354 protein-coding genes, 2 tRNA genes and 3 pseudogenes (2 of these 359 cut by a window edge) are annotated in these 461,373 nt (G+C 69.5%); 161 read left to right on the top strand and 198 right to left on the bottom strand.

Going from position 1 to position 461,373, the window contains the following annotated elements; translation table 11 throughout:
- Window positions 1-960, top strand: the 3' portion of a protein-coding gene (locus tag I3V78_RS20830) for a glycosyl hydrolase (RefSeq protein ID WP_204490211.1). 534 nt of this gene lie to the left of the window's left edge; 960 of the gene's 1,494 nt are visible here — the last part of the coding sequence; its start codon lies beyond the left edge, outside the window; its stop codon occupies window positions 958-960.
- A gap of 9 nt (window positions 961-969) precedes the next feature.
- Here the strand turns inward: I3V78_RS20830 and I3V78_RS20825 are convergent, their stop codons facing one another.
- Entirely contained in the window at window positions 970-1,860 is an 891-nt protein-coding gene (locus tag I3V78_RS20825; protein WP_204490210.1) for an ROK family protein, read from the bottom strand.
- Window positions 1,861-1,944: 84 nt separating this feature from the next.
- Between I3V78_RS20825 and I3V78_RS20820 the strand changes: the two genes are divergently transcribed.
- From I3V78_RS20820 to I3V78_RS39340, 5 genes are all read left to right on the top strand, one after another.
- On the top strand, window positions 1,945-3,540 hold the full coding sequence (locus I3V78_RS20820; RefSeq protein ID WP_204490209.1) for a DEAD/DEAH box helicase: 1,596 nt from the start codon (window positions 1,945-1,947) through the stop codon (window positions 3,538-3,540).
- 58 nt (window positions 3,541-3,598) lie between these two features.
- The gene (locus I3V78_RS20815; protein WP_204490208.1) at window positions 3,599-4,030 is read left to right on the top strand and encodes a hypothetical protein; all 432 of its coding nucleotides are present in this window, start codon (window positions 3,599-3,601) and stop codon (window positions 4,028-4,030) included.
- Window positions 4,031-4,095: 65 nt separating this feature from the next.
- Window positions 4,096-4,677 carry a hypothetical protein gene (locus I3V78_RS20810; protein WP_204490207.1) on the top strand — a complete coding sequence of 194 codons (582 nt, stop codon included), beginning with the start codon at window positions 4,096-4,098 and terminating at the stop codon, window positions 4,675-4,677.
- Between the two features lie 3 nt (window positions 4,678-4,680).
- On the top strand, window positions 4,681-6,117 hold the full coding sequence (locus I3V78_RS20805) for a DUF92 domain-containing protein (protein WP_204490206.1): 1,437 nt from the start codon (window positions 4,681-4,683) through the stop codon (window positions 6,115-6,117).
- Between the two features lie 44 nt (window positions 6,118-6,161).
- Window positions 6,162-6,965, top strand: a complete 804-nt coding sequence (locus I3V78_RS39340) for a hypothetical protein (RefSeq protein WP_239578777.1) — start codon at window positions 6,162-6,164, stop codon at window positions 6,963-6,965.
- Window positions 6,966-6,993: 28 nt separating this feature from the next.
- Here the strand turns inward: I3V78_RS39340 and I3V78_RS20795 are convergent, their stop codons facing one another.
- The 3 genes from I3V78_RS20795 to I3V78_RS20785 form a co-directional block, all read right to left on the bottom strand.
- Window positions 6,994-7,578 (bottom strand): hypothetical protein, encoded by a 585-nt coding sequence (locus I3V78_RS20795; RefSeq protein WP_204490205.1) that lies wholly within the window; start codon window positions 7,576-7,578, stop codon window positions 6,994-6,996.
- A gap of 126 nt (window positions 7,579-7,704) precedes the next feature.
- Window positions 7,705-10,428 (bottom strand): lipoprotein N-acyltransferase Lnb domain-containing protein, encoded by a 2,724-nt coding sequence (locus tag I3V78_RS20790; RefSeq protein ID WP_204490204.1) that lies wholly within the window; start codon window positions 10,426-10,428, stop codon window positions 7,705-7,707.
- Complete coding sequence (locus tag I3V78_RS20785) at window positions 10,425-10,790, bottom strand: hypothetical protein (protein WP_338023689.1); 366 nt, start codon at window positions 10,788-10,790, stop codon at window positions 10,425-10,427. Before I3V78_RS20785 ends, I3V78_RS20790 begins: the two co-directional genes overlap by 4 nt.
- On the opposite strand from I3V78_RS20785, the gene I3V78_RS20780 reads away from it, so the two are divergent.
- On the top strand, window positions 10,783-11,208 hold the full coding sequence (locus I3V78_RS20780) for a hypothetical protein (RefSeq protein WP_204490202.1): 426 nt from the start codon (window positions 10,783-10,785) through the stop codon (window positions 11,206-11,208). The genes I3V78_RS20785 and I3V78_RS20780 overlap by 8 nt on opposite strands.
- A 200-nt stretch (window positions 11,209-11,408) precedes the next feature.
- Here I3V78_RS20780 and I3V78_RS20775 read toward each other — a convergent pair whose 3' ends face one another.
- Both I3V78_RS20775 and I3V78_RS20770 read right to left on the bottom strand, forming a co-directional pair.
- Window positions 11,409-12,026, bottom strand: a complete 618-nt coding sequence (locus tag I3V78_RS20775) for a glutathione S-transferase N-terminal domain-containing protein (RefSeq protein WP_204490201.1) — start codon at window positions 12,024-12,026, stop codon at window positions 11,409-11,411.
- Window positions 12,027-12,137: 111 nt separating this feature from the next.
- A complete protein-coding gene (locus I3V78_RS20770; protein WP_204490200.1) occupies window positions 12,138-13,151 on the bottom strand; it encodes an NADP-dependent oxidoreductase in 1,014 nt (337 codons plus the stop codon).
- Between the two features lie 88 nt (window positions 13,152-13,239).
- Here I3V78_RS20770 and I3V78_RS20765 point away from each other — a divergent pair, with 88 nt between their 5' ends.
- Window positions 13,240-13,809, top strand: a complete 570-nt coding sequence (locus I3V78_RS20765) for a TetR/AcrR family transcriptional regulator (protein ID WP_204490199.1) — start codon at window positions 13,240-13,242, stop codon at window positions 13,807-13,809.
- Between the two features lie 23 nt (window positions 13,810-13,832).
- Here the strand turns inward: I3V78_RS20765 and I3V78_RS20760 are convergent, their stop codons facing one another.
- Window positions 13,833-14,735, bottom strand: coding sequence for a LysR family transcriptional regulator (locus I3V78_RS20760; RefSeq protein ID WP_204490198.1), 903 nt, complete (start codon window positions 14,733-14,735; stop codon window positions 13,833-13,835).
- A 75-nt stretch (window positions 14,736-14,810) separates the two neighbouring features.
- On the opposite strand from I3V78_RS20760, the gene I3V78_RS20755 reads away from it, so the two are divergent.
- Genes I3V78_RS20755 through I3V78_RS20745 form a run of 3 tightly spaced genes read left to right on the top strand, consistent with a single transcriptional unit; the run spans window position 14,811 to window position 16,807 of the window.
- Window positions 14,811-15,725, top strand: coding sequence for an SDR family oxidoreductase (locus I3V78_RS20755; RefSeq protein ID WP_204490197.1), 915 nt, complete (start codon window positions 14,811-14,813; stop codon window positions 15,723-15,725).
- Window positions 15,726-15,746: 21 nt separating this feature from the next.
- Window positions 15,747-16,124 (top strand): hypothetical protein, encoded by a 378-nt coding sequence (locus tag I3V78_RS20750; protein ID WP_204490196.1) that lies wholly within the window; start codon window positions 15,747-15,749, stop codon window positions 16,122-16,124.
- A complete protein-coding gene (locus I3V78_RS20745; RefSeq protein WP_338023688.1) occupies window positions 16,007-16,807 on the top strand; it encodes an SDR family NAD(P)-dependent oxidoreductase in 801 nt (266 codons plus the stop codon). The genes I3V78_RS20750 and I3V78_RS20745 overlap by 118 nt, the downstream gene beginning before the upstream one ends.
- Here I3V78_RS20745 and I3V78_RS20740 read toward each other — a convergent pair.
- Entirely contained in the window at window positions 16,794-17,669 is an 876-nt protein-coding gene (locus I3V78_RS20740) for an alpha/beta fold hydrolase (RefSeq protein ID WP_204490194.1), read from the bottom strand. The two genes, I3V78_RS20745 and I3V78_RS20740, sit on opposite strands and share 14 nt — an antisense overlap.
- Window positions 17,670-17,923: 254 nt before the next feature.
- Here I3V78_RS20740 and I3V78_RS20735 point away from each other — a divergent pair, with 254 nt between their 5' ends.
- Window positions 17,924-19,009 (top strand): alpha/beta hydrolase family protein, encoded by a 1,086-nt coding sequence (locus I3V78_RS20735; RefSeq protein WP_338023687.1) that lies wholly within the window; start codon window positions 17,924-17,926, stop codon window positions 19,007-19,009.
- A 7-nt stretch (window positions 19,010-19,016) separates the two neighbouring features.
- Here I3V78_RS20735 and I3V78_RS20730 read toward each other — a convergent pair whose 3' ends face one another.
- Both I3V78_RS20730 and I3V78_RS20725 read right to left on the bottom strand, forming a co-directional pair.
- Window positions 19,017-19,805: an SDR family NAD(P)-dependent oxidoreductase gene (locus tag I3V78_RS20730; RefSeq protein WP_204490193.1), complete on the bottom strand. Its 789-nt coding sequence runs from the start codon at window positions 19,803-19,805 to the stop codon at window positions 19,017-19,019.
- Between the two features lie 124 nt (window positions 19,806-19,929).
- Window positions 19,930-20,817, bottom strand: coding sequence for a LysR family transcriptional regulator (locus I3V78_RS20725; protein WP_239578125.1), 888 nt, complete (start codon window positions 20,815-20,817; stop codon window positions 19,930-19,932).
- A 187-nt stretch (window positions 20,818-21,004) separates the two neighbouring features.
- On the opposite strand from I3V78_RS20725, the gene I3V78_RS20720 reads away from it, so the two are divergent.
- On the top strand, window positions 21,005-22,075 hold the full coding sequence (locus tag I3V78_RS20720; RefSeq protein WP_204490191.1) for a family 43 glycosylhydrolase: 1,071 nt from the start codon (window positions 21,005-21,007) through the stop codon (window positions 22,073-22,075).
- A gap of 45 nt (window positions 22,076-22,120) precedes the next feature.
- On the top strand, window positions 22,121-22,693 hold the full coding sequence (locus tag I3V78_RS20715) for a dihydrofolate reductase family protein (RefSeq protein WP_204490190.1): 573 nt from the start codon (window positions 22,121-22,123) through the stop codon (window positions 22,691-22,693).
- 279 nt (window positions 22,694-22,972) lie between these two features.
- Here I3V78_RS20715 and I3V78_RS20710 read toward each other — a convergent pair whose 3' ends face one another.
- From I3V78_RS20710 to I3V78_RS20700, 3 genes are all read right to left on the bottom strand, one after another.
- A complete protein-coding gene (locus I3V78_RS20710; RefSeq protein WP_204490189.1) occupies window positions 22,973-23,323 on the bottom strand; it encodes a DUF2019 domain-containing protein in 351 nt (116 codons plus the stop codon).
- Complete coding sequence (sitA5, locus tag I3V78_RS20705) at window positions 23,320-24,768, bottom strand: SitA5 family polymorphic toxin (protein WP_476756499.1); 1,449 nt, start codon at window positions 24,766-24,768, stop codon at window positions 23,320-23,322. The genes I3V78_RS20710 and sitA5 (I3V78_RS20705) overlap by 4 nt, the downstream gene beginning before the upstream one ends.
- 270 nt (window positions 24,769-25,038) lie before the next feature.
- A complete protein-coding gene (locus I3V78_RS20700) occupies window positions 25,039-25,950 on the bottom strand; it encodes a DUF3396 domain-containing protein (protein WP_204490187.1) in 912 nt (303 codons plus the stop codon).
- Window positions 25,951-26,060: 110 nt separating this feature from the next.
- On the opposite strand from I3V78_RS20700, the gene I3V78_RS20695 reads away from it, so the two are divergent.
- Genes I3V78_RS20695 through I3V78_RS20685 form a run of 3 tightly spaced genes read left to right on the top strand, consistent with a single transcriptional unit; the run spans window position 26,061 to window position 29,037 of the window.
- Entirely contained in the window at window positions 26,061-27,101 is a 1,041-nt protein-coding gene (locus tag I3V78_RS20695; protein WP_204490186.1) for a serine hydrolase domain-containing protein, read from the top strand.
- Window positions 27,098-28,048 carry a phage tail sheath family protein gene (locus I3V78_RS20690; protein ID WP_204490185.1) on the top strand — a complete coding sequence of 317 codons (951 nt, stop codon included), beginning with the start codon at window positions 27,098-27,100 and terminating at the stop codon, window positions 28,046-28,048. The genes I3V78_RS20695 and I3V78_RS20690 overlap by 4 nt, the downstream gene beginning before the upstream one ends.
- Window positions 28,045-29,037, top strand: a complete 993-nt coding sequence (locus I3V78_RS20685; RefSeq protein ID WP_204490184.1) for an NAD-dependent epimerase/dehydratase family protein — start codon at window positions 28,045-28,047, stop codon at window positions 29,035-29,037. The genes I3V78_RS20690 and I3V78_RS20685 overlap by 4 nt, the downstream gene beginning before the upstream one ends.
- A 4-nt stretch (window positions 29,038-29,041) precedes the next feature.
- On the opposite strand, the gene I3V78_RS20680 is transcribed toward I3V78_RS20685, so the two are convergent.
- Entirely contained in the window at window positions 29,042-29,473 is a 432-nt protein-coding gene (locus I3V78_RS20680; protein WP_204490183.1) for an ester cyclase, read from the bottom strand.
- Window positions 29,474-29,649: 176 nt separating this feature from the next.
- Window positions 29,650-30,876, bottom strand: a complete 1,227-nt coding sequence (locus tag I3V78_RS20675; RefSeq protein WP_204490182.1) for a S8 family peptidase — start codon at window positions 30,874-30,876, stop codon at window positions 29,650-29,652.
- Between the two features lie 179 nt (window positions 30,877-31,055).
- Here I3V78_RS20675 and I3V78_RS20670 point away from each other — a divergent pair, with 179 nt between their 5' ends.
- From I3V78_RS20670 to I3V78_RS20660, 3 genes are all read left to right on the top strand, one after another.
- Window positions 31,056-32,903: an AAA family ATPase gene (locus I3V78_RS20670; RefSeq protein WP_204490181.1), complete on the top strand. Its 1,848-nt coding sequence runs from the start codon at window positions 31,056-31,058 to the stop codon at window positions 32,901-32,903.
- A gap of 17 nt (window positions 32,904-32,920) precedes the next feature.
- Window positions 32,921-33,217 (top strand): DUF6748 domain-containing protein, encoded by a 297-nt coding sequence (locus I3V78_RS20665; RefSeq protein ID WP_204490180.1) that lies wholly within the window; start codon window positions 32,921-32,923, stop codon window positions 33,215-33,217.
- A 172-nt stretch (window positions 33,218-33,389) separates the two neighbouring features.
- Window positions 33,390-34,082: a cellulose binding domain-containing protein gene (locus I3V78_RS20660; RefSeq protein ID WP_204490179.1), complete on the top strand. Its 693-nt coding sequence runs from the start codon at window positions 33,390-33,392 to the stop codon at window positions 34,080-34,082.
- Here I3V78_RS20660 and I3V78_RS20655 read toward each other — a convergent pair.
- The gene (locus I3V78_RS20655; RefSeq protein WP_204490178.1) at window positions 34,054-34,590 is read right to left on the bottom strand and encodes a DUF1697 domain-containing protein; all 537 of its coding nucleotides are present in this window, start codon (window positions 34,588-34,590) and stop codon (window positions 34,054-34,056) included. The two genes, I3V78_RS20660 and I3V78_RS20655, sit on opposite strands and share 29 nt — an antisense overlap.
- A 92-nt stretch (window positions 34,591-34,682) precedes the next feature.
- Here I3V78_RS20655 and I3V78_RS20650 point away from each other — a divergent pair, with 92 nt between their 5' ends.
- A complete protein-coding gene (locus tag I3V78_RS20650) occupies window positions 34,683-35,498 on the top strand; it encodes an N-acetylmuramoyl-L-alanine amidase family protein (protein ID WP_204490177.1) in 816 nt (271 codons plus the stop codon).
- A 90-nt stretch (window positions 35,499-35,588) separates the two neighbouring features.
- Here the strand turns inward: I3V78_RS20650 and I3V78_RS20645 are convergent, their stop codons facing one another.
- On the bottom strand, window positions 35,589-40,667 hold the full coding sequence (locus I3V78_RS20645; protein ID WP_204490176.1) for a beta strand repeat-containing protein: 5,079 nt from the start codon (window positions 40,665-40,667) through the stop codon (window positions 35,589-35,591).
- Window positions 40,668-40,922: 255 nt separating this feature from the next.
- Between I3V78_RS20645 and I3V78_RS20640 the strand changes: the two genes are divergently transcribed.
- Window positions 40,923-41,903, top strand: a complete 981-nt coding sequence (locus I3V78_RS20640; protein WP_204490175.1) for an aldo/keto reductase — start codon at window positions 40,923-40,925, stop codon at window positions 41,901-41,903.
- A gap of 1 nt (window position 41,904) precedes the next feature.
- Here I3V78_RS20640 and I3V78_RS20635 read toward each other — a convergent pair whose 3' ends face one another.
- Together I3V78_RS20635 and I3V78_RS20630 are read right to left on the bottom strand one after the other, a co-directional pair.
- Complete coding sequence (locus I3V78_RS20635; protein WP_204490174.1) at window positions 41,905-42,879, bottom strand: FHA domain-containing protein; 975 nt, start codon at window positions 42,877-42,879, stop codon at window positions 41,905-41,907.
- On the bottom strand, window positions 42,867-44,201 hold the full coding sequence (locus I3V78_RS20630; protein ID WP_204490173.1) for a S1 family peptidase: 1,335 nt from the start codon (window positions 44,199-44,201) through the stop codon (window positions 42,867-42,869). The genes I3V78_RS20635 and I3V78_RS20630 overlap by 13 nt, the downstream gene beginning before the upstream one ends.
- Window positions 44,202-44,323: 122 nt before the next feature.
- On the opposite strand from I3V78_RS20630, the gene I3V78_RS20625 reads away from it, so the two are divergent.
- From I3V78_RS20625 to I3V78_RS20585, 9 genes are all read left to right on the top strand, one after another.
- Entirely contained in the window at window positions 44,324-45,304 is a 981-nt protein-coding gene (locus tag I3V78_RS20625; protein ID WP_204490172.1) for a hypothetical protein, read from the top strand.
- Between the two features lie 23 nt (window positions 45,305-45,327).
- Window positions 45,328-48,564: a helicase HerA-like domain-containing protein gene (locus I3V78_RS20620; protein WP_204490171.1), complete on the top strand. Its 3,237-nt coding sequence runs from the start codon at window positions 45,328-45,330 to the stop codon at window positions 48,562-48,564.
- A gap of 111 nt (window positions 48,565-48,675) precedes the next feature.
- Window positions 48,676-49,161 carry a tetratricopeptide repeat protein gene (locus I3V78_RS20615; protein WP_204490170.1) on the top strand — a complete coding sequence of 162 codons (486 nt, stop codon included), beginning with the start codon at window positions 48,676-48,678 and terminating at the stop codon, window positions 49,159-49,161.
- 107 nt (window positions 49,162-49,268) lie between these two features.
- Entirely contained in the window at window positions 49,269-51,107 is a 1,839-nt protein-coding gene (locus I3V78_RS20610) for a serine/threonine-protein kinase (protein ID WP_204490169.1), read from the top strand.
- Window positions 51,104-52,033 carry a hypothetical protein gene (locus I3V78_RS20605; protein WP_204490168.1) on the top strand — a complete coding sequence of 310 codons (930 nt, stop codon included), beginning with the start codon at window positions 51,104-51,106 and terminating at the stop codon, window positions 52,031-52,033. Before I3V78_RS20610 ends, I3V78_RS20605 begins: the two co-directional genes overlap by 4 nt.
- A 12-nt stretch (window positions 52,034-52,045) precedes the next feature.
- Window positions 52,046-53,950, top strand: a complete 1,905-nt coding sequence (locus tag I3V78_RS20600; RefSeq protein WP_204490167.1) for a sigma 54-interacting transcriptional regulator — start codon at window positions 52,046-52,048, stop codon at window positions 53,948-53,950.
- 134 nt (window positions 53,951-54,084) lie between these two features.
- Complete coding sequence (locus I3V78_RS20595; RefSeq protein WP_204490166.1) at window positions 54,085-54,624, top strand: hypothetical protein; 540 nt, start codon at window positions 54,085-54,087, stop codon at window positions 54,622-54,624.
- Window positions 54,621-56,273, top strand: a complete 1,653-nt coding sequence (locus tag I3V78_RS20590; protein WP_204490165.1) for a carboxypeptidase-like regulatory domain-containing protein — start codon at window positions 54,621-54,623, stop codon at window positions 56,271-56,273. Before I3V78_RS20595 ends, I3V78_RS20590 begins: the two co-directional genes overlap by 4 nt.
- A 17-nt stretch (window positions 56,274-56,290) precedes the next feature.
- Entirely contained in the window at window positions 56,291-57,646 is a 1,356-nt protein-coding gene (locus I3V78_RS20585) for a cytochrome P450 (RefSeq protein WP_204490164.1), read from the top strand.
- Here I3V78_RS20585 and I3V78_RS20580 read toward each other — a convergent pair.
- Window positions 57,643-58,473, bottom strand: a complete 831-nt coding sequence (locus I3V78_RS20580; protein ID WP_204490163.1) for a prenyltransferase — start codon at window positions 58,471-58,473, stop codon at window positions 57,643-57,645. The genes I3V78_RS20585 and I3V78_RS20580 overlap by 4 nt on opposite strands.
- A 286-nt stretch (window positions 58,474-58,759) precedes the next feature.
- Here I3V78_RS20580 and argC point away from each other — a divergent pair, with 286 nt between their 5' ends.
- From argC to I3V78_RS20545, 7 genes are all read left to right on the top strand, one after another.
- Entirely contained in the window at window positions 58,760-59,824 is a 1,065-nt protein-coding gene (argC, locus tag I3V78_RS20575) for an N-acetyl-gamma-glutamyl-phosphate reductase (protein WP_204490162.1), read from the top strand.
- Window positions 59,821-61,896, top strand: a complete 2,076-nt coding sequence (argJ, locus tag I3V78_RS20570) for a bifunctional glutamate N-acetyltransferase/amino-acid acetyltransferase ArgJ (protein ID WP_204490161.1) — start codon at window positions 59,821-59,823, stop codon at window positions 61,894-61,896. Before argC ends, argJ begins: the two co-directional genes overlap by 4 nt.
- A 30-nt stretch (window positions 61,897-61,926) precedes the next feature.
- Window positions 61,927-62,403: an arginine repressor gene (argR, locus tag I3V78_RS20565; protein ID WP_204496725.1), complete on the top strand. Its 477-nt coding sequence runs from the start codon at window positions 61,927-61,929 to the stop codon at window positions 62,401-62,403.
- Entirely contained in the window at window positions 62,400-63,845 is a 1,446-nt protein-coding gene (argH, locus tag I3V78_RS20560) for an argininosuccinate lyase (protein ID WP_204490160.1), read from the top strand. The genes argR and argH overlap by 4 nt, the downstream gene beginning before the upstream one ends.
- A complete protein-coding gene (argF, locus tag I3V78_RS20555) occupies window positions 63,842-64,744 on the top strand; it encodes an ornithine carbamoyltransferase (protein WP_338023686.1) in 903 nt (300 codons plus the stop codon). The genes argH and argF overlap by 4 nt, the downstream gene beginning before the upstream one ends.
- Before the next feature lie 333 nt (window positions 64,745-65,077).
- Window positions 65,078-66,460, top strand: a complete 1,383-nt coding sequence (gene sitA5 / locus I3V78_RS20550; RefSeq protein ID WP_476756490.1) for a SitA5 family polymorphic toxin — start codon at window positions 65,078-65,080, stop codon at window positions 66,458-66,460.
- Window positions 66,461-66,479: 19 nt separating this feature from the next.
- Window positions 66,480-66,920, top strand: a complete 441-nt coding sequence (locus I3V78_RS20545; protein ID WP_204490158.1) for an SMI1/KNR4 family protein — start codon at window positions 66,480-66,482, stop codon at window positions 66,918-66,920.
- A 37-nt stretch (window positions 66,921-66,957) separates the two neighbouring features.
- On the opposite strand, the gene I3V78_RS20540 is transcribed toward I3V78_RS20545, so the two are convergent.
- Window positions 66,958-67,929, bottom strand: coding sequence for a hypothetical protein (locus I3V78_RS20540; RefSeq protein WP_204490157.1), 972 nt, complete (start codon window positions 67,927-67,929; stop codon window positions 66,958-66,960).
- A gap of 286 nt (window positions 67,930-68,215) precedes the next feature.
- On the opposite strand from I3V78_RS20540, the gene I3V78_RS20535 reads away from it, so the two are divergent.
- On the top strand, window positions 68,216-69,763 hold the full coding sequence (locus I3V78_RS20535; RefSeq protein ID WP_204490156.1) for a M4 family metallopeptidase: 1,548 nt from the start codon (window positions 68,216-68,218) through the stop codon (window positions 69,761-69,763).
- A 91-nt stretch (window positions 69,764-69,854) separates the two neighbouring features.
- Window positions 69,855-70,373, top strand: coding sequence for a P-loop nucleotide/nucleoside kinase family protein (locus I3V78_RS20530; RefSeq protein ID WP_204490155.1), 519 nt, complete (start codon window positions 69,855-69,857; stop codon window positions 70,371-70,373).
- A 1-nt stretch (window position 70,374) separates the two neighbouring features.
- On the opposite strand, the gene I3V78_RS20525 is transcribed toward I3V78_RS20530, so the two are convergent.
- Window positions 70,375-70,836, bottom strand: coding sequence for a hypothetical protein (locus I3V78_RS20525; protein ID WP_204490154.1), 462 nt, complete (start codon window positions 70,834-70,836; stop codon window positions 70,375-70,377).
- Between the two features lie 315 nt (window positions 70,837-71,151).
- Here I3V78_RS20525 and I3V78_RS20520 point away from each other — a divergent pair, with 315 nt between their 5' ends.
- Window positions 71,152-72,072: a hypothetical protein gene (locus I3V78_RS20520; protein WP_204490153.1), complete on the top strand. Its 921-nt coding sequence runs from the start codon at window positions 71,152-71,154 to the stop codon at window positions 72,070-72,072.
- A gap of 70 nt (window positions 72,073-72,142) precedes the next feature.
- Window positions 72,143-74,371, top strand: a complete 2,229-nt coding sequence (locus I3V78_RS20515) for a glycoside hydrolase family 3 N-terminal domain-containing protein (RefSeq protein ID WP_204490152.1) — start codon at window positions 72,143-72,145, stop codon at window positions 74,369-74,371.
- 23 nt (window positions 74,372-74,394) lie between these two features.
- On the opposite strand, the gene dacB is transcribed toward I3V78_RS20515, so the two are convergent.
- Window positions 74,395-75,900, bottom strand: coding sequence for a D-alanyl-D-alanine carboxypeptidase/D-alanyl-D-alanine endopeptidase (dacB, locus tag I3V78_RS20510; RefSeq protein WP_204490151.1), 1,506 nt, complete (start codon window positions 75,898-75,900; stop codon window positions 74,395-74,397).
- Window positions 75,901-76,014: 114 nt separating this feature from the next.
- Here dacB and I3V78_RS20505 point away from each other — a divergent pair, with 114 nt between their 5' ends.
- The 3 genes from I3V78_RS20505 to I3V78_RS20495 are packed head-to-tail and all read left to right on the top strand — an operon-like array spanning window position 76,015 to window position 78,333.
- Window positions 76,015-77,400 carry an aldehyde dehydrogenase family protein gene (locus I3V78_RS20505; RefSeq protein WP_204490150.1) on the top strand — a complete coding sequence of 462 codons (1,386 nt, stop codon included), beginning with the start codon at window positions 76,015-76,017 and terminating at the stop codon, window positions 77,398-77,400.
- A 13-nt stretch (window positions 77,401-77,413) separates the two neighbouring features.
- A complete protein-coding gene (locus I3V78_RS20500; RefSeq protein ID WP_204490149.1) occupies window positions 77,414-77,986 on the top strand; it encodes a hypothetical protein in 573 nt (190 codons plus the stop codon).
- Complete coding sequence (locus I3V78_RS20495; RefSeq protein WP_204490148.1) at window positions 77,983-78,333, top strand: hypothetical protein; 351 nt, start codon at window positions 77,983-77,985, stop codon at window positions 78,331-78,333. Before I3V78_RS20500 ends, I3V78_RS20495 begins: the two co-directional genes overlap by 4 nt.
- A 12-nt stretch (window positions 78,334-78,345) precedes the next feature.
- Here the strand turns inward: I3V78_RS20495 and carB are convergent, their stop codons facing one another.
- Window positions 78,346-81,573, bottom strand: a complete 3,228-nt coding sequence (gene carB / locus I3V78_RS20490) for a carbamoyl-phosphate synthase large subunit (protein ID WP_204490147.1) — start codon at window positions 81,571-81,573, stop codon at window positions 78,346-78,348.
- 108 nt (window positions 81,574-81,681) lie between these two features.
- Here carB and I3V78_RS20485 point away from each other — a divergent pair, with 108 nt between their 5' ends.
- Window positions 81,682-82,314 (top strand): hypothetical protein, encoded by a 633-nt coding sequence (locus tag I3V78_RS20485; protein WP_204490146.1) that lies wholly within the window; start codon window positions 81,682-81,684, stop codon window positions 82,312-82,314.
- Window positions 82,315-82,317: 3 nt separating this feature from the next.
- On the opposite strand, the gene coaD is transcribed toward I3V78_RS20485, so the two are convergent.
- The 4 genes from coaD to I3V78_RS20465 all read right to left on the bottom strand — a co-directional run bounded on the left by coaD (window position 82,318) and on the right by I3V78_RS20465 (window position 85,068).
- Window positions 82,318-82,794 (bottom strand): pantetheine-phosphate adenylyltransferase, encoded by a 477-nt coding sequence (gene coaD / locus I3V78_RS20480; protein ID WP_204490145.1) that lies wholly within the window; start codon window positions 82,792-82,794, stop codon window positions 82,318-82,320.
- Window positions 82,795-82,830: 36 nt separating this feature from the next.
- Window positions 82,831-83,388 carry a 16S rRNA (guanine(966)-N(2))-methyltransferase RsmD gene (gene rsmD / locus I3V78_RS20475; RefSeq protein ID WP_204490144.1) on the bottom strand — a complete coding sequence of 186 codons (558 nt, stop codon included), beginning with the start codon at window positions 83,386-83,388 and terminating at the stop codon, window positions 82,831-82,833.
- On the bottom strand, window positions 83,388-84,425 hold the full coding sequence (locus I3V78_RS20470; RefSeq protein WP_204490143.1) for a hypothetical protein: 1,038 nt from the start codon (window positions 84,423-84,425) through the stop codon (window positions 83,388-83,390). The genes rsmD and I3V78_RS20470 overlap by 1 nt, the downstream gene beginning before the upstream one ends.
- Before the next feature lie 103 nt (window positions 84,426-84,528).
- Window positions 84,529-85,068, bottom strand: coding sequence for a 2'-5' RNA ligase family protein (locus tag I3V78_RS20465; protein ID WP_204490142.1), 540 nt, complete (start codon window positions 85,066-85,068; stop codon window positions 84,529-84,531).
- A 330-nt stretch (window positions 85,069-85,398) separates the two neighbouring features.
- On the opposite strand from I3V78_RS20465, the gene I3V78_RS20460 reads away from it, so the two are divergent.
- From I3V78_RS20460 to I3V78_RS20450, 3 genes are read left to right on the top strand one after another with little or no spacing between them, the layout of a single operon-like run.
- Complete coding sequence (locus tag I3V78_RS20460) at window positions 85,399-86,466, top strand: ABC transporter substrate-binding protein (RefSeq protein ID WP_204496723.1); 1,068 nt, start codon at window positions 85,399-85,401, stop codon at window positions 86,464-86,466.
- Between the two features lie 15 nt (window positions 86,467-86,481).
- Window positions 86,482-87,273, top strand: coding sequence for an ATP-binding cassette domain-containing protein (locus tag I3V78_RS20455; RefSeq protein ID WP_204490141.1), 792 nt, complete (start codon window positions 86,482-86,484; stop codon window positions 87,271-87,273).
- Window positions 87,270-88,502: a sugar ABC transporter permease gene (locus I3V78_RS20450; protein ID WP_204490140.1), complete on the top strand. Its 1,233-nt coding sequence runs from the start codon at window positions 87,270-87,272 to the stop codon at window positions 88,500-88,502. Before I3V78_RS20455 ends, I3V78_RS20450 begins: the two co-directional genes overlap by 4 nt.
- Before the next feature lie 75 nt (window positions 88,503-88,577).
- Here I3V78_RS20450 and I3V78_RS20445 read toward each other — a convergent pair whose 3' ends face one another.
- The gene (locus tag I3V78_RS20445) at window positions 88,578-89,585 is read right to left on the bottom strand and encodes a cation diffusion facilitator family transporter (RefSeq protein WP_204490139.1); all 1,008 of its coding nucleotides are present in this window, start codon (window positions 89,583-89,585) and stop codon (window positions 88,578-88,580) included.
- A 110-nt stretch (window positions 89,586-89,695) separates the two neighbouring features.
- Between I3V78_RS20445 and I3V78_RS20440 the strand changes: the two genes are divergently transcribed.
- The 3 genes from I3V78_RS20440 (at window position 89,696) to typA (ending at window position 94,282) form a co-directional block, all read left to right on the top strand.
- Complete coding sequence (locus I3V78_RS20440; protein ID WP_204490138.1) at window positions 89,696-91,279, top strand: sigma 54-interacting transcriptional regulator; 1,584 nt, start codon at window positions 89,696-89,698, stop codon at window positions 91,277-91,279.
- A gap of 4 nt (window positions 91,280-91,283) precedes the next feature.
- Window positions 91,284-92,207, top strand: coding sequence for an alpha/beta fold hydrolase (locus I3V78_RS20435; protein WP_204490137.1), 924 nt, complete (start codon window positions 91,284-91,286; stop codon window positions 92,205-92,207).
- 233 nt (window positions 92,208-92,440) lie between these two features.
- Window positions 92,441-94,282 (top strand): translational GTPase TypA, encoded by a 1,842-nt coding sequence (typA, locus tag I3V78_RS20430; RefSeq protein ID WP_204490136.1) that lies wholly within the window; start codon window positions 92,441-92,443, stop codon window positions 94,280-94,282.
- 83 nt (window positions 94,283-94,365) lie between these two features.
- Here the strand turns inward: typA and I3V78_RS20425 are convergent, their stop codons facing one another.
- The 4 genes from I3V78_RS20425 to I3V78_RS20410 all read right to left on the bottom strand — a co-directional run bounded on the left by I3V78_RS20425 (window position 94,366) and on the right by I3V78_RS20410 (window position 98,440).
- Complete coding sequence (locus I3V78_RS20425) at window positions 94,366-95,556, bottom strand: sialidase family protein (RefSeq protein WP_204490135.1); 1,191 nt, start codon at window positions 95,554-95,556, stop codon at window positions 94,366-94,368.
- Window positions 95,557-95,622: 66 nt separating this feature from the next.
- Window positions 95,623-95,838 (bottom strand): DUF5818 domain-containing protein, encoded by a 216-nt coding sequence (locus I3V78_RS20420; protein ID WP_204490134.1) that lies wholly within the window; start codon window positions 95,836-95,838, stop codon window positions 95,623-95,625.
- Window positions 95,835-97,700: a S8 family serine peptidase gene (locus I3V78_RS20415; RefSeq protein ID WP_204490133.1), complete on the bottom strand. Its 1,866-nt coding sequence runs from the start codon at window positions 97,698-97,700 to the stop codon at window positions 95,835-95,837. Before I3V78_RS20415 ends, I3V78_RS20420 begins: the two co-directional genes overlap by 4 nt.
- A 107-nt stretch (window positions 97,701-97,807) precedes the next feature.
- Complete coding sequence (locus I3V78_RS20410) at window positions 97,808-98,440, bottom strand: alpha/beta hydrolase (protein ID WP_204490132.1); 633 nt, start codon at window positions 98,438-98,440, stop codon at window positions 97,808-97,810.
- 107 nt (window positions 98,441-98,547) lie between these two features.
- Between I3V78_RS20410 and I3V78_RS20405 the strand changes: the two genes are divergently transcribed.
- The gene (locus I3V78_RS20405) at window positions 98,548-98,967 is read left to right on the top strand and encodes a hypothetical protein (protein WP_204490131.1); all 420 of its coding nucleotides are present in this window, start codon (window positions 98,548-98,550) and stop codon (window positions 98,965-98,967) included.
- 42 nt (window positions 98,968-99,009) lie between these two features.
- Here I3V78_RS20405 and I3V78_RS20400 read toward each other — a convergent pair whose 3' ends face one another.
- The 5 genes from I3V78_RS20400 to I3V78_RS20380 all read right to left on the bottom strand — a co-directional run bounded on the left by I3V78_RS20400 (window position 99,010) and on the right by I3V78_RS20380 (window position 106,977).
- A complete protein-coding gene (locus I3V78_RS20400) occupies window positions 99,010-100,206 on the bottom strand; it encodes a class I SAM-dependent methyltransferase (protein ID WP_204490130.1) in 1,197 nt (398 codons plus the stop codon).
- The gene (locus I3V78_RS20395; RefSeq protein ID WP_204490129.1) at window positions 100,203-101,015 is read right to left on the bottom strand and encodes an HAD-IIB family hydrolase; all 813 of its coding nucleotides are present in this window, start codon (window positions 101,013-101,015) and stop codon (window positions 100,203-100,205) included. Before I3V78_RS20395 ends, I3V78_RS20400 begins: the two co-directional genes overlap by 4 nt.
- A gap of 125 nt (window positions 101,016-101,140) precedes the next feature.
- On the bottom strand, window positions 101,141-103,021 hold the full coding sequence (locus I3V78_RS20390) for a M4 family metallopeptidase (protein WP_204490128.1): 1,881 nt from the start codon (window positions 103,019-103,021) through the stop codon (window positions 101,141-101,143).
- A 453-nt stretch (window positions 103,022-103,474) separates the two neighbouring features.
- On the bottom strand, window positions 103,475-105,397 hold the full coding sequence (locus I3V78_RS20385) for a M4 family metallopeptidase (protein ID WP_338023685.1): 1,923 nt from the start codon (window positions 105,395-105,397) through the stop codon (window positions 103,475-103,477).
- A 407-nt stretch (window positions 105,398-105,804) separates the two neighbouring features.
- Entirely contained in the window at window positions 105,805-106,977 is a 1,173-nt protein-coding gene (locus I3V78_RS20380; RefSeq protein WP_204490126.1) for a hypothetical protein, read from the bottom strand.
- 57 nt (window positions 106,978-107,034) lie between these two features.
- On the opposite strand from I3V78_RS20380, the gene corA reads away from it, so the two are divergent.
- Together corA and I3V78_RS20370 are read left to right on the top strand one after the other, a co-directional pair.
- Window positions 107,035-107,979, top strand: coding sequence for a magnesium/cobalt transporter CorA (gene corA, locus I3V78_RS20375; RefSeq protein ID WP_204490125.1), 945 nt, complete (start codon window positions 107,035-107,037; stop codon window positions 107,977-107,979).
- Window positions 107,980-108,001: 22 nt separating this feature from the next.
- Window positions 108,002-108,784, top strand: a complete 783-nt coding sequence (locus I3V78_RS20370; RefSeq protein WP_204490124.1) for an alpha/beta fold hydrolase — start codon at window positions 108,002-108,004, stop codon at window positions 108,782-108,784.
- 6 nt (window positions 108,785-108,790) lie between these two features.
- Here I3V78_RS20370 and I3V78_RS20365 read toward each other — a convergent pair whose 3' ends face one another.
- The 6 genes from I3V78_RS20365 to I3V78_RS20340 form a co-directional block, all read right to left on the bottom strand.
- Window positions 108,791-109,168 (bottom strand): hypothetical protein, encoded by a 378-nt coding sequence (locus I3V78_RS20365; protein ID WP_204490123.1) that lies wholly within the window; start codon window positions 109,166-109,168, stop codon window positions 108,791-108,793.
- Between the two features lie 56 nt (window positions 109,169-109,224).
- Entirely contained in the window at window positions 109,225-110,241 is a 1,017-nt protein-coding gene (locus tag I3V78_RS20360; RefSeq protein WP_204490122.1) for a dipeptidase, read from the bottom strand.
- 124 nt (window positions 110,242-110,365) lie between these two features.
- Window positions 110,366-110,950: a hypothetical protein gene (locus I3V78_RS20355; RefSeq protein WP_204490121.1), complete on the bottom strand. Its 585-nt coding sequence runs from the start codon at window positions 110,948-110,950 to the stop codon at window positions 110,366-110,368.
- 210 nt (window positions 110,951-111,160) lie between these two features.
- Window positions 111,161-111,676 carry a hypothetical protein gene (locus I3V78_RS20350; protein ID WP_239576500.1) on the bottom strand — a complete coding sequence of 172 codons (516 nt, stop codon included), beginning with the start codon at window positions 111,674-111,676 and terminating at the stop codon, window positions 111,161-111,163.
- Window positions 111,673-112,194, bottom strand: coding sequence for a hypothetical protein (locus I3V78_RS20345; protein ID WP_204490120.1), 522 nt, complete (start codon window positions 112,192-112,194; stop codon window positions 111,673-111,675). The genes I3V78_RS20350 and I3V78_RS20345 overlap by 4 nt, the downstream gene beginning before the upstream one ends.
- A 43-nt stretch (window positions 112,195-112,237) precedes the next feature.
- Complete coding sequence (locus tag I3V78_RS20340; RefSeq protein ID WP_204490119.1) at window positions 112,238-112,627, bottom strand: hypothetical protein; 390 nt, start codon at window positions 112,625-112,627, stop codon at window positions 112,238-112,240.
- A 112-nt stretch (window positions 112,628-112,739) separates the two neighbouring features.
- Between I3V78_RS20340 and thiS the strand changes: the two genes are divergently transcribed.
- From thiS to I3V78_RS20320, 4 genes are read left to right on the top strand one after another with little or no spacing between them, the layout of a single operon-like run.
- Window positions 112,740-112,940: a sulfur carrier protein ThiS gene (thiS, locus tag I3V78_RS20335; RefSeq protein ID WP_204490118.1), complete on the top strand. Its 201-nt coding sequence runs from the start codon at window positions 112,740-112,742 to the stop codon at window positions 112,938-112,940.
- A gap of 10 nt (window positions 112,941-112,950) precedes the next feature.
- Window positions 112,951-113,733, top strand: a complete 783-nt coding sequence (locus I3V78_RS20330; protein ID WP_204490117.1) for a thiazole synthase — start codon at window positions 112,951-112,953, stop codon at window positions 113,731-113,733.
- Window positions 113,733-114,341 (top strand): thiamine phosphate synthase, encoded by a 609-nt coding sequence (locus I3V78_RS20325; protein ID WP_204490116.1) that lies wholly within the window; start codon window positions 113,733-113,735, stop codon window positions 114,339-114,341. Before I3V78_RS20330 ends, I3V78_RS20325 begins: the two co-directional genes overlap by 1 nt.
- 15 nt (window positions 114,342-114,356) lie before the next feature.
- Entirely contained in the window at window positions 114,357-115,076 is a 720-nt protein-coding gene (locus I3V78_RS20320) for a DUF5953 family protein (protein WP_204490115.1), read from the top strand.
- 10 nt (window positions 115,077-115,086) lie between these two features.
- On the opposite strand, the gene I3V78_RS20315 is transcribed toward I3V78_RS20320, so the two are convergent.
- The 3 genes from I3V78_RS20315 to I3V78_RS20305 all read right to left on the bottom strand — a co-directional run bounded on the left by I3V78_RS20315 (window position 115,087) and on the right by I3V78_RS20305 (window position 120,588).
- On the bottom strand, window positions 115,087-115,869 hold the full coding sequence (locus I3V78_RS20315; RefSeq protein ID WP_204490114.1) for an IS5 family transposase: 783 nt from the start codon (window positions 115,867-115,869) through the stop codon (window positions 115,087-115,089).
- A 1,102-nt stretch (window positions 115,870-116,971) separates the two neighbouring features.
- On the bottom strand, window positions 116,972-119,842 hold the full coding sequence (locus I3V78_RS20310; protein ID WP_204490113.1) for an ATP-binding protein: 2,871 nt from the start codon (window positions 119,840-119,842) through the stop codon (window positions 116,972-116,974).
- A 23-nt stretch (window positions 119,843-119,865) separates the two neighbouring features.
- Window positions 119,866-120,588, bottom strand: a complete 723-nt coding sequence (locus tag I3V78_RS20305) for a YebC/PmpR family DNA-binding transcriptional regulator (protein WP_204490112.1) — start codon at window positions 120,586-120,588, stop codon at window positions 119,866-119,868.
- Between the two features lie 56 nt (window positions 120,589-120,644).
- Here I3V78_RS20305 and I3V78_RS20300 point away from each other — a divergent pair, with 56 nt between their 5' ends.
- Genes I3V78_RS20300 through I3V78_RS20290 form a run of 3 tightly spaced genes read left to right on the top strand, consistent with a single transcriptional unit; the run spans window position 120,645 to window position 123,678 of the window.
- A complete protein-coding gene (locus I3V78_RS20300; RefSeq protein ID WP_204490111.1) occupies window positions 120,645-121,643 on the top strand; it encodes a hypothetical protein in 999 nt (332 codons plus the stop codon).
- Entirely contained in the window at window positions 121,643-122,494 is an 852-nt protein-coding gene (locus I3V78_RS20295; protein ID WP_204490110.1) for a DUF4129 domain-containing protein, read from the top strand. The genes I3V78_RS20300 and I3V78_RS20295 overlap by 1 nt, the downstream gene beginning before the upstream one ends.
- The gene (locus tag I3V78_RS20290) at window positions 122,491-123,678 is read left to right on the top strand and encodes a DUF4350 domain-containing protein (protein WP_204490109.1); all 1,188 of its coding nucleotides are present in this window, start codon (window positions 122,491-122,493) and stop codon (window positions 123,676-123,678) included. Before I3V78_RS20295 ends, I3V78_RS20290 begins: the two co-directional genes overlap by 4 nt.
- Window positions 123,679-123,681: 3 nt before the next feature.
- On the opposite strand, the gene I3V78_RS20285 is transcribed toward I3V78_RS20290, so the two are convergent.
- Genes I3V78_RS20285 through I3V78_RS20275 form a run of 3 tightly spaced genes read right to left on the bottom strand, consistent with a single transcriptional unit; the run spans window position 123,682 to window position 129,281 of the window.
- Window positions 123,682-124,953: a TolC family protein gene (locus I3V78_RS20285; RefSeq protein WP_204490108.1), complete on the bottom strand. Its 1,272-nt coding sequence runs from the start codon at window positions 124,951-124,953 to the stop codon at window positions 123,682-123,684.
- A complete protein-coding gene (locus I3V78_RS20280; RefSeq protein ID WP_204490107.1) occupies window positions 124,950-128,138 on the bottom strand; it encodes an efflux RND transporter permease subunit in 3,189 nt (1,062 codons plus the stop codon). Before I3V78_RS20280 ends, I3V78_RS20285 begins: the two co-directional genes overlap by 4 nt.
- An 18-nt stretch (window positions 128,139-128,156) precedes the next feature.
- A complete protein-coding gene (locus I3V78_RS20275; RefSeq protein ID WP_204490106.1) occupies window positions 128,157-129,281 on the bottom strand; it encodes an efflux RND transporter periplasmic adaptor subunit in 1,125 nt (374 codons plus the stop codon).
- A gap of 254 nt (window positions 129,282-129,535) precedes the next feature.
- Here I3V78_RS20275 and I3V78_RS20270 point away from each other — a divergent pair, with 254 nt between their 5' ends.
- Window positions 129,536-130,696: an ATP-grasp domain-containing protein gene (locus tag I3V78_RS20270; protein WP_204490105.1), complete on the top strand. Its 1,161-nt coding sequence runs from the start codon at window positions 129,536-129,538 to the stop codon at window positions 130,694-130,696.
- Between the two features lie 65 nt (window positions 130,697-130,761).
- Here the strand turns inward: I3V78_RS20270 and I3V78_RS20265 are convergent, their stop codons facing one another.
- From I3V78_RS20265 to I3V78_RS20235, 7 genes are all read right to left on the bottom strand, one after another.
- Window positions 130,762-131,535, bottom strand: a complete 774-nt coding sequence (locus I3V78_RS20265) for an alpha/beta hydrolase (RefSeq protein WP_204490104.1) — start codon at window positions 131,533-131,535, stop codon at window positions 130,762-130,764.
- 82 nt (window positions 131,536-131,617) lie between these two features.
- Complete coding sequence (locus I3V78_RS20260; RefSeq protein ID WP_204490103.1) at window positions 131,618-132,964, bottom strand: hypothetical protein; 1,347 nt, start codon at window positions 132,962-132,964, stop codon at window positions 131,618-131,620.
- A 123-nt stretch (window positions 132,965-133,087) separates the two neighbouring features.
- On the bottom strand, window positions 133,088-134,290 hold the full coding sequence (locus I3V78_RS20255; protein ID WP_204490102.1) for a glycosyltransferase: 1,203 nt from the start codon (window positions 134,288-134,290) through the stop codon (window positions 133,088-133,090).
- Window positions 134,277-135,335, bottom strand: coding sequence for a glycosyltransferase family 4 protein (locus I3V78_RS20250; RefSeq protein WP_204490101.1), 1,059 nt, complete (start codon window positions 135,333-135,335; stop codon window positions 134,277-134,279). Before I3V78_RS20250 ends, I3V78_RS20255 begins: the two co-directional genes overlap by 14 nt.
- 18 nt (window positions 135,336-135,353) lie before the next feature.
- Window positions 135,354-135,884, bottom strand: a complete 531-nt coding sequence (locus I3V78_RS20245) for a serine O-acetyltransferase (RefSeq protein ID WP_204490100.1) — start codon at window positions 135,882-135,884, stop codon at window positions 135,354-135,356.
- Between the two features lie 89 nt (window positions 135,885-135,973).
- Window positions 135,974-137,467, bottom strand: a complete 1,494-nt coding sequence (locus I3V78_RS20240; protein WP_204496721.1) for a lipopolysaccharide biosynthesis protein — start codon at window positions 137,465-137,467, stop codon at window positions 135,974-135,976.
- A 35-nt stretch (window positions 137,468-137,502) separates the two neighbouring features.
- Window positions 137,503-138,684, bottom strand: a complete 1,182-nt coding sequence (locus I3V78_RS20235; protein WP_204490099.1) for a polysaccharide deacetylase family protein — start codon at window positions 138,682-138,684, stop codon at window positions 137,503-137,505.
- A 458-nt stretch (window positions 138,685-139,142) separates the two neighbouring features.
- Here I3V78_RS20235 and ccmA point away from each other — a divergent pair, with 458 nt between their 5' ends.
- The 8 genes from ccmA to I3V78_RS20195 are packed head-to-tail and all read left to right on the top strand — an operon-like array spanning window position 139,143 to window position 145,737.
- Window positions 139,143-139,805, top strand: coding sequence for a heme ABC exporter ATP-binding protein CcmA (gene ccmA, locus I3V78_RS20230; RefSeq protein WP_204490098.1), 663 nt, complete (start codon window positions 139,143-139,145; stop codon window positions 139,803-139,805).
- Entirely contained in the window at window positions 139,802-140,497 is a 696-nt protein-coding gene (locus I3V78_RS20225; RefSeq protein WP_204490097.1) for a heme exporter protein CcmB, read from the top strand. The genes ccmA and I3V78_RS20225 overlap by 4 nt, the downstream gene beginning before the upstream one ends.
- A gap of 8 nt (window positions 140,498-140,505) precedes the next feature.
- Window positions 140,506-141,336 (top strand): cytochrome c biogenesis protein, encoded by an 831-nt coding sequence (locus I3V78_RS20220; RefSeq protein ID WP_204490096.1) that lies wholly within the window; start codon window positions 140,506-140,508, stop codon window positions 141,334-141,336.
- Window positions 141,336-141,512 carry a hypothetical protein gene (locus tag I3V78_RS20215; RefSeq protein WP_204490095.1) on the top strand — a complete coding sequence of 59 codons (177 nt, stop codon included), beginning with the start codon at window positions 141,336-141,338 and terminating at the stop codon, window positions 141,510-141,512. Before I3V78_RS20220 ends, I3V78_RS20215 begins: the two co-directional genes overlap by 1 nt.
- A gap of 7 nt (window positions 141,513-141,519) precedes the next feature.
- Window positions 141,520-142,017, top strand: coding sequence for a cytochrome c maturation protein CcmE (locus I3V78_RS20210; protein ID WP_204490094.1), 498 nt, complete (start codon window positions 141,520-141,522; stop codon window positions 142,015-142,017).
- Window positions 142,014-144,041: a cytochrome c-type biogenesis CcmF C-terminal domain-containing protein gene (locus I3V78_RS20205; RefSeq protein ID WP_204490093.1), complete on the top strand. Its 2,028-nt coding sequence runs from the start codon at window positions 142,014-142,016 to the stop codon at window positions 144,039-144,041. Before I3V78_RS20210 ends, I3V78_RS20205 begins: the two co-directional genes overlap by 4 nt.
- A complete protein-coding gene (locus I3V78_RS20200) occupies window positions 144,038-144,577 on the top strand; it encodes a TlpA family protein disulfide reductase (RefSeq protein ID WP_204490092.1) in 540 nt (179 codons plus the stop codon). The genes I3V78_RS20205 and I3V78_RS20200 overlap by 4 nt, the downstream gene beginning before the upstream one ends.
- A 32-nt stretch (window positions 144,578-144,609) precedes the next feature.
- Entirely contained in the window at window positions 144,610-145,737 is a 1,128-nt protein-coding gene (locus I3V78_RS20195; protein WP_204490091.1) for a zinc ribbon domain-containing protein, read from the top strand.
- A gap of 24 nt (window positions 145,738-145,761) precedes the next feature.
- On the opposite strand, the gene argG is transcribed toward I3V78_RS20195, so the two are convergent.
- Window positions 145,762-147,132, bottom strand: coding sequence for an argininosuccinate synthase (gene argG / locus I3V78_RS20190; RefSeq protein ID WP_204490090.1), 1,371 nt, complete (start codon window positions 147,130-147,132; stop codon window positions 145,762-145,764).
- A gap of 212 nt (window positions 147,133-147,344) precedes the next feature.
- Between argG and I3V78_RS20185 the strand changes: the two genes are divergently transcribed.
- The 5 genes from I3V78_RS20185 (at window position 147,345) to I3V78_RS20165 (ending at window position 152,046) form a co-directional block, all read left to right on the top strand.
- A complete protein-coding gene (locus tag I3V78_RS20185; protein WP_204490089.1) occupies window positions 147,345-147,755 on the top strand; it encodes a hypothetical protein in 411 nt (136 codons plus the stop codon).
- Window positions 147,752-148,141 carry a hypothetical protein gene (locus I3V78_RS20180; protein ID WP_204490088.1) on the top strand — a complete coding sequence of 130 codons (390 nt, stop codon included), beginning with the start codon at window positions 147,752-147,754 and terminating at the stop codon, window positions 148,139-148,141. The genes I3V78_RS20185 and I3V78_RS20180 overlap by 4 nt, the downstream gene beginning before the upstream one ends.
- Before the next feature lie 67 nt (window positions 148,142-148,208).
- Window positions 148,209-149,864, top strand: coding sequence for a urocanate hydratase (gene hutU / locus I3V78_RS20175; RefSeq protein WP_204490087.1), 1,656 nt, complete (start codon window positions 148,209-148,211; stop codon window positions 149,862-149,864).
- 4 nt (window positions 149,865-149,868) lie between these two features.
- The gene (gene hutI / locus I3V78_RS20170) at window positions 149,869-151,134 is read left to right on the top strand and encodes an imidazolonepropionase (protein ID WP_204490086.1); all 1,266 of its coding nucleotides are present in this window, start codon (window positions 149,869-149,871) and stop codon (window positions 151,132-151,134) included.
- A gap of 72 nt (window positions 151,135-151,206) precedes the next feature.
- Window positions 151,207-152,046 carry a class II glutamine amidotransferase gene (locus I3V78_RS20165; protein ID WP_204490085.1) on the top strand — a complete coding sequence of 280 codons (840 nt, stop codon included), beginning with the start codon at window positions 151,207-151,209 and terminating at the stop codon, window positions 152,044-152,046.
- A 5-nt stretch (window positions 152,047-152,051) separates the two neighbouring features.
- On the opposite strand, the gene I3V78_RS20160 is transcribed toward I3V78_RS20165, so the two are convergent.
- The 9 genes from I3V78_RS20160 to tilS form a co-directional block, all read right to left on the bottom strand.
- Window positions 152,052-152,480: a hypothetical protein gene (locus I3V78_RS20160; RefSeq protein ID WP_204490084.1), complete on the bottom strand. Its 429-nt coding sequence runs from the start codon at window positions 152,478-152,480 to the stop codon at window positions 152,052-152,054.
- 96 nt (window positions 152,481-152,576) lie between these two features.
- Complete coding sequence (gene tsaE, locus I3V78_RS20155) at window positions 152,577-153,062, bottom strand: tRNA (adenosine(37)-N6)-threonylcarbamoyltransferase complex ATPase subunit type 1 TsaE (RefSeq protein WP_204490083.1); 486 nt, start codon at window positions 153,060-153,062, stop codon at window positions 152,577-152,579.
- Entirely contained in the window at window positions 153,059-154,582 is a 1,524-nt protein-coding gene (locus I3V78_RS20150; protein ID WP_204490082.1) for an NAD(P)H-hydrate dehydratase, read from the bottom strand. Before I3V78_RS20150 ends, tsaE begins: the two co-directional genes overlap by 4 nt.
- A gap of 3 nt (window positions 154,583-154,585) precedes the next feature.
- Window positions 154,586-154,963, bottom strand: a complete 378-nt coding sequence (acpS, locus tag I3V78_RS20145; RefSeq protein ID WP_204490081.1) for a holo-ACP synthase — start codon at window positions 154,961-154,963, stop codon at window positions 154,586-154,588.
- Window positions 154,964-154,975: 12 nt separating this feature from the next.
- A complete protein-coding gene (locus I3V78_RS20140; protein ID WP_204490080.1) occupies window positions 154,976-155,701 on the bottom strand; it encodes a pyridoxine 5'-phosphate synthase in 726 nt (241 codons plus the stop codon).
- A 69-nt stretch (window positions 155,702-155,770) separates the two neighbouring features.
- The gene (glmM, locus tag I3V78_RS20135; protein WP_204490079.1) at window positions 155,771-157,165 is read right to left on the bottom strand and encodes a phosphoglucosamine mutase; all 1,395 of its coding nucleotides are present in this window, start codon (window positions 157,163-157,165) and stop codon (window positions 155,771-155,773) included.
- Window positions 157,166-157,333: 168 nt separating this feature from the next.
- Window positions 157,334-158,584 carry a dihydropteroate synthase gene (gene folP / locus I3V78_RS20130; RefSeq protein WP_204490078.1) on the bottom strand — a complete coding sequence of 417 codons (1,251 nt, stop codon included), beginning with the start codon at window positions 158,582-158,584 and terminating at the stop codon, window positions 157,334-157,336.
- A gap of 91 nt (window positions 158,585-158,675) precedes the next feature.
- Window positions 158,676-160,595 carry an ATP-dependent zinc metalloprotease FtsH gene (ftsH, locus tag I3V78_RS20125; RefSeq protein WP_204490077.1) on the bottom strand — a complete coding sequence of 640 codons (1,920 nt, stop codon included), beginning with the start codon at window positions 160,593-160,595 and terminating at the stop codon, window positions 158,676-158,678.
- Window positions 160,596-160,774: 179 nt separating this feature from the next.
- The gene (gene tilS / locus I3V78_RS20120) at window positions 160,775-162,142 is read right to left on the bottom strand and encodes a tRNA lysidine(34) synthetase TilS (RefSeq protein WP_204490076.1); all 1,368 of its coding nucleotides are present in this window, start codon (window positions 162,140-162,142) and stop codon (window positions 160,775-160,777) included.
- 457 nt (window positions 162,143-162,599) lie between these two features.
- On the opposite strand from tilS, the gene I3V78_RS20115 reads away from it, so the two are divergent.
- A complete protein-coding gene (locus I3V78_RS20115) occupies window positions 162,600-162,812 on the top strand; it encodes a TIGR04563 family protein (protein WP_002628981.1) in 213 nt (70 codons plus the stop codon).
- 5 nt (window positions 162,813-162,817) lie between these two features.
- Window positions 162,818-163,030, top strand: a complete 213-nt coding sequence (locus I3V78_RS20110; RefSeq protein ID WP_204490075.1) for a TIGR04563 family protein — start codon at window positions 162,818-162,820, stop codon at window positions 163,028-163,030.
- 48 nt (window positions 163,031-163,078) lie between these two features.
- On the opposite strand, the gene I3V78_RS20105 is transcribed toward I3V78_RS20110, so the two are convergent.
- Entirely contained in the window at window positions 163,079-163,912 is an 834-nt protein-coding gene (locus tag I3V78_RS20105) for a 5'-nucleotidase C-terminal domain-containing protein (protein ID WP_204490074.1), read from the bottom strand.
- Window positions 163,912-166,728 (bottom strand): TonB-dependent receptor plug domain-containing protein, encoded by a 2,817-nt coding sequence (locus tag I3V78_RS20100; protein ID WP_338023684.1) that lies wholly within the window; start codon window positions 166,726-166,728, stop codon window positions 163,912-163,914. Before I3V78_RS20100 ends, I3V78_RS20105 begins: the two co-directional genes overlap by 1 nt.
- 103 nt (window positions 166,729-166,831) lie before the next feature.
- On the opposite strand from I3V78_RS20100, the gene I3V78_RS20095 reads away from it, so the two are divergent.
- Entirely contained in the window at window positions 166,832-168,367 is a 1,536-nt protein-coding gene (locus I3V78_RS20095; protein WP_204490072.1) for a ChaN family lipoprotein, read from the top strand.
- Window positions 168,364-168,822, top strand: a complete 459-nt coding sequence (locus I3V78_RS20090; RefSeq protein WP_204490071.1) for a YaiI/YqxD family protein — start codon at window positions 168,364-168,366, stop codon at window positions 168,820-168,822. The genes I3V78_RS20095 and I3V78_RS20090 overlap by 4 nt, the downstream gene beginning before the upstream one ends.
- A 13-nt stretch (window positions 168,823-168,835) precedes the next feature.
- Here the strand turns inward: I3V78_RS20090 and I3V78_RS39335 are convergent, their stop codons facing one another.
- Window positions 168,836-169,876: a peptidoglycan-binding protein gene (locus tag I3V78_RS39335; RefSeq protein WP_239576499.1), complete on the bottom strand. Its 1,041-nt coding sequence runs from the start codon at window positions 169,874-169,876 to the stop codon at window positions 168,836-168,838.
- Between the two features lie 167 nt (window positions 169,877-170,043).
- On the opposite strand from I3V78_RS39335, the gene I3V78_RS20075 reads away from it, so the two are divergent.
- Complete coding sequence (locus I3V78_RS20075; protein ID WP_204490070.1) at window positions 170,044-171,627, top strand: acyl-CoA carboxylase subunit beta; 1,584 nt, start codon at window positions 170,044-170,046, stop codon at window positions 171,625-171,627.
- 7 nt (window positions 171,628-171,634) lie between these two features.
- Here the strand turns inward: I3V78_RS20075 and I3V78_RS20070 are convergent, their stop codons facing one another.
- The 4 genes from I3V78_RS20070 to I3V78_RS20055 all read right to left on the bottom strand — a co-directional run bounded on the left by I3V78_RS20070 (window position 171,635) and on the right by I3V78_RS20055 (window position 179,475).
- Entirely contained in the window at window positions 171,635-174,229 is a 2,595-nt protein-coding gene (locus I3V78_RS20070) for a response regulator (RefSeq protein ID WP_204490069.1), read from the bottom strand.
- 177 nt (window positions 174,230-174,406) lie between these two features.
- A complete protein-coding gene (locus I3V78_RS20065; RefSeq protein WP_204490068.1) occupies window positions 174,407-176,470 on the bottom strand; it encodes an ATP-binding protein in 2,064 nt (687 codons plus the stop codon).
- Between the two features lie 169 nt (window positions 176,471-176,639).
- Complete coding sequence (locus I3V78_RS20060) at window positions 176,640-178,064, bottom strand: DUF4785 family immunoglobulin-like domain-containing protein (RefSeq protein WP_204490067.1); 1,425 nt, start codon at window positions 178,062-178,064, stop codon at window positions 176,640-176,642.
- 28 nt (window positions 178,065-178,092) lie between these two features.
- Window positions 178,093-179,475, bottom strand: coding sequence for a hypothetical protein (locus tag I3V78_RS20055; protein ID WP_204490066.1), 1,383 nt, complete (start codon window positions 179,473-179,475; stop codon window positions 178,093-178,095).
- A 194-nt stretch (window positions 179,476-179,669) separates the two neighbouring features.
- On the opposite strand from I3V78_RS20055, the gene I3V78_RS20050 reads away from it, so the two are divergent.
- Window positions 179,670-179,879, top strand: a complete 210-nt coding sequence (locus I3V78_RS20050) for a hypothetical protein (RefSeq protein ID WP_204490065.1) — start codon at window positions 179,670-179,672, stop codon at window positions 179,877-179,879.
- 4 nt (window positions 179,880-179,883) lie between these two features.
- Here the strand turns inward: I3V78_RS20050 and I3V78_RS20045 are convergent, their stop codons facing one another.
- Both I3V78_RS20045 and I3V78_RS20040 read right to left on the bottom strand, forming a co-directional pair.
- Window positions 179,884-180,714 (bottom strand): SGNH/GDSL hydrolase family protein, encoded by an 831-nt coding sequence (locus tag I3V78_RS20045; protein ID WP_204490064.1) that lies wholly within the window; start codon window positions 180,712-180,714, stop codon window positions 179,884-179,886.
- 89 nt (window positions 180,715-180,803) lie between these two features.
- Window positions 180,804-181,598 (bottom strand): class I SAM-dependent methyltransferase, encoded by a 795-nt coding sequence (locus tag I3V78_RS20040; protein ID WP_204490063.1) that lies wholly within the window; start codon window positions 181,596-181,598, stop codon window positions 180,804-180,806.
- A gap of 90 nt (window positions 181,599-181,688) precedes the next feature.
- Between I3V78_RS20040 and I3V78_RS20035 the strand changes: the two genes are divergently transcribed.
- Entirely contained in the window at window positions 181,689-182,690 is a 1,002-nt protein-coding gene (locus I3V78_RS20035; RefSeq protein ID WP_204490062.1) for an alpha/beta fold hydrolase, read from the top strand.
- A 185-nt stretch (window positions 182,691-182,875) separates the two neighbouring features.
- Complete coding sequence (locus I3V78_RS20030; protein ID WP_239576498.1) at window positions 182,876-184,105, top strand: porin; 1,230 nt, start codon at window positions 182,876-182,878, stop codon at window positions 184,103-184,105.
- 6 nt (window positions 184,106-184,111) lie between these two features.
- Here I3V78_RS20030 and I3V78_RS20025 read toward each other — a convergent pair whose 3' ends face one another.
- Complete coding sequence (locus I3V78_RS20025) at window positions 184,112-184,441, bottom strand: hypothetical protein (protein ID WP_204490061.1); 330 nt, start codon at window positions 184,439-184,441, stop codon at window positions 184,112-184,114.
- A 420-nt stretch (window positions 184,442-184,861) separates the two neighbouring features.
- Between I3V78_RS20025 and I3V78_RS20020 the strand changes: the two genes are divergently transcribed.
- On the top strand, window positions 184,862-185,413 hold the full coding sequence (locus I3V78_RS20020; RefSeq protein ID WP_204490060.1) for a superoxide dismutase family protein: 552 nt from the start codon (window positions 184,862-184,864) through the stop codon (window positions 185,411-185,413).
- Window positions 185,414-185,569: 156 nt separating this feature from the next.
- On the opposite strand, the gene I3V78_RS20015 is transcribed toward I3V78_RS20020, so the two are convergent.
- From I3V78_RS20015 to I3V78_RS20000, 4 genes are read right to left on the bottom strand one after another with little or no spacing between them, the layout of a single operon-like run.
- Entirely contained in the window at window positions 185,570-186,916 is a 1,347-nt protein-coding gene (locus I3V78_RS20015; RefSeq protein ID WP_204490059.1) for a multicopper oxidase family protein, read from the bottom strand.
- Window positions 186,913-188,271 carry a TolC family protein gene (locus I3V78_RS20010; protein ID WP_204490058.1) on the bottom strand — a complete coding sequence of 453 codons (1,359 nt, stop codon included), beginning with the start codon at window positions 188,269-188,271 and terminating at the stop codon, window positions 186,913-186,915. Before I3V78_RS20010 ends, I3V78_RS20015 begins: the two co-directional genes overlap by 4 nt.
- Window positions 188,268-188,606, bottom strand: a complete 339-nt coding sequence (locus I3V78_RS20005) for a heavy metal-binding domain-containing protein (protein ID WP_204490057.1) — start codon at window positions 188,604-188,606, stop codon at window positions 188,268-188,270. Before I3V78_RS20005 ends, I3V78_RS20010 begins: the two co-directional genes overlap by 4 nt.
- 57 nt (window positions 188,607-188,663) lie before the next feature.
- The gene (locus I3V78_RS20000; protein ID WP_204490056.1) at window positions 188,664-189,050 is read right to left on the bottom strand and encodes a hypothetical protein; all 387 of its coding nucleotides are present in this window, start codon (window positions 189,048-189,050) and stop codon (window positions 188,664-188,666) included.
- A 95-nt stretch (window positions 189,051-189,145) separates the two neighbouring features.
- On the opposite strand from I3V78_RS20000, the gene I3V78_RS19995 reads away from it, so the two are divergent.
- Complete coding sequence (locus I3V78_RS19995) at window positions 189,146-190,411, top strand: TCR/Tet family MFS transporter (RefSeq protein ID WP_204490055.1); 1,266 nt, start codon at window positions 189,146-189,148, stop codon at window positions 190,409-190,411.
- A 9-nt stretch (window positions 190,412-190,420) separates the two neighbouring features.
- Here the strand turns inward: I3V78_RS19995 and I3V78_RS19990 are convergent, their stop codons facing one another.
- From I3V78_RS19990 to coaBC, 10 genes are all read right to left on the bottom strand, one after another.
- On the bottom strand, window positions 190,421-191,197 hold the full coding sequence (locus I3V78_RS19990) for an SDR family NAD(P)-dependent oxidoreductase (protein ID WP_204490054.1): 777 nt from the start codon (window positions 191,195-191,197) through the stop codon (window positions 190,421-190,423).
- A 7-nt stretch (window positions 191,198-191,204) separates the two neighbouring features.
- A complete protein-coding gene (gene kce, locus I3V78_RS19985; protein ID WP_204490053.1) occupies window positions 191,205-192,038 on the bottom strand; it encodes a 3-keto-5-aminohexanoate cleavage enzyme in 834 nt (277 codons plus the stop codon).
- Window positions 192,035-192,454, bottom strand: coding sequence for a 3-aminobutyryl-CoA ammonia lyase (gene kal, locus I3V78_RS19980; protein WP_204490052.1), 420 nt, complete (start codon window positions 192,452-192,454; stop codon window positions 192,035-192,037). Before kal ends, kce begins: the two co-directional genes overlap by 4 nt.
- On the bottom strand, window positions 192,451-193,239 hold the full coding sequence (gene kamE / locus I3V78_RS19975; RefSeq protein ID WP_204490051.1) for a lysine 5,6-aminomutase subunit beta: 789 nt from the start codon (window positions 193,237-193,239) through the stop codon (window positions 192,451-192,453). Before kamE ends, kal begins: the two co-directional genes overlap by 4 nt.
- Before the next feature lie 5 nt (window positions 193,240-193,244).
- A complete protein-coding gene (locus I3V78_RS19970; protein ID WP_204490050.1) occupies window positions 193,245-193,730 on the bottom strand; it encodes a hypothetical protein in 486 nt (161 codons plus the stop codon).
- Window positions 193,730-195,280, bottom strand: coding sequence for a lysine 5,6-aminomutase subunit alpha (kamD, locus tag I3V78_RS19965; protein ID WP_204490049.1), 1,551 nt, complete (start codon window positions 195,278-195,280; stop codon window positions 193,730-193,732). Before kamD ends, I3V78_RS19970 begins: the two co-directional genes overlap by 1 nt.
- A gap of 12 nt (window positions 195,281-195,292) precedes the next feature.
- Window positions 195,293-196,324 carry an L-erythro-3,5-diaminohexanoate dehydrogenase gene (kdd, locus tag I3V78_RS19960; RefSeq protein WP_204490048.1) on the bottom strand — a complete coding sequence of 344 codons (1,032 nt, stop codon included), beginning with the start codon at window positions 196,322-196,324 and terminating at the stop codon, window positions 195,293-195,295.
- A gap of 141 nt (window positions 196,325-196,465) precedes the next feature.
- Window positions 196,466-197,473, bottom strand: coding sequence for an alpha/beta hydrolase-fold protein (locus tag I3V78_RS19955; protein ID WP_204490047.1), 1,008 nt, complete (start codon window positions 197,471-197,473; stop codon window positions 196,466-196,468).
- Window positions 197,474-197,500: 27 nt separating this feature from the next.
- Complete coding sequence (locus I3V78_RS19950; RefSeq protein ID WP_204496719.1) at window positions 197,501-198,385, bottom strand: uracil-DNA glycosylase family protein; 885 nt, start codon at window positions 198,383-198,385, stop codon at window positions 197,501-197,503.
- 120 nt (window positions 198,386-198,505) lie between these two features.
- Window positions 198,506-199,729 carry a bifunctional phosphopantothenoylcysteine decarboxylase/phosphopantothenate--cysteine ligase CoaBC gene (coaBC, locus tag I3V78_RS19945; RefSeq protein WP_204490046.1) on the bottom strand — a complete coding sequence of 408 codons (1,224 nt, stop codon included), beginning with the start codon at window positions 199,727-199,729 and terminating at the stop codon, window positions 198,506-198,508.
- Between the two features lie 149 nt (window positions 199,730-199,878).
- On the opposite strand from coaBC, the gene I3V78_RS19940 reads away from it, so the two are divergent.
- Window positions 199,879-200,331, top strand: a complete 453-nt coding sequence (locus tag I3V78_RS19940) for a hypothetical protein (RefSeq protein ID WP_204490045.1) — start codon at window positions 199,879-199,881, stop codon at window positions 200,329-200,331.
- A gap of 16 nt (window positions 200,332-200,347) precedes the next feature.
- Here the strand turns inward: I3V78_RS19940 and I3V78_RS19935 are convergent, their stop codons facing one another.
- The 7 genes from I3V78_RS19935 to I3V78_RS19905 all read right to left on the bottom strand — a co-directional run bounded on the left by I3V78_RS19935 (window position 200,348) and on the right by I3V78_RS19905 (window position 209,934).
- The gene (locus I3V78_RS19935) at window positions 200,348-201,397 is read right to left on the bottom strand and encodes a M48 family metallopeptidase (RefSeq protein WP_204490044.1); all 1,050 of its coding nucleotides are present in this window, start codon (window positions 201,395-201,397) and stop codon (window positions 200,348-200,350) included.
- Window positions 201,394-201,972 carry an SH3 domain-containing protein gene (locus I3V78_RS19930; protein WP_204490043.1) on the bottom strand — a complete coding sequence of 193 codons (579 nt, stop codon included), beginning with the start codon at window positions 201,970-201,972 and terminating at the stop codon, window positions 201,394-201,396. Before I3V78_RS19930 ends, I3V78_RS19935 begins: the two co-directional genes overlap by 4 nt.
- 2 nt (window positions 201,973-201,974) lie before the next feature.
- Window positions 201,975-204,320, bottom strand: coding sequence for an adenylate/guanylate cyclase domain-containing protein (locus I3V78_RS19925; protein WP_204490042.1), 2,346 nt, complete (start codon window positions 204,318-204,320; stop codon window positions 201,975-201,977).
- A gap of 18 nt (window positions 204,321-204,338) precedes the next feature.
- Window positions 204,339-207,308 carry a carboxypeptidase regulatory-like domain-containing protein gene (locus I3V78_RS19920; RefSeq protein ID WP_204490041.1) on the bottom strand — a complete coding sequence of 990 codons (2,970 nt, stop codon included), beginning with the start codon at window positions 207,306-207,308 and terminating at the stop codon, window positions 204,339-204,341.
- A gap of 114 nt (window positions 207,309-207,422) precedes the next feature.
- Complete coding sequence (locus tag I3V78_RS19915; protein WP_239578081.1) at window positions 207,423-208,625, bottom strand: cyclic nucleotide-binding domain-containing protein; 1,203 nt, start codon at window positions 208,623-208,625, stop codon at window positions 207,423-207,425.
- A 140-nt stretch (window positions 208,626-208,765) separates the two neighbouring features.
- Window positions 208,766-209,281, bottom strand: a complete 516-nt coding sequence (locus tag I3V78_RS19910) for an FHA domain-containing protein (RefSeq protein WP_204490040.1) — start codon at window positions 209,279-209,281, stop codon at window positions 208,766-208,768.
- Between the two features lie 47 nt (window positions 209,282-209,328).
- Window positions 209,329-209,934, bottom strand: coding sequence for a hypothetical protein (locus I3V78_RS19905; RefSeq protein ID WP_204490039.1), 606 nt, complete (start codon window positions 209,932-209,934; stop codon window positions 209,329-209,331).
- 119 nt (window positions 209,935-210,053) lie between these two features.
- Here I3V78_RS19905 and I3V78_RS19900 point away from each other — a divergent pair, with 119 nt between their 5' ends.
- The 11 genes from I3V78_RS19900 (at window position 210,054) to I3V78_RS19850 (ending at window position 219,408) form a co-directional block, all read left to right on the top strand.
- Window positions 210,054-210,266 (top strand): hypothetical protein, encoded by a 213-nt coding sequence (locus I3V78_RS19900; protein ID WP_204490038.1) that lies wholly within the window; start codon window positions 210,054-210,056, stop codon window positions 210,264-210,266.
- Window positions 210,263-211,060 carry a 3'(2'),5'-bisphosphate nucleotidase CysQ gene (cysQ, locus tag I3V78_RS19895; protein ID WP_338023680.1) on the top strand — a complete coding sequence of 266 codons (798 nt, stop codon included), beginning with the start codon at window positions 210,263-210,265 and terminating at the stop codon, window positions 211,058-211,060. Before I3V78_RS19900 ends, cysQ begins: the two co-directional genes overlap by 4 nt.
- A gap of 512 nt (window positions 211,061-211,572) precedes the next feature.
- On the top strand, window positions 211,573-212,607 hold the full coding sequence (locus tag I3V78_RS19890) for a DUF2169 family type VI secretion system accessory protein (protein ID WP_204490037.1): 1,035 nt from the start codon (window positions 211,573-211,575) through the stop codon (window positions 212,605-212,607).
- Window positions 212,608-212,733: 126 nt separating this feature from the next.
- Window positions 212,734-213,198 (top strand): DUF4150 domain-containing protein, encoded by a 465-nt coding sequence (locus tag I3V78_RS19885; protein ID WP_204490036.1) that lies wholly within the window; start codon window positions 212,734-212,736, stop codon window positions 213,196-213,198.
- 15 nt (window positions 213,199-213,213) lie between these two features.
- Complete coding sequence (locus I3V78_RS19880) at window positions 213,214-214,467, top strand: hypothetical protein (RefSeq protein WP_204490035.1); 1,254 nt, start codon at window positions 213,214-213,216, stop codon at window positions 214,465-214,467.
- Window positions 214,464-215,252: an AHH domain-containing protein gene (locus tag I3V78_RS19875; RefSeq protein WP_204490034.1), complete on the top strand. Its 789-nt coding sequence runs from the start codon at window positions 214,464-214,466 to the stop codon at window positions 215,250-215,252. The genes I3V78_RS19880 and I3V78_RS19875 overlap by 4 nt, the downstream gene beginning before the upstream one ends.
- A gap of 10 nt (window positions 215,253-215,262) precedes the next feature.
- Window positions 215,263-215,850 carry an imm11 family protein gene (locus I3V78_RS19870; RefSeq protein WP_239576497.1) on the top strand — a complete coding sequence of 196 codons (588 nt, stop codon included), beginning with the start codon at window positions 215,263-215,265 and terminating at the stop codon, window positions 215,848-215,850.
- 12 nt (window positions 215,851-215,862) lie between these two features.
- Window positions 215,863-216,678 carry a hypothetical protein gene (locus tag I3V78_RS19865; RefSeq protein ID WP_204490033.1) on the top strand — a complete coding sequence of 272 codons (816 nt, stop codon included), beginning with the start codon at window positions 215,863-215,865 and terminating at the stop codon, window positions 216,676-216,678.
- Between the two features lie 165 nt (window positions 216,679-216,843).
- Entirely contained in the window at window positions 216,844-217,368 is a 525-nt protein-coding gene (locus I3V78_RS19860) for a DUF6484 domain-containing protein (RefSeq protein ID WP_204490032.1), read from the top strand.
- Window positions 217,369-217,372: 4 nt separating this feature from the next.
- Window positions 217,373-218,698 carry a TIGR02270 family protein gene (locus I3V78_RS19855; RefSeq protein WP_204490031.1) on the top strand — a complete coding sequence of 442 codons (1,326 nt, stop codon included), beginning with the start codon at window positions 217,373-217,375 and terminating at the stop codon, window positions 218,696-218,698.
- A 636-nt stretch (window positions 218,699-219,334) separates the two neighbouring features.
- Window positions 219,335-219,408 (top strand) — tRNA-Ile (locus I3V78_RS19850).
- Window positions 219,409-219,561: 153 nt separating this feature from the next.
- Here I3V78_RS19850 and cglD read toward each other — a convergent pair.
- The gene (gene cglD, locus I3V78_RS19845) at window positions 219,562-222,888 is read right to left on the bottom strand and encodes an adventurous gliding motility lipoprotein CglD (RefSeq protein ID WP_204490030.1); all 3,327 of its coding nucleotides are present in this window, start codon (window positions 222,886-222,888) and stop codon (window positions 219,562-219,564) included.
- A gap of 657 nt (window positions 222,889-223,545) precedes the next feature.
- On the opposite strand from cglD, the gene I3V78_RS19840 reads away from it, so the two are divergent.
- Complete coding sequence (locus tag I3V78_RS19840) at window positions 223,546-227,040, top strand: CARDB domain-containing protein (protein ID WP_204490029.1); 3,495 nt, start codon at window positions 223,546-223,548, stop codon at window positions 227,038-227,040.
- 91 nt (window positions 227,041-227,131) lie between these two features.
- Window positions 227,132-228,142: a phosphatase domain-containing protein gene (locus I3V78_RS19835; protein ID WP_204490028.1), complete on the top strand. Its 1,011-nt coding sequence runs from the start codon at window positions 227,132-227,134 to the stop codon at window positions 228,140-228,142.
- A 1-nt stretch (window position 228,143) separates the two neighbouring features.
- Here the strand turns inward: I3V78_RS19835 and I3V78_RS19830 are convergent, their stop codons facing one another.
- Window positions 228,144-229,019 carry a bestrophin family protein gene (locus I3V78_RS19830; protein WP_204490027.1) on the bottom strand — a complete coding sequence of 292 codons (876 nt, stop codon included), beginning with the start codon at window positions 229,017-229,019 and terminating at the stop codon, window positions 228,144-228,146.
- Window positions 229,020-229,126: 107 nt separating this feature from the next.
- On the opposite strand from I3V78_RS19830, the gene I3V78_RS19825 reads away from it, so the two are divergent.
- Window positions 229,127-232,372, top strand: coding sequence for a fused MFS/spermidine synthase (locus tag I3V78_RS19825; RefSeq protein WP_239576496.1), 3,246 nt, complete (start codon window positions 229,127-229,129; stop codon window positions 232,370-232,372).
- Window positions 232,373-232,399: 27 nt separating this feature from the next.
- On the opposite strand, the gene I3V78_RS19820 is transcribed toward I3V78_RS19825, so the two are convergent.
- Window positions 232,400-232,966, bottom strand: coding sequence for a TMEM165/GDT1 family protein (locus tag I3V78_RS19820; RefSeq protein ID WP_204490026.1), 567 nt, complete (start codon window positions 232,964-232,966; stop codon window positions 232,400-232,402).
- Window positions 232,967-233,302: 336 nt separating this feature from the next.
- Between I3V78_RS19820 and I3V78_RS19815 the strand changes: the two genes are divergently transcribed.
- Both I3V78_RS19815 and I3V78_RS19810 read left to right on the top strand, forming a co-directional pair.
- The gene (locus I3V78_RS19815) at window positions 233,303-233,545 is read left to right on the top strand and encodes a ribbon-helix-helix domain-containing protein (protein WP_204490025.1); all 243 of its coding nucleotides are present in this window, start codon (window positions 233,303-233,305) and stop codon (window positions 233,543-233,545) included.
- The gene (locus I3V78_RS19810) at window positions 233,542-233,703 is read left to right on the top strand and encodes a hypothetical protein (RefSeq protein ID WP_204490024.1); all 162 of its coding nucleotides are present in this window, start codon (window positions 233,542-233,544) and stop codon (window positions 233,701-233,703) included. Before I3V78_RS19815 ends, I3V78_RS19810 begins: the two co-directional genes overlap by 4 nt.
- 39 nt (window positions 233,704-233,742) lie before the next feature.
- Here the strand turns inward: I3V78_RS19810 and I3V78_RS19805 are convergent, their stop codons facing one another.
- A complete protein-coding gene (locus tag I3V78_RS19805; protein ID WP_204490023.1) occupies window positions 233,743-234,801 on the bottom strand; it encodes a flippase-like domain-containing protein in 1,059 nt (352 codons plus the stop codon).
- A gap of 129 nt (window positions 234,802-234,930) precedes the next feature.
- Entirely contained in the window at window positions 234,931-235,146 is a 216-nt protein-coding gene (locus I3V78_RS19800) for a DNA gyrase inhibitor YacG (RefSeq protein ID WP_204490022.1), read from the bottom strand.
- Between the two features lie 78 nt (window positions 235,147-235,224).
- Between I3V78_RS19800 and I3V78_RS19795 the strand changes: the two genes are divergently transcribed.
- Window positions 235,225-236,214, top strand: a complete 990-nt coding sequence (locus I3V78_RS19795) for an NAD(P)H-quinone oxidoreductase (protein WP_204490021.1) — start codon at window positions 235,225-235,227, stop codon at window positions 236,212-236,214.
- A 4-nt stretch (window positions 236,215-236,218) separates the two neighbouring features.
- Here the strand turns inward: I3V78_RS19795 and dusA are convergent, their stop codons facing one another.
- A complete protein-coding gene (gene dusA, locus I3V78_RS19790; protein ID WP_204490020.1) occupies window positions 236,219-237,307 on the bottom strand; it encodes a tRNA dihydrouridine(20/20a) synthase DusA in 1,089 nt (362 codons plus the stop codon).
- A 105-nt stretch (window positions 237,308-237,412) separates the two neighbouring features.
- Here dusA and I3V78_RS19785 point away from each other — a divergent pair, with 105 nt between their 5' ends.
- The gene (locus I3V78_RS19785) at window positions 237,413-238,450 is read left to right on the top strand and encodes an agmatinase family protein (protein ID WP_204490019.1); all 1,038 of its coding nucleotides are present in this window, start codon (window positions 237,413-237,415) and stop codon (window positions 238,448-238,450) included.
- A 9-nt stretch (window positions 238,451-238,459) separates the two neighbouring features.
- Here the strand turns inward: I3V78_RS19785 and I3V78_RS19780 are convergent, their stop codons facing one another.
- Window positions 238,460-239,470 carry an ATP-binding response regulator gene (locus I3V78_RS19780; RefSeq protein WP_204490018.1) on the bottom strand — a complete coding sequence of 337 codons (1,011 nt, stop codon included), beginning with the start codon at window positions 239,468-239,470 and terminating at the stop codon, window positions 238,460-238,462.
- Window positions 239,471-239,607: 137 nt separating this feature from the next.
- Between I3V78_RS19780 and I3V78_RS19775 the strand changes: the two genes are divergently transcribed.
- From I3V78_RS19775 to I3V78_RS19760, 4 genes are all read left to right on the top strand, one after another.
- Window positions 239,608-240,930 (top strand): trypsin-like peptidase domain-containing protein, encoded by a 1,323-nt coding sequence (locus I3V78_RS19775; protein ID WP_338023678.1) that lies wholly within the window; start codon window positions 239,608-239,610, stop codon window positions 240,928-240,930.
- 49 nt (window positions 240,931-240,979) lie between these two features.
- Complete coding sequence (locus I3V78_RS19770; protein ID WP_204490017.1) at window positions 240,980-243,010, top strand: serine/threonine protein kinase; 2,031 nt, start codon at window positions 240,980-240,982, stop codon at window positions 243,008-243,010.
- Window positions 243,011-243,023: 13 nt separating this feature from the next.
- Window positions 243,024-243,863 (top strand): hypothetical protein, encoded by an 840-nt coding sequence (locus tag I3V78_RS19765; RefSeq protein WP_204490016.1) that lies wholly within the window; start codon window positions 243,024-243,026, stop codon window positions 243,861-243,863.
- A gap of 87 nt (window positions 243,864-243,950) precedes the next feature.
- The gene (locus I3V78_RS19760; protein ID WP_204490015.1) at window positions 243,951-244,901 is read left to right on the top strand and encodes a hypothetical protein; all 951 of its coding nucleotides are present in this window, start codon (window positions 243,951-243,953) and stop codon (window positions 244,899-244,901) included.
- A gap of 56 nt (window positions 244,902-244,957) precedes the next feature.
- On the opposite strand, the gene I3V78_RS19755 is transcribed toward I3V78_RS19760, so the two are convergent.
- From I3V78_RS19755 to I3V78_RS19740, 4 genes are all read right to left on the bottom strand, one after another.
- Entirely contained in the window at window positions 244,958-245,548 is a 591-nt protein-coding gene (locus I3V78_RS19755) for a hypothetical protein (protein ID WP_204490014.1), read from the bottom strand.
- A gap of 363 nt (window positions 245,549-245,911) precedes the next feature.
- Window positions 245,912-248,602: a hypothetical protein gene (locus I3V78_RS19750; protein WP_204490013.1), complete on the bottom strand. Its 2,691-nt coding sequence runs from the start codon at window positions 248,600-248,602 to the stop codon at window positions 245,912-245,914.
- 59 nt (window positions 248,603-248,661) lie between these two features.
- A complete protein-coding gene (locus I3V78_RS19745) occupies window positions 248,662-249,924 on the bottom strand; it encodes a cyclic di-GMP-binding domain-containing protein, MshE-related (RefSeq protein WP_204490012.1) in 1,263 nt (420 codons plus the stop codon).
- A gap of 66 nt (window positions 249,925-249,990) precedes the next feature.
- On the bottom strand, window positions 249,991-250,386 hold the full coding sequence (locus I3V78_RS19740) for a VOC family protein (protein WP_204490011.1): 396 nt from the start codon (window positions 250,384-250,386) through the stop codon (window positions 249,991-249,993).
- 29 nt (window positions 250,387-250,415) lie between these two features.
- Between I3V78_RS19740 and I3V78_RS39330 the strand changes: the two genes are divergently transcribed.
- A complete protein-coding gene (locus I3V78_RS39330) occupies window positions 250,416-252,347 on the top strand; it encodes a response regulator (RefSeq protein ID WP_239576495.1) in 1,932 nt (643 codons plus the stop codon).
- Here I3V78_RS39330 and I3V78_RS40180 read toward each other — a convergent pair.
- The 7 genes from I3V78_RS40180 to I3V78_RS19695 form a co-directional block, all read right to left on the bottom strand.
- On the bottom strand, window positions 252,331-255,123 hold the full coding sequence (locus tag I3V78_RS40180; RefSeq protein ID WP_204490010.1) for an MYXO-CTERM sorting domain-containing protein: 2,793 nt from the start codon (window positions 255,121-255,123) through the stop codon (window positions 252,331-252,333). The two genes, I3V78_RS39330 and I3V78_RS40180, sit on opposite strands and share 17 nt — an antisense overlap.
- A gap of 49 nt (window positions 255,124-255,172) precedes the next feature.
- Window positions 255,173-258,778, bottom strand: coding sequence for a flagellar motor protein (locus I3V78_RS19720; RefSeq protein ID WP_338023676.1), 3,606 nt, complete (start codon window positions 258,776-258,778; stop codon window positions 255,173-255,175).
- Window positions 258,775-260,670: an Ig-like domain-containing protein gene (locus I3V78_RS19715; RefSeq protein ID WP_338023852.1), complete on the bottom strand. Its 1,896-nt coding sequence runs from the start codon at window positions 260,668-260,670 to the stop codon at window positions 258,775-258,777. Before I3V78_RS19715 ends, I3V78_RS19720 begins: the two co-directional genes overlap by 4 nt.
- Window positions 260,671-260,795: 125 nt before the next feature.
- Window positions 260,796-262,352 (bottom strand): TolB family protein, encoded by a 1,557-nt coding sequence (locus tag I3V78_RS19710; protein ID WP_204490009.1) that lies wholly within the window; start codon window positions 262,350-262,352, stop codon window positions 260,796-260,798.
- 273 nt (window positions 262,353-262,625) lie between these two features.
- On the bottom strand, window positions 262,626-263,600 hold the full coding sequence (locus I3V78_RS19705) for a FecR family protein (protein ID WP_204490008.1): 975 nt from the start codon (window positions 263,598-263,600) through the stop codon (window positions 262,626-262,628).
- Window positions 263,601-263,636: 36 nt separating this feature from the next.
- Window positions 263,637-265,478 carry a sensor histidine kinase gene (locus tag I3V78_RS19700; RefSeq protein ID WP_204490007.1) on the bottom strand — a complete coding sequence of 614 codons (1,842 nt, stop codon included), beginning with the start codon at window positions 265,476-265,478 and terminating at the stop codon, window positions 263,637-263,639.
- Window positions 265,475-268,855, bottom strand: a complete 3,381-nt coding sequence (locus tag I3V78_RS19695) for a response regulator (RefSeq protein ID WP_338023675.1) — start codon at window positions 268,853-268,855, stop codon at window positions 265,475-265,477. Before I3V78_RS19695 ends, I3V78_RS19700 begins: the two co-directional genes overlap by 4 nt.
- Before the next feature lie 184 nt (window positions 268,856-269,039).
- Between I3V78_RS19695 and lexA the strand changes: the two genes are divergently transcribed.
- The 4 genes from lexA (at window position 269,040) to I3V78_RS19675 (ending at window position 271,985) form a co-directional block, all read left to right on the top strand.
- Window positions 269,040-269,702, top strand: coding sequence for a transcriptional repressor LexA (gene lexA, locus I3V78_RS19690; protein WP_204490006.1), 663 nt, complete (start codon window positions 269,040-269,042; stop codon window positions 269,700-269,702).
- A 377-nt stretch (window positions 269,703-270,079) separates the two neighbouring features.
- The gene (locus I3V78_RS19685; protein WP_204490005.1) at window positions 270,080-270,352 is read left to right on the top strand and encodes a hypothetical protein; all 273 of its coding nucleotides are present in this window, start codon (window positions 270,080-270,082) and stop codon (window positions 270,350-270,352) included.
- Between the two features lie 71 nt (window positions 270,353-270,423).
- Complete coding sequence (locus I3V78_RS19680) at window positions 270,424-271,266, top strand: MbnB/TglH/ChrH family RiPP precursor modification enzyme (RefSeq protein WP_204490004.1); 843 nt, start codon at window positions 270,424-270,426, stop codon at window positions 271,264-271,266.
- Window positions 271,263-271,985, top strand: a complete 723-nt coding sequence (locus I3V78_RS19675; protein ID WP_204490003.1) for an HvfC/BufC family peptide modification chaperone — start codon at window positions 271,263-271,265, stop codon at window positions 271,983-271,985. The genes I3V78_RS19680 and I3V78_RS19675 overlap by 4 nt, the downstream gene beginning before the upstream one ends.
- Before the next feature lie 23 nt (window positions 271,986-272,008).
- On the opposite strand, the gene trhA (I3V78_RS19670) is transcribed toward I3V78_RS19675, so the two are convergent.
- From trhA (I3V78_RS19670) to eno, 10 genes are all read right to left on the bottom strand, one after another.
- A complete protein-coding gene (gene trhA, locus I3V78_RS19670; protein ID WP_204490002.1) occupies window positions 272,009-272,689 on the bottom strand; it encodes a PAQR family membrane homeostasis protein TrhA in 681 nt (226 codons plus the stop codon).
- Window positions 272,690-272,797: 108 nt separating this feature from the next.
- Window positions 272,798-273,178, bottom strand: a complete 381-nt coding sequence (locus I3V78_RS19665) for a c-type cytochrome (RefSeq protein WP_204490001.1) — start codon at window positions 273,176-273,178, stop codon at window positions 272,798-272,800.
- 40 nt (window positions 273,179-273,218) lie between these two features.
- A complete protein-coding gene (locus I3V78_RS19660; RefSeq protein ID WP_204490000.1) occupies window positions 273,219-276,908 on the bottom strand; it encodes a CHAT domain-containing protein in 3,690 nt (1,229 codons plus the stop codon).
- 252 nt (window positions 276,909-277,160) lie between these two features.
- Complete coding sequence (locus tag I3V78_RS19655) at window positions 277,161-280,457, bottom strand: CHAT domain-containing tetratricopeptide repeat protein (RefSeq protein WP_204489999.1); 3,297 nt, start codon at window positions 280,455-280,457, stop codon at window positions 277,161-277,163.
- A gap of 36 nt (window positions 280,458-280,493) precedes the next feature.
- Window positions 280,494-281,801, bottom strand: a complete 1,308-nt coding sequence (locus I3V78_RS19650; RefSeq protein ID WP_204489998.1) for a sensor histidine kinase — start codon at window positions 281,799-281,801, stop codon at window positions 280,494-280,496.
- Between the two features lie 33 nt (window positions 281,802-281,834).
- Window positions 281,835-282,971, bottom strand: a complete 1,137-nt coding sequence (locus I3V78_RS19645; RefSeq protein WP_204489997.1) for a tetratricopeptide repeat protein — start codon at window positions 282,969-282,971, stop codon at window positions 281,835-281,837.
- Window positions 282,972-282,992: 21 nt separating this feature from the next.
- Window positions 282,993-284,006 carry a hypothetical protein gene (locus I3V78_RS19640; RefSeq protein ID WP_338023673.1) on the bottom strand — a complete coding sequence of 338 codons (1,014 nt, stop codon included), beginning with the start codon at window positions 284,004-284,006 and terminating at the stop codon, window positions 282,993-282,995.
- A 36-nt stretch (window positions 284,007-284,042) separates the two neighbouring features.
- Window positions 284,043-284,903 (bottom strand): M23 family metallopeptidase, encoded by an 861-nt coding sequence (locus I3V78_RS19635; protein ID WP_239576494.1) that lies wholly within the window; start codon window positions 284,901-284,903, stop codon window positions 284,043-284,045.
- A complete protein-coding gene (surE, locus tag I3V78_RS19630) occupies window positions 284,900-285,688 on the bottom strand; it encodes a 5'/3'-nucleotidase SurE (protein WP_204489995.1) in 789 nt (262 codons plus the stop codon). Before surE ends, I3V78_RS19635 begins: the two co-directional genes overlap by 4 nt.
- Window positions 285,689-285,736: 48 nt before the next feature.
- Entirely contained in the window at window positions 285,737-287,041 is a 1,305-nt protein-coding gene (gene eno, locus I3V78_RS19625; protein ID WP_204489994.1) for a phosphopyruvate hydratase, read from the bottom strand.
- 73 nt (window positions 287,042-287,114) lie between these two features.
- On the opposite strand from eno, the gene I3V78_RS19620 reads away from it, so the two are divergent.
- Window positions 287,115-288,191 (top strand): ADP-ribosylglycohydrolase family protein, encoded by a 1,077-nt coding sequence (locus I3V78_RS19620; protein WP_204489993.1) that lies wholly within the window; start codon window positions 287,115-287,117, stop codon window positions 288,189-288,191.
- Window positions 288,192-288,203: 12 nt separating this feature from the next.
- Here the strand turns inward: I3V78_RS19620 and I3V78_RS19615 are convergent, their stop codons facing one another.
- The 4 genes from I3V78_RS19615 to I3V78_RS19600 all read right to left on the bottom strand — a co-directional run bounded on the left by I3V78_RS19615 (window position 288,204) and on the right by I3V78_RS19600 (window position 290,677).
- A complete protein-coding gene (locus I3V78_RS19615) occupies window positions 288,204-288,383 on the bottom strand; it encodes a hypothetical protein (protein ID WP_204489992.1) in 180 nt (59 codons plus the stop codon).
- Between the two features lie 385 nt (window positions 288,384-288,768).
- Window positions 288,769-289,194 carry a type II toxin-antitoxin system RatA family toxin gene (locus I3V78_RS19610; protein ID WP_204489991.1) on the bottom strand — a complete coding sequence of 142 codons (426 nt, stop codon included), beginning with the start codon at window positions 289,192-289,194 and terminating at the stop codon, window positions 288,769-288,771.
- Window positions 289,195-289,254: 60 nt separating this feature from the next.
- Complete coding sequence (gene glpX, locus I3V78_RS19605; protein WP_204489990.1) at window positions 289,255-290,220, bottom strand: class II fructose-bisphosphatase; 966 nt, start codon at window positions 290,218-290,220, stop codon at window positions 289,255-289,257.
- Between the two features lie 52 nt (window positions 290,221-290,272).
- Entirely contained in the window at window positions 290,273-290,677 is a 405-nt protein-coding gene (locus I3V78_RS19600; protein WP_204489989.1) for an acyl-CoA thioesterase, read from the bottom strand.
- Window positions 290,678-290,786: 109 nt separating this feature from the next.
- Between I3V78_RS19600 and I3V78_RS19595 the strand changes: the two genes are divergently transcribed.
- Window positions 290,787-292,409 (top strand): alkaline phosphatase family protein, encoded by a 1,623-nt coding sequence (locus tag I3V78_RS19595; protein WP_204489988.1) that lies wholly within the window; start codon window positions 290,787-290,789, stop codon window positions 292,407-292,409.
- Here I3V78_RS19595 and nadC read toward each other — a convergent pair.
- The 4 genes from nadC to I3V78_RS19575 form a co-directional block, all read right to left on the bottom strand.
- Window positions 292,406-293,254 carry a carboxylating nicotinate-nucleotide diphosphorylase gene (nadC, locus tag I3V78_RS19590; RefSeq protein WP_204489987.1) on the bottom strand — a complete coding sequence of 283 codons (849 nt, stop codon included), beginning with the start codon at window positions 293,252-293,254 and terminating at the stop codon, window positions 292,406-292,408. The two genes, I3V78_RS19595 and nadC, sit on opposite strands and share 4 nt — an antisense overlap.
- Before the next feature lie 16 nt (window positions 293,255-293,270).
- Complete coding sequence (locus I3V78_RS19585) at window positions 293,271-296,708, bottom strand: valine--tRNA ligase (RefSeq protein ID WP_204489986.1); 3,438 nt, start codon at window positions 296,706-296,708, stop codon at window positions 293,271-293,273.
- Window positions 296,709-296,805: 97 nt separating this feature from the next.
- Window positions 296,806-298,083, bottom strand: a complete 1,278-nt coding sequence (locus tag I3V78_RS19580; RefSeq protein WP_204489985.1) for a response regulator — start codon at window positions 298,081-298,083, stop codon at window positions 296,806-296,808.
- A 125-nt stretch (window positions 298,084-298,208) separates the two neighbouring features.
- Window positions 298,209-299,024, bottom strand: a complete 816-nt coding sequence (locus I3V78_RS19575; protein WP_204489984.1) for a defective in fruiting DifE — start codon at window positions 299,022-299,024, stop codon at window positions 298,209-298,211.
- Between the two features lie 46 nt (window positions 299,025-299,070).
- Between I3V78_RS19575 and I3V78_RS19570 the strand changes: the two genes are divergently transcribed.
- Both I3V78_RS19570 and sinK read left to right on the top strand, forming a co-directional pair.
- The gene (locus I3V78_RS19570) at window positions 299,071-300,447 is read left to right on the top strand and encodes a GGDEF domain-containing response regulator (RefSeq protein WP_204489983.1); all 1,377 of its coding nucleotides are present in this window, start codon (window positions 299,071-299,073) and stop codon (window positions 300,445-300,447) included.
- 85 nt (window positions 300,448-300,532) lie between these two features.
- Window positions 300,533-302,077, top strand: coding sequence for a hybrid histidine protein kinase/response regulator SinK (sinK, locus tag I3V78_RS19565; protein WP_204489982.1), 1,545 nt, complete (start codon window positions 300,533-300,535; stop codon window positions 302,075-302,077).
- Window positions 302,078-302,189: 112 nt separating this feature from the next.
- Here sinK and groL read toward each other — a convergent pair whose 3' ends face one another.
- Both groL and I3V78_RS19555 read right to left on the bottom strand, forming a co-directional pair.
- Window positions 302,190-303,830: a chaperonin GroEL gene (gene groL / locus I3V78_RS19560; RefSeq protein ID WP_204489981.1), complete on the bottom strand. Its 1,641-nt coding sequence runs from the start codon at window positions 303,828-303,830 to the stop codon at window positions 302,190-302,192.
- A gap of 192 nt (window positions 303,831-304,022) precedes the next feature.
- Window positions 304,023-304,379: a response regulator gene (locus I3V78_RS19555; protein ID WP_204489980.1), complete on the bottom strand. Its 357-nt coding sequence runs from the start codon at window positions 304,377-304,379 to the stop codon at window positions 304,023-304,025.
- Window positions 304,380-304,483: 104 nt separating this feature from the next.
- Between I3V78_RS19555 and I3V78_RS19550 the strand changes: the two genes are divergently transcribed.
- The 5 genes from I3V78_RS19550 to I3V78_RS19530 all read left to right on the top strand — a co-directional run bounded on the left by I3V78_RS19550 (window position 304,484) and on the right by I3V78_RS19530 (window position 314,858).
- A complete protein-coding gene (locus tag I3V78_RS19550) occupies window positions 304,484-305,560 on the top strand; it encodes a metallopeptidase family protein (protein WP_239576493.1) in 1,077 nt (358 codons plus the stop codon).
- Between the two features lie 6 nt (window positions 305,561-305,566).
- On the top strand, window positions 305,567-306,466 hold the full coding sequence (locus I3V78_RS19545) for an EcsC family protein (RefSeq protein ID WP_204489978.1): 900 nt from the start codon (window positions 305,567-305,569) through the stop codon (window positions 306,464-306,466).
- A gap of 113 nt (window positions 306,467-306,579) precedes the next feature.
- A tRNA-Sec gene (locus I3V78_RS19540) sits at window positions 306,580-306,675 on the top strand.
- 902 nt (window positions 306,676-307,577) lie between these two features.
- Window positions 307,578-313,130 carry a protein NO VEIN domain-containing protein gene (locus tag I3V78_RS19535; RefSeq protein ID WP_204489977.1) on the top strand — a complete coding sequence of 1,851 codons (5,553 nt, stop codon included), beginning with the start codon at window positions 307,578-307,580 and terminating at the stop codon, window positions 313,128-313,130.
- A 6-nt stretch (window positions 313,131-313,136) separates the two neighbouring features.
- Window positions 313,137-314,858 (top strand): ATP-binding domain-containing protein, encoded by a 1,722-nt coding sequence (locus I3V78_RS19530; RefSeq protein WP_204489976.1) that lies wholly within the window; start codon window positions 313,137-313,139, stop codon window positions 314,856-314,858.
- Window positions 314,859-314,914: 56 nt separating this feature from the next.
- Here I3V78_RS19530 and I3V78_RS19525 read toward each other — a convergent pair whose 3' ends face one another.
- Genes I3V78_RS19525 through I3V78_RS19510 form a run of 4 tightly spaced genes read right to left on the bottom strand, consistent with a single transcriptional unit; the run spans window position 314,915 to window position 326,470 of the window.
- The gene (locus tag I3V78_RS19525) at window positions 314,915-316,510 is read right to left on the bottom strand and encodes a hypothetical protein (RefSeq protein WP_204489975.1); all 1,596 of its coding nucleotides are present in this window, start codon (window positions 316,508-316,510) and stop codon (window positions 314,915-314,917) included.
- Complete coding sequence (locus tag I3V78_RS19520; protein ID WP_204489974.1) at window positions 316,501-319,800, bottom strand: AAA domain-containing protein; 3,300 nt, start codon at window positions 319,798-319,800, stop codon at window positions 316,501-316,503. Before I3V78_RS19520 ends, I3V78_RS19525 begins: the two co-directional genes overlap by 10 nt.
- Before the next feature lie 2 nt (window positions 319,801-319,802).
- Entirely contained in the window at window positions 319,803-323,648 is a 3,846-nt protein-coding gene (locus I3V78_RS19515) for a DUF2357 domain-containing protein (protein WP_204489973.1), read from the bottom strand.
- Window positions 323,645-326,470: an AAA family ATPase gene (locus I3V78_RS19510; RefSeq protein ID WP_204489972.1), complete on the bottom strand. Its 2,826-nt coding sequence runs from the start codon at window positions 326,468-326,470 to the stop codon at window positions 323,645-323,647. The genes I3V78_RS19515 and I3V78_RS19510 overlap by 4 nt, the downstream gene beginning before the upstream one ends.
- 255 nt (window positions 326,471-326,725) lie before the next feature.
- Between I3V78_RS19510 and I3V78_RS19505 the strand changes: the two genes are divergently transcribed.
- The 3 genes from I3V78_RS19505 (at window position 326,726) to I3V78_RS19495 (ending at window position 336,735) form a co-directional block, all read left to right on the top strand.
- The gene (locus tag I3V78_RS19505) at window positions 326,726-329,347 is read left to right on the top strand and encodes a hypothetical protein (protein WP_204489971.1); all 2,622 of its coding nucleotides are present in this window, start codon (window positions 326,726-326,728) and stop codon (window positions 329,345-329,347) included.
- A gap of 14 nt (window positions 329,348-329,361) precedes the next feature.
- Window positions 329,362-330,999, top strand: a complete 1,638-nt coding sequence (locus I3V78_RS19500) for a sigma 54-interacting transcriptional regulator (RefSeq protein WP_204489970.1) — start codon at window positions 329,362-329,364, stop codon at window positions 330,997-330,999.
- Between the two features lie 210 nt (window positions 331,000-331,209).
- Window positions 331,210-336,735 carry a protein NO VEIN domain-containing protein gene (locus I3V78_RS19495; RefSeq protein WP_204489969.1) on the top strand — a complete coding sequence of 1,842 codons (5,526 nt, stop codon included), beginning with the start codon at window positions 331,210-331,212 and terminating at the stop codon, window positions 336,733-336,735.
- Window positions 336,736-337,009: 274 nt separating this feature from the next.
- Here I3V78_RS19495 and I3V78_RS19490 read toward each other — a convergent pair whose 3' ends face one another.
- The 15 genes from I3V78_RS19490 to I3V78_RS19420 all read right to left on the bottom strand — a co-directional run bounded on the left by I3V78_RS19490 (window position 337,010) and on the right by I3V78_RS19420 (window position 364,276).
- Window positions 337,010-339,064 (bottom strand): DEAD/DEAH box helicase, encoded by a 2,055-nt coding sequence (locus I3V78_RS19490; protein WP_204489968.1) that lies wholly within the window; start codon window positions 339,062-339,064, stop codon window positions 337,010-337,012.
- Between the two features lie 86 nt (window positions 339,065-339,150).
- A complete protein-coding gene (gene brxD, locus I3V78_RS19485; RefSeq protein WP_204489967.1) occupies window positions 339,151-340,464 on the bottom strand; it encodes a BREX system ATP-binding protein BrxD in 1,314 nt (437 codons plus the stop codon).
- Window positions 340,461-343,238: a BREX-2 system phosphatase PglZ gene (pglZ, locus tag I3V78_RS19480; protein WP_204489966.1), complete on the bottom strand. Its 2,778-nt coding sequence runs from the start codon at window positions 343,236-343,238 to the stop codon at window positions 340,461-340,463. Before pglZ ends, brxD begins: the two co-directional genes overlap by 4 nt.
- Entirely contained in the window at window positions 343,235-346,933 is a 3,699-nt protein-coding gene (locus I3V78_RS19475; protein WP_204489965.1) for a BREX-2 system ATPase PglY family protein, read from the bottom strand. Before I3V78_RS19475 ends, pglZ begins: the two co-directional genes overlap by 4 nt.
- Window positions 346,930-347,526, bottom strand: a complete 597-nt coding sequence (locus I3V78_RS19470) for a hypothetical protein (protein ID WP_204489964.1) — start codon at window positions 347,524-347,526, stop codon at window positions 346,930-346,932. Before I3V78_RS19470 ends, I3V78_RS19475 begins: the two co-directional genes overlap by 4 nt.
- Complete coding sequence (locus tag I3V78_RS19465) at window positions 347,523-348,068, bottom strand: hypothetical protein (protein ID WP_204489963.1); 546 nt, start codon at window positions 348,066-348,068, stop codon at window positions 347,523-347,525. Before I3V78_RS19465 ends, I3V78_RS19470 begins: the two co-directional genes overlap by 4 nt.
- The gene (locus I3V78_RS19460) at window positions 348,061-349,185 is read right to left on the bottom strand and encodes a P-loop NTPase family protein (RefSeq protein WP_204489962.1); all 1,125 of its coding nucleotides are present in this window, start codon (window positions 349,183-349,185) and stop codon (window positions 348,061-348,063) included. The genes I3V78_RS19465 and I3V78_RS19460 overlap by 8 nt, the downstream gene beginning before the upstream one ends.
- Window positions 349,186-349,205: 20 nt before the next feature.
- Complete coding sequence (gene pglX, locus I3V78_RS19455; RefSeq protein WP_204489961.1) at window positions 349,206-353,009, bottom strand: BREX-2 system adenine-specific DNA-methyltransferase PglX; 3,804 nt, start codon at window positions 353,007-353,009, stop codon at window positions 349,206-349,208.
- Between the two features lie 2 nt (window positions 353,010-353,011).
- Window positions 353,012-357,274, bottom strand: coding sequence for a protein kinase domain-containing protein (locus I3V78_RS19450; RefSeq protein ID WP_204489960.1), 4,263 nt, complete (start codon window positions 357,272-357,274; stop codon window positions 353,012-353,014).
- Window position 357,275: 1 nt separating this feature from the next.
- On the bottom strand, window positions 357,276-357,977 hold the full coding sequence (locus I3V78_RS19445; protein ID WP_204489959.1) for a hypothetical protein: 702 nt from the start codon (window positions 357,975-357,977) through the stop codon (window positions 357,276-357,278).
- Window positions 357,978-358,083: 106 nt separating this feature from the next.
- Window positions 358,084-358,335 (bottom strand): helix-turn-helix domain-containing protein, encoded by a 252-nt coding sequence (locus tag I3V78_RS19440; protein WP_204489958.1) that lies wholly within the window; start codon window positions 358,333-358,335, stop codon window positions 358,084-358,086.
- 793 nt (window positions 358,336-359,128) lie between these two features.
- On the bottom strand, window positions 359,129-359,761 hold the full coding sequence (locus tag I3V78_RS19435) for a hypothetical protein (RefSeq protein ID WP_204489957.1): 633 nt from the start codon (window positions 359,759-359,761) through the stop codon (window positions 359,129-359,131).
- A gap of 14 nt (window positions 359,762-359,775) precedes the next feature.
- Complete coding sequence (sitA5, locus tag I3V78_RS39320; RefSeq protein WP_338023669.1) at window positions 359,776-361,449, bottom strand: SitA5 family polymorphic toxin; 1,674 nt, start codon at window positions 361,447-361,449, stop codon at window positions 359,776-359,778.
- A 179-nt stretch (window positions 361,450-361,628) separates the two neighbouring features.
- Window positions 361,629-362,531 (bottom strand): DUF2381 family protein, encoded by a 903-nt coding sequence (locus tag I3V78_RS19425; protein WP_204489956.1) that lies wholly within the window; start codon window positions 362,529-362,531, stop codon window positions 361,629-361,631.
- 137 nt (window positions 362,532-362,668) lie between these two features.
- Complete coding sequence (locus I3V78_RS19420) at window positions 362,669-364,276, bottom strand: serine/threonine-protein kinase (RefSeq protein ID WP_204489955.1); 1,608 nt, start codon at window positions 364,274-364,276, stop codon at window positions 362,669-362,671.
- A gap of 220 nt (window positions 364,277-364,496) precedes the next feature.
- Here I3V78_RS19420 and I3V78_RS19415 point away from each other — a divergent pair, with 220 nt between their 5' ends.
- Window positions 364,497-365,546 (top strand): IS630 family transposase, encoded by a 1,050-nt coding sequence (locus I3V78_RS19415; RefSeq protein WP_338023668.1) that lies wholly within the window; start codon window positions 364,497-364,499, stop codon window positions 365,544-365,546.
- 27 nt (window positions 365,547-365,573) lie between these two features.
- Here I3V78_RS19415 and I3V78_RS19410 read toward each other — a convergent pair whose 3' ends face one another.
- The 9 genes and pseudogenes from I3V78_RS19410 to I3V78_RS19375 form a co-directional block, all read right to left on the bottom strand.
- Window positions 365,574-366,110: a serine/threonine protein kinase gene (locus I3V78_RS19410; RefSeq protein WP_204489953.1), complete on the bottom strand. Its 537-nt coding sequence runs from the start codon at window positions 366,108-366,110 to the stop codon at window positions 365,574-365,576.
- Between the two features lie 162 nt (window positions 366,111-366,272).
- Window positions 366,273-366,647: a helix-turn-helix domain-containing protein gene (locus I3V78_RS19405; protein ID WP_204489952.1), complete on the bottom strand. Its 375-nt coding sequence runs from the start codon at window positions 366,645-366,647 to the stop codon at window positions 366,273-366,275.
- Window positions 366,648-366,718: 71 nt separating this feature from the next.
- Window positions 366,719-367,138 (bottom strand): helix-turn-helix domain-containing protein, encoded by a 420-nt coding sequence (locus I3V78_RS19400; RefSeq protein ID WP_204489951.1) that lies wholly within the window; start codon window positions 367,136-367,138, stop codon window positions 366,719-366,721.
- A 12-nt stretch (window positions 367,139-367,150) separates the two neighbouring features.
- Window positions 367,151-367,411: an XRE family transcriptional regulator gene (locus tag I3V78_RS40175; RefSeq protein WP_338023867.1), complete on the bottom strand. Its 261-nt coding sequence runs from the start codon at window positions 367,409-367,411 to the stop codon at window positions 367,151-367,153.
- Between the two features lie 3 nt (window positions 367,412-367,414).
- Window positions 367,415-367,522 (bottom strand): annotated as a pseudogene (locus I3V78_RS40170) (helix-turn-helix domain-containing protein); the annotation flags it as partial.
- Window positions 367,523-367,572: 50 nt separating this feature from the next.
- A complete protein-coding gene (locus I3V78_RS19390) occupies window positions 367,573-368,751 on the bottom strand; it encodes a serine/threonine protein kinase (RefSeq protein WP_204489950.1) in 1,179 nt (392 codons plus the stop codon).
- Between the two features lie 47 nt (window positions 368,752-368,798).
- On the bottom strand, window positions 368,799-369,977 hold the full coding sequence (locus I3V78_RS19385) for a protein kinase domain-containing protein (protein WP_204489949.1): 1,179 nt from the start codon (window positions 369,975-369,977) through the stop codon (window positions 368,799-368,801).
- Window positions 369,978-370,007: 30 nt separating this feature from the next.
- Window positions 370,008-370,610, bottom strand: a complete 603-nt coding sequence (locus tag I3V78_RS19380; protein ID WP_204489948.1) for a hypothetical protein — start codon at window positions 370,608-370,610, stop codon at window positions 370,008-370,010.
- A 141-nt stretch (window positions 370,611-370,751) separates the two neighbouring features.
- A complete protein-coding gene (locus I3V78_RS19375; RefSeq protein WP_204489657.1) occupies window positions 370,752-371,534 on the bottom strand; it encodes an IS5 family transposase in 783 nt (260 codons plus the stop codon).
- Window positions 371,535-373,364: 1,830 nt separating this feature from the next.
- On the opposite strand from I3V78_RS19375, the gene I3V78_RS19370 reads away from it, so the two are divergent.
- The 3 genes from I3V78_RS19370 (at window position 373,365) to I3V78_RS19360 (ending at window position 378,164) form a co-directional block, all read left to right on the top strand.
- Entirely contained in the window at window positions 373,365-374,093 is a 729-nt protein-coding gene (locus I3V78_RS19370) for a hypothetical protein (RefSeq protein WP_204489947.1), read from the top strand.
- Window positions 374,086-376,161, top strand: coding sequence for an AAA family ATPase (locus I3V78_RS19365; protein ID WP_204489946.1), 2,076 nt, complete (start codon window positions 374,086-374,088; stop codon window positions 376,159-376,161). The genes I3V78_RS19370 and I3V78_RS19365 overlap by 8 nt, the downstream gene beginning before the upstream one ends.
- 266 nt (window positions 376,162-376,427) lie before the next feature.
- A complete protein-coding gene (locus tag I3V78_RS19360) occupies window positions 376,428-378,164 on the top strand; it encodes a hypothetical protein (RefSeq protein WP_204489945.1) in 1,737 nt (578 codons plus the stop codon).
- Between the two features lie 657 nt (window positions 378,165-378,821).
- Here the strand turns inward: I3V78_RS19360 and I3V78_RS19355 are convergent.
- Window positions 378,822-379,400, bottom strand: a complete 579-nt coding sequence (locus I3V78_RS19355) for a transposase (RefSeq protein ID WP_239576492.1) — start codon at window positions 379,398-379,400, stop codon at window positions 378,822-378,824.
- On the bottom strand, window positions 379,397-379,933 hold the full coding sequence (locus tag I3V78_RS19350; RefSeq protein ID WP_204489944.1) for a helix-turn-helix domain-containing protein: 537 nt from the start codon (window positions 379,931-379,933) through the stop codon (window positions 379,397-379,399). The genes I3V78_RS19355 and I3V78_RS19350 overlap by 4 nt, the downstream gene beginning before the upstream one ends.
- Window positions 379,934-380,114: 181 nt before the next feature.
- Here I3V78_RS19350 and I3V78_RS19345 point away from each other — a divergent pair, with 181 nt between their 5' ends.
- Together I3V78_RS19345 and I3V78_RS40355 are read left to right on the top strand one after the other, a co-directional pair.
- Window positions 380,115-380,543 (top strand): helix-turn-helix domain-containing protein, encoded by a 429-nt coding sequence (locus tag I3V78_RS19345; RefSeq protein WP_204489943.1) that lies wholly within the window; start codon window positions 380,115-380,117, stop codon window positions 380,541-380,543.
- A gap of 5 nt (window positions 380,544-380,548) precedes the next feature.
- Entirely contained in the window at window positions 380,549-380,761 is a 213-nt protein-coding gene (locus I3V78_RS40355; protein ID WP_204489942.1) for a transposase, read from the top strand.
- Here I3V78_RS40355 and I3V78_RS19335 read toward each other — a convergent pair.
- Entirely contained in the window at window positions 380,754-381,905 is a 1,152-nt protein-coding gene (locus I3V78_RS19335) for an IS4 family transposase (protein WP_204489941.1), read from the bottom strand. The genes I3V78_RS40355 and I3V78_RS19335 overlap by 8 nt on opposite strands.
- Window positions 381,906-382,008: 103 nt before the next feature.
- Between I3V78_RS19335 and I3V78_RS40350 the strand changes: the two genes are divergently transcribed.
- A complete protein-coding gene (locus I3V78_RS40350; RefSeq protein WP_420840454.1) occupies window positions 382,009-382,362 on the top strand; it encodes a transposase in 354 nt (117 codons plus the stop codon).
- A gap of 1 nt (window position 382,363) precedes the next feature.
- Here the strand turns inward: I3V78_RS40350 and I3V78_RS19325 are convergent, their stop codons facing one another.
- Window positions 382,364-382,741: a helix-turn-helix domain-containing protein gene (locus I3V78_RS19325; RefSeq protein WP_204489939.1), complete on the bottom strand. Its 378-nt coding sequence runs from the start codon at window positions 382,739-382,741 to the stop codon at window positions 382,364-382,366.
- A gap of 32 nt (window positions 382,742-382,773) precedes the next feature.
- Entirely contained in the window at window positions 382,774-383,058 is a 285-nt protein-coding gene (locus I3V78_RS19320; protein ID WP_204489938.1) for a hypothetical protein, read from the bottom strand.
- A gap of 254 nt (window positions 383,059-383,312) precedes the next feature.
- Between I3V78_RS19320 and I3V78_RS19315 the strand changes: the two genes are divergently transcribed.
- The 5 genes and pseudogenes from I3V78_RS19315 (at window position 383,313) to I3V78_RS19295 (ending at window position 387,417) form a co-directional block, all read left to right on the top strand.
- Entirely contained in the window at window positions 383,313-383,765 is a 453-nt protein-coding gene (locus tag I3V78_RS19315) for an SEC-C metal-binding domain-containing protein (protein ID WP_204489937.1), read from the top strand.
- A gap of 197 nt (window positions 383,766-383,962) precedes the next feature.
- The gene (locus I3V78_RS19310) at window positions 383,963-385,066 is read left to right on the top strand and encodes a DUF4365 domain-containing protein (RefSeq protein ID WP_204489936.1); all 1,104 of its coding nucleotides are present in this window, start codon (window positions 383,963-383,965) and stop codon (window positions 385,064-385,066) included.
- A pseudogene (locus tag I3V78_RS40345) lies at window positions 385,036-385,173 on the top strand (helix-turn-helix domain-containing protein); the annotation flags it as partial. The gene I3V78_RS19310 and the pseudogene I3V78_RS40345, both read left to right, overlap by 31 nt.
- A 226-nt stretch (window positions 385,174-385,399) precedes the next feature.
- Window positions 385,400-385,996: pseudogene (locus I3V78_RS19300) on the top strand (IS630 family transposase); the annotation flags it as partial.
- Between the two features lie 203 nt (window positions 385,997-386,199).
- Entirely contained in the window at window positions 386,200-387,417 is a 1,218-nt protein-coding gene (locus tag I3V78_RS19295) for an AlbA family DNA-binding domain-containing protein (protein WP_204489935.1), read from the top strand.
- 445 nt (window positions 387,418-387,862) lie between these two features.
- Here the strand turns inward: I3V78_RS19295 and I3V78_RS19290 are convergent, their stop codons facing one another.
- Both I3V78_RS19290 and I3V78_RS19285 read right to left on the bottom strand, forming a co-directional pair.
- On the bottom strand, window positions 387,863-388,795 hold the full coding sequence (locus tag I3V78_RS19290; RefSeq protein WP_204489934.1) for a trypsin-like peptidase domain-containing protein: 933 nt from the start codon (window positions 388,793-388,795) through the stop codon (window positions 387,863-387,865).
- Window positions 388,796-388,816: 21 nt separating this feature from the next.
- Window positions 388,817-390,688, bottom strand: a complete 1,872-nt coding sequence (locus I3V78_RS19285) for a caspase family protein (RefSeq protein ID WP_275583605.1) — start codon at window positions 390,686-390,688, stop codon at window positions 388,817-388,819.
- A gap of 260 nt (window positions 390,689-390,948) precedes the next feature.
- Here I3V78_RS19285 and I3V78_RS19280 point away from each other — a divergent pair, with 260 nt between their 5' ends.
- The 8 genes from I3V78_RS19280 (at window position 390,949) to I3V78_RS19245 (ending at window position 408,354) form a co-directional block, all read left to right on the top strand.
- Window positions 390,949-391,551: a hypothetical protein gene (locus I3V78_RS19280; RefSeq protein ID WP_204489932.1), complete on the top strand. Its 603-nt coding sequence runs from the start codon at window positions 390,949-390,951 to the stop codon at window positions 391,549-391,551.
- A 12-nt stretch (window positions 391,552-391,563) separates the two neighbouring features.
- Window positions 391,564-392,502 carry a hypothetical protein gene (locus tag I3V78_RS19275; RefSeq protein ID WP_204489931.1) on the top strand — a complete coding sequence of 313 codons (939 nt, stop codon included), beginning with the start codon at window positions 391,564-391,566 and terminating at the stop codon, window positions 392,500-392,502.
- Window positions 392,503-393,029: 527 nt separating this feature from the next.
- Entirely contained in the window at window positions 393,030-394,292 is a 1,263-nt protein-coding gene (locus I3V78_RS19270) for a S8 family serine peptidase (protein WP_204489930.1), read from the top strand.
- Between the two features lie 39 nt (window positions 394,293-394,331).
- Window positions 394,332-396,659, top strand: coding sequence for a sensor histidine kinase (locus tag I3V78_RS39930; protein WP_204489929.1), 2,328 nt, complete (start codon window positions 394,332-394,334; stop codon window positions 396,657-396,659).
- A complete protein-coding gene (locus I3V78_RS19260; RefSeq protein ID WP_275583493.1) occupies window positions 396,656-398,119 on the top strand; it encodes a sigma-54-dependent transcriptional regulator in 1,464 nt (487 codons plus the stop codon). Before I3V78_RS39930 ends, I3V78_RS19260 begins: the two co-directional genes overlap by 4 nt.
- A 240-nt stretch (window positions 398,120-398,359) precedes the next feature.
- Entirely contained in the window at window positions 398,360-401,395 is a 3,036-nt protein-coding gene (locus tag I3V78_RS19255) for a TolB family protein (protein ID WP_204489927.1), read from the top strand.
- Window positions 401,396-401,509: 114 nt separating this feature from the next.
- Window positions 401,510-407,032 (top strand): nSTAND1 domain-containing NTPase, encoded by a 5,523-nt coding sequence (locus I3V78_RS19250; RefSeq protein ID WP_338023666.1) that lies wholly within the window; start codon window positions 401,510-401,512, stop codon window positions 407,030-407,032.
- Window positions 407,033-407,082: 50 nt separating this feature from the next.
- Entirely contained in the window at window positions 407,083-408,354 is a 1,272-nt protein-coding gene (locus I3V78_RS19245; RefSeq protein ID WP_204489926.1) for a hypothetical protein, read from the top strand.
- 4 nt (window positions 408,355-408,358) lie between these two features.
- Here the strand turns inward: I3V78_RS19245 and I3V78_RS19240 are convergent, their stop codons facing one another.
- The 6 genes from I3V78_RS19240 to I3V78_RS19215 form a co-directional block, all read right to left on the bottom strand.
- Window positions 408,359-409,195 carry a dihydroneopterin aldolase gene (locus I3V78_RS19240; protein WP_204489925.1) on the bottom strand — a complete coding sequence of 279 codons (837 nt, stop codon included), beginning with the start codon at window positions 409,193-409,195 and terminating at the stop codon, window positions 408,359-408,361.
- A gap of 56 nt (window positions 409,196-409,251) precedes the next feature.
- Window positions 409,252-411,558, bottom strand: coding sequence for an ATP-binding protein (locus I3V78_RS19235; RefSeq protein WP_239576491.1), 2,307 nt, complete (start codon window positions 411,556-411,558; stop codon window positions 409,252-409,254).
- 12 nt (window positions 411,559-411,570) lie between these two features.
- On the bottom strand, window positions 411,571-412,749 hold the full coding sequence (locus tag I3V78_RS19230) for a hypothetical protein (RefSeq protein ID WP_204489923.1): 1,179 nt from the start codon (window positions 412,747-412,749) through the stop codon (window positions 411,571-411,573).
- Window positions 412,750-412,751: 2 nt separating this feature from the next.
- The gene (locus tag I3V78_RS19225) at window positions 412,752-413,396 is read right to left on the bottom strand and encodes an ImmA/IrrE family metallo-endopeptidase (RefSeq protein WP_204489922.1); all 645 of its coding nucleotides are present in this window, start codon (window positions 413,394-413,396) and stop codon (window positions 412,752-412,754) included.
- Between the two features lie 86 nt (window positions 413,397-413,482).
- Entirely contained in the window at window positions 413,483-413,869 is a 387-nt protein-coding gene (locus I3V78_RS19220; protein WP_204489921.1) for a hypothetical protein, read from the bottom strand.
- On the bottom strand, window positions 413,856-414,467 hold the full coding sequence (locus I3V78_RS19215; protein WP_204489920.1) for an RNA polymerase sigma factor: 612 nt from the start codon (window positions 414,465-414,467) through the stop codon (window positions 413,856-413,858). The genes I3V78_RS19220 and I3V78_RS19215 overlap by 14 nt, the downstream gene beginning before the upstream one ends.
- A gap of 283 nt (window positions 414,468-414,750) precedes the next feature.
- Between I3V78_RS19215 and I3V78_RS19210 the strand changes: the two genes are divergently transcribed.
- Window positions 414,751-415,305 (top strand): hypothetical protein, encoded by a 555-nt coding sequence (locus tag I3V78_RS19210; protein WP_204489919.1) that lies wholly within the window; start codon window positions 414,751-414,753, stop codon window positions 415,303-415,305.
- Here I3V78_RS19210 and I3V78_RS19205 read toward each other — a convergent pair.
- Window positions 415,268-416,371 (bottom strand): LuxR C-terminal-related transcriptional regulator, encoded by a 1,104-nt coding sequence (locus I3V78_RS19205; protein ID WP_204489918.1) that lies wholly within the window; start codon window positions 416,369-416,371, stop codon window positions 415,268-415,270. The two genes, I3V78_RS19210 and I3V78_RS19205, sit on opposite strands and share 38 nt — an antisense overlap.
- Before the next feature lie 180 nt (window positions 416,372-416,551).
- Between I3V78_RS19205 and I3V78_RS19200 the strand changes: the two genes are divergently transcribed.
- The 4 genes from I3V78_RS19200 to I3V78_RS19185 are packed head-to-tail and all read left to right on the top strand — an operon-like array spanning window position 416,552 to window position 420,846.
- A complete protein-coding gene (locus I3V78_RS19200; RefSeq protein ID WP_204489917.1) occupies window positions 416,552-417,193 on the top strand; it encodes a TetR/AcrR family transcriptional regulator in 642 nt (213 codons plus the stop codon).
- Between the two features lie 33 nt (window positions 417,194-417,226).
- Entirely contained in the window at window positions 417,227-418,120 is an 894-nt protein-coding gene (locus I3V78_RS19195; protein ID WP_204489916.1) for a sterol desaturase family protein, read from the top strand.
- 36 nt (window positions 418,121-418,156) lie between these two features.
- Window positions 418,157-418,624, top strand: a complete 468-nt coding sequence (locus tag I3V78_RS19190) for a (2Fe-2S)-binding protein (protein WP_204489915.1) — start codon at window positions 418,157-418,159, stop codon at window positions 418,622-418,624.
- On the top strand, window positions 418,621-420,846 hold the full coding sequence (locus tag I3V78_RS19185; protein ID WP_204489914.1) for a xanthine dehydrogenase family protein molybdopterin-binding subunit: 2,226 nt from the start codon (window positions 418,621-418,623) through the stop codon (window positions 420,844-420,846). The genes I3V78_RS19190 and I3V78_RS19185 overlap by 4 nt, the downstream gene beginning before the upstream one ends.
- On the opposite strand, the gene I3V78_RS19180 is transcribed toward I3V78_RS19185, so the two are convergent.
- From I3V78_RS19180 to I3V78_RS19145, 8 genes are all read right to left on the bottom strand, one after another.
- Window positions 420,828-421,493, bottom strand: coding sequence for an Isoquinoline 1-oxidoreductase subunit (locus I3V78_RS19180; RefSeq protein WP_204489913.1), 666 nt, complete (start codon window positions 421,491-421,493; stop codon window positions 420,828-420,830). The genes I3V78_RS19185 and I3V78_RS19180 overlap by 19 nt on opposite strands.
- Before the next feature lie 24 nt (window positions 421,494-421,517).
- The gene (locus tag I3V78_RS19175; protein WP_420840424.1) at window positions 421,518-422,630 is read right to left on the bottom strand and encodes a hypothetical protein; all 1,113 of its coding nucleotides are present in this window, start codon (window positions 422,628-422,630) and stop codon (window positions 421,518-421,520) included.
- Window positions 422,631-422,765: 135 nt separating this feature from the next.
- The gene (locus tag I3V78_RS19170) at window positions 422,766-425,918 is read right to left on the bottom strand and encodes a serine/threonine-protein kinase (RefSeq protein WP_204489912.1); all 3,153 of its coding nucleotides are present in this window, start codon (window positions 425,916-425,918) and stop codon (window positions 422,766-422,768) included.
- Entirely contained in the window at window positions 425,915-426,772 is an 858-nt protein-coding gene (locus I3V78_RS19165; protein ID WP_338023664.1) for a hypothetical protein, read from the bottom strand. The genes I3V78_RS19170 and I3V78_RS19165 overlap by 4 nt, the downstream gene beginning before the upstream one ends.
- Window positions 426,773-426,779: 7 nt before the next feature.
- Entirely contained in the window at window positions 426,780-429,008 is a 2,229-nt protein-coding gene (locus I3V78_RS19160; RefSeq protein ID WP_204489911.1) for a TonB-dependent receptor plug domain-containing protein, read from the bottom strand.
- Between the two features lie 167 nt (window positions 429,009-429,175).
- Window positions 429,176-430,087: a PhnD/SsuA/transferrin family substrate-binding protein gene (locus tag I3V78_RS19155; RefSeq protein WP_204489910.1), complete on the bottom strand. Its 912-nt coding sequence runs from the start codon at window positions 430,085-430,087 to the stop codon at window positions 429,176-429,178.
- Entirely contained in the window at window positions 430,084-432,612 is a 2,529-nt protein-coding gene (locus I3V78_RS19150; RefSeq protein ID WP_204489909.1) for a tetratricopeptide repeat protein, read from the bottom strand. The genes I3V78_RS19155 and I3V78_RS19150 overlap by 4 nt, the downstream gene beginning before the upstream one ends.
- A complete protein-coding gene (locus tag I3V78_RS19145; protein ID WP_420840423.1) occupies window positions 432,609-434,348 on the bottom strand; it encodes a PP2C family protein-serine/threonine phosphatase in 1,740 nt (579 codons plus the stop codon). The genes I3V78_RS19150 and I3V78_RS19145 overlap by 4 nt, the downstream gene beginning before the upstream one ends.
- A 327-nt stretch (window positions 434,349-434,675) precedes the next feature.
- Here I3V78_RS19145 and I3V78_RS19140 point away from each other — a divergent pair, with 327 nt between their 5' ends.
- The 3 genes from I3V78_RS19140 to I3V78_RS19130 all read left to right on the top strand — a co-directional run bounded on the left by I3V78_RS19140 (window position 434,676) and on the right by I3V78_RS19130 (window position 437,314).
- The gene (locus I3V78_RS19140) at window positions 434,676-435,683 is read left to right on the top strand and encodes a thiamine pyrophosphate-dependent enzyme (RefSeq protein WP_204489908.1); all 1,008 of its coding nucleotides are present in this window, start codon (window positions 434,676-434,678) and stop codon (window positions 435,681-435,683) included.
- Window positions 435,684-435,687: 4 nt separating this feature from the next.
- Window positions 435,688-436,746 (top strand): alpha-ketoacid dehydrogenase subunit beta, encoded by a 1,059-nt coding sequence (locus I3V78_RS19135; RefSeq protein WP_204489907.1) that lies wholly within the window; start codon window positions 435,688-435,690, stop codon window positions 436,744-436,746.
- Between the two features lie 79 nt (window positions 436,747-436,825).
- Window positions 436,826-437,314 (top strand): GNAT family N-acetyltransferase, encoded by a 489-nt coding sequence (locus tag I3V78_RS19130; RefSeq protein ID WP_204489906.1) that lies wholly within the window; start codon window positions 436,826-436,828, stop codon window positions 437,312-437,314.
- A gap of 20 nt (window positions 437,315-437,334) precedes the next feature.
- Here I3V78_RS19130 and I3V78_RS19125 read toward each other — a convergent pair whose 3' ends face one another.
- Window positions 437,335-437,691: a TIGR02266 family protein gene (locus I3V78_RS19125; RefSeq protein ID WP_275583604.1), complete on the bottom strand. Its 357-nt coding sequence runs from the start codon at window positions 437,689-437,691 to the stop codon at window positions 437,335-437,337.
- 194 nt (window positions 437,692-437,885) lie between these two features.
- Between I3V78_RS19125 and I3V78_RS19120 the strand changes: the two genes are divergently transcribed.
- Window positions 437,886-438,779 (top strand): hypothetical protein, encoded by an 894-nt coding sequence (locus I3V78_RS19120; RefSeq protein WP_239576489.1) that lies wholly within the window; start codon window positions 437,886-437,888, stop codon window positions 438,777-438,779.
- A 64-nt stretch (window positions 438,780-438,843) separates the two neighbouring features.
- On the opposite strand, the gene I3V78_RS19115 is transcribed toward I3V78_RS19120, so the two are convergent.
- Window positions 438,844-441,513: a phosphoenolpyruvate carboxylase gene (locus I3V78_RS19115; RefSeq protein WP_204489904.1), complete on the bottom strand. Its 2,670-nt coding sequence runs from the start codon at window positions 441,511-441,513 to the stop codon at window positions 438,844-438,846.
- Window positions 441,514-441,596: 83 nt separating this feature from the next.
- Window positions 441,597-444,158 carry a DEAD/DEAH box helicase gene (locus I3V78_RS19110; RefSeq protein WP_204489903.1) on the bottom strand — a complete coding sequence of 854 codons (2,562 nt, stop codon included), beginning with the start codon at window positions 444,156-444,158 and terminating at the stop codon, window positions 441,597-441,599.
- A 317-nt stretch (window positions 444,159-444,475) separates the two neighbouring features.
- Here I3V78_RS19110 and I3V78_RS19105 point away from each other — a divergent pair, with 317 nt between their 5' ends.
- Entirely contained in the window at window positions 444,476-445,102 is a 627-nt protein-coding gene (locus I3V78_RS19105) for a DUF2378 family protein (protein ID WP_204489902.1), read from the top strand.
- 33 nt (window positions 445,103-445,135) lie between these two features.
- On the opposite strand, the gene I3V78_RS19100 is transcribed toward I3V78_RS19105, so the two are convergent.
- From I3V78_RS19100 to tgt, 3 genes are all read right to left on the bottom strand, one after another.
- A complete protein-coding gene (locus tag I3V78_RS19100) occupies window positions 445,136-447,850 on the bottom strand; it encodes an ATP-binding protein (RefSeq protein ID WP_204489901.1) in 2,715 nt (904 codons plus the stop codon).
- Window positions 447,851-447,975: 125 nt separating this feature from the next.
- Window positions 447,976-448,827 (bottom strand): MnmC family methyltransferase, encoded by an 852-nt coding sequence (locus tag I3V78_RS19095; RefSeq protein WP_204489900.1) that lies wholly within the window; start codon window positions 448,825-448,827, stop codon window positions 447,976-447,978.
- A 2-nt stretch (window positions 448,828-448,829) separates the two neighbouring features.
- Complete coding sequence (gene tgt / locus I3V78_RS19090; protein ID WP_204489899.1) at window positions 448,830-450,008, bottom strand: tRNA guanosine(34) transglycosylase Tgt; 1,179 nt, start codon at window positions 450,006-450,008, stop codon at window positions 448,830-448,832.
- Window positions 450,009-450,125: 117 nt separating this feature from the next.
- Here tgt and I3V78_RS19085 point away from each other — a divergent pair, with 117 nt between their 5' ends.
- The 3 genes from I3V78_RS19085 (at window position 450,126) to I3V78_RS19075 (ending at window position 453,842) form a co-directional block, all read left to right on the top strand.
- On the top strand, window positions 450,126-450,758 hold the full coding sequence (locus I3V78_RS19085; RefSeq protein ID WP_204489898.1) for a TetR/AcrR family transcriptional regulator: 633 nt from the start codon (window positions 450,126-450,128) through the stop codon (window positions 450,756-450,758).
- 57 nt (window positions 450,759-450,815) lie between these two features.
- Window positions 450,816-452,036: a cytochrome P450 gene (locus tag I3V78_RS19080; RefSeq protein WP_204489897.1), complete on the top strand. Its 1,221-nt coding sequence runs from the start codon at window positions 450,816-450,818 to the stop codon at window positions 452,034-452,036.
- A 204-nt stretch (window positions 452,037-452,240) separates the two neighbouring features.
- Window positions 452,241-453,842 carry an ABC-F family ATP-binding cassette domain-containing protein gene (locus tag I3V78_RS19075; RefSeq protein ID WP_204489896.1) on the top strand — a complete coding sequence of 534 codons (1,602 nt, stop codon included), beginning with the start codon at window positions 452,241-452,243 and terminating at the stop codon, window positions 453,840-453,842.
- A 52-nt stretch (window positions 453,843-453,894) separates the two neighbouring features.
- Here the strand turns inward: I3V78_RS19075 and I3V78_RS19070 are convergent, their stop codons facing one another.
- From I3V78_RS19070 to rfbB, 6 genes are all read right to left on the bottom strand, one after another.
- Entirely contained in the window at window positions 453,895-454,929 is a 1,035-nt protein-coding gene (locus tag I3V78_RS19070; protein WP_204489895.1) for a YihY/virulence factor BrkB family protein, read from the bottom strand.
- Window positions 454,930-455,054: 125 nt separating this feature from the next.
- Entirely contained in the window at window positions 455,055-455,723 is a 669-nt protein-coding gene (gene trhA, locus I3V78_RS19065) for a PAQR family membrane homeostasis protein TrhA (RefSeq protein WP_204489894.1), read from the bottom strand.
- 100 nt (window positions 455,724-455,823) lie between these two features.
- Window positions 455,824-456,360 (bottom strand): dTDP-4-dehydrorhamnose 3,5-epimerase, encoded by a 537-nt coding sequence (gene rfbC / locus I3V78_RS19060; protein ID WP_239578024.1) that lies wholly within the window; start codon window positions 456,358-456,360, stop codon window positions 455,824-455,826.
- An 11-nt stretch (window positions 456,361-456,371) separates the two neighbouring features.
- Window positions 456,372-457,253: a glucose-1-phosphate thymidylyltransferase RfbA gene (gene rfbA, locus I3V78_RS19055; RefSeq protein WP_204489892.1), complete on the bottom strand. Its 882-nt coding sequence runs from the start codon at window positions 457,251-457,253 to the stop codon at window positions 456,372-456,374.
- A gap of 111 nt (window positions 457,254-457,364) precedes the next feature.
- A complete protein-coding gene (locus tag I3V78_RS19050) occupies window positions 457,365-458,264 on the bottom strand; it encodes an SDR family oxidoreductase (protein WP_204489891.1) in 900 nt (299 codons plus the stop codon).
- A 20-nt stretch (window positions 458,265-458,284) separates the two neighbouring features.
- Complete coding sequence (gene rfbB / locus I3V78_RS19045; protein ID WP_204489890.1) at window positions 458,285-459,304, bottom strand: dTDP-glucose 4,6-dehydratase; 1,020 nt, start codon at window positions 459,302-459,304, stop codon at window positions 458,285-458,287.
- Between the two features lie 80 nt (window positions 459,305-459,384).
- Here rfbB and I3V78_RS19040 point away from each other — a divergent pair, with 80 nt between their 5' ends.
- Both I3V78_RS19040 and I3V78_RS19035 read left to right on the top strand, forming a co-directional pair.
- A complete protein-coding gene (locus I3V78_RS19040; RefSeq protein WP_204489889.1) occupies window positions 459,385-461,061 on the top strand; it encodes a glycosyltransferase in 1,677 nt (558 codons plus the stop codon).
- Window positions 461,051-461,373 carry the 5' portion of a TilS substrate-binding domain-containing protein gene (locus I3V78_RS19035; protein ID WP_204489888.1) on the top strand. 133 nt of this gene lie beyond the right edge of the window, so 323 of the gene's 456 nt are visible here — the first part of the coding sequence; its start codon is at window positions 461,051-461,053; its stop codon lies off the right edge, out of view. Before I3V78_RS19040 ends, I3V78_RS19035 begins: the two co-directional genes overlap by 11 nt.

Below are 461,373 nucleotides of genomic sequence, written 5' to 3'. Positions count from 1 at the left end.
GAGTGGGAGACGCTCACGCTCCTGGTGCCCGGCACGACGCCTCCGCCCTCGGGCACCACGCCCAAGCAGCGGGTGCTCAACTACATCCAGGGCATCTCGGGCACGAAGACGATCGCCGGCCAGCACAACCGCGAGCCCAACTGGGAGCCCGCCAAGTGGACCAACGCCATCAACGGCACCACGGGCCGCTGGCCGGGCCTGTGGAGCGGCGACTTCCTCTTCCAGCAGGAGAACATCGACAGCCGCGGGACGATGATCAACGAGGCGAAGAAGCAGTTCGCCGCGGGCGCCGTGGTGCAGCTCATGTGGCACTCCTGCCCGCCCACCCAGGGTGAGGCGTGCGCCTGGCAGGGCGGCGTTGTCAGCAAGCTGAGTGACAGCCAGTGGAACGAGCTGCTCACGGACGGCTCCAACCTCAACCGCGTCTGGAAGTCGCGGGTGGACAGGCTGGTGCCCTACCTCCAGGACTTGAAGAACAACGGCGTGGCGGCGCTCTTCCGGCCCTACCACGAGATGAACCAGGGCGTGTTCTGGTGGGGCGGCCGCACGGGCGCGCAGGGCACGCGCCGCCTGTACCAGATGACGCACGACTACCTGACCAAGACCAAGGGCATCGACAACCTCATCTGGGTCTGGGACGTGCAGGACCTGAGCTGGAACTTCAACGACTACAACCCGGGGGACGCGTACTGGGACATCGCCGCGCTCGACTTCTACAACGGTGATGGCTTCACCAAGGCCAAGTACGACGCCATGCTCGCGGTGGCGGGCAACAAGCCCATCGCCATTGGCGAGTGCGACCGGCTGCCTGGCGCCAGCGAGCTGCGCAACCAGCCGCGCTGGGTCTTCTTCATGGGCTGGTCCGAGCTCGTCTACGACCGCAACTCGGCCGCGGAGCTCAAGGCCGTCTACGGCGCCGACAACGTGCTCACGCGCGACGAGCTGCCGGGCTGGAAGTAGGCGCCCGGCTCAGGCGGCGGCCCGCGCCAGGGCCAGCGCCCCGAGCACGCCCGCGCGGTCTCCCAGCGCGGGCGGCACGATGTACTCGGCGATGCGCTCGGTGAGCGCGGGCGCCTGGATGTAGTCGTTGAGGACCCGGCGCACCCCCGCGTGCACGAGCGGGAAGAGGTGCCGCTGGGCCATCACCCCGCCCCCCAGGATGATGCGCTGGGGGGACAGGGTGCAGATGTAGCTGCTCAGGGCGAGCGCCAGGTAGTTCGCCTGGAGCGCCCACGCGGGATGCTCCGCGGGCAGCTCCCCGGCGGGCCGCCCCCAGCGCTTCTCCATGGCCGGCCCCGAGGCGAGCCCCTCGAGGCAGTCGCCGTGAAAGGGGCAAGCGCCCGGAAAGGGGTCCGCCTGGGGGTCGCGCGGCAGGCGGAAGTGCCCCATCTCCGGGTGGAGCAGGCCGTGCAGCATCCGGCCGTTGACGAGCGCCCCGCCGCCGATGCCCGTGCCCACCGTGAGGTAGACGAAGGTGTCGAGCCCCTGGGCGGCGCCCCAGCGGTGCTCGGCGAGCGCGGCGCCGTTCACGTCCGTGTCGAAGCCCACGGGCACCCCGAGCGCGCGCCGGAACGGGCCCACCACGTCCGTGTCGCGCCAGCCCGGCTTGGCCGTGGAGGTGATGAAGCCATGGCGGGGCGACTCCGGGTGGAGCTCCACGGGCCCGAAGGACGCGATGCCCAGGGCGGTGAGCGGCCCGAGCGCGCGCTGCTGGGCCTGGAAGAAGGCCAGGGCCTCGCCCACCGTGGCCTCGGGCGTGGTGGTGGCGATGCGCGCCGTGGCGCGGACGTCCTCCGGGCCGCTGCCCACCGCGCACACGAACTTCGTCCCACCCGCTTCGATGCCACCCCACAGTGCCATGACTTCCCCCGTCGTCTCGCTGGGAGCCCGCTCTAGCGCGCGCCGGGGCGGTTTTCGAGGAGGTTTTGTGATAGCCCCGCCCGGGTGAGCTCCTCCTTCCAGTCCCTCGGTCTGTCCCCTGAGTCCCTCGATGCGGTGCGGCGTGCCCGTTTCGCCTCCCCCACCCCCATCCAGGCCCAGGCCATTCCGCCCGCGCTCGCCGGCCGCGACGTCATCGGCTGCGCCATCACCGGCACCGGCAAGACCGCCGCCTACCTCCTGCCCCTCGTCGAGCGGCTGAAGGCCACGGACGCCGGGCCCACGGGCCTGGTGCTCGCCCCCACGCGCGAGCTCGTGCAGCAGATCGCCGGCGAGGCGTCCTTCTTCGGCGCGCCGCGCGGCCTCACCCAGGCGGTCATCATCGGCGGCACGGACATGGCCGGCCAGGTGGAGGAGCTGCGCGCCAAGCCCTCGCTGCTCATCGCCACGCCGGGCCGCCTGGCCGACCTGCTGCGCGAGGGCCGGGTGACCCTGTCCACCGTGCGCGTGCTCGTGCTCGACGAGGCGGACCGCATGCTGGAGATGGGCTTCGCGCCCGAGCTGGAGCAGGTGCTCGCCGCCCTGCCCCGCGAGCGCCAGACGCTGCTGTTCTCCGCCACGCTCGGCCACAACGTGACGCGCTTCGCCCAGGAGACGCTGCGCCGGCCCGTCAAGGTGGAGGTGACGCCCAGCGGCACGCCCGCCGCGCGCGCCGTGCAGCGCGTGTACGACGTCTCCTCCGAGGAGAAGTACCCCCTGCTGCTCACCCTGCTCGCCAAGGATCAGCTCAGCACGCTCGTCTTCACCCGCACCCGCGAGCGCGCCGAGAAGGTGCAGGGCTACCTGAAGAACGCGGGCTACAAGACGGCCCTCATCCACTCCGATCGCACCCAGGGCCAGCGCCGCCAGGCGCTCGAGGGCTTCCGGCGCGGCCAGTACCGCTGCATGGTGGCCACGGACATCGCCTCGCGCGGCCTGGACGTGGACGACATCGGCCACGTCATCAACTTCGACCTGCCCCACTCGCCCGAGGACTACGTGCACCGCATTGGCCGCACGGCGCGCGCCGGGGCGAGCGGACGCGCGTCCTCCTTCCTCACCGAGCGCGACGAGGAGACGGTGGTGGCCATCGAGCGCATCACCCGGATGCGCCTGCCGCGCGTCGAGGTGCCCCGCAAGGACGCCGCCTTCCGCGAGGCGCTGGACGCCTTCCGCGCCCGCAGCGAGGAGGACTCCCTGCTGGACGCCCTGGACGAGCCGCGCCCCGAGCGTCCGGCCAAGAAGCCCGCTCGGGAGCGCAAGCCCGTTCGGGAAGGCAAGGCCCCCCGGGAGCGCAAGCCCGCTCGGGAGGGCGGATTCGCCCGGCCGGAGTCGCGCGAGCGCGCGGGCGCGGCGCCTTCCCGGAGCGCGGGCAAGACGCGGGGGAAGCGGCCCGGAACGGCGCGCGGGGAGGCCCGGGACGCCGAGCGCCCGAGCCGGGCACCGGGGCGTCGTCCCGCGGCGGGCGGCAAGCCGGGCGGGAGCAGGGGCAAGCCGGGCGGGAGCAGGGCCAGCGGTGGCAGGCCCGGTGGCGGCAAGCCCGGTGGCCGCTCGGGAGGGGCGCCTCGGGGAGCGGGCGGCGCCTCGCGGGGCCGGGGCGGTGGAGGCCGGCGGAGCCGCTGAGCGCACCTACCCACCCTGATGGGTGACATCCACGCTAGGCTGGGCCCGGAGGACACACATGCCGCCGGGCCCACGCGATTGGAAACTGGAGCAGCACACCGTCCGCTTCGAGCCACCCGACATCTTCTGGACGCGCTTCAACGGGCCGCTCACGCTCGAGAATGTCCGGGGCGCCCTGGCCATCTACCAGGAGATGCGTGAGGTCCGGCCCTTCATCTTCGTGGCCGAGCTCGACGCCATTGGCCGCCTGGATCCCGAGGCCGCGCGCTACCTCAGCGAGAACCTGCCCATGTCCTGGGTCGTGGGGAACATCTACATCGGGGGGCGGCTGCTGCACCGGGCGCTGGCCAAGGGGCTCGCGCTCGCCAGCCGCCTGTACCCGCACTCCGACGACAACGTCTTCGAGAAGATCCACCACGTCGCCACGGCGGCCGAGGCCTGGGCGTTGATTCCCCGGCTGCGCGCGCGGCACACGGGGCCGACGCGCTGACCCCGCACTCCGCGCGAAAGGACTATAAGGCCGTCGCCAGTCGACCCCTCTCCCAGGAGCCCACCATGCGTCTCGCCCTGCTGTCCTCCGCCGCCCTGTGCCTCGTGTCCTCCGCCGCCCTCGCCGCCGCGCCCGCGAAGACGGCCGAGCGCGCCGCCGAGTCCACCTCCAAGTCGGCCGAGCGCGTCGCCGCGCGCGAGGAGCCCTCCGTGTCCACGGCCGAGGACGACAAGGCGTCGGATGGCACCGCCGCGGCCGAGGGCGCCAAGGGCATCGTGTTCGGCGTGAACGCCCTGCCCACCGTGGGCGGCTTCCTGTTCGTCAGCCCGGTGGACTCGCTGCGCCTCAACCTGGGCTTCATCGTGGGCCTCAAGCCGGACGTGGCGGCCCGGCTGTCGGTGGATGCCGTGTTCCGCCACCACCTCACCACCGGCACGCTGCGGCCCTTCGCCGAGGGCGGGCTCGAGTTCGCCTATGACGGCGACATCGACTTCGGGGCCAAGGCGGGCCTGGGCGTCGAGTACTTCTTCGTGCCCCGCGTCAGCGTGGCGGGCACGCTCGGGCTCGCGCTGCGCTTCGAGAACGGGGGCAGCACCATCGGCATCCCCTTCGGCACCACCGGCCTGCTGATGAACGTGTTCTTCTAAGGCATGAGCCGGGATCTCCAAGCGCTGCTGCTGTCCTACGCCTACGTGGGCGTGTGCGTGCTGGGTGGTGAAGTGGCCGCCCGCCGGGGCGCTCCCCGGGAGTGGGCGCGCAAGTTCATCCACGTGGGCGTGGGCCTGTGGGTCTTCGGTGCCCTGGCGCTCTTCGAGCACCGGGAGTGGGCCGTGGTGCCCTCGCTCACCGCCGCCGTGGGCAACTGGTTCATCCACCGCCAGCGGCTGCTGCGCGCGGTGGAGGCCCCCGCCGACAACCTGGGCACGGTCTGGTTCGCGCTGTCGTTCTCGGCCGTGCTGTGGTTCGCGTGGGATCGGCCCGCGGTGGCGGCCGGCGGCGTGCTCGCCATGGCGGTGGGTGATGCGCTGGCGTCGCTCGTGGGCCGACGCTTCGGGCGCCACCCGTACGCGACGCTCGGCGGGGAGACCAAGAGTCTGGAGGGCTCGCTCGCGCTGCTCGCGGGCACCTTCCTGTCCGTGCTCGCCGCCCTCACCTGGCTGCCGGGCCTGTCGCCGGACATGCCCCGCGTCTCCCTGGCCCTGCTGTGCGCCGTGGTGGCCGCCGTCGCCGAGGCGCTCGGCTCGCGGGGCCGCGACAACCTCTGGGTGCCCCTGGCCGCCGCCGCCGTGCTCGCGTGGACGCCCGCCGCGCTGGCCACCGGCCTGGGCGTGGGCGCGGCGTGTGCCCTGGCCATTGGCATCGCCTCGTGGCGGCGCGGCTCGCTCACGCCCAGCGGCGTGCTCGGCGCGCTGCTCATCGGCACGCCCGTGTTCGGCCTCGCTGGCGCGGTGGGCACGGTCGCCCTGCTCGGCTTCTTCATCTCCTCCAGCGCGCTGTCCAAGGCATTTCGCGCGCGCAAGGCCGGCGTCGAGGCCGAGTATGCCAAGACGGGCACGCGCGACCTCGGCCAGGCCCTGGCCAACGGAGGCGTGGGGGCGCTGGCCGCCGTGCTCCTGGGCGTCACGGGCGACGCGCGCTACCTGCTGGCCATGCTGGGCGCGTTCGCCGCCGCCAACGCGGACACGTGGGCCACGGAGCTGGGCGTGCTCTCGCGCTCGGCGCCCCGGCTGGTGACGACCTGGCGGACCGTGGCGCCGGGCACCTCGGGCGCGGTGTCGGGCCTGGGCATGCTGGCCTCCACGGGCGGCGCGGCCTTCGTGGGCGTGCTCGCCGTGCTCGCGGGCGTGTCGTGGACGGCGCTGCCCTGGATTGTCGGGGCGGGCGTGGCGGGCTCGCTGGCCGACAGCGCCCTGGGCGCGACCGCACAGGACGTGCGGTGGTGCGAACACTGCGCGCGCGAGACCGAGCGCCGGCTCCACCATTGTGGCCACCCCACCCGGCCGCTCCGGGGCTGGTCCTGGCTGGGCAATGATACCGTCAACGTGCTGGCCACCGCCGTGGGTGCCCTCGTGGCCTTCTGGGCCTGAACGGCGGTGGCGGCAACGTCACTCGCCGCACGGGAGAAGTGCCCTTGAAGAAGTGGTTCGTCGTTGCCTCGGTGCTCGGAGTCCTCGCGTTGACGCACTGTGGAGGGAGCGCGTCTCCCCCGGAGCCGGAGGTGGAGAACCCCGCGCCCACCGAGGATGGAGGCTCCGGCGAGGGCCCAGGCGATGCCGGGACGCCCCCGCCCCCGCCCGACGCCTCCACGGAGACCGACCCGACCGATGCGGGAAGCGACGCGGGCACGGCGGTGGACGCCGGAGCGCCCGAGGACGCGGGCGAGTACGACGCGGGCACGCCTGACGCAGGCGAGGACGACGCGGGCCTTCCGGATGCGGGGGAACTCCCGGATGCCTCCACCGATGCGGGCGAGGACGACGCGGGCACGCCTGACGCGGGCGAGGCGCCGGATGCCTCCACCGACGCGGGCGAGGTCGACGCGGGCACGCCGGACGCGGGCGCGCCGGACGCCGGCAGTCCCCCGGACGCGGGCACCGACGACGGAGGCACGTGTGTCCACGACCCGAGCACGCCCGAGGGCGGCTCACGGCTGGACTGCACCTTCAACAGCGACTGCCCCTGCGACGAGCGCTGCGACTGCGACGAGTCCCTGGGCTGCCAGTGCCTCACGGGCCCGCGCGGCACGGGCCGCTCGGGCATCGACGCGTGCACCACCGGCAATGACTGCGAGAGCTCGCTCTGCATCGAGGGCTGGAGCGGCTACTTCTGCTCCGGGCCCTGCGTGTCCTCGGTCGAGTGCGGCCCTCGCCTGCCGGTGTGCGCGTACATCTCCTTCGTCGGGCAGATCTGCATCCGCAACCCCGACGGCGAGTGAGCCGGGCGGGGTCGCCCCGCCCTGGCGCTCACACCACCACTTCGCGCCGGGGCAGGGGCGGCATCGGCTCCTCGCCCAGCTCGTCCGTCTGGCAGTAGGCGAGGAACACCAGGGACAGCGGCAGCGTGATGAGCGCGGCCAGGGGCGGCGCGAGCCCCCCCGCGGCGGAGATGGCCACCACGACGAGGACGTTGAGCGTCCACGCGGCCCAGTCCTGCCGGCGCTGGAAGAGGCGGTAGCTGTCACCGAGCGCGCGCAGGACGGGCCGACCCTCGGCCGCCAGCGTGGGCGCGTGCAGCCAGAGGATGGACAGCAGCAGGCCGGGCAGGATGAGCGAGTAGCCGATGGCCAGCGGGATGCCCATGGCCAGGGCGAGCCCCCAGCTCTTGAGGAAGGTGCCCCGCCGGGTGTACGTCGCCCGCCAGTTCACCGGGCGGCCCGTGCGCACCCCCTCGAGCGTCTCCTGGAGCAGGTTGAAGGCGAACCACGGCCCCAGCACGACGGTGATCGAGCCGAGCAACACCACGAGGCTGCCCAGCATCAGGTCCAGGGCGTTGGCCGTGAAGAACTCCCAGGTGCGCTTGAAGCGGTGATCGACGCGCGTGTCCAACATGGCGAGGCTCCTTTTCCAGAGCGACAACCTCCGCTCTCCTCCGCTCTACGAAGGAAGGAAGGCGCGATTGCCCCCGTGTGACGCGAAGGGGGCCGCGCCCGGAGGGACACCAGGCGGGCGGCCCGCTCACAACCACTCGATCGCCATGTCCACCCGAGGCTCGACGTGCCCTTCCCAGAGGAGCTGGGCCCGGGGCACCAGCCGCAGCGCCCGAGGCCCCCACCGGCCGACGAGCCACTCCACCTGGAGCGAGGCCTCCGCTTCGTACCGCGGACCCGTTCCGAGCAGGAACAGGGGCGCCCAGGCGGCCTCCAGGCGCACGGCGTTGAAGGACGAGCCCGGGAGCGCCACGCGCTGCGCGAAGGAGAAGCGGGGACCGGCGCCGGGCGTGGGCCACGCGCCCCACCGCACGGCCGCCCTGGCCCCCACACCCAGCGCCGCGTAGTGGCGGAAGTCCGGGCTGTCGTCCACCACCAGCAGGGCCTCGGCCTGGAGCGTGGCCCGGTACGGCTGCGCGTGCGCCTTGTCCCGGGTCTCCATCCGGGCCTCCACGCCCCACCCCAGCTCGTCGAGCAGCGTCTCGCGGTGCCACGGCGGCTCGCGCAAGAGCGTGCGGTAGCCCAGCAGCGTGAGCCGCGAGTCCACCACCCGGGGCAGGCCCCGTCCGGGCACGAGGCGCAGCACCCCGTCGAGCAGCCGCAGCTCGCTGCTCGGCCGGAAGCCATGGAGGAACGACTCGCCCAGGCCCTCCTTGAGCGCGGCGGTCTGGAGCGACAGCACCGGACGCATGCCCCCCGAGGCGAGCCACTCCACGCCCCCGCCCACCGCGACGCGCGCCGCGCCCGAGGTCTCCAACCCGCGCGCGGCCCGCGTCCGCTCCGCCTGGACCTTGTCGGCCTGGTCCCGCCGCAGGAAGTCCAGCCCCTCCACCGGGGCCAGCGGGCCCCCCTGGAGCGCCCCCTGCACGTCGGTGGCGGTCTGGAAGACGGCCTCCACGTCCCGGGCCCGCGCGAGCACCTGTTCCTCCTGCGGCGTGGGGGCGCGCTTGTCCGCGGTGGCCAGCACCTGCTCGACGAGGGCGAGGCGATCGAGCGCCGCCAGGTGGCGCTGCACCGCGTCCTCCCGCTCGAAGACCCGCTGGCGCTCCCGCTCGGCGCCGCGGTGGTCCGGCACGACACCGTGCACCGCCACCAGCCGGGCGTACTCCACGGCGAGCCGCCGCGCCTCCATGCGGTCCACCTCCGCGCGCTCCACCCGCACGGACTGGGCGAGGTACGCGTGCACCGCCTCGGCCACGGGCGCGGCGGCGAGCGTGGCCTCCACCAGGGCGGGCACCCGGTGCCAGGCGGCATGACGCGTGCCGGGGACCGCGGACGACAGCCGCCGGTGCAGCAGGGTCCACCGGGGGGCCAGCGACGGCCCCACGCGCGCCACCACGGTCGCGAGCGCCCGCTCCCGGGCCGCGTGGGCCCGCAGGGCGCGGTCCCCCGTGGACTCGAGGTCATCCGGCACGTGCTCGAGCAGGGGCCGGGGCGCGCCGTCCGGGCCGTCCACCTCCAGCCGCGCGAGGGCATCCAGCGTGGCCCCGGGCAGCACCCACAGCAGGCCGGGCGTGCGCACGCGCCGGTCCTCCTCCAGCGCGCCGTTGAGCAGGAACAGCAGCGCGCTCGCGCAGTTGTCGGTGGCGAAGAAGTACGGCAGGTAGCCCCGCCGCTCCAGCTCCCACACCCGCTCGAGCACCCGGACGCGCTCGCCCGCCGTGAGCCGCAAACGGAAGCGGCGCACCGTGCGCTGCTCCAATTCCAGGGCCTCGTGCGCCACGTCCCCGAGTGTCGTGGTGAGGAAGGCGAGCGAGAACCCCCCGGCCAGGCCCATGAGGACATAGTCCGGTCCCCGCGCCCGGCCGCCCGTCAGGGCCACGGGCTGCACCACCGCCTCGAAGCCCGGGCCTCGCACGGCCTCCGCGTCCTCGCGCCACACCGGCCGCAGCATCAAGTGCCCGAACAGCGACTCGGGCTGGCGGCCCGTGGAGCTCACCAACAGCACCTCGACCTCGGCCAGCGCCTCTTGCCGGGCCCAGGCGTCGAAGGCGGGGCACGCGGCCCGGGGCGCCAGCCGCGCCAGGCCGTCCCGCGCCAGCAGTTCGCCGAGCGCCCGGGCCTTGGAGAACTCCTGGCACGCCACGCGCTCGTCCACCGACAAGGCGTCCTCGCGCAGCGACTCCACCGGCACGAAGAACTCCTCGGCGAAGGTGGCCAGGTCCAGCGCCGCGCTCGCCCGGCCGCGTGCGCGGCTGTACGCCCCGTCATAGGTGAGCAGGGCCTGCTCGGAGAAGACGAGCGGCCGCTCCAGGGGCCGACGCCAACCCGACAGGCGCCGCCAACGGGCCGTCCCGCTCCAGCCCCGCGCGTCGTCCCACCGCCGCATCACCGCGTGCACCACCGCGCGCCGCCGCCACAGCCGCTCCAGCTCCCCGTCGGACAGCCGCGCCGTGCGCAGCGCCGCCCGCCGCTCGTCTCCGGGCACGAAGGCATACAGGTGGAAGCGCCGTTTGTCCTCGCTCCACTCCGGCCGCCGCGCCGAGGCATTGCCCAGACCGAAGGGCGCGGGCTCCGGGTGCGTCACCAGCTCCAGCGGCCCGCCCGGGGGCCGGCGCAGCGCGGGCGGCAGCGCCTCGAGCGCGGCCTCGATCTCGGTCACGAGCGCGGCGTCCTCGGACGCGGGCGGGCGCAGCACGAGGCCCGCGCGCGCCTCCAGGGCGGCCACGCGCTCGGCGAGGGGTCGCGCGGCCGCCTCCCCCTGGAACCCTCCGCCCAGCCAGGTCAGTAGCAGGAGGGCCCCGCGCTTCATTCCCCCAGGCCCTGGGCCGCCAGGAACGCGCTCGCATCCCGCTGGAGCCGGGGCTCCTCGCCCGCGAGCCGCCCCACCCGCTCCAGCCATTCCAGGGCGCGCGCGGGCGTGAGGTGGGCCGGCTGGGCGAGCGCGAGCAATTCCCCGCGGTGCGCGCGCAGCACCTGGCCGAAGAGCCGCAGGTTCTCCCGGCGGATGCGCGCCAGGGAGGCCAGGTCCTCGATGCTGGGGCCCGCGCCGAGCGCGAGATCCTCACGCAACTGGTGGTTGCGCGCGCGCAGGTAGGCCTGGGCCACCTCGCCCATGGCGACCGGGGGCGGGAGGGCCTGGGCCGCGGCGCTGAACGTGCGCCAGATGACCACGCCCAGCCCGCCCACGGTGACGCCCACCAGGGTGATGGAGCTGATGGGCGAGGACTTGCTCTCGCTGCCCTTCGAGCTGCCCGAGACCTCGGTCGGCCGGCTCGACTCCCTGGTGGATTCGCCCGAGCCCGAATCGGACCGGCTGGAGTCCCCGGAGCCCGAATCCGAACGGCTGGAGTCGCCCGAGCCCGAGTCAGAGCGACTGGAGTCCCCGGAGCCCGAATCGGACTGGCCGGAGTTGCCCGAGTCGGACTGGCTGGAGTCCCCCGAGCCCGAGTCGGACCGGCTGGAGTCCCCCGACGCGCCGGAGTTGCCCGAGCCCGAGTCGGACCGGCTGGAGTCCCCCGACGCGCTGGAGTTGCCCGAGCCCGAGTCGGACGCGCTCAAGGCCCCCGAGCCCAGCACCCGAGGGTGCTGACAACCGGTGAGCGCGGTCCAGACGATGAGACCGACGCCCCATGTTCCCCGCCAGTTCATGAAATCCCCCAAGGAGCAGTTCAACGAGCCAGGGCGCGCAGTATCGCGGGTTCGCGGTGCGCGGGAAATGGAGGGAACGATGACGCGGTGCAGGGCGCCGCCCGGCGCCGGCGGAGCGCTCGGGCACACGCGCTCGCCGGGTCAGGGGATCGTCATGCCCCGCTGCACGGCGGGACGGCTGCCGACGCGGTGCATCCACTGCGGGACGTGCCCCAGCGTCTGGAAGAGTTCCGGGAAGAAGCCGCGCGCGGTCACCAGCGCCGGGTACGTGGCGATGTCCGCGATGGAGTACGCGCCGGCCAGGTAATCGCGTGAGGCCAGGTGCCGATCGAGCACGCCCAGCAAGCGCCGGGCCTCCGTCTGGAAGCGCTCGATGGCGAAGGCATCCTTTTGGGCCGAGAAATGCCCGAAGAAATTGAGCTGGCCCAGCATCGGCCCCACGCCGCCCATCTGGAACATCAGCCACTGCGTCACCTCCGCCTTGCCCCGCGCATCCGTGGGCAACAGCGCGCCCGCCTTTTCCGCGAGGTACAGCAGGATGGCGCCGGACTCGAACAGCGTCAGCGGCCGACCGCCGGGCCCCTCATGATCCACGATGGCTGGAATCTTGTTGTTGGGATTGATGGCGAGGAATTCGGGCTTGAGCTGCTCGCCCCGGGTGAGGTCCACCACCTTGACGGTGTAGGGCAGGCCGAGCTCTTCCAGCGCGATGGAGGCCTTGCGGCCGTTGGGCGTCCTGAACGTATACAGATCGATCACGTCTTCACTCCCGTGCGAGGGGACGTTCCCGTCCCGTGCTGGCGCCTCTGATGCCCGAGGTGACCCGAGGTTGCCCAGGAGTCGCGATCGACCTGGGCCGAGCCCTCGCCCTCACGCGACCGTGAGCACGATCTTACCTCGGAGGTGCCCCCGGGCGGCGCGCTCGTGCGCCTGTCGCGCCTCCGCGAGCGGGAACGTGCTGTCGATGGCGACGCGCACCGTCCCCGCGTCGAGCAAACGCCCGAGCTCCGCGAGCTGGGGGCCGTTCGAGCGCACCTGGGTGATCGAGGTCGTCACGCCGAGCCGCTCGAGTTCCTCGGCGTTGATGGGGCTGACGAACACCGGGTACAACGCACCGCCGCGCTTGAGCGTGCGCAGGAACCGATCGCTGCCCGGGCCGCCGACGGCGTCGAGCACGAGATCGACCTCCCGCACCTGGTTCTCGGCCCGGCCCTGGGTGTAGTCGATGAACGTGTCGGCGCCGAGCCCGCGCAGGAACGCCGCATGCGCACCCGATGCCACCGCGATGACGCGGGCCCCCTTCCATTTGGCCAGCTGCACCGCGAGATGCCCCACGCCGCCCGCGGCGCCGTTGACGAGCACCGTGGTCCCGGGGCCGAGGGCCATCGGACGATGCGGCAGCGCCTGGAACGGGTTCGGATGGTCGTGTCCGACGTCGATCAGGAACTGCCACGCGGTGAGCCCCGACATCGGCGCTCCGGCGGCTTGCACGTGATCGATGCCCGCGGGCTTGTGGGCCAGGTCCGACGCGGGCGCGGCGACGTACTCGGCATAGGCCGCGCTCTCCCCGAAGCTCGGAAAGCGGATCATGCCGAAGACCGCGTCGCCCACGGAGAAGCCTCGCACGTCCGGGGCAACGGCCGCGACGACCCCCGACACGTCCGAGCCCGGGATGGCGGGCAGCGGTATCGTGGGCCGCCACTCCGGGGGCATCGTCCTCATCCCGTCGCGCAGGTACCAGTCGGGGGGATTGATGCCCACCGCATGGACGCGAACGAGCACCTCCCCCGCCTTCAGCGTGGGAATCGGCACCTCGTCATAGCGCAGGACCTCGGGCCCCCCGAACTCGTGCAGCCGCACCGCCGCCATCGTGTTCTTCGGCATCGCTTTCTCCTTCACCGCACATGGGCTACCCTATCCGGAGCGGTGCTCCTCATATGCGGAGCACCGCTCCGGTTGTCAAGACAGAGCCATGCGAGCCGACGCCCAGAAGAACTACGAGCACCTCCTCGCCGTCGCGCGCGACGTCCTCACCGAGCAAGGCGCCAACGCCTCGCTGCGCGACATCGCCCGCCGGGCGGGTGTGGGGCTCGGCACGCTGTACCGTCACTTTCCGACGCGCGAGGCCCTGCTCGAGACCTTGCTCCGGGCGAGCTTCGACGCGCTGAAGGCCCGGGCGGACGAACTCGAGGCCTCGTGTCCACCCGACGAGGCACTCGTGACGTGGCTGCGTGAAGCCGTCGGGGTCGCCCACCGCCACCGGGGCGTGGTGGATGCGATGATGGCCGCCATCGCGGACCCGGACTCCGCGCTCCATGCGTCGTGCGTGGCGATGCGCGCGGCGGGCACCCGGCTCCTCACCCGCGCGCAAGCCGAGGGCCTGGCGCGGACCGACGTCGATGGCGTCGATCTGTTCGCGCTGCTCGGGGCGCTCGCGTGGCTCCGCGACCAGACGTCACCGGAGCGCCGCGCCGATCATCTCTTCGGCGTGATCGCTGGCGCGCTCCTCACGAACCGAGGTCCCCTTCCGACCCACGGCTGAGGAGGGCCAGGCGTACAGTCGCTTCACCGAGCGCTCATGAGCGCGTTGACGGTGGGCGCCAGCACCTCCATCAGCCAGGTCATCACGGCCCGCACGCGCCGTGGCACCGAGTGCCCGTGCGTGTGCAACAGCGTGATGGGCACCGGTCGCGCGACGAACTCCGGCAGGATCTCCACGATCCTGTTCGCGTGCCGCTCCAGCGCGGACCGTGGCACCTGCACGATGCCCAGGCCCGCGAGGCCCGCCGCCTCGTACACGTCGAAGTTGTCGACGGTCACCATGCTGCGCATGGGGAGCTCCTTGTACGTCGGGCCGTCGATGTACTCGAAGACCGGGACCGGGTCGGTGGCGTAGTGGACGACGAAGTGGTCGCGCAGATCGTCCAGCGTACGCGGCGTTCCATGCTGGCGCAGGTAGGCGGGACTCGCGCAGTTCATCGACGAGGCCTCGCCGATGCGGCGCCCGACGAGCCCCGGTTCGTTGACCAGCCCCACGCGCAGCACGAGATCGAACCCGTCCCGCACCGCCGCCACGAGCCGGTCGCTCGCGCAGATGTCCAGCTGGAGCTGCGGATGGCGCGCGAGCAGCTCGGGCACCCGCGGCATGACGAAGTCGCGCGCGATGATGACGGGGAGCTCCACGCGCACCCGCCCCCGCAGCGCCCGGCTCGCATGAAAGAGCGCCGAGATTTCCTCGGCCTCCGCGAGAAACGCCGGGGCCCGCTTCAGCAGCTGCTCGCCCTCGGGCGTGGGGCGCACGACGCGGGTCGAGCGCTGGAGGAGCTGGGTGCCGAGCTCCGCTTCGAGCTTTTGCACGTGTGCGGACGCGCGGGCCTTGGGCATGCCAAGCTGGTGGGCGGCCTGCGTGAAGCTCCGCAGCTCCGCCACCCGGACGAAGATCTTCAGGGCATCGAGGTCAAGGCGCATTGTCTCGATGTACCAGACAGTGTGTCGGGCGTCTCGCGCTTTACCGACCCCCGCCCGGCTCGTTACATCCGGCGCATGACCCAGTGGACCACTTCCGACATGCCTTCGCAGAAGGGCCGTTCAGCCGTCATCACCGGGACCGGAGGCCTCGGACTCGAGGATGCCCTCGAACTCGCACGAACGGGCGGTGAGGTCATCCTCGCCGGCCGCAACCCCCAGAAAGGCGCGGAGGCCGTCGCGCGAATCCAGTCCGAGGTCCCCTCCGCGAAGGTCCGGTTCGAGCAGGTCGACCTCGCCAGCCTCAAGTCCATCGCCGACTTCGCCGCGCGGCTCAAGGGGCAGCGCGAGAGCCTCGACCTGTTGATCAACAACGCCGCCGTGATGACCCCGCCGAAGCGGCAGGCCACCTCGGATGGCTTCGAGCTGCAGCTCGGCACCAACTACCTCGGCCACTTCGCCCTGTCGGCCCACCTCATGCCCCTGCTGCGCAAGGGGACCGACGCGCGCGTCGTCACCCTGTCGAGCGTGGCCGCTCGGGCCGGGGTGATCGACTTCGACGACCTGCACGCGACGCGCAGCTACCAGCCGATGCGGGCCTATGGCCAGTCGAAGCTCGCCTGCCTCCTGTTCGCCTTCGAGCTGCAGCGGCGCAGCGAGGCGAACCGGTGGGGCGTCACCAGCATCGCCGCGCACCCCGGCATCTCGCGCACCGACCTGCTGCACAACGCGCCCGGCCGGTGGAGTGCCTCGGGCATGATGCGCACGTTCATGTGGTTCCTGTTCCAGCCCGCGTCGCAGGGCGCGCTGCCCACCCTCTTCGCCGCGACCTCGCCCGAGGCCAAGGCCGGCGCCTACTACGGCCCCGACAAGCTGAGCGAGATGCGGGGCCATCCGACGCTGGCGAAGGTTCCCCAGCGCGCGGAAGACCGAACGGCCGCCAACCGCCTCTGGCGGGTGTCCGAGGAGCTCACCCAGGTCGCGTTCCAGTAGGCGACTCCCGCGGGGCACGACATGCACAAGATCCTCGTCTACGCGGCGTACGGCTGGCTGACCTTCACCGGGGTGATGCACTTCGTCGTCGACGTCGTGTCCCAACACCTGCGGGGCAAGCACGTCCCCAGCACCGAGACGACCCTCTACTACGGCCTCCACTCGGCGTTCGCGCTCGGGCAGTTCGTGTTCGGGCTGCTCGGGCTTTGGCTCGCGTGGCGCTCGCTGGACCTGTTCAAGGAAGTGCCCGTCGTGGCGGTATCGTTGATCGCCGCCGCCGGGTGGCTCGCCATCGCGGTCCTCTTCATGACGTACTGGGAGCCCCGGTTCAACGTGGCCGTCTTCGGTGTCCTGGTCGTGGCCGCCGCGCTGACCGGGCGTGCTACGTTCGAGGGGTGAAAAAAACCATCGTCGTCTGTGGTCACGGGCCTGGCATCTCGGACGCAGTGGCTCGCAGGTTTGGCGAGGAGGGCTTCGCGGTCGCGCTCGTCGCCCGCAACGCGGAGCGGCTCAAGGCCTCGGCCGCGGCGCTCTCCCGCGCGGGCCTCACCGCCCAGGCCTTTCCCTGTGACCTCGCCCAGCCCCAGTCCGTGCGCGCGCTCATCCGTGACGTGCGTGCATCGCTCGGGCCCATCGCGGTGCTCCACTGGAACGCGTATACCCCCGGCGCCGGGGACCTGACGACCTCGCCCGTGGAGGAGCTGAACGGGCCCCTCGGCGTGTCGGTGCTCGGACTGGTGGCGGGCGTCCAGGAGGCGCTGCCCGATTTGAAGCAGGAGAAGGGCGCGATCCTCGTCACGGGCGGCGGCCTCGCGTACTACGACCCGAAGCTCGATGCGCTGGCGGTGTCGTGGAATGCCATGGGCCTCGCGGTCTCCAAGGCCGCGCAGCACAAGACCGTGGGCCTGCTGCACCAGAAGCTCTCGGGCGAGGGCGTCTACGTGGGCGAGGTCGTCGTGCTCGGGACCGTCAAGGGCACCGCGTTCGACTCCGGCGATGCGACGCTGGAGGCGTCGGCCATCGCCGAGAAGTTCTGGGAGCTGCACCAGCGCCGCGAGGACGTCTCGGTCAACTTCTCCTAGTGCCGAGGAGATGCCGGGTGAGGAAGCGCCGGATCAACTGCGCGATCTCCTCGTGATGCGTCGCCAGGGCGAAGTGGCCGGCATCGAGGAGGTGGATCTCGGCGTGGGGGAGATCGCGCGCGTAGGCCAGCGCCCCGGGGGGAAGGAAGAAGGCGTCACGACGACCCCAGGCCGCGAGCAGGGGCGGTTGGTGCTCGCGGAAGTACGCCTGGAAGGCGGGATAGAGTTCCACGTTCGTCCTGTAGGAGAGGATCAGGTCGAGCTGGATCTCCTCCGCCTCGCCGCGGCGCAGGTAGGCGATGTCGAGCTCGGCCGCGTCTGGCGCCACGCGGTCCTCGGGCATGCCGTGCGTGTGCTGGAAGCGGATGGCCTCGTCGGTCAGCGAGGCGCGGCAGGCCTCGCGATTCGCCGGTGTCGGTTCCCGCCAGTACGCTTGCCAGGGTTCCCACCCGGTGCTGAACCCTTCCTCGTAGGCATTGCCATTCTGCGTGATGATCGCGGTGATGCGCTCCGGATGGGCGAGCGCGAGGCGGAAGCCGACGGGCGCGCCATAGTCGAAGACATAGAGCGCGTAGCGCTCGAGCCCCAGCGCGTCGACGAAGCCGCCCATCGTCCGGGCGAGTTGGTCGAAGCTGTAGACATACCTGGCGCGCGAGGGCGCCCGGGTCCGGCCGAAGCCTGGCAGGTCGGGGGCGATCACGCGGTACCGGTCGGCGAGCGCCGGGATGAGGTCGCGAAACATGTGGCTGGAGGTGGGAAAACCGTGGAGCAGGAGGAGCACGGGCGCGTCGGCGGGTCCCGCCTCGCGATAGAAGACCTCGACGTCGTCGACCTGCTGGGTGCGATAGGCGATGGTGCTCATGAAGTCACCTCTGTGGTGGGATGCACGTCCCTCTGCCAGTGAGAGGTGGAGAGCACAATCTCACACGACCGTCAATTCAGCATAAAGGCTATAGGCTTTTCTCGGAATGTGTCGGTAGAGGAAGCGCTTCCCCTGAGCACTTCTGCTCGATCCATGAGGCGATCACGACCGTGCCCGTAGCCACGCCAATAGCCCCCGAGAGTCCAGCCTGTTACTACCCGCCCCAAGACAAGATCACCGGTCAGCATGGCGATGTGATCTGGTCTCGTCCGTTGGACAGCGGCAGCCCGGCCGCCCTCGCCTCCGCTCGGACCAACGAACTCGTGGTCTATGTCTCGGAGAGCGTTCACGGCCAGGCCATCGCCGTCTCTGGCCTCATCGCCCTGCCCAAGACGTCGGCCCCCGCTGGCGGCTATCCGGTGATCAGTTGGGCGCATGGAACCATTGGCAGCGCTGACGTCTACGCGCCGTCGCGAGATTTCGAGGGCTCGGCGGCGCACCCCTACAACGCCTTCCCGCATGTCCTGCTCAACAAATTCCTGGACCGGGGCTGGGCCGTGGTCATGACGGACTACGAGGGCCTGGGCACCGAAGGCCCTCATCCCTATCTCCTCGGCAAGTCCGAGGCCCGCGGCATTCTCGACATCGTGCGGGCCGCGCGTCACCTCCACCCGGAGCTCTCCGACCAGTTCGCCATTGTCGGCCACTCCCAGGGCGGGCAAGCGGCGCTGTTCGGCGCGCACTTCGCGCCGGAGTGGACCCCCGAGCTCACCCTGCGCGGCGTGGCGGCGCTGGCCCCCGCTTCCGCGATCGGATCGCTCGTCAAGCTCGCCTGTCAGAGAACCGAACCAGACGGGGGCAATGCCTTCGTGGCCTTGTTCATCGCCGGGGCGCTCGCGGGGAACCCGGACATCGACCGCGCCCAGGTGCTGACCCCCGAATCCAACGCCTTGTACGCGCATGTCGAAGAGCGCTGCCGGGTGGAATTGAGCCAGACCGATTCCTGGGGACAACTGGCGGGGCCCCAACTGCTGCGGCAGGAGGAGAGTGAGAGCAGGACCGCCCTGTTCGAGCAATTCGAGGCCATGCATCCCAACCTCGTCATCAAGGCGCCGATCCGGATCTCGCAGGCCCTGCGCGATCAGCGCGTGAACGCGGCCCTCACCGCCATCCTCGCGGAACAGCTCTCGACGACGAACGGGGCTGGCAATGTCGAGTACAAGCCCTATCTGCGGGTCTCGCAGACCCACGATCCCGAGGAACTCGGATTCCACTTCGGCCTGATCGACACCGATTCGGACGCGGTGACGAACTGGCTCGCCAGCCTGCTGCCGAATTGACCCAGCCCTAACCCTCGGCCCTCGAGCGACGTCGAACGGTCGTTCGAAGTTCCGCGTGGCCGCCATCGACGCGCAATTCCATGCCCGTGCAGAAACTGCTGTCGGCGGAGGCGAGGAACAGCGCGCCAGACGCGACCTCGTCTGGCCGCCCCATCCGCTTCATCGGGACCTCGTTCGCCGCATACTCGCGGAACGCCGCGGCGGCCTCCGGCGTCGGCGAGTTGGTATCGACGATGGGGGTGTCGACCGGACCGGGACTGAGGGTGTTGACCCGGATGCCGCGGGGCAACAACTCCGTGGCGAAGGTCTTCACCAAGGAGCGCACGGCGGCCTTGGACGCGTTGTAGACGCTCATCCCCGAGTCGCCTCGGTTGTTGAGCGACGACGACACCAGGATCACCGAGGCCTGAGCGTTCAGGAGGGGCAGCCCCTTCTGCACGGTGAAGAACGTGGCACGGACATTGAGATCGAAGATCTTGTCGAACAGGTCGGCATCCACCTCCTCGAGCGTCCCCGACTCCGCGCGGCCGGCATTCGCGACCACGACATCCAGCGTGCGACCATCCGCGACGACCCGGGCATAGACCGCATCGAGTTCCTCCAGGTTCGTGATGTCGGCCCGGATCGCCGTGGCGCTCGACCCGATTTCGGCGACGGTCTCCGCCAGGTCCGCCTCGCGGCGGCCGACGACATAGACATGAGCCCCCTCCGCGGCGAACCGTTTGGCGATGGCGCGGCCGATCCCGCTGCTTCCGCCCGTGACGATCGCGACCTTCTCTTGCAGCCTTCCCATCATCCGACCTTTCGCTGGCGGAGCGCACGGCGCGCACCGCATGGCTGGCAATATGGGTCAGCCCGAATGTCCGAGGAAGACGGTGGACGGCGATGGCATCCATTCCCAGGGGGAATAGGGCCGCCCGTCAGTGGATGCGAAGCATGGGCTCCGCGGCGCAGCGGGTCGCGAGAAAATCGATGAAGAGCGCGGTTCGCCGGGCAAGCGCACGGTCGCCGGACCAGACCGCGTTGATGGGGACCTGGAGGCACTCGTGTCCGGTCAGGAGTTGGCGCACGGCTCCCGATGAAAGCTCTTCCTTGAACAACCAGCTGGCCGCGTAACCAATGCCCAGTCCGGCCTTCACGGCGGCGCGGGTCAGTTCGGTGTTGTCCGACTGGATCGACCCCTTCGGATCGATGAAGACGCGTTCGGCGCCGTGGCCGAACTGCCACGGCCGCGGCCTGCCGCCACGCATCGACGCGATGCAGTCATGGCGCTCGAGCTCGGCGGGGTGGGTCGGCTCGCCATGCTCCCGCAGGTAACCCGGCGAGGCGACAACGATCGCCGTGGAGGTGCCCACGTGGCGTGCACGCAACTCATTGCTCTCGAGCTCGCCCATGCGGACGGCGACATCGACGCGCTCCTCGACCAGGTTGACGAGACGTTGCGAGACGACGAAGTCGATCGACAGCCCTGGGTATCGCGCGAAGAACGAGCCCAACTCGGGCAGCAGAAAGTCAGCGGCGAAGCCCGGGGGAGAGGTCACTCGAACCAGACCGGCGGGCTCGCGCTCGCGCTCGCGCACCGCATCGTCGAGGGCCTCGAGCTCGCCGATCAGCCGCAGCGCTTCGTCGTAATAGTGTTGCCCGGCCTCGGTCAGGGCGAGACCGCGAGACGTGCGGCGCACGAGCTGCGCGCCGAGCCGCTTTTCCAGGAGCGCGATCTGCTTGCTCGCCGTGGACTGCGCCATCCGCATCTGCCGAGCCGCCTTGGAGAAGCTTCCCGTCTCGGCGACCCGAAGCAGGAGCTTCATCACGTCCAACGTGTCCATGATTCGAATGTAACGCCGAACCCAGTCGAGCGGTCGCCGGAGCACGCTTGACGCCCGCCCCGGAGGGAAAATCTACTGCGTTGCAGAACATCGCGTTCCCCAAGTGAAAGGATTTGTCATGTTCCTGTTCCCACTCCCCGTCCACGGTCGACCCCGCCTCCGTCGCGCGATGTCGGCGCGAGTCGTCACCGGCGGTCTGCTCGTGGCCAGTCTGGCTGCCCCCGCCGCCCTGGCCGCGGTGTCCACGACCTCGGTGGACAGGCCCGTGGCGACCGGCATCGCCAACCCGGCCGTCGTCTTCCACGACGGCCGCTGGTACACCGGTTCGACCGGCGCCTGGGATGACCCGGGCACCATCCGCTCCGCGCCCGAGCTTGTCGGGCCGTGGACCTCCACGGGACAGCCCATGCTCTCGCGCAAGGCGGCCTGGATGGGGCAGAACAAGGGCACCTGGGCGCCGTCGATCATCCAGTCCCGGACCGGTGACTTCCGGATGTTCTTCTCCGCCCCCATCCCTACCCGCGGCGACAAGGGCGCCGAGCGGTGCATCGGGGTCGCCCGGGCTGCTCATCCGCGCGGTCCGTTCGTTCCCTACGACACCCCGGTGGCCTGCTTCTCCGGTTCCGGCGCCGGTGGGCAGGACCTGATCGCCGACGAGAGCGCGGGCTTCCCCAACCGAGCCTTCTCCCTGATCGACCCCACCGCGAGCTGGCTCGACGATGTGTTGGTGTTGACCTACAAGACGCAGTTCGCCGAGGAGCCTGGCCAGAACCCCTTGTGGCACACCACGACCCGGATGGTCCGGCTCGACCCGGACAACCCGCAGAAGGTGATCGCCAACCCGGTGCACGCCGACGGCGGCAGCGTCAAGCTCACGGATCGGACCAACATCTACATCGAGGAGAACCCGGTCCTGATCAAGCGCAGCGGGACCTTCACGTTGTTCACCTCGTGGGGCTGGTACGGGACCTGTAATTACGTGACGGACTGGCGTCAGAACGGCAGCCTGTGGAGCGGCTGGCTGGCCAAGACGCCGACCAAGCTGTCCTTCGCGTCGAGCGTCAACACCTGCGGCACCGGCAACGCCCACGTCACGCGCGGACTGCCCGAAGGCTCCTGGCGGATCGTGTTCAACGGCCACCCGGACGAGGCCACCGCGGGCGGCCCGGACGGGCTCTACATCGGCAACCTGGGCTGGGACGGCGAGGGCCGACCCCGGGTCACCGGCCTGCTCAGGTAAGCACGGCGTGCGTGATTCAGCCCGCGGTGTGCTTAGACTGGCCGCATGGGACTCTTGACCTTCAGCATCAACGTCACCCTGGACGGCTGCGTCGACCACCAGGAGGGCATCGCCGACGACGAGACACACGCCTTCTTCACCCGACTCATGGACGAGGGCGGGGCGATGCTGTGGGGCCGCGTCACCTACGAGATGATGGAGAGCTATTGGCCGGCGGTCGCCCGAGGCGATGAGTCGGCGCCGCCAGCGCTGCGCGAGTGGGCGATCAAGCTGGAGAACAAGCCAAAGTACGTGGTGTCGTCGACGCGAAAGGACTTCCCGTGGAGTAACAGCCACCACCTCGTCGGCGACCTGCGCACGGCCGTGCAGAAGCTCAAGGATGCAACCCCGTCCGGCGTGCTCCTCGGTAGCGGCCAGCTCGCGACCGAGCTGGACCGACTGGATCTGATCGACGAGTACAAGTTCCTCGTCCACCCCAGGATCGCCGGCCACGGCCCGACCCTGTACCAGAGCGGGATGCCCAGCACACGACGGCTCGAGCTGGTCTCGGCGAAGCCACTCCGCTGCGGCGCGGTCGCCATGCACTACCGGCGCGCGCTGACGCCCGCACACGCTTGAGCACGGGGTCCGGGCTCGTTCCCGGAGCTGCTAGCGGCGATCGACGCGGGGTGACCGTTTTTAGCGCTTCCAGCATGGGGGGCCCTCCGGGCGGCGGAGTTCGACTCTCACGGAAGGGTTGGCATCGGGAAGATCTACTGAAAATGGGGCGCCCATCCGTCCGGACGAGTCCATGCGCTTGCGTTCGATTTGGTCCCCTTGGACCCCTCGCCGGGAAGCAAATGGGGGATCTCACTGTCTATTGCCACAACAGGTGACCGACTACCGGGCCAGCGACCCCTAATCAACCTCCAAGCTCCATGTGCCCTCATCCCAATATTTCAACGCTTGGGACGCCTCGAAAGGAATCAAACCTTCGTTCTTGGCGGCTTCCCTGAGAACAGGCAAGGCTTGTTCTGGCCTATCGCTAAGCAAAAAGGTCGCCGCGTAGACTCGCACATCCATGCGTGAATGCGTCAATAGCCGTGAGAGCGCATCCCGTCCAGCCTCGCCATGGTCGCGCAGTTTCTTGTAGGCGGCTACATATCGCTTCGCTTCCTTATTGCCTCCTCTGCGATCGCCACGCATGATTGCGTCTGTTTGTGCAGCCACGTTTCGAGCGAACTCCTCTGTGAGGTTCTCTAAGTTCATCTCCAAAGGCCCTTCCTGACGTTCTCCATTGCAAGCAAGCCGAACTCCCTCTGTGCTTCGTAGGACTGAGTGCTCAACCATTTCCTCACCGTCAGCAGCGTTGATCTGGTGACGCCGGGCCTAATCCGCGAGTAAAAGGCGCTCACCCTGTCGTGTAGGGCCTTGTCCATTGCAACAATGTTTTCAGTGTTATGCAGAGCATGTCCGCCAAACCGCGTCGCGTTGCCCGGAGTCTGCTCCACAATGTGATGCCATGCCTTTCCCGGGCCCGCTGGCCCCATTGCCGACTTGAAGCCACTAAACGACCCCCACGCGCTGTGTCCGTTGGGAAGGAGTTTCCCCCGACTTGGCGCAGGATTCCCAGCGCCAATGCCTCTGGCAACCATCGCCACGACGTGAGGCGCCAGCACCATGCGGACCGCCTCCTCGGGCACAGAGACAATCACGCGCTCGGCTCCGACCGCCATTTCCAGCAGGCTCAAGCCGGTATTGGCCGCGACCCGATCCGACGCTTGTGCGAATCCGGGGAGTTTTGGGGCCTTGGAGGCAAGGGCCACCGTTTCACCTATCGCGGCTGTCCCCACGATGACGAGAATCCGCACACTGTTGGGACCGATGACACGTCCAAAACGCTCGCCGATCTCGCGCAATTCCGCGAAGGTAGAAGCCCGGGGCGCATCCGCGTAAAGCTGCGCATAGGCGCGCAGCAAATCAAAGAATTCGTAACCGAGATAACCCCACAGGGCGGCACTAAACACCAGGGCCGCGCCCTTTGTTATCGGCTCGGGTACTGGCGCCAACAGCAGCGCCATGTAGACCGTGATGCTCATGCTGAGCATCGCGAGCATTCGCGTAGGGTCGAGCATGGCCCGCACTTCCTCCCCCACGCCTTCAAGGGCTGGCCCCACCGACAGGGCGAGCGCAAGACTTCGCTTGTCGTCATTCTGAAGGAGGGGCTCATCTTCAAACAGCGTCAAGCAATCGCCTGGAGTTCCGCACCGCTCGCAAAATTGCCCATAGGACCGTGCCAGGTCTGACTGCCACGCTTTGCCATTCAAAGGCGCGGAAGCCAACGCCAGCCTACGACCCACGTACAACGAGGGCCGGGACACGGCTCCCCGAAGCGGAATGTCGAGCCAAAGCGTTGTCATGGCCGCCGAAAACTCAGCGTCGCTCACCCGCACAGGCGCGAAGTCCGTGGGCAGTTTGGCGAAAACAGCCTCACCCTGGCTCCCTTCCTCCGTCTCCGTCTCCGCGTCCAGCGTCCCTGGCTCGGGCGAATCGTGTGGCACGGGTGGACGGTCACGGGAAGCCGTCAACCCTCTCCGCGTGGGCGTCACTGCGGTGCACGCGGTCACCAGCACCAGCGCCGCCAGCGCCAGTGCCCCCACACGCGGAGGCCGCCGTGTGTCCACGGGGCGAATACCGACAGCATTCCTAGACATCGCCGCACCTCTCCGGGCAAGCCGCCCGAACTCGAAGCTCAACCCGTCGATTACAAAAAGGGCTGACAGCCAGGTCAAGCCGTCGCCTGTCTCCCGATGCAGCCGAAGTACGCGGCTGACCGTGGCTTGCGCCACGCCCAGCAGGTGATGAGGTTGACGAACACCTGTCCCAATCGCCGTGCAATGCCCAACTGGCAACACGCCCAACACCCCGCCTCTCCTCAAGCGAGGGCAGCCAGGACAGGCGGCCCCAAGGGGTTGCACGCGCGATCATCTGAGAAAGCGTCGATTCCAGTGCCGCACGTCCTCCAGGGTGAAGTCGAGATTGCGGCCACGCGCCTCGTGATACAGCCAAGGCTCAAGCACACACGCCAGTTCCCGGTAAGAGGGAAGCACCTGCCCCCATTCGGTGTCTCCTGCCTCGGGCCAGAGGCCTAGCGTCACGACCGCTCGTCCTCCCTCCATCTTCTGAACGGTCGTCTCCGCGGAGGAGAGTCGAGAGCGAAGCCCTTCCGGGCCACCTATCTCGCCCAACACGGGGGGGCCCAGAAACGTCAGCCAATGCGGTGCCCGTACCCGCGTACCGACCTTCCAGGAGTGTTCCCCCAGGTCCGGGATGTCCAGGCCCGGGTAGCGGAAGCATCGCTCGCGGATTTCGCGGAGAACGCCTGGCAGATCGAATTCACCGATGAAGGAGAGACCCGCATGGCCAGAGCAGAAGGGCAATGGGGCTGCCAGCTCCAAGGCCAGTTCGCGGACGTGCTTCGGCCCGTGCGTCTCCAAGAACTCCGTCGGGAGCCAGAAACTCACCGCGATCACTGCGCCCGGCTCGTCCGCCGCAGGAGGCACATCGAGCGCCTTGCCGCGATAGTCAAAACCGTATCGGAGGTCTCCGTCGAGCGCATCGCGAAGCGCCACCTGGGGCCAGCGCTTCTCCAGCAGCTCACGTCGGGTGTGCTCCCACCCCACCGCATCCAACTTCCGCCAAGTGCCCTCGCCGTCGTCGTACCAGCCGAGTGCTGTCGAGCCCACCGCACGAAGGTAGGACTCCAGGGACCGCATCACCCCGTGCACCAGGTCTCGATGAGAGTGGCGCATGTAGAAGCTGATGCTCACGCCTTCTCGCAGCAGAACGGCTCCGTTCCGCGCGTGAATCCGGATTTTCGGGTAGCGCTCACTCATTCGAGAATCCCCGACCGCGCCTTCCCTATCGGGCCCGGGGCGGGGTCGCCCCTCCCCTCCTCCAAGCCGTTCATGATTCACGGTCCGTAGTCTAGGCTAGCACCCCAGGCATGACTCCCGCTGACGCCATTCTTCCCGCCACCCGGCGGTACCTCCGCGCCCATCCCGCCGCCGCGCTGGGCGTGGGCCTCACATCCCAGGGCGCGCACCAGGTCCAGATGCTCCAGGGGCGCGGCGCCCCTCCCGCTCCGGATGCCATCTACGCCCTGGGCGCGCTCACCCAGGTCTTCACGGGCAGCCTCCTCGCCCTGATGGTGGACCAGGGTCAGGTGGAGCTACACACGCCGCTGTCGGAGCTGATTCCCCAGCCGCTCTTCCCGGACATGATCGCGGGCCGCATCACGCTCGAGCAGCTGGCCACGCACACCTCCGGCATGCCGCGCCATCCGCCCAACCTGTCCTCGACCGATCAGAACCTCGCGGACCCCTACGCCCACTACAGCGCGGCGCGCTTCGGCGAGTTCCTGCGCGGCTACCATCCGCGCCACCCGCCCCCGAGCGCCTTCACCGAGTCCCTCCTCGGCCAGGGCGTGCTCGGCCATGCCCTCTCGCGCCGCCTGCGGCTCAACTACGGCCACGCCGTGCGCGACCTGCTGTGCACGCCGCTGGGCCTGGGCGACACCACCTTCCGGCCCTCGGAGACCCAGCAGCCCCGCGTGCGGCCGGGCCACACCGGCCGGGGCGAGCCGGTGCCCCCCTGGACCTTTCCGGCGCTGCCCGGCGCGGGCGCCCTGTCCTCGACGGTGCCAGACCTGCTGCGCTTCCTGGACGCCCACCTGGGCCGGGGCGCCGCGAACCTGGGGCGGGCGCTCCGGCTCACCCAGGTGCCGCGCGTGCAGCGCCGGGGCGAGGCCCTGGGGCTCGCGTGGCGGGTGACCCAGTTGAAGGGCCGGACGCTGCTCTGGCGCGCCTCGGTGATGGGCGGCTTCTCGGGCTTCCTCGGCTTCTCGCCGGAGGCGGACACCGGGGTCGTCCTGCTGTCGGATCACGCGGGCTCGCGGCTCGACACGCTGCTCGGCCGCCCCCCCTTGAAAGCCCCTGGTTTCGCCCTGTTGCTCGCCGCGGCGTCACGCCCCGAAAGGCCCACATGAACACGGTGCTTCCTCCCGATGAGACCGCGGTGCCCGTCTTCGCGGCGGGCCCCGACAGCGGCATCACGGAGACCCGGCGGGTCGCCTCCTGGGAGGCCTTCACCCAGGCCATGGGCGGCTTCGAGCCCACCCGGCAATTGCACGTCGCCCTGCGCAGCTACTTCGAGAACGGCGGAGGCCCCTGCTACGTCAGCCCCACCACGCGCTGGGCCGAGGACATCCCCTCACTGGAGGACGCCACGCTGCTGGTGGCCGCGGGCCAGGACATCCAGGCGCTCGTCCTGTCGCTGTGCACCGAGGGCCGGCCCCTCTTCGCCCTGATGGACGGGCCCCGGGACGCGCTCCCGGACAACGGGACATGGACCCACGTGTCCACGTCCCACGCGGCGGTCTACTACCCCTGGCTGGGCGCGGACTGGGCGCACGTCCCCATCCCGCCCAGTGCCACGGTCGCGGGCTCGTTCTGCACCACCGATCGGCACCGGGGCTTCTGGTTCACCCCCACCAACCTCCCGCTGCTGGGCGGCGTGCGCCCCCTCCACCCTGTCTCGGACGAGCAGCAGGCGATGTTCTCGGGCGACAAGCCCCTCAACATGATCCGCGAGCGGGACGACCGGGGCGCGCTCGTGTGTGGGGTCCGGACGCTGGAGGGCCACGCCGCCTGGCGCTACATCGCCGTGCGCCGGTCGGTCGGGCTCATCCAGCGCGATCTCCACCGGCTCCTCGGCGCCACCGCGCGCGAGGCGTCGCGCCAGGTGCTGCGCTCGGCGATCGAGTCCTACCTGGAGCGGCTCTGGAAGCGGGGCGGCCTCGCGGGGGGCACGGCACAGGACGCCTTCTTCATCCAGATGGATCCGGACACCCACCCGGCCCTCTTCGTGGGCCTGGCACTCGCGCGAGGTGGGGAGTTCATTGCCTTGCGCTTCACCCCAGGGAGCCCGTCATGAGCAATCGCAACAGCAAGATCCTGATCACCGGCGCGAATGGTTTCGTGGGCGCGGCGCTCGCGCGTGCCCTGGCCGCCCGGGGCCAGCCCGCGGCGTGTCTCGTGCGGCCGGGCGCGGACGTGTCGGCGCTCGAGGGCCTCCTGTACGAGCGGGTGGAGGGCGACGTGACGGACGCGGCCAGCCTGGCGCGCGCCGTCCAGGGCCGCGAGGTGGTGTACCACCTGGCCGGGACGCGGCGCGGGGCCACCCGGGAGGACTTCCACCGCGTGAACGCCGAGGGCACCCGGCTGCTGTGCGAGGCCCTGGTGGCGCTGGGCACCCGGCCCCGGCTGGTGCTGGTGGGCTCGCTGGGGGCCGCGGGCCCCTCCCGGCCCGATCAGCCCCGCGTGGAGGAGGATCCGCTCCAACCCACGGAGTGGTACGGCGAGAGCAAGGCCGAGGCCGAGCGCATCGTCTTCGGCTACGCGGACCGGCTGCCGGTGACGGTGCTGCGGCCCCCGCGCATCGTGGGCCCCGGGGATCACGAGAACCTCCCGCTCTTCCGGCTGGTGGCCCGGGGGCTGCGGCTGGAGCTGGGCGGCGGACCCCGGCCGCTCACGCTGGTGGACGTGGAGGACGTGGTGGACCTCTTGCTCGTGCTGGCCGAGCGGGACGAGGCCCTGGGGCAGGCCTTCTTCGTGGGCCACCCCGAGCCGCTGTCGCTCGAGCGCATCCAGGAGCTCGCGGCCGAGGCGCTGGGCCGCCGAACACGCGCCCTGCCCGTCCCGCCCGCGGTGCTGCTGGGCCTGGCCACCGTGGCGGATGGCGTGTCGCGGCTGACGGGCCGGCGCCTGGCGCTCAATCGGAAGTTCGCGCGTCAGTTGCTGGCGCCCGCCTGGACGTGCACGAGCGACAAGGCGCACCGGCTGCTGGGCTTTCGCGCCACGCGGGATCCCGCGGAGACCCTCCGCCAGACCGCGCGCTGGTACCGGGCGCACGGCTGGCTGTGAGGCGTCAGGCCGCCTGGGCCGTCGAGGGCACGGCGCCCAGTTGGTGCAACAGGGACATCATGTCGAGCTGATCCCACATCTCCACGATGCGGCCCTGGTGCACCCGGAAGTGCACGTGATCCACGACCTCCACGCGCCGGCCGGTGGCGGCAATGCCCATGAAGCCGCCGGAGTGCATCGCCGAGATGACCGTGCGCGAGGCCGCCATGCCCTGCTCGTGGATGAGCGTCTCGATGGTGAAGTGGATGTCCGAGAAGGACTCCAGCCACACGCGCGCCAGCATCTTCATGCCGGGCAGCCCCGCGGGAATCCCGGGCGGCAGCGGATGGGTCACGACCTCGGGGGCCACGCACTGGCCGATGCTCTCCACGTCGCGCTGGATGTACAGCCCGGTGAGGTACCGCGCGTAGAGCTCCCGAATCTGAGGGGTGTCCATGCCATGTCCTTCCGCGTGTGCAACAGGGGAGGCACATGTTGCAGCGCCCCCCTCGAACGACAATCGCGGGAAGGATCAGACGTGCACCAGCGCGCGATTGGTGGGGCCACGAGGCCGGGCAATGCCGGGTGCCCGACGTCGCATGCGTGGCCTCACCAACAGTCGCGCGCGGGCGCTCAGCCCTGGGCGACGAAGGCGTTGGCCTGCACCGAGGCGCGCGCCGCGGCCACGGCCGCCTCGATGTCCAGCTTGCCGCCCGTGCTCACCTTGCCCACCAGGTCCGGATCCTTCTCCACGGTGTTCACGAGCATGTCGCGCACCTGCGCCGCGGTGAGGTCCGGGTTCTCCGCGAACATCAGCGCCGCGGTGGCCGCCACGCGCGGGGTGGCCATGGAGGTGCCGCTCATCTTCTCCCAGTCGCCCCCCGGCACCGTGCTGAGCACATCCTCGCCCACCGCCGCCATCTCCACCACCTTGTCCCCGTGCGAGGAGTAGCGCGCCAGCTTGTCGTTGCGCTTGTCCATGGACGCCACGGTCAGCACGTTGGGCAGGTCGAGGTTGGCCGGGAAGTCCTGCACGTTGTTCATGTTGCTGCCATTGCCGTTGGCCGTGGCCGCCACCAGGAGGATGTCCGCGTCGGCCAGCTTCTGCACCGCCGCCTTCCAGCGCTTCTGCGAGGCCGCGTCCCGGTACTCGTCCCCGAAGCTCGCGTTGACCGCGCGGATGTTGGCCCCCTTGTTCTTCATGGCCACGACGTAGTCCACGCCGCGCTCGAAGTTGGTCAGCAGATCCTTGCCGTCGTAGATGCCGCCCACCGAGAGGATCTGCGCCTTGCCCGCGGCCACGCCCGTGTTGCCCAGGCCGTTGTCCTCGGCGGCGATGATGCCCGCCACGTGCGTGCCGTGATCCGCGCCCTCGCCCTTGAGCAGGTCGCCCGAGTTGAAGCCCACGTTGAAGCCGTGGAGGTCGTCCTTGATGCCGTTGCCGTCGTTGTCGATGCCATCCCCGGCGATCTCCCCGGGGTTGGTCCACATGGCGTCATCCAGGTCCGGGTGGCTCGCGTCCACCCCGCCGTCGAACACGGCGATCACCGGCACGCCCGTGGGCTTGGGCCGCGACTCGGACGGGGTCGTGGGCCGCGTGGGCGCCGCCGTGGGCGTGCCCAGCAGCGACTGCACGGCCGGCGCGGACGGCGTGGCCTCGGGCGTGCCGCTCGGGCGCAGACCCTTGGGGCGATCCACGAAGGTCGAGGGCCGCGTGTCGAAGCCGTCTCCCGGACGGGCCACCACGTTGCGCGCGGCCGGGGCGGCCGGAGTGGCCGCGGGCGCCGGGCGCGCGGCCGGCTCGGAGGCGGAGCGCGTCGGGGACAAGGTCGAGGGCGAGAGCTTGGAGAGGGTCGTCATGGCGGGTGCCTCGGGAGTTTGAAGTGCGGCGAACACCCAGATTGTCGGCGCATGGCGTTGAAGGTTGCTGGCCGACCCATATTTGGTGATTTTTGCCTACATTTCCACCTACCCCGGCGCGCCCACCCCGTCGATGACAGCGGTATGAAGGAGGCGGACAGCCCCAGGGGGGAGACGACGTGGTTCGACGCGAATGGACAGCACGGGTCCTGGGGGTGGGCGGCCTGGAGGGGCCCGAGGGCCAGCGGCTCCGGTTGGAGCGCAGGGCCGCGGCGCTCCTGGCCTGGTTGGGGCTGGAGGGGCCCTCGCTGAAGTTCTCCCTGGCGTGTCTGCTCTGGCCCGACTCCCCGCCCGCCACCGCGCGCGGCAACATGCGCCAGTTGCTGCGCCGCCTGCGCGTGCTGGGCGGGGGCGTGGAGTGGGTGGAGGCCACCGCGGAGCAACTGGCGCTCGCCCCGGGCCTGTGGGTGGACGTGGCGGCCCTGAAGGCGGCCGCCGGGGCGCGGGATCCAGCCCGGGCGCTGGAGGCCCTCCCGCCCGAGGGCGGCGCGCCCGTGCTGCTCGCCGGGCTGGAGCTGGACGCGGACGACGAGCTGTCGCGCTGGCTCGTGGGCGCCCGCGCCACCGTGGACGGCTGGGTGCGCGCGGCCCGCGAGGCCCGGATCGAGCACCACCTGGCCCAGGCGGAGTGGGCCCCCGCCCTGGCGCTGTTGGAGGGCTGGCTGCGGCAGGAGCCCGAGTGCGAGCGGGCCGGCGGCCACCTCATCCGCTGGCACTACCTCCAGGGAGACCGGAGCGCCGCGCTGGCCGCCTTCGAGCGGCTGCGCGCCACGCTCTCGCGCGAGCTGGGCGTGTCGCCCCTGCCGGAGACGCTCGCCCTGGTGCGGCAGATCGAGAAGGGCCAGGCGCCCGCCCGCGCCACCACCCCACCCCTGCCCCTGTCCGTGCAGCGCCCGCCGGTCCTCACCGGCCGGGAGGCCGCCTGGCGGCAACTGGAGGAAGGCCGGGCGGCGGGCCAGCTGCTGTTGATCCGAGGCGAGCCCGGCGTGGGCAAGTCGCGCCTCGCCGAGGAGTTCGCGGCCAGCCAGGGCCGCTGGCTGCGCATCATGGGCCGCTACGGCGATCAAGGCATCCCCTTCGCCTCGCAAGCGCGGGCCCTGCGCGCGCACCTGGCGCGCCGGCCCGAGGTGCGCCTGCCGGAGTGGGTGCGCGAGGAGCTGGCCCGGGTGCTGCCCGAGCTCGCCACCGCCCCGCCCCGCCCGCCGCCGGATCCGGAGGGCAGCGAGCTGCGCTTCCTGGAGGCCCATGCCGAGGCGATGCGGCTGCTGATGGACGAGGACGTGGTCATCGTGGACGACCTCCAGTACTGGGACGCCGCCAGCGCCCGGGTGTTCGTCTACGCCTTCGGGCGCCTGTTCGACTCGGACGGCTCCCCGGGCCCGCGGCCCTGCTTCATCGACTGCTACCGCCGGGGTGAGCTGCCCGCGTACTCCGAGCACAACATCCAGCACCTCGTGGACACGGGGCTCGCGCGCATCATCGACCTGGAGCCGCTGTCGCCCGAGGAGGTCCAACGGTTCGTGGCGAGCCTGGAGCTGCCCGGGGCCGAGCGCCAGGCCCTGGCCCTGGCCCGCTACACGGGCGGCAATCCCCTCTACCTCATCGAGACGCTCAAGCACCTGCTCGAGACCAACGGCCTGGACAAGGACTGGCCCGCGCGCCTGCCGCCCCCGGGACGGGTGGCCCACCTGCTCCAGCGCCGCCTCGAGCGGCTCTCGCCCCTGGCGCTCAAGCTCGCGCAGGTGGCCACCCTGCGCGAGACCCCCCTGCCCCTGGCGCTCGCCGCCGCCCTGTTCGAGGCCGCCCCCACCGAGGTCCAGGCGGCGCTCGCCGAGCTCGAGGCCGCCCAGGTCCTGGTGGGCGCGCGCTTCAGCCACGATCTCGTGGAGGAGGCCGTCCGGGCGAGCCTCTCGCCCACGGAGGCCCGGGTCCTGGGCAGTCGGCTCGCCGAACAGGCCTGGCACTGAGCTAGTGTCCGCCCACCATGAGCCACGATTCCCAGTCCCCCGCCTACATCGTCAAGGACAACGGCAAGCGCTGCTTCGCCCCGCCCTGTGACCACTACGATCTGTTCCACGCGGACCGGCCGGACGAGAAGCTCCAGAGCATCCACGAGCTGGACCTGAGCGCCGTCACCGACGACCCGACGACGCTGGGCGAACTCCAGGAGCGCGCCTTCTCCGCCGAGGGCCTCAAGCTGGTGGGCACGCTGGACACGCGCCTCAAGGCCGGCCCGGCGGGCGATGCCATCGTGCTGCGCGCCACGCGCGTCATCGGCTGACGCGCGGCGCTCCGGCGGGCGCGGCACGACGGTTTTTTCCGGGGCACATGCCTCGCGCTAATCCCCGCTGACCTGTTTTCCTTGATTGACCCGGTAATCACCACTATTGGCCGCCTCCCGCTGTCACCCGCCTGGGGTGGCACGGATTTCGAGGAGGATCAGGTTGAAGGCCATGGGTAGGAGCGGGAGCCGGAGGGGACGCGCGGGCGCGATCCTCGCCGTCCTCCTGGCGGGGATGGTGTCCACGGGCGAGAGCCGCGCGGGAACGACGGACGTCACCATCCAGTACATGAATCACAACGCCTCGGCGCCGAACGACGACATCATCGAGGCCAACATCAAGCTGCGCAACGACACCCCGGCGGCCATCGCGCTGAAGGATCTCGTGGTGCGCTACTGGTTCACGCGCAACGACGCGCCGATGGCCACACCCGCGTGCTGGTGGTGGAACACCCCGAGCTGTCCCCACCTCACCGTCACCTCCGGCATCGTGGCCCTGCGGGGCGCGGATCGCTACGTGGAGATCCGCTTCGGCCACGACGCGGGCGTCCTGGCGCCGGGCGCCACCACCGCGGCGATCGATCTGGGCGTGACGTTCGGCGGCCACGTCGACGAGACGGACGACTACTCCTACGGCACCGTGACCTCGTTCACCGACTGGAAGCGCATCACCGTGCACGATGCCGGCTCGGCGCCCACCGAGGGACTCCGAGGCGGCACGCCCCCGCCGCCCCGGGACGAGAAAGGCGAGCGGCCCCACCCCCTGAGCGGCCTGTCCCAGGGAATGTCCCCCCCGTCGTTGAGCCTCGCGCGGCGCTTCGCGCGGACCCCGGCAATCAGGCCTCCACCATCGCCGCGAGCTTGAGCACCGTGCCCCAGTTGCGGGCGGTGACGGGCGAGCCCACGCACCGCTCCCACAGCGCGGGGGACAGCTTGGAGACCCCCGCGCCCTCCGGGTAGTGCACCCAGAGCGCCCCCTTGGAGGCCTCGAGCCGCTCGGTGGTGGCGCGCGCGCGCAACGCCTCGACGGCCTCCGCGCGCGGGGGCGCCTTGGCCAGCACCAACATCACCCGCTGAGGCTCCGCGTCGGAGGCCTCTCGCAACGGGTTGTCCTTCATGTAGCCCGTCCACTGCGCGGGCGTGCGCGCGAGCACGTCCACCTCGAAGCCGAACCGTTGGGCAATCGCCTGCTCCAGGGAGGCCTCCACGGCCGCCGCCGGGCCTGGCGCGGTGACGACGAGGTTGCCGCTCTGGATGTAGCTCGCCACGTCCGTGAAGCCGAGCCCCTCGCCCAGCGCGCGCAATTCCGCCATGGGCACCTTGCGGTGGCCGCCCACGTTGATGCCGCGCAACAACACGATGAAACGGGCCATGCGTCCGACTCCTTGTCGCGCGCGAGCGTCGCCGATGCGTGGGCCGGACGCGAGCTGGAACATCGCGTCCCCCCGGCGTGTACAAGAAGGCCATGCCCGCTCCGCTGCCCTGGCCCCTGCTGCTGTCCGCCCTCCTGGGCAGTCCCGAGATGGAGACGCCTCCCGCCCCCGCGGCTCCATGGCCGGCGGTGAACGCGCCGCTCACGGTGGCGTCGGTGACGTTTCCCAAGGGCTTCGGGCGCAAGCGCATCTACCTGGACGCGGGCCACGGGGCGCCGGGCAACGAGGGCAACTCCTCCGTCACCTGCGAGGCGGAGGAGGCGCACACGCTTCGGGTGGCCCAGGCGCTGGCGCGGCGGCTGGAGGCCACGGGCCACTTCCAGGTGAAGCTGAGCCGAGGGCCCGGCGAGCGGCCCCCCTACGCCGACCGACTCCAGGAGGCCGAGCGCTGGCGGGCGGCGCTCTTCGTGAGCCTGCACTCGGACGCCCGGGGCCAGGGGGTGAACTGGGAGGCGGCGCCGGGCCAGTGGTGCGCGCGCAACGACCTGGCGCCCGGCTACAGCGTGCTCTACGCGGATGACGCGGCGGCGCCGCTGGTCGCCCGGCGCATGCGCGCGGCCCGGGCGCTGGCGCGGCGCATGGGCGAGGCGGGCTTCCCGCCCTACGGCGGCGAGGACTACGTGGGCCTGTACGCGCCGGACGCGGGACAGGCCGGGGCCTTCGTGAGCCGGCACGCGCCCGGCCGACGCATCTTCGTGCTGCGCAAGCCGAGCATCCCCTCCGTCATCATCGAGACGCACCACGCCTGGGACTTCGAGGAGGCGGCGCGCTGGAGCGAGGCGCGCACCCTGGAGGCCTTCGCGGCGGCGGTGACCCAGGGGCTGGTGGACGCGCTCGGCGGCCCCTGAGCTGGCGCCCGGAAGACGAACGGCCCGGGAGGCGCCCCGCCCCGCTGGCGGAGACCTCCCGGGCCATCTGGTGCCACGTGATGGGTCGGGTTACGGGTTGGGCGCCAGCGTCACGCCCCGGTAGCCCGTGTTGGTGGGCGCCGTGGCGAGCGTGGTCCAGGCCGTGGCCGCTCCGTCATCGAGGATCGTGATGAGCCTGGAGCCGTTCTTCACCGTCGCCACCAAACGCACGGCGGTGCCATCCATGACGGCCACGACACTCAGGACGGTGCCTGAATCCGGCAGCGTCGCCGTGACCCACTTATTCGTGGACGGGTTGTACACGTACTTGAGTACGCGACTGGCGTCGTCCGCGACATAGAGGGTGTTCGTTCCAAGGAAGAAGAACTGGTACGGCGACGTCATGGGCGCCACTCCCTGGGGCAAACCTGGCAGCACGGTGGCCTTCTGACCCGTGGTGATGGGCAGGCCAGTGCCGACCGACGAGATGCTCACGTAGGAGCCACTGTTTGTACTCAGGTAAAGACCACCGTTGAAGACCCCCACCACTCGCGCGTTGTTGGGATCGGCGAGTACCTGGGTGGCCGCCCCCGTCGAGCCCGTGACCGCGTAGTGAATGCCCGCGACCGAGCTCGAGGACGAATTGCCAGCGACCCAGTAACCCGACCCGTCCGACGTGGCGGCCGAGCGGACACTGGCGCCCAGGAAGGCATTGGTCAACGTCACGGGGATGGAAATGGTCCCGGTGTTGTCCACTCGTCCCACCACGCGGGGCGTGGTGCTCGTGGAGACACCGGCCGTGCCCGGGGCCGCGTTGTACCCGGCGAACACCACGTACCGGCCATCTGCGGACCGGTTCACGAAGCCCTCGGAGCCCGCCGCTCCGGAGATGGTCAACCCCGACACGGCCACCGTGCTGGAATTCGAGGCCGAGCCGCCCGTGACCTCAAGGCTCTCGATGTACACGCGCGTGGCGGCGTTCGAGAGGGTCGCCGTGCCATCGCCCACGCGCAGCACGGAGATCCGCGGCGGCGTGGTGCAGGTGATGGCCACGTTGGTGACGTTGGAGGAGCCCACCGTGCCGCTCGCCGTGGCGGCGCTCACCGTGCAGTTCTGTCCGGTGGGCGGGGTCTTCAGGGCCACCGCGTACGTCGAGCCACTCGCCACGGGGGTGGCGAAGGTGAAGAGCGTGTTGCCGCTCGAGGCCCCCACCACCGTCAGGTCATCGCCCCCGCTGTTGGTGAGCACCAGGGACTTGCCACCCAGCAGCCCGGTGATGGTGCCGCCCACCGAGTACGTGTTGAGCGTGCAGGACACGAGGACGTCGGTGACGTTGGCGTCGAGGGTGCCAGAGCCATTGGACACGGTGCACGTCGCGCCCGAGGGCTGGGTCTTCACCGCCACCGTGTAGGTCGCGCCACTCGGCAGCCGCGAGGGGAAGGTGAAGGTCGGCGAGCCCGAGGCGCCCTGGATCGTCAGATTGTCCCCCCCATTGTTGGTGAGCTCCACCGACCGGCCGCTGGGGAGACCCCGCAGGGTGCCGCCCACGCTGTAGGTGTCGGTCCTGCAGACCACGGAGACGTTCGTGATGGGCGAGACATCGCCGGTCCCGGAGCCATTGGACACGGTGCACGTCATGCCCGCGGGCTGGGTCTTCACCGCCACCACGTAGGGCGAACCGCTCTCGACCGGAGTCGCGAAGGTGAAGGGCCGCTCGCCGCTCCCTCCACTCACGGTCAGGTCATCGCCCCCGTTGTTGGTGAGCACCAGCGACTTGCCCGCGGGCAGGTCGAACACGGTGCCGCCCACCGAGTACGCGTTGGAGGTGCACTCGACAAGGACGTTGGTCACGTTGGACTCGAGGGTGCCGGAGCCATTGGCCACCGTGCAGACCGCACCCGAGGGCTGGGTCTTCACCGCCACGGCATAGGCCGAGCCGCTCGTCAGGGACGTGGCGAAGGTGAACGGGCCCGAGGCCGTCACCGCCAGGTCATCCCCGCCGTTGTTGGTGAGCACCAGCGTCTTGCCACTCGCGAGCCCCGCCACGGAGCCGCCCACCGTGTACCGGTGGGGCGAGCACGTCACGGCCACGTCCGTCACGTTGGCCGTGCCCATCGTGCCGCTGCCCTTGCTCACCGCGCACGTCATGCCCGCGGGGTCCGTCCGCACCGACACCGTGTACGTCTGGCCCTCCGTGTAGACCTGGCCCAGGGTGAAGGACACCTGGCCCTCCGCCGTGCCCGGAATGCTCAGGCGATCGCCATTGTCGCTGGCCAGCACCAGCGTCTTGCCGCTCGGCAGCCCGGTGACGAGCCCGCCCACCGTGTACTGCGAGGCCACGCAGTCCACGCGCACGCTCGTCACGTTCGCCGTCTCGACGGTGCCCGTGCCGCTGGACACCGTACAGACCGCACCCGAGGGCTGGGTCTTCACCGCCACGGCGTAGGCCGAACCGCTCGTCAGGGACGTGGCGAAGGTGAACGGGCCCGAGGCCGTCACCGCCAGGTCATCCCCGCCGTTGTTGGTGAGCACCAGCGTCTTGCCACTCGCGAGCCCCGCCACGGAGCCGCCCACCGTGTACCGGTGGGGCGAGCACGTCACGGCCACGTCCGTCACGTTGGCCGTGCCCATCGTGCCGCTGCCCTTGCTCACCGCGCACGTCATGCCCGCGGGGTCCGTCCGCACCGACACCGTGTACGTCTGGCCCTCCGTGTAGACCTGGCCCAGGGTGAAGGACACCTGGCCCTCCGCCGTGCCCGGAATGCTCAGGCGATCGCCATTGTCGCTGGCCAGCACCAGCGTCTTGCCGCTCGGCAGCCCGGTGACGAGCCCGCCCACCGTGTACTGCGAGGCCACGCAGTCCACGCGCACGCTCGTCACGTTCGCCGTCTCGACGGTGCCCGTGCCGCTGGACACCGTGCAGACCGCGCCCGAGGGCTGGGTCTTCACCGCCACCGAATAGGCCGAGCCGCTCGTCAGGGACGTGGCGAAGGTGAAGGCGCCCGAGGCCGCCACCGTCAGGTCATCCCCGCCGTTGTTGGTGAGCACCAGCGACTTGCCACTCGCCAGGCCCGCCACGGTGCCGCCCACCGTGTAGCGGTTGAACGAGCACACCACGGCCACATCCGTCACGTCCGCGGTGCCCACGGTGCCGCTGCCCTTGCTCACCGCGCACGTCATGCCCGAGGGGTTCGTCAGCACCGACACCGTGTACGTCTCGCCCTCCGTGTAGCCCCGGGGCGAGGTGAACAGGACCGGGCCACTGGACGAGCCCGCGACGCTCATGCGCTCGTCCCTGCTGGTGGTCAGCACCAGTGACTTGCCACTCGGCAGCCCCGTCACACCGCCGCCCACCGTGTAGCGGTCGAGCGTGCAGTTCACGCTCACGCCCGTCACGTCCGCGGTCTCGACGGTGCCCATGCCACCACCGGCCACCGAGCAGACCGCGCCCACGGGCTGGGTCTTCACCGCCACGGCATAGGCCGAGCCGCTCGTCAGGGACGTGGCGAAGGTGAACGGGCCCGAGGCCGTCACCGTCAGGTCATCCCCGCCGTTGTTGGTAAGCACCAACCGCTTGCCGCTCAGCAGCCCCGTCACGCTGCCGCCCACCGTGTAACGGTTGAGCGTGCACACCACGGCCACGTCCGTCACGTCCGCCGTGCCCACCGTGCCGCTGCCCTTGTTCACCACGCACGTCACGCCCGGGGGAGGCGTCTGCACCGACACCGCGTACGTCGTTCCCTCCGTGTAGTTCCGCTCCGAGGCGAACGTGGCCGGGCCACTGGCCGTGCCCAGGACGCGCACGGTCCCGCCCTTGTCGGTCATCAACCACAGGCTCTTGCCACTCGACAGCCCGGTGACCGTGCCGCCCACCGTGTACTGCGAGGCCACGCAGTCCACGCGCACGCTCCTCACCTCCACGTCCTCGACCGTGCCCGTGCCCCGCCGCACCTCGCAGACCGCGCCCGCGGGCTGGGTCTTCACCGCCACCGCATAGGCCGAACCGCTCGGCAGGGACGTGGCGAAGGTGAAGGCACCCGAGCCCGTCACCATCAGGTCATCCCCGCCGTTATTGGTGAGCACCAGCGTCTTGCCGCTCGCCAGCCCCAGCACATCGCCGCCCACCGTGTAGCGGTTGAGCGTGCACGCCACCTCCACGTTCGTCACGTCCGCCGCGCCCACCGTGCCGTTGCCGTTGCGCATCATCGCGCAGGTGAGGCCCGGCGACGTGCTCTCAAGGGACACGGAATACGTCATCCCATACTCGAAGGCGCGGGCCGAGGCGAACGGGGCCTGGCCGCTGGCCGTGCCCGCGACGCTCAGGCGCTCGCCCTTGTTGGTGGTCAGCACCACCGTCTTGCCGCTCGGCAGACCACTGACGGTCCCGCCCACGGTGTAGAAGAGGCGGAGGCACTGGATGCGCACGGAGCTCACATCCGCGCGCACCCCGGAGCCCTGGCCGTCCGTCACCGCGCAGGACTGGCCCGGGGACTGGGCGGCGATCGTGACGTCGTAGCGCGCGTCCCAGGCGACGGGCGTGGGGAAGCGGAAGGTCCCATTCTCGGAGAGGCTCAGCGCGTCCCCGCCCAGGTTGTGCAGCGTCACGGTGGCGCCCGAGGCGAGGCCACTCACCGTGCCGCCCACCGAGAACGTGCGGGGCGCGCACGTCACGGTGACGTTCGTCACGTCCGCGTCGCCGAGCGTCCCCGCGCCCTCGCGCACCTCGCACCGCTCGCCCTGGGGCGCGGAGCGCACGCGCACGTCGTAGGCGCTGCCCTGCTCCAGCGCCGTGGCGAAGGTGAAGGCCCCGTTCGCGGTGAGCGTCAGCGTCTCGCCCGCGTTCTCCAGCACCAGCGCCGCGCCGCGCAGGCCCGACACCGTGCCCCCCACGGTGAACCGCTTCACGCCCGCGTCCGGTGTCCCTCCGCCATCCGGTGTCTCTCCCGCGTCCGGTGTCCCTCCGCCATCCGGTGTCCCTCCCGCATCTGGCTCGCCGCCCGCGTCCCGCACACCGCCCGCGTCCGTCGGGCCCCCGGCGTCCGGCTCGCCGCCCGCGTCACGGATTTCACCAGGAACCGGCTCGGTGGGAGCGGGAGTCGTGGGGTCGCCACAACGCACCAGCGCCAACGCCAGCAGCAGCGTCGGAAACCATCGGAAGGACAATCGCATGCAGGAGACCCTTGGCGTGTCGCGCCCCCCGTCGGCCCCGGAGGCGAGGCGATCGGGCGGGCACGGACTCCCAGCGGGAGCGTCTCTGTTTATCGCGCCCGTGGGTGTCTTTGCACGTCTCCCTCCCCACTGTAATGATTTGACCTCCGGCCGGTTCGTTGGACGCGCAGGCAATGGCTTGCACAACGTCCATGAGTCCGCACTCCCGGTGATTGCGCCTTGTGCAACGGTTTGTTCCCCACGCAAATAACGCCCATGAAATACGTCAATCTGGGGAAGACGGGTTTGAAGGTGTCGCGCCTGAGCCTGGGCTGTATGAGCTATGGCAGCTCCAAGTGGCGGCCGTGGGTCCTGGACGAGGAGGCCGCGCAGCCCTTCTTCCGGCGCGCGGTGGAGGCGGGCATCAACTTCTTCGACACGGCGGACATGTACTCGCTGGGGGTGAGCGAGGAGGTGACGGGCCGGGCGCTGCGTCAGTACGCGAAGCTGGACGAGGTGGTGATCGCCACCAAGGTGTTCAACCCCATGAGCCAGGGGCCCAACATGGGCGGCCTGTCGCGCAAGCACGTGGTGCAGGGCTGCGAGGCGAGCCTCAAGCGGCTGGGGGTGGAGACGATCGATCTCTACCAAATCCACCGCATGGATCCGCACACGCCCATCGAGGAGACGCTGGAGGCGCTGGATCTGCTCGTGCGTCAGGGCAAGGTGCGCTACCTGGGGGCGAGCTCCTGCGAGGCGTGGAAATTCTCCAAGGCGCTGAGCCTGTCGGAGCGCAACGGCTGGGCGCGCTTCGTGTCCATGCAGAACCACTACAACCTCGTCTACCGCGAGGAGGAGCGCGAGATGCTGCCCCTGTGCGAGGAGGAGGGCATCGGCGTCATCCCCTGGTCTCCGCTCGCGCGGGGCCTGCTGGCGGGCTCACGCAAGTCGCTGGATGACAAGCAGGCGACGACCCGCGCGGGCTCGGACGCCTTCGCGACGACGCTCTACGACAGCCCGCATGACTGGGACGTGGTGGAGGCGGTGAAGAAGGTGGCCGCGGACAAGGGCCACTCCGCCGCCGAGGTGTCCCTGGCGTGGCTGTTGTCCAAGCCCGCGGTGGTGGCGCCCATCATCGGCGCCACGAAGATGGACCACCTGGAGGCCGCGCTGCGCGCGCTCGACGTGCGGCTGACGCCGGACGAGGTGAAGGCGCTCGAGGCGCCCTACCAGCCCCACGCCGTGCGCGGCTTCTGACTCAGGGCTTCTTCCGGGCGAGCGCGTCCACTTCCGCCTGGATGTCGCGCGACTTCTCGAAGAAGGCGTCCACGTTCTGGTCGGAGGTCCACCGGAACGCGGGCGGCAGGAGCGTGCGGTCGAAGTTGAGCGTGGCGGAGAACTCCTCGGCGTCCAGCAGGGACGCCGCGCGCGTGAGGGCGCCGAAGCACACCAGGATGCCCACCAGCATCCAGACGAGCCGCCGGGGCTCGGCGCGCGTCACGTAGCGCAGGTGCCAGAAGAGCACGAAGCCGAGCCACGCCAGGTAGCCCGCGTGCATCACCCACCGGGTCCACGTGCCCAGGGACAGGCCGTACGTGAGGAACTCCAGCAGGAGGGGCACGGCGATGAGCCCGAGGAAGCCCAGGCTCCCGATGGCCCCATGGGCACCGAAGAAGAAGCGCCGCCGCGTCACCTTGCTCGCCACGCTCCAGAGCGTGGACCAGACGAAGGCGGAGGCCACCGGCAGCACCACCGCCAGCGCGAGCGTGCCCCAGTTCGTCTTCTGGTAGTTGGTGAGGTACTCGAAGAAGAGCGCGGCCAGCACCGCCACGCCGAGCGCCAGCGGGAAGGCGAAGGGCCGATCGAAGAACTGCCGCCGGGGCGCGTCCACCACCGCCGAGACGAGCGTGTCCTCCACCGCGTGGGAGCGCGCACGGAAGCGCAGCACCGTGTCGCCCACCGACACGCGCACGTCGTCCGTGAGCGTCAGCTCCGCCAGCCGGCCCCAGGGCTCCACCCGGAAGGTGCCGTTCTGGCTGCCCACGTCCCGGAGCACCACGGCCCCCTCGGCGGTGCGCTCGAGGAGCAGGTGCGCGGCGGACACCTTGGGGTCGTCCAGGATGATGTCGTTGGTGTAGCCGCGCCCCACCGTCACCGGGAAGCGCTCCAGCCGGTGCCGGGCGGCGAGCCCCTCGTCGTCCTCCAGCACCTCCAGGAAGATCACTTCGTCCACGCGAGCGCCTCCAGGTAGCGGCGCGCGAGCGCGCGGGCGTTGTCCGCGGAGAAGCCGGCGAGGTCCAGGCTCGTCTGCACTCCGGCCGTCTGGGCGTTGAGCGTCGCCGCGCGCAGCGACAAGTCATACAGGCCGGGCATGCGCTTGTAAGCGCGCAGGCACAGGGCCGTGCGCACCGTGAGGCCATTGACCTTCACGAAGCCCGTCTGGCAGCGGAAGTTCGTCACGTCGTCCTGGGTGGCGTCCACGCCGCCCGCGTCGCTCGCGAACGTGGCCGAGTAGAGCGCCGAGAAGCGCAGCGCGCCCAGGGTGTCGCTCGACACGAAGGCATGATCGTAGGCCACCACGCCCGTGCGCTGCTCGCCGCTCAGGAAGATGTCCTCCTCGGACGAGCACTGGTAGCTGGTGACGGTGTAGGGGTTGTCCGCGTCGTGCGGCGTGTCGCCCCAGCACTTGAGGAAGGGCCGCCAGCGGCCCGGCACCCGGTAGTCCCCCAGGGACTGGGTGGGCACGGGCGTGGAGAGCAGCCGCTCGGTGATGCGCTGCTGGTTGTCCATCAACTGGGTGGCCACCACGGCGAGCAGGCTCGTCGTCTGCTCCGGCGCGGCGCTCCGGGCCCGCGTGAGCAGCGCGCGCGCATGGGCCACCGGCACCAGGAAGCCGAGCTGGTTGCCCAGGGTGGCCACGTTGATGCCCACCACGCGGCCATCCCCCGTCACGGTGGGGCCGCCGCTCATGCCCGGGTTGATGGCGCCGCTGAAGTGCACCTTGTCGTAGAGCGCGTCCTGGACGAGCCCGTTGTAGGTGCCCTCCACGATGGTGGTGCCCAGGTCGTGCGGGTTGCCCATGGCGTACAGCCGCGTGCCCTGGGCGGTGTCCTTGTCGGCCAGCTCGAACCAGTCCTTGACGGGCGCGTCCTGCTGGATGACGGCCAGGTCATGCACCACGTCCACGTCCCGCACGCGCACGGGGATGGCGTTGGCCTCCTGGCCCTCGAGCACCAGCTCCGCGGTGTAGTCCTCCGGGTGCTGCACGATGCTGGAGATGACGTGGTAGTTGGTGACGGCGCGGCCCTCGGCGTCCACGAAGAAGGCCGAGCCGATGGAGGAGCGCGAGCCGCTGCGCCGCTCGATGATGCGCACCTGGGCCACGCGGCGCTTGAGGCGCTCGAACAGCTCCTGGGTGGACGGCGGCAGCGAGGCCACGGGCAGTGGAGGCACCACGGCCGGGGGCTCCGGTTCCAACGCCTCGTCGGAATCCGGGTCGGGGGGCGCCAGCGCCGGGGCCTGGGCCAGCGTGGCGAGCAGGAGAAGGGTCCACATGAGGGGGCGCACACTAGCGGAACGGCGGCGCCTTGCCCTCCTCCTCGCGTCACGGGTGTTCTGTCCATCCCTCTTCGGAGGGATTGAGCCCCCGGGCGGGGGGCGGCGAGGGTGGCGCCCCTATGGACACGCTCGACGCCCGGTTGACGGGGCTCGCCCTGTGCTGGCTCTTGACGCGCCCCGCGAAATCCCGGGGAACCCTCGGCACGCTGGAGAAGGCCCTCCGGCCCTACGTGGAACCGCACTTCGGCGGCGCGTGGTGGAAGGAGCGGTGCGCCCGGTGGGTGGAGGAGAGCCTGGAGCGAGGCCTGATCCAGCGCGGCGCGCGGGGGGGACTGGCGGTGTTGGAGCCCGGACGCGACGAGGTCCTGCGACTGCTCGGTCTGGAGGCCCTCCCCCGCCCGCTCACCTGGAAGCAGCTCAAGGACACCCATCTGCAAGCGCTGGGGCTGGGGCTGCCCGCGTCCCGCGCGGCGCGGACCTGGGTGGGCCGTTCCGACGGCCTGCGCGCCGCCCTGCTCCAGCGTGAGTACGGGCTCGGCGGGAAGGAGTCCCCCAGCCTGAAGCAGGCACGGGACCGGTTGTTGTGGCGTCAGCTCGGGGTGGAGACGGATCGCCCGTTCGATCTGGTGTCCGTCCAGAGCCACCTGCTCGGGGGCCTGCTGGAGATGGAGGTGCGCGACCCGCGCCGGGCCGTGGAGCAGCTCGCCGCTCGGGCGGCGGGGGCCTCCCGGGTGGACGTGGAGGCCGTGCGCCTGGCGACGCTGCGCGCCTGGTTGGTGAAGGACGCGGAGGACGCCCCGGCGCCGGTGGAGCCGCCGCCCGCGGAGACTCCCTTCGCCGAGCAGGTACTGTCGGTGGCCCGCGCCCTGCCCGCCGAGCGCCGCTTCGGCCCGGACAAGGTGTTCATCGCCCATGTCTGGAAGAAGTTCCAGCCCACGTGGCGTCACCGCGAGGCCTTCGACGCGGCGCTGTTGGAGGCCAACCGCGCCCGGCATCTGTCGCTGACCCGCGCGGACCTCGTGTCCGTGATGGATCCCACCGATGTGGCCGAGTCCGAGATCCGCTCTCACGGTGCCCGCTTCCATTTCGTCGTCGTCTAGTTCCCGCCCCCCTGGAGTTGGCCATGACCGCTGATCCACGACTCGAGGCCTTCCTCACCGATGGCGAGGAGGTCTTCAACGGCATCCAGCAGGGACAGAACCTCTGGAAGCACGACCCCTTCGACGTGCCGTCCTTCAATGCGCCCGCGCGCAAGGCCTTCCTGCGGCTGCTCAATCGCGCGGGAGCCTCACCCGACGAGGGCAAGCTCCTGCTGCTCACGGGCGAGTCCGGCAGTGGCAAGACGCACCTCATTCGCGCCTTCCGCCACCTCGTGCATGGCCAGGAGAAGGGCTACGTCGGCTACCTGCCGATGACCGTCGATACGCCCCACTACGAGCGCTACATCCTCTCCTGCGTGATGGACTCGCTGGATCGCCCCTACGACGCGCGCACGTCCGAGGCCTCGGGCCTGATGCGGCTGTCGGACACGGTCATGGCGGCCAGCACCAGCCTGTTCGCGTTGAACATCCAGGCCGAGCCCCGCGACGACGAGCACCTGCACACGACGGTGTCCGACGTGGCCTACGAGCTCAAGGCGACCGCGCGCTTCAGTGGCGTGGCCGTGGAGCTGCTGCGCGCCCTGCTCTTCCTGCAACACCGGGACGTGCGCCTGCACCACGCGGTGCTCCAGTGGATGCGCTGCCGGGAGCTGTCGCCCGCGGACGCCCGGGTGCTCGGCAACCTCACCGTCCGGACCGACGAGGAGGGGCCCAAATGGATGCTGGAGCAGCTGGGCCTGCTGCTGAGCGCCCTGGGGCAGGCCTTCGTCCTGTGCGTGGATCAGGTGGAGGACATCAGCGACTTCGCCCTGCGCCCCGGCATGGAGCCGGCCTTCCGCCGCGCGATGAACCTGCTGGCGCACCTGGCCGGCAGCATCCCCACGGCGATCGTCGTGGTCTGCGGTCTGTCGGACTTCTGGGCCAGCGCCCGACAGCGGCTGCTGCAGTCCATCCTGGACCGGATCGAGATGGACCCCACCCCCGTGAAGCTCGAACACCACGTCACCGCCCAGACGGCGCGGGACATCGCGGCGCAGCGCCTGCGGGTGCTCTACGAGAAGCGCGGCGTCCAGATCGATCCGCGGGACCCGACCTACCCCTACCCGGCCCCGTGGTTCGACGCCCTGAGTGGACGGCGGACGCGGGAACTGCTGCACCACCTGCGCGACTACCGCGAGCGCGCCATCGACACGGGCCGGCTGCCCGAGCATTTCCTCCCGCCGGAGGCCCCGAAGGAGACCCCCACCCAGGAGATCTCCGGGCCCTCGGGCGGCGCACCGGTGAGCGGAAGCGACCGGGTCGCGGAGCTGGAGCAGAAGTGGGTGGACTTCCAGGCGACCTACCAGACGCAGGTGCCGGACGAGGACGAGGAGGTCGTGGACCTGCTCGCCTGGGGGCTCGAGACGGGAAGCCAGGAGCTGGAGGGCGCGGCGCGCTTCTCCGTGAGGCGCCGGGACGAGGCCTCGCTGGAATTGACCTCGGAAGCCAAAAGTCCCCGGCTGCTCGTCGTGCTCTGCAACAAGTCGCCCAAGGGGGGAGGCCTCGGCAAACAGATGAAGGAGGCGCTCGACGGCGCGGGTGGAAAGCTGCCCGTCCTGGTGCGCGGCACGGAGTTCCCCACGTCGACGGGCACCATCGTGGCGGACCAGCTGGTGCGCTTGCTAAAGAAGGGCGGACGGCGCGCGGTGCTCGGCGATGGAGACCTGCGCGTGCTGGTGGCGCTGCGCACGTTCCGCCAGGCCCATGATCCGGCGGTGGTCACCGAGTGGAGCCAGCGCACCCGGCCCATCACCCGCCTCAAACTCGTCTGCGACCTGCTGGGCCGCGAGCCCGTGGAGCCCCCGGCGACGACCCGGGCCCCCCCTCCCGCCACCGCTCGGGAAGAGACGCCTCGGGCGGAGAAGCCGCCCCGAGCGGAGGCCCCAGCCGAGAAAGAGGACGAGCGGCCCCGGACACCGCCGCCCGTGGCCTCGGGACCCGTGCGGTTGGGGGTCCAGACGGGCATCTCCGACGAGCCCGTACTCCTGGAGCCCGAGGACCTCACGCGGCACAGCGCATTCCTGGGCGGTACGGGCAGCGGCAAGACGACCGCCGCGCTGGGCCTCGTGGAGCAACTGCTGCTGCGCGGCCTCCCCGCCATCCTGGTGGACCGCAAGGGCGACCTGGCCGGCTACGCCCGGGAAGACGCCTGGAGCACCCCGCTGACGGATCCCGAGCTGGACGCGCGCCGCCGCCAGTTGCGCGAGCGCGTGGACGTGGCGCTCTACACGCCGGGCCGCGCGGATGGCCGGCCCCTGAGCATCCCCGTGGTGCCCCGGGGACTGGCGGCGCTGACCCCGGCCGATCGCGAGCAGGCCGTGCGGCAGTCGGCGGACGCCCTCGCGGGCATGCTCGAGTACAAGAACAGTCCCAAGGACAAGGCGGCGCGCGCCCTGCTCGAACAGGCCATCCAGCTGATGGTGCGACGCCCGAAGGCGCCCGACATCACCCTGGAGTCCCTGCGGCAGTTCGTGCAGTCCGAGGATCCGACGCTCGTGCAGGAGGCGGAGGGCCTGGATGCCAAGGCCTTCCCCAAACTCGTGAGCGATCTGGCCACGCTGCGCCTGTCCTCGCGCGCGCTCCTGTCCACGACGGGCGAGCGGCTCGACGTGGAGGAGCTGCTCGGGCGGGGGGCCGCCGCGGTCCCGGGGCGCACCCGGCTGAGCATCATCAGCACCAAGTTCCTGGGCGGCAACCAGCAGCTGCTCTTCTGGGTCTCCCAGCTCCTCATGGAGACGCACCGCTGGGCGAGCCAGCACCCCGCGACCCGGCTCCAGGCGGTGCTGCTCTTCGACGAGGCGGACCTGTACCTGCCCGCGGTGGGCCAGCCCGCCACGAAGCAGCCCATGGAGAGCCTGCTCAAGCGCGCCCGCTCCGCCGGCGTGGGCGTGATGCTGGCCACCCAGAGCCCGGGGGATCTGGACTACAAGTGCCGCGAGAACGTGCTCACCTGGCTCGTGGGCCGCATCACGCAGGAGACCGCGCTGCGCAAGCTCAAGCCCCTGCTGTCGCATGGCCGGGGCGGGGACGCGACCCAGAAGCTGGCCACGCAGCACATGGGGCAGTTCCTCTTGCAGCGCGAGGGACAACCCGCGCGGCAGCTCCAGGCGGACCGCAACGTCGTCCTCACCCAGCAGCTCTCCGAGCAGGACATCCTCCAACTGGCGCGGCGCACGGCGGAGCGGAGCGCCCCGCCCGAGGTGCGCGAAGCCCTGCATTGAGCGGAAAGGCAAGCGGGAAGATGCCCTCCGGGGCACCCCTTTCCCCTCCTTCCGAGCAGTCGGCGTGCACGGCGGATGACATCCTCGCGCCGTACGGTAACCTGGGGGCAGATGAGCCCCGAAGCCCGCGCCGAGATGGTCGCCCACGCCGAACGCGCCCTGCGCCGCGGAGAGCTGGACGAGGCCATGCGCCTGTACGAGACGCTGGGCCGGGCCTTCCCCGACGACTCCGCGTTGGCCGTCAAGCTCGCCCATCTGCGCGAGACGATCGAGCCCCAGGAGCTGCAGCTGTCGCGCTCCCTCCAGGCGAGCGCCCTGCCCCAGTCCATCCCGCAGGGGCCCTCCTCGCCCGTCACCGAGGGCGAGCGGCTCTTCGCGCTGGGGGACTACGCCGGGGCGGCGGCCGCCTACCGCCGGGCGCTCCAGGCCCGGCCGGACAGTGAACTCATCCGCGAGCGGCTGGAGGAGCTCTACCGGCTCGCCCGGACGCTCCCCATGCATTCGCCCACGGATCGCTCGCTGCCCCGTCAGGCCGAGCCCCTGCTGCACGCCCTGTTGGACCGCCTCGCCGCTCGCCGTCGCCTCAAGCGCGATTGACGCGTTGCACCCTGGCGTGAACGACTCCTAGACTTCCGACCCGGACGGCGCTGTCATGCCGTCGGCTTTCCCCCTGACACCCGCGTCCTTCCTTCGACCCGGCCTCCATGACGCTCATCGGCAGCCACATCGGGCGCTACCGCATCCTCGAGGAGCTCGGCTCCGGGGGAATGAGTGTCGTGTACAAGGGGCTCGACACGGCGCTGGACCGGGAGGTGGCGGTCAAGGTGCTGCACCCGCACCTGGCGCACAAGAGCGAGTCGCGGCGGCGCCTGGCGCGCGAGGCCCGGGCGGTGGCGCGGCTGCACCACCCCAACATCCTCGAGGTGTTCGACTTCTCGGCCGAGGGCGCGCGCGAGGCCTTCCTCGTCACCGAGTACGTGCGCGGCCGCACCCTCAAGGAGTACCTGGACGAGGGCTCGGGGCGGTTGGATCCGCCGGAGCTCGCCGCCATGGTGGTGCACGAGATCGCCGCCGCGCTGGCGCACGCGCACGAGTCCGGCGTCATCCACCGCGACCTCAAGCCCGAGAACGTCATGGTGCGCGAGGACGGGGTCCTCAAGCTCATGGACTTCGGCATCGCCCGGCTGCTGGACGCCGAGGAGCGCATGACCGTCACGGGCTCGCTCGTGGGCTCGCCCGCGCACATGGCGCCGGAGATCATCGAGGGCCAGGAGGCGGGCCCCGGCGCGGATCTCTTCTCGCTGGGCACCATCCTCTATGGGCTCATCGTGGGGCGGCTGCCCTTCACGGCGGCCAACACCACGGCCACGCTCAAGCGCATCCTGGATGGGGCCTACGAGGATCCCCGCCAGCGCGTGCCCACGCTCTCCGACGAGCTGGCGGAGGTGTGCGCCACGTGCCTCGCGCGCGATCCGGCGCGGCGCTACCCGCACGCGGGTGCCCTGCGGGATGCCCTCGCCGACTACCTGACGGGGCTGGGCTTCGAGCGCGTGGGCGAGGAGCTGACGTCCTTCTTCGCCGACCCGACCTCGTACCAGAAGCTGATGCGGCCGCGGATCATCGCCTCGCTGCTGGCGCGGGGCGAGCGGCTGCTGGCCGAGCGGCGCGTGCCGCGGGCGCTCGCGTGCCTCAACCAGGTGCTCGCGCTGGATGCCACCAATGCCCGGGCGCTCACCCTGCTCGCGGGCCTGGAGCGCCAGCGCCGTGTCGCGCGGTGGAAGGCCCGGGGCCTGCGGGTGGGCGCGGGCTTGCTGCTGGCCACGGGCGTGGGCGTGGGCGCGTACGCGCTGACCCGGCCCCCTCCGCCCGTGCCCGCCGTGGCCGCACCGACGCCCGCCGCGCCCCGGATGCCCTCCGCGGTGCCCGCGCCCCGCCTGGCGCCCGTGGAGCCCACGCCCCCCGCCGCGCCCCCTTCCACGCCCACTCCAGTACAGGCCCCCACGGACCGGCGTCCCGCGCCGGTGGACAAGAAGCCCCCCGAGCGGCCGGTGGAGAAGCCCCTCGTCCTGGCCCGGGTGGCCCCCGCGGCCCTGCCCGTGTCCATCCTGGTGCGGCCCTACGGCTACATCCGCGTGGACGACGACGCGCGCAGCGTGCAGGCGCTCGCCCAGCACACCACGCGGCTCACGGCGGGCGCGCACACCGTCACCATCACCTGTGACTACTGCGAGCCCGCCGAGGAGCGCATCGAGGTCGAGCCCGGCGAGGAGAACGTCTTCCGGCTGCGGGCGCGGCTCAAGGACGCGCGGCTGAGCTTCGCGTACGAGCCGGCGGACGCCGTGGTGCGCGTGGCGGGCGAGACGCGCTCGGCGCGCGACAGCCTGGAGCGCCCCTTCGACATCCAATCGGCTCCCGGGCCCGCGAGCTTCCAGCACCGCGTGGAGTACGAGATCAGCCGTCCCGGCTACCGCACCGAGCGGCGCATGGCGCTCGTGGCGCCGGGAGCCGCCTCCACCGTCCGGGGAGCCCTCGTCCCCGAATGAGTCGACGCCCGCGCTGGCCCGTGTTGCTGGGGTGGCTGCTGCTGCCCCTGTCGGTGTCCGCCGAGGAGGCGGTGGACGGCGAGATGAATGCCCTGCGCTCGGGCTACGAGTACGGGCGCTACGCCGACGTGCTGGAGCGCGCCACGGGCCGCATCGATCAGGGCCGGCTGAGCGAGCCGGAATTGGTGGAGCTGCACAAGCTGGCCGGCCTGAGCGCCTTCCACCTGCACCGCACCGAGGACGCCGGCCGGCACTTCCGCGCGCTCTTGCGGTTGGATCCCGACTTCATCCTGGACCCCTTCTCGGTGCCGCCGCCCGCGGTGGAGTTCATGGACGCCTTGCGCGAGCAGATGGCGGCGGAGCTGGACCTGGCGCGCCAGGAGAAGCGGCTGCGGTTGGAGCGCGAGCGCGTGACGGCCGAGGAGCAGCGCCGCCGCGTGGAGCTGCTGGCGCGCCAGGTGACGGTGCGCCGGGTGGAGAAGCGCGGCATGCTGGTGAACTTCGTGCCCTTCGGGGCGGGCCAGTTCCAGCAGGGCCGCACCGGCCTGGGCACCGTCTTCGCCGCCTCCGAGGGCGTGCTTGTCGTCACCAGCCTCATCTCCTTCTTCGCCTACGGCTCGCTCGTGGAGACGAGCAAGGTGACGGTGGATGACATCCGCGGCCAGCCGCGCGAGGTGTCCTTCCGCTACATCCCCACCGAGCGGCGGCTCCAGGCGCGCAACTGGGAGCAGCTGCAACTGGGCGCGGCCATCGGCTTCTACGCCGTCTACGCCGCGGGCGTGGTGGACGCGCTCGTGCACCACCAGGACGAGGTCGTGGAGACCTCCATCGAGACCCTGCCGGAGCCACCCGCGGCGCCGCGGGCCCGACTGCACCTCTTTCCCACCGCTGGCGGCGCCGGCGCTGGCTTCTCCCTCGCCTTCTAGGAGCGTGTCCCCATGGCCAGCCTCTCCATCCGGACCCCCGATGGCCAGGTGCGCACCGTGCCCCTGCACAAGCGCATCACCAGCATCGGCCGTTCCACGGACAACGACGTGACCCTCGCGGACTCCTCCGTGCCCGACAGCGCCCTGCACGTGCTCTTCGATGGCACGCGCTACCAGCTGGGCAGCCTGGGGGCCACCTTCCAGATCAACGGCAAGAAGCGCGACAGCGCCATTCTGGCCACCGCCGACGTCATCCGCGTGGGCGGCACGGAGCTCGTCTTCACCCGGGAGGACGCGGCCCCCTCGCCCCCGCCCCGGCCCGTCCCCGCGCTCTCCGTCACCCACGAGCCCGCGGCGGACTCCGACTCCGACTCGACGACGCGGGACATGCCCGGCGTGGTGGGCCGCGAGCTGCACCTGTTGCGCCGCCTCACCGCCTTCAGCGAGCGACTGCTGAGCAGCGGCGCCCCGGACACGCTGCTCGAGCAGCTCCTGGACGAGGCCATCGAGGTGACGCGCGCGGACAAGGGCTTCCTCATCCTGCGCGAGGACGGCGAGCTGCGCGTGAAGGTGGCGCGCAACCTCTCGCGCGAGAACCTGGAGGACGCCATGGATCGCGTAAGCGACTCCATCGTGGAGAAGGTGGTGCGCACGCGCCAGCCGCTCGTGCTCAGCGATGCGCTGGACGATCCCGAGTTCAAGTCCAGCAAGTCGGTGGTGAACCTGCGGATGCTCTCGGTCATGTGCGTGCCGCTGTTGCGCGACGGGGAGCTGTTCGGCGTGCTGTACGTGGGCAACGACCGGCTGGTGAACCGCTTCGAGCCCAAGAGCCTGGACATGCTCACCATCTTCGCCGCCCAGGCGCTCTTGCTCATCCAGAACGCCCTGCTGCTCAACGGGCTCAAGCTGGACAACACCGAGCTGCGCAAGCGCCTGGACGACTCGCGCTACGGGGACATCGTCGGCACCTGCCAGGGCATGCGGGACGTGTACAAGCGCATCGACAAGATCGCCCCCACGGACATCTCCGTGCTCATCACCGGCGAGACGGGCACGGGCAAGGAGCTCATCGCCCGCGAGCTGCACCGCCACTCGCCCCGCGCCAAGGGGCCCTTCATCACCATCAACTGCGGCGCCATCCCGGAGAACCTCCTGGAGAGCGAGCTGTTCGGCCACGTGCGCGGGGCCTTCACCGGCGCGGTGAGCACCAAGGTGGGCCGCTTCCAGGCGGCCATCGGCGGCACGCTCTTCCTCGACGAGATCGGCGAGATGCCCCTGCAACTGCAGGTGAAGCTCTTGCGCGCCCTGCAGGAGAAGGTCGTCTACAAGGTGGGCGACCACCGGGGCGAGCCCGTGGACATCCGCGTGGTGGCCGCCACCAACCGGGTGCTCGAGGACGAGGTGCGCAAGGGCACCTTCCGCGAGGACCTGTACTACCGGCTCAACGTGGTGACGCTCAAGCTGCCCCCGCTGCACGAGCGCGGCGAGGATCTGTTCGTGCTGGGCAAGTACTTCCTCCAGAAGTACGCCAAGGAGTTCAACGCCAAGGCCAAGGGCTTCTCGCCCTCGGCCACGGTGGCCATGAAGAAGTACGCCTGGCCGGGCAACATCCGCGAGCTGGAGAACCGCATCAAGAAGGCGGTGGTGCTCGGGGACAAGCCCCTGCTCGGGGTGGATGACCTGGACCTGAAGCCCGAGAACCTGGAGCCCGTGCTGCCGCTGTCCGAGGCGCGCGAGCGCTGGCAGAAGCAGTACATCCAGGAAGTCTACGAGCGGAACAATCGCAACAAGACGAAGACGGCCAAGGACCTGGGCGTGGACCCGCGCACCATCTTCCGCCACTTCGAGAAGCTGGAAGCCGACAAGCCGGGAGGCGCCCTGCCCGCCGGGGAGGAGGGCGACGAGGAACTGCTCTGAACCCGTCGCGACAGGGGTGTCACGGTTTGCAATGCCCGGGGCCCGTGGCACCCTGCTAACCCCCCATGGCGACGACAAAACGAGCGGTGCGTGGACTGGCCAGCCAATTGCTAGGACTTTCCCTCGGCCCGTGGATGGGGCTCGGGATCGCCGCGTGGGGCCTGAGCGGGTGTCTCATCCCCCAGGATGAAGCCTTCCTGAGTGAAGTGCCCATCCCCCGCAACCGGCCCCCGCGGATCGTGGAGAAGCAGGTGCAACCGTCCGAGCGCATCATCCGGGGCTACGGCTCCGACTTCTGCGGTCTGGAGTTCTCCGTCATCGTCGAGGATCCGGACGTGGGTGACGTGCTCACGGCCAACTGGTTCATCGACTACGATCCCAGCCTGCCCCGGGGCGCGGACCGCGCGGTGCGGCTGGAGCCCTCGGCGGACGGCAACGTGGTGCGCGACGAGCGGGCCTACTTCCAGCCCAACTTCAACTCGGCGGCGTTCGATCGGCTCAACGTGCCCGGCGACCACATCATCGAGGTGCTCGTGGCCGACAGCGCGCTGGTGGGGCGAGACCCCCAACCCACCGTCGTCAAGCTGCCGGACGGCCAGGACTTCAGTGATCCAGGCTACACGGCGTCCTACGTGTGGTTCGTGCGGACCGAAGCGGGAACAGGATGCCTATGAACGCCCCATGGAGTGGACTCACGGCGAGTGGACTCAAGGAGTGGACCCGGGCCTGGAGCCTGGCCGGACTGGCGGTCCTCGGCCTGGGCTGCGGCATGGCCGATCCCTCCGACTACTTCATCGGGTGCCGCAGCGACGCGGAGTGCGAGGGCGGCGCGGTGTGCTTCGCCGACGGGTGTGGAGATCCCGGCAAGAACATCGTCGTGGAGGTGATCGCCGACCCCAAGGGCGGTGAGTACGCCCAGGACCTGGCCCTGCAGGAGCTGAGGGATCAACAGACCCTGGAGCTGCGGGACGCCTCGGCCCTCAAGGGCCAGGTGCGCATGCAGACCCAGCTGTCCACGGTGGGCTACTCGGCGCCCGTGGAGATGGTCATCACCGGCGAGAGCCTGCTCATCCCCGGGCGCCAGCGCCACCAGCGCAGCGAATTGGTGCCCCAGAACGGCGTCTACACGCTGCCGGTGGGCTCGGGCCGCTACACGGTGACGGTCCTGGCCGCCAACAAGAGCCTGCCGCCCGTCTCCGGCATGCGGGAGATCTCCCCGGGCCAGACCCAGAGCCTGGACTTCCTGCTGCCGGACACCCGGGACCTGCGGCTGGTGACGGGGCGGGTGCTGCGCCAGGAGGACACGCCCATGGACGTGGCGCTGGAGATCCAGGCCCTGGACGCGAACCTCGCGCCGCTCACCCAGCGCATCCCCGTCCAGCGCGATACGGGCCAGTTCATCCTCTCCGTGCCCGTCTCGGCGCTCGCCCACCAGGCCCTCCACCTGCAGGTGGTGCCCACCTCGGCGGACGTGGCGGTGCCCCTCAAGCTCTTCTCCATCGATCCACTCGCGCCCGTGACGACCCTGCTCATGGGGGACTACGGCGAGCCGGTGAAGCTCCAGGGCCGGGTGCTCGGTCCGGATCGCAAGCCGGTGGCCAAGGCCTCGGTGTACCTGTCGGGCACCGTGGGCGGGGGCGGGCAGTACCGCAGCGCGCGCGTGCAGACCCAGACGGATGGCACCTTCACCCTCACCACGCTGCCGAGCGACGCCGCCACGGGCTACACGCTGACGGTGACGCCCCCGCCGGGCTCGGCCGCCGGCGTCACGGTGAAGTCCGTCACGGTGCCGCGCGCCAGCACCCCGGCGCTCGCGGACATCGTGTGCGGCTCGCGGGTGAAGGTGATGGGCAGCCTGCTGCGGCCGAGCGGCTCCCAGCCCGCCGCGGGCGTGCGCATGCGGGTGTGGACGCTCGAGGAAGTGGAGGGCAGCCTGCGCCCCATCGTCGACTTCGACGTCGAGCGGGGCACGGACGAGAACGGCCACTTCGAGCTGTCGTTGGATCCGGGCCGCTACCGCCTGGACTTCGCGCGCACCGAGGATCTGCCCAGCGTCAGCCGCATCGTCACCATCCGCCCGCCCGGGCCGGGCACGCCCCCCGAGCAGCCCGTGGAGCTGCCCAGCTTCACCCTCTCCAAGGGCCGCCGTGTCACCGGGCAGGTCGTCCTGGCCGGCTCGCGCGGCTCCGGTGCGCCCGCGCCCAACGCCTCCGTGCGCTTCTTCCGCGTGGTGGACGTCGAGGGCAAGCGCACCTACCTGGAGCTGGCGGACACGCTGACCAAGACGGACGGCAGCTACGCCACGACCCTGCCCACGCGCTGAATGATATCCAACGGGGCATGCGCGCACCGCGAGCCCTCCGCCCCCCCGGTCCCCGAGCCCTGCCCGTGCTCGGCTCCCTCGTCGACTACACGCGGGATCCCCTGGGCTTCCTCGATGCGTGTGTGCGCGACCACGGGGACGTGGTGGGCTTCGAGCTGCTGGGCACGCCCAACTTCTTCCTCCAGCGGCCCGAGCACATCGAGCACGTGCTCGTCACCCGCAACCGCAACTACATCAAGGAGCCCTTCCAGCGCGAGCTGCTCGGGGGACGGCTGCTCGGCAAGGGCCTGGCCACCAGCGAGGGCGAGGCGTGGCTGCGGCAGCGGCGGCTGATGCAGCCCGCCTTCCACCGCCAGCGCATCGCGGGCTACGGCCAGGTGATGGCCGGGTTCGCCCGCCAACAGCTCGAGGCGTGGCGGGACGGCGAGATTCGCGACGTCAACGCGGACATGATGCGGCTGACGCTCGGCATCGCCGTGAAGACCCTGTTCGGCCTGGAGCTGCACGGCGCCGAGGAGTCCGCGGGCCCGTCCCTGGCGCGGATCATGGATCACTTCTCCCAGATGCAGGCGTTCCTCTTCCCCGAGTGGCTGCCCACGCCGGAGAACCTCCGCTTCCGGGCGGCGGTCCAGCGCCTGGACACGTTCGTCTTCAGCGTCATCCAGCAGCGGCGCGCGGCGGGCGGCGGCGCGGAGGATCTCCTGTCGCTGCTGCTCGAGGCCCGGGACGAGGACGGCCAGCGCCTGAGCGACCCGGAGGTGCGCGACGAGGTGATGACCCTGCTCATCGCGGGGCACGAGACCACGTCCCTGGCGCTCACCTTCTGTCTGCATCTGCTGGCGCACCACCCCGAGGCCGAGGCCGCGCTGCACCAGGAGTTGGACACGGTGCTCGCCGGGCGGCCGCCCGGGATGGAGGACCTGGCCGCCCTGCCCTTCACCGAGGCCGTGGTGAAGGAAGCGCTGCGGCTCTACCCGCCCGCGTGGACCCTGGGCCGCGAGGCGCTCGAGGACGACGAGATTGGCGGCTGGCACATTCCCCGGGGCGCGGTGGTGAGCGCCAACCCGTGGACGGTGCACCGCGATGCGCGCCTGTACGAGGAGCCGCTCGCCTTCCGGCCCCAGCGCTGGCGCGACGGCCTGGAGCAGCGCCTGCCGCGCTTCGCCTGGTTTCCCTTTGGCGGGGGCCCGCGGCTGTGCATCGGCGTGAGCTTCGCGATGATGGAGACGCGCCTGGTGCTGGCCACGCTCGCCCAGCGCTTCCGCTTCGAGTCCGTGCCGGGCGAGGAGACGGTGGCGCTGCTGGCCTCCATCTCCCTGCGGCCCAAGAGCGGCGTACGGGTGCGGCTGCGCGCGCGCGGCCCCAGCGCCTAACCGAGCATCGCTCCGGCCGCCAACGACAGGCACGACACGCCGATCTGGAGCCGGATCGTCTGGAAGGACAGCAGCCGGGACTCCGCGTACCGTCCCGCGAACGCTCCGTGCAGGATGCGCGCGTGGTTGGGCAGCAGCACCACCCACGCGAGGGCCGCCAGCGGCAACGTCCGCGTGACGAGTCCCGCCACGAAGAGCGCCCAGAACAGCGAGATGAAGACGAGCGCGATCCACGGCGCCTGCTCCGGCCCCACCATCACCGTGAGGGTGCGTCGCCCGCTGCGCTTGTCTCCCTCGTAGTCCACCGCGTTGGAGATGGCGATCTGCGCGGCGTAGGGAATGCCGCTCATGAGGGCCACCCACAGCGTGGCCGAGTCCAGATGGCCCCGCAGCAGCCACACCGGCAGCAGCACGGTCATCGCGGCGCCGAAGATGACCACTGGCTCACCCAGTCCCCGGTAGGACAGCTTGGTGCCCCACGAGTATTGAATCACCCCGGCCATCGTCACCATCAACAGCCCCAACGTGATCGCCGTGGGGGCGGGCGTGAGCCACACGAGCCCCGTGGCGACGAGCGCGGCCAGCAAGACGAGGGCGCCCGCGGCCATCCACGCCTCCGGCAGGGTCAGCTCGCCGGTGAGCAGGGGCTTGGAGATGTTCCGCTTCGCGGTCAGCACCTGCATCTGGTCCACGCCATCGCGAAAGCCCTCGATGTCGTCCAGGACGATCGACAGCGTGGAGCAGCACAGGCTGAACAGCAGGAAGGCCAGGCACAGTTGCAGGGGCCTCGCCCCGTGGATGTCCGCGGCCAGCAAGCCAAAGCCCATCAAGGGATACAGACCCAATTCGGGGAGATTGAGCTTGAGAAGCCGGGAATACGCGCGAAGTCGGCTAGACAGGAACATGCCGCTTACTATTGAACTCATGCTTTCGCGAGTCAAGCAGCGAACCGGCAATTTACCGTTGCGATTGGATTGTGTGCGCCATGCATCACGGGCCCGCGGAGGGCCTGGACGCCTTCGGAGAATGTCCGAGGATGCCCTCCCGATCCGCCCACACCCACCGCATTTGTCGCTTGCGGTTATGCATGGGGACGAATAGTCATGCACGCCTATGCATAAGGCGGCGATCGGCATCATTGGCGCGTCCGGCTACTCCGGCGTCGAGGCGACCCATCTCCTGGCGGCCCACGAGCGCGTGGAACTGCGCCTGGTGACGAGTGACCGGTGGAAGGGCGAGACGGTGGGCCGGCGCCTGGGCATCCAGGGTCCGGTGGGGAGCCTGGCCTACGCGCCCCAGGACAAGAGCCTGGAGCTGGCGCGCGAGTGCGAGGTGGTGCTGCTGGCCACGCCCGCCGAGACGTCGCTGGAGCTGGCGCCAGGGCTGCTCGCCGCGGGCGTGCGCGTCATCGACCTGTCGGGGGCCTTCCGGCTGCGCGACACGGCCGCCTACCCCGCCTTCTACAACTTCGCCCACTCGGCGCCCGCGCTCCTGGAGGAGGCCGTCTACGGCCTGCCGGAGCTGTCCTCGCGCGAGCGCATCGCCCAGGCGCGGCTGGTGGCCAACCCGGGCTGCTACGCCACCGCGTGCGCGCTGGCCGTGGCGCCGCTCTTGCGCGCGGGGGTGCTGGAGAAGGGCTCGGTCATCTTCGACGCCGCCTCGGGCACCACGGGCGCGGGCCGCAAGGGCTCGGAGGACCTGAGCTTCAGCGAGGTGGACGAGGACTTCCGCGCCTACCGGGTGCTGCGCCACCAGCACACCCCGGAGATCGCCCAGACGCTCGCGGGCGTGGCGGGCCACCCGGTGCCGCTCACCTTCACCGCGCACCTGTTGCCGCTCAAGCGCGGCATCCTCGTCACCGCCTACGCGCGCCTGGCCCCCGGCGCCACCGCCGCCCAGGCCCAGGCCGCCCTGCGCGAGGCCTATGCCACAAGTCCCTTCCTCTCCGTGGAGACCTCGCCGGACGCGGTGAGCCTCAAGGGCGTGGTGGGCACCAACCGCTGCGCCGTGGCGCTCGCGGTGGACGCGGGCGGGCATGATCCCGGCCGGGTGGTGGTGACGGCCGCCATCGACAACCTGGTCAAGGGCGCCGCGGGCCAGGCGGTGCAGAACCTCAACCTGATGAAGGGCTGGGCGGAGACGACGGCCCTGGCCTCGCTGCGGAGCTTCTCGCCGTGAGGGTGCCGCTCGGCTTCTCCTTCTCCGGACTGCACGCCGGCCTCAAGCCCAAGCGCAAGGACGTGGCGCTCGTCTACAGCGACACGCCCTGCGCCGCCGCCGGCTGCTTCACCGCCAACAAGGCCCGGGCCGCCCCGGTGCAGGACGCCGAGGGCCGCCTGCCCGCGGACGGCATCCGCGCGGTGCTGGTCAACTCGGGCAACGCCAACGCGCTCACCGGCGCCGCGGGCCTCGCGGCCGTGCGCACGCTGCGCGAGGAGCTGGGCCGGGTGCTCGGCGTGCCGGGCGCCGCCGTGCTCTGCGCCTCCACGGGCGTCATCGGCCACCCGTTGCCGGTGCCCATGCTGCGCGCGGTGCTCGCGCCGCTCAAGGACGCCCTGCGCCCGGAGGGCGACGCCGCCGCCGAGGCCATCATGACCACGGACACGCGACCCAAGCAGGTGTGGCGCTCGCTGTCCGTGGAGGGCCGCGAGGTGACCGTCTCCGCCATCTTCAAGGGCTCGGGGATGATGCACCCGTCGCTCGCCACGGTCATCGCCCTCATCACCACCGACTGCGCCATCTCGCCCCCAGCGCTCGCCCGGGCGCTGCGCGAGGCGGTGTCCGCCTCCTTCAACAGCCTCACGGTGGACGGGGACATGAGCCCCAACGACACCGTGTACGCCCTGGCCAACGGCCGGGCGGGCAACCCCGTCCTCTCCGAGCCGGGCCCCGCGCTCGAGGCCTTCACCGCCACGCTCGCGGAGATGTGCCAGGACATGGCGCGGGAGATCGCCGCCGACGGCGAGGGCGCCACCAAGCTCCTGGAGGTGGAGGTCACCGGAGCGCCCAGTCAAGCCATCGCGCAGGACCTGGCGCGCGCGGTGGCGGGCTCCACGCTCGTCAAGGCGGCGGTGTTCGGCGCGGATCCCAACTGGGGCCGGGTGCTGGCCACGGTGGGCGCGCGCGCCGGCACCCAGGGCTACGCGGTGGACCCCTACCCGGCCCGGGTCATCATCCAGGGCATCCGCGTCTACGAGGGTGAGCCCAAGCCCTACGAGACGGATCACCTCAAGGCGCGCATGCGCGAGCCCGAGGTGCGCATCGAGGTGCACCTCACCGCGGGCGAGGCCTCGGCCGTGGCCTGGGGGTGCGATCTCTCGTACGACTACGTGAAGATCAACGCGGACTACACCTCGCTCATCGTGTCCAAGCCGGACGGCGGCGTGGGCACGGACAACCGGCTGGCCAACTACAGCCCCGCGTTCAAGACGACCCTGCTCGTCGAGTCGCTCTCCTACATCTCCCGCTTCCGGGGCAAGCGCTGCGTCATCCGCTACGGCGGCGCCGCCATGGTGAAGGAGTCGCTCAAGCACGCCTTCTGCCGCGACATCGAGCTGCTGCGCGCCGCGGGGCTCCAGCCCATCATCGTGCACGGCGGCGGCCCGGAGCTCACCCGCACGCTGGACAAGCTGGGCCTGCGCCAGGAGGGCGCGCTCATCACCGACGCCACGGGCCTCAAGGTGGTGGAGATGGTGCTCTCCGGCTCGGTGAACTCCGAGCTCGTCACCCTGCTCAACAACATGGGCGACCGGGCCGTGGGCCTGTCCGGCAAGGACGGGGCGATGATCCGCGCGCGGCGCATGACCGGGGACGACGCGCACTCGCAGGAGCACGTGGGCGAGGTGACGCGCATCAACAGCGAGTTCCTGGAGATGCTGCTCGGCCAGGGCTACGTGCCCGTCATCTCCCCGGTGGGCCTGGGCGAGGACGGCCTCACGTACGACCTGGGCTCGGACGCGGTGGCCGCCGAGGTGGCCAAGGCGCTCAAGGCCCACAAGCTCGTCTACCTGCACGACGCGCCGGGCATCCTCGAGGGCGAGGAGCTCTTCAGCGAGCTGACGGCCACGCAGCTGCAGAAGCGCCTGGAGTCGGGGGCCTTCACGGGCAGCATGCGCACGCGCGCGCGCATGGCCATCAAGGCCATTGGCGGCGGCGTGGAGCGCGTGCACGTCATCGACGGGCGCGTGCCCCACAGCCTCATCGCCGAGCTCTTCACCGACAAGGGCGTGGGCACGCTCGTCACCGCCTGACGCACGCCGGGGGCCTGCAACGTGAGTCCAATGCGCAACAACGGGGACAAGGCGGCGCGCCAGGAGGCCATCCGGCGCATCATCCGCGCGCACGCGGTGGGCACCCAGGAGGAGCTGGGCCAGTTGCTCACGCGCGAGGGCTTCGACGTGACGCAGGCCACGCTCTCGCGCGACCTGGCGCAGCTGGGCGCCATGCGCGTGTCCCTGCCCGAGGGCGGCACCGTCTATGGCCTCGCCGACGCCCCTCCCCCCGAGGGCGAGGCCCGGCTCCTGGAGCTCGGGGAGCTCATCCTCTCGCTGGGGGACAACGAGATGCTGGTGGTGGTGCGCACCCGCCCGGGCTCCGCGCCCGTGGTGGCGTCGGCCATCGACCATGCGCGCCTGCCCGAGTGCCTGGGCACCCTCGCCGGAGACGACACCATTTTCGTGGCGCCCACCCGGGGCCACTCCACCCGCACGCTGAACCGGAAGTTGAAAGCCTTCTTCGGAAAGGAAGACTCGCCGTGACGATTGCCAAGACGGAGGCCTCTGGCGGCACTGGCCTCCACCCCGAGGTGCTGGCGTTCACCAGCTCGCTGGCGCTCGACCGCGCCCTCCTCAAGGAGGACCTGGTCGGCAGCCTCGCCCACCTCACCATGCTGTCGCGCACCCGCCTCATCCCCTCGGAGGACGCGCGCGCCCTGCGGGGCCAGCTCGTGGCCATCTGGAAGGCCGCCCAGGCGGGCACGCTCGTGCTCGCCGACGAGGAGGACGTGCACATGGCCGTGGAGGCGGAGCTCACGCGCGTGCTTGGCGAGCGCGCGGGCCTCCTGCACACGGCGCGCTCGCGCAACGATCAGGTGGCGCTCGACCTGCGCCTGCACGTGCGCGAGAAGGTGGCCCAGACGCTCGAGGCGCTGGCCACGCTCATCGACGGGCTCATCACCCGCGCCGAGGCCGAGCGCACCACGCTCCTGCCCTCCTACACCCACCGCCAGCGCGCGCAGCCCATCACCCTCGCCTACCAGCTGTGTGGCTACGCGGCCATGTTCAGCCGGGACGTGGACGCGCTGGGCTTCGTGCTGGGGGGCGCGGACGTGTTGCCCCTGGGCGTGGGCGCCATCGGTGGCACGTCGCTGCCCATCGACCGCGAGGTGACGCGCGAGCTGCTGCGCTTCTCCCGCATCACCACCAACGGCCTGGACACCGTGGGAGACCGGGACTTCGCCCTGGACTTCACCTACGCGGCCATGCGCTCGCTCTTGCACGCGAGCCGCGTGGCCACGGACTTCTTCGACTTCGCCTCGCCCGAGTTCGGCTTCGTGAAGCTGGACGGGGAGATCGCCTGCGGCTCCAGCATGATGCCGCAGAAGCGCAACCCGGACGTCTTCGAGCTGATCCGCGGCAAGGCCGGGCGCGCGGTGGGCAACCTCACCAACCTGGCGGTGCTCGTGAAGGGCCTGCCGGGCGGCTACAACCGCGACCTGCAGGAGGATCGGCAGGTGCTCTTGGAGACGGGCCCGATGCTCACGAGCGTGCTGTCCATGCTGCACCTGGCGCTCGGCAAGGTGCACTTCGACCGGGCGCGGTGCCTGGCCGCGGTGGAGTCGGACTACATGCAGGCCACGGACGTGGCCGAGGCGCTGGCGATGAAGGGCATCCCCTTCCGCACGGCGTACAAGGCCACCGGGGCGCTCGTGCGCGCGTGCCAGGAGAAGGGCCTGCCCCTGTCCCAGGTGACGCTGGAGCTGGCCCAGTCGGTGGACCCCCGCTTCGACGCGGACGTGCTCAAGAGCGCCGACCCCCGGCTCGCCGTGGAGCGCAAGGCCAACGCGGGCGGCACCGGCCCCGGCTCGGTGGAGAAGCAGTTGGTGGAGCTCAAGACCCACGCGGCGCGGGCGCGGGAGATGGCACACTCCATCCCCCGTCTCGCGTCCCTCTTCGACGCACTGCAGGAGGCAGCCCTGTGAAGCACTTCCTCACCCTCTCGGACATGACCGAGGCCGACTACCGTGCCCTCTTCGACCGCGCGCACGCCCTCAAGGCCAGCCGCAAGCGCAAGGACGTGGTGACGACGCTCGCCGGCCGCCACCTGGTGCTGGTGTTCGAGAAGGCCTCGACGCGCACGCACCTGTCCTTCGAGGCGGCCATGTACCAGCTGGGCGGCACGGTGACGACGCTGTCCTCGGCCAGCAGCCAGATCGCCCGCGGCGAGACGATCGAGGACACCTCGCGGGTCATCTCCGGCTACGCGGACTGCGTGATGTTCCGCACCTTCGGGGATGACCGGCTCAACGCCTTCGCCAAGGCCTCGACGGTGCCCGTCATCAACGGCCTGTCCGAGGGCGGCCACCCGGTGCAGATCCTCGCGGACCTGTTCACCGTGGAGGAGCGGCTGGGCGGCGTGAAGGGCAAGACGGTGGCCTTCCTGGGCGACTGCGCGAGCAACATGGGCCGCTCGTTCGTGGAGGCCACGTGCTTCTTCGGCTTCCAGCTGCGCCTGGGCTGTCCCGAGGGCTACCGCCCGGCGGCGGCGCTGCTGGCCGAGGCCGGGGGCCGCGTGCACGTGACGGCGGACCCGGTCGAGGCCGTGGCGGGCGCGGACGTGGTGGTGACGGACGTGTGGACGAGCATGGGCCAGGAGGCCGAGTCCGCCCGGCGCATGAAGGACCTGGGCGGCTTCCAGCTCGACGAGGCGCTGCTGGCCAAGGCGAAGCCCGGGGCCATCGTGCTGCACTGCCTGCCGGCGCACCGCGGCGAGGAGATCTCCGCGGGCGTGCTGGACGGCCCCCAGTCGGCCGTCTGGGACGAGGCGGAGAACCGCATGCACGTGCAGAAGGCCCTGCTGGAGAAGCTCATCCTCGGCTGAGCGGTAGGTCAGTCCGTCAAGGGAGACGAGGGCCTCACCCGTCATGACGACTGGCGTGAGGCTCTCAATCCTGCCGAGTACGTGCACTGCCTGCACGAGCAAGAGCGAAAGAGCCCTTTGACAATCCAAACGGCATCGACGGAGTCGAAGGACACAGGAAGACTGCGCTGTCCGGGTTTTTCGATGCCGTCCATGCCGAGGCCTTGCACATGGCTCTTGCTGTGCGGGCTGCTCATGGCATGTGCTTGTTCTTCCAATCGGGGTCGGCTGAGAGTCGGGGAACCGCGGACCACCCAAGACGAGGTCTGTGAGTCCACCCATGCTCCTGCACTCGTGATACGGGAAGGGCCATCGGGGTGGATGGTAGCGCATTCTCCCTTGAAGCAGCGTCCTCCCGTTCCGGTGAGTCAGGCGCGGTTCGCGCAGGCCATGAGCCGTTTGGCGGCCGAATTACCGAGAGCCCCGGCCCCAATTCTGACGAGATTGTCCCTTCATTGGGCCCCACCGGATGCACGAAAGAATCCGGACATGGTGGCGCATGACTACCAGCAATGGTGCACACAGAGGGGACGTGGCGCGGATTGCCTGTCCCTTTTGAGCATGGATTTACATCTGGACGAGGACGAGCGGACGGACATGGCTCTGATGCTCGCGTTCGAGAATCTTTGGCCAGGCGTCGAGGCGGCGGTGAAAGCCTCTATAGACCCGGATCAACTCAGGGCCGCGATCTTTACCTCGCTCTCTCTGTACCTGGGACTGCTCCTGCTTCCAGAGCCCACCTCGAAACTGATCGCGGTGTCGATGACAGGTGTTCTCCTGGCATACCTGGGGGCGGACACCCTTGTCAGTCTCGTGGAAGGGTACAGACAGCTCAAGGCCGATGCATTGAGAGCACGTAGCTTCAGCGAGCTGCGAGCCGCGGGGGAACACTACGGCCAGATCATCGGCGTCCGGGTCGGACAGGTGTTGGTCATGGTGGCGACAGCGGCAATAGGCTGGGGCAGCCAGATGACCATGAAAGGACCAGGACTGCCTGGATTCGGGTACGCGGCGCAATGGTTGAAGTCTGAAACGGGATTGAACCTGGCGCGAGTGACGAGCGAACTCAGCACGGTCCTGGTCGCTCGGCCTGGAATCACTTTAACGTTGACGGCTCCAGTGGCGTACATGGCCACGCGGGGCGTCCACGGCGATGCCGACTCGCAGTCCGGGGAAATGAACGCTCGTCCAGGTCGGCCAACGCGGACCGAGGAATGGCGAAAGCCGAGGTTGACGGAAGACGGTTATGTTCTTCCGTACAAGGGAACCCGCAGTCCACCGGACCCCATCGTCAATCTGGGTCGGAATCGGGCAGGCAAGACTCTCACGAACGGCAAGGACACCGTCCGTTTCGATGAAGACGGCTTCGCGGAGTTCCAGACCCGTTTTGAAACACTCCTCGATAACAGCCATATCGGAAGCAGTCGTGCGGACATGCACTTCCGAGCCGCCAACAAACAACTCCACGAGGCGCTCCAGGTCGATTCTGGGTTGGCGAGGCGCTTGGGGTTGTCCTTGGAAGAAGTCGCTTCGCTCCCCACGAGCCGGAAGCCGCCCCCTGGATACACCTGGCATCACCACCAAGATGTTGGCCGGATGCAACTCATCACCGACAGTGCTCATGACCTCGCGAAGCCACATACTGGGGGCATGGCCATCTGGGGTGGCGGTTACTGACACGTACCAGGAGACACGAATGGCCGATATCCGCTGGGAGAATTTCGTCTGGAAGGATTCGCGCCCCCTTTCGCCTTCCGAGCTGGAGCCTCTCGAGAAGACATGGGGAATCACATTGCCCGAGGAGTACAAGCGGGTCATCGTTTCTCATCAGGGGCAGGCTCCTTGCCCTTGTGTTTTCAGGGTGGGCCGAGGCGCCAACGTCTTCGCTGTTCTATTGACAATCACCCATGAGGCGGAGCGCGCGAGTTACTCCATTCGCGAGTCCTACAATCTTCTCCGCCCTCATGTCGCCCCGGGACTTTATCCGTTTGGAAAGACGTCCGGCGGCGAGTACCTGTGTTTCGACTACAACAACTCCAGTTCGACCCCTGGAGTTGTTTTGGTGACGGTGGACATGACCGTTCATCCCGTCGCCAGGAGTTTCGAGGAACTCCTGGCGGGGTTACACGACGACTGAGGCAGGGCGCGTGGGAGTCCTACCTGGGTGCGGTGCCCTAGCGCCGCGTCTTGGGCGGAGCGCCCTTGCCGCCGCGCGGGTGGCTCGGCCGCTCGGGCAGCGTGACGGCGGCGCCGTCCAGGGTGGCCTCGCCGCACTCGGGCCCGAAGCTCAGGACATGCGTCCCGTCCGCGCCCTCGCGCTGGATGGAGCCCGCGATGGGCCAGGCGCACGTGGAGGGCGGCACCCGCACCACGCCCGTCAGGGTCACCGTCGTGCTCGCGCCATCCTCCTGGGTGAGCGTCAACGTGCCCTGGCTCGTGTGCGTGTCCGTCTCGCCCGTGCCATCGAACGCCACCTGGAGGCTGCCCGTCACGTGGTGGCTGTCCACCACGGTGCCCTCGGCATCCGTCCGGGTGCGCGTGGTGTCGAAGGTGCTCGTGCGCGAGCGGAGGTCGTCACCCCGCGCGCCCTCGGTCACGGTGGAGACGGTGCCGGAGTGCACCGTGGTGGTGCCATCCGCGCGGGTGTGCTGGAGGGCGTGGACGGAGTCGCGCTGGATACGCAGCCGCGGCGAGTCACCGCATTCGCCGATCGGCTCCTCCGTGGTGGTGACGTTGAGCGAGCCCGAGGATGTCACCGCCGAGGCTTCCTTTGGGCCCTTCTCGCCCCGGTCGCCTCGGGCCTCGCCGCCCTTGCCCGGGGGCTTGCCGGGGCCGCCCCGGCCCTTGGTGACGGCGCAGTCGCTCCAGGCGAACTGCTCGGAGGCCGGGAACTCCTGTCCGCACACCGTGCCCACGGTCGTCTCGGGCGTCGTGTCGCACTGGCTCGCCTCGCCCCTCCAGGAGTGGGGCCGGATCGCGGACGCCGCGCGCAGGGCCTCCGCCAGGGGAATCTCGGTGTCCTGCGCGTCGGCGACCACCTCCGCGGCCGTCACCGTGAGATCCGTCGCGGCGTCCTCCGCCGTCGTTCCCTCACTGCAACCCGCCGCCAGCAACGCCAGGGTGATGAATCGGGCCTTGAGCTTCATGTCGAGCACTCCTCAATGGACAGACACGCCACATCACGACGCCATCCGGGCCCTGACGCCGTATGCCCAAACTAGGGAGTGATTCTTAAGAACCTCTGACGTCCGTGCGCGCCGTCCGTTATGGGCCCCAACCATCGAGCCCGCCCGCGCCGTGCACGGGACGCTCGGCATGCAAAATTCCGCGATACACGTTATTCCGTTATTTCAGGGAATCATTGTTTACTTGGTTCTCGTGGATTGATAGACAGACGGCCGCCTCGTTGTCCTTTCCTCCTGGAGCGAACGTATGTCTCGCAAGCTGTTGGCGTCCCTGACGACCCTGACTCTCGTGGGCTGTGGCGGTGCGGCTTCCAACCCGGTCAACTCGTCCACCGAGCTCGACACGTTCGAGGGTGCCAGCATGGTCGCCCAGGCGCATCAGGCGCTGCGGGGCAAGATCCAGCAGGGCGAGGAGTTCGTGGCGCGCGGGGTCATCGTGGATGACAACGGTGACACCCACGTGCGCTTCGACAGGACCTACCAGGGCCTGCGGGTGCTCGGCGGGGACTTCGTCTCGCACCAGGACGCCCAGGGCAGCCTGCGCGCCCTGTCCAGCGCCAGCACGGAGAGCCTGGCGGGGCTGAGCGTGACGCCCCTGCTCGACCCCGCCGCCGCCGCGGACCTGGCCGAGCGCGTCTTCCAGGGCGTGCGCAATGGCGCGGCGGCCTCGGTGGAACTGGTCATCTTCGCGCGCGAGGGCAAGCCCACGCCCGCCTTCGAGGTGGTGCTCGAGGGGACCAAGGCGGACGGCACGCCGAGCGCGCTGCACGTGGTGGTGCACGCGCTGACGGGCGCGGTGCTCGAGACGTCCGACGAGATCGAGACCGCCGCCGCCAACGGCACGGGCAACTCGCTCTACGTGGGCGCGGTGTCCATCGCGATCAACAGCACCTCGTCGGGCTACGAGCTGCGGGATCCCTCGCGCGGCAAGGGCTTCTACACACTCGACATGGGCGGCTCGCAGAGCGGCGGCGGCATCTTCACCAGCACCACCAGCTCCTTCGGCAACGGCACGAGCACGAGCGCGGCCTCGGCGGGCGTGGATGCCCACTACGGCATCCAGAAGACGTATGACTATTTCAAGAACGTCCATGGCCGCAACGGCATCGACGGCGCGGGGGGCACGGGCTTCAACCGCGTGCACTACGGCAGCAAGTACAACAACGCCTTCTGGACCGACAGCTGCTTCTGCATGACGTATGGCGATGGCGACGGCACGACGTTCTCCCCGCTGACGGCCATCGACGTGGCGGGCCACGAGATGACCCACGGCGTGACGAGTCGCACCGCGCGCCTCGTGTACTCGGGTGAGTCCGGCGGCCTCAACGAGGCGACGAGCGACATCTTCGGCTCCATGGTGGAGTTCTACGCCGCCAGCGCGAGCGACCCCGGCGACTACCTCATCGGCGAGAAGATCTACACGCCCAAGACGTCCGGGGATGCGCTGCGCTACATGGCCAACCCCAGCAAGGACGGCAAGTCGGCCAACTGCTGGAGCAGCGCCGTGGCGGGGCTGGACGTGCACCACTCCAGCGGCGTGGGCAACCACTTCTTCTACCTGCTGGCCGAGGGCTCCTCGGGGAGCTCCACCTGCAACAACACCACGCTCACCGGCATCGGCCGCTCGGCGGCGGAGAAGATCTGGTACCGCGCCCTCACCACGTACATGACGTCCAGCACCAAGTACGCCGGGGCCCGCACCGCCACGCTCAGCGCGGCCAAGGATCTCTTCGGCGATGGCAGCGCCCAGCACAAGGCGGTGGCCGCCGCTTGGTCCGGCGTCAGCGTGAACTGAGCTTTTCTCCAGGGGTGGAGGGGGCCGGTGTCCTCGCGGGAGAGGCGCCGGCCCTTTTTTTGTTTCCCGCCCCCGTGGCATGACGGGACGCATGAGCCCTGAACGGCCGGTGCTGCACTTCATCGCGGGCAAGGTGGCCTCGGGAAAGACCACGCTCGCGCGGCGGCTCGCCCGGGAGCTGCCCGCGGTGCACCTGTGCGAGGACCAGTGGATTGCCCTGCTGGGCGGCGAGGTGCGGACGCTGCGCGACTACGTGCGCCAGTCCTACCGCTGCCGCAAGCTGATGGGGCCGCACGCGCGGGAGATCCTCCGCGTGGGGACGTCCCTGGTGCTCGATTTCGCCGGGAACACGCCGCACGACCGCGCCTGGGTGCGCGGCCTCTTCGCCCCCCTGGGCGCCGCGCACGTGCTGCACGTGATCGACGCCCCGGAGGCGCTGTGCCTCGAGCGGCTGCGCCAGCGCAACGCCGAGCGCCCCGAGGGCCGCTTCTGGTTCGAGGTGGACGAGGCCGTCCTGTTCGAGGCGGCCCGGTACTACGTGCCCCCCACGGAGGCGGAGGGCTTCCGCGTCGTGCACCATGACGCGGAGACGCTTCGGGGCGAGCGGTAGCTCAGCGGCGCGAGCGCCGTCCCGCGATCTCCAGGCGCTGGAAGCGGGGCAGCACGTGCAGCAGGTCTTCCCGGCCCGCGTCATCGGCGAGCTCCTGACCGCCTCGGGGCAGGAACGCCTCGAGGCCGGAGACGAGGGCGGCGTGCAGCTCGGCGGCGTCGACCGGCCCCACGACGCGTCCCTGGCCGCGAAGCTCGAGGGCCCCGTGCCGGACGCGCTGGAAGAACACCTCGAACGACGAGGCCACCGCGGTGAAGTGACCGCCCGCCTGGCGTGTCGTCAGGACGCCCTCCACCGCGCCCAGGAGCGTGGCGAGCGACGGCCCCATCATCATGGCCCGCCGCGACTCGCCCCGCGTGGTGCACTCACCGCCGGGCCCGGAGAAGGTCATGTGGCCCAACTCGAGGCCCGAGCGCTCCGGCCCTTCCCGCGCGCCCACCCATTCACACTGAAACGAGAACATGGCTTCCTCCACCACGGGCTCCGCTGGACGGGCTCGCCGGTGGAATCCTGACAGGGATGGGCAGGCAGGCAGGCCGCCCTTTTCCTTCGTCGGTTTCGGAACAACCCAACCGCCGGATGCTGCTTGCTGGCAGGCGGAGGTCTGACCACCTTTGGCTCAATGGGCCGGTATTCCTCAACCTGGGCGGTGTTGATGGCCGCGTCACTCTGGGCGGGTTCGTCCAGGGCCCAGGATCTGGAGCTCCACCGCTCGCTTGCCCCCCCAGCGGAGAAGAAGGAAGCGGAGGTTCAGCGTCCGGTCGCTCCCCCTGTGAGCATGTTGGAGCGGCCGGCGTTCGAGGAGTTGCTCTTCGCCTTCACGGATTCGAACCGCGGCTTCTCGGGAGGCTTCACCGCGCCCTCGCTCGCCCTCGCCGTGCGCGCGAGGGCCTGGGCCTTCATTCCGGCGGGAGGTCACGAGCAACGGGATGGCTTGAACACGCTCGCGCAGCCCGCCCGGGACGTGACCCTGTCGGACATCCCGGCGGGACGGCACATCGCCTCCTTGTTGGAGCTGGGCCCCGAGGGCGAGCAGGTCCGGGTGCGCGACCTGGGGCCCCGGCTGAGCCACGCGGACAGCCCGCTGCAGCGCGGCCTCACCTCGGCGCTCGAGTACCTGCACGTGTCCAAGCGCACGGCGATCATCTCCGCGAGCGTGGCGGCGCTCGGCCTGCTCTACCAGTACGGCACCGCGCCGGTGACGGGCCTGGGCATTCCCACCCTGGTCAACACCAGCATGTTCAAGGGCCGCTTGAAGATGTCCTTCCAGCTGCACTCCGAGCCCCGGTTCCAGAACGCCCGTGGCGACATCGCGGTCCGCGTGCGGCTGCCGGAGCTGTCCTTGCGGTATGCATCGGTCAACCAGATCGAGGTGGGCGGCGCGGCCACGCGCACGGCCGAGGGCGTGCTGCTCGACACGCGCTGGGCGAACCTGCGCGGCCGGGTGTCCTGGCTGGAATTGTGCGTCGGCATTCACTCCAGCCGGGCCGAGCCGCATGTGTGGACGGTGCTGGAGACGGGCGTGCAGCGCGATCGCTTCAGTGTGCGCACCGTGCTCAGCCGCCAGTGGGAGACGGCGCGCTCGCACCTGCAGGCCACCGCCACGCTGCGCACGGGCCCGGTGCTGTCGGGACTGTTCGTCGGCGCGCAGGAGAACAAACGGCACACCTTCGGCGTGGTGGGCATGGGCGCCTTCTGAAAAAACCCGGCCTCTCCGTGCGGTTTGGCTACGCTGCCGCGCCATCACCACGGCACGAGGGAGCCACGGAATGGACGCACGCAGGGGGAATCAGCAGCTCGCCGGGAAGGACATTCACGACCGGGTCGAGGCGCTGCTCGCGCGGATGACGCTCGAGGAGAAGGCGGGACAGCTCGCGCAGTACTCCGTGGGAACGCCCACGGGCCCCGGCACCGGCCGCGATGACTACGACACGCTGGTGCGCGCGGGCGCGGCGGGCTCGCTGCTCAACGTGGTGGGCGCCCGGGAGACCAACCGCTACCAGCGCCTGGCCGTCGAGGAGAGCCGCCTCAAGATTCCCCTGCTGTTCGGCTTCGATGTGATTCACGGCCACCGCACCACCCTGCCCATTCCCCTGGCCATGGCCGCGAGCTTCGATCCCGCCCTGGTGGAGCGCGCCATCCGGCTGTCGGCGGAGGAGGCCGCGGCGGACGGTCTGCGCTGGGCCTTCTCGCCCATGGTGGACATCGCGCGGGACGCGCGCTGGGGCCGCGTGTCCGAGAGCGCGGGCGAGGACACCTTCCTCGGGGTCGCCATGGCGCGGGCCTATGTGCGCGGCTATCAGGGCGAGTCCCTGTCGAAGCCCACGTCGGTGGCCGCCAGCGTGAAGCACTTCGCCGCCTATGGCGGCGCGGAGGCGGGCCGCGAGTACAACACCGTGGACATGTCCGACGCGAGCCTGCGACAGGTGTACCTGCCGCCCTTCCAGGCCACCGTGGACGAGGGTGCCGCCACCTTCATGAGCGCCTTCAACACGCTCAACGGCATGCCCGCCACCGCCAACGCCTACCTGATGACCGACCTCCTGCGGAAGGAGTGGGGCTTCAACGGCTTCGTGGTGAGCGATTGGGGCGCCGTGGGCGAGCTGAAAAACCACGGCGTCGCCCTGGATGGCCCGTCCGCCGCGCACAAGGCGCTGGCCGCCGGCGTGGAGATGGACATGGAGGCCCACCTCTACGGGCCCGAGGTGCCCCGGCTCGTGCGCGAGGGGCGGCTCGACGGGGCCGTGGTGGACGAGGCCGTGCGCCGGGTGCTGCGCGTGAAGTTCGCGCTCGGGCTGTTCGAGCACCCGTACGCGGACGAGCAGGCGCCCGCCTACGTGGCGACGCCGGAGAAGCGGGAGCTGGCGCGCAAGACCGCCGAGGCCACCTGTGTGCTGCTGGAGAACCCGGACGGCGTGCTCCCCCTGCCCGCCTCGGGCCGGACGATCGCCCTGGTGGGGCCGCTGGCGGACGCGCCCGCCGACATGCTCGGCGCGTGGATCGCCAAGGGCGAGGCCCGGGACGCGGTGACGCTGCGGGCCGCCTTCGAGCAGCGGGTGAAGAACGGCGCGGGCACCCTGCGCTACGCGAAGGGTACGGACGTGGTGTCGGCGGACACCTCGGGCTTCCAGGAGGCCGTGGCGGCCGCGGCCGCATCGGACGTGGTGATCGCCGCGCTGGGTGAGGACGCCACCATGAGCGGCGAGGCCGCGTCCCGCACGCGCCTGGACCTGCCCGGCAACCAGCTCCAGCTGCTCGCGGCCCTGGCGGCGACGGGCAAGCCCGTGGTCCTCGTGGTCTTCTCCGGCCGCGCGCTGGCGCTCACCGAGGCCCGGGTGCATGCGAAGGCCATCGTCCAGGCGTGGCAGCCCGGCATCGAGGCTGGCAACGCCCTGGCCAACCTGCTCTGGGGCGACGTGAACTTCAGCGCCCGGCTCCCCGTCACCTTCCCGCGCAGCCTCGGCCAGGTGCCCCTCTACTACAACCACCTCAACACCGGACGCCCGGCGAACCAGACGGACCTCACGCGGCCGCCCGCCAACCCGGCGGAGAAGTACGTGTCGCGCTACATCGACGAGCGCAACACGCCGCTCTACCCCTTCGGCCACGGGCTCTCGTACACCACCTTCGACTTCACCCCACCCGCGCCGAGCGCCTCGTCGCTCCGGGCGAGCGCGCTCCAGGCGGGGAACGCGGACGTGCTGCGCGTGAAGGCCCGGGTGGGCAACACGGGCCGGGTGCCCGGCACGGCGGTGGCGCAGCTCTACCTGCGGGTCCTCGGCGCGAGCCTCGCGCAGCCCGTGCGCCAGCTCGTGGGCTTCCAGCGTGTCCCGCTCGCGCCGGGCGAGTCGCGCGAGGTGGAGTTCACCCTGGGCTTCGAGCAGCTCTCCTTCATCAACGCCCGCTCCGAGCGCGTGGTGGAGCCGGGCACCCGCTATGACTTCTGGGTGGGGGACAGCGCCGAGGCCACCCAGCAGGCGTCACTCACGCTGGAGTAGCCGCCTCGCCGGGGGGCCGTCCCTCACTTCAGGGGGGCGGCCACCAGCGCCTCGGCGAAGCGCTCGAAGATCTGCGCCGTCGTGAGCGCGGGCTGCTCGTCCATGTTGCCGAGCATCAGGGCGAAGACGACCCGCGGATGCTCGGTGTCATGGGGCCGCTCGGCGATGCCCACGTAGGCCTTCTGGCCCGAGAGCGTGCCCGTCTTCGCGCGCACGAGGCCCTTGATGGTCGCCCCGGCGCTGCCCGCGAGCGTTCCGTCCACACCCGCCACGGGCAGGCTCTCCAGCAGCGCGTTCGCGTAGGGCTCCCGGAGGCTCGTGGCCAGCACCTCCGCGAGTCCGCGCGCGCTGGCCACGTTGTAGCGGGACAGGCCGCTGCCATCCACGGGTCGCAACAGGCGCGGGGCGATGCCCCGGCGGTGCAGCTCCTGGGTGAAGGCCTCGCGCAGCGCGGTGTAGCTCTCGGTGCCCATGCGCTCGAGCGTGAAGCGCAGGCCCAGCCGCTCCGCGTAGAGGTTGAGCGACTCCTTGTTCGTCACCTTCACCAGCTCGGACAGGGGCGGACTGACGAAGTCCAGCAACAGCTCGCGCGGCGAGGAGGGGGTGGGCGTCGCCGTCGGCGGCAGGAAGGGCGTGGCCACACGCCAGACGCCCCGCGCGGTGAGCGCGTCTTCCAGGCACGCGGTGAACAGGGCTTCGGGTGCCTCCACGGACACGCGGGTGGAGGCGCGCGGGGGGCACTGCCCCGGCGTCGAGCGCCACACGCACCGCGTGCGCCCGGTGCCCCGCTCGCGGGTGCAGCCCAGGCCGGCCCGCGAGGCCGCGGGGTCCAGGAAGATGGCGGTGGTGGAGGTGTCGAGGGGCGGCGAGTAGCGCACCTCCAGGGGCTGGGGCACGGGCGCGGCGCAGTCCTGGCCCTCGGCGCGCTTCACGGACAACTCCGCCACGTTCTCGCGGAAGGCGAAGCGCGTGGGCGCGGCCCCGAAGGCGTAGGCGGCATCGTCCCAGGCCCAGCCCGGACCGTAGAGGCCCCCGTAGGGCCCCTCGTCCGCGTGGGTGATGCGCAGGGGGCCGAACCACTGGCGGATGCCCCGGGCCACGAGCGCATCGGCGAGCTGTTCACAGGCCTGGGCCGTCTCCGGAAAGCGCCAGGAGCCCAGGGAGGGGTCTCCCGAGGCCTCCACCACGAGCTCCCCCAGGAAGAGGTTGCCCGCCACGGAGCCCTGGAGCCACACCGGGGTATGGAAGCGGAAGTCCGGGCCGAGCGCGGACAGGGCGGCGGAGGTGGACACCACCTTCATCGTGGAGGCGGGCAGGAGCCGCACGTGCTCGTGGCGGGCGTACAGGGGAAAGCCCGTCGCGGCGTCCAGGACGATGGCCCCGGACAGGGCGCCCTCCCCCTCCACGCCCGCGAGCAGCGCGTCCGCCACGGAGGTCAGGGACGGCGAGGACGGGCGGGCCGAGCGGGGAAGACAGGCCGGCAGCACGAGGGCGGCGAGCAGGAGCGTCGCGAACGGGGAACGGCGCATGGGGGGGGCACCGTAACGTCCCGGCTCTCCAGCCGTCCAGGAGCGAACGCACGGCGGGCGCGGGGGTGGCGCCCCCTTGGGCCCGGGGTGGCGTGCGCACTACGGTGGCACGCCATGACCACCCTGACCGTCGACAATCCCTTCACTGGCGACGTCGCCTGTTCCGTGCCGCTGGCGGACGAGGCGGCCGTCAATACCGTGCTCGATCAGGCGCGCGCCGCCGCCCGGGCCGCGCGCGCGACGTCCCTGTCCGAGCGCAAGGCCTGGTGCGAGCGCATGGTCGCCGCCATGGAAGCGCGCGCGGACGACATCGCGCTCGACATCAGCCGGATGATGGGCAAGCCCTTGGCCCAGGCCAAGGGCGAGATTCGCGGCATGGCCGAGCGCGCCCGGTACATGATCTCCATCGCCGACAGCGCGCTGGCGGACGTGGTGCTGCCGGCCAAGGCGGGCTTCGAGCGGCGGATCGTCAAGGAGCCGCTGGGCGTGGTGTTGGACCTGCCGGCGTGGAACTACCCGCTGCTCACGGCGGTGAACGTGGTGGTGCCGGCGGTGCTGGCGGGCAACGCCGTCGTGGTGAAGCACTCGCCCCGCTCGCCCCTGTGCGGCGAGCACTTCGCGCGCGCCTTCTCCGAGGCCGGTGCGCCGGCGAACCTCGTGCAGGCGATGCACTGCGATCACCCCACGAGCGAGCGCATGGTGGGCGACGCGCGGGTGGACCATGTGGTGTTCACCGGCTCGGTGTACGGCGGCCAGCGGCTCACGAACGCGGGCTCCGGCCGCTTCCGGCACATGGGCCTGGAGCTGGGCGGCAACGATCCGGCCTACGTGGCGCCGGACTGTGACTTCGACAAGACGGTGGAGAACGTGGTGGATGGCGCCATCTACAACGCGGGCCAGAGCTGCTGCGCGGTGGAGCGCGTGTACGTGCACCGCTCGCTCTATTCGCGCTTCACCGAGGCGTGCGAGGCGCTGGTGCGGGCGTATGTGCTGGGCGATCCGCTGAGCGACAAGACGTCGCTGGGGCCCATCGCCCAGCCCAACCACCCGGCGGAGCTGGAGCGGCTGGTGGAGGACGCCCGGAGCAAGGGGGCGCGTGTGGTGGCGGGAGGCAAGCGCGCGCAGGTGGACGGCAAGGGCCGCTTCTTCGAGGCCACGCTGCTCACGGACCTGGACGACACGATGGCGCTGATGAGGCAGGAGTCCTTCGGGCCGCTCCTGCCCATCGCCGTGGTGGACTCGGACGAGGAGGCGCTGGCGCGGATGAACAACTCGGACCTGGGCCTGACGGCGAGCGTCTGGACGAAGGATCGCGAGCGCGCGGCGCGCTTCGCCACCCAGCTCGAGTTCGGCACGGTGTACATGAACCGCTGCGACTCGGTGGACCCGGCGCTGCCGTGGATTGGCGTGAAGAACTCGGGCCGGGGCCACAGCTTGAGCGCGCTCGGCTTCGACCAGCTCACCCGTCCCAAGTCCATCCACTTCCGGCTGACGTTCTGACCTGGAGGCGACCGTGAGCCTCCGGGCGTGGCTCCTGGTCTCCGCACTCGGCACGGCGCCGGTCCTCGCCGCACCCGCGACAGGACCGGCGCGGCACGTGGTGCATTCCGTGCTGCAACTGCCGGACTCGCTGCGCGCACGGATGCTGGCGGCCCTGGGCCGAGGAGACGTGGTCGGCGCCGTCAGCCTGTGGGAGCTGGAGACGGGGAAGAACGCGCCCCAGTGGCTCCTGTCCTTTCAAGCCGCGTTCAGTCCCGCGAATCAAAGGGCGGGGCCCTGCATCCAGGTCGCGCGCGACGTGTTCGAGGGATTCAAGCGGCTTGGGATGAAACCTTCCTACGTTCGGTTCAACACGACTGTGTCCGAGTGGGGGGACGACTTCATTGCCTTCGAACGGCGGGCAGGTGCGCCAGGCAGTACGATTCGTATCTCCGACAACTCCTTGCATTTCGCTGTCCAGATAGAAGGCCGTATCTACGACGCCATGACAGGACCCACCGGTCTCGCCGCGACGGAGTACCTGAAGCGCCTGTACACACCAGCCCCTGGCGGTATTTCCGTGCAAACGCTGGAGCGACTGCCGTGAGCCCCACTCTGCGTGCGGGGAGTCTGTTCGAGCGCATGCGCCACATGTGCGAGCGCCCAGGGATGTTCTCGCCTGATTTCACCCTCGATCATCTCCACCTCTACATGATGGGCTACGAGAATGGTCGTGGCGACGCGGGCCTTCCAGGTCAGTACAAACACTTTCGGGAGTGGCTCTACGAGCGCCACCCCGAGTGGCGAGACCGCCCGGAGTGGTGGGCCAAGCAGATCCTTCACGCGAACGGAGACGACCTCGACCGGACGCTGGCGGAGATCATCCGCCTCTTGGACCAGTTCCTGGCCACGGACGGGGCGGAGTTCGTCCGCCACCCCGTCCGGGCCGATTGAACCGGCGCGCGGCTACTTCACCCCGAGGTAGTCCTGGAGCGGCTTGACGGTCTGCTCCTGGCGCATCAGCGACTCCATGGCGCCCACGGCCATGCGCGCCGCCTGCACCGTGGTGAAGTACGGCACGCTGTGCATCAGCGCCTCGCGGCGGATGGGGAAGCTGTCGGCGATCTCCTGCTTGCCGAAGGTCGTGTTGATGACGAGGACGATCTGCCCGTCCACGATCTTGTCCACGATGTGCGGCCGGCCCTCGGCCACCTTGAGCACCTTCTCCGTCTCGATGCCCTTGGTGGCCAGGTACTGGTGCGTGCCGCCCGTGGCCACGAGCTTGAAGCCGAGCGAGCGCAGGCGCCGCGCCAGGTCCACCACCGCGGGCTTGTCGTCGTTGCGCACGGAGATGAAGACCTTGCCGCTCTTGGGCATCTTCACGCCCGCGGCTTGCTGGCTCTTGGCGAAGGCAGCCGGGAAGTCGTCCGCGATGCCCATCACCTCGCCCGTGGACTTCATCTCCGGGCCGAGGATGACGTCCACGCCGGCGAAGCGCGCGAACGGGAAGACGGATTCTTTAACGGCCACGTGGCGGAACTCGGGCTCCCGCGTGGCGCCCAGCTCCGCGAGCGTCTTGCCCACCATGCACAGGGACGCGATCTTCGCCAGCGGCATGCCCGTGGCCTTGGAGATGAACGGCACCGTGCGGCTCGCGCGCGGGTTCACCTCCAGCACGTAGATGGTCTTTCCCTGGATGGCGAACTGCACGTTCATCAGGCCCACCACGCCCAGCTCGCGCGCCAGGGCGATGGCCTGATCCTTCATGCGCTCGACCAGGTCCGGGGACAGCGAGTGCGGGGGCAGCGTGCACGCCGCGTCACCCGAGTGCACGCCCGCCTCCTCGACGTGTTCCAGCACGCCGCCCACCAGCACCGCGCCGGTGCGGTCGGCCACCAGGTCCAGGTCCACCTCGATGGCCTCCTTGAGGAAGCGGTCGATGAGGACCGGGTGCTCGGGCGACGCGCTCACCGCCTCGCGCATGTAGCGCTCCAGGCTCACCTGGTCGTAGACGACCTCCATGGCCCGACCGCCGAGCACGTAGGACGGGCGCACCATGACGGGGTAGCCGATGCGCTCGGCCACGCCGTAGGCCTCCTCGTGGCTGCGCGCCACGCCGTTCTCCGGCTGGGTGAGGCCGAGCTTCTCGATGAGCTGGGCGAAGCGCTCGCGATCCTCCGCCCGGTCAATGGCGTCCGGGGGCGTGCCGAGGATGGGCAGGCCCGCCTTCTCCAGCGGCACGGACAGGCGCAGGGGCGTCTGGCCGCCGAACTGGACGATGGCGCCCACGGGCTTCTCACGCTGGGACACCTCGAGCACGTCCTCGATGGTGAGCGGCTCGAAGTACAGCCGGTCCGACGTGTCGTAGTCCGTGGACACCGTCTCCGGGTTGCAGTTGACCATCACCGTCTCGTACCCCGCCGAGCGCAGCGCGAAGGCGGCGTGCACGCAGCAGTAGTCGAACTCGATGCCCTGACCGATGCGGATGGGGCCGCTGCCGAGGATGAGCACCTTCTGGCGCGAGGTGGGCGGCGCCTCGTCCTCTTCCTCGTAGGTGGAGTAGAGGTAGGGCGTGTAGGCCTCGAACTCGGCGGCGCAGGTGTCCACGCGCTTGAAGACGGGGCGGATGCCCTGGGCGTGCCGGCGCGCGCGCACCTCGTCCTCGGTGCACCCGAACAGCCGGGCGAGGTACTTGTCCGAGAACCCGTCCGCCTTGGCCGCGCGCAGGGCGGCGCTCGGCACCGCGTCCAGGCCGCCGTGGGCCTGGAGCTGCTGCGACTCCTGCACCAGCGCCTGGATGTGGCGCAGGAACCAGGGATCGATGGAGGACAGCTCGAAGACGTCCTCCACGCTCATGCCCTCGCGAAAGGCCTGGACCACGTAGAGCTGGCGCTCGGGCCGGGGCACGCGCAGGTAGTCGCGCAGCACCTTGCGCCGCGCGTCCTTGTCCGCGGGCAGCTCGGGCGACTCCATGCCCGTGTTGCCCGACTCCATGGAGCGCATGGCCTTGAGGTAGGCCTCGCGGAACGTGCGGCCGATGGCCATCACCTCGCCCACCGCGCGCATGCTGGTGGTGAGGGTGCGGTCGGCGTGGGGGAACTTCTCGAAGTTGAAGCGCGGCACCTTCACCACCACGTAGTCGAGCGTGGGCTCGAAGGAGGCGGGGGTGTCGCGGGTGATGTCATTGCGCAGCTCGTCCAGCGTGTAGCCCAGGGCCAGCTTCGCGGCGATCTTGGCGATGGGGTAGCCGGTGGCCTTGGAGGCGAGCGCGCTGGAGCGCGACACGCGCGGGTTCATCTCGATGACCACGATGCGCCCGTCGCGCGGGTTGACGCCGAACTGGATGTTGCTGCCGCCCGTGTCGACGCCGATCTCCCGGATGATGCGCAGGGACGCCTCGCGCAGCCGCTGGTACTCGCGGTCGGTGAGCGTCTGGGCGGGGGCCACGGTGATGGAGTCCCCGGTGTGCACGCCCATGGGGTCCAGGTTCTCGATGGAGCAGACGATGATGACGTTGTCCGCCGAGTCGCGCACCACCTCCAGCTCGTACTCCTTCCAGCCGAGCACGCTCTCCTCGACGAGGATGGTGGAGTTGGGGCTCGCCTTGAGGCCCGAGCGGCAGATGGCCTCGAACTCCTCGCGGTTGTAGGCGATGCCGCCGCCGGTGCCGCCCAGGGTGAACGAGGGCCGGATGATGGCGGGAAAGCCAATCTTCTCGCCGATGGCGAACGCCTCGTCGAGGTTGGTGGCGTAGCCGCTGTCCGGCAGGGCCACGCCGATGCGCTGCATGGCGGCCTTGAAGAGCTGGCGGTCCTCGGCCTTGTTGATGGCCTCCAGGGACGCGCCGATGAGCCGCACGCCGTACTTCTCCAGGATGCCCTGCTCGGCGAGTGCCTTGGCGAGGTTGAGCGCCGTCTGTCCGCCCATGGTGGGCAGCACCGAGTCGGGACGCTCCTGGGCGAGAATCCGCTCGGCGACCTCGACGGTGATGGGCTCGATGTACGTGCGGTGGGCGAACTCGGGGTCCGTCATCACCGTGGCCGGGTTGCTGTTGAGCAGGACGACCTCGACGCCCTCCTCCCGCAGCGCCTTGATGGCCTGGGTCCCTGAGTAGTCGAACTCGCACGCCTGCCCGATGACGATCGGGCCCGAGCCAATGACGAGAACCTTCCGGATATCATTTCGCTTAGGCATCGAGGGGGGGCCCATAGCACGTTCACCCGCGCTTGCACGATCCGTGTGAAGCCCGGGCTTGTTTGGACGGGTCTCTGGTAGGCTCGCTCCCCGTTTTTCGGAGGAATCATGCGTCCCTGGACCCTGGCCTTGTTGCTGTCCACCACCGCGCCCGCCCTCGCCCAGGAGGCCCCCGCCGCGCCCCCGCCTCCGCCCGCCGCGGAAGCCCCGGCGCCAGCTCCCGCGCCCGCTCCCGCCGCGGAGAAACCCAAGGCGCCCCGCCCGGTGGCCGCGACGCCGACCCCGGCGCCCCCGCCGGCTCCGACGCCCGCTCCGGCCGCGGTGAAGGCCTCGGTGCCCGCGCCGGGCTCGGAGGACGAGACCGCCCGGATGTCCGTGCTCGAAGACGCCCGGTACGTCATCAACTACCTGCTCACGGGGGACGTGCGCGGCATCGTGACGATGATCTCCTTCCCCTTCCAACTGGAGGAGCGCCGGTTCGATGCCCCCGAGCCGCTGGTGGCCACGTGGGTGAAGCAATTGCGCGACAAGCGCACGGATCTCGTCACGCTCTACGGCATCGAGGTGCTGCCCTACGCCGAGTTCGAGAAGAAGTACGGCAAGCCGCCCGCGCGGCTGGGCGCCATCGTGCCACGCGGGGTGGAGGTGTACGTGGCCGTGGCCAACCTCTCGGGCCACGCCGCCGTGCTGCTCTACCGCACCTCGCCCGAGGGGTGGCGGGCCTTCGCCTATACGGACTGAGCCCTACTTCGCGTACTTGGCGCGCAGGGCCTGGAAGACCGTGGGGGGCACCAGCCCCTCCACGTCCCCGCCGAACAGGGCCACCTCGCGCACCAGGTTCGACGACACGTAGAAGTAGTCCTCGCCCGTCATCATGAAGACGGTCTCCACGCCGGGCGCCAGCTTGCGGTTCATGTTCGCGAGCTGGAACTCGTATTCGAAGTCCGACACCGCCCGCAGGCCGCGCAAGAGCACGTTGACCTGACGCGACTTGGCGTACTCCACCAGCAGGCCGTGGAACGCGTCCACCTCCACGCGCGGGTCCGGACAGGCCTCGCGGATGAAGGCCTTGCGCTCCTCCTCGGAGAACAGGGGCGTCTTCTTCGGATTCACCGCCACCGCGACGATCACGCGATCGAACATCTGGAGCGCGCGGTGGATGATGCTCAGGTGGCCGTTGGTCAGCGGATCGAACGAACCCGGATAGATGGCGATGCGCATGTGCGCGCGCAGTCTCGACGCGCGCGGGGCGAGCGGTCAAGCCACGCGAAAGAGGCTCACCAAGGTGTCCCCGAAGCGCCGCTGATCCACCTGGGTGAAGCCGGCGTGGGCCTCGGGCGCGGGCTCGCGCTTGTCGTGCTCGACGACGACCGTGCCCCCGTCGGCGAGCACCCCGTGCTTCGCCACGGCCTCGAGCACCGTCTCCACCACCCGCGCGGCGTAGGGGGGATCCGCGAGGACGAGCTGGAAGCGCTCGCCCCGCTTGCCGAGCGCCGCGAGCGCCCGCTCCACGGGCTGGGCCAGCAGCTCCACGCGCGCGGTGAAGCCCAGGGCGTCCGTGTTGGTGCGGCACAGCTCCTGCGCCTCGCGATCCGAGTCCACCATCACCACGCGCATGGCCCCGCGCGACAGGGCCTCCAGTCCGAGCGCCCCCGTGCCCGCGTACAGGTCGAGGATCTTCTGGCCCTCGAACCACTGGCCCAGGATGTTGAAGAGCGACTCGCGCACCCGGTCCGCCGTGGGACGGATGTGTTTGGACGTCGCCTTGGGGCCCGCCAGCGCCCGGCCTCGTGCACTTCCCGCGACGATTCGCATCAGTCTCCCCGCCCTTCCGCCAGGAAGAGCATGGACTTCCAGCCCGTGGCCGAGGCCCCCAGGGCCTCGATGATCTCCGAGGCCTCGGCGAACGTCAGGGCCTCCAGGCGACCCTCATCCGCGGCGCTCAGGGGCGCGAGCTGCGCGCCCAGCAGTCCCAACACCTGTCCGGCGGCCACACCCGCCTTGCGCGCCTTGTCCTCCACCTGCGCGCGCACGGTCTCCGGATAGGACACGAGCGCCAGACGCTCGAAGGGCGCCGAGCACTCTACCTTCTTCACGCCCGCGGCCACGTACGTGGGCAGCACCCGCACCGAGCGCCGCGCCGCCTCGCCCACCGCCACGTCCGCCCCGTGCTGACCCGCCAGTTCCACCAGGCCGCGCAGGAACTGCACGTCCTGCGCCTCCTCGCCCAGGGCCGCCTCCGGCACGCGCAGGAAGCGCACGGTGGCCCCCCGCCGCGCGATGCCCTCCAGGAGCAGCCGCGCGCCGTCCAACTCCTCGCCCTCGGCCCCCGCCGGCAGGGACACCTCCAGCGCGAGCTCGCGCTCGATGAGCGTCTCGGACAGCCGCAGCACGGCCTCCACGGCGGCGGGCGCGGGCAGCCGCGTCACGTCCAGCGACACGAGCGAGAAGCCCGCCTCCACCAGCCGGAAGAGCCCTTCCTGCAGCGGGCCCAGGCTCGCGGGCGCGGCGCCGGGCACCCGCACCGGGCCGGCCTGGAGGAACAGGGGTCGCGCATGGCCATCCGCCTCGGCCACCTGCTGCACCGCCGCCACGAAACGCTCGGCCGCGCCCCGCTCCGCGAGCGGATGGGGGCACACGAGGCCCAGCACGGCGTCCTGTCCCCGGCCCGCGGCGAGCAGACCCGGCAGCATCGTGCGCACGGGCACCGGCAGGCAGGGCAGCGCCGTGGGCTGGCCCTCGAGCGCCCGCGACAACTCGCGGGGATTGAGCACGGGCAGCCGGGAGGCGGGACCGAGTCTCGCCACCACGCTCGTGGGCCGCAGCGTGAGCACCTTGTCGAGCACGTTCATCTGGCGGCGGAGAATCCCCGGCGGGCCCGGTCACCGCAAGCGTTCCGTGCCGCTTCCGTTCACCCGGGCCCACCCCGCCCCGACCCGACTTCCCGGCTTTCCCTCAGCCGAAGCTCTCGCTCGGGGGCTCCAGTCCGGCGAGCCCCGGCGCGAAGGGGATGTCCACCACCCGCTCCCAGGGGCCGCCCAGGTAGCGCCACAGCAGCAGGCCCTCGCCGCGCGCGGTGAACGGCGTGAAGCGCGCGGTGAGCTCCGCGCGCAGGGCCCGCGCCGCCTCCGTGGTCGTCTTGTTCTGCACGGTGACGTGCGGACGGAAGCCCTGGCGATCCTGGGGCGTGAGCCAGGGGGCCCAGCGGCGCGCCAGACCCGCGCGCAGGGCGGACAGCTCCGAGGACATGAGCTCGAAGGCCACCCCCCGCCCCAACGAGCGCAGGCCCGTCACGCGCAGGGACAGGGGCAGCGCGGGGGCCAGCGCGCGCAGGTCCGCTTCGATGCGCTCGCGGGCCTCGCCCGGCAGGTGGTGGAACAGCGTGAGGTGGGCGGACAGGTGGTTGAGCCGCGCGGGGAAGTGCTCCCGGCGCAAGTCATCGAAGAAGGCGAAGCTCCGCGCGTCCAGCCGCAGCGTCAGGATGAGGGGATCCATCAAGACCGACCTCCGCGAGAGCGTGAACCTCCAGGGATGCAAGGGCCCTCCGCCCCCGGTGTCCCGATAGTGAACACCCTGGGGCCTCCCAACGTTCCACATGCTCTGGATTTGAAGCCTGACTGAAATAATCGGAACACATTCCAATTGATTCGCGGGGTTACGCCGCGCCGCGGCATCGGACAATGACTTGCAGGAGTGCAAGTGTACGGAGAGGATGCCCGCGCTTTTTGACGGACCCCTGACACGATTCCTCAACACCCGAGGTACCCAGTGAACACTCGCAACGCCCTGCCCCGTTGGAGCGCCTCCGCGGCGCTCGCGGCCCTGATGCTCCTGACCCCCGCCTGCAAGGACAACAAGGAGACGGCCTCGGCGAGCGGGTCCGCCGCGCCGAACAAGCCGGCGGGGGCGAAGATCGCCCTGCTGCTGCCCGAGTCCAAGACGTCGCGCTATGAGTCGCACGACCGTCCGCACTTCGAGCGCAAGGTGAAGGAGCTGTGCCCGGACTGTCAGGTCATCTACAGCAACGCGGACCAGGACGCCTCCAAGCAGCAGAACCAGGCCGAGGCGGCGCTGACCAACGGCGCCCAGGTGCTCGTGCTGGACCCCGTGGACGCGGCGTCGGCGTCGGCCATCGTGGCGCGCGCGCGTCAGTCCAAGGTGCTGGTCATCAGCTACGACCGGCTCGTGGCCCAGGCGGACGTGGACTACTACATCTCCTTCGACAACGAGAAGGTGGGCAAGCTGCAGGGCCAGGCGCTCGCGGACAAGCTCAAGGCGGACGGCAAGGCGGACGGCACCATCGTGGTCATCAACGGCTCGCCCACCGACAGCAACGCGGCCATGTTCAAGGCCGGCGCGCACAGCGTGCTGGACGCGAGCGGCGCGAAGATTGGCGCCGAGTACGACACGCCGGACTGGAGCCCGGACAAGGCGCAGCAGCAGATGGAGCAGGCCATCACCCAGCTGGGCAAGGACAAGATCGTGGGCGTGTACGCGGCCAATGACGGCACCGCGGGCGGCGCCATCGCGGCGATGAAGGCCGCGGGCATCAAGCCCCTGCCCCCCGTGACGGGCCAGGACGCGGAGCTCGCCGGCATCCAGCGCGTGGTCGCCGGGGAGCAGTACATGACGGTCTACAAGGCCATCAAGGCCGAGGCCGAGGCGGCCGCCGAGCTCGCGGTGACGCTCGCGCGCGGGGGCCAGCCCGCGGCGGACAAGGTGAACGGCAAGGTGAACAACGGCATGAAGGACGTGCCCTCCGTGCTGCTCCAGCCCGTGTCGGTGACGCGCGACAACGTGAAGACGACCGTGGTGGCCGACGGCTTCTGGACGACGGCGCAGATCTGCGACGCCTCGTTCAAGGACGCCTGCACCCAGGCGCAGCTGCAGTAAGCGAGGCCGCACCACATGAACGCGACCGCGCTGTTGGCGCTCCGCAGTATCTCCAAGCGCTTCGGGGCCGTGCAGGCCCTCAGCCAGGTGGACTTCGAGGTCCATCCGGGTGAGGTGGTGGCCCTGGTGGGAGACAACGGGGCTGGCAAATCGACCCTGATCAAGATCATCTCGGGCACCATCGCCATCGACGAGGGAGAGATTCTCTTCGAGGGCAAGCCCGTGACGCTGGGAGCGCCCAAGCGCGCGTCCGCGCTCGGCATCGCCACCGTCTACCAGGACCTCGCCCTGTGCGATAACCTGGACGTGGTGGGCAACCTGTACCTCGGGCAAGAGGAGCGCTCGGGGGTGCTGGGCAAGACCGTGGGCTGGCTGGACGAGGTGGCGATGGAGCAGCACGCCTCCTCGCTGCTCAAGAAGCTCGCGGTGAGCATTCCCAGCGTGCGCACGCAGGTGGCGGCGCTGTCCGGTGGACAGCGTCAGACCATCGCGGTGGCGCGCGCGATGATGGGCTCGCCCAAGGTGGTGCTCCTGGACGAGCCCACCGCGGCGCTGGGCGTGGCGCAGACGCGCCAGGTGCTCGACCTCATCCGGCGGCTGCGCGAGCAGGGCCTGGGTGTGGTCGTCATCAGCCACAACATGATGGATGTGTTCTCGGTGGCCGACCGCATCATCGTGATGCGGCTGGGCAAGCGCGTGGCGACCTTCGACGTGAAGTCGGTGAAGGAGGTGGATGTCGTGTCCGCCATCACCGGCGCCAAGCCCGCCCAGGTCGCCACGACCCTGAAGATGGAGGAGGCGTCATGAGTTCCGCGAGTCAACCCGCGACGATCGATCCCCGGCTGATCCAGGACGCGCCGGGTCTGGCCGGCGCGTGGGCGGGCTTTCGCCGCCGCGTGTCCCAGGGGGAGCTGGGCAGCCTGCCCGTCATCGTGGGCCTGAGCGCCATCTGGCTCACCTTCTACCTGGCCAATGACCGCTTCCTGTCCGCGGTCAACCTGACCAACCTCATGCTGCAGATCTCCGCCATGGGGCTCATCTCCGCGGGCATCGTGCTCATCCTGCTGCTCGGGGAGACGGACCTGTCGGCGGGCGCGGTGAGCGGCCTGGCCGCCTCGGTGATGACCATCCTCAACGTCAAGCAGGGCTGGCCGGCGGTGCCGGCGCTGCTGGCGGGCCTGGCCACGGGCGCGGTGATTGGCCTGTTCCAGGGCTCCTGGGTGACGCGCTTCAAGGTGCCCTCGTTCGTGGTGACGCTGGCCGGCTCGCTCGCGTGGCAGGGCGCGCTGTTCAGCGTGCTGGGCTCCACGGGCAGCGTGAACCTGCAGAACCCCCTCATCACGGGCCTGACGTCCACGTTCTTCTCCGCGCCGGTGTCCTGGCTGGTGGTGGCGCTGCTCGTCGCCGTCTACGCGGGCACGACCTTCCTCGAGCGGCGGCGCCGCGCGTCGGTCCACCTGCCGCTGGTCCCGCTGCGCAACGTGCTCATGCGCATGGGCATCATCTGCGGCGCGGTGGCGGTGGCGGTGCTCGTCTTCACCAGTGACCGGGGCCTGCCCCTGGCGACGCTCATTTTCGTGGGCATCCTCATGGTGATGGAGCTCACGCTCAAGGGCACGCGCTTTGGCCGGCACGTGTTCGCCGTGGGTGGCAACGCCGAGGCGGCGCGCCGCGCGGGCATCCGCGTGGACTTCATCCGCATCACCATCTTCACCCTGGGCTCCACCCTGGCGGCCGCTGGCGGCATGCTCGCCGCCTCGCGTCTGCTCGCGGTCAATCAGTCCTCGGGCAGCGGCGACGTGCTGCTCAACGCCATCGGCGCGGCGGTCATCGGCGGCACCAGCCTCTTTGGCGGGCGCGGCTCGGCCTGGTCGGCACTGCTCGGCGCGCTCGTCATCGGCTCCATCTCCAACGGCATGGACCTGCTGGCCTTCTCCTCGTCGGTGAAGTTCATGGTGACGGGCTCGGTGCTGCTCGTGGCCGCCTCCATCGACGCGGTGTCCCGCCGCGGACGCCAGGCCGCCGGACGGGCCTGAGCCTCCGGGCTCGCGGCAAGAGTCACCCCCGGGCCGGTACCGCGAAAGCAGCGCGGTGCCGGCCCGAGTCGTTTCTCAGTGCACCTCACCCAGATGGGCGTACGTCTCGCTCTCGATCTGGATGGTGGTGTGATCGATGCCGAAGCGGTCGAAGAGCAGGTGCTTCACCGTGGTGAGGATGTCGTCGTTGTTGCTCACCTTGGGGTCGGCCACCACCAGGTGCGCCGACAGCGCGTACATGCCGCTGGAGATGGTCCACACGTGCAGGTCGTGCACGTCGCTCACGCCCTCCACCTCGCCGAGCAGCCGCTTGAGCTCGGACAGGTCCACGTGGGCCGGCACGGCCTCCAGGAGCACGTCCACGGCGTCGCGCACGAGCTGCACCGCGCCCACCACGATCACCACCGAGATGAGCACGGAGATGAGCGCGTCCACCATGTACCAGCCCGTCCACCACATGATGCCGGCGCCCACGAGCACGCCCACGCTGGACAGGGTGTCCCCCAGCACGTGCAGGAACGCCCCGCGCACGTTCATGGAGTGCGAGCGGTGCAGGAAGCCCAGCGCCACCAGGTTGGCGACGAGGCCCACCGTGGCCACCACCGCCATGGGCCCCAGGAGCACCGGGGAGGGGCTGCGCATGCGATGCCAGGCCTCCAGGAGGATGGCCACGGTGATGCCCAAGAGCAGCACGCCGTTGAGCAGCGCGCTCAGGATTTCCATCCGGTAGTAGCCGTACGTCTTCTTGAGGTCCGCCGGCTTGCTGGAGAACCACAGCGCCAGCAGCCCGAGCAGGAGCGCGCTGATGTCCGTGAGCATGTGGCCCGCGTCGGACAACAGCGCCAGCGAGCCCGTCAGGTAGCCGCCCACCGCCTCCGTCACCGCGATGGTGCTGGTGACCACCAGCGCGCCGAGCAACCGGTTGCGATCCTTGCGCCGCTCCTCCTTCAAGGAACGATGGGGCGGCCTCGTGGGTTTTCCATGACCATGCCCGTGACCATGTCCATGGCCTCCGCACGGCTCTCCGGCCGCATGGTCGTGGGAAGGGTCGGACGCATCGTGGGTGTGGGGAGGAGTAGTCACAATGGGAGGGTGTGCGACCACCCCACCACGGAGTGGCGCCGAGCGGATAGAGTCCAGCGACCTCGCAGGTTCAAGGTTTTCCCTTGTTGAACATTCCCAAGGCACGGCACATGGACCGTGAACGGCACCAGAACCTGCAGAGCATCATCATGCTCCGGGAGCTCCTCCGCAAGTGGTGGCGCGCGGAGCTGCACTTCGCGGATCGCCACGGCCAGGTGCTGGACTGGCAGCGGATGGAGGGCCTGGGGTCCACCACGAGCGGCTGCTGCCGGCTGGCGCGCGGCTCGCGCGAGGGGCTGCGGCGCTGCACGCAGTCGGTGCGGGAGCTGCACGAGCAGTTCGTGGCCAACCGGCGCCTGCGCCGCGCGGTGGTGCACCCGTGCCACCTGCGCCTGAGCCTGGTGGGCGCGCCGCTCTACGTGCAGGACGTGTACGAGGGCTTCCTCTTCGTGGAGGGCCTCTTGCGCGCGCCCCTGCCCGAGCGCGACCGCGAGCGGCTCCAGGCCCAGCTGCGCGAGTGGCAGCCCGGCGCGCTCGACCTGGAGCGCACCCTGGAGCGGCTGCCCGTGCTGGATGACGAGAACCTGGAGAAGCTCACCGAGCTGCTCGAGTACGGCACCGGGGAGATCGCCGCCTACGAGGCCGAGCGCCTGCGGGAGACGGAGCGCCGCGAGCCCCCGCCCGGCGGCGACACGGGCGTGGGGGCCCGCTTCGGGCACATCATCGGCCGCTCGGCCTCCCTGCAGGAAGTCTTCAAGCTGCTCGAGAAGGTGTCCAACTCGGAGGCCACGGTGCTCATCAATGGCGAGTCGGGCACGGGCAAGGAGCTCGTGGCGCGCGCCATCCACGTCAACGGCCCCCGGCACGACAAGGCCTTCGTGGTGCAGAACTGCTCGGCCTTCAACGACAACCTCCTGGAGAGCGCCCTGTTCGGGCACATGCGCGGGGCCTTCACCGGCGCGGTGCGCGACAAGAAGGGCCTGTTCGAGGTGGCCGACGGCGGCACCTTCTTCCTCGACGAGGTGGGCGACATGTCCCCCGCGCTCCAGGTGAAGCTCCTGCGCGTGCTCCAGGAGGGCACCTTCCTGCCCGTGGGCGGCACCCAGTCGCGCGAGGTGGACGTGCGCGTCATCGCCGCCACCCACAAGGACCTGGGGCAGATGGTCAAGCGCGGCGAGTTCCGCGAGGACCTCTACTACCGCATCAACGTCATCCGCGTGCACCTGCCCCCCTTGCGCGAGCGGCGCGACGACCTGCCCCTGCTCGTGGACCACTTCCTGCGCAAGCACCACCGGGAGGGCCAGCGCACCCGCGGCCTGTCCCCCGAGGCGCTCGCCCTGCTCGGCCGCTATGCCTGGCCGGGCAACGTGCGCGAGCTGGAGAACGAGATGGAGCGCCTGCTCGTGCTCGGAGGGGAGCTGGAGCTCCTGCCCGCCGAGCTCATCTCCCCCCGCATCCGGGACGCGGTGGCCCCCGGGGGCACGTCCGCGCTCGCCGCCCGCACCCACGGCCGCCTGCACGAGGCCGTGGAGTCGCTCGAGCGGGAGATGATCCACCAGGGTTTGTTGCGTACTGGCAACAACAAGAGCCAGCTCGCTCGGGAGCTTGGCATCAGCCGGTCCAACCTTATCTTGAAGATCGCACGATACGGCCTCGAGCCGGGCCTTCCGCCCGACCGCGAGGCGGACGCCTGAGACCATGAGCCCCTCCACCCGGCAAGACTTCCTCACCGTTCCCGATGGCGCGCCGCTGTACTACCAGGTGCGGGGCGAGGGAGAACCGGGCGCGGTGATGTGCGACGGCCTGGGCTGCGACGGCTTCGTGTGGAAGTACCTGGAGCCCCAGCTGGAGCGCCAGCACCGGGTGCTGCGCTGGCACTACCGGGGCCATGGCCGCTCGGGGCTGCCCACGCGCCGCCACCGCATCGGCATGTCCTACAGCTGTGACGACCTCAACCGCGTCATGGACGCGGCGGGCATCCACCAGGGCGTCATCTTCGGCCACTCCATGGGCGTCCAGGTGGCGCTCGAGTTCCAGCGCCGCTACCCCGAGCGGGTCCGGGGGCTCGTGCTGGTGTGCGGCAGCTACGGCTCCCTGCTCAACACCTTCCACGATGGCACCCTGCTCAAGAAGCTCTTCCCCCTCATCCGCCTCACCGTGGAGAGCTTCCCCGAGCCCGTGGCCCGGCTCACCCGCTCGTTGCTCAGCACGCCCCTGGCCATGGAGGTGGCCCTGAGCGTGGAGCTCAACCGCTCCCTGCTGGCCAAGAGCGACCTGCTGCCCTACTTCACCCACCTGGCCAACATGGACCCGGTCGTCTTCGTGCGCACCCTGCGCTCGGCGGCCTACCACAACGCCTGGCGCCACCTGCCCCACGTGGACGTGCCCACCCTGGTCATCGCCGGCCAGCACGACAAGTTCACCCCGGCGTGGATTTCCCGGCGCATGGCCGCCCACATCCCCGGCGCCGAGCTGCTCATGCTGCCCCAGGGCACGCACGTCGCCCCGCTCGAGTACCGGGAGACGATCGAGCGCCGCGTGGACCGCTTCCTCCAGGACAACGGCCTCGTGTCCGCGCCCCGCGCCCCGGGCTCGCACGCCTCGCACACCGCCCATCCCTGAGGCGCCCGAAGTCGTTGGGCCTGCATGTGGTTGTGAAGCCCACCTCATCCTGGGTGAGGGTCGTCGGCTCGCCCCGCGTGCAGCCACGTTGCAGGGTGGACACTCACGGCATATAAGCGCCCGCCCTTCGCGTTCCAGAGGGGTTTCCGAGCATCCCCTCCGGGGAGCCCCCGGGCGCCTTGCCCACACGACTTCTTCCGCCGGGCCTCGCGCCGCGGCAGCCCCTTCCTCACATGATCGCCCGAGAGAACATCCGCAACGTCGCCATCGTCGCCCACGTCGACCACGGCAAGACCACCCTCGTTGACCACATGCTCCGTCAGGCGGGCATCTTCCGCAGCAACGAAGCCCTGACCGAACGCGTGATGGACTCGAACGACCTCGAGCGCGAGAAGGGCATCACCATTCTCGCGAAGAACACGGCCGTCACCTACAAGGGCAAGCAGATCAACATCATCGACACCCCGGGCCACGCGGACTTCGGCGGTGAGGTGGAGCGCGGCCTGCGCCTGGTGGACGGCGTGATCCTCCTGGTGGACGCGGCCGAGGGTCCCCTGCCCCAGACGCGCTTCGTGCTCAGCAAGGCGCTGGGCATGGGCCTCAAGACGGTGCTGGTCATCAACAAGATCGACCGCTCCGACGCGCGCGCCAAGGACATCCTGGATCAGGTCTACTCGCTCTACATCGACCTGGGCGCGGACGAGCAGCAGCTCGAGATGCCCGTGCTCTACACGGTGGCGCGCCAGGGCCAGGCCTCCACGAGCCTGGAGGTGCCGGGCAAGACGCTCGAGCCCCTGTTCGAGGCCATCCTCACGCACATCTCCCCGCCCCCGGCGCCCCAGCAGGAGCAGTTGCAGCTGCTCGTGGCCAACCTGGACTACGACGACTACGTGGGCCGTCTGGCCATCGGTCGCGTGCAGGCCGGCCGCCTCACGCCCAACATGCCCGTGGCGGTGATGCGCGACAACGGCAAGATCGAGCAGGGCAAGATCGTCAAGCTCTACGGCATCCAGGGCCTCAAGCGCACGGAGATCGCGGACGCGGGCCCCGGCGAGATCGTCTCCATCGCGGGCATCGAGGCCATCTCCATCGGTGACACCATCGCCGACGCGGAGCGCCCCGTGGCCCTGCCGCGCATCACCGTGGACGAGCCCACGATGATGATGATCTTCAAGGTCAACGACGGGCCGCTGGCGGGCAAGGAAGGCAAGTACGTCACCAGCCGCAACCTGCGCGAGCGCCTCTACCGCGAGGCCTACCGCAACGTGTCCATCCGCGTGGAGGACACCGACATGCCCGACGCCTTCCGCGTGGTGGGCCGTGGCGAACTCCAGCTCGCCGTCATCATCGAGACCATGCGCCGCGAGGGCTACGAGCTCACCGCCTCCAACCCCGAGCCCATCACCAAGACGGTCGACGGCCAGGTGCACGAGCCCATGGAGCTGCTCTTCTGCGACGTGCCCGACAACAGCGTGGGCGCGGCGACCGAGCGCCTCGGGCCCCGCAAGGGCCGCATGGTGAACATGGAGCAGATCGGCGGCGGCCGCACCCGTCTGCAGTTCCGCATCCCCGCGCGCGGCCTCATCGGCTTCCGCTCGGAGTTCCTCACCATCACCCGCGGTGAGGGCATCATGAGCAGCCAGTTCGACGGCTACGAGCCCTGGTTCGGCTACATCCCCAAGCGCGCCAACGGCGCCATCGTGTCCGACCGCCTGGGCGAGACCGTGCCCTACGCGCTCTTCAGCATCCAGGAGCGGGGCCACCTGTTCGTGGGCGCCGGCGTGACCATCTACGAGGGCATGATCATCGGCGAGCACGTGCACCCCTCCGAGCTCAACGTGAACGCCTGCCGCGAGAAGAAGCTCACCAACATCCGCGCCGCCGGCCGTGACGAGAACGTCATCCTCACGCCCCCCCGCGACATGGGCCTGGAGAAGGCGCTCGAGTGGATCGCCGACGACGAGCTGGTGGAGGTGACGCCCAAGTCCGTGCGCATGCGCAAGAAGGCGCTGGCCGCGGGCGAGCGCTACCGCGCCGAGCGTGACCGCAAGCGCGAGGAGCGCGCCGAGGAGTAGTCCCCGCCTTTCCACGGGACGCTCTTCCAGGGCGAGGGTCGGGCCGGTGCATCGGCTCCCCTCGCCCGTCGTGTTTCCGGCGCCTAGCGCTTGAGGACGCGGTGGCTGCCCAGGCCGTCGATCACCGCGATCACGTCGTTGGCCGCGCGCTCGAAGAGGCCCGGGGTGTAGTTGCGCGAGGTGGCCGTCCACACGGGGCTCGCGCCCGACCAGGCCTCGAAGCTGGTGGTCGTGCTCACGTAGCCCACGTGGCAGAAGCGCTGGTCCACCGGCGCGCTCGCGGCGTCCGGCGCCCCCGCCTTGTTCTCATCCGTGCAGAACGCCACGCCCACCGGCCCGTTGCCCACGCGGATGGCCGAGGGCACGTACGCGTTGTAGCGCCGCCCCGAGCCTGGATCGATCCGCGACTGGTAGACGGTGCGCCGCAGGGACTCGTCCCACGTCCGGCCCCCATCCCACGACTGCACCGCGTTGATCACGTTGGCGTGCGCGCCGCCGGTGGGAAACGCCTCCACGCCCTCGACGACGACCATGAGCCGATCGCCGCCGAGTTGCACCACCGTGGGCATGCCGTCGCGGTTGAGCGCGCCCGTGCGCTTGTCCCAGGACACCGCCACGGTGCCGTACTCCGTCCACGCCCCCGTGGTGCCCCGGCGCCCCTGCATGGCGATCCACTGGTGGCCCGGGTAGCCGCGCTGCGCCGCCAGCAGCTCCGAGTCGTAGTACACCTGCAAGTCCCCGTTCGCGCGCTGGAAGAGGAAGGGCGCGCCCACGAAGCGGGTCGTGGGCCCCGCCACCGTGCTGTCGTAGACCCAGCTGTCCCCGTTGTTGTCGCTCCGGGTGATGGTGACGCGCCACTGGCCCCCGGAGAACTCGCGGAAGGCACAGAAGACGGTGCGCGTGCCCGGGATGGCCCGCATGTTCACGTCGCCGAAGTCCACGTTCGGATTGCTCGCCACGGTGCCGTGCACGGACCAGCTCGCGCCATTGTCGCGGCTCACCCAGACCGTGATGCCATGGCCCGTGCTCGCGCCCCCCAGCAGCAGCCCATCCGAGCGGCGGACGATGCTGCGGATGGGCGCCCCGCCGTTCGCCATCAGCACGCTCCAGCCCCCACTCGGCAGGGCCGCCTCCCGCGTCGCGAGGGGCGTGGACGGCGCCTCGGGAACGTCCTCGGGCGCGCAGGCCAGCAGGGGCGCGGTGAGCAGGGCCCACGCCCTTCGCCAGGAGCGAGGGGCACGGGAGACACGACGGGAGGAGGAGCGCGGGTTCATCTCCCCAGCGTGGCGGAGGAGACAAACCCGAAGCAATGGCTTAACCCGGAAAACCGAAAGGAGGGCTCAGAGGAAGCGGTAGGAGGCCACGGTGAACACGGGGCCCATCATGGCGAAGGTCATCGTGTCGCGCGCGACCTCGCCCTCCACCTGCACCCGCTGGCCGTCCTTCTTGATCTTCCGGTCGCCGCCGGCGAGCTGGTACGTCTGGCCGTCATCGGCCTCCAGCACCCAGACGCCGCCCTCCAGGTCCCGGTACACCACGCGGCCCGAGAGCGTCATGGCGTCTCCCGGCGCAGCATGGCGCGCGCGATGACCAGGCAGACGAGGACGTTCATCACCAGCCAGGGCCGCGCCAGGAAGGTGAAGGGCAGCCACGCGAGCGCGGGCGCATTGGCCCAGGCGGTGTAGGCCAGGAAGCCGGCGAAGCCGATGGCGAGCCCGCCCAGCGCGGGCCGCAGCCCCTCGACCTTGATGGCCACGATGGAGAGCACCAGGGGGATGAGCGCGCTGTAGAAGAGCGGGTTGACCGTGCGGGTGCCGAAGATGATGCGCTGCCAGTCGGGGATGGGCAGCCAGGCCGCGTCCACCACCTCGCCCGCCATGCCCGAGGCCCCGCCGAACAGGGAGCGGGCGAAGAACACGCCCACGGTGGCCAGCACCAGCGGCACGAGGAAGCCCGGCTTGAACAGGAGGTTGAGGTAGCCCGGGCGCTCGCGTCCGCGCAGGGTGAGCAGCACCAGCGCCAGCAGGCCCAGGGCCCACCACAAGGACGGCCAGCGCGTCCCCTTGCCGAGCGCCTGGAGCGAGGCCTGCGCGTCCAGCAGGCCGTGCCCGTACTCCTCCGTCCACGCCTGACCCCCGACCCGGCGCGCCCCCGCGAACAGGGCCTTCTCCACCTCGTCCGGCCCGCTGGCGCCCTCGGCGTAGAGCAGCGCCGCCACGGCCGCCACGTGCGGGGTGGCCATGCTCGTGCCCTGGTAGGAGGCGTAGATGGAGCGCGAGACGTCCCGCGGATCGATGGTGTTCTGCAGGATGCCGCCCGCGTCGCCCTGGCGCTTGTCACCACCGGGCCCCGCGATGTCCAGCTCCTTGCCATAGGACGAGTACGGCGCGCGCGAGCCATCCGGCCCCACCGCCGACACCGCCACCGCGCCCTTGTAGGCCGCCGGGTACTCCACCCGGTTGCGCCCCGCGTTGCCCGCCGCCGCCACCACCGTGACGCCCTTGTTGCGCGCGTACATCACGGCGTCCTCCATCACCCGGGAGTAGCCGCCGCCGCCCAGCGACATGTTGATGACCTGGGCGCCGTTGTCCGCCGCGAAGCGGATGGCATCCGCGATGTCCGCGGACGTGCCCGAGCCGAAGTGGTTGAGCACCTTCACCGGCATGATCGTCGCCTCGAAGGCCACGCCCGCCACGCCCTGGCCGTTGTTCGTCGCCTGGGCGATGGTGCCCGCCACGTGCGTGCCATGCCCGTGGTCGTCGTTGGCGTGCACCGTGTCGTTGACGAAGTCGTAGCCCTGCTTGAAGCGGATGCCCTTGAGGTCCTGCACCTGCTTGAAGTCGCCGTGGTCCTCGTAGGCCACGCCCGTGTCCAGCACCGCCACCACCACGCCCTTGCCCCGGCTCTGCTTCCACGCCTGGGGCATGTGGATCATCCGCAGGTTCCACTGCCGGGGGTACTCCGGATCGTTCGGCGTGAAGCCCTCGCCGCTCACGTCCGGCGCGGCCGCGTCGAACACCACCGCGCGCTCACCGGGCGGCACCGCGTACACCCGCAGGGGCTCGGCGGACTCCACGGCCGGGTGCTGGCGGATGCGCGTGAGCAGCGTCTCGGACAGCCCGCCCTCCACCTGGGCGATCGCCACGCCCGAGCGCGGTCCCTCCAGGGAGTTGAACGTGAGGTCCACGCCCCACTCGCGCTCCCACGCGTCGATCTCCGCCTGGGTCGTGCCGTCCTTGAAGTCCACGACGAGGCCCCCCGCCTGGGCATCCCGGGTCGGGTCGACGCCCGCGGCCGCGACGTCCCGCCAGGGCTCCTCCAGCGTCTCCACGCCATCCAGGGGGAGGCTCGCCAGGGCCGACGTCGCCACCGCCAGGGACAGGACCGCGCTCGCCAGCCTCCAGTGCTTCACGGACATAGGGACTCCTCGTGTGACCACCCGTACGAACGACCGGCGAGACGATTGGATCTCTTCCCCATTCCGGGAAGGAATCCTCGGGGAATCAAGGGCTTGCACGTCATCGGTCAGGTGCCCGACAACCGCTTGAGCCATGCCCGGACGATTCTACCCACCTGCGGCAGGGCGTGGTGCAGGTGCGCGCCCGCTCCCTCGATGACCTCCAGGGTGCCTCCGGCCGCGTCCACCGCCCGGGCCAGCTCCGCCCGGGACAGCGTGGCGTCCTGCTCGCCCACCACCACCAACAATTCCCGGCCCAGGCCCGTGAGTTCTCCGGGCACGATTCCCCGAGGGCTCACCAGGCACAGCCCCGCCACCCCGCCATGACGCGCCCGGACGTCGAGCGCCGTGCGGGCGCTGCCATGCAACGCCGCCACGCCCGCCGTGGGCGCCTGGGCGTTCTCCAACACCACCGTCAACGCGGCCAGGGCGTCCTCCACCAAGGCCGGGCCCGCGCCCCGCTCGCCCTGACTGCCCGCGACGCCCCGGTAGTTGAAGCGCAGGGTGGGATGCTCCCCCGTGGCCGCGGCGAAGGCGAGCTCCGCGGCGATGACGTGATCCATGCCCCCGCCCTCCTCCGGCGTCGGCGGCAGCACGAGCAGCGGCGGACGCGCCACCCCCCGGTGCGCCACGCCCTCCATCACCTCGTGTCCCACGGGAATGAGCGCCGGACGCTCGAGGAATTGACCTTTGAGGACCATAACGGCCGGGCAGCTTAGACCGGGGCGAGCAATCCTCGCGACCCCGGAGGCCTGCTGCTAACGTTCCGCCCGGAACACAGTCGCCTCCTGGAGGCGGAGGAGCATCCATGACCTTCGAAGACGCACAGCGCGTGGTGCAGGCGTTCATGTTGTCCTTCAAGCAGCCGAGTGAAGGACTCAACGCGCAGGGGTTCGGAGGCGCGGTGATCGACGGCGCCCAGCTCTACTTCGAGTACCACGGCAAGACGCAGCGGCTGGAGACGAGCGCCCTCATCCACAAGTTCCGCGATGCGCCCAAGCCCGGCGTGCTCGAGGGCTTCCAGGAGGAGGAGAAGGCGGGCACGCCCACCGGCGGCGGCACGCTCGACTACGAGCAGGAGAACAAGAGCCTCTTCCTGAGCCGCTACTACGAGCAGGTCCCCCCGGACGCCGCCTTCCAGGAGGACATGAAGCAGCTGCTCGCCACGTGCGAGGTGTGGCGCGACGAGGTGCTCGACCGCGTGGCCTCGCGCGTGTTCAAGCGCTGAGGGGTCCCCAGAAGAGGGCCCTGACACGGGCCCCCCGGGGTCTCACACGGACGCCATCACGTAGAACTTGAGGTAGCGGCCCTCGGGGAACTGCAGCCGGATGGGGTGGTCGGGCGGCTGGTAGCGCTCCTCCACCAGGGCCAGATCCACCCCCGCCTTGAAGGCCGCTTCCTTCACCGCGCCCAGGAAGTCGTTGGTCCCCACGCGCGCCGAGCACGACGCCGTGGCCAGCAGGCCCCCGGGCCGCAAGAGCCCCAACGCCTGGCGGTTGAGCGACGCGTACCCGTCGATCGCCGCCTGCACCGCCTTCTGGCTCTTCGCGAACGCCGGCGGGTCCAGGATGATGAGATCGAACGTGCGGCCCTCCTCGCGGAAGGACGACAGGAGCTTGAACACGTCCGCGGCCAGGAAGTCGTGCTTCTCCGCGGGCAGCCCGTTGCGCGTGAAGTTCTCGCGCGCCAGGGCGATGGCGTCGGGGTCCAGGTCCACGGAGAACACGCTCTTGGCCCCACCGAGCGCCGCGTTCACCGAGAAGCCTCCGCTGAAGCAGAAGCAGTTGAGCACGTCCCGGCCCTGGGCCAGGCGCCGGATGAGGTAGCGGTTCTCGCGCTGATCCAGGAAGAAGCCCGTCTTCTGCCCCTTCCACGCGTCCACCAGGAACGTCGCGCCGCGCTCGCGGATGCTCAAGAGTTCCGGAGCCTTCTCGCCCCACAGCATGCGGCCCGCGCCCCGGCCCTCGTCCTCCTCCACGTCGTCGCGGCCCACCTCGTCACGGCCCAGGATGCCCTGGAGCTCGGGGATGGCCGCCTTGAGCGCCTCGACGATGAGCCCCCGGTAGGGCGTGAGACCCGCCGAGTACAGCTTGAGCACCGCGTAGCGCCCGTACAGGTCCACCACCACGCCCGGCAGGCCATCACCCTCGCCGTGCAGCAGCCGGAAGCTGTCCGTGTCCGTGAGATCGATGAGCGCGCGGCGCTCGGCCAGGGCCTGGCGCACCCGCTGCGCGAAGAAGGCCGCGTCGATGGACTGCCGGGGGTTGCGCGTGAGCACCCGCACGGCGATGGCCGAGTGCGGATCGAAATAGCCGCGCGCCACGAACTTCCCGTTCTCCGCCAGGTCCACCACGCTGCCCGGAGGAATCTTCGGCACCTGGGCGAGCGCCTTGCGGAACACCCACGGGTGCCCCGCGCGCAGGTGACGGCCCAACCCCGGAGCGAGCTCCAACTTCACGACATTCACGATGCGTCTCCTCTGGTACCGCGCCGGTGCGCGAGCAGGGCACGCGCGAGCTCCTCGAAGCCCCGCCCCTCCTCCGCCCGGGTGATGAAGGCCGGCGGCGTGTCGATGCGTCCGAGCACCCGCCGCACGTTGGCCACCCCGACGCTCAGGGCGAACTCCCCGAACATCGGAGCGTCATTGAAACTATCCCCCACGTACACGAAACGGCCCTCGCCCGGGACATTGCGTGCCCCCCAGGCGACCTTCAGGAAGCGCCGCACGGCGGAGCGCTTGTCGAACCGCCCCAGCCAACAGTTGATGTGCACCGAGGAGCGCACCGCCGTCACCCCCCGCGCGCGCAGGAGGGCCTCCAGGCGGTCGGCTCCCGCCTCGCCCAGCCGCGCCTCCTCGTTGTAGTCCACCGCCAGGTCCACCTCGGTGTAGGCGCTGTCCACGGACAGCCGCGCGCCCGGCACCTGGCCGAGCACCGCCGTCACCTCGGCCACCAGCCGCTCGCGGTTCGGGCCCCGCACGCGCGGCGACTCGGCGTACACCTTGCGCAGCCGTCCGTGGGCGCCCCGCAGGAAGAACAGGCCCCCGTTCTCCGCGATGACGCCCTCCACGGGCAGGGTGCGCGCCCAGCACTCGGCCCACCCCGCCGGACGGCCCGTCACCAGCACCAGCTTGAAGCCCGCGTCCGCCAGCCGCTCCAGCGCCTGGAGCGTCGTGGAGCGCAGCCGGTGCGCCGTGGTGAGGGTGCCGTCGACATCGGTGAAGACCGCCTCCACCCGGGAGAGGTCCGCGTCGCGCAGGGGGCGAGGAGTGGCCATGAGGTCCGCCGCACCTACACCCTTCCCGGCCCGGCGGGAAGAGCCCGCACGAACGAAACCCCCGGAAGGCCCAGGGGCCCGCCAGGGGTTCGTCCTCTCCGACCGGGTGCCCGTGGGCGAACCGGCTAGTACTTGCCGACCAGCGTCACGCCCGAGAAGGCGCTGTAGGCGTAGAGCAGCACGTGGATGCGCGTGGCGGCCGTCTTCGCGGTGATGGAGCAGGAGTCCTCGTTGCCGGACGCCTGCGAGCGGCACTCGTACGAGGTGGTGGTCGGCGCCGAGCCCGCCTTCACGTACAGGTCCGCGTCACCCGTGCCGCCGGTGATGGTGAAGGTGGACGCCTTGCTGGCCGGGACATCCAGGTAGTAGCTCAGCGAAGCGCCCCTGGCCGCGCTCAGGTTGGTCTGGAGGAGCTGGCCGGTGAGCGGGACGCCCACGCCCAGCGCGACGTAGGAGGCGGTGACCGCGGCGAGCTCCGCGGAGCTCGCGCCGTAGAGGCTCGAGGCGGCCTGCTCCAGGTACGTCTTGGCCTGGGCGTAGTTGGTGGACGCGGTGAACAGGTCGACGTTCGCCTTGTAGTAGATGGCGCCCGCCTTCTGCACGCCGATGGCCGGCACGGTGGTGTCGGACTTGCCGCGCGGGTGCTTGCCACCACGCGAGAGCAGCGTGAAGGCCAGGTTGGCGATGCCCGAGCTGTAGTGCACGTCCACGTTCTTGGCGCTCGTGGTCCAGTAGTCGAGCGAGACGCCGTCCTTGGCCGGGTCGGCCATGTAGCGCAGCGCATCGCCCGGGGTGTTGGGCGTCCACACGTCGTCGCCCACCATGAAAATCTTGTCCTCGGTGGACCAGGTGCCCGAGGCGTAGCTCTCGCAGTAGGCGCCGAAGATGTCGCTCAGCGCCTCGTTGAGGCCGCCGGACTCGGCCGAGTACGTGAGGTTGGACTCGCTCGACGTCACCGCGTGCGTCAGCTCGTGCGTGGTCACGTCGCCCGACAGGCCCAGCGGCGCGGACTGGGTGCCGTTGCTGTCGCCGTACACCATCTGCGTGCCGTTCCAGAACGCGTTGGTGTAGTTGCTGCTGTAGTGCACCGTGCTGATGAGCGTGGCGCCCTTGTTGTCCAGCGAGTCGCGGCCGAAGTTGTTCTTGTAGCAGTTGTACGTCGCGCCCAGCGCGTCGTAGTTGCCGTCGACGTGCGCGTCACCCGAGGCCGCCTGGCCCTCCGAGCGCTTGAGCGTGCCGGGCAGGGTCGTCTTGTTGGCGGCCGTGTACACCTTGCGGTTGAGCGCGGTGTGGATCTGCGCGTGGCGCGTGACGATGCCGCCGTCCAGGGCGCTCACGTACACGAGGTCGCGGATGGGCATCTCGTCGCGGGCCTCGCCGAGGACCGTGGCCTCGTAGGCCAGCTTCAGCTTGCCGTCCGCGGGCGAGCGCACGTACACCAGCCGCAGGCCGTCGAGCTCCAGGTGGCGGCCCGAGGTGCTGTCCAGGGCGGCGGCCTTGGCGGCCTCCTCGGAGATGCGCGCCAGGGCGGGGACGGTCTCCCCGTCCCGCGCGGTGCCGTTGGCGGCGATGATGGTGTTGTCCGCGCCGATGTGGACGATGAGCTCCTCGTTCACCACGGGCAGGCCATTCTTCGTCTGGCCGTAGCGCACGTGGGTGACGCCCTGCTCGTCCGTGCGCGAGCGCTTGGCGATGAGGTCCGAGGCGTTGACGCGGAAGGCGGCGGCGATGCCGGGCAGCGCCTGGGTCAGCCGACCGCCGGCGTTGCCCACCAGGCCCTGCTGCATGGTCGCGGTGCCCAGCTTGCCGGTGATCATGAAGGGCATGCCGTTCTGCTCGACGCCGGCGATCCGCGCCGAGGGCAGCGCCGCGAGCGCCGCGTGGATGTCTCCCAGCGAATCGGCCTTCTGCTCGAGCTCGGGCTGCTGCGTGGACGAGTCGACCTCGCAAGCGGCGAGGGGCAGGGCGAGCAGCGCGGCGGCAAGGAAACGGGGGGTGCGAACCAAGGGGGGATTCCTCCTGGACAACGGCGAGGTGCCGTCGAACGAGGATTCCTTTGAGCAGGAAGCGGGCCAATCCCTAAAGCCTGGAAATGACAGGCGCGCGGTTCCTTGACAGACCAATCAGTGGAGCATGGACGTCACGCCGGGTGAAGCCCACCCTGTCAATCCAGCTTACGTCCAAAGCAAAATCCTCAATGCTTCCGAGGGCTTGACGCTTCGCGGCATGGACTGTCCTGTTTCCAGACACGCCTGTCTTCTCCCAGGACAGGCGGACCCCCCGTGCGCTTGAGCGAGGCCTGTGGACGCCGCTGGAAAAGTCCCACGCAGTTTGAAACGAAAGGATTCCAATGACAAGACAAAGTTGAACCCGTCAGGCGTTCGGCTGACGCGCACACGACAAAGCCCCTGGAAGCGCTTGCCTTCCAGGGGCCCCGTCACCTCAGTCCCGCGCGTTCGTCAGGGGTAGGAGCCCTTGAGCGTGACGCCCGAGAAGGTGGTGTAGGCGTAGAGCGTCACGTAGATGCGCGTGGCGGCCGTCTTCGCGGAGATGGTGCACGACTCGGCGTTGGTCGTCCCCTCGGAGCGGCAGTCGTACGAGGTGGTGGTGGGCTGCGTGCTGGCCTTCACGTACAGGTCGAGGTCACCCGTGCCACCGCTGGTGGTGAACGTGGAGGCCTTCGAGGCCGGCACGTCCAGGTAGTAGTAGAGCGAGGCGCCCGAGGAGGCGCCCAGGCTCGTCTTCGCCACGCCGTTGGTCAGCGCGGTGGCCGTGGGGGCGGGCGTCGAGACACCCACGCCCACCGCCTGCAGGGAGGCCGTCACCGCGGCGACCTCGGCCGAGCCGGCGCCGTAGAGGGTCGAGGCGGCCTGCTCCAGGTACGTCTTGGCCTGGGCGTAGTTGGTGGACGCGGTGAACAGGTCCGTGTTGGCCTTGTAGTAGATGGCGCCGGCCTTCTGCACGCCGAGCGCCGGCACGGTGATGGTGGACTTGTTGCGCGGGTGCTTGCCACCGCGCGACAGCAGCGTGAAGGCCAGGTTGGCCACGCCCGAGCTGTAGTGCACGTCCACGCTCTTGGTGCTGGTGGTCCAGTAGTCGTGCGAGGCGCCGTCCTTGGCCGGGTCGAACATGTAGCGCAGCGCGTCGCCCGCGGTGTTGGGCGTCCACACGTCGTCGCCCACCATGAAGACCGCGTCGCTGGTGGACCAGGCGCCCGAGGCGTAGCTCTCGCAGTAGGCGCCGAAGATGTCGCTCATCGCCTCGTTGAGGCCACCGGACTCGGCCGAGTACGTGAGGTTGGACTCGTTCTCCGTCACCGCGTGCGTCAGCTCGTGCGTGGTCACGTCCGCCGACAGGCCCAGCGGCAGGGACTGGGTGCCGTTGCTGTCGCCGTACACCATCTGCGTGCCGTTCCAGAACGCGTTGGTGTAGTTGCTGTCGTAGTGCACGGTGCTCTTGAGCAGCGCGCCCTTGTTGTCCAGCGAGTCACGGCCGAAGTTGTTCTTGTAGCAGTTGTAGGTGCCGCCCAGCGCCTCGTAGTTCTTGTCCACGTGGTTGTCACCCGTGGCGGCGCCGCCCTCGGAGCGCTTGAGCGTGCCGGGCAGGCTCGTCTTGTTGGCGGCCGTGTACACCGCGCGGTTGAGCGCCGTGTGGATCTTCGAGTTGCGGGTGACGATACCGCCATCCTGCGCGCTCACGTACACCAGGTCGCGGATGGGCATGCCGTCGCGGGCCTCGCCGATGACCGTGGACTCGTAGGCCAGCTTGAGCTTCTCGTCCGCGGGCGAGCGCACGTACACCAGCCGGATGCTCTCCTGCTCCAGGTGGCGGCCCGAGGTGCTGTCCAGGGCGGCGGCCTTGGCGGCCTCCTCGGAGATGCGCGCCTTGGCGGAGACGATCTCCCCGTCCCGCGCGGTGCCGTTGGCGGCGATGATGGTGTTGTCCGCGCCGATGTGGACGATGAGCTCCTCGTTCACCACGGGCAGGCCGTTCTTGGTCTGGCCGTAGCGCACGTGGGTGACGCCCTGCTCGTCCGTGCGCGAGCGCTTGGCGATGAGGTCCGAGGCGTTGACGCGGAAGGCGGCGGCGATGCCGGGCAGCGCCTGGCTCAGACGGCCGTTGCCGTCGGCGGCCAGGCCCTTCACCGCGCCGCTGGCCACACCCAGCTTGCCGGTGATCATGAAGGGCACGCCGTTCTGCTCGGCGCCGGCGATCTGCGCCGAGGGCAGCGCCGCGAGCGCCGCGTGGATGTCACCCAGCGAGTCGCTCGCGGTGACCTTCTTCGAGGACTCCTCGGAGAGCTGGGACGACGGGTCGACCTCACAAGCGGCGAGAGGCAGGGCGAGCAGCGCGGCGGCAAGGAAACGAGGCGTGCGAACCAAGGGGGGTGTTCCTCCTGGACAACGGCGAGGTGCCATTGAGCGAAGGAGGGCTTGAGCAGGAAGCGGGCCAATCCCTAAATCATGGAAAGGACAGCCCCTCCCGCCTTTCCCTGGCCGCCCGGTGGAGCGTGCATGTCACGACGGCCCCCGCCCGGACTGTAAAGCCCCCTTACGACGGCGGGACAAACCCCAACGATTCACGGGAGTTGATAGGCATTGCACAGACCTGACGTCTTTCAGGACAGGGTTGTCCTTTTCCAAGACAGTCCAGGTACTTGCTGCCAATACCTTTGGAGCGGCAACGCCAGGGGGCAAAACGCCCCGCGCGGTGGCAATACTATGCACTAGGATGTTTGGGGTTGCAACTCCCGGGGGCAAAACGCCCCACGCGGGAGGCACCGCTCGGCTCAGGGGATGTCCAGCCCGGCCAGCAGCGACTGGAGCACCTCGAGCGTGGAGCGCAGCTCGGGCAGGGACAGCTGGGAGAGCTGGGTCTTGCGCGCCTTGCGCAGGAAGCCGTCGAGCCGCGGGTCGCGCCCATAGAGGGACTGGGCGCTGGCGGCCGCCTCGGCCACGGTGCGCGCGGCCGCGGGCGCATCGGCCTCCATCAGCCCCAGGGCCCGCTCCAGCCGCACGCCACAGCCCGCCCACACCTCGCGGTCATGGGACACGAGCACCTGGCGCTGGTTCACCCCGGACAGCGAGCGCACGAAGGCCTCGAGCTGCTCCACCACGGCCAGCAGGTCCGCGCGCGGCAGCGACTCCTGGATGGCGAGCTTGCCCATGCGGCCGCGCAGCTCGATGATCCGCCGCTTGTCCTGGGCGCGCAGGTGGCGGTAGGCCACGGTGCGGCCGAACGCATCCAGCTCCGTCTGCAACTGCTGGGCGTTCCACTGCACGTCCTCGGGCTCGGCCTCGCGCACCCGCGCCAGGCGCGCCCCCACGATGCGCGACAGGTCCGCCACGATGGCGCGCACCATCACCGCCGCCTGCACCTCCGCCTCGTAGCCCGGCACCACCTGCTGCCGCGTCACCGGCCCGAAGGCACTGGCCGACTCGAAGACGAGGTTGCCGATCTGCTCGCGGAAGCGCTCGCGCAGCCGTTGGATCTCCGCCAGCAGCGACCACCGGTCCGACACGATGGCGGGGTTGCGCATCGCCTCGCCCAACTGGGTGATGCCCTGGGCCAACTGCTGCATCCAGCCCTGGAGCAGCTCCGAGGCGTCCTTGGCCCGCCGCGCCTCCACCGTGGCCACCAGGGGCTGCTCCACGCCCGGGCTGCCCACGACGGGCGCACGCAGCGCGAAGTGCTCACGCACCACGTTGAGCAGCACGTTCACGTCCATCACCGTGTCGCGGATGACGGGGGCCATCTCCTCCCACAAGGACAGGTCCGGGCTGTCCTCCACCGAGGCCGTCTCGTAGCGGAGGAGATCCAGGTCGCTCAGCCGGAGGATGGCCTGGCTCGCGGCGTCGTACACCGCCCGCAGGCGATCCGCGAAGGGGCGGTCGGACAGGGACTGCAGCAGCTCCTCGAGCCGGGGAGAGAGCGAGGCGGGGGCGGGAGTATCGGCGGACACGGCGCGCCCCACTCTACCTCGACTTGCCCCGGCGTTGCGATCTAAGCAGGCGCGCGCATGCTCCAGGTTCTGCTCTTGAACGATGGCCTCGTCCACACCGGCGGCGAAGAACTGCTCGACCAGCCCGGCCGCAAGTGGATCGACATCCTCCACCCGACCGAGGAGGTCATGAAGCGGCTGGGCGAGCGCTACGGGCTGCACCGCCTGGCCATCGAGGACTGTCTGCACCTGGACCAGCGGCCCAAGCTGGAGGAGTACCCGAACCACCAGTTCATCGTCCTCCAGGGCTTCTCGGCCGGCGGGGAGGACATTTGCGAGCTGACGCTGCACGAGCACCACTTCTTCCTGGGCCCGGACTGGCTCATCAGCGTGCACGAGCTGCCCTACCCCGGCATGGAGGCCCTGCACCAGCGCGTGCGCGCCGAGCCCGACGCCACCCTGGGCCGGGGCGTGGACGTGCTCCTGTACCTGCTGGCCGACACGCTGGTGGACGGCAACTTCCCCATCCTCGACCGCTTCGGGGACGAGCTGGAGGACCTGGAATCCTCCATCTTCGAGAACGCCCAGCGCGAGCACCTGCAGCGCATCTTCGCGCTCAAGCGCGCCCTGGTGACGGTGCGCCGGGTGCTCTCGCCCCAGCGCGACGTGATGGGGCTCCTGTCCCGGCGGGGCATCCCCAACGTGAGCGAGCGCACCGCGCTCTACTTCCGCGACGTGTACGACCACCTGGTGCGGCTGTACGAGCAGATCGACGCCAACCGCGACCTGTTGGGCAACGTGATGGACGGCTACCTGTCCATGATGGCCAACCGCACCAACGACATCACCAAGCAGCTCACCATCTTCTCCACCATCTTCCTGCCCCTGTCCTTCATCACGGGCTTCTTCGGACAGAACTTCGACTTCCTGTCCCGCCCCGCCTTCTTCTGGATGATGATGGGCTCGGTGGTCGCCCTGCCCGTGTCCCTGCTGTTCTGGTTCAAGCGCAAGCAGTGGATCTGACGCCCCCCCTCCCGGAGACCCCATGCCCACCCTCGACGTCCACGGCACCGCCCTGCACTACCGCGACGAGGGCCACGGCCCCCCCGTGCTGCTCTTCCACGCCTTTCCCCTGCACTCCGGCGCCTTCGACGCCCAGGTGAAGGCCCTGGCCAGCCGCTACCGCTTCCTCCTGCCGGACGTGCGGGGCCTCGGCCAGGGCGCGCCCCCGAGCGGACCCACGGAGATGGCGCACATCGCCCAGGACGCGCTCGCGCTGCTCGACGCGCTCGGGCTGGACTCGGTGGTGGTGGGCGGCGTGTCCATGGGCGGCTACGCCAGCATGGCGCTGCTGCGCGAGGACCCCAGCCGCGTGCGGGGCCTCGTGCTCGTGGACACCCAGGCCGGCGCGGACGACGAGGCGGGCCGGGCCCGGCGCGAGGCCTCCGCCGAGCAGGCCCTGCGCGAGGGGCCCGAGGCCGTCGTGCGCGCCATGCTGCCCCGGCTGGTGGCGGCGGGCCCGGACTCGGAGGTGGGGCGTGAGGTGGCGGCGCTGATGCGGGCCGCCACCCCCGAGGGCCTCGCGGCCGCCCAGCGCGGCATGGCCCTGCGCCCGGACAGCAAGGACATCCTCGCGCGCTACGCCGGCCCCGCCCTGGTGGTGGTGGGCGAGCAGGACGGCATCACCCCCGTGGAGAAGGCCCGGCAGATGGCGGAGCTCGTCACCGGTGCCCACCTGGAAATCATCCCCGGCGCCGCGCACCTGCCCAACCAGGAGCAACCCGAGGCCTTCAACGCCGTGCTGGAGCGCTTCCTCTCCCGCCTGTGAGTCGCCTCACGGCGCGCAGGTGACGACGTCCCCCGCCACGGAGCACGCGCCGCACGTCTTCACCTGCACGAGCGTGCCCATGCGGCACTCGAGCACCGCCTTGCCATCCGCCGTGCAGATGCCCCGGCCCTCGGCGCTCACCGCGCAGCCATCCCCCGCCACGTTGCGCCGGATGTCACAGCGCACCGTACCCGCCAGCCCCTCGCACCCCGAGGGGCCCCGGCAGGGCACCGCGCGCCAGACCGAGTCCCGGCACTCGAGGGCCTCCGTCTCGGAGGCGCAAGTATAGGTGGAGCCCTTGCAGGGCTCACCCGCGCTCGAACCACAGGCGGACACGAGGAGCGAGCCGAGCAACGGAAGGAGGACACGAAAGGAGATCTTCACGGCGCGGGACGATTCCAGGCGCCGCGAGCCCGGTCAACTCCGCGTCACGCTCCCGCTCATGCGCCCAACGTCTCGCGGAAGAAGCGGCGGAAGTTGCCCCCGAGCACGCGCTCCACGCGCGCCTCCGGGTGGCGGCGCAAGAGCGCCTCGGTGAGCTTGGGCAGGTCCGTCACGTCCTGGAAGCCCTTGGGCAGGGCCACCATGCCGTCGTAGTCCGAGCCGATGCCCACGCCCTCCTCGCCCATGACGTCCAGGGCGTGCTCGATGTGGCGCACCACGTCGTCGATGCTGTCGCCGCCCAGGTACACGGGCGCGAGGATGATGCCCACCACCCCGCCCCGCTCGGCGATGCGGCGCAGCACGTCGTCCGACAGGTTGCGCCAGCCGCCCCCCGCCCCGCGCACGCCCGTGTGCGAGGAGAAGTAGCGCGCCGTGGGGTGCGCGAGGATGTCCTCCAGCGTGCGCTCGGAGGCGTGCGCCAGGTCCACGCTCATGCCCACGCGCACCATCTCCCCGAGCACCGCGTGCCCCAGCTCCGACAGCGGCCGGTTGCCCATCATCGGGAAGGACGAGCCGCCCGCGTCGTTGTTGGACAGGTGCGTGAGCCCGATGAAGCGTACGCCCCGCGCGTGCAGCTCCGCCACGCGCTCGGCCCGGCCCTCCAGCGCGTGCGCGCCCTCCACCCCGAGCACCGCGGACAGCCGGCCCTGGGCGAGGTTCTCCTCCAGCGCCGCCCCCGTGGTGGTGACACGCGCCCGGCCCTCCGAGCGCGCGCAGAAGGTCTCCAACTGCTCGATCTGCCACAGGGCCCGGGTCCACTCGTTGGCGCGCGCCTCGCGCGGCCAGCCGCGCACCGCGGCGAAGGTCTCGAAGCCCCCGATGAAGGGAAAGCCCCGCGTCACGAGCGTGAAGCACTGCAGCTTCACCCCCACGTCGAAGAGCCGGGGAAAGTCCACGTGGCCCTCGTCGGAGCGCGCGCACAGGTCCCGGTTCCACATCAGGGAGTCCGCGTGCGAGTCCGCGATGCACCAGCGCCGGTGGAGGTCGAGCACGTCCCGAGGAGTCGCGGCCATGGACGCAGTGTGGGCCGTCCGTGCGCCGGGCTCAACCAAAACACCACGGCCCCCACCCCAGGAGGGCGGAGGCCGTGACGTCCATCACGGACCCGTCGCCGGGTCCCTGAATCCCGTCAGGGCATTACTTCATGTCGGGGTGCTGGGCGCTCGTCTCGGTCACCTCGACGCTGCGGAGCATGCGCTCGCCGTTCTGGCCCAGGGAGTACGAGGCGCGCACCTCGTCACCGACCTTCAGGCTCGACAGGGACATGGCCTGCTTGTCGTGCATGACCTTGAGCTGGGAGTTCGCCTTGAAGCTCATCACGCGGTTGTCCTGGCTCGGGATGATCAGGGTCAGCGCGCTGTTGGACGCGGACTGGATGGTGCCCTTGATCTCCTCGGTCTTGGCATCCACCATGCCGCTGCCGCCCACCGCCGAGCCCTCGTTCAGGTTCTCGTTCTGGGCGCGGGCCAGGTCAGACTGCTCCTCGGCGAGATCCTTCTGGGCCTCGGCGATGTTCTCCTGGCCCTCCACGCGGGCCTCGGCGATCTCCTCGGCGCTGTCCTGGCGCGCGGAGGCCACGTCCTCCTGCATCTTCTGCTGTTCCTTCAGCACGTCCTGGCGTGCCTCGGCGACACTCTCCCGCTGGCTCTCCACGTTGCTCTTGCAGCCCGCCGCCATCCCCAGACCCGCGACCGCCATCGCCGCCACCATGAGCTTACGCATTGTGTTGCTCCTCTCGGTTGAGTTCGACATCCAGTCTTGAGCGCGGGGCCCGTCCCCGCGTGTGGCAGGAGAATGGGTGTCGGGTGTCCGGATGCACAGGCTTGCGCTCGCGCGAGGGCGTGCGCAGGGCGGGCCTCGCCCCGGATTGGCTCGTCTCCCCGCCTGCCCTCCAGGCTCCGCGGAGCCCTCCGGGAGGCGGGGGACGCGAACCTAGAGGCCGGCGTCGGGCGCCGGGGTGTCACAGAGGGGCGCGCCGCCCCGGACCCACCGGTCCAGGAGCGTCCGCTGCTCCTCGGTGAGCTGCACCTCGTAATAGGAGGGTGGCATGCTGCGCTGCTCGTAGGCCCGCGCCTGGATGCGCTCGGCCTTGTCCTTGGCACCGGCCACGCCGGCCACCGTCTCGTAGCGGTCCAGCCGGAAGGTCCGGTTGCCGCTGCCCGAGGTGTCCGCGCCATGGCACGAGGACACGCAGCTCGCGGCGAGGATGGGCTGGATCTCCCCGCACCACGTGGGCACGGGCCCCGTCTCCTCGGGCGTCACCCCGGGCGGCACGAGCAGCTCGCAGGTGCGCCCCGCGCCCGGCCGCGCCGCCACGCAGGCATGGGTGGTGGGGCAGTCGGCCGCCAGCTCGCAGCTCTTGCCCGTGAAGTCGGGCGCCTCGAGCGTGCAGCCCCCGGTCAGCAGCGCCCCCAGGAGCCCGCCCCGCATCAGGAGAGACATCCTCATGGGGTGCCTCCATCCGTGGGCGCGGCGCACTCGGGCGTCCCGGCGGCGATCCACCGCAGCAGCACGGTCTGCTCCGTGGCGGTGAAGTACGGCCCCGAGGGCGGCATGCTGCGCTGCTCCACCCCCCGGACCTTGATGCGCTCGGCCATGTCCTTGGCGCCAGCCACCGCGCCCGCAGTCTCGTAGCGGTCCAGCCGGAAGCCCGTCTTGCCGCTGCCCGACGTCACCTCGCCGTGGCACGAGGACACGCAATTGCGGTTCATCAGGGGCTGGACGTCCGTGCACCAGGTGGGCACGGGGCCCGCGTCGGGCGTGCCCGCGTCTCCCGCCGAGGACACGGGCGGCGGATAGACGAGCTCGCACACCGACGCCTCCGCGGACATCGCGACACAGCGGTGGGTGGACGGACAGTCGGAGTCGGCCGTGCAGGGGCTGGCCGTACCGCCAGACTCCGCCACGAGGCACCCGACCCCGCCCACGACGGCGGAGACGAGCAGCCAGGGTTTCAGGACGCGCATGGGGGAAGAGATCTCGGAGAGGAAGAGGCTCAGGAGGGGAGGCTCAGAAGTGGAAGGTGAGGCTGGCCTTCTCGGCCGCGGGCTCGGGCAGCAGCTCCAGCACGAGGCCATAGACGATGGCGGCCCCCGCCAGCCCGTACATCACGTTGGCGGTGGCGGCGCTCGCGCGGGCGCGATCATACGCCGTGGCGGAGGCGCTCGCCGAGGAGAGCCCCCGGGCCCGCGCCGACTCCTCCCGGGCGAGCAGCCCGAAGCCCGCGCCCCCGAGGAACAAGAGTCCCCCCGCGGCGAAGGCGTAGCGGTGACCATAGAGGCCGGAGGGGGCACGCGCGGGCGTGTCCGAGGTGACGGAGGGCTCGTCGGCGCGGGCGGCGGCGGGCCCGAGCGCGAGCACCAGGGAGGCGGCCAGGAGCCTGCTTCGAAAGGCGGACATGGAGGGCGAGTATAGCCAGAGAAGAACGAAAGGAAGGAGCCCGGCCGCGCGTTGACAGCCGAGGGGCGCGCCTGTAGGTCGGGACGCCCAAGCAACCAGGAGCAACCGAGCCGTGACGATCTGGGTCAACGGACAAGCCCGCGAGGTCCCCGAGGGGATGACCCTGGCGGCGCTGCTCGCCTCGTTGGAGGTGGGTGGGCCGGGGGTGGCGGTGGAAGTGAACGCCGAGGTGGTGCGCCGCGCGCGCCACGCCGAGCACACGCTGGTGCCCGAGGACCGCGTGGAGATCGTCACCTTCGTCGGTGGCGGATAAGGACAAGGCCATGAGCATGCAGGACAAGCCCCTCGTCATCGCGGGGGTCACCTTCCAGTCGCGTCTGATCGTCGGCACGGGCAAGTACCCGAGCCACGAGGTGATGAAGCAGTGCCACGAGGCCTCGGGCTCGGAGATGGTGACGGTGGCGGTGCGCCGCTTGGACCTCGCCGCCAAGGGCGAGGCGTCGCTGATGAACTGGATCGACCGCGCGCGCATGCGGCTGCTCCCGAACACGGCGCTCTGCTACACGGCCGAGGACGCCATCCGCACGTGCCGGCTCGCCGAGGAGCTGGGCATGAGCAAGTGGGTGAAGCTCGAGGTGCTCGGCGACGAGAAGACGCTCTACCCGGACGTGGAGGAGACCGTGAAGGCGGCGCGCGTGCTGGTGAAGGAGGGCTTCACGGTGCTGCCCTACACGTCGGATGACCCCATCACCGCGCGCAAGCTGGAGGACGCGGGGTGCGCGGCGGTGATGCCGCTGGGCGCACCGATTGGCTCGGGCCTGGGCATCCGCAACCCGCACAACATCCGCCTCATCCGCGAGGTGGTGAAGGTGCCGGTCATCGTGGACGCGGGCGTGGGCTCGGCGTCGGACGCGGCCATCGCCATGGAATTGGGCGTGGACGCGGTGCTGATGAACACGGCCATCGCGGGGGCGAAGGATCCGGTGCGCATGGCGCGGGCGATGAAGTTCGCGGTGGAGGCGGGCCGCGAGTCGTTCCTGGCGGGCCGGATTCCGCGCAAGGCGTACGCCTCGGCGTCGAGCCCCATCGAGGGGCTGGTCGAGTAGTGGAGCCGCGACTGGTGGTCATCACCGACTGGCGCCTGCCCCGGGAGCGGCTGTTGACCGCGCTGGAGCGGGCGCTGGAGGTGGGATCCGAGGTCGCGGTGCAGCACCGGCACCCCGAGGCGCCGGTGCGCCAGTTCCTGGAGGAGGCCCGGGTGCTCGCCGGGCTGTGCCGGGCGCGGGGCAATCCCCTGTTCATCAACGGGCGGCTGGATGTGGCGCTGCTCGTGGGGGCGCACCTGCACCTGCCCGCGGGGGGCCCGACGCCTGGGGACGTACGGCCGCACCTGCCCGAGGGACGGCTCGTGAGCGTGGCTGTGCACGACGAGGCGGAGGCCCGCGCGGCCCGGGGCGCGGACCTGGCACTGGTGAGCCCGGTGTTCTCCCCGGGCTCGAAGCCCGGAGACACCCGGCCCACGCTCGGCCCCGAGGGATTCCAGCGGCTGGCGGCACTGCTGCCCTGCCCCGCCCTGGCGCTCGGAGGCATCACTCCCGATAGCGCGGCCCGGGTTAACGGCGCCCAGGGCTTCGCGGTCATCTCGGGAGTGCTGGAAGCGGAAGATCCAACAGCGGCGGCCAGGACCTTGTGCCGTCGGTCCAAATCATCGTGATGGATTGATGCTGAAATGCCCCCGAAAAAAGAGGCCCTTGGCGTCTTCGTCTATGCTCCCGTCCTCACGCGGGATGATCGTCGCTCAATCGAAATCGTCCACGCATTGGAGCGCGCGCTCCCAGGTGTCTTTCTAGAGTGGACCGTTTCCAGCAAACGACAACTCGTCACAATTCCACAGCGGGATGTGTGGCTCGTCAATAACAGGAAGAACGGAGGCTTCCAGCTCGTCTGCAACAATGACGAACGTTACCCAGTGATGATGTCAGGAGGGGAACGCCCGGCCATGCGTGGGCCCAACGGCCAGGCAATACTGGATGTCCATGCGCAGGTACCGCTCGACGCGAACGGTATCGCGGCGGCAGCCAATGTCCTGGAAGGAATCGCGGAGAGCGCTCGCGCCATCTGGGGGCACGCATCACTTCAGGGCTTCGGTTCCGAAGTCGCGCAGCAGATACGCCACTCAGTTCATGGGCCGGAGTACTCACCCCGCGGGCTGCCCATGCTCAAACTGCCATGGCATCTTCCTGCACCTGCGATTCCGTATCACCTTGGGTGGTTGAACTACTGGTCGGCAGCCGCCGCACAAGCCATCGGGTTCCCTGATCCCTCCCGCGACGCAGAACTACTTTCCCACGCAAGGCGCACGCCATCAGGCGGATGGGTCGTGCCACTGACGGAAGCGCCACTCGACCTGGACACTCCCTCGCATCTAGACGTACTCAGAGGGTGTTGAAGTGGGGCAGTCAGGCGAGGCGCCGGAGCATGAGGTCGATCATGCCGAGTTGAATGAACGCTTCGGAGGAAGACTCTTGGCGCTCGTAGTCCTTTGAAAGGCGCCGCTGCCGGTTCAGCCATCCAAAGGTCCTCTCTCCAATCCATCGTTTGGGAAGGAGAACGAATCCCTTCGCCTGGTCCGAGCGCTTCACCACCTCGACGTCAATGCCGCTCTCCTGGGCCACTGCTTGAACTTTCGGCCCAGTGTAGCCGCCATCCACCCAGACTTTTTTGAGCGTAGGATATTGTTGCGCCGCCAGAGGCAACACCGCAGGGGTCGCGTCCCTGTCCTGCACGTCCCCTGTCGTCATCCACGCGACGAGTAGCAGCCCCAGGGTGTCCACCAACAAGTGGCGCTTCCTGCCCTTTATCTTCTTGCCCGCGTCGTACCCCTTGGTCTCTGCCTCCTGCATCGTCTTGACGCTCTGACTGTCGAGAATCCCCGCGGTGGGCTCCTCGGCATGGCCTTCTTTCTTGCGCACCTTGCGCCGAAGCTCATCGTTGAGCTTCTTCCACGTCCCGTCCTTCTTCCACTTCGCGAAGTAGTGGTAGACGAGTTGCCAATCCGGCAGGTCATGCGGCATGTACCGCCACTGAGCTCCGGTGCGCTTGATGTAGAGAATGGCGTTGACCACCTCTCGTCGCGGATGCAGTACCTCCTGCGGGCCGCAGTGGCTGGCTCGCACAAAGGGCTCTATCAAAGCCCATTGTTCATCTGTCAGGTCCGTGGGGTAGCGCTGCCGCTCGGGCATGGGAAGGTCGCTCATGGCCCTGTGAGATAGTGACTGGGGCGTGGAATGCAACTTGCGCGGTCATGTCGCCGCTCCTACCTTCGCGGTCAACTCTTCACAGGAGGACAAAACGGACGGGAGGACGCCACAGCGCGACGGCCACCACGAGGCCTGGGTGGGCCGAAATGCAGCGAACACCTCACCGCTCAGAGCGGAACGTCACTGCTTTTGTTTTTGTGAGACCGGCATAGCGCGCAGCATCCTCCCTGTTCCAGTTCAACACCCTCTCAAGCGGGCCTATGCGCGCTTCCCGGAGATTGGCGGACGCGTGGCTCAGTGACTCGTGAGGCTGGATGAAGACCCAACGGTGGCGTTCAGGGCCTTGTTCCGCTGCCACGATTGTCGCACAACTCAGGTCAAAAAAGACTGCCACTCCAGAGGAGCATCCCAGCGCTGGAGATACTGCTCTCGATCTTCCAGAGACAGACCTTGCCAGAACGGGCTCCACGCATGGAGCATCCAATACTCGCCATTGCCCTGCCTCCATCCAGATGTCTCTGGACTGTACCCCGGGAACGCCCGCCAAGGTGGAGGCATATCTCCTTGCTGATTGAGAGTCTTCGCTTCGACAAGGAAGCGCTCGTTCAAGCCAATCAGTGAGGCGTGCAGAACCCACTCATTCCAAGGCTTGAGTAGAGCCAGTAACTTTGCTTCTTTCCCGCCGCCATGCGCATCACAGTGTGGAATTCGCTCAACAACTGGACCCTTGCGAAAGAGACCGAGCCACCCGGACTCGCCATGAGACGGAAGGCATTTCACGAATGAATCCAAGCAGACACAACACCTGGATGGGAACAACAGCGAGCGGGACCCGCGCCACATGTCCATGCCATGAAGCCCGAGGAAAAAAACACTCATGTTCAACTCAGGGTAACCTAAATAAGCGAGAGCGCTATCCGTCGCGGGCGAACCTATCAACCGAGAGACCTTTTTCGCTCCGAAGACGCGCTGAATCGAATTCGCTAAATCCATCATCACCTAACAACGGACTCTTCAATTTCTGTCATAGTTTTGTGAATCCTGCTTCCCCAGGGCAACAATGGAAAGACAGCGTTCCGCACACTCAGCCCAGTAGATCGCGCACAAATGAATCAACCTCTGGCTCATCCCGTCGTCTCGGCTTCACAGGCGGAAAGAGGAGAGCCGATCTCGCTCTACGCACATATTCATCCATCGCAGACGGGTCGTAGTCTTTGAGTTGCCCAATAATTTCGCGCGCCAACTTCGCCTGACCCGACTCTGCTGCGGCACACGCGAGCAATGATTTGCACTCAACCAAGTAGTACGACAACCCTCGCAATTCAGTCACCCTGAGCGTCAAAGACATGAGCGACAATGCCCGTTCTGCCTGACCCAGTTCAAGCTGGAGCATGGCAGCGAAGTTATTCGCCTTGACCATGGGCTCGGAATGCGCAACCACAGAGTACAAGCAGCCTGCCTGCAAAAAAAGTTCAATCGGATGAAAACCCAGTCTATTGAAACAACGACCAGATAAATCTAAACAATCTGCTAGATGAGTTATCATGTCGGCAGTGGTGTTGGACCACTGACTGATCCGATCTGGAATCATTGCAGGGGATTCTTGCCAGATTAATGAAAAATCAACACCCAGGAGCGAACAATATCGACCGATCATTTCCTTGAGGCCATCCAAGGCCTCATCAAATCGCTCGCATCGATACAAGGCAATCATCCACTGGTAATCAAGTATCAGCCGCAACGACTCCGTAGAGATTCGTTCTCTAGCATCTATCCAGGCAAATCGCGCCCTCTGTATTTCTCCACGAGATTGAAAGTACAGGATCTGCTTGTGTGCAAACGCATAGAGAAGGTCGACTTCTGGATTTTTGATTTCTGCTATATCCCGAAATTGATCAGCCCACAGCTCATCGATGTCGGAAACAACCTCCCCGCCCGAACCTAAGAAAAGGAGCCCATCACGAATCCAACACCGAGCCTCAAGGGCGGAGGCCTCCACGAGAAAACCCTTTAGCAAGCCAACAAGCCACGGACCGAGGCCTCGCCTGTTAAGAGCCTCTACAGACAACGGACCATTGGTTAGGTAGTCGACGGCGTCGTCGATTTCTCCTGCGCCTTTGAGGTTTGAGTAAAAGGCAACAATCCATTCGAGCGATGTGCTCCCACGCCTCACGTTCTCCACTACAATATCAAGCGCAGACCTGTGCATCTCTTGATGCTGTTGAGAAGACATAAGCTCGGCCGATCTTTGCTTGGCAATAGCTGCGTAAGCGTCGTGGAGTTGCACCCCGCGCACTCCCGGGCGCACGTTCTGAGTGATGCGTGCTGCTCTGTAGTCAATCAGCCGACGAAGCGCAGCGGTAGCTTCTCTCTGTCCAAGGAGTCGCTCGAACTCCGTCAAAGTGGGTTGAAACCCCACGGCTGACAAAATGCAAGCCGCTTTCTTTGCGATTTCCGGCATAACATCGAAAGTGCGCTCAAACACAGCACCGGCATCCGCATGCACTTCACCTAGATGGGTTGACTCGATAGCAAGATCAACATCCCCTCCGTGCTCATCCCTCGCAACCCGAAGAAGGTTCGAAACAGCAAGTGGCGAACCGGCCGTAATTTGGCGGACTCTTTCTGATTGAGGCGGGGTTAGCGGTATTTGTGACACAGCTCCCCAACGGCTAATCTGCATTTCATTCCAGCCGGGAGCATCAACAAACTCCAAGCCATTCCCGGATTGGGCTGCGAGAATAGCCGATGTTGGTCCACCATCAGACCTGATTGGCTGGCCAGCCAAAGTCAAACCAATGTCGTTTCGATTGAGAAGACTTCGAATCAAAGCCCCCACAGCCACTGAGCCGGGGTGCATTCGATGGACGTTGTCAATAATTACGGCACTGCCTGCCGGAATCGCAGCAGCAATTTGACACAGTCGTTCCTCTATCCCGACCTGCACGGACGACATGTTAGCCATCCCAGGAGGAACGAACTCAGATGGCAAGCCAGACACTAGCTGATTTGCGCAGTCCAAGGCCATCAGCTCGGCGCTTTCTCCCTGAAGCACAAGATAGATGACATGGCTAACACTCGCAGTGGAGGCCTCAAACGCAAGATGGGTGCTTTTCCCAGCACCACTGCCACCAATAAACCCTACTTTCCGCCCAATACGGATCAAAGGACCTGCCATCTCAAGCGGTACATAATCTGTAGGTATAGGCGGAAGTTTTTCCGGCAGTCTGGATATTCGTTCCAGTAGATTCTCACATTGCGCGCGACTCAGGGTACGTCCCTGCACGAGAGCATGATTGCTGGATGCAATCAGATTGATCGAGGTCGCGGCCGCAAGAACTGTTGACTCAGGGGAATTCCGAAGTCGCGGCACAGCGCGCACTCGACCTGTCAGGCTCTCGAGTATTTCTGGGATGCTTTTGAAAGCCTGAACCGAGGCGAGGCCTGGAACCGTTTGAGAGGGAAGAATCCATTTAATGGAAACCCATGTCTCAATTACCTGCTCTGGATTGGCTTGATTGAGTTGAGCCAACTCAATCAGTTTTCTTCGTACGCTGCCTCTAGGCGTGGTTGCGGATTGCGCTGCCAATTGCGCACCTAGGCTTCCAGCAACAACAAGGGCTAGAACACAAGGTCCTGAACGCTTGCCTTCCGCATGAAGCATCCGGAGCTTGTGAAAATCCCTTACGGACGACGCGATATCTGAAAAAGCAAGAGGGTCGTCTGTGGTTTTGACCTGTATGTATAGATACCCATCGGCTGAAAGGCACTCAAGATCCTCATCGGACTCAACCTTCAAGGACAGAACCGATCCTGGATGTTCGATTGAGTTGAGTACAATCGAGACACCTAAAAGGTGTTGGTAGAGGAAACCTCGATGAACCCGACCGATTCGTTCAAATTGCTCGGGGTCGATTACTGACCAGGAAGCCGGATCAAAAGAAGATACAGACATTAGTTCGTCTTCCTGTTGTTACCTCACGCCAGGGCGTGGAAGACCTTCTGCACGTCGTCGTCCTGCTCCAGCGCGTCCACGACCTTGAGCACTTCCTGGGCCTGGTCCTCGGGCAGTTCCACCGGGGTAGTCGCGATGTACTCGGACTCCGAGGACAGCACCGCCAGCTTGCGCTCCTCCAGCACGTGCTGCATCCGGCCGAAGTCGCTGAACGCGCAGCGGATGATGAGCTGCTTCTCGCCCTTCTCCCCCGTCCCCTCGCCCATCTCCTCCAGGCCGTGGTCGATGAGCTCCAGCTCCAGCGCCTCCTGATCGATTCCTTCCGGGTTCAGCCGGAAGACGCCCATGTGCTTGAACTGGAAGCTCACGCTGCCCGTGTTCCCCATGTTCCCGCCCCCGTCCTTGAAGTGCATGCGGACGTTGGCCACGGTGCGCACCACGTTGTCCGTGGCCGTCTCCACCATGATGGGGATGCCGTGAGGCCCATAGCCCTCGTACAGCACCACCTCGTAGTTCTTGGTGTCCTGGCCGGCCGCGCGCTTGATCGCCGCCTCGACCTTGTCCTTGGGCATGTTGCCCGCGCGCGCGTTCTGCAGCGCCCGCCGCAGCGCCGGATTGCTGTCCGCGCTCGTCCCGCCGGACTTCACCGCGATGGCGATGTCCTTGCTGATGCGCGTGAACAGCTTCGCCATCTTGTTCCAGCGGGCGAACATCGTCGTCTTGCGAGTCTCGAAAATGCGTCCCATGGCCGCGAAGAATGCCGTGCCCTCCCGCCAAGGGCCAGCGAGTATGCTCGCCCCCCGTGAGCCTCCCCCCTTCGGACCTGCGGCCCCTGGCACTCGGCGAAATCGTCGACCGCTCCGCCACCTTCTGGCGCCAGCACTTCCGCTCCCTCCTCGCGCTCAGCCTCGGCTTCAACCTGCTGACCTACATCCTCAGCAAGGTCCTCCAGCTGACACTGCGCGACAGTCCCCTGCTCCTCAACCCCCAGGCCAGCGGGGACCTCGGCGAGCTCGGCCTCGCCACCCTCCAGCTCCTCGTCACCCTCGGCGGCGTGCTGCTCGGCTCCCTCTGGCTCTACTACTTCAACACCCTCGTCGTGGCCCGCTACGTGGTGCCCCGGCAGCTCGGTGACGCGGTGCGGCTCGGGGAGTGTCTCCGACGCGCCTTCCAGCGCATCGGCGCCTTCTCCGGGGCCTACCTCCTGTCGCTCGGCTGGGGCATCGGCGCCCTCATGCTCCTGTGCGTCCCGGGCGGCGCGCTCGCCGTGCTCGGCGGCGTGCTCGTGGCCCGGCCGGATGACGCCTCGCTGCGCTTCGCCGGGCTGCTCGTGCTCGGCATCGGCTTCATCCTCATCGGCCTCGGCATGCTGGGCGCCCTGCTCTGGTACCTCCTGCGCTTCGCCCTGCTCGGGCCCGTGATCGCCCTGGAGGACGCCTCGGCGTGGAAGTCCTTCCGGCGCTCGGGGGCCCTGCTGTCCGGCCGCGTGGAGCCGGGCTTCATCGGCCGCATGCCCGTGCGCGCGATGATCCTCGTCACCGTGGTCTCCGTCATCCTCATCGCCGTGAGCCTGTTGTGCGGCCTGCCCGCGCTCATCCTCCAGCTCGTCTACCGCGACCCCTCCAACCCCATGCTCTCGCTCGCCCCCCAGGCCCTGCTCGTCCCCGCCGAGCTGCTCCAAGTCGTCGGCCAAGCCGTGTTCAACCCCCTGGGGCTCGTCGTGTACGCCACGCTCTACCTGGACATGCGCGTGCGCCGCGAGGGCCTGGACCTCGAGCGTCGCCTGGACGCGCTCGCGTGATGGGCCCCGCGCTCCTCGTGGTGTGGCTCGGCGCCGCCCTGCCCTGTCCGGACGCGCCCCGGGAGCTCCAGCACCTGTCGGACGCCGCCACCCAGGGGCCGGACGCCCTGGCCGGGGCGCTCGCGGACCTGGAGGCCCGCTGGGGCGGCCCGCCGCTTGGGGAGAGCGTGGAGACGGCGCGCCAGCGCCTCCGGGCCGTCTGTGCCTCGCTCCAGACGGCCGCCCCGCCGCGCGCCACGGACGCCGCCCGGCTCCAGGAGATCCTCGCCCGGCCCGAGTTCGCCCACGCCCGGCAGCGCCAGGGCGACGCGCTGGACCGGCTCCTGCGCTGGGTGAAGGACTGGCTGGAGGAATTGCTCCAGACGCGCGAGGCCCAGAGCTTCGCGACGAGCACGCGCTTCGTCGTGCTGGCGCTGGGCTTCGCGGTGGTGCTGCTCGTGGCGCTGCGCCTGCGCCACTGGAAGCGCGCCCCCTCGCGCACGTCCGCGGCCACCGCGCCGGCGGAGCGCGCGGGCCTGAAGCTCGATGCCCCCGGGGAGCACCTGTCCCGCGCCCGGGCGGCCCTGGCGGCCCAGCCCCGCACGGCCATCCGCGAGGGACTGCTCGCCCTGCTCTCCTCGCTGGAGGCCCGGCGCTATGCCCGACCGGACCGCGTGCGCACCAACCGCGAATTGGTGGAGGAGTTGCCCGAGCGGGGCGCGCCCGCGCACGTCACCGGCGAGGTGGAGCGGCTGGTGCGCTGGTACGACCAGGCCTTCTACTCACTCGCCCCCGTGCCCGGGTCGGAGGCCGCGCGCTTCGTGAGCGAGGTGGAGCGGCTGCACCAGGGGCTCGCGGGAGGCGCGGCATGAAGAACGCGAAGCTCGTCGCCGTCTACGCCGTGCTGGTGACGGTGGCGCTCGTGCTGGGGCTGTCCGCGAGCCAGCAGAGCCCTCCGCCCTCGACGCGGCCCTCGGTGGACAACCCCGGCCCCCTGGGCCTGCGCGCGCTGTACCTCTACCTCCAGGAGTCCGGCGCGCCCGTGTCCGCGCTCCGGGAGGCGCTCGACGCTCCGCCCTCGCTCGGGGACGTGCGCACGGTGGTGCTGGCCACGCCCCAGGCCCGGCCCGTGACGAAGGCGGAGGTGCGCGCCCTGCGCGCGTGGGTGTCCCGGGGCGGCACGCTCGTCTACCTCGCGGCGCGGGAGAAGAAGGCCCGGCCCCCGGCCCTGGAGGACTGGCTGCCCCTGAAGGACGGGCCCCTGCTGCCCACCAACGCCGAGGGCCTGCCCGAGGGGGAGAAGGATCTCACGGGGACCACGGCGCGCGTCTGGGGCGGCCTGGGCGCGGCCACGGGCCTCACGCGGCTGCGGGTGGCGCTGGATCGCGGCCTCACCGTGGACGAGCCCGGGGCGGTGCCGCTCGCGGGCGCCCGGGACGGCGTGGTGGCGTGGCGCGTGGCCGAGGGCCAGGGCGCGGTGCTCGTGCTCGCGGGCACGGACCTGGCGGAGAACCGGCGCCTGGAGCTGCTCGACAACCTGCGTGTCTGGGATGGGCTGGCCGCGGCCGGGCCGCTCGCCTTCGACGAGTACCACCAGGGCACGGAGCCCACCCGCGAGCCGCCGTCGGCCTGGGCCCTGTGGGTCTTCGTGGCGCAGGGCGTGGTGGTGGGCCTCGTGTATGCCGTCTCCCGGGGCACGCGCCTCGGTCCGCCCCGGCCCCTCCTGGAGGAGAAGCACCGCTCGTCGCTCGAGTACGTGCGCTCGCTGGGCTGGCTCGCCCGGCGCGCGAAGGTGGAGCGGGAGCTGGTGGAGGAGCTGGCGCGCCAGACGCGGCGGCAGATGCACGAACGGCTGGGCATCTCCCCGAGCCTGCCCGAGGACGAGGCGGCGCGGCTGCTGGAGCGCTCGACGGGGCTGCCCGCGGCGGACTACCTGGCCACGCGGGAGGAGCTGGTCCGAACCCTGGACCAGCCCCGCATCCGACCCGGCGACTACGCGCGGCTGGTGAAACAGCACGCGCGCCTGGAGGCCCTCATCGCCGGCCGGACGGAGTGAGGCCTACTTCGTATGGGCCTCGAACAGGCCCGAGGCGCGCTGCAGGCGCAGGGCCGCGAGCGACGTCTGGAGCCGCTCGGAGATGGCGCTCACCTCCGCGGTGGTGAGCGCGGCGTTGGAGTCGGCCACCTCCAGGTAGGTGCCCACGCCGGCCTTGAAGCTGATCTCCGTGAGGCGCTGCGTCTCCCGGGCGAGCGACAGGGCCTCCTCGGCCTTGGCCAGGTTGGAGCGGGCGTTGTCGTAGTCGAGCCGCGCGGTGGCGACCTCCTGCGACACGCGCGTCTCCACCTGCTTCTGCTGGGCGGCGGCCTCGACCACGCGGGCGGACTCCTCGCGCAGGCTCACCTCGCGCAGGCCTCCGTCCCAGAGCGTCCACGAGCCGTTGAGGGTGAGCGTCCAGACGCTCGCCTGGCCCGCGAAGCCCGCGGCGTTGCTCACGCGGTAGACGCCCGCGAAGTTCACCGAGGGCGCGTAGGAGAACCACACGCCCTGGCGGCGGCCCACGGCCAGGTCCAGGTTGCGGCGCGCGGCGAGCACGTCCGGGCGCGAGTCCTGGGCCTTGCGCGCCAGCTCCTCGTCCTTGGCCGGCACCTCGGGCACGGGGGGCAGCTGGAGGGTGAAGTCCACCGAGTCGCGCTGCAGGAGCGTGGCGAGCGCCAGCCGGGCGGCGTCGTACGAGTTGCGCGCGCGCACCAGGTCCTGCTCGGCGCGGGTGCGGTCGAGCTGGGCGCGAAGCAAGGCCACGCGGGTGACGGTGCCCGCGTCGAAGCGCGCCTGGGTGTCCTTCTCGCGTGCGCGGTTGACGTCCAGGAGGAACTGCGTGGCGCGGATGGACTCCTGGAGCGCCGCGGCGTTGAAGTAGGCCTGGGCCACGCCGAAGAGCACTTCCCGGCGGGTGAACTCGGCGTTGTTCGTGGCCACGTCCTCGGCGATGCCGGCGTTGCGGATGGCGGGCCAGAGCGACGGGGAGATGATGGCCTGGCGCACCTCGGCCTGGGCCGCGAGCGCGTTGTACGGCTGGATGACCACTTCCGGGCCGCCGCCGGGCAGCGTCAGCACGGCCTCGGTCGAGTTGCGGGTGTAGCTGCCGCCCACCGCCACCGTGGGCAGGTAGGCCGCCCACGCGCGGCGCGAGAGCAAGAGGGACTGATCCAACCGGGCGCGCGCCACCTTGATGTCCAGGTTGGTGCGGCGCGCTTCCTCCAGCGCCTCGGGCAGGGTGAGCACCGGCGATGCGGCGCTCACGGTCATCGTGACTGCGAGCAGGGCGATCATGCCGCCTCCTTGTCATGCGCCGGCCGCAGCTCGGTGAGCACGTCACCGCCGTAGGCCCGGGCCACCTCGGCCTCACCCGTTTCCTCGGGCGTGCGCTTGGAACCGAACTTGCGCTTGAACCACGCGGACGCGTCGTCGAACAGCGAGTAGGCGACGGGCGTCACCAGCAGCGTGAGCGCGAGCGACAACGTCTGGCCACCCACCACCACACCGGCCGTGGCGCGGTTGAAGCTCGAGCCCACGCCGTTGGAGAAGAGCAGCGGGATCATGCCGGCCACGAAGGACAGCGTGGTCATGAGGATGGGCTTCAAGCGGTCCCGGCTGCCATGGACGATGGCCTCCAGGCGCGGCAGGCCCTCGGCGCGCAGCTGGTTGGTGTGGTCGATCTGGAGGATGGAGTTCTTCTTCACCACGCCGAAGAGCACCATGATGCCCAGCATCGAGTACATGTCGAGCTGCTGCCGGAAGACGAGCACGGAGATGAGCGCGAAGGGCACCGTGAGCGGCAGGGACAGCAGGATGGTGACGGGGTGGATCCACGAGCCGAACTGGGCGGCGAGGATGAGGTACATGAAGACGAAGGCCATGCCGAAGGCGACGGCGAAGTTGGCGGCGGTGCGGCCCACCTCGCGCGAGCTGCCCGCCGGGGCGATGGTGTAGCCATCGGGCAGCTTCGTCTCGGCGATCATCTTGTTGAACTGCTCCATCACCTGGCCGGAGCTGACGCCGGGGGCGGTGTTGGCGCTCAGGAGGATCTGCCGCTGGCGGTTCATGCGGTTGATCTGCGAGGGGCCGTCCTCCTGCTTGAGCGTGAGCACGTCCGACATGGGCACCGGGCCACGCTTGGAGGGCACGGTGAGCTGGGCGATGTCCTCCACGCTGGCGCGCGTGGACGGGTCGGCGCGCAGGCGCACGTCATAGAGGTTGCCGTTCTCCGCGTAGTTGGACACCTCGATGCCGCCCACGGCGAGCTGCAGGGTGGTGGCCACGTCGGAGATCTGCACGCCCAGGTCGGCGGCGCGCGAGCGGTCGATGTAGGCGCTCACCTCGGGCTTGCCGATGATGAGGTTGCTGTCCGCGTCCACCACGCCGGGGATGCTCTTGAGCTTGGCGAGGAACCCCGAGGCGTGCTTGCCCAGCTCGTCGAAGTCCGGGCCGCGCACCACGTACTGCACCGCGGCCTGGGTGCCACCGCCGCCGAACAGGGGCGCGTTGGTGACGCTCACCCGGTACTCCTTGGGCAGCTTGGAGGTGATGTTGTCACGCACCCGGGCCATGATGTCGTCCTGGGTGTCCTTGCGCTTTTCCGGGTCCACGATCTTCACGAACAGGGCCGCCACGTTGGGCGCCTTGTCCGTGTTGTCACCGATGGTGGTGATGGTGGCGGTGGTCTCGGGAATCTGCTCGCGGATCTCCCGCGCCACGCGCTCGGCCACCACCAGGGTGGAGTCCAGGCTGGTGCCCTCGGGCATGCGCAGGGACACCTGGTACTGGGCCTCGTCGCTCTTGGGCAGGAAGCCCGCGGGCACGGACTTGGCCAGCGGCACGCACGAGCCGAGCGCCGCCACGGAGGCCGTCACGGCCACCCAGCGGTGCGCCATCATCCAGCGCAGGGCACGCTCGTACGCACGCTCGATGGGGCCGTAGACGGCGTCGGTGATGCGCTCGAGCCGGGGCTTGCGGCCCTCGCCGTGCTCGGGGGAGGACGCGCCCACGAGCCAGCGCGCGCACAGCATGGGGGTGAGCGTGAAGGACACCACGAGCGACACGGCGATGGAGAAGGCCATGGTCCAGCCGAAGCTGGCCAGGAAGCGCCCGGGGATGCCGCCCATGAAGGCCACGGGCATGAACACCGCGATGAGCGACAGCGTGGTGGCGAGCACCGCGAGGCCGATCTCCTTGGTGGCCAGGATGGCCGCGGGGAAGGGCTTGAGCTTCTTCTCGTGGATGAAGCGGTGGATGTTCTCGAGCACCACGATGGCGTCGTCGATGACGATGCCCACCGCGAGCGCGAGCGCGAGCAGGCTGATGGTGTTGAGGTTGAGGCCCGCGGCCTGCATCAGGCCGAAGGTGCCGATGATGGACACGGGGATGGCGAGCGCGGCGATGAGCGTGCTGCGCCAGCTGCCCAGGAACACGAGCACCACGAGCGAGGCGAAGAGCGCGCCGAGCAACAGGTGCTCCTGCACCGCGTGCACGGAGGTGAGGGTCGTCTCCGAGTTGTCGCGCACCACGTCCAGGCGGAAGCCCTGGGGCAGCGTGGGGGCGAGCTCCGCCACGCGCCGGCGCACTTCCTTCACCAGCGCCACGGTGTTCTCACCGGACTGCTTGCGGATGGAGAGCATGACGGCCGGCTGGCCATCGCGGCGCGCCGCCGTGGTCGTCTCCTCCTGGCCGTCCTCCACCCGGGCCACGTCGCGCACGCGCAGGATGTGGCCCGCGTTCTCGCGCAGCACCAGGTCGCCCATCTCGTCCACGCTGTTGACGCGGCCGCGCAGGCGCAGGGTGAGGTTCTGGGGGCCCGTCTCGATGCTGCCGCCGGGCAGGGACATGTTCTGCGCGGAGATGGCGCGCTGCACCTCGGCGGCGCTCACGCCCTCGGCGCGCATGCGCACCGGGTCCAACCACACGTTCACCTGGCGCTTGGTGCCGCCGATGAGCGACACCTGACCCACGCCCTGCACCGTCTCCAGCTTGCGGCGCAGCACGCGGTCCGCGTACTCGGTGATCTCCCGCGTGGGCTTGTCCGCCTGGAGCGACAGGATGATGACCGGGACCGCGTCCGGGTCGAACTTCTGCACGAGCGGCGTCTCGATGTCCCGAGGCAGATCGTAGGTGATCTGGTTGATGCGGTCGCGCACCTCCTGCACCGCCACGTCCACGTTCTTCTCCAGGACGAAGGTGACGATGACCGTGCTCACGCCCTCGGACGTGACGGAGGACAGCTCATCGATGCCGGAGATGGTGTTGACGGCCTCCTCCACCTTGTCGGTGATGTCCGTCTCCATCTCCTCGGCGGCCGAGCCGGTCAGACGGGTGACGACCACCACGGTGGGGAAGTCCAGTTTGGGAAAGCGATCGATGGTGAGCTTCGAGTAGCCGACGCCCCCGAGCACGCAGATGAGCAGGATGAGCACCGACGCGAGGACGGGCTTGCGGACACACAGACTGGCGAGCCATTGCATGGTTCGTTCTTCCTCGGACTACTGCAGCTTCTGGCCGTCGCGCAGCTCGGGCCGCGCCACCGCCACCACGCGCTCACCCACGCGCACGCCCGCCACCACCCCCACGTTCTCCCCACTGCCCTCGCTCACCTGAACGAAGCGCTCCTCCAGCCGGCCGTCGGTCACCACGAAGACCTTGCGGCGCGCGCCCTCCTCCACCAGCGCCTTGCGCGGCACCACCGGCATGGGCTGCTCGGTGAGCTGCACCCGCGCCGTGGCGAACTGGCCCGGCAAGAGCGCCCGCTCCTTGTTGGGCACCAGCGCCTCCACCACCAGGTCCCGGCTGCCCGCGCGCAGGCCCGCGCCCACGAACGCCACCTTGGCCTGGTGCACCACCTTGGGCGCGGCCGTGAGGGTGAACTCCACCGGCTGATCCTTCTGGATGAGCGCCGCGGAGGCCTCGGGCACCGTGAGCTGCAGGCGCAACGGGTCCAACGCCACCAGCGTCACCACCTTGGTGGGCGGCTGCACGTACTCGCCCACGGACACCGTGCGCTCGCTCACCACGCCGTCGAAGGGCGCGCGGATGGTGGCGTCCGTCACGTTGATCTCCAGGAGCGACTGGCGCGCCAGGGCGCTGGACACCACGGCCGCGGCGTTGCGGCACTGGGCCGCGGCCCGATCATGGTCCGCCGTGGAGATGGTGCCGCTGGCGAAGAGCTTCTCGTTGCGCTCGCAGTCGGCGTTGGCCAGCTGCTGCTGGCTCTTGGCCTGCACCACCTGGGCCCGGGCGTCCTCGAGGTTGGCCGTGGCCGCGCGCGCGTCCAGGCGGGCGAGCACCTCGCCCTTCTTCACCACCGAGCCGCGCTCGGCGTGCACGGACACCACCTTGCCCGTCACCCCCGCGGCCACGTCCGCGTCCTCGTTGGCCGACAAGGAGCCGGTGACCGTCAGGTAGCGCGGCACCTTCTCCTCGACCACCGCCACCGTGTCCACCTGCACCGGGCTCTCGGTCGCGGCGGCCGGACGCGCCGCGGCGCCCTTGCCCTCGGCCGCGTCCACCTTGCCGCCACACCCCACCCCGGCGCCCAGTGTCAACACCAGCCCGCCCACCACCGCGCCGCGCACCGCCATCGTCCTGCCCTGTCGATGAGACTTCCGCATACCGTGCTCCCGTGGGGGCTTCCCTGTCGGAGCGCCCCTCGGCCGAGATAAGTTAGTAACGGGAAACTAACTAACTCTCGGCCCGAGGGGGTGTCAAGTTCAGGAAAGTCGCACGCGAGGCAAGGAGGGGTTGCTTCCCCGCTCGCTGGTAAAAGGCGATGGCGCTTCGCGTTAAGGGTTCGTGATCCCTCCTGGAAAGTCAGCTAACGTCGCGCGCCCATCCCACAGAAGGAGTCGCCGTCGAAGGCCCCGCCATGAACGTCGTCTTCATCTCGCCCCAGTTCCCGCCCCAGTTCTTCCATTTCGTGTCCGCCCTGCGTGAGCGCGGCGTCAACGTGCTCGGCATCGGGGACGCGCCCTACGACGCCCTGCGGCGGGAGCTGCGGGACTCGATGTCCGAGTACTTCTTCACGCCCAATCTCAATGACGTGGACGCGCTGCAGCGCGCGGTGGGCTACTTCACCTGGCGTCATGGTCGCATCCACCGCATCGACTCGCTCAACGAGACGTGGCTGGAGGTGGAGTCGCACCTGCGCGAGGCCTTCAACGTGCCGGGCCTGCAGCCCGCGGACATCGCCCGGCTGCGCTCCAAGCACGGCATGCACGACGTGTTCAAGCGCGCGGGCCTGCCCCACCCGGACGCCATCCTCGTGCGCGACGCGGCACAGGTGAAGGCGTTCGGCCGCCAGGTCGGCTACCCGCTCGTGCTCAAGCCGGACGTGGGCGTGGGCGCGGCGCGCACCTTCAAGGTGTCCAGCGACGCCGAGGTGGACGAGGCCTTCACCACCCCCCTGCCCGGCTACGTGGCCCAGGCCTTCGTGCGCGGCACCATCGTCACCTACGACGGCCTGGTGGATGGCCAGGGCCGCATCGTCTTCTCCACGAGCCACGAGTACAGCGACGGCATCATGGAGTCGGTGCTGGAGAAGAAGGACCTGTGCATCTGGAGCCACAAGCAGCTGCCGCCCGCGCTGGACGCCATGGGCCGCCAGATGGTGGAGGCGCTGGGCCTGCGCGAGCGCTGGTTCCACCTGGAGTTCTTCCGCCTGGCCGATGGCAGCTTCGTGGCGCTCGAGGCCAACCTGCGGCCACCCGGCGCCTTCGTCACGGACATGATGAACTACGCGGGGGACACGGACGTGTACCGGCTGTGGGCCCGCCTCATCACCGGCGATGACCTGAGCGGATTTCAGTACGTGCCCAAGTACCACGTCTGTCACATCGCCCGGCGCACCGGCCACACCTACCGCTACGGACACTCGGAGGTGGTGGCGCGCCTGGGCGAGAACCTGCTGCAGCACCGCGAGCTGCCCTCCGTGTTCACCAGCGCCCTGGGCGATGAGATGTACCTCACGCGCCACCCGGACCTGGAGACCATGCGCGAGGCCATGCGCATCGTGCAGACCCGCTCCTGAGTCCGTCCCGCCGCCCCGGCCACCGCCCTCCTGCTCCCGAGGGCGGCCCGGCGCGGGGCGCGCGCTCAGCCGAGCAGCCAGTGCATGGCGCTCGGCAGCCGGCGCTGCCAGGCCTTCTCGTCGTGATGGCCCCCGGGCTCGAGCACCAGCGCGAGCTCGTGGTCGCCGTACCCCAGGCCCTTGAGGTGGTGGTAGAAGTCACGCGTGGACTCGCCGTAGCGCATGACGTAGCCCACCGGATCCACCGTCTCGTGCAGGCCCGCGTCCAGGTAGATGCGCGACCAGCGCCGGGTGTGGTGCGTCCACTCGGAGAAGAAGCGGTCCCACCCCCACATCACCGAGGGCGACAGGCCGCCAATCCGGCCGAACAGGTCCGGGCGGCGCCAGCCCATGTACAAGGACATGAGCCCACCGAGCGACGAGCCCATGACGGCCGTCCACTCGGCGCCCCCGCGGGTGCGGTACGTCCCGTCCACATAGGGCTTGAGCGTGTCGGTGAGGAAGCGCACGTAGGCGTCGCCCTGGGCGTGCACGTGGCTGCGCGGCTCGTCCCACGGCGAGTACTCGGACAGCCGGTTGTGCGTGGAGTCCACCGCGACGATGAGCCAGGGCTCGGTGCGGCCCTCGGCCACCAGGTACTCCAGGGCGTCGTTCGCGCGCCACGTGTCGTAGATGGCCGACTCGGCGTGCGCGAAGACGTTCTGCCCGTCGTGCATGTAGAGCACGGGGAAGCGGTGCCCGGGCGCATGGTCATACGCGTCCGGGGTGTAGATGCGCACGGTGCGGGAGAACCCCTCTTGGGGCGATGCGAAATCTCGGAGGATGTGGACGTGGCCCATACGTGGTTCGGCGTTCGACGCGGAGCGTAAAGCCCAACCATAGGCCGACTCGCGTCGGGCCGCCATCTCTCCCGAACGGACCTCAGCGGTTGTAGGGCACCTCCTGGATCCACCGGAAGCCCCGGCCGAGCAGCTCGCTCCGGGACGTGTCCACCCCGCGCAGGCGCGCCTCGATGTCCGCCCCGTACAGCCGTCCCTTGAGCACGAGGTGCGCCGCGTCCGGCCGCTCGTAGGTGAACACGGGCGCCTCCACCGGGGGGCCCCCCATCGCCCCGAGCGTGAGCGTCCGCCGGGTGGGATCGTCCGTCAGACGGAAGTAGTGCACGCGCGCGTCGTCCAGCGTGCGCACCTGCATCACCCCCCGCGCGTTGATGGTCACGTGGCGCCAGCCCAGGCGATCGCCCACCAGGAGCGGCCGGGCCTGACCGTCCCGCTGGAAGGACTCCACCGTGTAGAGCCCCATCAGGGGGAAGTCCTGGTGCGCCTGGCGCACCTCCCACCGGGCGTGGGCCGGGGCGTAGACGAGCCACGCCACCGCGCTCCACTTGGCGCCCCCGAGCGCCCAGCGCTTCCAGCCCGACACGGCGAGGAACGGGCGCGGCGGCGCCGCCACCGCCGTCTGGTGCAGCACCAGCACCTGCGCGAGCCGCTTCACGTCCGGCAGCATCAGGAAGACACACAGCCCGAGCAGGTACGAGGACCAGAACTTGACGGGCACGTCATAGAAGACGTTGAGCGCCACCACGTGGGTCATGACGACCGCGAGCACCATCGCGCCCAGCGTGGTGGTGCGGCGCCAGAACAGCAGCACCGCGCCCAGCACCTCCGCGCCCCCGGTGAACAGGTTGTAGCCCGGCGACACGCCCATGAAGGTCCACAGCAGGCCCATGGGCGAGAACTGCCCCAGGGGTTGGAGCATCCGCTCGGGGCCGGGGGCGGCGAACTGGAGGTGGAACACCTTGGACAGGCCGTAGCTCAGCAGCGCGGAGGCCACGTAGTAGCGCACGTAGACGCGCAGCACGTCATGGGCCCGCGTGTACTCGCTCCGCATGCGATCCACCCAGGACCACGCCCCCGTCACCCCCGCCGCGAGCACCGCGATCAGCGCCATCCGCACGCAGTCGTACAGGGTGTCCCCGCTGCCCGTGGGCACGACGGCGATGGGGGCGTCCAGCCGCAGCACGTGTGCGCCCAGCCAGGGCACCACGGACCGCCAGAAGGCCTCCACCGCCGTCTGCGCCGCGTCCCAGCCCAGCGCCTCCAGGGGAAAGGGCACGCCGTAGAGGACCACGTAGGCGAAGAAGAACCGGAAGGCGAGCCGGCGCCCGAGGCTCCATCGCACGGGCACGGCCTCTGCCCGTGGCACCCCGTCGGCGAGGGGAGACACGGGCGCGGCGGCTTCGGGCGACAGCGGACGGACGGGCTGCATGGGGACCCCCTGGGCCCCCGACTCTAGCCCGCGCGCGGCCCCCGAAGACAAACGCCCCACCCCCCTGGCATTCCAGGGAAGCGGGGCGTGGACCTTCAGGAGAAGCCCGGGCCTACGACGGGCCTACAAGGTGCGGCCCGCCTTGAGCATGGCCTCGCCCACGTGCTGGCGGATCTCCTCCACCTTGGCCTCCCAGCTCTCGTGGCGGATGCGCTCGGCGCGCTCGCGCGAGGGACCGGCGCCCTCGGCCAGGCACTCGTCGATCTTCCGCACGAAGTCCGCCTCGTCCGTGGCCAGCTTGCACAGGCCCACCTTGCGCACCTCGGGGATGTCCGAGGACACCACCGGCAGGCCCGCCGCGAGGTACTCGCGCACCTTGAGCGGGTTGGCGTTGAGCGTGAGCTCGTTGACCCGGAAGGGCATGAGCGCCACGTCGAAGGCGCGGCAGTAGCCGGGCAGCTCCGCGTAGGACTTGCGCCCGAGGAAGTGCACGTTGGGCAGCGCCTTGAGCGCCGCCGGATCCACGTCCGGCGCCACCTTGCCGATGATGACCACCGAGCCCTCGGGGTGCGCCTTGGCCGCCGCGGCCAGGGCCTCCATGTCCACCCAGTCCGCCACCAGCCCGAAGAAGCCCAGGATGGGCTTGGGCAGGTTGGCGATGTCCGCCGGGATGGGCGTGGACGCGTCACACGCCTTCACGAAGTGGTTGAAGTCCACGCCGTGGCGCACGAGCGAGGTGCGCGGGTTGATGCGCGCCTTGTTCTCGCGCAGCCGCTCGGCCGACGTGATGACCACGTCCGCGCGTTTGAGCAGCTGCTCCTCCATCTCCGCGATGTGCCGCCCGTTCGTGTCGCTGAACGCGGAGAACTCGTCCACGCAGTGGTAGACGACGAACTCCTCGCCGAGCCGCCCGGACACCGGCGCCGAGGCCGGCAGGAACGACCAGGAGATGGGCCGCTTGAAGTGCAGCTGGCGCATGGCGCGCAGCACCTGGGCGCGCAGGAGCGTGCGGTTGAACGCGCGCACCGCCTCCGAGCCGTAGAAGGGCACCGCCAGCGGCGCGAGCACGAACAGGTTCGGCTCCACCTCGCGCACGCCCTCGGTGAACTTGGACAGCTTGTTCCAGATGCGCTTGACGTCGTGGGCGTTCGCCTTGGGCGCCCGGTTGCCAATGCTGTTCACCCACAGCACGCGGTTGTCTCGCGACAGGATCCGCATGATGTGGACCTTGGAGAGCGGATCCCCATCCCAGTCATTGGAGAAAACCACCAGGTCCCTGCCACGCAGGGAACGTCGGGACAGATCCATTTCCTCACTGCGCCGCATGTATCTCGCCTCCGAAAATCGTGGATGGAGTCAGCTCTCCATAAAGTTTCTTCAACACGGGCCCGGCATCGGGCGACACCACCTGCACGGGCCCCGCATCGAGCGCGTGGTGAACCTGGGCCGCCAGGTCCTCCGCGTCACCTGCCCGGAAGGTGTGGGCGCCTTGAGGACGGGCACACACGTCACTGGCCACACAGGGAACACCCAGGGCGAGCGCCTCGCGCACGGAGATGGCGTCTCCGTCATGGGTGGTGGGACGGATGAACGCGTCACAGCGCGCCATGAGGGCGAGCGCCTGGGCGTGCTCCAGCTCCCACAGGTTCTCCAACAGCGACTCGACACCGGCTTCGCGCGCATCGCGCATGAAGTCCTCCGAACGGGTTCCCGGACCGAACACGGCGAGCCCCACTCCGGGCCGCCCGTCCGCGATCCGCCGCAGCGCGCGGAACATCAGCGCGCGGCCATAGACGGGCGAGGGGTGGTGCGCCATGGCGAGCAGCGTCTGCCTGCGCGCGCGCGCCTCGAGAATGGCCGGGGTCGGCTCGCCCGGACGCACCTGCGAGCCGCAGAAGGCCGGGTAGACGACCACCTTCTCCGCGGGCACGCCGCAGTCCACCAGCGCCGTGCGCACCGCCTCGGACACGGCCACCACCCGTCCGTAGCCCGCCAGGGCCGCCCGGGCCAGGAGCCGACGGGACAGGGAGCCCGCCAGGTAGTCCGGGATGAGCCCCGAGTGCAGGGTGATGACCCGCCCCGAGCGAGGCGCGGGCACGGACGCGGCGGCGGCGAGCAGCCAGGACTTCGGGTTGTTGCCGCTCGTGTGCAGGTGCACCGTCCAGCCCTCGCGCAGGAAGCGCGCGAGCGTCAGGCCGAACGCGGCCGGGGTTCGTACCGGCAGCACGTCCGGCGCGGGCCGTCCGCCCTTGCCGATGTCCAGCACCACCGTCTCCACCCCACCCTCGCGCAGCGAGCCGTGGAGCTGTTGCACGTGCACCGCCACACCCCCATGGGGCGGCGGGTAGTCACCCACCAGGAGCACTTTCATGTCGGCAGGCCCTCCGGACTAGCGCGCGACGGAGGTCAGGGGCGGAGGCACGGCCTTCACCTCGTTGCGCCGGTCCACCTGGGGACGCAGTCCCATCTCGCGCTCGTAGGTGGCCAGCGGATCCGGATCCTTGCGGATCTCCCGCGCGGGAATGCCCCCCACCACCGCGCCCGGCGCCACGTCCTTCACCACCACGGCGTTGGCGCCGATGATGGCGAAGTCGCCGATGTGCACCGGGCCGAGGATCTTCGCCCCCGCGCCGATGCGCACGTAGTCGCCGATCACCGGCAGCTGCTTGAGGCCCGAGCGCCCGCCCACCGTCACCTGGTGGGAGATGAGGCAGTGCCGGCCAATCTTCGCGTCCTTGTGGATGACGATGCCCATGCCGCCGTAGCCCAGCTGGGTGCCCTCGCCGATCTCCGCCTCGGGCGGCAGATACGAGCCATGCAGGAAGTGGATGACCTTGCGCAGCATTCCTGGCAGCACGGGCACGCCCCGCTGGTGCAGCTTGTGTCCGAGCCGGTACAACCCAATCGCGTCGATCCCCATCACGCCCTCTCCCCTGTTGAACGGTGACGCCAAGCTAGGTACCCACCCCCAAGGGCGGGAGTCCCCCTGGACCGCTCAACGTTCACCAGCTAGCGGATCACCGCCCCCGCGTTCCGGCGCGAGCGCAGTGCCGTCAAGAAACCCAGCGGCCGGACCCCGGTGGCCGTCAAGACACCCACATATCCCAGCACGAAGAGGACCCCCGCCACGGCCAGGGGCAGCGCCCGCCAGACGAAGCCCTCGGGCAGGCCGCTCCACGCCTGGTGGGTGGTGGCGCGCAGGGCGAACACCGCGCCCCCCGCCGCCAGGGCCGCCAGCGACGCCTTGCCCAGCTCTCCCCAGGGGATGAGGTCGCGCACCCGCAGGCGCAGCGAGGGGGTGGACAGCGCCGCCGGCACCCGCGCGAGCAGCGTGCACTTGCCCACCAGCTCCGCCACGGCCCAGGACACCACGCCCCCCATCATCCCGAAGCGCTTGACCCCCACCCACACGAGCGGCACCGTCACCGCCGCCTTCACCAGGTAGGACAGGAAGATGGCCCGCGTGTGCCCCCGCGCGCGCAGCACGCCGTCCATGGGGAGGATCGCCAGCACCACGCCCAGCACGCTGACGCGGAAGATGGGCACCGCCTCGAGGAACTTCGCGCCGAACAGCGCCCCGATGAACTCGGGCGCGGCGGCGAAGAGGAACGCGCTGAAGGGCAAGAAGAGGAAGGCGAGCTTGCCCGCGGCTTCGCGGAACGCCTCCACGCCCTCCTCCAGCCGGCCCTGCTTCTCCAGCTCGCCCAGCCGCACCATGAGCACCTCGCTCGTGGGCGTGTAGAGCAGGTCCACCACCGGCAGCTGGAAGCAGCCCACCCGGTAGAGCGCGTACAGGGCCGGGCTCACCACGCCCGCCACCATATAGAGGTGGGCGTTCTGCTGGGGGATGGCGAGCGCCATGGCCGCGCCGAAGGGCGCCGCGTACACGAGCTGCTCGCGCAAAAGCCCCGCCCGCACGAGCGGACCGGTGCTGCCCCGCGGCGCCACCACCCAGGTGGCCGCGTAGCGCAGGAAGGTGAAGCCCACCACCGCCCACATCATCCCGTGCAGCCCGAAGCCCAGGAGGCACGGCACCACCATGGCGGCCGCGCGCACCGCGTCCGACACCAGGTAGACGAGCGCCGACTGCTTCGTCTTGCCCTGGCTGGTGAGGGAGATCTCCAGCGGGAAGGAGCCCAGGAGGAAGGCGGTGTAGAGCGCGAGCGTGCCCCGGTGCTCGAGCAGCGCCGGGTTGTCGAAGTGGCGCGCCACGGGACCCAGCAGGGCCCACACGAGGCCCGCGGCCACCACGCCCGCGGCGGACATGAACAACAGCGTCTGCCCGAGCCAGGGACGCTTCTCCTCGGCGCGCGGCAGGAAGTAATAGAGGCTCTGCACCACCCCGAAGGGCAGCACGTAGTAGAGCGTCGTGGCGATGAGGAAGAGCTGGTAGTAGGTGCCGTACTCCGCGAGGCTCAACACCCGCGCGAGCACGAGGGGAATGGACAACGTGAGCCCGGCGGTGAACAGCCGGGCCAGCACGAGGGGACCCGCCTTCCCCATGAAGGAGGAGGCGGGCTTCGGGGGGACAGCGTCGCTCACCAGGCGACCCCTTCCTGGATGATGGGGCTGGGCGGCGGCGAGAGCGCGTCCTTGTCCTTCTCCGTGCGCTGCGGGCGGCGGCCGAGCACCGGCTCGCGCATGCCCAGGGTGCCGAAGCAGTCGTCCAGCTGGCACACGGTGAGGCTCGGCGAGTAGCTGCCCGTCACCCCCACGCTGAAGTTCTCCCAGAGCACCTTGCGCTTGAGGGTGAAGGGGTTGCCGCCGATGCGGTTGGACATGTCCTCGGTGGTGACGGCCGAGCGGAAGCCGTTGCGCATGAGCACGTCGATGACGTCGTCCGAGTACCAGCCGTTGCAGTAGGCGAAGTCGCGCACGGGCGTGCCCAGCTCGCGCTCGATGATGGCCTTGGACTCACGCACCTCGCGCTCCACCACGTCCAGGGGCTCGTGGGTGAGCACCACGTGGCCGAGCGTGTGCGCGCCGAACTCGAACCCGTCCCGGGCCATCTCGCGCACCTCGTCCCAGTTCATCAGGTCTCCCTGCTCGGGCAGCTTGGGCACGTCGGGGCCCAGGCGCGCCTCCAGCGCGTGGATGGTGTCCACGAGCGTGGCCGAGGAGTGATGGCCGATGAAGTCGTCGAGCGCGGCGGACAGGCGCTTGCGCCCGGACATCACCTCCGTCATCAGGCTGGCCGCGGGCTCCTCCAGCACGTCGAACATCGGCTGGAAGCCCTGCGCCTGCACCTGGTGCACCAGGTGGAAGAGCCGGTCGTGGTTGAAGCGGAAGTCCGTGCCGATGAGGTTCGAGGGCAGGTAGGTGATGGCCGGCACGCCCATCTCCTTGAGGACCGGGTAGGCGTAGCGGTACACGTCCCGGTAGCCGTCATCGAACGTCACCACGCACAGGTCGTCGTGGGCCGTCTTCGCCCCGGACATCACGTCCAGCGCCTCGCCGATCGTGGCGAACTTGTAGCCCGCCGCGGACAGGCCCTCCAGGTGCCGACGGAACGTCTCCTGGGAGATGAGCAGGCCGGGGATGGAGCGCTGCAGCTCCCCGAAGAAGTCCTCCACCACCCGGTGATAACTGACGATGAGCACCCGGCGGCCACCCGACTGGTGCCGCCTGTAGGAGGCCAGGGCCTTGCGCAATCCACTGTGGTGGAGCACCCCCGCCGCCGCCGACTTCATCGCCCGCCGCACCACGCCTCGCATGTCCATCGCTGTTTTCCTCTCCAGGTGACTCCGCATGCTTCTGCGGCGTTTCCTTGCACCCGGTATGCCAGCGGATTCCCAGGCCCCCTCCGGGAAAGGGGCACCCTCGCATAGGGTAAGTCCTTGCCCAGGGCGTGCCGTCCACGGGGGGTGATCCCCGCAATGGAGGTGTTGACGGGGTGAAACAGTCACCGTTCCGCCGCTGACAAGTGCCCCGTTATCCGGGCAACCCCCGCCTGTCCGTTCTGGAGAGGGCGGCCGGGCGGCCGAGCGGAGGCTGAAAAAAGTTCTCCTCTTCTGTCCCCCGGTCCACCCCCTCGGTCCCGGGGCGGGACGGAAAATTGCCCTCCGAGGGAGATCACCTGCCGCCCTTCTCCGAGGCGCCGTGTCCCCTCGCCGCCCAGGCGGCCCCGGGTGCTTTCGCTGGAGTGTGGAGAAGTTTCCAGTTACGAACGCTCCCGCCGATGGATGCTTCTCCCGCGCCGCCCCCCGCGCTCGCCTTCCATGACGTCAGCAAGCGCTATGGCCGCCATTGGGCCCTGGCGCGCTTGAGCTACTCCCTGCCCCAGGGGCGCTCGTTGCTGCTCACCGGGCACAACGGCTCCGGGAAGACGACGCTCCTGCGGCTGGTGGCCACGGCGCTCTCCCCCACCCATGGCCGGGTGGAGGTGCGTGGGCGAGACTGTGTGCAGGAGCGCGAGCAGGTGCGCCGCGAGGTGGCGCTGCTGTCCCACGCGAGCTTCCTTTATGAGGACCTGACGGCGCAGCAGAACCTGGTGGTGCTGGCGCGGCTGTTGGGCGTGGCGTCTCCGGCGGACGTGGCCGAGGGCCTGCTCGGCAAGGTGGGGCTGACGCAGCGCACGGAACGCCCCGTGCGGCAGTTCTCCGCGGGCATGCGCAAGCGCCTGGCCATCGCGCGACTGCTGCTCAAGAAGCCCGCGGTGGCGCTGCTGGACGAGCCCTTCGGGGAGCTGGATCCCGCCGGCATCGCGGCCATGGAGGCCATCATCGGCGAGCTGAAGACATCGGGCGTCACCGTGGTGCTCGCCACCCACCTCATCGAACAGGGCCTGAGCCTGTGCGAGGAGCGCCTCCACCTGTCGGACGGCCGGGCGGTGGCGGCATGAGCGACTTCCGGCGCATCTCCCTGCCGCGGGCCGTGGGTGTTTTGCTCGCCAAGGACCTGCTCATCGAGTGGCGCACGCGCGCCCGGCTCAACGCGCTCATCTTCTTCGCCCTGGCCACGCTGCTGCTCTTCTCCTTCGCGGTGGGGCCGGACACACGGCTGCTGGCGCGCAACGCGGGGGGCTACCTGTGGCTCGCCCTCCTGTTCGCCAGCGTGCTCGCCCTGGGGGAGTCCTTCCGGGTGGAGCAGGAGAACCTCACCCTGGACGGGCTGCGGCTCGCGCCGACGGACGCGCGGGCCATCTTCCTGTCCAAGGCCCTGGGCAACACCCTCTTGCTCGTGGCGCTGGGCGTCTTGCTGGTGCCCGTCATGGTGGCGCTCTACGGGGTGGAGCTGGTCATGGGGCCTGTCCCCCTGGCGACCACCCTGGTGCTCGGCTGCATGGGAATCAGCGCGCCGGGCACGGTGTACTCGGCCATCGCGAGCAACGCGCGGGCACGGGACGTGCTGCTTCCGTTGTTGCTGTTCCCGCTCATCATCCCGGCGCTCCTGGCGGCGGCCAAGGCGACCCAGCTCGTGCTGCAAGGCGACCCCATGCAGCAGCTGGGCTCATGGTTCGGGCTCCTGTCGGGATTCAATCTGATTTACTGGGGACTGGGCTTCGCGCTCTTCCCCCGCGTCATCGAGGACTAGAGGTAGGCATGCACACGGTGCTTCAGGTGCTTTCGGCGGCGGCGGCGCTCGCGTCGGTCGGTCTGGGAATCTTCCTGGGCGTGAAATGGGCGCCCCCCGGCTCGCGCTACAACGGCCGGCCGCTGCTCTGGGGCATGACGGGCGTGGCCCTGGCCCTGCTGGCGCTCGGCTCGTGGATGGGCCTGGCCTGGACGCCGCCCGAGCGGGAGATGGGCCAAGTCTACCGCATCATCTACGTGCACGTGCCGGCCATGTGGATGAGCCTCCTGGCGCTGGTGCTCAACTTCTGCTTCTGCGTGGCGTACCTCTTCAAGTCGAGCTGGAAGAAGGACGCCATGGCCGAGGCCTCCGCCGAGGTGGGCCTCCTGTTCGGCACCTATGGCCTGGTGCTCGGCTCCATCTGGGGCAAGCCCACCTGGGGCGTGTACTGGGACTGGGATCCGCGGCTGACGGCCATGGCCATCATGCTGGTGACGTACGTGGGCTACACGGCGCTGCGCCGCTTCGTGGAGGATCCGGAGAAGCGCGCGGTGTGGAGCGCCGTGGTGGGCATCATCTCGGGCATCAACACGCCCATCGTCTGGCAGTCGGTGAAGTGGTGGCGCAGCCTGCACCAGGTGCAGTCCACGCCCAAGACGGTGGATCCGGACATGGTGCTCGCGCTGCGGGTGAACGCCTGGGCCTCGCTCATCCTGCTCACGCTCTTCCTCCTGCACCGCTACCGCATCGCCCTGGCCACGCGCGAGGCCGAGGTGGCCCTGCCCGACGCCCTGCCCCCCGATGCGTCCGGGTCTCCCAAGGTCTCCCCGCCGCGCGGCACCCCCACGGAGGTCGTCTGATGTCCGCCCTGTACGAGGTCTCCACCGCCGTGCTCGCCCAGGTGGGCGAGGGTCGAATCCGGGGCGGCTGGGGCTACATCTGGAGCTCCTACGGCATCGCCTGGGGCTCGCTCGCGCTCTACGGCCTGTCGCTGTGGCTGCGCCGTCCCACTTCTTCGCGCCCTTCCAAGGACTGAGCCCCCCATGACGACGACTCCGCAGACGCGCAACCGCCTCATCGCCGTGGCGGCCCTGCTGGTGGCCGGTGCCGGCCTCGCCCTGGTGGCCTTCGGCAACATCGGCGAGAACCTCGTCTACTACTGGCGGCCCTCGGAGATGCTGGCCCAGGGCGACAAGGCCTACGGCCCCATCATCCGCCTGGGCGGCCAGGTGCAGCCGGGCAGCATCCAGTGGGACGAGCAGCACACCACCCTGCACTTCCGCGTCATGGACAGCGAGCAGCCCGACGCGGCGCACGTGCTCGTGCGCACGAGCGAGGTGCCGCCGCAGATGTTCCGCGAGCGCATCGGCGTGGTGGTGGAGGGCACCTACGACAAGTCCCAGACGTTCCAGGGCAGCCGGCTCATGGTGAACCACTCCAACGAGTACCGCGCGCCCAAGACGGACGAGGACGTGAAGAAGATGTTCGAGGAGATGCAGAAGCAGGAGACGACCACCACCGCCTCGGCGAGGAGCCCGTGAAGTCCTCGCTCGGCTATGGACTGGTGCTCGCGGGCCTGGCGTTCGCGAGCTTCGGCGCGCTGGTGGGCCTGGTCAGCGGCATGCGCCGCAACGACGCGGCCTTCCCCTGGGTGATGCGCTGCGTGGTGGGCTTCTTCGCCTGCATGCTGGGCGCCAACGGGGTCATGGAGTGGGCGCTGCTCTCCAATGACTTCAGCGTGAAGTACGTGGCGCAGGTGGGCAGCATCGCCACGCCCACGCCCTATAAAATCGTGTCGCTGTGGAGTGCCCTGGAAGGCTCCATCCTCTTCTGGGGCTTCATCATGGGCAGCTACGTGATGGCGTTCGCGTGGGTGCACCGCCGCGAGCACGCGCGGTACATGTCGCTGGCGCTCGGCACCATGCTCGCGGTGGGCGTGTTCTTCGCCTTCCTCATCGCGGGGCCGGCCAACCCCTTCCACGCGATGTCGCCGGTGCCCGCGGACGGCCCGGGCCCCAACGCGCTGCTACAGAACCACTACCTGATGATCATCCACCCGCCCATGCTGTACCTGGGCTACGTGGGCATGACGGTGCCCTTTGGCATCGCGGTGGCGGCGCTGCTGCGCGGGGAGATGGGGGATGCGTGGATGGCGCCCCTGCGGCGCTGGACGCTCTTCGCCTGGCTGTTCCTGAGCATCGGCATCATCCTGGGCGCGTGGTGGGCGTACGCGGTGCTCGGCTGGGGCGGCTACTGGGCGTGGGACCCGGTGGAGAACGCGTCCTTCCTGCCGTGGCTGACGGCCACCGCGTTCATGCACTCCACGCTCGTGCACGAGCGCAAGAAGATGCTCAAGCTGTGGACGCTGAGCCTCGTGCTGTCCAGCTTCGTGCTCACCATCCTGGGCACGTTCATGACGCGCTCGGGCATCTTCAACTCGGTGCACAGCTTCACGCAGTCGGACATCGGGCCCACGTTCCTCGTCTTCATCGCCGTGCTGCTCTTCGTGTCCGTCACGCTCCTGGCCGTGCGCGGCCCGCTGCTCGTGGCCGAGAGTCAGATCAAGTCGCTGCTGTCGCGCGAGACGACCATCCTGGTGAACAACCTGGTGTTCGTGGCCATCACCTTCACGGTGCTGCTCGGCACGCTCTACCCGCTCATCTCCGAGGCGGTGCGCGACGTGAAGGTGAGCGTGGGCGAGCCGTACTTCAACAAGATGGCGGTGCCCGGCGGCGTCATGGTGCTCTTCCTCATGGGCGTGGGCCCCATGCTTCCCTGGGGCAGCGCGGATCCCAAGACGGTGCGCGAGCGCTTCTGGATTCCGGCGGCCGTGGGCGTGGCGGTGGTGGGCGCGTGTCTGGCGGGGGGCCTCAGGGGCTTCTACCCGCTGCTCACGTTCGGGCTGGCGGGCTTCGTGACGGTCATCACCCTGCGCGAGCTGGCGCTGCCGGTGAAGGTGCGCATGCAGGAGCACCGCGAGGGCTTCGTCTCGGCGCTGGTGGGCAGCGCCACCCGGGCGCGGCGGCGCTTCGGCGGCTACATCGTGCACCTGGGCATCGTGATGATCCTGGTGGCGGTGGGCGCCTCGTCCGCCTACGTGACGCGCACCTCGGGCACGGTGCGCGAGGGCGAGTCGCTGAAGATCGGCGGCTACCAGGTGCAGTACCTGGGGCTGGCCAGCGGGCGCGAGCCGCACCGCACCTATGTGGCGACCCATCTGCGCGTCACCGCGCCGGACGGCTCGGTGAGTGAGCTGTCCCCCCGGATGAACTACTACGAGACCATGACGGATCCGGTGGGCACGCCCGCGGTGCGCTCCACGCCCCGTGAGGATCTCTACCTGTCGCTCATGGCCTTCTCCGAGGAGCGGCGCACGGCGAGCTTCAACGCGTGGATCTTCCCGCTGGTGGGGTGGATCTGGTGGAGCATCCCCCTGCTGGTGCTCGGCACGCTCATCGCGCTGTGGCCGGCGCGCAAGGCGCGCGCCGTGGCCGAGCCGCGCGTGACGCCCGCGGTGGGCGCTCCGCCCGAGCCCGGGGCCGGCATGAACCAGGGGGCGGCATGAACTGGCGTGTCACGGCGCTCTTCGGGGTGATGTGCCTGGCCCTGGTGGGCGTGCTCTACAAGGGCTTCGGGCGCAATCCGCACGAGGTGCCCTTCATGCTCAAGGGCCAGAAGGCCCCCGGCTTCACCCTGCAGTCGCTCGACAGCGGGCAGCGCGTGAGCCTGGAGCAGCTCAAGGGCCGCCCGGTGGTCGTCAATTTCTGGGCGTCGTGGTGCGGCCCCTGTCAGAGCGAGCACCCGGTGCTCGAGTGGGGCGCCAAGCAGTTCGGCACCCAGGCGCAGTTCCTCGGCGTGGTGTTCGAGGACACGGACGACAACGCACGCGCCTTCCTGTCGCGCTTCGGCGCGAGCTTCCCGCAGCTGTCCGATCCGCGCTCGCGCATGGCCGTGGACTACGGGGTCGCGGGCGTGCCCGAGACGTACTTCATCGACACCCAGGGCACCATCCGTGGCAAGCACGTGGGTCCCATCGATCCGCAGACGCTCGCCGGATGGATCAAGGATCTGTCCGCGGCAGCCCCCACCGCCCAGCAGTGAGTCCGCCGCAGTGAGTCCGGAGGTCGCAGCCCATGGAGTGCAAGGAATGCGGTGAGGTGGCACGGGACAACACCCTGCGCTACTGCGAGAACTGTGGCGCGAAGATGCCCGCGCTGCCCCCTGGAACGGCGCGCCGCACGGGTGCCCGGCCCGCCATCACCACCACGGGTCGCTCCCGGCCCTTCGTTCCGGCCAAGGACGCCCTCCCGGACGACGACACCCAGGAGCAGTCGCAGAGCCCCCACTTCGTGGCCCCTCCGGCGCGGGAGGAGCACACGGATCCCGGCCTGCCGGCGGCGCCCGCGTATGACGGGCCCGCGTGGCTCGCGCACGTGCCGGCCCACTCCCCCACGGTGCTCGGCCTGGGCGTGCTCGCGCTGGCCGTCTTCCTGTCGTTCTTGCCCTTCTTCGCCGGCGTGGGGCCGCTCTGGTCCGTGGTGGTCATCGCCGGGGGCTGGTGCGTGGCGGCGCGCGAGTGGCGCGAGGCCGGGCTGCGCCATCCGCTGGTGGACTGGGTGCCCGAGCAGCTGCTGCACCCGGCCGTCCCCGCGCTCTACGCGGTGCTGGTGGCGGCGCTGGCGCTGCGCATGGTGAGCCTGGGCTTCACGCCCCTGCTGTGGCTCGCGGGCGCGGGGCTCGTGGGGTACGACCAGTACCGCAAGGTGTACGCGAACGAGCACGGGTGGCACCGCTTCTTCGAGCCGCGCCAGCTCGTGCGAGGGGTGACGCCGGTGGCGCTCGCGGGCGTGGCGCTCTGCCTGTTGTCGCTGTTCCTCGCCTGGGTGCCCACCCAGCGCGCGGCGAGCCGCGCGGCCCCGCGCGCGGGCCCCTCCGAGCTGCGCGTGGAGGAGTCGCCCGTGCCGGCCACCTACGACTTCGACCTGCCCTCCAACGCCGGGTGGGATCAGCCCATGGCGGTGACGCTGGAGCTGTTGCTGCTCGCGGTGCTGGGGCTCATGGCGCTGCACCCCGAGGTGCCCCGGCCGGACTGGCTGCGCTTCGCGCCGCTGGGCGTGGTGGGGCTGGGCTTCGTGTGGACGCTGTTCTGTCTCTTCACGCTCGGCTTCACCGTGGGGCCCGTGCTGTTCCTGGTGGGCTTGGTGGCGGTGAGTGTCGTGTCGGGCCGCGAGGCCTTCGCGCGGGCGCCCGCGCTCGAGTGAGCGGGGCGCGCCGCGGCGGGACGGCTACTCCTCGGAGCCGTCGCCGGAGCCGTCGCCGGAGCCATCCTCGAGCAACTGGGCGATGCCGGGCGTGGAGGCGCCGGGCAGCCGGCGCACGCTGGACAGGTGGTGCAGGAGCAGCGCGCGGTTGTCGCCCACCGACAGGTTCTGCATCTCCAGGGCGCCGATGCGGTCCTCCGGGCTGAAGGCGCTCTCGACCTTCTCCATGGAGAGCTTGCTCGGATCGTAGGACATGTGCTCGGCCTGGGTGTCCAGCAGCGTGTAGTCATCGCCGCGGCGCAGCTCCAGGGTGACGCTGCCGGTGATGCTCGGGGCCACCCACCGGGTGAGCGAGTCCTTGAGCAGCAGCGCCTCGGGATCGAACCACTTGCCCTCGTACAGGAGGCGGCCCAGGCGCCGGCCCAGGGTGGCGTAGAGGTCCGTGGTGTTCTCGTTGTGGATGGCCGACAGCAGGCGCTCGTAGACGACGTGCAGCAGCGCCATGCCGGGGGCCTCGTAGATGCCGCGGCTCTTGGCGTCGATGACGCGGTTCTCGAGCTGATCGCTCATGCCCAGACCGTGCCGCCCGCCGATGCGGTTGCACTCGAGGAACAGCTCGAACACGGAGTCGTAGCGCTTGCCGTTGAGGGCCACCGGCAGGCCCTGGGCGAACTCCACGGTGATGCGCTCGGCGCGCACGTCCACCTCGGGGCGCCAGTGGGCCACGCCCATGATGGGCTCCACGATGTTCATGCCCTTGTCCAGGTGCTCCAGGTCCTTCGCCTCGTGGGTGGCGCCCAGCACGTTGGCGTCGGTGGAGTAGGCCTTCTCGGTGCCCATGCGGTAGGGCAGCTGGATGGAGGCCAGGTACTCGCTCATCTCCTTGCGGCCCCCGAAGGCGCTGACGAACTCGGGATCCAACCAGGGCTTGTAGATGCGCAGCGCCGGGTCCACGAGGATGCCGTAGCGGTAGAAGCGCTGGATGTCGTTGCCCTTGTGGGTGCTGCCATCGCCGAAGACGTGCACGCCGTCCTCGCGCATGGCGCGCACGATGGCGGTGGTGGTGACGGCGCGGCCGAGCGGCGTGGTGTTGAAGTACTTCTTGCCGCCCACGGACAGGTGGAAGGCGCCGCACTGGATGGCGACGAGGCCCTCGCGCACCATGGCCTCGCGGCAGTCCACGAGCCGGGCCTGCTTGGCGCCATGGCCCATCGCGATGGGGGGGATGTCGGCGGGGTTCTTCTCGTCGGGCTGCGCGAGGTCGGCGGTGTAGGCGTACACGTCGAGACCCTTGCGCGACATCCACGCCACGGCGGCGCGGGTGTCCAGGCCGCCCGAGAAGGCGAGGCCGATGCGGGTACCAGCGGGAGGAAGCGAACGGTAGATCCGGCTCATGGCGCGGGCGCGTAGCACGGAAGCGGCCTGTCCGTCCCGCCTCACGTGTAGACTGCGCGGCCATGCGGGCCGCGACCCACCTTGGACGAGCCTGGGCCCTCGTCCTGCTAGTCCTCTTGTGTTGGATGCCGTCCACGGCGTTGGGTCATCCCCCCGCGCCCGGAGACGACACGATCCGGGCGCGGCTCAAGGCCTGCCTCCTCGCGGGGGACATGGCCTGCGTCGTCGACCAATACCTGCTGCTCAAGGACCTCGGCCGGGTTCCGGACTGGCTGGTGGCGTTCCAGGGAGCGTTCGCCGTCGCCAACCGCAAGGCCGGCGAGTGCGAGAAGGTCGCCCGACTCATTCATGAGGGGTTGACCCGGCTCGGACAACGTCCGGAATGGGTGCGGTTCACGGTCGTCGGGCATCGAAAAGTCCTGGGTTTCGATGAACTCTCACAAGGGGTGGTGAGCCGAACCCACCAACTCGCTACGACGGGTCACCACGTGGCCATTCACATCGAGGGCAGAGTCATCGATGCCTACACGGGACCCGCAGGACTACCCTTCTCCGATTATCTGAGTCGCCTCCATGTAGCGCCCGGCAGTCGACTCCTGCACGAGGTCATCCAACAGCCATGACCGACAAACGCATCGTCAAGGAAGAACCCATCCCCGAGGAGTGGAGGGGCCGCTCCGTGGGGCTTGTGGACGCGCTGCTTTACGCCCGACAACAAATCCGCGACAAGCGCGGACTGTGGTTCGTGACGGACTTCGACACCGTGGAATCCCTCGTGTCGTTCATCGCCGGGTGGGCCTCCAACACCCAGTTCAACCAGCGGAGCGATCCGGAGTGGGAGGAGTTCCAGGACTGGCTCCGGGACGAGAAGCACGAGGCCCCTGGCGAGGGCTGGCACGTGAAGTACCTGCGCGACTGCGACGGAGACCACGAGCGCGCGGCCCTGAAGTTCCTCGATTTCGCCCAGGAATTCAGGGAATCACGCCGAGGGCCGCGCGCTCCGTCCTGATCGGCACGGGCATCGCCCCACCCCATGGGCTAGTCTCCTCCGGGCGAAACACCTTCGAGGAACAACCATGTCCCGCACCATTCGTGCCCCGCGTGGCAACGCTCTGTCCTGCAAGGGATGGGTCCAGGAAGCCGCCCTCCGGATGCTGATGAACAACCTGGATCCCGACGTGGCCGAGCGGCCCGAGGATCTCGTCGTCTACGGCGGCATCGGCAAGGCCGCACGCGACTGGCCGTCGTTCGATCGCATCGTCCAGAGCCTCCAGGGGCTCGCCGATGACGAGACGCTGCTCGTGCAGTCCGGCAAGCCCGTGGGCATCCTGCGCACCCACCCGGACGCGCCCCGCGTGCTCATCGCCAACTCCAACCTGGTGGGCAACTGGGCCAACTGGGACCACTTCTTCGAGCTCGAGAAGAAGGGGTTGATGATGTACGGCCAGATGACCGCCGGGTCATGGATCTACATCGGCACCCAGGGCATCCTCCAGGGCACCTTCGAGACCTTCGCCCAGGCGGGCCGCGTCCACTTCGGCTCGGATGACCTGGCGGGCCGATTGGTGCTCTCCGGAGGCCTCGGCGGCATGGGCGGCGCCCAGCCCCTGGCGGCCACCATGAACAACGCCGTCTTCCTCGGCGTGGAGATCGATCGCACGCGCGCCCAGCGCCGCGTGGAGACGCGCTACCTGGACGTCGTCGCCCAGGACCTGGACGAGGCGCTGGCGCTCGTGAAGGAGGCGCAAGAGAAGCGCCAGGGCCGCTCCATCGCCGTCATCGGCAACGCCGCCCAGGTGTACCGCGAGCTGTACCGGCGGGGCATCAAGCCGGACCTCGTCACGGATCAGACGAGCGCGCACGATCCGCTCAACGGCTACATCCCCACGGACATGACGCTGGAGTCGGCGGCGGAGCTGCGCCAGCGCGACCCCAAGGGCTACGTGGAGCGGGCGCGCCAGTCCATGGCGGTGCAGGTGCAGGCGATGCTCGACTTCGCGCGCGCGGGCAGCCACGTGTTCGACTACGGCAACAACATCCGCGCCCAGGCGCAGCTGGCCGGGCTGGAGGGCGCGTTCGACTTCCCGGGCTTCGTGCCCGCCTACATCCGCCCGCTCTTCTGCGAGGGCATGGGGCCGTTCCGCTGGGTGGCGCTGTCGGGAGACCCCGAGGACATCCGCCGCACGGACGAGGCGGTGCTGGAGCTCTTCCCGGAGAAGGCCTCCTTGCGCCGCTGGCTGACGCTCGCGCGCGAGCGCGTGGCCTTCCAGGGCCTGCCCGCGCGCATCTGCTGGCTGGGCTACGGCGAGCGCCACAAGGCGGGCCTGCGCTTCAACGAGATGGTGCGCACGGGCGAGCTCAAGGCGCCCATCGTCATCGGCCGCGATCACCTGGACTGCGGCTCGGTGGCCTCGCCCAACCGCGAGACGGAGGCCATGAAGGACGGCACGGACGCGGTGGCCGACTGGCCCATCCTCAACGCGCTGGTGAACGCGGTGAATGGCGCCTCGTGGGTGTCCTTCCACCATGGCGGCGGCGTGGGCATGGGCTACTCGCTGCACGCGGGCCAGGTGATCGTCGCGGACGGCACGCCCGAGGCCGCGCGGCGCATCGAGCGCGTGCTCACGTCGGATCCCGCCATGGGCGTGCTGCGCCACGCCGACGCGGGCTATCCCGAGGCCCACGAGGCGGCCCACAGCCGCGGCGTGCGCATCCCCGGCATCACCGAGTGATCTGATGGAAACCCTGGAGCTGCTCATCCGCAACACGTCCGAGGTGCTCACCGTGGAGGGCTCGCCCCAGGAGCCCGCGGAGCGCGCCCTCACGCCCCAGCCCAACGCCTGCGTGGGCGTGCGCCGGGGCAAGGTCTGGTACGTGGGCTCCGAGGGCGCCCTGCCCCCAGGCGCCATCGGCCCCTCCACGCGCGTGCTGGACGCCCACGGGCAATTCGTGGGCCCGGGCTTCGTGGACCCCCACACCCACGCCGTGTTCGCCGGCGAGCGCGCGGCGGAGTTCGACCTGCGGTGTCAGGGCGCCACCTACTTGCAGATCGCCCAGGCCGGCGGCGGCATCGTCAACACGGTGCGCGCCACGCGCTTCGCCAGCGAGGAGGATCTCATCCGGCTCGCCCTGCCCCGGCTGCAGCTGATGCTCGAGTACGGGGTGACGACCGCCGAGGTGAAGAGCGGCTATGGCCTGTCGCTCCAGGACGAGCTGAAGATGCTGCGGGTGGTGCAGCGGCTCTCGGCGCTGCAGCCCGTGGAGCTCATCCCCACGCTCATGTGCGCGCACGCCGTGCCCGAGGAGTACCGCGAGTGGCGCGAGCCCTACCTGGACCTGTGCATGCAGGAGATCATCCCCGCGGTGGCGGAGCAGGGCCTGGCGCGCTTCTGTGATGTCTTCGTCGAGCAGGGCGCCTTCACGCCCTCGGAGGCCCGCCGGGTGCTCGCGGCGGCGCAGAAGCGGGGGCTCAAGCCCCGGCTGCACGTGGATCAGCTCACGAGCGGCGGCGGCGCGGAGCTGGCGGCGGAGGTGGGCGCGGCCACCGCGGACCACCTGGAGCAGGTGAGCGACGCGGGCATCGAGGCCCTGGCCCGGGCGGGCGTCTCGGCGGTGCTGGTGCCCACCTCCACCCTCTTCCTCCGGGTGCGCCCCTACGCCCCGGGCCGCAAGCTGCGCGACGCCGGCGTCAACGTGGCGCTGGGCACCAACCTCAACCCCGGCTCGGGCATGAGCGAGAACCTGCCCCTGGCCCTGGGGCTCGCCTGCCTGGAGAACGGGCTGACGGCCGCCGAGGCCTACTGGGCGGCCACCCGAGGGGCGGCGCTCGCGCTCGGTTTGAATACATACGGCCGCATCACCGTGGGGGACCCGGCCAATCTTGTCATCTTTTCGTGCTCCAATTACCGCCACCTTCCCTATCATCTAGGAATCAATCACGCGCGAATCGTGATCCGGGATGGACACGTGGTGGTAGAACAAGAAAAGGCCCTGTGTGCGTGATTTCGAGCGCACAAGGGGCGCTGGAAGGAACTTCCCAGTCGGGCCGGCCGTTAGCATCAAACAACCACGCCTATGTGCCGACTCTTTGGATTCCGCTCATCGATTCCGTCTGCTGTTCATCCTTCCCTCGTGACGGAGAAGAACTCTCTTCTCCACCAGTCGAAGGAGCACAAGGATGGCTGGGGCATCGCCGCCTACCAGGTGGGCAGCCAGCCATCCGTGGCCCATGGGCTCGGCCCGGCGCACTGTGATCCGGACTTCGAGCGGGTGAGCAGCCAGGTGTCCTCCCGCACGGTGGTGGCCCACATCCGCCTGGCCTCGGTGGGGAGCGTGGAGCGGCGCAACGCCCACCCCTTCACCCATGGCCGGTGGTGCTTCGTGCACAACGGCACGCTCAAGAACTTCGCGCTGCACCAGAACGCCCTGGAGGGGCTCATCCGGGACGATCTGCGCTCGCTCATCCAGGGCGCCACGGACTCCGAGCGCTGCTTCTACCTCTTCCTCACGCGGCTGTCCGAGCAGGGCCAGTGCCTGGTGGACACGGCGTGCGTGGAGAAGGTGGCCCGGGCGCTGGCGGAGACCATGAGCCTGGTGTCGGCCATCACGGACATGCCCGGGCAGGAGCGCTCGTCCATGAACTTCCTCGTGACCAACGGGGACGTGATGGTGGCCACGCGGCGCAACCGCACCCTCTTCCTCTCGGACACGGCGCCCGAGACCGGCCGGTGCATGCACCGCGCGGACATGGGCCCGCCCAAGCCGGGCACCCGGCTGGAGCAGTTCGTGCTCGCCAGCGAGCGGCTGTCCGGCGAGGACCACTGGCACCAGGTGGGTGAGGACGAGATCATCGGCGTGGACAACAACCTCGTGCTGCACCAGTGGAAGCTGCAGGAACTCTCCACTCCCACCTGAGTCCGTTACGGGCCCCGGGCGCTTCCCGGCGCGCCCCAGCGGACCACGCTGGCCGCTTCCGTCATGTCCCCGTGCACCACGAAGGTGCGCCGGGGCATGGGCTCGCCCTGGAGGGACACCTCGGGCGTGCCGCCCTCCGCGCTGCGCACCTCGTAGGACACCTCCGCGTCGACGGGCAGGCGCACCATGCCCAGGTAGTGCCCGTCCGGGCCCCGGCGCAGGTAGAAGCCCGGCACCGCGCCTCCGCCCAGGGCCGGCTCGGAGCCCACCACGGTGATGGAGGTGGAGCCCGGCGTGTCGGGCGGCACGGTGACGTCGAAGGTGACGCTCGCGTGCGGGACGATGCGGGGCGGAGGCTCGATGGCGCCACATCCCAGCACCGCACCGGCGAGCGGGATGAGCGACAACCACTTCAGGGCGTGGACAGGGCTCATGGGCCGCGAGGATAACGCGCCCCGCGCCTCCCCTCGCGCCGCCTCCCGACGGACTGTTCTCCCCGGAAAGTGCCCGCCCGCCTCGGTGTCGGACATTCACCGGTTCTCGGGCAGCCAGGCCTCCAGCAGCTCGGCGGGCCGCTCGCCCCAGGCCTCGACGAGCAGCTCGCGCACGTCCTCCTCCACCTCGCGCAGGGACACGCGCAGGTACTCGCGAGGCGCGGCCCGGGGAATCTTGTCCAGCCACTCCACCAGCATCGCGCCCTCCCCGCCCACCAGGTCCAGGAAGCCCGTGGCGTACAGCTCGTCGTAGTCCTCCAGCCGGTAGAGGTCCGCGTGGAAGAGCGGGATCCGGCCCCGGTAGGGGTAGACGATGGCGAAGGTGGGGCTGGCCACTTCCGAGCGGGCCACCTCGGCGCCCTCGGCCACGCCGCGCACCAGGTGCGTCTTGCCCGCGCCCAGGTCCCCCACCAGGCCCACGAAGTCCCCGGGCCGCAACAGCCGCCCGAGCTTCACGCCCCAGGCATGGGTTTCCTCCGGGGACGCCGAGCGCAGCGTCCGGGTCCGCGTGGGCGCGCTCATCGGTCCCACCGGGTCCACACCTGGCACAGGCCCTTCACCACGTCCGTGGCGATGAGCCCCAGCTTCCCGCGCCGCGCCATCATCAAGTCTCCCGCGAGCCCATGGGCGAACACCGCCGTCCGGGCGGCCTCGGGCGGCGCGAGGCCCTGGGCCAGCAGCGCGCCGAGCAGGCCACTGAGCACGTCCCCGGTGCCGCCCGTGGACATGCCGGGGTTGCCCGTGGGGTTCACGTCCACGGTGCCGTCCGGGTGCGCCACGAGCGTGCGCGCGCCCTTGAGCACGAGCGTCACCCCGTGGGTGCGCGCGAAGTCCCGCGCCACCTTCACCCGCTCCTTCTGCAAGGCCTTCGTGGACACGCCGGCCAGGCGGGACATCTCGCCCGGGTGGGGCGTGAGCACCAGCGGCCCCTTCGCCCGGCGCAGCACGCCCAGGTCCGGGGCGACGGCGTTGAGCGCGTCCGCGTCCAGCACCACCGGGGACTCGGTGCGCGCGAGGAGCTCGCCGAGCAGCCGCGCCGTCTCCTCGCCCCGGGGGATGCCCGGCCCCACCACGAGCGCGCTCTTGCCCTCGGCCGCCGCGAGCAGCGGCTCCAGGTCCGCGAGCCCCAGGGGGCCCGGCGTCTCCAGGGGCCAGCCCATCACCTCGGGCGCGTGGCCGAGCACCGACTCCACCACCGCCGCGCGCGTGGCCACCGTGACGAGCCCCGCGCCGCCGCGCAGCGCGCCCAGCGCGGACAGGGCCGCCGCGCCGGACTTGCCCGGACTGCCCGCCACCACCAGCACGTGCCCGTAGGTGCCCTTGTGCGTGTCCGAGCGCCGGGGCGCGAGCGCCTGCCGCGCGTCCGCCTCCTCCACGAGGAAGAGCTCCTCGCCCGCGCGCGGCGCCACGGCCGCCGCGGGCAGGCCGATGTCCACGCGCCGCACCTCGCCGCACAGGGTGGCGCCGGGCTCGAGCACCTGCGCGGGCTTGAGCTCGCCGAAGCTCACGGTGACGTCCGCCTCCACGCAGGGCGCGAAGGGCTCGGCCGAGTCCGACTGGAGCCCCGAGGGCACGTCCGCGGCCAGCACCTTCGCGCCCGCCTCGCGCCAGCGCCGCATGTAATTGATCGCCTCGGCGAACGGGCCCTCGGGCGCCCGGGACAGCCCCGTGCCGAAGAGCGCGTCCACCACCACGTCCCCGGGCCGGGGCGTCGCCACCGCCGCGAGGGCCTGGGGCTCGAGGCCCACGGCGAGCAGGTTGCGCTGGACGTCGGCGGTCCGCTTCGCCGCGTCCCCCACGAGCACGAGCGCCACCCGCGCCCCGCGCTCCCGGAGGACGCGCGCCGCCACCAGCCCGTCCCCCCCGTTGTTGCCCGGCCCGCAGACGACGACGTGGCGGCCCTCGGGGGCGGCGAGCGCGTGCGCCACGTCCGCCAGCGCCCGGCCCGCGTTCTCCATCAACAGGGCGGACGGCAGCCCGTGGTGGGCCTCGGCGGCCTGCTCGGCCGCGCGCATCCGCTCGGCGGTGAGGACTCGGCGCATGTCTCAGCTCCTCTCCTGGAGGACGACCGTGGCGGCGGCCACCCCCGCGTCATGGGTGAGCGCGAGGAAGGACTCCGCGCGCCGCTTCTCCATCTCCTGGAGCGCCACGCCCGACAGCCGGAAGCGCGGCGGTCCGCCCTCGCGCACCACTTCCATGTCATGCCAGGTGAGGCCCGGGGGCGCGCCCAGCGCCTTGACCAGCGCCTCCTTGGCGGCGAAGCGCGCGGCGTAGGCGTTGGCCGCGTCCGAGCGGGCACCGCAGTACGCGCGCTCCGCGGGCGTGTACACCCGCGCGAGGAAACGCTCGGCGCGCGGTCCGTCCAGGATGCGCTGGATGCGCGCCACCGAGCAGATGTCCAACCCCAGGCCGATGATCGCCATGGAGTGGAAGCGCTAGCCCGGATCGCGCATCAACTCCAGCATCTCGCGCACGGCCCGCTCGAAACCCACCAATACCGCGCGCCCGACGATGGCGTGGCCGATGTTCAGCTCGTCGATCTCCTGGATGCGCGCGATGGCCCGCACGTTGTCGTAGTTGAGCCCGTGGCCGGCGGCCACGCCCATGCCCAGCCGCGCGCCCGCCTTGGCCGCGTCCACGATGCGGCTGAGCTCGCGCTCGCGCTCGCGCTCGTTGCGTGCCTCGCAGTAGCGCCCGGTGTGCAGCTCGAGCCGGTCCGCGTTCACCTTGTGCGACGCGCGCACCTGGTCCAGGTCCGGATCGATGAACAGCGAGACGGCGATCTCCCCGTCCTTGAGGTTCTTGATGATCTTCGCGAGCCCCTCGCGCTGGCCGTTGACGTCCAGGCCACCCTCGGTGGTGAGCTCCTCGCGCCGCTCGGGCACGAGCGTCACCACGTCCGGCTTGTGCTCGTAGGCGATCTTCACCATGTCCTGGGTGGCCGCCATCTCCAGGTTGAGCAGCGTCTGGACCGTCTGGCGCAGGATGCGCAGGTCGCGCTCCTGGATGTGCCGCCGGTCCTCACGCAGGTGGATGGTGATCTGCCCGGCGCCCGCCAGCTCCGCGAAGGCGGCGGCCGTCACCGGATCCGGATAGGTGGTGCGCCGCGCCTGCCGCAGCGTCGCCACGTGATCCACGTTCACACCCAGTCGCTGTCCCATGTCGGCCGCTCCCTCGCGCGGGGCCCTTGCGCCCCGCGCGCCCTTCTACTCGCGGCCCGGGACTGCCTGTCAACCGTTGAGCGCCTGGGTGAGCGCGTCGGCGATCTGCTTGGCGTACTGCTCGTTGCGCGCGGCGTCCGTGCCCTCGATGAGCACGCGGGCCTTGGGCTCGGTGCCGGAGAAGCGCACGAGCACCCGGCCGTCCTTGCCCAGCTTCTTCTCCACGTCCTGGATGGCGCGCATGACGGTGGGCAGCTCGCCCAGCTCGCGCTTGTTCTTGACGACCACGTTGAGCAGCGTCTGGGGCACGGGCTCGAAGATGGAGGCCAGCTCGCTCACGGGCTTCTGCTGGCGGCACATGACCGCGAGCAGCTGCAGCGCCGCGAGGGTGCCGTCGCCCGTGGTGGTGTGGTCGGAGAAGATGAGGTGGCCGCTCTGCTCGCCGCCCAGGTTGTAGCCGTTCTTGCGCATCTCCTCGACGACGTAGCGGTCACCCACCTTGGTGCGCACCACCTTGACGCCGTAGCGGGCCACGGCGCGCTCCAGGCCGATGTTGCTCATCACCGTGGACACGAGCGTCTTCTTCTTGAGCTCCTTGCGGGTGACGAGCTCGCCGGTGCAGATGGCCATGATGGCGTCGCCATCCACGACCTTGCCCTTCTCGTCCACGACGATGAGGCGGTCGGCGTCACCGTCCAGCGCGATGCCCAGGTGGGCCCCGTTCTTCACCACGCACTTGGCGAGGTTCTCCGGGTGCAGCGCGCCGCACTTGTGGTTGATGTTCTTGCCGTCCGGCTGCACGCCCAGGGTGATGACCTTGGCGCCCAGCTCCTCGAGCACCGCGGGGGCCGTCTTGTAGGCGGCGCCGTTGGCGCAATCCACGACGACCGTGAGCCCCTCGAGCGTCAGCTCGCGCGGGAAGGTCGTCTTGAGGAACACGATGTAGCGGCCGCGCGCGTCCTCCAGGCGGAAGGCCCGGCCGATCTTCGTGGCCGTGGGGCGGATGGAGTCGATGGCGCCGCTGGCCACCAGCTCCTCGATCTTCGCCTCCGTCTCGTCCGGCAGCTTGAAGCCGTCGCGCCAGAAGAACTTGATGCCGTTGTCCTGGTAGGGGTTGTGCGAGGCGGAGATGACCGCGCCCGCGTCCGCGCGCATGGAGGTGGTGAGGTTGGCGATGCCCGGCGTGGGCAGCGGACCCACCAGGTCCACGTCCACGCCCATGGAGATGAGGCCCGCGGCGAGCGCCTGCTCGAGCATGTAGCCGGACAGACGCGTGTCCTTGCCGATGATGACGCGGTGGCGGTGCGGGCCGTTGCGGATGAGGTGCGCGAGCGCGCGACCCAGCTGCATCGCCACCTCCGCCGTCATCGGGTAGACGTTGGCAACACCCCGGACGCCGTCCGTGCCGAACAACCGCTGGGAGGCCCGCTCTTCCTTGGGGGGCATGTTCATCCTGTACGCCATAAAAGTACCGCTCCACCTTTCCCTGGGCCGGCCACGAGACCGGGCCACCGACGCCAGAGGGCTTATACCGTGCCCTCCACAGGGGCCGAAGTTAGGGAGTGGAAGTCCCCTGGACAAGCGGGCGGCCAGCCAACACTCCCCGTGCCCCGCGGTGGGTCGGTGTGCGTCTCACCTGGGCGCCCCTCTCCCGCCATAGCGGGCGCCACCCTCCAGGGCCTCGCGCAGGGCGTCGGCCACGGCGAGGGCATCCCGCGTCTCGGCCACATCGTGCACCCGGACGATGTCCACGCTGCCCAGCGCCGCCAGCGCGGCCACCGAGCCCAAGGACGCCGCCAGCCGCTGGTCGACGGGGCGCCCGCCCGTGAGCCCGCCGAGGAAGCCCTTGCGGCTGGTGCCCACGAGCACCGGCAGGCCCAGCACCCGCAGCTCGTCCAGGCGCCGCAGCAGGAAGAGGTTGTGGCCCGCCGTCTTGCCAAAGCCGATGCCGGGATCCACGAGCAGCCGCTCGCGCGCCACCCCCGCGGCCACCGCGCGCGCCACGCCCTCCTCCAGGAAGGCCAGCACGTCCTCCACCACGTCCTCGTAGTGCGGCGCGCGCTGCATCGTCTCGGGCGTGCCCTGGATGTGCATGAGGCAGCAGGCCGCGCCCGCCTCGGCCACCGCGCCGAACAGGGCCGGATCGAAGTGCCCTCCGCTGATGTCGTTGATGAGCACCGCCCCCGCCGCGAGCGTGCCGCGCGCCACTTCCGCCAGGGTGGTGTCCACGGACAGGGGCACGTCGGTGCGCGCGCGCAGCCCCTCGATGACGGGCAGCAGCCGGGCCAGTTGCGCCTCCGCGGGCACCGGGCGCGCGCCGGGCCGGGTGGACTCGGCGCCCAGGTCCAACAGGTCCGCGCCCGCCTCGGCGAGCCGCAGGCCCTGGGCCACGGCGGCCTCGGGGTCGAGGTAGCGCCCCCCGTCGGAGAAGCTGTCCGGCGTCACGTTCACCACGCCCATGACGTGGGTGCGCGCGCCGAAGTGGAGCGTGCGGCCCCCCAGCCCCAGGGGCGCGGGCGGACCCGCGGCGGCCCAGACGCGCGCGAGCGCCTCGGCCAGGGCGCCCTGCTCCGGCAGGGCCCGGGCCCGCGCCACCACCCGCTCGAACTGCTCCTTGCGTCCGGAGAGCAGGCCCGTGCCCGGACGGGTGCGCGGATCGCCCGCCACCCACGTGGGGTACTCCTCGCGCCCGGGATGCTCGCTGTCGGCGAAGAGCCCCGCCAGGAAGCGCCCCTGCTCGCGCTCGAGCCCCGTGAGCAGCACGTGCACGAGCGGCAGCTTCTCCAGGAGGTAGTCGCGCGCGGGCGTGGGCAGGCCCAGCCGGAGGAAGGCCGGCGCGAGGTCGGCGGGACGATCGAGGCGGAGCGGGCGGGCGCGGAGCATGGGCGTGGGGGGCGCGGGGAAAAGAAGAAGGGCCCCCTCCACGCGCGGTGGAGGGGGCCCTTGAGTCTACCGAGCCGTCACGGCCAAGGCCTCAGGCCTTGTTCGGCTCCATGTTGGGGATGCCCTCGAGCGCGTCGAGGATCTTCCGCTTGTCCTTCTTCTCGGTGGACTTGGAGGGCGGCGCCACCACGCGGGGCGGCGGGCGCTCGCGGGTGAGCTGTCCACCCTGCAGCAGGATGTTCACGTCTTCGGCGTCGAGCGTCTCGTACTCCACCAGGGCGTCCGTCACGCGCTTGAGGCCCTCGAGGTTCTCCGTGAGGACGGCCTTGCCCCGGGCGTAGCACTGCATGACGATCTCACGCACCTCGGCGTCGATCTGGCGCGCGGTGTCCTCGGAGTAGTCCTTGGACGAGTTGATGTCGCGGCCCAGGAACACCTCGCCATCGCTCTTGCCGAAGGCCAGGGGACCCATCTTCTCGCTCATGCCCCAGCGGCACACCATGGCGCGCGCCGTCTCGGTGGCGCGCTCGATGTCGTTGGAGGCGCCCGAGCTCATCTCGTTGAACATGAGCTCCTCGGCGATGCGGCCACCCATGGCCATGGCGATCTGATCGAGGATCTGCTTCTTGTAGCCGTTGACCTTGTCCTCGGTGGGCAGGCTCCAGGTGAGACCCAGGGCCTGGCCGCGCGGGATGATGGTGACCTTGTGGAGCGGGTCGCAGCCGGGCAGCAGCTTGGCGATGATGGCGTGACCGGCCTCGTGCACGGCCGTATTCCGCTTCTCCTTCTCGGTCATGATCATGGACTTGCGCTCCGGGCCCATGAAGACCTTGTCCTTGGCGGCCTCGAAGTCACTGAGGTCCACGCGCTCCTTGTTCTGACGGGCGGCCATGAGCGCCGACTCGTTGACGAGGTTCTCCAGGTCCGCGCCGGTCATGCCGGGCGTACCACGGGCGATGACCTCCAGGTCGACTTCCGGCGCGAGCGGCACGCGGCGGGTGTGCACCTTGAGCACGCCCAGGCGGCCCTTGAGGTCGGGGCGCGGCACCACGATGCGCCGGTCGAAGCGGCCGGGGCGCTGCAGCGCAGGATCCAGCACGTCCGGACGGTTGGTGGCGGCGATGAGGATGACGCCCTCGTTGGACTCGAAGCCGTCCATCTCCACGAGCAGCTGGTTGAGCGTCTGCTCGCGCTCGTCGTGTCCACCGCCGAGGCCCGCGCCACGGTGACGGCCCACGGCGTCGATCTCGTCGATGAAGATGATGCAGGGGGCGTTCTTCTTGCCCTGCTCGAACAGGTCACGCACGCGGCTGGCGCCCACGCCCACGAACATCTCCACGAAGTCCGAGCCGGAGATGGAGAAGAAGGGCACGCCGGCCTCACCCGCCACGGCGCGCGCGAGCAGCGTCTTGCCCGTGCCCGGGGGGCCCATCATCAGCACGCCCTTGGGGATGCGGCCGCCCAGCTTGGTGAACTTCTTGGGATCCTTGAGGAAGGCGACGATCTCCTCGAGCTCCTCCTTGCACTCGTCCGCGCCGGCCACGTCCGCGAAGGTGATCTTGTTGTGGCTCTCGTTGAGCAGGCGGGCCTTGGACTTGCCGAACGTCATGGCCTTGCCGCTGCCGCCCTGCAGCTGGCGCATGAAGAAGATGAAGAAGAGGAACAGGAAGACCACGGGCATCCACTGCCCGAGGATGGTGAGCCAGAGGCTGTTCTGCTCCTCGCGCTCGTACTTCACGTCCACGCTGTTCTTGCGCAGCTGCTCCAGGATGGCCGCGTCGGGGGCCGGTCCGGTGGTGCGGAACTTCTCCTGGGTGTCGGAGTACACGCCCGTGTACGTGTTGCCCTTGACCGACACGTCGCGGATCTTCTTGTCCTCCACCTTGGCCAGGAATTGGGTGAAGGTCGGTTCCTGCGGCTGATCGCCACCTTGGGAGAAGAAATTGTAGAAGGCGACGAAGAGGACGATCAGGAGGACCCAGAGGCCGATGGTCTTGTAAGTCGAACGCACGTGTCAGCTGCCCTTTCGGTGCTCGGCTGGATGGAGGGCTCGGCCGGAAAACACCAGCACTTCCGGTCGGTTGTCACGACACCAGGCGTATTGCCCTTTTGTCTGACGGTATCAGCAACAGCAAAAACGCCTCAACTATTTTGGGGGTTCCCCAAGACTCCATCTCCGAATGGTGAACTCTATAACGGCAGCACACCGGGCATGCTCGTGCCTGGCGGGCTGGCCCAGAGAAAGCGTCCTCCTACAACGCCCGCGACCGGCGAATTCCAGAGACCGGGGATCCAAAGGAGCACCCCCGCCGCGTCGGTCACCACGGGAAGCGAGTCCCGGGCCTCCCTCGGAACGCGACGGTCCACGAGGAAATCCTGCAGCTTGCGCGAGCCGGCGGGGCCGCGAATCCGGTCGCCCTTCTGTCGCGGACGCACCCAGAGGGGCCACGCCACCCCCTCGCCGAGCGGCAGTCCCAGGACGCCGCGGGGAGGTGCCTCCCGCTCCACCCGGAAGCCCCACCCCAATGCCACCTGGAGCGCCGTCCCCTCCTCCAAGCGCGAGGGCGGCTCGGGAGGACGCGGCACCTCCGGACGGACGCACCGGACCCGCCCGCCCATGGCCCACAGGTGCAGGCCGCCCCGGACGGAGCTCCCGCCCAGGCTCACGGCGCCCCCCGTGTCCACCGCCTCCAGCACCCGGGCGAGCGAGGGCCCATCGATGCGAGCCCCCGCCTCGGTCAGCAGCCGGACGAGGACCCGTCGGCGCAAGGGCCGCTCCAGGGCCCGCAGGCCCCCCGCGTCCAGGGACCCATCGGCGTGGCGCAGCCGGGTCCACGCGCCGTCGGCCAGGGTGGTGAGCAGGGCTTCGTCCTCGGCCGCGCACTGAGCGAAGGACGCCAGATGGGGGGTGACCGGGTAGCCCACGGCGGCCGAGAGGGCCGGTACCACCTCCTGGCGGATGCGCGTGCGGAGGAAGGCCCGGTCCAGGTTCATGGGGTCCGTGACGAAGGGGATGTCGTGCGCGGCCAGGAAGGCCTCCACCTCTTCCCGGGAGCGCGTGAGCAGGGGCCGGACCAGGCCCTCCCGGCGCCCCTGGATGCCCGCGGCCCCCTTCAGCGCCGAGCCGCGCGCGAGGCGCATCAGCACCGTCTCCGCCTGGTCCGAGGCCGTGTGCGCCGTGGCCACCGCCGCCAGGCCGCGCTCCTGGCGCAGGGCCTCCAGCGCCCCATACCGGGCCTCCCGCGCCCGGGCTTCCAGGGCCACGCCTGGTGGCACGCCCAGGTGGCGGACATGGCAGGTCAGCCCCCATCGGGCAGCCAACCGGACAACCGACTCCACTTCCTGCCTGGCCTCTGGGCGCAAGCCATGGTCCAGGGTGGCCACTTCCACCTGGAGGCGCAGTGCCTCGCGGACCAGGGCCGTGCCCACGAGCAGCGCGCACGAGTCCGCGCCGCCCGAGACCGCCAGCAGCACCGAGCCCCCCTCGAGACCGAGCGCCCGGTAGGCATCGCGCAGGGTGGTGCACATCCGCTGATTCGAATCGCCCAGGGCCGACATTCAGGGCCTATCAGTATGGAAGGAATGGGAATCCAGCGACAGCGGTTACATCCAATGCGGCCGGTTGAAGCGGGACAGGTCGGTTCTTATGATCTTCGGGAGGCTCACGAGAGCCCCGAGGAGCAAGGAAAAAAGGGCGGCGGGGAATAGATGTCACGGTGGATACGGTTGATGAGATGACTTTTTGACGGAGTTGGGCCTAGGGGTCCCCCCCCTCCCCCTCTGGGCCCACGGGGCCGCCGGGCTGAACCCTGGCGGTCCTTCTTTCTGGAGCGCCCCGGTTCCTCTCGCGAGAGGGGCCGGGGCGTTCGCTTTTGCGGGCATTTTCCACACTCGCGGCAGCCCGACGGCAAACCAGCGGGAAGCACCCGGAAACCGTTGACCCGTCAGGGCGTCTGTCGGATAACGGCTCCGGTGTGTTCAGGTCGTCACCTCGTATCCGATCCGGAGAGCCAGGATGGCAGGCACCGACAAGCGCAAGCAGTCCCTCTACTTCCCCGAGGAGATGCTCAAGGAGATCCAGGAGGAAGCCAACCGCCAGGACCGTTCGCTCTCGTGGGTCGTCCAGCAGGCCTGGAAGATCGCTCGTGACCGCATCAAGTCTTTCCCTGCCGTCAATGACGTCACGGGAGACGAGCGGCAGGACCCGCGTGAGGAAGGAAGGTCCTAGGAGTCATGGCCGCTACAGATCATCGCAAACAGAGTCTCTACTTCCCCGAAGACATGCTGGATGAAATCCAACGCGAGGCGACCCGGCAGGATCGGTCGCTCTCGTGGATCGTCCAGCAGGCGTGGAAGGTGGCACGGGGGGATCTGCGCAAGATGCCCTCGCCCAACGACGTCTTCGGCGCCACGCCTCCACGCCCCGACGGCTCGGACGGAGCCTAGTCCGACGCCGAACCCCTCCGGCCCCTCGCCCCTCCTTGCCAGGAGGGACTAGCGAGTGGGCCGGGCGCAGTTCTGGAAGATGATGCGGCCCTGGGCCACCAGGGGCCTGTCTTCCGAGCCATAGCGCGACTTCATATAGGCCTCCGAGAGGGACACGTCCGTGGCCCTGCCCGTCTCCCCGCGCGCGGTGACGGGATTGCGGCTCACGTCCGAGGCCGCGTCCTTGAAGATGGCGCCGTAGCCGTCACCGCCCTGGGCGAGGTAGCCGGACATGGCCACGCGGTAGCGGATGGAGGCACTGCTGCTCGGCGGCAGCGACACCGTGCGCCGTCCGATCGTCAGCTCCTGCACGCGCTGCCCTGGGGGACGCGCGCAATCCACGCGCAGGGACACGCCGTCGGACACCTGCAGGAAGGTGCCGGGCGGCGAGATGATGGACTGGTTGGCCGGGAAGAGCGCCGACACCGAGCGCTCGAACATGTCCACCACCTGCTTCTCGGTGAGGTCCACCGTCACCACCGAGTTCTCGAAGAGCATCACCTCGTGCAGGAGGCCGTTCTTGAGCGGGCCCTTGGGGATGGACACCCGCGTCACGCACAGCCCCTCGGAGCGCAGCGCGCCGCCGTTGACCACGGCGAGCTCGGTGGGGGTCGCCGGGCTGTTGTTGTCCTCGGCGTGCAGCAGGGCATCCGCGCTCAGTTGGCCGAGCGCGTGGTTGTCATGCCGGGTGTGCGTGCGATCGAGGAAGACGTCGCTGCCCAGGTAGCCCAGGACGGTGTCCGGGTCCGCGATGAGCGGCTGACACTGCTCGTTGTACTGCAGGCAGCCCGCGCTCGGAGCGAGCGCGAGGGCCAGGAGGGCGGTGCGAAGCAGGCGGGGCATCAATTGTGGGCTCTCAGGGTGAGGAAGGCGGAGACGCCCTCGCGGGGAAGCAGACCGGGCACGCGATCCGGCCGGGGCACGTCGTCGCGCTGGTCGGAGTCGAAGGCGTTCTGGATGACCAGCGCCAGCTCGAAGTGGTCCGCGATGGGCTCGCTGCGCACCTGGGCGGTGATGGTGCTGTAGGCGGGGATGTTGTAGCGGCGGATGAGCTCGAGGATGGAGCGCGTGTTGTTGCGCCGCTCGGCGCCCGTGCGCACCACGAGATCGAAGTTCACCAGGTCCCCGATGGGCATGGACAGGCCCGCGTTGAAGCGCGCCTGGGGCGTGTCGGTGAGGTAGCGCTGGGTCGTGGGCAGCTCCAGGTCCTCCGCGCGGAAGAGGCTCGCGTTGACCCAGGCGGTGGCGCGGCGGCTGGCCTCGAGCCGGGCCTCGCCCTCCACGCCGTACACGTTCACGCCCAGGTCGCGGTTGCGCACCGGGACGATGTTGCCCGTGGTGTCCACCGCGGCGATGGGCGAGCTGAAGCTCTCGAAGAAGGCATTGGCGCGCAGCCGCACGCGCGACTCGCCCGACGTGCGGATGAGGTCCACGCCCGCCTCCAGGGTGTTCACCACGGCGGGCTGCAGGGTCGGGTTCCCCTCGTAGCGGCCCTGGTTGTAGTAGGTGTTGGGAATCTTCTCGAGCAGCTCCTGCATCGTGGGCGGCCGGAAGGCGCGGCCATACAGCAGCTTGAGCACGAGCGAGTCGGTGGCCGAGAACACGAGCCCCACGCGCGGGTTGACGCTGGGCACGAGCTGGGTGCCGGTGATGACGTTGTTGGAGTCCACCGAGGGCAGCTGGGTCGCATCCACGCGCACGCCCAGGGTGAGGGTGAGCGGCTCCACCACCGTCCATTGATCCTGCGCGAAGACGCCGAACGTCAGGCGCCGCGCGGCCGCGCCTCCCGCCAGCTCCAGGATGTTCGTGAGGCCCTCGGGCGCGGTCAGCCGGTCGCGCAGCCGACTGTCGGCGGTGTAGTTCGTCTGGTAGCTGTAGTCGTCGATGGACTGCAGCTCCGCCACGGCGCCCAGTGTCAGCCGGTTGCCCTCGAAGAGCGTCAGGTCCGAATCCAGGCTCGCCCCCAGGGTGCTCACGGTCACGAGCGTCTGCTCGAGCAGGCCCTGGGCGAACAGCTGGGTGGCCGGATCCGAGCCGGTGGCGAAGTCGCGGGGGGAGATCTGGAAGAGCCGGTCCGTGCTCTGTCGGTCTCCATAGAGGCGCGCGCGCACGTGCACCCCCTCGCTCACGTCCTGCTCGTAGGTGAGGTCGCCCAGGAGCACCAACCACTTGAGCCGCGAGTCCGGGCCCACCGTGTCGAACAGACCCAGCAGCGCGGAGCGGTTCTCGGACATCAACCGCGCGGACGCGGTGAGGTGGCGGTCGCTCGACAGGTTGAGGCGGCCCCCCACCCCCACGTTGACGAGGAAGCGGTCGTCCTTCGTGTAGCCCGCGGGATCGAGCGGATCACGCAGCCCCAGGTCCACCGTCTCCGTGTCGAGCGCGTCCTCGCGCACCGCCATGGAGTCACCCTGCTGGTACCAGACGTCCGCGTCGCCGAAGAACTCCAGCCGCTCCAGCTTGTAGGCACCCGAGAGGTGTCCGTCCAACGTGGGCGACAGCCCGCCGCCCTCCTTGGGGAAGCCACCCGCGGAGATGGCGGACGTCACGCCCTCGGTGCGCTGGGTGACGAGGTTCACCACGCCCAGGAAGGCACCCGCGCCGTACAGCGACGAGCCCGGGCCGCGGATGACCTCGATGCGCTCCAGGTTCTCCACCGGCAGGTTCATGAGCGCCTTGCCATCGAAGAAGCTGTTGAGCCGGTGGCCGTTGAGCAGGAAGAGCACCTCGGCGTCGTTGCGCAGTCCGCGGATGGCCGTGCGGTAGGAGCCCTGCACGTCGCGGCTGATGGTCACGCCGGGCACCACGTCCAGCACGTCCGCCACCGTGCGCGCCCCGAGCGAGCGGATCTGCTCGCGGCCGAAGGAGGCGGCGATGGCGGGCACCTTCTTCACCGACTGCTCCTGACGGGTGGCGAGCGCCAGCGTGTCCTCGGCGCTGTAGAGCGCCAGGTCTTCCTCCATCTGGGAGCGGTCGGACGCGACGGGGGCGGCGGGCTCGAGCGGACGCCGGGTCGACGGGCTCGCGCGGGGCGCGGGCACGTCGTCACCGGGGGGCAGCTCCGCGGTCAGGGCCGCCATGTCGTCGTCGCTCGAGCGGCGCGGGGGCTCGGCCACGCGCGCGGGCGGCGGCGCGGGCGCCGGGGTCGGCTCGGCCACGGGCTCCGGCTTGTGGCGCTCACCCCGTCCCGAGCGCGAGGACCGGCTCGGGCGGGAGGGCGGCGGAGGCGGCTCGGGTGCCTGCACCACGGCGGGCGTCCGGGCCGAGGCCTCACCCGCGATGTTCACGCGGGCCGGACGCGTGGCGCTCTTGAACAGGGGCACCCGCTCGCCGCCCGCCGTGAAGCCCTCCATGTAGTACTCGACCCCGGGCGCGGCCATGCTCGACGCCGGAATGGAGCCCCGGTAGAGGTCGCCATACTCCAGCTCCATGGGCACCTCCGTGTAGGGCTCGCCCGAGCCGCGGTAGCGCAGCACCACGCGCGTGATGCGCTGCGACCCGGAGAGCACGCCATCGAGCACGAGGGCCTCTCCGGCCTTCGCCTCCGTGGGCGGGGAGTGGAGCAGCGACGAGTCCTGCGCGAGAACGGGACGTGCCAGCACCAGCAGCACGAACGCGAGCAGGAGGAAGGACGGGGAGCGCGAGAGGGAAAACTTCACGGGGAAGCCGATGGTCCTCCGGGAGGATTCGCGCGTCAAGGAAGGGGGGCGGGGCCGCCGAATTTTTGCCGCCTCCCCGGGTGCGTGCGACTGGTGCGTCCCCATGCGCGCGTCGCTCGCTCTCCACCTCGCCCTGTTCCGTCGCCAGAAGGCCCAGATCGCCCGGGTCGTCGAAGGGCAGACGGCGGCCTTTCGCGCCTACGAGGCCCGCTACCGCCGCCGCACCTCCGAGTACACGTGCCTCGTGCCCGCGCAGGCCGTGTCCCAGCGCCTGCGCGCCTCGGACGTGGTGTACGTGGGCGACTACCACACGCTGCCGCTCGCCCAGGAGACGTACCTGGAGCTCGTCGAGGACGCGCGCACGTCGGGACGTCGTGTCGTGCTCGCGCTCGAGTGCGTGGAGGGCCGACACCAGGCCGCGGTGGACGCCTACCTGGCGGGCCGGCTCGCCGAGCGCGCCCTGCTCTCCCGGCTGGGACACCCGCTGGAGTCCAGCCCCCGCGCCCTGCTCGCCTACGCGAAGCGCCACCGCCTCCAGGTGGTGGGCATCGACCGGCGCGCCCAGGGCGAGCGCTCCCTGGCGCTGCGCGACGCCTACGCCGCCGAGCGCATCGCCCGGGCCCTGCGGGCCGAGGACAAGCCCCGGGTGCTCGTGCTCGTGGGCCAGTACCACGTGGCGCCCTGCCATCTGCCCGCCCAGGTGGAGCACGCCCTGGCTTCGGCCTCCCCCACCCGCTCGCTCGTGGTGTACCAGAACGCCGAGGGCGTCTACTGGCGCCTGGCGCGCGAGGGCAAGGTGGGCACGGCCCAGGCGGTGGAGCTGCCCGACGGGGCGCTGTGCCTGCTCAACGCCTCGCCCGTGGTGTGCCAGCAAAGCTTCCTCGACTACCTGGAGGCCGAGTCGGGTGAGGCCCCCTTCAAGGAGCGTGGCGCCCCGGAGCGCTTCCGGGACATGGCGAGCCTCATCGGCCGTCTGGCCGGCGTGCCCGTGGGCCGCGGACTGGACGACGTCGAGGTGGTGACGGCCGCGGACGAGGACGCACTGGAGCGCATCCAGCGGCGGGGCCGTTTCACCCAGGGCGAGCTCACCCAACTGCGCCGGCACATCCTCTCGCGCGAGAGCTGCTACATCCCCCGGGCGCGCACCGCCTACCTGGCCTCGCGGTCGCTCAACCACGCCGCCGAGGAAGCGGCGCACTTCGTGCGGCACCTGGCCGTGGGGGACGCCATGGACGCGCCCCGCCGTGCCTCGGACGCCTTCTACGCGCGCTGCGTGGAGGAGGCCCTGGGCTTCTTCGGCTCCAAGCTGGTCAACCCCCGGCGCCACTGCGTGGGCACCGGCGAGTGGGCGCTGCGCTTTGGCCAGGCCCGGGGCGTGGAGCGGCAGATCGCCGCCTTCGTGCTCGCGCACAAGGCCGCCGAACTGGAGGTGCCCGAGGAGGCGGTGAAGCTCCTGCCCCTGCGCAAGGATCGGCTCTTTCACGGTGTCAGCCACGCGCTGGGCTACCTGCTCGGGGACGCGCTCTACCAGGGCTTCGATCAGGGACAGGTGGACCGCGCCGAGGTGCGGGCCCTGTTCCGCGATCCACTGGAGGAGCCGCGCCAGGCCTATTTCGACTGGGTGAGGCGCCTGTCATGAAGCTCTGGGTGGACGCCGATGCCTGTCCCGGACCCGTGCGGGACATCCTCCTGCGCGCCTCGCAGCGCCTGCGGGTCCCCGTGGTCTTCGTGGCCAACAAGCGCCTCACCCTGCCCCGCTCGGAGCTCGTCTCCAGCGTGCAGGTGGGGGCTGGACTCGACGTGGCGGACCGGCACATCGCCGCGTCCGCCCAGGCCGGCGACCTGGCCGTCACCCAGGACATTCCCCTGGCCGCCCTGCTCGTGCCCAAGGGCGTCGTCGTCATCGACCCGCGCGGCGAGCTCTTCAGCGAGGAGAACATCTCCGAGCGCCTGTCCGTGCGCGACTTCATGCAGGAGCTGCGCGACAGCGGCGTGAACACCGGCGGCCCCAGCGGCTTCTCCGCCCAGGACCGGCAGCAGTTCGCCGCGGCCCTGGACCGCGAGCTCACGCGCCTGCTCAAGGCGCGGCCCTGAACCTCGGGCCCGGCTACGCGCCGAGCACGCTCCGCGCCCGGGCGTAGTAGGCATCGCGGCTGGCCTTGCCGTTGTAGCCGCCGTTGACGCGCTTGGTGATGGCGTCGAAGTTGCCCGCGTCCGCGTAGCTGTTGAGGTTGCGGCTGTTCCAGAACCAGGCGGCGGTGCGGAAGCCCACGTCCACGTCGGCGGCGCGCTTGGGGTTGTTCTCCAGATCGATCCCCAGCGCCTGGCCCGCGGCGCGGTAGTTGGCGCGGCCGGTGAGCTGGATGGGGCCGCGGCCCTTGAAGCGCACGCCATCGCCCGGCTGGGTGTTGCCCAGGTCCTTGCGGCCCTCGTAGGCGGCGCCGGACGCCAGCTCCTCGAAGTAGCGGAACTCACCGCTCTCGTGCGCGAGCTGCGCGAGGAAGGCCGCCTGACGCTTGGGGGTGTTGATGCCCGCCTCGGCCATGGCGCGGTTGAGGTGCGGCAGGCACTCGCGCGCCCGCGCATCCGACAGGTGCGGCATGATGGAGCGCAGCTGCTGCAGCGACACGCCGCCCGCGGGCGTCGCCGGCGGGGGCTGCGACACCGGCGCCGCCGCCAGCGCCGCCTGCGTCTTCGGCCCCACCACGCCGTCGGCCACCAAGCCCTTGGCGCGCTGGAACGCCTTCACCGCCGCAGTCGTCTGCGGCCCGAAGACGCCGTCCGCCGGGCCCGGGTTGAAGCCATGGGCGGCGAGCCGGCGCTGCGCGTCCGCCACCGCCGGACCCCGGGCCCCTTCCTTGAGGCCGCCCGTGGAGCCCGTCGGCTTCGCGTTCAGCGCGGCGTGAGTCTTGGGGCCCACCACGCCGTCGGCCACCAGGCCCTTGGCGCGCTGGAACGCCTTCACCGCCGCCGTCGTCTTCGCGCCGAAGACCCCATCCGCCGGGCCCGGGTTGAACCCCGCCGCCGTCAGCTTGCGCTGCACGTCCGCCACCTGGGGGCCCCGCGAGCCTTCCTTGAGGGTGGCGGGAGCCGCGGCCGCGGCGAGGAACGTGGGCTGCGGGGCGCGAACGGGAGCGAGGGTGGTCATGGGCGATCCAGGTTTCTCGGGAGGTGAGACGCGTTCCAGTTATCGGGCCGGGGCGGCGGGAGTTGCCTGCCGGGTCGCGCTTTTTGGGAGTTCGAGACTCCAGGCTTCCGGTGGCGCGCGCCGCTCTGCCAAGGTGGGGGACCGACCCGACCGGTGGAGACCGCACCATGAAGATGAAGGATCGCGTGGAGAAGCTGGACGAGCAGCGCCGCCGCAACGAGGGCCTGGGAGGCCCCGAGCGCATCGAGCGCCAGCACGCCAAGGGCAAGTTGACGGCACGCGAGCGTCTCCGGCTGCTCTTCGACGCCAACACCTTCGAGGAGATGGGCCTGCTCGCGGGCGCCGAGGGCGCGCTGCCCGAGGAGGAGGACCCGGGCCGGCCCTCGCCCGCGGACGGCGTCATCACCGGTGTGGGGGAGATCGACGGTCGGCCCGTGGCGGTAGCCGCCTACGACTTCACGGTGTTCGGCGGCTCCATCGGCACGGTGGGCGAGCGCAAGGTGGCGCGCATGCGGGACCTGGCGCTCAAGAACCGCATCCCCCTGGTGTGGCTGGTGGACTCGGCGGGCGCGCGCCTGGAGGCGGGCGGCGACATCGATCCCCGGCGCCTGGCGGGCTTCGCGGACACGGGCTACCTGTTCCGCGAGCAGGTGGTGATGAGCGGCGTGGTGCCCCAGGTGGCCGCCATGGTGGGCCCCGGCGCCGCGGGCACGGCCTACATCCCCGCGCTGGCGGACTTCCTGCCCATGGTGAAGGGCACGAGCTCCATCGCCATCGGCGGCCCCTACCTCGTGGAGTCCGTGGTGGGCGAGAAGGTGACCGAGGAGGAGCTGGGCGGCTCCAAGGTGCACAACGAGGTGTCGGGCGTGGCGGACGCCGAGTACGCGGATGACGCCACGTGCCTCAACGCCATCCGCGAGTACCTGTCCTTCTTCCCCGCGCACTGCGAGGAGCGCCCGCCCCGTCGGCCCTCGGCGGACCCCTTCGACCGGCGCGACGAGGCGCTGCTCACGGTGGTGCCCGAGAGCCCCCGGCAGGCGTTCGACATGCACAAGGTCATCCTGTCGCTCGTGGATGACCGGAAGTTCTTCCCCCTCAAGCCCCGCTTCGCGCGCAACCTCATCACGGGCCTGGCGCGCATCGACGGCTACCCGGTGGGCGTGGTGGCCAACAACTCCATGTTCCTGGGCGGCATCCTGGACGTGAACGCGGCGGACAAGGCCGCGCGCTTCATCAACCTGTGCGACGCCTTCCAGGTGCCGCTGCTCTTCCTGCAGGACGTGCCGGGCTTCATGGTGGGCTCCAAGGTGGAGCAGCAGGGCATCATCCGGCACGGCGCGAAGATGATGTACGCGGCGGCGAGCGCCACCGTGCCCAAGTTCACCGTGGTGGTGCGCAAGGGCTATGGCGCGGGCTACTACGTGATGAACGGGCGCGCCTTCGAGCCGGATCTGCTCGTGGCGTGGCCGGGCGCGGAGATTGGCGTCATGGGCCCCGAGGGCATGGTGTCCATCGCGGCGCGCAAGCAGTTGCAGGCCGCGGGCAGCCCCGAGGCCGCCGAGGCCCTGAAGAAGGAGCTGGCGGACGGCCTGCGCCAGCACATCCGCATCGAGCGCACCGCGGCCATGGCCCTGGTGGACGACGTGGTGGACCCCCGCGACACCCGGCGGCTGCTCGCGCGCGCCCTCAAGCGCACCGCGAACAAGAAGGTGGAGCGCCCCTTCCGTCGCCGGGAAATCTCCCCCGTCTAGCGTCCCCTCACCGCTCGGGACGGGCCGCCACCTGCGTCATGGCCCGTTCGATCTGCGGCAGCGCGTAGGGCTTGGGCAGCACCACCACGCCCTTGAGCTGATCCAGGCCCTCGGTGGCGTTGCCGTAGCCCGAGGCGACGATGACCCGCAGGCCGGGGCGCCGGCGCACGGCCTCGCGCGCCAGCTCCACGCCCGACATGCCCGGCAGGCTCACGTCGGTGAACAGCACGTCGAACTCGTCCACCATCAGCGCCGAGCGGGCCTCCTCGGCGCTCGACACCGCCAGCACGTCGTGCCCGAGGATGCCCAGCAGCTCGTAGGCGGAGGTGCGGATGTCCTCGTCGTCCTCCACGAGCAGCACGTGCAGGCGCTCCTTCTTGAGGGGCGCAGGCTCGCGCTCGGCCCGGGCCCGCTGCCGCTGGGCCTGCTGCTCCTTGCGCGCGATCCGCTGCGCGCGCTGGTTGAGCAACTGCCGCAGCTTGCGCGCCAGATCCTCGCGCCGGTACGGCTTGCCCAGCAGGTTGACGCCGGGGTCGAGCCGGCCCCCGTGCACGATGGCGTTCTCCGTGTAGCCCGAGGTGAAGAGCACCTCGAGCTCCGGCAACAGCGCCTTGGCCTGCCGCGCCAGTTCCGGGCTGCGCACCGGGCCGGGCATCACCACGTCGGTGAAGAGCAGGTCCACCGCCACCCCGCTCTGGAGGATGGCCAGCGCGCTCTGCCCGTCCTGCGCCTTGAGCACCCGGTAGCCCAGCTCCGAGAGCAGCTCCACCGCCGTGGCGCGCACCTCCGCGTCGTCCTCCACCACCAGCAGGGTCTCGCTGCCGCCCTCGACGGGACCCGTCACCACCTCGGCCGTCGCCGTCTCGGCCTGGAAGGCGCGCGGCAGGTAGATCTTCAGCGTCGTGCCATTGCCCAGCTCGCTGTAGATCTTCACGTGGCCGCCCGTCTGCTTCACGAAGCCGTACACCATGCTCAGGCCCAGGCCCGTGCCCTGCCCTTCCGGCTTGGTGGTGAAGAACGGCTCGAAGGCGCGCTCCATCACCTCGGGCGGCATGCCACTGCCCGTGTCGGAGATGGCCACGAGCACGTACTGGCCGGCCACCACCTCCGGGTGCGCCTGGGCGTAGTGATCATCCAGCGCGGCGTTGATCACCTCGATGGTGAGCTTGCCACTGCCCGCCATCGCGTCACGCGCGTTGATGGCCAGGTTGAGGATGACGTTCTCAAGCTGGTTGGCGTCCGCGAACGTGTTCCACAACCCCCCGGAGATGACCGTCTCCACCTCGATGCTCTCGCCCAGGGTGCGCCGCAACATCTCGTCCATGCCGCGCACCAGGCGACCCAGGTTGATGACGGTGGGCTCGAGCGGCTGCCGCCGGGCGAACGCGAGCAGCTGGGCGGCCAGCTTGGCCCCGCGGTCCACGGCGCCAATGGCCAGGTGCAGCCGACGCTGACCCCGCTCGTTGCCCACCACCTCGCGCTGCAGCAGCTGGAGATTGCCGGAGATGACCTGGAGCAGGTTGTTGAAGTCGTGCGCCACGCCGCCGGTGAGCTTGCCCACCGCCTCCATCTTCTGGGACTGGCGCAGGGCGGTCTCGGCCTGACGCCGCTCGGCCTCGCTCTCCTCGAGCGCGCGCGTGCGCTCGCGCACCAGCTCCTCCAGATGCTCCTGGTAGCGGCGCAGCTCCTGCTCGACCCGCTTCTGCTCGGTGATGTCGTTGCCCTGCATGAACACGCCGATGACGTTGCCGTCGGGCGCGACGATGGGCTGGTACACGAAGTCCAGGTACAGCTCCTTCACGGGCGCGTCCGGCGCCCGCTGCAGGCGCACGAGCACCCCCCGCCCGATGTACGCCTCGCCGGTGTCCATCACCCGGTGCATCAGCTCCACGAAGCCCTGGCCCACCACCTCCGGCAGCGCATCCTGGACCCGCTTGCCGAGCACATCGCGAAAGCCGATGCCCTGGTCATAGGCGGGGTTGGTCAGCTCGAACACCAGGTCGCGGCCCCGCAGGATGGCCACCATGCCCGGGGCCTGCTCGAACAGCCGACGCAGGTGGCGGCGCTCCTCGTCCAGGGTGCGATTGGCCTCCTGCACGTCCCGCGCGCGGCGGAGGATGCCCGCCTGGACCTGCTCCTCCGACGGATGCCCCTCGTCGCGAGCGAGGCGGGCCGCGCGCGCGTCACGCTTGAGCTGCTGCACCTCCGTCACGTCCACGGTGTGCTGGAGGATGAAGGCCACCTCGCCCCGCTCATCCAAGAGCGGCGTGTGCGTGGCGCTCCAGTAGCGCTCCTGGATGACGACGCCCTCGGGCGTCTGCAGGGGCACCCGGTAGGGAATGAGCGCCAGCGTGTCCGGCACCCGCCGCGACAACACCCGCTGGAACGAATCGAGCAACATGCGCGCGCTGACGTTGCCGGGATCGGCGGGGTCGTGCGGAAACACCTCCAGGATGCGCCGACCCGCCAGGTCCTCCCAGCGGCTCGCCGTCACAAGGAGGTACGCCTCGTTCGCGGCGACGTAGCGCAACCCACGATCCAGCACCATGTAGGGATTGGGTGAGGAGGCGAAGAGCCTGCTGTAATCAAGGGTGTCAGCCATGCGTTCCATGGGAGCCGAGGGCCCTCCCGTCCCTTCGAGGCCGCCCGCGCCGACGCGGCCCCTGGCCTTTTACACAAACGGAATGTCACCGCTCCACAACCTCTAGAGATCCCGCCCGGCGTTCATGAGTGAACATGAACCGCATCGGGGGGCTGAAGTGTTCCGGCTTCCGTGAACTCAAATCGCCGGAGGCGTGTCCTGCGTCGGAGCGGTGCGAGCCGCCGTATTCCAAGGCAGCCACGCGGTGAAGGTCGCTCCCTGACCAGGCGAGCTTTCCACGTGGATGGAGCCCTGGTGGGACTGCAGGATGCGCCGCACCAGATAGAGCCCGAGCCCCAGCCCTCCGTAATTGCGCACCGAGACCGCCCGCTCGAACTTGTCGAACAAGCGAGGCAGCGCGTCCGCGTCGATGCCGATGCCCTCGTCGCGCACCCGAAGCCACGCCCTCGGCCCCTCGGTCCCCACGGCGACGTGCACGGGGTGGCCGGCTCCGTACTTGAAGGCGTTGGTGAGCAACTGCTCCAGCACCTGCTCGAGCCGGGCGCGGTCCCACCACCCCTCGATGGGCCCATTCCCCACGCACTCCAAGAGGCAGTGGGCCCGCGCGGCCTCGGCGGCGAAGTGGTCCACGCTCCGGCGCACCAGCGCGGCCAGGTCCACCGGCTCCCGTTCGAGCCGGAGGGCCTCCGCGTCCAGGCGCGACACGTCGAGCAGCGCGTCCATCAGCCCCGACAGCCGCTTGACCTGGAGGCGCATCGCCTCGACCTCCTGGGGCAGGCGCCGCGGCACGGACTCACTCCCGTCCCTGCGCGCCGCGCGGGCCAGGCCCTGCAGGCGCAGGCTCAGGGAGGTGAGCGGCGTCTTGAGCTCGTGGCTGGCCACGGACAGGAACTCGTCGCGCAGCTGGACCGCGGCGCGCGTGGTGCGCAGCAGTCGCGCGTTCTCCAGCGCCACCACCGCGCGGCGCGCCAGCTCCTCGGCCAGCTCCACGTCCTCTTCGTCGAACGGGCACTCCCCCTCCGTGCGCGCCAGGGTGATGACCCCCCAGGGCCGCGCATGGCCGCGCAGGGGCACGATGATCAACGAGCGGGGCGCGATGGCCTCGATGAGCGCCAGGTGCGCGGGGTTCATGGCGGCGCGCTGGCGCTGCGCGTCGGAGAAGTCCGCGTAGAGCGTCGTGCAATCCTGACGCAGCGCCTCGAGCGGGAGCCGGGCCTCGTGCCTGCCGGGGATGGCGTCCCACATCCGCGCGATCCGCTGCTCCTGCGCGGGATCGCGGTGCGCCATCGCCACGCGCCTGAGCCCACCCTCCTCCTCGAGCAGATCCACCAGGCAATACGCGGCGATGGACCCCGAGGCGAACCGGGCCACGCGCCGCAGGACATCCTCGGGCTCCAGCGACGCGCTCAACAACCGGCTCGCCTCGGCGAGGAAGGCCAGCTTCTGCGCCCCCCGCATCCGCTCGGTGATGTCCAGGGTGATGCCCACCATGGACACGGGCGTGCCGGACGCGTCGCACACCACGCGGCCCCGCGCCGCGACCCACCGCATGCGGCCCCCGGGCGCGATGACCCGGTAGTCCGACGCATAGCCCCCCCGGGTGGCCAGGGCCCGCTCCACGGACTGGCCCATGGCGTCCCGGTCCTCGGGGTGGATGTACGAGCGCATCACCGCGTAGGACGACAGGTCGTCCTCGGGGGACAGCCCGAAGTTGAGCTTGCAGCCGGAGGAGCACTCCAGGCGCAGGCTGGCGAGATCCAACCGCCAGTGCCCCAGGCCCGCCGCCTCGAGCGCGAAGTGCAGGGGCGCCTCGCGCTCGTCCAGCGCCTCCTGGACGCGACGCGCGGCCAGATGGCGCGAGTGGAGCGAGACGAAGGCGGACACCTTGGCGCGCAGCAGGTCGGGTTCCAGCTCGCGGCCCAGACAGTCCACCGCGCCGAGCGCATGGGCCTCGCGCACCCAGTCCGTGCGCGGCTCGGCCAGCAGGACGATGAGCGGCGTGGCGCGGCCGTGCCAGCCCGCCACCAGCCGCCGCGCCTCGTGACGACCCTCGTCCCACGCCGCAGGCACCAGCAGCAACAGGGCGAAGTCCTCGTGGAGGTGCTGGCGGAGGGCCTCGTCCACGGAGCCGGTGAGCACACAGTCCACCCCGAGCGGCGCGAGAGCGGCACTCAGGGCGAGGCGGGTCTCCGCTTCCCCCACCACCAGCACGCTGGCACGCGCGACCTCATGCTCCACCACGGACCTCTCGACGAGACTCCAGCCCGGGCGAGTCTCGGCCCCAAGCCTATCGGTCACGTCCCCGAAACGCGCGAAGAAAACCCGGGCACGCGCCACCGCGTCCGCCCAAACACGACGCCCCCCTCCCACGCGGGGAGAGGGGCGTCGTCCGCGTCACCGTGGAAGGGAATTACCGGGCGAGCGCGAAGTCCCCTGCTTGCATCATCTGCTCGAGCGCGGGGGTGAGCTCCGGCGTGGCGAACTCCGAGGGGCTCACCGCCGGCATCCGGACCTCCAGCCCCTTGCCGAGCCGGTGGTAGAGGGCGTTGTTTCCGAGCGAGTACAGGCGCAGGCCGCGCAGCGTGTAGGTCCCGTCCAGTCCGGACAGGCCGACGTGGCCGGCGTCGAAGCGCAGCGTCAGGGTGTGGGAGCCCTCGCCGAGCTGGTCGGTCACCTGGGCCTCGGCCACCGGCCGCTCCACGCGCTCCAGGCCCCGGCGATCCATGGCCACGAGCGTGCCCGTGACCTCGTAGCGGTCACGCGCCTGGCTCTCCACGGTCACGTCCACCTCGAAGGCGGACACCTTGCCCGAGCCGTCGCGCACCGCGCGCGCCCCGCCCGCGGCGGTGATGCGCGCCGTGGGGATGACGAAGCCCACCGCCGTCTGCGCGAGCCGGTCGAAGGGCTTGCCGTCCGCGGTGCCCACCGCCCGGACCTCGAGCACCCAGACGCCGGACTCGTCCTGCTCGGTCAGCACGCGCGACACCCGCGCGCGCCACTCGCCACCGACCTGCTCCACGGGCACCACGCGGTCGCGCTCGAAGCGCGGGTTGTAGAGCGAGGCCTCGAAGCGCACGGTGTCGAGCGTGCCCGGGTGCGTGAGGCCCACGGTCACGTCGCTGTCCTCGCCCGGGAAGAACTGCATCGCCGAGGACGTGAGCGCCAGCTCCACGGGAGACGCGGGCAGGCGGATCTCGATGGCCAGGCCGACCTGGGCCGCCCGGGCGCCCACGAGCACCTTGTAGGCCCCCGCGCCCATCTCGCGGTTGAGCGACAGCATGGAGATGGGACGCGCCACCTTCTCGCGCATCTGCGCCGGATCCATGCCGAGCTGGAGGTTCGCGGCGCGCTCGGCCCACGGGTCCACGCGCTGGCCGCGCGGGGTGTAGAGCGCCACGTCCTTGCGGACCTCCTCGCCCACCTTGGCGTCGCTGCCCTTGGGGATGAAGAACACCCAGGCGTCCTCGGGGACGTCCACGGGCAGCACGATCTCGGTGGGCGCGGAGCCCGGCGCCACGTGCAGCGTGGTGGACTTGGAGCGCCACGTCTCCGGCGCGAGCGGCGCCTCGAGCGGCAGACGGGGCGAGACGGGGTTGGACACGGACACGAGGCCCGGCGCGATGGCCTGGCGCATGTCCGCGCGCACCTGCCGGGAGAAGAGCCGACCCGGCGCGACGTCACCCGGCGCGCTCAGGGCCGCGGTGGCGGAGGTCATCGACGAGGGCGTGGACGCGGGCGCGGGCGTGGACGCGGCGGGCTGGGAAGTGCAACCGCCGAGCAGGGCCACCGCCAGGGCCAGTCCGGAGGACTGAACGAAGGAACGAGGGAAGTTCATGGTGTGAGGTCCTTGTGGGGGGCCAGGATCAGTGGAGCGCTTCGACGACCGAGTAGTCATGGCGCTGGTAGATGTCGTCCCAGGCGAGGCTGCCGCAGAAGTTGGAGCCGCCGCGGGGCGCCATCACGCAGTCATCCGCGCCCGTGGAGCCCACGGCCGCGTCGAAGCCATACTTGGCCACCAGACACGCATCGCAGATGCCGTCGCCGTGCCACGAGTCCGGGCAGACTTCCGTCCACGAGGGGTAGTAGGCGCGGTTGAGGAAGGGGTTCCAGCTCGCCGTGCTCGGAATGCTGTAGCCGGCCGACTTGCCGTAGGAGATGAGGCAGTCCGGCTCGAGCGCGGTGCCCCGGGCCTGCGCGTCCGAGCAGCCGTACTTCCAGACGTTGTAGTTCTTCATGTAGTCCAGGGCCCAGCCGGACGCGTAGTTGTTGCAGGCGAGGCCCGCGGCCTGCACGTTCGTCTCGGGGGTCCAGGTCTGCTCGGACGGCGCGGGGATGGACGTGTTGAGCACCTTCTTGCCGATGATGACGCCGCTGTTGTGGCAGCTGCGGCGCGACTGGTGGTGGTTGAGGCGCTCGTCGTCGATGATGATGTTGCCGAAGTAGCCCGAGCTGTCCGAGCCGATGAAGCCGTCCGTGCTGGCGTTGAAGCTGCCCCAGCCGAGCAGCGCCGCCGCCTTGAGGCCCACCGAGTAGAGGTAGCCCGCGCAGTGCGCGTCACTGGAGAAGAGGTTCGCGTACACCTTGCTGCCGCGCACCACGGAGATGGGCTTGCCGCCCACCGAGGTGGCGCCCCGGGTGCCCGCGAAGGTCCCGTCCGAGTTGTACACGCGCATGTTGTCCTGGCGCTGCTGCAACACGGCCGGGTTGTTGTAGCTGCCCCCGCCAAAGAACTCGACCACGCTGTTGGCGATGTTGAGGAACGAGCCGCTGGTGGTCACCTTGTCCGCCAGGGGCGTGCCCGTCAGATCCGGCGCCGAGAAGATGACCTGGGAAATCTTGCTCGTCACCGCGCTGACGCTGTTGCCCTTGGCGCTGATGGCGCCCGTGTGGCCCAGCATGTAGCGCACGGGGCTCGAGCCGTTGGAGTGGGTGATGAGCGTGAGGCTGGTGATCTTGTTGGCCGTGGCCCAGGGGACGATCTGATCCACGATGGGGCCCCAGCTGCACTGGCTGAAGCCCGCGCACGTGGCGCCCGGGTAGCCCACGATGAGGTAGGGACGGCCCCCGCGCATGGTGTCGATGGAGCTCTGCGTCCAGTAGCCCGTGGTCGCCGAGCTCACCGTCTGGTCTCCCGTGCCGTGGATGAACACCACGCCGGGGACGGTGGTCTGCGCCTGACTGATGGGACAGAAGAGCGCGGCCCAGGCGGTGGCGAGCGCCAGACCTGTCCTTTGAAATACGTGCATGAAGAACCTCCAGGGATTGGGGGGCCCTCGGGTTTACCAGAAAGACGAGGGGCCCTCGCCCACCCCACCCCTCGTTTTCCCGGGCGTCCGCGCATGACTTCGCGCGTCAAACCTGACGCGGTGTTCGTCCCCGGACGTGCATGGAACAAAACCCTGGTTAGGCTGGTTTCACCCCGTCCCCAGGAACCCCCTCCGTGAGCGCTCTTCTCATCCGTCTGGTCTGTGGTCTGCTCTTCCTCGCGATGGTGCTCGGCGCGGTGGCCCATCCCCCGCAGGACTTCACCCAGGGCCTGGGCATGCTGCTGCCGGGCGGCATGCTGCTGGGCTACGCGGTGCGCGGTCCTCGCCGCTCCCTGCTGCCCAAGCGCAAGTCCCCTCCCGCGCCCATCGCTCCCGGCACCTGAGCCCTCAGGGCCGGGTGAACACGAGCGGCACCAGCGACAGGTCCGCCTCGGGCTCGCGGCAGACGGCGGGCGCCTCGGGCTCGGCCGGAGCGGCGGGCGCGGGTGCCTCGAGCAGTCGCACCACCTCCGGGTGGACCTTGCCCGCGAAGTAGCGACCCCCCGCGAGGGTGAAGTGGACCCCGTCCTCCATCCGCAGCCGCATGGGCTTGCGGAAGCCGTCCACGGGCGCCTCCTTCAACAACGTCCCCCGGGGGTCGGTGAAGAATGGCCGGGTGTCCAGGTGCACGGCGCCTCCCCGGGCCGACACCGCCTCGCGCAGCACCGCGCGGATGATGCCCAGCTTGCGCTCGAAGCGCGGCAGTCCGGTGATGGGCAGGGCCACCCACAACACGCGGCGGCCCGGGGCCTCGAGCACCCCGAGGAAGTCCTCGACCCGCTGGCGGTAGGTGGCCGTCCAGTGCGAGGCGCCCCACTGGGCCATGGCCTTGCCCTGGCCGTCCGTGAGCCCCTGCCCGTCATTGCCGCCCATGATGACGACGACGACATCGGGCTGGTGCTTCTCCACCTCCTCGCGCCCCACCTGCATCCAATCGAAGAAGTCCGGCCGGGCCAGGCCCGTGGAGGACTTCGCGCGCCGCACCGCGCGCACGCCCGGCTGCCCGTTCAACCGCTCCTCGAGCGCCTCGCCGAAGCTGGTGACGATCAGGCTGTCCCCCAGCAACAGCACCGTCCGCGACCTGGAGACAGGCGCCTCGGGCGGCGTCTCCTCGGCCCGGAGCGCGGCGGGAGACAGCAGGGCCAGACACATGAGCACGCGGACGAGGGGGGTCTGCATTCGCGGCGCACGCTACCTCGCCCGGAGGGGCCTTGAGAATCGTGCCGCGCGGCCCTCTCACCAGGCGAGGGAGCGGCGTGGCGCCGCCGTCAGCGCTTCACCGCCCGGGTGGCGCAGTAGGCGGAGAGGTACCCGGACAGCACATCCTCCGCCCCGCCCTTGTCCTCGTAGAAGCCCGCCAGCAGGAACCCCGCGTCGAGCTGTCCGCCGATCTGCTCCTCCAGTGAATGGCCCACGCACAACGGCTCGTCCACGTCGGTGTAGCGGCGGCGCTCCTCGTCGCTCAGGCTCGTCAGGTCCGAGTAGGGCATGCGGTACTTGAGCCGCAGCTCGCCCCGCTTCTCCGCGTCCGGATCGAACAGGTAGACGATGGGGTTGGAGAAGCCCGCGAGCAGCGTACCCCCGGGCCGCAGGACGCGGAACGCCTCGCGCCACACGGGGCGGATCTCCGACACGAAGCCGTTGGAACAAGGGTGGAAGACGAGATCGAAGCTGCCGTCGGGGAACACCGACAGGTCCCGCATGTCGCCCTCCACCAGCCGCAGCGACAGGCCCTCGCGCTCGGCCACCTGGCGGTCCTGTCCAAGCTGGGCGGGCGAGTTGTCGAACATCGTCACCCGCGCCCCCGCGGCGGCGAGCACCGGCCCCTGCTGTCCCCCCGCGCTCGCCAGGCCCAGGACGTCCTTGCCCGCGAGCGGACCGAACCAGTCGCGGGGCACGGGCTTGTTCGGCGTGAGCACCACGCTCCATTCTCCCCGGCGCGCGGCCGCGATCGTCTCGGGCTCCACCGGCCGTGTCCACCGGTTGCCCGTGGCCACCTGGCGGTTCCAGGCCTCGCGGTTGTACTGCCTCAGGTCGATGCCGCGCTTCGCGTCCGTTCCCATGACGACTCCTTGTTGGACCGGCAAGCCAGACGCCGGGGAGTCCCCCGCCTGACACCGCGCGCGGCCCGACGGCGGTTTATGACTCGGGACATGTCCCTGTCCCGCACCCTGCCCCTGCTCGCGGCGCTGTCGTTCGCGCCCCCCGCCCTCGCCCAGGCGCCCCAGCCGCCCGAGCCCCTCGGCATCGCGCTCGAGGGCTACCCCTCGCCCGCGCCCCTGAGCTACCTGCCCGTGACGCTCCAGGGGCAGGACCTGCGCATGGCCTACATGGACGTGCCCGCCACCGGCAAGGCCAACGGCCGCACCGTCCTGCTCTTGCACGGCAAGAACTTCTTCGGCGCCTACTGGCGCGACACGATTCGCGCCCTCTCCCAGGCGGGCTACCGCGTCGTCGTGCCGGATCAGCTGGGCTTCGGCCACTCGTCCAAGCCGGCCCTCGACTACAGCTTCTACGTGCTGGCCGCGCAGACGAAGCGGCTGCTCGAGCAACTCGGCGTGCCGGAGGTCGTGGTGGTGGGCCACTCCATGGGCGGCATGCTGGCCACGCGCTTCGCGCGCCAGTACCCCGAGGCCACCACGCACCTGGTGCTGGAGAACCCCATCGGCCTGGAGGACTACCGCGAGCTCGTACCGTGGCGCTCCACCGAGGCGCTGTACAAGGGCCAGCTCGAGGTGAGCGAGGAGGGCGTGCGCGCGTACCACAAGACGTACTACGTGACGTGGCGCCCCGAGTACGAAGAGTGGGTGCGGGTCCACTTCCGCCAGTCCCTGAGCGCCGAGTACCCGCGGCTCGCCTGGGTGTCCGCGGCCACCGAGCAGATGATCTACCAGCAGCCCGTGGTGCACGAGTTCCCCCGGGTGACGGCGCCCGTGCTGCTCGTCATCGGGCAGGCGGACCGGACCACCCTCGGCCGCGCGCGCGTGTCCCCCGAGGCGCTCGCCAAGCTCGGCCAGTACCCGGAGCTGGGCAAGCGCGCCGCGCGGGCCTTCCCCAAGGCCACCCTGGTGGAGCTGCCCAACGTGGGGCACATCCCCCACGTCGAGGCGCCCGGGAAGTGGCACGAGGCGCTGCTCGGCTTCCTCGGCAAGTAGTCGCGGCTCCAAGGAACGGCCCGCGCCGTGTCCGTTATAGCGGAGGATGAGCGCTTGCCTGCCCGAGTGCCTCTCCGTTATAACGGACGCGCGTCCCCCCGTTCACGAGCTCCGTGTCGACCTGGCGGGATGCCCCCCTCACACCCGTCATGCCCCTGTTCTCGTCCGCGCGAGCCGCTCGCGCCTTGAAGCTCCTCGCCCTGTCGTGGCTGGCGCTGGGCAGCGCCGTCCAGGCGCAGAGCCCCGCCGCGCCCCCCGCCGTCGAGGCCACGCCCGCCCAGGAGCCGCCGCCGGAGAAGCCCGCCCCGCCGCCGGTCGTGGTCACCGCCGAGCCCGGCCGCGGCATCGTCGTCAAGGCCGGGGAGCGCTACTCGCTGGGCCTGCGCGCGCGCATCCAGCTGCGCGAGACGTACCTGCGCGCCGACGGGCGTGACACCAGCGAGACCAACGTCAAGACGCTGCGCCTGATCGTGCACGGCAACGTGCTGGCCCCCGAGCTGCGCTACACCATCCAGCTGGCCTTCGGCGGCCCGGACTTCGAGGCGGGCAGCAGCTCGCCCATCTTCGACGCCTACGTGGACTACACCCGCTGGCGCGATCTCAACCTGCGCGTGGGCCAGTTCTTCGTGCCCTTCGACCGGGCGCGCACCATCCGCGAGTTCGCGCTCCAGTTCGTCGATCGGCAGCTCGTGGTGCGCGAGCTGACGCTCGATCGCGACGTGGGCGTGATGCTCTCGTCCAGTGACTTCCTCGGCCTGGGCGAGCGGCTGGCCTACCAGGTCTTCATCGGCGGCGGCGACGGACGCAACCGCTACCAGGGCTACGAGTCGGGCGCCCTCTCCGTCCTGCGGCTCACCCTGCGGCCCTTCGGCGCGTTCGACGACGATCAGGAAGGCGACGTGACGCGCGCGCCCCGACCCCGGCTGGCCGTGGGCGTCGGCGCCGCCTACAACGCGAGGACCTCGCGCCGCAACAGCACCTACGGCACGCCCTTCACCGCCGGGACGACGAGCTACAGCCACCTGGCCGCGGACGTGGTGTTCAAGTACCGGGGCTTCTCGCTGCTCGCCGAGGCCCTGTGGCGCAAGGCGCGGGAGAATGAGCTGGAGGGCCTCGTGAATGGCGCCCGGGTCCTGGAGCCGACCCGCTCGGGCTATGGCTACCTCGTGCAGGGCGGCCTGCTGGTGAGCCCGAAGGTGGAGCTCACCGCGCGCTGGGAGGAACTCTTCACGCTCCGGGGCACGGATCCACAGTTCGTGCAGCTGGCGCGCACCCAGGGCAAGCAGCTGGGTGGAGGCCTCAACGTGTACCTCAACGGCCACGCCTTCAAGGTGCAGGGCGATTACTTCTACATCTTCGGCCCCGAGGGCACGCCCCGGCACACCGCCCGGCTCCAGCTCGACGCGAGCTTCTGAGGTCGACTACGGCTGGACCGAGGTCGGCGGTCTGGGCGTCTCGCGGATGGGCACGTAGCACTTCCCCGCGTGCTCGTAGAACTGACCGCAGGGAGGCTTCATGCGCATCTCGGACCAGCACCCGCCGTTGAGCTCCTCCTGTTCGCCCGGGGGAGGCACGCACGGCGGGGCCTGCTGACGCTCCAGGCGCTTCGGTGGAATGGGCACAGCGATGGCGCCGCCGGCTCGTGACAGCCAGTCCGTGGTGACGTCCTCGGAGAGCAGCGGCATCGGCGGGCAGTCCGGGCGAAGGGGCTCGGAGCGAGGCACGAGCAGTCCCCCGAGGGCGATGCCCACGGCGAGCGCCCCCAAGGCGATTGGGCGCCACGTGGCCGACATGAGCCCGCCCGGGTGCGACCTCCGGCCTCCGCCCGACGCGCTCCGCGCGAGCACCTGGAGGGCCACGACAAAGGGCGCCAGGTGGCCCATCCGCCACGCGCAAGCGATGGAAAAGAAAACGAGGTCCGACCTGCGGAGTCCATGGTTCCGGGCCCCGATGAAGACCTGGGCCCACTGCCGACGCTTCCCGTGAGTCATGGTGACGAAGTGACTTAGCGCGTCGTGCGCGCGTGCGTCCACGGTCCATGATCGCGGACGGAGTGGTGACTGCCCGGCAGATGGCGGAGGGAACTCGACTTTCGACGCCTCCCGAGGGAGGGCGGCACTAGTGTCGCCACCGCTTCGCCACACTCACCCCACTGACCGGAGCCTGACCTCATGATGATTCGCGCCCTGCTGCTCGCCACCGCCCTCACCACCACGCCCGCCCTCGCGCAGATGCCGGAGAAGGCGATTCCTCCGAAGGCGGAGACCAAGCCCGCGCCCAAGCAGGGCGAGATGGCCAAGGCCATGCTCAAGGACGCCCAGGGCAAGGACGTGGGAGAGGTGACCTTCGAGCAGGCGCCCACGGGTGTGCTGGTGAAGGGCTCCTTGATGGGTCTGCCCGCGGGCGAGCACGCCATTCACATCCACGAGACCGGCAAGTGCGAGGCCCCGGAGTTCAAGACGGCCGGCGGCCACTTCAACCCCACGAAGAAGGCGCACGGCATCCTGTCGCCCAAGGGCAAGCACGAGGGCGACCTGCCCAACCTGCACGTCGAGCAGGACGGCAACGTGAAGTTCGATTTCTTCGCGACGGGCTCGAAGGTGAAGGCGATGTTCGACAAGGACGGCTCGGCCGTGGTGGTGCACGCCAAGCAGGACGACTACCACTCGGATCCCGCCGGTGACGCGGGCGGCCGCATCGCGTGCGGCGTGGTGGAGAAGTAGCAGCACTCCGCGCGAGGCCTTTTTTCCGGGCCTCGCGCCACCCCATCAGGAGACCTCGGACCACGCGCGTCCTGACTGAAGCAGACGGGTCTACAGTTCCCGCCAGAACGGGAGCGAGCCGGGTTCCGCTCCATCCTGGACAACGCGTGACGCCGCTCAGGCGTCAACGTCATCAACGACGCCGGGATTGGCGTCCACGTCGATGCCGTCACGGGTGAGCGCGGCACGCTCGGCGAGCTGGGACAGCGTGCTCGAAGGATTCTCGTACCAGCCCGGGTCATTGTAGCTGGTGAGCCCGTCGCGCACCTTGAGCACGGTGAACATGCCGCCCATGGTGATGCCTCCGTAGCGGCCCTGGCCGCCCACCATGGGGATGCTGTTGGCGGGCACCGGCATGCCCATCTCCTCCATCTCGCCCATGCCCGTGTGGCCCATGGTCATGTAGTCCGGCAGCAGCGCGCGCACCTTCTCGTCGAAGCCCTCGGGCTTGAGGCCGATGAGGTTCGGCATGCCGTGGCCCATCTGGTTCATCACGTGGTGGGTCATGTGGCAGTGCATGGCCCAGTCCCCCGGCACGTCCGCCACGAACTCCACCGTGCGCGTGCTGCCCACCGGCACCAGCACCGTGGTGTCCCGCCACTGGGCGGACTCGGGCACCCGGCCCCCGTCCGTCTCGGTGATGCGAAACTGGTAGCCGTGCAGGTGGATGGGGTGGTGATCCATGGGCCCCAGGTTGCCCAAACGGATGCGCACCCGCTGGCCCGTGCGCACCACCATGGGCGCCGTGCCCGGAAACGCCTTGCCGTTGAGCGTGAGCAGGTTGAAGTCCGTCATCTCGTTCGGGTTGGGCCGCTTCGCCCCCGGGTCCAGCTTCCACTCGTGCAGCATGAAGGCGAAGTCCCGGTCCACCTTGGGCCCCCGGGGCGCCTCGCGCGGGTGCACGATGAAGAGGCCCACCATGCCGAGCGCGATCTGCGTCATCTCGTCATGGTGCGAGTGGTACATGAGCGTGCCGGACTGCCGCAGGGTGAACTCGTACTGGAACGTCTCGCCCGGCGCGATGGCGCGCTGGTTGAGGCCGCCCACGCCATCCATCCCGTTGGGCAGCAGCAGCCCGTGCCAGTGCACCGTGGTGGGCGCGGGCAGCCGGTTGGTGACGTAGAAGCGCACCCGGTCCCCCTCCACCGCCTCGATGAGCGGGCCGTGCACCCGGCCGTTGTAGCCCCAGCAGCGCGCCTGGAGGCCGGGCGCGAACGTGTGCTCCACCTCCTCGGCCACCAGGTGGAAGACCTTCACGCCGTCCACCAGCTTCCACGGCAGCTTCGAGCCGTTGGGCACCACCACCGGCGTGTAGTCCTGCCCGGGGCGTCCTGGCGGCAGCGCGCGCTCCGTGTCCGGCCGCGCCCGCGCCTCCGCCGCCGCGAGCAACGAGCCCCCCGCGACGCCCAGTCCACTGGCGACGAGCAACCGCCGCCGGCTCCATCCCTTCGTGTCCGCGCTCATCGTGCCGCCTCCGTGTCGTCGTCCGTCAGTCGTCCCCCCACCGCGTTCTCCAGCGCGATGTGGGCGGTCCAGTAATCGCGCAGCGTCTCCACGTACTCGCGGTAGGTGCGCACCTCGTCCCGCCGCGCTTCCAGGAGCTGGAAGGGGCTGAGCACCATGGCGTTGTACTGGAGCTGCGATTGCTCCAGGACCCGCCGCCTCAAGGGCAGCAGCACCTTCGCGTAGTGCTCCACCAGATGGCGCGCCGTGCGCAGCTCCGCGCCGTGCTGGCGCACCTCGGAGCGCGCGTCCACCGCGAGCTGGGTGAGCCGCCGCTCCGCCTGCCGTTGCCGTGCCTCCAGCCCGCCGATGAGCGCCTGGCGCTGGTTGAAGACGGGCAGCTCCAGCACGAGGCTCGGGCCGGTGACGCGCAGGCCCCCGCCCTCCCGCTCCGCGCCCACCCCCACGTCCACGGTCCCGATGAAACGGGTGCTTCGAGCCAAAGCCACGGACCGCTCGAGCAGCGCCACGTCCTTGCGCGCGGCGTCGAGGTCCAGGCGACGCCGCATCGCCAGCCGCTCGAGGCGCGTGAACTCGGGCGCCGCGCCCGCGGGCTCCGGCAGCGGCTCGCCCACCGTCCACTCCGTGTTGTCACCCCACAGGCCCAACAGCCGGTTCATCCGCTCGCGCTGCTGGACGAGCGCCAGCTCCTCGCGCGCGAGCCCCACCCTCGCCTCCTGCCAGGCCGTGCGCAGGATGGACAGGTCCAGCTCGGGGATGTTGCCCGCCTCGTACTGCATGCGCGCCAGCTCGGCCGAGGCCTCGAAGACGGCCACCAGCTGCGCCTGGTAGCGCAAGAGCATCTGCGCCGCCTGCACGGAGGCGTACGCTTCACGTGTCTGGGCCACCACCGCCAGGGCCTCGTGCGCCGTGCGCTGGACGTCCGCGTCGAAGCGCTGCTGGGCGATGCCCCGGCGCGCCGGAAGCACGAAGAGATCGAACAGCCCCTGCACGAGCGACAGCTCCACCCCGAGCCCCGGCACCCCCACGGACACGCCCAGCGCGGGATTGCTCAACAGTCCCGCCTCCACCAGCTCCGCCTGGGAGATGCCCAGGGACTCGTAGGCCCCCTGGAGGCCCGGGCTGTTCACGAGCGCGATGCGCACCGCCTCCTCGGACGAGAGGCCATCGCGCAGCAGCGCGCGCACCTGCTCCCGCACGGCCTCGTTCGCGGGGGGGCCCCGCTCCCAGCCCGTGGAGACCGCGACCCGCTCGTGCACGAGCGCCCCGAGCTCCGCATGGCCCCGCTCGGGCGACATCGTCGCGCACCCCCCGGCGCCCAACGCCAGGACCCACAGCCACACGAGGCGTTTCATGGGGCGTGTCCCCCATGCCCGCTGGTGGATTGCGCCCCGTGCGCATGCGCGACGAGCTTCATGCCGCACCGGGGGCAGCGCGCGGGCGCGTCGGAGGTGACGTCCGGGTGCATGGGGCACACGAAGCCCTTCGGGGAGGACACGGGCTTGGGCGTGGAGGGGGGCGCGTCCGCCGGCATGGGAGGCGCCAGGGCCGTCATCGGCCGGACCGCGGAGGCGGGCGCGTCCGGATTCGAGGGATCCAACGAAAAAAGGACACGGTCAGCGCCATGGACGGCGCACGCGGACAGACCGAGCGCGCACGCGCCCGCCGCGAACTTCAGGGGAAAAGACATGGTGGTCGCTCTGCGAAGAGGAGGATGAGAGTCACGGACCCGGAAGCGGGGGCCGGCTCAAATCAGCAGCTGACGCAGGGCGAGGTAGCGCCGTGAGCGAGGCGGCGGGTCATGTCCGGCGCGGATGCGAGGGGTCGCGCGCGCCGACAACACGGGCACGGACCACTCGGCCTCGCCGGGCAGGAGCACCCAGTGGACCTGGGGCGACACATCCAGGGAGGGGGGCACCCCACCGACATCCCCGGTGTGGCCCTGGCGCAGCTCGCAGCAGTCCTGAGCGAGCAGCCGAGCGTCCCGAGGCTCCTGCTTCTCCGGACAGGCCACGCAGGGCGCCGCGCGCTTCCCGGTGAAGCGGCACACCCGCACCACTCCGCCCGGCAGGGCGGCCTGCACCCAGACGAGCAGGGCGAAGACGAGGGCGGCGAGGCGCATCGGCACGGTCATGAAGTATCGCGTCCTTGGATGGACCTGCAAGTGTGTCGCTCCCGGGCGCCCCTCCGGACGGCCGCTCCCGGAAGGTGCTAGGACTGCATCACGCCATGCCCGATCCGACTCCGCCCGTGACTCCGCGCCGTGCCGCGCTGGTCTTCATCTTCGTCACCGTGCTGCTCGACATCCTGGCGCTGGGGATGATCTTCCCCGTGCTGCCCCAGCTCGTGGTGGGCTTCGTGGGCGGCGACTCCGCGCGAGGCGCCGAGGTCTTCGGGCTCGTCTCCACCCTCTGGGCGCTCATGCAGTTCATCTTCGCGCCGGTGCTCGGGGCGCTGTCGGACCGGTACGGCCGGCGCCGGGTGGTGTTGATCTCCAACACGTGCATGGGGCTCAACTACATCCTGCTGGCGCTGGCGCCGTCCCTGGGCTGGCTGATCGTGGGCCGCGTCGTGTCGGGCATCACCTCGGCGAGCATCAGCACGGCGAGCGCGTACATCGCGGACGTGACGCCCGTGGACAAGCGCGCCGCGAGCTTCGGCATGCTGGGGGCGGCGATCGGCGTGGGCTTCGTGCTCGGGCCGGCGATGGGCGGCCTGCTGGGCGGCGTGGATCCCCGCCTGCCCTTCTGGGTGTCGGCGGTGCTGAGCCTGGGCAACGCGCTGTATGGCCTGTTCGTGCTGCCGGAGTCCCTGCCCCCCGAGCGGCGCCGGCCCTTCGAGTGGCGGCGCGCCAACCCGGTGGCCGCGCTGTTGCGCCTGCGCGCCAACCGCGAGGTGCTGGGCCTGGCCACCGTGCACTTCCTGCACAACCTGGCGCACACCGCGCTGCCCAGTGTCTTCGTGCTCTACGTGGGCTACCGCTTCGGCTGGGACGCGCGCGCGGTGGGCCTCGCCCTGGGCGGCTCGGGGGTGTTCACCCTGCTCATCCAAGGCGGCCTGGTGAAGCCCATCGTCAAGCGGCTGGGCGAGCGGCGCACGCTCATGCTGGGCCTGTCGTGCGGCATCCTCGGCTTCGCCACCTACGGCCTCGCCGACAACCCGGTCGTGTTCCTCGCGGTGGGCCTGCCGGTGATGGGCCTGTGGGGGCTGTTCTCCCCGGCGTCCCAGGGGCTGATGACGCGCCGGGTGCCGCCCTCGGAGCAGGGGCAGTTCCAGGGCACGCTCTCGAGCCTCATGGGCATCGCGGGGATGATCGGCCCCGGCCTCTTCACGCAGACCTTCGCGGCGGCCATCGCGCCCCAGCACGGCGTGCACCAGCCGGGCGCGCCCTTCCTGTTCGCGTCGATGCTGCTGGTGCTCGCGCTGGGCCTGTCCCTGCGCGCCACCCGCACGGCGCCCGAGGCCGTGCCCGCCGCCGTCGGACCCGCGGCCTGAGCGCGCGGCTCAGGCCTCGTTGAGCACGCGGCCTTCCATGCCCCCGGCGACGGTGATGACCTCGCCGGTGACGTGGCCCGAGACGCGATCGGACGCGAGCGACACCACGGTGCGCGCGACGTCCTCGGGGCGGCCCAGCTTGCGCAGGGGCATGGTGCGCGTCACCCGGTGGACGAACGCGGTGTCCCCGAGCTTGTCCTGGTTGCGCGGCACCGCCGTCCAGCCCGGGCACACGGTGTTCACCCGGCCCTGTGGCGCGATGCGCGCGATCTCGTTCTTGAGGCTCTTGAGGAAGCCGCTCGCGAGCGCGCCCTTGGCCGCGGCGTAGTCCGCGTGTCCCGCCTCGCCGAAGAGGCCCGCGGTGGAGGCGATGAGGACGATGTTGCCCGTGCCCGTGGACTCCACGTGGCGCAGGAAGGCGCGGCAGCACAGGAAGACGCTGTCCAGGTTCTCCGCCAGCGTCTGGCGCCAGCGCGCGAGCGACATGCTCCATACGGGCTCGTCGGGCGCCGGCCACACGCCCGCGTTGGCCACCAGCACGTCCAGCCGGCCCAGGGCCTTCACCGCCTCGGGCACGAGCGCGTCCACGTCCGCCTCGGCGGTGAGGTCCGCGCGCAGCGCCACGCCGGCGACCTCCGCGGCGAGCGCCCGCGCGTTGTCCTCGCTCCGGTGGTAGTGCACCGCCACCCGCGCGCCCTCCTCGGCGAAGGCGCGCACCACGGCGCTTCCGATGCCGCCCGCGCCCCCGGTGACGAGCACGCCCTTGCCGCCGAGCCCCGTGTCCATGCGCCGGCTACACCGTGTCCAGGCGCAGGAGCTGACGGGCCTGCTGGGGCGTGGCGAGCGTGCGGCCCTTGGCCGTGGCCCGCCTGGCCGCCTCGGCCACCAGCTCCCAGTTGCCCTGGGCCAGCACGCCCTTGGACACGTAGATGTTGTCCTCGAGCCCCACACGGGCGTTGCCACCGCGCACCGCCGCCAGCTCCACGAAGGGCAACTGGTGGCGGCCCACCGCGGCCACCGTCCACGAGCAGCCCTCGGGCAGCGAGGCGATCATGAAGTCCAGCGCGTCCTCGCGGGCCGTCAGGGCACCGGGCACGCCGAGCACGAAGTCGAAGTGCGCCGGTAGGGACACGAGCCCCTCCTTGGCCAGGGCGCGCACCTCGTCCACCATGCCCACGTCGAAGCACTCCAGCTCCGGGCGGATGCCCAGGTCGCGGATGCGCCGGGCGATGTCGCGCACGAGCGGCCGGGGATTCCAGAAGACGTCGTCCCCGAAGTTCACCGTGCCCGTGGACAGCGTGGCCATGTCCGGCCGGTCCGCGCCCGTGAGCTTGAGACCGCCGCAGCGCTCGTCCACGCCCATGCCCACGGCGCCGCCAGTGGACACCTGGATGAGCACGTCCGTGCGCGCGCGGATGGCGCGGATGGCCGCCCGGAACAGCTCCGTGTCCTGCGAGGGCTTGCCGTCCGGCGTGCGCACGTGCAAGTGCACCATGGCGGCCCCGGCCTCGCGGCACTTCACCGCGTCCTCGGCGATCTCCTCGGCGGAGATGGGCAGATGGGGCGTCTGCTCGCGCGTCGTCTCCGCGCCGACCATCGCGGCGGTGAGGACCATGGGCGTGCTCATCGCTGACCTCGCTGCTTGTCCTTGGGGACCACGCAGGTGCCGGCCGCGCGGCACACCACCACCGGCTCGGCGAGCAGGTCCGCCGCCGAGTCGTTCACGTCCGCGCGCGGACGGATGACCTTGCGCGCCTCGAAGCGCATCTTGCGCGAGGTGTTGCCCATGCTGATGATCTCCCCTTCGGCCTCGATGAAGTCCCCGGCGTACACGGGCGCGAGGAACTCCACCGAGTCGTAGGCCCGGAACAGGCCCTCGTCGCCATCCAGGCGGATGCACAGCTCGGTGGCCACGTCGCCGAACAGGCCGAGCATGCGCGCGCCGTCCACCAGGTTGCCGCCGTAGTGGGCGTCATGGCTGCTCATGCGCAAGCGGATGACGGCCCGCACCGGGGCCTTCTCGCCCGTCTTCACGTCGCTCATTGCGGCTCCCCTTCCCAGTGCACGTTCTTCGCCTCCTTGCCTTCCTTCTGGAGGACCTGGTGCACGATGTAGTTGGCCACGTCGGAGGGCTTGGTGCCCGGGCCGAAGCCCGCGTCGAAGCCCAGCTCCAGCGCGAGCTTGTGGTCCACACGGGGCCCGCCGAGCAGGAGCAGCGTCTTGCCGTGCACGCCCACCGCCTTGGCCGCCTCGATGAACTGGCGCGAGTTGTCCTTGTGCACGTCGCGCTGGGTCACCACCTGGGACACGAGGATGGCGTCGGCGTTGCGCGCCATGGCCTTGGCGAGCAGGTCCTCGTTGGGCACCTGGCTGCCGAGGTTGAAGGCCTCGAACCACGGGTAGCGCTCCAGGCCGTAGTCGCCCGCGTAGCCCTTCATGTTGAGGATGGCGTCGATGCCCACCGTGTGGGTGTCGGTGCCGGTGCAGGCGCCGAACACCACGATGCGCCGGCCCACCTTGTCCTTGATGAGGACGTTGAGGTCGTCGTAGCCGAGCTTCTTGACCACCACCTCGGGCACGTCGATCTCCGCGTAGTCGAGGACCACGGGCGAGTGCGCGTAGACGATGAAGAAGGTGTAGGCGTCGGCGGCGCGCTCGGCGGCGGCCACCTTCACGTCGGTGAACCCCAGCTTGCGCGTGTAGACGGCGGCCGCTTCCTTGGCCTTCTCCGACAGGGGCACGGGCAGCGTGAACGACAGCTGCACCACGCCGTCGTCCCGCCGGTCACCGTAGGGGCGGATGAGCTGTTTGGTGGGCTTGACCGCCATGGCGCCTACTTCCCCTTCCTGGGGGCCTTGGCGTACGCGACGCTCTGGGCCACCTTCTCCGCGAGGGGCTCGAAGCGCTCCTGCTGCTTCTGGTCCATGTGGAACACGAGCGACCAGGTCGTCTTGCCGTCGCAGCCCACGTAAGTGACGGTGCGCACGGACTCGGCGCCATCCGGCGTGGTGTCCGAGTCCACGCGGCGCGCCGCCGGGGACTTGCCCAGCTTGAGCGACTTCCAGCCCGGCTCGCCGCCCATGGCGGAGAGGATCTTGTCCAGGCACACCTGGGGCTTCATGCCCGCGGTCTGCACCGCGCCCACGTCCACCAGCACGTAGGCGTCGCCCGAGGGGTCCGCGAAGCGCAGGGTGCCGTCCGCCTCGGAGCGCGCCCAGTCCTCGGGCAGGTTGAGCGTGAGCGTCTTCACCTCGCGCTTCGCGAGCTCCGCCGTCGGCTCACCCGCCGCGAGAAGCGCCACCACCAATGAGCCAAGCATCACCGTGCCTCCAGCATGTCCTGGAATGGGTTGAAATAATCCGGGGCCTTCTCCAGCACGCCATCCAGGCCCTTGCCGCCGGTCTCCGTGCGCTTCACGTCGCCGAAGTGGCCGCGGCCGATCGCCGCCACCATGCCGTCGCGGTGGCACTCCTCGAGCAGCTCCATGGCCTTGGCGAACACCTCGCGCGCGCGGTTGGCGATGCGGCCGTCCTCGCGCACGGTGAACTCCTCGTCGATGCCGCGCGCCGCCCGGTGGATGTAGCTGGCGGCCTTGAGCGCCACGTAGCGGTCGGCGAGCAGGGGCGTGTGCATGGCCTCGGTCATCATGCCCAACAGCTGGATGCCCTGGCGCGTCCACACCGCCACCAGATCCGCCATCACGTCGTACGCGTGGCTGAAGAAGATGTCCGTCTCCTTGTGCTTGGTGGGCGGCATGTACTTGAGCGGCGCGTCCGGGAAGCAGCGGCGCACGAGCATGGCCTGCGACAGCTCCAGGAGCAGCGTCTCCGGGCGGTGCGGATCGATCTCGTACGAATGGCCGATGCCCAGCTGCCAGTCCTTGAGCCCCGCGCGCTTGGCGAAGCTCTCGTTGATGAACTGGCTGGCGATGACGGTGTGCGCCGCGTCGTAGGCGTCCGCCGTGGTGATGTAGTTGTCCTCGCCGGTGTTGATGATGATGCCGGCCAGGGCGCAGATGCGGCGGCTGAAGTACTGATCGATGAACGTGCGCCGCATGTTGATGTCGCGGAAGAGGATTCCGTACATCGCGTCGTTGAGCAGCATGTCCAGCCGCTCGTAGGCCGCGGCGAAGGCGATCTCCGCCATGCACAGGCCCGAGGAGTAGTTGGTCAGCTGGATGTAGCGCTTGAGCTTGCGGCTCTCGTCGTCCAGGGCCTCGCGCATGATGCGGAAGTTCTCCTGGGTGGCGTAGGTGCCGCCGTAGCCCTCGGTGGTGGCGCCGTGGGGCACGTAGTCCAGCAGCGACTGCGCCGTGGAGCGGATGACGGCGATGATGTCCGCGCCCGCCTGCGCCGCCGCGCGCGCCTGGTCCACGTCGTCGTAGATGTTGCCCGTGGCCACGATGACGTACTTGTGGGGTGCCTGGCCCTGACCCAGCTCCTGGCGCAGGGCGTCGCGCTGGGCGATGCGCGAGGTGAGCTCGTCCATGGCGCCCTGGGCCTCGGCCCGGACTTCCTCGCGCAGGTTGTGCTCCACCTCGGGGGACAGGGGGCCGAGCTTCTCCAGGGGCATGGCCGTCAGCCGCTCCACGGCTTCCAGCGGACTACGCGCCCCCATGTGCAGGGCCCGGCCATACCAGTAGGCCACGCCCCGGTTGAGCACGCCCGCCTGCTGCAGGCGGTCCACCATGAGGTTGGCGAGCGGCACCCCACCCGGCCCCGCGTCGGAGACGCCGAAGAAGCGCAGCACGGTGCGCTCGATGGAGACGGTGGTGTTGCGGCGGATGAGGTCGAAGATGGGCTCGGTGATGTCTAGCGCCATCTTGCGCGCGTGAGCCACCTGCGCGTCTTCGATGAACGGACCCGGCATGTTGTCACCTTACTATACGTAACGCGTTTCGAAGAGACGGCGCAGGGCGGGCTCCGCGCGCAACAGATCCAGGGTGAGCTGGGCGTGCCCCGGCACGTACCCGTTGCCCACGAGCATGGTGACGTCCTTGCCCACGCCCTCCGCCCCGAGCGCCGCCGCGGTGAAGCTGGTGGCCATGGAGAAGAAGATGACGGTGCCCCCGTCCTTCACACTGAGGATGGACGCCATCTCCGTGTTGCCCACCGAGGCGCAGTTGACCACCAGGTCGCACAGCGCGCCCTGGGTGGCGCCGGCCACGGCCTCCATCACCTCCACCGCGCGCGTGGCATCCACCTGGAGCGTCGCGTCACACAGGCCCAGACCCTTCAGGGTGTCGAGCGCCTGTCCGGAGATGTCCAGGGCGAGCAGCCGACCCTGGCCCTTCAAGTCCCGGCGGGCCTGGGCGAGGCACAAGGCGCCGCTCTTGCCCGCCCCCAGCACGGCCACGGTCATGCCGGGGCGCACCCAGCGCGCCACCAGGGCGGGCGCGCCACACACGTCCAGGGCCGCGAGGGCCAGCGTGTCGGGCATGTCCTCGGGCAGCTTCGCGTAGAGGCCCGTGGCGAACAGCAGCGCCTGGCCCCGGATGTCCACCCGATCGATCGCCGGATGCACGGCCCGCACCTCGTCGATGCGCAGGGGCGTGAGGCTCAGGCTCACCAGCGTGGCGATGCGCTCGCCGGGCTGGAGCGTGCCGTGGGCGGGGTGACCGGCGCCCACCTCGCGCACCCGGCCAATCAGCATGCCGCCCGAGCCCGTCACCGGGTTCTGCATCTTGCCGCGCTCGCGGACGATCTCCCGCACCCGCGCGGCGATGCGCTCGGGGTCCGCCCCCACCTCGTCCTTGATCTGCTTGAAGGAGGCGGCATCGATGTTGAGGCTCTCCACATCGATGAGAACCTCGGCGTCCCGGCAGGGCAGTGAAGGGTCCAGCGTGCGCGCCCGCTGGGGCAGCACTCCCTTCTCCCCCACGACACGGGACAGCCCGTAGTGGTCGCGACTCATGGCAGGCCCCTTCCGTGGCCACGAGCGGGAGCATCTCCCGCCCGTGAGAATGCACGGACAAGCCTCTACCCGGGCCCACGCGGGAGCGCCAGGGGCTTCGTCAGACGCCCCGCGTCATGCCAGCGCCTTCCGGGTGGCGCCCTACTCGGTCGCGAGCCGGGGGCCAATCACCGCCAGCGAGCGCTCGAAGCGGTAGTTGACGCCCGTGTGGCCGTCCTCGAACTCCTCGTGCGTGAGCTCCACGCCGCCGTTCTTGAGGTCCTCGGCCAGCATGCGCGCGCCCCAGCGCAGGTTGAACTCGTCGCGCGAGCCGCAGTCGATGAACACGGTCTTCATCTTGCGAAACGCGTCCACGAACTTGGGCACGAAGCGCACCGGGTCGTGCACGAGCCAGCGGTTCCACACCTCCAGGCGCAGCTTGCCCGTCTGCGCGTCGAAGGGCAGCTCGAGGTTGAGCGGCTCACCTTTCTTGGGCGAGTAGGCGGCCGCCATGGCCAGGATGTTGATGACGGAGAAGTCCTCGCCCTTGGCCTTCGTCTCCCGCGAGCGGCGCAGGAAGTCCTTGTACCAGGCCTCCACGCCCCCCGCCTTGAGCAGCGCGGCGGCGGCCTTGGGCAGGTCCGGCAGGTAGCAGTACTCGAAGTAGGCGTCGGGCGACTGGGCGCTCAGGTGCCCGAAGAGCTCCGGGTGGTAGCGGCCCATCACCAGGGCGCCGTAGCCGCCGGAGCTGTGCCCCACCACCGCGCGCGCGAGCGCCTTGGGCAGCGTGCGGAAGGTGCGATCCACGTGGCCCACCACGTCCTTGGCCAGGAAGTCGCGGTAGCGGCCGATGGCGTCGCTGTTCACCCACTGACTGCCGCCCAGCGCCGTCCAGCCGTCCGGGAACACGCCGATGACGGGCGGAATCGTCCCCGCCGCGATGAGGGCGTCCAGGCGCTCGGGGACACTCAGCGAGAACGCCGAGAAGTTCGTCCACGACTTGCCGCTGTTGGAGAAGGCGTTGAGGAAATACACCGCCGGGTAGCGCGCCGTGCCCTCCGCGTAGCCGGGCGGCAGGTACACCGTCAGTGCGCGCCGGGAAGAATCCCCCAGCGGGTTGGACTCCAGCGCCGGCGAGGCCACCACCTGCGTCTCGAGGATGCCCTTCATGTCACTCCCCTCCACCGGGGCCCAGCGTCAGCCGCGGGGGCCGGTGGGCTTGCCGAAGAACTTCATCACCTGTTGCAGATCCTCCCACGCCTTGCGCTTCTCCGCGGGTTGGCGGAGCAAGTACGCCGGGTGGAAGGTGGGCATCAGCTGGATGCCCTCGTATTCACGCCACGTGCCGCGCAGCCGGGTGATGGGCGTCGTGTCGCGCAGCAGCGTCTGGGCGGCGAACTTGCCCAGCGCCACGATGGCCTTGGGCTGGATGGCCTTGAGCTGCGCGCGCAGGAACGGCTCGCACGCGGCCACCTCGTCGGGCTCGGGGTTGCGGTTGCCCGGCGGGCGGCACTTCACCACGTTGCAGATGTAGATGTCGTCGCGGCGATAGCCCATCGCCTCGATCATCTTCGTGAGCAGCTGGCCCGCCGCTCCCACGAAGGGCACGCCCTGCAGGTCCTCGCTCTCGCCCGGACCCTCGCCCACGAAGACGAGCTCGGCGCGCGGGTTGCCCGTGCCGAAGACGATGTTCTTGCGCCCCGTGCACAGCTTGCACCGGCGGCAGTCGCCCAGCTCGCGGCGGACCTCGTCCAGCGTGGGCCGATCGCCCCCGGACAGCGCGTCGGGCGTGAGGATCACCGGCACGGGGGCGGGCGCGACCACGGGAGGCGCCAGCGCGCGCGGCGGCGCGGGTCTGGCGGCGACTGGAGTCGGCGCCGCGACAGGCGCGGGCCTCGCGGCGACCGGAGCCGGCGCCGCGGCGGCGGGCGCGCGCAACCGGGCGGCACGCGCCTCGGCGGCCAGACGGGCATCCATCTGCAGGAACCGCCCTCCGTCCTCCTCCTGCCAGAGGAGGTGGCGGCGCAGATCCTCCAGCACTTCGCTCAACGCCTGCGAGGTTTCGGGGGCTTCGCTCACGATGGGTAGGGTGTACGGGGGCGGAGGAAGGGATTCAACGGCCTGACGGGTAGGCCGCCCGTACGCTTACCCCAGTGCCCGCCACGGCGCCACTATCGCGCGCCCCCACGCGCCGTGTGGGGCTCAGGGGACAGCGGGGAGGTACGCCAGGAAGGAGCGCAGCAGTTCGCGCGCCACCTCGCGCTTGGTGCCGCCCAGGGCGCGCTCCTGCCCGTCCCGCGTGAGCACCGTCACCTGGTTGGTGTCCGTGCCGAAGCCCGCGCCCGGCGCCGAGACGTCGTTGGCCACGATGACGTCCAGCCCCTTGCGCTCGAGCTTGCCCCGTGCGTACTCCACCACGCGCTGCGTCTCCGCGGCGAAGCCCACCAGCGCGGGCCGGCGGGCGAGTCCCGAGACCCGGCGCGACGCCTCGGCGAGCACGTCCGGGGTGCGCACCAGCGTCAGGGCCTCGGGCCCCTCGGACTTCTTCACCTTGTGCTCGGAGCGGACCTCGGGCCGCCAGTCACTCACCGCCGCCGAGGCGATGAAGAGGTCCACGTCCGCCACCCGGGCGAGCACCTCGCGCGCCATGTCCTCGGCGCTCACCACGTCCACCACCTCCAGCCCCCGCCGCGTGCCCTCCCCCACCGGGCCGAGCACCACCGTCACGCGCGCGCCCGCGTCCCGCGCCGCCTCCGCCAGCGCCAGCCCCATCTTCCCCGTCGAGGGATTGGAGATGAAGCGCACCGGATCCAGGTACTCGCGCGTGGGCCCGGCGGTGATGAGCACGCGCCGGCCCGCGAGCACGCCCGGAGCGAACAGGCGCGCGGTGGCCGTGACGATGTCCCGCACCTCGGCGAGCCGCCCCGCGCCCACGTCGCCGCACGCGAGCAGGCCCGCCCCCGGCCCCACCGCGTGGAAGCGAGGCGTGGCGAGCAGGGCCGCGAGGTTCTCCTGGGTCCGCTCGTTGTCCCACATGGCCACGTTCATCGCGGGCGCGAGCACCACCGGGCCCCGGAAGGCCAGCAGCGAGGTCGTCACCGCGTCGCCGCCCAGGCCCACGCGGATGCGCGCGAGCAGGTCCGCCGTGGCCGGCGCCACCACGAACGCCTCGCCCCAGCGCGCCAGGTCCAGGTGCCCGAAGTTCCCCTCCTGGGCGGGGTCGAAGTAGTTGGTGAGCACCGGGTGCCCACAGAGCGCCTGGAAGGTCAGCGGCGTGACGAACTGCTGGGCGGCCTCGGTCATCGCCACGCGCACCTCGGCGCCCGCCCGGCCCAATTCCCGCACCAGCTCACACGCCTTGTACGCCGCGATGCCGCCGCCCACGCCGACGATCACCCGGCGCCCCTGCAATAGCGAAGCGTCCATGGTCGGTTCCTTATGCGCCAGGGTCCAGCCTCGCAACCCCGACGTGTCCCCGCGCTCGCGAAAAAGGGCGCGTCGCCCCACACGCGCAGTCAGGATCCGAGCGCCCCTCCCCGCGGTGGCGGAGGTCGGGGGTATGGTGCGAGGCGGTCATGAGCGCCACCCTCACCTTCGACGACTCCTCCTGGCCCCTGGTCATCATGCGGATCTCCGGGGTGATGACGAGCGCGCAGTACGTGCACTTCCTCGAGCGCTCCGCGTCCTTCCTGGATCGCGGCGAGCCGTACTTCAGCATCTCGGACGTGCGCCACGCGGGCATTCCCCCGCTCCCGCAGTGCCGTCAGCTGGCGGATTGGATGCGCGGACAGCAGGTCCGGATGCGCCAGTACGTGCGCTGCAACGCCATCCTGGTGACCTCGGCCCCGCTGCGCCTGTCCATGAGCCTCGTCTTCCACCTCATGCCCCCGCCCATGCCGCACACGGCCGTGTCGGACATGGACGCCGCGGTGGCCTTCGTCCTCCACCACATGCGCGAGGCGAAGCACGACGAGGCCGCCGAGCGGGTCCGCCAGCACTTCGCGCCCGCGGGGCTGTCCGCGTCCTGACGGGGGCCTGGGCGGCTCAGGGCGCCGCGGCGCCCGGCTGCCGCGCGCGCAGCTCGTCCCGCAGGGGGATGAGGGCCGTGTTCGACAGCACCACGGACGAGCCGAAGCCGGTGGGGTGGTCGCGCTCCGCCTGGCGCAGGCGCTCCAGGTGCGCGGCCAGCCGCTCGCGCCGCTTCTTCTTGCTCGGATGGGGCGTGAAGAGGCCCTTGTCGGGCAGCTTCGTCAGGAAGGTCAGGTACGCGTCGGGCGAGTAGCCCGCGGCCGCCATCAGCTCCACCGCGTCCAGATCCGCGGCGTACTCGTCCGCCTCGGACAGGCCCTTGTCCGTCATCGCGTCGAGGAAGCCCTTCATGAGCTTGCGGACGATGGCGTCGCTCACCTGGTCGATGTTGAGCGAGCGCACCGCCGAGCGGGTGACCTGCGCGATCACCTCTCCCCATTGACCCCAGGACAGCTTCTCCAGGACCGCGCTCGCCGTGCTCCCCACGTGCTGCCCCGCGTAGGCGAAGCCCTCGCTCGCCAGGGCCTGCTCCGCGCGCCAGCCCTCGGACTCGGCGGCCCGGACGCACTCGTCCTTGAGGTACCGCTGGTACTCGTTCAAGGCGTGCTTGCGCGTGATGTGGGAAATCTCATGGGCGAGCACGCCCGCGAGCTGGGCCTCGTCGTCCAGCCGCGCGAGCAGCCCCTCGGTCACGAAGACATAGCCGCCGGGTCCACTCACCGCGTTGACGCCCTCGGACTGGAGCACGCCGAACACCCACGGCAGCGTGGGCCGGCTGGACTGCGCCGCCAGGTTGCGGCCGATCTTGTTGAGCTGCAGGTGCAGCGCCTTCTGGTCCGGATGGGTCGTGAGCCCGCCGCCATCGCTCACCCAGTGGACGCCCACCGCGCCGCCCAGGGCCCGCTCCTCTTCCCAGCCGATGGCCCGGTCATCGAGCGTCTGGCACTCGGCCTTCTTGGACGCCTCCACGGCCCTCGCCGCCTGCTTGTTCTCGATGTAGCGGGAACAGGAGCCGAAGCCACACAGGAGCAGGCAGCCCGCGGACAACAGGAGTGGGCGCTTCATCGCGTGCCTCCCGGGGTCTTGCCCTTGCTCGTCGCGGCGCGGGCCTCCAGCTTGGACGTGCCCATCACCTCGGGCAGGCCGCCCGCGCGGGCGTACTTCGCCACGTCATCGTCCCGCAGCCGCTCGGCGACCTTCTCCAGGGCCTCGAGCTGGGCCACGCTCTCGGGACGGGACAGGGACTGGCCGTAGGCGATGGCGCCCGGCCCGAGCGCCTTGACGGCCGCGCCCGAGGACGCGAAGGCCGTGGGGGAGATGGGCTTGTCGGGGTGCGCGCTGAGCACCTCCAGGGACGGCGGCGAGGAGCTCAGGTTGGCCTGGTAGATGACGCCCGTGAACGTTCCCTGGGAGCTGCGCGAGGTCACCTTGTGCCAGGGCGTGGTGCCCTCGCGCCCGAGGTACGTCACGGAGTGGCCCGGCTGGAGGATGTCGAGCGTGCGCGCGGAGGGCTGGCTCGACGCCTTGAGGTGGGTGTTCTTGGCCTTGACGTACAACACGGAGGCCGGGGGCTCGGGGGCGGCCACCGCGAGGGTGACGCCCACCGTCGTCAACAGGGTGACGAGTCGGGGGTGGCTCATGCTCACTTCTCCAGGTTCGTCACGCCCTCGAAGGGCATGGCGGGGGGATTCTCGACGTAGTGTTGGCACCGCCCGAGCAGCAGCCGGCTCGGCCCGTCCTCCGCGTCCGCCCCGAGCGCGTCCTCGAGGAGGGGGATGGCCTCGGCGAAGCGCGCCTCGCGGTAGAGCGCGAGCGCCCGGGCATAGCGCGCCACGGTGGCGCCGCGCGCGGCGGACAGCTCGCCCTTGCGCGCGAGCAGCTCGTACACGGTCACCACCTCGGCCTTGCCCGCCACCCGCACCCGGTCCAGCTCGCGCGCCTCGATGTGCGCGTGCGCGAGCGCGTACGTGCGCGGCCCGATGAGGATGACGGTGTCATAGGCCTTGTTGGCGCCCTCGAGCCGGGCCGCCAGGTTCATGCCGTCGCCGATGGCGGTGTAGTCGAGCAGGTACTCGCTGCCGAAGTTGCCCACGAACATCTCCGCCGAGTTGAGCCCCATGCGCGTGTAGACGTCCGGCAGGCCCTCGCGCCGCAGCTCCACGCGCAGGGCGTCCACCGCGGAGCGCACGGCGAGCGCCGCGTGGCAGGCGCGCACGGCGTGGTCGCTCATGGTCAGGGGCGCGCCGAAGAGGCACACCACGGCATCGCCGATGTACTTGTCCAGGCAGGCCCCGTGCTCCATGAGCACGGCGCTCACGCGCGTGAGGTAGCGGTTGAGCAGCGCCACCAGCGCCTTGGGATCCGCCTTGAAGCGCTCGCTGAACGAGGAGAAGCCCCGGATGTCGGAGAAGAAGGCGGTGATCTCCCGCGTCTCGCCCTCCAGCGAGGGCAGCCGCTGCTGCTCGACGAGCTGATCCACCAGCGTCTTGTCCAGAAAGCGGTTGAAGGACTCGCGCAGCCGCTCGCGCTCGCGGTTGGCGAACATGTGGTTGAAGGCCACCGCGGACAGGCAGGCGAACTCGCCCGCGTACAGGGGCATGGCGCTGAGCACGTGGACGCCGCGCGTGAGGCACACGCCGGGCACCAGGAAGAAGCCGAAGTAGAGCGCCAGGGGCCAGAGGATCTCCAGCGCGGGCACCCGCAGGAGCGTGAGCAGGGCCACGGAGAAGAGCGCCACCCCGGCGGTGAGCAAGAGAGACACCCAGAAGGGCGCCTCGGTGATGAAGCGTCCGGCCAGCAGCGCCTCCAGCGCCACCGCGTGCTTGACGAGTCCCGGCGCCTCGCTCTGGAAGGGCGTGGCCTTCACGTCGGCCGTGCCCACGGCGAGTCCGCCCACGACGACCACCTTGCCCCGGAAGGTGTCCTCGGCGATCACGGGGACCAGGGGCGTGCCCCGCTCGCGGTGTGCTTCCCGGCGCGCCCAGTCCTCCAGCACCGCGTAGACGCTCACCGCCTGGAAGCGCTCCTCCCAGCGGCCGCCGAAGTCCAGCTCCGCGCTGCCATCCGGGTTGACGGGCAGCTCCCGGTCGCCCACCCGCAGCCGCCCCGGGGAGAGCTCCACCCGCTGGGCGCCGAGCAGGTCCGCCGCCGCCGCCACCGCCAGCGTGACGTAGGTGTTGGCGCCCTCCGCGTAGGCGAAGCGGGTGCGGCGCAGGCGACCATCGCCATCCGCCTCCATGGCCACGAGCCCGAAGCCCGGGGTGACCCGCAGCAGGGCCGGCAGCGGGGGCACCGGGTGGAGGGCACGCCGGGGTCCGCCATCCCGCGGATCATGCGCCAGCACGGGCAGCGCGAGCCCCTCGTGCCGCACGGGAAAGGCGAGGGCCCGGGCCACCTCGTCGGGGGGCGGCGCCAGGGGCGTGTCGTCCGTCGCGGCGAAGGGATCCGCGGAGAGGTCCTCCGGCGCTGGCGGCACCGCGTCTCCCGGCAGGCGGTTGGCGGGCGTCACGCCAGGCAGGGAGGGCTGGCCCGCGTTGACGCTGAAGCCGAGGGTGAAGGGGATGCCGCGCGTCTCCACCACCTGGGCGAGCGCCGCGTCGTTCCCCTCGTCCGAGCCCCGCTCGTCCATGACGCCGTCGAACACGATGGCGCGCGCGCCCAGGTCCGTCAGGTGCTCGAAGACGAGGGCCCACAGGTTGCGCGAGTACGGGTAGACGCCGAAGTTGCGCGTGTAGTGGGGGTTGTCCCGGATGCCCTGGAGCGTCGCGTCGTCGATGCCGACGAGCACCACCTCGCTCGAGCGAGGGCGGCCCCGGGTGAAGAGGGTCAGGCCGTTGTCGTACGCGGTGAGCTCCGCGTCGTGTATGCGCAGCAGGTCGTAGTGCTGGCACAGGGCCGCGCCCACGGTGGCCAACAGCGTCACTCCGAGGATGAGCTTCCAGGAGTTGCGCAGCCGCAGGGCGTGGACGCGGAGGAAGGGCTTCCGCATCCCGCCGACGCTAGCACCTCAAGGCCCGAGCACCACGTCCGCCGAGGTGGGCAACTGCACCGTGCGCACCAGGGTCCCCTGCTCCGCGTCCGCGTGGAAGTTGGACCAGATGACGGTGTAGCGCCCGGGAGGAAAGCCCTGGAGCGTGAGGCGGTCGCCACGAGGTTGGTAGAGCAACTGTCCGTAGCGCGCCCGCATCAGCTCCCGGGGCGGATCCTTCACCCCGCTCACGTCCCCGGCGATGACCCACAGGGCCTTGCCCCGCTCGACCTGCGCGAAGCGCACCGTCAACGAGGACGTGCCCGGCGCGGGGCCGAAGTCCAGGTGCTGCTCGGACTCACCCACCTGGACGAGCAGGGCGGGCTCACCGGCGAAGTCCCGGCCGCCCATCGCGAAGCGGTAGCTGCCCGGGGCCACGTCCACGCCGTAGCGCCCATCCGGCCCGGTGACGAAGCTCAAGGGCTCGCTGCGGTCCGCGTTGACGCCCTCCACCTGCACGCCCGCGGCGGGCGTGCCGTTGGCCTGGTACACCACGCCCGACAGGCGCGTGGCGCGCTTGAGCACCAGCTCCAGCGCGCGGCCCTCCTCGCGGGCGGCCGACACCGAGGCGCTCAGCCGGCCCTTGCGCGCCGACACGTTGAACTTCGACACGAACGAGGGGCTGGGCAGCGAGAAGCGCCCGTCCGGCCCCGTCATCACCGAGTCCTCGCACGCATCACAGCCCACCACCGCGTCCGCCACCGGCCCCCCACCCTCCTCGCGCACGAGCCCCGTCACCACCGGCGCCCGATCCAGCACCAGCTCTCCCAGCTCCGTGGGCCGCGCCGGCTTGTCCACCATCAGGGGCTCGAAGCCCGCGGCCTCCACGGAGACGATGAGGCGGTCGCCCGCGGCGGACAGCGGCAGCTCGAAGCGGCCATCCGCGCTCGTCACCTCGTGCTCATCCACGCGGAAGCGCCGCACCGGCCCTCCGTCCCGGCTCACCACCCGGCCCCGGTACAGCTCGCGGGCCTTGAGCACCACCCGCACGGACTCGCCGCCGGCCGTGCCCTGCACCCGCTCCGGCTGGTCGTAGCTCGCGTGGCGCGCCTCCACCAGGTAGGGCCTGTCCGGCTTGAGCGCGCGCACCTCGAAGCGGCCCTGGGCGTCCGTCGTCACCGCCGCGCTCGTGCGCGGCAGCACGGAGACCGAGGCCCCCGCCACGGGCTGGCCCTGGGTGTCCACCACCTCGCCGCGCAGGGCCTTGCCGGCATCCAGCGAGACCGTCACCTTCTGGGTCTGCCCGTCGAGCACCTCCACCGTGCGCCGCTCCGAGGGCTGGTAGTCCGGGTGCATGGCCACCATCGCGTAGGTGCCCGGGGGCAGGCCCCGCATGGGCACCAGACCATCGGAGCCCGAGGAGGAGTCGCTGCGGAAGATGCCATCGCCCTCCACCCACAACACCACGTCGGCGCCCTCCACCCGGCGGCCCTCGGACGTCACCGTCACCTCGAGCGAGGCGCGGGGCTCCAGCTCCAGCTTCGCGTCCTCGGTGGGCGCGGTGACCTTCACCTGCCCGCCGCCCCACTCGGAGTGGTGCGCGTGCAGCGAGTACAGGCCCGGAGAGGGCACGGACACGGCGAAGTGGCCCTCGCCGTCCGCCAGCACGGATTCCCCGGTGGGCTGCACGAGCACGGACACGTTGGGCGCGGGCCGGCCGTATTGATCCAACACGTGGCCGGCGATGACGGTGGCGCGGACCATCTCCAGCTCCAGGGTCGTCTCGCCGGGCTTGATGCGGGCGGGCAGCTGCGCGTCCTGGAAGCCCGGGGCGCGGCCCTCCAGCACGTAGTCGCCCAGGGCGAGCGGCCCGAACTGGACGAGCGCCCCCGTGGAGGCCTTCTGCGCCTGGATGACGTCATTGCCCCGGGCGGTGCGCAGCACCAGCTGGGGCGCGGGCACGGGCTGTCCGGCCTCGTCCACCACGGTGACGAGCAGCGCGCCCGCCTCCTCCAGCTCGAGCGTCACCTGGGTGAGCCGCTCGCTCAGCGTCACGGCGCGCGGCGCGGCGCCCCACGCCCCCGACTCGGCCGACACCACGAGCGCGTCCGGGTACAGCGACTCGAAGCGCACCACGCCCCGCTCCGCCTGGGCTTCCCGCAGGAGATGGTCCGCCTTGAGCCGCACCCGGGCCGAGGCGGGCTGGCCCTGGCGGGTGACGCGCACCTCCAGCGTGCGCGAGGGCTCCAGGCGCATGCGGAGCACCCGCGCGCCCGCCTCCACCTGGGGCTCCACCGTGGGCAGGAACCCCGGGGCGGACGCCAGGACATAGAAGGGCCCCTCGCCGAGGCCCGACAGGACAAAGGAGCCATCCGGACCCGTCACGGCCTCGGACGGCAGGGGCACCTTGCGCGACACGGCGTGCACGCGCGCGCCCGCCAGGCCCCGGCCCGACTCGTCCACCACCTGGCCGGAGATGCTCCGGGGCGCGGGCAGGAACAGCTCCACCGGCTCTCCCGGGGCGGCGCGCTCGCGCATGGCGGCGCCAAACCCCTCGGCGCGCGCCCACACGGAGAAGGACACCCCCGCCAGGTGCTCGAAGCGGAAGCGCCCCTGCGCGTCCGTGCGCACGCTGGCCTTGGCGTGCAGGAAGCCATGGGCCTGCTCGAAGAAGTCCCACGCATGCAGGGCGCTCTCGCGCGCGGGGCACGCCAGCAGCGCCAGGCCGCACTCGTCGCAGCGCACCGACGTGAGCGTCTTCTGGGCGCTCGCCGCGAGCGACACCTCCGCGTCCGCCACGGGCCGACCCGCCGGGTCCAACACGCGCCCGGTGAGCGTCAGCCCCTCGGCGCGGCCCGAGGACACCTCCACGGATTCAAAGGAGGGCAGCACCCGCGCCGCGGGCTCCCGGACCACGGCGGGAGCCTGCGCCGGAGACACCGGCCACAACACGGCCCCGGCGATGAACACCAGGAAGGACGCCACCGCGATCACGAGCCATTTGCGCATGGAGGGTCTGGCGCGGGACACTAACCCCGCGACCGGGCTGCCAACCGCCATTTCCGCGCATTCATTCCGCCCGTCCTCCGCCGGACGCTCGGGGCGTCCGGCGGGAGGGGGGTGCTACTCCTCGGCGAAGGGCTGGATGGCCTGCGCCACCGCCAGCTCCTGCCGGGCCTCGCTCAGCTCGGAGTTGGTGGCCCGCAGACGGTCGGACAGCACCTGCACGAAGCTCCAGAGCATCTTCACCGCGAGGATGGACTCGCGCTTCATCAGGCCCATCAGGTCCGAGCGGGAGATGACCATGGTGCGCGTGGGCTCGACCGCTCGCACGGTGGCCGAGCGAGGGGCGTTGTCGATGAGGCCCATCTCGCCGAAGTGCCCGCCGGGCCGCAGCTCGGCGATCTCCACCCCGCTCTTCTCGATGACCACCCGGCCGCGGATGACCACGAAGAGCTCCTCGCCCGGCTGCCCCTCCACGACGATCTCCCGCCCCGCAGGGAAGGTGCGCGTGGTGGCGATGGACAGCACCGCCGTCTGCTCCTTGTAGGTGAGGTGGCGGAAGAGCGGAATCTTGCGCAGCGCCTCCATGCGGCTCTGCGCCTCGCTCGTCTCCGCCTCGAGCGTGCCCTCGCCGGACACCTTCACCACCACGGCGGTGATGTTGTCCTTGCCGCCGCGCTCGTTGGCCAGGTCCACGAAGCGCTTGGGCAGCTCCACCGGGGAGGAGCCCTGCACGAGTGGCAGCACCTCGTCGTCATCCAGATAGCCGTGCAGGCCGTCCGAGCACAGCAGGAACAGGTCGCCCGGGAACAGGTCCACGATGAGCGTGTCGACCTGGACGGACTCCTGGATGCCCACCGCGCGGGTGATGACGTTGCGGTACTGGGAGGTGGCCGCCTGCTCCTTGGTGATGGTGCCCGCCTTGAGCTGGGCGGCCACGAGCGTGTGATCCTCGGTGAGGCGGTGGCACTGGCCGTGGCGCACCAGGTAGATGCGCGAGTCGCCCACGTGCCCGATGACGCCCTTGTTGCCGCTCACCGCCAGGCACACGAACGTGGTGCCCATGCCGCGCTTGGAGGGGTCCGAGAGCGCCATGCGGAAGATGTCCGCGCAGGCGCGCTGGATGGCCACCTCCATGAGCGCCTGGGCCGCGTTGCGCGCGTCCTGGCTGGTGTTGGTGCTCAGGTCCTTGAGCAGGTGGCGGTTGGACACCATGTGCTGGCGCACCACCTCGGTGGCGCGGGAGCTCGCCACCTCGCCGGCCGCGTGACCGCCCATGCCGTCGGCCACGATGAACAGGCCGAGCGGTGCATCCACGAGCATCGCATCTTCGTTGTGCTGCCGCTTCCGGCCCACATCCGTCAGGCCGAACGCCTCTGTCGTCAATGGCACCGCGAACGCTCCCTGCTCCCTCTGTCGAGGGGAAACCCCACGTTACGAAGCCGTGGCACGGCTTGACAAGCTCACGGTCCTGGCCGCCGCGCGAGCACCTTCGTGAATCCACTGGAGAGGTAGAACGTCACCTCCACCTGCCCGAAGCGCAGCCGCGTCCCATCGGCCAGCGCCGTCGCGCGCCGGGGCACCAGTCGCACCCCCGCCACGAACGAGCCATTCTTCGAGCCCGCGTCCGTCACCACGTAGCCCCCGTCCGGCTCCCGCTGGAACCAGGCGTGGAAGCGCGACACCGTCGCGTCGTCCAGCACCACGTCGTTGTTGCCGGTGCGCCCCACGGTGATGCCCCGGCCGAACGCGTTTTCTTGATTCTTGGTGACTGGGAAAACCAGCGGCTCGCCCACCCCGAGCATGGGCGTCACCACGCTGGTGAGGGTCCGGAACGGATGCCGCTCCTCCGCGTCCCCCACCGCCGGAGTCACCACCGAGGGCGGCATGAACACCAGCACCGCTGGAGGCAGCGACCGCTCGTACTCCGCCCGCTCCTTGTGGAAGCGGCCGATATGGAGACTGAGGAGCTCGACCATCGTCAGTACACACTTCACCCGACCCGGGGGATGGGGTCCAGAGGCGTCTAGCGCCAATCCGCGTACACCCCGAGCTGCAACCCGCCGAGGTACGGCCGCGACAAGCTGGCCCGCTTGTAGTTGTAGGGATCACCATAGCCCACCGCCGCGCCCAGTCCAATGGAACCGAAGCGGTAGCCGATCCGCGCGCGCCCATCCAACTGGCCCACCCAGTAGGACTCCCGGGTCTTGGTGCTGCCCGTCATGCGGGCCGTGTACCACATGGGGCCGGTGCCCAGTTGGAACCCCCACTGCCACCCCGAGCGCTGCTGGCTGGTGTAGCCCACCGCGAACAGCAGTGAATAGGCCCGCAGGGAGGTCAGCGTCCCCGGGGCCTCCTCGAAGCGGGCCGGCCAGGAGACGGCGTGGCGCACGGTGGGCTCGATCAGCACCGCGAGTGTGTCCTCGAAGTGGTGGAAGAAGTCCAACTGCCACTGCAGCCGCGCCTCGGGCACCACGGCCCCCTGGCCCAGGGACGTTCCGAGGAAGGCGCCCCGGGGCAGCCACATGGGCACGGAGGACTCGGCGGGGGTGCGACGGGCGGGGGTTTGCGCCCAGACCTCGGTGCACAGACACCCGGTGAACACCAGGCAGGCGGCGAGACGACGGATCATGACGCTCCCTTACCTCGTTTCCAGGCGGCATGTGTCAAGCGCTTGTCAACGAAGTCCTCCCTTGGCTATGTCTCCGGGCTCCCTCTCCGTATGGGAGGGCTCAAGGAGTCGTCCCCCGCATGCCCAGTGCGTCAGCACGTACAGGCAACACCAAGAAGCGCGCCCCCCGCGGCGATACCCTGATCCGCAAGGCGGAGGCCGCCGCCACGGGATTGTTGGGCCACAGCGAGCGCGTGCTGGTCGTCTACGACGAGGGAGGGGCGACCCTCTATTACGAGTCGGACGACGCGGAGGATGGAATAGGCCGCCGCACGCTGTCGCGCGCCTCGTGAGTCAGGCGGACGCGGCGCTCGTGGGCGCCGTGTGCGAGGTGGCGCGGGAGGCTGGACGCACCACCCTGCCCTTCCATCGCGCGCCGCTCGCCGTGGAGCGCAAGGCGGACGACTCGCCGGTCACGGCCGCGGATCGCGCCGCCCACACGTTGATCGTCGAGGCCCTCCAGCGGCTCACCCCCGCCCTCCCCGTGCTGTCCGAGGAATCGGACGCGGGGGCGTTCGCCGAGCGGCGGCGGTGGCCCACCTTCTGGCTGGTGGACCCGCTCGATGGCACCAAGGAGTTCATCAAGGGCAGCGGGGAGTTCACCGTGAACATCGCCCTCATCTCCGGCAGCGAGCCCGTGCTGGGCGTGGTGCACGTGCCCGTGTCCGGGGTGACGTACTGGGGCGCCCGGGGCCCGGGCGCGTTCCGGCTTGAGCCCGGCCAGCCGCCGGTGGCGCTGCGCACCCGCCCCGCCGATCCGGAACGGCTCGTGGTGGTGGCCAGCCGGGATCACGCGGGCCCGCGCGTGGAGGCCCTGCTCGCGCGCCTGCCCACGGCGAGCACCGCCAGCCTCGGCAGCTCGCTCAAGTTCTGCCTCATCGCCGAGGGCCGGGCGGACTTCTACCCCCGCTTCCAGCCCACCAGCGAGTGGGACACCGCCGCGGCGCAGGCCGTGCTGGAGGCCGCGGGCGGCGCCGTGACGGACACCGCGGGGCAGCGGCTGGCCTACAACAAGGACGTGCTCACCAACCCGTCCTTCCTCGCCTTCGGCGACCCGCGCCAGGACTGGCTCGCCCTGCTGGCGTGAGCCGCGTGTCAAGCATGTGCCACGAGCGACGCAACCCCGTTTTCTGCGGCTCCCTCCACACCTAGCGAGGTGTATACGGCATGGACCGGACGTAGTTGCGCATGCTGCGCGGGTCGTTCGGGTTCTCGGCGTTGGGCGGCGACTGTCGGACGGTGACCGGGTTTGTATTCGATCACTGATTTTTCGCGACGACCGGATTGCCCACGCCCGTGGCCCCCCGCAACCCCGTCGCCCTTATGGGCGTAGTGCTGGTCGCGCGGTTCGCTCTCGTAGCCAGGGGACGCGGCGCCCGTAGGTCTCCACGTTGATGACACCCAGCCGACGCTCGGCCTCTTCCGGAGGCATGCCTTCCTGGATCACGCGCTCCTTGCTCTGCTCGACGGCGTTGTCGGTGATGAGACAGCCCTAGTTGTGCGCCACCACGTTCATGGGCTGCCCGGACATGGCGTGCTGGTACACTAGACGCTCTTGCGGGGAACTCGGTTTTCAGCCCTAGCGGAGATGGGCATGCCATGGGACATCCCACCCTTGATAACGAGACGCCATTCGCTTTCGACATGATGGGCCTCGCCGATGAGGATGGGCGTCCACTGCTGTTGCTCGTGGTGAAAGCCACCTACTCCGTTGGCGACTCCGGGCTGAAACTCTCGGAGGAGCAGGCGCCGGTGAAGTGGAGCGGCGAGTCCTGGGGCAAGCCAGGTGAATCCAGCGACAAGTACGAACCGGGAACCGCATTCATCAAGCCCGCCACGGACGTGGTGCTCATCGGCCACGCGTACCCACCACAAAAGGGCGCCACCGAGTCACTGGTGGCGCTGCAGGTCGGCCCGCTGAAGAAGGCCGTGCATGTCGTGGGCGAGCGGACGTGGTTCCGGAGCATGGGCCACATCGCCGCGACGAAGCCCCTGCCTTTCAACAAGCTGCCCCTCACGTGGGAACGCACCTTTGGCGGTTGGGACCGAACGGATGCGGCGAAGCCAGCTTTCGAGCCGCGAAACCCTGTGGGCACGGGCTTCCGCGCCAGCCCGCGCCACTTCGAGGACGGTCTGAAGCTGCCCAACTTGGAGGACCCGGCGGAGCCGTTGCGTGAGTTCGGACAGAAGGTGACACCCGTGGGCTTTGGCTTCACCTCACCGCACTGGCAGCCACGCGCGAAGTACGCGGGCACCTATGATGAGGCGTGGAACAAGACGCGCAAACCGCTGCTGCCCAAGGACTTCGACCGGCGCTTCTTCAACTCCGCCGCGCCGGGGCTCGTCGCTCCCGGCTACCTAAAGGGCGATGAGCCCGTCATCATCGTGGGTGCCTCACCCAAAGGTCTGCTCTCCTTCCTGCTTCCCCGGCAAGCGGCCCCGGTCGTCACCGTGGAGTTGGCCGGTGGAGAGGACTCGATGCCTGAGATGCGCCTGGACACCGTCATCCTCGACCCGGACGCGGAGCAGGTTCTGCTGATGTGGCGCGGGCACGTGATACTCGGCGAGGGCATGCACGACGTGCGCGGGCTGAAGGTCACCGCCGAAGGGGTCTCTCCGCCGAAGAAGGCCTGAAGAACAGTGGGTCGCCTGGCTTCCAAAACCTCACACCCACATCACCGCACCTCCGACAACCAAGCCGCAGATGTTCGCGCCTCGTCGCGCTGCGAGTGTAGACTGCCCTCACTGGAGGTAGACGCGATGCCCGTCAATACCGGTGTGAACAAGATGTCCGTGGTAACGAAGGACAGTGGCGGCGTCACCTCGGCTTTCCCGGACGTGTGCAAGACGCCGAGCCCCGCCGGGCCGGTGCCCATTCCGTACCCCAATATCGCCCAGTCCTCGGACACCGCTCAGGGAACCAAGAAGGTGTCCGTGGGTGGCAACCCGGTATGCGTGAAGGATTCCAACTTCAAGACGAGTACCGGCGACGAGGCGGGGACTGCGGGCGGCGGCGTGGCCTCCAGCAAAACCAAGGGCAAGGCCGAGTTCGTCAACTTCTCCTTTGACGTGAAGTTCGAAGGGAAGAACGTGGCGCGCGCCATGGATCTGATGCTCCACAACGACAAGAACACGCCCCCCTTCCCCGTCATTCAGGGGCCCGTCATCGCCAACGGCGGCAGCGACGAGGAGCCCACCTGCGGCGTGTGCAAGAAGCACCTCTAGCCATTCCACACGAATATGAGCACCGGCGCTTCCAGCACCCCGACACGCTCCCGGGGCTCCGCCGTTCCTGCAAACACCATCGCCATCACCGGCCTGGGCATGGTGTCCGCTATTGGCTCGGACGTAACCTCGAGTTGTGCCTCCGCGCGCGCGGGACTCACGCGCTGGCGGGAGTTCGATATCCAGGAAACGGATGAAGACACGTTGGAGGCCGTCCCACTGAAGGGGCAGGAGGTCTCCTCGCTCACCCTCGGCTTCGAAGGTTTCGCCCGTTTGCTGCGATTGGGTGACGCGGCGCTGCGTGACCTGATGGAGCATTCCGGCCTGGAGCGGCCGGCCTTCGCGCAGACAGGCATCCACCTTCAGCTCCCCGGCACTTGGTTGGAAGAGGTCCACCTCCAGGAAAGCCTACTAGACCAGTTGCCAGCGGAGGAGTACGAGCGCATCCACCGGGGGTTCGACACCGAGCGCAACGAGAAGCGGGAGCAGCTCATGCGCCGGTTCCTCCCTGAGTTGCTGGCGCTGAATCAGCTACCACTCGCGCCGAGAACGCAGGTCTATGCCTTCGGCGGGGCCGCTACCTTCACCCAGGTGCTTGCCCGGGCGGTGGAGGCGCTGCGAAGTCGGGCGCTCGAGCGATGCATCGTCGGCGGCATCGACTCCTGGGTGGATGGGGAGACGCTCACCCAGGCATACGAGATGGGCCTGCTCCGCACGCTCAACCGGCCCGTGGGCCGCTTCCCGGGTGAGGCCGCGGCCTTCGTGCTCCTGGAGCGGCTGGACTCCGCTCGCGCACGGGGCGCCCGTGTCGAAGCGCTGCTCGGTCCCGTCGCATCCACAGTGGAGGCTGGGCACCGTTTCTCCGGCAGTCCCCTCACGGGCGCGGCCCTCTTCAAGGCCATCACCGCGTGCTTCCCCGAGGAGGCGAGGCAGACGGAAGAGGTAGATCTTTCCATTGTCAACCTCAATGGTGATGAGCTCCGGTCCCGCGAGTACGGATACACTTTGGTTCGCCTCCAGGAGGCCGGGCTCCCCGCGTCTTCGCGGCGTTGGTACGTGCCCGAGCACTTCGGGGAGATTGGAGCGGCCACGGGAGCCGTGGCCATCTGCATGGGCGTGAGAGGCTTCATGCGGAGGTACGCCAGGAGCCCCAGCATCCTGGTGTCGTTGCTCGACGACGAGCTACCCCGAGGCGCGTTCCTGATCCGGGACATCCCTTGGCGCGAGGACGAAGCGGGAGCCACAGCCCCTCATGGAAGGCAATCATGAGCAAGACAAAGAAGAAGAACGAGCACTTCGAAGCGCTCACGACGCACGAGTCCCATGTCCATGGTGAGGACAACGGCTGCGTCACAAAGTGCGTATACAAGAAGGAGAACAAGAAGTGGAAGTGCGCGTTCACGGGACACAACTACAGGGAGAACGGCTTCAACTACCAGAAGAACTGTGACGAGGTGAACTGGTACAACCTCCCCATTCACCAGGAAGGCAGCGACGCCCGCAGGCGCTTCGACGACATCTTCACCACCGCCTTCAAACAGGCGTGGCGAGACCCCAGCAAGAAGGCGAACGCTTGGTACATGGGAGACGGTCCCTATGGCCACATCAACTTCGTCGCCAGTGGATGGTGGCCATGGCGCAACAACGCGCACCACCTCATTCCTGTGGATGACGCGTTGAGCAAGGTGCTCGACTTATCTAAACGCATACTGCTTCAGCAGGCGAAGTACAACGTCAACAAGGGCATCAACATCATCATCCTGCCCACCAGCGCCCGGCATGCCAAACTATTCCAACTCCTCAAACATCCTTGCTACCACCGCACCTACAGTATGGAGGTCCGCAACCGAATGATCGCCATCAGGGACTGCCTCAACGAAGCTGCGGACGAAGACAAGGCCGGTCATCCGCAGATCAATGAGCAGACGTTGGGCAAGTTTGGGGAACAACTACATGCCCTCTCGGGTCGGCTCCGCAAACAGATCCGCGAGGCAGGGATCAAGAGTCCGGGAGCCGATCTCGATGAATTGGCCAATCTAGTGGTCATCCGGTAGGTGAACCCCCATGCCCTCCTTCTCCATCTTCTCCACGAGCAACGATCCGAAGCACTGCCTGGTCGACGAGGTGCCCGAGTCCCTGAAACCCAAGAAGTGGCGCATCAGCAAGGGGATGCCAATGGAACACCGCTACCCGTCCGACGTGGTACTGAAGATGGACAGCGGCCACAAGGGACTGGTTGTACCGGACCTGGTGAGCAACACCGAGCGCATCGCCATCATCTCCAGCAAGCTCAAGGGCCTGCTGGACCAGCATTCCGGGGCCCGCATCGAATTCCTGCCGGTCTCCATCGCCAACCACAAGGGCCGTGTCGCCGCGAAGGACTACTTCATCGCCAACGTGCTCGACCACGTGGACTGCGTCGACAAGGAGCACAGCGAGGTCGAAGAGCTGCATCCAGACTCCACCCTGCTCTCGGGACTCTTCCGGCTCCAGGTGCTCCAGGACCGAATTCCTCCCGAGGCGAAGATGTTCCGGCTGAAGACCATGGCCCCGGCCATCCTCATCCGTGACGACCTGCGTGCCCTGCTCGATGCCGAGAATCTCACGGGCATCCGGTACATCGCCATGGGCGAGGAATGCGCCATCTACTGAGCCCCTGAGCGCATGTCCTCCTCAAGCGTATTGGAAACCGTCCGCGACGATTCCCTTTTCGGGCTCGAAGAGTCGGTGCGCGCCATCCAGCGGCAAGATGCCCTGGAGCGCTCCGGACAGGCTTATGTGGTGGCCGCGACGTGCCACCGTCGGCTCGCGTTCTGCGCATTGCTGGTGGACGCGAGGCCAGACCGTTTCGCCGCCCACCTGTGCCACTCCGCGCACGCTCGCCTCCACTTCCTGCAACTCGTCGCGGGAGGCCATGGCGCCGAGCCTCGCTTCCTCTGCGCGACCCAGGAGTTCTCATTCATCGACGCCCTCGCGGCTGGACAGCCTGACCTCGCCATGGGTATTGCCCGGCTGGCAGCGAGCCGCCATGACCCGGCCTTCGAATACGAAGACGACTTCCTCCTGCACCATTTCCTCCACCAAGCCCTCTTGGCGGCACGGGGAGCGGATTCGGCCGACATGCCCGCCCTGCTGGCGCGCTGGGAGGCAGTTCTGGAGGGAGGCGCTGATACCTATCTTGATGCCTGCCGTGCCCTGCTTCACCGGCACGCCCGCGCCTTCGATGAGGCCCTTCAGGCCACCGTCGATGCACGCTTGCTGAGTTTCCAGAAGCTATCCCGAGATTCTGGCCCCAATGACGAGCTAAGGAAGACTGAGGGGGCCGTGTTCATGATGGGCCTGGCGATGCTCCGGCTGGCGGAGCTGCGGGGAATGGACACCCGGCGCGAGTATCCCACCCTTCCCTCCCTGGCGCGAGTCCCGGCCGGCCGACCCGCTCCGCCGCCATCGGCATGGATGACGCCTGGATCGATAGATTAGGCAAGTGGACGCCTCGAAGCAGGAGCGTCCAGGGTGAAGCACACCGTGGGGTGATGACTCACCCGCGTAGCCAGTTCGCACCGCATGGTCCCGGCGCGGTACTCTCTTTCAAACCCGAGGGTGACAAGACGCGCTTCCCAAGCCACTCGATTCAGAGGTCCTTACATGAGCATGCATTCCGATAGTAAGCCGACCCTACTCGGCCCTCCAGCCCAAGAACCCATCCTGGGCAGTCGCGCCGGCCACCTTTCCGGGCTCGATGCCTCCGGTGCGCCGCTCGTCGACTTCCCGGGCAATGCCTCAGGCCCCGTTCCCGCGCGTCTGGCACTTGCGCTGGATGACCGGGGGCTCCAGGAAGCCGTGGCCCGGAGACAGAAGGTGGTTCTCCTCTTCGAGAATGGGAATCCAGGCCTGCCCTTCATCATGGGTCTCATCCAGGAGCCGAGTTCCACACCACTGCTGGACGCCCTGCTGGAGAACTCGCTCGAGGCAGCAACCCCGCAGCCCATGGAAGCCCATGTAGACGGCAAGCGCGTGGTCATCGAGGGCCAGGACGAAATCGTTCTCAAGTGTGGTGAGGCCAGCATCACCCTGCGTCGCAATGGCAAGGTCATCGTGAAGGGGACCTATCTGGAGTCCCGAGCCACGGGCACTCACCGCATCAAGGGTGGCTCGGTGGAGATCAACTGAGGCCATGGCCGAGCTCACCGGGAAGTCACTGCACTGGGATATCTACGAGGAGCACCTCGACGAGGCGGCCTTCCGTTGGAGTCAGTGGGAGAAAGCGCTCGACGCCCCCGACTTCACGTTGGGGGAAGTGGCGGAGCTGGAAGAGCATATGGCTGCGCATGTAGACGGTCTGGTGCTGGGCGGTGGGCCCGTGGCGAAGTATCTGCTGGTGCCCGCGCTTGCCGACGAGCCCGAGCGCATCGTCCCGGCTGCCCTCGCGCTGCTCCAGGCAGAGGGGCCCTCCGGACCTGCCGCCGTGCTGTCCGCGTTGCTCGGGGCCGAACCTCCCGCACTCGCCGCGCTCCAGCGTGCACTCGAGCTGGTGCCCTCGCGCAGCATTCCCGCGGACTTGCCGGATCTCCTGAAGAGGGAAGACGCCGCTCCCGAGCTGCTGGCCTTGGTGCTCGAGACGGTGGGCGTGCACCGGCTGGCCACGGCGCCGCTGTGCATGCCGTTCCTCACGCATCGGGAGCCCCAGGTGGCCGCTGCCGCCCTGCGAGCCACCAGTCGCGCCCAGCTGCCGCTGGAGCCTACCATGCTCCAACGAGCGCTGGACTCGGCCAATCCCGCACTCCGGAATGCAGCCCTCCTCGCAGGGTTGATGTCGGGACAGCGAGGAAGCTGGGTTGCCTGTCAGTCCGCCGCTGAGTCTCGCGAGCTCGGAGACGGGCTGCCTCTACTGCTCCTCGGGATGAGCGGGGACGAGCGGGAGGTGAATCGGCTGCTGGAACTCCTCTCCGACGAGTCACTTCGGCCACATGCCCTGTGGGCTCTTGGCTTCTCGGGTCGAGTGGCCGCCGCCGATGCCTGCATGAAGCTGATGTGGAACAAGCCTGTCGCGGCGCTCGCGGGCGAGGCATTCAGCGCCATCACCGGGCTGCGCATCGCAAAGGAGTATGAGGCTCCGCGCGAGCAGGAAAACGAGGCGCTTCCTTCCCTGGAGGAGGAGAATCTCGACGAAGACCTCACGCCGAAGCCCGAGGACTCACTGCCTCAACCTCGGCCCGAGAGTGTGGCGGCGTGGTGGAAACAGGAGCGCCAGCGGTTGGACGCGAAGCAGCGCTACCTCGCGGGTCAGCCATTCACCCCCCAAGCCCTGCTTAACGCGCTCGCCAGCGCGCCCATGCGGCGCCGCCATGCACTGGCACTGGAGTTGTCATTGCGCAGCCGAGGTGCGACGCAGGTACCGACGCGTACGTTCGTGTCGCACCAGTCCGCCGCGCTGAAGGCGACTCGCGCGACGCCGACCTCATCGTTCAGCCGGCCGTTCGCGGAAGGGCTTCGAGGTTAGCTGAGCCAGCCCGTGTTTTGTGGCTCTCCCACCCCTCAGGTAGTGCAGCGGCGACAAGCAGGAGAACCATCGCAGGCGCAGAACACCTTGAGGGCCGCGATTCGATGCCGCTTGGCTGGGACGTCTACCGCCCCCAGGTCGAGCCAGCCGGTGAGTGCCTGCTTGAGGTCCTGGAGACCGAGCTGCCGCGCGTCCTTCCCGTAGGGCACCTCGGCTCCCTGCGCGAGGCAGTGGAGGACGTTTTTGTCGGTGCCACTCGTTACGGCCCTGGCTCTTCAGGTAGCCGGGGAACCTCTCCACGGAGGGAAGGTCCAAGTAGGACCGGCGCGTGCCCGGTGTGGTCTCTTCGGCGGCCTTGGCCTCCTGGGCACGGGCCACGAGGCGGCTGGGTCCCTTCGGAAGAGGGACTGTTCGGCGAGAGCATCCTTCTCATTGCCCGCCGAAAGCCTTGTGGTATAGAGCCGCCCGTGGACCTGCTTCTCGAGGACCCACACGGTGGCGCCCTGCTTTTCCACGTAGGTGCGTCCACAGTCGCATCGTCCCGGCCAGCGGGGCCTCGAAGTTCTCCAGGCAGTACGAAGTTGCGCATCCGGAGGAGGGACGGTAGAAGGCGCTGGAAGTGCGTTGCACCCTGATGGCCAGGTAGCTCACCTGGTTAGAGCGGCGGTCTCATAATCCGCAGGTAGTCGGTTCAAGTCCGACCCTGGCCATGCCCCGGAGTCACTCTCGAGTGACTCCGGGGTTTTCTTTTTTCCGCGGGCGCCCTCCCCTCCCCTCCCCGCTCCAAACGAACAGGGCCGGACACCGCCGGTCTCCCGGCGACATCCGGCCCTGGCCTCACCCGGCGCGCCGGGTGAGGGACCTCAGTTCAGCTTCGGCTCGCAGGCGCACGTGCTCGAGTTGCACGCATAGCCCTCGCCGCACGAGTTGCCGCAGTTGGGCTGGCAGATGCAGGCGCACGAGGCCGCATCGGGCCGGTAGGCGGCGCCGCAGTTGAGCGCCGCCGTGTCGCAGACGCAGCCGCACGCCGCCGCGTCGAACCGGAAGCCCGGCGCGCACGTGGCGGACGCCACGCACTGGCAGGTGCACGTGGCCGCGTTGCACGCCTGGAAGCTGCCGCACGCCCCACCGCACTCCGCGCCGCAGGTGAAGTCACACACCTCGCGGCTGCTGTTGCACACCTTGCCCGGAGGCGCGTTGCCGCCGCAGTCCGCCGCGCACTCGCACCGGTTCGTCTGCCGGTTGCAGGCGAGCTTGCCGCGGCAGAAGTCCGCCTCGGACGAGTCGAAGTAGGCCGTGTCCGTCGAGCAGGGCGGCGGGTTGCCATCCTTGTTGCCCGTCAGGTCGCTCCAGTAGCGGTAGGAGATGGCCGCCGTGGTGCTCCCCGCCGTGGCCGGACGGCAGGCGCCGTAGAAGGCCAGGGCCTGGCTGATGCCGTCCACGTCGAAGCCGTTGACGCGGCTGCGCGGCAGGTCGTTCTTGTTGCACAAGGCTCCGTCCTGCACCGCCTGCATGGCCACGCGCACCGAGGCACCGATGGGCGGCTTGAGCGTGCGGTAGCCCGAGGAGGCGATCGCGCTGTCCATGATGCTGCCGATGGTGCTCTGGATGGACGCGGTGTTGCGGATGCTGCCCGTGATGCCGCCGGTGGCCTGGATGACCTCCTTGTGCCGCAGGTCGTTGATGGGCTCGCCCGGGTAGCACTCACCGCCGTCGATGGAGTCGCAGATGATGCCGTGCATCTGGATGAGCGCGCCCGTGGGGTTGGCGCCCTTGAAGTAGTCGATGTACGTGCTGACGGGCCGGACGTCGCCCGTGTCACGCACGTCGGTCAGGACGATGACGATCAGCCGGGCGCCGGGGCGGAACTTCTTGTCCGCGGGCGAGCTGGCGTTGGTCATGTAGTCCACCGCGGCACGTGCGCTCTCCAGGGTCTTCTCATCACTGGAGCCGCTCACGCCAATCCAGCAGTCCGTCGAGGGGCCCGTGCAGGACGAGGACTGCTGCAGCCACCACTTGAAGCGCTGGATGTCCCGGGTGAAGCCGCGGAAGACGCCCGCGGTGGGCAGGCCGTAGCCCGTCTGGGTATAGGACGTGCTCACCATGGCGATGCGCCAGTCGAGCTGCGAGTTGCCCAGCCGGTTGGCCACGGCCGTGGCGGCCTCACCCAGCGCGTTCTGGGAGGTGGCCATGGAGCCGCTGTCATCCACCACGAAGAGGAAGTCGGCCATGCCGTTGCCCGTGGTGAAGGTCTCGCACTGCACCGCGTCCGCGTCGCCGAACTGGGCCAGCGCCGTGCCGCCCGCCGTGTCGTTCATCACGAACAGGCCCGGCTCCACGAAGCGCGACTGGGGCGTGATGGCGATCACCACCAGCACGCTCGCGTCCGAGCGGTGCACGTACTGCGCCTGCAGCTTGTAGTTCTCCGCCGAGCCCGTGCCGCCCGTGAGCGTGCCCGCGCCCGAGCCCACGAGCGTGTTGGCCACCGAGTTGGTGTAGTCGCGCAGGTTGATGGGCGTGCCGCTGCCCTGAGCGAAATCATAGAAGGCCTGGAGCGCCGGGTGCCCGTCCCACGTGGTGAAGGTCTGCAGCGTGCCCGCCGTCACCGAGGGGTAGAACTGCCCGCGCACGTAGGCCTCGTCGCCCGCCACGGTGGTGGACGAGCCCGCCTTGCCGCGCTTGTAGGCGATGAAGGTCACCTTGTTCGTGTCGTCGTAGCCGATGTAGCCCTTGCTCGAGCCGCCCACGGTGATCTGCCGCACCTCCTGGAAGGAGTTGCGCAGCGCCAGCCGGATGTCCGCGCTGCCGTCCTCCTTGAAGGTGATCTGCCGCAGGTTGGTCGCCGAGCAGGCCTGACCCGCGGGGGTCGAGCCCGCGCCGTCCGTGCGGTCGAGCGGATCGAGCTCGCCCGGATCCTTGCGGCCGTTCTGGTTGGAGTCCTCGGCGCCGTCGGCGATGCCGTCACCGTCCGTGTCGGGCTTGAGCGGGTCCGTCTTGGTGGAGGGATCCTGATCCCCCGGGTAGCCACAGGACGAGTCGGGCGCCGACGTCGCGGGAATGCCCAGCTCCACGCCGTCCAGCAGGCCGTCGCCATCCGTGTCACGCTTGGAGGGATCCGTCTCGGTGCTGTCCTTCACGCCATTGGCGTTGAGGTCCTCACCCCGGAAGCCGCCCAGGCTCGGCCCGTCCACCAGGCCGTCGCAGTCCGAGTCCTTCTTGCGCGGATCCGTCTCGCCCGTGTCCACGATGCCGTTGCGGTTGCGATCCTCCAGCCCGTCGTTCAGGCCGTCCCCGTCCGTGTCCGGGTTGTTCTTGTCCGTGCCCGTGGCCTCCTCGATGTAGTCCGGCACGCCGTCCTTGTCCGAGTCGGGGAAGGAGCCCGCGCCACAGTCCGTGGGATCGTTGGGATCCGTCTCGCCCGGATCCTTGATGCCATTGCCGTTGAGATCCTCCGCGCCGTCCGCGCAGGAGTCCCCGTCCGAGTCGGCCTTGGTGGGATTGGTCCGGGTGATATTCACTTCCGTGAAGTCAGACAGGCCATCCCCATCCGTGTCACGCAGCCGCGGATCCGTCTCGCCCGGGTCCACGCGGCCATTCTTGTTGACGTCCTCGTCGCCATCCGAGAGGCCATCCCCGTCCGTGTCGAGGTTGGCCGGATCCGTCTCGCCCGGATCCAGTCTGCCATTGTGGTTGGTGTCCTCCAGACCGTCGCGCAGACCATCTCCGTCCGTGTCGGGATTGGTCGGGTTGGTCCGGGTGGAGGGATCCATGTCCGCCATGAACAGCTCGGCGCACTGGGCCAGCGTGTTGAGCGTGGAGGTGCGACCCGCCTCGACGCCGTCCCGGATGCCATCGCCGTCCGTGTCCCACTTGTCCGGGTCCGTCTTCTTGTTGCCGGTGTAGATGTTGCCGAACTCCTCGGCGTCCGACAAACCATCACAATCCGTATCAATCTTGGCATTGGTGGGATTGCGCGGTCCGGGAGGCGGCCCGAAGGGATCCTCGAACGTCGGAGGCTCCACGGGTCCCGCGTCCGGGACAGGCTCCGTCGAGCCGCCATCGGTCTGGGTGCCACCACCGTCCTGTTCGGGGTTCTCGATGGGAGGATTGACGACCGGATCATCACCACACCCGGTCACCAGCGTGGTCATGACCAGGGCGGCCAGGACGAATCGGGAAGAAGCTCTCATGAAAGACATTGGACTCATGACAGGAGAAAACCAAACGGGGGTGACAGCTTCGACGGGGACAACCAACCCCGTCAGGATAGAACGCCTCGCGCGCACCCGTCAGCACCCGAGTGGAGGGAGGGCCCCTCTCTATCAGGAACGCCCGACGAGGGGTGTCGCGGCGCGGGCGGGCGCCCCCACGCAAGCCCGCTCCCCGCGCCCTTTCCATCCAACCACCAGACACAAAATCCGCTCTCACGGTGAGGGCGAGCACGCGACCCTGGGCCGAGTGTTTAGCCGCTCTGCAAAGATTCCATCCGCCTCCCATTTCCGCGAGCCATGTACGTCCCCTGGATTCGTTGGAATGTGGGCATCTGGCCCACACTCACAGCGTGCGCTGGTCAACAGTCGCGGCGGCTGCGACGGGCTCCGCGCGAGACGCCTGGCGTCAATCTTCATCAAGACTGGAAGAACATGAAATTCGCTCCTTGACGGGATTAGCGGTTTTATGACAAACATCCGCGCAGCATCAGAAGACGGTTGAAGTCGCCGGGCTCGCACCATCCGCGAGCCAGGGCCTCGCCATGTCTGGGCATTGTGCGCAACCCGGGGCACGCGGACTTCGGATGGGCCGCTCCACCCCAAAAGGAGACAACATTGAAGAGCGGAACGATTCGAATGGGAAGTCGGGCGAGAGGTGCCCTGGCGCTCCTGGGCCTGCAGACCTTCCTCTCCGCCTGCGGTGATCCCTCGTGGCAGCCCGCCGCCGAGGAGCCCGGGGCGCTCCAGCGGCGCGCGGATCAGAACGTGGCGCTGGGCAAGCCCATCACCACGTCCGGCTACATGCAGACCTACGTCGCCACCAACGCGAACGACGGCAACCGGGGCACCTACTGGGAAGGCGCGCCCAACGCCTATCCCAACCTCCTCACGGTGAACCTCGGCGCCAACCACACGATCAGCGCCATCGTGCTGCAACTCAACCCGGACAGCCTCTGGGGCACGCGCACCCAGGGCCTCACGGTGCTGGGCCACAACACGAGCACCAGCGCCTTCTCCACCCTGGTGGCCGCGGCCACCTACACGTTCAACCCCGCCACGGGCAACCAGGTCACCATCCCCGTGAGCGCGACGGTGAGCGAGGTGCGGCTCCAGTTCGCGTCCAACAGCGGCTCCTCGGGCGCGCAGATCGCGGAGTTCCAGGTCCTCGGCTCGCCGAGCGGTGGCACGGCCACCTATGCCCTGACCGTCAACAACGGCTCGGGCGGCGGCACGTACGCGGCGGACACCACGGTGAACATCACCGCCAACACGCCGCCGGCCGGGCAGGTGTTCAGCTCCTGGTCGGGCGGGATCGCGGCCAACTTCGGCAACGTCTCCTCGGCGAGCACCACCTACAAGACGACGGCCGCCGCCACGACGCTCACCGCCAACTACACGGCGAGCACGGGCGGCACGAAGTACGAGGCGGAGGCGGCCACCCTGGGCGGCAGCGCCGCGACGACCACCAACCACACGGGCTACAGCGGCTCGGGTTTCGTGGAGGGCTACTGGTTCACGGGCGCGAGCACCCGCTTCAGCGTCTCGGCCCCCAGCGCGGGCTGGTACGACGTGGGCCTGCGCTACAGCAATGGCTTCGCGGACTCCAACCTCTCCGTCTACGTGAACGGCACGCGCGCCGTGCAGACCGCCCTGCCCACCACGGGCAACTGGGACACCTGGGCCACGCGGACCGAGACGTTCTTCCTCAACGCGGGCGGCAACACGCTCGCCTACCAGTACGACACGGGGGACGTGGGCAACGTCAACCTGGACTACATCACCGTGGGCGCCACGGCCGCCAAGAAGGCCGACCTCGGCGTGACCGACATCCAGTGGACCGCCGCGAACTCGCCGCCGCGCGCCGGGGACGCCATCACCTTCCGGGCCGTCGTCAAGAACAACGGCACCGCGGCCAGCCCCGCCGCCACGCACAAGGTCTCCTTCCGCGTGAATGGACAGGAGGTCGCCACCGCGACGGGCTCCGCGTCCATCGCGGCCGGCTCGAGCGCCACCCTGACGGCCAGCGCCGCCTGGTCCACCGCCCACGGCACCTTCCCCATCACCGCCGTCGTGGATCCGGACAACACCATTCCCGAGTTCAGTGAGGGCAACAACAGTTTCACCAAGGACCTCACCGTCTCCCAGACGCCCGGACCGGACCTGGTCGTCCAGTCCATCTCCCCCACCCCCTCCACGCCCGCGGCGGGCGCCGCCGTCAAGTACACGGTCGCCATCGCCAACCAGGGCCTGGACGCCACGGGCAGCTCCGTCACGGTGCGGCTCGTCGTCGACGGGACCACCACCCTGACGGGCGTCTCCTCCAGCGCGCTCGGCGCGGGCGCCACCGCCGCCGTCGTCCTCAACGGCTCCTGGACGGCCAGCAATGGCAACCACACGCTGGTGGCCACGGTGGACCCCGCCAACGCCATCTCCGAGTCGGTGGAGAGCAACAACACCCTGTCCTCCAGCCTCTACGTGGGCCGGGGCGCGAACGTGCCGTGGATCGAGTACGAGGCCGAGGTCGGCACCACCAACGCCCAGGTGCAGGGTCCCAGCCGTGATCTCGGCACCATCGCGGGCGAGGCCTCGGGCCGCAAGGCGGTCGTGCTCAGCTCGACGGGCCACTACGTGCAGTGGACCACCACGGCGGCGTCCAACGCCATCGTCGTGCGCAACAGCATCCCGGACGCGCCGGGCGGCGGCGGCATCCAGGCCACGCTGAGCCTGTATGTCAATGGCAGCAAGCTCACCACGCTGACGCTCTCCTCCAAGGAGGCGTGGATCTACGGCGGTGACGACACGCAGAGCAACAGCCCCTCGGGGGGCAAGCCGCGCCGCATCTACGACGAGGCCAGCAAGCTCTTGAGCACCACCATCCCCGCGGGCGCCACGGTCCGCCTGCAGAAGGACGCGGGCGACACGGCGGCCTACTACGCCATCGATCTCGTGGACCTGGAGCTCGTGGCGGCGCCCATCGCCAAGCCCGAGGGCTTCGTCGACATCACCCAGGCGGGCAACGGCTGGGAGCCCGCCATCCCCAACGATGGCCTCTCCGACGACAACGCCATCAACCAGGCGATCATGGCCGCCCAGGCCGGCCGCTTCAAGGGCGTCTACATCCCGCCCGGCGTCTTCAACCAGACCAACAAGTACCAGGTGAAGGGCATCACCATCCAGGGCGCGGGCCTGTGGCACAGCCGCATCCTCTGCGGCGCCTTGAACGAGGACGCGGGCTGGGGCCAGACGGGCTTCAACATCACGGGTGACAACACCACGTTCCGGGACTTCGCCATCTTTGGCAGCACGGACGGTCTGCGCACCCAGGGCGGCAAGGCGTGGGTGAACTCGGCCCACCGCAACACCCTCATCGAGAACATGTGGGTCGAGCACGTGCAGTGCGGCTACTGGGTCGGCGGGTTCAACGAGTCCACCAACCTCATCATCCGCAACTCGCGCTTCCGCAACACGGGCGCCGACGCGATCAACCTGTGCAATGGCAACAAGGATGGCGTGGTGGAGAACAACCACGCGCGCAACACGGGCGATGACGCGTTCGCCATCTGGTCGGCCACGGATTTGTACCCCCAGCCGAACGTCAACAACGTCATCCGCAACTGCACCGCGCAGATCGTCTGGCGCGCCGCGGGCTTCGCCATCTACGGCGGCCGCAACAACCGGATCGAGAACAGCATCGCCTACGACACGCTGACCTACCCGGGCCTCACCGTGAGCTCCGAGTTCCAGCCCTTCCCCATGGAGTCCGCCACGGTCGACGGCCTGACGCTCGTGCGCACCGGTGGCACCTACTGGGGTGGCCAGAAGTTCGGTTCCATCTGGCTGCGCGCCGACATGAACCCGACCAACGGCATCACCATCAAGAACGTCGACATCATCGATCCGACGTACCAGGGCATCAGCATCCAGAGCAACAACGGGGGCGTGTTCACCAACACCGCCTTCCAGAACATCACCATCAGCAACCCCACGACCTACGGCGTCGAGGTCCTGTCCTCGGCCAGGGGCGGCGCCACCTTCACCAACGTGACGGTGAACAACGCCCCCAGCGGCAAGGTCGTCAACCAGAGCGGCGGCGGCTTCGCCATCACCAACGGTGGGGGCAACAACTGGTAGTCCGCCCCGCGCGTGGCTGACTCCGGGCCGCTCCTCCCGCGTGGGGGGGCGGCCTTTTTCGTGCCCCGGGCTCCGGCATATCCTGGGCCGCATGTCCCGTTCGCGCTCGCCCCGTCTCGTCCCGCTCCTGCTCGCGCTGGCCGCTCCCGCCGCCTGGAGCGCGCCCTCCGTGCTGCTCTTTCCGACGCTCGGCCGTCCCGACAGCGTCACCCTCCAGGGCCGGGTCCTCTCCGAGACGCCGCACGGCAGCACGGCGCTGAGCCGCAACCTGCGCCGGCTGGCCACGACCAACGTGGAGGGGGCGCGGGTGGAGCTGTCCTTCCAGGGGATGAGCGCCCAGGTCACCAGCGGCCACGATGGCAACTTCCAGGTCACCCTGGCGGCCCCCTCGGACAAACCCTTCCCGGCGGGCAGCCACGAGGTCCTCGCCCGCGTCTCCGAGGCCACCGCCCAGTCCCGGGTGGAGATCATCCCGGACGCGGCGCCCTTCCTCGTGGTCTCGGACTTCGATGACACCCTGGCCATCTCCGAGGTGACCCAGCCGGGCAAGCTGGTGAGCAACGCGCTCTTGCGCGACGCGGACACCCAGCCGGTGGTCACCGGCATGGCGGGCTTCTATGGCTGTCTGGGTCCTGAGGCGGCGCCCGCGCCCGCGTTCGCGCTGGTGAGCGGCTCGCCCGTGCAGTTCGCCCCGCGCGTGAGCGCCTTCCTCTCCCGCCATGGCTTCCCGCCGGGCTTCGGTCTCTACCTGCGGGACATGGGACCGGGGACGCTGTCCCACTACAAGCAGCCCCTCATCCGCGCCCTGCTCCAGCGCTTCCCCCACCCGGTGGTCCTCGTGGGGGACTCGGGCGAGAAGGATCCCGAGGTCTACGCGCAGATCCGCGACGAGTTCCCGGGACGCGTGCGCGCCATCTACATCCGCGACGCGGGCCACAGCGAGAACGCCGCGCGCTTCCAGGGCATGATGCTGTTCAAGGACCCGGGCCTCGCCGCCGGGCATGCCGCGAGCCAGGGGGTCGCCCGGAGCGCATGCGTGTCGGAGCGCTTCCCCACCCCGACGCCCCCCCAGGCGCCGGCCCAGGCGCGCGACGTGCCCTGACTCAGGCATTCGGACGCTCCGGCGGCAGCGCCAGCAGGTTGCCCCGGATGGTGTCGCAGATCCGGTCCAGGGGCAGATCGTTGTCGTCGCTGCCGAACGGGTCCTCGATCTCCACGCCGATCTCCTCGATGCCGAAGAAGACGTAGGTGACGACGAAGGTGGCGAACACCGTCATCCAGCCGAACGAGTCCACCAGCGCGAAGGGCAGCGAGAAGCAGTAGAGCAGCAGCGCCCGGCGCAGGTGCAGCATGTAGGCGAAAGGCATGGGCGTCTTGTGGATGCGCTCACACCCGCCGAGGTAGTCCACGAGCAGCTGGACGTTGTGGTCGAGCTGCATCTGCACGTACTCGGTGTAGAGCCCCTGGCGCCGGCCCTCGTCGAGCACGGCGCTCATCTTCCGGGCCACGGCGAGCGGCACGTGCTGGGCCGCGCGCACCTCGGCCACCTGCTCGGCGGGGAGCGCGTCGGCCGCGGGGCCCAGGAACATCGTGCGCCGCAGCACCGCGGCGGACACGTACGGGAAGACCGCGGTCCAGTGCACGAGCGCGCGATAGAGATCCGGGCGGTCCTTGAGGAAGATGCCCGAGGCGCGCGCCAGGTTGCGCGTCTCGTTGACGATGCCTCCCCAGAGCTTGCGCCCCTCCCAGAAGCGGTCATAGGAGGAGTTGGTGCGAAAGACGAGCAGCAGGCTCAACGAGATGCCGGCCAGCGAGTGGACCGTGACGGGGACGTCCACCGGGCGCACGCGCAGGTGGAAGAACGTGACGCCCGCGGCCCAGACGACACAGGCGAGGACCCGGTAGATGATCTCGCGGATCATCGAGCCACGGAGGCGGTGGAGGTAGGGCCACCAGCGGTGGGGATCGTAGTCAACCATGCCGGGCGCTACCTAGCATCGAAGAAGGTGGCACCGCGAGGGAACGACTGATTCAATCCGGAGCCGCCTGGCGCTCTTCCCCCTCCTCGCACCCAGGCCTGGATTTCATGAACGCACGCGTCTGGAAGATCGCTCCCTTGTTGTTCGGCTCGGGGTTCTGCGCCCTGGTGTATCAGACGGCCTGGCAGCGAGAACTCCGGCTCATCTTCGGCGCGTCCACGGCGGCGTCCGCGGCGGTCCTGGCCATCTTCATGGGCGGCCTGGGGTTGGGTGGCATCCTGTTCGGCGCCCGTGTGGACCGGGACAAGCGGCCGCTCGCCTTCTACGCGAACCTGGAGCTGCTCATCTCCCTGAGCGCGGCGGTGACGCCCTTGCTGGTGTGGGGGGTGCGCGCCATCTATGTCGCCCTGGGCGGAACGGTGTCGCTGGGGACCGGCGTGGGCACGGTGATGCGCCTGGTCCTCTCGGCGCTGGTGCTCGCGGTGCCCACGCTGCTGATGGGCGGCACCCTGCCCGCGGCGGCCCGCGCGGCGGAGAGCCCCGATGACGTGCGGCGCCGGGCGCTCGCGGTGCTCTATGGGCTCAACACCCTGGGCGCCGTGGCGGGCGCCACCGCGTCCACCTTCTTCCTCTTCGAGGTGTTCGGCACCCGCTCCACGCTGTGGCTGGCGAGCCTGCTCAACGTGGTGGTGGCCCTGGTGGCCCAGGGCGTGGCCCGGGGGCTGCCGGATCAGCCCGTGTCCGCCCCGACTCCCGAGCCCACGGCCGAGCCCACGGCCGAGCCCACGGCCGTCACCGCCCGGGCGCCCGCCCGCTTCGTCCTCGCCTCGGCGCTGCTGGTGGGCTTCGCCTTCTTCCTGATGGAGATGGTCTGGTACCGGATGCTGAGCCCGCTGCTGGGCGGCTCCACCTTCACCTTCGGGCTCATCCTGGTGGTGGCGCTCGCGGGCATCGGCCTGGGCGGTGCCGCCTACGCGGCCTGGGGCCAGTCACGGCCCGCCACCCTGCGCGGCTTCGCCCTCACGTGTGTCGTGGAGGCCCTGCTGCTCGCCGTTCCGCTGGCCCTGGGGGATCGGGTGGCGGTGCTCGCGTTGATCACGCGGTCGATGTCCATGCTCGGCTTCGGAGGGCTCGTGCTGGGGTGGGCGGCCATCGCGGGGCTGGTGGTCTTCCCCGCCGCCTTCGTGTCCGGCGTGCAGTTTCCCCTGCTCCTGGCGCTGCTGGGCCGTGGCAACGAGCAGGTGGGCCGCCAGGTGGGTCTGGCCTATGCGTGGAACACCGTGGGCTCCATCGTGGGCTCGCTCGCGGGAGGCTTCGGCCTGCTGCCCCTGCTGTCCGCCCCCGGCGTGTGGCGGCTGGTGGGCGGCCTGCTCGTGGTCCTCGGACTGGGGGCGCTGGGCCTGTCCTGGCGCCAGGAGCGCGTGGGCCCCGCGCGCTTGCTGCCCGTGCTCCTCGCGTCCGCGCTCACCGTGCTGCTCCTCGTGCAAACGGGTCCCACGGCCGCCTGGCGTCACAATGGCGTGGGGGCCGGCCGGTCGGCGATCCAGGGGCGGACCACCAACGCCTTGCAGGAGTGGCGCTCGCGGGCCAACCGGTGGATCGCCTGGGAGGTGGACGGGGTGGAGAGCAGCGTCGCGGCCAAGGTCGACGACGGCGTGTCGTTCATCGTCAACGGCAAGTCGGACGGCAACAGCATCGGGGACGCGGGTACCCAGGTGATGGGCGGCCTCATTGGCGCGCTGGCCCACCCCGCCCCGCGCAACGCGATGGTCATCGGGTTGGGCACGGGCAGCACGGCGGGCTGGCTCGGCGCGGTGCCGGAGATGGAGCGCGTGGACGTGGTGGAGATCGAACCGGCGATCGTCGAGGTGGCGCGCCAGTGCGCGGACATCAACGAGCGCGTGCTCGACAACCCCAAGGTCCACGTCATCTTCGATGACGCCCGCGAGGTGCTGCTCGCCTCCAAGAAGACGTACGACATCATCTTCTCCGAGCCGTCCAATCCCTACCGGGCCGGCATCTCCAGCCTCTTCTCCCAGGAGTTCTATCAAGCGGTGCGACAGCGGCTCGCGCCGGGGGGCGTCTTCCTGCAGTGGGTGCAGGCCTACGAGGTGGACGCGCGCACGGTGCGCAGTGTCTACGCCACGCTCGCCACGCAGTTCGGCGCCGTGGAGACCTGGCAGACCATGCGGGGAGACGTGGTGCTGATGGCCACGGTGGAGCCCATGCGTCATGACCTGGAGCGGATGCGGGCCCGGCTCACCCAGGAGCCCTACCGTCGGGCCCTGCCCCAGATCTGGAGCACGGACGAGTTGGAGGGGGTGCTCGCCCACTACGTCGCGGGCGCGGGGTTGTCCCGGACGCTGGCCGAGGGACAGGAGGCGCTCCTCAACACGGACGACCTGTCCTTCGTGGAGTTCGCCTTCGCCCGGAGCGTGGGCCGCACGAAGACGGGCTTCAACACCGCGACCCTGCATCAGGCGGGAATCCAGTTGAACGCGGAGCGCCCGGAGGTGGCGCGAGGCACGGTGAACTGGCAGCGCGTGGAGGAGTTGCGGCTGTGGCAGCGGGATCAATGGCCCACCGCGCGCCGAGGCGACGTGAACCTGGAGGGCTTGCGCCAACGGCAGGCCTTCCTCACGGCCTATGACGGCAAGCAGTACGCGCGCGCCCGGGAGCTCTGGCGCCAGGGCGGCTGGCAGCCCCAGGGCCCCATGGAGTTGCAGATCGTGGCCCGGATGCTGACCCAACTGGACGACGAGGCCGCGCCGCCCGTGGTGGAGCGGCTCGCGAGCGTCCTGCCCCTCGACGCCGAGCTGCTGCGCGTTCGCCTGCTCTGGGGCCAGCGGCAGCCCGCGGAGGCCGCCGAGGCGCTCGCCCGCGCTCTCACGCGGCTCCAGCGCGACCCCTGGAACGCCGACGACAGCGCCCAGGACGCCTTTCGTGTCCTCGGCGACCTCGCGACGAGGGATCCCGCCCGAGGCGAACGGCTCTGGGGACTGCTCGCCCGACCCCTGTCCAACCACCGCCTGGAGAGCTTCCGCCGCGAGGGCCGCCTCGCCCTGGCGCAGGCCCTGGGGTTCTCCCAACGGTGCGCCGAGGCGTTCCACGCGTACGAGCCCTGGCCCACCTGGAGCCAGTCCTTCCTCACCCAGCGGGCCCGCTGCTACGTGGAGAACCACGATCCGCTCGAGGAGCGGGCCCTGGAGGAGCTCGCGGCCTTCCTCGCCGAGGAGCCCCCGTCCTTGATGGAGGGGCTCACCGCGCCCTCGCCCGGCGGCCCGCGCGCCCCCGTTCAGGACAAGGGCACGCCCACGGAGGAGCCCGCCGAAGCGGAGGGGAACGAGCCGTGAACCGGGACGGGGGGGCCGTCCGCCGCCCTACCCGCCGCGCACCGCGGCCCCGATCGACAACGCGCCGAAGATGAAGAAGATGGACGCGGCCGACCAGCGGATCCACTTCATCTGGACCTTGGCCGCCAGCTTGTCCCCGAGGAAGACCGCGGGGACATTGGCGGCCATCATCCCGAGCGTGGTGCCCACCGTCACGAGCCCCACCGACTGGTAGCGCGCCGCCAGCACCACCGTGGCCAGCTGGGTCTTGTCTCCCATCTCCGCCAGGAAGAAGAGGACGGTGGTGGTGACGAAGGGCCCGAAGCGCGAGGGCCGCGTGTCCTCGTCGAGGGTGTCGGGCTTGAGCGTCCACAGGCCAAAGCCGATGAACAGCGCCGCGAGGATGGCCGCCAGGAGGCGCGGCGGCACGAGCTGCGACACCAGGCCTCCCACGCTCGCCGCCAGCGCGTGGTTGACCAGCGTGGCCACGAGGATGCCCAGCAGCACCCCCCACGGCTTGCGGTAGCGCGACGCCAGCGAGAAGGCCAGCAGTTGGGTCTTGTCCCCCATCTCACCGAGGGCCACCAGCAGGAATGAACCGACGATCGCTTCCATCACGACACCTCGCATCACACGGGGCCGAGGCGGTGGAGCGCGGGGGGCGCGCACGACGGACCTCGGCCAGGTTGAACCCTGTCCGAAGGTCTCGTTCGTCTCGCGCTCGCGAGATGGAGGCCCGGGCCCTCACGGGCCAGTGTGTCGAGCGCTCCGGCGCCGCTTGCTCCCGGCGCGAACTACTCCCCTTGCAGCCCCGGCACGTAACAGCCCGTCTCCACGTGCGTCAAGCCCACACGCCGGAGAGGGGTTTTTTTTGACGGCTCCCCTGCCTGCCCCCCTAATGCCGCCCACAGGCCGGTAGTGGCCTGTAGCAGTCCCGAGGAGGTAGTCCCGATGCAGGATGCCAGCGCCAGCCCGATGAGCCCCGAGGCCACCCCGGCCTCGACCGACTCGAACGGCTCCGACGCCACGGAGTCCGTGGTTTCCACCCACGTGCTCGTCCCCATCGAGCAGGTCCACAAGTTGCGTGAGCTCGCCCGCCGCACGCGGATCCATCAGAGCGAGTACCTCCGCGAAGCCGTGGAGGATCTGCTCACCAAGTACGTGCGGCCGCCCGATGCCGGGGGCGAGTCGTGAGGACGTCGTTGACCCAGTCGGCGCGGCACCCCGCGCCGTCGCGCGACAAGCTGGCCCCCTCCCTGGAGTGGGATCGCCTGATGGGCACGCGCACCCCGACCGAGCGTCCCGCGTCCCTGCGCGACACCCTGGTGCGCTGGCTCAACGAGGAGTTGTGAGGGACGAGCGGGCCCCCTGACTTCCCGGGGGCCACGCGCTCACGCCGAGGGCAGCGTCCCCGCGGCGGCCGTGTCCTGCTCCTGGGCCTGGACCTTGTTGAGGCGGCCCGCCAGATCGCGGAAGGACAGGTGCCCCGCGGACATGAGCAGCACGCCCAGGCCCACCTGCTGCACCGTCTGGCACAGCCACAACACGTTGGCGTAGGCCAGACCGCTGCCGTTGACCACCGAGGCGGGCAGGAAGAGCGACAGGCCCACCTTCACCGCCGCCTGGAAGGTGCCCACCATGCCGGGCGCCGCCGGAATCATCACGCCCACCACCAGGACGCAGTTGACGACGTAGGCCTGGAAGAGCGTGAGGCTCAGGGACTCGCCGAACGCCCGGGACAGCACCGCCACGCCCGCGCCGTTGACGCCCCAGTAGATGAGCGTGAAGAGGAAGAAGCCCGCCATCTGCCGCCGGTTGGGCAGCTGGCGCATGGCGCCCACGAAGCTGTCCACCACGTCCGCCATCTTGTCCGCCACCGGCGGCGCCACCCGGCCCACCGTGGCGCGCACCAGCCGCACCGCCGTGTCCTGGTGCCAGAGCGCGAAGAGCAGGAAGACGAGCCCGCTGGCGAACACCGCGAACATGAGGTTGGCGCCCAGCTTCACGAAGCGCAGCTCGGGCACCTCGGCCGGCACGAACATGAGCAGCACCCGCATCAGCGCCGCCACGAACATGCCGTCCGTGATGCGCTCGAGCACCACCGACGTCATCGCCGCGCTGCGGCGGATGGAGCTGCGCTGGGCGATGAGCAGCGGCCGGGCGAACTCCCCCAGGCGGAAGGGCAGCACCAGCAGCATCATGAAGCCGATGCCCGAGGCCTCGTTGAGCTTGCGGAACGGCACCTGCTCCATGCCCGACAGCAGGCAGCCCCAACGCAGCGTGCGCGCCAGGTGCACCAGCATCAGGAAGCCGAAGTACGGCACCACCCACAGGTAGTTGGCCGTCCGGAGGCTGGCCATCAGCGAGTTCCAGTCCGTCTCCCGGAAGGCCCACCACGAGAAGACGACGGTCATCAGCAGGCTGACGAGGAGCTTGGCGGCGCGTTTCACGGGGACCCGTATACCGCCCCCCTCGCACGGACTCCAGTGGTTCCCTGGTTCACACCCGCCCCTGGGAGCGATCGGCTCAGCGGCGGGATGTTTGGTTGCCCACCTTCCAAGCCCCGGGAATTCCAGGACTCAGGCGTCGCCGCCGGTGCGCTCGGGGTGCGCGTCCTGGGGCAGCTCGTCCTCCTGCTCGTCCATCTGACGGTCCGGCATCCGGTACTCCTCCCCCAGCCACCGGCCGAGATCGACCGCGCGGCAGCGCTTGGAACAGAAAGGGAAGGCCGGGTTCTCGGCCCGGGGGGCGACCGGCTTGCGGCAGATGGAGCACTCTCGGACAGTCGTGGACACGCTCCTCTCATAAGCCGTGCGCCGGGTCCGGGCCAGCGCGTTTACAGTCCCGCCCCCCCGTCCAACAGAGGAGACGCCATGCAGGTTCTTCGCATCACCCGTCCCGGTGGCCCCGAGGTGCTCGAGCTCGCCGAGCGTCCCGCGCCCACGCCCGGGGCCTCGGAGCTGCTCGTGCGCGTGCATGCCACCGCGCTCAACCGCGCCGACCTGCTGCAGATCCAGGGGCACTACCCCGCGCCTCCTGGCACCCCCGCGGACGTGGCGGGGCTCGAGTACGCGGGCGAGGTGCTCGCCGTCGGTCCGCTCGTGCGCCGCTTCCAGGTGGGGGATCGGGTGATGGGGCTCGTGGGCGGGGGCGCGTTCTCCGAGCAGCTCGTCACCCACGAGCGCGAGGCCCTGCACATGCCCCGGGGGCTCGACTTCGTCCAGGCCGCCGCGCTGCCCGAGGCCTACCTCACCGCCTTCGATGCGCTCGTGCTCCAGGGCGGCCTGCGCATGGGCGAGACGGTGCTCATCCACGCCGTGGCCAGCGGCGTGGGCTCGGCGGCCGCGCAGCTCTGCCGCGCCATGGGGGTCCAGGTCATTGGCACGGGTCGGCAGGCCGCGAAGCTCGCGCGCGCCGCCGAGTGGGGCGTGGCGAAGACGCTCCTGTGCGAGGGCACCCCGCCCCGCTTCGCCGAGGCCGTGAAGGAGGCTACCGGGGGCCGCGGGGTGGACCTCGCCCTGGACCTGGTGGGCGGCGACTACCTGCCCGAGACCCTCCAGGCCATGGCGCTCCAGGGGCGGGTGCTGCTCGTGGGCCTGGTGGCCGGACGGCAGGCCCAGGCGGATCTGGGGACGATCCTCACCCGCCGCCTGCGCCTCACCGGCACCGTGCTGCGCAGCCGCCCGCCCGAGGAGAAGATGGCGCTCACCCAGGCCGTCGAGCGCAGCCTCCTGCCCCTGTTCGACCGCCAGGTGCTCACCCCGGTCGTGGATGGCGTCTCGTCCATGAAGGACGCGCGCGCCGCGTTCACCCGCATGGCGGGCAACGACTCGGTGGGCAAGCTCGTCCTGCGCTGGGACTGAAGGCTTAAGCGCGGCGCTCCGGGGTCCCCAGCGACGTGTCCTGCGCCAGCACGGCGGGCTCCGCCACGGACACGGGCCCGGTCGCGGGCTCGTCGAGGACCCGCTCGGGCACCTGCGCGAGGGCGTCGCGCAGCACCTCCAGGCCCGCGCCCGGCCGCGTGGCGCGCTCGCTGAGCACCCGCCGCCAGCCCCGCGCCCCCGGCTGGCCCGCGAAGAGCCCGAGGATGTGCCGCGTCACCCGCGACAGGAACTCGCCGCGCTCGAGCAGGCTCGCGATGTAGGGCTCCAGCGCCAGGACGACCTCGCGCCGCGTGGGCGGCCGGGTCGTCTCGCCGAAGAGCTGCGTGTCCGCCAGCGCGAGCATGTAGGGGTTCTGGTACGCCTCGCGGCCGATCATCACCCCGTCCGCCCACTCCAGGTGCGCGCGCGCCTCCGCCAGGGACTTCACGCCGCCGTTGAGGGACACGGTCAGGTGCGGGAAGTCCGCCTTGAGCTGGCGCACCCACTCGTAGCGCAGCGGAGGCACTTCCCGGTTCTCCTTGGGGCTCAAGCCCTGGAGGAAGGCCTTGCGCGCGTGCACGATGAAGGTGTCACAGCCCGCGCCGCTCACCGTGCGCACGAACTGGGTGAGCAGCTCGTACGAGTCCAGGTCATCGATGCCCAGCCGGTGCTTGACGGTGACGGGCAGGCGCGTGGCGCCGCGCATGGCCTCCACGCAGCGGGCCACCAGGTCGGGCTTCGCCATCAGGCACGCGCCGAACATGCCGTTCTGCACCCGGTCCGAGGGGCAACCCACGTTCAGGTTCACCTCGTCGTAGCCCCACTGCTCGGCGATGCGCACGCACTCGGCGAGCTGCGCCGGGTCGCTGCCGCCCAGTTGGAGCGCCACCGGGTGCTCTTCCCGGGAGAAGTCCAGGTGGCGTGCCTTGTCCCCGTGGAGGATGGCCCCCACCGTCACCATCTCCGTGTACAGCCGCGTGTGCTTGGACAGCAGGCGCAGGAAGAAGCGGTCGTTGCGGTCGGTCCAGTCCATCATCGGCGCGACGGACAGGCGGTGGCACGACAGGGCGGGCGTGGACGGACGGGCGCTCATCCCACCTCCATGCCAGGGGTCAGGGCGTCGATGCAAGTCGGGGAAGAACGCCCCCCCACTCCCCCGTTGCACTGGCCGCGCAGGCCCTTATCCTCCGCCGCCATCATGTCCGCCTCCTTCGACCCCAGCGCCGCCGCGGCCCCCGGCTCCGGCATCTTCGGCCTCCCCCACTCCCCCGAGGAGGCGCACGTCGTCCTCATCCCCGTGCCCTTCGAGGCCACCACCAGCTATGGCGGCGGCACCTCGGACGGGCCCCAGGCCGTCTTGGAGGCCAGCCGCCAGGTGGACCTCTTCGACGTGGAGACGGGCCGACCCTACACGCGCGGCATCTCGATGCTGCCCGAGCCCGCGCAGTGGCGCGAGTGGAACACCCGCGCCAAGGAGCGCGCCGTGCCCATCGTGGAGGCCGGCGGCATCGACCCCACCCAGCCCGAACTGCTCGCGGCCGCCGAGGAGGTCAACGGCCTGTGCTCGCGGCTGCACGAGGCCGTCTACCAGACGGCGAAGGAATGGCTCGACAAGGGCAAGCGCGTGGCGGCCGTGGGCGGAGACCACTCCATCTCCTACGGCATCATCCGCGCCCACGCGGAGAAGTACCCCGGCCTGGGTGTGCTCCACCTGGACGCGCACGCCGACCTGCGCGACGCCTACGAGGGCTTCACCTGGTCGCACGCCTCCATCATGCACAACGTCGCCGAGCGCCTGCCGGGCGTGGCGTCGCTCGTGCAGGTCGCCATCCGCGACATGAGCGAGGACGAGCACCGCTACATCGAGAACTCGGGCGGCCGGGTGCGCGCCTGGTTCGACTCGGAGTTGCAGCGCCAGCGCTTCGATGGCGTGCCGTGGAACCGCCAGGTGGACGAGATCCTCAAGCCCCTGCCCCAGCACGTGTACCTGTCCTTCGACATCGACGGGCTGGATCCCACGCTCTGCCCCCACACGGGCACGCCCGTTCCCGGCGGCCTGTCCTTCCCCGAGGCCGTGGCGCTCGTGGCCGGGGTGGTGCGCTCGGGGCGCACCATCGTTGGCTTCGATCTCACGGAGGTGGCGCCGGACCCCGAGGGCGGGGAGTGGGATGGCAACGTCGGCGCCCGGCTGCTCTACAAGATGATCGGCTGGATGTTGAAGTCCGAGCGGCCGTAGCCGCCCCCGTCAACCCCGGGGCAGGACGACGCTGAACGTCGTGCCCCGCTCGTTCGTGGACTCCGCGGAGAGCCCGCCGCCATGCAGCCGCGCCAGCTCCGAGGCGATGTACAGGCCCAGCCCGCCGCCCCCGGCGCCTTCCGGCCGGAAGGGCTCGAAGAGGCGCAGGCGCTCCTCGTCCGTCAACGTGGGCCCCTGCGTCCGCACGCGCAGGGTCACCGTGACGGCCGCGGACTCGAGCTCCACCTGGACCTCGCCGCCCTGCCGGCCCGCCTCGAGGAGCAGCGCGCTCACCATGCGCTGCAGGCGCGCCGGATCGCAGCGCAGCTCCACGGCCTTCTCGGGCAGCTCCGCGCGCCAGCGCACCGCGGGCAGCTCCGCGCGCATCGTGTCCAGCACCTGGCGCAGCCGCGCGCCCAGGTCCACCGGCACCGGCTCGAGCGTCACCACGCGGGCCGCGAGGTGGGCCGCCTCCTGGAAGTCGCGCGTCAGCGTCTCCAGGGTGCGCACCTGGGCGCCGAGGCTGTCGAGGGTCGCCACGTCTCCCGGGCCACTGGCGCGCAGCCGCTCCACGTCCGCGCGCGCCGTGGACAGGGGCCGCGCGAAGCCCTGGGCCACCCAGTCGCCGAGGACCTCCATGGCGGAGGCGCCCTCCAGCGGCTTGGGCCGGGGGGCCTGGGCGAGCGCCTTGCGGATGAGCCCCTCGAATTCGGTGATCTCGAAGGGCTTGTGGAGGAAGGCGTAGGCCTCGGGCGCCCCGTGGGGCAGCACCGCGCTCAACAGGATGATGGGCACGCCGCCCAGGACCTCGTCGCCGCGCAACCGGCGGCACAGGTCCAGGCCGCTCAGCCGCGGCATCATGTGATCCGTCACAATCAAATTCGGCCGACGCGCCCGGGCGAGGTGCCATGCCTCCTCGCCATCGCGCGCCTGGATCACATCGTGCCCGAGGTCCTCGACGACCTGACTGAGCACCTCGCGCACCGCGGGCTCATCGTCCGCTACCAGGACGAGACTCATAGGAATCCCATCCATTCAGGATGGCACCGGGCCGTCCAGCACGGTGGTCGGGAATGCCGTCGTGATTGAGGAGTTCCCGACAATCAAGGGGGCCCGGGATCCACGTGATCCGGGGCCGCACAGGGAGGAACGAAGACGTGAGCAACCAGGCAATCCGATGGAGCGTGGGGCTGGCGGCGGTGCTGATGCTGGGCGGGAGCGTCCCGGCCCAGGCCGACATGGCCCGGCGGCGCAACGAGGTGGTGGAGGTGGTGCAGAAGGTCTCCCCCGCCGTCGTGTTCATCGGGACCGAGCAGGAGGTGGCCTCGCCATTCCGGGGCCGGCGCTCGCCCATGGAGGACTTCTTCGGCATGCCGCCGCAGACCCAGCGGCGCCAGGAGGGCCTGGGCAGCGGCGTGCTCGTGGACCCGAGCGGCGTCATCATCACCAATGATCACGTCATCCGGGGCGCCTCGGCCATCCACGTGACGCTGGCGGACGGGCGCGAGCTGGAGGCCGAGGTGGTGGGCAGCGACGCCGACAACGACGTGGCGGTGCTCAAGGTGCGCGCGCGCGAGCCCCTGCCCGCGGCGAAGCTGGGCACGAGCGCGGATCTGATGATCGGCGAGACGGTGGTGGCGATCGGCAGCCCCTTCGGGCTGAGCAAGACGGTGACGTCCGGCGTGGTGAGCGCCACGGGCCGGACGTTCAAGGCGGACGGGCGCACCTACAACGACTTCATCCAGACGGACGCGGCCATCAACCCGGGCAACTCGGGCGGCCCCCTGCTCAACGTGGACGGAGAGGTCATCGGCATCAACACCGCCATCTTCGCCAGCGCCCAGGGCATCGGCTTCGCCATCCCCGCGGACAAGGTGCGCCGGATCATGGACGAGCTCACCCGCTTCGGGAAGATGCGCCCGGCCTGGGTGGGCCTGGAGGTGCAGGCGCTGTCCCCCCGGCTCGCGCACCAGCTCGGGTGGGATCGCACCTACGGGGTCATCGCCACGGACGTGGAGCCCGGCAGCCCCGCCGAGCAGGCCGGCGTGCGGCGCGGGGACGTGCTCGCGGAGATGGGCGGCTCGCGCATCTCGGACGCCGAGGACTACATCACCCGGGCCCGGGGCTACCCCGCCCGCGCCTCCTTCCCGCTCGTCGTCTTCCGCGAGGGCGGCCAGCGCACGCTCCAGGTGACGCCCACGGAGTTCCCGCCCCAGCTCGTGGAGGCGCTGGGGTGGAACCGCCTGGGCCTCAAGGTCAAGCCCGTGCGCGACGCCCTGCGCATCCAGGCGGTACGGCCCGGCTCGGCCGCGGACCAGGTGGGCCTGGAGCCGGGAGATCTCGTGATGCGGCTGAACAACCAGCCGGTGACCGAGCCGGCGTCCTTCCAGGAGGCCCTGCTGTCGGCCCGTGGGTCGCCGAGTGTCCTCTTGCTCGTCAAGCGAGGGCCCTACCGCTACCACGTCACCCTTCCTTTCTAGTTCGCGGCTCTGGCGATCCCGGCCCCGGGGCCTCTAGCATGCGGACCCGATGAGTCAGGTTCGCTACCACCCCCTGGGTCCTCTGCTGTCGGGAGAGGGTTCCCGTGCCTTCCTTGGTCTGGCGCTGGAGGACACGCGCCCGCCCCGTCCCGTGGTGCTCGTCTGGGCACCGCCCGAGGTCGCCCGCGACGCGGAGCTGTTGGAAGCGCTGCAGCGCGAGACGCAGCGCGCCTCCGTGCTGGAGCACCCCAACATCCTCCGGGTGCATGGGCTCATCCAGCTGGAGGCGGGTCTGGCGCGCATCACCGAGTTCGCCGACGGCGAGTCGCTGCGGCGGCTCTTGGAGGTGCGCCCCCGGATTCCGCCCGCCTACGCCGCGCTGATCGCCGCGGAGGTGGCCATGGGCATCCACTACGCGCACCTGGCGGGCAATGACGACGGCACGCCCATGGTGCACGGCGACCTGCGCCCGGAGACCGTCATGGTCTCCTTCGAGGGCCTGTGCAAGGTGGCCGGCTATGGCGCCCTGAGCGTGGCGCCGCGCGAGCGCAATGGCCGGCGCGTGCGCAACCGCCGCAACTACAGCGCGCCCGAGCAGCTCGTGGGCGGCCGCGAGGCCTTCACCCCGCGCACCGACGTGTTCCTCCTGGGCCTCTTGCTGCACGAGTGCCTCTCGGGCCGCATGCCCTTCCAGGACTCGCCGGACGCGGATCAGGCCGTGCTCAACCGGCCCCTGGCGCCCCTGCCCGGCGACGTGCCGCGCGCGCTGTCCGAGGTGATCGCGCGCGCCACCGCCAAGCGCGCCCTGGATCGCCACGCCACCGCGCTCGAGTTCCGCGACGCCGTGGTGCGGGCCGTCGAGGGCGTCATCCCGCCCTCCAGCGCCTTCGCCGACTTCCTCAACCAGCTCTTCCCGCCCGAGCGCGATGCCCGCGCCACGCGCCACCAGATGCTGGAGATGGGCCTGTCCGAGGTGTCCCGCCGCACCTCGATCACGGGCCTGCCCGCCATTGCCTCCGGCACGCCGCTCGTGCCCCGGACCTTCGACGGCAAGCCGCGCGTGGCGCCCGAGGCCACCGACGGCGTCGACGTGGACGTCTCCTTCGAGGTGCCCTTCGAGGACACCGACGCCAACGCCGTGGACTCCGTGCTGGAGATCACCGGCCGGCATGCGCGCCCGGGCGTGGCCAAACCGCTGCCCCGCGAGGAGGCGCCCGCCCCCCGCCAGGCCGCGCCGCCCGAGGAGGACGAGCTGCCGGTGGTGCCGCCGCGGCGCTCGCGCATGCCCCTGATCGCGGGCCTGGGGGCCGTGGCCGCGACGCTGGCCGGGGCCTTCCTGTGGTTTGGCCAGATGCCCGCGCCCAAGCCCCAGGCCGCCCTCCCCGTCCTCACCACGAAGCCCGCGCCCAAGGCCTCGCCCCCGCCCGCCGTGACGCCGCCCACCGCCCCGCCGGAGACGGCGCTCGCCGCCGCGTCCGCGGACGATGCCGGCACGCCCTCCGCCCAGGACCCGGCCCCCACGGCCGTGGCCGCCGCGGCGCCGGACGATGGCGGCACGCCCTCCGTGGCCCCGGGCGCCACGGTCGCGGCCGTGGGCACCGAGCCCGCCGCCGCCCATGCCGTGAAGCTCGCCTCGGGCACGCTGCCCGCCGAGCCCGCCCCGGCCCCCGCCGCCGAGGTGACCACGCGGCTCAAGCTCTTCGTGCTGCCGCCCGTGGAGGTGTCGCTCGCGGGCAAGGTGCTGGGCAAGACGCCCCTGACGGTGCCGCTCGCGCCCGGGCCGTACACGCTCGAGCTGAGCAACGCCGCCAAGGGCCTGCGCACCCAGCGCGAGGTCACCGTGGGCCCCAAGGCCATCACCACCCAGCGCATGCTGCTGGGCCGCGGCTCCGTGCAGGTGAAGGCCCCCGCTGGCGCCGTCATCCTCGTCAACGGCCGCAAGGCGGTGGGCAAGACCTTGTCCCTGTGGGAAGGCGAGCACCAGCTCGTCGTCACCTCGCCCAAGGGCCGCTGGGAGAAGACCTTCCAGCTGGCGGCCCGTCAGAAAATGACGTTCGATGTGACGAGCGAACAGCCGTAGAGGGAGGGCCTCGATGCGTGGAACACTCGCCTGGGCGGGTCTGGCCGTAGTCCTGTCGTTGTCCACCGGGGCCCTCGCGGCCCCGGCCCCCACGAAGCCGGCCAGCAAGTCCACCAAGGCGCCGCGCAAGGCCCCCGCGCCCAAGCCCGAGGCGGCGCCCGTCGTGGCGCCGCCCGCGCCGCCGCCGCCCCCGCCCGCCGTGGTGGCGCCGCCCCCCGAGCCCGTCGCGCCGCCGCCCCCGGCCGCGCCCGCCGTGTCCGACGCCCTGCCGGGCCGGATGCAGGGCGTGGGGGACGTGGACGTGCGGCTGATGCTCAACGCGGACATCCTCCTGGCCTTCGTGAGCCTGGGGGTGGGCGCGGACGTGGGCGTGTTGCGCGCGGGGCCGGGGGTGCTGTCGCTCGGCGCCGAGATCGAGGCCGGTCTGTGTTTCACCGTCTGCTTCGCGCTCGACCTGGCCACCGGCTGGAACTTCAGCCACCAGTACTACTCACCGCATGCCCGCGTGGCCTACCACTTCCTGCCCCCCAACGCGCGGGGCCTGGAGAAGGTGGACTTGTATGGCTTGGTGTTGGGCGGCATCACCTACACCACCACCCGCATCTCCGGCGAGGAGTCCGGCACCGCGTTCGACTACCGGGGCCGGGACGTGGCGCCGTCGTTCGGCCTGGGCGCGGGCGCGAAGTTCTTCGTCCAGGAGCGGCTCTACCTCGGCGCCGAGGCCCGCCTGCGCTTCGCGTCGGGCCAGTACACGTACACCTCCCGGGTGGGCAACGTGTACGTCTCCGGCGAGCAGTCCTTCTGGAGCCTGAGCGGCCTCAACGTGCTGTTCTTCGGCGGCCTGCGGCTGTGAGCCCCGGAGCGGAATGCCCCACCTTGTTTGACACTCAACACAGCCCTTCGCTATAGCTCCCCGCCTCTCAACGAGGGGGAATTCATCATGCGGATGAGCAGGATGGGCGCGTGCGTTCTCGCGCTGGTGATCGCGGCTTGTGGTGGACAGACGTTCAACCCGGAGCCGCTGGCGCCGTCCGAGACGCAGGGCACGTTGCAGTTGCCGCTGACGTCCACGGGTCCGGAAGGCACGATTTACAAGCTGGTGGGGGCCACGTTCGAGATCACCGGCCCCGAGTCGGTGTCCCTCACGGACACCTCGCCGGACACGCTGAACGTGCCGCTCTCCGTGGGCGCCTACAGCGTCACGATCGGCGGCGACTACCACCTGGAGCGCACGAGCGCGCCGGGGACCGTGGTGCCGGCCGAGCTCATCTCGGACACCACGCTCACGTTCGATGTGGCCAAGGACACGCCCACCCAGGTGCGCTTCCTCTTCAAGCTCGTGGGCAGCGGCAGCGCCGACGTGGGCTTCAGCGTGGAGAACGGCGGCTTCATCCGCGGCACCCTGCACTTCACCGAGTCCAGCGTTCCCCCGCCCAATGGGGTCACCGTTCTCAGCGAGCTGGTGGGCAAGGACATTCCCTTCACCATCGCCTTCAGCCAGGCCACGGTCTCCAAGGAAGCCTGGAAGGCGCTGCGGGTGCAGACGGGCCCCATCACCCTGCAGTTCGGGGGTCCGGACTCGGCGGCGCTCACGCGGTACGTCGCGCCCACTTTCGCGGGACAGACGCTGAGCTTCAACCTGCGCCCCGAGGCGGATGGCTACGTCAGCTTCTCGGGCATCCAGCTCCAGAGCCAACCCGACTTCTACTTCCACTTCCGCATCGAGCCCAGCCGGCGCTTCCTGGCGCCTCTCGACAGCGAGGGCTACCCCCTGCCAGGCACCTTCCAGTTCGTCACCCAGGAGTTCCCCGGGAGCGTCCGGATCCAAGGCCCTCCGACCTTCGGTGAAGTGTCGGGCTGGCTGCTCAACGGCAAGGGCTCGACGAACTGAGTCCCGCCGGGAGCCCGGGCCCACGCGGCACCGGGCTCCCGAGCCCGCTCGGTGCATCAGGGGCTCGAACCTCCATCGAGCGGTCCAAACCCGTTCGATGGCGCCGCCTCCTCCGCGCGCCCACCGTCTTCTGTTCCAGCATCGGTAGCGGCTCGTCCTCCCGAGTCCTCTGCTGGAATGGATTCACCGACCTGGGTCGCTGGAGTTGATACCGAGGCGGGAGCATCGAACACACGCCGAAGGATGCGTCCCTCTTCGCTGATGGCGTAGGTCACGCCTGTGTCCAAGGAGATGTACTGCAAGCCGCAGGAGGCGAGATCTTCATCGATCCTCACGAAGATGATCTGTCCCTGACGGATGACCTGATACCGGTGGGATTCCCGCCGCGCCCAGCACCCCTTCTTCTCGCGTCCGGACGGGAGAAAGTCGTTGGCCGCGATCTGGATGGCGCTGAGGAGCCTGCCATCCAGCGAGAAGACGTCCTGCGTCGTGCCGACCTCCATCACGGTCCGGTCGAAGAAAGACGGAATGACGATGGAGGGGTCTTCATCCACAGGGGCTGGTGACGAAGAAGGAAACAGCGCGCATCCCGAGAGGATGGCGACAAACCCGAGGCCCAGGTATCTCGCATTCATGAGCATCTTCACTCCTAAGCCCTCAGCCATCGGTGCTGCGCGCTTTAGGCGTGAAACAGCTCGAAGTCAAACTGGCACAACGCTCGCGGTTGCTTGTACGCGGCCACCATGTTGCTCGCACGCGGTGCCTACCTACTCGTCCACGCTGGTAGATGTGCGCTCCTTCTCGACAACGAGGACATAGCGCGTTTCTCGCGTTCGTAGAGGTCACCACAAGGAGGATCTGCCACCATTTCTAGCCAGCAGGCGTCTGGGCATGCTCCGCCACTTGGCTCTTCCGCACTTTATGTACTCCGCATACTGAGACGCATGCCGCTCGACGAGCAGTGAGTGGCACATCGCGCCGCACATATGACGTACGGAAAAGCTATGTCATCAGGTCAAGCCTAAACCCAGGTAGACAAGCGCGCTCTCATGAACTCCCTGACCAGACTGCCGCACCTCTTCAGGCATGCCCGACGACACCCACTGATGAGCAAAAATTCTCATTAGCCGCCCAAAATCAAAAATTTCTCCCGCCAATCGGTTATTCAAATTATACGCCGCTTCACCTGGATCTCTCATCAGAGGACTGACCTCATCGCATACAAGAGGGATGATCTGAGGAAGCATAACAACAGGATTGCACTCAGCCGCCTGAAGAACAGAATCACTTAAAACACTCCATTCTTTAAAAGGTCGCCTTTTGTTTCCCGCAGAATGGAATCCGCTGATTTCATACAAAAACCAATAGGGGCACCCATCCAGCGCCTTCACAATGGCATTTGGATTCCCCGCAAACACCTCGATCAGAATAGTGCGAAAGCGCTCGGCCAATCGCTCTTTGTGCTCATTGGCCAAGAACATGGTCGACTCGCTCGCAAATGTGCGTATAACTGAGCTCGCCAAGACAATGTCTTTGGGGGTCGTTATTGTCACCAAGGACAACAACGCCAAGAACAGATCTCGAGGAACAACAACAATCCTCATCAACACATTCTGAAGAGACCGTATTCCCCGAGAAGAGTAGTTCACAGCGTTTTCGCGTGAACGGCCAAGTTCATGCCGCACAAAGGCATCAATCAGAGACACGGTTTCACCGGGAGTCAACAGGCAAGGCAAGAACCACTCCACGGAACTGGCGTGGTCACCCGCGCTCAATATATCCAAGAGAAACACGTTGCGTTCTATCTTCCACTGGTTGATGGCACGCAAAACAAACTGATCGCTTTCCTCTTGCGTCACTTGCACAATGGAAAGATACCGACCCCAGTAGTTACGTGGATTCGAAACAGCCAACCCCTGCGGCTTTAAAGATTCCTCGCCAAAGCCACTTCCCTTCCATCCGGGAAAGATAAATCCAAGTATGCATTCGATGGCGTCACGACGCTCCTCGCGTGAGTCCTCAAGCAACACATCGATTTTTCGCGCAAACGATGACTTCGCCTCTGCATCCGCGCCAATACGATGGGACTTGGAGTCATCGCGGATCTCATCGATATGGGACACGACTTCGGAAAAAACATCTGGATCCGCAATACGCAGAATCGACATAGACATCAAGTCATCAAATTCAACCTCACCAGCCAAGACTCCCCACACGTCTTGACATTGCCTCAAACTCAACTTGAGACGACGAGGTGTTGAGCACACTATGAAAAGTGCGCGCCAAATATTGATGCGCCCTTTGTTTTGTCCAGATTCTGATTGAACTATCTGATCCAATTCCGTCGCTAAGTTTCTTCGCACCCTCGGGCTTACTGGGTCTATCAATCCTGCCTTTTCCAAATCGCCCAAAGAACGCCTCCGAAAAGTTCGGAGAATACTTAGGAAGTCGACCTCATCCATCCGAGGGATTGCTTCAACGAATCTAGCAATTTTTTCGACATCAAACCGCGCACCAAGCGTAGCCGAGGCCCACACGACCTGAATAAAATCGAATTCAGATAAGGAGTGAAGCAATGACCGGATTGGCTCAAGCCGCTCCATTTCTGGATATTGAACAGACCCTGCCTTCCCAGTAAATCTCTCGACATCCTCAACCCATAGAACCAAATGAATATTTATTGTTGAGGCGATTATTGAGTACTGCCGCAAGGCGGTGAATGGATCAGATGGCTCTCGAATTAAGCGAGAAAAACCTGTTCCGATATCCTTCAGCAACCCACCGCTAGCATTTTCTATTAGTCTGATATACTCATCGGTCAACCCAGAAATAGGCGTGGTGTTTACATGGAGACCCAGTTCCATTGTCAATGCGTTCAGAATGCCACGAATGGCGGCCTCTATGGAATCAAAAGGCCAAAGGCTTACTACAATAACCTTGACTTCACGACCCCAGGCTTTCGACCTCAGTAATTCGTATCGTACCAAGTTGAGCACGGAGCTTTTGCCTGTTCCGATATCCCCCACTAATGCTATGGCTGGCGACCCTCCCTGTAGTGGTGTCAACCGCTCTGCGATCCTCTTTGCAATAGCTGAATGCCCGAAGGCATCCGACCCAGGGTGAGATATGGCTCGATCATTACGTAACCAGTTGTCTAATGCTTGAGAGTCGTTTAGAACCAGGGAGGGTTCATGAACGTGGCGAGCATCTATCAAGAGGTCTTTGCGTAACTGATTGCGCTCGTTTTGGAGCGCTTGGCGTGAAAGCAGTGCCCATCCAGAGCAACACAGCACGACTAAAAAAAATATCGTACCATAGAAAACAAGCTTGAAGTCACCCGACCTGAAAAACTGCGTCGCTTGCGCTGAAAAGCATCCTATGGTGCGCTCGGACCACGGATTGAATGCAATATACGTGTGCAATCCGACCACTCCCAACACAGATGCGACCCATGCTGGAGGGTAATACGGCAGATGCCTAAGCCCAGCCCACGCCGAAAAGCGTTGCTTGCGAGCAACAAGGTAGAAAAACGCAAGAACTAGAGCGATCCTCGGATATGTTACGCTCTCAATCAAACCTTGACAGTTGGGTATGGAAGCCAAGGCCAACCACGCCAATATAAAGGCAGAGAGGCCATATTTGGCGATGTCATGCCAACGGCTACCGATTAGCTTCTTTCTCTGGGGGACGAGTGGATGCATTACATTCCCTCATTAAATTGTAACCACCCTTGCTACGCCGCCAATGCGGTGCAGTGTCCTTACATGCTCTTGCGGCGGCGGATCATCGCCTCGTACGAGCGGCCCACGCCCTGCGAGAGGATGAGCAATTCTCCCACGTCGGGCGGGGTGAGCTGCCCCGGGCCATTGTCCACGTACAGCATGTGCACCAGCTTGCCGCGCACGAGCAGCGGCAGGATGACGGCCGTCGTCGGGTAGTCGCCGCCCAAGAGCTTGTAGAACAGGCCCGACGCCGCGTCCCGCCGCACCGGCCCCACGTAGTGCGAGCGCGTGTCGCGCACCAGCCGGAAGGTGCTCGGCGCCTGCAAGCCAATGCCGATGCGCTTCACCGCCGACTCGCGCACGCCCTTGCCCATGCCGCGCCAGCCCGTCACCAGACTGCCCTGCACGCTCAACAACAGACACCGCTTCCACTTGCCCAGCGCGAAGCGCAGCACCGTGGTGGCCACCTGCTCGCGGTCCGCGCTGCTCGACAGCTCCGCCTGGGACTCGGCGAAGGTGAGCGACGTGTAGACGCGCTCCACGTTCGCGGGCACACGCGGGCGCGGGGCCTCCTCCAATTGCAGGCTCTCGGGCACCTCCAGCGCCGGGAGGACGGGCGGCGGCGCCACCACCGGCTCGGGCTCGGGCTCGGGCTCGTAGCCCTGCACGATGGGCTCCTCCTCCTCGGCCATCTCCACCAATTCCAGCACCGGCTCGGCGTCGTCCTCGGCCGTGCCGCCCTGGAGCGCCTGGGCATAGAGCGACTGGAACTCCTCCTCGCTGATGAGGTCCTCGCTCTTGGCCACCGGCGCGAGCTTCTCCGCCTCCGCCTGCTTCACGCGCGAGGGCCGCACCGCGTTCATGTCCAGCGCCCGCATGGCCCGGAACGCCTTGCAGTAGCGCCGCTGGAGCTGGTTCATCCGGAACTCGGGGATGACCACCGGCACCACGCGCTTGCCCGTGCGGAAGGCCAGCGCGTCCAGCGTCTCCAAGTCCCTCGGGTTGATCACCGCCACGCTCATGCGCGTGGCGTCCACCCGCATGGGCAGGTAGTCGCGCGCGTCCGCGTCGTTGAGATCCACCAGCCCCAGCGCCTGGGGGTCCGGCACCATCTCGCCCGAGGCGCTCGCCACGCCGTGCTGCTGGCCGAGCACCCGCGACAGCTCCTGCTCGGACAAGAGGCCCAGCTCGACGAGGTTGGTGCCCAAGCGTCCGCCGTGGACGACCTGGGACTCCAGCGCCTCCTCCAGGGCCTCGGGAGTGAGGAGGTGTTCGTGAAGGAGCAGTTCGCCCAGGCGCATGAGGGGTCAGGCTTGTAGCCGCCCCCCGCCGTCCTTCGCAAGGCGCGCCATGACGCACCCGCGGTGCTAGTCCACCGGATCCTCGGGGTGGTGACTGAGCGCCACCCGGTTTCCCTCGGGATCCCGGACGTACACCGTCCAGCGCGTCTCGTGCTCCACGGCGACCCCCGCCCGCGCGAGGCTGGCCACCACGTCCGCCCGGGCCCGGGCCGGAATGCGCAGCGCCAGCAGGAACAGGCCGGGCCGCTCGTGACGGAAGGGGGCGGGCTCGGGGGGCTCGGAGACGGCCTCCAGCGCGAGGAAGCCCCCGCCGGGCACCTGCACCCAGATGCTGCGCAGCGAGCCGTCCGGGCGGTGATAGCGCTGGAGTTCCGAGAAGCCCAGCACCTCCCGGTAGAAGCGGGTCACACGCTCCACGTCATGAACCTGAATGGCGAGATGATGGAAGCCCTGAACGTCCATGACGCCGGATGCTATGGTGCCCGGCCCCCATGGTGCGACTGCTGATCGTCGAGGACCACCCCGAACTTGCCTCCCTCATGGTCGCCGCGGCCGAGAGCCGGGGTCATGAGGCCACGGCCGTGCATACCGGCGAGGCGGCGCTGGCCCTGCTGCGTCCCGCGGCGTTCCATGCCGCCGTGGTGGACCTGCTGCTGCCCGACATGCGCGGCAGCACCGTGCTCACCGCCCTGCGCGACCACGCCATTCCCGCCGTCGCCGTCAGCGGGGTGTTCAAGGGCGAGCGCTTCGCGCGCGAGGCCACCGAGCTGCACGGCGCCCGCGCCTTCTTCGAGAAGCCCTTCGAGCTGGGCCACCTGCTCGGGTTCATCGAGGAGCTGTGCGGCCTGAGCCCCCTCTCCGAGGGCCCGGGCGACCAGGAGGGCGACGAGGTGCTCGTCTTCGAAGACGCTTCGCTCATGGACATGGAGGACGAGCCGGGCTTCTCCGCCGCCGAGGACGACGAGCCCCTGTTCGGCGCGCCCGCCGACGAGTCCCCGCCCGTGGTGCAGGGCCTCACGCTCGTCGAGGAGGCCGAGGATCCGCTCGGCGTCGAGCCCCTGGAGCTGCCCCCGTCCCTGGAGGTCCCCGAGCCGGAGCCGTCCGCGCCCTACTCCGCCGCCGCCCTGGATGGACCCGAGCCCCTGTGGGACGAGCCCGCCGCCGAGGCGCCCGTTGTCGAGGCGCCCGCCGCGCGTCCGAAGACGCCCACGACCCTGTCGACCGTGGAACTGGGCGCGCTCGCGTTGGAGGAGGAGGAGGCCGTGCCCCCGGCCCCCGAGAGCCGTCCTCCGGAGACGCTCGAGGTGCCCCCCGCCACGCTGGCGACGATGGCCGTGTCCGCCGAGGAGTTCGCGGCCCTCGAGGCCCTGGGGGACCCCGCGCCGGAGCCGCCCCCCGTCGCCGCCGAGCCCCCCCCCCCCGCCGCCGAGGAGCCGCCCGTCGAGGCGCCTCCCGCCGTCGAGGTGCCCCTGACGATGGCCGTGTCCGTCGAGGAGTTCGCGGCCCTCGACGCCCTTGATGCGCCCGCGCCGGAGCCGACGCCAGAGCCCGCTCCGGCGCCGACGCCGGAGCCCGCTCCGGAGCCCGAGCCCGGCATCGCCCTGCCCTTTGGCGATCGGGAGAAGGTGTGGAGCAAGAAGGCCGAGACCGAGGACCGCCGCCGCGCCCCTCCCGCCTGGTCCTTGTCCGGAGATCTGCACGACACGAGCGTGCCCCGCCTGCTCAACGCCTACTACGAGGCACGCCACTCCGGAGAGCTCAAGCTGCGCCAGGGCTCGCTGCAGAAGGTCATCTACTTCGAGGCGGGTCGGCCCGTGTACGCCGCCTCCAACCTCACCCAGGAGCGCTTCCTGCGCTTCTGTGTCCGCCGGGGCGTGCTCTCCGAGGCCCAGGCCCAGCAGGCCGCCACGCTCGCGCGCGAGCAGAACCTGCGCTCCAGCGAGGCCCTGGAGAAGCTCGGGTGGATGGACGCCCCCGCGCGCCAGAAGCTCGTCGAGGAGCAGGTCAAGGAGATCATCTGGTCCACCCTCGCGTGGACGCAGGGCGCCTATGGCTTCAGCCTCCTGAAGGCGCCGCGCGCGGGCCGGGTGAAGTTGTCCGTGTTCCCCGGGGATCTGGTGCTCGAGGGGACGCTGCGCACCGAGTCCCTGGTGGCGCTGCGCCAGCGCATGCCGCACGCCCGTCGGCTCTTCCCCACCGCCGCCCCGCCCTACGGCCTGCACGAGCTCACGCTCAAGGGCCAGCAGGCCCTGGTGCTCGCCTACGCGGATGGCTCCAAGACGGTGGAGGATCTGCTCACGCTCACGGATCTCCATGAGCGCGAGGTGCTCGCCACCCTGCGCGGCCTGGAGCTCATCGGCGTGCTGGAGGAGCGGCGCGAGGAGCCGCTGGGCAACAGCCGCCGCATCAGCTTCGGGCTGTAGCCGGACGGCGGCGGCGCGTGGCCCCCGCCAGCGCCGCCAACGCGAACAGCATCGGGCCCGACGCCGGACTGGAGCAGCCACAGCCCTCCGCCGGCGGTTGCACGGGAGCATCCGCCAGCGAGATGATCTCCCCGCGCAGCGACGTCTCCCCGCTGGACAGGCGCTCGCCGACCAGGTGGGGCCGCGCCACGTAGGTGAGCCGCCCCGTGCCCTGCTGGGGCAGCGCCAGCGCCTCCACGATGAGCTCCCCGCTCGCCTCTTTCCACGTCACCTTCGCGAGCGGCTGTCCGTCGAACTTCGCGCTGCCCTGCACGTAGCTCAGCCCCCGCAGGCGCTCCACGTGGATGACCTCGGACACGTCGCAGTCCGTGGTGTTCGACAGCTCCACCGACATGCCCACGAGCCCCGTCTCCGACGCCGCGGGCAGCTCGGAGCGCCGGGTGACCTCCACGAAGGGCCGGGCGGTGATGCGCACCTCGCGCGGCGCCGTCACCACCTGACCCGCCAGGCGCGCCGTGACCTCGAGCTCCACCGTGCGGCCCACCCGGGAGTCCAGGTCCGTCTGCTCGGTGAGCAACTCCACCGCGCCGTCGTCCCGCTTCGTGAGCGCGGTGGCGGGACCCTTGTCGAAGCGCCAGTCGACGTCGGGAGACTGACAGGCCTCGGCCGGGAAGCCGGGCGGTAGCGTGAGGCTGGCGCGCTGACCACACTCCGCCACCAGGCGCGCGGGGGCCTGCTCCGCGAGCGCCAGCCCGGCGCCGAGCAGTTCCACCGCGTACGTCTCCGGCGAGGAGAATCCCCCGTGGTTGTCCACCAGCCGCGCCACCAGCTTGAAGCGACCGCAGAGGCCGGACTCGGCCAGGGCGATGGACTGGGACACCGCCCCACGCCGGGTCCACACGTCGGAGCCGTCCTTCAACGACTGGAGCGTCACCTCCAGTTGCAGTTCCCGCTCCTGGGCGCAATCGACGGACGGGGTGGCGCGCACCACGGGCGCCCCCGCGCCCCGCAGGTCCTGCTCGAACTTGAGCCCGGGCCGCGTGTCCGCGAGGGAGGACCAGCCCGGCTGGCGCACGGAGAAGGTCTGGGTGGCCTCCAGGCCGCCCTCGTCCCGCACCGTGAGCGCGTAGGAGAAGGTCCGCGTCCCGGGGGCACACGAGGTGGCGGGCGGCGTGAGCGTGGCGCCCGCGCCGTTGGACGTCAGCGTGGGGCCGCCCGCGACGCTCCCCACCGGGTGCCAGTCCTTGACGATCGTGCAGTCCGCCTTGGACTTGTTTCCCGCCGCCAGCAGTCGCACGGGCGCGTCCCCGGGGCCCAGGGTCCCCAGGTCGTTGGGGGCCGGGGTGTTATTGGCGAGCGTCACGTCCACCTGGGGCGGCACGGAGTGCACGAGGCGCGCGATCACTTGACGCTCCAGCTTGGAGCGCCCGTCCGAGGCCACGAGCGAGATCGCGCTCGCCAGCTGGTCCTGGCACAGCGGACGGCGCGTGAGCGACAGGGACCGGGACATGCCTGGCTTCGTCCCTCCGGGCGCGAGGGTCCAGCCCGCGGGAAACCCGCTGTGGAAGAGCCCGATGTACACCGGATCCCCATCGCCATCGCTCGCCTGGAACGTCAGGGCCGCGCCCGTCCCATCCTCCCGGATGGGCACCACGGACTCCCGCGCCGTCAGCTCGGTGGTGACGCCGTCCACGGCCAGCGCGAGCGTGGGCGTCTCGGTGTTCTCGAAGGTGTACACGTGGCCTTGCGTCGTGCCCAGGCGGCCCGTCAACACACAGTGCCGCGCGTTCACGCACGACACCTGCGTGGGCGTGAAATCGGCGAACCCGGCCGGCAGCCGCGTACGGGTGAACCACTGCGACCCCACCCGGGTCTTGTCGCTCTCGGGCACCGGGCTCATCACATCCCACGTGCCCGAGGCTTGTCGCACCAGGGCCATGCCGTACCCGTACGCGGGTCCACCGCTGTCCGTCGCGTTGATGGACACGCTGGTGATCTGCGCGCCCGCGTCGAGTGTCTGGGCGTGCTTGAGGAGATTGCCACTGCTGCGGCGCGAGCCTTGGAGGAACACGTTCCTGGCGCCCACCACCGCGATGGGAAAGGCGGTGTCGGCGAAGAACAGGTCCACCGCGCTCACGAAGCCCATGTCCGCGACGGCCTCGCTCTTCTCCTTGATGCCGCCACTGCTCACCCAGACGCCCTGGGCGCCCGTGAGCGGCAGACCGACGAAGGCGAACACCTCCGAGCCGCTCGCCCGCTGCGCCACGCCCAGGGGCGGACCGTTGATGGGGTAGCTGCTCGCATCCTCGAGGATCACGGGCGTGAGCGCGGGGGCGGCGCTCCAGGTCTCGATCCCCTGCGCCGACAGGTAGACGCCGGTCTCCGTATCCAGGGCGGCCGACATGACGAACCCACCCCAGGGCGACTGCTTCGCCACCGCGTTGGCGGGCTCTGTCGACTGGGTACTGGCGATGGGGAAGGCACCGCCGCGCGGACCGCAGCTCGCGCCAGCGAGTCTCGTGCTGGAACGCCACCCTTCACGATTCACGACGAAAAGACAGTCCGTGGACGTGTCGTGACGACTCATCACGGGCTCCTCCGAGGCGCTCGCGACCTTGCGCGGCGTGGGGCCCTGGAACAGATAGACGCCATTCTCCGAGGCCGAGGAGTAGCCCACCGTGTAGGCGCTGTCCGTCTGGACCTCCAGGAGCGGGCTGGGCGCGCCGGGAAAGGAGTAGACGCTCTTCCAGTCGGCCTCGGCACGCGCGGCCGCCACCACCACCAGGAGGCCCAGGACGCGGCGCCCCCCCCCGCCCAGGCGCGGCCTAGTACGCGAGTTCCGCTCGGAGATAGAGCCTGTCGGAGTCATGCGGTGTCCTTTGCGGCAAACCCGTTCCGGTGAACCCCAGCAGCGTGTAGCCCGTGGCCACCCGCAGCCGCTCATCCACCCGGTACGCCACCTCACCCCGCAGCGAACCCAGGGATTCGTTGTCGGTGGCCACCGAGCGCACCGCCCCCTCCACCGCGACCTCGAGCCCACCCACCACCCGCAGCGACGGGCGCAACGAACCGGTCACCACCCATATCGCAACCCGCCCCTGGTTGCTGCGGCTCACGTGCACGCCCGCCGCCAGGTCGAACCGCCCGCCCAGGTGCACGGCGGGCAGGAGTGAAATGATCCGCTGCGCGCGTTCCCCGAAGACGGCGCGCTCGCCCGGTTGCAGCTCCCGCGTCAGGCCGTAGCGGGCCACCAGCACCCAGGGTCCGGGTCGCCAGGACAGGGCCGCGAAGCCCTCGAGCAGGCGGGCCTCGGTGCGGCCCGCCTCCCGCTCGAAGGTGTCCGCGTGGTTGAGCCGTCCGGAGAGCGACAGATCCTCGCGCAGCAGCGCCTCCAGCGCGAGCATCGTCACCCGCTGGCGCCGATCCACGGGCGCGCTCGAGCCCCGGCCGGGCGTGCCCCGATCGAAGCGCCACTCCACGTGGCCGCTGGCGCGCAGGCGCTCGAACACGAGCTGGCCGGACACGCCCGCCACGTCGCGCGCCAGGGGGTCTCGCTCGCCGAGCACGTTGCGCACGCCCCGCTCGTAGCGCGCCCCGAGCTTCATGGCGCCGAACACGGTCCGCTGGAAGCCCACCGCGCGCGCCAGGCGCACCGCCTGGGTGTCATGCGAGGCCGTGTCCTCGACGTAGACGTTCGTGTGCCCGTCCAGGGTCGTGCTCGCGCCGCTGACCGCGCGGCTCGCGCCGAGGTTGGGTCCATCCACGTCCACCGAGTAGCCGCCGTAGTAGGTGTCCTCGCCGCGCTTCCACTGGCCCTGCACCCACGCGAGCGGCCCCAGCGTGGGCCCCCAGCCGCCGCGCACGCCCACCACCGCCTCGCGCAGCGTCAGGTCCACCCCCGCCGCGCTGAAGGTGTCATCCACCTGGCCGGGCCCCGCGCCCCACCTGGCGAGCGCCTGCCGGTGGCTGAGCGACACGCGCCACCGCTCGTCGAGCCGCAGGTGCCCGTGCAGGCCCGCGGACGCGCGCGCCCCCGAGAGGGTCTCCTCCGCGTCGGGCGCCGACGCCGCGAGCAGCCGCGCGCCCCGCACCTCCACGCCCGCGCCCCACCGTCCGTGGGTGTAGTCCAGGCCCGCGCCCAGGGTGCGCGACTCGAAGGGCCTGTCGCCAAAGGGCCAGCGGGGATCCGCCGAGCGGCGCTCGTCCCCGAGCAGCGTCAGCCGCCAGGGCCCCCAGGGCTGCACGGCGCGCAGGGACGCCTGGAGGCAGTCCTGGGTGTCCGCGTGCGCGGTGTCGGAGAAGCCCTCCGTGCGCCGCCGCAAGGCCACGTCCACGGAGCCCTGGCCGAAGAGCCCGGGACCGCGCAGCCGCAGGCCAATCGCGTCCCCGCCCTTCAGCACCTCGCGCGCCTCGGGCCGCAGGAAGGACAGGCCGCCGTCGTCGGAGACGCCGAAGGACTCGGGCCGCACCGCCAGGCCCGCGCTGCGCGCCACCTCGCCGATGAGCGTGTAGGCCCCGAGCCGCTGGCGGGCGTGCCCCGACACCAACTGGTAGCGGGCAATCCCGGAAGGCCGACGCATGGCCGCCACCGACACCCGGCCCCCCGTCCACTCCGCCCAGGCCTCGCCGCCCACCGCGTCCCGGAACGCGCCCGTGCTCAGCACGGCGTACTCCACGCACAGCACGGGCTCGGGCGCGGACGTCAGCGGCTCGGTGCGCAGGAGCGCCTGCCCCGCGAGGAAGGACAGCGGCTGGGCCAGGAGCACCCGCCCGGCCGCGGAGTCGATGTCGTAGTCCACCCCGCGCACCAGGTGGCGCTCGGCGAGCGGCAGGCCGGTGAGCCCATCGCGCCACTCCACGCGCAACAGCTCCGAGCCCTCGGCCACGGGCGCCGAGCCCAGGTAGTAGAGGCTGCCGCCCGTGGCGCGCAGCTCCTCGTAGGCCGGCCGGGAGGCGATGGCGCGCACGGGATCCGACAGGCCGCCCGCGTAGGCCTTCACGCCCGTGCGCACCGGCCCCAGCGCCGTGGCCAGCTCCGCGTACGGGCCGAAGAGCGGCCGGTGGAAGCGGCCCACCTCGCCGTCCTCGCGCACCGCCCGGTACGTGCCCAGACCCACCCGGCCCCAGCGCTCGTGACGCACCTCCAGCCGCAGCCGGCTCTCGGCGGGGTTGGGCGTGAGGCCCACGGAGGTGTCGCCCCACTCGGCGATGGCCAGGTCCGGATCCGGCACCCGATCCAGGCGGGGCACCTCCGGGCGCAGCGCGTCCAGCAGCGGGCGGCCGCGCAGCACGTCCCAGTCCGTGTCCTTGAGATCCAACTCACCCACGAGCGAGAAGTCGCCCAGGTGCGCCTCGCCGTGGGCCGAGCCCCGACCGCGCAGCCGGAAGAGGCCCGTGGCGGGCGCGAACGTGGCCTCCACGTCCAGGAGGCCCACCGCGAAGTTCCGGGGCACGGCGCGCCGGGGCACCGTCACCGACCACCAGGCCGCGGCCCCCGGCGGCTGGACCTCCAGGTGGATGGGGTTGACGCCCGGCTGGAGCACCAGGGGCAGGAGCGCGCTGCCCTCGGCGCCCACCGTCACCTCGCCCTGGGGCGAGCGCACGCGCGTGCCCACGGGGAACTCGGCGATGACCGAGGAGGGCCCCGTGGCCGGCGGCTCGTCCAGGGTGCCCGGCAGCCGCAGCGCGCCCCGGGGCTCGGGCGCGCGGGGCACCACGAGCCAGCCCCCGTCGCGCGCCACCACGTCCACCCGCTGATCGAAGAGGCGCACCGCGCCGTCGGTGCCGAGCACGGAGAGCGCCAGCACGTTCTGCCCCGGCACGAGCCGCACGCGCGCGCGCCAGCCGCCCTGGGCATCCACCTCCGCGTCGACGCCGCCCACCGTCACGGACTCGCGCGGCGCGGCGCGCCCGGCCAGCAGGAAGTCCACGCCGTCGGCGAGCACCCGCGCCGCGGGCGGGGAGGCCTCGTAGTCGAGCGACACGGGGGGCGCGGGCACATGGCGCGTCTGGACGGCGAAGTCGCGCAGCACCCCGGCCGCCCAGGGAATCTCCAGCGTCACCGCCTCCGGCACGGCGTGGCCGCCGGGCGGCAGGGTGCGCGGATCCACCCGCAGCCGCTGCCGGCCGGGCCGCAGGTGCACGCCGCCCGTCACGTCCGGGGAGCGCGCGTCCACCTGGGCGAAGTGGTAGCGGCCCCGGGCGTCCGTGCGCACCTCGCGCCCCGAGGCCAGCACCAGGCGGATGTCGGCGAGGCCCGGCTCGTCCGGGGCGCACACGCCATCGCCGTTCAAGTCCCGGCAGACCCGGCCGGTGATGGCCGCCGCGAGCTCCACGGGCTCCTGCCGCGCGACCTGCGCCGGGGCGATCAGCGGCCAGAGCCCCAAGAGCAGCCCCACCCACCCCACCCTGCCCCGGGCCCCGCGCGTCACGGCCGCACCTCGGCGAGCGCGGTGACGCCCGTGGCCACGTCCGCCACCGACACGCTCACCCGCGTGGCGCCCGTCACGACGAAGCTCGTGCGCCCGTCCTTCACCTCCACCGGCCCCCGCTCCCCCTCGGACAGCCAGACATAGGCCGCGCGGCCCGCGACGACCCGGCCCTCGGCGTCCTCCATCCAGTACGTCACCCGCGCCCCCTCCACCAGGAGGCGGACATTCACCGGCACCGCGGGCGCCAGCCGCACCCGGGCCTCCACGCGCGCGCGCGGCAGGGGCGCCTCCAGAGGGAACACCGGTCCGCCCTCGGCCACCACGTCCACCGTGCGCCGCAGTCCGGGCCACGCCGCGTGCACCACCTCCAGCCGCCCCGGCCGCACCGGGCCGAGCCGCGCCGTGCCGTCCGCGTCCGTGACGACCGTGGCGCTCCCCACGCGCAGCGACTGTCCGCCCACCGGCAGGCCGGCCAGGTCCGTCACCGCCGCGATCAGCTCGCCCGCCTCCGCCCACACCCGCAGGCGCGCGGGCTCGGTGGCGGCCGGGCCATACGCCACCCCGTCCAGCGACGCCTCGCCGGAGCCCCGCTCGGGCGGCACGCGCCAGGTGCCCACGAGCACGCCGGGGGCCTCCTCCTCCAGGGCGTCGAGCGTGCCCACGGAGACGCGCGCGAGCGCCCGCGCCCCGCTCACCGGCTGGCCGTCGGCGTCCCACGCCCGGACGCGCACCCGCGTGCTCGAGTCCGCGTGGAGCACCGAGGCCAGGGGCTCCAGCACGGCCCGCGTCACCGGGCCGCGCTCCAGGCTCAGGGGCCGCTCGTCGCGGGAGCTCGCGCCGCGCTCGGGCCAGAGGGCCACCAGCCGCTCCGGGGTGGCGGGCAGCGCGCGGGGCGCGGTGTAGATCCACTCGAACAGGCCCCCTTCCGCGCGGGTCGGTCCCCGCAGGGAGCCGTGCCGGGCGGAGACGTCCACCCGCGCGCGCTGCACGGGCTGGCCCAGCGCATCGCTCGTGGCGCACAACAGGCGGGCCTGGGAGACCCCATCCGCGGGCAGCCGCGTGGGGTGGAGCACGCACGCGAGCCCGTCCGTGGGCGGCAGGCCCAGGCTCATCCTCGAGCGCCGCACGTTGCCCGCGGCATCCACGGCGCTCGCCTGGGCGGTCTCGTGGCCGGGCGGCACGACGATGGGCAGGCGGAAGCGGCCGTCCGCCCCCGTCTTCACGGGCCCGAACGTCCGGTCCGCGAGCGTGACGGACAGCTGCACGTTGGGCTCGGTGCGCCCGGGCAGGTCCACCGCCGCGGCGAGCGGCACCAGCGCCTTGCCATAGGCGCCGTGGATGGACTGGGGGTGCGGCCAGGCCGACAGCGCCACCAGCACGGCCACCTCCGGATAGCGCGTGTCGGGGAGCACGTAGCGGGCCGTCCAGGTGCCCGGCGCCGAGCGCGCGAGCGCCTCCACGCGGCCCACGTTGACCGCGAGCACCGGCGGCGAGCCCGAGTCCTCGGGAGTCCCATCCGCCTGGAGCATGCGCACCGTGAGCCGCGCCTCGGTGTCCCGACCCTTGACGGGGGTGGGGGGGTCCACCGTGAGGGAGACCCGGGTGGCGGGCGGTCCCAGGGCATAGCGGGCCTCGGCCCGGCCCGCCGCGCCCTCGGCCACCACGCGCACCTCGCGCGCGTCGGCCTGGGGCACCAGCAGGAAGGTGCGCAGCGGGGGCTGCTCGGGGCCCGCTTCCCACCGGGCGCCCGTCACCCGCAAGGCCACCTCACCCACGGGCTGGGCGGCGCCCGCGTCATCCCGGCGCACCAGGGCGATGGAGAACCCCTCCGGCGCCACGGCCGCGGACGGCCCCAGGATGTCGAGCGTGTCGGCCGAGGCCGCCGACGCCACCAGCAACAGGACTGACAGAAAACGGTTCAGAGTGTCGGTAATTTATCAGCGTCCATGCCACCGCCGAAACCCTATCGCCACGACGCGACACGTTTCTCCGGGCACCGAGGACCTCTCGGGGTGCATCAAGGACGCGGGGCACGGCCCTCGTATCCTCGGGGTACGAGCGTGCCCTCGTCCGGCATGGGAGCGAAGCCCGGGCTCGCGTCGAGCACCGTCGCCTCCCGGCCGTAGCGCACCTCGGAGGGCTCGAAGGCGTCGTCCTGGGACGCCACGTCACACTGCAGGGGCCCATACAACCGGGCGCGGAAGGTGCCGCCCGGCTCGCCCTCGGCCTGGGCCGCCAGCGAGCGCCGGCCCTGCAGGGGCAGGAGCACGGCCAGGCCCGCCACGTCCTCGCCGAAGTCGGCCGGTGCCACCGCCAGTCCTTGTCCGAGCCACACCGAACCCCCGGTGGCCCGCGGCCCCTGGTGGCCGTTGTCCACACACAGGATGCCCGTGCCCTGGCCGGAGATCTCCGTGGACACCGGCGAGGACTCGTCCCCGGAGGCCTGGGCGCGCAGCACGCCCAGCAACTGCCGCGTGCCGGGCGAGGCGCACAGGGCCTCGGCGCTGGGCGGGGTGGGCGCCGGGGTGCAGGCCTGGGGCAGGCGGAACGAGTAGCCGAGCACGTTGGACGAGCCGCCCGCGCGCACCGTCCAGGCCACGCGCACGAGGCCGTCCGCGCCCAGGCTCACGTCGCTCTGGGACTCGCTCGTGGGCGTCTGGGTGAGCCGGTAGAGCATCCGCGTGCGCAGGTCGTACACCATGACGTCGTAGTTGGGCGTCTCGCCCGTGGTGTCCAGGTGCTCGAAGGAGATGAGCGGCCCGGAGATGCTGGGGTTGAGGTCCGTGCCCGGCAGCGCCAGGCGGTACGTGGGGCCCCCCTCCACCGACGTCCAGCCGATGTCCGACTCCACCACGCCGTCCACCGTCGAGCGCGTCACGTACACCGCCCACGTCCCGTCCGTGTCCGGGGCGCTCTCCTCCCCTTCCGCGCCGGTGAGCTTGCGCGTCTGGTAGCCGGTGTCCGTCTCGCGCGCCGACCAGATGTCGCACCCGGTGGAGCCGCTGGCGCACTTGGCCCACACCACCGTGTGTCCGTCCTCGCTCACCACGGGCGTGCGGTCCACGCTCGTGTCCTCCGTGAGCCGGGTGAGGGCCTGGGAGGGCCGGTGGTAGACGAAGATCTCCGCCGCGGCGCCTCCCGTGGGGGCGCCCAGCTCCTGCCAGGCCACGGTGTGGCCGCCCACCGAGGGCGTGCGCCGATCCGCGCCCGTACGGGGCGCGAGCTCCGTCGCGTACGCGCCCGGCCGCGAGAGATCGAAGCCGTAGACGAGGCTGCTGCTCGTGGTGCGGGTGAACACCACCTGGGTGCCCTGCAGGTCCGCCACCGCGTCATAGCCGCCCAGCGTGGGGATGGCCGCGTCCGCGTGGGTGAGCAGATCATGGAAGCGGATCTCACTGCTGCCGCGCGCGGCCTGGTTCGTGTAGACGGCCCGGGTCCCGCTCAGCCGGGGATCCGTCTGATCCCCCTCCGCCTCATTGACGACGAAGGTGGTGCCCGCCAGGGGCGCTCCCGGGGTCTGACCCAGCGCGAGGAAGGGGACGAGGCACAGCACGGGGGCGAGCATTCGCGGCATCAGGAACGACCTCTGACTCGGACAGGGAGTACGGCCTCCCCGGCATCAGGTCAATCCGCGATCGAGCCCCCCACCATCGCACCCTCCTCCCACTTCCTGGGAACGCGGGCCCCGCCTTCGCCTCGTGGCGGAAGGGAGCCGCGGCCCCAAGACCCACGCCCGGGATTGTCCCCGTCCCGGGACTGGACCCGTGGACTGCAAAACAGATGCCGGGCAGGCAGGCAGGCGTCGCTCGCTAGTACGCCTGCTACTCAAGGGTGTTAGAGCCCTGGGTCATTTCCAGAGCCCTGGGTCCACGATGACATCCTTGGGGGGCGTGGTGTCCACGTGCACGTCCTGCTGTTGCTCGGCCCGGCGCCCGCCCACGGACACGGCATCCACCCGGAGCCGGTTGGAGCCCTCCTTGAGGGCCACGGTGTGGGAGAAGCGACCCTCGGCGTCGGGCTGGATGCTCTTGCCGTCGATGAGGATTCGGCCCCCGGGCTCGGTCTGGCCGGAGACGAGGGCCTGACGGCGGGGCTTGGAGGGCCAGTTCACCTTGAGCAGCAGGCTGGCGGGGATGGGGGTGGGGTCGGACGGACCCTGCCCGGGGCGGACGATGGACTGCTGGCCGGCGCGGACGATGACGAGCTTCTTGGCGCCGGACAGGGTCGTCTCCCCCTCGAACGAGGCGAGGGCGACGGTGCCCACGCCGTTGTTACTCATGGTGAAACGGCCGCCCTCGCTGGTCGCCTTCGCGTCGCCACCCGCGGCGAGCATCTCCAGGGTGTGGCGGGCGCCGGACTTCACGCGCACCGTGGTCATGCCGTTGCCGAGCAGCAGGCGGGAGAGCGAGTCGGTGAGGTCGGACACGGCCACCTCGGTGCCCGCCTCCATGCGGATCTCCACGGACTCGCCGCCGATGATCACCGCGTAGGCGCCCTCCAGGGTGCGCACCGAGTCCGAGGCCCGGAGCGCATCCCCCTGCTGGGCGGCCGTCCACTCCCCGTCCCCGCGGCGCACCTCGACCTGCCCCTTGAGCTCCGTCATGCGCAGCTCCGCCAGCCGGGGTGGGGCGGGCTCGCCCACGGGCGCGGTGGGCGGGGAGACCGGACGGACCTCGGCCACGGGGAGCACGGGGGGCGCCACGGGCGGCGGCGCCGTGGGCGCGCCGAAGAAGAAGACGTAGCCCAGGGGCAGCGCCAGCAGGATGGCGACCAGGCCGATCAGGAAGGGCGCGCGGCGCCGGCGGGGAGGAGAACCGTCCATACGCGGCTCAAACTACCCCAGGCGGGCCCCCGGGCCTCACGCCTTTGGCAACCACACCGTGAAACAGGTCCCCTGCCCCACTTCCGTGCGCAGGTCGATGGTGCCGCCCGCCTCGCTGACCACCCGCCAGGCCACCGACAGGCCCAGGCCCACGTTGCTCCACACGTCCTTGGTGGTGAAGAAGGGCTCGAAGACCCGCGCGCGGTGCTCCGGGGAAATCCCCTTGCCCGTGTCCTCCACCTCGAAGAAGCCCTGGCCGTCCTTCTCCCCGGTGCGCAGGGACAGCCGCCGCTCGGGGGACTTCATCATGGCGGTGCGCGCGTTGGACACCAGCGCCAGCACCACCTGGGACAGGTGCCCGGGGTCCGCCTTCACCCGCACCGGGGGCGAGGCCAGCTCCGTGGACAGCACGATGCCGTCCGCCTGGAGCTGGCTGTGGGTGAGCGACAGCGCGTCACGCAGCACGCTGCCCAGGTCCACCGGCCGCAGCTCCGGCCGGGAGCGCTGCTGGGAGAAGCGCAGGAGGTTCTGGGTGATGTCCTTGCAGCGCTTGGCGCTCAGCTCGATCTTGCGCAGCGTCTCGAAGTCGGGGTCCTTCTCGTCGCGCTCGAGCATCAAGAGCTGGGTGTTGCCGAGGATGCCCGCCAGGGGGTTGTTGATCTCGTGCGCCACGCCCGCGCCGAGCTGCCCCACCGCCGCGAGCTTCTGCGCCTCGAGCAGCTGGGCCTGGGCCTGGCGCAGGTCCGCGGTGGCCTCGTCCACGCGCAGCGTGAGATCGTCGTTCCAGCGCATCAGCCGCGCCCGGGCGCCCTCCAGCTCCCCGCCCATGAGGTTGAAGGTGAGGGCCAGCTCGCTCAGCTCGTCCTCGCCGCCCACGCGCACCCGGTGGTGCAGCTCGCCGCGGCTGAAGGCCTGGGCCCCCTCCACCACCCGGGCCAGGCGGCGGTTGAGCCGGCGGGTGTAGAGCGCGCCCAGGCCCAGCAGCACGACGAAGGCCACCAGGATGGAGACGAGCACGGTGTAGCGCATGGTACGCACCGGGGCGAGCACCTCGGCCTCGTCCACGGTCATCACCACCTCGAAGCCCGGCACCTTGGGCACCCGCGTGGTGCTCACGCGCCGGGCGGGCCCCTCCACGCGGAAGTCGCGCGTCGCGACCTGCTCGTCCTGGAGCGCCCGCGCCACCGCCGCGTCCAGGGGCTTCCAGCGGCGCGCCGCCTGGGAGCTGGCGAGCACGTGGCCCCCCGCGGTCTCCACCACGTCCAGCGCGCCCGGCCACGTGCCCACGCGGCGCTGGAGCAGGGGCTCCAGGTCGGACAGGACGACCTCGGCGAGCACGAAGGGGGCGCTCTCGCCATCGGCCAGCTTCAGCGCGACGGCCACCGCGGTCTGCCCGCCGGGCCCGTGCACGTAGGCATTGCCCAGGGCGACCTGGCCCTTCTTGCCCAGGCGCAGCGCGTCCACCCGCACCGCCCGCACGAGCCGCTCCTTGGCGCCGTGCGCGAAGTCCGGATGCCGCAGGCTCGTCTCGTCCGCCTCGAGGATGGGCTCGCCCAGGGGCTCGCCCAGGGCGTCGAGCCCCAGCACCGCGCTCACCGCGGGCGCCTGTCCGTAGAGCAGCTTGAGCCCGCCCCGGAACTCCTCGGGGGAGATGCGCTCCCAGTCGAACAGCTCCGCGGACTGGGCGAGCGCGTCCACCGTCTTCATCAGCTCGCCGGACACGTTCTCCGCGGTGGTCTCGGTGATGAGGCGCTGCTCGGAGGCGATGCTCCGCACGAGCTCGGCCTCCACGCGCGACAGGAGCGAGAAGCCCACCGCCGCGAGCGGCAGCACCGTGGCGGCGAGCATGAAGAGGATGAGCTGTTGGTAGAGCCTCATCCCGCGGCCGTCCGGACGAAGGCGGGCTCACGGTCGCTGCGCAGGTAGACCGAGCCCTGGATGGCCTTGGCGCGCTTCTTCATGTCCGCGGCGCGCCGGGCCAGCTCGGAGATGTCCTGGCCGGTCACGCTCGTGCTCAGCACCGCCACCACGGACACGCACATGATGGGAAAGCGGCGCTTGTCGCCCTCTCGGTCCACCGTCTCGATGTAGCGCCGCTCCCGGTCCTGCTTGTCGTAGTAGAGGGGAATCAAACGATCGAACACCTCCAGGGCGCGCTGGCACACCCGGTCCACGCTCTCCGCGGAGGTGACGAACACGAAGTCGTCCCCCTGCACGTGGCCGAGGAAGTCCTCGGGCAGCCCCTCGCGGCCGATGACCTCGCGCAACAGGTCTCCCGTCTGGCGGATGACGCCGTCGGCCTTCACGTAGCCGTAGTAGTCCTGGTAGGCCTTGAGGTTGTCCAGGTCCAGGTAGCAGAAGGCGAAGGCGGAGCGCTCGGAGAAGCGGCGCTGCACCTCGCGCTCGATGGCGCCCGGGCCGGGCAGCTGGGTGGTGGGCGAGGCGCCGCGCTCGCGCAGCTTGCGCCGGATGACCGCCTCCACGCGCGCGCCCAGCTCCAGCGCGTCGAAGGGCTTGGCGAGCACGTCGTCCGCGCCGAGCTTGAGCGCGCGCACCTTGGCGCCCGTGTCGGAGGGGGACGCGAGGAAGAGCACGCGGATGGAGCCGCTCGCGCGCTCGGCCTTGAGCTCCTCGAGGAAGTGGTAGCCGTCCCCATCCGGCAGCCGCGCGTGGAGCATCAGCACGTCCGGATGGTGGTCGCGCAGCGCGCGGCGGGCCTGGGCCAGGGAGGGGGACACGTGGACGTCATACCCGAGGCTCGTGAGCACCTCGAGGCAGAGCGAGGCGGCCTTCTCGTCGTCGTCCACCAGGAGCACCCGGCCCTGGGAGGCCTGGCCCATGCGCCCGCGCACCAGCGCGTCCACGGTGGCCAGCAGCCGGTCGGCCTGCAGCGGCATGGACAGGAAGGCATCCGCCCCGGCGCGCGAGGCCCGGGGCCGCTCGTCGAAGGCGGAGAAGACGAGCACGGGCAGCGTGCGCGAGGCGGGGTCGCGCCGCAGCATCTCCGTGAGCCGCAGGCCGTCGATGACGGGCAGCCGCGCGTCCACCAGCAGGGCATGGGGCGGCTGGGCGGGCGGCGGGGCGCTCGCGAGCGTCAGGGCCTCCTCGGCGTGCGGCACCACCCGCACCGAGTAGCCCCGCGCGCGCAGGAGCGCCTTGAGGATGTAGGCGATGTCCGGCTCGGACTCCACGAGCGCGAGCGTGCCCCGGGGCTCCACGGGACGCCGGGCGAAGGGGTCCGGCCCCGTGTCCGCGCCCGCGTCCAGCCGGGGCCCCTCGTCCGAGGACTCCACGGGGAGCACCACCACGAAGCGCACGCCGTCCGCGCAGGGCTCGCACCAGATGTGGCCCGCGTGCGCCTCCACCAGGTTGCGGCAGATGGCGAGCCCCAGGCCCGTGCCCCGCACGGTGCGGTTGGCCCGGGTGCGCGCCTGCTCGAAGCGGTCGAAGATGCGCTCCAGGTTCTCCTCGGCGATGGGCTCGCCGCTGTTCCAGCACGTGAGCGCGAAGTAGCCCGGCACCGCCGAGGTGCTCTTGAGCTCCAGCCGCACCTCGCCCCCCTCGGGGGTGAACTTGGCGGCGTTGGTGAGCAGGTTGTTGAGCACCTGGGTGAGCCGGTTGGCGTCCGCCAGCGCCCGCTGCCCGTGCTGTGGCAGCCCGGCGGACACCTTGATGCGCCGCTCGTGGAAGGCCGGGCCGTACTTCTCCACCGCGCGCCGCACCAGCTCGTCCACGAACGTCCACTCGAAGTTCATCCGCAGCCGGCCCTTGGCGAACTTGGCCAGGTCCAGCAGGTCGTCCACGATGGCGTTGAGCTTCTCCGTGGAGTCGCGCGCGAGCAGCAGGTAGCGCCGCTGCTTCTCGTTCATGTCCGAGGTGAGGAAGTTGAGCACCAGGTCGAGCGAGCCGGAGATGGACGTGAGGGGCGTGCGCAGCTCGTGGCTCACCATGTGGACGAACTCGTCCTTGCGCTCCTCCAGCTGCTTCTGCTCCGTCACGTCGCGCAAGACCACGCACACGCCCCGGAGCATGCCCCGCGCGTCGTGCACCGGGGTGACGGTGGTGTGGATGATGCGCGCATCCAGCGTCAGCTCCTCGCGCAGCACCTGCGCCCCGCCCGCCTCCCAGCCGCGCACCAGCTCGAAGGGGTCGAACCCGAGCTTCGCGCTCAGGCGCTGGCCGGCCTCCTGGGCGGGCGTCTCCCCGTCGAGCCCCAACAGGCGCCGCGCCGCGGGGTTGAGCACCACCACCGCGTTCTTCTCGTCGGTGAGCAGCACCCCGTCCGCCATGGACTGCACCATGCGCTCGATGCGCTGGCGCGACGCCTCCTCGGAGGCGAGCAGGGACTGGATGGCATCGGCCGTCTGGTTGGCCAGCGTGTCGAGCAGCGCGCCGTCCTCGTCCGAGTAGGCCTGGGGCTTGAGGGAAAAGAGCGACAGGAGCCCCACGGCCCGCCCGCGCGCGGTGAGCGTCACGGTGAGCTGGCTGCCCCAGGGCACCGGCGCCACGTCGTCCGGGGCGAGCGTGCCCGCCACGTGGGTGCTCACCCGATCCTCGGTGAGCACGAGCCCCGAGCGCGTGCTCCACGCGCCCAGCATGGACTCCTTGACGCCCAAGAGCGCCTGCTCGCCCACGACGAGCCCCTGGCAGCGCAGGCGCAGCGTGGCGGTGCGGTCCCACCCGAACGCGATGAGCGCCGCGCCACAGTCATACGGCAGCACGCGCGCCACCGCGGTGAGCACCCGGTCGATGATGGCGTCGTAGTCCAGCGCCTCGCCCGCGCTCGCCCGGCTCACCTCGTAGAGCACCCCGAGCGCCTCCACCCGCTGGTGCAACTGCCGCAACAGCCGCTCCTTGTCCCGCCTGAGCACCGTGTACTCCACCGCGTTCTTCACGGTGATGAGCAAGTCGTTCAAGTCCCAGGGCTTGGTGATGTAGCGGTAGACCTGCCCCCGGTTGATGGCGGCGATGATGTCCTCGGGATCCGTGTACCCGGTGAGCAGGATGGCCGTGACGTCGATGCCCTCGGCGCGCGTGGCCGCCACCAGCTCGATGCCCGTCATCTCCGGCATGCGCTGATCCGTGATCAGCAGGTCCACCGGGTGCTGACGCAGCAGCTCCAGCGCCTGGGGCCCCGAGGGCGCCGTGAGCACGCGGTAGCGCTTGTGGAACATGCGCTGCAGCAGGTCGATGACATCCGGCTCGTCATCGACCAACAACAGGGTATGCTGGGCGGTCTGTCGGGCGTCGGACACGCGCCCGAGTCTATGCGCAGACGCGAGGGGCTCCCCCACATTCCACCGCCGTGCGCTCCCCGGCCATGCGCCCCGTCAACCGTCCAGGACTTGAACGCATTGACTCTATACGTATGTTCAGGGAGCATGGGGCACTGAAAGCCTGTATCGCAGGTGGAACACCCACCAGACGAGGGAGCAGGGCATGGAAGAGTTGACTGAACGCCAGCGGGAGATCCTGGCCTTCATCGTCAAGGAGACGGAGTCGCGCGGCTTTCCGCCGACCATCCGCGAGATTGGCGAGGAGATGGACATCCGCTCGACCAACGGGGTGAACGATCACCTCAAGGCCCTGGAGCGCAAGGGCTACCTCAACCGGGGCGAGCAGCAGAGCCGCTCGCTGGTGCCCACCAAGCGGGCACGCATGCTGTTGGGGCTGGGCGTGAAGCGGGAATCGGGCATGGTGGAAGTCCCCTTGCTCGGCAAGGTGGCGGCCGGCGCTCCCCTGCTCGCCCAGGAGAACGCCGAGGACTCGGTGCGCATCGACAGCTTCCTGCTCGGGGGCAACGGCAAGGAAGTGTTCGCCCTGCGGGTCAAGGGCCAGTCGATGATCGAGGACGGCATCTTCGACGGGGACTACCTCTTCGTGCGCAAGGCGGCCCAGGCCCAGCCGGGCGACATCGTGGTCGCGCTCATCGAGGACGAGGCCACCGTCAAGCGCTACTACCCCGAGGCCGACCGCATCCGCTTCCAGCCGGCCAACGCCACCATGCAGCCCATCTACGTGAACCGGACGGACTTCCGCTCGACCATGATCCTCGGCCACGTGGTGGGCGTGTACCGCAAGCTGCCCGGCGGCAAGCTGTAGTCCAGGACGTCTCCCCCTTCCGGGTCCGGTGACGCGCCCTCCCCCCACGGGGAGGGCCGCCTCCCGCCGGAAGGGGTCGCTTCACGGGGGCGGACCCCGATTCGCGCCCTCCCGTGAAACCGAATATTCGCTCCCCGCGTACCACCTCGCGACCGCCTGGACGACCCGGGCGGCGGGCCCAGACCCGGACATCCTTTTCGCCCCAAGCACCCGCCTCCTGAAGTCAGGACCGGGACGGGCCCGGCCATGGCCAGACATGTCGTTGACGTGGATGGAAACACAGACACGGCAATGACTTGCATTGCTCAAAGAAAAACAGTTAGAGTCGTTTCGCTCTCCCCCGGAGAGTCTGTCCTTCCCCACCCCGGAGCAATCCCATGAACAAGAAGCTGCTCGGCGCCGTCCTCGGAACCGTTGTCCTCGCCACCCCCGCGCTCGCCGCCGACAAGGCCGCCGCCAAGAAGCCGGCCGCCACCAAGGGCGCCCAGAAGGAGTGTGCCGCCGCCAAGGGCGCCGAGAAGGACTGCGCGGGCCACGAGCACGCCGCCAAGGGCACGGAGAAGGAGTGCGCCGCGAAGAAGGCCGACACCGCCAAGGGCGCCGAGAAGGACTGCGCGGGCAAGAAGGCCACCGCCGCCGATTCGAAGTAGTCTGTCTTTCCCAGGGACCCCGGGGGACTGTTCCCCCAGGGTCCCTGCCCTTCCCAGGGGAAAAGCCTCTCATGTCCGCCTCCATCCAAGGCATTGGTCTGGGCCTTCGCCGCGCCTTCGCCCGCGAGCTGCTCTCCACGGAGCGCCGGGTCGACTGGCTGGAGGTGACGCCGGAGAACTGGCTGGGTTTTGGCGGCGAGCGCGCGCGCGTGCTGGACGCCTGCGCCGAGCGCTGGCCCCTGGTGTCCCACAGCGTGAGTCTGTCCCTGGGGGGACCGGATCCCCTGGACACGGCACTGCTCGCGTCCCTCGAGGCGCTGCGCCAGCGCACGGACTTCGCCTGGTGGAGTGATCACCTCTGCTACTCGTCCGCCCAGGGCGTGCAGTTCCAGGATCTGCTGCCCCTGCCCGCGACGCAGGAGGCGGTGGAGCACGTGGCGCACCGCGTCCGCGAGGCCCAGGCCCGGGTGGACGCGCCGCTGCTCGTGGAGAACATCTCCTATTACGCGCACATGCCGGGCGGCCACCTGGACGATGCCGCCTTCGTGCGCGGCGTGGTGGAGCGCTCGGGCTGTGGCCTGCTCCTGGACGTCAACAACGTCTACGTCAACGCGCTCAACCACGGCTTCGATCCCTTCGCCTGCATCGACGCCATGCCCCTGGGGAGCGTGCGGCAGTTGCACCTGGCCGGGCACTCCCGGCAAGGCGGCCTCGTCATCGACACCCACGAGGGCCCCATCCCCGACGAGGTCTGGGCGCTCTACCGCCACACGCTGCGGCGCGCCGGACGCCTCATCCCCACCCTGGTGGAGTGGGACCAGGCCCTGCCGCCCCTGGACGAGGTGCTCGACGAGCTGGATCGCGCCCGCGCGCACGCCCACGCGGCGCTCGGGACGCGGGAGGACGCGGCATGAAGCTGAGCGACTTCTTCGCCACCGTGACGCCCTACCTCCAGGGCCAGGCCGCGCACGCGCCCACGGCCCGGGCGCTCTTCGGGGACACCTCGGGCCCCGACGCCGAGCGCTGGGCCGTCTACGGCGAGCTGTGCCGGCTGCGCCGCCTCGACATCCTGGAGAGCCTCTATGCGCACTGCGCGCGCGTGGTGCGTCAGCTTCAGGGCCCGGAGGCCTGGGCCGCGCTCGTGGAGGCGTACTTCCAGGCCCACCCCATGCGCGCCGCGGAGCTGAACGCCAACGGCGCCTGGCTGCCGGAGTTCCTCGCCCACTACGCGCCGGCCCACGGGCTGCCCGACTGGCTGCCCGAGCTGGCGGATCTGGAGTGGTGCGAGTGGGTCGTGCTCGTCGCGCCGGACGAGGCGCCCGCGGGGCCCCGCCCCTGTCTGGATCCCGCGGTGGACCTGCGGCCCTACACCCACGACTTCGTGAGCTGGATGGACAGCGACCCCCGCGAGCGCGCCGAGGCGCCCGCCCCGGGAGACCACCTGGTCCTCTTCTGGCGCGAGGGCACGGGGGGCTACCGGCGCGAGAACGCCTCGCCCCTGGAGCTGCGGGTGCTCAAGGCGCTGCACGAGGGCCTCGCGCTCGACGCGGTGGCCCGCGAGGCCGGCCTCCCCGTGGAGGCGCTGACGTCCGTGCTGGAGGCGCTCACCGAGGCGGGCGTGGTGCGCGGCTGACGGGAGGCGCCCGCCCGCGCCGCTCAGCCCCCGGCGTCGCGCACGAAACCCAGCACCAGCACGAAGTGCAGCGCGCAGGCGGCCAGCGTCAGCGCGTGGAAGACCTCGTGGTAGCCGAACACCGCGGGCACGGGATTGGGCCGGCGCAAGGCGTAGATGGCCGCCCCGGCGCTGTAGAGCACCCCGCCGCCCAGGAGCAGGGCGAGCTGCCCGGAGGACAGCGCGGCCCGCACGTCCCCGAAGTACGGCACGATCGTCCAGCCCACCAGCAGGTACACCGTCGCGCTCACCCACTTGGGCGCGTGGGCCCAGAACAGGGCCTGGATCATGCCGAGCGACGCGGTGGCCCAGATGGCCGCCAGCAGCGAGTCGCCCACCGGGCGAGGCAGGGCGAGCATGCACATGGGCGTGTAGGTGCCCGCGATGATGAGCGAGATGCAGGCATGGTCCAGCCGCCGCATCAGGGCCCGCTCCCGGGGCCGCCAGGTCGGGCGGTGGTACGTGGCGCTCACGGCGAAGAGAATCACCGTGCTCGCGGCGTAGATGGCCGAGGCCCAGGCCGCGCGAGGCGTGGGCGAGAGGGCCACCAGCACCACCCCCGCGCCGAACGCCACCTGCGCCGCGCTGTGGTGCAACACCCCCCGCAGCCGGGGCTTCACCAGGGCCACGGCCTTCCCTACCGACAACTCCCCTTCGGACGACATCGCCTCCACCTTTCCCACGTGCACCCTTGACGCGGCGCGATAGTGGCAGATGTGGAGGCAGTCCCCTCATCCGACGCGTCGTTTTCTCCGCGGCGTGCGTCCTGGGGCCTACGGGGTCGGGGTCGGCGCGGGGTTGCCCGCCTTGATCCACCGGGCCAGGCCGAGGGCCTCCTGCGTGGACATGAGCTCCGCGAAGCTGGGCATGGCCGTGCCGGGCCGGACCTTCTGGGCATCGAGGATCCACATGGCGACCGTCTCGTCGGGCTTGGCGCGCGCGTTGACGAGCGCGGGCGCGAACATGGCCCCCGGGCCGTGACAGTTGCGGCACTTGAGCTCGACGAAGAGGACCTCGGGCGGGCGCGGGGGCTGGGCGGCGGCGGCCCCACCGGCCGTCGTCGCCGGCTCCTTCTTGTCCGGACAGCCCACCAGGGGCAGCAGCATCAGCAGGGCCAGCGGGCCCAGGGGCCCGCGCGTGGTTCGGGTACGCATGGCCCCTCCTCTACCCGATTTCCCTGACACGGGTCGCGGGTCACGGCGGGGCCGGCGCCGCCGTGGCCTCCTCGGGGGTCACGGCCTCCTCGGGCTGGGGGTCGGCCGGCTTGTCGCCCGCGTCCTCGGCCGGGGTGTCGGCCGGGTCCTCTCCCTCGGGCGGCGCCTCGTCGGCCTCCGGGGGCGGCTCGTCCACCGGAGTCGCCGGGGTCTTCTGCGCGGCGGCGACGATGGCTTGCAGCGGTGCGTCGCGCCCCAAGCCGATGAAGGGCGCCCAGTGGTAGGGGTGCTTGTAGGCCTCGTGACCGCGCAGCGAGCGCATCGCCTCGCGCAGGGCCGCGACCCGGCCCCCGCCCGCCAACAGGCCCCGGTAGTACTCCTCCATGAGCAGGCGCGTGGTCTCGTCGCTCACCTTCCACAGACTCATCACCACCGTCTCCGCGCCCGCCACCATCAAGGCACTGCGCATGCCGTAGATGCCCTGGCCCTTGCGGACCTCGCCCCGACCGGTGTCGCAGGCGGAGAGCACCACCAGGTGCGTGCCCCACAGGTCCAACCCCGCCATCTCCATCGCCGTGACCATGGTGGCGTCGGGCCGCGGCGCGGAGGCCTTCGGCTCCAGGGCCCGCGCGCTCGCCAGGACGAGACCGGAGTTGAGCAGCGGAGTGAGTTGAGGGGGAGGAAGACCGCCCTCCATCGACTCCGTACCGACCACGCCCCGTGTGAGCGCGGACTCGGGAACGTCGCCCAGGAAGAAGCCGTGCGTGGCCAGGTGCAGGATGCCCGGGGTGGGCAGGTGCATGAGCTTCTCCTTAGTGGCCGCGGTCCCGACGAAGAGCTGGGCCTGGGGAAACAACTTCTGGATGGCCTGGGCCTCCAGCAGGGACCCTGTCAGCCGGGCGTACAGCTGTCGGGGCAGGATGGCCCGCGCGGAGCGGAAGAAGCGCCCGAGGACGCTGTCGGCGGCGAAGAGCTGCGAGGCATTGGACGGGGCGGAGGAGGGCGCGGCGGTGAAGTCGGGATCGGCCAGGACGAAGATGAACGGCGAGGGTTGCTTCTCCTCGCGGGGCAGCAGCGTCCGGCCCGAGGTGAGGTAGATGAAGTCAAAGGAGTCCACGAGGAACTCCTGGCCGTTGTGGAGCACGGCGAAGGGCACCAGGCCCAGCTGCCCATCGGGGGACACGAACAGCCGGCGGGTGTCGCCCAGCTCGGGCACCAGCGGCGCGAAGGCGAGGCGGTAGAGCGTCTGGGCGTGGGCCTTGGAGTCCTCGCCCTGGTTGGCCAGGCTGTAGAGCAGTCGCGTGGCGGCGTCATCGATGGGCCGCGCGGGCCCCAGGTCCACCATGCGCGTGGAGCCATCCGGGAAGAGCAACAGCGCGAGGTAGCCCAGGGGCTTGTCGCCCTTGCCCCGGGCGGGGCTCGGGGTGGTCTCCGCCGAGCTGTCCTCGTAGACGATGTACTCGACCAGCGCGCTGCCCCGGGGGATGGCCTCGGTCACCCGGGTGACGATGTCCGCGGCGGCCGGCAGCGCGGTGCGCGCGCGCAAGGTCGCCGAGCGCTTGGCGAGCTCCTGCTCGATCTTGTCACCCTCGTCGGACAGGGCCTTGAGCTGGTCCTGATAGATCTTGGCGTCGAGCGCGCCCGGACCCGCGAGCGAGCGCGAGGCCAACTGGGTGCGCAGGCTGCGCAGCTTCTCCAGCAGGTCCCGGTCCTCCGCGCTCAGGCTCTGGGAGAGGATACGGGAGATGTGGGCCGACTCCTCCACGGCGCGCCCCTTGCGCAGCAGCACGGCGCTCAGGGCCAGGTGCCGCACCTGGGCGTCGTCACTGTAGGCGCGCAGCAGCTCGTAGAGCCGCTCCTCGGAGACCCTCAGGTCGCGCAGGAAGGCGGACAGCCGCGACTCGGAGAAGTCGAGCGACTCCTGGCGCAGCCGCTGCTCGGAGATGCCGAAGGCGCGGGTGTAGAACGGCAGGGCATCCCCCAGCCGCCCCTGGGCCAGGCGCAGCTGGGCGAGCTGATCCAGGGAGTCCGCGACGTCGGGATGGTTCTTGCCCAGGGCCTGCTCGCGGATCTCCAGCGCGCGCAGGTAGTACGGCTCGGCCTCGTCGAACACGCCCTGGGCGCTGTAGAGGTTGGCCAGCTCGTGCAGCGACGTGGCGACGTGCAGGTGCTTGTCGCCCAGGGTCTTGAGCCGACACTCCAGCGCGAGCGTGTAGAGCGGCTCGGCCATCACCTGCATGCCCTGGGCGTTGTAGAGGTGGGCCAGCTCGTGCAGCGACGTGGCGACGTCCGGGTGGCACTCGCTCAGCGAGGTCTCGCGAATGGCGAGCGCGCGCATGTAGAGCGGCTCGGCCTTCTCGTACATCCCCTGGGCGCTGTACAGGTTGGCCAGCTGGCTGAGGGACTCCGCCACGTCCGGATGGCTCTTGCCCAGCAAGGTCTCGCGCAGCTCGAACGCGCGCAGGGACGGCGGCTCGGCCCGCTCGTACAGGCCCTGGACGCTGTAGAGCTGGGCCAGGTGGTGCATCGTGGTGGCCACGTCGGGATGCGTCTCGCCCAGGGAGCCCTCGCGCAGCTTGAGCGCGCGCTGGAAGAGGGGCTCGGCCTGGCTGTAGAGGCCCCGGGCGCCGTGGAGGATGGCCAGGTGGTGCAGCACCGTGGCGACCCGGGGATGGCTCTTGCCCAGCGTGGCTTCCAGGATGGGCAGCGCCTTCTGGTAGAGGGGCTCGGCATCGGCATACTTGCCCTGGGCGCCGAGGAGCCGGGCCAGGCCCTCGTGGGAATCGGCGAAGTCGGGATGGCCCTTGCCCAGCAGCTCCTCCCGCAGCTTCAGCGCCTCCACGTACAGCGCATCGGCGTCCGTGTAGCGCCCCTGCGCGGCACGCAGCCGGCCCAGGGCGTGGAGGGACTCGGCATAACGGGGATGGTTCTTGCCCAGGGAGGCCTCCCGCTGCTGAAGGGCCTGCAGGTAGAGCGGCTCGGCCTGGCTGTAGAGCCCCTGGGCGAGATAGAGGTCCGCCAGGGCCTGGAGCGACTCGGCGAAGGCGGGAGAGTTCATGCCCAGGGCCTTGCGCGACTTGAGCGCGCGCTGCAGCAGGAGCTCGGCGCGGCTGTAGAGCCCCTGCGTGCTGTAGAGCATGCCCAGGTGGTGCAGCGTGGTGGCCACATCGGGATGGCTCTCGCCGAGCGAGACCTCCCGCAGCGAGAGCGCGCGCTGGAAGTAGGGCTCGGCCCGGCCATAGAACCCCTGGGCGCTGTAGAGCACGGCGAGGTTGTTCAGGGACGTGGCCAGATCGGGATGGCTCTTGCCGAGGGATGTCTCCCGGATGCCCTGCGCCTGGAGCATCCACGTCTCGGCATGGTCGAGGTCCCCCCGGAGCCGACACAGCTCGCCGATCAGATCCAGGAAGTCGGCGACCTTCGGGTTGGCGTTGCCGAGCACGGGCGCCCAGAGATCCAGGCCCTTCTTGGCCAGCTCCTGGGCCTCGTCGTACTTCCCGGCGTCCCTCGCCTTGAGGACGGTGTCGTAGTCCTTCTGGGCCATCTGGAGCCGGGCATCCGTGCTCGCCGGGACGATCCCCGCATCCGTACCCGGCTCCACCAGGACGGTCCCCGCGTCCGCGTCCGCGAGGACGACGACGACGCCCGCGTCCGGCTCCACCGGCACGCTGCCCCCGTCCGCTGAACTCGCGAGCACGACCACCAGCATCCAACCCAACATCTGACCCATGAAGTGACTGCTCCCGGCCGGGAATGAACCCAGACATGCGAAGGCCTGTCCCGGCGGACATGACCTGCGGGGTCAGCATTACCAGGGGGCGCGGGGAGCAAACAAGCCCCACCCGGGAAGTCGGGGGACGCGGGTCCGACGCGGCGGGGGGAGAGGCCTTCTCGTCTCGGGAGGATGACGGGAGAGGTTATTTCGCGCGAGCGACGCATAACTTCCGCCTGACGACGCACGAGGTTCGGTGGAGAGAATAATTCAGGGAATCAACGACGGCACGGGCGTGATGCCACGCAAGGGCGCATCGCTGCCTACGGCGATGAAGGAGGCCCAGTCATGGGGATGGGGATGGGTCTTCCGAAGCGAGCGCATGGCCTCGCGCAGCGCGGAAGCCCTCCCCCGCCCCGCCAGGAGGCTGCGGTAATAGCCATCCATGAGCAGGCGCGTGGCGTCGTCGTCTACTTTCCACAAGCTCATGACCACGGTCTCGGCGCCGGCCACCACCAGGGCGCGACGCAAACCGGAGATGCCCTGCCCCAAGTGTACATTCCCCCGGCCGGTGTCACAGGCGGAGAGCACCACGAGCTGAGTGCCCCACAGGTCGAGCCCCGCCAACTCCAGGGCAGTGACCAGGGAGGAATGGGGACACGCGGGCGCGGTCCCCCCCGCTTGCGACTCACTCAAGACGAGACCGGAATTGAGCAGAGGCTCCTGCTGGGGCGGCGGGAGGCAGTCCCTTGAGCCGATGAACCCCAGCGCTCGAGCGCCCGGGACGGAGGGCGAGTCGCCGAGGAAGAAGCCATGCGTGGCGACGTGGAGGATGCCTGGAGTGGTCAAGTGCAACAGCCGCTCCTTGGTGGCGTCGGCGCCGAGGAAGAGCCGCGCTTGGGGCAACAGACGCCGTATTCCTTCCGCCTCCAGCAATGTGCCGGGAAGTGCCTCCCAGGCATTCCGGCTTGGGTCCACAGGCTCCGAAAGGAGAAGGCGCGAGTGCTGGAGCGGAGCGGCGACGGACGGAACCGCGCTTTTCCCCGAGGCGGTAGGAGCGGAAAACCGTGGATTGGCGAGAACAATGACAGAGGAGGCTGGATCGCCTTGCTGGAGACGAGGCAACAACTCACGTCCGGAGGTGACGTAGGTGAAGTCAAACGAGTCCACCAAGTAGCCCCGGCCATCGTGAAGGGCGGCGAAGGGAACCAAGCCCAACTGACCGTCGGGAGACAGCACGAGACGACGGGTCTTCCCCAGCAAAGGCAACAAAGGAGCGAAGACACGCGAGTGGAGTTCCCGCGCCCTGACCTGCGCGGACAGTTCCTTGCTCGTCAGGGCCTCACGAAAACGTGAGATGGCGGCATCAAGGGACTCCGCCCGGCCCAGCGCCACGGCACGGGTGGACGCATCCGGAAAGAGCACCAAAGCGAGGTAATAGGACTGACCTGCGCGCTTCGCTGTGGGGACACCAGCTTTGGGTGAAAGGGGTTTGTCCTCATAGTCGATGAACTCGATCAGGGCACTGTCCTTGGAAAGCGACCTGGCTACCCGGTCGATGATGTCCCAAGGACCAGGCAGCGCGGTGAGCGCACGCAGAGGCGCCGAACGACTGGCTAGGTCCGCCTCGATCATGTCGCCGTGCTTAATCAAGCTTTGATACTGCAGCTGGTAGGCCTCTGCAGGCGAGGCACCAGGCCCCTCGAGCGAGAGGGCCGCCAGTTGGGTACGCAAGCCTCGAAGCCGCTCGAGTGCCTCCTGGTCCGCCTCACCCAACTTCTGGTTGAGGATGCGGGAGACGTTGGCGGTCTCCTCGAGAGAACGGCCTTTGCGTAGAAGCACGGCACCCAGGACCAGACGACGCACTCGGGCGTCGTCCGGGTGAGCACGCAGCAGTGCATACAAAAACTGCTCATCCTCGCGCACATACTTCAAAAACTCAGAAAGACGCGACTCTGAAAAGTCGAGCGCTTCAACCCGCAGGCGCTGTTCGGTGATGGCGAAGGAGCGAGCAAGAAGGGGCAATGCCTCGGCAAGGCGATGCTGCCCCAAACGCAACCGTGCCAGAGAGTCAAGCGATTCGACGACGAGGGGATGGCTCTCGCCAAGAACCTTCTCCCGTATGGTGAGCGAGCGCCTGAGTAGAGGCTCTGCCCGTTCGTACAACCCTTGGTCCGCGTAGAGATCGGCTATACATCTGAGCGAATGGGCGACTTCGGGATGCTCCTCGCCAAGGGCCGCCTTCCTGATGGAAAGAGCGCGCTCGAATAAAGGCTCGGCTTGGCTGTACAAGCCCTGATCCGAGTAGGCGATAGCGAGATTGTTAAGCGTCCTGGCGAGATCGTGGTGGCCAGCATCAAGGCTTGCCTCCCTGATGGCAAGTGCACGCTGGAGGAGTGGCTCGGCTTGGCTGTAGAACCCCTGGTTTAAATAAAGCGCGGAAAGCGAATTGAGCACTTGGGCGACGCGGGGATGATTTTTGTCGAAGGAGGCTTCCATGATGCCGATAGCTCTCCGCAAAAGAGGCTCGGCCCTACTGTACAGTCCCTGCTCCGCGTAGAGGGCGGCGATACTGCTGAATGAGTCAGCGACATCAGGGTGATTCGGACCAAGGACGGCCTCTCTGATGGTGAGTGCACGCTGAAGGAGGGACTCGGACAAACCATACAATCCCCTATCCGAATAGAGGTTGGCGATGTTGTTGAGTGAGTCCGCGACGTCAAGGTGATTTGGACCAAGGACGACTTCCTGAATGGCAAGTGCACGATGATGGAAGGACTCGGCCTGATGATACAACCCTTGCACCCAGTAAAGGGCGGCGAGATTGCTGAGCAAAATGGCGACATCAGGATGATTTGGACCAAGGGCCGCCTCCCGGATGGCGAGCGAGCGCTGAAAGCGGGATTCGGCCGAGTTGTAGAAACCCTGTTCCATATCCAGGGCGGCTAGGCTGTTGAGCAAGACAGCGACGTCGAGGTGATTCTTTCCGGATGTCGTCTCCAGAATCGTGAGCGCACGTTGTAGAAGAATCGCTGTCTGGCTGTACATTCCTTGGTCTTCGTAGAGATTGGCGAGATTGTTGAGCGCGCGGGCAACATCGGAGTGGTTTGGGCCGAGAATGGCCTCCCGGATGGCAAGCGCTCGCTCGAACAAGGACTGGGCCTGTTCGTACGAGCCCTGCATTTGGTGCAGGTAGGCAAGTAGGTTGAGCGACTGAGCGACCTCAAGATGATCCTGCCCGAACACCGATTCGCGGATGGCGAGAGCGCGCACGAGGACTTGCTCGGCATGAGCCATGTCCCCTTGTCGAAGGTAGAGTTCACCCAACAGATTCAAGCAACTGGCGACATCTGGATGCGCATCGCCAAGGATTTCCTTCCTGAGCGCAAGCGCATGCTCGGCTTGTACCAAGGCTGCGGAGTACCCGCCCGATTCCTTGAGTTTCGTGGCCACGTTGATGGCGGCTTGAGCCTCCAGCAGCCTCGCATCCATTGACTGGCGACCTGTCTCTATTGCCGTCGCACAGCCCAAGGTCATCACCAACATCCAACCAAAGACCCAACGCATCACCCCTCCATTTTTAGGGGGAAGTCTGCCTGTATCTCAAGCCAGGGGCAGCGACAGGATGAAGCGGGCGCCGCCCTCGGCGCGGTTCTCCGCGTGGAGCGTGCCGCCCACCCGCCCGACGTACTCCCGGCACAGGGCGAGCCCCAGGCCCGTGCCCTTGCCCGGGGGCTTGGTGGTGAAGAAGGGCTCGAAGAGCCGGGACAGCGCCTCGGGAGGGATGCCCGGCCCGTTGTCCTCCACCTGCACGCGCACGTGGTCCGTCTCGCGCCACGCGCGCACCCGGATGAGGGGCCGACGCGGGGGCTGGGCCTGCTCGATGGCATCCACCGCGTTGAGCAGCAGGTTCACCATCACCTGCACGATGTGCCGCTGGCCCAGGCGCACCGGTGGCAGCGCCGCGCCGAGCTCCAGCGCCACCTCGGTCCCGTCCCCCAGCCGCACCGAGGCCAGGCGGCCCGCCTCGCGCAGGGCCTCGGCCAGGTCCCCCTGCTCCTCCTCGCCCATGTGCCCGGCGCGCGAGAAGTCCTTGAGGTCGGTGACGATCTGCTGGATGCGCAGCACGCCCTGCTGGGTCTCCTCGAGCAGGCTCTTGAACTCCTCGCGATCCAGGGGCCGCGCGGGGTCGTCCGCCTCGCGCGTGAGGTAGCTCAGGTTGGCCTTCACGAAGGCCAGGGGGTTGTTCACCTCGTGGGCGACCCCCGCGGCGAGCTGCCCCACCAGCACCAGCCGCTCCACCTCCGCGCGCTCGCGCTCGGCGCGGCCCCGCAGCCGCTCGCTCTCCGCGAGCCGCTCCAGGGCCTGCAGGCGCTCCTCGTGGGCCCGCCGCTGGGCGTGGATCACGCGCTGGTAGAGCCGCGTGCCCAGGAAGGCCAGCGTCAGCAGCGCGAGGCCAAAGAAGGCCTGGAGCACCACCAGGCGCAGCGGCCTGCGATCCAACAGGCTCACGGTCATCATCGCGACGAGCGCCGTGAAGCCGCTCACCAGCGTGGGCAGGCTGCTGCCGGGCGTGAACAGGGCCAGCATGAATGGCAGGGCGCCGAAGATGTGGATGTAGGGACTGGCGGGCCCGCCGCTCCAGTGGACGAAGAGCGTCGCGGACAGCAGGCCGAACAGGCCCCCGAGGATGCCGGCCCGGGTCGACGTCAGCCAGCCCCGGCCCAGGGTCAGCACCATGACGAGGAACGCGCCGATCAACACCAGCTGGGAGAGCACCAGCGGGACGATCAGCTCGCCCGACACGAGGCAGTGGAACAGCAGGCCACACACGAGGCAGATCGCCCCGTTGAGGTAACTGCGCCGCTGTGCGTCCAACAGGGCCTGAGCGTCGGAGGGATCGGACACCATGCGACGCGGAATGCTACGACGGGATTCGCGGTCTCAAGGACACTTCTTGAGCTTCGTGCCGGACTGAGCAATGCGCTCGCAGGCCGAGGCCACCATCCCCTCCTGCTTGAGCTCCCGGGCGAGCGTGGCGGTGCGCAGCTGCAGCGCCACGTCCTTGGCGTGGTCCGGCTCGGCGCTCAGGCTGGAGAAGATGCGCAGGGCGTCGGGCTTGCGGCCGAACGCGACGAGCAGCTCCGCCAGCTCGGTCATCTCGCGCACGTCCGAGCCGGACACGGTCTCCAGGGCCTTGTTCAACTCCTGCTCGGCGGCCTCGCGCTCGCCGCGACCCAGGTGCAGCCGCGCCAGGGCCACGTGGATGATGGCGCGATCCTTCACGCGCAGTGACTCGCGGTAGGCGGCCTGCGCGTCCCCCGGCTTGTCCAGCTTCATGGAAATTTCACCGACCAGCTCCCACAAGGTGGGATCCCGCGGGGACTTGCTCGCGGCCTCGCGGTAGGCGGCCGCGGCGCCGGGCAACTGCCCCGCGCGCACCAGCTCGTCCCCCTGCGCCGTGAGCAGCTGCGGATCCCTCAGGCCCTTGGCGATGACGTCGGTGAGCAGTTGGAGCGCCTCGGCATGGCGCCCCTCGGTGGTGAGCAGGTCCACGGCGCGCATCACCAGGCCGGCCTTGAGCGCGTCCGGGCTGACGTCGGCGGCGAGCAGCAGGTGCTTGAGCGCGGGCTCCTTCTCGCCGCGCTTGAGGTGCAGCTCCGCCAGCTGCTCGAGCGCGTTGTAGTCGCGGGGATAGAGGGCCAGGGCCTTGCGCAGGGCGCTCTGGGCCTCGTCCACGTGACCGAGCTGGGCGTGGATGAAGCCCACCCGGCTCCAGTTGGTGGAGCGCTTGGGATCGTTCTTGAGCGCGAGCTCGAACTGGGCGAGCGCGTCGTTGAGCCGGCCCATGGACAGGTACACCTCGCCGAGCGCCGCGGGCAGGCGCGGATCCTCCGGCTGCAGCGTCTTCATGGTGTCGAAGGACTTGAGCGCCTCGTCGAAGTTGCCCTGGAGGTACTCGGCATTGCCCTTGATGTAGTAGCCCTCGGCCTGCTCCTTGGGGCCCGGCATCTTGGGCCCGTCGTCACAGGCCGCGCACAGGAGGAGGACGAGGGGCAGGACACGCCAGCGCGAGGACATGGGAGGAGGCTCCGGGGACTGCTAGAAGTGCCAGGCGAGGCCGGCGTTGAGATCCAGGTTGAGGCCGCTGCCCAGGCCCCCATCGGCGAAGCCGAGCGTGGCCTGGGCGAGGTTGGTGGAGACCTCGAGCTGCACGCCCAGGTGGTTGAAGAAGAGGTACTCCAGGCCCCCGAAGCCGATGACCGTGGGCAGCGCGCCCGTCTGGCGGAAGATGCCGAACTCGCCGAAGGACAGCTGCACGCCCAGGCCAAAGCCCCAGTAGGGCCGCAGGGGCCGCTCGATGTTGTGGTAGTGGCGCAGGCCGAGCACGCCCGGCAGCAGGTTGAGGCCGCCCTTGCTGTTCTCCTGGGTGGAGGACACGTAGGTGAGGCCCACCTGGGCGAACACCACCCACTCGGCATGGAACTGGTAGCCCAGCTCCACGTCGCCGCCCGGGTTGAACGAGGACAGGTTGGAGATGAGGCTGTTGTTGACCCGGAGGCCCGCGATGAACGAGCCGGCCCCGGGGGCCTGCTTCTCGCCGGACTCGGGCGTGGGCGCGGGGCGCGCGTCCGCCTGGGGCACGAGCGTGGCGAGGAGTTGATCCGCGAGCGCCACCGCGGCGCGCGGCAGGGCCTCGCGCGCGGCCACCTCCATGCGCGGCCGACTCAGGGCCTGTCCGGACTCCGCGTCCACGAGCGTGGTGGTGAGCAGGAAGCGCGAGCCGAAGGCGTCGATGCGGCCGGTGATGATGTAGCGGGCGCGGCGCGCGCGGGCCGCCTCGTCCTCGCACGCGCCGTCCTTGCAGGCCCCCGCCTCGCGCACCGCCTCCGCGTCCGCCTCGGTGGACACGAGCAGCCGCGGCGACTCGGCGAGCCGGCTCACCATGAGCGCGGTGAGGCCCGCGGCCTCGTCCCGGGCGCCCTCGTCCGCCTCCAGGGGCAGCAGCACGACACGCAGGGGCGCGGGCGTGGCGTCAGCGGCCCGGACGGGGGCGGCCGCCAGCAGCGACGCGACGAACAACGGCAGGAGGAGCAACGGCGGAAAGCGGCTCACGGGGCGCACACTCTAGTACCAGACGGTGGCGGGAGTTCACGACGCGGGCAGGGGGCCCAGGTAGTCGAGCGGATCGACCGGCTTGCCATCCACCCGCACCTCGAAGTGCAGCTGGGGGCCGCTCGTCTTGCCCGACTCCCCCACGGTGGCGATGACCTGGGCGCGCCGCACCTTCTGGCCGGTGCTCACGCGCAGGTCGCGGTTGTGGGCGTAGAGGGTGATGAGGTGCTCGGAGTGCCGGACGATGACGATGAGGCCATAGCCCCGCTGCTCCCCCGCGTACAGCACCTCGCCTTCCTGGGCCGTCTTGACGGGCGTGCCCGCGGGCACCGCCAGGTCGATGCCGTCATGGGGCTCGCGCCCCTTCTTGCCGAAGCGGGCGTACAGCACGCCCCTCAGGGGCCAGTCCAGGGTGCCCTTCGTCTCCGGCACGGGCCGGGCGGCGGCGCCCTTGGCCCCGGGCTTTCCCGTCGGCCGCGCCGCGGAGGCCGGCCGGGAGGACGCCGACGGGGCGCGCGAGGGCGTGGGCGAGGACTCGCTGGCCACGGGCACGGGCCGCAGCTCCGCGTGGGGGATGATGAGCTCCTGCCCCACGGAGAGCGAGCGGGGATCGTCGATGCCGTTGGCCGAGGCCAGGGCCTCCACGCTCACGCCGTGGTTGAGGGCGATGCGGTAGAGCGTCTCGCCCGGCGCCACGGTGTGTCGCAGGGCGATGAGCTCCGGCTCGGCGTGGGGCTCGCGCAGCTCGCCGAGCACCAGGGGCTGCCCGTCGGTGGGAATGGCGGAGGCGCCGCCCAGCGAGGACGACGTGAGCGCGCACCCGGTGGACGCGAGCAGCGCGAGCGGCACGAGCCACCCGGAGCGCGCCCAGCGGGCCGCCGCCCGCCCCGACCTCAATCCCCCCCCCTGCCCGCGCCCGCGAAGCCCTCGAGCGTCCAGCGCTCCAGCGCCTGGAGCGCCTGGAGATCCGTGAGCTCGAAGTTGAGCGGCGTGACGGAGATGCGGCGGTCGAAGTGCACGGCGTTGCAGTCGCTGCCGGGCAGGTCCTCGTGTTGATAGGAGGTGCCGCCGATCCAGTAGTACTTGCGGCCGCGCGGATCCTCCTTCTCCACCACGTCGTAGCCGTAGGAGTGGCGGCCCAGACGGGTGATGGCGTAGCCGGTGGGCTCGCCCTGGGGCACGTTGACGCTCAGGAGCATGCGCGGGGGCAAGGCGGGCTGGGCGAGCGCCGCGGCCACCAGCGAGCGGGCGAAGCGCGCCGCGGGCCGGAAGTCGAACGGCGGGCGCGACACGAGGCTGAACGCGATGCTGGGGATGCCCAGCAGCGCCGCCTCGCGGGCGGCCGCCACCGTCCCCGAGTAGTTGACGTCATCGGCCAGGTTGGCCCCGTGATTGATGCCGGACACCATGATCCGGGGCCGAGCATCCTTCATGAGGTGGTGCACCGCCAGATACGAGCAGTCCGCCGGCGTGCCATCCACGGCGAACCAGCGCTCGCGCACCGGGGTGATGCGCAGGGGGCGCCAGAGCGAGATGGCGTGCGAGGCCGCGCTCTGCTCGCGATCCGGCGCCACCACCCACACCTCGCCCAGCGGGGACACCGCGTCCACCAGGGCGCGCAGACCCTCCGAGAAGTAGCCGTCGTCGTTGGAGACCAGGATGCGGGGAGTCTTGTCGGACACGGCGCGGGCTCGCTCTCGGAGGGTCGGGGGTGTGGGGGTGCCTCGGGACTACTTCTTCGCCTTGGCCTGCAGGCCCTTGATGGACCGCATGCCCGCGTAGCGCGCGCCGGCGCCCAGCTCCTGCTCGATGCGCAAGAGCTGGTTGTACTTGGCCACCCGGTCCGAGCGCGACGCCGAGCCGGTCTTGATCTGACCGCAGTCGAGCGCCACGGCCAGGTCGGCGATGGTGGTGTCCTCGGTCTCGCCCGAGCGGTGGCTCATGACGGAGGTGTAGCCGGCCTTGTGGGCCATGCGCACCGCGTCATAGGTCTCCGTGAGGCTGCCGATCTGGTTGACCTTGACGAGGATGGAGTTGGCCATGCCGCCCTCGATGCCGCGGCTCAGGCGCTCCACGTTGGTGACGAAGAGGTCGTCGCCGACGATCTGGAGCGTATTGCCCATGACGTCGGTCATCTTCTTCCAGCCGTCCCAGTCGTCCTCGGCCATGCCGTCCTCGATGGAGACGATGGGGTAGCGCGAGGCGAGCTGCTGGTAGTAGTCGAGCAGGCCCGAGGCATCGAACTCCTTGCCCTCGCCCTTGAGCTTGTACTTCTTGCTCGTCTTGTCGAAGAACTCGCTGGCGGCCACGTCCATGGCGAGGAACACCTGCTCACCGGCCTTGAAGCCCGCCGAGGAGATGGCCTCCATGATGAGCTTGAGCGCCTCCTCGTTGGCCGGCAGGTCCGGGGCGTAGCCACCCTCGTCGCCCACGGCGGTGTTGAGCTTGCGGCCCTTGAGGATCTTCTTGAGCGCGTGGAAGATCTCCGCGCCCCAGCGCAGGCCCTCGGAGAACGAGGCGGCGCCGGCGGGCACCACCATGAACTCCTGCATGTCCACGCGCGTGTCCGCGTGGGCGCCGCCGTTGAGGATGTTCATCAGGGGCACCGGTAGGGTGCGCGCCTGGGAGCCGCCCACATAGCGGTAGAACGGCAGGCCGTGGGCATCCGCCGCGGCGCGCGCGGTGGCCATGGACACCGCGAGGATGGCGTTGGCGCCCAGCTTGCTCTTGGTGGGCGTGCCGTCCATCTCGATCATCTGCTGATCCACCGAGTACTGATCCGCCGCGTCCATGCCCAAGAGCTCGGGGGCGATGGTCTCGGTGATGTTCTCGATGGCCTTGCGCACGCCCTTGCCCAGGTAGCGGCCCTTGTCTCCATCCCGCAGCTCGAGCGCCTCGTGCTCCCCGGTGGACGCCCCCGAGGGAACGGCCGCACGGCCCTTGGCTCCACCCGCCAGCAGGACCTCGGCCTCCACGGTAGGGTTGCCACGGGAGTCGAGCACTTCACGCGCCACGATTTGAGCGATCTCAGTCATGGCGCGCGGTTCTAGAGGACAGGCTCGGACCTCGCAAGCTTGCTCACCGGGTTGCTACACTGCCGCCCGCTCCATGCCTCCGCGCCGCCCCATCGCCCCCGCCGCCCCCGATCCCCACCCCCGCTCCCGTGGCCGCGGCGCCCTCATGGGCCTGGTGGTGGGAGACGCGCTGGGCTCGCCGCTCAAGTCGCGCAACCTCCTCGCCCCCGTCTTCCCCACGCTCGCCGAGGGCGTGCACCGGGTGCTGCGCGCCGGAGGCCCCTTCGAGCTCAAGAAGGGCCAGGTGGGCGAAAGTGGCCAGATGGCGTGCTGTCTGGGCGTGGGCCTGCGCGAGCTGGGCACCTATGACGCGAACGAGCAACTGCGCCACTACCTGCGCTGGCAGCGCTCGGCCCAGGGCATGAGCCCGTTCACCGAGGAGGTGATGACGGAGCTGCTCGAGTCTTCCCTGCCCAAGGCCCTGGCGGCGCGCCGGGTGTGGCTGCGCGGGGGGCGCAAGGTGGCGCTCAACGGCAGCCTCGCACGCACCGCCCCCCTGGGCGTCTACTTCTACCGGGATCAAGACACGCGCCTGCGCGCCTCGTTCGCCGACTCGGCCCTCACCCACTTCGATCCCCGCTGCCAGCTGGCGTGCGCCACGCTCAACGCCTCCATCGCCCACGCGCTCGGAGCGGGCGAGGGCCTGGACGCCCCCTCGCTCCTCACGGCGACCTTGAGCGAGCTCACCCTGGCGAGCGCCATGCTCGGCCGCCTGATGCCCGACCTCGTCTACGAGATCTCGGTGGCCACGGCGACGATTCGCGAGGACCTCGACGCGGCGCGCCAGGACGATCCCCAGCTCTACTGGCCCGAGCTGCACATGCACCGCAAGCCCACCCTGGTGCGCGTGGCGTTGCGCCTGGCGTACTGGGAGCTCCTGCACGCGCCCACCTTCGAGGCGGCGCTGGTGGACGTCATCAACCGGGGGGGAGATGCGGACGTGAACGCCGCCGTCACGGGAGCGCTGCTGGGGGCGTTTCACGGCGAGGAGGCCATTCCCTCCGACTGGTCCCAGGGCGTGCTGGACGCCCTGGGGCCCAGGGACGGGGCCTTGTGGAACACCTACCATCCCCGGCAACTGCTCACGATCGCGCCGGAGGTGGGTGAATAGGACCGGCGGAGGCTAGCTCCGCAGGTCGATGACGATGACGCCGCGCTGCGGCTTCTCGTCGTCCTCGGCGTCGGAACGGCGGCGCGGACGGTCGTCGGGCCCCGGGAGGGGAATCTCCAGGACGGGGCGATCGCGATCGTCGCGGGTGCGTTCCCGGCGCTTGATTTCCTCGATGATGAAGGCGTCGAGCATGGGTTCGGTCTCTCCCCTCAGCCTACGTACCACTGCGTCCTACCGCCACCCGACTGCCGGTCTCCCGTCACCCGTGGGCTCCTTGGAACTTCAAGATGCAAAATAAGGCCCTCGGTCCTTTCTGGAGATGCGCCCGCCGGTGGGGCTTGCCTGCCTGTCCGCCGCCCGACGACCGGGACGACGGGACGCTCCAGGGATTCAGGGCTGTCCATCTCTGAATAGGGGGAACGTTGACCAGATTGTAATCCAGCCAGTCCGCCCCGCAAGCGGCACCGCGCGTCTCAGTAGTGCCTTCCGGATAGTTGCGGGTCGTAGGGGGCCCAGGCCGGGGGAGGAGCCCGCCTCCCCTCCCCGGCCCCCAGCAACGGGTGACTCAGGGGGTGACTCAGGTCGACTCGGCGCGGCGCTTGAACGCCTCGAGCATCTTGGGCAGGGACGTCTCGGTCAGCTTGTTGACGATCGCCTTGGGCACCAGGGCGCCCAGGGCCATGTCCACCGTGTAGGTGGCCTTGGTGCGGCCCTCGCCCTCGGGCTCGAGCACCCAGCTGCCCTGGTTGTCCTTCATCACCTCGCCCTCGACGAAGGTCCAGGACATGCGCCGGGGCCGCTCCTCCTTGACGAGGATGGTGTAGCGGATGGTCTTGATGACATCCACCTCGTAGTGGACCTTGACCTCATTGCCCTTGCGGTCCGAGGTCCAGACCTTCTTCACCTCGGACAAGAACTCCCCGTACTTGTCGTAGTTGGTGATGACGTCGAAGAGCTTCTCCGGGGGGGCGTTGATGACGATGGAGCGAGTGGCGCCAGCCATGGGGCGTGTTTCTCCGCGGTGAAAGAGGAACTCGGAAGGGGAAAACTCCGAGCGGGGATTCTAGAGGTTGTAGCCGGGCTTCTTGTCGAACTTGTGGCGGGACTGGATGAAGCGCACGGTGCCGGACTTGCTGCGCATCACCACCGAGTGCGTCTCGCACCCGCCGCCGAAGAAGCGCACACCGCGCAGGAAGTCGCCAGTGGTAACGCCCGTGGCGGCGAACATCACGTCGCCGCTGGCCAGCTCCTCGGCGGTGTAGATCTTCGACATGTCGGTGATGCCCATGCGCCGGGCGCGCGCCACTTCCTCGTCGTTGCGCGGCACGAGCCGGCCCTGCATGTCCCCGCCCACCGAGCGCACGGCCGCCGCGGCGATGACGCCCTCGGGCGCGCCGCCGGTGCCCATGAGCACGTCCACGCCCGTGTCCTCGAAGCAGGTGGCGATGGCGCCCGCCACGTCCCCGTCCTCGATGAGGCGGATGCGCGCGCCCGCGGCCCGCACCTCCTTGATGAGGTCCACGTGCCGCTCGCGCTCGAGGATGATGACGGTGAGGTCCGTCACGTAGACCTTCATGCGCTCGGCGATGGCGCGCAGGTTCTCCGTGGGGCTGCGGCGCAGGTCGATGGCGCCCTTGGCGCGCTGGCCCACGGCGATCTTCTCCATGTAGGTGTCCGGGGCGTTGAGCAGCTTGCCCTTGTCCGCCATGGCCACCACGGAGATGCCGCCCGGGCGGCCGTAGGCGCACAGGTTGGTGCCCTCGAGCGGATCCAGCGCGATGTCCACGCCCGGGTCGTCCGCCTGGCGGCGGCCCACCGGCTCGCCGATGTAGAGCATGGGCGCCTCGTCGCGCTCGCCCTCGCCGATGACGACGGTGCCGTTGATGTGCAGGGCGTCGAAGGCGCGACGCATCGCGTCCACGGCCGCCTGATCCGACTCGTTCTTGTTGCCGCGGCCCATGAGCCGGGCGGAGGCGATGGCCGCCATCTCGGTGACGCGCACCACTTCCATGGCCAGGTTGCGATCCATCGGGGGTGTCTCCTTCGGGGTTGGGGAAAGACGGGGAAAGGCGGAAGGGGGTTCAGCCGGCCTGACGCACCCGCTCGACGATCGCGGGCGGCAGGCGCGTGGGCTTGCCATCACGGCCCACGCAGGCGTGTACGGTGCGGCCGGTGCACAGCAGGAGCTCGGGCGCGTCCTGGCGCCGCAGCTCGTAACTGAAGGTGAGCGAGGCGCGCTTGAGCTCGCTCACGTGGGCGCGCACGAGCAGCTCGTCGTCGTAGCGCGCGGGAGATTTGTAGGCCGCCGTGGCCTCGATGACGGGCAGCAGGATGCCCTCCTCGCGCTCCAGCACGCGGTAGCTGCCGCCGCGCGCGCGGAAGTACTCGCCTCGAGCGAACTCGAAGTAGCGGAAGTAGTTGGCGTGGTACACGACCCCCATCTGGTCCGTGTCGCCGTAGATGACTCGGATGCGTGCCTCGACCATCGGTCCGCTCGACCGTAACAAGCACGGGCCCGGGCGCAAGGCACGCCGCGTGGGAGTTGGAGGCTGTTGGTTGCTTCTGAGCAGGAGGCGTGGCGGACTCCGCCCCCTCATGGCCCTCTCTCGACCCCTGCTGTCCCTGCTGCTGCTCACCGCCCTGCCCGCCTGGGCGAAGCCGCCCCGCCTCACGCTCTTCATCACCGTGGACGCCATGGGCACGGACGTGCTGCTGCGCCACCGGCCCCAGCTCAAGGGCGGCCTGGGCAAGCTGCTCGACACGGGCGCCTTCTATCCCTACGCGCGGTATGGCTACGCCAAGCCGCGCACCGCGGCCGGCCACGCCACGCTCGCCACCGGCGCCCACCCGTGGCGGCACGGCATCGTGGACAACCGCGTCATCGACCGCGCCACCGGCAAGCCCGTGCGGATCCTGCCCGACGACGAGCACCCCGTGCTCGAGGCCCCCCTGTCCACCGACGACGTGAGCCCGGCCAACCTGCTCGCCGAGACGCTCGCCGACCGGCTGCGCCTGTCCACCCAGGAGAAGGGCAAGGCCATCGCCCTGTCGGGCAAGCCCCGCTCGTCCATTCCGCTCGCGGGCCGGCTCGGGCAGGCCTACTGGTTCGACGACACCGTGGGGAAGTTCATCACCAGCACCTGGTACGCGAAGGAGCTGCCCGGCTGGCTCAAGGACTTCAACACCACCCAGCCGCCCGGTGCCTGGCACGGCCAGACGTGGGAGCTGTCCCGGCCGCGCGCCGAGTACACCGGCGAGGATGACCGGCCCCAGGAGGGCGAGAGCTACGGGCTCGGTCGGGTGTTCCCCCACCCGCTCACCGGAGGCCTCGCGGCGCCCGGCCCCGCGTCCTACAGCGCCTTCGCCGTCTCGCCGCTGTCCTTCGACGTCATCGTGAAGGCGGCCGGGGCGGCCATCGCCGGCGAGGGGCTGGGCAAGGACGACGTCCCCGACATGCTGGGGGTGAGCTTCAGCGCCACCGACCGCGTCTACCACCAGTACGGGCCCACCTCGTGGGAGATGCAGGACACGATGTTCCGGCTGGACAAGGCGGTGGGGGATCTCATCGCCCTCGCGGAGAAGGCCGCGGGCGGCCGGGGCAACCTGCTGGTGATGATCTCCGCGGACCATGGCGGCGCGGCGGTGCCCGAGCAGTGGGCGGGCGCGGGCGTGGGCGCGCGGCGCGTGAATCCCGCGCGCTTCGGCCAGCAATTGACCGAGGTGCTGCGCAAGCGCTTCGGCGGCGACGTGACGGCCACGGTGGAGGAATCGGACGTGTACCTGGGCGGCAAGACGCTCGAGGACGGCAAGGGGGACCCGGCGGCGGTGCGCCGCGCCACGGCCGACTGGTTGCGCCAGCAGCCGGAGATCGCCCTCGCGGTGGCGAGCGATGATCTCTACACGATGCCGGACGTGGGGGGCTACGCCATGCTCCTGCGGCGCGGCTACTACCCCCAGCGCAGTGGCGACGTGCTCTACGTGGTGAAGCCCTTCCACGTGCTGTCCAACGACACCTTCGGCAGCAACCACGGCGCGCCCTACGCGTACGACCAGTTGGTGCCGGTGCTCTTCGCGGGCAAGGGCGTGCGGCCGGGCACCTACCTGCGGGAGATCAGCACCACGGACGTGGCGCCCACCCTGGCGGCGGCCCTGGAGATGCTCCCGCCCGCCTCCGCCGAGGGGACCCCACGTTACGAGGCCCTCGGCGGCGGACTCTAGGCCGTCTGGAGGATCTCCAGGGACAGGTCCATGGCGCGCGCCGAGTGGGTGAGCGCCCCCATGGACACGAAGTCCACGCCCAGGACGGCCAGCCGGGGCAGCCGCTCCAGGGTGATGCCGCCGGAGACCTCCAGGGGCACCCGGCCCGCGGTGAGCTCCACCGCGCGGCGCACCTGCGCGTCGTCCATGTTGTCGAGCATCACCACGTCGGCGCCCTCGTCGAGCGCCTCGGCGAGCTGCTCCAGGGTGGTGACCTCGATCTCGATCTTCACGAGTTGGGGCGCGTTGGCGCGGGCCCGGCGGAGCGCCTCGCGGATGGAGCCGCCCACGGCCGCGATGTGGTTGTCCTTGATGAGCACGCCGTCGAAGAGGCCGAAGCGGTGGTTGGACGCCCCGCCCGCCTTGACGGCCTGCTTGGACAGCGCGCGCATACCGGGGGCCGTCTTGCGCGTGTCGAGGATGCGCAGCCGGCTGCCCTTCACCGCGGCCATGACCTGATGGGCCAGCGTGGCCATGCCCGAGGTGCGCTGGATGATGTTGAGCGCGGTGCGCTCGGCGGTGAGCAGCGAGCGCAGTCGGCCATGCAGCCGGGCCGCGATGGCACCGGCCGCCAGCTCCGCGCCCTCGGTCGCGAGCAGCTCCACGCGCACGTCGGGATCCACCCGCCGGAAGACCTGGACGAAGGCGTCCAGGCCCGCGAGCACGAGCCGCTCCTTGACGAGCAGCTCGGCCGACCCCCGCGCCTCGGCGGGCACGAGGGCCTCGGTGGTGATGTCGCCCGCCGCCCCGAGATCTTCCTCCAGGGCGAGCGAGATGAGGCGATCCAGGAAGGCGTCCGTGCGCATCGTGTCTCCTGTCGCGCTAGCGCCGGGGCTTGGAGCCGCGAGCGGGCGACTTCTTCCGGGCGGCGGCCTTCTTGGCCGGAGCCTTCTTGGTGGCGCCCTTCTTCACCACGGCCTTCTTGGCCGGAGCCTTCTTGGCCGGAGCCTTCTTGGCCGGAGCCTTCTTGGTGGCGCCCTTCTTCGCCACGGCCTTCTTGGCCGGAGCCTTCTTGGCGGCACCCTTCTTCGCGGCCTTCTTGGCCGGAGCCTTCTTGGCGGCGCTCTTCTTGGCCGGAGCCTTCTTCACGGGCGCCTGCTTCGCGGCCTTCTTGGCCGGAGCCTTCTTGGCCGGAGCCTTCTTGGCCGGCTTGCGAGCACCCGACGTGCGCGCGGGGCGGGCCGGAGCCGTTGGCTCCTCGTCGGGCATGTCCAGAGCCGGCTTGTAGACCTCGGTCTCCAGGGGCTGGTCGGGCGCCTCTTCCAAGGAGAGGGGCTCCTGCTCCTCCTCCTCGTCCTGCCCTTCCTCTAAGTCGGCGATCGTCCGGGTGTTGAGCTCACGCGGCGCCTCGGAGGCCTCCGCGGGCGCCGCGGCCTGGGCCTCGGGCGCGGAGGTTCCGGTCTCGACGGTCTGGGTCCGGGCCTCCTCGCGCACCGGCTCGGGCGCGTGCTCCGGGTCGGCGAGATCCGGGACCTGGGGCACGGCGGCCTCGGCCTCGGGCGTGAGCCGACCCAGGTTGTCGCGCAACTTGGAGACACGGGCCTCCAGCTCCTCGACGCGGGCGCGATCCTTCTCCACCACGTCCGGCGGGGCCTTGGCGACGAAGTTGGGGTTGTCCAGCTTGCGCTTGATGCCGCCCGCCTCCTGCTCGGCGCGGGTGATCTCCTTGCCCAGGCGCTCGCGCTCGGCGTCCACGTCGATGAGGCCCGCGAGCGGCACGTAGATCTCCAACTGGGCGCCCACGAAGGCGGCGGACAGGGCCGGCTTGGGGCCGGGCGCGGAGATGGTCAGCTCCCCGAGGCCCGCCAGGCGGGTGACATCCCCGCGCCAGCGCTCGAGCAGCTCGCGGGTGCGCGCCTCGGGGCTCTGCACGATCGCGGTGATGCGGGCCGAGGGCGCCAGGTTGCTCTCGCCGCGGAGGGTGCGCAGGCCGTCGATGGCGGCGATGACCGTGCCGATCTCCGCCTCAGCCGCCGGGTTCTCCAGCGCCGTGTCCGGCTCGGGGAACGGGGCGATCATGATGGAGTCGGTGGGCCGCGCCATGGGCAGCTTCTGCCAGATCTCCTCGGTGATGAACGGCATGAACGGGTGGAGCAGGCGCAGGATGCGGTCCAGGCAGTACACGAGCACCGCGCGCGTGGTGTCCTTGGACGCGGCGTCCTCGCCGTAGAGCGAGCCCTTGGCCAGCTCGATGTACCAGTCGCAGAACTCCGACCAGAGGAACTGGTAGAGCGTGCTGGCGGCCTCGGCGAAGGCGAAGGCCTCGAGCGAGGTGCGCGTGAGGGCGGTGGCGCGCTGCAGCCGCGAGAGGATCCACCGGTCCGCGAGCGTGAGGTCGCGCTCGGGGAGGGGCCGCGCGTCCAGCGAGAAGTCCCCCATGTTCATGAGGACGAAGCGGCTGGCGTTCCACAGCTTGTTGGCGAAGGCCTTGTAGCCGGCCACGCGGTCCAGCGAGAGCTTGATGTCGCGGCCCTGCTGGGTGAGCGACGCGAGGGTGAAGCGCAGCGCGTCGGCGCCGTGGGCGGGCATGCCCTGGGGGTACTTGTTGCGCAGGTTCTTGTTGAGCTGCTCGGGGGGCGCGCCCAGGATGAGATCGAGGGGATCGATCACGTTCCCCTTCGTCTTGGACATCTTCTCGCCCTTCTCATCGCGCACCATGGCGTGCAGGTAGATGGTGCGGAAGGGCACGTCCTTCATGAAGTGCAGGCCGAACATCATCATCCGGGCGACCCAGAAGAAGAGGATGTCGTGGCCCGTCTCCATGACGGAGTTCGGGTAGAAGGCCTTGAGCTCGTCGGTCTGCTCGGGCCAGCCCAGGGTGCTGAACGGCCAGAGGCCCGAGGAGAACCACGTGTCGAGCACGTCGGGATCCTGCTCGAGCTTGGAGCCCGAGCACTTCGGACAGGCCGCGGGGGCCGCGCGCGACACGAGGGGCTCGGCGCGCGCGTAGTCGATGGCGCCGGTGGCCTCCAGGCGGGGGCTGCAGTCGGCGCAGTACCAGGCGGGAATCTGGTGGCCCCACCACAGCTGGCGGCTGATGGTCCAGTCGTGGATGTTGCGCATCCAGTGGTAGTACGTGTTGGTCCACGACTCCGGGATGATCTTCGTGCGGCCCTGCTCCACCGCCTCGATGGCGGGCCTGGCCAGGGGCTCGATCTTCACGAACCACTGGGGAGACAGGCGCGGCTCCACCACGGTGCCGCAGCGCTGACAGCCGCCCACGGACAGCTTGTGCGGCTCCTCCTTCTCCAGCAGGCCCTGCTCGGCCAGGTCCTCGAGGATCTTCTTGCGCGCGGCGAAGCGGTCCATGCCCGCGTAGGCGCTGCCCTCGAGGTTGATGCGCGCGGCCTCGTCCAGCACGGTGATCTGCGGCAGCTTGTGGCGCAGGCCCGTCTGGTAGTCGTTGAAGTCATGGGCGGGCGTCACCTTCACCACGCCCGTGCCGAAGGCGGGGTCCACCAGCTCCGCGTCGGCGATGATGGGAATCTCGCGGCCGGTGAGCGGCAGCACCACGAACTTGCCGGCCAGCCCCAGGTAGCGCTCGTCATCCGGGTGGATGGCCACGGCGGTGTCGCCGAGCATCGTCTCGGGACGCGTGGTGGCCACCGTGAGCCTGCGGTCGCTGTCCTTGACCGGGTAGTGCAGGTGCCAGAGCGAGCCCTGCTTCTCCTCGTGCTCGACCTCCAGGTCGCTGAGCGCGGTGTGGCACGAGGGGCACCAGTTGATGAGCTTCTGGGCCCGGTAGATGAGGCCCTCCTCGTACAGCCGCACGAACACCTCGCGCACGGCGGCCGAGACGCCCGGATCCATGGTGAAGCGCTCGCGGCTCCAGTCCAGGCTCGCGCCGAGCACCTTCTGCTGCTCGTTGATGCGCTGGCCGTACTTGTTCTTCCACTCCCACACGCGCTCGAGGAACTTCTCGCGGCCCAGGTCGTGGCGGCTCTTCTTCTCCTTCTCCTTGAGCTCGCGCTCCACCACCATCTGCGTGGCGATGCCCGCGTGGTCCGTGCCCGGCACCCAGAGGGTGTTGTAGCCGCTCATGCGCTTCCAGCGGATGAGGATGTCCTGGATGGTGGCCGTGAGCGCATGGCCCAGGTGCAGGCTGCCCGTCACGTTGGGCGGCGGCAGCACGATGCTGAAGGAGGGCTTGTCCGCGGTGGTCTCGGCGCGGAAGTAGTTGCGCTCCATCCAGCAGGCATACCAACGGGCCTCGACTTCCTTGGGCTCGTAGGACTTCGGCAGTTCGGTCGTGTCGCTCATAGGAAAAAAGAGAACCGGCCCCCAGGGCCGGTGGAAGGACCGGCCCGACGAGGGCCGGTCGGGAAATCGAGGGGAAAAATGAACGTCGCGGAACTGCTCAGTGCTTCGTCTCGCGATCCTTGATGAGCCGCTCCAGCTCCTCGCGGATGATGGTCTCGGCCAGCTGGGGAACGACCTCCCAGGCGATCTTCTCGATGACCTCGCGCGACGCCTTGGACAGGGCGTCCCGGAGCACGGCCTCGCCCCCATCCGCCGAGCGGGCGGCGGGCGCGGCCACGGGCGCGGGAGGAGCGGCCACGGGCGCGGGCGCCGGCTCGGGCGTCAGCGGCTCGGAGTCATCCAGGGACAGATCCTCGAGGCCATTCGCCTCGACGACGGGCGCGGCGGGAGGCGGCTGGGGCGCGGGCGCGGCCAGACCGAACGGATCCCGGCCCCGGATGGCGCCTCCCGGGGGCGCACCCGGAAGCCCGGCGCCCGGAGGACGCGGCAGGCCCGCGACGCCCGGAGGCGGAGCACCCGGAGGCGGCATGCCCGGACGGGCCATGCCCGGAGGCGGAGCACCCGGAGGCGGCATGCCCGGACGGGCCATGCCCGGAGGCGGAGCACCCGGAGGCGGAGCACCCGGAGGCGGCATGCCCGGACGGGCCATGCCCGGAGGCGGAGCGCCCGGAGGCGGCATGCCCGGACGGGCCATGCCCGGAGGCGGAGCACCCGGAGGCGGCATGCCCGGACGGGCACCCGGAGGCGGAGCGCCCGGAGGCGGCATGCCCGGACGGGCCATGCCCGGAGGCGGCATGCCCGGACGAGGACCCGGACCCATGCCCGGCCCCGGAGGACCGCCCGGACGGGCCATGCCCGGCGCGCCCGGACCCGGACCGGGACCCGGCGGCCGAGGACCGGGACCCGCGCCGGGAGGGCCGGCGGGACGCGGCGGGGCGGCGGCTGCGGGCGGCGGCGCGGAGGGCGCCATCACCTGCGTGGCGGCGGACGCGGGCATCGTGTTGCCCTTCTGGCCCACCAGGGTCTTCACCTTGTCGAGCAGCACCTGGCTCTCGAAGGGCTTGGCGATGTGGTCGTCCGCCCGGGCATTGCGCGCACGCGCCTCGTCGAAGGCCTCGAAGGTGCCGGCCAGCAGGAGCACGGGGATGTGCTGGGTGGACGGGTCGTGCTTGAGCGCCTCACAGACCTCGTAGCCGTTCTTGCCCGGCATCATCACGTCCGCGAGCACCACATCCGGACGCAACTCACGGCTGCGCGCGATGGCGTCCAGCCCATTGTCGACCGCGGTGACCTGAAAGTCCTCGGTCGCGAAGATCATCCCGATCACCTTGCGGATGGTGAGCGAATCATCGGCGACCAGCAGATTCTTGGGCATCGGTTCGGGCCTCGGGGGATCCAACCCCCCAGAATTCGTTGAGAAACAGGGACTGGGCGTCCCTTCATACAGGCCGGGCAGCTTACGGTTGCCCACCCGGGCCTTCAAGAAAACTGAGCGGCCCCTCACGAAAACATGCGTGCCAGGTCCGCGAACAGCACGGGCGCCGGGAGCCCGGGCGCGGTGAACTCCCCGGGGCTCTCCGTGGCCTGGAAGCGGGGAAACACGCCCAGCACGCGCGAGGCGCACAGCCCCAGGCGGCGCCCTTCCACCTCGGCCAGCACGAGGAAGTCCTCGGCGAGCACCGGAGCCCCCAGCAGCAGCGCGGGCGCCGAGTAGAGCGGCCAGAGCGCCGGGCCGTGCGGCATCAGCCCCGCGATGGCCCCGCCTCGTCCCGGAAGTGAACAGAAGGCCGCGCCGCGCATCGCCACCTGGGACACGCAGCCCAAGGGCAGACCGAACAGGCGGCCCTGGGACTCGAAGACGAGCGCGCGCTCCGGCGGGGCGGACGCGAGGTGGACCCCCAGGGCCGTGGCGGCCGGGGCTCCGCCGGGCGCCTGGGGCAGCGCATCGGCGTTGATCTCCAGGAAGAGCCGTTCCTTGTAGAGCACCGCGCCATGGCTGGTCGCGGCCAGGGTGGCGCCCAGGCCCGAGGGCATCACGAAGTGCGTGGCCCGCGCCACGTCGACCACCTCCACGATGGAGCGCACGCGCACCGCCAGGGTGGGACTCACGTCGAGGACCACGACCATGCCCGGGACCGACTCGGGCTCGCCGCCCAGCAGCACGGACAGGTCCTGGATGTCCAGCACGCCGCGCAGGCTCGTCTCGTCGGGACCGGGCGCCGCGACCTCGGTGATGGACGTGGCCTCGACGCAGAAGTGGGTGTTGCCCGCTTCCAACAGAAGACAGAGCCGGCGTCCGCTTTCGAAGAGGGGCACACACGCAGGCTAGCAGCCCCGGGGCCTTGATGCTAAGCCCCGGTCGATGGCGCGTCTGCTCCTCGTCGATGACGAAAAGATGGCCCGGACCTTGTACGGCGACGCTCTGCGGGAGCTGGGTCACGAGGTGACCGCGGTCGCTTCCATTCCCGAGGCCAAGGAGGCCCTGGCCCGGGAGCGGTACGACGTGGTGGTGACGGATCTCATCCTCGCCCAGGGCGATGGCATCGAGGTGCTGCGCCACACCAAGGAGAATCACCCGGGCATCGAGGTGGTGGTCATCACCGGCCTGGACAAGGTGGACCCGGCGGTGCGGGCCCTCAAGGGCGGCGCGGCCGAGTACCTCGTCAAGCCCGTGGCGCCCGAGGTACTCCAGCACGCGGTGAACCGGGCCCTGGCCACGCGCGAGCTCCTCCAGGAGAACGCCGCCCTGCGCCGCTCGGTGACCTTGCTGGAGGCCGGCCAGCGCATCTCCACCACGCTCGATCGCGCCCAGCTGGCGCACACCGCCAGCAATGCCTTCCTGACCACCGCCGTGGCCGAGGCGGTGCTGCTGGTGCAGTTCGACCCCCAGGGCCGTCCCCGCACGCTCGGTTCGCTGAAGCTGTCGGGCACGGCCCAGGAGAGCGCCCTGCTCAGCCACCTGCTGCCCCAGGTGAAGGAGCTGCGCGAGACGCGGCTGCTCGCGGGGCCGCTGGGTGAGTGGGACCATGCCCTCGCCGTGCCGGCGGTGGACGGCGACGAGCTGCTCGGCTGCGCCCTGCTCTTCTTCGCCGCGCCGCCCTCCCCGAGCCTCATCGAGCCCGCGGCGTTCCTCGGCCGCAGCCTGGCGCTCGCCCTGCGCAACCACGGCCGCATCGCGCAGGTGGAGGACCTGGCCTACCTGGACGACCTCACCCACCTCTTCAACCTGCGCTACCTGCACCTGGTGCTGGACCGCGAGTTCAAGAGCGCCCAGCAGACCCACGGGGTGTTCAGCCTGCTGTTCCTGGACCTGGACTACTTCAAGGCCGTCAACGACACCCACGGCCACGTGTTGGGCTCGCAGCTGCTCGTGGAGATGGCCCACGTGCTCAAGAGCTGCGTGCGGGATCGGGATGTCGCGGTGCGCTACGGCGGGGACGAGTACGTGGTGCTCCTGCGGGGCACCGACTCGGGCACGGCCCTGAAGGTGGCCGAGCGCATCCGACGCGCCGTGGAGGGCCACCGCTTCCTCGCCGCCGAGGGCCACATGGTGACGCTCACCACGTGCATCGGCGTGGCCAGCTACCCCGAGCACACCCTGGACAAGGCCACCCTGCTGGACATGGCGGACCGTGCCATGTACCGGGGCAAGAAGGGGCCGCGCAACGTGGTCTACGTCGCCGCCAAGGGCCTGGAGGCCACGCCCGCGGCGCGGCACAGCCAGCCCACGGGCAGCTGAGCCCCGGCGCCCGGAGTCTCTCGCCGTTTGGGAATAAAATGCCTCGCGTTGCGGTCGGGCCGGTGGCTCGGCGATGCTCGCGGCCATGGACACCCCGTCCCCGCTCGCACTCCTGCTCGAGGCCCTGGACGCAGGCGATCTGCGAGCGGCGAGAACCGCCGCCGAGGAACTGCAACGCACCCGCGTGGGCTCCACCCAGCTCGCCGCCGAGGTGCTGCATGAGCTGCGTCAACCGCTGCTGGGCGTGAAGGCCTACGCCCAACTGCTCACCGAGGAGCTTGGCCCGCGCGGCGCGCTCAAGCAGGTGCTCGCGCAGGTGGAGCGGATGGAGCAGATCATCTCCGACTTCATCCGCCTGGCCAGCGAGCGGCCCGCGCCCCAGCAGCCCGTGTCGCTGGTGGCGCATGTCCAGGCGGCCGCGCGCGCCTTCGCCCTCAACCCCGAGTCCGCCCGCATCCGCCTGGAGGTGGACGCGCCCGAGGAGCTCGTCGTCGAGGGCAATGGTCGGCTCCTGGAGCAGCTCGCCCTCAACCTCTTCAACAACGCGCGCGACGCGGCGGCCGGCCCCGGCCTGGTCAAGGTGGTGCTCACGCGCGAGGGGCTCGCCCCCATCATGTACGTGGCGGACTGGGGCCGGGGCATTCCCGATGCCGTGCGGGCCCGCCTCTTCGAGCCCTACGTGACGGGCAGCAAGCGCGGCACGGGGTTGGGGCTCGCCGTGTGCCGGCGCATCGCGCACGAGCACCAGGCCCAGCTCGATCTCGCGCCCTCCGATGTCCTGCCGCTCTCCCCCACCCCCTCCACCGTCTTCCGGGTGCGCTTCCCCATCCCAGTCTCCCGCGAAGCGCCTGCCCCGGAGCCCGCCGCGCAGGCCGCGCCCCAGCGCCATCGCCTGCTCGTGGTGGATGACGAGGAGATCATCCGCAGCGTCTTTCGCGACCTCATGGGCCGCGAGTGCGAGGTGATCGAGGCGCCCCACGCCGAGGAGGCGCTCGCCTGGCTCGAGCGCGGGGGCGTGGATCTCATCGTCACCGACAAGAACCTGCCGGGCCTGTCGGGCCTGGAGCTCGCCCAGCGGGCGCGCCGGCTCGATCCCCACTCGCGCGTCATCCTGATGACGGGCTACCCCTCGCTCGTGACGGCGCAGCAGGCGCTGGAACTGGGCGTGCTCGACTACCTGCTCAAGCCCTTCGACGACATCCGCGAGGTGCGCGCGAAGCTGCGCGCGGCGCTCGCCACCCCACCGGCGGGCGCGCGGCACCTGCGTCCGGGAGGACGGCGCGTGGACGTGCTCGAGGACAACCCCACCTCCGCGCGGCGCCTCACCGAGGCCCTCGCCCTGATGGGCCTCGAGGCCCGTGTCCTGCCCACCGTGCCTGGCGAGCTGCCCGCCGAGCCGCCCGCGGCCGTGGTGGTGAGCTGGGACTTCACCACCGCCCATGGTCGGCAGGCCCTGGAGGTCGCCCGGCGGTTGGGCCAGGGCGCGCCCTTCGTGGTGCTCGCCGAGTTCCTCTCCCAGGAGACGATGCTCGAGGCCCTGCGCGCGGGCGCCTCGGGCTGCCTGCCCCGGGACCTGGAGCCGCGCGAGCTCGGCCGCGAGCTCGCGCGCCTGCTCAAGCCCAGCCCCTGAACGCACCACGGCCCCGGTGCCCTCTCCCGCGAGGAAGAGGCCACCGGGGCCGCTCGACTCCCGAAGCTCCTCCCGAGCCCATCAGGGGCCCGGGAAGGGCTTCAGGCGGGACTCAGTAGTCCATGTCGTCGCCGCCGTAGTCCGGCGCGCCGCCAGCCGCCGCGCCCTTGCCCTTCTTCTTGGTGCGCTCGGCGACCATGGCCTCGGTCGTCAGCAGCAGCGAGGCGACGGACGCCGCGTTCTGCAGCGCGGTGCGCTCCACCTTGGTCGGATCGATGACGCCGGCCTTCTCCAGGTCCTCGAACACGTCCGTGCGGGCGTTGTAGCCGAACGCGCCCTGGCCCTCGCGCACCTTGTTGATGATGACGGCGCCCTCGAGGCCCGCGTTGCTCGCGATCTTGCGCAGCGGCTCCTGCAGCGCCTTCTTGATGATGTCCACGCCGAAGTCCAGCTCGCCGCCCAGCTTGAGCTTGTCCAGCGCGCCCAGGCAGCGCAGGTAGGCCACGCCACCGCCGGGGACGATGCCCTCCTCCACGGCCGCGCGCGTCGCGTGCAGCGCGTCCTCGACGCGCGCCTTCTTCTCCTTCATCTCCGTCTCGGTCGCCGCGCCCACGTGGATGACCGCCACACCGCCGGCCAGCTTCGCCAGACGCTCCTGGAGCTTCTCGCGATCGTAGTCGCTGGTGGTCGTCTCCACCTGCGCGCGCAAGAGCTTGATGCGGCCCTCGATGTCCGCGCTCTTGCCCGCGCCGTCGACGATCGTGGTGTTGTCCTTGTCGATGGTGATGCGCTTGGCGCGGCCCAGATCGTTGAGCGTGAGCGCGTCGTACTTGTGGCCCAGCTCCTCGCTCACCACCTGGCCACCGGTCAGCGTGGCGATGTCCTTGAGCAGATCCTTGCGGCGATCACCGAAGCCCGGCGCCTTCACCGCCGCCACGTTGAGCACGCCGCGGATCTTGTTCACCACGAGCGTGGCCAGGGCCTCGCCCTCCACGTCCTCGGCGATGATGAGCAGCGGCTTGCCCGAGCGCGCCACCTGCTCGAGGATCGGGATCATGTCCTGCATCGCCGAGACCTTCTTCTCGCTGATGAGGATGAAGGCGTCCTCGAGCACGACCTCCATGCGGTCGCGGTTCGTCACGAAGTAGGGCGAGAGGTAGCCGCGGTCGAACTGCATGCCCTCGACCACGTCCAGGGTGGTCTCCAGGCCCTTGGCCTCCTCCACCGTGATGACGCCCTCCTTGCCCACCTTCTCCATGGCGTCGGCGATGATGGTGCCGATCGTCTCGTCGCCGTTGGCCGAGATGGTGCCCACCTGCGCGATGGACTTCTTGTCGCCCGTGGACTTGGAGAGCGTCTTGAGCTCCGCCACCACCGTCTCCACGGCCTTGTCGATGCCGCGCTTGAGGTCCATCGGGCTGTGGCCCGCGGCCACCAGCTTCAGGCCCTCCTCGTAGATGGCGCGCGCGAGCACCGTCGCCGTCGTGGTGCCGTCACCCGCCTTGTCCGACGTCTTGGAGGCGACCTCCTTGACCATCTGGGCGCCCATGTTCTCGAACTTGTTCTCGAGATCGATCTCCTTGGCGACCGTCACGCCGTCCTTGGTCACCGTGGGCGAGCCGAACGACTTCTCGATGACCACGTTGCGGCCCTTGGGCCCGAGCGTCACCGCCACCGCGTCCGACAGGATGCGCACCCCGCGCAGGATCGCGTCACGGGCCGACTGGTGGAAGAAAATCTCTTTCGCTGCCATTGTAACCTCCAGGAATGATTGAAGAATCTGAAGCGGGGGTCCGGAGCACGCCGTTGGCACTCGACCCAGGCGAGCGCCAAAATAAGAGACCGACCCGGCTTGTCAACACGGAAGGCACCGGCTGTGGGCGAGCCGACGCCCGCCCCACCCCGCCGGGCACCTCATGGGCTCGCCTGGCGGGCCCCCGGGCCGCTACTCGGCGAAGCGCACGAGGTTGAGCAGCTGGTTGAAGTCCAGGGGCTTCTCCAGCGTCATGGCCACGCCCTTGCGCAGGCCCTTGTCCTGCACGTTGCCGTCGGCGTTGCCCGTCATGAGGATGACCTGGGTGCTGCGGTGGCGCGGGTCCGCCTTGAGCATCGCGGTGAACTGGATGCCGTCCATGTGGGGCATCCGGTAGTCGCTGATGATGAGCCCCACTTCGTGTCGCTCGAGGATGTCCAGGGCCTGCAAGGCGTCGGCCGCCGAAAACACGGTGTACCCGTGCTTCTCCAGGAACCGGGAGAGCAACGTGCACAACTCGACATCATCATCCACGACCAGAATGTTCACGGACCCTTATGGACTGGGCGAAGAGGCAGGCGGGGGCGGCGGCGGAAGGTAACAGCCGTGAGGTACGTTGACAACGCGCGCAAGGGGTCCGTATGTCGCCCCCCATGAGGAAGCGGACGTCGAAGCGGGGGGCGCCGTTGGACATGGAGACGCGCCGGGGCGAGCTGGAGGCCCTGTTCGAGCGCGGCGCGTTCGCGGAGGCCCTGGCCCGGGCCGAGGCCCTGGTGACCGAGACCCAGGAGCACCCCGAGGCCCTGCACTGGCGCGCGGCGGCCCTGACGGAACTGGGACGCGTGGACGAGGCCCTCGAGGACTACGCCCGCGCCCTGGAGGAAGCCCCGGACGACGTGGACCTCCTGCTCGCCGCGGCCGACTGCCTCATCACCCGGGCGGGCGATGATCGCGAGGCCGTGGAAGACGGGCTCGCCCTGTGCGCCCGGGGCCGCAAGCTGGCCCAGCGCGCCGGAGACACGGAGGTGCTCTTCGAGCTGCTCCTCTTGGAGGGCATTGGATTCAACCAGGTAGGGGAATGTGCGCGCGCCCTGACGAGTCTGGACGCGGCGCTCGCCGAGGTGCCGGGCGCGCTGGAGGCGCTGCTGGAGCGGGCCATCGCCCTGTTCGAGCTGTGCCGCTTCAGCGAGGCCCAGTCGGCCTTCGAGGACATCCTCGCCGACACCGAGGACGAGCCCTGGGCGCACCACTACCTCGGGCTGCTGGCGGAGCGGCGCAGCGACATGAAGGAGGCGCGCCGGCGCTTCGAGCGGGCCCAGGCGCTGTCGCCCGAGGACTTCCCGCCACCGGTGGAGCTGGGGGAGAAGGCCTTCGACCAGGCGGTGGAGGCCGCGGTGAAGGCGCTGCCCGCGCACGTGAAGAAGTACATGGACAACGTGACGCTGGCGGTGGAGGACCTGCCCAAGGACGATGACCTGATGGGCGACACGCCGCCCCTGTCGCCGTGCATCCTCGGCGTGTTCCGCGGCTCGCCGGTGGGCGAGCGCCACAGCATCCTGGGCACCTTCGACCCCTACCCCGCCTCCATCGTGCTCTACCAGAAGAACCTGGAGCGCTTCGCCAAGACGCGCGAGGAGCTCATCGAGCAGATTGGCATCACGGTGATGCACGAGGTCGGCCACCTCATGGGGCTCGACGAGGACGACCTGTGGCAGCGCGGGCTGGACTGAGCGCCCATGCCCGGCCCCACGCCCTCGGATTACGAGCAGGCCGCCCTCGGCGCGATCCAGGCCTGGAAGCGGCCCTCCCCGACCCGGTGGGACCGGGCGATGAAGCTCCTCCACAAGCCGATCGACGCCGCGGGCGACGTCGCGATGAAGGCCCTCGGGGTCGAGTGGGTCGTTGAAAAAGCGTTCGGCGGTTTCATCGGACTGCTGGGGGACGGTGCCGCGCTCACGGTTCGTCCACGGGCCATCCTCGCGGAGTTCGAGCCGCCGGTGGGCAGCCTGGCGGAGCTGGCCGTGGTGGACCTGGAGCACGCGGACCGCGCGATTGGATTCCTCGCGACGAAGTACAAGTCGCTCGCGCTCGCGGGAGGCGCGGCAGCCGGGGCCGCGGGCATGGCCGGTCCGGTGGTGGGAGGCGCCGCGATCGCGGCCGATGTCACCGCGCTCCTGACGCTGAACCTGCGGGCCGTGGGCGAGTACGCGACCTACTACGGCTTCGACATGAGCCGGCAGGAGGAGCGGCTCTTCGCGCTCAACGTGCTCGGACTGGCTTCCTCACCCTCGGACGCGGCGAAAGCCGTGGCGATGTCCCAGCTGGTCAAGATCGCGCGATTGGTGGCCCAGAAGAAGACGTGGCGGGAATTGGAGAAGCACGTCTTCGTCCAGATCGCGCAGCGCATCGCGAAGGCCCTGGCGATTCGCCTCACCAAGGCCAAACTCGCGCAAGTCATCCCGGCGGCGGGGGCCGTGCTCGGGGGAGGCTTCAACGCCCACTACACCGCCAGGGTCTGTGACGCGGCCTACTTCCTGTACCGCGAGCGGTTTCTCGCGCGCAAATACGGGGCCGAACTCATCGAGGCCACAGCAGCGGAGCCTTCGGACTTCGGCAAGGGGTACGAAACCACGTAGCGGACGCCGACGTGTCCGCGGGTCCCCTCCATCGGAATGGAGAGGATCCGCCGTGAGCGCACGAGGAGCCAATGCCCTTGTGTCCGTTCGGGTTTCCGGCGGTAATCGCGCGCGGTAGGACCTCTGGACCTGGTGGCTGGCCCGGTCTTCAAAACCGGTGGGGGGCATGGAGACATGACCCTGGGAGGTTCGATTCCTCTGTCCTACCGACCTGTTTCCCCTCTAAAAATGGGCGTTTGCAGCGGGTGAGCCATCGGACGCAAGTGTTCGCCTGCGTTCGGGGGCGTCCGTTTGATTACGTCCCTTTTACGTCCCTGGTGGTTGCGTCCCCTGCCTTTACGGGCCCTAATTGGGGCGCGCGTTGGGACGGAACGTTGCCGAGCGTGCCCCTGTGCTCTCAGGGAAACAAGCCCGCGCACATCAGCAAGGTATCGGGGGCCGAGAGCCGACAGTCAGGCGGCCGCGATTGGCGCAACCAAGCTGGTCCGCCGCTCTGGACGTACTCGGTACACCGAGCCCGCTGTCCTGGTGAGACACCGGCAATGGGATGGAAGCAATCCCTCCTCCTCCTTGGAGGCCCTCGACACCAACGGACGGTCGGAGCGACAATGTGCTTGGCGCCGTACAGCAGCCGCTCGGAGTGCCGCTGCCTCGAAACGGCGCGGTTGCCAGCCCAGCTCGCAGGTGCCGAGCACCTCAGAGCTGAGCTGCGGAGGGATAATCCTCAAGCTTGAACCGGGGCCGCGTTAGCGCTCCGGTTCTGCATGTCTCCGACTATTTCGCGCAGCTTGCGCAACTCCGCGTAAATCTCCCGTAGGCGAGCCGGGGTTCTCGCCCGAAGCTGCCAAGAGCAACCGGGCAAGCTGGCCGCGCTCCCAGGGAGTTCAGTCGAATCCGGAGGCGTTCGCCGGAGGGGTTAGCCGTCTCGTGCCGGGGCTTGGGAGCAGCGCTGCCAACTTTCAGGCGCTCGACACCCATTTTCCCGGGTGGCAGCCTGCTCCCTTCTTCGTGCCTGTCAGAGTTGGAGGTCCAGCGACGTCTTGCCGTCCGGACGAAAACCCGCACTCTAACGGGCCCGACATGGCGCCCCCCAGCGGAGAGAACGCACGGCATGGTCGAGGACGAGATCGTCGAGCTTTCAGATGTCGGTCAATACGAGCCCCTGACTGTCCGGATCCGTGGTCTCATCCAGACCTACCCGAAGAACGTCGGCATCCTGAAGGAGTTCATCCAGAACGCCGACGATGCGGAAGCCTCCCGGGTCCGGATCATCCTCGATCGGCGCACCTATTCCGGGCCGCTGCCGGTCCCCGAGTTGTCCCTGCTGCAAGGGCCGGCCCTGCTGGTTCACAACGACAAGACCTTCCGGAACGAGGACTTCGCCAACATCCGGCGCATTGGCGACAGCTTGAAGTTACACGAGGAAACGAAGACCGGGCGGTTCGGTCTGGGGTTCAACGCCTGCTACAACGTGACGGACTACCCCTGTCTGCTCTCCCGGGAGCAGCTCATCGTCTTCGATCCTCACGAAAGGATCTTGCGCGGAAAGAAGGTCTCGGGCTTTGGCTACCAGCTGACCCGGGGCCTGTGGGAACGGTGGCCCGGCCTGCTGAAGCCGTTCGAGGCGGCGGGCCTGGAACCCGGACAGCTCTCCTTCGACGGCACCATCTTCCGGCTGCCCCTGCGCACCGCCGAACATCGGAGCAAGATCTGCGAGGAACCGTTCACGGAAGAAGATTGTGACCGGCTCTTCGGACAGCTCGCGGACATGGGAGAGGAGCTCATCCTCTTCCTGAAGCGCGTCCTCTCCATCGACGTGGACGAGCTCTCCCCCGAGGGACACACGCGTCATCGGTGCTCCATCAAGACGCTCGAACCGGAGGCGGTCGACGCCCACCGTCACCTCATCCGGAAGGTCATGGCGCCTCCCTCGGGTGAGGCCGTGCAGCCCATGGAGCGCGTGAGCTATCTGCACCAGGTCCAGGTCGAGGACGAGAAGACGACCCGGACCGCGCTCTGGCGGGTGGTGGGTGGCCTCTACGCGGATACGAAGGGGGAGCTGCGCGCGGCGGCGGAAGCCATGCGCCAGCACGGGCAGAAGGCAATTCCCTGGGCTGGTGCCGCGGCCCGGCTCGAGAGCGGCGCCAATGGATCGCTCGCGGCCAGGAGCATCCCGGGGAAGATCTACTGCGGCCTTCCTCTGGCGGACGGCGACAGCGGCCTTCCCGTTCACATCAATGGCTACTTCGACGTGGACCCGGCCCGCCGGGGATTGACCGCGGACAAGACCCTGCTCGGCAAGGACAAGGCCCGGTACCTCTGGAACCAAGCCCTCCTACGGCATGCGGTGGCTCCCGCGTACGCGGCGCTGATGGCCGCACTGACGACGGACGTCGCGCCCGCCTCCGCGAGCCAGCTCTACGAGCTGTTCCCCAGCCCGGAGAGCACCCTGCCGGAGGTGTTGCGCACGCTGCACCCGCACGTCTACGCTCTCCTGGCCGGGGAGCGCGTCATCCGGTGCGTGGGGCCCTCCGCGCCATGGGCCCCACTCAGGGAGCTCCATCCGCCTCCTCCGGCCTGGGTGCGGAGGCTGCAGGAGCCGCTGCGTGCCAGCGGCATGGCCATCCCGGAGCCACCGCTCCCCGCTCACGTCCTCGACGGCTTCGCGGCGGCGAAGGCACCACCGACGTACCTGACGCCCCAGATGCTCCGGCAGCGCCTGCGCAAGCCGCAGGACGTAGACACCTCGTTGGAGCTGGCGGAGGACCCCGCCTTGCGCCGGCGCGAGTGGGTCCGCGAGCTGCTCGCCTTCTGCCGCTCGGATGAACCGAACGGCCGCGAGCTGATCGGGCTGCCCTTGGCCATCCTCGCCGATGGGCGGCTGCATACGTTCGGCCACTCAAGCCTCTTCCTGGCGGATGAGGCCGAGCGCGCACTCCTTCCCCACCCCCTGTGGTTCCTCGAGGACGCATTCCGCCAGGAGACGGGGCTGACCGAGATTCGCGAGGCACGGCTGTGGGAGATGACCCCCGCGCGGGTCATCTCGGGCGTGAAGGCCGTCCTTCCTGCACTCGGGACGACGTCACCGTGTGCCTGGAACCCCGTGGCCTCCGAGCCGCCGAATACGCGCTGGCTGGCCGGGTTCTACGAATACCTGACGAGCCATCCGGCTGGGGTGCAGTTGCCGGCATTGAAGGAGCTGGCCTTCGTGCCGGACGAGCAGGGGCGCTTCCTGTATCGGCCCGCACGGCCGGACACGCCGCTGCTGCCGAGCGAGGAGCAGGTTGCGGACAAGCGGCTGCGTCATGCGCTCGATGCGTTCAGCATCCCCCGGGTGGGTGGGGGCGAGGCGCTCATGCGTGCCATTCGCGCGTTTACGCAGGTCCAAGGGCAGGACTGCATCCGGCCCTTGAGGGGCCCCGAGCTGATCGAGGCGCTCTCGGCCTACAAGGACTCGTGGACCGAGCGGGCGCGGAGCTACGACCCCGGCGTTCACGACGTCATCCTCGGCCTGCTCTCCCAGGCGGAGACCCTGGAGGCGTTGACTCTCCCCCATATCAAACGGCTGCGTGCCCTCCCCATCTTCCCCCTGGTGGACGATCAGCTGACCTCGCTGGACGTCCCGCAGGTCTACCTGCCCACCGACACCAAGCCTCCGCTGTCCACTGGGAGCATGCGCCTGCTCAAGGCCGGCAAGCCGTGGCAGAAGCTGCTCGTCAAGCTCGGTGTTCCCCGGCTCAGCCGTGATCGGCTGATCCAGGAGGTCCTCCTCCCGCTCCATGCGCAGCTGTCGCCCCCAGAGCAACTACGGGTCCTCACATGGGTGCGCGACAACCTCGAGCGCGCACGCGCCGAGGCCGACAAGGCCGTTCCCCCGGGGGGTCCCGCGCTGCAACGGCTGGTCGCGCAAGCCTCGCTCGTACGAGGGCGTGATGGAGGGCTTCACCCGGCGGCGCGCCTGTACGACCCGACTGTCCCGCTCATCGAGGACGTGCTCGGTGACGCCGCGCTCTTCCCCGACGACCGCGCGACCTACGCCGACTTCGCCCACCAGTGGCGCGGCTTCTTCGCCTCTCTGGGGATGACGTCGGCGCCCAAGCCGCAGGATCTGCTCGGCCATGTGGATCGCTTGGTGCAACGGGCCGCGAATGAGGGGCCGCGAGCCGTGGCGGACGGGCTGCTCCGCGTCTACGACTACATCTCCGAGCGCTGGAGCGAACTCGGCACCGCCACCGTCCAGGACGGGAGGGTGGCCCAGATGCCCCTGGCACAGGCGCTCGCACGCCGCCGCTGGCTTCCGGCTCAGGATGAGCCCGCTTCGCTGAGCCGCTACGCCGCCGCCACCGGCCCCGAGCTCCGCCTCTACGCTCCCTCCGAGCTGTTCCCTCCCTCCCTCGGTCACCTCGTGGCCAGCCAGCGGCCGATCGCCGCGTTCTCGAAAATGCCCTCCGGGTTCCTCACTGCGCTGGGGATGCCCACCTCGGTCCCGCTCGAACTCGTGATGGCGCACTTCGACCATCTGCTGGAGCGCTGGCAGCGGGGGGCCTTGAAGGCCGAGAGGGAAGTCCTCGAAAGCTCGCTCACGGTGATCTACACGCACCTGGGCAGATACGTTTCGGCTCCCGCCCCGGCCGAGATGGCGCGAATCCAGGCGCACTATGCGACCCGCCCGTGTATCTGGGACAAGAGCCGCCAGCGGTTCTGGAAACCACGACACGTCTTCCTCGAGCAGGTGCCATTCTTCGAGCCGCTGCGGGTCCAGCTCCGGCCGGAGTCGGCGATCGACGCGGGCTACGCCGCGCTGGGACGCCCGGAGGTACCGAACCAGGAGGATTACATTTCCTTCCTCGAGGACGTGGCCACGAGCCAGGGCGAGACGCCCCTTCCCTCGACGCTCATGAAGCAGGCCCTGGAGGTGCTCCGCCGCCTGGGCTTGAGCTTCGAAGACACCGCGATGCCGGAGTCGCTGCGCCAACGGTTGTGGGTGCCCGTACAGGGGGCGCGACTCGCACGGGCCACGGAGGTGTTCCGGGATGATGCCTCCTGGTACTCCGGGCGGCTGGTTGCCGGCGCGGTGTCCCTGGTGGCTCCCGATGTCCCCTCGGAGTTGCTCCGCGCAGCGGGCGTGCCGCGCTTGTCCCAGAAGCTTGAGGAGCGGCTCTCCGAGGAACCCCGCGCGTCCACCTCTCAGGAGTTCGTATCCAAGTGCGAGGAGCTGGGGGAGACCCTCCGCTCGCCGGAGCTCACCCGCAGCCTGAGGCGCCTCATCCAGGCGAAGCATGAACGCGACCGAAAGGGAGCCCTAAGCTGGCTCAGCGTCACCCGCGTGTTCCCGGCCGCCCGCCTGCACTCCGCGCTCTGGCTGGGGACGCGGCTCGTGGGAACCTCGGAGGCGGACTTCTACTTCCGGTCAACGGACAGGACGATCTTCCTGAGTGAACAGGAGCCCGAGCTCACGACCTCCTTCCTCGCGAAGGCCATCAACCAGGAGCTCGACGCTGACCAGCGACTCGGCGATCTCCTGGAGCTCAAGATGATTCTCGAGTGCGCTCCGGAGAAGATCGACTCCCTGCTGACACGGCTCAAGGTTCCTCAGCTCGACGATCAGGAGGCTGTCGAGAGCTTCGGGGAGCCACCGCCGCCGGACGACACCGCGCCGCAGGTCCCCCCGGAGTACACGGAGCAGCTTCCGGAGCAGGGCACGGAGGAGTACGCGGAGGAGCCCTTGGTAGACGAGGAGCCGTCCTCCTACGTCGAGGAGGAATCGCCGTCTCCGCCGCCGGAGCCGCGTGTGCGGAACGTCCGTCCCTGGCGCGCCCCCTTCGCGCCCGGGTCCGCCGGCCAGGGCTCCAACCTCAGCCCCCTCCAGGTTGCCCCCCTCCAGGTTGCCGCGGAGGGGGGAGCCACCTTCATCGGCACGGAACACCTGCGGCCCCAGGTGGGTGGCGCCTCGGCGTCCACGGAGGTTCGACCCCCGACGCGGCCTGGCCATGGGCACTCCTTCCGCTCGGACTTCGCACGTCAGGACGGCGCTCCCCAGAATCGCATCGTCACCTACCTCGAGCCGAAGGGCCCCAGAGGCGATGGACCGGGTGATGGCGGAGCCGCGCCCGACTTGTCGGAGCTCCGGCGGGCCGCCCTGGAGCGCGTGCTCGCCTACGAGCGCGAGGCCCAGCGCCAGCCTCGGGTGATGCGAGACGACGCCTTCGGATGCACCGTCGAGTCACAGGACGGAAGCGAGACACGCACCATCGAGGTGAAGGGGATCAACGGGCCGTGGACCGAGGCGGGCATCGGGCTCTCGCAGGGACAGTTCACTCAGGCGTGGACGCTGCGCGAGGACTTCTGGTTGTACGTCGTGGAGCATGCGCGGGATGAAGCGGGCGCCAGGGTGCACCCCATCCATGACCCGGCGAGCCAGGTGGGCCAGTTCCGCCTGGACTCGGGCTGGCGAGGGCTGGCGGTCGCTACTCCCTCCGCGCCAGTTCCCACGCGCCCGGAGGTCGGGGGGCGAATCCTCCTCGAGGACGGCTCGGAGTGGGTGATCGCCTCCGTCCAGGGTGAGGAGCGGGTCCTGCGCCTCCGGCTGACGCAGCCGGAGGGGTCCCCGAAGACCGTGCTCTACCGGTCCGACAAGATGAAGTTGCTGCCGAAGGAGTCCTGAGACGCCATGGCCCAGATGATTCCGCAAAGAACCGAGGCGCAGCTCGACGAGCCCCACTCTCGTGCGGAGGCCCGCTTCTATCGGGCCTGCCGGGATCACCTCGATCCCCGGCTGCTGGTGTTCCACTCCGTTTGTTTCCTCCGGCAGTCCTCGATGCGGGCTCCCGTGGATGGGGAGGCGGACTTCGTCATCTTCGATCCCCAGGGCGGCTTCCTGGTCGTCGAGGTCAAGGGCGGTGGGATCCTTCGCGACCGCCAGGTGGACCAGTGGTACTCGACGAACGAGGCCGGCCACCGCAATGAGATTCATGATCCCATCTGGCAGGCGCGCACGGAGAAGCACGCCATCCTCGAGCAGCTTCTGAAACACCCCCGATGGCTCGGCTCCAATGACCGTATCCTCGCGGGTCACGCGGTGTTCTTCCCGGACGTGGGGGATGTGCGTCCCTTCGTCTGCCCGGAGCTCGCCCCGGAGATGGTGGGAGGGCGGGAGCAGCTCAAGGGTCTGCAGGCCTGGTACGACCGTGTCACCGGCTACTGGACGGGCCAGGATACGCGGTTCCGCCCGCTGGGGACCGATGGCCTGGACGTGGTCAAGAAGCTCTTCAGCGACCCGGTCGAGGCGCGCGCGCTCATGGCCGTCCAGCTCGAGGACGAGGAGCGCAGGCGCATCCGCCTGACGGACGAGCAGTCGCGCCTGTTGCGTTCCCTGGGCGCGCGCAAGCAGGCGCGAATCTGTGGCGGCGCGGGCACCGGGAAGACCGTGCTCGCGTTGGAGCAGGCGCGGCGGCTCGCGCGGGAGGGACGGAGGACGCTCCTGCTCTGTTTGAACCGCCCCCTGGCGGAGTACCTCAAGGCGACAGCGTCGGATGTGCCCGGATTGCTGCCCATGAACTACCACCAGTTGTGCGATTGGGCCGTGAGGGACATCGAGCGGCGCACGGGCCAGAACCTGCTCGAGGAGGCCCGGAGCGCCAACCCAGGGGCGGATGACTTCGCCACGAACTACCCGTACGCGCTCGCCCTGGCCGCCGGGGAGTGGCAGGAGACCTTCGACGCCATCATCGTCGACGAGGGCCAGGACTTCGGTTCCGATTACTGGCTGCCCTTGGAGATGCTCCTCGAGCACTCGAAGGACCCGGTCTTCATGGTCTTCTACGACCAGAACCAGGCGGTCTACCAACGCCTGCAGAAGTGCCCCATCAAGGAAGAGCCGTTCGTCCTGACGAGGAATTGCCGGAACACGCGCTACATCCACGAGGCGGCCTATCGGTACTTCCACGGCGACCCGACCGACCCGTGTGAAATCGACGGTGCTCCGCTCGAAACGATGCTCGCGGACCGTCCCCAGGAGCAGGCCGCGCACATCCACCAGAAGGTCTCACAACTCCTGCGCGAACACCGTGTCTCCCCCGAGGAGATCGTCATCCTCGTGGCCGACAACAAGGCCAAGCGCACCTACTACGATCTGCTGAAGCACCGGCTCCTGCCCAACGGCGTCAAGTGGACCGAGGAGGTGCACCGCACGAAGAACACGGTGCTGATGGACACGGTCCACCGCTACAAGGGATTGGAGGCAGGGGTGCTCTTCGTATGGGGCCTCGACGAGTTGGATCCGCGGAACGACCGCGAGGTCATCTACGTCGCCTTTTCGCGGGCCAAGTCCCGGCTCTACCTGGTGGGCCGAGAGGTGTCCTGCCGGACTTTGATGGCGCCCACGCTTTCGTAACGCCACTCCCGGGGGCGGCCGCGCCCCAACTGCAGGCCCCCGCAGGAGTGCTCTGGTCAGCCCTCCTCGGCCAGGCCCGCGCTCAACGCCCACAACAGGTGCGCGAGGTGCTCGTCGGCCCGATCCGGCCGCATGCTCGGCTCCAACCGCGAGTGCGCGGCGTCATTGCGCAAGAGGATCAACTCGGCCAACAGCGTCAGCGCCATGGGCTCACGACTCACGATGCGTCCCAGCCGGGCCGCCAAAGCAGTCCGCTCGGCCTCCTCGGCGAGGAACAGCGGCAACAACCAGAGCGTGATGGAGCTACCCGCCCCCTGATGCTGTTCGAGCGCCTCGGGCAGTGACTTCAGGTTCTTCAGCGCCCTGCGGAGATGTTCCTCGGAGGTCTTCAGCGCATCCACGAGCCCCACGCGAGCAAGCGCCCCCACGTAGGCGGATCTGCCCGAGACCCAGTGCGCTTGCTGAGTTGCCCGTGCATCATCCTTCGAAGCCCGCCACCGCTCCGCCCAGCGTCGCAGCGCGGGCAACGATTGAAGTGCCAGTACCTGTGCCAGCCGCTCGATGGCGTGTCCGTAGGCATCGACGGCCTGGCGGACGAACCCTGGCCGCTGTTGCCACAACAGCAGCCAGCGGTGTGCATCGCGCAGCAAGTCCTTGAGCTGTGGGTCTCCCCATCCCAGGAAGAAGTCCTCGGCCCCCGGGAGCTTCGTCCTCCACCCGGAGCGGTGCCGGTCGACGAGCGCCTCAAGCGAGTCCATGTCCTTGATGTTCGCGAGCTGGAGCACCCAAGAGTGGTCGACCCGTACCTCCCGCTGCAACTGCTCTATCCGCCGCCACGTGCCCGGCAGGTGCTCTTGGATCCATCCCCCCAGGAGTGGAGAAATCGGGCGCACACCGTCCAGCTCCGGGACCCATTGGGGCTCGTGGAAGATGAGCGTGGTGCGGCCTGTCAGACCCGGGAGAATCTCCAGCAGCGCCCAGCAGGTCCGCGTCTGCTGCACCACCGTGGGCTTCTTCCCCTGCTGCTCCCAGTCCACGAGCAGCGAGGTCACACGTGGCCCACGCTCCGCGTCCATGGCACCGACCGAGAGTGGTTGCCAGTCCCCAGGAGCCCCCGTTGAGCGGCCCTCGTCGTGCTCGACCTTCACGAGGCGTGACATCCCGAACCGGACGGCCCGCCGCAGCAGCTCCGGAATACCGTCGGGCAACTCGGGCTGAATGCCGCTCTCATCCAAGAAGAGTTCCTGGTGGCCACCAGGCTCCTTCCTCACCTGACGGGGAGCATGACCGGGCAGAAGCTCGGGGATGACGGCCTCCCGATGGGGACAGAGCGCCACCCACCCCACCTCCGGGTCCTCCAGCCCGTCCATGGGCTCGGGCGGTGCCATCCAGCGCGGGACATCCCCGGGTTGCTCGTGGACCCGGTCCATCGCCTGCAACGTGCGCAGGGCCGAGGTGACCACTTCCACCGGCATGTCCCCGAGCATCTCAGCCAGCTCGGCGTCTGTCCGGGGGATCAGCCCGACAAGCTGGAGGATGGTCGACTCGAGGGGGTCCAGCGAGCGCGGTCGCGAGAAGCGGGCCACGACACGAATCCACCGCGAGGGCAATTCCACCCAGACACTGCGGGGCTGGAGCTGGTTCAAGTCCATGAGCGCACCTCTGAAGCGAGGACGATGTTCGGGGAAGGCAGCTCGACGCTCTGGATTTGAAGCAGACCGAACACCTTCCGCCACGGCGGCTCTCCTCGCCCGTGCTGCTCCGCCGCGAGCGTCTCCGAGTCGCCGAGGATGATGACCTGGGACTGCGCACGCGAGATGGCCACGTTGGCCGAGCTCTGATCCTTGAGGAAGCCGATCTTCCGCTGCCGCGTACTCTTTGTCGTGGCGATGAGGACCAGCGGAAACTCGCGCCCCTGGGAGCTCTGGACGGTGGTGATCTCCACGGCCTCCCTCAGCCAGGAGGGCTTGCTCAGGAGGCGCTCCTCCAGGCGCTGCCGCTGCCGCTTGTAGAACGCGAGCACCGCGATGGGAACCGCCCCGTGCTTCTCACGCAAGGCGCTGAGTTTCTCGCGCGGAATCGACTCCAGGAGTTTGAAGATCACCTCCTCCTCGTACCCGTTCTCCTCGTTGCAGTCGCACTCCTTGTCAGGCCGATCCTTCGTGTCCACCCACACGGTGGGTTGATTGCCGAAGAGCCCCAGGTCGAGCTTGCGCTCCTCGGCCCGCGGGCCCTCCCAGTGGTGCCGGAGCACGACCTCGGGCTCATAGAAGGCCCTTGAGACTAGGCGGCCGATCTCCTCGTGCATCCGGAACTGCTTGTCGAGCGCGATGAAGTTCTCCTTCGGCAGCCGCTGCCGGAGCCAGTCGAAGAGGGAGGACCCCATGTCGACACGCTCCTGGAGTCCGCTATCGAGCTGCCGCCAGATCTGCTCCTCGACATACGGAGGCAGCTGCCGGTGGTCTCCCACCAGGATGACGTGTCGCCCGAGCGCCATGGGAATCAACACGTCGATCCCCGCCCGCGCGGCCTCATCCACGATGACGACGTCGTAGAAGTCATCCTCCGCGTCGAGCGTGTCGGCGGCCTTTTGACAGGTCGCGGCGGAGATGGGCGCGTACGTGGACTGAAGCGTATGAAAGAGGCGGGGATCCTCCTCCAACGCGCGGATCCACTGGTCGAGTACGACCTCCTCCCGCCGCATCAGCTCCGTCAGCTGCCCGGAGATCAGCCGAAGCGCCTCCTCGCACCACAGCAGGCCCTCACGCTCAAGGGAGTGCAGCACCTCCTCGTGCACCGTGGGCGTACTCGCGGCGGGCGGGGAGGGATCAGAAGGGAGGACCTCCATCCGGACTAACTCGGCCGCGCGCGCGTGCAACGCTTGGCTCCAGCCGCTCCCACGATTCACCGCCTGCTCGATGCGGGGCTTCAGCGAGAGCCAGGCATCCGCCTGGAGGAGCAACTCCTCGGAGAGGGTCTCCTGGCTGCTCAAGACGGCCTCCCGCGCCGCCTCGAGCTCCCCGAGGGGTGCCAGCAGGGCCGTCGGACTCGCGCCGGGTCCGGGGAGCGGAACCTGAACAAGCCGCTGGAGCGCGGCGCTCACCGCGGCGCTCCCCTCGTCCCGAGCCGGTGCGCACTCCGCCGCGCTCCGGAGCGCCTCGAGCCGACCCAGCAGCGCCTGGAGTTCCTGGAGGTGGCTGCCGGTCAACAGCCGCTCGAGCCCCATCTCCACCAACTCGGCCAGGCGCGGCATCGCCTGCTCCACGCCGCTGTCGAGGATGGCCCGCCGAGCGAGGACGAGCCGATCCCGGAGCTCCCTCTGCGCTTGAATGAGCTGGAAGGTCACGCTGCCCGCGATCCGCGCCCGGGCCTTTCTGGCGATGTCCTGACCGCGCCGGGCACTCTGCTCCTCAAGCGAGGTTTGCTCCTGTTTCTCCGCCGTCACCACGCGAACCACCATGCCGTCCAGGCGGCGGAAGGCGTTCTTCACGGCATCGTTGTGGGCTCCCGCGATCAGGACCCGGAAGGGCCCCACCCCCTCCTGGCGCTCTCCATAACGGGCCCGGAGCTCGTGCACGAGCTCCACGATGACCTCCGTCTTTCCCGTGCCCGGGGGTCCCTGGATGAGCAACAGCGCGGGCAGCTTCGCGGCCTTGGCGACCGCCTCGGCCTGCCGCTCCTCCAGCGACTTCTTGCGATTTTTCCGGAGAAATGTCTCCAGCTTCGCGGTGACGGGCTGAACCCTTGAGGGGTCGAGCAGGTGCTCCAGGAGCCGGGGGCTGGCGAACTTTCCGCTCCGTAGCCGCTCGAGAACCTTGGCGCGGCGCTTGCGCGCGGACGCGGACCCCTGGTTCTCCCGGACCAGGATGCGCCCCAGGGTCGGCGGCCGATCCGACTCCGATTCGAAGCGCAGGCGCGCGAAGAGCCGTCCCTCGTCCTTGCGCTCGAGAAAGCGCTCAAGGATCGCCAGCCGCGGAGGCTCGTTTCCAGCCATGGCGGCGACCTGCACGTCGATGCCGAGATTGCCGCCCATGCGCCCTCGCTCTCCGAGCCACTGCTCGGCGGCCGTGGCATTGACAATCGCCACGTCGAAGCTCTCGGAGTCCGCGATCTCCATCTCGTTGAACTCCAGAGGCGCTTCGCCGCGACGCTCGAAGAGTTCCTGGTCCCGCGCATACTCGAGCCCCTCGTACTGCAGCCACGCGCGCAGGAGCTCCTGGGTCGGTGGCACCAGCGCGGTCAGGTCCGAGCGCGGCCCGGTCGACTCGGAGACGGTGAGCACCGGCTCGCGTTGCAGGGAGATGAGCCGCCCGGCATGCAGCTCGACTCCTCCCTTGGCTGGCTGGATGGCCTCCACGACCAGCCACTGCTGCCCCGGGACCCCGTCGATCCGCACCACGAGGCGACGTCGGTCATCGAGGACGAGCTCAAGCCGCGGAGCCCCCCGCTCTGACTCCAGCGACAGCAGGGGCGCATCCACCACGAGCGTGGGCGCTCCGCCACATTCGAAGGTCAACGCCCCCCGGATTCCCCCCAACACCCGCTGACGCTCCGTGTCCGGCAGGCTCCCCCAGAGAGCCTCCGGGAAAACAATCCCGACGGTGCCCTCGAGGGAGGCCGGCAGGGAGGTCTGCACCAGCTCCAGCTCACCGGCCCACGAATCCGTGCGGTCCGCCTCCTTCTCGAGCCGGATGCGGAAGGCCACTGGAGGGCTGGCCTGCCGGAGGGCCTGCCGCACCTCGCGCACGAGGGCCGGATTCGGAAACGAGAGCGGCACATGCTTGCCTTCCACCAGAAGGGTGAGCCGGGGACCGTCCACCACCTGGCCCCAGCGGTGGAGCCTTTCACGGTCCGCGGGAGGGAGCTCACTCGCCGGGCAACGGACGGGCCAGGAGCGGGTAAAGCCGATGGTCCAATGCAGGAAGTTGCGATGGTGGTTCACGATCATTCCTCGAATGCCCAGACACGCACACGCCGCTGCCCGCGGAGCGCGTTGCACACCACGTTGGAGAAATTCTCCCCATCCCCCAGCTTCAATCGGAAGCGCGTTGGCCGCTCCGCCCTCGAGAGCGCCGCGGCGGCGCGCTCGGTCACGATCGCCAGACGCTCCGCCTCTGGAGTCCCCGCCACCAGCCGCTGCTCCCGCGTGTCGGGGCGCAATCGTAGCAGGCCGAGCAACACCGCCAACGTCTCCGTATAGAGATCCGCACCCACCCGCTCGGCATGCCACTCGTCGGCGATCCGCGTGAGCAGCGCCTCACAGGACGTCGCCAGGCGCGAGGTGTCCTCGGCGGACAGCTCCGACACGGCGGACGGGGTCGACCAGAAGCCAGTGGCCAGGGCCCAGAGCGGCAGCTTGAGCGACTGGGGCCGCACCCTGTCACCCCATTCGAGCTGCGCCCCGAGCCACCGCAGGGCCTCCGCGACCACGGGCCTGTTGCTCGAAGAGAGCTGCCGGCCGACAGCCTCGACGAGGCGCTGCGCTCCGGGCTCCTGGCGGGCGCGCTTGAGGAGTTCGGGGAGCACCGCCGCGGGTGCATCCCCCCGCAGGAGCCCGAGCGTCACGAGCGCCGCGCTCCGCAGCTTGTCGAGCTCCGTCCCGACCTGCTTGTCCGACCACAGCGAGGACTTCGTCAGGGGCTGGCTCTTCTTGGAGCCGCGAGCGGGCTCCTCCGGAAGGCCACCGAATTCCAGCAGCAGGGGCAGCAGCTCCAGGAGCGTGGACGTGACGCACACGGGAGGGCCTGGGAGCCGCGAGCCACACCACAGGCCCTTCATCCCCGACTCCACGTCCGAGAGGCACTTGAGCACCTCCTTCACGCCCTCGAGGAATGTAGCCCGCTTCTTGGGGTCCTTCACGTCCGCGATCACATTCCCCCGGAAGAGCTTCACGCTCCGCTCGCGCAACCTCCCCACGGCCTCGACGAGCCGACCCACGTCGGGATCGGACTCGTCCCAGGGGAGCCCCTCTGGGACTTCCGGCGCCAGGTCGCAGATGTCCTCACGTGCATCACGAGTGCCCGCCTCCCAGCGGAACTCGAGCGCCGTGAAGGGGGCGGACTCGACGGGGAGCACGTGGACCCTGAAGGCATCCTGCGCGTAGTGGAAGTCCACCGAGAGCCGGACCTTCACCGGCTGCGTCAGCGGAAAGGACTCGTGCTCGAGGGCGGCGACGAACCCGGCGGTGGCCCGGTCCGAGCCGCGATCCCGCGACAGTGGGAAGAAGATGCGGCGCTCGCCGGAGGGAAGCACGAGCTGCTGGGAGATGGTCACCGCGACACGCTCGCCCGGACGAACCGTGCGATTCCCGTCGAGCAGGTCAATCCACTCGGGCCCCCGCTCGGTGTCAATCTCCAGCCGGAGGGGCGGGAGCGTGTCACTCCAGGTGGGCACACCGCGAGCACGCCGCGTCAGGGCCTCCCGGGCTCCTCGTGCGAGCGCCCCCGCTCCGCCCTCGAGCACCTCGACATGCTTCGGTGCGTAGTAGCGGGTCAGCTCGGCGCGCGCGCCGTCTCGGAGGGCAGCCTGGTCGAAAGGCGCTCCCGCGAGGAGGAACGTGAAAGGCCGTCCATTCACCTGGGCCCGGAGCCGCTCCCCGCCCCCGCTCCGCTCGAACGCATCCAGCCAGCGGCGGAAGGCGTCCAGCCAGATAGGCACGGCCGCGGCCGGCTCGACGTGGTGACGCTCGAGACGCAGCCAGCCACGTCCCTCCTCGCCGAGGGGAACGAGCACCGGCCGCCCCGCCGGATCCTCCAGGAGGGCCGAGAGCAACCCACCCTCGACCAGGCGCTCGGCGCTCCTCCGCAGCAGGGGATCCTCCAGGGAGCCTCCCGAGGCCCGGACAACGGCCTCTCGCGCCAGCATCCGCTCCCAGGCCAACGCGGAGACGCCGTGAGCCTCATCGAGCGCCTCAAATGGGAGCGCACGCTGCCAGACGAAGGGCTCCTCGGCCTTGTCAGCCTCCTTGTCGCGCAGCAGCTCGAGGTACGTCACCGTGAGCCCTGGCGCCTGGGAGTTCAGCACGATCACCGGCTCCGACTTGTCGACGGGAGGAGAGCCCCGCCCCCGACGCCACTCGAGCGCCATCGCGACCGAGGAAGGAACGAAGAGCGCGCCGAGCTGGCTCGCGGGGAGCGCCTCGCGCAGCAGGCTCAACCCGAGCTCGTCGGTGCCGTCCGGAACCGCGATGGCCAGGGAGCCCCCCACGCCCGGGCCGTTTCCCGCCTCGAGCGCCGCACGGAACAGAGTCGACATCACCGTCCTGGCCTGCTCCTGCAGAGCGGGCTCCGTCCCCACGCGGGTGAGACGCGCGAGCACCTCCGGTCCCCCGAGGCTCGGCGCCGCGCCCAGCAGCGAGAGGCCCTCGCTCCCAACGAACCATCGCCCATCCGAGCGCTGGCGACCGACGAGCGACAGTCCCCTGTGCGAGGAGGCGTCCAGCCCGGACGCCACCTGGAGCGTGGGCGTGGAAACGTCCCACCCTACCCACCGGGCCCCCTCCCGCCTGGGCATTCCCTCACGCGGCAGGAGGAGGACAGCGGAGGCATCCGCCTCGGGTCCCAACCAGCGCTCCGAGAGCACCCGGCCCACGCTCCGCAACCCCTCGGCATCCGCGAGGAACTCGAGCGACTCCTCGTGGCCCTCGGCCCGAAGGAGGACCCGCCCGGGGAGCCCCCGCCCCGGGAGAGGCTCCGCGTCCTCTTGAAAGGTGGCGGAGAGCGTGAAGGCCCGGACGTCGACCTGCTCCAGAATGGCCTCCCCGGCGAAGAGGCGCTGTTCGAGGTGCCAGCCCTCCGCGCTCCGGGCTTCGAACAGGAGAAGTCCCACCCGCCCCGCGGACGGCGCGGCCAGCAGCGGCGTCTTCGGGATGCTCAGCCCGAAGCCCGACCCGGGCAGCCCCTCCAGCTCGGCCCCAACGAGCACGTTCTCGAGGACGACATCCTTGCGCCCGGCCATCGTCGCGAGCACCAGAGCCCCCAGCGCCGCCGAGAGTCGCGCGTCCTGCTGCCGTAGGATCCGCGCGGCCTGCGCGTCCCGGGAGCCCTGCCAGCGGAAGGCACGCCAGGCCCGGGAATAGTCCGGGTCTCCCAGGAGCACGTTGTTGGGCTCGGGACGGAGGCTCGGCACCACACCGGCCAGCGGCGAGGCCTCCAACTCCCGACGCACCAGCCGGCGCAGCCGCCGCAGTTCCTCCTCGAGGGCTGGCACCAACAGGTCGAACTCCTTCTGGTGACAGGCCTCGAGCCGCTTCCGGACGAGCCGGTCGAGCCCCAGGAGCACCCGCTGCACGAGGCGATTCTCGGGGGTGTCGTGGTTGCGCTCCCGGACGACGCCGAGCACCTGACGGGCCGACACGCTCTTCTCCTGCAACGTGACGCCCGGCTGGCGCGCCAGCCAGGTGAGGCACTTCACGTCCTGCTGGCGAACCTTCTCGGGCTGGAGCCGGACTCGCGTCCGTTGAGGACGCCAGCGGGGCGAGGCCACGATGCGCTCAAGCGCCTCCACCGCGAGGCCCACCATCCGAGCCAGCCCGTCGCGAGGCAGGGGCCAGCGCCCCTCACGCGTGTCTTCCCGAAGGCGGGCGAGGGCCTGGAGCAACGGCGTCGCCAACGGCCGACCCGTCGAGACATCCAGCTCGGCCGCGGTGGCGATGACGTGCTCGGCCAGGACGAGCGCGGCCCACCGGGCCCCGAGCGCATCCGCTCCGCCCCTCCTCACCTCGGAGGCACGTCGCTCCAGTTCGTCCGGGTCGGGCTCGCCGACTCCCGGCGACGTGGCGGCGGTGCTCAAGCATCCCCCTTCCCGTCGAGGTAGGAGGAGCTGGACCAGATGAAGGCCCCCTGCGAGCGCTCGCGAGACTGCTCGAAGTCGCGGCGCAGCGCGGGAGCCTGCTCCTGGAGCACCGAGGAGATGGCGTCGAGGCACTCGCCTCCCGCCTGGCTGTCCAGCTCGATGCCCCGGAGCTTGGGCATGATCTTCTGGGCGAGCTGATCCTCCAGCGCCGTCGTCCAGGCCTGCTCGGAGGTGAGGTCCCCAGGATAGTTCACCACGTAGCTCTCGACAGCCTGGAGCACGCGGTGACCGATGGCGCGGTTCACGAGTGCAAGCGCCTCGTTCACCTGCTCGAGCGTCCGGGTGATGGCCTCCCGCGCCTCGTCCGGCAGCTTCGCGGGCTCTCGAATCCACCCACTCCACGTGTCGTGCGACAGCACCTCGTTCCGCGGCGTCAGGGTCTGCAAGAACTCGCGGCGCTTCAGGCGGCGGGGCCGCGGGAAGGACAGCACGTTGCCGCGATCGAGCACCATGTCCGAGAGGCTGTACGTGCTCTCATCCTCGTTCATGGTGCCGACGAAGAGCACGTTCTGCCCGAGCGGGAGCTTGAGTGGATTGACCCCCGCCCCGAGGTCCACCTGCAAGCACCTCTCATCTTCCGTCCCCGCTCCGCGGCGTGACTCCAGCCGACTCAACAGCTCGCTGAAGTAGAGCTCGAACCGGGCGCGGTTCATCTCATCGAGCAGCACGAGGAGCATGCCATCGTTGAACCCCTCCGTTGGCGGCTGCTGGCTCTGGTAGAGCGCACGCACGAGGTCCGTCGCCCGGAAGCGCCCATCCATGTAGTTGAAGAAGCCGAAGAGATCCTGGGGGCTGTCCCAGTTGGGCTGGACGGGAACGGAGAGGAAGCGGATTCCCCCGCAGTGCGCGTAGAGCCGGGGGAGCTCGGACTTACCAGTGCCGCTCACGCCGGCGAGCGCGGTCAGCGGGGCCCACGAGGCAATCTTCAGCGAGGTGTGGAAGGCCTCCAGGAGACGGCGGGGGAACTTGAACCCCGTCCTCTCGATTCGCTCCGCCACGTCAGCGAGCCAGCGCTGCTCCTCGCGCTGCTCCACCATCGGGCGGCGGCGGGGAGCCTCCCAGTGCGACTGGATGGGCTCGAGCCGCTTTTTCTTGTCGACCGTCCGTTCCTCCAGCTGCTTGCGCTGCTCAATGAGGGCGTCCAGCTCCGCCTTCTCACGCTGGCGGCGCTCCTCGAAGCCCTGAAGCGCGACCTTGTTCTCCTCCTCCAGGGCGGCCTTCCTCGCCCGGAGCCCCTCAAGCTGGGGGGTCAGCTGGGCCAGATGCTGCTCCGTCGCCCGGGCCCGCTGGTCGAGCGCCTCCATCTCCCGACGTGCCTGTTCCACCTCCGCCTCCAGCTGCGCCTTCTCGGAGAGGAACGCCACACGCGCCTGTTGGGCGGCTTCCAGCTCGGACTCGAGTCGCTGTTTGATCTGCTTCACGCTCGCGAGCTGCGCGTTGGCATCTCCCAGGGAGCGCTTCAGCTCCGCCACCTGGGCGTCGTTCTCCGCCGCCACCCGCCTCCGGACCGTCTCCTCGGTCGTCCTCTCCGCCAGGTCGAGCTCACGCTGGCGCTCCTGCTTCCAGGTGTCGAACTGTTTGCGCTCCTCGAGCCGGTTGGCGAACGCGGCCTGCTCCGCCTCCTTCAGGCGCCGGTGCCACGCCTCCAGCTCCGCCCGCTTCTCCTGGAGGCTCTCCAGCTGCTTGCCACAGCGCTCACGCTCGACCTCCACGCTGGTCTCAAGCTCCTGGATGCGCTTCTCCTTGTCGGCCTTGTCGGCCTCCAGTGCCAGCAGGCGCTTGACCTGCTCGTCTTGCGTCCGCTTGTGCTCCGCGAGCCGCTTGTCCCTGCTCTCGAGGGCCTGCTCCCGCCTGCCCAACTGGGCCAGCAGCTCCTCCTTGTCCGCCAGGAGCTGGTCGACCTGCTTGGTCAGCGCCGCGTTCTGGGTGCGCAGGGTCGCGTCCAGCCGGATGGCCTGCTGGCCCCGCTCGTAGGCCAGACGCACGGGCTCGATCTCGTCGAGCTGCTTGCGCAGCGCATCACGCTCGACCCGGACCTCCTCCGCATTGCCAATCCGAGCCTCGCGGGCATCCAGGGACTTGCGCCTCGCCTCCAGCTCTTCCTGAGAGAGGTGGCCCTGGCTCGACTGCAGCCGTTTCAGCTCGAGGACCCGCTCCTCCCGTTCCTTCCTCAACTCCAGGCGCTCCTTCTCGAGTTCGTGGATCTGCCCACGCAGCACCGCGATCCGCTGGTTCTGCTCCTCGATCGTCCCCGGCTTGTAGTCCCGGATGAGCTTGCGCCGCTCCTCCATGGTCATCTGGAGCTCATCGGACTGGGCGCTCAGCTCCTGGAGGGCCTTGTCCACCCGGGTGGTCGCACGGACGATCTCCGCCAGGATTTCCTGCTGCGACCGCTCCAGCTTGCGCCGGGACTCCTCGCGCTCCTCCTCGAGCTGAGCCTCCGCCCCCCGCTTGATTCCGGTCACCGCGCGCTCGAGCGTGCTCTGGAACACCTCTCCCTCGGCCATGCCGGCCAGCTGCTTCGAGAGCTCCTGGAGCCGGGTCGCGATCTCCTCCTGCCGCTTCGCAGAGGAGGAGGCGCCGCGCTTCTGGTCGTCGACCGCCCGGTAGATGGCCTCGACCCGCGCGCTCAGCTCTCGCAGGGCCTTATCCGACTCGCGTGAGACGGACTCGATGCGCTCACGCAGACCTGCCGCCTCCGTTAGAGCCGCGCTCTCGCGCGCGTCAGACTTCCCCTCAGAACCCGTCTCGACAGTCATCCACTTCTCCCCCGGGCAGGAATGAACCCACCGATACGTGTTGGAAGATATCGCGGCAGCTCGCCCCGTCACACCTGCACCCATGATGCCAGAGCGTTCGAGCAGGGGAGGACGGGGCTTCCCCTCGTGGATGGGCGAAGCAACCCTCGCCAGATGGCGAGCACTTCTCGCCATCTGGCGAGTCCAATCCCCTCCACGTCCCAGGGAATGGCCCCTGGCGAGCTTGTTGCTAGAGTCGACGGTGGGGGTCCGAGCATGGATACGACGTCTCGATGGACCCTGCGCGTGACGAACACGACGCAGGGAAGGCAGTTCACCCTGGATGGTGAGGGCACGCCTCACACGCTCACGGGGAGGATGGGGAGCTCGCTCGAGGCCAGGCTCGACCTGCTTCGCCAGCAGCTGGGGCCCCAGCTCGCGGCCCGGCGAGCCGAGGGGAAGCGGCTTCAGCTCGTGGTGCCCGACGAGTCGCTCCAGCTCGCGCTGGCCCTGGCCTCCATCGCACCAGGCGGCTGGGATGACGTCACGCTCGCCTCCCAGGTGAAATGCACGGATGAGCGGGGCCCTGTATCAGTCCCTGGAAAAGAGACGAAGGCCCCGGCTCCCCCGCGCGAGCCGCCGCCCCCCACCTATGAGAGGGCGCTCTACGAGCTCCAACGCGCGGCCAGCTGGTATGGCCGGCAGGCGCAAAAGACCCAGGAAGCGCAGGCCCTGGTCCTGAGCTTCCCCGAAGCGCGGGCCGATGACGGTGCGGCCGCTCAGCGAGCCATCCGCCAGGGAGAGCAGCTCTCCGAGGAGTTGGACAAGCTGAACGTCCTGGCCAGGAAGTACGGCGCGGAGGCCCCGGAGACCCGGGTGGCCCTCGAGCAGGCCGTGCGGCGGGTTACCTGGTGGACGGGCTTCCGTAAGAAAGCGCTCAGCACGCTCCAACAGGCGGATGCCGCGCGCGCGCGCCGGTTGGCCCAGAGGGTGGGCGGCCCCGCCTCCACCGTCCGGCCGGGCGCCATCGACCACCGCATCCACCTGCTGCGGCCCTCCTCCCGCTGGACGCTTCTCATCGACGAGGCGGGCGCCATCCCCGAGGATGGCTCCGCCCCCACCTCCTTGCCCCGAGGCCGCTTCGTGGGCCTGCTCGTCCCGGAGCCCACCCCTCTTCCCCCGCTGAAGCCGGGCTGGCACGCCGTGGCTCAACGGGACCCCAGGGCCATCGACGCGGTGGTGCAGGACGTCCTCGATGCGCCCGTGGGCGTGCTCGGACTCGAGTTGGACGCGCTCCCGCCCTCACGCGGCGACCGCTGGGTCACCGGTGTCCTGGACCTCATCCACTGGGTCTGCCGCCTCCTCCCCTTGGAGGGAGCGGCCCACCTCACCGTACTCATCGAGCAGCGGGGCGAGTACGTGGCGGATACGAGCTGGAAGGCCACGGCCACCGAGCTGCTCCGGCATCTCACCGAGCAGGAGCCGGATCGTTTCCGGCAGCTCTCCCTCGACCTGCGTCTCATCAGGAAGAGCGACTCGGTGCTCAACGGCTACGTGGATGCCCTCGCCTTCACCTGGGCTAGCACGAGTGGGGCGAGCGTAGCCCGGCTGAAGCAGAGCGGGCTGCGCGAGGGCTGCCTGCACTCGGCACAGGCTCGGGTCCTTCGAGAGAGCTGGGAGGCGAGCAGCGGCGGCAAGCGGCTCTCGGGTGAGCAGTGGCGGGCCCTCGTCCAGCAGCCGGACGCGGAGGTGTCGGGCTCCATCCCCTACCTCCTCCTGTCCCGGGTGCGGGAGAGCTGTCTCCAGTCCCCCCTTTACTGGCAGGCGCTCCTCGACTCGGTGCGGGCCCACCTCGACAGCAAGGCTGTCCGGCTGCGCGAGCTGGGCCGGGAGGTGGCCTTCCTCGCCTCCTGCATGCCCCAGGGCCACAGCCTCAAGCCCCTGTTGCGTCTGGCCTGGCTCACGGCACGGCTGGAGCGGGCCAACCATGCCGGCGAGGTGGACAACGCCCTGGAGCAGGAGCTCGAGGCGCTCGGGAGCCGGCTTCGGGACGAAGCCCCCGTGCTGGTGTGTCAGGCCGATCTGGATCGCGCCGTGCTCGCGACGAATCGGTTCGACTTCAGGGCGGCGACCCGGGCGCTGGCCCGCTGGACGGACGTCGCCCCCGCCGTACCGGGGCTCCAGCACTACGGACGAATCCAGAGCTCGCTCGGGCAACATGCCGCCTTCACCGGCCTGTACGCCGAAGCCGAGCAGTTGTTCCTCTCCGCGCTCCAGGCCTTCTCCCTGCTGTCGGACGAGGACGTCGCGCGGGCCGAGCAGCGCCACACGGCCACATATCTTGCCATCGCGACCCTGGACACGCCCGGCGCTTCGCCCGAGCGAATCCGCGAGCGCGTCTCGGCCATCGTCCCCCTCTCCACGGACTCCATCCGGAGGGTGGCACACAGCTCCGCGGTGAGCGAGAAGTTCGCTCACCACCTCCTGCTGCGCTTCCTCGTCTCGCATGGCACCCCGGAGGAGCGGCGGGCCTACCTGGACGAGCGAGAGGGCTGGCGGACGGGAGAAGGGCACCCGTGGCCGCTCATCGAGCTCTACCGGGGGCTCCTGCACCACCAGGCAGGAGAAATCCCGGAGTCCGAGACCCGCCTCCTGAGCGGGGTGGAGCTTGCACTGGCTGGAGAGCAAGGGCCGACCCTTTCCTTCATCGGATTGACCATCGGTCTGGTCGGCACGCAGCTCGGCCTGGCGATCCACTGGCCTCGCCCCGAGGTGGAGGCCCTGCGACGCGCACTCCCCCAGGCGCCTTGGAGCACGGTCACTGCGGCGCTGGAAGGTCGGTGGGAACGAGGCCCCCTGGCCCTTCTCGAGAGCTGCCTTCCCTTCAACTTCCGTTGAGCAGGAGAGGATGGATGCAACCCGCCCCACCCCCCATTCACCGACGCATCCTGCTCCAGCTCGCTGGCTCCCAGCGCAACGCGCGCGGTCGCAAGCACCGCCCCGGCTTGGAGCTGGCGCTCCGTGACGTCGATGGCCGGGGTCTCTTCGATGACGTGGTGGTCCTCTACAAGGCGGATGACAGCGCCGTGGAGCGCGTGGCTCGAGAGCTGGTCGAGGACATCCAACAGGAGAGGCCTCGCTCGCGCGGTAAACCGCTCGCCCTGGGCAGGGGAAGCGCGTGGACGGACCCCTCGCGCAGAAGCGAAGCCCGAGAGCCCATCCGACGCTTCCTCGAGACGTTTCTGCGCCAGTTCGGCTCCCGGCTGGCAACCACTGAGTTCGTCGTCTCGACCGTAACGGGCCCCCCAGCACAATGGACTCTTCTCATCGAGGAGCTTGAGCAGGAGGGCGTGATGGCCTCGCTGGTACGAGAGGGCGCGGATGGACGCTTCATCGTCCAGCGGCTCCAGGCCCCGGCGGGACCGGCCCAGGGTCAGCACCCCGAGCAGCAGTTCCGCTTGCTGGGCCACTCGCCTTTCGCCTGGAACGTCCTGCTCACCGGGCCCACGGGCGTAGGCAAGTCACACGCCGCGCGGAGACTCCACGCGAGCTGGGCGAAACACCTGGAGCGGCAGGGCGAGTTCCGGCCCATCAATTGTGCGGGCATTCCCGCGGACCTCCTGGAGGCGGAGCTCTTCGGCCACGAGAAGGGCTCCTTCACGGGTGCCACCCACACCCGGGAGGGACTCTTCCGCTCCGCGCACCGGGGGACCGTCTTTCTCGATGAAGTCGGAGAGTTGCCGTTGGCGCTGCAAGCCAAACTGCTCACCGCTCTCGAGCTTCGGAACGAGGGGGGACTCTGGGTCCGCCACATCCGCCCCGTGGGCGGAGAAAAGGAGCACCCGGTGGATGTCCGCGTGGTGCTCGGCACCCACCGCAACCTGTGGGAGGACGCAGCTGCGGGGCGCTTCAGGCTTGATCTGCTCGGCAGAATCTCCACCCATGCCGTGGCCCTCCCCGCCCTGACCGGCTCACGGCACCGGATACTCGGAGCGTACCTGGATCGCCTGGAGTTGATGGAGCAACACGTCGCCCACCGCGCTGGGGGAACGGTGCGTTTCATCCTCCACCGGGACGCCATCGAGGCACTCCAACACTTCGCGTTCTCATCGGAGAGCCAATGGACCTGGAACTTCCGAGACGTGGAGCAGTCCACCGAGCGGCTCGCGCTTCTGGCCTGGTCGCACCGGCGTGGGAAGACGAGACGCGTGGGCATCGGCACCGATATCGTAGCGCAGGAGACCCATTTCCTCCAGGAGCGCTGGGGCACCATACCTCCCGGCAAGCCAGCCGAACGGAGCACCTGGGCGGACCTGGAAGAGGCGATGCAGGCTGGTGCGGTGGAGTCTCTGTCGGAGCTGGAGCGATGGGAGGCCCGATGGCTCCTCCAGGCCAGGCGCGCCACCCGGAACCACGCGGAGGCCTGGCGCTGGATACGTGAACGCAATCTCCTGCCCTTCCAGGGAGAGCGGGAGAAGGGCAACCCCACGGATTCCTTCAAAAAACGCTGGACCCGGTATGCGGAGTACTGGAAGGAGACACTTCGTTGAGAACCTGGCTCTGCTGCTCGGCCTTCTCCTCCGTGGCTGCGCGGGGACCCAGCCCGCGCGCTTGGCGTCGGAGCCTCGCACCGGGCCGCTCGCCCGACTTGAGTTCCAGCCCTACCGCACCCGGCTGCGCACCAGCCCCAAGCAGGAGTTGCCCATCGTTGGCCGAAATCTGGGGCTTCGCCGACTTGATATCCTCCCGCGCTCCAAGCCATGGCGAACAAGAAGACAGAGGGTGACATTTCTCGGACCCAGGAGCCCGGTGAGTGCATCCGAGAGAAGACCATCGGCGAGATCCGCACCTTCATCGCCGAGTTGGGGAACGGGACGACGCAATACCGCACCGTCCACAGCCTCACCGAGCAGATCGAGCATCAGTACCACTCTCGCTTCATCATCGAGCTGCTGCAGAACGCACACGATGCCCTGTTTGCGGCGCCAGACGTAGGCAAAGGACGTATCGAGGTAGCACTGGTGACGGAGCCCTCGGGCGCGGCATCGCTCTATGTCGCCAACGACGGGCGGCCTTTCCACTACGACAACTTCCTCGCGCTCACCCGCCTCGGGCAGAGCAACAAGGATCCGACCCAGTCCATCGGTCACAAGGGGCTCGGGTTCCGCAGCGTGCTGGAAGTGTGCGATGCGCCGGAGATCTACTCACGCGCACCGGACGCCCCGGATCTCGGCTCCGGGGCGACACGGTTCGACGGTTACTGTTTCCGTTTCACGCCAGACATCATCATCGCCATCGGCGAGGCGGCGCTCGAGTTGCAGAAAGGGGGCAACGAGGCGCACGTCAGGTTGGATGGCGTTGTGCTCTCAACCGGGTCTGTGGAGGCGGAGCGCTATCGAGATCGGCTTGGTGCGACCGGAACGGATCCCATGAGGGAGGCGCGGCTGCTGTCGGCGTACCTGCTGCCACTGCCAGCAACCGCGCCCGACCCCCATGTCGACACCTACGCGTCCCGCGGTTTCAGCACGGTGGTACGGCTCCGACTCCGCGACAAGGCCTCCCACCAAAAGACGCTCGAGCGACTCGCGGAGATCGACGAAGAGACCTTCCTCTTCCTGCACGCGCTCTCGCACCTCGAGCTGCACGTCGAGAGCGGGAAGTCCCGCAGCTATCGCAAGTCCACGGTAGCAGCATCGCCCGGGAGCGTCGAACGCAGAGTTCGTGTCACTCAGGATGGCGTCGAGGGGGAAGCCGTGTTCCGGCTCTGGGAGCGGACCGCAGGCGGCGCGAATGAAGTCGAAACAGCGGAGCTTCAGGCCGCCGTGCAGAAGCTTCCGGATAGCTGGAAGAAGCTACGCGAGGCTTCTCTCGCTGTTGCCGTGCGCTGCGACCGCCCCGCGAAAGGGCTGTACTTCATCCACCTTCCGACGAAGCGTTCCACGGGAGTTGCCGCACACCTGCATGCACCCTTCTACGGAGACCTCAGCCGCAAGGACATCGACTGGGAGAACCCTCTCAATGAACTGCTGCGCCGCTATGTGCTCGGGTGGATCGGCGAACTCGTGCACCAGTACCTTGCTGGAGGAGAGGTCGAGGATGCGCTCGCGATCGTCGACCTGTTAGCGCCGCTACAAGGAAGCAGCAGCGCGGCGGAGAGCATCCTCCCGGGTCTCAAGAACGTCGAGTTGCTGCTCACGGACAAGGGCTGGAAGACGCCCCAGCAAGCAAGGCTGATCCCCCGGCTCGCAGGCATGAGACTCCTGGGAGCGGACCAACTTCGGCACCATGCCTCTTTCGCCGCCATCCACCAAGCGCTCGAGTCGCGTCGAACGGCTCTCACCCACCTGTTCCGCCAGCTTCAACTCGAGGAGAGACCCACCCATCACGAGTTCGCAGTCACCCTGCAGGGCGTGGCACGTGCCCTCCACGCCCGCACTCAGCAGGAGCCCACGGAGGATGGAGCGGAGTGGGTGACGTTCTGGCTCGAAACCGAGCAACTCATTCCTCGCACGCATGCGCGGGTGCTGCGCGATCAGTGCGTGCTGCTCTCCCGGGACGGTGAGTTGTTGGCGAGCTCCGCGTCGAAGATCTTCTTCCAACCGGGTAGAGGCGAAGAGGATGATTCCACTGCGGCAGAGGGAATGAGCCGGATCGAGGTGCCCCGCTCGCTCAAGGGCCGCATTGCGTTCCTCTCGGACCGTATTCCGCTCCTCCAGGTAGCCTCGAGTGGCAGGCGAGAGAAGACAGCCGTCCGCCGGTATCTCGGAGAGACACTGGTCGACGAGTACAGCGCTCAGCCCATTCTACGCAATGTCGTCATCCCCTCATTGCCGAGCGGAAGGATCACCGAGGGCACACAGGAGGCGGTTCGCTGCAGGGAGGCGCTCGACTTCGCGCTGCGCATCATCCGGGGCTCGCGCGAGCACGCCTCGCTGATACCACTGTTGGGTCAGCTGCTGGTGCCCTGCCGCGGGGGATGGTTCGTCGCATCGGACGCGGCATTTGGACCAGGATGGGCGCACCGCGGAGGAGAGGCGCTTCTAGCTTTGCTCGATGAAGCCAACACCGAAGAGGCTGCCCACGAGCGGGACCGGCTGCTGCTGCCACCGGATGATCCGAGCTGGTCAGGACACGGAACAGTCCTGGCAACATGGCTGGAGCAGGCAGGCACCACCCGCGGGCTGAGACTGCGTCCATTCACAGACTGGGTCCCCTTCTGCTGGTTCGCCCAAGGCAGGGTCTCGGAGTTCCCGGAGCAGGCACCTCGCGGGGTATTTCCTAAACAGTGGCGAGCCTACCTCCAGCGGTGCCGTCAGACCATCACTTCGACCTTCTGGGGCAACTTCACGTATGAATGGGAGGGACAACAGCGTATCGCCGCGCTCGATGGTTTCGACGCGCTCTCTCCGGCGGGACGGGCCGCTCTGACGCAGGTTCTTCTGCACTCGCTCTCATGCTGGCCGTCTGGGTGGAGCACCACCACTCTTCGAAAGCTCGGGGGACGGCCCGATACCATTTCGCCGCTCTCGTTCCTCGGGCACGCGCTCGAAGAGCTGGAGTGGATATGGGTTGACGAAGAGGCAAAGGGGGCGCGCCCCCGCGATCGATGGTTCGTGCAGCAGGCCGTCGATCGCCGTCAGGCACGACAGTTCGAGCACCTGCGGCCAGCGCCGCTCTCCGTCGTGCGCACCGCCATTACGATGAACCCATCGCCCGTGGAACAGCTCGTCGCGCTCGGAATGCCGCGACTCGACTTCGAGCAGGTCTCGTCCAGCCCCCGGCTCCTTGACGACTTGGCCTCGAGCGCGGCCGAGCAGCGGTTCGATCCCGTGCACCGATCGGTGTTCCTGGCTCAGGCGCGCGATGCGTGGGCGGCCTTCGAGCCCGCGAGTCCGCCACAGTTCCCACGCCGGTTCATCGTCATGCGTGGCAGTCAAGGGCCTCTGGCAATGGAGCCAACGCCGGAAGACCCGCTGTACGTCCCGGACATCGCGGCGCGTGGGCTTGAGCGGACCCTTTCAGCGAAGCTACCGCTCCTGCAGATCGCGCCGAAGGTGGCCACCCTCCTGCGACCGACGCTGCAGCAGGTGCTCGGCGACCGCGTGCGCGCTCTGTCGAGCCTGCAGCTTGAGCCCATGCGAGGTGACGTCGCATGGACGCCTTCCTCGACCAACGAGCGGCTGGATAAGAGTTCGCTGAGCTGGCTGGCGCCGTTCGCGCTGACGGTGTCCGCTTTTGCTGGGGAGCAGTACGGAACCCAGACGAAGCAGTTCGCTCAAGCTCAGGCCCTGTTGCGTGCAATACGGATCGAGCCAGTCGAGGGGCTGGCGGTGCGCGTGAAGGGGCTCGGGGACGGGGGCGCCGAACCGGGGCAGGCACTGTGGCATGCCGAGTCCAGGACGCTCCTCTACGATCCAACATCGAAGGAGTGGCTCGAGGCGATGGCCAGCCCCCTTCAGCAGGTCCTCGACAGGTATGACCTGGTCTCTCATCTCCGCCTCGCGCTGACCCGCCTTGGGAATACGCGCGAGCCCGATATGGAGACCCAGCACCGCGCGCTGGCCTCAGTCGGCATCACGAACGAGCAGCACGAGGAGGTCCGGCAGCGGTGGTTCAATAACCTTCAGTGGGTCGTCGAGCGGCTGCGACCAGTGATGAAGCTGCTCCATCCCAACTTCCACGTCGGCCAGCTGGCAACGCTCGGCTCCATCGATGATGTGCTGGCCTACATCAGCCCCTGGGTGGAGCCGGAGCTCGACGCCGCATGGCTCGTCGCGCAGGCCCGAGAGAGTGACGATCGCGCGATGGGTCTGGCACTCTGGGGGCGGCTAGGCGGCCGGGCGGAGTTGCTGGCCTGGAACGCGGCGTTGCGCGCGTCCGGCCCCGAGTACAGGGAACTCGATAATCCTGAGTGGCGCGCTCAGCTTCGCACCCACCGCGCGGCCACGCTGATCCCGCTGCTCTCGATTGCACGCTGGCTCGCCGCGAAACAGAACCAGCCAGGCGACTACGTGCGCGTCGTCGGAGCGCTTCAGAAGGATCCCGAAGCGACACACCTTGCACATACCTATTGGGAGGTGCCATTCCACGCGGCGCTCCGTGAACTTCGCGGCGCGTTCGGCGAACTCCCCGGTGCGGATGCAGCCCTCGCCCTCCTCGAGACAGCGACAGACATCAACATGCTCTGCGCCGCCATCGAACGTGAGCTGGAAGGCGCTGAGCCACGCCTTGATCCATCGAGCCTCCTACGTGACAACCTGGACCGGTGTGGACAGCTCCTGGGGCTAATCCAGAACTGCGCCGCCGCATGGCGGTTGAAGCGATCACAACCCATCGGACCCTGGGCACAAACCACGAACTTGCTGCTGACCCACGTGCGCCAGGGATTGATGCGCGGTGATGGATACCTGTCGCGCTTCGATGACGCCGAAGCGCTGCGTCGGCTTCGCGAATACATCGAGAGTGCGGTGCCAGATCCCTCATTCTGGTCCACCATTGAAGGCGGCACGAGCATCGCGGACGTGCGCACGCGCCTGGGCGTCACCGCCGAGGATGAGGCGACGGCGGCGGCGCCAATCACGAATGCCCAGCAGGAAGCGCAGCGTAGGGGACGCCTGGCGCGCGTGTGCGGCGGCGAATATGACCCTGATGCGCCAACACTGGGAGCGCAGCTCTGGGTGGATTTCTCGAAAAAGTTTTCCGATGCGGAGCTCGGCGCACTGACGTCCTCCCTGGAAGGTACGAATCTGGAGGTGCTCGAGCGTGGCGGAAAGAGACGGCAGACGAAGGGCAACGGAGGAGGCAGCGGAGGAAATCGCAAGGGCTCGCAGATGAGCGACGGCCAGAAGCGCATCGTGGGCCTCATCGGCGAGATCCTCGCGTTCCGCATCCTGCAGAAGCGCTTTGGAGAGACTGCAGTCGGCGCGAGCGCGTGGTGCTCGAAGAACAGCGCCTACGTCTTCACCGATAACGAGGGGGACGATAGCCTCGGCTACGACTTCCGGGTGGTGGACGGCCGCTGCACATGGCACATCGAGGTCAAGGCCTCACTGGACGCCAGCGAACAGTTCGAGCTGGGTTCATCTGAGGTGCGCGAAGCCCTCAAATTGGCCAACAAGCGCCGCCAGCGATACCGCATCCTGCACATTGGCAACCTCAACAGTGAACCCCGTGTACGATTTCTCCCGAACCCATACGATCAGGACCAGCGGGATCGATTCATCATTGATGAGGCTGGAATGAGGGTGCGGTACCGGGAAGTGAGGGATGAGGAGGATGGCGGTTGAAATCGGAGCTGGAGCAGCTGGGGTGTGGGTTGTACCAGCCCTCGATGCATTCGAAGATGGCCATCCGGCCCTCTGCCGGAGAGCGATCTCCGGGGCCGTCGCTTTTCTCCCCCACGTTTCCGCGACCTTCGACCTTCGGCGGGCACGACAACAGCGGAGGGCCTTCGCGCTGGACAGGTCGGCTTCTGGTTGACTGGCCAGCCCCTTTCTGGCGATTGGGGAGGACGCGGAGCGGCATCCCGGACTCTGGCACGAACGCGCCAGGCTGAGCCTGTCATGCACCGCCCTCGGGGTTCGATGCGCTGCGCTTCCACGCCGCGAGGGTCTCGTTCGCGTCGTCGACGCTCATCGTCTCCCGCGCAATGAGCCCGTGCTCGATCTCCGTCGGAAGGCACGGCTGGAACTTCGACACGCGCGATCGCTGGTCGGGGTCAACCAGGCGAGCACCATCGGCCCAGCCGAGCGGTGCGCGCGCGGCGAGCGCATCGATGGCCTGCCGAATCGCGACCATGCTCTCGGCGGCGCCGTCGACAAACGTGATGAAGGTGTTGCCCGGCGACACGCGCGCCCCGAGCTCCGCTTCGAGAAGTCCCGCGAGAACGCGGTTGCCTGCGCCACCGCCGAACGTCCACCACCGGCACCGACCGTCCGAGCCCTGCTCGAGCGGAAGCGGTGCATCATCGAGGAATGCATGCGAGGCGCGTTGAGCCTCGATGGCTGTGACCGCCCGCTTCGACCAGGAGGCATCGTGCTCCGAGCCATGCAGGACTCGTCGCATGGCCTGACAGAGCGAGCGCGCCAGGGTTACGGGCTGTCCATACCAACGTGGATAGCTACCCGCCTCCGCAGGCGCCACCGAGCAGGTCCCGCCCTTCCAGTCGACTCCGACGATTCGCCACGGCCGGCCCGCGAGCACGAAGTTCGGGCTCTGGCGCTCCTTGTCCTGCAAGAAAGCCGCATCCACGACGCCGACCTCCGTCTGGCCGTACATCACGCGGAGCACGCGCGGGGTCGAGAACACCGCGTAGAGTTCGAGGAAGTTGCGTGCGCCGTAGAGCCGCTCGCCCCGAGCGCCGAGAGCAAGGCGTGCATCCGCCTCGATCAGGATGTCGTTGTCCACCATGTGTCGAACGATCGCCTCGCGCTCTGACGCCGAAACCTCGCGGAACGCCGCGCAGCCTTCGAGCCAGCTCCACCAGGCATGCGCGGCGGCTCCGCGCTCCTGCATCGACAGCGCGATGGCCTGATGCGCCAGAACATGCGGCGACCACGACGACGGTCCTGCTGGTTCGACGTAGCCGTTCCTGAACAGGTCGATGATCGCAGCAGCGCGCAGCAGCGCGTCGTCATCGGTCGCGAGGAAGGTGCAGTTCGCCTTCGTCCCGGCACGCCGCCCCGTGCGCCCCATCCGTTGCAGGAAGGACGACACGCTGCTGGGCGCGTCGATCTGAATCACATGATCCAGATCGCCGACGTCGATGCCGAGCTCGAGCGCGGACGTCGCGACGATGACGCAGTTTGTGCCCTCCTCGAATGCCTTCTCGGCGGCCGTCCGCTCCGAGAGCGCGAGCGACGAGTGCGAGAGGTAGACATCCACGCCTCGCTGGGAGAGACGATGGCCAAGTTCCTCGACGCGCCGACGGCTATCAACGAAGACGAGCCGCCGCGTCCCCGGATACAGGCGATCGATGAGCAACGCGGCGTTATCGAGCGAGCCGACGAAGTCGAGCGCAAGCTCCGGCGGCTTCCGCCCGCCACCAGGGTCAACGATCCGTTGCGGTCTCAAGCTGCTGCCGCTGAGCCATGCAACAATGGCTTCAGGGTCGCCTACGGTCGCCGAGAGGCCGATGCGCTGGATGTCGGCCTCGGCGATTCGAGAGATGCGCTCCAAGAGCGCCACGAGGTGGGCACCACGATCGTCGCCCGCGAACGCGTGGACCTCGTCGATGACGACGGCTCGAACATGAGCAAGGAAGCGCCGTACCGGAGTGCGAGCGCTGAGCAGCATCGCCTCGAGTGACTCAGGCGTGATCGCCAACACGTCGGGCGGCTCGTCCACCTGGCGTCGGCGAGCGGGCTCCTTGACGTCGCCATGCCACTTGCCGGCACGCCTGCCGATGAGGCCGGTGAGACGATGAAGCCGCGCCTCCTGGTTGTTGAGCAGGGCGCGGATCGGCGCCACGTAGAGCACCGACACGCCGCGCCAGTCTTCGACATCCATCTTCGAGAGCAACGGCAAGAACGCTGCCTCGGTCTTGCCTCCCGCAGTAGGCGCAAGCACGACGCAGTTCGCGCCGTCGAGGATCGCTTCGGTCGAGAGCGATTGCACGGGACGCAGACCGCTCCACCCAAGGCCGTTCGCTATCTGGTAGCGAACAGCAGGGCTCAGGCGGTCTATGGCGTCTCGCGAGGTAGTCACAGGCTGATCTCGATGTCATCCGGCTTCTTGCCGGCGGCTGCGGCCTGCTCCTCGAGCGTGAGCTCCTGCGCATCGATGCGGATGTCGAGATCCTTGCTCGGGTCGAACTCGGGAAAGAGGTCGACACGATCCAGGATGGTCGCGACGAGCTTTCGCAAGAAGATGCGGGGCGCCACGCCGACCTTGCCACCGAGCTTTCCCGCGACCTCGGTCGCCAACCCGGAGAGCACCGCGTCGGAGACGCGGGCCTTCATGCGGTCAGGCGCGTCCGTCGGATACAGGTCGCGCACGCGACGACCCACCTCGACCAGGCGCTCATGGTCGAACGGGAACAGCCGTACTTGGACGTCGCGCGGGTTGTCCCAGCGGGCGTCGCCAGAGAAGTCGACGTGCAGTCGCTGGGCGAGCGGCGGCAGTCGCTTCACTCCGTTCGGCCCATCGAAGAAGGCGGGCGTCCCGGTGATGAGCACGTACAGCCCTGCGAACCGACCGCCATAGAGGTCATCAATGAGTTTTCGGATCGCCTCCAGGCTTTTGTCTCGGCTGTCGGAGCGAACCCGCTGGATGGTCTCCACCTCGTCGAGAACGAGCATCAGGCCTGGCCTTCCGCACTGATGGAGGACAGCGAGCAGGCCCCGCAGGAAGCCCATTGCACCCGTGTGGTCTACCTCGCCCTTGATGCCCGCCTGCCGCTTGATGTCCGCGCTGACGTTCGGCTGACCCATCAGCCAGGCGATGAGCCCCTCGGCCAGCGCATGGTCCCCAGCCACCTCGGCTGTGTGGTAGGCACGAAGTACCGCCGCGTACTGCGGCTGTACCGCGCTCACGTCCTTGAGGCGTGCTTCGAGCAGCTCGCCCACGCCCGCAGCCAGCGCCTTCATGTCGTCTGGATCTCGGAGCGAGCGTGAGACCTCTTCTTCGAGGCCCATCAGCCATTGCGAGATGATCGCGCGAAACGCCCCCGTGTCCCATTCGGAGGTTCGCAAGCCCTCGGTGGCTCTTCGGTAGACTGTCTCCAGCCGATGCAGCGGCGTGTCGTTCTCCGAGATCTGAACCTCGGCGACGGCGAAGCCGCGTGCGAGCGCCTGTTGCTGATACCAGCGGGCGGTGAAGCTCTTGCCGCAGCCAAAGTCGCCTCGCAGCGCCTTGAACACGGCCCCGCCAGTCGCGCAGCGTTCGAGCTCCTCGCGCAGCGAGACAGCGAAGCGGTCGGTCCCCACGGCAAACAAGTCGAGACCTCGACGCGGTACCGTTCCCCGGCGCAGCGCCTCGGTGACGTCCTTGCGGAGCAGCACGCTCGGCGCGCTCATTCGGTCACTCCAAACTGCGAGAGGAGCCTTGCCTTCTGCAAAACGACTCGGCGGCCGGCGACGTCGTGTTCAACGATGGCGAAGCCGTCGGCGTTCAGGACACCCATCCGCGCAACGACGCCGCCCACCTGATGGGGACGCACGCCACACGCGTGGGCGAAGTCCGCGGCGGTCATGCTGCCACCCGCCCCCACGAGCACACCGAGCCAAGTGAGCACACGCTCGATCTCGGGCTTCAGCACGCCCGCAACCTGCTGCGCAAAGAGCTTGGACTGTCTGAGCCGCACCACCAGGTCCGGCTCGCTCGGAGCGTGAGGCGGCGCCAAGGCCGACTTCGCGGGCTCCACGGGAATGAGTTGCAACTGCTTCGTGGTAGGCGCGGTCTGCGTCGGCTGGATGGCAGCGGGCGGGGCTGCCAATCGTATGATTTTTAGCGCCCACCAGTCAGGTTCAGGAAGCACGCGACACGACAGCTCGACATCCTCGCCAACAACGCGGTCCAGCCACTCGGGTCCAATCAAGAACGCAGGAGCAACCGCCTCGGCCAACGACAGCCCGCCGTGCTCTCCGTAATGGGGCGCGCGGTTCGCGACCGACGTGTCCCAAAGCGCGGCGACCCCCGCCGCCCCGCGCGGCTTCCACGACGTCCTCGGCAAGAGCACTTCGTCGGCCTGCGGCTGCTCGCCTTCGGCCAGTGCGCGCCAACGCGCTCCTCCCGTACTCCCCTGAGGAAGGCGGCCAGCCGCGACACGCATCGCATCGCCGGCGACGTGGCCATGATCTGCAACGAGGAGGACGGCGCGCTCCGCGCCATCGGCAGCGCTCAAGAGCGCCTCGAGCGGCAGAATGGGCGTTCGGCTGTAGTCGACCGCGACCTGCAGGCTGCCCTTGAGCTGCTCGTCGATGGCGTTCACCACTACGGCGACGACCCGGTGATCGCTGGCGATGGCCTGCTTTACCTCGTCGATGAGCGCGTGCCCCGCGTGGATATCGCGCCGGAAGAACACCGTGAGTGGCTCATCCCCCACCAGCTCTCGAACATGCGGATTCTCCGCCCAGCGAGCGTCGTCTCGATCGGTGCCTTGGTCCCCGAAGCGCGGATCAGCCACCCCGGCGAACAGCGCGGCCCGACTCACCTCGGTCAACGTGGGAACGGCAGCCAGCACGGGCGGGATCGGCAGCTGCCCGTTCCAGCCAGGCACACGCCACGCGATCGGGCTCCATCGACGTTGATCGCGCAGCCGCTGAAGCACCTGGACGGCCGCCGCGTAGCTCATGCCGTCCATGAGGACCAGGAGCAGCCGTCGGTGCTCGCCGCCCTTGAGGAACTGGGCCACGACACGTTTCGTGACGTGCTCGATCGGGAGCACCTCGCTCGACGGCTTTCCGGCATCTACCCAGGCCACGTAGGCCTGTGCGAAGCGTTGGTCGTCTGCTCGCGCAACTGCATCCACCGCGTCGAGCAGTCGGCGAACGGCCACCATCAGCTCTTCGCCTGCGCCGCGCATTCCGCGTACACTTTGCCTTGCCCAGTCGAGGAAGCCTCCCTCCTCGGCATAGCGCCGGGCGAGGTCGAGGGCGGCCTGCCACGTGGTGCCATGCTCGGCGAGTTGCGGCCGCACGCGTCGCCCGAGGATCCACGCGGCAAGCCGCGCCGCCATTCGCCGCGCTTCGACGTGTTCCGAACGACGAATCGCCCGATCCAACCGATGGGCGCTCAGGTGCTCAAAGGCCGCGAGCACCGCCTCTAGCGTCTCGGGACTCGGCGCATCGACGAACGCCAACAGGGATTCGGCGAGAGCTGCCTCGCGTGCCTTGTGACCGGCCGGCAACCACTCGCTCGCCGTAGCGAGCGCCGAAGCGCCACCGCCGACAGCATGCTGCTCTGCTTCGTCGAGCAGGCGACGATCCTCAGCGCTCTCCACGGACAGCACGGCTTCCAGTAGCGCCGGCGCCCCCCCCGCAGCGTACGCAGCTCGGACTTCACTCGCGAGTCCGGGCGCGATGCTCGCGACCTGACCGCTGACGAGGCCGCGCAAATACGCATCGGGGTGCTGCTCTGCCGCCACCAACAGCAGCAGAGCCTGAAGTGCCTTGTCGACGAGACCGAGCTCCCACGCGCGGAACCCCAACACTCCTACGGGTCCAAGGCACTCCTCGATCCAGTCGAGTGCCTCGCGCCGCACCGCCCGCAGCAGATCGTCCGTCTCGCATGCGCGAGCGAATGCAGGCCCTGCGTCCGAACCGCGAACCCAGCGAAGCCACTCGGAGGGCCCCTCAAGTGCGCGCTCCGGGATGCCGAACCGCGCCTCGACAAAGCGCAGCCAAAGCCCGCTGCGAGTCAGCCGAAGTCCCGTGATCTTGAGAAGTCCCTCGATGGTACCGGAGAGGACGAGCCGTGCGAGCGCCGTCGAGGAGAGTCCGGGGTCCACCTGACGTGCGCCGAACAGCGCAGCGAGGCGGGCGTCACGAGCGACGTGATAGATGCGACCGCCCGCGAGCCGGCAGGAAACGTCGAGCGGAAGCGCGTCCTCGGCCCAGTCGACGAGGTACACGCTCCCCGACGACGTTTTCTCTCCAGGGGCCGGCAACTTCGAGCGCAGCTCGAGTTCGCAGGCCGTCGGGATGATTTCCCAAGCGAGGCCATCCAATTCGAAGCGCCCCGGCTGACCTCGGCCGAAGAGCGCAAGGAGACGCGAACGGTGGTCGCGACGAAAGAGCCGCTCGACCTCCAAGCGAACGTCAGCCTCCGAAAGGAGCGGCGACTCCGTCATTCCGGCCTCCGCTTCCAGGCCGTGATCCTGATGACGATGCGCGACGCTCCCTTGCCCTCGGTTTCGAGGCGCTTCGCAAGCTTCCGCAGCGCATCGGCAGCAGCTTGCGCGTCGCCGAGGTCGCTCGACTCCTCGAGGACGATCTCCTCATCCTGCACCGGCGGGCGCGGCGGCTTGGGGGTGGGGACGCGCAGCAGCTCGTCCGCACGCCGGGTCAGATCAGCAAGACCGTCGGCGAGCATCTTGTTGACTTCGTCAGCGGTGAGCAGCGCGGCGAGGTCCTGAAGAAGCAACTTCGCGCGCTCGCCACGTTCGGCATCGCCAAGGAGCCCCTTCACCTGTCGAAGGACGATCCAGCGCGCATCTTCCTCGAGCAAGCGCTTCGAGGCGGCGGCGGTCCTGAAGTTCCGCTCCATCGCGGTGAGGGACGTCGTCGGCGCGAAGCTCGCGAGGTCGCGCACCATCGAAGCTCCGTCACCGCTACCCAGCAGCTCGAGCAACGTGGCACATGCTCGTGCCGTAGCCAGACGCGGGGCATCTCCGGGCTCGGCCCAGTCACGAATCTTCGGTTCGAGCGCGGCCGGCAGGTCTCTCGCGTCGCGAACACGGGCAAGCGCCTCTTTCACCTTGTCCGCGAAGGCCGACAGGTTGCGGGCACCCAGCGCTCGTCCTCCAATCGCCACACCGAGCAGGTCTCCGGCTCGGTTCAGGGCCTCCGTCCACTCGGCGAGCGTCGGCAACTCGGGACGCAGAAGCTCGACGTCGTCGGGGAACTGCCCGGGACGTGGGGGCGCGAAGCTGCGACCATCGCGCCGGAAGGTTCGCCCACTCCACGATGCATACAGCGAGATGAGGACGTCTTGCACCTCCGGCGGGAGCCCACGCGTCCGCTGCGGATCAAGCCAGCCTCGCACGTTACCGACCGTCGGCGTGTCCATGCCGGCCTGCTGCCGCTGCTGCTCGATGTCTTGGAACGACCGCTCCCGAAGCAGCACCGCAACGTCGCCGGTCTCCGTGATGCCGAGCGGATCGGCGTACGCGCGGAGGTCGTTACGTTCGCCGCGCTCCACATTCATGCGGCGCTCACGCTCGTCGAGCAGCTTCTCGACGAGCGCCCCCACCCTCTCCATGCGCGTCGCCGACACCGTGCCGTCGAAGCGCGGATGATGCGGGTACTTCTTCGACAGCATCGTATCGACGACCTGCCGGAAGCCTTCCTTCATGGTGCCCGCGAGGACGGTGCGAATGTCGAGGTCACCGAGAAGCGGGATGAAGTGCTCATCAACCGTGCGCGACTGGTCGAGGAACGCGCTGTCATTCGCCATCGCGAGCCCGTAGGCCTGCGCGAGCGTTCGCTTGACCAGCGCCTCTTTCTGCGCGCGAAGGCTTGCGAGGTCCGCGCGCGTGGTCGACTGATCCTCGACGCGAAGGTGACCGAGGTACTTGCGAGCATCCCCGTCGAGGATGTGCTCCAGGACCACCAGTTCGCCGAGCTCGCGCTCGAGCGAGTGGGAGAAGAACGTCGGCAGCCAGACCACGGTCGGGTTCGGCGGTGCATCGGCGGGCCGCGAGTCCCGGTAGCGTTCGACGGTTCGGAGATCCTCGTCGGGGCCATGCCCACGCTCATCGAAAGGGTAGTCGACGATGAGCTGCCACTCGAGCTCGCGCGGGCAGGTCAACGTGGTCTCGTCCATCTCGCGGACGTTACCGTAGCGAATGCGCCCCTTCCGGCGCGTGCCGTAGAACGTCAGCTCGGTTTCGACCACAGTGCCATCGCTGTTGAGCTCCAGCGCCTGGAACAGCAGGCGCCGCATCGTGGCCTTCCGGGCCCCCGGCGTATCGGCCTCCGCGGCCTGCGCGAGGATCGGCTGGAGATCGATGCCAGCGAGATGAATGCTCACCTCGGGATCGGCCTGCTCGCCCAGGCGAAGCGCACCGATCTGGCTCGCCCAGTCTCGCAGCCGCTGCGCGACCACTTGCATCTCGGCGCCGGGAATCGGCGAGGCGATGGTCCCGTGGTTCAAGTGAGCCAGGCGCTTGACGGTGAGCCCCTTGAACGGCCTGGCCTCGGGGACGAGCGCGGCCATGAGCAGCGTCTTCGCGAGGCGGTTGTCGTTGCGGCACGTGCGCTGCGTGCAGCCGCTGCAGCCGAGCCGGCGGTCGTGGTCTTCCCGCAGGCGCTGACATGCGCTGGGCGTGTCCGTGTTGTGTTGGCGACGGATGATGGGGAGAAAGCTCTCGCGATAGAGGTCGCGGGCGCGGTCGAAGCGCGCCTTCATCACCGGGTCGTCGATCGGGTCTTCGCTCTCCGCGAGGGCGTCGAACGCGTCCCCGACGGGCACGACCCGGCCGGTCTCGAGGTCCGGCAGATGGTTGACCAGAAGCTCCATCAAGATGCGGATCGCAGTGCGCTCGCGCTGCAAGCAGTCCGACAAAGCGACGAGCGCTTCGACGAGCGCCGGGGAGAACGGATAGACCTTCTTGAAGTCGGCCTCATCGCCCTCGCTGCCGATCAGCACGCTCTGCGCCTGCCCCGCGGCGCGCCACGTCTTCGCGAAGTCGTCGGCGAGGCGCTGCGCCGCTGAGTCATCCTTGGGACGAACCACGCGATGAGCGACGATGGCCGGGAGGTTGCTGTCGGCGAGGGTGACCGTCTCGAAGCGCCCGTCGTGATGGGACAGGTTGCGCGATAGCTCCGTGCGCACCGCGCCCTGCGCCTGCTCACCGAGGAACTGCGATAGGTCTCGCTGCCGCGCGATGAAGCTCACGATCGGGATGGCGCGATCGGCATCCTGCGCCTCCTTCAGCTTCACCATCTTCTGAACCTCCCGCCCGACGAACGGGAGATCGCTCGAGTTGCCGGCAAGCCACAGCACCAGCTCGTCGAGGTAGAGCACGATGGCGTCGAAGCCAAGCGACCTGGCATGCCGACTCATCACGCCAAGTCCGGTGTCCAGGTCAACGAAACGTCCCTGCTGCGACGTCCACGACGTGAAGAACGTCCGAACGAGGTCGCTGAACAGCTTGGCGCGAGGGCTCTGCGCGTCTCGATCACTCTCGCCGACGTAGGTGGCGGAGGCCGCGGCGTCGAACGATGCAGCATCCCACTTGCGCTTCTCGGCGAGCTTGCCCCAGCCGGTCGCAGCCTGCTGGACTCCGCCGTTCAGCTTGCCGAAGAAGGTGTCGTCCCCGAGCGTGATGCGCAGGCGCCGTGCATCGTCGAAGAGCCCCTGGTCCGCGTACACTGCGGGAACGGGCGCATCGGGATGGTGCTTGGCAGCCCAAGCGACGTAGGAGCCGAGGATCTTCGACTCCATGTCTTGTGCGCCGAGCATGTGAATCGGGAGCTGAAGCAGCTTCTTCTTTCCGATCCACGGGTTCTTGCCACGCAGCTCGTGCAGCTCGGCACGACGCCACGGCGCCGGGTGGTCCGCGAGCATCAGGTCGAGCAGCGCCATGAAGTGGCTCTTGCCCGCGCCGAACGACCCGTGCAGGTACGCCGCCTGGCTGCGACTGTCGCGCAGCGCGCTGCCGATGATCGACAGCGCGTGCTCGAACGTCTGCACGATCTTCGGCGTGATCGCGTAGTCCTTCACCGTGCGTTCGGGCTGAGCGATGCCACCCGTGAGGTCCTGGACGAAGTCGCCCTTCCGAACGGCTTCCGGCAGATCGAGGAGGTCGTGGATGCGTGTCATGAGGAAGCCTTCTTCATGGCGTCGAGAACCGAGGGCCACGGCGCGGGTTCGAATGCCTGGGTGGGCACGAGCTGCGAGAGGACCCAGTCGAGCACTTCGCCTGGGGTGAGCGCCGGCAGCGGAACACGGACCTCCGGACCGGTGTCGAGATCAGGGCCCACATGACAGTGCAGGGCGGCGTGACTGCACGCCCCCAGACCCTGGCGATCGCCGTTGGGCTTCTTTTCGGTCTCCCGGTCGTCGGGGAGATGCACCGCGACCGCCCAGCTCGAGCCATCGCTTCGCTTCCCTTCGACGGAGACGGTGAACGAGTGGAGATGCCCCTTCCGGCTGACCAATCCGAGGACCGAGATTTGGGCCGTCTTCAAGTCAGCAAGTCCGGTCAACGGCTCGGCCGCCTGGGCGTTGTCCTTCCGAATGGACCACTCGACGAGCTCCCCCGAGCGCTGCTGGCTGAAGCGACCGCGAATGCTCTTGTCGCAATGCCCGGCCTCGGCAAGCGCGATGAGCCTCTTGCGAACCTCGCCAGTCCACGTCGGCGGCCCGGCGCGAACCTGGCGATGGCTCGTGTACAGCTCGACCCAGGTCTTCACGTCGCCTCCAGCAGCATGGCGCGATAGGCCATCCTGAAGTTCTCCGCGGTGTTGGGATGAGCGCCAACTCGCCAGGCCTTCAGCCATTCCTCCGGCGACGTGCCGAGGTCGCGTTCGAACGCTTCGCGCTCCTCCTTCACATCGATTTGGGCGAGGGCGTCGGGATCGGCATCACTCCCCCCCACCCAACTCGCGAGGCTCATGGCCTCCGCCGCGAGCGCGCGTTGCCCGTCGCCCTCTCGGACGAGGAACAAGACAATCGGCTGGGTGCGCCTGGGCGCTTCGAGCAAGCGATCACGGCTCGCATCGAGGTCGAGCACGACCTCACGCTCGTTGGCCGGGACGAGAAGGACCAGACGCGAGGGCTCTGTCAGGGCGCCCTCGACGTCGTCCTTGCGCACGGGATTGGCTCCCGCCGCGGCGAGGCTCTCGACCTCGCCGACGAGCCACTCTCGCAGGCCGAGGTCGGGGCACCAGACAATCGCGACCCCGCCCTCGTCTCGTTCGATGGCGTTGATCATCGCCTGAACGGGATCACGCACGGCTGCCTCCCCGCTCAATCGCGATGTGCGCCAGGGGGTGAAGCTCGAGCACGGGCACCTGCTCCCTCACGCGTTCGAGAAGAATGCCGTGCGCCATCAATCGAATCTTGCGGCTCAGTTCCAGCTCGCGACCGTCGGTACCCACAGCGTTCCGCGCTTCGTCTGTATCTCCCGGAAGCAAGAGGCGACGGAAGGTGTCGATCTGGTCCGTGCAGGCGTCCTTCAGGTCCTCGACGATGGGCCAATCTCCTTCTCGACGAAGCTTCGCGTACGAGGCGGCATCCGCCATGAGCTGAAGGAAGATGCGAGGGATGCCTCCGCTGGCCATCGCCGCATCGGCGACGAGGCTTCCTCTGGCGGCGGCGCGAGCACGCTCCTCATCCCAGGGGAGACCAAGCGATACAAACGTCTCGGCATCACCGGGATCGAGCACCTCCTCGGGGAGCTGTAGGCGACGAAGGAGTACGTTCTGCAAGAAGGCGCGACCCTCGCGACCGCGCTCGCCGTCGACCTCGACAGCTCGCGCGGACACGAAGCGCTCACCCGCCCGGATGATGGTCTCCGCGTGAGGACCGAAGGCAGCATGCCAGGGGATGACCGCGACCAACTCCACCTCTTCCGGCAGCGCAGCAAGCGCATCGAACAGCTCCATCGACGCCGGACCTTCGGGCACCTTCTCCAGGCCGTCGAGCAGCAACGTGACGCGCCCTTGCCTGGAAAGCCGCGCGACTTCGACGAGCACCAGCCGCGCGAGGCCGGCGGGGCTCCAGCGGCTGCTGACGCTCTTCTGCGACTCCTCGAAGAGCCCCTCCGACAACGACAGGTGGAGTGTCTCCTTCGCGACATATGCAACGCGGCCCGCGATGCGTTGGAGCATCTGCTCGGGACCGAGACGTCGCATGTTCTCCCAGCGGTCAAGCGGGATGAGGCATGCCACGCGATGCGGCTGGAGCAGCTGCGCCGCGCGCGCGAGCTCGGTGCTCTTTCCAACTCCGGCGGGTCCACCGAGCAACACCGGCGAACGGTTCGCCAGAATCCAATTGGCGATTTCCTCGCTGGCGCCCCCAGGTCGCCGCACGTATTCGGTCGCGCCGGGGCGAACCGGAATGTGCGGCATCAGGGATGTCCAATTCGCACTCATGAGCTGCTCTCCGTCGCCACGTATCGGGCGGGGCGCCCGCCCAGCTTCTCGATCAGCCCGTCCGCTTCGAGCTTCTTGAGTGCCTTCTTGATGAGGGCCTTCGTGACGCCCACTTCGCTCGCGAGGTCCGCTTCGGTCGGGCCTTCCGGCAGCTCGGCCTCCTCGTCTTCGCCTTCATCGTCATCGCTCTCGGGTTTCCAGCTTTTCAGCGCCGCGAGCACGTCACTCGGGTCGACCGTCGTGCGCTTCGGAGCGGCGGGCGGCGTCCACGCGCGCAGGTCGCCCACCGCGATGCCAAGCGTGTGCGCCTCGCCAGCGACGAAGTCGCGGAAGAACTCGCCGAGCTTCATCTCGCCGAATGCAGCCGACGGCTCGTTGTGCCACTGGAGGAGCCAGGGCACGCGCTCATCGATGCCCGCGAGCAGGGGAACGAGCCGGTCCCTGGTCCAGCCATCCTCGGACTTGCGCCGCTGGTAGAGGCCCGAGAGCGCTTGCGCCACTTGCAGGTGGTCCCAGCCCGCCCAGCCCACGAGCGGCGTGGTGTCCTCGTCGGTGTTGCCGCCGGGTACGGTGACGAACCGCTCCTTGGGCACGTCGAGCTTGCCGCGCAGGCCCCAGTAGTGCCGCAGGAAGTCCTTGGGCCCGTACTTGTCGGGAACCGGGATGGCCTTGAGGGCGAGGCGCTTCAGCTCGGGCGCGAGCGTGCCTGCGTCTTCGAGGCGCTGGAGCCGCCAGGTCTCCTCCCAGCTCGCGCGCTTCTCCATTCCGGTCTCGGCGTACCGGTAGCCCGCGAGGAAGGGCACGCCTTCGCCATCGACGAGGTCGGAGATGAGCCGCACGAGCTCGAGACCGCTCTCCTCGGTGAGCAGTTCGTGCGCCGCCTGCACCGTAGGATCGCGACCGAGCTCGAGTGCGAGTTGGCGTGCCGTACGCAGCTCTGGCGTGCTCTGGTCTCGGAAGGCGGCCTCGATGCGTTCGAGCAGCCACGTACGAACGGCCGCCGTGAAGGCCTTGGCGTCGTCGGGCGGCGACCAGCGGCGCTTGGTCTCCGGCGTCTCGAGCAAGCGGAGTTGCTTGCCGTGCTCGGGCTCGTCGAGGAGCCGCAGGCGCTGGCGATAGAGATCGGCGAGCGGCCCGCCGACGTCCGAGGGCGCCTCGCGCTTGTGAACACGAAACCATTCGGAGGCCGAGATGTCGGTGCTCACCTCGCGCGCGAGGCGCACCTCGAAGGGGCGGTGGTTCGGCTCGACGGGGACGCGAACGGCATCGACGGACGGCGCCTCGACCGTCGGCAGACCGAAGAGGCCGTACACGCGCCAATCCATCTCCTCTTGCAGCGAGACGAGGATGCCCCGCAGCCGCGCGCGCTCGGCGAGGCAGCGCGTGCGGGCCTCGCGAAGCGCTGTGAGCTTGGGCGTCGCCGAGAGGATGGCAGCCACGATCTTCTCGGGCGCGAGCGCGGCCATCTCGCGCACGGTCTCTTCGGCAGCAAGCACTAGGCCGAGGAGCGCGCCGCGCAACGCGTCCAGCTTCGGCACGGGGAGCTGTTGAAGCAGATTGCCGGCCATCTGAAGGCGGTCCTGCCACGGCGTCTTGGAGAGGCGCGCTCCTGCGCCTATCTGGTCGCCACCCTTCTGGAAGAAGTTTTGGCGCCCCCAAAAACCGACCGCTGACGAGTTGAGGTGACCCAAGAGCGCGCTGTAGTCGCCGGCGTCTGCGTCTCGGCCAAGAAGGACTAGCGGCGCAGACTGCTTGCAGACCGTCGAGCGCTCAGTGACAACGAAATGGTTATGAGTCGCGACTTCGCCATACGCTATCTTCCTCTCAGCTTGGAGCTTGTCCGCAGCCACTTGGTGCCACTTCCACCAGGGTTGATTGTCGGACCGGTACGTCCCACCGTTGAACGTTGCGCGCGCATAGAGATGCTCGCGATACGGCCACAAGAAGCGACCGAGAGCCGGGAGGAGGTGGATATCAATGAGGTTTCCATCTGAATCGTAGGGAAACACACAGTGAGTGACCGGCCCAGCGGACCAATCGCGCGGCGAGTCACCCGAGAGAATCGGGCGAACGTTCGCCGCGTCGACTCCAAATCGACGGAAGACACCAACGTCCAAGCTGTAGCAGTCGTCGGCATTCGTCATACCGAAGACGCCCGTTACCGCGATTGACTTTAGTCCAGCGCCCTTTTCATCAAAGTCCTCAAGCACGCCGCGAGCGCCACCACCGGCCATTATCCACGGATGCCTGCGCAGTTCCCGGCGTGAGACAGCCTCGGTCGAAACGTGAACGCCATCAAATCCGAGATCGTTGTGATGCCGTACGATCTCGGTCCATACGGGCGCGCTTGCCGGAGCAGGAGGCACTTCTCGTTCACCGCGCTTCCCAAGCACGGCAACAATATCCGCCTCTGTCCCGACACGATTCTGACCAAATAGAAGCAGAGTTGGTGTGCCGTGACCAGGGAGGTAGCACCCCGAAGTGTCGATGATCTTGTGCACATCGAGCTGCGGCAAGACCTTCTCGATGAGCGTCTTCCCGTAGTCGCGCTTCGTCCAAGCGTTGCTGTTGATCATCCCAACGAAGCCGCCCTCGACACCAAGGTCAAAGAAGCGCTCCGTGAACGGCGCGGCCAGCGCGTACTTGCCTGCCGCGCTCTCGTACATCTCGCGGTACTTCTTGCGCTTGGACGCGTCCTTCTCCGTGATGTACGGCGGGTTGCCGACGACCGCGTGGTAGCGCTTGGTGAGCACGCGCTCGACGTCGGGGCGGTTCTCAAGCCGGAAGAGCCGGTCACCCCAGCGTAGGTCATCGTCCATCGACATCTGACCCACGCTGAGCACGCGTTGGTCGAAGCGATGCAAGAGGCTGTCAGCGACGACGACGTTCGGACGAATGTCCGGCGCGCGTTCGAGGCGCTTGATGCCAACCGCGTCGAGCACCGCGAGCACTAGCCGGAAGCGTGCGATGGCCACCGCGTAGGGGTTGATGTCGACGCCGTAAACCTGGCCGAGCGCCCGTCGCGCGAGGTCCGCGATGGGCTCCGTCGGCGCATGGGCCTGCCATCGACCCAAGAGGCGGCGGAAAGCACCCAGCAGGAAGTGCCCCGAGCCGCAGGTTGGATCAATCAGGTTCACCTCGGCGAGGCCGAACTCGCGGATCGCCGGATCGAGCGTCTGCTCAAGGATGAACTCCTCGACGAACTCGGGCGTCTGGAGGAGCGCATAGCGCTTGCGCACCGCTTCGGAGAGGTCCTGGTACAGGTCGCCAAGGAAGCGCGTGTCCTCGTCCGCGAACACGAGTGCGGGCGCTCCGCTCGCATCGGGCTTGCGGAAAAAGTCAAGCAGCGCCTTGGCACCTTCGCTCGAGGGTGCGAGCACCCAGACCGGGTTGTGGCGCGTGTCGAAGACGTCGCGCGCGCCGGGGAGCTTCGCCAGCTCGCGGAAGATCGCGAGCAGGTACTCGCGCGGGCCCAAGAACGGCGCGACCTGGAGGAAGAGCGCCTCGCGGTCTTCGGCCGCACGCAGCGCTTCCTTCGTCGCGCCCGCCACGCGCGGATCGACGTAACCGCGATCTTCGAGCGTGCGCACGAAGACTACCGATAAAATCCACGCGACAGCGAGCTGGGTCACGCGCTCACGGCGCCACGGCTCGAACCCGACCCCGGTTTGACCAGCGTTCTGCTCTTCGGTCCACGCGGCACGAAGTCCCGCCTCGACACGCTCGGTCTTGGCACGCGCAAGCAGGTCCTTCTCGAGCGCCTTGAGCGCGGGCTGCAGCAGCTTGGGCAGGTTCGTCATGATCAGGGCGTCTCCGCGGCTTTATGGGCGTTCGCCAGCCATGCATCGGGCATGACGAGCCGCTGGCTCGGTAGCGGCACGGGTACGGGCAGCCGACCGTTGATGGAGGGGGCGGTGCCGTCAGCGTGCGAGGGCACTACGAGAAGAATGGCGGGCGCATCGCCGCGCTCGGAGCCTTCAACGATGCGCGCGAGCGCAGAAGCCAGGCCATATCGCGCGAGCGCGCCCGGCCACGCCAGCACCAGGGTCTGGTCGCGTCGGTGGAGCAGCTCGTCGACGACGCGGTCGGTCGCCTGGCGTACCAGCTCGACGAGGAGTGGCCAGTCGGGCCCGCCGGGACCGGCGCGGTCGGCGGCCTCGACATTGGCCCAGTCGACGCCAAGTTCCTCGGCCTGACGGCGAATGGCGTTCGTCAGAGCGTGGTCGAGCGACACCGCCTGTGTCTCGAGCGCCCCCGCGAGCGCGTCGATCGCACGGCTCGCGACGTCCGCGCGCACCTGGATCACGCGGAAGCGGCCCGCGGCCACGCCGCGATCGAGCTGATCCTGAAAGGCGGCGGCGCGTTGCGCTTCGGGGCTGCGCCGCTGCACGAGGCCCGGTGCCGTGGGCTGGCGCGAGGGCAAGGCAACGGTCATCGATGTGTTCGCGTGCTGCCCGGGTCGTGCGTACTCGCCCGTGCCGATGTCCGGCATGAAGACGAGGCCGTGCGGCGCGAGCAACTCGTCGAGCGCCGGACGCTCGGGGAGCGGGACCGCCTCGGGATAGCGAGCCGCGATGCGCCGCCGGACGACTTCCGGGGAGAGCCCCGCGCCCGAGAGCACGGCGAGGCTCAGGGACAGCGCGCGCGCCGCGTCCATGCCGCGAGGGTAGAGCTCGAGCCGCGCCGACGCCGCTGCGCGCTCGCTGGCGCGGGCGGCGAGGGTGAGCCGCTGGTCGGCCGGCAACGTCGCCAAGGGAGTTCCAGCGGCGACCTCGGCGAGCGAGGCACGAACGACTTCGGACGAGGGAAGCGGCTCGATCGCGGCAAGGTTGTCGGCGCTCTCCGCGAGGGCCGCGAGCGCGTCGAGCACTTCGGGGTCACGCGCCACCCAAGGCGTGCTGCCGATGCGCCGCCAGGTGGCAGGAAGGTTGGGTCGAAGTTCCAGCGCCACACGCACGAGCGCCGCGGCGGTGCGCACGTCGTCGTCGCTGGGCGTCCCCTCGGTGCGGGCCTTGGCCAACGCGTGGGCCAGGTCCATGAAGGGCGCCGCGGGCGACGCGGCGTCGAGCGCGGATGACAGGGCCTGCGTGAGCGAGGCCGCAGCAGCGTTGTCCGCCCAGCGCTTGTTGCGCAGGAACTGAAGGCTCGAGTGGAGCTGCGCGGGCTCGATGCCGAACGCCCCAGCGACCTCGGACACCGTGCGCGCGGCCGGGAGCCCGGAATCCGGACGTTCGTCGGGCAGCGGATCGAGCCCGACCAGCACACGGAGCCGACGATTCGCCTCGTTCGCGCTGGCGCGTCCGATGAGCTCGCGAGCCCAGTCGCCGAGTGAGCCCGGCGTTGGCTCTGCGGCGGCGATGGCCGCGAGCCGCTCACGAAGCGCGTCGGCGCGGGCACGCCCGAGGAGCTTCTCGATGCGAGCGGCGGGAGCGAGCGCGGCATCAATGGTGGTCTTGAGCCCCGCGGCCATCAAGCGGTCGACCGTGCTTGCCTCGATGCCGGCCTCCGGCTCCTCCAACAGCAGACGTGGGCGCGAAAAGCCCGGCATGAACACGGGGCGGTTTTCGACTTCGAACCGAGCGCGAAGCTGATCGGCGAGCGCCACGATTTCACGCGCGACATGCGTGCCGACACCGCGAACGACCGAGAGCTGGTTGCGCGGCAGGAGCAGCAGCTCAGCGACCGTGGACACGCCGGCCCGGTCGAGCGCGTTGCGTGCGCGCGCCGACAGCGGCAAGGCATCGACGGGCGTCTCGGGACGGACCTGCTCAAGGGCGATGGCGGACGCGCCGTCGTCCGTCTCCGACTCGACCGACAGCGCATGCACCCACGCCTGTCGCATGGCCTCGGCGCTGGAGAACCGGGTCGTCGTCTCGCGCGCGAAGGCTCGGCGAAAGAAGGAGGTCAGCCGGTCGCGGACCGCCGCATCGAAACGCTCGGCCTCGACGACCACCTCGGCGGTCGCGTCGCCCTGCGGGAGCGCGGGCCGCGCGCCGGTGAGCGCGTGATAGAGCACGGCGGCGGCGGCGTAGCGATCCGCGTCGGCGTCCCACGTGCCGCGCAGATACAACCAGGGGTCGCGCCACTCCGCGGTGCCAGCGCTGATGGCGGTCACGTCGGCGGACGAGAGCGAGAAGTCGAGGAGGAGCAGGTGGCTCTGCTTCTTCGACAGACTCGTGAAACCAACGTTGGTGGGCTTGATGTCGCGGTGCGTGACGCCAGCCTCTTCGAGGTACTGGACCGCCGAGAGCAGGTCATCGCCGTACCGACGCGCGAGTTCGAGCGGCAACGTCCCCTGCTCGCGAAGCACGTCACCCAGGCTCCGATCACCCGCGAACTCGAGGAGCAGGCACGGCAACCCGCCGAGCGTGAGGACGTCGCGCAGCGCGACGATGTGCTCGTGCCGCAGTTCCTGCAGCGTCTTCGCTTCGGCGAGCAGCCGCTCACCGCAGCCCACATCGTGGGGGACCTTCAGCGCGAAGTCGCGCCCCTCGCGACGCACGTGGAGCACCAGCGCCGTCCCGCCGGAGCCCAGGCGACGCTCGACGCGAAGGCCACCTTGGAGGGTGTCTCCCTTCTGGGCTTCGCGCGGATCCGCGCCCGCGCCGATGTCGGCCGCCGGGCGCGTGAGCGCCTCGAGGACGAAGGCGTTGAACCAATCGGAGATGTCGTCGGCGCGAGCATGAGGGTTCGGCTGCGTCGCGAAAGAGATCGCCTCGTCGAGGATCGCGAGATCGGCGCGAACCGCCGAGGGGCGAAGACCACCTTCGCCATCTTTCGCTCCCTTGATGCGCTGCTCTCGCTCGGCAAGCGTCGCGGCGGGGTGCTGTCCGGTGAGGACGAGCCACGCGAGGCAACCCACCGAGAAGACATCGCTCTCGTACGTCGCCTTCTCGGGGTCCGCGAGGACCTCGGGCGCCTGGTAGAGGCGATCCAACGCCTGCGACAGTTCGTGGAAGTGGCGGGTCCCGACGCTGCTGTGCTCGAGCCACGCCGCGGTTTGAAAGCGATGGAGGCGCACATGAATGCGCCCGTCCGCCCCGCGCCGGACCAACACCGAGGCGGGCGAGAGATTGCGGTGCAGAACACCCGAGCGGTGGCAGTGGGCGACCGCCTCGACGATCTGCTGGAGAAGCCCGAGCCGCTCGTCGAAGGTCAGGTTGGGCTCCTGGCGCACGAAGGCGTGCAGCGGGAGCGAGCCTTCGAAGGCCTCGAAGAGCACCGCCGGGCCGAGCGGCGCGTCGTCGACGAAGGAGCGGTAGGCGAGGATCCCGGGGTGCTGCCCGATCTGCGCGAGCGTCCGTGCTTCGCGTCGGGCTGCGCGGTGAAGCTGTGCGCGCCTCTCGGCGGAGGTCGCGGCCGGCACCAGGTAACTGCGGACGCGCGCTTGATCGCGCTCGACGGCGGCGTTCTTCGCGAGGTGCTCCTGATAGCCATCGCCGTCGTCGACGAGCTCGACGAGCTTGTAGCCCCCCACCACGCGCGCAGTCGTGCTCGGGCGCAGGCCGAGTCGATGAGCTGCTTGGAGCAACTGCTTCATCATCGGCCGGTTGACGATGCGCTGAGCGTCGCGGCCATCGAGTCCGTTGACGAGCCTGGAGCCGACATCCTTCGGGAGCAGCAGCCACGGCGGCCGGCCGCCGTCGAGACGCACTTCGGTGACGTGGGAGAGGAAGACCGCCGCATGCACGTAGGGGCGCTCTTTGCCGAGCTGCCGTTCGAGAAGGTCGGCGAGCACCTTGGCTTTCAGGTTGGCGCCGGGATACGGGCACTCGATCGTGCGTCGCCCTCCTCCGTCTGTGAAGGTCCAGTCCACGATGTCACCCGTCAACGCGCCCGGGTGGCTCTTGATTTCGACGAGGAACAGGCCCTGACGAGACAAGAAGAGCAGATCGATTTCGTACAGTCGGCCCGACGCAGGGTCGTAGAGCTCGTGAAGCTCCCACGCCTGGTGCGGATCGGTGTCCGAGAGGGACTCGTGCTTGTAGACGAGGTCGAGCGCCTGCCGCTCCCATGGGTAGGGAGTCGGGCGACCGCGATGAATACGACCTTCGGTGAATGCCAAGCTACTTGCCCCCCACGCTGCGTGCGAGCTCGGCGGCTTCGGGCTCGGCGTCGGCCGAGACAAGGGGCGCGTCGATGTGCGCGAAGCCATGAGCGCGCAATGCGCTCACTGCATCTGCGCTCGGTCGAACGATGACCGTGCGGCCTCTCGCCCCCAGCAGGACGGCAGCAAGGCCTGCAAGCTGTCGGAAGGCAGCGTTGTCCGCGACAGCCACTACCTGATCGGTCCACGACAGCGCGCGGTCCTCGGCGAATGCCTTGGCAACGGCGACGAGCGCAGCGCCGCCCGCGGCGACGAGCTTGGTGGCCGGCGTGAGCGGTGGAACCGGAACGGACGCACTTTTCACGCCGAGCGCGGAAGCAACGTGGTCGAGGGTCGCCGGACCATTCGCTTCGGCAAGCAGCCGCTTCGCGGAGTGGTCGTCGATGCCGCCCCAATCGGGGCCGAAGGGCTCATCGTCGGCAAGACCGAAGAAGCCGAAGCACTCCGAGGGGGAGAACGCGGCGCCCCACGTTCCCGCCGCGTCGCGGAGCAGGATGTCGAGACGGTCACCGGACCCAAGTGCTCCGGCGAACTGCGTCCATCGGGCGTCCGCGTCGGCACCGAAACGACGAGCCGCGCGCTCCCGAGCGTCGAGGGCGCGGAGGCCAACCACCGCGGCGCTGTAGAAGGCCGTGCGTTCCTGCGAGGTCGGTGGACTCATCACTTCGCTCCCTCCTCGCCGTGGCTGTTAGCTCGGCGAGTCTTCGCGTCGCGCTGACGAGCGAACAGCCTCGGCGTCAAGCGTGTGGTGCGGGCGTGGATGGCGGTCATTTCTTCTTCCTCGTCGCGCTGCGGCGCACTGGCTTGGCCCGCCCACGCGTCCCATTTGCTCCGTCCGCGCGCACCCAGTCGTCTACCTCCGAGAGCTTGAACTTCCAGAGCTTGCCGATCCGATGGGCTGGGAGGCCCTTCGAGTCAATCCATCGGTATACGGAGTCCCTGGCGACACCGATGTGAGCCGCGACGACGTCGACGGACACCCAGGGCTCGGCAGGTTGAATCTGCGTCGCGACTCGCATCCCCAGACCATACCAAGCTCCACATGTCCATCAAGGAACTACGTGAGTCGGTCAGAGTCGGTGAACCGCGGTCGCGGCTCACGTCGCCCGCTGCTCCCTCCCAGTCCTTGGCGTACGCAATGGCCCGACGGGCTCGCTCATGGGCTCGGTGCCGCCGACCGCCTAAAGCTCGCTCCCCGGACCTGGGATGTCCAGCGCGAGCAGCATCAAGGTGAGCACTCGTTCCAGGCCAAGCCGAGCAGCCGTTCCGGCCCGGGCAGCCTTGAGCCGGTCAGCTCGCGCACAGCACGCGCACGATGCCCCTCCCCTGCTGCGGCCGGGGCATGGCATGGGCCACCCGCCACAGGCGACCGGGGGTGAAGAGTTAGTTAGGCCTGGGGAACACGGGCCGAAGGGCGGGCAAGGCCCTCCGGGAGCTGCGCGCCGCGTCGCTGTCCAGGTTCGGCACCAGCAGCAGGAGGCCAGCAACCTTCTCCGGGAGCCCTATGCACGGCAACAGCCGGAGCGCCAGTGTGCCTGGCGCCGTGCAGCAGCCGTCCGGAGTGTCAACGCTTCGGAACGGCGCGGTTGCCGGGGCAGAGAGCCCGGAGGGCGCAAAGTCCGCGGAGTGGGCAAGGCGGGCAGGCCCGGGGGCTGTAGCTGCGTCCGCCGTGTGCCATACCGGCCGGCTGATGCGGTGCGAACGGGGGGCCTCGGGCTGTTTCGAGGTGGCGCTGGCGGTGGCGCCCCCCTCCCTGCGGCTGTTGTCGCTGCGTCGTGTTGGCGCGGCAGGGCGGCTCTCGGCGAGGCCCCGTCAGTAGACGATGCAGTCGAACTTCTCGATGACCGCTCGGAGCTCTTCCGGAGTGGTGCCAAGCCGCTTTGCAACAGTGGGGGCATGGTCGGTCAACGCCTTGGTGCGCGCCGGGTGGGTGTGAAGCTCGTCCACGACGACAGAGCCATACCGGCCCGGCCACTTGACGCTGCGTAGCTCAGCGGCTCGTTCTATGGGGTTCAGGATGGTGAAGCACGGCCACTTGGGGAAGCGGATGGTGGAGGGGTCACACTCCATGATGCGGCAGGCATCCAGGCGGGCCTCGGTGAAGTCACAGTCCTCGATGAACCCGTGCTGATAGCCCGGCAAGCTGCTGTACTCGGGCCAGTATCCGAAGTCACAGCCCGTCAGCTTTCCCTTGAAGCGACAGCCCTTCAGGGAAGCGGCCACCCATTGCTGGTGGTTCTTCAGCTCCTGCTTCACCTCGAAGGTGCAGTTGATGAAACGCGCGCCATCGAAGAACAGGCGCCGCGCGGACACCTTCAGCACGAGGGTGCAGCTCAGCATCGACAGGTTGGGGCCCAGGAAGTAGTGCGCTTCCTTATCCGTCAACTCCAGCCGCTCGTTTTCAATGTCCTTGTTCTCGAAGAGGACGTTACCGAACCGGTCCATGGCCACCGCCCCTTTCAGAAGGTGAGCATCCGGAAGAACTCGCTCGCCATGCGCCTGCCGTGCCTTGCCAGGTTCGACTCCGTTCCGGAGAGAATCTCGTACTTGCGGTTGTTCGTCAGATCAACCACGTCGACGCCCTGGCGGTTGAACTGTAGGCGGCCCTTGAATTGTGCCTCCAGCTCGGCGTGCACGAAGCGCCCCCGGGCTTCGCGCTCCAGCAGCCGCGCAAGCCAATAGTCGCCGTTCTTCTCGGCCTCGGCAATGGCCCGCTTTTCGGCACCAGAGAGCCTGTGAGGCCCCCACTCGTTGGCGGCCTTGGTGACGGCTTCCTGGAGCATGTCGCCCACCTTGTCCTCGGCGGGGATGTCCGCCACGGACTTGCCGGGGGGGAGGTGCCAGCGTTGGCCGTCGCTGAGTTCCACCTGCCGGTTGCCACCCCGGTGGCGGATGACGGTTTCCGCCGAGCGGCCCCCGCGAGCCGTCTCCCGGCCAGGGACATGCCCCCTCTTGAGCATGACGACGGCCAGGGGGCCTTGTGGGGAGGTGGCCACCTCCTCCGTCACCGCCACGGCCTTGGCGAGGGCGCTTTCCGTCTCGAGCGTCACCTCCACGGCCTCCGCGTGCGACATGGCGGCGGCGCCCCCCTGCGCCTCGAATTGCTCCGCCGCGAGGTTGAAGCCCGGCAGGGACTTGAGCCGGGGCAACACCTGCCCCAGCGTGTGCCCAGCCAGTGTGGAGACAGCGATAATCATGGCGCGGGCCGCATCCTCGCCCAGCACCTTGCCGAACTCTTCACCGGCCGCGCGCAGTTCCTCGAAGGTGGTGGCGTTCTGGGCCGCAATCACGAGCCGGGCCCAGCCGTCCATCAGGCCGTACACCGTGCTGAGGCCCAGGTAGCCCATGAGAATGACGGTCAGGCTGGCGGCCACCAGCTTGGTGGTTGGCTCGGGTACTACCCACATCATGCAGTACAAGGCGACCGTCCAGACGACCATGGAAACGAGGGCCTGCACGCTGAGCAGCTCGGCCTTGAGGGCGTCGCGCGTTTCGTCGAGCACCCGGCCGAAGGCCAGGGCGAGGGTGAAGGTGTACCGGCCCTCTTCGTCCAGGTAGCGCCCGTTCTTGAGCACATGCAGGCAGTCTCCGCCGCCCCGGGGGACGCACCACTGGAGGTAGCTGTCCGTGAGGGCGGCCTGGGCCACGGGAACGAGCTCACCTGGCCCGTGCTCGCGCTCGGGAATCAAGGCGTAGCTGACGCGGTAGGGCGGCTCCACGTGAGGCTCCAGCCTCCAGTCGCCTGACATGCCTGGCACGACGCTGAGCAACTCGTAGGCGGCGTCCCGAGGCGTCTTCTGCCCCATGCGCACGTCGCGAGCGAGCCGCTGGAAGGCCCTCTGAAACTCGGGCTTGAGAATGGGCACTGGCTGTGTGGCAGCTGCCCCGGGCTCCAGGAAGGCAGCGAGGTACACGGTGGTGGACTCAAGGTCGGGCTCCGATGCCGGGGGCACACGTGCCTTGGGGGCCGATGGAGGCGTGAGGGAGGTGTAGCGGTAGCCCGGCGTGAGGCCGCCCCAGGGGGCGTGTGTGGCGCAGGCCGACTGGGTGAAGAGGAAGAGGACGAACCAGTATGCGAGCAGCTGGCGAAGCGACGCGCCAGGTGGGCGCGAGCCGACACGACGGGTGGACACGGCGCACCTCCGGAAGCGACGGCGCGCGTAAGCCGCCGCTCTGGAATTACACGGAAATACGGGTGCGCCCGTCAAGCTTGGGGTAGGCCAAGGGCGGCAGGATGCAGCAGGTAAGTTGTGACTGGAGAAGAGCCCCTCGTAGAGCGAGCCTACGGGTCCGCCACGTTCTCCAAGTGGAGCTACGGGAACGTCACGTTGTCCAGAATGACGGAGCGCCCGTCCGCATCCCACAGCGTCAGGGTGTACGCGCCGCGGGCCTGCTTCGTGGTTGCCTCGAACTCGACCATGACGAGGCCGGGTGTCGCGCCCGGGAGAATGGAAACGGGCGTCTCCTCCACAGGAAGCGGCGTGAACTCCTCGCCCTTCGCCCCTCGCAGCATGGCACCCGCGAGCGCCCAAGGCTTCGTCCCTGGGTTCTTCAGCTCTACCTCCACCGCGACGCGGCCTCTTACTTCGCTCCCTGCTCGGGCGGACAGGGCCGCTAGCAGGCCAAGGGCATTGTGTGGCCTCGGCTTGATGTCCTTGTGAATGCGTTTGACGGCGACGCCGAGCACGTCATCGAGGAGACCCGCCGCGCGCAAGCCCCGGAGTCCGCCCGGGCCTCTCTGCTCGGCCTGCATGCGCGCCTTCTCCTCGCGGCATTGCTGGACCTCGGCCCGTGCCTCCAGCGCCTCCTGTTTATAGAAGGCCACCGGGCGAGTCTGACGGATGACGTCCAACTGCCGCACAGCCCGGGCGGGGTGTACCACCAGGAGGAAAGAGAGGCTCGCCGGGGCCGCTCCATCGACGAAGTAGACAGTTACCCGCAGCGGCTCCATGTCGCGCATGGCCTCCGAGGGAACGACCATGAACGAATCGGCTGCCTCCGTTACCCGGCGGAAGTGCTCGCGCCCCTCCAGCTCCACACGCGCCAGGTTCGCGTCGAAAAGGAAGTTGCTGGTGAGGTCGGGGGTGATGCAGAGCGCCGGCACCCGGGCCGGTGCGTCCGCCTCCACTTCCAGGCGCACGTCACCTGCCTCGCATGGCGGCAGCGGTGGGCGCTCGGCGGCGTCAGCGGTCGAGGTGAGCAGGGCCAGAGCCATGAGGCCGGCGGAGGACGCAAGGGGCACGGGGAGTCAACCTCACCGGGGGCGCGTGGCAACCCCCTTGGGGTGTGGCCTCTACCACAGCTCGCCGTTTGAAGGGCTCGAGCCTCCTGGCTGTCGAGCGCCCGGGTGCCTTACTCGAAGCTGTCCACGGCCCTGACCTGGGCCAAGTTGTAGACCTTGACGGCATCCGATCCGACGTTGGCCTCGATCTCGACACTGCGCCCCAAGAACTCCATACACACGGGGTACGCTCTTCCTGCGGGCGTTTGGGCCTGCTTGAAACGACCGTAGAGAACCGTCTCACCGAGGATGAAGTCCCCGGTGAGAATGGTGCCCTCGTCCAGCTCGCCGTACTTTGCGGCCAGCTCGACGGCCCCACGACCTCCGCGCACGGTCGCGTACTCCCCGCCTCGAGCACCGGGAAAGCGGACGGTAAGGTTCGTACCGAGGGGGAGGCGCAGTTCCCCCTCCATCGTTCGCACGGCGCGGGAGGGGCAATCCTCGGGGCCGGGCGTGGAGCGCACCTGGGCACCGGGGCAGGCGACAAGTACCCAGCCGCAGCCTGCGGCGAGGCACAGCCACTTTTTGCTGGGGACGCAGCGCCCTTCCGTGCGCTCGGGCGAGAGGGCGGGCTTCTCCTGGGGCGGCAAACGGGACTCTTGCTTGCGAAGAGGCATGGCGGTTGCGAGCGCGGGGGTGAAGGCAAGGGACGAAGCCGCGCCCGTCCCAGCTTCAAACGACTCCGAGGAATTCGCCACTTCGCGGACGGCACCGGCCCGGACGGTAGGGCCCGAGACGGGGGGCTCGGCAGGGAGCGGAGCGTGCTGCACAGCCTGCACGGAAGGAACTGTGTCAGGAGCCGGGCGGCTGCGCACCACCCACGCGTTCGCCACGGCCAGCGCCCCCAGGGCCACAAGGAAGAGCGCGGCATGCCGGAGGGAGTCCACCGCCATGGCGCGCAGCGGAAACACGCCGACAACGGAGGGAATGAAACGGGAGAGCGTGCGATGGAAGGGGCTGCGCACCACACGCGTGGGTGAAGGTGGCTCGCTCGATGACGGCGGCGCTGCTCGCACAGCAACCGCAGCGGACTGCACGGCTGCACGGGCGGGTGGTGGCGGAAGCGGCAGGGAGGAGTCTGGCACCGGAGGCGGCAAGGCCTCCCAGGCACGCTCCGGCTCCACTTCCGCCAACACCGCGACGAGGGCCTCGGCGGGCGAAGCGGCGGCTTCCGGTTTGGCATGGGCGGGCGGCTGGGCCACGTTCACGGGCGCGGGGCCGGCGACGGCCGGGGTGCCGGCGCTCTCCTGCGCCTGGCGGCGCTTGCGAGCGTCCCCGCGTCCGCGTCGGGGACGGGCCGCCTTCCACGCGAGGCCCGCCTCCCCCCCGGCTGGCGGGCCCATGCCCGGCACCTTCACCGTGGGCGTGGCGTCGGGCGCGTCCGGGTCCATGAGGGGCACGTCCCAGGACGCGTCCCCCTCCGCTGCGGAGAGGGCCACTTCCAGGGCGCCGCACAGCTCCTTGTAGTTGGCGAAGCGCGCCTCCCGACGCTTCTCCAACATGCGCATGCACAGGGCGCTGAGTACCAGGGGCACGCGCGAGCTGAAGGCGTGTGGCGAGGGGGGCCGCTGCGCGAGAATGCGGTCGTTCAGGCCCCCTTCGGTGCGGTTGCCAAAGGGCAGCACGTCGGTAAGCAGCCAGTAGAAGGTGACACCCAGGGCCCACAGCTCGTCCCCCACATCGGGTCGGTAGCCTGCCTGCTTCTTGGAGGGGTCGCGCTCGAAGAGAATGTGCTCGGGCGAGCGGTACTAAACGACAGGCCGTGATTCTCGAACGGCCTGGAGGGTAGGCAGGCCAGGGGTAGGCACTTCAGGGAAGGAAGAGGGAGAAACCCGACTCGTTCGGCCTTGTGTGCGCAAGAACTAGAAGACGAGAAGAGCCCTCCCTCGAGGCAAGGTGGTGCTGAGGCTGAGGGCGGGCCAGAGGAGAAAGCTGCTGCGGTGGGCGGAGAAGAAGGGCTGCCCGCTGACCTTGCGACGCTGCATGGCGGTGGCGAAGGTAGGCCAGGGACTGTCGTACCGGGCGGTGGCTCGCGAGTTGTTGTGCTCGGTGTCCACGGTGGCGGATGCCGTGCGGCGCTACAAGCAGACAGGCCGCCACGGACTGCTGGACAGGAGAGCGGGCAATGGCCGACGCAAGGTGGGCGAGCCCTATGAGGCCCAGCTGAAACACGTGCTGGAGGGGACGCCCCAGGACATGGGGTGGTTGCGCACGACGTGGACGCGCGAATTGCTGGCGTGCGAGTTGGAGCGTCGCGGTCTGCCTCGGGTCTCGGTGACGAGCGTGGGCCGAGCCTTGGAGCGAGTCGGCGCGAGCCTCAAGCGGCCTCAACCCGTCGTGCTGTGTCCCTGGCCCGCGCCCCGCCGTGCTCGCCGCGTGTGGCAGCTCAAGTGCCTGGCGGCCCACGCCACGGCGAACGAGCCTGTCTTTTACGCGGATGAGATGGACGTGCACCTCAATCCCAAGCCAGGCCGTGACTGGATGCTGTCCGGCCACAGGCGGCTGCTGGTAACGCCCGGGAACAATCGCAAGGGATATGTCGCGGGGGCGCTGGAGTCCAGGACGGGACGCCTCTCCTGGGTGAAAGGCGCGAACAAGACAAGCGACCTGTTCATCGAGCTGCTGCACGCGCTTGTCCAGGAGCATCCGCGGGCCACGCGACTGCACGTCATCCTGGACAATGCCTCGATGCACCACAGCCAGAAGACGAGACGTGCACTCGCGGCGCTGGGAGGGCGGGTCGTGCTGCACTTCCTGCCGCCCTATTGCCCCTCGGCCAACAAGATTGAGCGGGTGTGGTGGGACGTCCACGCCCACGTCACTCGGAATCACCGTCGCGCGGACTTGGACTCCCTTCTGGGTGATGTGGACGCCTACCTCGAAGGCCGCAACCTCCACGCCACTTCTCATCCAACCCTGCGCAACGGGTATGCCCCCCTTGCCGCATAGAGTCGTTCGGGAATCATGGGCGGTCGTTTAGTCAGTGCCGGGCGGCTCGCGCTCGCCGGTAATGGTTGGCTCTCCGGCGAGCCACCCAATTCCGAAGTCCACCAGGACGGGCCGGCCGTCCAAATCGCGAATGAGAATGTTCTCCCGCTTCAAGTCCCGGTGCAGCACGCCCTGCACGAGAATATCGGCGAGCGCGCGCGCCACCTCGAGGAGGACGCGCACCACATGGCGCGCGGTGGGGTTCTCGTCCAGGGCCCACTCGTCCAGCGTCCTGCCCACCACCAGGTCCATGACGAAGCACAGGTAGCCATGGTCGGGGTCCGGCCACCTGTCGCACGCGCGGAAGCGGACGACGTTGGGGTGCACCACGTGGCGCAGAATGTTGATTTCGCGCTGGCCCCAGGACTCCAGCTCGCGGGCGCGGATGACTTTGAGGGCGTAGTAGCGGCCCGCGCGCTCCACCTCGTAGACGAAGCCGAAGCCCCCGTCGCCAAGCTTCCTCACGATACGGTAGTCCCCCACCATGTCTCCGGTCGCGGGGGGCTTGAAGGGCGGGGCTTTCATGGGAGCTGCGACTCCTCCTCACTCGAAACGCTAGCACAGCGGTAAAGGCCTCACGCCGATACGGCTTGGGGCCGGAGCCGGGGGCGGCGCACACCGAAACCCCTCCGGAAAGGGTGTGCACACGAGCCCCCGGCCCCGGCTCCAACTCGTTGGGCCCCTGCCCTACTCCTCGGCGGGGCTCTCCAGCACCTTGGCCACGCGCATCAGCCGCTTCACCTCCCCGGGGCTCCACCCGCGCAGCATGCGCACCAGTTGCCGCAGCTCGGGCGAGAGGCTGCCCTCGGGCGTGGGCGCGGCCAGCGTCGTGGCCACGTCCGTGCGGCTGAGCTCCAGCAGCACGTCGGCGGAAATGCCGAGCGCGAGGGCCAGCTTCCGCAGCGTGGGCACGGACGGCATCATGCCGCCGCGCTCAATACGTCCATAAACTTCGGGGACGAGGTCCGTCTGCTTCGCCACCTGGGCCTGGGTGAGGCCCAGCCGCTCGCGCACCGTGCGGCAGATGTCGCCGAGAGACTTCTGAAGGTGTCCGTGTTCCATGGTTTGTCTCCACAGGCTTCCAGCACGCCAGCGCGCTCTGGAGGCAGTCGTCCTCTCCTGCACGGCCCCGCTCACCTGACGGGCCGCGCCCGCTTCCCGGCCTTTTTCGCGCCGGACTTCTTCGCTCGGGTCTTGGCGAGCATGGAGCGCGCCAGGGTGGCGAGCGCCGCGTGCTGCACGGGCCTCAGCGTGCGAATCGTCCGGAGGAAGCGGCGCACGCCCGGGGTGTCGGCCTCTGCCTGGCTCGTCGGTGCGAGCCAGGGTGGCGGCTGCTTCGACTGGAAGCCCAGCAGTGTGTTGGCATCCAACTGCAAAGCGTCGCACAGCCGCAGCAGAGTGGGCACGCTGGGCATCATCCGCGCCCGCTCAATGCGGCCGTAGACGCCAGCCGCGAGGCCGGTGCGCCTGGCCATTTGCGTCTGGGTGAGGCCCAGGCGCAGGCGGGAGTCCTTGGCCACCGTGGCGAGGTGTTGTTGAAGGGGGGTGGGCATGAGCGTGCTCCCTCAACGTGTGGCCTGCTTCGGTGACCGTGTGCCAGGGGGTGTCCCCATGAAGCGGGCCACGTGAGTGAGCGCGTCCACCTGCTTCGCCCCCAGCCGGCGCACGCTGCGCAGCAGGCGGCGAAGCGAGGGCCGCTCCTCGGAGGGAGGGGCGGCCTTGGCGAGCCACCTCGGCGGCGTGTCGGAGACGAGCCCCAACAGGGAGTTGGCGTCCACGCCGAGAGCACGGCACAGCCGAAGCAGGGAGGGAACGCTCGGGAGCATGTGGCCGCGCTCCAGGCGCGCGTATACTTCCGTGGCCAGCTCGGCGCGCTCGGCGACTTCCGCCTGCGTCAGCCCAGCGCGTGCGCGCGCCTCGCGGGCCGCTGCCCCCACGTGCCGTGCGAGTGAGAAGTCCCTCTTGTTAATGGAGCCCACGGCGCGCCTCAGTGGGTTTCTCCGGGCTCGCGGCCCGTCAAGTCCGGGGGCAACGGAAATACGCCTTTCTCCACGTCCGGGTGGGCGCGCAGCTTCCGCAAGTCCGAGGCCTCCTTGAGAATGTCGCTGAGTTCCGCCTCGGCCTCCCTCGCGCCGTAGGGCCGCCCCGGGCGGGCGTGCAGGAAGTCGCGCAAGTCGTAACGCATGTCGTCCGCCGTCGCGTAGCGCTCGGAGGGGCTCTGCCGCAGGGCCCGGGCGACAATCTTCCGCAGAGGGGCGGGCAGGTTCTTCGCCGCGTGCTCCACCTCCTCGGGGCCGAAGTGCAGCACGCGGTTGGCGAGCGTCTCCAGCGGCATCAGCGTGGAGCGCTCGGCGCGCACCTCGGGGGGAAACCGCTCGTCGAGGTCCTCCCACAGCTTGTCGGGCGGGTCCAACGGGTAGCGGGCCAGCAGCATCTCCAGCAGCATGAGGCCAAGGGAGAAGATGTCGGCCCTGCCGTCCAGCTTGCGCGGGGTGAGCGGGTCCCTCTGGCGGGAGTCCGGCTTGAGGAAACCGAGGAGGATTTCCGGGGCGATGTAGGCCGGGTCTCCGCGCAGCAGCCCGCGGCGCGTGGGAATGCGGCCGAGCAGCTCCGAATAGGCCGCGCCGAAGTTGGTGAGCTTGACGCGGCCATTCTCCCCAAGGCGAATGCGCATGGGCCCCACGGCGCGGTGGACGAGCTTGAGGGGGTTGCCGTCCTCGTCCTCGCAGCGGTGCGCGTAGTCGAGCGCGTCGGCCACCTCGCTGGCCACGTAGACGGCGAAGTCGGGGCTCAGCCTGCGCCCCACCAACCAGGCCGCGTCCATGAGGGTGAGGAGGAAGCAGCCGCGCAGGTGCTCCATGACGATGTAGGGCACCTCCTCGTGCACCACGTACCCGTACACCCTGGCGATGTTGGGGTGGCGCAGGGCCTTGGAGAGCGTCACCTCCTCCAGCGCCCGGTGCCGGGCCTCGCGCCCGTGCTCCATGACAATGGGCTTGAGGACGACGAGCTTCACCGGGCCGCCGCCAAGCGGCTCCCGCGTGGCGAGCAGGAGGGTGTCGTAGTCGGGGTGCTCGACGAGGGGGCGCACCACCTCGTACCGGAAGTCGCCCTCGGTGAAGGACAGGTGTGGCGTGGGCCCGCCGGGTTTTTTCGATTCGGACATGGAAGGCTCGTTGGCTTGAGGGAAGTGAAAAGGAGGTAGCGGGGGAGTCAGTGGATGTTTCCGGGCCCCGCCTCGGGCGGCGCGGGCCTACCCGCCTGCCCGTCAACAGGGCCCGGGAGCCGCCCGAGGTCGGCCGCCTCCATGAGGATTTCAGCGGCTTCCTCAGCGGCCTCCTTCTCGCCGTAGGGCGTCTGGAGCGTGTGCAGGTAGCCGTACAAGTCAGTGTGCATGTCGCTCGAGCTGGGGTAGCGCTCGGCCGGGTTGTCTCGAAGGGCCCGCGCCATGATTCGCCGGAGAGCCTCCGGCAGCTCGTCCGCCGCACGCCGCACCTCCGCGGGCCCGAAGTGCAGCACGCGATTGGCGAGCGTCTCCAGCCTCACGAGCGCCGTCTCGTCGTCGAGGAGGCTGGACGGGAAGCGCGCCTTGAGGTCGAGCCACAGCGGCTCGCGCTGGTTGCGCGGGTAACGCGCCAGCAACATCTCCAGCATCACCAGGCCCAGGGAGAAGACATCGGCCCTCTGGTCGAGCCCCGGGGGAGAGAGTAGCTCCCCGTGGCCCTCCTCCGGCTGGCGGAAGCCGCGAAGGATTTCAGGAGCGGTGTAGGCCGCGTCGCCTCGGATGGGTTCCCCTGGAAAGGGTGGATGCTCGAGCAACTCCGTGTACATGACGCCCAGGTGGGTGAGCTGAACGCGGCCGGTGACGCCCACGCGAATGCGCCGGGGCCCCACGGCCCGGTGGATGAGGTGGAGGGGTTTCTCGTCCTCGTCCTTCTTGCCGTGGAGGTAGAGGAGCGCGTCGGCCAGCTCGGTGGCCGTGTACGCCACGAAGGAGGGGGACAGTCTGCGCCCCACCGCCACGGCCGCCTCCAGCAAGGTAAGAAGACAGCAGCCGCGCAGGTGCTCCATGAGGATGTAGGGCCGCGTGTCGTCGAAGACGCAGCCCCAGACGCCAGCGAGGTTGGGATGGCGTGTAAGGCCCGCGCACCGCACCTCCTCGATGCAGCGGTCCACCGTCGCGGAGGGATACTCGTGCGGGAGGAAGGGCCTGAGCTCCACCAACCTGGGCTGGCCCTCCATCTCGGGGTAGCCGTTGAGGACGAGCTGGCGGGAGGCGAGCAGCCCCGACTCATAGTCAGGGTGGGTGCCCACGTCGCCGTGGACTTCGTAGCGGTAGCGGCCCCATTTGAAGCCGAAGCGTGGCGCGGGGCGCGGAGAGGAGACAGTCACGGTAGGAGTCCCGGGAGTGGAGGGGAGTGCCTAATGAGTGGCGACGAGGACTGGGACGGCCACGGGCCGCCATGTGTCCGTCTCGTCCTTCATGTAGAAGGTGCCCACCTCGAAAGTGCCCGCTCGGTAAGCCCCGTCCTGCACTCCCACGGGGCCCACGCACTGCTGCTCCTTGCCAGTGAGCGCCCAGGCCAGGTAGCCATCAGGCCGCAGCACCACGAGGGGTTGGAACTCCTGGACGCGCCGGCCCAGCTCGGCTCGGGGAACGGCCTCAGTCTTGAGCGTCACGTCGAGCAGCAGCACGTCCGCTACGAGCCACGGGGCATATTCTGAGGCCTTGGGCGGAAAGAGGTGGAAGTGCATCCGGAGTTGCCTGGCCTCCTGGGGAGACAAGTCCCGGCCCCTGGGCAGCAGCTCCGTGGGGAGCCCGGCCTTGAGCAGAAGGACGGCGAACTCGTCCAGGTCCGCGAGCGCATCCCGGGTGGTGGCATACGCCGCGGGCGGCGCGTTGCTGGCGCACGCCAGCGGACACAGCAGCACGAGGGAGAGCGCGGCGAACAGGCCCGGCAGGAGACGGGCGGAACCCGCGCAGACACGAGTCTCCTCCCGACGCGAAAGAATTTCGCTCGGCACGATGGCACCTCCGAAAACGCATAATGGGAATTGAACTGACGACCAAACAGGTAGCACAGCCAACACAGGAAGGGAAGCCCTGTCCAACCGCGCAGGTCATACAAACAGGCCAACCAGTCAGAGGGTGTTGAAGTGGGGCAGTCAGGCGAGGCGCCGGAGCATGAGGTCGATCATGCCGAGCTGAATGAACGCTTCGGAGGAAGACTCCTGGCGCTCGTAGTCTTTTGAAAGACGCCGCTGCCGGTTCAGCCATCCAAAAGTCCTCTCCCCAATCCATCGTTTGGGAAGGAGAACAAAGCCCTTCGCCTGGTCCGAGCGCTTCACCACCTCGACGTCAATGCCACTCTCCTGGGCCACGGCTTGAACTTTCGGCCCGGCGTAACCGCCATCCACCCAGACCTTTTTGAGGGAGGGGTATTGTTGCGCGGCCAGGGGTAGCACCGCAGGGGTCGCGTCCCTGTCTTGTACATCCCCTGTCGTCATCCACGCGACGAGCAGCAGCCCCAGCGTGTCGACCAACAAGTGGCGCTTCCTGCCCTTTATCTTCTTGCCCGCGTCGTACCCCTTGGTCTCTGCCTCCTGCATCGTCTTGACGCTCTGACTATCGAGAATCCCCGCGGTGGGCTCCTCGGCATGACCCTCTTTCTTGCGCACCTTGCGCCGAAGCTCATCGTTGAGCTTCTTCCACGTCCCGTCCTTCTTCCACTTCGCGAAGTAGTGGTAGACGAGCTGCCAATCCGGCAGGTCATGCGGCATGTACCTCCACTGAGCTCCGGTGCGCTTGATATAGAGAATGGCGTTGACCACTTCTCGGCGCGGATGCAGCACTTCCTGCGGGCCGCAGTGGCTGGCTCGAACAAAGGGCTCTATCAGCGCCCATTGTTCATCCGTCAGGTCCGTGGGGTAGCGCTGTCGCTCGGGCATGGGAAGGTCGCTCATGGCCCTGTGAGATAGTGACGCGAGCGAGGAATGCAACTTGCGCGGTCATGTCGACGCTCCTACCTTCTCGGTCGACTCTTCACCGGAGGACAAAACGGACGGGAGCAATCCACAACGCGACTGCGGCTACAGGGCCGGGGCGGACCGAAAAGCAGCGGGCACCGCACAGAGCGGAGCGGTACTGCTTTTGTTTTTGTGAGGCCGCTATGGAGCGCAGAGGCCCCCTGTTTCAGTTCAACACCCTCTCAGAGAGGCAGAAGCCTGCTTTTGAGAGAGCAGAGAGCTCCTCGGCGATTTGGAATTGATAAGTAAGTCCGCCAGTCCCAACCTGAGACGTCACGCCGGAAAGCACCTCACCACGGGCAGCGGCAGGCGACGAAGCGGAGCCAGACACAAGATCGCCACCTACTCCGGGGCACCTCCAGACATTCCGTGTTTGCCGCAGGAGTCTGAGGTGAATGGCCCTGGCCATTCCCCGCGCTAGCGGGGAGTGGCATCGCCGCGAGCCGTGCGGGGCTGGGCGGCTCAAGGCTGCCCGAAGGGCACCGCCCATGGCGGCGCGCGCAGCGGCCTTGAACCGGACAGGCCCGCATGGCCGCGTTGCGCGTCGGGGGGTGCAAGGGGGCTTGCTGCCCCCTGAGCGGGGCACCGTCCCCGACAGGGCAGGAACACCGTGGCTCCGGTGGCGCTTTACTGGGACAGGCACGGCGAGGCGAGCGGGGGGCCTCGGGCTACCTCCGCGATACCGCAAGCGCGAGCTCGCCGTCGCTGGGGCCTTCTCGGGGCACTCCCCTTACATGAGGTCGCCCTGGTGCGAGGCCTCGTTGGTGGTTGGCAGTGGCTCACGTCGCAGCTCGGCCGCACGCGGCGACGCGGAAGCGAGGTGCAACTCTCGCAGGGAGAGGCGTCATGAGCGCGAAGTGTGCCGGGGACACCCCGACGCTCTCAAACGGTGACGGGTTGCGCCGAACAGGCGACCACGACACGGCCTTTTCATCCCCCCTGAAACACGGTCGGCATGGATTCACGACCCTGCCCGACCCAATGGGCGGAGCGGTTGCGGAGCCACGGCTGGCCACATCTCAGACTGGGGCGAGACGCCTATTTTCCTGCCAGATGGCTACTCAAGCTGCCACCAGGGGGGACAGAGGGGGGGGGGTCAGCTAGCACAGGAGCCATCTGGCAGAGTTGCACGGGCCATTTCCCGTGCAACTTCAAGCGGATACCGTCCTCAGACGGTTCCGCGGCTTGAGCGCCGCCTGGCAACCGCTCAAGGTTCCCAGGCGGCGCGATGGAAAACCGTGTTTTCAGAAACATGCGCGCCGGACTTCCCCAGTAATTCCGCGCGCCTCGCCGCCACTGGCGGTTCCTACGTGTGACGTCCCACGAAACGGCACGTTTCGGGAGCAATCGCCCGGGACCCGCGCGGGCTCCGCAAACGAGAATGGCGGTGGTAGATTCGGGTTCGGAAACGATGATTTCCGAAACACGCGTGACGGCATTCCTTCGTGGTTTCGGGACCTTGCGCATCGAAAGCGGTTCCATACGTCAGCGCTGCGGAAATCGGCAGGTTTCAGGGCATCTGAGCAGGACCTGACGACTCTCCCCTTCGAGTCCCGGGATGAAGGCTCCAGTGCACGCGCCCATAGCCCTGTCACGCAGCGGGACAGAGGGCGGAATCCCGATGGTGTGCAAAACTGACCAATAGCCCACTCAGCCAGCGGCACAGGCTTCCACTCTGTGTGCGGAACGTGTCATTCGTTGCCTACATAAACCCTATGTCTGCCGGGCTGCGCCCACGTACACAGGCACACTATGACCCCTCTCCTGCCCCTGACTGCCCTTCCGGACCGTCCGGTCGAGGTAGACGCGGCCCGGCTGCTGCTGGTCGTGAACCGGTTCGCGACCACTCCAGATGACACAATCCACCAACTCCGCTGCTGGCCGGCGCGCGTGGTATCGCGCTATCTCACGCCGGAGTACTACCTCCAGAAGCTCGATTTCCTGGTTCGTTACCCGGCGTATTTGGCGTACGAACTCGTTGAGTTACACCGGCTTGGGGTGCTGAGCGCGCTGGATGCGACGGCCGTGCAGGCGGACGTGCGGACACTACTCGGCGACCGCGAGCCGGAGTTGCGCACCGACCCCTTCCGACGGTTCTGGCGGGGGGCGTACGAGAGCCTGGATCGCGTGGAGGCATGGTGGCACGCGCGTGGGCTCGTCTTCGTAGGGCACGAGCGCCGCGGCGCAGAGGGCAGTCCCGTGCGTCCCCAGAAGTATTTCTTCCTCACACCGGAGGGAGAACGGATTGCCATCTCGCTGGTGGCGAAGGTGGGGCATGCCCGGTGGTACGAGGATCGGATCAGCCTGATTCATCGGTACTTCGGCGCGCTCCGACCAGCCGAAGTGAAGTCATTGCAGTATTCGCACCCACCCTATCGGGAGGCGCAACTGAACGAATTCATACCGGACCTCGCCATTGAGGAGATCGAACGGAACTTTGCCGAAACCTTCGGCTGCAGACTCGGAGCTCTGCATGGCTGAACAGGACAATACGGGCAGAGTGGTGTCTCCGCCCACGCCCACCGAGGAGGCGCTCTCGGCGGATACGCTCGCGGAAAAGGTGCACGCACGCTACAGCGCCCGAAAGCGACAGGAGATCCCGATCGAGCTCGTTCGTGAGGTTGTCTCCAAGCTGAATTTGACGAAGCCACGACGACGGCGCGCGGCGCGACTCCGGCTCGGCCGTCTTCTGTTCACGGGGGAAAAGCGCCTTGAGGAAATCGGGTCGGCGCCCATTCACTACGACCAGCGCTTCCAACCCGGCGTCAACGTCCTGCTGGTCCCGGACAACGACGTAGGAAAGTCCTCGATCTTGAAGACGATCAAGTACGCGCTCACGGGCGACGACTCCGACTACGACGGTGATGTGCGGTCGTGGCTCCACCGAATCTGGCTCCAGTTCTACATCGACGGTTCGCCATTTACGGTGCATATCTCCAAGGAAGCCAGCTCCGTAGGATACATCGCCTCGGGACATACCGACCGGCCCGCTGACGAGTCCGATGACATGCCTGAACTCCTGGAGAGCATGATCGGCGCTGAGGCGATAACAAACACGCTCCACCAGTTCTTCTTCAAGCGGCTGGGCATCACCGGGCTCTCTTGGACACAAGCTACCAGCACAGGAGCAGAGCGGCGCACCACCACCTGGCGAACCTTCTTTCAGGCATTGGTGATCCCAGACAGCAGTGACCAGTACCTGCTGCTGGACGAGAAGCACTCGATGGGAAACCAGGATGGCCTGATCCTCTCGGTTCTGCTGGGGCTCAGTCTGGTAGAGCCCCTGAACGAACTCCTCATCGAGAAGCAAAAGACCAGGAAGGAACAGAAGGTTAGTGACGAAGAGCGCGCACAGGCTGAAGCAGCTGTCGCTGACCTGCGCCAGCAACTCCAAAGTGCCCAGGACGAGTTGCTTCGCCTGGATACGGATCAGCGCGCCCGCCTCTCGACCTACGAAACCGGGACCTCCGGCCAGCAACTGCTGGACCTTCGTTCTCAGAAGGAGGTCAAGGCCGCCGAGGTTTCGGAACTCGAGCGGCGACAGGTAGAGCTGAACACGAACATCAAGCGTCGGCGGGCGCGCGCTCGCGCCATCCGCGAAGCAGTCGACTTCCGGTTGCACTTCACAGGTCTGGAGGTCTCACTTTGCCCCAACTGCGATACAGATGTTGATGCACAAGCGGTCGAGCGGGAGCGCAAACAGCATATCTGCCGTCTCTGCGGCAAGCCGCCGCATGAGTCCTCGCCGTCGGAGGTGGAGGCGCAGCTCGCGGAGGCCGACGAACTGGAATCCCAGGCGAAGTCGGACGTGCAGATGCGCGAGCACCTGAACGAGGCCATTGTGAGTGGCCGCGCCGAGCTTGACCGACTCGACAGGCAAGAGACGGGGATGCGGGAGGTGCTAAAGCGCGGGCTCGACTACGTGCTCCCCACGCCGGAAGAACAGCGTCAGCGCTCTGGGTTGGAGCAGCAAATCGGTGCAATCAATGTGCGTATCACATTCCAGACTGGTATCATCAAACGCCATAGTGCAGGCGGCGACGGTGCCGGTCTACGCGCCCAAGTACAGGACCGGGTGCGGGATGTACTCCGTGAGGAAGCCGAGCAGATGAACCAAACCGTGCTGACCCACCTCGCCAATTTGACACAGGAGATGGCGCGCCGGATCGGCACTGAGAGCATCACGGACCTCACATGCTCAGCGCTTGGCAAGGTAGGCCTTCGCAAGAATGGCGTCGAGGTCTCCTTCAACAATACCCGGAATCCGGGCGAGCGGCTCCGCGTCAAGCTCGCCTTCTTCCTGGCCATGATGCGATTGGGCAGAGTTGAGCACGCCGGCCGGCACCCCGGATTCCTCATGATTGATCAGCCAGGCTCCGCGGAGATGGTCGAGGAGGATTTCGTAGAGTTCGCGCGCGTGCTCCGCGAGACGGATCGCGACTACGCGGACGAACTGCAAATCATCTGCTTCACGGCAAGACCACCCTTTGCGGAAGCGACGGCACCACAAAAGCTGTACGGGCCCGCCGCTGGGAAGTACGCGTTTTGACTCGTCCCGGTGCTCCCGTCGATCCCGATTCGGGCCCGGCCAAATGGGCAGACTTGCTTGCTACATTCCGGGCACTCGAGCCCGGCGCCGAACCAGGACCCCTGGTTGAACGTACTCTTGGCGCACTTGCTAATTCCACGAGCGGATTTCCCCCCGAGTCTACCGACGTCCTTCTGCTGGCGCTCGCGGCGGCACAGGAGAGTTCGGCTCAATGGCGACTCGTGCACGCACTCGGGCGCACAGCTCCCGCCAACCGCACGGATGTGGTGGACGAACTCGCGGCGAAGTTTCGTGAGTGGCGGAATGATGCCTTTCTCGCGCCCGAGGCGCTGGACGCCCTCGCCACACTCGCGGTACGCAACCCCCTCGCGCGGGCAGAGACGCGCAGCCAACTGCTAAGGCTCACCGATGCCGACTCGCGTTACCTCTTGGTCCGGGCGGCCAAGGTAATCGCTCGGCTTGAGTGCCTCGGCTTCAACACGGACGTACGAACGCTTCTAGACCGCTGGGCGGACCACGAGGATGACGCAGTGCGCGCGGAAGCGCGCCAGCAGGCGGCGGTGCTTCGGCTATACGACACGCTGCAGCGCGAGGATCTCGCGGGCGTCAGGCACGGGCTCAAGGAAGCCCGAGTGGCCTTCGCACGCGCGGAACTGAGCGAAGAAGATCGCCTGGACGCCCGACTGTTTCTTGCCGTGATTGATTTGCTGCTCGCATACCTCGCAGCCATGAGTTCTGAGAGTTCGGATGCATCCGCGCTCCGGACGCAGGCCCAGGACTTGGCGGCGCTCATCGCCAACCCGATGGGCCGAACTTGGTACGGCTACGCATCCGGCTCCGAGGCGCTGCTGGAGTACCGGATGTACCGAATTGCGGACGGGTTTGCCCGCCTCACAGACGCGATACAGGGGGCAGAGGAGTGGACCAATTTCGACGAGGCGTTGGTCGAGCTGGCTGCGGTATTGCGCCTGATGTGGGACTCGGGCACAACCGAAGGACCAAGTGGACTCATGGGCTCGCTGGGCGCACTCGAATCCAGAGTGGTCGTGCCACAGCTCGGTCCATTTCTCGAGCGCGTCGTCGGTCGCGTCCGGCTCCGACGCGTCATCGCCAATCACGAGAGCCGCCACGGGTCAGACGCGCAAGGGGCTGTCCTCCACCGTCTGTACGAGGCAACGCTCGCGGGCGAGTACGCGGGCGGCACGCCAAAGGGAGCGGAGGTACAGTCACAACTCGACCGCGAAGTCGCGGCTGGCCCTTCGCCAGAGAGTCTGCTCCTACCGATCGACCATCCGAGTTGCTACGGCAATGACCCTGACGTGGACGAAGCCGTTCGCCCGCTCCTTGAGGCCGCCCGTGCGAGGCTAGGGAGCGACTACTCTCGCCCAAAGTGGCTGCGATTCGTGGACGTGGTGGTTTTCGTCATTCAGATCGTCCGGGACATCCGGGACATTCTCCCTGACTTCGCCCTCTGCGAAGAGGGCGGCGGCAAGGGCCAGAGGGCTGGGGAGAGCGACCTGCAGGAACACGTCTTCCAGCGGCTGCGCGAACACTACGGACGCAATGTGCTGTACGAGCCCTCGCGGATTGGAGGAGGACGCGGCGACATTGGCGTCCGCTTCCGGGAGTGCGAAATCCCCATTGAGATCAAGGCCGAATACCGCGACGTGAGCCGCAGTCACGTGCAGGCGAACTATGTTGGCCAGACAGACGACTATGCAACCGCTCGGGACCGGTTGGCTCTCCTGCTCGTACTAGATGTGCGAGCCGAGAACGCGGCCCGCCATGTGGTACGCCGCCGCGCTGTACGTAAGGCAGGTCAACCCGACACGCCGGGCTTCAAGCTGTACAGCTTGCACGAGGCCTTCTGGGTGACAGGCCTCCCTGTCGACCCTCAGATCGCCAATGCGAAAGAGAATGCCGTGGTGGTCGGCTTGGTGCAGGGAAACCGAGTGAAACCCTCTTCCACCACCACGTACAGCAGCCGACCTGCGCGCACGTGACGTCCCTGGTGTGAGGCATCACAGTCAGCACCGGCAGCGCGGGACTACTGGGGGCAGGAGCGCGCCCCAAGAGATTTCACAGCCTCATGCAGTGAAATAGCCAGCCACCACGAGCAAACACGCCCGCTCGTCTGCCTCAAAGACAGCCAGACAACCCCCTGCTCGTCCTTTGAGCGGAGACGCGGAACAGAATAAAGCGCTGGGCATGCAGTGGCCTACATGCACGCAAATCCAGCCCCTGGACGGGCGCGCCCAGGATCCATCCACACGATGCTTCCCCTTCCGCAAGGGGCCTGTGGACGCGTGTCACAACATGCGTCGGAGAGCATGTTACAACATGCTCTCCGGTGCAAGACCCGGGCGACATGCGAGGTATCGCCTGTGGCTGCTTGCCTGCTTCTCCATCCCTCTTGCTCTTGCCGCGCCAAAGGTGAAGTCGGCAGTTCCCCGGCTCTCTGCTGCGCCTTTGGGTGTCGCCGCCACGATTGTCCCTCTGACAGGGTCCAGAGCAATCATCCCCAAATGGGGACCCCAGAGCAGGTCTCGCCGCTTGGCCAGCTCTGGAACCGAGAAGCCGATTGGCGGGAGAGTAGGCGCTTGGGACGCACTGCGTCCGAGGCTGGCTTGTCCTCGGCTTGCTTCAAGAACCGCCCTCATTCACGGCTCGTGTGAATCAGTCGGAGACCAGGAAGAGCCAAGGAGTTGAAGCACGGCCTGGGGGCGAGAGCGGAAGTAACCCAGGCCCGAGCGCAGTGCCTGCTGAAGCCGCGCCAACTCCGGGAAGAGCTGGTTGTGCGTGGCACGTCGGCGCAGCGAGCGCCACAGCCGCTCAATGGGCTGGAGTTGAGGGCTGTAGGGAGGCAGTCGGTAGAGCTTCAGCTGGGAACAGCGATTCAAGGCCCAGTCCACGGGCCGCCCGCGGTGCCAGGGCGCGTTGTCGATGACGAGAAGGACTTCGGGGTACGTCTCGGCGGGGTAGGCCCGTGAGACATCCAGCAGGTGGTGGCAGAACGCCACCTGCAGCCGCTTCATCTTGGACAGCCCATCGCGGCGGCGAGTTCGGGTGAGGCTCCCGTACAGACGACTCGTCACCTGCCCCGTGAGCACGTTGGCCGAGGCGAACGTGTGCACGACGTCCTTACAATCCCGGGTCCCAATGACGGGGCGTTCGCCCTTGAGGCCCAGGGTCGCCGTGAGCGTGGGCACCATGGGAAAGCGCGCCTCGTCCTGGCTCAATAGGACAAGCTCGCCTCGCTCGGCCTGCTGTTTTTTTCACCCAGCTCCCGCCGCGCCTGACGCTGGCGCTCGGGGTCCGCGCGCAAGAAGCGGTAGGTGGGTCGATACAGGCGCACACCGTGGCGGCGGCAGAAGTCGCCCATGGCCGTCTCCTGGACGCGGATGCCGCTCTGGCGATGGAGGAAGTCGGCCAGCGCCACGTGGGTCCAACTGGCGCGTGCAACGCCACACGCCTCGGGGCCTTGGCGTATCCAGGAGAGAATCGTCTCGGTCAGTTCCTCTGGAATGAGCGGCGTTCTGCCAGGGGCCCAGCGAATCCGCAGTCCCTCCAGACCTCCCGCCCGGTAACGAGCCAAGAAGCGCTGGACGTTGCGAGTCGTGGTCCCCAGGTCCTCGGCGATTTGCGGCTGGGGTCGGCCTCTCGCGGTCATCAGCACCGCCTGGCACCGCTCGCGCAGGCGTCGGTCCTCCGTGTCGCGGAAGCACGTCTCCAACTCGCTCGTCTGCTCCGGACTCAGTTCCAGCAGGCTCATGCTCTTTCAACCCATGAGCCCCGACGGTTTCTTCCGAGCCGTGAATCAGGAGTCGGCAGTCCTGGACGTGGAGAAATCACAAGGCCCGATTGAGGCGATCGTGGCAGACGCTGCCGCGGAACCAACTCGTTAACGCGGGACCCGATTGAAATGACTTCTTAAGTCACATTGTTCCAAGGGCATGAGCACCGGAAAAGTCACGCCCACGGAACTGCGACAGGCCATCGTTCGGGCCCATGAACAGCAGCACCTCGGCTACGAGCAGACGGCTCGCTTGCTCGGCGTCTCCGAGGCCACGGTCAGCCGCGTCTTGCGTCTCTACCGCGAGACGGGTGACGTCACACCCCGTCCGCGTGGTGGCGGCCGTTTCTCGCCCCTCCGAGGAGAAGTGGCCGACACGCTCGAGCGCTTGGTGCTGCGCGACCCCGGAGCCACCGTGACGGAATTGAAGGAGCAACTGGCGGCGCTCACGGGCGTTGTCACCAGCCGTTCCGCGCTCCAGCGCGCTCTGCATCGCCTGGGCTTCTCGTATAAAAAAAGTCCTTTGTCGCCACCGAGCGGGACGCTCCTCCCAACCTCTGGCGCCGCCACCTTCTTGCTGCTCTTCTGAACGAGGTGGATGCCGGACGGCTCGTCTTCCTCGACGAGTCCTTCTGCTCCACTCACATGGTGCGGGAGTATGGCTGGGCCCCCGTGGGTCAGCGGGCCGTAGGCTCTCGCCCTGGGGGCCGATGGCGCACCTTGACCTTGATAGGCGCCATCCGTTTGGGTTGTCGGCCCAAATTGATGACCCACCCTGGGGCTGAGCCATCCCCTCATTTCAGATGAGTCCAAAGGCCTCCCGGAACACAGACTGTGCGCACACCAACTGCGCGAAGCGCTCCAGGAGAGGCCGCAGCAGGGCCTCGGGCATCATGGGTAAGGCCTGATAGTAGATACAGCCCTGGCGCCACAGCGAGTAGGCCCGCGCCTTGACGGTGTTCACCTTCCAGTAGCGCTCCATGCCCAGGCTCTCGCCCGCTGCCCCCAGCAACGTCAACAAGGCGCAGGCCAGGGCGCTGACCAGCAACAGCCTGTCGCGCCTGTCTGGCTCGGCGATCCGTACACTCGACAAGCCCATGCCGAAGCGCAGGTCCTTCACATCCCTGAATCCCTCCTCGATGGTGAACCGCCTCCGGTACAAGTCCACCACTTGCGCGCTCGGAGCCTCCACCAGATTCGTCGCCAGACACCACGCTTCTTTCATCCCTTTCTTCCGCAGACACACTACGACTCCCACGGGATAGAGGTCCGCGGTGACACGCGCTCCCTCCATGCGTTGCAGCCGGCCGGAGACCGGCAACCACTCCTTCGCGCTTCGCCGCTCTCCCTCCTGACTCGTGACAACGATGCTGTCACGAAAACGCACGACATAGGAGAAACCCAGATTCTCCAGCAAGGCATACATTTTCTGGTCCGCGAAGCCTCGGTCCGCCAGAATCGTCACCCGCACGTCCACGGGGATGACTTCGCGCAGACGCAGCAAGACGCTGTCCTCCGCATCGTTGCGCGACCCCTTGAGCGTGGACTTGCACACGCTCAGCCAGACGAGGGGCGTTGGTCGGCCATGGCTCGTGAGCAAGGAGGCCACCAGCGTCGTCTGATCATCGTCATCGAAATCCGTCCAATCCAAGGCGACGACGGCTTCGGTCCGCTGGCCCAGCACAAAAGGCACCCAGGAAGCGAAGAGCGCCCAGACGTCCAGCTTCGGGTTGGACAACAGCCGGTCCACCTGCTTCACCCCGTGTCGGCCTGTCGTGCCGCGGGCCATTCCCAGGGCATGACCGATGGCATACACGGAGAGACTCGCGGCGTGGATGACGCCCAAGGTGGCCAGGGAAAGTGACAGGACTCGCTTGGAATGGACTTCGTCGCCGAAGAGGCTGTCGAGAAAGGCAAGGACCTGTTGGTGGGTGAGAGCGCGTGGGTTCACCTCTCCAGTAGTACTCGCGGCCCTACTTCTCGCACCAAGCAGGCAGGCGAGTTGCTTCTCCTCTGCTTGGTAAAAATGAGGGGATGGCTCAGACCCTGGGGCCATCAACGGCGCGGTGTTCCTGCGTTTCGTGCGCCAGCGCCTCTGCCCCTGGCTCCAGTCCAATGACATCGTGTTGATGGACAACCTGAGCGCCCACAAGGTGCGGGGCGTGCGCCAGGCGATTGAAGCGGTGGGCGCCCGCGTCGTGTCCCTGCCCACCTACAGCCCGGACTTCAACCCCATCGAGCTGTGGTGGGCGGACCTCAAGCGACACCTGCGTGGACTCGGACCTCGTGCGCTGACCGAGCTGGCGCGGGCCGTGCGGCGGCTGCGCGCCGCGACGCCCCTGAGCAAGCTGAGCGCTTGGTTTCGCCGCTGCCTTTCCTTCCCTCAGCTCAACCGGGTTTCGCGTTAGCTCACGTCGAGAGGTTAGAGTCCGCCGCCTCCAGCAGCTTGCGTAAGAGCGCCAACCTCTCCGGCGGCCACCCCTGCAAGATGTGGATGATGCGGCTCAGCTCCGGGTGCTCACCGGCCCCGGGAGAGGGCACCTCGGCCGGTGCTGTCACTGCGTGGGCCTGAGCCCCCAGAGACAGGAGCACATCCGAGGAGATGCCCAGGGTCTCGCACATGCGCCGCAGCGTGGGCACGCTGGGCATCATCATCCCGCGCTCGACCCGGCCGTAGACGCCGGACTTCAGGCGGACCTTCTTGGCCACTTCCGCCTGCGTGAGTCCCAGCCGCAGGCGGGCGGCCCGGGCTGCCTCCCCCAGGAGGCGTTGCAGGTTCTCGTCCATGAACTGCGTCTACCGCGTTCTCACGCCAGCGCCTACCACCGGGCCTTGTCGAAGAACTGGTTGATGATCCGGGTCACGCAGAGCAGGACTAATTTCTTGATCTGCTGCTGCGTGTGGTCCTCCTGCACGGGCTGCCCAAGTGCCCCCAACAGCTCCTGAGCCGTCAAACCGCCCCGTCCGCCTGGCCCCTTCTGCTTCAGGGTGTTCCACGCTCCGTCCGGTTCCCGTCTCCGCACATCAGGGAGCCCATCCGCATCAGGGCCTACGAGATATTCCGCACCTTCATGCTCGATGATGATGCCCAGGATCGATGCCACCTAACACCTCCGGTTGGCCCTCCACACGACACCGCAGGTGAACATGACCCGATGGTTCCGCGTCAGCAAGTTTCGATCATCTACGCTCCGTCTGCCTGCATGGCTCACAGCGCGGCGAGGAACACCAGCCCCAGGCGCAATAGGAGCCGGAGTGTCGCTGCCAATGCGCCGGAATGACCCGTCAGACCACATGCCCCAAGTCCACGATCGAGACTCAGTGGTACTCGGCACTCGAATCATGGAAGCTCACGAACATGGGCCAGAAGAAGCTCTCGCGAAACGCAAAGTGTCCTTGTGGGTCAGGCAGCAAGTACAAGGCGTGCTGTTACAACAAGGGGTTCCATTACCTCGTCGATGATGACGGGACGGTCGTGCGCTCCACCCCGCTGCATCCGGAAGCAGCGTCAGCGCTCAAAGACCTGGAGGCACGCTTCACTGCGAAGCACGGGCGCCCACCTGGTCCGAACGACCTCGTATTTGATCCGGAAGACATGCCAGATGAGGCAACGCTGTCCGCACAGATCTCGGGGGCGATGGAGAGGACGGGCATCCCACCAGCATTGATCTACGCCTTCAAGAAAACTGGTCTGCTACTCACCGACGACAACAGGCACCTCATGCCAACAAGCCACGTCGAGGAGTTCGAGGCCGCAGTGGACGAGTATTACGCCCTACACCCCGAGGAAGACGAAGGGCTCGACTCTTGAGCGTGTAGGTGGGACGTTTCATGGCCGACCAGTAGAGGACCGAACGCAGGTGGATCTCCACGGACACGCCGCCGACTCCGCCCCAGAGGGAAGCACTAGGGACCCCTGCCGATCTGGGCGGCCGGGCCTCCTAATCAACCACATGCTATGTAGTTAGGCACAGAAACAGAAACTGACGGCGGCAGGCAGGCGCATATATGGCGAAGCGCTCTCAATCCCAAAAAATTGGCGCACGTGGGCATAAGTGGCTCATTTCTGTTATCGAAGAACATCCGGACTGGCTCTCGCGAGAACTAGGGGAGGATTATGGTGTAGATATAGAAGCTGAACTCACCGAAAACGGCGTACGCGGAGAAATCTTAAAAATTCAAATCAAATCCGCAGAAACCGTAGAACAAAAGGACGGGTTCGTCCGAGCGATGATTGAGCGGAAGTATGTCGAATATGCACAAGCTTGCCGCTATCCGGTGATCCTCGTCCTTGTCGACCTTGCCTTGAAGGAGGCGTGGTATCTTTGGATCCAAGATTGGATACTCAAGAGGCGGGCAACAGACGGAGAACTGAGCCGTAACCAGGATTCCTGGATCCACTGGATCCCAACCGCCGACACCATAAAATCAGGATTAGACTTTGGGCTAAAGTCGATTGCTCGTTGGCAAGGGGAGACACAGCTTGTCCTCAGCCTGAACGATGCTCTTCGCTCTGCGGCTGGAACTCATAACAGAGTGGCGATGTCTTCCATCATCGAGCTAATAACCTCGATCGCCCCGGCTATTGCCGACATATCCGTCGACGCGATCGCCGATGAGGCCATTCAGCTAGGTGACCGCCTAAAAGGAACCATCGAAGGGAATGCGATCGCGGAGCAGCTATTCGCACTAGCTCGAAAGTTTGGCGCTCGCCTGTCGCTGGCAACTGTTTCATCAATCGTATTGCGAGGCGAATCTTACTCCCGTGCTGGATTGATCGCGCTCGGCATCTTGTACGATGATTACTTCGAGCACATGAAGTCGCTCAACTTACCAAACCATTTCATCGAACTCGAACCACGCGTCGCCTATTATTGTGCATTCCGCGAGGCGCATCCCGAGGAGAAGTCTGCAAATTTTTTTGCAGACCCAAAGGACTTCAAATTTGCTGGGCTGCGGTATGTTCAACCAGATCGCCCATGGGACAAATACGCGAATCGCGGCCCATCAGCCCTTCTTGATTATCTCACGTCACAGCGGGAATCGAATGAGCTGAGGCGCCCAGGGGTTGATCGGGAGCGATGGGAACGACAGCACTCTCGATGGACTTGAGGCAACGGGTGGTTGAGGCCTTCCAGCAAGGAGAGGGGACGTCCAAGCAATTGGCACGTCGCTTCGGAGTGGGTAGGGCCACGGTCCAACGCTGGATGCGTCTCACTCGTGAGACGGGAAGCCCTGCTCCGCGGCCGCACGGGGGTGGGCAAACCCACCGAATAGGCGATGGGGAGGTGAGCGCTTTTAGTCGCCTGGTCGATGAACAACCCGACCGGACCCGCGCCGAGATGGCGCGAGCGTGGACGGAGCGCACAGGCGTGCGAGTGAGCGTGGCAACCATCGGCCGGACGCTGACGCGATTGGGCTACACGCTCAAAAAAAGTCCGCTACCCGACCGAACGCGAACGACCCGACGTCCAAGCCCAACGAGAGGCCTTTCACCAACGACAACCCGAGCTTCCGACTCCCAAGGTGTTGAGCATCGACGAGGCGGGCTGCACCATCGACATGACGCGCGAACGAGCCTGGGCCCCGACGGGACAACGCGTGGCGCAAGCTGTCCCTCGCAATCGAGGCACCGTGCTGAGCATGATTGGCGCGCTCAGTCTCGATGGGCTGGAAACCGTCATGATGAATGAGGGAGCCACGACTGGGGATGTCTTCCTCCATTTCGTCAGCCATTATCTCCTGACGATGCTGCGGCCTGGAGACATCGTCTTGTTGGACAGAGCGGGGGCGCACTTTCGAAAGGAAGCCATCGCCCTCATTGAGCAGCATGGAGGCCAGGTGCTCTACCTGCCTCCGTATTCACCCGACCTCAACCCCATTGAATTCGCATGGTCCAAGCTCAAGGGATTGCTCCGGACGGCAGAAGCGCGCACCGTCACAGCACTTCGTCAGGCGGTCGAGGACGCCATGCTGCTCATTTCTGCCTCGGATGCGGCCCAATGGTTCAAAGCCTGTGGCTTTCAGCCTCAAGCCACGTGATCTCCGCTGTCAGAGGATGAAGCATAAGTAAAGATTGAACAGCCACCTCCTTCTGGGTGAGTCCCAGCCGCAGCCCGGGCCGCATCCCCAGGAGGGATTGCAGGTTCCCATCCATGAACTGCGTCTACTCCAGAAGGAAGTAGGCTGCGATAGCATCCCGTGCTGGACTTCGATCCTGCCGGCATCTACGACCGGGGGAAGTCATGAAGAAGCTGTACGAGTACGCTGAGACTTGGGATGGACTGCTTGCCCTGGTGACCGACGGCGTTCCCGAGGGCCCGCATCTCGACTTCAAGCGGGACGCCTACTCGGATTCGCGTAAGCCCCTGGAAAAGAGAGAGGCGGACAAGGAGGAGCTTCGACGTGATGCCACCGCCTTTGCGAACGGCGGTGGTGGCCTGCTGCTTATAGGTATTGCTGAGGACGGGCAGGGCCGGGCGTGCAGCGTTCCAGGTATCGAGAACGCGGCGGCGCACGAGAACAACATGAGGGATGTCCTCAGCCGCTCTATCGATCCGCCCTTCACGAAATCAGCGCTCCGGGTACGCACCGTCTTCGATCCACAGAACGCAACCAAGGGCGTCGTCGTAGTTGAAATCGGGGAGTCGAAAGTGGGCTTTCCGCATGCCGTTCAGGGCAAGAGCGATGCACCTCTGGACTTCTGGATTCGCACCGACAAGTCCAAGAGGAGGATGACGTACCTCCAAGTACGCGCGAGTTTTCAAGCTGATGAAGTGCAGGCGGCGCAGCAGCGGCTGGACTCCATGGCCCTGGTGGAGATCAGGAAGCTCAAGTACGCCATCAGGTCGGCCTCGTGGGACTTTGGAAAGATGGTTCCCTTGCTGGAGCCACTTCGCATCTACGTCGCGGATTTGAACTTCGGACCGCCCGTTCATAGCGAGGTGATCTCCGCCGCCGGAGAGGTGATCTCCGCACCCAGGGCAGGGCTCACTCCGGAAGCGGCGCGAGCGGCCGTAGACATCATCGACGAAGCACTCCCCGTGTACAGCCTCGTCGGTCGGGCTCCTGAGCCACCAAGCGACGATGATGTAGCTCTCTTCCGGCAGGCGTCCGATTACGGTTGGGGCCTCGTTTACGATGGCGTGAAGTACCTCAACAGCCTTCCTGTGATCAGCACGGGCGCACGGTTGCTTGGACGGCTACTTCGCTACTGCTATCTGAACGAGGTGAAGGAGGTACAGGATGAGGTGCTGGAGCACTTCGAGCGCGCTCGGCAGGTAGCGAAGGAGAGGCGACGGGAACACGCAATCAAGGTTCTCGACTTCTTCCAACACGACGCCCTTGATGACCGCGAGGGGCCACCGGTTCCGATGCCCGACGGGCTGGAGTGGGTCATCCTCGGGAGGGATGTCCCGAACAAGAAGAAACGCCCCCAAAAACGCCGGCCGCGCCAACGGTGAGGCACCTCGATGCGAAGCAGGGACGACGCCCTCCTCTCCGTACCCAAGTCGTACCCAAGAAGGCCGGACGCGGGTGGACCTCCACGGACGCTCCACCGGCCCCGCTCCAGAGGGAAGCCGACCCCCACGAGCAGCCCGCCGATCCGGGCGGCGGGGCTTCAAAACCGGTGGGGGGCGTGGAAGCACGTCCCCGGGAGGTTCGATTCCTCTGTCCTACCGACCCTTCTCTCCATAGAGCTGCCACCAGCGGCTGCGCAGCAGATCCACGCGGCCGATCTGCTGTTCAAGAACGGCTGGGTTGCATTCCGAGTGGAACTCAGCCGTCCTTCTTCCGAAGTTCGGAAAGGAGGTCCCGCTTGATGTGCGGGAATTCTTTTTCGCCCAGGAAAATCTCAGCGAACACGCGGCGCTCAAGCGCCGTGTTCCCGGAGGAAGCGACCCGGTCTCATCCCCAAAGAGCGACAAGCTCCTGGAGCCGCGCGATCTCATGAATGGCCCGAGTGCTTACGGCTGTATTCCTCAACGCGAACTGGCCGGAGGAGTGGATGCCCACGACGAGTCCCGTGCTCGGGTCGATGAGTGGAGAGCCCGAGCTTCCAGACAGTGTCGTGCAGTCATGGAACAGGCGGCTGCCCTCCACGCCCAACAACTCGCCGGGCGAGAGCCGCTTCACGCCGTAGACATTCTCGAAGAGCGCATTCACCCAAGGCGGATTGCCGTGACTGTAGAGAGGATACCCCACTCCGAGCACCTTCCCACCGCGGGGGAGCCAGGGTTGCCGTGCCAGTCGCAGTCCCCGCGCCAGCGGACCATCGGATGCGAGTTCGAGGAACGCCACGTCCTCTTCCGGGTGGTGTGCGAGGACGCTTGTAATCGAAAGGGTGCTCTCTCCCCGGTGGGCATCCGCGTCGAAGCGGGCAACGAAGTGTCCTTGAGCGAGATCCTCGGTGTCCTCCAACAGCCGCTCCGCCACGTGCACACAGGTCACCAGGACACGCGGGGCCACCTGGAAGGCTGTCGCCAGGGGGATGTCCCATCTCCAGCCCACCCTCGCGACTCCAGGCAACAGGGTTTCCAGCATGGCGCGCGCCTCTCCGTCCAGACCCAGCGATGAATTCGAGGGAAGCTGTCCGCGCTCAATCCATAGGGCCGGACGCGCCAGCCGGATCCCCACCTCCAGGGCCTCGAGTTCGGAGGCAAGAAGCCTGCCTCCTGCCCGGAGCTTCTCGACCGCGCTCCTGGCGAGCACCCCGTCCACGCTCGACGCGATCGCGGCTTCGAACCCCACTAGCGCCCGAGGACCAGGATAGAGCGCATGGAGGGCTCTTCCACCGAGGGCACGCTCCAACCGTTCCAGGAGCCCGTTCATCTCGTCCATGTGTGGGTGCATCGAACCGGCCTACCGGCGACGCTGTGGGTCCAACCAGAAGCGGATGTGTTTCACGGCATGGTTCACCAAGTGGGAACCGCTCCCAGGTATAGATACGGATCGGGTCTTCCCAACCTGGAGCGCGCGAACCAGCCGTTCCAAGGACGACGCCGTGGCCCGCCCCCGTCGGGAGCCAGACGTCTCGAGCAGCCGCAAATCCACGGGGGCGTCCGACACGATGACCACCAGGGTCTCGGGTCGCGCGCCAGAAGACGGCACCTCGACGGGCCACTCCAGCTCGAGCCCCACGAACGCGCCGTCCGCGCGGACTCCCAGGGCCTCCACACACTCGGGCCCGATGGACAGACCCGAGGGTTGCGAGGTGTTCAACAAGGTAATGGAGCCGCCAACTCCAACGTCGAAGATCGAGACATAGATGCGGGAGCGGCCCGTGTTCCGAAAGCGGACGTAGAGACGTTCTCCCGCGTGGAGACCCGCCCCGACCGTTGGAAGCCGGCTCGCATGTCCGGCGACCACCCGCCCCCACTCGATATGGAGACACGCCGCGAGCCAGTCCGAATCCGCGGCACTCTCGAGCTCACGCAGCGCCTGCGCTCGCGCCAGGACTTCCAGGGCACGTATCACCTCCGAGACGCTGGAGGGCGTGAGTGGCAGGGGGTGAACGAGGTTGTCCTCCCCGTTCTCATCGATCACTTCGATCGTGTGTCCTGTGGGCTTGAGGCGGGCGAGCACGGGCTCGTGCTCATCGCCGGGGGACTGTCGTAGGAAGGGCGAGGACTCCAGCCCTTCGCGCAGCTGCATGTGGAAGGGGGTCTCCTCCCAGCGCCCCTCCAGCAGCACGGCGCGCCGGGGTTGGCCGGACCGAAGCAGATAGGAGGGGACCCCTGTTGGAATGACGGAGCGGACACTCATGCCCAACTCCACCTGACTGGAGCCACCCAGGACATCGACAACCCGAGCCAGCGCGAGCGCCCGCTCCCGATCCGGACCCTCCGCGCCCAAGGGCATGATCGCGTACTCATCCCCCAGGTGAACGCCATGGAGGCGGCCTCCGCGCAGCCAGTGACGATTGTGCTCCGGGTAATACGGCAGGGAGAAGTCCCACTCGAGTTCATCGAGTTGGAACAACAGCCGCCTCCCGGGGCCCTCGAGCTCGGGCCGCTGCACGGGACACCGCGCCAACACCCGTTCACGGATACGCCGTCCAAGCTGACCCCAGGTGACACGCAGTCCGCGTGCCTCCTCGAGCACCTCGAGCAGTGTATCGGTGAGCAGCCCCGTCCTCACACCTCGCGCATTGGTGTACTCGTAGGCCGCTCCATCGAGCGCCGAGGCGACCAGTCGGATCGCATCCGGGTTGCCCTCGACGTGTAGCCCTCGGGGGACGAGACCCTGGGTCTGGAGCCGCAGCAGGTGCGCGCGCACGATTGACGGCGACACTTCCGGAAGAGACCTCGGCACCAGCTCCAGTCCGCGAAACATGCGCGCGGCGAAACAGCAGTCGAGCACGACCGTCACGTTCCGCGTCTTCGCTGTGAGCTCCGCCAGCAGCCCCGACAGCTCCAGGGAGGTGATGCCACGGAAGTCCTCTTCCGTGGAATGCGCGAAGTCCACTGGCACGATGAACTGGACCCCTCCCTGCGAGTCCAACGCGCTCGCGCCGTGGCCCGCGTAATAGATGAAGGCCGCCTCGTCTGGCGCACAGGCCTCGATGAGTCGGCGGTAACCCTGGAGCAGGCTCTCGCGTGTCGCCTCCCCACCCGCGCACACGCTCACGTTGAAGCCGAGCCCCCTCAGTGCATCCGCCATCCGCGCCGCATCTCCCAGCACGCCCATCAGCCCGTACGTCTGGCTTCCAAGAATGAGTGCATGTCCGCGCATTGTCCTCCAACCCGAGCAAGGGCCATGCCCAAGGCCCATCGGACCTCCACGGACGTCTCCGGCCAGAGGATGGATCGGGCACACGCATCGGCGCGCGCCCGGTGGTCGCTTTCGTCCACTGGGTGGACACATGCGTCCGCGGTCCCCCGCGCCCAGGGCCTCCGCCCATCCGCAGGAGACGGCACGGCAGTTGCTCAGACACCTCGGCACGATGCCTGGAGCATCGTGCCGGTCCCCCACTCGCTTCGAGGACGCCACCGATGAACCCCCATCCATCCGCTGCCCACGCGCACCGCCACGCGGACGCCGTCACGCCGTCCAACGCGATGTTCAGGGATGTCTACCTCCAGCTCCTGCGCCCGGACTGCAATGGACTGGAGCGCTTGCACACGCTGCGAGACGCCATCCGCGCCCCGTATGTCCCTGGCGGAACCAGCGCGCTGGAGCGGTTCCTCACCACCCTTCTCGCGCGACCGGTGCGGCTGAGCGACGCCCAGCGCCACGCCTTCGAGTGTCTGGCCGAGTCGTCCACCCTCGCCACGCTCTCTCCTTGGAGCGGCGGGCCTCGGTACGAGGAGGTCGAGGAGATGGTCTCGGCCTCGGACCTTCACACGCTCTACCTGGCGCTCCTCAAGCCCGATGGTGGCCTCACCCGGCGATTCAAGGCGCTCCAGGCCGCCACCGCCCTGTACGAGCCCGGAACGCCTGGCAGCCGGGAGGCCCTGGACCAGGAGATCTCCCGGCTCGCTGGCCGATCGGTGCGGCTGAGTGAGCCGCAGTTGCGCTGCCTCAAGGAACTGCTCGTCGACGAGCCGGCCTTCGCCCACATCGCGCCTTGGGAAGACCTCACCGCGAGCTGGTGAGGCCGAACGACCATGCGCACCACGATCGACTTCACCTACCAGTCGGTGATCGCCCGGCTTCCGCCTGACCTGCACGCACCCGCACGGGGCTTGCTGTTCGAGCTGGGCCTCGCGCGCACTCCAGACGCGGGCTGGGCGGACGTCTTCCAACTGCAGCCCAGCAGCGAACTTCCGCTCTTCGCCCTGTCCACCGGCGACCTGGAAGACGAGGACACCCTCGCGTCCTTCCGGAGGGCCCATCACGCCGCGTGCTTCTACAACGTGTTGGTCGACCGCATGGCCGATCATCAGGCCCCCGCGACCCCCGAGAGGCAACGCCTGGCAAGGCACTTCCTGGAGTACTGGCGGCTCAGCCTTGCGCGTGCCCAGGGGAAGGAGCGCCATGCGGCGAGGGTGATCGAACGTGCCATCCGGGCGTGGCGCCGCGGCATCGGTCTCGAGCGGATGGCGCTGGCACGAGGCTCGCTGGACGGCGAGCACTATGGCCGCATCATCCTCCTCAAGCTTGGCTGGGCGGGCCTCGCGAGCGAGTGCCTGCTCCGCCAGCGGGTGGAACCACCCAGGCACCCGCTCTTCCGGTCCGCCTTCTTCCTGCTCGCCTCCGGCATGCAGTGCGTGGACGACGCGGCGGACGCCCTTGAGGACAAAGCCCTCCACGGGTCCGGTATCCCCCAGGCCCTGGGCTTTCCACCCAACGCCCTCTTCACCGCCGGAGCGCTCCTGACGAGAGCCGCCGCATCCACCGCGGCGCGGGGCCGATTCGATCGCTTCGCGCAATGGCTCTCCCACCGTGCGAGTGAATTAGAGCGGATCCGCGAACGGCGTGTCCGACCCGTGGACAACCTTGCCGGAATGGTCATCGCATCTTCCTTGGAGGCTGTATGTCTCGCCGTGTCCAGGTCTACCCACAACAGCACCGGGGGTATCACCTCTTGCGTCAGCTCGATGTAACCCTCTCGGCCGAGGATCTGCCCTATCTGGGTTTCTCGATCGTCTCGCCCCTTCCCGGAGCGGATGGCCGTCCGCTGCCCGTCCCCATGAGCTGGGTTGCCTTCCCCTCGATTGGCGAGGACCGCCTGTATGTTTCGCCGTCAATCGATGAAGGGGCACTGCCCACCCACTTCATCCAGCCCCTGGTGTGTCGCAGGCGAGGCCATGCCGCACGGGGTGTGGGTTACATCGGCGTGGACAGCCAGGTCTGCACGAGCGAGCGCTTCGTTCCCCAAGCCGCGCCACACGAGCCTCCACCGCCCTCCTTCACGGATCAGCCCGAGATTGGGCTGCCGCGCCCTCGCCTCTCCCTCCCTACCTTGCTGGGCGCCATTGGCCTTTCCTCCCCCCCCGCCCCCGCCGTGCGCTGGGACGGACATCCCTCCACGCCCGTCCGGGTGGCCGTCATCGACACGGACTGCGGCGGTTGGGGGGTCCTCCGAGGCGTGGATGAAAGCACCCTCCGGCCGCCGCCCCCGGAGCGGGGGTTGCGGTTTCCTCGCGGCCAGCAGGCACCGGAGCCCTCGCGGACCGCCGCGGGACATGGCGTGGTGATGGCCGCCGCGGTCGAGGCGGTGGCGGTGAACATCCGGCTGGGGCTGTTCGAGGTTCCCTGGGCCCATGCCTCCCACGTGCATGCCACGGACCTGGCGGCGGCGCTCGCCCAGGCCGTGGGGGAGTGGGGCGCGGAGGTCGTCCTGATCGCCATGACCCACGCCGGGTGGGGGGTTCCCGCCCATTTGAGGACCATCCTTCGAGGCTGCGCCCGGAGGGGTCGCGCAGGCCGGGGGGCCATCATCGTGTGCTGTACGGGGCGCATCGATCAAAACCAGGATCTTCATGGAGACAGCACCGTCCTCGCGGCCGGTGACCTCAACGCCCAGCCATGGGTCATCCCCGTGGCGGCTTGTGGACTCAGGGGCGGTTGGTACCGGGTGCATCGCCATCCCCTCGGGCGGCTGGGACCTTCCGTCGAGTGCTGCGCACCGGGGGAGCTCGTCACGTTTCCGGGCATAGGCGCGGCGGACGATTCGAGCCTGGCCGCGGCGCTGGTTGCCGGTGCCGCGGCCCGGATGATCGCGATCCACCCGGAGTTGAGCCTCGCCGAGGTCCGCCAACTTCTACGGGCCACGGCCCTGAAGCTGCCCTCCGAGTCGGAGCCCGCCGTACCGGGCCTGGAGGCCCATCATTTCAATGAGTGGGATGGCGCCGGACACAACTTCAAGCTCGGCCATGGGCGGCTCGACGCGCAAGGGGCGTGTCTGGCAGCGGCCGACCCCATTTGTTACGCCTTGCTCGCCACACGCCGCTCGCTCTCCGACCAGCCCTCCGCTCCCTTGACGGCTGGGGTGGAGTTGGAGGCCGCGCGAGGATGGGATGCCTTGGTGTGGAAACTGGCGCCTCGGAGCGACCTGGCCCAACGCTATCTGGCCCTGCGTGGGCCGCTGGTCTCGTTGGCGTTGCGCACGCCGGCCCTCCAGGAGGCCCTCTTCTGGCTCGCGCGCCACCTGCGCGCCCAGCGGCTCCACGGCCCCGCGGTGTGGCCCGAGGATGGAACGGACCATGGCGCGCTGGGTGATCGCTGCCTCCACCTGCTCGAGGTGCTGGGGGAGGTCCTGGAGCAGCACCCGGACCCGCCGGTGTCGAGATGGCTCCACGAACTGGTGCGGCTCCTCGAGGCCACTCCCTCCCAGACGATTGCCCGCTTCCTCGCCAGGGCGTGTGCCTTCCCCTCGGCCACGCTGGGCTAGACTCATCGTGCGCAGAAGCGGAACAGCAGAGGCATGACCATGGTCCCCGCAGCGAGTTCGCGAGTCCGCCCCCCGTGGGGACATCGCCTGTTCCTCCCCGTCCTCCTGGCCCTCGTGCTCACGGGTCTGGCCACGGTCAGCGCGTCCTCCACCCTGGGCAAGCCATTCCCATCACTCCTGCTGGATGCCTATCACTTCTACTCGCTCGTCGAGTTGCCGTCGTGGGAGGGCCCCCAGCCCCTCCCCCACGTCAGCCACCGTCTCGTGGCCGTGAATGGCCAAGCCCTGTCAGGGCGCGCTCCGCTTTCCTCGCCGCTGGCTCTTTATGCGCTCACGGCGGACACCGCCAGCGATTCGGTGGCCCGGCTCGAGTTCGTGGATCCACGAGGACAGACCTCGCCCCCCGTCCTCGCACGCGTCAGCCGCCTCGGTGCCAAGGAGTTCTTGTTCTTCTTCGTCACCTATGCGCTGGCGGCCTGGCTGGTGCTCTGGTTTGGAGGCATGGTCTTCACCCTGGGAGGCCTCCCCGCCGCGCGGCGGGCCTACGCCTTCTGGTCGGTGATGACCTTTCTCCTCCTGCTCTCCTTCTATGACTATCATACGAACGCGTGGCTCGCGCCATTCTTCTCGCTCGCGGCCGTGGGCATTCCCATCTCAGCCCTCTGGTTGGCTTATGCCTTTCCCAGACCCCTCGCCTGGAAGACGGTGGCCCTTCGTCGTGGGCTGCTCGCCCTGACGGGACTGGGGGCCGCGACGGCCCTCGGCCTCATCGTGGCCCGCTTCACCGGATGGAACATCCAGCCCATCCGCTCCGCCATCGATCAGTCGATGGCCCCCAGCTTCGTGATCCTCGCGGGAGCCATCCTCTTGCGCATGCGGCGCAGCACGGGACCGGCCCGCACCGAGCTGACCGCCGCGTCCTGGGGCCTGCTCACCACGCCCCTGCTGATCGGGCTCGTGCACGTGCTTTCCCTCGCCATTGGCCGGGACGTGAGACACCTGGTGCTGCCCCTGGCGGTCCTGCTTTTTCCGCTGTCCATCGGCTACGCCATGGTTCGCAACAACATCCTGGAATCCCAGGCGGTGCTCGCGCCCAGGATGTCGTGGGTGCCTTTCACCCTGGGCGCGCTTCTGCTGTCGGTCCTGGGGACCGCCCTCGCCTATCTTGCAACCCGGAACGTCCACACCGTGCCCACGCTGCTCGCCCTGCTGGGCCTGGCGCTCTTCCTCCTCTTCCTGGGACTTGCCCGGCACCTCCAGGCGCGGTGGTTCTTCCCCACCAGCCGGACCTTCCGCGGCACCATCGAGGACCTCCGTGACAGGCTGGCGGCCCTGCGTGACCTTCCCTCCATCCGGAGCGCCGTGGAGGACGTCGCGGTCAAGGCCCTCCCAACACTCCAGGCCCGGGTGGTCGAGCCCGGCGCCCTCGCCGGACTCTCCCATCTCCCGAGTGACGCCCAGGCTCGGCTGACGCAGGGGGAGAGCCTCTGGACGGCCCAGAATCCCCGCGAGCAGCACCTCCTGCTGCCCATGCGCTCGCTGGGCGAACTTCGAGCCGTGCTGCTCGTCGCGCCCAAGCGCGGGGCCGCCCTCTACACCCAGGAGGACATCCACCTGCTGGAGACACTCGCCACCCTGGGCGCCCTGGCCCTTCACAACGCCGAGGTCGTTCAGGAACTCGAGTCCATCAGACGCCTGGAGGTGGGCGCGGCGCATCGGGAGAAGCAGCTGACGCTCAGCGCGCTGAGCGAGGAGCTGTGCCACGAGATGGTCTATCCCCTGAACTTCCTCGAGGACCTGCTCCGAAGAAGCGCCAGCGGCCAGGCGCTCGACGAGGAGGACCTCTCCTTCGCGCGCGAGGAGGTCGACCGCATGAAACGGATGCTCGACTCCTTGCGTCGGCTCCAGCTTCCGACCCCACGGCTCGCGCCCCTGCCCCTGCTCGGGCACATCCAGCGCGCGCTCCTGCTCGTTCGCGAGCCCATTCACGAGAAGAAGCTGTCCGTCACGATCGACGTTCCCCCGGAGCTGACCGTGACCGCCGAGGGAGGATCCCTGGTCCAACTGCTCAGCAACCTCCTGCGCAACGCGGCCCAGGCATCCCCCGACACGGGCGCCATGGGCATCCGCCTCCACACGAGCGCCGCGGGCCAGCTGCTCCTCGACGTCTGGGACACGGGCCCAGGCGTCTCGGCGCAGGTGGCGAGCGTCCTCTTCACCAGCCGCCGCATCAGCACGAAACCCGAGGGGTATGGCATTGGACTGACCGTGGTCCAGCGCATCGCGTACACCTTCCGATGGGACATCTCCTTTCTGCGTGAAGCGGAGCGCACCGCGTTCCGCCTCACCCTTCCCCCCCCGCCATGATCCCAGACGATGCGAACGAACAACGGCTTCTCAAGGTCCTCCTGGTCGATGACGAAAGGATGGCGCTGAGGAGTCTGTCCAGCGTCCTGCAACCCCTCGGGCACATCGAGCTCTACCGCGCCAGCAGTCTGGCCGAGGCCCGGCAGATCCTCCAGGAGGCCGTGCTCGACGTCGCCTTCATCGACCTCCAGCTCTCCGCGGACATGCGCAACCGGGAGGGCTTCACGCTCATCCAGGAGATCCGCGGCCGCTACCAGACCGTGCCCATCGTGGTGAGCAGCCACAGCCAGCCCAGCGAGATCCGCGAGGCCATGAAGCTGGGGGCCGAGGACTACGTACTCAAGACGGAGCTCGAGCAGCGGGTCCCCCTCATCCTCAAGGAGCTGCGCCACAAGCTCGAGCTGAATCAGGAGCTGCTGGACCTGCGGGCCCGAGGCGCCCCCGACTCGAACCTGGGACTCATTGGCACCTCGGTGGCCATGCAGAACCTGCGCGCCCTGCTGCAGCGGATCGCCACGGCCGACATCCAGGAGCCCGTGCCCGTCCTCATACTGGGGCCGACAGGCTCCGGCAAGGAGCTGGTGGCCCAGGGCCTCCACAAACTCGGTCCCCACCCCTCCGAGCCCCTCTTCGACATCAACTGCGGCGCACTCGCCGAGACCCTGGTCGAGGATCAGCTCTTCGGTCACGTCCGGGGTGCTTTCACCGACGCGACGCGGGACCAGGATGGGTACTTCTCATTGGTCCGGCGCGGCACCCTCTTCCTGGATGAGGTCGCCGAGCTCACCCCCATCCTCCAGACCAAGCTGCTGCGCGTGTTGGAGACCCGGCGCTTCAGGCCCGTCGGGCCCACCGCCCGCGAGCAGGTCTTCCGAGGCCGCATCGTCGCCGCCACCCACGTGGACCTCCAGGAGCGCGTCCGGCAGGGGTTGTTCCGCGAGGATCTCTTCCACCGGCTCAACGTGCTGATCGTCCGCGTTCCGTCCCTCTCGGAGCACCGGGAGGACATCCCGGCGCTCGTCCAACATTTCGCCGCCAGTCACCGCAAGCCACTGCATTTCACGCAGCAGGCCATCGAGCAACTCTGTCAGCGTCCCTGGCCAGGCAATATCCGCGAGCTGCGCAATGCCATCTACCGGCTGGCCATCCTCGCCGACTCCGAGCGCATCGACGCCGAGACGCTGGCGCGTTGTGTTCCCTCCGAGACCCGGGGGGATGCGTTGGAGGACGTGCTGGGCCAGATGGCCCGGCAACTCCTCGCCCTTCCCCTGCCCGACCAGGACCGAAGCCATGTCCTCACCAGGGCCCTCGTGCTGGAGGCCATGAAGCAGGCGCGGGGCAACAAGACGGAGGCCGGCAAGAAACTGGGATGGAGCCGCAAGGCCGTCGAGCGCTTCCTGAAGAATCGCGTCAATGCCGACGTGGAGGAAGACGAGGACGGGGGCCCGGCGGAGGCCTGACCCGCTGCCCGTGGACGGATCAGACCGTTCACCTCGCAGCCGCTGGTCGAATCCGACCAGGCCACAGGAGGCAGCAGGGCATTCTTCCCTCTAGAGAAACCCGTCCAAGGCGCTGGCTCGATGTTTGCTGGTCATCACCGTGGCTGAGTTCACCCAGCCCTGCGACAGGGGGGGGAGCGGGGGGGCAACTCCCCTCTTGTCGTGGTGAACAGACATCCTGGTACGGAGTTTTCAACGACAATGATTGCCTATTCACGCATCCGATGGGCCGCGGGCGTTCTCGCGGTCTGGCTGCTTTCTGGCTGTGCCCAGGAAGAGCGCGCACCTTCCTCGCCCAACGAAGCCCCCGCGGACTCCGGGCAGCAGAAGGCCCCTTTCGACGTACAGAAGGTCATGGATCAAGTGCACTTCGCCTTCCGGCCAGAAGGCTCGGCCTGGGAGGGCGGGCACAGCACCTATGCCGTGCGAGTGGAGGCCAACGGCTTCAGCGTCACCCCCTACCACTACCCACGGAGCACGTCCGAGCGGTCCGAGGCTACACGGCTTGCTCGGGACGAATCGCGGGCTCGGGAGCCGGAAGCCCCCCTCCATGAGGCGCATCTGGAGGGAGAGCCCGTCCGCTTCGGTACCGCCCAGGTGAACCGGGGAGGCACGCCGCTGTCGAGCCACGAAGCGACGGGTCAGGTGCAGGAGCTTGGGAGCTTGCTCCTCGCCCGGAGCGCGGTGGCGGAACACTTCCGCAACGGCAAGGACGGAGTGGAGCAGAGCTGGAGCTTCGAGCAGAAGCCCCTGGGAGCAGGGGACCTCGAGGTTCAGGTGCCAGTGAAGCACGGGCGTTTCCTCGGAGAGACAGCCCAGGGGTTGCACTTCGCCAGTGGGAGTACCGGCCTGGGCGTGCGCTACGGCCATGGCACCTGGGTGGACGCCGCGGGACAACGTACCGCCGTGCCCGCCCGTTTCGAGGTCGACCGCATCGTGTTGAGCGTGTCGGCGAGCGTGGTGGAGGGGTCAAGCTACCCCGCCGTGCTTGATCCCATCGTCTCACCCGAGATTGGCATGGACGACCCGGTGTATGGTCCCGCGGACAATAGCCAGAGTTCGCCTGCGATTGCCCACAATGGGAAAAATTTCCTGGTTGTCTGGCACGACTACCGCAGCAACAACTATGACATCTATGGCGCTCGGGTGAGCAATAGCGGAGTCGTGCTCGATGCCACAGGCATTCGCGTCTCCAACGCCCTCAATGAGCAGTCCTTTCCCGTCGTGACCCACGATGGAACGAACTTCCTGGTCGTCTGGCAGGACTACCGCAACGGCGGCTATGACATCTACGGAGCCCGGGTGAGTAACGCGGGTATCGTACTCGATACCAACGGAATCCCCATCTCCAGCGCCACCAATAGCCAGACGGAACCCGCCGTAACCCACGATGGAACGAACTTCCTGGTCGTCTGGCAGGACTATCGCAACGGCGGCCACGACATCTACGCAGCCCGGGTGAGTAACGCGGGCATCGTGCTCGACTCCAGTGGAATTCCCATTTCCACCTACGTCAATCACCAGACGAAACCCGCTGTGGCCAGCAATGGGACAAACTCCTTGGTGGTCTGGCAAGACACTCGCAGCGGTGGAACCGAGGACATCTATGGGGCTCGCGTCAGCAACACCGGCTCCGTGCTGAATCCTAACGGCATCCTGATCTCCACTGCCGTCAACCGTCAGGAGTCCCCTGCGGTGGCCTACAGTGGGACGGAATTCCTTGTGGTGTGGCAGGACTATCGCAGCGGTACGAACTACGACATCTACGGCGCTCGGGTGAGCAGTACGGGAGTGGTGCGCAACCCCAGCGGAATTCCTATTTCCACTGCAACCAATCACCAGATGGCTCCCGCACTGGCGAAGGAGGGGACAAACTTCCTGGTGGTCTGGCAAGACACCCGCAGCTACGACATCTACGGCGCTCGCGTGAATAGTGTCGGGGCAGTGCTTGACACCAATGGCATCCTCGTCTCCACGGCTTCAAGCAGTGCGCACGAACCTGCCCTTGCCAGCGACGGGACGAGTTCTCTGGTTGTCTGGCATGATTATAGCTATATCAACGGTCCAAACATCTATGGGGCGCGAGTGAGCAGCGCTGGCACGGTGCTCGACACCAGTGATATTTCCATTTCGAAATCCGGGAACGGCCAATATACCCCGACCGTCGCCAGCGATGGAACGAACTATCTGGTCGTCTGGCACGACACACGCCACGGCAATTCCGCGCTTTATGGCGCACGGGTCAACGAAATGGGTACGGTGCTCGACACCAGCGGCATCCCCCTGGCAACCAGCGGTTACTCCAGGTTCAATCCCAAGGTTGCTTATGGCGGGACAAGCTATCTGATCGTGTGGTGCGAGTACCGCAGCAACACGAGTTACGACATCTACGGCGCACGGGTGAGCAGCGACGGCATGGTGCTCGACACCACGGGTATTCCCATCTCCTCTGATGCGACCTCGCAATACGATCCCACCGTCGCATACGATGGGGCGAACTTCCTGGTTGTGTGGAGGGAGTATAACAGCAACACGAATAATGACATCCGCGGTGCGCGGGTGAGCAGTAACGGCGCCGTACTCGACACCAACAGCATCTCCATTTCCACCGCCTCCAATGATCAGCACAATCCCGTGGTGGCCTTCAACGGGACGAACTTCCTGGTTGCATGGCTTGACTACCGCATTGGCAGCGGCGCCATCTACGGTGCGCGGGTGAGCAGTAGCGGCACGGTGCTCGATGCCAACGGCATTCCCATTGCCACGACCACCAGTGGCAAGGGCTATCCCTCAATCACGCACAACGGCTTGTATTTCCTGGTAGCCTGGGAGGAAGCTCGTAGCAGCACGGGTTCCGACATCTACGGTGCGCGGGTGAGCAGCGGCGGCACGGTGCTCGACGCCAGTGGCATCTCCATCTCCGCTGCCATCAGCACACAGAGCGCTCCCGTCGTCGCTTATGATGGTGCGAACTTCCTGGTGGTATGGCAGGACTACCGCGGGGGTACCGGGTTCTCCGACATCTATGGCGCGCGGGTCAACGAGCTGGGCAAGGTGGTCGATACCAACGGCTTCCCCATCGCCACCGCGCCGGAGAATGAACGAGAGCCCGTGGTGACCTCCATGGGGGGAGAAACCTCGCTCGTCGTCTACCGCCGCTCCAATCCCTCCCCGAGTACCAACAGCGAACGTGTGATGGCGCGCCTGGTCGAGGCCGCTGAAGTTCTGGCGCCGTAGGATTGAGGGTCCCTACCGGAACGGGCCCACGAGCCAGCTCCGGTAGGGACCCTTCCTGGCGGGTTGCTTTCCATGCGAGCGAGAACGCAGGCGCCTATCAAACGTGGATTCTCGGTGGAATCCGCCCTGTTGTGTCCGCCGATGCGATGCTCCGATTTCAGCAGCGTCCCGCCGGACTTCGAGCGGGGTCTGGCCATTGTCATTGGTGTCAACACCTACACCCACGGCATTCCTCCACTCTTCAATGCCGTCCGGGATGCCGAGGCCGTCGCGGCGACGTTGGAGGGCCAAGGATTCGAGGTGATGCGCCTGCTCGATGAGGCCGCCTCCCTCGCCGCCCTCACCGAGCTTCTGACCCGGGACCTTCCCTCGCTTCAGCCGCCTCCAGATAGGCTGCTCATCTACTTCGCGGGGCACGGGCTGGCGCACACCGATGACGAGCACCGCATCGCCGGCTTCCTGCTGCCCGCCGACGCCCGCCGCGAGGACCCCTCCTCCTACTGGCCCATGGCGTCGCTCCGCCAGGCGCTGCGCGAGCTGCCCTGCCGCCATCTGCTGCTCATCCTGGACTGCTGTTTCGCGGGTGCCTTCCCCCACTCCACGTCACGCGATCTGCGCGCCCCCGACGCTCCCGCGCCCCTCTTCCTCGAGCGCTTCCGGCACTTCTCCTCCCGCCGCTCCTTTCAGCTCCTGCTCTCCACCGCGCACGATGAGCTGGCCTCCGACAGACTCCTGTCCAAACCCTCCCAGGAGTCGCTCGGGGACGGGCGCCACTCACCCTTCGCGCTGGCGTTGCTTCAAGCCCTCCAATTCCCCTCCCCCGCGGACACCAATCAGGACGGCCTGCTAACCGCCTCCGAGCTCTCGACCTTCCTGCGCGACAGGCTGGTCGAGCTGCTGCCCGCGTATGGACAGCAGACCCCCGCGCTCTGGCCCCTGGACTGGCACGACAGTGGCGAGTTCCTCTTCCTCCTCGCGGAGGCCTTCCCCGCCCTGCCCCTGGCGGCGCCTCTCTCCCGACGCTCCAACCCCTACCTGGGCCTGCGTCCCTTCTCCTCGGCCCACCGCCACCTCTTCTTCGGCCGCGAGCGCTTCGTCGATGCGCTGATGGAGCACCTGCGCGCCCGTCCCCTCCTGGTGCTGTGCGGCCCTTCCGGCATCGGCAAGTCCAGCACGGTCCACGCGGCGCTGCTGCCCCGATTGAGCGACGACCCGGCGTGGAGGGTTCCCCCCTCCCTGCGACCGAGCACCCAGCCCCTCGCCGCGCTGGCCGCCTGGCTCGCCTCGCTGCGGCCCGGGCAGCCTTCCCCCTCGGCCGCGAACCTCCTCACCCAGCCCCACGCCGCCGCCGAGTGCGTCCGCGCCTTCCTCATCCACCACGGCGACCTCTCGCTTCTTCTCGTCGTCGATCCCCTCGAGGAGCTCGTCACCACCTGCCCCGACGACGCCCAGCGTCAGGCCTTCCTCCGGGCCCTGAGTGGCCTGCTCCAGCTCGCCCATCCCCGGCTGCGCCTGCTGTGGCTGCTCCGCTCGGACTTCGAGCCCCATTTCCTCTCCCTGATGCGACCCTCGGGCCTGTCCTCCGAGCAATGGCACGCGAACCGGCGCCCCCTGCCTCCCATGAACCGGGACGAGCTGCGCCTCTGTATCGAGAAGCCCGCGGAGGCCTGTGTCCTCTTCTTCGAGCCCGGGCTCGTCGAGCACCTGCTGGATGACGTCGAGCAGATGCCCGGAGCGCTGCCCTTGCTCTCCGTGGCGCTCAGCGAGCTGTTCGATGGCTACCTCGCGAGCGGCCGGAGTGATCGCACCCTGACCTTCGAGGACTACCGCCGGATTGGGGGCGGCATCGCGGGCGCGCTCCAGCGCCGGGCGGAGCTCATCTTCTCCGGGACGCCCCCGCTCGCATCCGCCGAACAAGCCCCCCTGCCGGCGCTCCGCCCGGGAGAGCTCCCCGCCTTCCAACACACCCTGCGCAACGTGCTGCTGCGCATGGTGTCCCTGGAGGGAGGAGAGCTGGCGCGCCGCCGGGTCCCGCGCGCCGAGCTGGATTACGGCCATGCCGAGGAGAATGAGCGCGTCCGTCGGGTCCTGAGCACGCTGGAAGGCTGCCGCCTGATCGTGGCCAGCGACGATGGCGGCCCGTGCGTCGAGCCCGCCCACGACGCCCTCCTGTCCGCCTGGCCACGGCTCCACGATTGGGCCCGCCACTCGAGCCGTGAGTTGCTGTTGCTGCGGCGTGTGTCCCATGCCGCGGCCGAGTGGCAGCGCCATCGCCAGAGTCATGACTTCCTGTGGGCGGATGGACGCATGGCGCAACTGGGCCTCGCGCCCGCCGCCCTGCGCCGCACCGATGAACCCCTGGCCCTGTCCACGGTGTCGCCCGAGGACCGGCCCGATGCCGCCCTGGGCTTCAACGCCGTGGAGAGCGGCTTCCTCCGGGCCAGTGCGCGGCGACGGCGTGTGCTCCGCACCCGGCGCTCCTCGATGGCGTGTACGGTGGTCATCGCCCTCGTGCTCCTCACGGTGCTGGCGCTGCTACAGGCCCGGGCGGCCAGCGCCAATGCCCACAAGGCGCTCGAACAGCAACAGCTCGCCGAGACCAACGCCCAGGAGGCCAGCCAGCAGCGGGAGAAGGCCGTACAGCACGCATGGGAGTCCCATCTGCAGCAGGCCGTCGCCCAGGAAAACGCGCAGGACGCCAAGGCGCAGAAGAAGAACGCCGTCAGCAATTACGAGGAGGCCCAGCGGCAGCGGCGGTCCGCCGAGCACAACGCCCGCGAAGCGCTCGAGAAGCAGCGGCTCGCGGAGGCCAATGCCCAAGAGTCCCGGCTCCAGAAGCAGCGTGCAGAGGAGAATGCCCGGGAGGCCCGGCGCCAGCGGGAGGCCGCCGAGCACAACGCCCAGGAGGCCGCCGCGCAGCAACGGATCGCCGAGGCCAATGCCCAGGAGGCGCTTGCCCAGAAGTCCGCGTCCGAGGCCTATGCCCAGGAAGCAGGCAGGCAGCAAGAAATGGCGGAGGTCAATGCCAAGGAGGCGCAGCGGCAACAGGAGGCCGCCACGGCCAATGCCAAGGAGGCGCGGCAGCAGCAGGAGGCCGCCGAGCTGAATTTCCAGGAAGCCCAGGCACAACAATGGCTCGCCATGACCAATGCCCAAGAGGCGCAGCGGCTGCGGGAGGCCGCCGAGGCCAATGCACGACGGGCGCTCGAACAGCAGGATCTCGCCACGACGAACGCCGAGGAGGCACGCAGGCAAGCAAGGCTGGTCGGGATCAATCTCCAATTGTCCAATGCGAAGGTGCTCCTTGACAAGAGTCCCACCCAGGCCATGCTGGTCCTGCGCGAGATCAAGACGGTAGACGGTGCGTCGGACAAAGAGTGGTTGCAGAGCGCGTCGCAGATCAGTCAACGGCTCATCAGCAATGCCATCTTCAGTGGCCACACCTCGAGCGTCGAGGGAATCAGCTACAGCCCCGATGGCTCACATATCCTCACAAGCTCGGCTGATGGAACCGCGCGACTCTGGAGGGCGGATGGAGAGGGAGAACCCCGCATCCTCACGGGTCATGAAGATGCCGTGTCTTTCGCCACCTTCAGTCCCAACGGCTCCCGCATCCTCACCGCGTCGTACGATGGAACGGCGCGACTCTGGGATGCGCAGAAAGAGCACGTACCTGCTATTGTCCTCAAGGGGCCGGATTTCAACAAAAATGATCCCGTTCCCTTGACGGCCGCTACGTTCAGTCCAGATAGCGCCCTCATTCTCATCGCGAATGCTTATGGGTCAGTCTATCTCTGGAGAACAAGCGCTCCCGATCAACCGCCGCTCCGCCTCGGGGGTCATGAAGATCAGGTGAACGTCGCCCTCTTCAGCACGGATGGACTACGAATCCTCACCGCGTCCAACGACGGTACCGCGCGGGTCTGGAACCTGAATGGAGATATTCTTGACAGGCTCGACCACAAGGACGAGTTCAACAGTGATGAAGCGGTGAACTGTGCCACGTTCAGTCCCGATGGGAAATCCGTCCTCACGGGCTCCTCCAGTTTAAGTTACCCCACCACGCACTCCGTTCGCCTTTGGACTCTTGGTGTTGCGGAGCCACGTGTCTTCAAAGGCCATTCGGCCGATGTGAACTCGGTCGCTTTCAGTCAAGACGGTCATTCCTTCCTCACCGCGTCGAGTGACAACACCGCTCGCCTCTGGAACTCCGAGGGTCAGGATCCGCCGCGCGTACTCTCGGGACATTCCAATTGGGTGACCTCCGCCACGTTCAGTCCCGATGGCTCCTTCATCCTCACGTCCTCCGCCGATGGAACGGCCCGGCTCTGGCGCACGGATGGCATGGAGCAGCCCCTCATCCTCCACGGCCATACGGATTGGGTGAGCACCGCCCGTTTCAGTCCCGATGGATCCAGCATCCTCACGGCTTCCGAGGATAGAACCGCACGCCTCTGGCGTCTTCGAGGCGCGGGCACACCGTTCTTCTCGACCCCCGCGGACTCGAACATGCCCCCCGCCCTCAGCCCCAACGGCTCGGAAATCCTCACCGCCGCTTCGGATGGCACCCTCCATCTCTTCAGTTTGGATGGCTCGGGTCAGCGGTTGGAATCCTTCTCCGGGCACCTTGGGTGGACAGTGAACTCGGCCACCTTCAATCGCGATGGTTCACTTGCGCTCTCCGCCTCGGACGATGGTACCGCGCGCCTGTGGCAGGTAGGGGACACGAAGCACCCTCCGCGTGTCCTTCAAACCAACAACGAGATGACCTCCGCGCTCTTCAGTCCCGACGGTGCTCTCGTTCTCACGCTGGAAGACAAGAATGCACGTCTCTGGCATACCTACAGTCCAGACACGAATCCCCGCAGGCTCAAAGGCCATAAGGATTCAATCAACCTCGCCACATTCAGTCCCGATGGCAAAAAGCTCTTGACCGGCTCCGATGACGAAACCGTTCTTCTCTGGAACCTGGAGAAGAACGAAGCCCCCCGTCCACTCAGAGGACACACGGGAACGGCGACATCCGCCAGTTTCAGTCCTGATGGCTCTCTCATCCTCGTGGCGTCCAACGATGGCGTGGCCCAACTCTGGCGAACCTCCGAACCGGAGAGGGCCCCGCGTCTCTTCGCGGGATACACGAACGTTCTGAACTCCGCCGAGTTCAGTCCAGCGGGTACCTCTGTCGTCATCGCGGCATCCGAAGGAATCGCCAGCGTGAGGCCTATGTACGGAACTGGTCCTTCACTTGATCTCAAGGGGCATAAGAGCGCGGTGGCCTCCGCAACCTTCACGCCCGATGGCGATCATGTCCTGACCGTCTCCGATGACGGATCCGCTCGCCTTTGGCCCATGAAGAGTCAATCACTTCCGCTTGTCTTTCAGCACGAGGAAAAGCTAGAATTCACCACCGCCCTTCATGCGTTGATTACTCCCGATGGCTCCAGGGTCATCACGGTGTGCGGGGAGGGATTGGTTCGCGTCTGGTACCTGAAGCCCGAACCCCTGCGCGAGTACTTTCAGACGGCGACCACCGCGTGTCTTTCCTCCTTGGAACGAGAGCAGTATTTGCTCGAGGAGCCCGATATCGCGCGAAAGAAGTATAAAGAATGCGAGGAGTCTCACGGCCGAACTCTTTGATTCGTGGGAGGACTCCACCCGGCGAGCGGATTGGTAGACTCCCGAGACTCATGGCCCTGCTCCTTCGCTATCGCTGTCATGCCTGTGGTGCCCACGTGGAGTCCACGGGCCACGCCGCCTGGGTCCGGTGTGGCTACTGCCAGTCGCTGGTGGGCATCGACTGGCAGGCGTGGTTCGAGTCGCCGGCCTATGCCGCCTGGCTGCGGGACTACCCGGCCTTGATGCCCAAGTTCACCGCGCTGCAGGAGCGGGTGGCGGCGGCCACGGCGCACGTGCACGCGGGCCGCCTCGAGCAGGCACTGCCCCTCTTGCGCGAGGCGGTGTCCCTGCAGATGGACGCCACGCCCCAGCAGTTCCCCCCCGAGGTGCACACCGACGCGGCCTACCGCGAGCGCTACGTGCGCTACGACGCCTGGGTGCGCTTGCACGGGCTCGCGGACGCGTCCCTCGTCGCGCTCAACGCGGAGCTGATGACGGTCTGCTCCGCCATGGACCTGCGCGATCCCCTGCCCACGCTGGAGCGCGTCCTGGAGCTGCTCACCCGCCTCTACGCGCGGCTCTTCGAGCTGCCGGGCTTCGAGGACCCCGACGGCATGCCGCCCGCCTCCCGCTGCCAGCTCACCCTGTCGCTCACCGTCAACGCGTGGCTGCCCCTGCTGGCCCCCGCGCAGCGGCTCGCCGTGCTGCGGCGCCTCCACGGGGTGAACAACGTCCGGGAGACCGATGCCGTCTCCTCGGATGACCTGGGCGTGTACCTCGAGTGGACGTGTCCCCACTGCGCCCTGGTGTCCTTCCAGGCGCGGACCGCGACCCAGCTCATCTGCCCGGGTTGCTCCTTCAAGCGGCCCTTCTCCGCCGAGGTGCTCGGACTGGACGCGCTCGACGGCCGCTGTGGCAGCTGTGGCCACGCGGTGCCGCTCCCCGCGGGCGCCCTGGAGCGCGCCTGCGAGGTCTGCGGCGCCCTGGTGCGGCGCCTCGCGCGGACGGGCGCCGTGGAGCAACGGTTCTCCCAGGACCTGCGCGCCCGGTTGGACCCGGCCCCCGAGGCCCTGCCCGAGGAAGGCCGCCCGGGACCCACGCTGCCCGGGGTCAGCCGCGAACAGCAGCGCCTCGCGGGGCTGGGACGCCAGGCGAGCTGGTACGCGACGCTCGTGCCCCTGGCGCGCTACCTGGACGTGGTGCGCCGCAGCCTTCCAGGCCTGAGCGATCCCGAGCGGGCGGCACGGCTCGAGCGCGTGGCGTCCCTTCCCCACTTCGAGGGCCTGTCGGACGCGGGCCGCGAGCGCCTCGAGGAGACGCGGGCGCGGCTGCGGGGCGACTGAGCCCTCAGGCCTTGCGCGTCTCCGTCTCGGGGAGGTTCGCCGCCTCCGGGTAGTAGGCGCGGCCCTGCACGGGCGCGAGGCCCTCCGCCGGCTCGGGGACTTCCACCTCGTCCGAGGGGATGAAGGCCGGCCGGTCCACGCACAGCACCGTCTGCTCGACCTCGCGCGGGTTGTCGTAGCGGTGCGGCAGGTGCCTCGGCCAGCGCAGGCCCGTGCCCGCGAGGACGGGCTGTCCCTGGAGCAGCAGCCCCGCGCCCAGCACCAGCTCCGCCTCCTCCATCACCCGGTGCTCGTGGGTGACGATGGTGCGCCCCGGCGCGATGCGCAGCCGGTAGATGCCCACGTGCTCGTCCTGGAAGAGGATGTCCACCCGGCCAAAGGGCTTCTCCTCGTGCTCGAAGTGGTACTCGTCCGCCGTGCGGTGCACGCACAGGGCGGCCTGGGCCGTGCGACCCAGGGCCTCCGGCTTGGACAGGCGCAGCGTCACCGCCTGGAGGGGTGCCCGCATCGCGTCCGCCGTGGGCGGGGCGAGCAGGTAGCGGCAGAGCGCCTCCGCCGCCGTCTCCAGCATGCGGAAGTTCGCCGTCTCCAGCAGGAAGCGCAGCTCGCCCGTCAGCCGCGCGTAGTCCACCGTGTCCTGGAGGCGCCCCTTGAGGCCCGCCTCGCGGGTGTCCAGGTAGAGCGCCGCGTCGAGCTCCAGCGGCTGCGGGGTGTCCCGCTCGGCCGGGTACATGCCGACGATGCACTGCACGGTGAGGCGGCGCAGCTCGATGACATCCAGGGGACGGCCCCGCCCGTCACGGGGGATGACGGGCCAGGCACCGGAGAGGGAGGGGTTCATCGTCCCACACGCTAGATGAACCCCGCGCCCCCCGCCACGCCGTTGTTCCTGACGCCTCAATCCACGAGCAGGCGCTTCACGGGGGCGGGATCCACCGCGACCATGAGGGGCCGGGTGAAGTTGCTGAACGACACCAGGGCCTGCCCGGGCGCGAGCCGGTTGACCCGGTTCCACAGGCTCTCGTCGATGTTCCCCACGGTCTTCTGCATCCGGGAGATGACGGAGCTGTCCGTGATCTTGTGGATGATGAAGTTGTTGAGCAGCCCCAGCACCTCGTTGGGCAGGTGCTGCGGCAGTTGCGTGACGAAGACGAGGCCCAGCCACCGCTTGCGGCCCCGCTTGGCGATCTTCGCCACCTGCTCGAACAACACGGGCATCTGGGAGATGCGACTGGCGGACAGGAACTCGTGCGCTTCCTCCAGCACGATGAGCACCGGGGTGATGGGTTTGCCGTCGGCATGCGCCGCCTGGTAGCGCTCCTCCTGCTTTTCCTGGAGGCCCCGCAGGATGTCGGCGATGACGAGGTTGTTGAGCTGGGGCGAGTCCGTGTCCGACAGGTCGATCACCGACACCCGCCCCGGCTCGAGCAGCGTGTCGTGCGCCACGCCCGGCGCCGTGTCGACATCGAAGATTTTCAGGCGCCGCAGGTTCTGCAGCTTGCCCATCAAGGCCTTCCAGCTGATCTCGTTCTTGCTGCTCGCCGCCATGACCCGGCCCAGCACGCGTCCCGGGTTCTGACGGAACTCGCTCATCAGCCGGGGGCCCCGGGGCACGGCGTCCGCGCCCTCGGCGTCGGCGCCGTCCTCGGCGTCGCTCTCCTCCTCCGCGGCCCCGCGCCTGCGGGTCGTGGGCTTCGCCCGGCTCCGGGTCTCGCCCTTGCCCTCGTCGCTGAGCGCGTAGAGGTAGGTGTTCACCACGTCCAGCAGGTGCTGGAGCTTCATCTCCGGGTAGCCCGTCGAGTGCTCGTCCACGTCCAGCATCTTCTGCTGCTCGGCCTCGTTCCTCGGAAAGAGCTTGAAGTCCTCCAGCAGCAGCTTCGTGACGTCGTAGGCCTTGTGGAAGCGCTCCTGCTGGGCCTCGGACATGCCGAGGATCTCCGAGATGGCATACGGCGACAGGCTCGAGAACTTGAGCGAGAAGCGGTGCAGGTTCTTGTGCTTGGGATTGCGGCTGTCCCGGCCGGTGAGGTGATGGATGTGGAGGTTTTTCACGCCCTCGGCCTTCTGTCCCCGGAGCTCGAGGGCCGCGATCATGGCCGCGTGCTCCGTGGGTTGATCCACGTGCGTGTATTCCCCCTCCACGTCGAAGACGATGGTGGCGATGCCCGCGGCCTGGGCGTGGTGGATGAGGGTGGCCACGGTGGTGGACTTGCCGCCGCCCGTGGTGCCGATGATGCCGGTGTGCCGCGGGAGGATGGACTTGTCCCGCGGATCCAACCGTGCCTCCATCCCTTCGTACCCCGCCACCAATCCCAGACACATGTCGCCCTTGAGGCCGAGGACCCGCGCGCTCTCCTGCTCGTTGAGCAGGAAGACCGGGCTCTTGGGCCGGGGCCGGAGCTTGGGCGCCGTCAGGACGCCCCCCTCCCCCTTCTCCTCCCCGAGGATCTCGATGTCGGCGCGCCCGTGGTAGTCGAAGGTGTAGGCCAGCTTCTTGCCCTGCACGACCACGCCCACCGCCATGGTGGAGTTGGCGGCGATGGCGTCCGGCTCGGCGAAGGGCCCCCGGACCACGACCCCCAGGTAGGAGCGCTTGTCCTCCCGGGACTTCACCCGCACGAGCGTCTGTGACGCCAGCTTGGGCAGGTCATCGCGGGTGGTCAGGACGGTGATGAGGTTGTCCTCGCTCGACGAGGTGTCGAAGTGGGTGAAGCCCACGGCGTCCTTGAGATCGGCGGGAAGCTCGAGGGACGAGGTCTTCGCCAGGGTCGCGAGCTCCTCGAACTCGCCCTGGTTCTTCTCGGGCAGGGAGCTGAGGACGCCCCCCTCGGGCCTGGTGGGCGGCGGGGCCTTGGGGGGCGGCGAGCCCGCGGGCGGAGGCGCCCCCGCGGGTGGAGTCGAGCCGGAAGGCCGGGAGGGCGCCGCGGGCTTGCCCACGGGCCCCGGGGCCTGGGGACGCGGGGCCTCGGCCCTCGGCGCACCCGGAGGCGGGCCCTGGGGCGGCTTGGGGGCCCCGGGCTGGGGTGGACGCTGGGGCGGGCCCTGCGGCCCCGGAGGTGCCCGTCCCGGAGCGCCGGGAGGCGGGGTCGTGCCGCTGGGAGGCGCGGGGCTCCGAGCCGAGGGCGGCCCGGCGGGGCGCTCGGGCGCGCGCGGAGGGGGGACCGGGCCGTTGCCGGTCCGGGAGGAGTTGTCATCATCGGCCATGGGTCATGTCTCCTAGGGACGCCGCTTGCGCTCGTTGGCGTAGTGGAACTTCGCTCCCGCCTGGGCGTAGGCGTCATTCACCATGCCCAGGAAGCCTTCCGAGCCGAAGGCGCCCCGACAGGCCACGTCCGCCACGTCCAGGAGCATGGGAAAGCCCCGCTCCCGGCGCAGGATGCTGTCGGCCATGGCCACGTGGGCCGCGACATGCACGTGCTCGCGGTGCGCGTAGAAAAGGTAGGGCGGGGACTGATCCGAGGCCCGGAAGAGGCCCCGGACGATGTGCGGGCAGTACTCCTTCACGAACGCCATGGCCTTCTTGCGGTCCGCGTCGTCGTAGTTCCAGCGATTGACGATGTACGCGCTCTCGTCCACGAGCGTGTCGATGATGGCGTACTCGCCTCCGTACAAGGCATTGCCGAAGGTCAGCAGGCCCCGGTCATCGAGCGAATTGGGAATGAAGACGAACTTCTGGTGATCCCGCACGAGGCGCTGGAGCAATTCGAGCGAGGCCTCCAGGAGGCTCGAATAGCCAGACCCCGAGAGCAACTCGCGCGAGCACGGGTTGCCGTAACCCATTCGCCAGGGGGCTTTCGACCGGTCCAGGAGCAGCGCCAGCTCGGCGTGGGCCCGGATGTTCCGGCTCGCCAGCTTGGACAGCGTGTCTTCCTCCTCGTCCATCGCCCGGGCCTGACGTTTCTCGAAGATTTCCCGCACCAGCTTGCGGCCATCCGTATGGGACGACAGCTCCTTGCGGAACAGGCGCTGGGAGAAGACCCCCGTGTTGCCCCCGTACCCGACAATGGCCACGCCAATCTGGGTGATGGCGATGGGCAGGCTGTCATGGGAGACGACGGTGCTGTTCACGGCCTCGACCCGACCGGGAAAGAGCAGGCTCTCGTGAATGATGGCCAGCCGCTCCATGCTGGCGGGGTAAACCCCGGCGCACTCGGGCGCGTCCCTGGGGAGTTTGAGCCGGGGAAAGAAATCCTTGCGGATGAAGTCCCGGAGGGCGTCCTCGTCCCTCACCGCATGGCCCACCTGCTCCTTGAAGCGCTTCAAGATGGTCTTGGGATCGAACCCCAGGTCCCAGTTCCTGAGGTCGAGCGTCTCGGCGAGCGTCTCCTTGTAGGCCGCCTGATAGTCATCGTCCCGGATGAACCGTCTTTGATCCGGAAATGTCCCCTCCGACATGCTCAACCCTCCTCCTCGTCATCGAAGTACTTCTGGATGGAAAAACGGGGGCGTTCCGGTCCGAGCAGGAGCCGGACGTAGGTCCGGGCCTTCTTCCTGGGAAGCCCGAAGCGGGACACCAGTGCATCGACACATTGCTTGCGCGGCAGGTCCTGGAGCAATGGCAGGGCATGGCTCGCGGGCGCCAGCAGCTCGAAGGCGAGCCGGTCCGCGCGGTGCTCCACGAAGGAGATTTCTCCCTGGCGGATGTCCCCCGAGACGCCCCGGTTCATGAGGTTGAGCTGGGCGAGGGGAATCCGCTTGAACATGGCGGACAGGCCCTCCTCGATGTTCGGCTCGCGCTTGCCATCGAAGACCTCGAGGATCCGCTTGCCCAAGGCGCGCCGGGCCTCCTGCCGCGGTTGGAGATGGTCGACGACGAAGTGCGCCACCTCATGGGCGAGCGTGAAGCGCTGCACGTCCTCGGGATCCTGGGTATCCCAGAAGATGTAGCCATGCTCCTCGATCGCCGCCGTGCACCCGTGCGGAGCCCTGTCCTCGGCGGGTGTCTCGATCGCGATGTGCCTGCGCGAGAACCAATCGCGGATCCAATGGGTGGTCAGCCCCGCCACGGGCACGAGGGAGACGCGGGGGAGATGGAAGACCACGGCCTCCTCCATGTTCCGGGGAAAGACCGTGAGTGGCGTCGGGCCCAAGCCGCTCAGGGCCACCGCGTCCTCCAGCCAATCCACCCTCAAAGGTCGTCCTCGTCGTCCTCGTCGTCTTCCTCGGAGCGATCCCGCGCGGCGAGCAGGGTGCCACGCAGCACGTCACCTGCCGGCTCGGAGGGCTGGGCGTCCTTCTCCAGGTTGTCCATGCGCCGGATGAACCTGGCGAGGGCGAGCGGTGCCACGCCCAGACGCTCCGCGATAATGCCCAGGTGCTCGGCGAAGCGCTCCTTGTCGGGTCGGCGGCAGAGGGCGAGTTGGTCGAGCACCTCCCGCGAGCAGCCCAACTCCGTGGCGATGTCCTCGGGCAACAGATTCTCCAGTCGGTGCGCGAGGTCGAAGAGATAGCCGAGCGTCCAGGCGTGTTCCCGGCTCTTGCGGACCGCGAGCTTGGTCCAGTCAGGTGGGGTCATCGAGGTCCTCCTTTCCAAAACGTTCCAGTATCTTCATGAGTCGATCCCGATGCCGCTTCACCATCCGCCGCATCAGCTCCTCGTTCGAGGTGTCCAGGCCCAAGGCCCGGGCCAGCACCTCGGTGGAGCTCTCTCCGCTCAAGATGAGCCGAAGGGCGGCGATGTCCTTGGGGCTCTTCAAATGCCCCTTCGCGATGAGCCGGTCCACGGCACGGGAAGCCTCCACATAATTCTCTAAAATATCTTTCGCGGTCCGCTGCCCGAGTTCGACATCGCCCCCCCATTTTTTGTCGCGCTCGACCCGGGCGGACGTCGACCGGAGCTGATCGCGCACCCGGTACTTGGCCGCCTGGGTGAGGTAGGTCACCAGGAGGGCGCCCCGCTTGGGGTCATACCGCTCGGGAGTGGCGACATAGGCGAACAGCACATCGATGACGGCGTCGTAGGCCGCCTCCTCGCCGCAGTTCAGGTCCCGCAGCACGAAGCCCTGCATCTTCTGCGCGAAGGCCTTCAGCAGATCCAGCAGGATCACCGGATCCTTGCGAAGGGCTCGCGCATGCAGGTCCCGTTCGTCCGGCGGTTCTCGCTGTGTTGGCATCCTCATCCCCTCTCCTCGCCAGGTCGCGTTCGCGTTCCCGCGCGTTCCGTGTGTGTTGTCCGTTCCTTCGGAACCACACCCCGGAGTTCGACACGCGGGAGCCGACCTGGGAGGAAGGTTGATCGAACCCTCCGAGCAAAGTCCATTCCTCTTTGGAGGTAGCGCCCGGGAAGCGCGCCACCCGGCGGTCCGTGGCGGCCTACCACCCAAGGGGTACAGACGGGCGTCTTGCCCTGACGCATCGTGCGCATCGAATACGGAGGCCGAACCCGAGGAGATTGTCATGCCAACGCCATTCCTCTTCCGCACGTCCTGGTTGATGCTGTTCACGCTCGCCTGTACCAGCGCGCCGGTGGTGGTTCGGGAGCAGCCACCGCGCAACAAGCTCGCCAACGTGGATGACTTCGGCGCCCTGCTGGTCGACGCGGGGCTGCCCACCGAAGACCTTCCTCGGAACCCCGAGCTGTCCGCCGCGCAGGCGAACGAGTTGAAGCTGCGCTTGAGCCTGGATTGGCCCAAACGCGCGGAGGAGGCACCGCGCATGGTCGCGAGTCTCCTGCTCGAGGACGTCCTCCGCCGCAAGACAGGCACGGTCTCGCGGCGGGAGCTGAGTCAACGGCTGCGCGACTTCGACGCCGTCTACATGATGCGCCGCGATGGCTGTTTCGCTCGCGCGCTCAGCGGCAAGGCCGAGCAGTGCGTGGGGCCCGTGGAGGTGCGCGAGGGACAATTGCGCGCGGGTGCCTTCATCGTGGACCGGTTCTACACGCGCGATGCGCGCAACCAGTGGCAGCCAGCACTCACTCCGGCTCCTCCCGCGGTGGCATCACGACAGTAGCCCCGAGCGACCGGGCGCGCGCCGCCAGTTCCTGACGGCCGCTCGTGCCTGTCTTCTTGTAGATGCAGCTCACCTGTTTCTTCACGGTCTCCACCTCGTTGCCCAGCGCCGCCGCGATCTCCTTGTTGGACTTTCCCTGCATCAGCAGCCAGAAGGCCCGCGTCTCCGTGGGCGTCAGTTCATTGAGCCAGTCATCGAGCAGCGAGCGCCGGGTCTCCCGGAAGTCCACCTTCCAGTGCGCGGGCCCCTCCGCCTGCGGCAGGGCCGTGAAGGTCACCGTCAAGCGCTCGCGCATGTCCTTGTTGTCGCGCGTCCACGTGTCGTCCGTCGCGCCCCGAGCGAGCGCCGCGCAGCGCTCGCGCAACTCCCGGGGCAGCCCCGTGGACAGAGGCTCCTTGGGAAACCACTTGCGCAGCAACGCGGCGACGGGCGCCGTCTCCTGGAGGATCTCTCCCGACGACTTGAGCACCACGAGGGCCAGTCCCTGCTGCCGGGCGATGGACGCGAACAGGTCCCGGTAGAGCATGCGCTCCATGAACATCCGGCACTTGTGCAGCGCGCTCGCCAGTTGCCGGGCGACGTATTGCAGCAGGCCCTCATCCCGCTCCGTGAAGGGCTGGCGGCGGGTGCGGTACGCCGTGAAGCCCCCGTGCCAGGACTCCCCCGGAATGGTCAACATCACGGACATGACCTGCTCCAGGGGCATGCCCAACGTGTGGCTGAGCCGGTACATGGCATTGCCCTCCAGCCCCTCGCGCGAGATCATCTCCTGGTCCCGGAAGACGCGGCCCGGCTCGCGCGACACCGTCCCCGCCACGAAGTCGCTCGGGCCCCACTCCGGCGCTCGCGCGAAGAACGCCGACAACATGCGCGACGTCTCCCACTCGTATTCCCGCGTGGGACCGGGCTTGGACACACACAGCGCCATACAGTCCGCCGACAACAGGCGCATCAGGAAGGCCTCGGCGCAGCGCACCAACTCCGACAGGGTCTGAACCTGATTCAGTTCCTCCAACAGCTTGCCGACGAGCGACTGCTCCTCGGCACTCATGTCCTCCCACGTCATGGGCCGTCCTCCTCGTCCCGTCCTGGGACGTCGGGCATTCATCTCGGAGGACCCCCGGGGCTGTCTCTCCCCCGAAAGAGGTAGGGGTTTTTCACCTACCTCACCCCACAGACAGGCCGTCAAAACAAAGAAAGTAAGTACTCACTTTCTTTTCCGAGGCGGGGGGCGCATAGTTCGTTCATGTCCGACGCCCCTTCCCTCGCCGTGGTGGGCCCGCGGGCCCGGCGCACCCAGCAGGAGCGCCGGGATGCGACCCGGCTCAAGCTGCTCGACGCGACGATCGAGTGTCTGCGGGAGCTGGGCTACGCGCGCCTCACCACCCTGGCGGTGGCCCAGCGCGCCGACATGTCCCAGGGGGCGCTGTTCAAGCACTTCCCCACCAAGGCGAGCCTGCTCGGCGCCGCCGTCGAGCACCTGTTCCCCCGGCTGATTGACGAGTACCGCGCCGGGTTCGAGGGCCTCTCGGTCGCGCCGGGGGAGCGGATCGCCCAGGCGATTGAACGGCTCTGGGAACTCTACCAGCGCCCCGAGTTGCTCGCCGCCCTGGAGTTGTTCGTGGCGGCGCGGACGGATGCGGAGCTGGCCGCGGCGCTCGGGGTGGTGAATCCGCCGCACCGCCGCAACCTGCACCGGGTGGCGCGCGAGCTCTTCCCCGACGTGGCGTCCACCCGTCCCGACTTCGATGCCCTCATCGAGCTCATCCTCAACGCCGTGCAGGGCGCTGCCGTGGGAGGCGTGGGCCTGCCCTCCAATCCGGACCACCCCGCGATGCTCGCCTTCCTCACCCAGTTCGCCCGCCGCGCCTTGTCCTCCGCCCCCTGAGCCCCCGCCCTTCCCCTCCCAGGAGTCCGTCACATGCCGTCCGCTCCGCCCATCAATCTCACGCTGTACGCCATTCCGGCGTTCGTCCTGCTGATGGCCGTGGAGGTGCTCTACCTGGTGCGGCACCGCGAGTCCGGTCTGCTCGGCTACTCGCTGCGCGACTCGGCGGCGAGCCTCACCATGGGACTGGGCTACTCGGCCATCGGCCTGCTCTGGAAGGGCGTGGAGTTCGCCCTCTACCTGGCGCTGTACGAGCTCACGCCGCTGCGCATGGGCACCGGCGCGCTGGCCTGGGTGCTGCTCATCGTCGGGGATGACTTCTGCTACTACTGGTTCCACCGCATCCACCACGAGAGCCGCGTCTTCTGGGCCTCGCACGTGGTGCACCACTCGAGCGAGCGCTACAACCTGTCCACCGCCCTGCGCCAGACGTGGACGCCCATGACGAGCTCGCTGTTCTGGGCGCCGCTCGCGCTCCTGGGCTTCCACCCGGTGATGATCGTCCTGCAGCAGGCCATCAGCCTGCTCTACCAGTTCTGGATCCACACCGAGGCGGTGGGCCGGCTGGGGCCGCTGGAGTGGGTGCTCAACACGCCCTCGCACCACCGCGTCCACCACGGCTCCAACCCGCGCTACCTGGACCGCAACTACGCGGGCATCTTCATCGTCTGGGACCGGCTCTTCGGCACCTTCCAGGCGGAGGACGAGCGCCCCGTGTACGGGCTCACGCACAACATCCGCACGTACAACCCCGTGCGCATCGCCTTCCACGAGTTCGCCGCCATCCTGCGCGACGTGCGCCGTGGCGCGTCGTGGCGCGTCCGGCTGGGCCACGTGTTCCGGGGGCCGGGCTGGACACCGTCGCCGGACGACACTCGGGCGCCGCCCACGTCCCGGCCCGATTGCGGCCCCGGTCCGGCTTGTTAGCGTCCGCGGCTCCGCCCGCGCTCCCGGAGCCGCCCCATGGCCTTCACGCTGAACGTCAATGGAGAGACCCACGCCATCGACGCCGATGAGGACACGCCCCTGCTCTACGTCCTCCGGGACGCGCTGAAGCTCAACGGCGCGAAGTACGGGTGTGGCGTGGGCCAGTGTGGCGCCTGCACGGTGCTCCGGGACGGCGCCCCCCTGCGCTCGTGCCTCGTGCCCGCCGCCCTGCTGTCCGGGCGGGCCCTCACCACGCTCGAGGGGCTGCGGGGCCCCGAGGGCGCGCTCCATCCGCTCCAGCGGGCGTTCCTCGAGGAGCAGGCCGGGCAGTGCGCCTACTGCATCCCGGGGATGATCCTCGCGGCGGAGGCCCTGCTGCGGGTGAAGCCCGAGCCGACGGAGGCGGAGATCCGCACCGCGCTGGACGCGAACCTGTGCCGGTGTGGCTCCCACAACCGCATCGTGCGCGCCATCCAACGCGCCGCGAAGGAGCGCCAGGGATGAGCGCGCCGCTCGGTCGCCGGGACTTCCTCCAGGGCGCGCTGGTGGTCGCCTTCTCCCTCGCGGCCCCCGCCGTCCGGGGCGCGAACACCCCGCGCGCGGGCGCGCTGCCGGGAGATCTCCAGCGGCATCCCGCGCTCGACGCCTGGCTGCGCATCGGCGCGGAGGGCCGGGTCACGCTCAAGACCGGCAAGGTGGAGCTGGGCCAGGGCATCCTCACGGCGTTCGCCCAACTGTGCGCCGACGAGCTGGACATCGAGCTGTCGCGCCTGGACATCCTCTCCGGGGACACCCGGCACTCGCCGAACCAGGGCACCACCGCCGGCAGCATGTCCATGCCCGAGGGCGGCTCGGCCGTGCGCGCCGTCTCCGCCGAGGCCCGCGCCCTGCTGGTGCGGCTCGCCAGCGAACGGCTCGGTGTGCCCGGCGGCCGGCTCCAGGTGCGCGATGGCACCATCTCGGACCCCACGAGCGGCGAGGACGTCACCTACTGGAGCCTCGTGGGGGGCAAGGCGCTCGGGCACGAGGCGACGGGCACCGTGTCCCCCAAGCCCGCGTCCGAGCGGCGCTACAGCGGGCGCCCCGTGCCCCGCCGGGAACTGCCCGCCCGCGTCACGGGCGAGACGGCGTTCGTGCAGGACCTGCGGCCCGAGGCGCTCGTGCATGGGCGCGTCGTCCGACCGCCCTCACCCGGGGCCTCGCTCGTCGCGGTGGACACCGCCCCCGTGGAGGGCATGCCCGGGGTGCTCAAGGTCGTGCGGGACGGGAGCTTCCTCGGCGTCATCGCCACCCACGAGTGGCGGGCACATCGGGCCGCGACCCGGCTGGCGGAGCTCGCCCGCTGGCGTCCGGGCGAACCCCTGCCCGTGGATCCCCACGCCTGGCTGCTCGCGCAGCCCACGCGGGACACGGTCATCCGGGACGTGGCGCGCCCCGAGGGCCCCGCCCCCACCCGGACGCTGGAGGCGAACTACCGCCGCCCCTACCTCATGCACGGCTCCATCGGGCCCTCGTGCGCGGTGGCGCTGTGGACGGACGAGGGGTTGACCGTGGACACCCACAGCCAGAGCGTCTTCGAGACGGCCGCGGCGATCGCGCGGATGCTCGGCCTGCCCCCGGAGCGGGTCTGGGCCCGGCACCACGGGGGCTCGGGGTGCTACGGCCACAACGGCGCGGATGACGTCGCCGCCGACGCGGCCCTGCTCGCCCGCGCCCTGCCGGGCCAGTCCGTGCGCGTGCAGTGGTCCCGCCAGGACGAGCACACCTGGGAGCCCTACGGGCCCGCCATGGTGACGAAGGTGCGCGCGGACGTGGACGCGGCGGGCGACGTGCTCGACTGGCGCTACGAGCTGTGGTCCACCTCGCACGGCACCCGCCCGGGGGGCCAGCCCGGCAACCTGCTCGCGGCGACGACGCTCGCTCAGCCCTTCGCCAGGCCCGCGCCGCGCAATGGCGGGCCGCCCAACTACGCCGCCGATCGCAACGCCCTTCCGCTCTACGCGTTTCCCGGCCAGCGCGTCACCACCCACTTCGTCACGGCCCTGCCCCTGCGCTCCTCGTCCCTGCGCGGCCTCGGGGCGCACGCCAACGTCTTCTCCATCGAGTCCTTCATGGACGAGCTGGCCCACGCGGCGAACGTGGACCCGCTCGCCTACCGGCTCCGTCAGCTGCGCGACCCCCGGGCCCGGGACGTGCTCCAGAAGGCCGCCGAGCGCTTCGGCTGGGCCTCGGGCACACGCCGGCCCCACCATGGCCGGGGCCTCGGCTTCGCCCGGTACAAGAACCTCGCGAGCTACTGCGCCGTGTGCCTGGAGGTCGTGGTGGAGCCCACCACCCACGCCCTCCGGGTGGTGCGCGCCGTGCTGGCCGCCGACGCGGGGGAGATCGTCAACCCGGATGGGCTGGCCCACCAGCTCGAGGGCGGCCTCATCCAGTCGCTGAGCTGGGGCCTCAAGGAAGCGGTCCAGTACGACGCCCAGCGCATCCTCTCCCGCGACTGGGCCACCTACCCGCTGCTCACCTTCTCCGAGGTGCCGTCCGTGGAGGTGGCGCTCATCGACCGGCCCGGCGAGCCGTTCCTCGGCGCGGGCGAGGCCTCGCAGGGACCCACCGCGGCGGCCCTGGCCAACGCCCTGTTCGATGCCACGGGCTTGCGGGTGCGCGCGCTGCCCCTGACGCCCGAGCGGCTCGCGGCGGCGCGGGCGGCTCAGGGCTCCGGGCAGTGAGCCCCGGTATCGATCCACGCCTGGATGAGCGCGCCGAACACCCGCTGGGACGCGGGCACCGGCTGGAGGCCCCGGCCGGGCGCCCAGCCCCACGCGACGAGTTCGTCCTCGGCCATGTGGTGCTGGATCTCGGCGAGGCTCTTGCCCCCGTTGCGCGTGGGATCCTTGAGCTGCGCGCAGATGGAGCCCAACGAGCGGCCCACCCACGCCATCTCCACGGGCGCCAGGGCCCACTTGGGGTTGCCGGGAATGCTCCGCAGGGACTCGCCCATCAAGGGGAGGTTCACCGCCTGGTGACACGCGGTGCACGGCAGGCCAGGAGGCCCATGCCCGTCCGCGCCGCCCGTGACCGCGGGCAGGTGCGGCCGCTGCCCCAGCCCCTGCCGGGGCACGCCATCCGCGGAGTGACAGTTCGTGCACCGGGGATGGGTGATGACCCGACCGGCCTCGGTGAACAGCGCCACCGAGCGGGCCCGGGGGTCCGCGATGCCGTCGAAGGACGCGACGGGACGCAGGGCCGCGGCCGGCGCCGGCTCGGGCGCGGTGTCCGGGGGCGGCGGCTCCCGGGAGGGCGCGGGCCGGGTGCAGCCCCCGAGGAGCGGGAGGGTGAGGCTCAACGCCAGGAGGGAGACGGGCAGCGCGCGCATGCGGCGCCAGCCTGGGTCACCCGCTCAATCGCGACAACACGCGATGGCGCCGTCCTGTGAACGGAAGAACGCCGTCGTCAGCTCCCGCCCCACCCAACCGCACAGCACCTCGTAGGTGCGCCGCCGGGCCCCGCCCACGCGGGCCGCCTCGCGGCTGAGCGTCTCCGGGTGCCGGATGAAGACGTTGTAGCCCACGAGGAAGCCGTCCGAGCGCAGCACGGTGATGCCATCCGTGGCCATCATACCGCGCAGGAGCTGCGCCGTGGCGCTCACCGCCGAGGCCGCGTCCACGCTCGGCTCCTGGTGGTAGCGCATCACCCGCGCCACCAGGTCCAACGGCGGCTCCAGCAGCACCCCATCCACGAAGATGGGCAGGCCGTCCATCCCCTTGGGCAGCACCGCCACCAGCGTGCCGTGCGAGGCCTGCATCGCCTCGAAGAGCACCCGGCGGTAGAAGTCGCGCGTCAGGCCCCGCGCCGGCTCGGGCACGTCCGCCGTGAGGCCGAGCGACAGCTCGTCCATGGCCACGGTGGGCAGGGTGTTCTCCGCCCGCGCGCCGGACAGGAAGACGTGCCGGCACAGGCCGCCGAGGCCCCGCAGCTCCACCACGTTCTCCGCGAGTTGCAGCACGCCCACCATGCGCAGTGAGCGCTCTCCGGCCCGCCGCATGCGCTCCAGGGGCGTCTCCACGAGCGGCGAGGGATCCGTGCGGAAGATGCCGTAGGCGAAGCCGTCGGGGATGAGCAGCACGTACAGGCACCACCACCGGCCCTGGCCCAACGGCGCGCACTGCTTGAGCGCGCGCTGGATCGTCTCCCGGGAGCGCGGCCCGGTGCCCATGGCGATGGCGTCCCGGCCGCCGAGCACCCGCAGCATGCCCTCCAGGTCATCCCCGAGGAACGCCACGGGGAACAGGGGCTCGCCCTCCTCGCGGTAGCGCGAGAGCGTCACCAAGAGCTCGCTGAGCGGATCGGCCACCTGCGCCGAGCCCAGCCCCGCCTCCAGCAGGAAGGAGGAGATCGCATCCGACAGCAGATGACGGAAGGACAAGGTGGGCGACGCGTCCGGGTCCGAGGCGCTCGACGCCCCTCGCGCGGTCGCGCTGCCCGACTCATCATCTGAACCCACGAAGAACATGAGGCATCCGGAAGGGGTGGCGGCGCGATCTTCTCACCTTGAAGTATCCACCCATCCAGCCCCTCGGGAACAACACAGAATGGGGGCCCCGTGCGCGGCCAGGCGGCTCGCCTGGTCCGCGACCTCCCGCGAGGCTCAGGAATCGCCGCCCGAGGAGACTTCCACCTCCTGGCCCGGCACCGCCATCACCCGCCGCGACCAGACGGGCAGACCCGGGCAGCTCACGCTGACCCCGAGCTCCTTGCCCGCCTCGATGTCGATCGACACCGGCGTCGCCTGGGGGGCCATGTGCCCATCCACGTTGACGAAGCAGCCGGCGCGGCCCACCACCCGCAGCGAGCCCTTGCTGTTCGGCTCGGGCCGGGTCTCGGGCAGGGCGCGCACGTCGATGAGATCCTTGCGGACCGCGATGCCGAAGCGGCGCAGGCGGCCGTCCATCGCCGTGGAGACGACGAGCTGGCGGACGTTCTCCAGATCCAGCTTCGACGGGTCCTCCACCTGGATTCCGGCGACGTAGAGCTGCTCACCCGGCTCGCGGTTGATCACCTCGACGCCGCCCCGCGCGAGCATCTTCGGGACCACCACCCCCACGCCGCCGAGGATGAGCAGGCCCACCACGCCCATCACCGCCCAGCGCACCAGGGGCCGCTGGGAGGCCGCGAGGGCGGCCGTCATCGGAGCGGCCGTCGCCGGAGCGGCGGGCGCCGGAGCGGCGGGCTGCGGGGCCGTCGCCGGTCGGGCGGGAGGCGCCGCCGGCGGACGCGCGACGACCGTGTTCACGTGCGCGGCGGCCGGACGGGCGGGCGCGGGCGTCGGCAAGGCGTTGAACGAGCCGGAGGCACGCGTCAGGGCCGCGGCCGCCTGCGGAGCGGGCGGCGCCGACGTGGCCGGGACCTGCGCGGTCCGCGTGGGCATGGCGATGAGCCCGGGCTTGGAGATCTGGACCTCGGTGCGCTCGTCGGACGTGGCGGCCCGCTCCACGGGCGGCGCGGGCGGAGGCGGCGGGCGCGGGGCCGTGGCCGCGCGCACGGGCACCTGGGTGTCCGCGGGCGCCGCCATCTCCCCCGTCGTCGTCGCGGGCGGAGGGGGCGGCACGGCGAGCGCCGGGGGCGGCGGAGGCGGCGGCCGCGTCGCGTTGCTCATGGTGGCGCCCGGCTGGACACTCGGGAAGGAGCCAGTGAAGGGGCCCTGCTGGGTGGGACCGAACTCCGCGAGCCGCTCGCCCAGGGTGGACTTGAAGAACTGGGCCACCGCGGCGGGCGAGGAGTTGAGCCGGTGGTGCGCCATCACCGCCTCGATCTCCTCGCGCAGGGCGGCGGCGGACGGCGTGCGGCGCGCCGGATCCTTCACCAGGGCGCGCAGGATGAGATCCGACACGTCCTGGGGAATGGCGGGCTTGAGCTGCGAGGGCACCGGCGCCGGCTCGCGCACGATGGCGCTGAGCGTGGCGGCGTCATGGTCGCGCTTGAAGGGCAGCTGGCCGGTGAGCAGCTCGAAGAGCACCACGCCCAGGGCGAACACGTCGTTGCGCGCGTCCAGGGGCCGGCCCGCGGCCGCCTCCGGGGAGATGTAGGAGATCTTCCCCTTGAGCACGCCGGCGCGGGTGTTCTCCTCGCCCTGCACCTTGGCGATGCCGAAGTCGCTGAGCTTGATGGCGCCGTCCAGCGAGATGAGCACGTTGTGGGGGCTCACGTCGCGGTGCACCACGGGGTGCGGCACGCCCGCCGGATCCACGTAGCTGTGCGCGTAGTGCAGGCCCGCGGCCGTCTCGGCCACGACGCGCAGCGAGTGCTCCAAGGGCAGGGCGAGCCCCTTGCGCTTGAGCTCGTTCATCAGCTTCTTCAAGTCCGGGCCGCGCACGTACTCCATGAGGATGTACGCGACGCTGTCGGACAGGCCCACGTCGAACGTCTGCACGACGTTGGGGTGCGTGAGGCGGGCATTGGCGCGCGCCTCCGCGAAGAGCATGTCGACGAACTCCGTGTTCTCCGCGAACTGCGGGAGGATCTTCTTCATCACCACGAACTTCTCGAAGCCCTTGACCCCCACCTGCTTGGCGAGGAACACCTCGGCCATGCCGCCCTGCCCCAGCCGGCGGATGATCTGCAGCTTGTTGTGGCCCAGGCTGTTGCTGATGTCCGAGTTGCTGCCCTTCTGGTTGCCGGGCTCGGCGTTCGTGTTGCCGAAGAGGTACTGGCTCAGGGCCCGGGGCTCGAGCGCCTCGATGTCCTCCAGGTGCTCCTCCACCAGCGAGGAGCGGCTGAGCAGGGGCACGAGCTGCGGAATGGCGGGCAGGCGCGCGGTGCCGCCGCAGATGGGGCACTCGCGCTCGGGGCTCGCGTTGGCGCGCAGCTTGGTGAGGTACTCGAAGGCGAGCGTGCGCTGCTGGTGCTCATGGCCGCAGTTGCGGCACTCGCACGGCAGCCACAGCGTGTTGATGCGCGCGGACAAGGGCTTGCTGAAGCGCGCGAGCGCGCTGAGCACCGGCGACGTCACCCGGCAGAGCACCACCTGGGCGCCCTGGGCCGCGGTGGCCAGCACCTGCTCCAGCTTGGGAATGGCCTCGGCGTCGACCTTGGAGACGTGCGAGAAGTCGAAGGCGACGCGCCCCTCCAGGCCCGAGGCCAGCCGGCGCACGTTCAGGTCCGACTTCAGCTCGCTGGCCAGGGTGACGTAGGTGATGTCGTCCTGGACGATCTTCAGGTGCGTGGTGAGCGAGGCGGGCGCGCTGGGCGTGGTGGCGCGCAGGTAGCGCAGCACCACGGGGTCCACCGTGCCGAACTGCTGGCGCCGGGCGTAGTCGAAGAACTCGCTGGGCAGGTCCGCGAACTCCAGCTTGCCCGCGCACACGGGACAGGAGTGCTCCGGAGCGCGGCCCTCGGCGATGACCGCCGACTCCGCCTGCAAGTCCACCAGGCGCAGCCGGTCCTCGCCGCACGCGCGGCACATGTAGGGCGCCAGCACGGACAGCACCCGTGCCACGCCGGAGAAGCCCTCCACCATGTTGAGCTGATCCACCATGACCGGTGGCGCGTTCACCACGTAGAGCGAAATGCCTCCCTGCGGCATCTTGCTGGCGAACTCGATCCAACGCCGCACGCCGAAGGAACTGATGCGCTCCACCTGGCCGAGATCGACGATGATGAGTCCACCCAGATCCGTCATGGAGGACGTCAGGGGGAAGGTTTCGTCGATGACGCCCGCGATGCGGACGTGATTGATCGTCCCCACTCGCACGCGATTGATCGTGGCACTGGAACCCTGCGTCTCCACCGGCCCGCTCCTCATTCCGACTTGAAGTACAGCAACGACTTGGGAAGCGCCGCCCGGCGGCGGGCCTCCCCGAATCCGACCACTCCCAACATCCGCGTCTCGCGGCCCGGCACCACCCGCACCGCCACCGCGTCACAGGCCTCGAGGATGCGCCGCATCCCCAGACCCGCCCCACCCCCGGACGCATTGACCTGCATGCGCCCCCCGAACGACGCCACCGCCCTCGCCAGGGGCGCTGGTGTCAGCCGCCCGAAGAGATCCACCGCTTCCAGGTAGATGCCCCCCTCGCCCACGGCGAAGGATACTTGGCAGATGTGCTCGGGAGCCACCGCCCGGACCGAATCGCGACGGTAGGCGTAGAGGGCCTGACCTCGCTCGTCTACTGGGGCGTCGAGCAAGGCATTGGCCGCCAGCTCGTGCATGACCTCGGCGGCCAGATGGACCATGGCCCGGCCACCGCCCGACGTCTCCGCGAGCGCCGCCGCCTCGGAAGAGGCCCCTTTCAGGTCCTCCACCTGCTCCAGCCACAGCTTGGCCACCCCGCTGCCCGGGGGCATCAGCGGCTCGCCGTGCAGCAGGGAGGCGAGCAGGCGCAGCTCCCAGGCCGAGGGCCCTTCCTGGGCATCCCGGTGGGCGAGCAGGAGGGCGGGCGCCTCGCGCTCCAGCAGCGGGGCGTGCGCGGGCGCGAGGCGGCCGTCGAACAGGACGAGCTCCCGTCCCGCCCGCGCGGAGCCCGACGACACGGCGCGCACGCCGACCTGGGCGAGCCGGGGCGAGGCCTGCTCCACGGCCCGCGGCGCGAGCGAGGCGTCCGCGAGCAGCCGCAGTTCGGGAGACGACGAGGAGGCGATGGAGGCGATGGCGCTCACGGGGGGCTCAGTACTGGTACTTGACCTCGCCGAAGACACTCAGCGGAGGCGCGGGGAAGCCGTGGGACTCCTCGTACCGGGCATTGAAGAGGTTGCTGCCCAGCAGGGACACCGTGAGGCCCTTGGTGACGTTGGCGCCCACGCGCGCGTTGGTGGTGAAGTAGCTCGGCAACTTCACGCGCTCCAGGGTGCCGGTGGAGGGGTTGGCCAGGTAGCCGGGATCGAAGCGCGCGCCCACGAAGAGCGCGTACAGCTCCGCGAAGGCCACCTTGCCGAAGTTCGTCCGGCCGCGCGCGTACACGCGGTGGTTGGGCGCGTAGTCCAGGGGCTGCTCCAGGCGCGAGCCCGAGGCGAGCGAGCGCGCGTCGAGCAACTGGTAGGCCACGTCGAACGAGGAGTTGATGGCGGCCACCTGCGCGGCGGCCTCCAGCTCCAGGCCCACCACGCGCGCATCCCCGATGTTCTCGAAGCGCGACGTGGAGCCGAAGAGCAGCTCCTGATTGATGAAGTTCTTGGCCAGGTTGTAGAAGCCCGTGCCCGTCAGGCGCACCGTGCGGTTGAAGGGCCAGAAGTCCACCGACGCCTCCACCGTGTCCAGCGTCTCGGCGCGCAGCGAGCCGTTGCCGATGAGCGTGGCCGCGTACATCTGCTGGTTGATGGCGAGCTCCGCGAGCGTGGGCGCGCGGAAGGCGCGGCCGTAGTTGGCGCGCAGGGTCAGGTCCGGCCGGGCGTGGAACACGGCGCTCGCGCGCGGCGAGAGCTGATCCGTGCGCGCCTGCCACACCGTCTCCGGGATGAGGTACTTGTCGTAGCGCGCGCCGGCGCTGAGCACCACGCGGCTGGTGGGCCGGTACTCCGCGTCCAGGAAGCCGCCGAGGATCTGCTGGTGCGTGTCGTCCAGCGTGAGGCCGGGCAGCACGTTGGAGTTGTTGACGAGGTCGTTCTTGTAGTCACCGCCGAAGGTGACCGTCACGTCGCCGAGCGACAGGAGGCCGCGCGCCTCACCACCCAGCCGGCGCCGCTTGCCGAGCGTGGGCTGGGGCGCGTTGTCCACGAAGGCGTTCTCCAGCACCACCTCGCGGCGCTTGAAGAACGTGTACGCCTGGGCGAACACGCGCAGGTTGTCCGTCACCTGCTGGTCGACCTGGGCGCTCGCGTTGAAGTTCTGCACGTGCTCCACGTCGTTGGGCGTGTAGTGGCAGCGGCCGCAGTTGCCCACGGTCGACAGCATCTGGCCACCCGGACGACCGATGTCCGCGCTGGTGAAGGAGGCGTCGAGCGACACGTTCTTCACGTTCACCCGGCCACTCACCTGGTGCACCAGGGAGCCCTCGTTGGTGTCCACCCGGCCCGTCTTCGGATCGTTGAAGAGCTGCGGGCCATCCGAGCGGAAGCCGTAGTAGTTCACCAGCGCTTCCACCGGACCGCCCCGCCCCGCCGCCGTGGCCTGCGCGCGGAAGGTGTTGTTCTGGCCCGCGAGCACCCGGCCATCCACGCCGAAGTCCCGCCCCTCCTGCATCAGGTCCGAGGGCTGGCGCTGGATGAGGTTGATGACGCCGCTGAAGGCGTTGGAGCCGTAGAGCGCGGAGCCCGGGCCCCGGATGACCTCGATCTGCTTGAGGTTGACGAGCGGCGTGGTCTCGTCCGCGTAGAACTGTCCCGTCCAGGGGTCCGTCAGCGGCCGGCCGTCCTGCAAGAGCAGCAGGCGGTTGGACAGGTAGTTGGAGCCGAGGCCACGCGCGCTCACCGCCGCCTTGCGCATGGAGCCGCGCCGGCACTCCATGCCGGGGAAGTACTGGATGGCCTCGCAGAGGGTGAACTGGCCGGTGCCCTCCAGCTCCTCGGCGGGAATCCAGGAGATGGTCATGGGCACGTCCGCGATGCGCTGGCTGCGCTTGGAGGCCGTGGACACCATGGCCTCGCTGAGCAGCTGCTGCACGGACGCCTCGAGCGACTCGCCGTCCGGCGAGGCGAGCGGATCCGGGATGTCCACGCTGGCCAGGCCCGAGGGCGGCGGCAGCGGACGCGACATCACCGGCCCGGTGAAGGGCGCGCGTTGGGGAACGTTGGACGCGGGAGGCGCGGCCGCGGGCGGAGGTGCCGGCTTGCTGGCCTGGGGCGCGTCCGTGGGACGCTTGTTCGTCTGCGCCAGGGCGGGGGCGGCGCTGAGCAGACACGTCAGAGCGAGGAGTTGAGCCGCCGTGCCGCGCGGCCACACGATTCGTGTCGAATGCATCGTTCTCTACGTCCCACGAGGTGAAGGAGCTGGCGTCGAGGACACGAGCGGGGCCGCGGAAGGCACACTCCCCGAGCCGTCCTTGCGACGGCTGTCCCTGAGCGCCAAGGGGTTGACTGCCAGGCAGTCTAGCGTCGCGAGGAGGCAAAAGTCGCCTCCTTCCCGTCTCAGTCGTCCGGCTGCTCCGCCGTCACGTCCAGGGCGTCCGCGAAGGAGGGCAGCACGGGCTGCAGGACGCCGGGCTCCAGGAGGGCCCGGGTTTCCACACGCAGTGCGGGCGCGTCCGCCAGCACGGGCTGACGGCGGGAAGGACCCGTGGCGAGCTGCTTGCGGAGCTCCTCCACCTCCCGGCCCTGGGGCGCGACGAAGGCGCCGAAGGGCGCCACCGGCTCGAGCTTCTGCAGGCTCTCGGTCAGCTCGTCCGCCTCGCCCCGCATGCCCATGAGCAGCGCGCCGGGCACCTTGGCGCTGCGAAAGAGCACGCGCATGCCCGCGGGCACGTGCGCAAGCGGCACCAGCGCGGCCTCGGCGCCCTTGGCCTCGAGCATCTTGAGCGCCGACTCCACGTTGGGCACCGGCGTCAGCTTGAAGTGCTTCTTGGCATCCAGGTCCCCGGCGAACACCACGTTGGTGACGAAGCGGGGATCCACGGCGCCGGCGCCCTTGACGATGGCGAGCCGCTTGCCGGCCAGATCCTTCACCGAGCCCTTGGCGTTGGACACGATGGCCCAGCGCTGGGACGTCTCGCCGGCGAGCGGCGCGAGCGCCACCGGGGTCGCCTTGGCGCCGAGCTGCACCGCGGCCCAGGCATCCACCACGGCGAAGTCGATGAGGCCCTCGGAGATGGCGCGGGTGAAGTCCTCGTAGCGCGCGAAGCTCTTGGCGGACGTGGGGCGGCCGGTGGCCTTGGACAGGCGGCCCGCGAGGGACTCGGCGTACTGGAAGCGCTCCTGACCATCCGTGAGCGTGGTGGGCAGGAAGACGCCGAGCGTGGCCTTCTTGGCGGACGCCTGGACGGGGGTGACCCAGCCGGCGCCCAGGAGCGCGAGGCCGAGAAAGAGCGAGCGGAGGCGGTTCATGGCGTGGTGTCCGAGGCGGTGGCGCTGGAGGGGGCGGTCGCGGGGGCGGCCGCGTCATTCATCCCGTAGATCATCTGCAGCCGGTCCTTCCACTCGCGCACGGCGGCGGTGCGCGCGCCCGGCGACGCGGCGAGGTAGCGGCGATAGGCATCCACGGCCTCGCCCACGTTGTGGCGACGCTCCTGCGCGTCGATGCCGAGGTTGAGCGTGGCCTGGGGCAGCGAGCCCTCCAGGCGGTGCCAGACGGCCACGGCCTCGGCGGTCTTGTTGGAGCGGTAGGCCACGCACGCGAGGTTGTGCTGCAGGGCGAGGCTGTCCGGCGCGAGCGCCAGCGCGGCCTTGAGCGCCTTGTCCGCGGCGCGCATGTTGCCCGAGGCATAGGCGCGCTCGGCCTCGCGCCGGTGCAGGGCGCTGGTGAAGTGCGCCGTCCACTGGGACTGCTCGGGGATGGGCCGCTTGGTGGCCAGCGTGAGCATGCGGCGCGACTGCGGCAGGGCGTCCTTCAGGTAGAGCACGAAGGCGTCCGCGAGCTGCCGCGTGTTGGGCCGCGCCCAGTCCGGCAGGGGCGTGAGCGCGCGCTTGAGGCCCGCGCTCGCGTCCGCGAAGCGGCCCTCCTCCGCCTGCGCGAGCGCCTTGGAGAAGGTGCCGAGCCGGCCCAGCTCCGAGGTGCCGCCGCCCAGGCCCGCGCGCTCCGCGGCCTCCACGTCCTGGCGGGCCCCGACGCCGTCCCCGGCCTCCAGCCGGGCGAAGGCGCGGCGCAGGTGCGCGCGCGACAGGTTGGCGCGGGCCACCTCGGTGGCGCGCTTGGACGCGCCCGGCTCGTTGAGCCGCTTGAGCGCGGCGTCCACCTGGCCGAGCTCCAGCTCCGCGAGCGCCGAGCCCGCGGACACGTCCGAGAGCGACGCGCTGTCCGGCGCCATCTTCCCGGCCTGCTCGAAGGCGGCGAGCGCCTCCTTGGGGGCGCCCGCGCCCAGCCGCGCGTAGCCGAGCAGCAGGTGATCCCGCCAGGCCGCCTCGGGCAGTTGCACGCCCTGCTCCATCACCTTGCGCGCCTCGGCGTGCGAGCCCTGCTGCAACAGGGCCGCGCCCAGCCGCCGCGCCATGGCCGAGGAGCGCTCCAGGTCGAAGGCGCGGCGCAGGTCGCGCACGGCGTCGTCCACCCGGCCACCGCCCGCGCGATCCCGGGCCCGGTGGGCCAGGGCCCGCCCCAGCCACTTCTTCGCGCCCGCGTGGTCGGGCTCCAGCTTGAGCGCCTGGGCGTAGTCGTCGATCGTCAGGTCCCACTGCCCGGTGGCGAAGTGATCCGCGCCCAGCAGCACGTGGCCCAGCGCGCGCTGGGGCGCCATCTCCACCACGCGCCGGTGCACCTCCACCGCGCGGGCGTAGCGGCCGGCGCGGCGGTTCACGCTGCCCAGCGTGGACCACAGCTCCAGGCTGTTGGCGCCCGACTGCACGGCGCCCTCCAGGAACGCGATGGCTTCCTCGTTGCGGCCCTGGCGCTGCAGCGCCATGCCCACGGAGATCTGCGCGCCCACGTCGTTGGGCAGCTGCCGCAGCACCTCGCGGTACTCGGTCTCCGCCTCGGCGGGACGGCCCTGGGCCATGCGCACGTCACCCTGCAGCAGGTGCGCCGACGCCGTGGCGCCGAGCGCCACCAGCGCCTTGGTCTGCGCATCCGCGCCCGGCAGGTCATTGGACTCGAGCAGCAACCGGCCCAGGCGCTCGCGCACCTCGGGCACCCGGGGGAAGCGCCGGGTGAGGCCCTCGAGCAGCGTCAGGGCCTCGGCCATGCGGCCCTCCAGCTCCAGCGCCGCGCCCAGGCCCATCTGCAGCGACACCGACTCGGGACGGCCCACCTGGGCGCGCTCGAAGGACAGGCGCGCCGCCGCGGGGTCGTTCCTCAGCAGGTGGCCGCGGCCGAGCAGCTCGTGGATCTGGAAGTCGTTGCCGGCGATCTTCTCCGGCCGCAGGGCCAGGTACGTCTGCAGCTCGGCCACCGCCTCGTCGCCCTGCTGGGACAGGAGCGCGTAGTAGTTGCCCAGGTAGTAGTGCACGAGCAGGTGCTCGGGCTGGTTGGCGGCGGACACCTGCCGCAGCACGGGCACCGCCTCGTCGTAGCGCTTGAGCTTGAAGAGCGCGATGCCCAGGGGGTAGGCGAGCTCGAGCGCGTCGGAGCGCGCGGCGTACACCGGCGTCACGAGCGCGGCCACCCGCTCGTGCTCCTGCAGCGCCAGGCCCACGGCGCCCACGCCCGCCGCGGCGGCCACGCTGGTGGGCTCCTCGGCGAGGGCCTTCTCGAACAGCTCCAGCGCCTTGCGGTAGCGCGCCTCGGCGCGCTTCTTGTCACCGGAGGTGGCCGCGCTGCTCGCGTCCACCTGGGCGGTCTCGCCCTCGCGCACGAGCCGCTGGGCCTCCGTCATGGGTGGAGGGCGGTACTGCGCCAGGGCGGCGCCACCACCGAGGGACTGCGCGACGACGAGGGCCGCGACGAGGCGGCGGACGGTTGGGCGGGAAGAGCGACTCATGCGACTCGGGGGGAAGCGGGGCTGTACTCGGCGACAATCACGGTGACATCGTCCTGGGCCGGCCGGCCGGCGCCATGGGCGCGCGCATCCGCGAGGATGGCGTCACGCAGGGCCTCGGCGGGCAGGTGCGCGTTGGCCTGCAGCGCGGCGGCGAGCCGCTGGGTGCCGTAGGGCTTCTCGCGCGCGTCGCGACACTCGGTGAGGCCGTCGGTGTACCAGACGATGAGGTCCCCGGGCCGCAGCTGTGCCTGGCGCGAGGTGTACTGGGAGTTGGGCGACGCGCCGAGCAGCGCGCCGCGCGTCTGCAGGCCGGACACCTGGCCCGTCTGACGGTTGAGCAGGAGCGGACTCGGGTGGCTGCCGGCCGCGTAGTCGATGACGCCCGTCTGGGTGTCGATGACGGCCAGCGCGCTGGACATCTGGTGCTCGCCGCGGCCCACGTGGGCCATGGTGACGTTGAGCGAGGTGATGAGCAGCTGGGCGGTGATCTCCTCGGGGGGCCGCATGGTGAGCGCCGCGGCGAAGCCGCTCGTGGCGCTCGTGGCGACCAGCGCGGTGGCGAGCCCGTGGCCCGTCACGTCCCCGATGCCGACCACCAGCCGGCGCTCGTCCAGCATGGCGCGCGACCACCAGTCCCCGCCGCACGCGTCCGCGGCGACGACGAGGCCCGCCACGCGCACGGTGTCCGCCTGGTAGGCCTCGCGGCCCGGCAGCAGCGTCTCCTGCACGGTGCGCGCGAGCGACACGTCGCGCTCCAGCTGCGCCTTGACGCGCACGTCCTCGAGCAGCACGTTGATGCGCTCGGCCATGTGGTTGAACACCACGCCCAGGGTCGTCACCTCGCGCCCGGCGCCCGTCACCCCGCCGGTGCGCGCGCTCAGGTCACCCGCGGCCAGCTGCATCACCTGGCGCGAGAGCAGGTGCAGCGGGCGGGTGATGCGCCGGGCGAGCAGGGCCACGAGCACGAAGGACACCAGCAGGAAGCCCAGGCCCAGGCCCGCCATGGTGGTGGCGTTGCGGCGCAGCTGCACGCGCTTGGCGTCCTCCAGCTCGTGCAGCTGGTTCTGCAGGGACTCCATGGAGTAGCTGATGACGACCACGCCCTGCCCGTCCTGGGAGCCGTAGTCGATGGGCTCCTGGTACTCGATGATGGGCTTGCCCTGGTAGATGGCGCTCATGCCGCGCCGCTCGGGCTTGCGCTCGGTGGTGGTGCCCAGCTTCGCGTCCGGCGCCGAGTCCGCGGCCAGCTGGCTGTCCGCGTCGTAGATCTGCACCCGGAGGATGTTCGGGTTGTCGGTGATGATGGAGCGCGCCACCTCGCCGAGGAAGGCGTAGTTGTTGTCGCGCAGGGACGTGGCCGAGGTGAGCGACAGGGTGTGGCTGAGCGTCTGCCCGAGCTCCGTGGCCTGCTTCTGTACCTGCCGGGTGAAGCGCCCCGAGTCCTCCTCGAACTGGGCGTTCGTGGACATCCACGCCACGCCGGCCAGCAGCGCCACGATGACGCCCACCAGCACGCCCGTGGTGACGAACAGCAGCTGGTCCAGGCGCGGGCCCCGCACCGCCGCCACGTCGGGCAGCTCGCCCGCCTCCATGGGCGCCATGACGGTGCTCGTCGCCTCGGGATACAGCGGCGAGACCATGGTCGAGGTGTGACCCCCCACCCGGGTCCGGGTGGGCTCATGGGGTTCGAGCGGCCCCTCGGGGGGCGGAGGCAGCGGCAGGGGGGCGTTGGACAAGGGGCGTGCTCGGGGGGGGGAGAGGCTCGGGTCGTCGTCGCCCGCGTCGCGGGGGCGCGGGTTTTTATCGGAATCTTGGAGGCTGATCGACTGTAGCTCAATTTCGGGCTTGCGCGATCTCCCAGGTCTTCCAGTCCGGTCCCTCCTTTGCGGACCTTCCAGGGCCTCGCTCGCCTGCTCGCGGGGCACCGCGCCCCACGCGCCGGGTGATGGCTCGTTTCACCCCACCCGGGTGTGCCGCGTCGCGCCATGCATTCGCGCGTGAAGCGCCTCCGGTCACGCGGTATAGGGGTCCGCGTTCTTTCCCCTCCAACCTCCGAGATGCGCGTGTCCAAACCCCGCCTCCTCAACCGTGAAGAAGACACGGCCCCGCTCGAGCGCGACCTGCTCGTGCGGATGCATGACCTGATGGTGAAGGCCCGCGTCCTCGAGGAGCGGCTCATCCAGATGTACAAGCAGGGCCACGGCTATTTCTGGATCGGAGGCCCCGGCGAGGAGGCCTTCAACGTGCCCCTGGGTCTCTTGATGAAGAAGGGCCAGGGCCCCGCGTACGACTACCTGCACGCGCACTACCGGCAGTCGGCCACGATGCTCGCCCTGGGCGAGGAGCCCATCGGCGCCCTGCGGCAGATGAAGAACACGGCGTCCGACCCGTACTCGGGCGGCCGCAACTTCGCGGGCCACTTCTCCAAGCGCGCCTGGAACATCGCCCCCGTGTCCTCGCCCATCGAGGTGCAGTACGTCATGGCGCCGGGCACGGCGCTGGCCCAGAAGCGCCACGGCGGCGAGGGCATCACCATCGTCACCGGCGGCGACGCGGGCACGGCCGAGGGCGACTTCGCCTCGTGCCTGGTGTGGAGCTCGCGCCCGGGCACGGAGCTGCCCGTGCTGATGATCGTCACCAACAACCAGTGGGGCATCTCCACGCCGGCCGCCACCCAGCACGGCGAGACGAACGTGGCCGACCGGGGCCGCGCCTTCAACATCCGCACCAAGACGATCGACGGCAACGATCCCGTCACGGCCTGGCGCGAGCTCAAGGAGGCCATGGAGTACGTGCGCCGCGAGCGCAAGCCCTTCCTCATGGAGGCCAAGGTGTCGCGCCTGTACGGGCACTCCTCGGCGTCGGGCGCCAACATGGTGGGCGGCGAGCTGGACTGCCTGGTGCGCTTCGAGGAGCGGCTGCTCGCGGACGGCGTGCTCACGCGCGAGCAGATGGACGGCGTGCGCGCGCGCCACACCGAGGAGATCGCGGCGCTCGCGCGGCAGGTGCGCGAGGAGCCCCTGCCCGGCCCCGAGACCATCTGGAACCACATCTACGCGGAGAGGAAGTAGACCCATGGCCAACATGGCACAGGCCGTTCGCATGGCCCTGCACTACGCCGAGCAGAACCTGGGCGTCACCGACATCTTCGGCGAGGACGTGGGCGCGCCCCTGGGCGGCGTGTTCACCGCCACCCAGGGCCTCAAGACGGCGTGGAACACGCCCCTGGACGAGCGCGGCATCATCGGCATGGCGATTGGTCTGGCCATGGCCGGCCAGCGCCCCGTCGCGGAGATCCAGTTCGCCGACTACATCTACAACACCATCGATCTGCTGAAGATCGCGGGCAACACCTGCTGGGCGACCCACGGGGACTGGAACCTGCCCATGGTGGTGAAGACCCCGGTGGGCAGCGGCATCCGCGGCTCCATCTACCACTCGCACTCGTTCGACGCGACGGCGACCCACATCCCCGGCTGGAAAATCGTCATCCCCTCCAACCCGCTGGATGCCTACGGGCTGATGATCTCCGCCTGCCAGGAGATCAACCCCGTCATGTACCTGGAGCCCAAGGCGCTCCTGCGCATCAAGGGCGAGGAGCGCATTCCGGGCGAGCCGGACGACGACAAGCTCCTGAGCAAGCTCATCGACGCGCCGCTCGGGGACCGCTCGCAGTGGCAGCCCCAGTGGCCCGCGGAGCTCACGGGCTACGCGGTGCCCATCGGCAAGGGCAAGGTGGTGCGCCCGGGCGCGCAGCTCACCGTGGTGAGCTACGGCCGCACCCTTCCCCTGTGCAAGAAGGCCGCGGACGACCTGGCCGCCGAGGGCGTGGACGCCGAGGTCATCGACATGCGCTCGCTCTGGCCCTACGACTGGGAGCTCATCAAGGGCTCGGTGGAGAAGACGGGCCGCGTGCTCTACGTCAACGAGGACACCGAGGTGACCAACTTCGGCGAGCACCTGGTGCGCCGCACCGTGGAGGAACTCTTCTACAAGCTGCTCGCGCCGCCGCGGCTGCTCGCGGGCAAGTTCCTGCCCGGCATCGGCCTGGCCGACACGCTGGAGATGGCCTCCGTGCCCCAGCAGGCGGACATCACCGCCGCCCTGCGCGCGCTGGCCGCTGAACAGCCCTGACGGAAAAGCGGGGTCTGGAGGCCTTTCCGGGCCGCTCCGAGTCTTCAACGGGGGCGGCATCGTGTAGACTTACACCCGCGTGCAACCGACTTCCTCCAGACCCCCGAGCTCCGACGCTACTCCCTTCCGCATCCGCCGCGCGCGCCGCGGCGACGCCGAGAGCCTGGCCACGCTCCTGCGCGAGATGGGCTACCCCCATGGCTCGGATGCCCAGACGGTCCACTGGGTCATCAGCCATCCGGAGATCGAGATCTTCGTGGCGGCGGACCTCCAGGACCGGCCCGTGGGCATGGTGTCGCTGTCGCACCGGCCCCAGTTGAGGCTGCGCGGTCGGATCGCCACGGTGGATGAGCTGGTGGTGACGGAGGGCTGGCGGCGCCGCGGCGTGGGCCGGGCCCTCATCCAGCAGGTGATCGAGCGCTGTGGCGCCCGGGCCCTGAGCGTCAAGCGCATCGAGATCAGCGCCTATGCCCAGGAGACGCTCCAGGGCTTCTACGCCTCGTGCGGCTTCGTGCAGGTGAGCCGCACCGTCATGCGCTACGCCGAGTTCGAGGGCCAGCACGGCTGAGGCGGGGCCCCGCCCGGGGCTCAGCGCTTGAAGCTGGACACCACGCGCTGCAGCCGCTCCTGATCGCCCGAGGACACGTCGACGAAGCGCACGCCGATGGCCTCGGCGTCATCGCGCACCCACGACACGACGCCCTCCAGCTCGAAGTCCTCGCCCTCCACGCGCATCTGCAGTTGCACGCGCGCGCCCACGTCGTAGGCGCGGCTGGTGCGCAGGCACAGGCCCCCCGCGGACAGGTTGAGCGAGTAGGCGTGCAGCGCGCGCGCCGCGTCACGCGCCTCCTTGAAGCGCACGTCGAACCGGGCGCTCATCCGCTCGTAGGCTCGCCGGTTGGCGTATGACGTCGCCGCTGGGGGCACTGCGTCGGCTGTCTTCATGGTCATGCGCACTGATTCCCTCGGGCGTGTGAGACGTGTGAGTCCTTTATAGGAAGTGCCCCGGATGGGCGCATCCACTCAGATGCCCTCACGTCCGAGCAAGTGTCCGCTGTCCTCCATGTGTCGTTCAAGGGGGGTCCGTTTCTCCCCGAACGTCTTATTAGTCCCGTTCGCGAGAACCAACGGAGGCAGCAATGCGAGCGGATTTTCTCCTCTGGAGTGGAGTCCTCCTCATCGGGCTGACGATGGGGGCGTGTGGCGGGGACAACACGGGCAGTCCGGGTAGCGACGCGGGCGTCATCCTGGATGGAGGCGGAGGGGATGGCGGCGTGCCGCCGGGCGATGGCGGCCCGCAGGAGCCGCCGGTGGCCTCGGGCTGCGACGTGGCGAAGCAGACGGGCTGTGGCGCGGGCGAGACGTGTCTGCGGGGCACCCTGGCCGGCGGAGGCCAGGGCAACGTGTGCTTCGCGGCGGAGTGCGACGTGGTGGCGCAGAACTGCGCGGTGGGCTCGCGCTGTACCTACGTGACCCGGGGCGACGTGACGGCACGGCGCTGCGTGCCCACGGGCTCGGGCACGGTGGCCGAGGGCGCCAGCTGCGCGAGCACGGCCACGGTGGACGGCGACTTCTACGACAACTGCCAGCCGGGGCTGGCCTGCACGTCCCAGGAGACGCCGTCGGGCGGCAGCACGCCCTACACCTGCAAGCGCTTCTGCTATGGGGGCGAGGGCTGCCGCGCGCCGCAGGACTGCGTGGAGGTGGTGCGCTTCACGGGCACCAACGAATTGCCGCGCGTGTGCGGCGCGCCGGGCGCCGCGTGTGACGTGCTCGCCCAGGGGTGCGCCTCGCCGCTGGCCTGCTACCCCTCGCCCCAGAGCGGCAACGTGTGCGTGACGGCGGGCGCCCTGGGCGCGGGCCAGACCTGCACGTACTCCAACGACTGCGCCCCGGGCAGCGCGTGCGTGTCGGAAGGCGCGCGCTTCGTGTGCCGCGCCCTGTGCCGCTCGCCCTCGGGCTCGCCCTCCTGCGCGAGCGGCCGGTGCGAGCCGCTCCAGAACGCCTCGGGCGTGGGCGTGTGCGTGCCGTAGCCGTGCGATGAGGCGGGGGGAAGGGGCACGCTCCCCTCCCCCACTCCACCCCGGGCCGGACGCCTCACCCCGTGTTGCGCATGCCGCCGGCGATGCCGCTGAGCGTGAGCAAGAGCGGCCGGTCGCAGTGGTCCTCGCCGGCGCGCTTGCGACGCATGAGCTCCACCTGCAGGAAGGACATGGGATCGATGTAGGGGTTGCGCAGGGCGATGCTCTGCTGGAGCTGCCGGTTGTTGGCCAGCAGGCGCGACTCGCCCGTCACGCGTTTGACCCAGCGCCGGGTGCGCGTGTACTCGGCGCGGATGCGCTCCCACAAGTCCCGCGTGGACTCGGGCGCCAGGGCGGCGTAGCGCGAGGCGATGGCCATGTCCGACTTGGCGAGCACCATGGCCACGTTGTCGACGACGGCGCGGAAGTAGGGCCACTGCTTGTACATGCGGTGCAAGAGCCGCAGCCCGTCGGGCCGCGAGCCCACGGACTCCAGCGCCGCGCCCACCCCGTACCAGCCCGGCAGGATGGCGCGGTTCTGCGTCCAGGAGAACACCCAGGGGATGGCGCGCAGGGACTCGAGGCCGCCCGCGGAGCGCTTGCTCGGGCGCGAGCCGATGGGCAGCGCGGAGATCTCCTCGATGGGCGTGGCGGCCTGGAAGAAGGGCACGAAGGCCGGATCCTCCCAGACGAGCGCGCGGTAGGCGCGGCGGCCCGTCTCCGCCAGCTCGTCGAAGGTGGCGCGGAACGTGGGCTCCTCCTCGGGGGCCAGGCGCGGCTGGGCATCCAGCGTGTGCAGGAGCACGCCGCCGAGCACCAGCTCCAGGGTGCGCCGCGCCAGCTCGGGCCGGGCGTACTTGTGGTCCAACGCCTCGCCCTGCTCGGTGGCCTTGTAGGTGCCCGCCACGCTGCCCGGCGGCAGCGCGAGGATGGCCGCCTGGGCGGGGCCACCGCCGCGCGCCACCGTCTCGCCGCGGCCGTGGAACAGCCGCAGCCGCACCCCGGCCTCGTGCGCCACCTGGGTGAGCGCGGACTGGGCCCGGTAGAGCGCGGCGTTGGCGGCGAGCAGGCCCACCTCCTTGCCCGAGTCGCTGTAGCCCACCATCACCTCCTGCACCCCGCGCGCCTTCAAGTGCTGGCGGTAGACGTCGTGGGTGAAGAGCTGGCGCAGCACGCCCGGGCCGTCATCCAGCGCCCCGAGCTGCTCGAACAGGGGCACCACGTCCACGGTGGCGCACCCGCGCGCCTCGTCCCACAGGCCCACGCCCCGGGCGCACTCGAAGGCGGCCAGCACGTCCTCGGCGGTGGAGGCCATGGAGAGGATGAGCGTGCGGCAGCACCCCTCGCCCGACTCCTCCTGGGCCTCGCGCATGCGCTGGAGCACCGCGAGCAGCCGCTTGCCGCCCTCGGTGGGCGCGGGGCCGCCCTTGAGCGACGCGGCGGCGCTGCGCGCGTCCTCGGCCGGCGCGCGCACCTCCAGCTCCGCCAGGTGGAAGCCCACCGCGTGCACCAGCGCGATGAAGCGGCGGATGGCCCGCACGCCCGCGTGCCCCGCCCGGGCCTCGTTGAGCGAGCGCTCCAGGAGCGCCAGGTCCTCCAGCAAGTCCTTGGGTGAGCGGTAGGCGGCCTCGGGCAAGGGCTCCGTCTTCCCCGCGCGGCGGCCCTCCACGTAGGCGAGCGCGGCCTGGAGCCGGCCCTCCATGAAGCGCAGCTTGCGGCGCCAGGGCTCGCCCTCGGTGCGGGCGCCGTAGCGCGCCATCACCTCGGGCAGGGCGCGCGCGTCCTCGGCGAGCGAGGCCCGGAGCTCCTCGGACACGTGGGTGTGGCGCTCGGACTGGGTGAGCACCCACCCGAGCCGGGAGATGTTCTCGCGCAGCGCCCGGAGGCCGCGCGCGCGGTGGGCGCGCAGCGTGTCGGCGAACACCTCGGGCGTCACCAGGGGGTTGCCGTCCATGTCGCCGCCCACCCACGAGTGCACCCGCACCGGCGCGACGATGACGCCCAGGGGCTCGCCATAGGCGCGCTCGAAGGCCCAGTGCAGCGTCTCCGGCATGAGCGCGAGCTGCTCGGCCAGCACCTCCTCCACGTACCAGAGGACGTTCTTCACCTCGTCGCCCACCGTGGGGCGCTCGCGGCGCAGCTCGTCCGTCTGCCACAGGGCGGAGATCTCCTCGCGCATGGCCAGGTGCGTGTCCGCCTTCTCGCGGGGCGTGAGCTGGCAGCGGTCCCGGTTCTCCATCAGCCGGGCGAGCCGGTACGTCTTCTCCAGCACCGTGCGGCGCGCGGCCTGGGTGGGGTGCGCGGTGAGCGTGAGCGTCACGCGCATGGCCTGGAGCGTCTCGCGCAGCTTCGCGGCGCTCACCCCCGCTTGTCTGAGCTGCTGCATCACGGCCTCGAGCGAGCCGCGCTGGGCGCCACGCTGGCCGGAGATCTGGTGCTCGCGGGTGCGGCGCACGCGGTGGTTCTGCTCGGCCAGGTTGACCAGGCGGAAGTACGTGGAGAAGGCGCGCAGCACGGGCTCGGCCTGCTCCAGGGGCATGCGGCGCAGGAGCGCGGCCAGCTCCGAGGCGGCGGCGCGGCGGCCGGATTTGGGCCCCCGGCGGCGATCGATGGAGAGCCGGCGCACGCGCTCCTCCAGCTCGAAGACAGCCTGGCCCTCCTGTTCGATGATGACTTCCCCGAGCAGTTGGCCCAGGAGCCGGACGTCCTGGCGCAGCGGCAGATCCACGTGGCGAATGGGAGGCATGACGCGGCACGCTAGGCCGCCCCCTCGCGCGGATCCACACCGGAAGTGGAACTATCCGGGTCCCAACGCTGCCCGCCCGGCGCTCACGTGCCGATGCGGCGCAGGATGAGCAGCGGCCCGTCGTCCACCTTGCGGTCCGTGAGGTCGATGGCGCAGTCGAGCATCCAGTCGCCGTGGCCCTCGGGGTCGAGCAGCCGCTGCTGGGCGTCCCACTGCCGCGGCCCCGTCTCCTTGAGCAGCGTGTACGTGGGCCGGCGGGCCTGGGGGGTGAGCACCACGCTCGTGTGCTCCTCGAAGTACGGCGCCATGGCCGCCTCCAGCTTCGCCGCCGTCCAGGCCTCGCCGCCCGCGTCCAGCCGCAGGAGCGCGACCGCGTCCGCCCACCGGCGCAGGCCGAGCATGCGCACCAGGCGGTAGAGCTCGTTGCGCACGTGCGCCGCGAAGGCCCGCGGATCCTCGGCCAGGTCCTGCGGCCGGCGCTCCTGGGGGGCATCGGGGCGCGGCAGGAGCGCGTCGCCCGGGCCCTTGAGCCGCTCCCACTCGTCGAGCAGGCTCTGGTCCACGTGGCGGATCATCGCCCGCAGCCACTCGATGATGTCCTTGAGCTCCTCGTTGCGGTAGCGCTCGGGGATGGTCTGGGTGAGCGCCTTGTAGCAGTCGCCCAGGTAGCGCATGAGCACGCCCTCGCTGCGCTGCAGCCCGTACTCCCGGATGTAGTCGTGGAATGTCATGTACCGCTCGTACATGTCGCGCAGGATGGACTTGGGCCGGATGTTCTCCGCGCCCACCCACGGGTGCTTGTCCGCGAAGGCGTTGAACGTGGTGTAGATGAAGTCGCGGTTGGGCTTGGGCCACTCGAGCTTGTCCAGCTCCGCCATGCGCTCGTCGTACTCCATGCCGCGCGCCTTCATCTCGGCGATCTTCTCGCCCTTGAGCTCGTGCAACTGGGCGTAGAGCACCACCTCGGGGTTCTCCAGGATGGACTCGGCGAGCGTCACCACGTCCAGCGCGTACGTCTCCGCCTCGTGGTCCAGCTTGTTGAGCGTGTCCAGGAGGTAGAGCGACAAGGTCTGGTTGAGCGAGAAGTCACGCTGGAGCCCCGGCGCCACCGCCACGCTCGCCCCGCTGCCCCCCTCCCCCTTCTTCACCAGGATGAGCCCCGCGTGCACGAGGGTGCGGAAGCACGCCGCGGCCTCCTTGAGGTTGCGCTTCTTGATGTACTCCGAGCCGTGCGAGCGCTCGATGAGCCGCACCAGGCGCTGGTAGCCCTCGGCCCCGCCCAGCATCTCGCTCTGCAAGAGGTTGAGCAGGAAGCCGTGGGTCACCTCGAAGCGCGACTCCAGGGGCTCGGGCAGGCCCGTCTGCAACCGCTCGAAGGTGTTCTTGTCGTACTGGACGAAGCCCTTCTGCGGCGGAGGCTTGCGCGGCAGGCGCTTGCCGCCCTTGGCCTCCTTCTGGGCGATCTTCACGTTCTCGATGATGTGCTCGGGCGCCTGGGCCACCACGCTGCCCTGGGTGTCGAAGCCCTTGCGGCCCGCGCGGCCGGCGATCTGCTGGAAGTCGCGCACGCTCAAGGTGGCCAGCTTCTCGCCGTTGAACTTGAAGAGCTGGGTGAAGAGCACCGTGCGGATGGGGATGTTCACGCCCACGCCCAGGGTGTCCGTGCCGCTGATGACCTTGAGCAGGCCCGTCTGCGCGAGCCGCTCCACCAGGAGCCGGTACTTGGGCAGGAGGCCCGCGTGGTGCATGCCGATGCCGTGGCGCAGGAAGCGCTGGAACTCCTTGCCGTAGGGCGTGTCGAAGGGCGCGTCCAGCAGCGCCTGGCGGATGGCCTCCTTCTCCTCCTTGGTGGAGAAGTCCACGCTCATGAGGTTCTGCGCCTGCTCGGCCGCGGCGCGCTGGGAGAAGTTGACCAGGTAGATGGGCGCCTTCTTCTGCCGGATGAGCTCCTGGATGGTCTCGTGCAGGGGCATCTCGCGGTAGTCGAAGTCCAGGGGCACCGGACGCACCGCGCTGCGCACGCTCACCACCTCGCGGCCGGTGAACTCCTGGAGCTTCTCCTCGATGACGTGCGTGTCGCCGAGCGTGGCCGACATCATCAGGAAGGTGGCGGAGGGCAGCGTGATGAGGGGCAGCTGCCAGGCGATGCCGCGCTCGCGGTCCGCGTAGTAGTGGAACTCGTCCATCACCACGTAGTCGGCGCGCAGCATGGCGTCGCGCAGGCCCAGGTTGGAGAGGATCTCCGCGGTGCAGCAGATGATGGGCGCCTCGCGGTTGATGGCCGCGTCGCCGGTGAGCAGGCCCACGTTCTCCGCGCCGAAGGCCTCGCAAAGGGCGAAGAACTTCTCGTTGACCAGCGCCTTGATGGGGCAGGTGTAGAAGGACACCTTGCCCTCGGCCATGGCCTTGAAGTGCAGCGCCATGGCCACGAGCGACTTGCCCGAGCCGGTGGGCGTCTTGAGGAACAGGTGCTTGCCCCCGAGCAGCTCCAGGATGGCCTCCTCCTGCGCCGGGTAGAGGGACAGGCCGGTGGACTCCACCCAGCCCACGAAGCGGCTGAGGATCTCGTCGGAGTCGAGGGGGCCCTGCCCGGCATCCGGCAGGAGGGCCGCGAGCGGCGCACGGGGCGTGTCGGTGGAAACCATAAGAGAGGGAACTTAGGCGGATGGATGCGGGAGCGCCGGGGAAAGTGGCGGCCGAGGTGGACAATCGGGCCACACCCACGCCGTCCCGGGCCTCGGACTGATTCCGGGAAAACCTTCATCCCGTGAAAAGTCAAAAAACCGGAGGGGGAATCCGTTAGGATGGCCCCCGCGGGCTGTCCCGCCGCGAAACAAGTCGCACCGGCTGTCCCTCACGGCGTCACGCGCAGGATGAAGTTTCCACCTGACGTGCATAAGTGCACGCTGCCTGAACAGGCATGTAGCGCCCACCTCTGGAGGCCGGATATACCGGCGAACCTATGACCGGCGACCCGCTCGTCTACTCAGGCACCATCGAAGCACTCTTCGTCCGAGCCCTGGAGAACCGCCTCACGCCCGCGTGCCGTCAGCGCCTGCGCGAGGCCGGGCTGGACCTGGAGGAGAAGCTCCCCCCCACCTACTCGCTCGCGCAGTGGAAGCAGTTCCTGCGCATCGCCGCGGACCACGTCTACGCGGGCATGCCCGCCGAGGCGGCGTACTACTCGCTCGGAGAGCGCTTCATCGACGGCTACTTCTCGGGCCTGTTCGGCCGGGCGTTGCTCGGCATGGCCCGGCTGCTCGGCCCCAAGCGCTCGTTGACCCAGGCGCGGCTGTGCTTCCGCGCCAGCGCCAACTGCAGCGAGGTGCGCATCGTCGAGAAGGGCCCCACCGAGGTGGAGGTGTGGCTGACGGACATCGGCGCGGACCTGCCCACCTTCGTGGCGGGCGTGCTCGCCCGGACCGCGGAGCTCACCGGCGGCCAGCGCGTGGTGGCCATCCCCGAGGGCTTCGACGGCCAGTCCGCCACCTATTGTGTCCGCTGGTCCGAGCAGCCCCAGGAGGAGACGCCGGCGCTCGCTGCCCCTCCGCCCTCCAAGGCCGCCGCCGAGAGCCGGCCGCAGCTGTAGGCAGTTCGCCCACCCCGCCCGCCGGCCGCCCCCTCAGGGGCGCTGGCGCGGCAGGCGCACGGTGAAGGTGGTGCCCTCGGCCTGGGTGGAGGAGACGGCGATGGAGCCCCCGTGGGCTTCCACGATGCTCTTCACGATGTAGAGCCCCAGGCCCACGCTGCGGCCCACCTTGTCCACCTCGGCGGTGGCGCGCTGCATGGGCTCGAAGATGCTCGACAGCTTGGAGGCCGGAATCGGCGCGCCGCCGTTGGACACGGTGAGGGACACCGCGCCCCCCTCTTCCCGGGTGGCGATGCGCACCCGGCTGTCCGCGGGGCTGTACTTGAGGGCGTTGGTGACCAGGTTCTGCACCACCTGGGCGAGCCGGTCCGCGTCCCACGTCCCCTGCCCGTCGCCCTCGTGCCGCACGTCCAGCACGCGCGTGGGCTCGGCCGCCCGGACCTCCTCCAGCACACCGCCCACCACCTCGCGCAGGTCCACCGGCCGGGTCTCGATGTGGATGCCGCCCCCGAGCCGCGCCTGGGTGAAGTCCAGGAGGTCCTTCACCATGCGGGTGGCGCGCTCGGCGGAGGACTGGATGCGCAGCACGGAGCGGGTGGCGCGCTCGTCGAGCCCCTGGCGCTGCACGAGCACCGCGGTGCCCAGGGTGATGGCGTTGAGGGGGTTGCGCAGGTCGTGGCTGACGATGCCGATGAGCTTCTGCTCGAAGTCCACGCGGGTGCGCAGCGCGTCCTCGGCCCGCAGGCGCTCGACGCCCTGGGCGATGCCGTCGGACACCTGCTTGAGGATGTCGAGCGTGTCCTGCTCCATGGGCTGGCGGGAGAACAGGGCCATGACGCCCACGGGCTTGTCGCCCACGAACAGCGGCAGGCCCGCGAAGGCCACCAGCCCCTCGCGCTGGCGCCACTCGGGCGCGTCCACGCGGGGGTCCTCCCCGGGGGCCTGGCTGAAGAGCGGCTGGCGCTCCCGGGCGATGCGATCCAGCGTGGAGCGCGCCGGCGGCACCCGGCCGTAGGGGCCCTCGGACGGCGGGGACAGCCCGGCGTCCGCGCCCAACTCGAGCCCCTCGTGCGCGGCGCCGAGCAGCCAGATGCGGGCGAGCACCACCTCCAGCTCGCCCACCAGGGCCTCGGCGCACTCCTGGAGCATGACGCCCAGGACCGTGCCCCGGGAGATGGCCAGACCCACCCGGGCGCTCAGGGCGAAGTGGCGCGACTGCCGCAGCCGGAGGAACTCGGCCTCCCGGCGCTCGGTGACGTCCTGCATGGCGCCCACCATGCGCAGGGCCGCGCCCGACTCGTCCCGCGACACCCAGCCGCGATCCGTCACGAACGCCCAGGAGCCATCGCGCCGCTGGAACCGGTAGTCGTCCTGCCAGTCGTGGCCCGCGGGCGCGTCGATCACCGCGTGGATGCGGCCCGAGACGCGCTCGCGATCCGCCGGGTGGATGTGCTCCATCCACCAGTCCCCATCGGGGCGCACCTGCTCGGACGTGTGGCCGAACTGCTCGCGCAGGCCCTCGTTCCACGTCACGTGGTTGTTCGCCAGGTTCCAGTCCCAGATGGCGTCCTTGGTGGCCCGTGTCGCCAGCCGGTAGCGCGTCTCGGACTGGCCGAGCGCCTGGAGCAGCGCCTGGCTGGAGGCCTCCGCCTCCTTGCGCGCGGTGACGTCCAGCAGGGCGCCCACGAGCATGGGGCGGCCGTTGCTGTCTTGCCGGCGCTGGCCCCGGCTCTCCACCCAGCGCAGCGGCACCGTGCCCAGGCCCACGACGCGCGCGGTGATGATGAAGGGCGCGTCGGACGGCTCGGAGAGCAGCGTGGAGATCTCCCGCGTGAGGCGCTCGCGGTCCTCGGCGTACACGCACTGGAGCACCAGCTCGAGCGTCAGGGGCGCGCCCGGCACCAGGCCCAGCAGCGCGTACACGCGCGCGTCCGCGGTGAGGCGGCCCGTGGCGGCGTACAGCTCGAAGAAGCCCGCGCCCGCGGCCTCCGCCAGCCCCAGCATCCGCTCCTCGCTCTCGCGCAGCCGCTCGGACAGCGCCTCGGCGCGCCGGCGCGCCCGCACCTGGTCCGTCACCTCGAAGCCGAAGGCGTCAATGCCCTCCACCTGCCCGCGCGCGTCACGCCGGGGCTGGAAGACGAAGTGGAGGAAGCGCTCCTCGCCGGGGCCCTGTGCGCCCGCGTCCAGTTGCAGGCGCACCTCACGCCCGACGAAGGGCTCCCCCGTGGTGTAGACCTGGTCGAGCAGTTGGAGGAAGCCCTGTGCCACCGTTTCCGGCAGCGCCTCCTGGACGGACAAGCCCACCAGGTGGCGATCGCGGCCCACCAACTGCTGGCAGACCGGGTTGACCAGGGCGAAGACGTGGTGGGGGCCGTTCAGCGTGCACACGATCGCGGGCGCGTGCTCGATGAGCCGCTGCAGACGCGTGTCCGCGAGCCGCCCGCCGGTGGAGGCCTGGGCGACGAAGTCGGTGACGACGCGCACCTCGGCCAGGGGCGCCGGACACCGCGCCTCCTCGAGGAGCGCCCACACGACGCCCGGCAGGAACGCGAGCACGTCGGGCGCCGAGACGGGGGACGCGTCCCGCCCCCTCAAGTGGCCCACCAGGGCGCGCAGGTCCCCGGCGAGCCGTGCCTCGTCCAGGACGCTCGCGCCCCCCTGGAGGTCCATGCGCTGGCGCACGTGCCCGGCCCAGCGGTGAACGAGGTCACCCAGACGGGATTCGATCAGCTCCGCGACGACGCTCACTGTCCCTCCCGGACGGCGGATGTCCAACCGCCGCGCACCCTACCAAAGAGCCCTTGCGAGGGAATCGGGATCGGCACTGGCACCCGACAGACGCGCGGGCAACCGGCCAGTGCAGGACGAATGGCTCAGACGATTGTCCATTGCGGATGGGCCAGGAGCTGGGCCTCGAGCTGCGGCGTCAGGGCCTCGCCGTGCGGCGCCCGCGCGGAGGAGCGGCGCCAGCGCGACAGCCAGCGCTCGCCCAGGGGGGCGGCCAGGGACTCGCGGCGCGTGGCGGCCACCGTGGTCTCGCCCTTGGTGCCCGTGGACAGCCCGGCGCCCACATGGAAGCCCGCGAGCAGCAGGGTGACCCGCGTGGGGGTGGCGGCGCTGTAGGTGAGCAGCAGCGCGCCCTCCCCGTCCTCCCGGCACCCGGCGCGCACCTGCCGCAGCACGGGCACCGTCCACATCTCCGGGTTGCTCGCCGGGGAGAACGGATCGAAGAAGACCAGGTCCGCCTTCGGCCTCGCCTCCAGCCGCCCCCGCGCATCCCCCAGGTGCAGCCGCCAGCGCACCCCGTCCTCCTCCCAGGCGCCCGTGCGCATCAGCGCCTCGGCCGCGTCCCGGAAGGGTTGCAGGAAGGGAAAACCCGCCGCGTCCGCCAGCGCCAGCCGCAAGGGCGCCAGGTCCACCTCGAAGCTGACGATCTCCAGGGCCCGCTGGCGCTCGCCGCCGAGCGCCCGCGCGCACGTGAGCGCCGCCACCGCGTTGGTGCCCGCCCCCAGGCCCACGTCGTGGATGACCAGGGGCGCGCCCGGGGTGCGCAGCCGCTCGGCCAGCCGCGGCTGCTCCACGTACAGGCGCATCGCTTCCTGCCAGGGGCCCGTCGCCGGGTGCATCACCTCGCCGTGCCCCAGGTGGCGCACCGCGCGCGCGCCGTTGCGCAGCGTCACCAGCTCGAAGTCCCCGTCCCGGGGGTTGGCGTCGGAGGCGTCCACGCTCAGCCCACGTCCTTGAGCGTGACGGCGTGGGCGCTGGCCTCCAACTGCGCGTCCTTCAAGTCCTTGGGCGTGGCCACCATCTGCTTGAGCTCGCGGTAGGCCTGGGCGTACGAGCCGCGGAGGATGGCGTCGCGCATCTTCCAGGTGAGCTGCTGGTAGTGGTGCACGTTGTGCACCGAGAGCATGCGCGAGCCCGTGTGGTGCTTGCCCGTCATCAGGTGGTGCAGGTAGCCGCGGCTGTAGCGCTTGCAGACGGGGCAGCCGCACAGCGGATCCAACGGCTCGTCGGACAGGCGGAACACCTGGCGGGTGATGCGCACGAGGCCCCCGAAGGTGTAGGCGTAGCCCTGCTGCGCCATCTTCGTGGGGATGATGCAGTCGAACATGTCCACGCCCCGGAGCACCGCCTCCAGGAGGTCCGTGGGCGTGCCCACGCCCATGAGGTAGCGCGGCTTGTGCTCGGGCAGCTGGGCCGCGGCCCGCGCCGTCATCGTCTTGCGCTCCTCGTTCGTCTCGCCCACCGCGAGCCCGCCGATGGCGAAGCCGTCGAAGGCGTGCTCGGTGAGGAACGCGGCGCTCTCGTCGCGCAGGGCCGGGTGCACCCCGCCCTGGACGATGGCGAAGAGCGCCTGGCCCGTGTCCACCTGGTTCTTCGCCGCCAGGCTGCGCAGCGCCCAGCGGTGGGTGCGCTCCATGGCCTCGCGCGTGCCGGCCTCGTCCGTGCGCGAGTCGATGCACACGTCCAGCACCATCATGATGTCCGAGTTGATCGCCTGCTGCATGGCGATGCTCGACTCGGGGCTGAGCAGCTGCCGGCTGTTGTCGTGGAAGGAGCGGAAGTGGGCGCCCTTCTCGGTGATGAGCCGATCCTCGGGCAGCGAGAAGATCTGGAAGCCTCCCGAGTCCGTGAGCACCGCCCCATCCCACTGCATGAAGGGATGGATGCCCCCGAAGCGCTTGAACACCTCGGCGCCCGGCTTGAGCATCAGGTGGTACGTGTTGGACAGCAGGATCTTCGACCCGGTGGCCTTGATCTCCTCCATGCCCAGGTGGCGGAAGGAGGCGTGGGTGGCCACCGGCATGAAGACCGGCGTGGGGATGGAGCCCCGGCGGGTGTGCAGCACGCCGGCGCGCGCTCCCGTGGGATCCGTGGTGACGAGCTCGAAACGAACGGCCATGGCGACCGCTTATACCCGCGCCGCGCCCGGAACACGCCCCCCATCCCGCCCACCGCCCGCCCGGCTGCCCCCCCGGGCTATTGCGAATTCCCGCTTTCTGAAGCAGGATTCACCCGCATGAAGCCGCGTTCAACCCCCACGCTTCGCGCCCGGATGAAGGAAGAGGCGCGCGCGGCCATCCTCGACGCGGCCGAGCAGGTGCTGGCCGAGCAGGGGCTGAGCGCCACGCGCATGGAGGACATCGCCGCGCGGGTGGGCGTGGCCGTGGGCACGCTCTACAACTACTTCGAGGATCGCGAGCGCCTGCTCCGGGCGATCCTCGACCTGCACGAGCAGCGGCTGCTCGCGGGGCTGGACGCGGCGCTGGAGCGCAGCGCGGGCACGCCCTACCCCGAGCGGCTGCGGGGCCTGCTGCGCGCCATCCTCGAGCACACCCTGGCGCACTGGCGCCTGTTCTCCCTGCTCGTGCACGAGAACGGTCCGCGCCGGGCCAGCGCGAGCGAGGAGCTGACGCGCCACCAGCGCCTGTGGCGCGAGGTGTCCGAGCGCGTGGAGCGGCTCCACCCGGAGGGCGTCGCCCAGGGGGCGCTCCGGCCCGAGGACGTCGCCCACTTCCCCACGCTGCTGCTGGGCATGCTGCAGGGGCTCATCCTGCGGCAGGTGATCGAGGAGCAGCCCCCGCGCATCGAGGAGCTCTTGGGCGTGCTGCTGCGCTGCTTCCTCGAGGGCGCCCGCCCGCGTCCGGCCTGACGCCCTTCCCTCTTTTCCCTTTTCCCCCCGCTGTCTTCGTCTCGCAGGAGAACCCCCATGGACTTGCTCAGCCGCTTCGACTTCTTCAATCCCGAGGTGACGCGCGACCCCTACCCCTACTTCGCCGAGCTGCGGGACAAGGCCCCCCTGCACTACGACGCGAAGCTGCGGGCCCACGTGCTCAGCCGCCACGAGGACGTGTCGTTCGTGCTCAAGAACCACGCCCTGTTCTCCTCCACGCAGATCCGCATCGCCGGCAAGCTCCAGGAGGAGCGCTCGGCGGTGAAGGAGCTCGGCTCGGTGTCGAGCCTCATCGCCACGGATCCCCCGGTGCACACGCGCATGCGGGGCCTGGTCAGCCGCTCCTTCACCCCCAAGCAGATCAACGCCCTGGCGCCGCGCGTGCGCGAGCTGTCGCGGCAGCTCGTCACGGAGATGACGGCCCGGGGTGAGTTCGACTTCATGGACGCGCTGGCCTCGCCCCTGCCCGTCACCATCATCGCGGAGATGCTGGGCATCGAGCCCGCGCGCCGCCGGGACTTCAAGCGCTGGAGCGACACGCTCGTGCAGTCGGGCACCGACTCCCTGAAGTCGGGCCAGGCGTCCGACGCGGTCGTCCAGAGCGGCCGGGAGATGCTCGCCTACATGACGGAGGTGGCCGAGGCGCGCCGGCGCGAGCCCCGGGGCGATCTCATCTCGCTGCTCGTGCAGGAGAGCGACGGCGTGGCGGCGCTGAGCCCCCAGGAGGTCAACTCCTTCGCCACCCTGCTGCTCATCGCGGGCAACGAGACCACCACCAACCTGCTGGGCAACGCCATCACCGCCCTCATCCGCCACCCCGAGGCCTACGAGGCCCTGCGGCGTGACCCCTCCAGCGCCGCCTGCGCCGCCATCTGCGAGGAGACGCTGCGCTACGACTCGCCCGTCATCGCCCTGTTCCGCCGCACCACCCAGGAGGTGGAGCTCAGCGGCGGCAAGTTGCCCGCGGACGCCGCGGTCATGGTGCTGCTGGCCTCGGCCAACCATGATCCGCGCAAGTTCCCCGAGCCCGAGCGCTTCGACCCGAAGCGCGACACCAACGGCTTGATGTCCTTCGGCCACGGCGTCCACTTCTGCCTGGGCGCGCCGCTCAGCCGCCTGGAGGCCCCCGTGGCCCTGCAGGAGCTGATGGAGCAGGCCCCCCGCCTGCGCTTCGCGCCGCGCCAGCCCGAGACCATCGACTACGGCCACTCGTTCTTCCTGCGCGGCCCCAAGGCCCTCTGGCTCCAAAAGCACTGAACCAGGCGGGCAGGCGGACCCGGAAGGCCGGCAGCAGGCGGGGACGCGGGGGAGGAGCACCCCCCCTGGGCGGGGCATGAAACCGTCCGCCCACGGGTTCTCGGAATTCTCGGCCCGCCTTCCCCTGGGGGGCCGCTGGTTTCGTCGACTCCCCGCGTCACCCGTCTTCCGGACGCCTTCCCCTTCCGCTAGAAAGCGCCCCCCATGTTCTCCATCGTCAACGTCTCCAAGGCCTACGGGCCCAAGAAGCTCTTCGAGGACGTCAATGTCGCGTTCTCGCCCGGACGCCGCTACGGCCTCACCGGCCCCAACGGGGCGGGCAAGTCCACCTTCATGAAGATCCTCGCCGGAGACGAGGAAGCGGACATGGGGACCATCTCCAAGCCCAAGAAGCTGGGCATCCTGCGCCAGGACCAGTTCCGCTACGAGGACAACCGCGTCCTCGACGTGGTCATCATGGGCAACAAGGCCCTCTGGGACGTGATGAAGGAGAAGGACGCCATCCTCGCCAAGTCGGACATCACCGAGGAGGATGGCAACCGGCTGGGCGACCTGGAGATGATCATCGCCGAGGAGGACGGCTACAGCGCCGAGTCCGAGGCGGCCGCGCTCCTGGAGGGCCTCGGCATCCCCACCGAGTCGCACGAGGGGCCCATGAAGCAGCTCACCGGCGGCCTCAAGCTGCGCGTGCTGCTCGCCCAGGCGCTCTTCGGCAAGCCCCAGGGCCTGCTGCTCGACGAGCCCACGAACAACCTCGACATCGACTCCATCCGCTGGCTGGAGAACTTCCTCACGGCGTTCGAGGGCGTGCTCATCACCATCAGCCACGACCGGCACTTCCTCAACTCCATCTGCACGCACATCGCCGACATCGATTACGAGACCATCATCCAGTACACGGGTGGTTACGACGACATGGTGCGGCAGAAGTCCCAGGTGCGCAGCCGCATCGAGTCGGAGGTGGGTGAGAAGCAGAAGAAGATCGCCCAGTTGCAGGACTTCGTGGCCCGCTTCCACGCCGGCACGCGCGCCTCCCAGGTGCAGAGCCGCATCAAGCAGATCGACAAGCTCAAGACGGATGACCTCAAGCGCTCCAACATCGCGCGCCCGTTCATCCGCTTCGACCAGGCCGAGCCCAGCGGCAAGCAGACGCTCACGGTGGAGGACCTGTCCAAGTCCTTCGACGGCCAGCCCGTCATCAAGCCCTTCAACCCGCTCATCCTCAAGGGCGAGAAGATCTGCGTCATCGGCCGCAACGGCGTGGGCAAGTCCACACTGGTGAAGATGCTCGCCGGGCAGCTCGCGCCCGACACGGGCAAGCTCATCTGGGGCCACAACGCCAGCGTGGGCTACCTGCCCCAGGACCATCACGGCACCATCCGCAAGGGCACCACCGCCTTCGGCTGGCTGCGTGACGTGAAGATCAAGCTCACCAACGAGGAGATCTCCGGCGTCATGGGCCGCATGCTCTTCTCCGGCGAGGAGCGCATGAAGCCCACGGACACCCTGTCCGGTGGCGAGACGGTGCGGCTGCTCCTGTGCAAGCTGATGCTGGACCAGGACAACGTCCTCATCCTCGACGAGCCCACCAACCACCTGGACCTGGAGTCCATCAGCGCCCTGTCCGACGGCCTGCAGAAGTTCGACGGCACGGTCATCGTCGTGACGCACGACCAGGAGCTCGTCTCCGAGGTGGCCACGCGCATCTGGAGTCTGGAGGGCGCGGGCAAGCCCGTGCTCGACTTCAACGGCACCTTCGCCGAGTACTCCCAGAAGCACCTCGCCCAGCAGGGCCACCGCCGCTAAGGCGGCAACGCCCGAGGGCCCCGTGGCATGTCCCACGGGGCCCGGGCGCGCGCTACCGGTTGTAGCGGCGCAGGAGGAACAGCCCCACGCCGAAGCCCGTGGCCCAGGTGAGGGCCGCCCGGAGCGGCGCGTAGGTGGTGGCGGGCGGAGGCGGCGGGGGCGGGTTGCGCAGGGCCTGGATCTCCGCCTGCTCCTCGCGGCGCAGCTCGCCCTTGGTCATGTTGGGCCCCGACTCGGCCATCGTCTTGGCGCCGGGCGACTTTCCCTCCGGGGAGCGGTGCTCGAGGATGGCGTTGATCTCCGCCCCAATCAGGATGACCTGCGAGGAGATCCACATCCACATCAGCATGACGATGACACCGCCGAGCGCGCCGTAGCTCACGTCGTAGCTGCCGAAGTTGCGCACGTAGAGCGAGAAGCCGGTGGAGGCGAGCAGCCACAGCAGCACGCCCACCACGGAGCCGGGCGTGATGAACTTGAAGTCCTGCTCCACGTCCGGAAGCACGTAGTAGATCATCGCCCAGACGAGCATCATGAGCAGGCCCGCCACCGGCAGGCGCAGCCACATGACCACGGTGCCCAGCGGCTCCCCGAGCCAGTGCGCGAAGGCGGGCGTGGCCACCATGGCCGCCGAGGCGAGGATGGACAGGGCCGCGCCCGCGAGCGTCACCAGGATGGCGATGCCGCGCGACTTCCAGAACGGCCGGGTCTCCTTCACGGCGTAGACGGTGTTGAGCGCGTCCATCAGCGCCGCCACGCCGCCCGAGGCCGCCCAGACGGCGCCCACGCCACCCACCGTCAACAGGCCCACGCTGCTGCCCGAGGCCAGGTCCTTGAGCCGCTCACCGAGGATCTCCGTCACCGCGGCGGGCGCCACCTTGCCCAGCTCCGAGATGAGGACCTGCGCCTGGGCCGGATCGATGATGAGGCTGGCCAGCGCCACGAGGAAGAGCAGGAACGGGAACAACGCCAGCAGCGCCGAGAACGTCACGGCCCCCGCCACGTTGCCGATGTTGTCGTTGAGGTACTCGTTCTTCAGCTCGTTGAAGAACGTCTTCCAGCTCATGCCCTTGCCTGGATACACCATGGCGCCTCCTCCCATCCCGGTGGACTGAAGGAGGATGCGCACTGCACTCGCCTGCCCCATCCCCACACCCCGGTCCGGGTGGGACGCTCGCCTGTCTACCCCTCGGGCCACCGGGGAAGCCCCCGTCAGCGGCCTCCGAGCACGTCGTAGACGACCGCGAATTCCACGCCCGCGGCGGCGATGACCAGCAGGTGGAAGATCTCGTGGAAGCCGAAGACGGTGGGCACCGGGTCCGGCCATCGGCGCGCGTAGACCGCGGCGCCCACGGCGTAGAACACGCCCACGAGCAGCAGCGCCCCCACACGCGCGGGGCCGATGACGGCGGGCAGCCGCGACACCACCGGCAGCGCCATGGAGCCCAGCAGGACGTAGAGCAGCGAGCGCAGGCCCCGCGGCCCCGAGCGGCCCGACAGCGCGAAGCCCGCCCCGGTGAGCGCCGCCGCCCACATCACCACCAGCGAGGGCCCGCCCCACCCCGGGATGTCCAGCGTGGCCAGGGGCGTGAAGGAGCCCGCGATGACGAGCGAGATGGCCGCGTGGTCGCAGCGCTGGATGTACTGCCCGGTGGTGGGGCTCCAGTTGGGGCAGTGGTACAGCGCGCTGACGCCGAACAGGACCAACAGCGTGGCGCCGAACACCAGGGCGCCCACGTAGCGCACCCCCTCCACCGGCACCCGCGCCAGGAGCACGCACCCGGCGAGCGCCGCGAGAAAGGCCAGCGCGTGGGACACCCCGCGCAGCAGGGGCTTCACTTCCTCTTCCAGGACCGCCGCGATGCGCTCGGAGGACGCCATGCCCCCGCCCTTAGCGCCGTCATGTCACCCCACTGTCAGCGAAATGCGCGTCCCCCCCGCCAGGTGGCCCGGGGGTGTTCACCCGCGCACGCCGCACGGCTCAGCCCGGGTAGCTGGGCAACAGGGGCGCGTCCTTGAGACGCGGCGCGGCGGCGTCCTTGGGCGACAGCAGGGGCGCCGTCACCGGCCAGGGGATGCCCAGGTCCGGGTCGTTCCAGGCGATGCCGTGCTCGGCCTTGGGCGCGTAGAAGTCGGTGCACTTGTAATGGAAGTCCGCCGTCTCCGAGAGCACGCAGAAGCCGTGCGCGAAGCCCGCGGGCACCCACAACTGGCGCCGGTTGTCCGAGGACAGCTCCACCCCCACCCACCGGCCGAACGTGGGCGAGCCCCGGCGGATGTCCACCGCCACGTCGTACACCGCCCCGGCCAGCACCTGCACGAGCTTGCCCTGGGCGTTGGGCTCCTGGAAGTGCAGGCCCCGGAGGATGCCCCGCGCCGAGCGCGAGAAGTTGTCCTGCACGAAGGGCCCCGGGATGCCCAGCTCCGCGTAGCGCGTGGCGTGGAACATCTCCATGAAGAAGCCCCGGTCATCCCCGAAGCGCTTGGGCTCCAGGAGCAACACGTCGGGCACGTCCATCCGGGTGCATTTCACGTGCGCGCCCCCTTGTTCTCGATGAGATCCATCAGGTAGCGCCCGTAGTCGTTCTTGCGCATGGGGTGCGCGAGCTCGGCCACCTGGGCGCTGGTGATGTAGCCCATGCGGTAGGCGATCTCCTCGGGACACGCCACCTTGAGGCCCTGGCGGTTCTCGATGATCTGGATGAAGTTGCTCGCCTCCATGAGCGACTCGTGGGTGCCGGTGTCCAGCCACGCATAGCCCCGGCCCATGAGCTCCACCTGGAGCTGCTTCATGCGCAGGTAGGTGCTGTTGACGTCGGTGATCTCCAGCTCCCCGCGCGCCGAGGGCTTGAGGTCCCGGGCGATGTCCAGCACCTGGTTGTCGTAGAAGTACAGGCCCGTCACCGCGTAGTTGGACTTGGGCTTGGCCGGCTTCTCCTCGAGGCTCAGCGCGCGGCCCTGGGGATCCAGCTCCACCACGCCATAGCGCTCGGGATCCTTCACGTAGTAGCCGAACACGGTGGCGCCCGCGGTGCGCGCCGCCGCGCGCTGCACCTGCTCGCTCAGGCCGTGGCCGTAGAAGATGTTGTCGCCGAGGATGAGGGAGACGGGATCCGGGCCCACGAACTCGCGGCCGATGACGAAGGCCTGCGCCAGTCCATCCGGGCTCGGCTGCACCGCGTAGTGGAAGTTGACGCCCCACTGATGGCCCGAGCCGAGCAGCTCCTCGAAGCGCGGCAGGTCCACCGGCGTGGAGATGATCAGGATGTCCCGGATCCCCGCCAGCATCAGCGTGGTGAGCGGGTAGTAGATCATCGGCTTGTCGTAGATGGGCAGCAGCTGCTTGCTGACCACGCGCGTCAGGGGGTACAGGCGCGTGCCGGAGCCCCCGGCGAGGATGATTCCCTTCATGACTTCCCTCGTGGACTCCACCTGGAACCGGCGCGCGCTCCGGCCCGACCTGTCGACGCGCCCTCGGTGTGGAGCCGAGTCCCAGGCTATACCCGGCCCGGGACGCCGGGTTCAAGCACCGCGCCCGGCCTGCCACGCGGCGTGAAACCGCCGCAGGGACTCGCCCAGGCCCAGGGGCTGGGACCGCAGCTGCGCGCGCACCTTGTCCACCCGCAGGCCGCTGCGCAGCGGGCGGGGGCTCGCCAGCTTCATGTCCGCCAGCCGCGTGGGGGTGATGAGGCCCGCGTCGAAGCCGAACACCTCGCACAGGGCCCGGCCGAAGCTGACGCGATCCACCACGTCCGCGCCGCACGTGTTCCACACCCCGCCGAGCTTGCGCTCCCCGAGCTCCACGAGCATCTCGGCCACGCTGTCCGCGAAGCTCGCGGAGACATATTGGTCCTCGAACAGACGCACCGGCTGGCCCTGCGAGAAGGCGCCCACCAGCCAGGCGCCGAAGTTGGCGCGGCCCGCCGCGGGCCAGCCGTACACCACCGCGGTGCGCGCGATGGCACAGCCGGGCACGAAGGTGCGCGCCGCCTGCTCGGCCATGTGCTTGGTCAGCGCGTAGACGCCGCGCGGGTTGGGGAGGGCCTGCTCGTCGTAGGGGCCCGCCTCGCCGTCGAAGACGTAGTCGGTGGACACGTGCACCAGGTGCGCGCCGAGCTTGCGCGCGCTCCGGGCCACCGCGCCCGTGGCGCCCACGTTCACCGCGAAGGCCTGCTCGGGATCGCGCTCGCAGGAGTCCACCTCCGTCATGGAGGCCGGGTGGATGATCACCTCGGGGGCGGCGGCCTCCAGGGCGCCGCTCAGGCGCCGCTCGTCGGTGAGATCGCACTCCACGTAGGCATGGTGCAGGGGTGTGCGGCGCGGGCCCTTGCCCAGGCCCACCACCTCGTGTCCGGCGCGCTCCAGGAGCGCGCACACCCGACTGCCCACCAGCCCGTTGGAACCCGTGACGAGAAAGCGCATGCGAGCGGTCTCCTGAACCCTTAGCCGTTGAGGCGCGTCTTGTACTGCGTGTCGAAGTACTGGCGGTACGCGCCGCTCATGACGCGCTCCCACCAGGCGGCGTTGTCCACGTACCAGCGCACCGTCTCCTGGATGCCCTGCTCGAAGGTGTGCGCGGGCGTCCAGCCGAGCTCGGTGCGGATCTTCGTGGGATCGATGGCGTAGCGCTTGTCGTGGCCCGGCCGATCCTTCACGAACTTGATGAGGGACTCGGGCTTGTTCAGCAGGCCGAGGATGGCCTTGACGATGTCGATGTTGCGGCGCTCGGAGTTGCCGCCGATGTTGTAGACCTCGCCCGCGCGGCCCTTCTCCAGCGCCACGAGCAGCGCCGAGCAGTGGTCGTCCACGTGCAGCCAGTCCCGCACGTTGAGGCCGTCGCCGTAGACGGGCAGCGGCTTGTCGGCCAGGGCGTTGACCACCATGAGGGGGATGAGCTTCTCGGGGAACTGGTAGCGGCCGTAGTTGTTGGAGCAGCGCGTCACCACCACGTCCAGGCCGTACGTGTGGTACCAGGCGAGCGCCAGGAGATCCGAGCTCGTCTTGGACGCCGAGTAGGGGCTGGAGGGCTGCAGCGGCGAGGTCTCGGAGAAGGCGCCCGTGGGCCCGAGCGAGCCGTACACCTCGTCGGTGGAGACCATGAGGAAGCGCTTCACGCCGCGCTCGCGGCTGGCCTCTAGGAGGTGCTGGGTGCCCAGCACGTTCGTCTTCACGAAGGCGTCCGGGCCGAGGATGGAGCGGTCCACGTGGCTCTCGGCCGCCAGGTGCATGACGGCGTCGATGCCGTGCTGGGCCATCACGTGGTCCACCAGCTCGCGGTTGGCGATGTCCCCGCGCACGAAGATGTGCTTGCTGTCGCCCTCCAGCTCCTTGAGCGTCTCCAGGTTGCCGGCGTAGGTGAGCTTGTCCAGGTTGACGATCGTCCAGTCCGGCCGCGTGCGGCGCAGGTACTTGACGAGGTTGGACCCAATGAAACCGCAGCCACCCGTGACCAGGACGTTCATATGACTCGGAGCGTGAAGAAGGTTGGACCGGGCGCCTGACTAAGCGATGGCTCCCGGCGACGTCAAGGCGGCCTTGTGCGATGTCCCCAGCACGGATACACGCTAGCGCCATCGTGAAAATCCCCTTGAGCAGACGGACGGCCCGCCCCTCCTCCGCCCGCGCGGTCCACCAGCTGGTGCCCCGGCTCGCCTGGGGGGACGCGGTGGGCAACCAGGTGCGCTACCTGCGCGAGCTCTTGCGCGGCTGGGGCCACCCCTCGGAGATCTACGCGGAGCAGTGGGACGAGTCCTGCCGCGACCTGGTGCGGCCCGCGCGAGACTACCCGCGCGAGGCGGACGAGACGAGCACGCTGCTCATCCACCACAGCTTCGAGTCCCGGCTGGTGCCGCTCGTGGCGCGCGCCCCGGGACGCAAGGCGCTCATCTACCACAACGTCACGCCCGCCCGGCTCTTCGAGGGCTTCGAGCGCAAGGTGGCCCAGGCGTGTGACGCGGCCCGCGACGAGCTGCTCGCCTTGAGGCCGCTGGTGGAGCGGGCGTGGGCCTACTCGCGCTTCAGCGCCGAGGAGCTGGTGGCGGCGGGCTTTTCCCACGTGGGCGAGCTGCCCTTCGCGGTGGACTGGACGGCCTTCGACGTGGCGCCGGATCCGCTCTTGCGCGCGGAGCTGGAGGAGGGCGGCCCCACCCTGCTCTTCGTGGGCCGCGCCGTGCCGAGCAAGCGCCTGGACGACGTGCTGCGCGTCTTCACCGCGTGGCAGCGGCTGTACCAGCCCCGGGCCCGGCTCGTCATCGCCGGCTACCTCAACCGCGAGACGCCCTATGGCGCATACCTCTACGGCCTCAAGGAGATGCTCGGCGCCGAGCGCGTGCACTTCCTCGGACGGGTGAGCGCGGCGCAGCTGTCCGCGTGCTACGCGGCGGCCTCGGCCTACCTGTCCATGAGCCGCCACGAGGGCTTCGGCGTGCCGCTGCTGGAGGCCATGCACCGCGGCGTGCCCGTGGTGGCCTATGGCGCCGCGGCGGTGCCCGAGACGATGGGCGGCGCGGGCGTGGCCACCCTGACGAACGATCCCCTGGAGGTCGCGCGGCTGCTCGCGGCGCTGGAGCGCGCGCCCGAGCTGCGGCACGAGCTGATCGACGCCCAGCACGCCCGGCTCGCGCGGCTGGATCAGACCGCGGTGGCCGAGGCCGTGCGCGAGGCGCTCCAGCCCTTCCTCACGGGCACGCCGACGACACCCGACGCTTCCGCCTCCGGGGTGACGGGGGACGTGGACCTCGTGTGCCCGGGCCTCGCGGCCTTCCCCGACGCCCCCATGTCCCGCATCGCGCGCCAGCTCGCGGAGCGGCTGCCCAAAAGCCGCCTGTTGACGCTGGACCCCACGCCCCTGCCCTCCCAGCGCGCGCCCCGCCAGGTGGACCTCGCGGGACAGCGGGCGTGGGCCTTCTCGCCCGACGAGCCCCTGAGCCGGGACGCCACCCGGGAGCCGCCCGGCTCGTCCTCGTTGACCCTGGCGCTGCGCACGTCCCGCGCCCCCGCCGTCTTCCTGCCCGTCGACACGCTGCTCGCGCGCGAGGCCCTGCCTCACCTGGCGCCTCGGGCGTGGGGCGTGCGCGACACGGGCTTGGGCGCTCCGAACGACGAGGGGACCGCGCGCCTGGGCTCGCGGCTGTTCGCCGTGGACGTCCACCACCCCGTCCCCACCGTGAAGGCGCTCGCCCAGGCCCTGCGCGCCCTTGGAGTCTCCCATGCGTCCTGAAGACCTGCTGTCCACCACGCCGGGTGCCGAGCGGCTGGCCCAGCACACCCAGGAGGTGCCCGAGCCCTCCGCCGAGCAGGTGGAGGCCCTGCGGCAGTTGCTCGCCGCGTCCCAGCGCGCCCAGGCGGAGACGGAGTGGCCGCCGCTGTTGCAGGCGCCGCGCACCAAGAAGGACAGCCGCTACGCGGAGACGCCCACCTCGCACCGCACCGGGGTGGTGGGCCCCGCCCTGGTGACGGCCAAGCGCGCCTTCCGGCTCGTCTTCCAGCCCTTCATCAACGAGATGCTGCGCAAGCAGGTGGAGTTCAACGA

Origin of the sequence: Archangium primigenium (assembly GCF_016904885.1) — a bacterium.
Classification (GTDB): domain Bacteria; phylum Myxococcota; class Myxococcia; order Myxococcales; family Myxococcaceae; genus Cystobacter; species Cystobacter primigenius.
The sequence above is the reverse complement of the archived record's forward strand: the minus strand, read 5'-3'. Positions and strand labels throughout refer to the sequence as shown.

Excerpts from the sequence above, each read along its gene's own strand:
- I3V78_RS19740 (WP_204490011.1), bottom strand. The coding sequence starts at position 250,386 with ATGGACGTTCAGGGCTTCCATCATCTCGCCATTCAGGTTCATGACGTG.
- I3V78_RS19615 (WP_204489992.1), bottom strand. The coding sequence starts at position 288,383 with ATGCTCGACGCCTTCATCATCGAGGAAATCAAGCGCCGGGAACGCACC.
- I3V78_RS19505 (WP_204489971.1), top strand. The coding sequence starts at position 326,726 with ATGGATACGACGTCTCGATGGACCCTGCGCGTGACGAACACGACGCAG.
- I3V78_RS20210 (WP_204490094.1), top strand. The coding sequence starts at position 141,520 with ATGACGACGACTCCGCAGACGCGCAACCGCCTCATCGCCGTGGCGGCC.
- I3V78_RS19595 (WP_204489988.1), top strand. The coding sequence starts at position 290,787 with ATGGCCCTCTCTCGACCCCTGCTGTCCCTGCTGCTGCTCACCGCCCTG.
- I3V78_RS19245 (WP_204489926.1), top strand. The coding sequence starts at position 407,083 with ATGGCCCTGCTCCTTCGCTATCGCTGTCATGCCTGTGGTGCCCACGTG.
- I3V78_RS20235 (WP_204490099.1), bottom strand. The coding sequence starts at position 138,684 with ATGGACATGCGAGGCGTGGTGCGGCGGGCGATGAAGTCGGCGGCGGCG.
- argC (WP_204490162.1), top strand. The coding sequence starts at position 58,760 with ATGCATAAGGCGGCGATCGGCATCATTGGCGCGTCCGGCTACTCCGGC.
- argG (WP_204490090.1), bottom strand. The coding sequence starts at position 147,132 with ATGAGCCGGATCTACCGTTCGCTTCCTCCCGCTGGTACCCGCATCGGC.
- I3V78_RS19890 (WP_204490037.1), top strand. The coding sequence starts at position 211,573 with ATGGGACATCCCACCCTTGATAACGAGACGCCATTCGCTTTCGACATG.
- I3V78_RS19400 (WP_204489951.1), bottom strand. The coding sequence starts at position 367,138 with ATGCCCACCCCCCTTCAACAACACCTCGCCACGGTGGCCAAGGACTCC.
- I3V78_RS19365 (WP_204489946.1), top strand. The coding sequence starts at position 374,086 with ATGGCTGAACAGGACAATACGGGCAGAGTGGTGTCTCCGCCCACGCCC.
- I3V78_RS20525 (WP_204490154.1), bottom strand. The coding sequence starts at position 70,836 with ATGTTCTCGTTTCAGTGTGAATGGGTGGGCGCGCGGGAAGGGCCGGAG.
- I3V78_RS19570 (WP_204489983.1), top strand. The coding sequence starts at position 299,071 with ATGGCGCGTCTGCTCCTCGTCGATGACGAAAAGATGGCCCGGACCTTG.
- I3V78_RS19925 (WP_204490042.1), bottom strand. The coding sequence starts at position 204,320 with ATGCGGAAGCCCTTCCTCCGCGTCCACGCCCTGCGGCTGCGCAACTCC.
- I3V78_RS19500 (WP_204489970.1), top strand. The coding sequence starts at position 329,362 with ATGCAACCCGCCCCACCCCCCATTCACCGACGCATCCTGCTCCAGCTC.
- I3V78_RS19205 (WP_204489918.1), bottom strand. The coding sequence starts at position 416,371 with ATGACGTGGGAGGACATGAGTGCCGAGGAGCAGTCGCTCGTCGGCAAG.
- I3V78_RS19180 (WP_204489913.1), bottom strand. The coding sequence starts at position 421,493 with ATGCGCGCGCTGCCCGTCTCCCTCCTGGCGTTGAGCCTCACCCTCCCG.
- glpX (WP_204489990.1), bottom strand. The coding sequence starts at position 290,220 with ATGGATCGCAACCTGGCCATGGAAGTGGTGCGCGTCACCGAGATGGCG.
- I3V78_RS19700 (WP_204490007.1), bottom strand. The coding sequence starts at position 265,478 with ATGAGGCTCTACCAACAGCTCATCCTCTTCATGCTCGCCGCCACGGTG.
- I3V78_RS20250 (WP_204490101.1), bottom strand. The coding sequence starts at position 135,335 with ATGAAAGTGCTCCTGGTGGGTGACTACCCGCCGCCCCATGGGGGTGTG.
- rfbB (WP_204489890.1), bottom strand. The coding sequence starts at position 459,304 with ATGAACGTCCTGGTCACGGGTGGCTGCGGTTTCATTGGGTCCAACCTC.
- I3V78_RS20680 (WP_204490183.1), bottom strand. The coding sequence starts at position 29,473 with ATGGACACCCCTCAGATTCGGGAGCTCTACGCGCGGTACCTCACCGGG.
- I3V78_RS20165 (WP_204490085.1), top strand. The coding sequence starts at position 151,207 with ATGTGCCGACTCTTTGGATTCCGCTCATCGATTCCGTCTGCTGTTCAT.
- I3V78_RS19760 (WP_204490015.1), top strand. The coding sequence starts at position 243,951 with ATGCGGATGAGCAGGATGGGCGCGTGCGTTCTCGCGCTGGTGATCGCG.
- tgt (WP_204489899.1), bottom strand. The coding sequence starts at position 450,008 with ATGGCCGTTCGTTTCGAGCTCGTCACCACGGATCCCACGGGAGCGCGC.
- I3V78_RS20215 (WP_204490095.1), top strand. The coding sequence starts at position 141,336 with ATGTCCGCCCTGTACGAGGTCTCCACCGCCGTGCTCGCCCAGGTGGGC.
- I3V78_RS20040 (WP_204490063.1), bottom strand. The coding sequence starts at position 181,598 with ATGGGAACGGACGCGAAGCGCGGCATCGACCTGAGGCAGTACAACCGC.
- kamD (WP_204490049.1), bottom strand. The coding sequence starts at position 195,280 with ATGCCGGGTCCGTTCATCGAAGACGCGCAGGTGGCTCACGCGCGCAAG.
- I3V78_RS20815 (WP_204490208.1), top strand. The coding sequence starts at position 3,599 with ATGCCGCCGGGCCCACGCGATTGGAAACTGGAGCAGCACACCGTCCGC.
- I3V78_RS19410 (WP_204489953.1), bottom strand. The coding sequence starts at position 366,110 with ATGAAAGCCCCGCCCTTCAAGCCCCCCGCGACCGGAGACATGGTGGGG.
- folP (WP_204490078.1), bottom strand. The coding sequence starts at position 158,584 with ATGCTCCGCGCCCGCCCGCTCCGCCTCGATCGTCCCGCCGACCTCGCG.
- I3V78_RS19370 (WP_204489947.1), top strand. The coding sequence starts at position 373,365 with ATGACCCCTCTCCTGCCCCTGACTGCCCTTCCGGACCGTCCGGTCGAG.
- I3V78_RS19220 (WP_204489921.1), bottom strand. The coding sequence starts at position 413,869 with ATGACCCCACCTGACTGGACCAAGCTCGCGGTCCGCAAGAGCCGGGAA.
- I3V78_RS19070 (WP_204489895.1), bottom strand. The coding sequence starts at position 454,929 with ATGGTGTATCCAGGCAAGGGCATGAGCTGGAAGACGTTCTTCAACGAG.
- I3V78_RS20370 (WP_204490124.1), top strand. The coding sequence starts at position 108,002 with ATGCCCACCCTCGACGTCCACGGCACCGCCCTGCACTACCGCGACGAG.
- I3V78_RS20650 (WP_204490177.1), top strand. The coding sequence starts at position 34,683 with ATGCCCGCTCCGCTGCCCTGGCCCCTGCTGCTGTCCGCCCTCCTGGGC.
- I3V78_RS20360 (WP_204490122.1), bottom strand. The coding sequence starts at position 110,241 with ATGGCCGCGACTCCTCGGGACGTGCTCGACCTCCACCGGCGCTGGTGC.
- nadC (WP_204489987.1), bottom strand. The coding sequence starts at position 293,254 with ATGCGCACGGACGCCTTCCTGGATCGCCTCATCTCGCTCGCCCTGGAG.
- argR (WP_204496725.1), top strand. The coding sequence starts at position 61,927 with ATGCGCAACAACGGGGACAAGGCGGCGCGCCAGGAGGCCATCCGGCGC.
- I3V78_RS20810 (WP_204490207.1), top strand. The coding sequence starts at position 4,096 with ATGCGTCTCGCCCTGCTGTCCTCCGCCGCCCTGTGCCTCGTGTCCTCC.
- I3V78_RS20685 (WP_204490184.1), top strand. The coding sequence starts at position 28,045 with ATGAGCAATCGCAACAGCAAGATCCTGATCACCGGCGCGAATGGTTTC.
- I3V78_RS19170 (WP_204489912.1), bottom strand. The coding sequence starts at position 425,918 with ATGAGGAGCGGGCCGGTGGAGACGCAGGGTTCCAGTGCCACGATCAAT.
- I3V78_RS20825 (WP_204490210.1), bottom strand. The coding sequence starts at position 1,860 with ATGGCACTGTGGGGTGGCATCGAAGCGGGTGGGACGAAGTTCGTGTGC.
- I3V78_RS19610 (WP_204489991.1), bottom strand. The coding sequence starts at position 289,194 with ATGGCTGGCGCCACTCGCTCCATCGTCATCAACGCCCCCCCGGAGAAG.
- I3V78_RS19660 (WP_204490000.1), bottom strand. The coding sequence starts at position 276,908 with ATGGGTCAGATGTTGGGTTGGATGCTGGTGGTCGTGCTCGCGAGTTCA.
- I3V78_RS19750 (WP_204490013.1), bottom strand. The coding sequence starts at position 248,602 with ATGCATCCACTCGTCCCCCAGAGAAAGAAGCTAATCGGTAGCCGTTGG.
- sitA5 (WP_476756499.1), bottom strand. The coding sequence starts at position 24,768 with ATGTCTAGGAATGCTGTCGGTATTCGCCCCGTGGACACACGGCGGCCT.
- I3V78_RS19970 (WP_204490050.1), bottom strand. The coding sequence starts at position 193,730 with ATGCTTGGCTCATTGGTGGTGGCGCTTCTCGCGGCGGGTGAGCCGACG.
- I3V78_RS20755 (WP_204490197.1), top strand. The coding sequence starts at position 14,811 with ATGACCCAGTGGACCACTTCCGACATGCCTTCGCAGAAGGGCCGTTCA.
- I3V78_RS19550 (WP_239576493.1), top strand. The coding sequence starts at position 304,484 with ATGAGGAAGCGGACGTCGAAGCGGGGGGCGCCGTTGGACATGGAGACG.
- I3V78_RS20600 (WP_204490167.1), top strand. The coding sequence starts at position 52,046 with ATGGCCAGCCTCTCCATCCGGACCCCCGATGGCCAGGTGCGCACCGTG.
- I3V78_RS20150 (WP_204490082.1), bottom strand. The coding sequence starts at position 154,582 with ATGCGCCGAGTCCTCACCGCCGAGCGGATGCGCGCGGCCGAGCAGGCC.
- I3V78_RS19210 (WP_204489919.1), top strand. The coding sequence starts at position 414,751 with ATGCCAACGCCATTCCTCTTCCGCACGTCCTGGTTGATGCTGTTCACG.
- I3V78_RS20265 (WP_204490104.1), bottom strand. The coding sequence starts at position 131,535 with ATGGGCCACGTCCACATCCTCCGAGATTTCGCATCGCCCCAAGAGGGG.
- I3V78_RS20725 (WP_239578125.1), bottom strand. The coding sequence starts at position 20,817 with ATGAAGCTCCTGCTTCGGGTCGCCGAGACGGGAAGCTTCTCCAAGGCG.
- I3V78_RS20645 (WP_204490176.1), bottom strand. The coding sequence starts at position 40,667 with ATGCGATTGTCCTTCCGATGGTTTCCGACGCTGCTGCTGGCGTTGGCG.
- I3V78_RS19545 (WP_204489978.1), top strand. The coding sequence starts at position 305,567 with ATGCCCGGCCCCACGCCCTCGGATTACGAGCAGGCCGCCCTCGGCGCG.
- I3V78_RS19685 (WP_204490005.1), top strand. The coding sequence starts at position 270,080 with ATGAACAAGAAGCTGCTCGGCGCCGTCCTCGGAACCGTTGTCCTCGCC.
- I3V78_RS20185 (WP_204490089.1), top strand. The coding sequence starts at position 147,345 with ATGGCCTGCGTCGTCGACCAATACCTGCTGCTCAAGGACCTCGGCCGG.
- I3V78_RS20405 (WP_204490131.1), top strand. The coding sequence starts at position 98,548 with ATGACCTTCGAAGACGCACAGCGCGTGGTGCAGGCGTTCATGTTGTCC.
- kal (WP_204490052.1), bottom strand. The coding sequence starts at position 192,454 with ATGAGCGACGTGAAGACGGGCGAGAAGGCCCCGGTGCGGGCCGTCATC.
- dacB (WP_204490151.1), bottom strand. The coding sequence starts at position 75,900 with ATGCGCCGTTCCCCGTTCGCGACGCTCCTGCTCGCCGCCCTCGTGCTG.
- carB (WP_204490147.1), bottom strand. The coding sequence starts at position 81,573 with ATGCCTAAGCGAAATGATATCCGGAAGGTTCTCGTCATTGGCTCGGGC.
- I3V78_RS19440 (WP_204489958.1), bottom strand. The coding sequence starts at position 358,335 with ATGCGAGTCGCGACGCAGATTCAACCTGCCGAGCCCTGGGTGTCCGTC.
- I3V78_RS19535 (WP_204489977.1), top strand. The coding sequence starts at position 307,578 with ATGGTCGAGGACGAGATCGTCGAGCTTTCAGATGTCGGTCAATACGAG.
- cglD (WP_204490030.1), bottom strand. The coding sequence starts at position 222,888 with ATGAGAGCTTCTTCCCGATTCGTCCTGGCCGCCCTGGTCATGACCACG.
- I3V78_RS20505 (WP_204490150.1), top strand. The coding sequence starts at position 76,015 with ATGACCACCCTGACCGTCGACAATCCCTTCACTGGCGACGTCGCCTGT.
- I3V78_RS19620 (WP_204489993.1), top strand. The coding sequence starts at position 287,115 with ATGCCTCCGCGCCGCCCCATCGCCCCCGCCGCCCCCGATCCCCACCCC.
- dusA (WP_204490020.1), bottom strand. The coding sequence starts at position 237,307 with ATGAGCGCCCGTCCGTCCACGCCCGCCCTGTCGTGCCACCGCCTGTCC.
- I3V78_RS19680 (WP_204490004.1), top strand. The coding sequence starts at position 270,424 with ATGTCCGCCTCCATCCAAGGCATTGGTCTGGGCCTTCGCCGCGCCTTC.
- I3V78_RS20255 (WP_204490102.1), bottom strand. The coding sequence starts at position 134,290 with ATGCGGCGCAGTGAGGAAATGGATCTGTCCCGACGTTCCCTGCGTGGC.
- I3V78_RS19200 (WP_204489917.1), top strand. The coding sequence starts at position 416,552 with ATGTCCGACGCCCCTTCCCTCGCCGTGGTGGGCCCGCGGGCCCGGCGC.
- I3V78_RS19260 (WP_275583493.1), top strand. The coding sequence starts at position 396,656 with ATGATCCCAGACGATGCGAACGAACAACGGCTTCTCAAGGTCCTCCTG.
- I3V78_RS20055 (WP_204490066.1), bottom strand. The coding sequence starts at position 179,475 with ATGCACGTATTTCAAAGGACAGGTCTGGCGCTCGCCACCGCCTGGGCC.
- I3V78_RS20245 (WP_204490100.1), bottom strand. The coding sequence starts at position 135,884 with ATGGGGATCGACGCGATTGGGTTGTACCGGCTCGGACACAAGCTGCAC.
- I3V78_RS19920 (WP_204490041.1), bottom strand. The coding sequence starts at position 207,308 with ATGCGCAAATGGCTCGTGATCGCGGTGGCGTCCTTCCTGGTGTTCATC.
- I3V78_RS20695 (WP_204490186.1), top strand. The coding sequence starts at position 26,061 with ATGACTCCCGCTGACGCCATTCTTCCCGCCACCCGGCGGTACCTCCGC.
- I3V78_RS20625 (WP_204490172.1), top strand. The coding sequence starts at position 44,324 with ATGGACACGCTCGACGCCCGGTTGACGGGGCTCGCCCTGTGCTGGCTC.
- rfbC (WP_239578024.1), bottom strand. The coding sequence starts at position 456,360 with ATGGACGTGCCCGACGTGTTGCTCCTGGAGCCCAAGCGCTTCGGGGAT.
- I3V78_RS20740 (WP_204490194.1), bottom strand. The coding sequence starts at position 17,669 with ATGAGCACCATCGCCTATCGCACCCAGCAGGTCGACGACGTCGAGGTC.
- rfbA (WP_204489892.1), bottom strand. The coding sequence starts at position 457,253 with ATGAAGGGAATCATCCTCGCCGGGGGCTCCGGCACGCGCCTGTACCCC.
- I3V78_RS19910 (WP_204490040.1), bottom strand. The coding sequence starts at position 209,281 with ATGGTCGAGCTCCTCAGTCTCCATATCGGCCGCTTCCACAAGGAGCGG.
- I3V78_RS19530 (WP_204489976.1), top strand. The coding sequence starts at position 313,137 with ATGGCCCAGATGATTCCGCAAAGAACCGAGGCGCAGCTCGACGAGCCC.
- lexA (WP_204490006.1), top strand. The coding sequence starts at position 269,040 with ATGGAAGAGTTGACTGAACGCCAGCGGGAGATCCTGGCCTTCATCGTC.
- I3V78_RS20535 (WP_204490156.1), top strand. The coding sequence starts at position 68,216 with ATGTCTCGCAAGCTGTTGGCGTCCCTGACGACCCTGACTCTCGTGGGC.
- I3V78_RS20015 (WP_204490059.1), bottom strand. The coding sequence starts at position 186,916 with ATGAGCGCGGACACGAAGGGATGGAGCCGGCGGCGGTTGCTCGTCGCC.
- I3V78_RS20180 (WP_204490088.1), top strand. The coding sequence starts at position 147,752 with ATGACCGACAAACGCATCGTCAAGGAAGAACCCATCCCCGAGGAGTGG.
- I3V78_RS20315 (WP_204490114.1), bottom strand. The coding sequence starts at position 115,869 with ATGCCCGAGCGGCAGCGCTACCCCACGGACCTGACAGATGAACAATGG.
- I3V78_RS20345 (WP_204490120.1), bottom strand. The coding sequence starts at position 112,194 with ATGCGCGTCCTGAAACCCTGGCTGCTCGTCTCCGCCGTCGTGGGCGGG.
- I3V78_RS19325 (WP_204489939.1), bottom strand. The coding sequence starts at position 382,741 with ATGGACGAGAACCTGCAACGCCTCCTGGGGGAGGCAGCCCGGGCCGCC.
- I3V78_RS19275 (WP_204489931.1), top strand. The coding sequence starts at position 391,564 with ATGCGCACCACGATCGACTTCACCTACCAGTCGGTGATCGCCCGGCTT.
- I3V78_RS20765 (WP_204490199.1), top strand. The coding sequence starts at position 13,240 with ATGCGAGCCGACGCCCAGAAGAACTACGAGCACCTCCTCGCCGTCGCG.
- I3V78_RS20220 (WP_204490096.1), top strand. The coding sequence starts at position 140,506 with ATGCACACGGTGCTTCAGGTGCTTTCGGCGGCGGCGGCGCTCGCGTCG.
- I3V78_RS20110 (WP_204490075.1), top strand. The coding sequence starts at position 162,818 with ATGGCCGCTACAGATCATCGCAAACAGAGTCTCTACTTCCCCGAAGAC.
- I3V78_RS19955 (WP_204490047.1), bottom strand. The coding sequence starts at position 197,473 with ATGAAGGGCATCCTCGAGACGCAGGTGGTGGCCTCGCCGGCGCTGGAG.
- I3V78_RS19085 (WP_204489898.1), top strand. The coding sequence starts at position 450,126 with ATGAAGCCGCGTTCAACCCCCACGCTTCGCGCCCGGATGAAGGAAGAG.
- I3V78_RS19345 (WP_204489943.1), top strand. The coding sequence starts at position 380,115 with ATGAGCACCGGAAAAGTCACGCCCACGGAACTGCGACAGGCCATCGTT.
- I3V78_RS20590 (WP_204490165.1), top strand. The coding sequence starts at position 54,621 with ATGAACGCCCCATGGAGTGGACTCACGGCGAGTGGACTCAAGGAGTGG.
- I3V78_RS20095 (WP_204490072.1), top strand. The coding sequence starts at position 166,832 with ATGCGCGCGTCGCTCGCTCTCCACCTCGCCCTGTTCCGTCGCCAGAAG.
- ccmA (WP_204490098.1), top strand. The coding sequence starts at position 139,143 with ATGGATGCTTCTCCCGCGCCGCCCCCCGCGCTCGCCTTCCATGACGTC.
- I3V78_RS19160 (WP_204489911.1), bottom strand. The coding sequence starts at position 429,008 with ATGCATTCGACACGAATCGTGTGGCCGCGCGGCACGGCGGCTCAACTC.
- I3V78_RS20540 (WP_204490157.1), bottom strand. The coding sequence starts at position 67,929 with ATGAAGCTCAAGGCCCGATTCATCACCCTGGCGTTGCTGGCGGCGGGT.
- I3V78_RS19445 (WP_204489959.1), bottom strand. The coding sequence starts at position 357,977 with ATGAGTCCACCGACCTCGCAGGAACGCACGGCCTTCTACAGCGCCGCG.
- I3V78_RS19475 (WP_204489965.1), bottom strand. The coding sequence starts at position 346,933 with ATGACACGCATCCACGACCTCCTCGATCTGCCGGAAGCCGTTCGGAAG.
- I3V78_RS20285 (WP_204490108.1), bottom strand. The coding sequence starts at position 124,953 with ATGATCGCCCTGCTCGCAGTCACGATGACCGTGAGCGCCGCATCGCCG.
- I3V78_RS19580 (WP_204489985.1), bottom strand. The coding sequence starts at position 298,083 with ATGCCCAAGAATCTGCTGGTCGCCGATGATTCGCTCACCATCCGCAAG.
- I3V78_RS20225 (WP_204490097.1), top strand. The coding sequence starts at position 139,802 with ATGAGCGACTTCCGGCGCATCTCCCTGCCGCGGGCCGTGGGTGTTTTG.
- I3V78_RS19230 (WP_204489923.1), bottom strand. The coding sequence starts at position 412,749 with ATGTCGGAGGGGACATTTCCGGATCAAAGACGGTTCATCCGGGACGAT.
- I3V78_RS19855 (WP_204490031.1), top strand. The coding sequence starts at position 217,373 with ATGGCCGAGCTCACCGGGAAGTCACTGCACTGGGATATCTACGAGGAG.
- I3V78_RS20760 (WP_204490198.1), bottom strand. The coding sequence starts at position 14,735 with ATGCGCCTTGACCTCGATGCCCTGAAGATCTTCGTCCGGGTGGCGGAG.
- I3V78_RS20795 (WP_204490205.1), bottom strand. The coding sequence starts at position 7,578 with ATGTTGGACACGCGCGTCGATCACCGCTTCAAGCGCACCTGGGAGTTC.
- I3V78_RS20295 (WP_204490110.1), top strand. The coding sequence starts at position 121,643 with ATGGGCCCCGCGCTCCTCGTGGTGTGGCTCGGCGCCGCCCTGCCCTGT.
- I3V78_RS20010 (WP_204490058.1), bottom strand. The coding sequence starts at position 188,271 with ATGAAACGCCTCGTGTGGCTGTGGGTCCTGGCGTTGGGCGCCGGGGGG.
- I3V78_RS19795 (WP_204490021.1), top strand. The coding sequence starts at position 235,225 with ATGCAGGTTCTTCGCATCACCCGTCCCGGTGGCCCCGAGGTGCTCGAG.
- I3V78_RS19820 (WP_204490026.1), bottom strand. The coding sequence starts at position 232,966 with ATGGAAGCGATCGTCGGTTCATTCCTGCTGGTGGCCCTCGGTGAGATG.
- I3V78_RS19900 (WP_204490038.1), top strand. The coding sequence starts at position 210,054 with ATGCCCAGTGCGTCAGCACGTACAGGCAACACCAAGAAGCGCGCCCCC.
- glmM (WP_204490079.1), bottom strand. The coding sequence starts at position 157,165 with ATGGCGTACAGGATGAACATGCCCCCCAAGGAAGAGCGGGCCTCCCAG.
- trhA (WP_204490002.1), bottom strand. The coding sequence starts at position 272,689 with ATGTCGTCCGAAGGGGAGTTGTCGGTAGGGAAGGCCGTGGCCCTGGTG.
- I3V78_RS20090 (WP_204490071.1), top strand. The coding sequence starts at position 168,364 with ATGAAGCTCTGGGTGGACGCCGATGCCTGTCCCGGACCCGTGCGGGAC.
- I3V78_RS19295 (WP_204489935.1), top strand. The coding sequence starts at position 386,200 with ATGAAGAAGCTGTACGAGTACGCTGAGACTTGGGATGGACTGCTTGCC.
- I3V78_RS19875 (WP_204490034.1), top strand. The coding sequence starts at position 214,464 with ATGAGCAAGACAAAGAAGAAGAACGAGCACTTCGAAGCGCTCACGACG.
- I3V78_RS20595 (WP_204490166.1), top strand. The coding sequence starts at position 54,085 with ATGGGGCTCGGGATCGCCGCGTGGGGCCTGAGCGGGTGTCTCATCCCC.
- I3V78_RS20060 (WP_204490067.1), bottom strand. The coding sequence starts at position 178,064 with ATGAACTTCCCTCGTTCCTTCGTTCAGTCCTCCGGACTGGCCCTGGCG.
- I3V78_RS19770 (WP_204490017.1), top strand. The coding sequence starts at position 240,980 with ATGAGTCAGGTTCGCTACCACCCCCTGGGTCCTCTGCTGTCGGGAGAG.
- I3V78_RS20710 (WP_204490189.1), bottom strand. The coding sequence starts at position 23,323 with ATGAACTTAGAGAACCTCACAGAGGAGTTCGCTCGAAACGTGGCTGCA.
- I3V78_RS20270 (WP_204490105.1), top strand. The coding sequence starts at position 129,536 with ATGAACGTCGTCTTCATCTCGCCCCAGTTCCCGCCCCAGTTCTTCCAT.
- I3V78_RS39930 (WP_204489929.1), top strand. The coding sequence starts at position 394,332 with ATGGTCCCCGCAGCGAGTTCGCGAGTCCGCCCCCCGTGGGGACATCGC.
- I3V78_RS20665 (WP_204490180.1), top strand. The coding sequence starts at position 32,921 with ATGAGCCACGATTCCCAGTCCCCCGCCTACATCGTCAAGGACAACGGC.
- I3V78_RS20240 (WP_204496721.1), bottom strand. The coding sequence starts at position 137,467 with ATGGGGAAGGCGGGTCCCCTCGTGCTGGCCCGGCTGTTCACCGCCGGG.
- I3V78_RS20075 (WP_204490070.1), top strand. The coding sequence starts at position 170,044 with ATGAAGATGAAGGATCGCGTGGAGAAGCTGGACGAGCAGCGCCGCCGC.
- I3V78_RS39330 (WP_239576495.1), top strand. The coding sequence starts at position 250,416 with ATGGTGCGACTGCTGATCGTCGAGGACCACCCCGAACTTGCCTCCCTC.
- I3V78_RS20035 (WP_204490062.1), top strand. The coding sequence starts at position 181,689 with ATGTCCCTGTCCCGCACCCTGCCCCTGCTCGCGGCGCTGTCGTTCGCG.
- I3V78_RS19105 (WP_204489902.1), top strand. The coding sequence starts at position 444,476 with ATGACCGGCGACCCGCTCGTCTACTCAGGCACCATCGAAGCACTCTTC.
- I3V78_RS19745 (WP_204490012.1), bottom strand. The coding sequence starts at position 249,924 with ATGCGCCTGGGCGAACTGCTCCTTCACGAACACCTCCTCACTCCCGAG.
- I3V78_RS20690 (WP_204490185.1), top strand. The coding sequence starts at position 27,098 with ATGAACACGGTGCTTCCTCCCGATGAGACCGCGGTGCCCGTCTTCGCG.
- I3V78_RS20410 (WP_204490132.1), bottom strand. The coding sequence starts at position 98,440 with ATGGTCCTCAAAGGTCAATTCCTCGAGCGTCCGGCGCTCATTCCCGTG.
- I3V78_RS20780 (WP_204490202.1), top strand. The coding sequence starts at position 10,783 with ATGACCACGCCCAGCCCGCCCACGGTGACGCCCACCAGGGTGATGGAG.
- I3V78_RS19495 (WP_204489969.1), top strand. The coding sequence starts at position 331,210 with ATGGCGAACAAGAAGACAGAGGGTGACATTTCTCGGACCCAGGAGCCC.
- typA (WP_204490136.1), top strand. The coding sequence starts at position 92,441 with ATGATCGCCCGAGAGAACATCCGCAACGTCGCCATCGTCGCCCACGTC.
- I3V78_RS19150 (WP_204489909.1), bottom strand. The coding sequence starts at position 432,612 with ATGAGTCGCTCTTCCCGCCCAACCGTCCGCCGCCTCGTCGCGGCCCTC.
- corA (WP_204490125.1), top strand. The coding sequence starts at position 107,035 with ATGCTCCAGGTTCTGCTCTTGAACGATGGCCTCGTCCACACCGGCGGC.
- I3V78_RS19075 (WP_204489896.1), top strand. The coding sequence starts at position 452,241 with ATGTTCTCCATCGTCAACGTCTCCAAGGCCTACGGGCCCAAGAAGCTC.
- kamE (WP_204490051.1), bottom strand. The coding sequence starts at position 193,239 with ATGGCGGTCAAGCCCACCAAACAGCTCATCCGCCCCTACGGTGACCGG.
- I3V78_RS20580 (WP_204490163.1), bottom strand. The coding sequence starts at position 58,473 with ATGGGCTTTGGCTTGCTGGCCGCGGACATCCACGGGGCGAGGCCCCTG.
- I3V78_RS20415 (WP_204490133.1), bottom strand. The coding sequence starts at position 97,700 with ATGTCCGTGAAGCACTGGAGGCTGGCGAGCGCGGTCCTGTCCCTGGCG.
- I3V78_RS20585 (WP_204490164.1), top strand. The coding sequence starts at position 56,291 with ATGCGCGCACCGCGAGCCCTCCGCCCCCCCGGTCCCCGAGCCCTGCCC.
- I3V78_RS19195 (WP_204489916.1), top strand. The coding sequence starts at position 417,227 with ATGCCGTCCGCTCCGCCCATCAATCTCACGCTGTACGCCATTCCGGCG.
- acpS (WP_204490081.1), bottom strand. The coding sequence starts at position 154,963 with ATGGCGATCATCGGCCTGGGGTTGGACATCTGCTCGGTGGCGCGCATC.
- I3V78_RS20460 (WP_204496723.1), top strand. The coding sequence starts at position 85,399 with ATGCTCCTGACCCCCGCCTGCAAGGACAACAAGGAGACGGCCTCGGCG.
- I3V78_RS20320 (WP_204490115.1), top strand. The coding sequence starts at position 114,357 with ATGCCCCCGAAAAAAGAGGCCCTTGGCGTCTTCGTCTATGCTCCCGTC.
- I3V78_RS20115 (WP_002628981.1), top strand. The coding sequence starts at position 162,600 with ATGGCAGGCACCGACAAGCGCAAGCAGTCCCTCTACTTCCCCGAGGAG.
- I3V78_RS20290 (WP_204490109.1), top strand. The coding sequence starts at position 122,491 with ATGAAGAACGCGAAGCTCGTCGCCGTCTACGCCGTGCTGGTGACGGTG.
- I3V78_RS19995 (WP_204490055.1), top strand. The coding sequence starts at position 189,146 with ATGCCCGATCCGACTCCGCCCGTGACTCCGCGCCGTGCCGCGCTGGTC.
- kdd (WP_204490048.1), bottom strand. The coding sequence starts at position 196,324 with ATGAGTCGCGACCACTACGGGCTGTCCCGTGTCGTGGGGGAGAAGGGA.
- eno (WP_204489994.1), bottom strand. The coding sequence starts at position 287,041 with ATGACTGAGATCGCTCAAATCGTGGCGCGTGAAGTGCTCGACTCCCGT.
- I3V78_RS19125 (WP_275583604.1), bottom strand. The coding sequence starts at position 437,691 with ATGAAGACAGCCGACGCAGTGCCCCCAGCGGCGACGTCATACGCCAAC.
- I3V78_RS19040 (WP_204489889.1), top strand. The coding sequence starts at position 459,385 with ATGTCCCCAGCACGGATACACGCTAGCGCCATCGTGAAAATCCCCTTG.
- I3V78_RS19135 (WP_204489907.1), top strand. The coding sequence starts at position 435,688 with ATGGCCAACATGGCACAGGCCGTTCGCATGGCCCTGCACTACGCCGAG.
- I3V78_RS20350 (WP_239576500.1), bottom strand. The coding sequence starts at position 111,676 with ATGAGGATGTCTCTCCTGATGCGGGGCGGGCTCCTGGGGGCGCTGCTG.
- I3V78_RS20045 (WP_204490064.1), bottom strand. The coding sequence starts at position 180,714 with ATGCAGACCCCCCTCGTCCGCGTGCTCATGTGTCTGGCCCTGCTGTCT.
- I3V78_RS20615 (WP_204490170.1), top strand. The coding sequence starts at position 48,676 with ATGAGCCCCGAAGCCCGCGCCGAGATGGTCGCCCACGCCGAACGCGCC.
- I3V78_RS19665 (WP_204490001.1), bottom strand. The coding sequence starts at position 273,178 with ATGCGTACCCGAACCACGCGCGGGCCCCTGGGCCCGCTGGCCCTGCTG.
- I3V78_RS20465 (WP_204490142.1), bottom strand. The coding sequence starts at position 85,068 with ATGGATCCCCTCATCCTGACGCTGCGGCTGGACGCGCGGAGCTTCGCC.
- I3V78_RS19705 (WP_204490008.1), bottom strand. The coding sequence starts at position 263,600 with ATGGACGGTTCTCCTCCCCGCCGGCGCCGCGCGCCCTTCCTGATCGGC.
- I3V78_RS19585 (WP_204489986.1), bottom strand. The coding sequence starts at position 296,708 with ATGAGCGACACGACCGAACTGCCGAAGTCCTACGAGCCCAAGGAAGTC.
- coaBC (WP_204490046.1), bottom strand. The coding sequence starts at position 199,729 with ATGGACGCTTCGCTATTGCAGGGGCGCCGGGTGATCGTCGGCGTGGGC.
- I3V78_RS19190 (WP_204489915.1), top strand. The coding sequence starts at position 418,157 with ATGGCCTTCACGCTGAACGTCAATGGAGAGACCCACGCCATCGACGCC.
- I3V78_RS20355 (WP_204490121.1), bottom strand. The coding sequence starts at position 110,950 with ATGCGTAAGCTCATGGTGGCGGCGATGGCGGTCGCGGGTCTGGGGATG.
- I3V78_RS19940 (WP_204490045.1), top strand. The coding sequence starts at position 199,879 with ATGAGCGCCACCCTCACCTTCGACGACTCCTCCTGGCCCCTGGTCATC.
- I3V78_RS19240 (WP_204489925.1), bottom strand. The coding sequence starts at position 409,195 with ATGAACCCCTCCCTCTCCGGTGCCTGGCCCGTCATCCCCCGTGACGGG.
- I3V78_RS20310 (WP_204490113.1), bottom strand. The coding sequence starts at position 119,842 with ATGTCTGTATCTTCTTTTGATCCGGCTTCCTGGTCAGTAATCGACCCC.
- I3V78_RS19990 (WP_204490054.1), bottom strand. The coding sequence starts at position 191,197 with ATGGACACGGGGCTCGGCGGCAAGGGCGTGCTCGTCACCGGGGGCGCG.
- I3V78_RS20485 (WP_204490146.1), top strand. The coding sequence starts at position 81,682 with ATGCGTCCCTGGACCCTGGCCTTGTTGCTGTCCACCACCGCGCCCGCC.
- I3V78_RS20105 (WP_204490074.1), bottom strand. The coding sequence starts at position 163,912 with ATGCCCCGCCTGCTTCGCACCGCCCTCCTGGCCCTCGCGCTCGCTCCG.
- I3V78_RS19870 (WP_239576497.1), top strand. The coding sequence starts at position 215,263 with ATGCCCTCCTTCTCCATCTTCTCCACGAGCAACGATCCGAAGCACTGC.
- I3V78_RS19525 (WP_204489975.1), bottom strand. The coding sequence starts at position 316,510 with ATGGACTTGAACCAGCTCCAGCCCCGCAGTGTCTGGGTGGAATTGCCC.
- I3V78_RS20730 (WP_204490193.1), bottom strand. The coding sequence starts at position 19,805 with ATGATGGGAAGGCTGCAAGAGAAGGTCGCGATCGTCACGGGCGGAAGC.
- I3V78_RS19255 (WP_204489927.1), top strand. The coding sequence starts at position 398,360 with ATGATTGCCTATTCACGCATCCGATGGGCCGCGGGCGTTCTCGCGGTC.
- I3V78_RS20260 (WP_204490103.1), bottom strand. The coding sequence starts at position 132,964 with ATGCAGCCCGTCCGTCCGCTGTCGCCCGAAGCCGCCGCGCCCGTGTCT.
- I3V78_RS19710 (WP_204490009.1), bottom strand. The coding sequence starts at position 262,352 with ATGCCGCGAATGCTCGCCCCCGTGCTGTGCCTCGTCCCCTTCCTCGCG.
- I3V78_RS20470 (WP_204490143.1), bottom strand. The coding sequence starts at position 84,425 with ATGAACGTGCTCGACAAGGTGCTCACGCTGCGGCCCACGAGCGTGGTG.
- rsmD (WP_204490144.1), bottom strand. The coding sequence starts at position 83,388 with ATGCGAATCGTCGCGGGAAGTGCACGAGGCCGGGCGCTGGCGGGCCCC.
- sinK (WP_204489982.1), top strand. The coding sequence starts at position 300,533 with ATGGACACCCCGTCCCCGCTCGCACTCCTGCTCGAGGCCCTGGACGCA.
- I3V78_RS20455 (WP_204490141.1), top strand. The coding sequence starts at position 86,482 with ATGAACGCGACCGCGCTGTTGGCGCTCCGCAGTATCTCCAAGCGCTTC.
- I3V78_RS39335 (WP_239576499.1), bottom strand. The coding sequence starts at position 169,876 with ATGACCACCCTCGCTCCCGTTCGCGCCCCGCAGCCCACGTTCCTCGCC.
- I3V78_RS20630 (WP_204490173.1), bottom strand. The coding sequence starts at position 44,201 with ATGTGGACCCTTCTCCTGCTCGCCACGCTGGCCCAGGCCCCGGCGCTG.
- kce (WP_204490053.1), bottom strand. The coding sequence starts at position 192,038 with ATGAGCACGCCCATGGTCCTCACCGCCGCGATGGTCGGCGCGGAGACG.
- I3V78_RS19825 (WP_239576496.1), top strand. The coding sequence starts at position 229,127 with ATGAACGCACGCGTCTGGAAGATCGCTCCCTTGTTGTTCGGCTCGGGG.
- I3V78_RS20715 (WP_204490190.1), top strand. The coding sequence starts at position 22,121 with ATGGGACTCTTGACCTTCAGCATCAACGTCACCCTGGACGGCTGCGTC.
- I3V78_RS19835 (WP_204490028.1), top strand. The coding sequence starts at position 227,132 with ATGTCCCGTTCGCGCTCGCCCCGTCTCGTCCCGCTCCTGCTCGCGCTG.
- I3V78_RS19840 (WP_204490029.1), top strand. The coding sequence starts at position 223,546 with ATGGGAAGTCGGGCGAGAGGTGCCCTGGCGCTCCTGGGCCTGCAGACC.
- I3V78_RS20440 (WP_204490138.1), top strand. The coding sequence starts at position 89,696 with ATGGACCGTGAACGGCACCAGAACCTGCAGAGCATCATCATGCTCCGG.
- I3V78_RS19350 (WP_204489944.1), bottom strand. The coding sequence starts at position 379,933 with ATGAGCCTGCTGGAACTGAGTCCGGAGCAGACGAGCGAGTTGGAGACG.
- I3V78_RS19050 (WP_204489891.1), bottom strand. The coding sequence starts at position 458,264 with ATGCGCTTTCTCGTCACGGGTTCCAACGGGCTGGTGGGCAGTCGGGTG.
- I3V78_RS19865 (WP_204490033.1), top strand. The coding sequence starts at position 215,863 with ATGTCCTCCTCAAGCGTATTGGAAACCGTCCGCGACGATTCCCTTTTC.
- I3V78_RS20140 (WP_204490080.1), bottom strand. The coding sequence starts at position 155,701 with ATGGGACAGCGACTGGGTGTGAACGTGGATCACGTGGCGACGCTGCGG.
- I3V78_RS19650 (WP_204489998.1), bottom strand. The coding sequence starts at position 281,801 with ATGGTGTCCGATCCCTCCGACGCTCAGGCCCTGTTGGACGCACAGCGG.
- I3V78_RS19375 (WP_204489657.1), bottom strand. The coding sequence starts at position 371,534 with ATGCCCGAGCGACAGCGCTACCCCACGGACCTGACGGATGAACAATGG.
- I3V78_RS19435 (WP_204489957.1), bottom strand. The coding sequence starts at position 359,761 with ATGGACCGGTTCGGTAACGTCCTCTTCGAGAACAAGGACATTGAAAAC.
- I3V78_RS19905 (WP_204490039.1), bottom strand. The coding sequence starts at position 209,934 with ATGATCCGTCGTCTCGCCGCCTGCCTGGTGTTCACCGGGTGTCTGTGC.
- I3V78_RS20330 (WP_204490117.1), top strand. The coding sequence starts at position 112,951 with ATGAGCATGCAGGACAAGCCCCTCGTCATCGCGGGGGTCACCTTCCAG.
- I3V78_RS19930 (WP_204490043.1), bottom strand. The coding sequence starts at position 201,972 with ATGAGCCACCCCCGACTCGTCACCCTGTTGACGACGGTGGGCGTCACC.
- I3V78_RS20280 (WP_204490107.1), bottom strand. The coding sequence starts at position 128,138 with ATGCAATGGCTCGCCAGTCTGTGTGTCCGCAAGCCCGTCCTCGCGTCG.
- I3V78_RS20340 (WP_204490119.1), bottom strand. The coding sequence starts at position 112,627 with ATGTCCGCCTTTCGAAGCAGGCTCCTGGCCGCCTCCCTGGTGCTCGCG.
- I3V78_RS19235 (WP_239576491.1), bottom strand. The coding sequence starts at position 411,558 with ATGGCCGATGATGACAACTCCTCCCGGACCGGCAACGGCCCGGTCCCC.
- I3V78_RS19215 (WP_204489920.1), bottom strand. The coding sequence starts at position 414,467 with ATGCCAACACAGCGAGAACCGCCGGACGAACGGGACCTGCATGCGCGA.
- I3V78_RS19175 (WP_420840424.1), bottom strand. The coding sequence starts at position 422,630 with ATGTTCTTCGTGGGTTCAGATGATGAGTCGGGCAGCGCGACCGCGCGA.
- I3V78_RS20450 (WP_204490140.1), top strand. The coding sequence starts at position 87,270 with ATGAGTTCCGCGAGTCAACCCGCGACGATCGATCCCCGGCTGATCCAG.
- hutI (WP_204490086.1), top strand. The coding sequence starts at position 149,869 with ATGGAAACCCTGGAGCTGCTCATCCGCAACACGTCCGAGGTGCTCACC.
- I3V78_RS19785 (WP_204490019.1), top strand. The coding sequence starts at position 237,413 with ATGTCCGCCTCCTTCGACCCCAGCGCCGCCGCGGCCCCCGGCTCCGGC.
- I3V78_RS20195 (WP_204490091.1), top strand. The coding sequence starts at position 144,610 with ATGGAGTGCAAGGAATGCGGTGAGGTGGCACGGGACAACACCCTGCGC.
- pglX (WP_204489961.1), bottom strand. The coding sequence starts at position 353,009 with ATGACGAACCTGCCCAAGCTGCTGCAGCCCGCGCTCAAGGCGCTCGAG.
- I3V78_RS20160 (WP_204490084.1), bottom strand. The coding sequence starts at position 152,480 with ATGAGCCCTGTCCACGCCCTGAAGTGGTTGTCGCTCATCCCGCTCGCC.
- I3V78_RS19285 (WP_275583605.1), bottom strand. The coding sequence starts at position 390,688 with ATGCGCGGACATGCACTCATTCTTGGAAGCCAGACGTACGGGCTGATG.
- I3V78_RS19110 (WP_204489903.1), bottom strand. The coding sequence starts at position 444,158 with ATGGTTTCCACCGACACGCCCCGTGCGCCGCTCGCGGCCCTCCTGCCG.
- coaD (WP_204490145.1), bottom strand. The coding sequence starts at position 82,794 with ATGCGCATCGCCATCTATCCGGGTTCGTTCGATCCGCTGACCAACGGC.
- I3V78_RS20515 (WP_204490152.1), top strand. The coding sequence starts at position 72,143 with ATGGACGCACGCAGGGGGAATCAGCAGCTCGCCGGGAAGGACATTCAC.
- I3V78_RS20000 (WP_204490056.1), bottom strand. The coding sequence starts at position 189,050 with ATGACCGTGCCGATGCGCCTCGCCGCCCTCGTCTTCGCCCTGCTCGTC.
- I3V78_RS19510 (WP_204489972.1), bottom strand. The coding sequence starts at position 326,470 with ATGACTGTCGAGACGGGTTCTGAGGGGAAGTCTGACGCGCGCGAGAGC.
- I3V78_RS19765 (WP_204490016.1), top strand. The coding sequence starts at position 243,024 with ATGCGTGGAACACTCGCCTGGGCGGGTCTGGCCGTAGTCCTGTCGTTG.
- I3V78_RS20805 (WP_204490206.1), top strand. The coding sequence starts at position 4,681 with ATGAGCCGGGATCTCCAAGCGCTGCTGCTGTCCTACGCCTACGTGGGC.
- I3V78_RS20720 (WP_204490191.1), top strand. The coding sequence starts at position 21,005 with ATGTCGGCGCGAGTCGTCACCGGCGGTCTGCTCGTGGCCAGTCTGGCT.
- I3V78_RS19880 (WP_204490035.1), top strand. The coding sequence starts at position 213,214 with ATGAGCACCGGCGCTTCCAGCACCCCGACACGCTCCCGGGGCTCCGCC.
- I3V78_RS19390 (WP_204489950.1), bottom strand. The coding sequence starts at position 368,751 with ATGTCCGAATCGAAAAAACCCGGCGGGCCCACGCCACACCTGTCCTTC.
- I3V78_RS20660 (WP_204490179.1), top strand. The coding sequence starts at position 33,390 with ATGGGTAGGAGCGGGAGCCGGAGGGGACGCGCGGGCGCGATCCTCGCC.
- I3V78_RS20640 (WP_204490175.1), top strand. The coding sequence starts at position 40,923 with ATGAAATACGTCAATCTGGGGAAGACGGGTTTGAAGGTGTCGCGCCTG.
- I3V78_RS19780 (WP_204490018.1), bottom strand. The coding sequence starts at position 239,470 with ATGAGTCTCGTCCTGGTAGCGGACGATGAGCCCGCGGTGCGCGAGGTG.
- groL (WP_204489981.1), bottom strand. The coding sequence starts at position 303,830 with ATGGCAGCGAAAGAGATTTTCTTCCACCAGTCGGCCCGTGACGCGATC.
- I3V78_RS19315 (WP_204489937.1), top strand. The coding sequence starts at position 383,313 with ATGGGCCAGAAGAAGCTCTCGCGAAACGCAAAGTGTCCTTGTGGGTCA.
- I3V78_RS19860 (WP_204490032.1), top strand. The coding sequence starts at position 216,844 with ATGAGCATGCATTCCGATAGTAAGCCGACCCTACTCGGCCCTCCAGCC.
- I3V78_RS19830 (WP_204490027.1), bottom strand. The coding sequence starts at position 229,019 with ATGGTTGACTACGATCCCCACCGCTGGTGGCCCTACCTCCACCGCCTC.
- I3V78_RS19310 (WP_204489936.1), top strand. The coding sequence starts at position 383,963 with ATGGCGAAGCGCTCTCAATCCCAAAAAATTGGCGCACGTGGGCATAAG.
- I3V78_RS19405 (WP_204489952.1), bottom strand. The coding sequence starts at position 366,647 with ATGGAACACGGACACCTTCAGAAGTCTCTCGGCGACATCTGCCGCACG.
- I3V78_RS19155 (WP_204489910.1), bottom strand. The coding sequence starts at position 430,087 with ATGAACCGCCTCCGCTCGCTCTTTCTCGGCCTCGCGCTCCTGGGCGCC.
- I3V78_RS20530 (WP_204490155.1), top strand. The coding sequence starts at position 69,855 with ATGAGCCCTGAACGGCCGGTGCTGCACTTCATCGCGGGCAAGGTGGCC.
- I3V78_RS19655 (WP_204489999.1), bottom strand. The coding sequence starts at position 280,457 with ATGCGTTGGGTCTTTGGTTGGATGTTGGTGATGACCTTGGGCTGTGCG.
- I3V78_RS20605 (WP_204490168.1), top strand. The coding sequence starts at position 51,104 with ATGAGTCGACGCCCGCGCTGGCCCGTGTTGCTGGGGTGGCTGCTGCTG.
- I3V78_RS20545 (WP_204490158.1), top strand. The coding sequence starts at position 66,480 with ATGGCCGATATCCGCTGGGAGAATTTCGTCTGGAAGGATTCGCGCCCC.
- hutU (WP_204490087.1), top strand. The coding sequence starts at position 148,209 with ATGTCCCGCACCATTCGTGCCCCGCGTGGCAACGCTCTGTCCTGCAAG.
- I3V78_RS19280 (WP_204489932.1), top strand. The coding sequence starts at position 390,949 with ATGAACCCCCATCCATCCGCTGCCCACGCGCACCGCCACGCGGACGCC.
- I3V78_RS19885 (WP_204490036.1), top strand. The coding sequence starts at position 212,734 with ATGCCCGTCAATACCGGTGTGAACAAGATGTCCGTGGTAACGAAGGAC.
- I3V78_RS20200 (WP_204490092.1), top strand. The coding sequence starts at position 144,038 with ATGAACTGGCGTGTCACGGCGCTCTTCGGGGTGATGTGCCTGGCCCTG.
- I3V78_RS19460 (WP_204489962.1), bottom strand. The coding sequence starts at position 349,185 with ATGCCGCACATTCCGGTTCGCCCCGGCGCGACCGAATACGTGCGGCGA.
- tilS (WP_204490076.1), bottom strand. The coding sequence starts at position 162,142 with ATGTCGGCCCTGGGCGATTCGAATCAGCGGATGTGCACCACCCTGCGC.
- I3V78_RS19815 (WP_204490025.1), top strand. The coding sequence starts at position 233,303 with ATGCAGGATGCCAGCGCCAGCCCGATGAGCCCCGAGGCCACCCCGGCC.
- I3V78_RS19915 (WP_239578081.1), bottom strand. The coding sequence starts at position 208,625 with ATGCTCGTGGATGCACCGCTCGGCCTGTTCATCGTGGCCGACGGCATG.
- I3V78_RS20790 (WP_204490204.1), bottom strand. The coding sequence starts at position 10,428 with ATGAAGCGCGGGGCCCTCCTGCTACTGACCTGGCTGGGCGGAGGGTTC.
- I3V78_RS19425 (WP_204489956.1), bottom strand. The coding sequence starts at position 362,531 with ATGGCTCTGGCCCTGCTCACCTCGACCGCTGACGCCGCCGAGCGCCCA.
- I3V78_RS19645 (WP_204489997.1), bottom strand. The coding sequence starts at position 282,971 with ATGTCCTCGCGCTGGCGTGTCCTGCCCCTCGTCCTCCTCCTGTGCGCG.
- pglZ (WP_204489966.1), bottom strand. The coding sequence starts at position 343,238 with ATGACGGAGTCGCCGCTCCTTTCGGAGGCTGACGTTCGCTTGGAGGTC.
- I3V78_RS20005 (WP_204490057.1), bottom strand. The coding sequence starts at position 188,606 with ATGTCTTTTCCCCTGAAGTTCGCGGCGGGCGCGTGCGCGCTCGGTCTG.
- I3V78_RS20675 (WP_204490182.1), bottom strand. The coding sequence starts at position 30,876 with ATGACGACCCTCTCCAAGCTCTCGCCCTCGACCTTGTCCCCGACGCGC.
- I3V78_RS19935 (WP_204490044.1), bottom strand. The coding sequence starts at position 201,397 with ATGAAGCGCCCACTCCTGTTGTCCGCGGGCTGCCTGCTCCTGTGTGGC.
- I3V78_RS20275 (WP_204490106.1), bottom strand. The coding sequence starts at position 129,281 with ATGCGGAAGTCTCATCGACAGGGCAGGACGATGGCGGTGCGCGGCGCG.
- I3V78_RS20435 (WP_204490137.1), top strand. The coding sequence starts at position 91,284 with ATGAGCCCCTCCACCCGGCAAGACTTCCTCACCGTTCCCGATGGCGCG.
- I3V78_RS20395 (WP_204490129.1), bottom strand. The coding sequence starts at position 101,015 with ATGGCCACTCCTCGCCCCCTGCGCGACGCGGACCTCTCCCGGGTGGAG.
- I3V78_RS19080 (WP_204489897.1), top strand. The coding sequence starts at position 450,816 with ATGGACTTGCTCAGCCGCTTCGACTTCTTCAATCCCGAGGTGACGCGC.
- brxD (WP_204489967.1), bottom strand. The coding sequence starts at position 340,464 with ATGAGCGCGCCGAGCGTGCTGCTCCGCAAGGACGTCACCGAGGCGCTG.
- I3V78_RS20655 (WP_204490178.1), bottom strand. The coding sequence starts at position 34,590 with ATGGCCCGTTTCATCGTGTTGTTGCGCGGCATCAACGTGGGCGGCCAC.
- I3V78_RS20620 (WP_204490171.1), top strand. The coding sequence starts at position 45,328 with ATGACCGCTGATCCACGACTCGAGGCCTTCCTCACCGATGGCGAGGAG.
- I3V78_RS19185 (WP_204489914.1), top strand. The coding sequence starts at position 418,621 with ATGAGCGCGCCGCTCGGTCGCCGGGACTTCCTCCAGGGCGCGCTGGTG.
- I3V78_RS20520 (WP_204490153.1), top strand. The coding sequence starts at position 71,152 with ATGTTGGAGCGGCCGGCGTTCGAGGAGTTGCTCTTCGCCTTCACGGAT.
- I3V78_RS19115 (WP_204489904.1), bottom strand. The coding sequence starts at position 441,513 with ATGCCTCCCATTCGCCACGTGGATCTGCCGCTGCGCCAGGACGTCCGG.
- I3V78_RS20420 (WP_204490134.1), bottom strand. The coding sequence starts at position 95,838 with ATGACGCTCTCGGGCCGCGTGGTGTACCGGGACCTGGAGGGCGGCGTC.
- I3V78_RS19675 (WP_204490003.1), top strand. The coding sequence starts at position 271,263 with ATGAAGCTGAGCGACTTCTTCGCCACCGTGACGCCCTACCTCCAGGGC.
- I3V78_RS20305 (WP_204490112.1), bottom strand. The coding sequence starts at position 120,588 with ATGGGACGCATTTTCGAGACTCGCAAGACGACGATGTTCGCCCGCTGG.
- I3V78_RS20610 (WP_204490169.1), top strand. The coding sequence starts at position 49,269 with ATGACGCTCATCGGCAGCCACATCGGGCGCTACCGCATCCTCGAGGAG.
- trhA (WP_204489894.1), bottom strand. The coding sequence starts at position 455,723 with ATGGCGTCCTCCGAGCGCATCGCGGCGGTCCTGGAAGAGGAAGTGAAG.
- I3V78_RS20425 (WP_204490135.1), bottom strand. The coding sequence starts at position 95,556 with ATGAACCCGCGCTCCTCCTCCCGTCGTGTCTCCCGTGCCCCTCGCTCC.
- I3V78_RS40175 (WP_338023867.1), bottom strand. The coding sequence starts at position 367,411 with ATGCTCCCGAGCGTTCCCTCCCTGCTTCGGCTGTGCCGTGCTCTCGGC.
- I3V78_RS20020 (WP_204490060.1), top strand. The coding sequence starts at position 184,862 with ATGATGATTCGCGCCCTGCTGCTCGCCACCGCCCTCACCACCACGCCC.
- I3V78_RS19600 (WP_204489989.1), bottom strand. The coding sequence starts at position 290,677 with ATGGTCGAGGCACGCATCCGAGTCATCTACGGCGACACGGACCAGATG.
- I3V78_RS20070 (WP_204490069.1), bottom strand. The coding sequence starts at position 174,229 with ATGGCTGACACCCTTGATTACAGCAGGCTCTTCGCCTCCTCACCCAAT.
- tsaE (WP_204490083.1), bottom strand. The coding sequence starts at position 153,062 with ATGAGCGCGCCCACGCGGACCCGGACGCTGCGCTCGGCGTCCCCGGAG.
- I3V78_RS20700 (WP_204490187.1), bottom strand. The coding sequence starts at position 25,950 with ATGAGTGAGCGCTACCCGAAAATCCGGATTCACGCGCGGAACGGAGCC.
- I3V78_RS19290 (WP_204489934.1), bottom strand. The coding sequence starts at position 388,795 with ATGGACGAGATGAACGGGCTCCTGGAACGGTTGGAGCGTGCCCTCGGT.
- I3V78_RS20750 (WP_204490196.1), top strand. The coding sequence starts at position 15,747 with ATGCACAAGATCCTCGTCTACGCGGCGTACGGCTGGCTGACCTTCACC.
- I3V78_RS20770 (WP_204490200.1), bottom strand. The coding sequence starts at position 13,151 with ATGCCGAAGAACACGATGGCGGCGGTGCGGCTGCACGAGTTCGGGGGG.
- I3V78_RS19120 (WP_239576489.1), top strand. The coding sequence starts at position 437,886 with ATGCGAGCGGATTTTCTCCTCTGGAGTGGAGTCCTCCTCATCGGGCTG.